The following is a 441,790-nucleotide window of genomic DNA, read 5'->3' on the forward strand; positions in this document are numbered from 1 at the left end:
CCGCCGACCGCATCGAGGTATTCTTCTCGCAGCCCGACGGCGACGACAAGGCGTCGGAGGATTCCGAGCTGCTTTATGTCTCGGCGAATTTCGGCGGCAACACCCGCAACTTCTACCGTTTCCAGATGGGCGACGGCGCGGTCGACTATTTCGACGAGGACGGCCGCAGCGCGCGCCAGTTCCTGCTGCGCAACCCGCTGCCCAACGGCAAGTACCGCTCCGGCTTCGGCGGCCGCAAGCACCCGATCCTCGGTTACGTCAAGATGCACACCGGCGTCGACTGGTCGGCGCCGACGGGCACGCCGATCATCGCTGCCGGCAATGCCGTCGTCGAAAAAGCCGGCTGGGCCGGCGGCTATGGCAAACAGACGATCCTGCGCCACGCCAACGGCTACGAGACGTCCTACAACCACCAGAGCCGCATCGCCCCGAACGTCACGCCGGGCGCGCGGGTCCGCCAGGGCCAGGTCATCGGTTATGTCGGCACCACCGGCCTGTCGACCGGCTCGCATCTGCATTACGAGCTGATCGTCAACGGCACCAAGGTCGACCCGATGCGCGTGCGCCTGCCCACCGGCCGCGTGCTGACCGGCGAAGACCTCACCGCCTTCAGGCTCGAACGCGAGCGCATCGACGATCTTCTCAAGGAAGAGAACAAGGACTCGCTGAAGGTGGCGAGCACCGCAAAGGCCAGCGGCTAAGTCTTTCCAGAATATTGCGGACGGCCGTCGGCAGGATCAGCTTGCGACGCTTGCCCTGGCAGCGCCGTCGCGGCCAAACCCGTCGCTCCTGGCGCGCTTGGCGATGTACATCGCACGGTCGGCCGACGCGATCAGCGCCTCGGCGTCGCTGCCGTCGTCCGGGAAGACCGCAATTCCGACCGTGGCACCGACCGTCAGTTGCAGCAAACCGATCTCGATCGGCTTGGCGATGTCGCGTTGCAGCCGCTGGCTCAGGAAGAGCAATGCCTCGGGATTGCCGACGCCCGAGACGACCACGCCGAATTCGTCGCCGCCAAGCCGCGCCACCGTCGCCCCTTTCGGCGCCGCCTGGGTGATGCGCCGCGCCACCTCGACCAGAACGCCATCGCCGACGGCATGACCATGCGTGTCGTTCACCGGCTTGAACCCGTCGAGGTCGATATAGATCACACCACAGCCGGACGAGGACTTTTCAGCGTTGCCGATGGTCGACTTGATCTCCTCGCGGAACCGGCGGGAGTTGGCGAGCCCCGTCAGCGGGTCGTGGCGGGCTGAATCGTGGGCAAGACGTTCCGCCGCTTCGCGCCGCGCGATCTCGCGCGAGAGCTGCCGGGTGCGAAAGCCGAGCATGACAAGCGCGACGATGCCCGCGCTAAGCAGCAGCGACAGCAACTCGTCCAGTTGCCATTCCTCATAGGTTCGGGTTGCCTCGTAGAGGCGCTCGAACAATTCGAGACGCGTGGCGACAGCGAACAAGGCGACGCTGAGTATCAACCAAGGTGCAAACGCTGCCATCCGGCGCCAATCGACGCCGGCTGACCGGGTGCCTGCCGCCTCGCCCGTTTGCTGCTGCCGACGCTGATCGGATGCCGACATCGTTGCCACCTTGACCAAAGATTGAGACTGGCTTGAAGGCCTTAACAAGGTGCTAAACGCCGTCGGCCGTATTTTATCCATCGGCACCGGCCGGCACAGTGCCGCCCTTGTCCGCGGGCGTCTTTCTTTTCCACGACGGCTGCGTGAACCAGGCGACCGCTGACGCAACGAAGCACATCGCAGCCGAGATGGCGGCGATCGCCGCGAAGGCATCGTTGGTGGCCGCCACCCGCAGTGCTTCCGCCGCCGCATCGAGCGGCGTGCGGACATAGGCGCCGAACTCCGCGCCGGGTGCGGCAGACCCAACGACGTTGGCGAAGACGACGCCGGCGACCGCGCCGAGTGAGGCCACCGCCATCAGCCCGGCGGCACGGGCAAGCGCATTGTTGATGCCCGAGGCGAGACCGGTGTCTTCTTCTGGCGTCGCCCGCATCACGGCTGCCGACACTGGCGAAACGACGATCGCCATGCCGAGCCCCTTGAGCAGCAGGATCGGGAACGTCACCTGCCACAGCATCATCAGCGGCATGGTCAAGGCCAGGCCGAGATAGGAAAAGCCGACGATTGCCGCCCCCACGGTCAGCGGCCAGCGCGGCCCGATGGCATCGGAAAGCCGCCCCGAATAGCTCGACAGGCCGGCGATGAACAGGGACAGTGGCAGGAATAGCAGGCTCGCCTCCCACTCCTTCGCTCCCCAGCCCGAAACAACCGTCATCGGCAGGAAAAACAGTACCGCGTTGAAGGCGAAGAACAGGATCAGCGTGTAGAGATTGGCGCCGGTGAAGGCGCGCGAGGCAAACAGCTCGAGCTTGACCATCGGCGCGCGCGCCCGGTGTTCCCACAGAAGGAAGACGGCGAAGATGACCGCGCCGCCGACGATCCAGGCCCAGGGCGAGACCGCCCGCGCCTCGACCGGCAGGCCGAAGGCGGTCAGCCCCCAGGCCATCAGGCCGAGGCCGGCGGTCGCAAGGATCGCGCCGACGATGTCGAGCCGGCGCTTCGACGACGGACGGTCCTGCGGCACCTTGGTGAGCAGCATGGTCAGCGCGATCAATCCGATCGGCACGTTGATGGCGAAGATCAGCCGCCACATCCAATCGGCACCGAACGACAGCACCATGCCACCGACGAACGGCCCCATCGCCGTGGTCAGCGAGGAAAAAGCGGCCCATTGGCCGATCGCCTTGCCGCGCGTCGCGTTGGGATAGGATTTGGCGATGAGGGCAAGACTGCCCGGCACCATGAGCGCAGCACCTATGCCCTGTGCCGCGCGCATGACGATCAGCATCTCGGCGTCAACGGCGAGCGCGCAGGCGGCCGAGGTGATCATGAACAGGACGATGCCTGTGGCGAAGATGTTGCGGACGCCGAAGACGTCGCCGGCGGCACCGCCGAGCAGGACGAGCGCCGAAAGGAACAGCATGTAGCCGTTGCTGATCCACTGGGCATCGACCAGCGACGCGCCGAGGTCCTCGCGAATGACCGGCATGGCGAGCGAGACCACCGAACCGTCGATGAAGCCCATGCTCGATGCCAGGATCGCCGAGACAAGCACGTAGCGCCGCGCCGCGGGCGGGCAGAAGACGTGGTTGTTGTTCTGGGCAGGCGGGGTGGCGGTGGTGTCCATGGCGCGAGACTATGTGCGGGAGGGGTGCGCGGGAAGTGACCAGGAAGACGAATTCTGGCAGCCAGGCGACATTAGGTTCTCCCGTGGTGGCCTCAGGCGCGACACCCTCCCTCTCCCCTTGTGGGAGAAGGTGGCCGAGCGAAGCGAGGTCGGATGAAGGGTGTTGGACGGAGTGCGACATCTCCGAAATTCCCTGACACATCTGCAGCCTCTCATTTCTTCCAACACCCCTCATCCGTCGCCTTCGGCGACACCTTCTCCCACAAGTGGAGAAGGGGGCGCGCTCCGTTCTGCCACGCCCCGTTTCCGGTCTGGCCATTGCGCATGAAAAGTTCGGGAAGCGGGGCGCGAGGCCGTGCCTGCCGAATGCTAAATGGTGGCGCGAACCTCGCGTCCCGCCGGCGATTTCTGTCCCCGTCCGTTCCGCTTCCGGGGCATCGGGCATTTTCGCCCATGCCCCCACTAGCGCATCGTCCAGCGCACCCGGGCCGTAGTGCCCGAAGGGGAACCCTTGGACGGAACCTCCCCGGATCATGAGCCACGTTAGCCCACGAGCGGAGGCGCCGGTTCCTCCCCGCATGTCACCGTCGCGACCGGCGTTCCCGCGGGAGAAACTGGTGAGGATTGTACGGGAGGTTGTTGGGGGCGTGGAGAATGGGGCGCGGCTATCCACGCGGGATGGTGACAGGGTGCATCGAATAATTGGGCGGCATTGGGCCGCGGAGGCAGTTGCCACGTCACGGCATGGATCCCCGGGTCTCCGCACGTCGCTTCGCTCCTGCTCCGCCCGAGGATGACGAAGGCGTTGGGGCTCGCGGCACATCGCGGACGTCGGTAACTGGCAGCAAGCGCTTCACTGCAGCCAAATTCCTGCATTCCTGCCAATCGCTGCCCTTGGCGACTAGCGTCCCCCACCAATGCCGTCGTCATCCTCGGGCGGAGCAGGAGCGAAGCGAACTGCAGAGACCCGGGGATCCATGCCGTGACCGCCCCGTCTAGCTGACGGTGAAGGATCGCGACTGAGGAGATGTTGCGAGAGCTTCTGCGTGGCGATTGATCTCAGAAAAAAAGCGAAAGCGTGGAAAACCTCTCCACGTTCGACACCTGTCACCCGACAACAAAGCCCCTATACTTTCCGCAATCGGAAACTTTCCCTTGCCAATCTCGCGACGATAAAATAGTTTCCGCAAGCAGAAACCATTGGAGTCGCCCGGCATCATGGCGCTGACGCTTTACAGCCACCCCCTCGCCTCGTTCTGCCACAAGGTGCTGATCGCGCTCTACGAGAACGACGTGCCGTTTCAGGCCGAAACCGTCGACTTCGGCGATCCTGGCTCGGCGGCGGCATTGCTGGAGAAGTGGCCGGTCGGCAAGATTCCGGTGCTGCGCGACGATGCCCGCGACCGCACCGTGCCTGAGACCGGCATCATCATCGAATATCTCCAGCAGCATTATCCGGGCCCGGTGCCGATGCTGCCCGCTCACGCCGACAAGCGGCTCGACGCCCGGCTGTGGGAGCGCATTTTCGACCTCTACGTCAGCGTGCCAATGCAGAAGATCGTGACCGACCGGATTCGTCCCGAAGCCAGCAACGATCCGTTCGGCGTGGCCGACGCGCGACGCACGCTGGACACTGCCTATGCGATGATCGAGACCCAGCTGGCGGGCAAGACATGGGCGATGGGCGACGATTTCACCATCGCCGACTGCGCAGCCGCACCGGGGCTGTTCTTCGCCTCGTTCGCGCATCCATTCACCAGCGGCCAGCACAATCTCGCCGCCTATTTCGAGCGGCTTGTCGCGCGCCCTTCGATCAAGCGTACGCTTGCCGAGGCACGCCCCTATTTCCAGTTTTTCCCCTACCGCGAGGCGATGCCGGAGAGGTTTCTGCATGACTAGACGACATGCCGGTGGAGTGTGGCGATGATGGACCCGCAGCAACTGGATCGCATGTTCACCGCCCTCGCCGATGCCGGCCGACGCGGCATGGTCGAGCGGCTGAGCATCGGCCCGGCCACCGTCAAGGAACTGGCCGGACCGGCCAACATGCGGCTGCCTTCCGCGCTCAAGCATCTCAAGGTGCTCGAGGACGGCGGCATCGTCGTGTCGCGCAAGGTTGGACGGACGCGGACCTACAACATGCAACCGGCAGCGTTCGCCGCCATCGACGAGTGGGTGCGCAAGAGGCAGACTGCCATGAACCAGGCCTTCGATCGCCTGGTCGAGGCGATGAAGGAAATGCCCGAGGAGCAAGACCGATCATGACCGCGTCAACCGTCGCACACACCACCTTTGTCATCGAGCGCGAACTGCCGGCGAGCCCCCGGCATGCCTTTCGTTTCTGGTCGGAGCCGGAGCTCAAGGCGCGCTGGAACGACTGCCATCCCGACTGGACCGTGCTCGAAGACAGCTTCGATTTCCGTGTCGGCGGCATCGAGGCCAAGCGCTGGCGCATGCCCGACGGCACCGAGTTGGCATTTCGCGCCAACTATTTCGACATCGCGGCCGGCCAGCGCATCATCTACGGCTTCGAAATGAGCCATGCCGGCAAGCGTATCTCCGCTTCGCTTGCGACCATCGAGCTTTTGCCCGAAGGGGCGCAGACGCAGATGAGGTTCACCGAGCAACTGGCGTTCCTCGGCCCTGCCGACGCCATGGCGGCGCGCATCTCGGGCACCGGAACGGGATTCGACCGGTTGGTCGAGGTCGTCGCAAGGGAGGCGGCAAGCGTGCACTAACTCGCGTCGAAGCCTTCGTGGAAAGCGACCTCACCGCTGGGAACCTCGTCGCCGAATGCCAGCCGCTGGACATACTCCGGCGGAATGTCGCCATAGGTGAGGCCGGGATCGGCGACGAAGCCGAAGCGGCTGTAGTAGGCCGGATCGCCGACAAGCACGCAGCCCTTGGCTCCCATTTGCCGCAGCGCATCGAGCCCGTGGCGGATCAGGGACTGGCCGGTGCCCCTGCCCTGCCGGTCGGGCCAGACTGAAACCGGCCCGAGGCCGTACCAGCCGAGGTCCTTGCCACCGATGGTCACCGGCGAGAAGGCAACGTGGCCCAGAATCTCGCCATCGTCTTCGGCGACCAGCGACAGCGTCAAGGCACCGGCATCGCGCAAGGCGTCGACGATGGCCGCTTCGGTCTGGCTCGAATGCGGAGCATCGGCAAACGCCGCGCGGGTGAGCGAGCGGATGGTGTCGACGTCCTCGGGCCGTTCAGCGCGTATCTTCATCCAGGTGCCCTGTGTTCCTTGCGGTCTTGACCGGTTCATGCCCGGCCATGTCCCTCGTCAGCGGTCAGCACGCCTGAGGGTGCCAAGGTGGTTTTCGTCGAGCGATTCGATCGTCACCGCCGAGGCCTTTCCGTCAGGCCCGATGGCAAAGCGGACTGCCGAAGGCATGTCGGGCATTTCCGGATTTGGAAAAGCCAGGAAAAGATCGCGGTCGAAATGCGTCAACGGATAGGATCGGGCGCCATCCGGACCGACCTGAAGCACAAGGCCGTTTTCCGCGCCCGAAACCACGGCGTCGCCGACGAAATCGTTGGAATAACGGCCAGCATAGGCTCCGTTCGGCAATGCTGGCACGGCCGGCGACGGCGGCGTGGCGTACGTCGCCTTGGCAGCCGCGACAGCCGGGCCGAACAGGCCGTCGAAGACCGTGTTCCACGACTTCACCCAGTCCTTGTCGACCCTTCCGTCGAAGACGAGATCAGCGAAGCTGTCCGACAATCCCTCAGGCACGCCTGTCGGGAAAGCGTTGACGAGGATCACGATACCGAGCTTCTGCTTCGGAAACAGCGTGACCAGGCTGCGCACACCGACGCTGAAAGCGCCGGCATGGCCCCAGCTCAGGCCATGACGACCTAACTCGACATTCCAGCCAAGACCGTAGAACGAAGCCCCGCCCGTGACAGGGTTGCTGCCGCGGGTCATCAGCGGGACATGGGTCTGATCCAGCGCATCGGCCGCGATCAGCGTCTTTCCGCCATGGACCCCATTGCCAAGTTCGAGACGGACCCACTGCACCAGATCCCGCACGGTGGAACTGATGCCGCCGGCGGGCGCCTGCGCGTCCGGCTGACGCTGGACTTTTGCTGCCCATGCACCGCCGATCTTGACGTGGAGAGAGGCGCGATTGGCATGCTTGACGAAATCGGCATGGCGAGAACTGGTCGATGTCATGCCGAGCGGGCGGTAGAGCTTTTCCTCGGCGACGTCTTCCCACGCCATCCCTGTCGATTTGGCCGCCGCGACAGCACCCTCCGTCAGCCCGAAATTGCTGTAGGAATAGCCGGCGCGAAAACTCGACGACGGTGCGACGAACCGCAAGCGGCGCAGGATTTCCGTGCGGTCGTAGCCGATGTCCTCGAGGTCGTCGCCGGCCGTGCCGGGAAGGCCGCTGCGGTGGGCAAACAGGTCGCGGATGGTGAGTTGGCTTGTCGGATAGGGATCGGCAAGCCGAAAGGCCGGATCCAGGTCAACGATCCTCGAGTCCCAGGAAACGAGCCCCTCGCTGACCAGCGCCGCCACGACGGTGGAGGAAACCGGCTTGGACAACGAGGCGATCTGGAACACGGTGTCGGCGTCGACCGCTTCGGGCTTGCCTACCTCGCGCAGTCCAAATCCCTTGAGGTAGACGACTTCGTCATCATGCACGACGCCGATGGCGAGGGCCGGCACGCCGCCATCGGCAACGACGGCTTCGGCCTGCTGCTCGAGTTTTGACAGCGCGGCAGTCACTTGCTCGGGCGTGACTTGTTCCGGCGTGACCGTCTGAGCCAGGGCCGGGCCCGGCGCGAGCGTCATGGCCGAAAGAACAACCCAGCTCTTCCAGCGGCGAACAAACCAGTCTGCGGGTAGTCGCATGCGCCCGGCTCCCTCTGCACCCAGCCTGCAGCTTCAGGCTACAGGTTGACGCAAGGGAATCCAAGCTTGGCCGTTACCGCCCTATTCCATGAACTCGACCGGCACGCCCGACTTGACGATCTTGGCGAGCTCGCGCGCGTCCCAATTGGTCAGGCGCACGCAGCCATGGCTCTCGGTCTTGCCGATCTTGGACGGGTCGGGGGTGCCGTGGATGCCATAGGTCGGCTTGTCGAGCGCGATCCAGACCGAGCCGACCGGACCGTTCGGCCCCGGCGGGATGGTCAGCACCTTGTCGTTTTCGCCCTGCTTGAAATTGATCTTGGGATTGTAGGTGTAGTTGGGATCGAGCGCGACCCGCGACACGGCGTGGATGCCGGTCGGCGACGGCGTGTCGCTCGACCCGATGGTCGCGGGATAGGCGGCGACCAGCTGGCCCTCGGCATTGTAGGCGCGGACCTGCTTCAGGCTCTTGTCGGCGATGATGCGCGCGACCGGCTTGTTCACCAGCTTGCCGAAATTGGCGACCTTCACGATGGTGCCGGGGCGGTTGAAATTGGCCTCCGGGTTGAGTGCCTTGAGATAGTTCTCGTCCATGTGGAAACGCTCGGCCAGCATTTCGGTGACCGAGGTGAAGCTCATGCGCTCGAGCTTGGCCTTTTCGCTGTAGTCGGCCGGAACCGAGGCGACGAACGGGCCGGCGGCATCTTCAGGGGTGATGGTATAGGAGCCGAAGGCGTCGCCGCCGGTCTCGGCCAGGGCCTGCTTGATGCCCTCGGCGTCGGTCGACTTGAGGCTCGTGCCGGTCAGCTCGTTGTAGGCGGCCAGCGCCTTGTCGACATTGGAGCCGAAGCGCCCATCGATGACGCCGGGCGAAGCACCGGCGCGGTCGAGCAGGATCTGCAGGGCCGCGACGTCCTCGCGGCCCTTGACGGCGATCGACGGTTCGAGCGGCTGTTCGGTGATACGCGGCGTCGACGGCAGCGCCGGCTGGTCGTCGGGGCTCTGCAGCGGCTCGCGCGCAACGACGCGTGGACCGCCCGGCGCATCGGGGAAGGCGTTGGGGTCGTCGTAATAGTCGTCGTTGGGGTCGGCTGGAACGGCAGGCGCATCGTCGGAATAATAGCCGTCGTCGGCCGGCCCGATCAGCACGTCGCCCTCGCGGTAGTCGCGGCGAAGCTCCTGGCGGCGCAATTCGCGGCGCAGCGCCTGGCGGTTGAGCCGCGTCTCCGGCGGCTGTACGGCGATGACCTTGCCGGTATAGGGATCGACCAGCACGCGGTTACCGCGGCCGTCGTAGAAGATCTCGACGTCCTCGCTTTGGGCGAGGCGGATGGCCTGCGGGTCCGTCTCCACGCGTAGCGGCGCGGCTTCGCCGGTGGGCGACACCGCGGCCATTGCCTGGAGGGCCGACAGGCCGGTGGCCATGGCCGAAAGCACAACGATCTTGCGCAACATGGTCGCCAAATCTCTCCGAATCTCGACCGCCGGCAGGCGGTCACGGTGGAATCACTGTTGTCCACCGTCATCCAATAACGATCTGCTAACCCTTCCAACATGAACAGGGCATGAAAATGGCCGCTTTGCAGGCATTTGCGGTCATTTCCGGCCGCAGGCAGCGGCTGGACAGGGCGAGCTAAGTTCTAGACCGGCAGCCCGAGCAGCTGGCGGGTTGCCTTGGGAAGTTTCACCGCAATCAGCCGGTGGCTTTCGCCGATGTAGTCGCGCAGCCCCCGGTCATCCATGGTTTCGCCGGTCTGGCGCTGGATCCATTTCATGCCGCGCGAGGCAAGATAGGGCGCGGGTCTCAGGCCCGGCTGCTCCTTCAGGATGTCGAACGCCATCTCGGAAACCTTGAAGGAGACGGCGAGCCCTGCGCCGTCACTCCAGCCGCCGATGGCAAAGACCTTGCCGCCGACCTTCCAAACATGCGCACCGCCCCATTGCACGACATGGGTCGTGTGCGGCAGCGAGGCGCAGAAGCCATTGTATTCGTCGAGTGTCATTTAGGTCCCCCACCCCGATCCGCAAGCGGATCGACCCTCCCCACAAGGGGGAGGGTAAAGCCCGCGCTCAGGCCGCCTCTTCGCTCACCACCGTCGGCTTGGAGCGGAAATTCAGCCGGTCCGAGCCTGCGGTGATCTTGACGGTCGAACCGTCGAGGATCTCGCCGCCGAGGATCTTTTCGGCGAGCGGGTCCTGCAGCTCCTTCTGCATGACGCGTTTGAGCGGACGTGCGCCATAGGCCGGGTCGTAGCCCTTGTGCGCCAGCCACTCGATCGCGTCGGGCGCGAGGTCGAGCGTGATCTTGCGGTCGGCGAGCAGCTTTTCCAGCCGCTGGAGCTGGATCGCGACGATCTTGCCCATGTCCTGCTGGCGCAGGCGATGGAACAGAATGACCTCGTCGATGCGGTTGAGGAACTCCGGCCGGAACGCGCTCTTTACCACGCCCATGACTTCGTCGCGGACCTGGTCGACATCCTCCCCTTCGCCCAGCGCCACAAGGTACTCGGCGCCGAGATTGGACGTCATGATGATCAGCGTGTTGCGGAAGTCGACGGTGCGGCCCTGACCATCGGTCAGGCGGCCGTCGTCGAGCACCTGCAGGAGCACGTTGAAGACGTCGGGGTGCGCCTTTTCGATCTCGTCGAACAGGATCACCTGGTAGGGCCTGCGGCGCACGGCTTCGGTCAGCGTGCCGCCTTCCTCATAGCCGACATAGCCGGGAGGCGCGCCGATCAGCCGGGCGACCGAGTGCTTCTCCATGAACTCCGACATGTCGATGCGCACCAGAGCGTGCTCGTCGTCGAACAAATAGTCGGCGAGTGCCTTGGTGAGCTCGGTCTTGCCGACGCCGGTCGGGCCGAGGAACATGAACGAGCCGATCGGCCGGTTCGGGTCCTGCAGGCCGGCGCGGGCACGCCGCACCGCCTTGGACACCGCCTGCACCGCCTCGCCCTGGCCGACGACCCGGACACCGATCTCGTCTTCCATGCGCAGAAGCTTCTCGCGCTCGCCTTCGAGCATCTTGTCGACCGGAATGCCGGTCCAGCGCGACACCACATGGCCGACATGGTCGGGCGTCACGGTCTCTTCGACCATCGTGCCGCGGCCTTCGAGCGCCTCGGCCTCGACCAGCTTCTTTTCAAGCTCGGGGATGCGGCCATAGGCAAGCTCGCCCGCCTTCTGGAACTCGCCCTTGCGCTGGGCGATGGCGAGTTCGTTGCGCGCTTCTTCGAGCTGGCCCTTGAGGTCGGCGGCAAGGCCGAGCTTTTCCTTCTCGGCCATCCACTGGCTCGTCACCCGGGTCGACTCCTCCTCGAGACCGGCCAGCTCCTTTTCGAGCCTGTCGAGGCGATCGCGGGAAGCTTCGTCCTTCTCAAGCTTGAGCGCCTCGCGCTCGATCTTGAGCTGCATGATGCGGCGGTCGATCTCATCGAGCGCTTCCGGCTTGGAATCGATCTGCATGCGCAGCCGCGACCCGGCCTCGTCAACAAGGTCGATCGCCTTGTCGGGCAGGAAGCGGTCGGTGATGTAGCGGTTGGACAGCGTGGCCGCAGCAACCAGCGCCGAGTCCGAGATGCGCACCTTGTGGTGCTGCTCGTACTTCTCCTTCAGGCCACGCAGGATCGAGATGGTGTCCTCGACCGTCGGCTCCGAGACGAAGACTGGCTGGAAGCGGCGGGCAAGGGCAGCGTCCTTCTCGACATGCTTGCGGTATTCGTCGAGCGTGGTGGCACCGACGCAGTGCAACTCGCCGCGCGCCAGCGCCGGCTTGAGCAGGTTGGACGCATCCATCGCGCCATCGGCCTTGCCGGCACCGACCAGCGTGTGCATCTCGTCGATGAACAGGATGATGCCGCCGGCAGCCGAGGTGACCTCGGACAGCACGGCCTTCAGCCGCTCCTCGAACTCGCCGCGATACTTGGCGCCAGCGATCAGCGCACCCATGTCGAGCGCCATCAGTTGCTTGTCCTTGAGGCCTTCGGGCACGTCGCCATTGACGATGCGCAGCGCAAGACCTTCGGCAATTGCCGTCTTGCCGACGCCGGGCTCGCCGATCAGCACCGGGTTGTTCTTGGTGCGACGCGACAGCACCTGGATGGTGCGGCGGATCTCGTCGTCGCGACCGATGACCGGGTCGAGCTTGCCGGCGCGGGCGTCGGCCGTCAGGTCACGGGCGTATTTCTTCAAAGCGTCATAACCCTGCTCGGCGCTGGCCGAGTCGGCGGTACGGCCCTTGCGGATGTCGTTGATCGCCTGGTTCAGCGCCTGCGCGGTGACGCCGGCCTTGGCAAGGATGTCGGCGGTCTTGGCCGACTTTTCGACGGCGAGCGCGGTCAGCAGGCGCTCGACGGTGACGAAGGTGTCGCCGGCCTTCTTGGCCAGGTCCTCGGCGGTCGAAAACACCTTGGCAAGCGGCTGGGCCATGTAGAGCTGACCGTTGCCGCCCTCGACCTTCGGCAGCGCATCGAGCGCCCCCTCGACGCCGAGCTTGACGTCGCGGGCGCGGCCGCCGGCGCGCTCGACAAGCGACGCGGCAAGGCCTTCCTCATCGTCGATGAGGACTTTCAGGATATGTTCGGGGGTGAACTGCTGATGGCTGCGCGAAAGCGCCATCGTTTGCGCCGACTGGATGAAACCGCGGACGCGTTCGGAATACTTTTCAGGGTTCATTCGATGTCTCCATTCCGTACCCGGCCCGCTTTGCGGCACCGGTCTGGCTCAAGGTGACGGATCCGCCCAAACGGGCCGGACCCAACTGAGCGTGATATGGTGAGTAGGACGATATCCCTCAAGACGTATTGATCGAAGTCAAAAAACAAAAAAAGGCGGCGGGAGTTTCTGGCTCCCGCCGCCTTCTATTCTCAATGTTCCGACGATGTCGGCGTACTGATCAGCTGTCGGCTACGGCAAGCCCGCCTTCGGGCACCGGTGCCTCGGCAGCGGCCTCGCCTTCCGGCGCAGCGCGTTCGCCGCGGCGCGGACGACGGCCACGACGCGGTGCCGCGGCAACTTCGCCCTCGGCGGCTTCAACGGCAGGTGCTGCCTCGGCGACCGCTGCTTCCGGCTGCGGCTGCTCGACGGCAGCGGCTTCGACCTGCGGAGCTTCGGCCTGAGCGGCCTCAGCCTGCTGGTCGGGCTGGCGACGCTCGGGACGGCGGCCCTCGTGACGCGGACGGCGCTCACGGCGACCTTCGCGCGGCTGACCTTCGCCGGCTGCCTCTGGATTGAGGGCGACTTCGGCGGGCGTGCCTTCGATCTCCGGCTGCGGACCAGTGCCGTTTGCGACCGGCTCCTGCTGCGGCTGCTGGACTTGCGCCTGCTGATCGGCAACGTTGTTGCCAACGCCGTCATCGTCGCGCTCGTCGTCCATGTCGCCGTCGAACTCGTCGCGGCTCTGCTGCTGGTGCTGGATCGGCATCTGCGCCATGGCGGCAGCGATGATGCGGTTGTAGTGCTCTGCGTGCTGAAGGTAGTTTTCGGCCATCACGCGATCACCAGAGCTTTGCGCGTCGCGCGCCAGCGTGGCGTATTTTTCGGCGATCTGCTGCGCGGAGCCACGGATCTTTACGTCCGGACCGTTGCTCTCGTAGTTGCGCGTAAGCGGGTTTGGACCCTTGCGGTTGCTGTTATTATTATTGTTGTTGCTATTGTTATTATTATTGTTGTTACGACCGCGCATGCGCCTGTTCTGCTGTTGTGGCCTCATCAGATTCTCTTTGTGTTGAATTCATCCGAACGGGGGCACTTAGGCGGCCTGCCGTTTCGTATCTTTCCGCCCGTGATCGCCCGCAACATCTTTGCGTCGGCGCCACATGCCATCCTGTCTCGGTTTCATGTCACTTGCCGGACGATCCCCGCACGAAGCTAGAGCGTCATCTACGCAAGAAGGCAGCTAGTTTCGAAGGAAACCGAATCGTTAACAGCACTGCCTGCTTCGTCTCATCCGGTTGCCGGAAACTAGCGGCATTCACTTTCCTTGCCAAGCGGTTTTTTTAGAGCCGTTTGGCGGTGGTCAGCGCCGGAACACGAGCACCCGGTCGTTGCCGCCCAAGTCCTTGTGCTGGGCCAACAAATGGTAACCGGCCTGCTCGAATATTTCGGTCACGTCGCGTCGCTGGTCGTGCCCGATTTCGAGCCCGACAAGGCCATCTTTCTCAAGATGGCGCGCAGCACCCGACGCTATCGTTCTGTATGGCTCAAGACCGTCCGGGCCACCGTCGAGCGCGCGGCGCGGATCAAAATTGCGAACCTCGTTCTGCAAATCCTCGATCTCTGATGAAGATATATAGGGAGGATTTGAGACGATTAAATGGTGCCGGCCATCAATCTCTGAAAACCAGTCGGATTTTTTTGCCGAAAAGCGCGCCAAGACCCCCAATTGCCCGGCATTTGCCGCAGCGGTCGCCAGCGCATCGTCGGAGACGTCGACGCCGGTCGCCACGGCCCGCGGCTCCTGGGTGACCAGCGCAAGCGCAATGGCCCCTGTGCCGGTGCCGAGATCGAGAATACGGCAGATGCCGTCGCGCGCCGCAGTCTCGCGCACAAAGGGCAACACCGCATCGACCAGCGTCTCGGTGTCCGGGCGCGGCTCCAGCGTTTCGGCCGAGAGACTGAGGCGCATGCCGTAGAAATCGCGGTAGCCGAGGATGCGGTGAACGGGCTCGCCCGATATGCGACGGTCGAGTGCTGCCTCGATTTCAGCGACCTGCCCGACGATCCTGTCGGGCGAAGAGATCGCGTCAGTGCGTGTCGTGCCGGAGAAATGCTCGACGAGCAGCCGGGAATCGAATGCCGCGTCCGCGATGCCGGCGTCGGCAAGGCGCTGGCGCGCATGACGCAGGAGTTCGCCGAGCGGACGCTCAGCCATCCGAGCCCATGTCGGCCAGAAGCTTCGACTGGTGGTCGGCGATCAGCGCGTCGACGACGTCGTCGAGTTCGCCCATCATCACGCGGTCGAGCTTGTAGAGCGTCAGGTTGATGCGGTGGTCGGTCAGCCGCCCTTGCGGGAAATTGTAGGTGCGGATGCGCTCGGAGCGGTCGCCCGAGCCGACCTGCGACTTGCGCGACGACGAGCGTTCCTCGTCGGCGCGGCTGCGCTCCATGTCATAAAGACGCGCGCGCAGGATCTGCATGGCGCGGGCACGGTTCTGGTGCTGCGATTTTTCCGCCTGGACCACCATGATGCCGGTCGGCAGGTGGGTGATGCGCACCGCCGAGTCGGTGGTGTTGACGTGCTGGCCGCCCGAACCCGAGGCGCGCATCGTGTCGATGCGGATGTCTTCGGGGCGGATGTCGATGTCGACCTCCTCGGCCTCCGGCAGTACGGCAACCGTCGCGGCCGAAGTGTGGATGCGGCCGCTGCCCTCGGTCGCCGGAACGCGCTGGACGCGGTGGACGCCGGATTCGAACTTCAGATGGGCGAACACGCCCTTGCCCGAAACGGTGGCGATGATTTCCTTGAAGCCGCCGGCATCGCCGTCGCTGGCGGAGGCTACCTCGAAGCGCCAGCCACGCGAGGCGGCGTAACGCTCGTACATGCGATAGAGGTCGCCGGCGAACAGGGCGGCCTCGTCGCCGCCGGTGCCGGCGCGGATTTCGAGGATGGCGTTGCGCTCGTCGGCCGCGTCCTTGGGCAGGAGCAGGATCTGGATTTCGCGCTGCAGCGCCTCGATGCGGTCCTCGACCTCGGGCTTGTCCATCTCGGCGAGCGCACGCATCTCGGCATCCGTGCCCTTGTCGGACAGCATCGCCTCGAGATCGACGAGTTCCTGCTCGGCGCCGCGCAGGTCGCGGATCCTGGCAACAAGGTCCTGGATGTCGGAATATTCGGACGCCAGCTTGACGTAGACGTCGGGGGCCGGGCCAGCCGCCATCTGTGCTTCGAGCATGTCGAAGCGCTTGACGACCTGGTTCATTCTGTCGTGAGGCAGGCTGATCATAGGGGTATGGAACGGTCGTCCGCAAAGGCCTGGAGCAACGCGCGCATCGGCAGGTTGGCGGCAGGACCGGAAAGGTTGTCGTCGAGGAAGGATTTCAGCTCGCCGAGAGGAAGTTCCGTCAGCATCGCCTTGACCGGGCCGATGGAGGCCGGGGACATGGAGATCGAGCGGTAGCCGAGGCCAAGCAGTGCCATCGCCGAGATCGGCTTGCCGGCGAGTTCGCCGCACAGCGTGACCGGCGTGTGGTTGCGCGCACCGGCATCGGCGATCTGCTTGAGCACCCGGAGGAACGGCACCGACAGCGGGTCGAAGCGGTCGGCGAGTTGGGTGTTGCCGCGGTCGGCGGCCATGACGAACTGGAACAGGTCGTTGGAGCCGACAGAGACGAAGTCGACCGCCTGCATCAGCTCGTCGAGCTGCCACAGGAGCGACGGCACCTCGATCATCGCGCCGAGCTTGAGGCTCGTCGGCAGATGGTGGGCGAAGCGCGAAAGGTGGCGCACCTCACGGTCGATGATCTCGCGTGCCTGGGCGATTTCCGAGAGCTCGGTGACCATCGGCAGCATGACCTTGAGCTCGCGCCCGCCGGCAGCCTTGAGCAGCGCGCGGACCTGGGTGCGCAGCAGGCCGGGACGGTCGAGGGTGAGCCGGATGGCGCGCCAGCCGAGCGCCGGGTTCTCTTCCTCCTGCACCGAGCCCTTGAAATAGGGCAGCACCTTGTCGCCGCCGATGTCGATGGTGCGGAAGGTGACGGGGCGGCCGCGGGCGATGTCGAGCACGTCGCGGTAGAGTTTCTCCTGCGCTTCGGCGCGCGGAAACGTCGAGGCGACCATGAACTGCAGTTCGGTGCGGAACAGGCCGATGCCGGCAGCGCCCGCCTCTGCCAATTGCGGCAGGTCGACGGCGAGGCCGGCATTCATCAACAGGTCGACCTTGACGCCATCCTTGGTCTCGGACGGCTTCTTGCGCAGTTCGCGGTAGAGTTCCTGCCGCCGCGCGCGGAAGCGCACCTTCTCGGCGTAAGCGGCTTCCAGATCGGGCTGCGGGCGCAGGTGGACCGCCCCCTCCTCGCCGTCGACGATGATCGGATCGCCGTTTTCCGACATGGAAACGGCGCCCTTCATCTGGCCGGCGACGGGAATGCCCATGGCGCGCGCGACGATGACGACGTGGCTGGTAGGCGCACCGTCTTCCAGCACCAGGCCGCGCAGCCGGTCGCGGGGATAGTCGAGCAGTTCGGCAGCACCCATCGAGCGCGCGACGATGATGGCGTCCTTGGGCAGCGATGCGGCGATCGTCTCGGGACCGCGGCCCATCAGCTGGCGCAGGAGGCGGTTGGCGAGATCGTCGAAATCGCTCATCCGCTCGCGCAAATAGGGATCGGTCATGTGCAGCATGCGGGCGCGCATGTCGCTCTGGACCTTTTCGACCGCAGCCTCCGCCGTCAGGCCATTGCGGATCGCCTCTTCGAGGCGGCGCACCCAGCCGCGGTCGTTGGCAAACATCCGGTAGGCTTCGAGAACCTCGCGATGCTCGCCCTCGAAGGCGACGTCGCGGCGCTCCAGCATGTCGTCGATCGACAGGCGCAGCGAACCGAGCGCATCCTCGAGCCGGCGCAGCTCCTCCTCGCTGTCCTCGTTGAACAGGTTGGTGACGACGATGCGCGGCTCATGCAGCACGACATGGCCAAGGCCGACGCCTTCGTTGAAGGCGATGCCGGTGAAGCTGGCCGGACGCGACATGTCGAGCTCGAGGCCGGGCCGGCTCAGCCGGCCGATGTCGCCCGAGGCGATCATCTCGGCGATGACCATGGCGGTGGTTTCGAGCGCCTCGATCTCGTCGTCGCGGTAGTGGCGCATGGTCTTGTTCTGGACGACAAGAACGCCGAGCGTGCGCCCTGCCCTGAGCACCGGCACGCCGAGGAAGGAATGATAGATCTCCTCGCCCGTCTCCGGCAGGTAGGCGAAGGCGGGGTGTTCCTGGGCGTTGGACAGGTTGAGCGCGCGGGCGCTCGCCGCGATCGTGCCGACCAGGCCCTGGCCGAGACGCAGCTGGGCCAGGTGAACGGCATTCGGGTTCAGACCGACGGTGGCGTAGAGCTCGAGCACCGAGTCGGCGCGCAGCACGTAGAGCGAGCAGACCTCGGCCACCATGTTGGCGGCGATATCGCGCACGATCCTGTCGAGCCGTTCCTGTGGCTCGAGAGGCTCCGCCATTAATTCGCGGAGCCGTTTCAGAAGTACGCGTGGCCCAGCGGCCATGTCACGTATCATTCACCGTCTCCAATGGTTTGGACCCGGCACGGCACATGCTGCACGCCGGCAACGCGGTGACGCTCGACTCCTTGATACTACTGCTTATCGAGACCGTAGACGGAATGCAAAGTGCGAACCGCAAGTTCGGTATACGGGCCGTCGATAAGGATCGAGATCTTGATCTCCGACGTGGTGATGGCGCGGATGTTGATGCCCTTCGCAGCCAGCGCCTGGAAGGCAGTGGCGGCAACGCCGGCATGGCTGCGCATGCCGATGCCGATGACCGACACCTTGGACATGCCCTCGTCGTGCTGGACGGCGTCGTAGCCGATGTCGGGGCGGATCTTCTCGAGCACGGCCAGCGCCTTGTTGACGTCGCCCGAGGGCACGGTGAACGTCATGTCGGTGAACTTGCCGTCCTCCGAGATGTTCTGGACGATCATGTCAACATTGATGTTGGCCTCGGCCAGCGGGCCGAAGATGCCGCCCGCAACACCCGGTCGGTCGGCGACCCGGCGCAGCGAGACCTGAGCTTCGTCCTTGGCGTAGGCGATTCCGGTGACGACCTGCTGTTCCACGATTTCTTCCTCGTCACAAATGAGCGTTCCAGGCGGATTGAGAAAGTCGCCCATGCCGGGCGCATCCGGATCTTCGAAGGAAGAACGCACGAAGGTGCGAACGCGATGCACCATGGCGAGTTCGACCGACCGGACCTGCAGCACCTTGGCGCCGAGCGAGGCCATTTCGAGCATTTCCTCGAACGAGATGCGCGACAGGCGCCGCGCCTTGGGCTCGATCCGCGGATCGGTAGTATAGACGCCATCGACGTCCGTGTAGATGTCGCAGCGGTCGGCCTTCACCGCCGCAGCGATGGCGACGGCGCTGGTGTCGGAGCCGCCGCGGCCAAGGGTGGCGATGCGATTGTCCGGGCCGATGCCCTGGAAGCCGGCGACGACGGCGACCTGGCCTTCCTGGAAGCGCTTGACCAGGAACGAGCCGTCGATGTCGAGGATGCGGGCGGCACCATGGGAGTTGTCGGTCTTGATCGGGATCTGCCAGCCCTGCCAGGACCGCGCATTGACGCCGATGTTCTGCAGCGCGAGCGCCAGCAAGCCAGCCGTCACCTGTTCGCCCGACGCGACCACGGCGTCATATTCGCGTGCGTCGTGCATCGGCGATGCGTCGCGGGTCCAGGCGACCAGTTCGTTGGTCTTTCCGGCCATGGCCGAAACCACCACCGCAACCTCGTGGCCCGCGTCAACCTCGCGTTTGACATGACGCGCCACGTTGCGGATTCGGGCGATGTCGGCGACGGACGTACCGCCGAATTTCATCACGATGCGCGCCATAGAAGCGAAATGCCCTTGCCATAAACGCCGGCCCCGAGGGGGCCGGAAAATGAGTGAAAACACCGGTCTGCGACACGGTGTCGAATGCGCGGCCTGCATAGCCAAAACACGCGCATTCCGCAAGGACGCCCGGCCAGACAAATCAGCGCGATTTTTTTGCCGGCGCGCAAAGTCGGCGCGTGGATTTCGATGCAGTGTCGAACCGCAGCGGAATTGTCGCCTTGACAATCCCCGCGCCAGACCCGACTTCCTTGCGCTCGAAGGAGACCACAGCAATGCCAGATCCCCGCCCATCGACCATCGATGCCGGAGAAGTCGAGCGGTTCTCGGCGCTCGCCGCCGAATGGTGGAACCCAAACGGCAAGTTCCGCCCGCTGCACAAGTTCAACCCGATCCGCCTGGGCTACATCCGCGACCAGGTCGCCGCGCGCTTCGGCCGCGACACCCATGCCGCACGGCCTTTCGAGGGCCTGCGCATTCTCGACATCGGCTGCGGCGGCGGCCTGTTGTGTGAGCCGATGGCCCGCCTTGGCGCCGAAGTGGTGGGGGCGGACGCCTCGGCCACCAACATCGAAGTGGCCAAGATCCACGCAGCCGAAAGCGGCGTGACGGTAGACTATCGCGCCACCACGGCTGAAGACCTCGCAGATGCGGGCGAAAAATTCGACATCATCCTCAACATGGAAGTGGTCGAGCACGTCGCCGACGTCGAGCTGTTCGTCAAGAAATGCGGCGAGATGGTCAAGCCCGGCGGCATCATGTTTGTTGCCACCATCAATCGCACCTTCAAGGCGCTTGGCCTCGCCATCGTCGGCGCAGAGTATGTGCTGCGCTGGCTGCCGCGCGGCACCCACCAATACGGCAAGCTGGTGCGCCCGGAAGAACTGGACAAGGCGCTCACCGGTGCCGGCCTCGCCACCATCGACCGTACCGGGGTGACCTACAACCCGCTGGCCGACCGCTGGCAAAAATCCCGCGACATGGACGTCAACTACATGGTGTTGGCGGAAAAGGCGGCCTGAGGCCGCCTCTCCCCGTTTCCAGCGACGTTCGGGATCAGGCGTCGAGCGAGCCCGATAGCCGTCGCGCCAGCAGAGCGCCTGAAACTTGCGACGTCCGTCCGGAACCTTAAAATGGTGAGCTCGCCATGACGGGATCGAGAGCATGACACCCGAGGATGTCAGACGGATCGCCCTGGAACTGCCCGCGGCGACCGAGAAATCGCATTTCGGCAAGCCCGACTTCCGCGTCCGCGACCGTGTCTTCGCCACCCTGCCCGAAGACGGCAACGCCGTGGTCAAGCTGACGCGCGACCAGCAGGAGATGATGTGCGGCAGTGAACCGGCACTGTTTCAACCGGTGGACGGCGGCTGGGGCAAGCAGGGCTGGACCCGCGTGATACTGGCAACAGCCGACGAGGCGGCATTGCGCAGCGCGGTGGTGACGGCCTGGCGCAACATGGCGCCGGTTACGTTGCGCAAGGCGTTTGATCTGGCGGGTGGGTGAGGTTGCGAGTTTCTCGGCGCTAGCTGGGGTCTTCTGTAACAAGCCTTGGGTGGCGGGACGCGACGCCAGTCCGTGAGTGCACGCTCGGATCGATTTGCAGCTGGTCTGCACCGGAATTGCTGTGGACAGGTCACGGCATGGATCCTGACACTCTCCGCTCCACAAGGGCGCAGGTCAGTCACCAGACCCTAGGGCGTGGCAAGTAATAGCCGTCTCACACAGGGGGAGAAGGAAACGTCTCCCAGTCAGTTCCGGTCGTCGGGGAAAACCGGCAGCGGCATGAATTCGATGCCGTCCTCGGCAAGGCCCTTGGCCTCTTCGATGGTCGCAGCGCCATAGATGCCGCGCGCCTCGGTCTCGCCGAAATGGATCTTGCGCGCTTCCTCGGCGAACTTGTCGCCGACATTCTCGGCGTTTTCACGCACCTTCTCGGACAGGTCCTTGAGCGCTGCCATCATCTTGCGCTGCTGCTCGCCCATGGCGAGCGCGACCTTTTCCTGCTTGCGCGAGGTCGAGACGGCTGGCGCCATCAGTGCCTTTTCGACCTTCTGCGAGCCGCATTCGGGACAGGAGACGAAACCACGCTTGCGCTGGGTTTCGAAGTCGTCGTTGCTGCGGAACCAGCCCTCGAAGTCATGCGCGCGGTCGCAATGGAGGGAAAAGCGGATCAAGATGCGGCTCCCCGGAGCGCTCCCTGGCCCGTGCCACGAAGCGATACGCTGAATTCGCGCGCATTCTTGAGATTAGGGATCTTCTTGCGTGCATCGGCCGAATGCTGGGTGTCGATCTCGGCAACGATGACGCCGGGCTCGTCATGGGCGGCCTCGGCAAGGATGCGGCCCCACGGGTCGATGATCAGCGAATGGCCAAAGGTTTCGCGGCCGTCCTCATGCTTGCCGCCCTGGCCAGCGGCGATGACGAAGGCGCCGTTTTCGATGGCGCGCGAACGCAGCAGGACATGCCAGTGGGCTAGGCCGGTCTGGCGGGTGAAGGCGGCAGGCGCGGTCAGCACCTCGGCACCGGCCAGCGCCTCGGCACGGAACAGTTGCGGGAAGCGCAGGTCGTAGCAGATGGCAAAGCCGATCCTGGCGAGCGCCGTGTCGGCGACGACGGCTTCCGTGCCCGGCTCGTAGGCCGAGGACTCGCGCCAGCTCTCGCCATTGTCGAGGTCGACGTCGAACATGTGGATCTTGTCGTAGACAGCTAACGTCGAACCATCGGGCCCGAACAGGAACGCCCGGTTGGCGAGCTTGCCGTCGGCCCGCACGATGGCCGTCGAGCCGACATGCAGGTGGATGCCGAGTTCGGCAGCGAGCTTGCGGCCGGTGGCCACGATCAGGTCGCGATCCTCCGAGGTGAAGGCCGTGGCACGGGCATCCTTGTCGCCGACGATGGCGCCGGTCATCTCGGGCGTCTGCACATACGTCGCGCCCCGTCCGGCAGCCTCGCGCACCAGGGCCTCGAAATCACGGGCGTTGCGCTCCGGCTCCTTGCCCGAACGCATCTGCACCGCTGCCGCCTTGAAAATCGCCATGGTCCGTCCTCAGCTCTATGCGCCGGCAGCGAGAAGTTGATCGAGCCTGCCTTGCGCATCGAGCGCATGCAGGTCGTCGCAACCGCCGACATGGGTGTTGCCGATGAAAATCTGCGGGAACGTCGCGCGGCCGTTGGCGCGCGAGACCATTTCCTGCCGAAGCTCAGGCGAGAAGCTAGCGTCATGCTCGGTGAATGCAACGCCCTTGCGCTCCAAAAGGCGCTTGGCCGCAGTGCAGTAGCCACACATCATGCGCGTATAGATAGTCACATCGACCATGACAGAAACCCGTTATCCTTGGTCGACTATATAGGGTCTGGATCGTCGGGCCGGAAGTCCCCAGGCAGCACGCGCGCGAATGTCAGAACGTCGACACCGCGCGCGCCGCCTTTCCTGAGCGCCCGGGTGACGGCCGAAACGGTGGCCCCGGTGGTGTAGACGTCGTCGACCAGAAGCACCCGCCGGCCGCGGATTTCGATCTCCGCCTCGGGCGGAACGACAAAGGCTGCCCGGACATTGTCTTCGCGCTCGCGCTGGCCGAGACCGATCTGCTGGCGCGTGCGCTTGACGCGGCGCACGGCGGTGGGCGCGAAAGGCAGGCTGGAAAGCGAGGCAATGGTGCGGGCAAGCTCCGCCGACTGGTTGAACTGGCGCCAGAAGAAGCGGCGCCAATGCAGCGGAACCGGCACCACGACCTCGGCATCGGCGACCAACTCAGTGCCGGCGCGCAGCATCCAACGCGCCATCCATGGCGCGAGATCGGTGCGGTCGTGGAACTTGAGGCCCTGGACCATGCGCCGGGCGACACCGGAATAAGCAACGGCGGCGCGGGCACGGGCGAAGGGCGGCGGATTGGCGATCGCCTCGGCGGACAGGAAGCCGGCGCCGAAATCGTGGGCAAACGGCGTGCCCATCACCTCGCACCATGGCTTTTCAAGGAAGCGAAGCCGGGGCCAGCAGGCACCGCACAAGGCGCCTGGCCGCGTCACCTGCCGCCGGCAGCCGGCGCAAACCGGCGGGAACAACAAGCGCGCCGGCCAGGCGGCGACAGCGGAAGCGAGGCTCTTGATCTCCGGCATCGGATCGGCCACGACAGGTTTGGGTCGGGCGACCATAACAGAAACCCGGCAAGGAAGGACATCGCCCGTGCAACCGATCTTTGACGCCAGCCTCGTGATCGCCCACCGCCGGCGCGCAGTGGCGCAAGCCATTGCCGGCGCGGATTTCCTGATGGCGCGCGCCGCTGAAGACCTGGCCGACCGGCTGGCCGCGGTGGAGCGCAAGTTCGAACGGGGTGCCGCGATCTTCTCGGTCAGCCCGGCTGCGACAGCCGTGCTGGCAGCCAGCGGCAAGGTGGCCGAACTGGTCCGGGTCGAGGCCGACAAGAGCTTTCTCGGCGGCGGTCCGGGCATCGTCTCCGATCCCGAGACCATTGCGCTCGAGCCGGCAAGCATCGACCTCGCGGTATCGCTGCTGGCGCTGCAGGAGGCCAACGACATTCCCGGCCAGCTGATCCAGATCAGGCGTGCGCTGAAGCCGGACGGGCTGTTCCTGGGTGTGCTGGCGGGTGCGGGAACGCTTGCCGAATTGCGCGAAAGCCTGCTGGCGGCCGAAACCGAGCTGACCGGCGGGGCGAGCCCGCGTGTCATCCCCTTCACCGACGTGCGCGACGCCGGCGGGCTGCTGCAACGGGCGGGACTTGCCCTGCCCGTGGCCGACGTCGAGACGGTAACGGTGCGCTACGACACGATGTTCGGGCTGATGGCGGATTTGCGGGCAATGGGCGTAACGAGCGCGCTTGCCGACCGGTCGCGAAAACCGGCGACGCGGCGATTGTTCCAGCGCGCGGCCGAAATCTATGCCGAGCGCTTTTCCGATCCCGACGGGCGCGTGCGGGCGAGCTTTTCGTTCGTCTGGCTGTCGGGATGGGCGCCAGACCCGTCGCAGCAAAAGCCGCTCAAGCCGGGGTCGGCGCAGGTTTCGCTCGCCAGGGTGCTTGGCGCGGAGGGCAAGAAATAGCCCGGTTCAGGCTATGCCTGTTCAATGCCTGTTCAGGCCTTGCTGAATGTCCTTGTTGTTGTCGCCCCAAAGCAGCCTGAGTTGCTCTGCCATCTGCGAAAAGCCGCCGGCCATCACCACTGCAATCAGAGCAGCAATGAGGCCATACTCGATCGCCGTGGCACCCCCCTCGTCCCTCAGAAATCGCTTTATCATCGGTCGCGTCCACCCGTGTCGTTGGGAAAACCATAGCGGCGACAGATTAAGAAAGGTTAATGGCATAGCCTTAACGTGCAGTGAAGCGCACGCGGCACATCCTCAGCACTGGCCGCTGCGGCGGCCGTTGTCGTGAATGACGCATACCGCCTGCGGTGTGTCCTGCAGGACGCTGCGGCGCAGCGTATAGCTGGCATTGCGGCCAACGGAGCCTGTCGCGGTGTAGTCGAGTCCGTCGAAGCGCGCCTGCCCGATCCAAGGGCGCGTGCGGCTGTCGAGATAGGGCGTGGCGATGAGCGCCAGCGCTACGGCCGCAAAGCCGAACAGCAATGCGACACGCAAGATGCCGGCGCTGGCCCTGGCGGCCGAAGACTGGCGTTCGGGGCGGATGAGATCCCACTCCTTGTCAGCCTGCATAGGCACGTCCCCCGCGAAAACCCATGTCGCCGCACATTGCACGCGACGGCCACTCAATTTTTCACGATTGGATAAACTTTGACTTAACGCTGACTGATACGCGTCAGAGCAGGTCGATCAGGAACGGTATCAGCGGCTCGTCGGCGGGCGGCATCGGGTAATCGCGCATCTGCTTGGGCCGAACCCATTTCAGCACCTGGCCTTCCCGCGGCTCAGGCGTGCCCCAGAAACGGCGGCAGACATAGAGCGGCATCAGCAGATGGAAGTCTTCGTAGGTGTGGCTGGCGAAGGTCAGCGGTGCGAGGCAGGCGATCTTGGTTTCGATGCCGATCTCCTCGCGCATCTCACGCACGATGGTTTCCTCCGGCGTCTCGCCCTGTTCGACCTTGCCGCCGGGAAATTCCCACAGGCCGGCAAGCTGCTTGCCCGCGGGCCGCTGGGCCAGAAGCACCCGGCCATCGGCATCGACGAGCGCGCAGGCGGCCACGAGCAGCAGGCGTTTTCCCTGTTGGGTCAAGTCAGGCCTCCGGCGGGCGGCGATAGTGATAGCGATAGACTTCCTTGAAGCCCATCTTCGAGTAGAGGCGGATGGCGCCGACATTGTCGGCTTCGACCTGCAGCCACGCCTGGCGCGCGCCCCTGAGGCGTGCCCATTTGAGCGCCGACAGGATCAGCCGGTGGCCGAAGCCCTTGCCGCGCTCGGCTTCGGTCGTGGCGATCTCGAACAGGCCGGCAAGGTCGGTGTCGTGGACGCAGATTGCAGCCGTCACCGGCTGCTCGTCCTGCTCGAGCACGAACAGGCCGGCTTCCGGCTGGATGGCGCCGATGATCTCGGACAGGCCGGGCCTCAGCGACGGGTCGAGGCCGTGAACGGCCATCGAGGCGCTGACGAAGCGGCCGATGTCCTTGAGCGGGATCTGGTCCATGGCGTTTTCGACGACACCGTCGTCGAGCGACAGGCGCATCACCATCGATTCGGAGAAGACGCTCCAGCGCTCGCGATCGAGATGGGCGGCGACCGCCGGCCCCGACAAGGGCGACATGCGGAAGGTGAGAGGCCGGCCATAGGCCTCGAAGCGGCGGCTGGCGCGGGCGATGCGGTCGGGAATGTTGCGGATGTCGGCCGGGTCGAGCGGGTTGACCGAGTTGAGCCGCTTGGCCGGATGCCCTGCCGTCAGCCGCACCAGCCAGGTGCCGTCATAATGCACCGCCGCCGCCGGCCAGGCGCGAAAGCCCGCCGCCTCATAGCGGCGGACGATTGCGAGTTCGTGCGACGGGCGATTCTGGTTCACGCTGCTGTCAGCTCCGGTAGTCGCCGTTGATGGCAACATATTCCTTGGTCAGGTCGCAGGTCCATACCGTCGCCTTGCCGCGGCCAAGACCGATGTCGGCGCGGATGACGATGTTGTCGCCCTTCATGTAGGCCGAGGTCGCCGCTTCCGAATAACCAGGGTCGCGCTCGCCATTGTGGGCAAGGCGATTGTCGCCGAACCAGATCGACAGCAGGTCGCGGTCGGCCGGCTCGCCAGCCTTGCCGACGGCCATGACGACGCGGCCCCAATTGGCGTCCTCGCCGGCTACGGCGGTCTTGACCAGCGGCGAATTGGCGATGGACAGCGCGATGCGCTTGGCCGAACGCGCGGACTTGGCGCCGGTGACGGTGACTTCGACCTGCTTGCGCGCGCCTTCGCCGTCGCGCACGACCTGAAGCGCAAGCGTCTTGAGCATCTTGTTGAGCGCACGGCGGAAGGCGCCGAGGCGCGCATCCTTGGGATCGGAAATCTTCGGCGCGCCGCGCTTGGCCGCGGCCCCGGTGGCAAACAGCATCAGCGTGTCGGACGTCGAGGTGTCGCTGTCGACGGTCACCGCATTGAAGGTCTTGGCGGTGCCGCGCGACAGCATGTCCTGCAGCACGTCAGCGGCAATCGGCGCGTCGGTGGCGACGAAGGACAGCATCGTCGCCATGTCGGGCGCGATCATGCCTGCGCCCTTGGCGATGCCGTTGATGGTGACCTCGGTGTCGCCGAGCTTGACCGTCGCGGTCACCACCTTGGGATAGGTGTCGGTGGTCATGATCGCCTTGGCGGCCTCGATCCACTGGTCGGACCTGGCGTCCTTGACCATGCCGGAAAGCAAATGGCTGAACTTGCCGGCGTCGAGCGGCTCGCCGATGACACCGGTGGAGGCGAGGAAGACGTCGCCAGGCGTGCAGCCGGCGGCCTTGGCAGCGGCCTGGCCGGTCAGCGTGGTGGTCTCGCGGCCCTTCTTGCCGGTAAACGCATTGGCGTTGCCGGAATTGACGACCAGAATACGCGCCTTGCCGCCCGAAAGGTTCTGGCGGCAGAAATCGACCGGTGCCGAGGGGCACTTGGAACGGGTGAAGACGCCTGCCGCCGCCGTGCCTTCGTCGAACACCATGGCCACCACGTCGGTGCGACCCTTGTACTTGATGCCCGCTTCGGCAGTGGCAATGCGGACGCCATCGATGGCGGGCATCTTGGGATATTTTTTCGGTGCAAGCGGGGAAACGGCAGTCGACATCAGGGAACCTCTGCGGGCTCGGGAAACGGTGAGGGTTGGCACCGTTTGCCCGATAGCGCGAGGCTTCGCAAGGCGTTTCACCTCACGAAGGCGTGGTCCAGCCTCAATGCACCGCCGGATTGAGGAAGCCGCGGAACAGGCGCTGGACGGCGGGGATCAGCCCCCAGATCATCGTCGCCACCATCAGCGGCGCAATCAGCAGGGTGCGCTGCCAGATCGTCCAGCCATCGGTCAGCGGCATGACGACGTAAAGAAGGACCGTGATCAGCGGATAGACACCGATCAGGACCATCAGGGCGAAGCGCGGGCGGGAAAAGCGGGTTTGGGAGGCAGTCATTTCCAATCTCCATCGGAACGAAACGTTTCGTTATATAAAACGGGCCGTTTCGTTTCGTCAAGAGCTGGTGTATGGATTTGTCGACGAACCGGAGAACGAGATGAGCACTGAGCAAGACGCGGCGCGGAAATCGATCGGCGCACGGCGCAGCCCCGAAAGCGCCGACGCGATTCTGGAAGCGGCCGAGGCGGTGCTGATCGAAAACGGCTATGCGGGATTCTCGATCGAGGCCGTGGCGCGCCGTGCCCGCGCCGGCAAGCCGACGATCTATCGCTGGTGGCCGAACAAGGCATCGCTGCTGCTTGAGGTCTACCAGCGCCAGAAGCGCGACATCGACTATCCCGACACCGGCAGCATCGAGGAAGACCTGTTCGGCTTTGCCAGGAGCCTGTTCGTCCACTGGCGCGAGACGCCATCTGGCGGCATCTTCCGCTCTCTGCTGGCCGAGGCCCAGTCGGATGCTTCAGCAGCCGAAGCGCTGGCCGAATATGCCGCCGGGCGCAGGGCCAACACCGGCAAGATCGTCGCCCGGGCCAAGGCGCGAGGCGAGGTCGCAGCACATGTCGACCCCGAACAGGTCGCCGACATGGTCGCTTCCTACGCCTGGGTGCACCTGCTGACTGGCCGGCTGGATGAGGACGACGCCACGTTGCGCCGGGCGATCCGCATGATCGTGAACGGCATCAAGGCCTGAGGCATCGCTGAAGCTTGAGGCATCGCTGAAGACTGGCTGCAACGCCGCCGGGCGATTCAGCTGCGCTGGAGCGCGACGTGCACGCCGAGACCGACAAGCACTGCACCGCCGGCGCGCCGCATAAGCCTTTGCGCCCGGCTCGAGCGCTGCAGGCGGCCGATCAGGAGGCCGGCCAGCACAACGCCGACAATGTCGGCAACCGTGAACATGGTGTTGACCAGAATTCCGAAGATGAGGAACTGCAGCCAGACCGGGAAAGTCGCGGATGCGTCGATGAACTGCGGCAGGAAGGCCATGAAGAAGATGGCCGTCTTGGGGTTGAGCACCTCGACGGCAACGCTCTCGACGAAGGCACGACGGCCGGACTTCTGTCCCATGCCGGAGGGGTCGAAATCGCCCTGTTTGCGGCCGCGGAACATCGAAATGCCCAGCCAGACGAGATAGGCGGCGCCCGCAAGCTTGACCGCCATGTAGAGCCACGGAACCGCGTGGAACAGGAATGACAGCCCGGCTGCAGCCGCAACGACATGCACATAGCCACCAATGTGGATGCCCAATGCAGCCATGAAACCGGAACGGCGCCCGCGCGCCATCGTCTGGGCCGCAGCGTAGAGCATGGCCGGACCGGGGATGAAGGCGAAGATTGCCGCCGTGGCAAGGAACGCGAGGATCAGGTCGGCAGACGGCATGCGATGCTCCTGGAAACGGGGTGCTCCGCTCAACCCCCATGAGAAGTCCCAATTTGGCGACCATCGGACCCAACGTCATTCAGCCACCGGCGAGGTGAGAACGCGCCAGATGGTCAAACTGCGAGCGTCGCAAACAAAAAGGGCGGCGCCGACTGACGCCGCCCTTCTGAAATCGAGTTGAAAAGGCCTACTTCGATGCGTCGATGGCGTCGATGGCCTTCTTGAGCTCGGGGTCGGTGACTTCGACCTTGCCGGCGGCGCGGATCTGCTTGACCAGGTCGATGTACTTCTCGCGGATGACGAGCGACTTGACCTCTTCCTTGACCGCGTCGAAGGCCGGCGGCTGCTGCGAGCGCTTGTCCTCTACCTTGATGATGTGCCAGCCGAACTGCGTCTGCACCGGCTCTTTCGAGTAGGCGCCGACCTCGAGCGCGAGAGCCGCCTTCTCGAATTCCGGCACCATCTGGCCGGGGCCGAAGAAGCCGAGGTCGCCGCCCGAGGTCTTGCCGCTCGGATCGGTGGTGTTTTCGTTGGCGAGCTTCTGGAAATCCTCACCGCCATCCAGCTTCTTGATCAGGGCGTCGGCCTCTTCCTTGGTCTTGACCAGGATGTGGCGGGCATGAACCTCGTTGACCGGCTTCTGTGCCGCGATTTCCTTGTCGTAGCGGGCACGGATCTCGTCGTCGGTGACCTTGCCCGCGACTTCCTTTTCGACCAGTTCGCCATGCAGCGCGCGCTGGTCGAGGAAGGCCATGCGGCGCTGGAAGTCGGCGTCCTTGTCGAGACCCTTTTCCACGGCCTGGGCCGCCATCAGCCTGATTTCGATGATCGACGACAGTGCCGCGGCACGGCGCTGCTCCGGCGGCAGGCGGCCAAATTGGGCGCCGAGGTCGCTTTCGGCCAGCGAGATGTCGGCTTCAGTGACGTCCTGGCCATTGACCGTGGCAACGATCGTGTTGGGATCTACCGGTGCCGCTGCGGGAGCCGCTGGCTGGGCTGCTGGCGCAGCAGCTTCCTGGGCGGCGAGAGGCAGCGACGACAGCGCCACGAGCCCGGCTGCAAGCCCGACGCGGGCAAGCGAGGCGCTACGGAACGAAAAAGACATCTAAACTCTCCGATGGGGGATGACGCACTTCCAAATCAACCTGAATGTGGCGGAATTTGGCGTCTTCGGCAGGCTCTCTGCAACGTTGACATAAGTTGTGCCCCCTCTTATCTGTCCATCGTCTTCGCGTCCAGAACCGTTTTCCGGGCGCTTTTCGCGTTGAACCTGCCACCGCCTTGTCCCCGGCAGGTTCGGCCGGCGGACAGTCGGCTTCATTCGAATTGAAAGGGCCACTTGATGGTCAGTCTCGGCGGTCTCGCCCGTAAGATTTTCGGTTCCTCCAACGATCGTCGCGTCAAATCGACCCGACCCCGGGTGGAAGCGATCAATGCACTGGAAAATGAACTGCAGGCGCTGACCGACGACCAGCTTCGGGCGCGAACCGAGCAGTTCCGTCAGGACCTTGCCAACGGGGCAACCCTCGACGACCTGCTGATCCCGGCGTTCGCCACGGTTCGCGAAGGCGCAAAGCGCGCGCTTGGCATGCGTCCGTTCGACGTCCAGATGATCGGCGGCATGGTGCTGCACGGCCGCGGCATCGCCGAGATGCGCACCGGCGAAGGCAAGACCCTCGTCGCCACCCTGCCCGTCTATCTCAACGCCCTGACCGGCAAGGGCGTGCATGTCGTTACCGTCAACGACTATCTCGCCAGCCGCGACGCCGAATGGATGGGCCGGCTCTACAAGTTCCTCGGCCTTTCGGTCGGCATCATCGTGCACGGACTGTCGGACGAAGAGCGCCGCGCGGCCTATGCCTGCGACATCACCTACGCCACCAACAACGAACTCGGCTTCGACTATCTGCGCGACAACATGAAGTACGAGCGCGCCCAGATGGTGCAGCGCGGCCACTTCTTCGCCATCGTCGACGAGGTCGACTCGATCCTGGTCGACGAGGCCCGCACGCCGCTGATCATTTCCGGTCCGCTCGAGGACCGTTCGGAAATGTACAACACGGTCGACGCCTTCCTTCTCCATCTGGTTCCGTCCGACTACGAGGTCGACGAGAAGCAGAAGACCGCCATCTTCACCGAAGAAGGCACCGAGAAGATGGAGAACATGCTGCGCGAAGCGGGCCTGCTGAAGGGCGAGTCGCTCTACGACATCGAAAACGTCGCCCTGGTCCACCACGTCAACAATGCGCTCAAGGCGCACCGCCTGTTCCAGAAAGACAAGGACTACATCGTCAAGGACGACGAAATCGTCATCATCGACGAGTTCACCGGCCGCATGATGCCGGGCCGCCGCTTCTCCGAAGGCTTGCACCAGGCGCTGGAAGCCAAGGAACACGTGTCGATCCAGCCGGAAAACCAGACGCTGGCTTCCGTCACCTTCCAGAACTATTTCCGCATGTACGAAAAGCTCGCCGGCATGACCGGTACGGCGCTGACCGAAGCGGAAGAGTTCGGCAACATCTACAATCTCGACGTCACCGAGGTTCCGACCAACCTGCCCGTCAGCCGCATCGACGAGGACGACGAGGTCTACCGGACGGTCGAGGAGAAGTACAAGGCGATCGTCCGCGAGATCAAGGAAGCCAACGCCAAGGGCCAGCCGACGCTGGTCGGCACGACCTCGATCGAGAAATCCGAACAGCTGGCCGAGCGGCTGCGCAAGGACGGCTTCAAGGACTTCGAGGTCCTGAATGCCCGCCACCACGAGCGCGAGGCGGCGATCGTCGCCCAGGCCGGCAAGCCTGGCGCTATCACCATCGCCACCAACATGGCCGGCCGCGGCACCGACATCCAGCTCGGCGGCAACGCCGACATGCGCATTGCCGAGGAACTGGCCGACATGCCGGCAGGCCCCGAGCGCGACGCCAAGGAAAAGGCGATCCGCGAGGACGTTGCCCGCCTCAAGGAAAAGGCGCTCGCCGGCGGCGGCCTCTACGTGCTTGCCACCGAACGCCACGAAAGCCGCCGCATCGACAACCAGCTGCGCGGCCGCTCCGGCCGCCAGGGCGACCCGGGCCGTTCGAAGTTCTTCCTGTCGCTGCAGGACGATTTGATGCGCATCTTCGGTTCCGAGCGCATGGACGGCATGCTGCAGAAGCTCGGCCTCAAGGAAGACGAGGCGATCGTCCACCCCTGGATCAACAAGGCGCTGGAAAAGGCGCAGAAGAAGGTCGAGGCCCGCAACTTCGACATCCGCAAGAACCTGCTCAAATATGACGACGTGTCGAACGACCAGCGTAAGGTGGTGTTCGAGCAGCGCATCGAGCTGATGGACGCGACCAGCCTGACCGATACGGTCGCCGAAATGCGCCACGACGTGATCGAGGATCTGGTCGCCAAGCACATCCCCGAAAACGCCTATGCCGAGCAGTGGGATGTCACTGGCCTCAAGGAAGGCGTGATCCAGTCGCTCAACCTCGATCTCCCGATCGAGGAATGGGCCAAGGAAGAAGGCATCGCCGAGGAAGAGGTCCGCGAGCGCATCACCGCCGAAGCCGACAAGGCGGCCGCCGACCGCGCCGAGCGCTTCGGCCCCGAGGTGATGACCTATGTCGAACGCTCGGTGGTGCTGCAGACGATCGACCACCTGTGGCGCGAGCATCTGGTCAATCTCGACCACTTGCGCTCGGTCGTCGGCTTCCGCGGTTACGCCCAGCGCGACCCGCTCAACGAATACAAGGGCGAGGCCTTCGAGCTGTTCCAGGCGATGCTCGGCAACCTGCGCCAGGCGGTCACCGCACAGCTGATGCGGGTCGAACTGGTGCGCCAGGCAGCCGACGCGCCGCCACCGGAAGCGCCCGAGATGTTTGGCCACCACATCGACGGCACCACCGGCGAGGACGATTTCGGCGAAGGCTCGGTCGCAGTCCTGCAGGATTCGCGCGTCGTCGCGGCCGAAGACCGCGACCCCAACGATCCATCGACCTGGGGCAAGGTTTCGCGCAACGAGGCCTGCCCGTGCGGTTCGGGCAAGAAATACAAGCACTGCCACGGCACCTTCGCCTGATCGGCGACTAGGACAATCCAGCCTCGAACATTGAACGGCGGCCCATTGGGTCGCCGTTACAGTTTCCGAAGCCTTCCGCTCCTAAATGTGCCTGTAGCTGGCGATGTCGGCTTTGATGCCCAGCCGTGCGATCAACTCCTGCGGGTTGAAATTCGCTTGCGCGTGCATCGACTGCACCTTGGCCTTGGCCGATGCGATCGCAGCCTCGCTTTCCCACTCGACGATCGTGATGACATTGTGCTCTCCAGGCATCGATGGCTGCTCCAGAACCATGTCCTGCAGGAAGCCCGGCTGCACTCTCAGCAACTCGTGCGTCTGCCGAACCTTGTCGAGAAACTCGGCGCGCGCACCGTCTGGAACGGTGAACCTGTCGACCCTGTAGATACGTTGCGCCTTGCCGGCGTCCTGACCCATCTCGTCCTCCTCTCTTCGACTTGACAGAAAGGACTTGTGCAACCTCAACCATTATTGAGGTCAAGCGCCATTTTCAGATTTGCAGCTCGGTCTGATTTTGCGGGCAAACAGCTTTTGAAGCATCGCAAGAAATGCTTGCACCGTGGTCGCGTGAAGATTTGCCCATAGCGCAGGAGACACTGGCGAGACAACCGATTACAGCCATCCCGAAAGGCGGAAGTGCTTCTTTGCCAGCCGGCGGTGACCACATTGTGATTCCAAGCGACGGTCCGGTAGTTTGCTTTGCCCGACGGATTGGCTAGAATGGGATTCCTTAATGATATTCCGAAGAGAAATCTCATTGCCTTCCGATACCGGTTCGAATTCATCCAATTTCATTGCGTCTCCTTTTTTGCTTTTCTGGGTTGCTGTGTTTGGAATCGCCGTGAGCCTCCTCGCCGCCGCAGCGATGTCGGCGGATACCGCCGCTGTCTTGCTCCGGGAGAACGGGCCGGTAGAGATGGCAAGTGCCGTCCTGCACTTTGTCGTCGCGATCGTTGCGGCCGGCATCTGGTTTCGCCAGGGCGGGCTGGCTGGGCTGATCGCGCTGGGCGCGCTGCTCCTCGGCGTTCGTGAGCTGGATTGGCATCACGCCTTCACGACATACGGCCTTTTCAATCTGCGCCAGTATCTCAGGCCGGAGGTGCCCGTCCTGGAGAAACTCGCAAGTGCGGGAACCGTCCTCCTGATCGGCACGGTGGTGGTGGCGTTGCTGATAAGATCGCTGGATCACATCAAGCATCTGGTGACGCGCAGGCCGCCGGCTGCCTATGGCGCGATCGTGCTTGTCGCTTACCTGCCGGCGCTGAAGATCCTCGACGCCATCCCCCGGTGGTTCCGGGAGGCCGATAGCGCCTTGCCTGCAACGGCTCTGAAGTACGCCCGCGCGCTCGAGGAAATCAACGAGTTGTGGCTGCCGGTGCTGGTGCTGCTGTTCTTGCTGCAGCTGTATCTGCCGCCGCAGACCAGACAACGCAACGCGGTCCCGAGCTACCAGGGCGCGCATCGCTGATCCACGTCACTTGACGCCGCCAAGGGCAGGAGCTACGCGACAGGCCTGTCCACGGCGCCTGGAGCTCATGCCCGGCGCCAGTCCCACTCGCGGAGGAGCGGAGACGACCGTCCATGCTCGAACGGCGCGACACCTACGACACCCTCTACCGCGACTTCCGCTGGAACATCCCGCAGAAATTCAACATCGGCACCGCCGTGTCCGACCGCTGGGCTGCGGTCGATCCCGAGCGGACGGCGCTCCTCGACTACCATGTCGAGGGGGCGGCCAAAAAATTCTCCTTCGGCGAGCTGTCCCGCCGCTCCAACGCCTTTGCCCATGCGCTGCGCGCCCGCGGCGTGCGGCGAGGCGACCGGGTGGCGCTGCTGTTGCCACAGAGCTTCGAGACGGCCATCGCCCATGTCGCCATCTACAAGCTCGGCGCGATAGCGGTGCCGCTGGCGCTGTTGTTCGGCGTCGAGGCGCTCGAATACCGGCTGCAGACGGCGGGTGTGCGGGCCATCGTCACCAACGAGGCCGGTTTCGCCAAGGTCGGCCAGATCGCCGGCCGGTTGCCCCAGCTTGAAACCATCGTCGTTGTCGGCAGCGGCGGGCTGGACGACTTCCAGCGCCTTGTCGCTTCGCATGCACCTGACTTTACCGCCGAGGATACCGGTCCCGACGATCCGGCGATGATGATCTTCACCTCGGGCACCACGGGGCCGCCCAAGGGCGCGCTGCATGGCCATCGCGTGCTGCTCGGGCACCTGCCCGGCATCCAGATGGCGCATGAGTTCCTGCCGCAGCCGGGCGACCTGATGTGGACGCCGGCCGACTGGGCCTGGGCCGGCGGGCTGCTCAACCTGCTGCTGCCCGGCCTCTATTTCGGCCTGCCGGTGGTATCGGCCCGCTTCGACAAGTTCGATCCCGAGGCAGCGCTTGTGCTGGTCGAGAAGATGGGGGTGCGCAATGCCTTCATCCCACCGACGGCGCTACGCATGCTGAAGACCGTGCCCGACATCGGCAAGCGCTTCCGGCTCGGCCTGCGCAGCATCGGCTCGGCCGGCGAAGCGCTCGGCCGCGAGACCTACGACTGGGCGGCCGGCGAACTTGGGCTCACGGTCAACGAGTTCTACGGCCAGACCGAGTGCAACGCGGTGCTCGCCTCCTGCGCGGCCCTCGGTGTGAGCCGCGGCGGGGCCATCGGCAAGGCCGTGCCCGGCCACCGGGTGGCCATCATCGACGACAAGGGCCGTCGCGTACCTGCCGGCGAGCCCGGCCAGATCGCCATCGCCAGGCCCAACCCCGTCATGTTCCTCGAATACTGGCAGAGCCCCGAAGCGACCGAGAAGAAATTCATCGGCGAGTGGATGACGACCGGCGACCAAGGCATCGAGGACCACGACGGCTACGTCACCTTCTTCGGCCGCGACGACGACGTCATCACCTCCGCCGGCTTCCGCATCGGCCCGGGCGAGATCGAGGACTGCCTGACCGGCCATCCCGCCGTCGCGCTGGCCGCTGCCGTGGGCAAGCCCGACGCGCTGCGCACCGAGATCGTCAAGGCCTATGTCGTGCTCAAGGACGGCGTTGCGGGCAACGCGGCGCTGGCCGACGAGATCAAGCTCTGGGTGCGCGAGCGCCTGTCGGCGCACGAATATCCGCGCGAGGTCGAGTTCGTCGATTCGATGCCGCTGACCACCACCGGCAAGGTCATCCGCCGCATTTTCCGCGACCGGGCCAAGCGCGAGGCGAAAACGCTCTAGCGTTTGAGCAGGCTGCGCATGCGGTCGCGCAGCTTGACCGCAAGCTTGCGCGTCTGGCGATAGAGATGCAGCTGCGAGGCGGCCTGGCGGGTGACACGGTCGGCATCGGGCGTCAGTCCGACGACGATGGTGCCCATCGGCTTGCGTTCGCTCCACATCCGGCCGACCAGCGGGTGGTCGGGCACGGCGCAGGAATCGGTGACCATGACGTTGGGGTCTTCGAGATGCTGCGCGGTCACCGCCATCATCAGCAGCGCGCCCGGCGAATAGGCAGACAGGGTCTCGTCGTAGGCGGTCTTCCAGGTATAGGCGACACCCGCCTCGACGAAGACGACGAGGCTGGCAATGGTGCGGCCGTCGAGCGTCAGCGAGTGGATGCGGCACATGTCCTGTTCCGACATCCGGTGCACCGCCTCGCGGGCGAAGGCGGCACGGTAGCGGTCGATCGCCATGGCGGTGCGCTGGCGGCCTTTCCAGCCGGACGCCTCCAGCGTCAGGAACTGCTCGATGGCATGGCGCACATCGTCCTGGGTGCGCGCAACCTTGTGCTCGACCACGCCCTGTTCGGCGAGCCGGCGCTCGAGCCGGCGGAACTCCTTGTAGTGGCGATTGCCGAGCGCGGCCTTGAGATAGTCGTCGCCGTCGCGCTCGCTTTCGAGGAAGGGGCGCTCGAACTGGCCGGTAATAGCCAGCGGCAAGCCGCGGCTTTCGGCCGTCGCACTCAGCATGCGGGCGACGGCGCCATCGAGGCGCATGTCGGGCAGCACGAAAACCCTCGGCAGCTTGAGATGCGGCCGCGCCAGCATGGCGAAGAAATCGGCGATCACGCCTTCGGGGTCGTCGCGGTCGAGCAGCGGCGTGCCGAGCGGACCGAACGGGCTCGACCAGGTCCGCATCACCGGCACGCCGAGCGGCACCGCCGGCTTCTCGATCGAATAGGGCACGAGCAGGCGCAGCCGGCTGCGAAACTCGTTGCCGTCCCGGATGACGGCAAGCCGCACCTCGCGGTCCTCGAGCCTCGGCATGGCGGGCGCCAGGAAGCGCGGGTTGAAGAAGACGTTGGGCTCGATGGTACGGGCGCAGAGGTGGTCGAGCTCCTCGACCAGGTCGAAGCCGGCCGAAGCCGGATAGATGGCGAGCCGCCTGAGCGGCCGCTCGCTGGCGGTCAATTCAAGCTGGGCGAGGTCGGCAAGGTCGGTCGGAACGCCGGCAATGCCGGCGATCATCGAACCGGCCGGGCCGCCGCTGGTCTCTTCGAGAAGCGGGATGGCTACCATCAGGCTTTCTCCAATGTGCGTCGGACGGGGATGAATAGCACCATGACGATGCCGAGCTTGCGCCATACGGTGAACGACAGCGCGGTCGCCTCGAAGATCATCGCCGCCGAGGTGGCGATTGCCGCACCCCACAGGCCGAGCGTGGGGATGAACACGACGTTGAGGCCGATGTTGAGGGCGAGTGTCGCGGCATAGACCATGGCGCAGACGTTCTGGTAGCCGCTCATGGTCAACACGCTTTCGCATGGGCCGACCGCCGATCGCGCCACTACCGCAGCCACGAGCAGGAACAGCAGCGGATAGCCCTCGTCGAAGCCGGGGCCGAACATGCCGAGCAGGGGCTTGCCGAGCACCAGCACGACAAGCCCCATCAGCAGCGACGGCCAGAACGTCCAGGACACTGTTTCGCGGGCGAAGCCGGCCAGCTTTTCCGGCTCGCCATGGGCGATATGGGCATAGCGCTGGGCAACGCCCGCCTTGACCGAGAAATAGACGAAGTGGACCAGCGCCAGCGTCTTCACCGTGGCGAAGTAGACCGCGACATGGTCCGGTTCCATGTAGAAGCCGACCATCAGCACGTCGGCATTGGTGAGCAGGAAAAAGAAGCTCTCGACCAGAAAGATCGGCAGCGAGATCTTGAGCCAGTAGCCGAGCAGGATGGTGCGCGGCCCGGCGGGAATGCGCTTGTCGCTCCGCGAAGTGACGCGGACGAGCTGGGCGATGGTGGTGACGTAGGTGGCGGCGATCGCGGCGCTGACGGCGGTCTCGGCGGTCGGCGCAAGGCCCGACACCACGGCCGCCGCCATGAACAACAGGATCAGCAGCGGCCGCACGATGTAGGTCGGCACAAGCGCCTGGAACGCCCAGGCGTTGGCGCGCGCCAGCCCTTGCAGCACGTCCGACAGCGCCAGCATCGGCAGGCAGAACATGCCGAGGAAAAACGGTACGACGTAGTAGCTCTCGATCTTGTCCGAGAGCAGCCAGACGCCGGCCATGGCCAAGGCGGTGATGACGGTCGAGGCGACGAGCACGAACAGCCGGCTCGCCACAAGCACGCCGCGCAGTTCGGCGAGCATGCCCTTTTCGCGGTATTCGGGGATGAAGCGGATGACGGAGGTGTGGAAACCGAAGCAGGACAGGGAACCTGCGATGATCATCGACACCCAGACGAGCACGAAGATGCCGTATTCGAAACCGCCCATCCAGCGGGCCAGCAGCACCTGGCTGACGAAGGCGATGGCGGCGCTGACAATGCGCACGGCAAAGGCGATCAGTGACATGCGGCCGGCTTCGCCGCGCTCGTCGGCGCTGAAAAGAACGGCGTCGACGCGACGCAGCAGCGGCGCGATGCGCGAGGCGATCTGCCCCGGCAGCCACCGTTCGGCCGTCATCGCTGCGGAAAAACGCAACTCAACACACTCCATCTTCCGCGAATTTCGCTGACAGGATGTACTGGACAGCGATTAAGAAACGGTTGGGCGGCAACGTTGTGGCCAGGAGATGCCGGGCATGATCTCGCAAGATGAGCGCAAGTCGATGTTGCGGGCCCATTCGATCGGCCCGACAATGATCCGTTATCTCGAAGAGATCGGCATCGAGCGGCTGGCCGATCTTCGCGGCGCCGATGCCGCCGAGATCGCGCTCCGCATCGACATTGCGCTCGGCCGCAAGCACATCAACAGCCTGGGCGTGGCGGCCCTTCGAAATCTGATCGAGCTTGCCAAGCGCGAGACGGGGTGAGCAGGTGCGCTTGCGCGACGGCGTAGGCGTCCCTCGCAGCCAGGCTCTCTTCCACGGCTTAGGGATAACGTCGCGCACGACGATACAAACACTTGGCTCGTGCCGCCGATCACGCGCCCGCGCCTCCGGAGTTCGGATCAATCCCCCTGTTGACCGCCCTGCCATGCCCCCATGATCATGCGACGGAAGTGTTCGGCAGCGGGTGAAAGCGTGGCGGCGCGCCGGCGGACGATGCCAATCGTCCGCGAAATCAACGGGTTGCCCAGCGGCCTCGTGATGATGATGGGATGATCGGGTCCGGGTGTCGCCGTGCGCGGAAGCACGGAAATCCCGAGGCCTGCCTCCACCAGGCCGAGCGAGGTCGACAGGTGCGTCACCTCGTAGGACCACCGCAGTTCGATGTTCGACCGCGCAAGCGTCGCGTCGAGCATGGTGCGGTTGCCGCTGGAGCGGTGCACGGTGATCAGCGGGTACGGCGCCAGATCCATCCAGCCGACCTCCTGCCGCATCGCCAGGGGATGATCGCGCCGCGCCGCCAGCACGAACGGATCTTCGGCGATGCGATCGAAGATGAGCTCCGGATCGGAGGTGCCGATGAAGTTGATCCCGAATTCCACTTCGCCGCGCGAGACGGCCTGCAGCCCTTCCGTCGCCGTCAGGTCGAGAATGCGGAAGCGGATGTCCGGATATTCCTGGTTGAACTGCTTGATCACCGTCGGCAGGAAATAGAAGGCGGCAGTCGGCAGGCAGGCGATCGTCACCAGCTCGCTTCGCCGCACGCCCCGGCCGCGGGCAGCAAACAGGGAACTGTCGAACTCCTCCAGCATGCGCTGCACCAGCGGCACAAGTTCGAGGCCGAGCGCGGTGGGCGAAACATGCCGGGTGGTGCGCTCGAGAAGCCGCGCACCTATCGATGCCTCCAGCTTCTGGATGCGGCGGCTGAGCGCCGGCTGCGACAGGTTCAGGGCATCGGCCGCCCGGTGAAAGCTTTCAAGCTCGACGACGCCGAGAAAAGCCCTGAGATCGAGGATTTCACAATTGATGCCCATGACGCATCACTGCTCCAAAATTTTGCACTTAACTTAATAATCCAGTTGGCGCATATGCCTCAAGGGTGAAACGACGAAGATCATGCCCGCCGATGGCGATCATGGGACTTGGCGTTTCCAATCGTTATGTGTACGTTTGTATACATTTGAACGCATAGCTATTTTGGGGAGGAAAAACATGGCTGATTTTACGCGTCGTCAACTGCTTGCCGCCGGCTCCGCCGCAGCGGTACTTGGACTAAGCGGAGTGCGCCCGGCATTTTCGCAGGCTTCGGTCGATTTCGCCGGCAAGACCGTCGAATGGTGGATGCCCTTCTCCGAGGGCGGCGGTTCGGACGTCTGGGCGCGATTCTTCGCCCCCTATCTCTCGAAATATCTTCCGGGCAACCCGAACGTCGTGGTCCGGAACGTGCCCGGCGGCGGGTCGATCACCGGGTCGAACGAATTCGTCGCCCGCGCGCGGCCCGATGGGCTTGCGATCCTTGGCACGTCGGGATCGACGCAGTTTCCGTTCCTGCTCGGCGATCCGCGCGTGCGCTACGATTACGCCAAGCTTATTCCCGTACTCGTCTCGCCGACGGGCGGCGTCTGCTACCTGCCCGCCAAGTTCGGCGTCAAGACGCCGGCCGAACTGAACAAGATCAAGGACCAGGACCTGGTCTACGGCAGCCAGGGCGCGACCTCGCTCGACCTCGTGCCGATGCTTGCCTTCCGCCTGCTCGGCCTCAAGGTCCGCCATGTGTTCGGCATGCAGGGGCGCGGCGACGGCCGCCTTGCCTTCGAACGCGGCGAAGCGACGATCGACTACCAGACCTCCTCCGCCTACCTGACCAACGTCACCCCGCTCGTCGAGGCCGGCACGGCCGCTCCGATGTTCTCCTGGGGCGTCCTCGACGCCCAGGGCAACGTCGCCCGCGATCCGACATTCCCCGACCTTCCCCACTTCGTCGAAGCCTACGAGATGATGCATGGCAAGAAACCGTCCGGCATCGAATATGACGCCTACCTCGCCTTCTTCGGCTCCGGCTTCGCGGCCCAGAAGCCCTGCATGCTGCCGGAAGGCACGTCGGACGACATCGTTGCGACCTATCGCAAGGCCTTTGCCGACGCCGTGGCCGATCCGGAGCTGCAGAAGGCCAAGGGCGACGTTCTCGGCGACTACACGCAGGCCGTCGGCAACGACATCGAGCAGCTCTACAAGGTCGCCACGACGATCAAGCCCGAAGCGCGTGACTGGGTGCGCAACTTCCTGAACACGGAATACCAGGTCAAGCTCTGATCGACAGAGTGCCCGCCGCCGACAGGCGGCGGGCAAGCCTGCGCGACGCCTGCGGCGCTCGAACATCCACCTGCCGACAGTGACCAGGCTGGCGCGAGGGCGCCGCCCCGCAACTGTTGCCTATCGAAAGGACAGCCACAGTGATCGATGTGTTCGTCACTTCGCTCCAGAACCTGCTGACCCTCCACCACCTCAGCTACATGATGATCGGCGTTGCGATCGGCCTCGTCGTCGGCATCCTGCCGGCGCTCGGCGGCATTGCCGGCATGTCGCTGCTGCTTCCATTCGTCTACGGCATGGAGCCGACCGCAGCGATTGCGATGATGGTCGGCCTGCTGGCGGTCATTCCCACCTCCGACACCTTCTCCTGCATCCTCATGGGCATTCCGGGGTCGTCCGCCTCGCAGGCGACAGTGCTCGACGGCTTCCCCCTCGCCCGCAAGGGCGAAGCAGCACGCGCGCTGAGTGCGTCTTTCTCGGCGTCCATGATCGGCGGCCTTTTCGGCGCGCTGTGCCTGACCGCCATCGTCATCGTGGCGCGTCCGCTCATCCTGAGCTTCACCTCGGCCGAACTGTTCATGCTGGCCATTTTCGGCCTGTCCATGGTGGGCGTGCTGTCGGGCAGCAGCCTCGCCAAGGGCGTGGCCGCCTGTGCGCTGGGCCTCGCCTTCGGGGCGATCGGCACCGCTCCGGCAAATGGCGGCGAACGCATGACCTTCGATTCGCTGTACCTGATGAGCGGCCTCGAGATCACCATCATCGGCCTCGGCATCTTCGCGCTGCCGGAAGTGCTTGACCTGCTGCGCGGCCAGGCAAGCATCTCGAGCACGGGCAAGCTCGGCCAAGGCTGGCTGACCGGCGTGCGCGATACCTGGCGGGAAAAGTGGCTGACGCTGCGCTGCGCGACGATCGGGGCCTGTGTCGGCCTGATGCCGGGCCTTGGCGGCAGCGTTTCGGACTGGATCTCCTACGGCCACACCGTCCAAAGCGCCAAGGACAAGTCGCAATTCGGCAAGGGTGACATCCGTGGCGTCATCGGCCCGGAAGCGGCCAACAATTCCTGCGCCGGCGGCAACCTGATCCCGACCCTGCTCTTCGGCATCCCCGGCTCCGGCTCGATGGCGATCTTTCTCGCCGCGATGATCCTGATCGGGCTTCAGCCAGGGCCCGGCATGGCCGATCCGAAGCGCGACCTCGACCTCACCTATACCGTGGTCTGGACGCTGGCGCTCGCCAACGTCGTCGGCACCGCGGCCTGCATCGCCCTGTCACCGAGCATCGCGCGCCTCACGACGATCCGCTTCGTGCTGTTCGCGCCCTTCATGATCCTCATCATCGTCTTCGGCGCATTCCAGTCGACCCGCTCCTTCGAGGACATCCTGGCCCTGCTGGTCATCGCGCTGACGGGCATCTTCCTGAAGCGCTTCGGCTGGCCGCGGCCGGCCTTCCTCATCGGCTTCGTGCTTGCCGGCCAGGTCGAGACCTATTTCTACCAGGCGGTCCAGTTCTACGGCTATGGCTTCCCGCTTCGGCCCATCGCCGTCGCGATCGCACTGATAACGATCGCCTCGCTCTGGTTCACCAGCCGGTCGCGCCAGGCACCAAAGGAGGAAACCGTCCCCGGCGGCATCACCACCGACATCGACTTCGAGCGCGAGGAAGACGAAACGGCCGCCGCCAAGAACCTGTGGCCGCAGGTGATCTTCACCGCGATCGCCGTCGGCTTCTTCATCTTCACGATCGCCGAAGGTGCGCAGAACTCGTTCCTCGACGCGGTGTTCCCGGTCTCGGTGGGCATCGTCGGCCTTCTCACTGCCGCCTTCGTGCTGTTCTGGCAGGTCAGGGGCGCGACGGGACGTGGGCCGGCAGGCACCGTCAATTTCGACCTCGATGACGGTGCGAGCAGCGGCAGCCTGTGGCGGTTCGTCGGCTGGCTGGTCGGCTTCGTTATCGCGATCGGCCTTCTCGGCTTCACCCTCGCGCTCGTCGGCTTCTTCCTGGCGTTCCTGAAGGTCGTCGCCAAATCAAGCTGGCTGCAGGCGAGCGTCCTGACCGCTGCAGCCGTCGGCCTGGTGCTGGTGCTGACGTCGATCCTCAACATGAACCTGCCGGGCGGCCTGCTGCAGCACTACTTCTACAGCCAGCTGGTCTGGCCCCTGCGCTGAACTTCCGCCCCGGCGGCAACGCCGGGGCTTTTGCATGCCGATTTTAAAAGTGCGCAATTGCATCCAATTGTCGACATTACCGAACGAGGTCACCTTGCCCGCACAACACGCCATTCCCTGTATCCTCATGCGCGGAGGAACATCGAAGGGACCCTATTTCAAGATGCAAGATATCCCGCAGGACCCAGATGTCCGCGCGCGGGTGCTGCTGGCCGCCATGGGCTCGCCCGACATCCGCCAGATCGACGGCATCGGCGGCGCCGATACGCTGACCAGCAAGGTCGCGATGGTCGGCCCGTCCGACCGGGAAGGCGTCGATGTCGACTATCTCTTCGCACAGGTTTCGGTAGACAAGGCGATCGTCGACACCTCGCCCTCCTGCGGCAACATGCTGTCCGGCGTCGGCCCCTTCGCCATCGAGATGGGCATGGTGTCAGTCAACGGCGAAAAGACCAGCGTCGTCATCTACGACATCAACACCCAGAGCCGCATCGAGGCGATCGTCGAGACGCCGGATGGTGTCGTCAACTACGAGGGCAACGGGCGGATCGACGGGGTCCCGGGCACGGCGGCCGAGATCCGGCTCAATTTCATGGACATCGTCGGCTCGAAGACGGCCACCCTGTTGCCGACGGGCAAGCCGGTGGAGGTGATCGACGGGGTCAAGGCCACGCTCATCGACGTCGCGGTGCCGATGATGATCGTCCGCGCCGCCGACCTCGGCAAGACGGGCTATGAGTCAGCCGCGGAACTCGATGCCGACAAGGATTTCTTCGCACGCATGGAAGCGATGCGCATGGAAGCGGGCCGGCGCATGGGCCTCGGCGACGTGACCGGCAAGGTCGTGCCGAAGATGGCCATGCTGGCAGCGCCGCGCGAGGGCGGAAGCGTCGCCGCCCGCTACTTCGTTCCGCACAAGACCCACGCGGCCTTCGCCGTCACCGGCGGGCTGTGCGTCTCCTCCTGCGTGCTGGTTCCCGGCACGGTGGCAGCGGGCATCGCCAACCGGCCCGAAGGCGACGACTGCACGGTGATCATCGAGCATCCGACCGGCCTCATCGACGTCGCCATGACGACGAGGCCCGACGGCAACTCCGTCGAGATCATCAGCGGCGGCGTCGTGCGCACCGCGCGAAAGTTGATGGAAGGCACCGTCTTCGTGCCCGCCGCCACGCTGACATCGACGCCGGCGGCCTGAGCCGCTGGCCGCCAAAACAACCGCATACCCGCTTCTGGAGTCCGTAACATCATGAAACTGCTTGTCCTTCCCGGCGACGGCATCGGCCCTGAAATCGTCGGCGCGACCGTGGCGGTGCTGAATGCGGTCGACCGCCGCTTTTCGCTCGGCTTCAGCTACACGACACGAGACATCGGCCTCGCATCACTGCAAAAGATCGGCACGACGCTGCCGCCAGACCTGCTCGAGCAGGCGCGCCGAATGGACGGAACCCTGCTCGGCCCGATTTCCACTCTGGACTATCCGCCCCGCGACAAGGGCGGCATCAACGTCTCGGCGGCCTTCCGCACCCAGCTCGACCTCTTTGCCAACATCCGCCCCGCACGCACCCGCGAGGGTGTCTTCCATCGCGGCACGGCGATGGACCTGGTCATCATGCGCGAGGCGACGGAGGGCATGTATCCCGACCGCAACATGCATGCCGGCAGCGGCGAATACATGCCGACGGAAGACATGGCGATCTCGATGCGCAAGGTGACGGCAACGGCAAGCGAGCGCATCGCAAGGGCTTCCTTCGAACTGGCGCGGAGGCGCCGCAAGAAGGTCACGGCGGTGCACAAAGCGAATGCCTTCGTCCTGACCGACGGACTGTTCCTGAAGGAGGTCCGCAAGGTCGCAGCCGACTATCCCGACGTGCAGTTGGAGGAGGTCCTGATCGACGCGATGGCCGCGCTGCTGGTCCGCGACGCGAGCCGCTACGACGTGATCTGCACGACCAACTTCTACGGCGACACCCTGTCCGACCTGGCTTCCGAACTCTCCGGCAGCCTGGGCCTGGCAGGCTCCCTGAATGCCGGAACGGACAATGCCGCCGCCCAGGCCCAGCACGGCTCAGCGCCCGACATCGCCGGCCAGGACAAGGCCAATCCGACCTCCATGATCCTGTCGGCGGCGATGCTTTTGCACTGGCACGGCGAGCGTTCGGGCGACCGGCGCCACGTCGAGGCCGCGACCTTGATCGAGCGCACCGTCGACCGGGTCATCTCCAACGCTGCGACCCGTACCGGCGACCTCGGCGGGCCACTCGGCACGAAGGCGTTCACCGACACCCTCATCGCCGCTTTGGGCTGAACTGGAGACGAAGACGGCGCGTGGGCCTTGCCCTCGCGCCGTCGCGATCGATGGGTCACCATGTGGCCCTAGCCCAATCAGCCCGCCTGATGCACGGCCTTGTCGGCCACCAGAACGCCGTCCGCGTCGGCATAAAGATATTGCCCCGTGCGGAACTCGACGTTGCCGAAAGCAAGCGGCACGTCGCGTGCACCGTGGCCCGTCTTGCCGCTCTTCTTCGGCGCCTGGCCGAGCGCCATAACGCAGAAGTCCATGGCATCGATATCGGCGCTGTCGCGGATCGCGCCGTGGATCAGCAGCCCGCGCCAGCCATTCGCCAGGCCGAGGGCCGCGATCTGGTCGCCGACCAGGGCACAGCGCAGCGATCCGCCTCCGTCGACGACGAGAACCCTGCCCGTGCCGTCGCTTTCGAGCGTTGCCCGCAGCAGCCGATTGTCCTCGAAGGTCTTCAGCGTGACGACTTCGCCATGAAATCCCTTGCGCCTGCCGTATGTTTTCCATTGCATTTCGCAGAAGCGCACCTCGGCGTCGTTGCTATCGACCAGGTCCGCCGTCTTAACGATGTCCGTCACGATCTTCCTCCCTCTTCGGCTCGGCCAGCACCCGCATCGGCGTGCCGGCGCGCCAGGCCTTAATATTCTCGACCGCATCGCGATAGAAGGCCCCATAGGCACCCTCGGTCACATAGCCGAGATGCGGCGTCAGCACGGTATTGGACGCCGTGCGCAACGGATGGCCGGCCGGAAGCGGCTCGATGTCGAAGACGTCGAGCCCGGCCTTGATCCGCCCCTGCCGGAGCGCCTGTACCAGGGCCGCTTCGTCCACCAGAGGCCCGCGCGCGGTGTTGATCAGCCACGCGCCCTGTTTCATCTGCCCGAATTCGCCGGCCCCGACGACATGCCGGCTGCGTTCGCTGAGAACGAGATGCAGCGACACCACGTCGGCCTCGCGAAACAGCGTCTCCTTGTCGACGCGGCGTGCGCCGGTCTCGGCGGCGCGTTCGTCCGTCAGGTTCGGGCTCCAGGCGATCACCTCCATTCCGAATGCCTTGGCGATCGGCACCATGCGTCCGCCCAGCTTGCCGAGTCCGACGAGCCCCAGCGTCCTGCCGCCGATGATCGTGCCGACCGTCTGCTGCCATCCCCCCGCCCGGATGCGGGTGTCCTCCTCGGGGATCGAACGGGCGAGCGCCAGGATCAGCCCCCAGGCGATCTCCGGCGTTGCATGGGCGGATTCGCCCGCATGGGTGTGACAGACGGTGATGCCGCGAGCGACCGCCGCCTCCATGTCGATGGTGCGCACGCGAGCGCCGGTGACAACCACCAGCTTCAGGGCCGTCAGCCTGCCGAGCAGCGAGGCCGGCAGCGGCATGCGCTCCCGCATGAGGCACAGCACGTCGAAACCGGTGAGAGCGCGGGCGGCTTCGTCCTCTGTTGCGAGGTTCCGGCCAAAACGGACGATCTCGCAATCATCGCCGAGTGAGGCCCAGTCGGCAAGCGAGAGTGCCACATCCTGATAATCATCGAGGATCGCGATACGGAGCATGCGTTCAGACCTTTCCAAGCGCGTCTGGATCAAGGGAAATGCCCGCCCGCCCGGCATCGCGAGCCCGCCTACCCCAGAGGGATGTAACTCTTGCGCGCGAGCGTCAGAAATTCGCGGATTGGCCTCGAAAGCGGGCTCGACTTGCGGCGCACGGCGAGCAACTTTCGAATCGCCCAGTCGTCCGAAAGGCGAACACTGATGACATCGGTTCCGGCAAGCAGATGCAGGCTCGTCGAGCGAAGGAAGCCGATGCCGAAACCGGCTTCCACCATCCGCACCAGCGACGGGAAGGTTTCGACCCGCACCCGCTCGCCGAGCGCCCGGCCGCTGCGGGCGGCAGCAGCGCTCAGCAGCCGATCCAGCGCGCCGCTGTGGTGGATTCCCACCACCTCGTGTTGCGCGACATCGTCGAAAGCAATCGGCTTTCCCGATCGCAAGCGCTCCGCCAAAAGATGGTCCGGCGCGCAAAGCACGATCACATTGTCGTCCTCGAATATCTCGGTCTCGAAGCGGGCGACATCGTTGTTGTCGGCCACGAAAGCGATATCGGCCTGTCCGTCGTCCATCGCCGCAAGCGCAAGACCGGCCGACATCTCCTGGATATCGAGGCTGATGCCCGGATGGCTTTCCGCAAAGGTCGCCAGCAGTTCTGGAAGCCTGCCCGACAGGGCCGAGCTGGTGCAGGCGAGCCGCAGCGATCCGCGGGTGCCGGTGGCAAAATCGACCATCTGCGTATGGAGATCGGCGATCTCCCTCAGGATCTCCCGGCAACCGGAAACGTAGAGCTCTCCCGCTGGGGTCAGGCGCACCCCCTGCAGGGAGCGGTCGAACAGCGCGACCCCGAGCCGGGCCTCGACTTCGCTGATCCGCCGGCTGACAGCCGAAGCGGCGATGTTTTCATGCTCTGCCGCCCGCCCGATGGACCCGTATCGGGAAACCGCGACGACGAGGCGCGCGGTCACTGGATCGAACGGTGGCATGTCGCCCCTCCGTCAGTGCCGGCACGGCCGTGTGGTCGGCCAGAGCAAAGTCGCGCCTGATCCGCCCGAGCAACCGCTCGTCGAAACGGTGCAGCCGATAGTCGGCGCAGCGCCGGACGAATGCCAGATACCGCTCGATAGCCACTATAGAATTGGTGAGGATGACCAGTGCCACGGCACGCTCCACCGACTGGAGATTGTTCTGTGTCCATGGTCTATCGGCTCCTGTTGCTGCCGTGTAGCGACGGTTGGCGAGGGCGGCATCTCGGTTGGGCAACACCCGCCATCTTCTTCAGCCCTTACCCGTCGCTCCTGCCAGCCGCAACCAGGCCGGCAGGATCAAGGGCGTGGCGACAACGATGATCACCACGCGGCTGAGATGGTGCAGGCTCACGAAGGCGGGGTCCGCATTGAACGAGATGGCAATCAGGCTCATCTCCGGCAGGCCTCCGGGCACCAGCGCGAGCAGGCCGATGGCGAAGGGGATATCGAGAAACCGGTCGAAACCGATGGCGAAGATCACCGCCATGGCCAGGCTGAAGCAAGTGAGCACCGTCCCGAGCATGACGCCGGTGACCAGCACCCGCCGCTCGACGCCGATAAAATGCTGCCCGATCGTTGCCCCGATCACCACTTGCGCGACCGCGATCACCAGACCGGGCACGCCCGCGCCCGTCAGGCCGGTGACGTGGGCCAGGGCGCTGAGCACCAGCGGACCCGTCAGGTTTGCCGCGGGCAGGCGGAGGCGGCGGCCGAGCAGGACACCGACGACGGCGCAGAAGACCAGCACGGCCGCGTCTGCGAGCGGCAATGCCATGGTCCAGTCGACCGTGCGGTCGACGGTGCCCCCGCCGATCGCCGCAAGCGCCCCCGACAGGCTGAGCGACAACGGCACGGTGGTGATCAGCAGCACCAGGCGCGTCGCGTGAACCATGCTCACGCTGCGCACGTCGGCATTGAAGGATGAGGCCATCACGATCAGTTCGCTCAGGCCGCCCGGCATGCCGCTCAGGGCCGCCGTGGTCGGGTCGAGCCTGCCCAGGCGGCGGCAGATGAAAATACCGAAAGCGGCGGTGATGATGGTGTAGACGGCGACGGCGGCGAGACTTGCCGACCACTCGCCTGCCTGGCGCAGGACCTCGGGCTTGAAGGCGCTTCCGACCATGAGCCCGATGACGGCGATCATGGCCGCCCGGGGCTTCGGCGAGGCGTTCACGCGCACACCCGCAATGGCAAGCACCGTCGTGACCGCCATGGCGCCGAGCATCCAGCCGAGGGGCAGGCCGAGCAAATAGCCCAACGCGCCGCCGGCCGTGCCGAAGGCAAGCGTGCGCAGCGTATGGAACAGAGGGATGGCCTCACCTCCCCCGCGCATTGTCCGGCTGTCATACATCGGCAGGCGCCAAATCACGTCGCTCTATTCTGCATCCAATTGTATGCAATACAGCAAGACCGTGGACAATGGCCAGTTCCTTCTATAGCCGGAATGTCCACACTGGAGAGAGCATGCGATGACCGCATCGAAGGATCTGCTGTCCAAGACCCGCGGCCAGAGCACCTATCAGGCCATTCTGGCGGCCATCCGGGACGGCATATACCGGCCGGGCGACCCGCTGCGCGAGGAAGAGGTGGCGGCACGCCTGAGCGTCAGCCGGACGCCCGTCCGCGAGGCCCTCGGCCGGCTGCAGGAGAAAGGCCTTCTCGAGGCGGCACCGGGTCGCGGCGTCGCCGTGTCGATCCTGTCAATGCGGCAGATTTTCGAACTCTACGCCATGCGCGAGGAGCTCGAGGGCATTGTCGCCCGCTATGCCGCGCGACACGCAACCGAAGCCGAGATCGCCAATCTCGAACGCCTCAACGCCCAATTCGCCGCCGCGGCCGACGATCCGAAGCTCGCCGCGCAATGGAACCGTCAGTTCCACGCCCGGCTCTACGATGCTGCCCGCAACCGCTACCTTCGCCAGGCCGTCGAAGACCTGCAGGAAACGATCGCGCTTCTGCCTGACACGACCTTCATCCAGGAAGGCCGCACGGCTACCGCGACCCAAGAGCATGTCTCCATCATGGAGGCAATTCGCCAACGCGACGCGGAAGGCGCGGAGAAGGCCGCCGTCGACCACATCAAGGCCGCGCTCGAAGTCCGCCTGATCATCACCAAGACCGATAGCTGAAACCGCTCGGCCGCCTGCCTCAGGCCAGACAGGGGCCCCGGCCGAGAACGCTCAGGCGAGTTGCATCAGTCCCGAGACGAAATAGACGGCGCCGATCCCGGTCACGATCCAGCGTGTCCAGGCGCGGAAATTCGCATCCGTCATGCGCTGCAGGATGATGTTTCCGGACCGTGTGCCGAGGACCGCGATGGGCACCGCCGCGACGACCGCGAGCCAGCCCTCCGACGAGAGCGTCAGCGCGGCGTCCCAATAGAATGCCACCTTCGTCGCATGGGTCAGGAACTGGATGGCAGCCTTGGTGGCGATGATCGTTCGCCTGTCCATTGCGGTACGGATGAAGAAGATGTCGATGCTCGGTCCCGAAACCCCGACGCTGATCGCCAGGCCGCCGGATATGAAGCCGCAGGCATAGGCATGCAACGGCTTCGACGCGTCGAGTTCGAGCTTCTTGACCGGCACCCATACGAGAACCGGCATCAGGCCGATGACGATGGAGACCACGACGAGGCTCGGGCGGTAGGCGACGACGTACAGCAGGAGAGCGGCGCTGAGCAGCCCGGCGCTCAGGATTGCCAGGATGCGCAGGTCCAGGTAATCGCGCGAGAACCAGGCCCGCGATCCGTTCGAGACCATCTGCACCATGCCGTGGACCGCGATCGCGGTCGCCACCGGCACGAGGAAGAACAGGACCCAGAGCAGGATCATCCCGCCGGCCATTCCGAAGATACCCGACAGCAGCGATGTCAGGAACACGGTGATCGTCATGCAGGCGAAGAGAACAGCGGTCACGGATCGGTCCGGGATTGTCCGGGCGGAGGCGCCGGCGCGGGGTCGTTCGGCGGCAGGATCTGCCGCCGTCTCATGGCATGGGCGCCGGATTGATCGCCGGCGCCCACTTCGTGTTGTCCGAACTTACGCTGCGAGGTCACGCAGGACGTATTGCAGGATGCCGCCGTTTTTGAAGTAGTCGAGTTCGTCGAGCGTATCGATGCGGCACAGGATCGGCACGTCCTTGGTCGAGCCGTCGGCGAAGGTGACCTTGGCGACCATCTTCTGGCGCGGCTTGATTGTCTCCAGGCCCTCGATCGTCACCTGTTCGTCGCCCTTGAGGCCGAGCGTCTTCCAGCTCGTGCCATCCTCGAAGGTGAACGGGATGACGCCCATGCCGACCAGGTTCGAGCGGTGGATGCGCTCGAAGGACTGGGCGATGACCGCGCGAACACCCAGGAGATTCGTGCCCTTGGCCGCCCAGTCGCGCGACGAGCCGTTGCCGTATTCGACGCCGGCGAAGATCACCAGCGGTGTGCCTTCGCTGCGGTACTGCATCGCCGCATCGTAGATCGGCATCTCTTCCTTGGACGGATAGTGGAAGGTGTAGCCGCCCTCGCGGCCGTTCTCGCCGAGCATGTGGTTGCGGATGCGGATGTTGGCGAAGGTGCCGCGCATCATCACCTCGTGGTTGCCACGACGCGTGCCGTACTGGTTGAAGTCGGCGACGCCGACGCCATTGTCGGTCAGGTACTTGCCGGCAGGCGAGGCCGCCTTGATCGAACCGGCCGGCGAGATGTGGTCGGTGGTGATCTTGTCGCCGAACAGGCCGAGCACGCGTGCGCCCTCGATCTTGCCGATCGCACCCGGGCGCGCGCCCATGCCGACGAAGTAGGGCGGGTTCTGCACATAGGTCGACTGGTCGTCCCAGGCATAGGTCTGGCCTTCCGGCGCCTGGACGTTCTGCCAGTTCTCGTCGCCCTTGAAGACGTCGGCATATTTGCGCGCAAACAGCTCGCGGGTGACGTTTTCGGCGATGAACTGGTCGATCTCGACATTGGTCGGCCAGATATCCCTCAGGAACACCGGCTTGCCGTCGCGGTCCTCGCCGAGCGGCTCTGTGGTCAGGTCCTTGGTCACCGAACCGGCAAGCGCATAGGCGACCACCAGCGGCGGCGAGGCCAGGTAGTTGGCCTGCACGTCGGGCGAGACGCGGCCTTCGAAGTTGCGGTTGCCCGAAAGCACCGCCGCACCGATCAGGCCCTTGTCGTTGATGGTCTTGGAGATCGGGGCCGGCAGCGGTCCGGAGTTGCCGATGCAGGTGGTGCAGCCGAAGCCGACGAGGTTGAAGCCGATCTGGTCGAGCTCCTTCTGCAGGCCGGCCTTCTCGAGATATTCGGCCACCACCTGCGAACCCGGCGCCAGCGAGGTCTTGACCCACGGCTTCTGCTTGAGGCCGAGGCGGTTGGCGTTGCGGGCCAGCAGCCCGGCACCGATCAGCACGCTCGGGTTCGAGGTGTTGGTGCACGACGTGATCGCGGCGATCACCACGTCGCCATGGCCGAGATCGAACTTTTCACCTTCGACGGCATAGCGCTTCGACTGGTCGACGGTCTTCTTGTATTCGGCTTCGAGCGCGGTCGCAAAGCCCGCGGCGATGCCTTCGAGCGGAATGCGGCCCTCGGGGCGCTTCGGGCCGGCCATCGACGGCACGACGGTTTCGAGGTCGAGCTCGAGCAGGTCGGTGAAGACCGGATCGGCCGACGAGGCGTCGCGCCACATCCCTTGCGCCTTGGAATATTCCTCGACCAGTGCGATGCGGTTTTCGGCGCGGCCCGACATGTTGAGGTAGCGGATGGTCTCGGCATCGACCGGGAAGAAGCCGCAGGTCGCGCCATATTCGGGCGCCATGTTGCCGATGGTGGCACGGTCGGCCAGCGTCATATTGGACAGGCCCGGGCCGAAGAACTCGACGAACTTGCCGACGACGCCCTTCTTGCGCAGCATCTGGGTGACGGTCAGCACCAGGTCGGTGGCGGTGACGCCCTCCTTCAGCTTGCCGGTCAGACGGAAGCCGATGACCTCGGGCAGCAGCATCGACACCGGCTGGCCGAGCATCGCCGCTTCCGCCTCGATGCCGCCGACGCCCCAGCCGAGCACGCCAAGGCCGTTGACCATGGTGGTGTGCGAATCGGTGCCGACGCAGGTGTCGGGATAAGCGGTGGTTTCGCCGTCCTCGGTGTTCGTCCACACCGTCTGGGCCAGGTATTCGAGGTTGACCTGGTGGCAGATGCCGGTGCCGGGCGGCACGACGCGGAAGTTGCGGAACGCCTGCTGGCCCCACTTCAGGAACTTGTAGCGCTCTTCGTTGCGCTCGTATTCGAGCTCGACGTTGCGGGCGAACGCCAGCGGCGTGCCGAACTCGTCGACGATCACCGAGTGGTCGATGACCAGATCGACCGGCACCAGCGGGTTGATCTTCTGCGGGTCGCCGCCGAGCGAGGCGAGGCCGTCACGCATGGCGGCGAGGTCGACGACGGCGGGGACGCCGGTGAAGTCCTGCATCAAAACGCGCGCCGGGCGGTAGGCGATCTCGACACCGGCGGTGCCCTTGTCGGTCAGCCAGCCGGCGACCGCCTGGATCGCCTCCTTGGTGACGGTGCGGCCGTCTTCGTTGCGCAACAGGTTTTCCAGCAGCACCTTCATCGAATAGGGCAGCTGCGAGATGCCGGTCAGGCCGTTCTTCTCGGCCTCGATCAGGCTGTAATAGACATAGTCGGTGCCAGCAGCAGTCAGCGTGCGGCGGCAATTGAAACTGTCGAGTGATTTGGACACGTGCGATCCATCCTTGTCTGTTCAGCCTACACGGGAACGGACTCCGATGGCATGCAATCACGCGCAAAGGTGCGGGTACGGCCATTTCCGCTGTCCGGCCCCAAGCAACCCGAGCCGTTCAAGGCGGCGCGTGCGCTGGTTCGGCGCATATTCGCTTTCCATGCCGACCGCTGGCATGGTCGAACTGGCATATAGCGGATTCCCGAAATCCCGCCACAAGAATGCATCCATTTGCATACTGCCATTAGGCGATTGGGGGCTTCTCCAATGGCGAAGCCTTGTTTTCATTTCATTTTCATCGATCGAAAGGCAGTCACCCAGCCCTGGTCAACTTGACTGTATACAAATGTGTGCAATAAGACGCTGGAGGTCAAATCAACGGCAGAGGCGGATCGGTTCCAGGGATGATTGGCGCATCGACAGAATACGACGTGCTCGTCGCCGGCGGCGGCAATGCCGCCCTGTGCGCGGCAATCAGCGCCAGGCGCGCGGGCGCCAGCGTGCTCGTCGTGGAAGCAGCCCCGCGCTTCTATCGGGGCGGCAATACCCGCCACACCCGCAACATGCGCTGCGCCCACGACGCGGCAACCGAAACGCTCTCCGGCCCCTATTTCGAGGACGAGTTCTTCGACGACCTGCTGCGCGTGACCGGCGGCAACACGGACGAGGATCTGGCGCGCATGATGATCGCCGAATCCAAGCGGATGCTGACCTGGATCGCCGAACAAGGCGTGCGTTTCCAACCCTCTCTCGGCGGCACACTCAGCCTGGGTCGCACCAACTCCTTCTTCCTCGGCGGCGGGCGGGCCATGCTCAACGCCCTCTACCGGACCGCCGAAAGCCTCGGCGTCGAGGTCGTCTATGACGCGGAGGTCGTGGGCCTCGACATCGAAGGATCGCAATTCCGCTTGGCCCGGGTCCGGCACGCCGACAGGGAAACCACCGTCCGCGCAAAATCCTTCGTCGCGGCCAGCGGCGGCTTCGAGGCGAACATCGAATGGCTGAAGGAAGGCTGGGGCGAGATCGCCGATAACTTCCTGATCCGCGGCACGCCCTACAATCGCGGCACGGTGCTGAAGATGCTGATCGACAGCGGCGTCAGGCAGATCGGCGATCCGACTCAATGCCATGCCGTTGCGATCGACGCGCGGGCGCCGAAGTTCGACGGCGGCATCATCACGCGCCTCGACTGCGTGGTCTTCGGCATCGTCGTCAACAAACATGCCGAGCGGTTCTACGACGAGGGCGAGGACGTGTGGCCGAAGCGCTACGCCATCTGGGGCCGTCTTGTCGCCGCCCAGCCCGACCAGATCGCCTATATCGTCTTCGACGCCTCGTCGCTCGAACTCTTCATGCCTTCCCTGTTTCCACCGGTGCAGGCGTCGACGCTGGGCGAGCTTGCCGTCAAGCTCGGGCTTGAGGCCACGGCGCTCGAACGCACGGTCGCCGCCTTCAACGACGCGGTCCGGCCCGGCCACTTCGACCACACGAGCCTCGACGACTGCCGCACCGAAGGCATCGAGCCTCCCAAGAGCCATTGGGCGCGGCGCATCGAGCAGGCGCCCTTTTATGCCTATCCGGTGCGGCCGGGCATCACCTTCACCTATCTCGGCGTCAAGGTGGACCGCCGGGCGCGCATGGTGATGGAAGACGGGCGGCCTGCCGCCAACATGTTCGCGGCCGGCGAGATCATGGCCGGCAACGTGCTCGGCCAGGGTTATGCCGCAGGGATCGGCATGACGATCGGCAGCGTCTTCGGACGCATCGCCGGCCGCGAAGCCGCTGCCCTCGTTTCGTCCACCTGCCCGTCGTCGGAGGCCGCATGAACATCCACGCTCCGTTCCAGCCGGCGCATGCGACGGCAAGCCTCGCCGAAGCCGACCGTCTGATGACGGTCTGCAATTCCTGCCGCTATTGCGAGGGGCTCTGTGCCGTCTTTCCGGCAATGGAGATGCGGCGCGCCTTCTCGGACGGCGATCTCAACTACCTTGCCAATCTCTGCCACAGTTGCGGCGCCTGTTTCCACGACTGCCAGTTCTCGCCGCCGCATGAGTTCGACGTGAACGTGCCTAAGACGCTGGCGATCGTGCGCAACGACTCCTACCGTGCCTATGCCTGGCCGCGCGCCTTTTCAGGCCTTTTCCATCGCAACGGGCTGGCGATCAGCCTCATCGCCGCAGTGAGCGTCGCTGTTTTCGTCGCCGGCTTTGCCGCCTGGCACGACCCGGTCGTGGTCTTCGGCGTGCATACCGGCCCCGGCGCTTTCTACAAGCTGATGCCGCACGATGTCATGGCCCTGCTGTTCGGCGTTGCCTTTGCCTACGCCATCGTCGCTCTCGCCATGGGCGTGCGCAATTTCTGGAAGGACATCGGCGAACCCTTGGCAACGCTCGGTGAACCTGCCTCGCTCTGGCAGGCGATCAAGGATGCGTGCAGCCTACGCCATCTCGACGGCGGCGGTGTCGGCTGTATGAACGAGGACGACACCCCGACCGACCGCCGGCGCCTCTATCATCACATGACCTTCTACGGTTTCATGCTCTGCTTCGCCGCCACGTCCACGGCGACGCTCTACCACTACGTGCTCGGCATGGAAGCGCCCTACCCGGTCTACGATCTCCCTGTCGTGCTCGGCACGATCGGCGGCATCGGCCTCCTCGTCGGACCTGCCGGCCTTCTTCACGCGAAATGGCGGCGCGACCCCGTCCTCAAGGACGGCTCGCGCACCGGCATGGACGTTGCCTTCCTCACCATGCTGTTCCTGACCAGCCTGACGGGGCTGCTGCTGCTCGTCCTGCGGGCCACGCCTGCCATGGGCCTGCTGCTCGCCCTCCACCTTGGCGTCGTCTTCAGCCTCTTCGTCACCATGCCCTACGGCAAGTTCGTCCACGGCATCTACCGGTTCCTGGCCCTGGTTCGCTACGCCAGGGAAAAGCGGCAGATCGACGGCGCCTGACCGAGAAGCCGGCGAAGAGCCCCCTCTCGTTGCGAAGAATATCAAGCTTTGGTGGATCATAAGGCGGTGCGATGAAAAGCATTTATATCCAGAGTCGCTAATAAAAGATGATGCCCCTAGCCGGCGTTGTTTCGGCAAGGGCGGTTACTTTTCAGATTGCAGGAAGCGTGTTATCGACCACCACGGACAATTGTACTTGGGGGGCCTATGAGACAGCTATTGCTTGCCACGAGCGCGCTGGCGCTTGGTGCCGGAACCGCTGCCGCGCAGGATCAGCCATACGACTGGTCGGGAGCGTATGTCGGCGTGCAGGCCGGGTATGCCGTGGGTCAATCCCTCTACACAAACACGGACTTCCCCACCGAATACGTCGATTACGATCCCGACGGCTTCTTTGGTGGCGTCTACGCAGGCTACAATTTTCAAATGTCCAACAATGTCGTTCTGGGCATTGACGGTGACTTGAACTTCACGGGCATCAAGGGGACCAATGACTACTGGTGGGTAGGCGGAATCCCGGTTCCGACAGCAAGCGCCGAGATCAAGTACTCAGCCGCACTTCGTGCGCGTCTCGGCTATGCAATGGGTCGGTTCCTGCCATATGTCGCCGGCGGGCTTTCCGCGGCAAAATACGACTTCGATTTCGTCAGGGATAGTACCGGCTTCGTATACTATGAAGAAAGCAAGTCCATGGTTGGCTGGAATGTCGGCCTGGGCGCCGAATATGCGGCCACCGACAATCTCGTTCTGCGCGCCGAGTATCGCTATTCTGATTATGGCTCCAAAAGCTTCGCGCAGCCGGACTTCTTCAGTATCGATGATGCAAACATCACGCTGTCGTCGCACGACTTCCGCTTAGAGTCGCCTACAAGTTCTGACGCCAGCCCCGTCATGATCGGCATATGCACTTCCATCTTTGGTGGCGGCCCCATACCCGCAAGACGGAGTGTCAACGCATTGGTCATCTGTCAGAGGGGCCGAGCCCCCCTGACACTCAAGGTCATTTCTTCAATGCAGCGAATTCTTTCGAGACCCTGTCGCCCTTGGAAAGTCGCGATGGCTCATTGTCTCGATATGCGTCCGCTTTCGCTTCATCGCCGGACCAGCGCATAAAGTACTTCTCGCCTGATTTGTGCCACGTGTAGCAGTCATCGACCTTCTGCTTTTTTCCGGATGCCACTTGAACGGTTTCAATGGTCAGGCACATCTTGTTGCCAGACACTTTCCAGTTGCCTTCGCCGTAGGCCTTTTTGTCTTTACGCACCATTTTCGCAGAGCCATCGGAAGCGAAGAAGATGCGGACACTTTTCCAGTCAGACGACTTACCCTCGTACATGCTGCGGACTTCTTGAGACGATAGCTCAGTCGCACCTTCCGGTAATGTCGCAGATAGCGTCGTTGACAGTGGTACACATGTAAAGAAAATCGCAGTCACACTAAGCCTGAATTTCATCACACAACCCTCCCAATCTCGCGATCAATATTAGCAATGACTAATGTATCACGAAAGAAGGGGATATACTATGAGAGCCTGCCTGCGGGCCGCGTAGCGGGTCCCTTCAGGTACGATGCTGATTTATTGGCTTTCCACCATAGTTAGTGGTGCCCCTAGCCGGGATCGAACCAGCACTCCTTGCGGAACTCGATTTTGAGTCGAGCGCGTCTACCAATTCCGCCATAGGGGCCTGCCCTAAACGGACAGATCGGTCGCGGACTATACGGTCAGCCACCCGTCCGTCAACTGCCCCGGCATGCGATTGTGCGACAGATTGTGCAAGTAAAGCTCGTTTCGCATTCGTGAACTCCTCACGCATTGTGCGCCACAGCATTTCTTCCTAAACAGGCAGCGCGTTATCCTAGGGGGCCAGATGCTTCGCCGACTCTACGACTGGACCTTGTCGCTCGCGGCAAGGAAATCCGCCGAATGGTGGCTGGCTTTCATCGCCTTCATCGAAAGCTCGATCTTCCTGGTGCCGGCCGACGTGCTCTATCTGCCGATGGCGCTGTCGCGGCCCGACCGCGCCTACCGCTACGCGATCGTGGCGACCGTGGCCTCCGTGCTCGGCGGCATCGCCGGCTGGTTCCTCGGCCATTACGCCTTCGAGGCGGTGGCAAAGCCGGTGCTCGAATTCTACGGCAAGTATGACGATTTCGAAGCGCTCAAGCTCGCGTCCGGCACCGGCATCATCCTCTTGATGCTGGTCACCTCGGGCCTCTCTCACCTGCCGCCGATCAAGGTGGTGACGATCCTTGCCGGCGTCGTCGGCTTCCCGCTCGGCTGGTTCATCGTCTCGGCGATCATCGCCCGCGGCGCCCGCTTCCTGTTTTTGGCATGGCTGCTCAGGACCTATGGCGAGCCGATCAAGCACTTCATCGAAAAGCGCCTCGGCCTGCTGGCCGGCATCGCGGCCGCTGCCCTCATTTTGCTCTATCTTCTCGTCAAATACCTCCACTGAGCGGCAAGCGCCGGTAACAACAGCTGGGCAACACGAAATGACCACCCTCGCCTCCCCGACAGGCCGCAGCCAGACGCTGACGGCGCTTTTCCTCGCCGTTGCCATGGCCGTCGTCGTCGGCACCGCCCTCGGCTTCCAGCACATCGGCGGCTACATGCCCTGCAAGCTCTGCCTCGAGCAGCGCACGCCCTATTATGTCGGCGTGCCACTGATGGCGTTGGCCGCCCTTTCGTCGGCCATGCACTGGCCGGCCTGGATGACCCGGGCGCTGCTGGCCCTGGGCGGGCTGCTGATGCTGTACGGGCTTTATCTCGGCGCCTATCACGCCGGCGTCGAATGGCGCTGGTGGGCTGGCCCGACCGACTGCGCGGCGGTGAGCGGCACCATCGACACCGGCGGCAAGGGCCTGCTCGACGTGCTCAACGAGGTCGTGCCGCCCCGTTGCGAGGATGCAGCACTTCGCGTTCTCGGCCTGTCCTTCGCCGGCTGGAACGTTCTCGCAAGTGCGTTCCTGGCGGTCGTGGCGCTGCGCGGTGCGTTCAGGAAGGGGTGACGACGTTGGGGAGTTCGCGATCCGTCGCGCCCCGTCCCGCCGGACATCTCCCCCGCAAGGGGGGAGATCAGATCAGCCTTCATCAAGGCTCCAGTTCGACATCCCAATAGAGATAATCCATCCAGCTTTCGTGCAGATGGTTGGGCGGGAACAGCCGGCCGTTGTTGTGCAGGTCGTGCACCGTCGGCTGGAACGGTTTCTGCAGCGGCCACATCTTGGCCTTGGCCGGCATCAGTCCGCCCTTGCGCAGGTTGCAGGGCGAGCAGGCGGCGACGACGTTTTCCCAGGTCGTCGCACCGCCGCTGTGGCGCGGGATGACATGGTCGAAGGTCAGATCCTCCGGCGTGCCGCAATACTGGCACTGGAAGCGGTCGCGCAGGAAAACGTTAAAGCGGGTGAAGGCCGGATAGCGCGACGGCTTCACATAGGTCTTGAGGCTGACGACGCTGGGCAGCTTCATCGAGAAGGTCGGCGAGGAAACGGCGTGCTCGTATTCGGCGACGATGTTGACGCGCTCGAGGAACACCGCCTTGATCGCGTCCTGCCAGGACCAGAGCGACAAGGGGTAGTAGCTGAGCGGACGATAATCCGCATTCAGCACTAGTGCTGGGAGCCCATCCGGAGACACGGCAACCGTCACTTCGTGTACCTCCTTGGCTCCCGAACCTAACGGTGCGGATACTGTAAGCCCGAGGTGACAGGAATGTGAAGCGCCTTGTCGGTCACAAAGCCCGTCAAAAATACGCGATTTTGCGCATTCAGGCGGGATTTCCGGCCGGCGGCGCGCCATCGCGACCCCGGGTCTCGCGATAATACGCCCAGAACAGCCGCGACGCGACCCCCCGCCACGGCGCCCATGATTCGGCAAGCCGAATCAGCGCCTTCTCGCCGGGGCGCGGATCGATACCGAGCGCATGGCCGACGGCCGACTGCAGGGCGACGTCGCGGGCCGGAAAGATGTCGGGGTGGCCGGCGGCGAACAGCAAATAGACCTCCGCCGTCCACGGCCCGATGCCTGATATGGCGACCATCCTTGCCATGGCTTCCTGCGCTTCGAGGCGACAGAGACCATCAAGGTCGAGGCCGTCGGCGGCAGCCTGGGCGACGGCCAGCAGCGTGCGCTGCTTGGGCCTGGACAGGCCGGCTTCGCGGAACATGTCCTCGCCGGCAGCGAGCAGCGCCGCGGGTGTGAGCGGGTCGACAAGTGTGGTCAGCCGACCGAAGATCGCCTTGGCGCTTGCCGTCGAGACCTGCTGCGAAACAATGATCGAGGCGAGGCTGGCGAAACCGGGCTCGGTCAACCTGAGCGGCACCTCGCCGGCAATGCCACGCACGGCCTCCAGCCGCGGGTCGAGCGCGCAGAGTGCGTCGAGACCGCGATGTACGTCGTCGAGATTGGAGATCCGGCGCATGGCGTCACTTGTTAGGTTGCGTCGGGCAACGTAGCAATCGGCAACGCAAACCTTCAATGCGAAACCGCAACGCTCATGACTGCTCCTGTCTTCCGCTTCGCCCCCAGTCCGAATGGTGAGTTGCATCTCGGCCATGCGCTTTCGGCGCTGACCAACCAGCGCATGGCAAAGGCCGTCGGCGGCCGGCTGCTGCTGCGCATCGAAGACATCGACGTCACCCGCTGCACGCCGGAATTCGAGGCCGGCATTTTCCGCGACCTGTCCTGGCTCGAGCTGACCTGGGAGGAGCCGGTTCGCAGGCAGTCGGAGCATTTCGGCGCGTATGAAGCCGCGCTCGACCGCCTCAGGCGCGAGGGGCTGGTCTATCCGGCATTCATGAGCCGGGGCGATATCCGCGCCGCGATCATGACGTTCGAGGCCACGGGGAAGACCTGGCCGCGCGATCCCGACGGCGCGCCGCACTATCCCGGCACCGACAGGACCATTTCGACGCGCGAGCGCAAGCGACGCATCGATGCAGGTGTACCCTTTGCCTGGCGGCTCGACACGGCAGAAGCGCTAGCGCGGCTCGATGGCCGGCTTAACTGGCTTGAATGGGCCGACGAAACGATGGGCACGACCACCGACGTGGCAGCGGACCCGCTGCAATGGGGCGACGTCGTCATCGCCCGACGCGAGATTCCGACCAGCTATCACCTGTCTGTGGTTGTCGACGACGCGCTGCAGGGAGTGAGCCATGTCGTGCGCGGTCGCGACCTCTATTTCGCGACCTCGGTGCAGAGGCTGCTGCAGGAGATGCTCGGGCTGCCGCAGCCGACCTATTTCCACCACAGGCTGGTGCTCGGGACGGATGGCCGCAAGCTATCGAAAAGCCAACGCGACACCGGCCTCGCGGCATTGCGCGAGGCCGGTGAGTCGCCGCAATCGGTGATGCGGATGCTACAGACCTAGAACCTGGCAAATCCCGCCTTGACCAGCGCCAGCACGCTGATGAAGACGAATGCGCCGCCAAGCCCCCAGGCGACGGCGAGGTTCAGGTCGCGCAGTGTAATGCCATAGCTGTTGGCGACCAAGACAGCGCCAAAGAAGCCGACCGTGAACAACAGCATGTTGCCGGTCGGGCCGAAGCCGTCGTCCTTCATGATCGCGTCGAGTGCAGCGCCAAAGAAGAACGCCATGACGGCGACGAAGGCGATTGCCATCATCAACCAGCCCGGGTCGAGATTCCACAACATCCTCGGTCCTTTCAGAGGCCGACTGTGTAGTTTCTACCGGGCCGCCTCCCGGGTGCGCTCACCCAGATCGGGTCGTCAGATCAGGTTCGGTGAATCTATGGATCAATCGTTTCATTTTGCTTGCGCGAATATTCGGCATTAGAGCGATCGCATGAACTCCTACCGGGCGCGGCGTCCGGCGACGCACGGTGGACCCATGACATCCTCTCCAAAGCGGCTGATCCCGGCCACCTTCGTGCTGTTGTGGGCGACCGGCTTCATCGGCGCGCGCTATGCCATGCCGTGGGCGGAGCCGTTCACCTTCCTCGCCATTCGCTTCGTGCTCGCCTTCCTCCTCCTCGGCGGCGTGATGCTCGTATTGGGCTCCGGGCGGCTTTCACGACGCGCCGCACTCCATGCCGTGCTGATCGGCATGCTGCTGCACGGCGTCTATCTCGGCGGCGTGTTCTGGGCGATCCACCAGGGCCTGCCGGCCGGGCTGTCGGCGCTCATCGCCGGGCTGCAGCCGCTGGTGACCGCGGTGCTGGCCGGCAAGCTGCTTGGCGAAGAGATCCGCCCGCGCCATTGGGTCGGGCTCGCCATAGGCTTCGTCGGCGTGGTGATCGTGCTGTCGCCGAAGCTCGGCACACTCGGCGGCGGCGTGACCTGGCAGACGCTGACCGCATCGGTCATCGCCATGGCCGGAATCAGCGCCGGTACCATCTGGCAAAAGCGCGTCGGCGCGACCGGCGACCTCGTCACCGGCACCTTCTGGCAGTATGTCGGCGCGGCGATCCTGATGACCATCGCCTCGCTGGTGTTCGAGACGCGGCAGATGACCATCAACGGCGAGCTGATCTTCGCCATGACCTGGCTGGTGTTCGTGCTGTCGATTGGCGCGATCTTCCTGCTGATGGTGATGATCCGCGACGGCGCCATGTCGAAGGTCGCCTCGCTGTTCTACCTCGTGCCGGCGGTGACGGCCGTCATCGCCTGGGCCCTGTTCGGCGAGCAACTGTCGGCAATCCAGCTTGTCGGCATGGCGATCGCCACGCTGGGCGTCGGCCTTGCCACGGCTCAGCCGGGCACGCGGGCGCGGGCCTCGAGATAGCGGCTGATCGCGGCATTGAGCTCGCCGCCGAGGATGAAGATCGCCGAGACGATGTAGAGGAACACGACCGCGATCATGATCGAAGCGAGGCCGGCATAGGTGGTGACATAGGACGAAAAGGTGTCGAGATAGGCGGCGAAGATCGTCGATCCGACGAGCCAGGCGAGCAGCGTGAAGACGATGCCGGGTAGAATGCTCATAAAGCGCCGGCGGCCGGCCGGAAGCCAGATATGCACGGCAAACAGCCCGAACACGATGACCGCCGAGGCGATGATGAAGCGCCAGACGGTGATGGTGCCCATGTAGGGCTGGATCCATTCGAACTTGGCCTCGAGGATGCGCGCGATGATCGGCGCGAACACCAGCAGCACCGAGATGGCAACGAAGCCGATCGTGGCGATGAGCACGAAAATCAGGCTTTGAGTGCGCCGGAACCAGAAGGTGCGGGTTTCGGCGACGCGGTAGGCGCGGTTGAGCGAGGTGCGCAGCGCCTCGACGCCGTTGGAGGCGAAGTAGGCGGCGAGCAGCACGCCATAAGTCAGAAGGTCTGTGCGCGGCACGGTGAGCACGTTGACCACCTCGCGGGCGATTGGTGCCGCGATCTGCTCGGGCCAGGTGTCGAACACCAGGTGCACTGCGGTTTCGGCAAAGGCGTCGGCGCCGAGGAAGCTGGCAAGCGTGGTGGCGAAGATGAGGAACGGAAACAGCGCCATCAGCGTCGAGATGGCGAGATGACTGGCCATCGCCCAGCCGTCGTCGTCATGGAAGTGGCCGGCTGCGTCAAAGAGCACGCGCCTTGTGGCGACGATCTTGCGCATCAGCTCCAGTTTACCGCTCCGTCCGATTGTTTCCAGGGCGCGAATATGGGAAGGGTTTGCCCCGGTTGGCAAGTGTTGGCGGCAGCGAAGTGAACCCGATCAAGGAGTTACGCACGATAATCGTGACCGGCGCGTCGTCGGGCATCGGCGCGCATTGCGCCCGTGCGCTGCATGCGGAGGGCTGGCGGGTGTTCGCCACGGCGCGCAAGCCGGAAGACATCGCAGCCCTGGAGGCAGATGGCATCGAAGCATTCTATCTCGACTACGCCGAACCGCAATCGATCGAAGCGCTGGTGGAAACCGTGCTCGAACGCACCGGCGGCAGGCTCGACGCGCTGTTCAACAACGGTGCGCATGCCCAGCCCGGCGCGGTCGAAGACCTGCCGATGGCGGCACTCCGCGACCAGTTCGAGGCCAACTTCTTCGGCTGGCACGACCTGACCCGCCGCATCGTGCCCATCATGCGCGCGCAAGGACATGGCCGCATCGTCAACTGCTCTTCGATCCTCGGGCTGACGCCAGTGCCCTTCCGCGGTGCCTATGCCGCCTCCAAGCACGCGCTAGAGGGCCTGATGCTGTGCATGCGCCAGGAACTCAGCGGGACAGGCATCCATGTCTCGATGATCGAGCCCGGCCCGGTGAAATCGAAGATCGCCACCAACGGGCTGATCTGGTTCCTGCGTTACATCGATCACGAACGCTCGGCCCACCATGAAGCCTATCGTGCCCAGCTCGCAAGGCTGTCCAGCGGCGGCTCCAAATCGCGGATGAAACTGGGGCCGGAAGCGGTTCATGCGGTATTGCGACACGCCCTGCTGTCGCCGCGCCCGCGTCCGCATTATGTTGTCACGACCCCGGCGAGAATCGGCGTCGTGCTGAAACGCCTCCTGCCCGCCTCGCTGCTCTATCGCATTCTGGCCCGCCAAGCCTGACCGGCGGCCAACCGAACTGGAACTCAAATGGCTACCGTATTCAACATCATTGCCGTCGTCCTCATGTTTGCCGTGGTGGTCGTCCTGATCCGCGGCCTCATCAACATGCTGCGCGGCGGCTCGGGCAACACCTCCAACAAGCTGATGCAGGCACGCGTGCTCTTGCAGGCGGTGGCGCTGGTGTTCATCCTGCTGACCCTCTATTTCACGCGCGGCTGAGCGGAAATGGTCAAGCTCAACAAGATCTACACCCGCACCGGCGACGACGGCACGACAGGGCTCGGCAGCGGCGAGCGCCGCCTGAAATCGGACCTGCGTGTCGAGGCCTACGGCGCGGTCGACGAGGCCAATGCCTGCATCGGCATGGCGCGGGTTCATACGGCAACCGAGCATGCCGACATCGACGCCATGCTCGGTCGCATCCAGAACGACATGTTCGACCTCGGCGCCGACCTGTCGACGCCCGACACCGGCAAGGACCTTGGCTACGAGCCGCTGCGCATCATCGCCAGCCAGACCGCGCGCATCGAAGCCGACATCGATCGGCTCAACGCCGACCTCGCCCCGCTCAGGTCGTTCGTGCTGAATGGCGGCTCGCCGGCGGCTGCGGCGCTCCATCTCGCCCGTACGGTCGCCCGGCGCGCCGAGCGCGTGATGGTGGCGCTGGCCCAGGACCCGGCCGAGCACGTCAACCGCGAAGGCATCCGCTACATCAACCGCGTCTCCGACCTGCTGTTCGTCGCCGCGCGCGTGGTCAATGACAACGGAAAAGCCGATGTGCTATGGGTTCCCGGCAAGAACCGCTGATCAGCAGATAAAGTCGCCGGGAGGCGGAAGCGAGCCGCATGTTCATTCCGCTCTACGATTCGAACCGCCTGCGCCACATCCGGATGCAATATGTGACGTTGGGCCTGATCGCCATCAACGTCATCGCCTATTTCGTGACGTCGCTGGGCAGCGAGGAATTCGCAACCGCCGCGGTCCTCGGCCTGGGCTACATCCCCTCGGTGGTGCATGACCTTGCCGAACTGTCGCCGGACCTGATCATCATCCCGGAAGACCTGAGCTACGTCACCTATTCCTTCCTGCATGGCGACATCCTGCATCTCGGCGGCAACATGCTGTTCCTGTGGGTGTTCGGCGACAATGTCGAGGATGCGCTCGGGCACTTCCGCTTCCTGGTGTTCTACCTGCTCTGCGCCGTTGCCGGCGCTTTCCTGCACGGCCTGATCCTGCCAGACTCCCAGACGCCGCTGATCGGCGCGTCGGGCGCCATCGCCGGCATCGTCGTCGCCTATCTGATCCTCTACCCCCGCGTGAAGGTGTGGGTGCTGGCCTTCGCCCGTATCCCGCTGCGCATCCCGGCCTGGATTCCGCTCGTCCTATGGGTGCTCTTCCAGTTCCTGATGATCGCCATCGGCGGCGACGACGAAGTCAGCTGGGCGGCCCATGTCGGCGGCATCGTTGCCGGCGCCGTCCTGGTGCTGGTGCTGCGCCGGCGCGACGTGCCGTTGTTTGCAGATGCGGAAGCGGCCGTGCCAAGCCCCGAAAAGACCGAAGCGCCCGCCATGCCCGAGCCCGCGACGCCGGAACCGCCGACGGCGCAACCGGCACCACGCTGGGGCCGGCAATAGCGGGAAAAACGCAGCTTGTTTCAAACGATTTGAGCTTGAAGCAGATATTGACGCTAACGTCAGCCACAACTACGTTCCGCCCGCTTGCGGCAGCCCTCCCGCCACCAAAAGCGCGAGATCAAGTCTGTTTTTCCGCCCAATATGTCGGCAATCGACAATTGCGTCGGCCCGAGCGCTGCTATAGCGCGCCTAACATCGCTGTTCAGAGAGGTACCAGCCCATGAAAGTTCTCGTCCCGGTGAAGCGGGTTGTCGATGCGAACGTTAAGGTGCGCGTGAAGAGCGACGGCTCGGGTGTCGAGCTTGCCAACGTCAAGATGGCGATGAACCCGTTCGACGAGATCGCGGTCGAAGAGGCGATCCGGCTCAAGGAAGCCGGCAAGGTCGAGGAGATCGTGGTGGTCTCGATCGGGCCTGCCCAGGCCCAGGAAACGCTGCGCACGGCACTCGCCATGGGCGCCGACCGCGCCATCCTGGTCAAGGTCGACGAGGCGGTCGAGCCGCTCGGCGTCGCCAAGGTGCTGAAGGGCGTGGTCGACGCAGAGAAGCCGGGCCTGGTGCTGCTCGGCAAGCAAGCGATCGACGACGACAGCAATCAGACCGGCCAGATGCTGGCTGCCCTGCTCGGCTGGGCCCAGGGCACCTTCGCCTCGAAGATCGAGCTTGGCGGCGACAAGGCCAGCGTGACGCGCGAAGTCGACGGCGGCCTGCAGACCGTCGAGCTCAAGATGCCGGCGATCGTGACGGTCGACCTGCGTTTGAACCAGCCGCGCTATGCCTCGCTGCCCAACATCATGAAGGCCAAGAAGAAGCCGCTCGACGAGAAGTCGGCCGCCGACTTCGGCGCCGACGTGACGCCGCGCCTCAAGGTTCTGAAGACCGAGGAGCCGGGCGGCCGCAAGGCAGGCGTCAAGGTCAAGACGGTGGCCGAGCTGGTCGACAAGCTGCGTAACGAAGCCGGCGTGCTGTAAGCGAAGCGAAAGGGATCAAAAACATGGCAATTCTCCTCATCGCCGAGCACGACAACGCTTCGCTCTCCGACCAGACCGCCAAGGCGCTGTCGGCAGCACAGAAGATCGGTTCCGACATCGACGTGCTGGTCGCCGGCAAGGGCGCCAAGGCCGCGGCCGACGCCGCCGCCAAGCTCAAGGGCGTGCGCAAGGTTCTGCTGGCCGAAGCCGACGAACTGGCCGAGCGCCTGGCCGAGCCGATGGCGGCCCTGGTCGTCTCGCTCGCGCCCAACTACGACACCATCGTCGCCGCCGCGACCTCGACCGGCAAGAACGTCGCCCCGCGCGTCGCGGCCCTGCTCGACGTCGCCCAGGTCTCGGAGATCATCGAGGTGATCTCGGCCGACACCTTCAAGCGCCCGATCTATGCCGGCAACGCCATCCAAACGGTGCAGGCGACCGACGCCAAGAAGGTGATCACCGTGCGCACCGCCTCGTTCCAGGCAACTGGCGAAGGCGGCTCGGCTTCGGTCGAGACGGTTTCGGCTGCAGCCAATCCCGGCCTGTCCTCGTTTGTCGAGAACAAGCTGTCGGAAAGCGACCGTCCGGAGCTGACCTCGGCCAGGATCATCATCTCGGGCGGCCGTGCGCTCGGCAGTTCAGAGAAGTTCCAGGAGGTCATCCTGCCGGTCGCCGACAAGCTCGGTGCCGCCGTCGGCGCCTCGCGCGCTGCCGTCGACGCCGGCTACGCCCCCAACGACTGGCAGGTCGGCCAGACCGGCAAGGTGGTGGCGCCCGACCTCTACATCGCCTGCGGCATCTCGGGTGCGATCCAGCACCTCGCCGGCATGAAGGATTCCAAGGTCATCGTCGCCATCAACAAGGACGAGGAGGCCCCGATCTTCCAGGTTGCCGACTACGGCATCGTCGGGGATCTGTTCGTCATCCTGCCGGAACTCGAAAAGGCGCTTTGACGCCCCAACGAGTGACGTACTAAAATGTGATGGCCGGGGTAGACGATGCTACCCCGGCCATTTAGTTTGCATTGCACAAAACTAAAAAGCCTGCGACGGGATAGGTGTGATGACGGGTAAGATCGAGACGATCGGCATTGTCGGCGCTGGCCAGATGGGCGGCGGTATCGCACATGTCTCCGCGCTGGCCGGCTACAGCGTGTTGCTCTACGACATTTCTCCGGAACGCATCGAAAAGGGCATCGCCACCATCAACGGCAACCTGGCGCGCCAGGTCGCGTCGGGCAAGCTCGAGGACCAGGCCCGCAAGGACGCCATGGCCCGCATCGGCTCGGCGCCTGCCATGGCCGACCTCGCCAGCGCCGACCTTGTCATCGAGGCGGCAACCGAGGACGAGACGATCAAGCGCAAGATCTATGCGCAGCTCTGTCCGCAGCTGAACCCCGAGGCGATCCTCGCCACCAACACCTCCTCGATCTCGATCACCCGCCTGGCCGCCCAGACCGACCGTCCGGAGCGCTTCATCGGCATCCACTTCATGAACCCGGTTCCGGTGATGAAGCTGGTCGAGCTGGTGCGCGGCATCGCCACCGAAGACAAGACCTTCGAGGCCGCCAAGGACTATGTCCGCCACCTCGACAAGACGGTGACGGTGTCGGAAGATTTTCCGGCCTTCATCGTCAACCGCATCCTTCTGCCGATGATCAACGAGGCGATCTACACGCTCTATGAGGGTGTCGGCACCGTTGAAGCCATCGACACCGCCATGAAGCTTGGCGCCAACCATCCGATGGGCCCGCTGCAGCTGGCCGACTTCATCGGCCTCGACACCTGCCTGTCGATCATGCAGGTGCTGCATGACGGCCTGTCGGACTCGAAATACCGCCCCTGCCCGCTGCTGGTGAAATATGTCGAGGCCGGCTGGCTCGGCCGCAAGACCGGGCGCGGCTTCTACGATTACCGCGGCGAGCACCCCGTTCCGACGCGCTGATCGCCTTCAGTTCAAGAGGCTGGGCGCAAGCCAGCCGGGCGTCTGGTCCGGTGGCATCGGCGCAAGCTCGACGCGATTGCGCCCCGCGCCCTTGGCTTCGTAGAGATGCAGGTCGGCAACGCGGAAAAGCTCCTCGAAGCCGACCGGGCTGTTGAACACCGCCCCGCCGACGCTGACCGTCAGCCGATGGAGCCGGCCAGCAGGCTGGAACGGCGCCTCCGCCACCGAACGGCGGATGCGCTCAGCGATGTCGGCGGCATTGACCGGTGACGCGCCCGGCAGAAAGACCGCGAACTCCTCGCCACCGAGGCGGCCGAGCATGTCGTCCGAGCGCAGGCAAGGCTGGATCGCGGCGACGATGACGCGCAACGCCACATCGCCCTCGGCATGGCCGAAACTGTCGTTGATCGTCTTGAAGTGGTCGGCATCGATGACCAGCAGCGCGCCCATGGTGCGCTGGTTGCGACGTGCGATCTCGCGCGCCAGCACGTCGTTGACACGGCTGGAGAATGCACCCCGGTTGAGGCAGGCGGTCAGGGCATCGGTCGATGCAGCGACGACCAGCTTGTGGTTGACGATCGCCAGTTCGCGCAATTTCAGCGTCAGGTAGAAGAACAGCGGCGCCGCCAGCAGGATCGGCACGACGGTCGCCTCGATCAGAACCAGGTCGAAGACCTCGGCGCCGGCATTTTGGAAAAGCACGAAGGTAACAGCGAGCGAAAACGCGACGCAGCCGAGCGTTCCGAACACCGTCCAGCCGGCCAGTTGCAGCCACGCGCTCCACGACAGCTTCTTCCACGATGCCCGCACTGCCGCCACCTCCTTGATCCTGCACCGATCTTCGGTCGAGCGGCATGAACAACAGGTTATCGCCGGCGCTCAAATGCAAGCGATGTGGCGATCGGTTGCGGTTGTTGGCTGCGGTTGTTGGGTTGTGCGTCCTTCGACAGCCTCAGGATAAGGATCTCAGGCGAACGTCAGCGCAAACTCCCTCATCCTGAGCCTGTCGAAGGACGCAAGACGGCACGACCGCGCTGCTGGCCCGCGCAAGCGCAAAGCATCAGACCCGTTTGCCGTCGCTGCCGAAGAAATGCACCTTCTCGCGCCGCGCGAGTACCGGCAACTGGTCGCCGACGGCCACGGCAGTGCGGCCGGGCACCCGAACGACGATCCGCCCGCCGGCGGCCTCGCAGTAGAGAAAACTCTCCGCACCGACCGGCTCGACGCCCAGGACGCGGGCCATGAGCCGAAGCCCGCCTTCCGACGCGGCGCCATCCGCACCGACTTCGCAATCCTCCGGCCTGAAGCCGATCGTCGCAGCATTGGCGGGAATCGCCGGCAGCGACACCGCGCCTTCGAGCTGGCCACTGCGCAGCGGCAGGAGGTTCATCGGCGGCGCGCCGATGAAGGAGGCGACGAATGTCGAGGCGGGCTTTTCGTAGATGTCGAGCGGCGCGCCGAGCTGTTCGACGAGGCCGGCATTCATCACGACCAGCACGTCGGCCAGCGTCATGGCCTCAAGCTGGTCGTGGGTGACGTAGACCGAGGTGACGCCGAGCTTGCGCTGCAGGCTCTTGATCTCGACGCGCATCTGGCCACGCAGCTTGGCGTCGAGGTTGGACAGCGGCTCGTCGAACAGGAAGACCTTGGGGCTGCGCACGATGGCGCGGCCCATGGCGACGCGCTGGCGCTGGCCGCCCGACAGTTCGCGCGGGCGCCGCTCGAGCAGATGGGCGAGCTCCAGCGTCTCGGCAGTGGCGCGCACGCGCTTGTCGATCTCGTCCTTCGGCATGCCGCGGTTGCGCAGGCCGTAGGCCATGTTGTCGTAGACCTTCATATGCGGGTAGAGCGCATAGTTCTGGAACACCATGGCGATGTCGCGCTCGGTCGGGCCGATGGCGTTGACCACCTTGCCGTCGATCGAGCAGGTTCCGGCCGAGATCGTCTCCAGGCCGGCGATCATCCTGAGCAAGGTCGACTTGCCGCAGCCGGACGGCCCGACGAGCACGCACAGCTCCTTGTCGGGAATGGCGATGGAAACGCCCTTCACCGCCTCGACCCCGCCTGGGTAGACCTTCTTGACGTCCTTGAGATCGACGGTTGCCATTATTTCTCCGTATCGACGAGGCCGCGGACGAACCAGCGCTGCATCAGCACCACGACCAGGATGGGCGGCACGATGGCCAGCATGGAAGTGACCATGACCAGATGCCATTCGGTGTCGGCATCGGCGAACGAGATCATCTTCCTGAGCGCAATGACGATGGTGTTCATGTCGTTGCGGTTAGTGACGAGCAGCGGCCAGAGATATTGCGTCCAGCCATAGATGAAGAGGATGACGAACAGCGCCGCGATGTTGGTGCGCGACAGTGGCAGGAGGATATCCCAGAAGAAGCGCCATGGCCCGGCGCCATCGACGCGCGCGGCCTCGACCAGCTCGCCCGGGATGGTGAGGAAGAACTGGCGGAACAAAAGCGTCGCCGTCGCCGACGCGATCAGCGGCACGATCAACCCGGTATAGGTGTCGATCAGGCCGAAATCGACCATCACCTTGTAGGTCGGCAGTATGCGCACCTCGACCGGCAGCATCAGCGTGATGAAGATCAGCCAGAAGAACGTCATCCTGAGCGGGAAGCGGAAGAACACGATGGCATAGGCCGACAGCAGCGAAATGATGATCTTTCCGATGGCGATGCCGAGCGCGACGACCGTGGTGTTGAACAGCAGTGTCGCCACGCTGACCCCGCCGATGCGCCCCACCCCGCCGAACAGCGCCTCGGAATAGTTCTCGACGAAACGATCGCCGGGCAGGAGCGGCAGCGGCGGACGCAGGATGGTCTGCAGCGAATGCGTCGAGGCGACGAAGGTGTAGTAGATCGGGAACGCCACGATCAGGATGCCGAGCACCAGCACCAGATGGGCGATGAACGTGCGGATGGGGGAATTGTCGATCATGGGTAGACACCGCCCTCCCTTCTCCCCTTGCGGAAGAAGGTGTCGCCGAAGGCGACGGATGAGGGGTGTTCCAGCAAGCACTCGGTTGCGAGATTGGTGGGACGAAGGCCTGCGCCCTGTCCAACACCCCTCATCCGACCTCGCTGCGCTCGGCCACCTTCTCCCGCAAGGGGAGAAGGCAAAAACATCTCACCCATAATGCACCTTCTTCTCGACATAGCGGAACTGGACGGCGGTGAGCGCAATCACGATGACCATCAGGATCACCGACTGGGCCGCAGAGTCGCCGAGGATCAGATTGACGAAGCCGTCGTTGTAGACCTTGTAGACCAGCGTCTCGGTGGCCTTGCCCGGCCCGCCGCCGGTGACGGCGTGGATGATGCCGAAGGTGTCGAAGAAGGCGTAGACGGTGTTGACGACCAGCAGGAAGAAGGTGGTCGGCGCAAGCAGCGGAAAGACGATCGTCCAGAAGCGCTTGAATGGTTTGGCGCCATCGATGGCTGCCGCCTCGATCAAGGTCTTCGGGATCGCCTGGAGGCCGGCGACGAAGAACAGGAAATTGTAGCTGATCTGCTTCCACGAGGCGGCGGCAACGACCAGCACCATCGCCTGCTCGCCGTCGAGCAGCGGGTCCCAGTTGATGCCGAGCCAGCGCAGGCCATAGGCGAGCGAGCCGATCGACGGGTTGAACAGGAACAGCCACAGCATGCCGGCAATCGCCGGCGCGACCGCATAGGGCCAGATCATTAGCGTGCGATAGACGCCGCGGCCGCGGATGACCTTTTCGGCCATGACGGCGAGCAGCAAAGCCGTGCCCATGGCGACCGCGGCGGTGGCGATCGAAAACACCGCCGTGACCTGGATCGAGTTGAGATAGTTGGGGTCCGACAGGACCTTCTTGAAATTGGCGAACCAGACGAACTTCGACGACAGGCCGAACGGGTCTTCCCGGAGCATCGACTGGCGCAGCGCCTGGCTGGCCGGCCAGTAGAAAAAGACCAGCGTGATCGCCAACTGCGGGGCGACCAGCAGGTAGGGCAGGATCTTGTTGGGAAAGACGACGCGTGGGGACAATGAGAGCCTCGTGACGAACGTCGAACATCAATGCCGCCCCTCATCCGCCTGCCGGCACCTTCTCCCCGTGAAAGACGGGGAGAAGGGACAAGCGGGAACGTGGATGCCCCCTCTCCCCGTTTTTCACGGGGAGAGGGTAAGGGTGAGGGGCATTCTGGGCCTGGCGTCCGGCTTAGTTTCCGATCGCTTCCTGGATCGCCTTGTTGCCGCGCGCAACGATGTTGTCGAGTGCCTGCTGGGCGGTCTGCTGACCGGCGAGCATCTTCTCGTACTCTTCGTTCTGGATGTCGCGGACCTGCGGCAGGTTGACGAGGCGGACGCCCTTCGAGTTTTCGGTCGGCGCCTTGCCCAGCATCTGCTTGATCGGAATCTCGCGGGCCGGGTTCTTGTCGTAGAAGCCCGACTTCTTGGTTTCCTCGTAGGCCGCGAGCGTAACCGGCAGGTAGCCCGAGACCTGGTGCAGGCGCGCCTGGATCGGCGTCTGCGACAGGAAGTTGAAGAAGGCGCCGACGCCCTTGTATTGCTCTTCCGGCAGGCCGGCGAAGACCCACAGCGATGCGCCGCCGGGGATGGTGTTCTGCGGCGCGCCCGCAGCATCGGCTTCGTAGGGCAACTGGCCGGTGCCGTAGTTCATGCCCGACTTGACGATGTCGCCGAGACCACCGGAGGACTCGGTGAAGATGCCGCATTCGCCTGCGAGGAAGATCTGCTTCGCCTCGGAGGTGCGGCCGCCATATTTGAACGTGCCGTCCTTGGCGAGATCGGCAAGCTCCTGGAAGTGCTTGACGAAGGCCGGAGCGTTGATCTTGAGCTCTACGTCGGTGCCGCCGATGCCGTTTTCATTGGTGCCGTAGGACAGGTTGTTCCAGGCGGCGAAATTCTCGGTGTGGATCCAGGTCAGCCAGGTCGAGGTAAAGCCGCAAGGTGCAGCACCGCTCGACTTGATCTTTTTGGCGGCGTCCCAGACCTCGCCCCAGGTCTTGGGCGGGTTGTCGACGTCGAGGCCGGCTTTCTGGAAGATGTCCTTGTTGTAGTAGAGGATCGGCGAGGACGAGTTGTACGGGAACGACAACATGGTGCCGTCGGGCTTGGAATAATAGGCGACAATGCCCGGCAGGTACTGGCTCTTGTCGAAGGCCTGGCCGCCCATCGACAGGATTTCGGCGACCGGCTTGATGGCGCCTTCGGCACCCATCATCGTGCCCGTGCCGGCATCGAAGACCTGCATGATCGTCGGCGGCTGCTTGGCGCGGAACGCGGCGATACCGGCGTTGAGCGTCTCGGGATAGGTACCCTTGAACACCGGAACGACCTTGTATTCGCTCTGGCTCTCGTTGAATTCCTTGGAAAGCTGGTCGACGACCTCGTTGTTCGCGCCGGTCATGGCGTGCCACCATGAAATCTCGGTGACGGCGAAGGCGGAGGTGCTGGACAACAGCGTCATGGTGGCGGCAACACCGGCCGCGAAGCCTAGGGTCTTCATTGTCTCGCTCCCGTTCTGGTTGGCGAAATGTTTAGTTCCGCGGGGAGCAGTATTGTCGGATTATGACAGCGCTACAACAGTTTTGTATTGATCGTATGAAGGGCGCATTTGGCGCACTTCATTTTCACTTGCGTTGCAACCTGGCAATGAATTTTCGGATCGTTCGAAAACGAAACCGAATTGCCGACAATTAGGCGCATCTGAATTACCGGCAACGCCGGCTAACGAAAGGCACGGCCAACGCCGTCAGACAACGAAAAAGCCTTTCGCGCACGAATGGCGCGAAAGGCTTCGCCTTCGCTTTGCAATCTGGAATTGCAGCCGGCAAAACGACTGCGTGTGTGGAAACGCCGGGCCTATTTGGCCAGCGCCGCCTCGATCAGCTTCTTGGCGTCGGGACTGGCCCATTCCGCCGGGCCGTTCATGTTGGCGAGCAGGCAGCCTTCGCCGTCGACCAGCAGTGTCACCGGCAGGCCCAGCGCCAGGCCGCGCTTCTTGAGGTCATTGAAGACGGCAAGCGTGTTGTCTCTGTAGTAGCCGAGCGAGTTGATGCCGATCTCGTCGAGGAACTTCTTTGGCTTGGTGTCGTCGCCGGTGTCGACGTTGACCGCCACGACCTCGAAATTCTCGCTGCCCATCTCGCGCTCCAGCGCATCGAGCGCCGGCATTTCGGCGCGGCAGGGCGCGCACCATGTCGCCCAGAGATTGATCAGCAACGTGCGGCCCCCATGATCGGCCACCGTCATCGGCTTGCCCTCGGGGTCGTTGAAGGCGAGCTTCTTCAGCGACTGCGGCGGATCGGCCGGCATCATTGCCGCCACCTGGCCGGTGGCTGCGGCCCCGACCGCCTTGGCGATGTCCGCCTTGGCGGCACAAACCTTGTCCTCGGCGCTTGCGTTCGCGCTCGTATCAGTGGCGAGCTGAGGCGTAGAGGCGTTGTTGCCAGGAAGGGTGCTGCTGACATATACCGCGACCGCGCCGGCGATCACGCCTGCAACGGCGGCTAGGACGATATGGCGTGGCGCGGGGATCATTTTTCTGCGGTCCGACATCTAATCAATTTTCTCCGGAGCCCGGTATCACGATGAGCGACAAGAAGGCCAGCAACCAGATGTGGGGCGGACGTTTTGCCTCGGGCCCGGCCGCGATCATGGAGGCGATCAACGCCTCCATAGGCTTCGACAAGAAGCTCTACGCCCAGGACATCCGAGGTTCCGTCGCCCACTCCGAGATGCTGGCGGAAACGGGCATTATTTCCGTCGCAGATCAACAGAAAATCGCTCACGGGCTGAACACGATCCTGCGAGAAATCGAAGACGGCAAGTTCACCTTCTCGACCCGGCTCGAAGACATCCACATGAACATCGAGTCGCGCCTGGCCGAGCTGATCGGTCCGGCCGCCGGGCGCCTGCACACCGCCCGCTCGCGCAACGACCAGGTAGCGGTCGACTTCCGCCTCTGGGTCAAGGATGAATTCCACCGCATCGCCGAGGCGCTGAAGGGGCTGATCGCGGCCTTCCTCGAACGCGCCGAACAGCACGCCGCGACCGTCATGCCCGGCTTCACCCATCTCCAGACGGCGCAGCCGGTGACCTTCGGCCATCACTGCATGGCCTATGTCGAGATGTTCGCGCGTGACCTCAGCCGCGTCCGCGACGCGGTTCAGCGCATGGACGAGAGCCCGCTGGGTGCCGCCGCTCTCGCTGGCACCGGTTTCCCGATTGACCGTTTCAAGACCGCCGCAGCGCTCGGCTTCCGCGAGCCGACCCGCAACTCGCTCGACAGCGTCTCGGACCGCGACTACGCGCTCGAGTTTCTGTCAATCGCCGCGATCTGCGCCACGCATATGTCGCGGCTTGCCGAAGAGATCGTCATCTGGTCGACGCCGCAATTTGGCTTCGTGCGCCTGTCGGATTCCTTCTCCACCGGCTCGTCGATCATGCCGCAGAAGAAGAACCCCGACGCCGCCGAACTGGTGCGTGCCAAGACCGGCCGCGTCAACGGTCATCTGATCGGTCTTCTGACCGTGATGAAGGGCCTGCCGCTGACCTATTCCAAGGACATGCAGGAAGACAAGGAAGCGGTGTTCGACGCCGCCGAGACGCTCGACCTGATGCTCGCCGCGATGACCGGCATGGTCGGCGACATGACCATCAACGACCAGGCAATGAAGCGCGCCGCCGGCTCGGGCTATTCGACGGCGACCGACCTCGCCGACTGGCTGGTGCGCGAGATCGGCCTGCCCTTCCGCGAGGCGCACCACGTCACCGGCCGAGCCGTGGCACTGGCCGAAAGCAAGAAGGTCGGGCTGGAAAAGCTCACGCTGGACGACCTCAAGTCGATCCACGACGGCATCACCGACGACATCTTCTCGGTGCTGTCGGTGCAGAACTCGGTGAAGAGCCGAACCTCCTTCGGCGGCACGGCACCCGCAGAGGTGAAGAAACAGATCCGCTACTGGAAGAAACGCTTGACGAAAGCTTGATCGATCCGGGGTGCAATGAGCAAAAATCTCCGCTACAAGCGGCGGGGAATTTTTCTCGGATGGATGGGTCATGACCGCTGGCAGGATTTTGGTGACGCTTGGGCTGATCGCGGCGGTCGGCATGGTTTCGGCCTGCGGCCGCAAGGGCGACCTCGACACCCCTTACGATGCAGCAGTGCAGGCGCAAAAAGATGCTGCAAAGGCCGGCCAGCCCGCGACCGCCACGCCGCAGAAACCGGTCGAGGACAAGCCTTTCATCCTCGACCCGCTGCTCTGAGCCGCGCTCCACCTTTCGAAAGCAGTTGCCGTGAACCATTTCGACTATCGTGACGGCGTCCTCCACGCTGAAGACGTAGCGCTGACCGACATCGCGCGGAGCGTCGGCACGCCGTTCTATTGCTATTCCACGGCGACGCTGACGCGACATTTCAACGTTTTCTCCAAGGCCTTTGCCGACCTCGACGCGCTGGTCTGCTACGCCATGAAGGCGAATTCCAACCAGGCAGTGTTGAAGACGCTTGCCCGGCTTGGCGCCGGCGCCGACGTGGTGTCGGAAGGCGAGATGCGGCGTGCACTGGCAGCCGGTATTCCGGCGAACAAGATCCTGTTTTCCGGCGTCGGCAAGACCGCACGCGAGATGGATTTCGCGCTGCAGGCCGGCATCCTGTGCTTCAACGTCGAATCCGAGCCGGAGCTCGAACTGCTGTCGGCACGCGCGGTGGCCAATGGCAAGGCCGCACCGGTGTCGCTGCGCATCAACCCCGACGTCGATGCCAAGACGCACAAGAAGATCTCGACAGGTCTCGCCGAAAACAAGTTCGGCATTCCGCGACAGCACGCACGTGAGGTGTATGCCCGCGCGGCCGCCCTGCCCGGTCTCAAGGTGACCGGCATCGACATGCATATCGGCAGCCAGATCACCGAGCTGCAGCCCTTCGACGACGCCTTTGCGCTGCTGGTCGAGCTGGTCGCGACGCTGCGCGCCGACGGCCATGCCATCGACCATGTCGATCTCGGCGGCGGGCTGGGCATTCCTTACAAGACCGACAACTCGCCGCCGCCGCTGCCCGACGCCTATGCCCAGATCGTGCACAAGCATGTCGGCAAGCTCGGCCTCAAGGTGATGTTCGAACCGGGCCGGCTGATCGTCGGCAATGCCGGCATCCTGGTGTCCGAAGTGATCTTCGTGAAGGAAGGCGACGCCAAGAACTTCCTCATCGTCGACGCGGCGATGAACGACCTGATCCGGCCGACGCTCTACGACGCCTATCACGACATCCGTCCGGTGGTGCAGGCCAAGGCCGATGCGCCGCGCATGACGGTCGACATCGTCGGGCCGGTCTGCGAGACCGGCGATTTCCTCGGCCTCGACCGCGATCTGCCAAGGCTCAACTCCGGTGACCTGATCGCGGTCAGCACTGCCGGCGCCTATGGCGCGGTGCAGGCGGGGACCTACAACACCCGGCCCTTGGTGCCGGAAGTGCTGGTCGACGGCGACCGTTTCCACGTCATCCGCAAGCGCCAGACCTATGACGAACTGATCGGCCTCGATTCTGTACCGGACTGGCTGGCGTAGGAGCGTCGTATCTGGTGCGGTTGCTCGGCCGTGCGTCCTTCGACAAGCTCAGGATGAGGACGGTCAGCGCCAGCGATGTATCGTCGAACCGTTCAGATCGAACTCTTTCAACGTGAGCGCCACCAGCACCAACGGTCCTCATCCTGAGCTTGTCGAAGGACGCACGATCGAGCAACCGCACTAACTCGATCAACAATCAGCGAAGATAAACCTGGGTGGCTATTTCACGATTGCGTTGGTCGCCTCGCCTTCGCCGTGATTGATGGTATTCTGCCATAGGCAGGTGGCCGCATCCCGCGCCGCCCAAGCGGAAGGGCCGATGACGGAACCGACCAGATCAGCTCTGCATCGAGACATCGCCGCCAGACTGGGCAGGACACGCCTGGTCATAGGCGCGGCCATGATCGTCGAGCGTGGCTGGCCGCTGGTGCTGCCGCTGCTCGTCACAGCCAGCTTGTTCTTCAGCCTGTCATGGCTCGGCCTGTTCCGCCTGTTGCCCGACATGGCGCGACTGGCGCTGATCGTGGCCTTCGCCATCGCCGGGCTCGCGTCGCTCTATCCTCTGCGGTTTTTCCGCCTGCCTTCCTGGGCCGAGATCGACAGCCGCCTCGAACGCGCCAACCAGCTGCTGCACACGCCGGTGCAGGTCCAGACCGACCGGCCATCGGGCAAGGCGGACGGGTTTGCCGACGCCCTGTGGCGCGAGCACCAAAAGCGCATGGCCGAGCGGCTGGGCACCCTTGGCGGCGACATGCCGCGCACCAACGTGCCGGAGCGCGACCCCTGGGCGCTGCGGGCGGCGGCGGCACTGCTGCTGGTCTGTGCCTTCGCCTTCTCGTTCGGCCCGATGGGCGGCCGGCTGGGCGACGCCTTCCGGGCGCATGCGGCGCGCGACGCCGTTCCGCCGCGCATCGACGCCTGGGTGACGCCGCCGACCTACACCGGCAAGGCACCGATCTTCCTGACCGCCGACGCCAGCAAGGACATCCCCGTCATCAGCGTGCCGGAAGGCAGCGAACTGTCGTTGCGGGTGACCGGCGGCAGCGGCGAGGAAACGCTTGCCTACACCAATGCCAAAGGCGAGGTCCGTGACATTGCGCCGAGCGGAGCCAACGCCGATCCGGCCAAGCCGGCAATGACAGGCCCGGTCGCAGCCGTGCGGCAGTTTGCCGACAAGCTGACCACCGAGGGCCGGCTTACGCTGAAATCCGGCAACGACGAGCTGGACAGCTGGGCCTTCACCGTCGTCGCGGACAATGCGCCGAAGATCAGCTTCGTCGGCGAGCCCAAGCGCGCCGTCAACGGCACGCTGGAACTGACCTACAACATCGAAGACGACTACGGCGCCGCTTCGGCCAAGGCCGATTTCGCCCTTGCCGAGGACCAGGCGCCGGATGCGCGACCGCTCTACGGCGCGCCCGAAATGCCGCTTTCGCTGCCGCGCCGCGGCGCCGCGAAGAAGCCTGTGAAGGCAACGCGCGACCTGACCGAGCATGTCTGGGCCGGCGCCTCCGTCAGGCTCACGCTGCACGCCGTCGACGACGCCGGCCAGGAAGCGAAAAGCGAAACCAAGACGATCATCCTGCCCGAAAAGCCCTTCACCAACCCGCTTGCCCGGGCGGTGATCGAGCAGCGCCGGCTGCTGGCCCTCGACGCCAACGCCAAGCCGCGCGTGCTCGAGCTGATGGACGCCATCACGCTGAGACCCGAAGACACGATCGACAACCTCTCGCACTATCTCGCTTTGATGAGCGCGCGTGCACGGCTGAAGATGGCCGGCTCCGACGACCAGTTGCGCGAGGTCGTGACCTATCTCTGGCAGGTCGCGCTCGGCATCGAGGAAGGCGACCTGTCGGCGGCGGAGAAACGCCTGCGCCAGGCCCAGCAGGCCTTACAGGATGCGCTGGAGCGTGGCGCCAGCGACGAGGAGATCGACAAGCTGATGGCCGAGCTGCGCGAAGCCATGAACGACTTCCTGCGCGAGTTTGCCGAACGCAACCAGCAGAACCAGACCGCGCAGAACCAGACGCCCGGTCAGGAGCTGCGCCAGAGCGACCTGCAGCGCATGCTCGACCAGATCGAGAACCTGGCCAAGTCGGGCAACCGCGACCAAGCCCGCGAGTTGCTGTCGCAGTTGCAGGACATGATGAACAACCTGCAGGCCGGCCGGCGCCAGCAAGGCCAGCAGGGCCAGCAGAACTCCGAGATGCGCCAGCAGATGGACAAGCTCGGCGAGATCATGCGGCGCCAGCAGGAGATGATGAACGAGACGTTCCGCATGGACCAGATGCAGCGTGGCCTGCAGCAGCAGGACGACCCGTTCGGCGAGAATGGCGAGCCCGGCCAGCAGCAGCAACAGGGCCAGCAAGGCGAAGGCCAGCAGGGCCGGCCGATGACGCCTCAGGAGTTTGCCGACGCGCTCAAGCAATTGCAGCAGGGCCAGGGCCAGTTGGAGAAGGACCTCGAAGCGCTGATGAAGGGCCTCGAAGGCATGGGCATCAAGCCGGGCGAAGGTTTCGGCGATGCCGGCGAATCGATGAACCAGGCCGAGGGTGCACTCGGCAAGGGCGAAGGCGACCGCGCCGTCGGCCACCAGGGCCGCGCGCTGGAAGCCCTGCGCAAGGGCGCGCAGGACATGATGCAGCAGATGCAGGCCATGCAGGGCGACCAGGGCGGCAGCGAGGAAGGCGGCCGCCAGCAGAACGCCGACCGCGACCCGCTGGGCCGTCCGCGCGCCACCACCGGCCCCGATTTCGGCGATTCGGTGAAGGTGCCCGACGAGATCGACGTCCAGCGCGCGCGCCAGATCCTCGACGCCATCCGCAAGCGGCTCGGCAACGCGCTCAGCCCCGAGCTGGAGCGCAGCTATCTCGAACGGCTGCTCGAGTTGAAGTAGCCGGCCTCCGCTCGGCCGGCTGCATCAGATCGGGGATCTTCAGCCCGGAACCATCCCCGCTTCGCGCGCCATGGCGAAGTCCTTCTGGCTGGCTCGCTGGAAGGCCGGCCGGGCGGTCAGCCTGTCGAGATATTCCTTGAACACCGGCTTCTCGGGCAGGACCTTCAGCACCTGGGTGCCAAAGTTGATGCCGCCGCCGATCTGGGTGTCGGCCGCGGTGAAGCGGTCACCGGCGATGTAGGGCCGCGACGACAGCGTGCGTTCCAGATTGGCGATCATTTCGCTGAACGAACCGTAGGAATAGCCGCTGCCCATGAACTCGTGGCCATGCGCCTTGGCCGCCAGGACGGGGTCGAACACCCCATCGGCATAGACAAGCCAGGTCAAATAGGGTGCGCGCATCTTGTCGCCGATGGCAGGCGCCAGGCCCGCTTCGGGGAAGGCATCGCAGAGATAGGTACAGATCGCAGCCCGCTCGGTGACGACCGTGCCGTCATGGACAATCGCCGGGACCTTCTTGTTGGGCTGGATCGACCGGTATTCTTCCGGCGCCCCGTCAGGCGCACGGATATCGATCTTCTCGATCTGGTAGGGCGCGCCGAGTTCCTCGAGCAGCCACAGCATGTTCGACGCACGCGACCACGGAGCATGGTAGAAAATGATCATGGCTTCCGCCTCGCTTCAGATGGCACCACTATAGCACTGCCCTCCTGACAGCCCTTTGTCAGGATGGATGGCAGGAGCCCTCCATCCGACCCGAGATCAGCGCCGCTGATGGAAAGCGTCGCGGATGGCGTCCGCCATGGCGTCGACGGCTTCGCTGATGGCGCGCGGGTTACGATGCAGCACGACCCTTGTCGTATCGATCGGGCCGAAGCCTTCGGCTTCCGTCAACTCCCGGCAGTCGGCCGGGATATTGCTGCGCGCGATCGGCGCCACGCCCAGGCCGGCAGTGACGGCAAGGGTCAGCCCGTTCGTGGTGTCGCTGGTATAGGCGAACCGGTAGTCGATGCCGCGCTGTTCGAGCGAGCGGAGTGCCAATTCGCGACACCAGCCCTCGCGGGTGTAGATGGCGACCGGCAAGGGCCGTTCCCGATGCAGGTCATGATGATTCGAGGTGACCCAGACAGTCGGGTCATGCATCAGCACCTCGACGCCCGTAGGCGCCTGCCATTCGAAAACCACCGCCAGATCAAGCTCTCCAGCCGCAAGAGCCGCCAGTTGGGAGACCGAATAGCCGAACCGGACCGTCACTTCCACCTGGGCGTGGCGCTTGGCGAATGCTCCCAGCGCACGCGACAGGACGGGCTGCCCATACTCCTCCGGCAGCCCGATGCGGACCGGGCCGCCGAGCGGCGCCGACCGCATCGACGAGGCCGTCTCGTCGAGCAATGCGATGATGCGGCGGGCATTGTCGACAAGATCGCCGCCGCGCTGCGTCAGCGTCACGCCGCGCGCGCCGCGTTCGAACAGGACGTCGCCAACGACCTCCTCGAGCCGCTTGATCTGCATGCTGATCGCCGACTGGGTGCGCCCGACGGCTTCCGCCGCGCGGGTAAAATTGCCGCTGTCCGCTACCGCCAGGAACGTACGCAAGAGGTCGCTGTCGAGGCGAACGGTCATGGTATTTCACCACCAGTCATAAGGAATTCTAATGACTGCCATCATTCCAATTCGTTTGCATCGTGTCAAACACCAATGGATAGTCCGCCTACCCATTGGAAGGTGGCCGTTAGATGCGGCTACGGACTGGTAAGTACCGTCCTCACTTTCACCCGCCGCGGTTTTCACGGCGGGTATTTTTTTGCCCGATTCAAAATGCTGCGACGTCCTTTGCGCGTCCGATGGGACGCGCAAAGCTGTAGACCGCTGGACCAACAGCCGGCTGCGACAAGCGCTCTCTATCCGCCGCGTCTCGCGGTAGAACTGTCCGACGATCTCATGCGACAGGCCGACGGAGACCATGCAGAACAGAACGCTTCTCGGCATCCTGTGCCTGTGCCTGGGCGTGCTGGTGTTTTCGATCCAGGATGCGCTGATCAAGGCCGTGGCCGGCACCTATCCGGTCAGCCAAGCGCTGCTGATCCGCGCCGTCGTGGCCCTGCCGATCCTGCTTTTTCTCGTACATCGTGATGTTGGCCTGGGCGCGCTGGCGTCACCGAACTGGCGCTTCCTGGCGACACGCTCGTCGATCCTGTTCATCTCCTACTGCGCCTACTACCTGGCGATCCCCGCCCTGCCGATCGCCGATGCCGCGGCACTGTTTTTCCTGGCACCGCTGCTGATCATGACGATGGCAGGCCCCTATCTCGGCGAACGGGTGCCGTGGCAGAGCCTCGTTGCCGGCGCCGTCGGCCTGATCGGCGTCATCGTGATGGTCAATCCAGGTGCCGGAATTTTCGAATGGGCCGCGCTGCTGTCGCTGGTCTCGGCCTTCCTCTACGGCTTCTCGCAACTGATGGCGCGCAAGATCGGGGTCACCGAAAGTGCCACCACCATGGCCTTCTACCAGAACGCCGCCTATCTCGTCGGCGCGGTCGCGATCGGCGCCACGTTCTCGGCAACCGGCTTCACCCAGACGGGCCACCCCAGCCTCGACTTCCTGATGCGTCCCTGGGTCTGGCCGAGCCTGCGCGATTTCCTGATGATGGGAGCCTGCGGCGTCATTGCCGCGGTCGGCATGATCCTTCTGGGCCAGGCCTACCGGCTTACGCCCGCCAACAAGGCGGCGACGTTCGAATATACTGGCCTGCTGTGGGCGCCGCTGTGGGGTTTCCTGTTCTTCACCGAGATTCCGGACAGCGGAACCGTCATCGGCGCCCTGTTGATCGTCGGCGCCGGCATCTTCGCGCTGAATGTCGGCGGCCGGTCGCCTCAGGCCGCGCCAGCGAATGCCGCGGCCGATTGATCCGTCCTGGCCAGCGCCAGCGACACCCGATCACGGATGTCGGCAAGCGTGAACGGCTTCTGCACGACATCGATGATGATCGCGTCGAGCTCCTCGGCGCGTTCACGCTGGTCGGCGTAGCCTGTCATCAAAAGGATCGGCAGCCCGGGGAAGGAGCGTGCCGCCAACTGCGCCATCTCGATGCCGTCCATCTCCGGCATGCGGATGTCGGAGACGACAAGGTCGTAGACGCCCTTTTCGGCATGGATGCAGTCGAGCCCCTGCGCACCGTCGCAGGCGACATCGACAATATGGCCGGCGCGTTCGAGCGCGCGGGCAGCGAGGGTACGGACGGACTCGTCGTCCTCAACGATCAGAAGCTTTGCCATGGCGGCGATATTTGCCGCGACAGGTTGACGATTTCTGAAGGCCGGCGAGATTTGTGCCCCGTCGCGGGATCAGGCCTCGCCCTTGACCACCCCGACGAAAGGCAGTTCGCGGAATGCGTGCGCCACGTCCATGCCGTAGCCGACGACGAAATAATCCGGGCAGTCGAAACCGACATAATCGGCATCAAGGTCGGTCTTGCGGCGCATGCGCTTGTCGAGCAGCACGGCGATCGAGCAGCTCTTGGCGCCGCGCGACATCATCAGCTCGCGGGTGAACTTCAGCGTCTTGCCCGATTCGAGGATATCGTCGATCAGCAGCACATCGCGGCCCTTGACCTCGTTGTCGATGTCGCGCAGCACGCGGACCTCGCCGCTGGTCGTGCCGGCGCCGTAGCTCGAGATGAAGATGAACTCGACTTCCGGCGACAGGCCGACATCGTGCATGGCACGGATCAGGTCGGCGGCGAAAATGAACGAGCCCTTGAGCACCGAGATGACCAGCAGGTCGGTGTAGTCGTGCGCCGCGATATCCTTGGCGAGTTCGAGATTGCGCCGCGCAATCGCCGAAGCGGAGAACAGCACTTCGATTTCCTTGTCGCGCACAACTGGCATGACTTCATCCTATTCCGAGAAAGCGACCGTGACGGTCTTTATCCCGTTCATAGGCACCTCGAGCCGGCTCGAAAAGGCCCATCTTGCGCCTGGCGCCACCGGATCGGCGCCTTTCCCCAGCCTGTAGCGCAGGATCTTGCCGTCGTTTGCCGCAACGGCAATGTCGATCGGTGGCAATGGCGCAGCCGCCTTGCCATCGTTGTACGCAGTCCCGTCGACGAGCAGCACCGGCCTGCGGCCGGAGCTGTCGACCCGCGACGTGACCTCGGCAATGCGCAAGGAAGAGGCCTGCCAGGCCAGCGGAAACGCCGCCGCACGCACGACCGCATGGCCGCCGGACACCCAGAACGCCATTGCCGCCAACGAGATGCCGGCGAGCCAGAAGATCGGACCACCACGAACGGGACTCGGATCCCGACATGCTCTTGTCGCCCGCAGCATCTCCATTCCGCCGGCCGAAGCCGCCGAGCCGATGAAGGCCGGCGGGTCTTCAGCTGATTCGTTGCGGGTATGGGAAGCTTCAATGACCTCGAAATCGGCGTCGACGATGTCTGCCGAATCCACAGCTATCGGCTGGGCGAATGTGTCGCGGGCGTCGGCGGCCATGATTTCGCCGGAAACCGGGCGTGCTTTCCGCTGCTCAGCCATCAGACCCCTTAGACATTTTGCCGAGAGGGGGTAAACGGAAATGGTTAATGCTTCGCCACCGAGGTGCTTTCGAGCCCCACCCCGGACGGAAACTTAACCGTCCGTTAACCATGCGGACCCAAGGTCGTTTCATAGAAACGGGCGACCGGGGTCCCGAGAAAATCATCGGGATCGATAAACCCAAGGTCTGCAGCACGTGATCCGATTCGAGAATGTCGGCCTCAGATACGGAATGGGACCGGAGATCCTGCGCGATGTCTCCTTCCACATTCCCGAGCGCTCGTTCCAGTTTTTGAGCGGGCCTTCCGGCGCGGGCAAGACCACCCTGCTCCGCCTGCTGTTCCTGTCGCTCAAGCCGACGCGCGGGCTGATCAGCGTTTTCGGCAAGGATCGCACCCGCATTTCGCGCGCCGAGTTGCCGTTGATGCGCCGACGCATCGGCGTGGTGTTCCAGGATTTTCGGCTGCTCGACCACATGACCACCTACGAGAACGTGGCGTTGCCGCTGCGCGTGCGCGGACGCGAGGAGGCGAGCTACCGCACCGACGTCATCGAACTGCTGAAATGGGTCGGCCTGGGCGAACGCATGCATGTGCTGCCGCCAGTGCTTTCGGGCGGCGAAAAGCAGCGTGCCGCGATTGCCCGCGCACTGATCGAGCAGCCGGAGATCCTGCTGGCCGACGAGCCGACCGGCAATGTCGATCCGCCGCTGGCGCGACGCCTGCTCAGGCTGTTCATCGAACTCAACCGGCTCGGCACCGCAGTGGTCATTGCCACCCACGATCTCGGCCTGATGGACCAGGTCGACGCCCGGCGCATGATTCTCGCCGGCGGAAAGCTCGACATCTATGACTGAAGCCCCCGCCGACACCCGCGACCACGACGAGGAATTCGAGGACGAATTCGAAGATGCGCCGATGCAGCAGCCGGCACCGCGCCTGCAGCGCAAGACGGCACCCATCGTACCGTCGCAGAACGTCGCCGGCCGGGCGCTGGTGCTGGTCATCGCCATCATGACGTTCCTGTCGTGCCTGACGCTGGGCGCGGTGACGCTGGTGCGCGATACCGCCTCGGTGTGGGAGAACCAGATTTCGCGCGAGGCAACGATTCAGATCAAGCCTGTCGACGGGCTCGACATGGATGCAGCGCTTGAGACTGCCGCCCGCATCGCCGGTGAATTTGCCGGCGTGGTTTCGACCAGGATCGTCGACCGCGAGGCCACTGCCCGCCTGCTCGAACCATGGCTCGGTTCGGGGCTCAACATCGACGAACTGCCGGTGCCGCGGCTGATTATCGTCACCATCGATGAAACCAGCCCGCCGGACTTCGGCGCCATGCGCGCCGCCATCACGCCGAAGGTGCCGACAGCTTCGCTCGACGACCATCGCACCTGGGTCGACCGGCTGGTGGCGATGGCGCGCACCACTGTGACGATCGGCACCGGCGTGCTGGTATTGATGCTGGCGGCGACCGTGCTGTCGGTGGTGTTTGCCACGCGCGGCGCCATGGCCGGCAACGGTCACATCATCGAGGTGCTGCATTTCGTCGGCGCCGAGGCGCGCTTCATCGCCAGCGAATTCCGCCGCCACTTCCTGCTGACCGGCATGAAGGGCGCGGCCGCCGGCGGCGCGGCCGCGGTCATCGTGTTCATCATCTTTTCCTGGTGGTCGTCGCGCAACCTGGCGACGCCGGAAGCCGACCAGGCGACGGCACTGTTCGGCAACTTCGCCATTGGTGCCAACGGCTATCTCGGGGTCGCGGTCATCGTCGCCGTCATCGGCGGGCTGACCGCCGCCACGTCGCATTTCACCGTGGTTCGCTACCTCGGCGACATGGATCTGCACCAGCCGGACGGGATGTAGACCATGCCGCTATCACGGATCATGTCAAAACGTCACGCAATGTGCATAATGGGGCTCTGTAAATGCCGCATTCCCTGCTTAACCATGGCTTCGTGATGGGACAGAACGCGCTCGCTGCATCGGGGACGGTTTCAGGAACGAGATTCTACCCGGCCGGGCGCTCGCCGCGCCGGAGAACAATCTTTTTGCGCCGCATTCTGTTCATCCTTGTGACGTTCGCCGTCATCTTCACCGGCGGATTCGGCTTCTTTGCCGTCCATGTCAGCGGCATGAGCACGCCTGCGAACCCCGACAAGGCCGACGCCATCATCGTCCTGACCGGCGGGCAGTCGCGGCTCGACGCGGCACTTGACCTGCTCAAGGCCGGCAAGGGCGAGCGCCTGCTGATCAGCGGCGTCCACCCCTCTGCGACGCGCCATCAGCTGCAACTGGCCACCGGCAGCGACAAGTCGCTGTTCAACCGGGTCGACATCGATCGCGCCGCGCTCGACACCATCGGCAATGCCGAGGAAAGCGCCAAGTGGGTCGTCAGCCACGACTACGAGCGCGTCATCCTCGTCACCAACAACTACCACATGCCGCGCAGCCTGCTGGAAATGGGACGGCTGCTGCGCAACGCCAGCCTGGAGCCCTATCCTGTCGTCAATTCCAAGCTGGACGAAGGCCGCTGGCTGACCAAGCCCGAAGCGTTCCGCGTCCTGTTCACCGAATACAACAAGTACCTGCTGGCCCTTGCCCGCGGCATCGTGCCGGTCAAGCCGACGGCCGACGGCGTGCTTGTCGTCCAGGCCCAGGCGGCCGACTAGCTTTTCATTTTCAGCTTTATCGACGTGAACGGCGCGACGCGCCGTTTTCCTTTTTCGGCAGCTTGGTGTAACCAACGGCAACTTCCGTCCTCAGGCGTTCCCCGACAATGCTCCAAATCCGCTCGCTGGCATTCAACTTCGTCTTCTATGTCAGCCTGGTCGTCCAGATGATCCTGTGGACGCCCTACTACTTCCTGTCGCCGCGCCATCGCGCCTGGTTCGTGCCGAAGTTCTGGGCGCGCACGAGCCTGTGGCTGCAGGAAAAGATCGCGGGCACGAAGAGCGAGATATCAGGCATGGAGAACCTGCCGGAAGGCTCGTTCATCCTGGCGCCAAAGCACCAGTCGTTCTGGGACGCCATCGCCTTCTTCCCCTACCTGCGCGACCCGCTCTACATCCTCAAGCGCGAGCTGATGTGGATCCCGTTCTTCGGCTGGTACATCGCCAAGATGAAGATGATCCCGGTTAACCGCGGCAAGCGCTCGGCGGCGCTGAAGGCGGTGGTCGTGGCGACCCGCAAGGAGATGCAGCACGACCGCCAGCTGATCATCTACCCAGAGGGCACGCGCCGCGCACCGGGCGACGAACCGGCCTACAAGTGGGGCATCGCCGAGCTTTATGCGGCACTCAACATGCCGGTGGTGCCGGTTGCCCATGTCGCCGGCCTTTACTGGCCGCGCCGCAAGTTCCTGCGCTTTCCCGGCACCATCAAGGCGCGCTTCCTGCCGCCTATCCCTGCCGGGCTGAGCCGCGAAGAATTCATGTCGCGACTGGTCGCTGAAACCGAAGCCGCCTGCGACCAATTCCTGATCGAGGCCGCCAGGTCCGACAACCCGCCGCCGATGCCGCCCACGGCGGTAAAGCGGCTCAGGGAACTGGGTATCGAAGTCGGCTAGCCCTGGGTCATCCGTCGCTCGTGCTCGAGCAGCCAGCGCTTGCGCCAGAGGCCGCCGCCATAGCCGGTCAGGTCGCCGCTGGCGCCGACCACGCGATGGCAGGGAATGACCACGGCGATCGGATTGGCGCCGTTGGCGCCCCCAACCGCGCGCACGGCGGCCGGATTGCCGATCTCAGCGGCAAGACCGGAATAGGTCGCCGATGTACCCGCCGGAATGCGCCGTAGGCCATCCCAGACCTGACGCTCGAAAGCGGTGCCCTGCGGCGCCAGCCGGGTGGTGAAATTGGCAGATTTGCCGGCAAAATAGGCGCCCAACTCTGCCTCGATCTGGTCGATCGGTGTGGCCCGCCCAAAGGCGATGGCCGAGCCGGTGGCAGCCTGCAGCTTGCGCACCTCCGATGCCAGGGCCTTGCGTTCGAGGAACTCGAGAATGTGCAGGGCGTGCCGGTCGGCGATGGCGATCAACGGACCGATGGGCGTTTCGATCCAGTCGGCCTTGAGCATGATCTTGCCGCGCAGCCTGGCCGGTGCCTCGCCGAGGAGTCGGGTCACCGCCGCGCGAAAGCCGCTGCCGGAATCGAAGCTGGCATCAAGCTGCGCATCGATGACGCTGTCGCCCGAGGCCAACCGCTCCGCCGCCTGCCCGAGCCGGCGCAGCCGCGCCATCTCGAGAAAGCTCATGCCGAAGCGGCGCTTGAAGGCGCGGCGCACGGTCGAGGCATCGAAGCCCATCGCAATGATGTGGGTTTCGAGCCAGCGCCGCTCCGGTTCGCGTTCGAGCGCGTCGAGCAGGGTCGACACGACCAGCTCGGGAGCACCCGTGCCCATCATCGGCCGGCAGCGCTGGCAGGGCCGGAAGCCGGCATGCAAACATTGGGCGGTGGTGTCGAAGAACTGCACGTTCTCGCGCTTGGGCTTGCGGGCAGCACAGGTCAGCCGGCAGAAGATGCCCGTCGTGCGCACCCCGACATAGGCAAAGCCGTCGTAGCCCGGATCGCGCGCGATCAGGGCATCGTAAAGTGTGTCGTCGCTGGGTCGTTGAAAAAGCATGGCCAATGCTTAGCGCGAGTCCGCTTCCTGGTGCGCCGAAAATCGGGCGCGCATTTTTCGCTGCTGACAGGTCATTTGCCGACCAGCCGCGCCACCTCTTCCAGCCAGTGATCGCGGATGCCGAGCGCCTTGAGGTGCTCGACCGTGCTTGCAACGTAGTCCTCGTTGCGGCCGGACTGTCCGACCGCCCCGGTGACGATCTCGGCGGCATGAGCGGCATCGAGATTGCCGGCATATTGGGAATGCTTGCGGTCGGCGATATAGCAGACCGCCTCCACCTTTTCGCCCCGGTCGAGCTGGATCGATAGCCGGCGCTCGAGATAGACGCTGGTGACGAGTTCCCGGTCGCGCAGATAGGCAAGCACTTCGTCGCGAAGATCGCTAGGGACGCGGAAGGCGAGGCCGACGCAGGAGCCTCCGCGGTCGAGGCCGAGTACCAGCCCGGGCCGCTGCTCGGTGCCGCGATGGACCCAGGAACGGATGCACAGCGCGCGGCGAAAGCCCATCAACCGGGCGCGGCGCGTTTCGACATGGGCGAAACCCGGACGCCACATCAGCGAGCCATAGCCAAAAACCCAAAAATCGCCCATATCGCCAAGCCTGTTGGTGGTTCGCGGTCGAACCGCGTTAGCGAGAGCCTTAGCATGACGTCAAGCCAGGACCGGAAACCGAACTCAAGCCGCCGCTTCCTGTGGCTGGCGCTGTTCATCATCGTGCTGTTCGGCGGCTACAGCGCCGGCTGGTTCTGGTTTGCCGGGCGGGCGCAGCAGGAAGTGGTCCAGCGTATCGCCGAAATCAACCGCGACGGCGTATCCGCCACCTGCGCCAAGCCCGAGATCAAGGGCTTCCCGTTCCGGATCGGCCTGTTCTGCGACAGGCTGGAATTCGAGGACGCGACGCGGCGGGTTTCGGTGAGCGCCGGCAGCCTGCGCACCGCGGCCCAGGTCTACCAGCCGATGCGCACGGTGCTCGAAATCGACGGGCCGCTGCGCCTGACGGCGCCGGACCTGCCGCAACTCCAGTTCGACTGGGAACTATTGCATGCCAGCGCTCGCATCGCCCAGCCGCTGCCCGAACGGCTGTCGATCGAGACGCGCAAGCTCGTCGGCCAGGCATCCTTCAGCGACGGCACGCCGATGCCGCTGTTCACCGCCGAGGACACCCAGTTGCATCTGCGCCCGAACGGCCCCGATATCGACATTGCCGGCACCTTCACCGGGTTGGCGATCGACCCCAAGGCAACGCATGGACGTCAGTTGCCGCCGCTGGACGGCAGCGCCGACACCTCGCTCAAGAACGGCGTGGAGCTGCTTGCAGACAAAGCGAGAAGCCTGCGTGGCCAGGCAGGCACGATCCGTTCGATGACGCTGTCGACCGGCGGCAACGCGGGTGCTGCGATCAGCGGGCCATGGTCGATCGCTGAAGACGGGCTGTTGGACGCCGACCTCAAGGTGACGATCCGCAACCCGCGCGAGCTGTCGCGCATCCTTTCGGAGATCGTGCCGGAACAGCGCCAACAGTTCGAGACCGCCTTCTCGGGCCTCGCAATTCTCGGCGACGCACCGACCCTGCCGCTCAAGATCGTCAAGGGCAAGGCGACGCTGGGGTTCATTCCGCTGGGCATGGTGCCGGCGGTGGAGTGAGGTGAGCGAATAGCGACGATGTCAGCCCGTGCGGCAGATGCCTGTCACTATTCGCTACTCACTACTCCCTATCCGCTATTCCCTAGTTCTTGACCGGATGTTCGATCGCCTCGCGGCCGAAGTTCGGCACGTCGACCTCCTGGCCGGCGTCGATGATCGACCGGCGGATGGCGCGGGTGCGGGTGAACATCTCGAACAGCTTGTCGCCGTCGCCCCAGCGGATCGCCCGCTGCAGCGAGGCGAGGTCCTCGGAGAAGCGCGCCAGCATTTCCAGGATCGCGTCCTTGTTGTGCAGGCAAACGTCGCGCCACATCGTCGGGTCGGAGGCGGCGAGACGGGTGAAGTCGCGGAAACCCGAAGCCGAATACTTGATGACTTCCGACTTGGTCACCGACTCCAGGTCGTCGGCGGTACCGACGATGTTGTAGGCGATGATGTGCGGCAGGTGCGAAACGATGGCGAGCGTCATGTCGTGATGCTCGGGGTCCATCGTGTCGATGTTGGAGCCGCAGCGGCGCCAGAACTCCGACAGCTTTTCGAGCGCCACGGGATCGGTATCCGGCAGCGGCGTGAAGATGCACCAGCGGTTCTCGAACAGGTCGGCGAAGCCGGCGTCGGGTCCCGACTTCTCGGTACCGGCCAGCGGGTGGCCGGGGATGAAGTGCACGTCCTCGGGCACGTACGGGGCCATCTGCGCGATGACGGAGGCCTTGGTCGAGCCGACGTCGGTGAGGATGGCGCCGGGCTTCAGCGCCGGCGCTATCTCGGCGGTCACGGCACCGGAGGAGCCGACCGGCACCGAAACGATGACGAGGTCGGCATCCTTCACCGCTTCCTGGGCGTCGGTCGAGTAGCTGTCGCCGAGGCCGAGTTCCTCGGCCCGCGCCAGGGTTGACGCGCTACGGGTCGAAATGGCGATGTGGCGGGCAATGCCTTCGCGGCGGATGACGCGGGCCAGCGAGGATCCGATCAGGCCGATGCCGACGAGGGCGATCTTGTCAAACAGGGGTTTGGACATTTTTCAACTTTTCAGGAATTCGGTGAGTGCGGCAATGACGCCGCGATTGGCCTCTTCGGTGCCGATGGTCATCCGCAGCGCATTGGGGAAGCCGTAGCCGGCGACCCTGCGCAGGATATACCCGCGCGCGCTGAGATACTCATCGGCAACTGCTGCCGAATGCCTGGCATCGTCCGGGAAGTGAACCAGCAGGAAGTTGCCGACCGAAGGTGTAACGCGCAGGCCGAGCTTCTCGAATTCCTGCACCAGCCACTCAGCCCACTGGGCGTTGTGGGCGATGGTGCGCTCGACATGGGCGCGGTCTTCCATCGCCGCCACTCCGGCCTCGATGGCCGCCGCGTTGACGTTGAACGGTCCGCGCATGCGCTCCAGCACGTCGATGACGTGCGACGGCGCGTAGACCCAGCCGATGCGCATGCCGCCGAGGCCATGGATCTTGGAGAAGGTGCGCGTCATCACCACGTTCTCGTTGGCCGCGACCAGTTCGACCCCCGCCTCGTAGTCGTTGCGGCGGACATACTCGGCATAGGCGGCGTCGAGCACCAGAAGCACGTTCTTCGGCAGCGCCGCGTGCAGGCGACGGACCTCCTCGAACGGCACGTAGGTGCCGGTGGGGTTATTGGGGTTGGCCAGGAAGACGATCCTGGTCTTCGGCGTCAGCGCGGCAATGATGGTGTCGACGCTGGCCTTCTCGGCGTCTTCCTTGGCGACGACCGGCGTGGCGCCGGCGGCCTGGATGTAGATCTTGTAGACCATGAAGCCGTGCTCGGTGTAGACCGCCTCGTCGCCCGGCGACAGGTAGCTCTGCGACAGCAGGCCGAGCACCTCGTCGGAGCCGTTGGAGCACAGGATATTGGCCGGGTTGAGCCCATGGGTCGCCGCAATCGCCTGCCTCAGGCGTGACGACGACCCGTCGGGATAATACTCCATCTTGTCGGCGAGTTTCTTCACCGCCTCGATGGCATGGGGCGAGGCGCCGAGCGGATTTTCGTTCGACGAGAGCTTATGGACCTTGGTGACGCCTGCGGGAGCTGCGCTCTTGCCGGGGACATAGGCTGCGATGTCCATGATGCCGGCGCGGGGTTCGGGGCGAATCTGCTCAGGTGCCTTGGTCATGTCGAAAATCCTGGATTGGCGCCTCCGGATGGAGGCCGCAGCGGAAATACCCCCCGGGGCCGCCAATGTCGAGGAAAACCGAAGGAAACGGCGGTCCTGGCTGGACCATTGGGTCGCGGTTGACGCAATCCGCGCCCAGGCGTAATAGCAGGGCATAGACCCGTGGTGATTTGGCCGGTCGGCTTGCAGCCACGTTAAACAAGTCGCTAAAGGGCCGTTTGCGATCCGTAAACCGGCTTTGCGACAGCAATGCCGGTTTTTGTTTTTTGGAGTTCGCAACAGTGCCGATCAAGATCCCGGATCAACTCCCCGCCCGCGAAGTACTGGTGAAAGAGGGCGTCTCCGTCATGGACGAGCAGACAGCGCTCCGCCAGGACATCCGTCCGCTGCAGATCGGCCTGCTCAACCTGATGCCCAACAAGGTTCGGACGGAGACCCAGATCGCGCGGCTGATCGGTGCCAGCCCGCTGCAGGTGGAGTTGACGCTGGTGCGTATCGGCACACACAAGGCCAAGAACACCTCCGAGGACCATCTCATTGCCTTCTACCAGACCTGGGAAGAGGTGAAGGACCGCAAGTTTGACGGTTTCATCATCACCGGCGCGCCGGTGGAGCTGCTGCCCTTCGAGGACGTGACCTACTGGGACGAACTCAAGCAGATCATGGACTGGACGACGACCAACGTGCACTCGCCGTTCTTCATCTGCTGGGGAGCGATGGCGGCCGCATGGCATTTTCACCGCGTTCCGAAGCACACGCTGGAGCAGAAGGCCTTCGGCGTCTTCCGGCACAACAACAACGCCCCCGCTTCCCCCTATCTCGCCGGCTTCTCGGACGATTTCGCCATTCCGGTGTCGCGCTGGACGGAGGTCCGTGCCCAAGACATTCCCGAGGGCTCCGGCCTGGAACTGCTGATGGAATCGGAAGAGACGGGCCCGAGCCTGCTGGCCGAAGAAGCCGGCAACCGGCTCTACATGTTCAACCACATCGAATACGACTCGACCTCGCTCAAGGAAGAGTACGACCGCGACGTGGCCGCCGGTGTCGAGATCGCGGTGCCGCACGAATATTACCCCGACGACGACCCGCAGCGCCGGCCGCTCAACCGCTGGCGCTCGCATGCCCATTTGCTGTTCGGCAACTGGATCAACCGGGTCTACCAGACCACCGAGTACGACATGGAAAGCATCGGCAAGGGTCGGTAGCCGATCGCAACATGGCCGCGCTTGGCATCCGGGCGGGGCCTGGCACCCTATTCCGCCGATGCCCGGTGTTCGCGGAAGGCGCAGGCGAGGATGCGCAACGCCTCGCGCGACCGGCGGTCGGTCAGCGTGGTGTGCAGCACGATCTCCGACGACGGCACCGCCGGCAGGCCGAACTTGCGGCTGATCTCGACGGTGCCGGGCGGCGCCAGCCTGCTCGGGAAAACGGACGTCGCAAGCCCTGCTGCGACACCTGCCGTCACCAGCGATGAGCCGCCACCGACGAACACCTCGACCCACGGGATACCGGCATCGTCGAGCGTGCGCGTGGCCACGTCGCGCACGCCGCAAGCTCGCGACAGCGTCGCCAGCCGGATCGGCTCGCCCTGGCGATGATGGAAGTCCGGAGTGGCGAACCAGCCGAAATGCTCGGGCCCCAAAACCTCGCCATCGCGGCGGTCGTCCTCGCGCCTGACGATCGCCGCATCCAGCTTGCCGCGATCGAAGGCATCGAGCAGGTTGCTCGAATTGTCGACCTGAACCTCGATCGTCAGCGCCGGGTCATGCTGGTTGAGCCGTGCCAGCAGCGTCGTCACCTCCGGCCCGGCGACATGCCCGGCAATGCCGAGCGCGAAGTGGCGCGTGCCGCAGGAAAGGCCGGCGACTGCATTGTCATGCGCGACAAGAAACGCGCGCGCGGAATCGATGAACAGAGCGCCTTCGGCCGAGAGCCTAACGCGGCGCGGCGTGCGTTCGATCAGCTTGCGGCCGACCCGCTCCTCCAGCCGCTTCAGCTTGACGCTGACGGCCGCCTGCGTCGAACCCAAAGCGTCGGCGGCGCGCGTGAAACTCTGCAGTTCCGCCACCATGACGAAGTTCCGCACCGCTTCAGCATCCAGCCACAGCATCTCATATATTCCATTTTGTTATCACTGAAATAGGATTGCATAGCATTTTTATATGTTCAAGCGTCGCTTATCTGGAACGCTCAAAGCAACAGTATGGCAGTGCCCATCGCACCTGCCTGCAGCAGAGGTGCCAGATGAACCAAGCAAGCAGAAACTACATAGCGCTCGGTGCAGTCTGCCTGGCCTCGCTGATGTTCGGCCTCGAAATTTCCAGCGTGCCGGTGATCCTGCCGACGCTCGAACATGTGCTGCAGGCCGACTTCAAGGACATGCAGTGGATCATGAATGCCTACACCATCGCCTGCACGACGGTGCTGATGGCCACCGGCACGCTTGCCGACCGCTTCGGGCGCCGGCTTGTCTTTGCCATTACCGTCATTGCCTTCGGCGTGACGTCGCTGATGTGCGGCATTGCACCCAACACCGAAGTGCTGATCATTAGCCGGTTCCTGCAGGGCATGGCTGGCGGAGCGATGTTCATCTGCTCGATCGCCATCCTCTCCAACCAGTTCGACGATGCCAAGGCGCGCGGCAATGCCTTCGCCATCTGGGGCGTGATCGCCGGTATCGGCCTGGGCTTCGGACCGATCATCGGCGGCATGATCGTCGCCCTGTCGACCTGGCAGTGGGTCTTCCTGGTCCACGCGCCGCTGGCGCTGCTGTGCCTGGGGCTGACCTTCAGCGGCGTGGAAGAATCGCGCGACCCGCGGGCCAAGAAGCTCGACCTGCTCGGCATCGCCACGCTGAGCGCCACGGTCCTCGGCCTCACCTTCTACATCACCCAGAGCGCCGATCTTGGCTTCCTGAGCCCGACCGCCATCGGTATCGCAGCCGCAACGCTGGTAGGCCTGGTCGCCTTTGTCGCTGTCGAGCGGCTGCATCCCCATCCGATGTTCGATTTCTCGGTGTTCAGAATCCGCGATTTCTCCGGCGCCATCGTCGGTTGCATCGGCATGAACTTCAGCTACTGGCCGTTCATGGTCTATCTGCCGATCTACTTCACCGTCGGCCTTGGCTACGACAGCACCGCGACCGGACTGGCACTGCTCGCCTACACCGTGCCCTTCCTAGTGATGCCGCCGGTGGCCCAGTATCTGCTCCTGCGCACCAGCGCCCGCACCGTCATCCCGCTCGGCCTGTTCACCATCGGCCTCGGCTTCATCGGCATGTGGGTGGGCAGCCGCATCGACGGCGCAAGCGGCCTGGCCGTGCTGCCCGGCGCGTTGATTGCCGGCATCGGCCTCGGCCTGACGACGACCCCCGCCACCAACATGACCACCGGCTCGGTGCCGGCCAGCCGCGCCGGCATGGCCTCGGGCATAGACACCAGCGCAAGGCTGATCGCGCTCGCCGTCAACATTGCCGTGATGGGCTTCGTGCTGGTCGAGGGCATCCTCTCGGGGCTGAGAAGCGCCCTGCCCGCAGTTGACGACACCGGCCAGTTGAGGATGCTTGCCGAGCGTATCGCCGCCGGCGGCGCGACGCCTTCGCTCGAGGGCGCGCAAGGCGCGCTTGAAGTGCCGGCCGATGTCGTCCACGCCGCACTGGTCAATGGCTTCGGCTGGGTGATGCTTTATGGCGGCATCGGAGTGTGGGTCCTTGCGGCGATCAGCTTCGCGCTGTTCGGGGCCGGCAAGTCGGCTGACGTGACGAAGGCCGAGACGTCGGCAATCTGACGCTCAAGGGCCGGGCCCTGTTGGCGCCCGGCCTTATCCCTTCGGCGCGAACACGCGAACCGACTTCGGCCGGATGCGGAAATGCGCCGGGGTCCAGGTGACCAGTTCGCCGTCGGTGTTGACCGGACGCGGCCGCTTGGTGCGGATGGTCACCTCGGTGGTCTTGAAGGCGCGGACGTCGTCCCACTGGCCTTGGGTGCCCTTGCGCAGGCTGGGCAGCAGGCGCAGCAACCGCCACCAGTGGTCGACCTCGAGGCTGTAGAGATCGAGCCAGCCATCGTCGGCCGTCGCGGTCTCCTCGACCGTCATGCCGCCACCATAATGGCGGCCATTGCCGACCGAGACCTGCATGGTGTGGATTTCTTCGGTCGTGTCGTCATGGTCGACATAGGCAGTGAACAGCCGCGAGCGCATCAACAGCCGCGCCGCGACGATGCCGTAGCCGAGCGTGCCCCAGCGCTTCTTGGCGTGCTCGGTGAGTTCGCCCGCCAGTTCGGCACTGAAGCCAATACTGGCAACGTTGAAGAACAGATGGCCATTGACCTCGCCGAGATCGACCGTCGTCTCATGACCGGCGGCGATGACTTCGGCAGCCTTCACCGGATCGGTCGGGATGCCCATAGTACGGGCGAAATCGTTGGCAGTGCCCAGCGGCAGCACGCCGAGCGCCAGGCCGCAATAGGCAAGGCCGGAGGCCGCATTGTTCAACGTGCCGTCGCCGCCGCCGACGATCGCCATGTCGAAATGGTCGGCATGGCGCGAAATCAGCTCGGAGGCGTTCTCATCCTTGCTGGTCGTCATTTCCTCGATGTCGATGCCGGCATCGACAAGCACCTGACGGGCAGCATCTATGGAGCCGCCGCCGCGGCGGGCGCGCGGATTGACGATCAGCATCGCGCGCTTGCCCTTGGAATGTTGCACGGCGCGTTTCTGGTGGATGACGTCGGTCAGGAGGGCATTCCCTGTTGTTGTCGAAAGGCAGGTCTGTCCCGCGTCATCTAGGAAGCAAACCGTACTATTTTAAGATGCACCCCCTAAATCAGGAGGGATAACCTACCGGTCGAGTTGGGGAAAATAGGGATCGGAATAGATCCGCCGGTCGCGCTCGCCGGCCATGCAGTCGACCGGAGCGGCCGCATCGATCCTGACGACCGGCGACAGGTCGGTATTGCCGCTGACCTCGAGCACCAGCTTGCGCCGGATGGCCATCGCGAACTCCGCCGCGGCACGGATCGGCAAGACGAACGAGCCCGGTCCGCCTGTGACGCATTCGGCATAATAGCGATCGAGCTCGGCGGCCGTGCGCGACGGCCGGATCAGGATCGGCAGGCCGTTGATGACGATGCCCTGCGCCACCGCGGCGTCGCGGGCCCGGACCACCGGTGAGCCGAAATTGTTCGGCCCGTCGCCCGAAATGTCGATGACGCGGCGAAAGCCCTCGGCGGCGTTGCGGTCGAACAGGGCCGCGCCATAGGTGACGGCGCCAGAGATCGAGGTGCCGCGAAAGCCGCTGAACGGCCGCGCCTCCAGTTTGGCCGCGAATGCGGCAGCACTCGCAGCACTGTCGATGACCTCCCAGGGTACGACCGACTCCTCGCGGACGGTGCCGGCCCATTCGAAATAGGTGATGGCGACACGGCCGTTCTGGCCGGACAGAACCGCATCGACGAAATCGGGATGGCGCAACGCTTCGACATAGCCGGCACGCTGGAGCGTGAACTCCTCCAGGTCCATCGAGCGCGACACGTCGACGGCCAGCACCAGCTCGACATCGACAGACAAGCCCGCCACAGGCACGGCCAGGGGCTTGGGCAATTCGCAGCCCAGGCACAAGACGATCGCCAGCGCTTCCAGCATCGACGGACACCCCTGTCGGCCGCTGGAGTGTCGCGGCAATGGCGCCGGAATGGAAGTGCCCCGGCTTCACCCCTTCGTGAGGTGAAGCTCAGCCGCCACGCTCGTCGCCGCGCCGCAAGGCAGGAAAGCCGCGCGTGGCGCCGCTGGGCGACAGCACCGGCATGAACACGCGGCGCGAGGCGCGCTGCGCCACCGGGATGCCCTGGTAGACGCGCTTTTGCGCCTCGACCACGATGACGCCTGAGAAGATCGGCCACAGGCGACGACCGGCGCGTTCGAACAAGTGGTCGAACTTCATCATCCACTTGCGCCGCGACGGCGGGAAATGCAGCGCGTCCGACCACGCCGACACGGTGAAATTGGCTTCGCGCAGAAGCTCGTTGAGCTGACCGGAGGAGAACGGCCGGCCGGTCCCGAACGGCGTGTGCTCGAAACGGGCCCAGACACCGCGCCGGTTGGGCACGACGATGACGATGCGCCCGGCCGGCGACAGCACGCGCCAGATCTCCTTCAGCGTCTCGCGCGGGCTCTCGGCATGTTCGAGCGAATGGACGAGCAGCACCCGGTCGATCGAGGAATCGACAAGCGGCAGTTCCTCGTCGAAGACAAGCGCCGTCGACGACGGACCATTCGCCGGCCAGACGACCGCGCCCTGCGTTGCCGGCATGAAGGCGAAGACCCGCTCGGCATCGCTGCCGAAGCGGTCGAGCCAGGGCAGCGTGTAGCCGAGCCCGACCAGCCGTTCGTTGGGCAGGCCTGCCCACACCGACGACAACCCCATGGTGATCGACTGCTCGGCCAGGCGGCCGAGCGGTGTCGAGTAGAACGAGCGAAGGTCGACGATGTCGGAATTCATCACCGGAACGTAGACGTGCGCACGGCCGACTTCAACGACCCCGCCCCAATTGGGGTGACAGCGCCTGACGCGCGCCCTATCGTTCCCGCCAGAAGTGGAGTTTTGCGATGCCGGTCGAGATCAGACTTTTCATGTGCCGCACCGATAATTTCGGGGCGCTGTTGCACGACCCTGAGAGCGGCGAGACGGCGATCGTCGACGCGCCGGAGGAGGCACCGATCCTTTCGGCGATCGAACACAGCGGCTGGACGCCGTCGATGATCCTGACGACCCATCATCACGCAGACCATGTCGAAGCCAATCTGGCGCTCAAGCAGCGCTACAAGCTGCGTATCGTCGGCCCCGAGGCCGAGCGCGACAAGATTCCCGGCATCGACGATACGGTCGAGCAAGGTTCGGTGATTCCCTTCGGCAACGAGACTATCGAGGTCATCGAGACGCCCGGCCACACCGCCGGCCATGTCTGCTACCACCTGCCGAAGTCGAAGATCGCCTTCACGGCCGACACGCTGTTTGCGCTCGGCTGCGGCCGGCTGTTCGAGCGCCCGGCGCCGGTCATGTTCGAATCACTGAAGAAGCTCGCCGCCCTGCCCGCTGAGACCGTGGTCTATTGCGGGCATGAGTACACGCTGTCCAATGCCCGCTTCGCCCTGACCATCGACCCGGACAATGCTGCGTTGCGGGCCCGCGCCGAAAAGATCGAGGCGCTGCGGACCGACGGCAAGCCGACGCTGCCGACGACCATCGGTGAAGAACTGGCCACCAACCCCTTCCTGCGCTGGGCCGATCCTGGCGTGCGCAAACATCTCGGCATGGAAAAGGCCTCGGATGTCGATGTGTTTGCCGAGATCCGCAAGCGCAAGGACAATTTCTGAGCGATGCTGGCCGCCGAGATCATCGCGCTGCTCGGCATGCGCCGCCATCCCGAGGGCGGATGGTATGTCGAGACCTTTCGCGACAATCCCGAGGGCGGGCCGCATGGTGCGCGCGGCCACTCGACGGCAATCTACTTCCTGCTGGAAAATGGCGACGTCTCGCACTGGCACCGGGTCAAGGACGCCGCCGAGATATGGCACTATCATGCCGGCGCACCGATCGAGCTCAGGCTGCATCGGGAGGGCGGCGGAACCGTCGCCCAGACGCTCGGCACCAACATTGCGGCAGGAGAACGCCCGCAATGCGTCGTGCCTGCGGGCTGGTGGCAGACCGCGCGTTGCCTCGGCGACTGGACGCTGGTCGGCTGCACGGTCTCGCCCGGCTTCGATTTCGCCCAGTTCGAACTGGCCGAACCCGGCTGGGAGCCCAAGCCGGACTAAGCCCCTACCCCGTCTGCTGCCGTCCCCTTGCGCCCGCCGAAGATCAGCGATTTGGCTGCCAGCACCGCACCGCCGGTGATGAGCACGCAAGCCGCCAGGATGCGCAAGCTTGGCTCGGCGAAGCCGGCTGCGATCAGCACCAGCGTCGATAGCAGCGGCGCGGCATAGCTCGCCGCCCCCAGTACTTGGATGTTGCCACGCTTGACGCCGATATCCCAGGCATAGAAGGCCGCACCGACCGGCATCAGGCCAAGGCCGAGCACTGCAAGCCACTGGCCGGCATTAGCCGGCAGCACGGTCTCTTCCAGCGCCAGATGGCAGACAAGCGACAGCACCGACGTTGCCAGACAGAACCAGGTGACGATTGTCGTCGGCACCGAGGGGAAGCGGCGCGACAGCAGCGAATAGCCCGACCACAGGAAGGCGCAGGCGAAAGCCATGGCGTAGCCGAAGCTGTATTGCGCGTCGAAGGCGAGCCCGCCGCCCTTGGTGACGATCAGGAAGGTGCCGGCAAGGCCGAGCAGCGCGCCCGCAATGTGGTTCCAGCGCAACCGCTCGCCTGGCATCAGGGCCGAGCCCAGCACGATGAACAGCGGCCAGAGATAAGCGATCAGGCTGGCCTCGACCGCCGGCGCGTTGCGCAGCGCCGTGAAGTAGAAGAAATGGTAGCCAAACAGCCCGGCAATGCCGATCACCCAGACCTGCGGCGGGATTCTCTCGGCCTTCTCAGGCTTGGCCATGAACAGTCGGGCCACGAGGCCGACGCAGGTGCCGATGGCAAAGGTGATGGCCGAAAGCAGGAACGGCGGCACCGAGCCCGAAGCGTCGGTCAGCAGCGCCAGCAGTGCCCACATGGCGACTGCCGAAAATCCGATCAAAGTCGCGCGCCCCACTTACCCCTCCCGGTCTAATCGGTCGCTTCGAACCGCCGTGCCTTCACCGTGATCGTGCCGATCTCCGTGCTGACGGTGGCGTAGATGGGCGCATATACCCCGGTTTCGCCGAGCGGCGCAAACGTCACCATGATGCGGCTGCGGTCACGCAGGAAGGTCAGCGCCTTCTTGTCGGTGCGGTAGCCCGAGACCGGCTGGAAACCCATGCGGCAGGTGACCGTGTCGCCGGAGAAACCCTTGACCGACATCTTCTTGCGCGAAACCTCGGTCAGCCTGAGGTCGGCACGCAACTCACCATCGTACATCTTGACCGTCCGGCCGCAGACCTTGTCGAGGCCGGGGGCACGGATGATCGTTGCGGCAATCGGATCGGCAACGGCGCGAAGGTCGCCCGCTCCGAGCGGTATCCAGGTCTTGCCGCGTTTCCTGGGCGGCGGCACGACCTCGCTGCGGCTGACTTGATCGTCGGAGAAGCGGACATCGACGAGCGAGTTGACCTTGCCCGAGACATAGTCGGCACGGAAAGCGCGCGGGCGGGTGCGGCCTTCGCCAAAGCTGCCGCGCGACGAGATCGTGCCGCGGGTGTCGTCGAAGAATGCAGCAAGTCCGGCGCTGGAGACCTTGCCCGTCACCTCGTAGGAATCGCCATCGTAGCGGCTGTCGAAGGTGGCCTTGGCAACCGGAATGCCGAGGAAGGACAGCGAATAGTCGCCGCTGAAGGATTTGGCCGCCGCCGGCGATTGCGAGGGCAGCATGGCGAGAGCGAAAGCAAGCAGGATAGGCGAAAGGCGCGGCATTGTAGGGAACACCTCATCGTCAGCGGAAGCTGACTTCCGGCTGTTCGTGTCCCTTGCAATCGGTTATAGAACCAATTCCGGCCATTCTGTGGAGTTGGGGACAACGCCCCGAAACCACCGGGACGCTTGACGCGTCAGCCAAATACACCTATGGAACGCCAACTTTTTCCATGAGGCCGCCTGACTGAGACCGCGCGCCATCCTTAATCGGTGCGTTATCGTCGCTTGGTCCGCCAGAACTGAAGGTAAGTAACATGTCCCGCGCTTGCGAACTCACCGGCAAAGCCGTCATGACCGGCAACAATGTGAGCCACGCCAACAACAAGACCCGTCGTCGCTTCCTGCCGAACCTGGTCAACGTCACGCTCATCTCCGAGACGCTGAACCAGAACGTGCGCCTGCGCATTTCGGCCAACGCCCTGCGTTCGGTCGAGCATCGCGGTGGCCTCGACGCCTTCCTGATCAAGGCTGACGCCGAAGAGCTGTCGCAGCGCGCGCGCCTGCTCAAGAAGCAGATCGCCAAGAAGACCGCCGAGCAGGCTGCAGCCTAATCGACGAATCAAGGCGGGGGACGACCGCCTGGAGCCTCTGCGCGCCGCAAGGACGATAGAGGCTCCGACCAAATCCGCCCGGGCGACGCCCGTACCGCTGGTTCCATTACCCAGGATAAAAAAATGAACTCCGGTTCAAAATATCTGCCTTTCGTGGCGGCCATGGCGCTTGTCGTCGTCGCCTCCAACATTCTCGTCCAGTTCCCGATGCAGGGACAGGTCGGATCGCTCGCGCTTGCCGACATCCTGACCTGGGGCGCCTTCACCTATCCCTTCTCGTTCCTGGTCACCGACCTCGCCAATCGCCGCTACGGGCCGAAGCTGGCGCGGCGGATTGTCTTCGTCGGTTTCATGATCGCGGTGATCTGCTCGATCGTCATTCCGCCGGTCCTGTTCCGTTACGGACTCATTCCGTTCGACACTGCCGCCGATCGCCTGGCCCGCATCGCGGTGGCCTCCGGCACCGCCTTCCTGACCGCTCAGCTGCTCGACGTCACCGTGTTCAACTGGCTGCGCCGGCAGAGCTGGTGGCGCGCACCGATCTTCGGCACGCTGGTCGGCTCGGTGTTCGACACGGCGATCTTCTTCGGCGTCGCCTTCGCCGCAGCCTTCGCCTTCCTCGGCCCCGAGGACGCCTTCGCGATCGAGCCGGCACCGCTGTTCGGCATCATGGCCTCCGAAGCCCCTCGCTGGGTTTCCTGGGCGCTTGGCGACCTGATCGTGAAGCTGTTGATCGCCGTCTTCGCGCTGATCCCCTACCGGCTGATCGCCACGCGCTGGAGCCAACCTGCGCTGGCCGCCAACTAGACAGCCCTATCTGTCGATTCGCGTCGACAGGATGATCGACGACAGTGTGCGTTCGACGCCGTCGAGCGCACCGATGCGGTCGATCAGCGTATCGAGATCCTGCACCGACGGGGCCTCCACCACCACGATCATGTCGAAGTTGCCGCTGACCGAGTGCAGCGTCCTGACCTCGGGGATGCGCCGCAGCACCGCCTCGACCGCAGCCGAGACCTTGGGTAAAGCCGTCACCAATATGTGGGCGCGGACGAGATTCTTCTCGTAGTCCGCCGACAGCTTGACGCTGTAGCCCGATATCACCCCGCGCTGTTCCAGCCGCTCGATGCGGCTTTGCACCGTCGTCCGCGACACCCCGAGCTTGCGTGCCAGTTCGGCGGTCGAGGCGCGGGCATTTTCGCGCAGCAGGGCAATCAGGGCGCGATCGGCATCGTTCGTCATTTCAACAAATCTCTTCGGCGAATAGCTCAAATCATATCGGCTTTTCGGCAATATCGATACTGCCTTTCGACAGCAGGCAGGCATAGAATCCGCGCGAAATCCATTTGCAGGGGACATGACCATGAAACAGATCGTTGTCGTAGGCGCAGGCAAGATCGGCTCGACCATCGCCGACATGCTGGCTGAAACGGGCGATTACAAGGTGACCGTGGTCGACCGCTCGCAGGCGGCCCTCGATTCGCTCGAAACCGGCAACCCCGTCGAGACGCTGAAGGTCGAGATCTCGGAAGCCGGCGCGCTCGACGCCGTTCTGGCCGGCAAGTTCGCCGTGCTTTCGGCGGCCCCCTTCCACCTCACCACACGCATCGCCGAGGCCGCCGCCAAGGCCGGCGTGCACTATCTCGACCTGACCGAGGACGTCGCCTCGACCCGCATCGTCAGGGAACTGGCCGTCACCGCCAAGAGCGCCTTCATCCCGCAATGCGGTCTGGCGCCGGGCTTCATCTCCATCGTCGCCAACGACCTTGCCAAGCGCTTCGACACGCTGGAAAGCGTGCGTATGCGCGTCGGCGCCCTGCCGCAGTACCCGTCGAATGCGCTCAACTACAACCTGACCTGGAGCACCGACGGCGTCATCAACGAGTATTGCGAGCCCTGCGAGGCGATCGTTGAAGGCTCGCTCGTCGAAGTGCCGCCGCTGGAAGAACGTGAAGAATTCTCGCTCGACGGCATCACCTACGAGGCGTTCAACACTTCGGGCGGTCTCGGCACGCTGTGCGAGACCTACAAGGGCAAGGTGCGCACGCTGAACTACCGCACCATCCGCTATCCCGGCCACGCCGCGATCATGAAGGCGCTGCTCAACGACCTCGGCCTGCGCCACCGCCGCGACGTGCTCAAGGACATCCTGGAGAACTCGCTGCCGGCAACCATGCAGGACGTGGTGGTGATTTTCGTCACCGTCAGCGGCCGCAAGGGCGGTCGCCTGCTGCAGGAAAGCTATGCCAACAAGATCTACAGCCGCCAGATGGGCAAGGTGACGCGAAGCGCCATCCAGATTACCACCGCTTCAGGCATATGCTCGGTGCTCGACATGCTCGCTTCCGGCGCACTGCCGCAACAGGGCTTCATCCGCCAGGAAGACATCGCACTCGACGCTTTCCTGGCCAACCGCTTCGGCCACAACTACGCCCAGGCAGGCACCGCGCACCTGGCGGCCTGATCCGCCGGTCGCCTCACGGAGAGGATGCTCCGGAGGCCAAGAATTATGGGCAGCGAGGGGTTGGGGGACCCCTCGCTTTTTTTTGCATTTCGCGTGGGGTTCAGCGGGAGCGCGGGCCTGGGCAGATGCGGCTCCCTCTTTCTCCAGCGACCGACATCAGATCGGTATCATCGGCCCGAAAAAGCCGACGATACGCTCGATACGCTCACCGTCTGGCGTCAGGAAGGCGACATCGATCCCTTCGGGCAGCGGTGTGCCGTCAGCCTCGACGACACGCCATCCGAAACGTGCGATGCCGTGGTGAAGGTCGACGGCGCTCGTACGGACGATCACCGCGCCGGGGCGGCCAGCCCTAATGTTTGCGATATGGGCCAGCAGTTCGTCTGCGCCGACAGCGTCGGCACGCGGGTCGGTGTATGTCGCCCCCTCGGCCCAGACAGCTTCGAGCGACGCCTTGCGCCGCACCGGGTCGGGTTCGTTCCAGACCGCGCAGTAGCGGTCAATGAGGCTGGTGGCATCGGACGACATGGCCGGCTCCTGCATCGCAAACATCGACCATAGCGAAAATTCGCCGATCAATCGCCGTGCAGGATGAATTCCAGGTAGAGATTGCGCTGCAGGATCGAGTGGTTGTCGTCGGAGATCAGCGACACCATCAGCGCGCCGTCGCTGCGCTGCCAGACGTCGAGTCCTTCCATATTGTCGATCTGGTAGCCCATGTTGGCTTCCAGCAGCACCTGGCCGTCGGCAACCTGGCCCTTGGCAATGCTGGCGGAAGCGATGCGCCTGAGCCGCATCTTGACCCCTGAGGCCATCGAGAAGCTGCGCTCCAGCAGCAACAGGTCGCCGCCGGGCAGGAAGGCACCATCGGTGATGTCGAACTCGCCGTCGCGCTTGACGGTGAAGATGCCCTTCTGTGGTCCCTCGATGATGGCGGCAAAGATGTTGCCGGCCGGATCGAGGCTCGTTTCCGACACCACCACCAACCCGCCCTTCTCGGCGGAATAGGCCACGGTCTCGAAGCCGCGGTTCTGGCGCAGTTCGTTGCGCGGTACCAGGAAGTCGAGTTCGCGAAACGCCGGCTTCATGTTGGCGGGGTCGATGCGGAACTGGGCGATGCGGTGGGTACGCTCGAAGCCGACGGTGGCGATGCCGTCCCTGACGGCAAGCCCCTCGGCGTCGGCCATCCACTTCTTTTCGATGGCATTGCCCGAGGCGTCGACCATCTGGACCATGCTGAAATTCTCGACGCCCGCAGGCCGCAAGGCGGCGTCGCGGGAAATCCGGCCGAAGAACCAGAAACCGGTGTCGGCGACGCCGATGAAGTCGCTTCCCGGCTTGAGGAAGCGGAACGCCGACAGCGCGCCGAGATTGCGCGAAGACGAGGTCAGTTCGAGGCCGCCGACGAACTCCAGCGGGCCGAACATCTTCTCGTCGAGGCCGATCTGGAACCGGGCGATCGGGCGCGCGGAAATCTCGATGCGTTCGATGGCGGGTTGCTCGGCCCGCGATGAGGCGGTGAGCGACGTGCAAAGGGCAAGCGCCGCCACAGCAGCGTAAGCAATGTGCCGCAGGCGGGCCGCGGACAGGATCATCCGGCGCGCCGGAAGCCGCCGCGGCGGTTCTCGCGGGCGCTCTCTTCGCCAAACAGCGAGGCAAGCTGCTCGGTCATGGCACCCGCCAGTTCCTCGGCATCGACGATGGTGACGGCACGACGATAGTAGCGCGTGACGTCATGGCCGATGCCGATGGCCAGAAGCTCGACCGGCGAGCGGGTCTCGATCAGGTCGATGACCGCGCGCAGGTGGCGCTCGAGATAGTTGCCGGGGTTGACCGACAGCGTCGAGTCGTCGACCGGGGCGCCGTCCGAGATCATCATCAGGATCTTGCGCTGTTCGGGCCGCGCGATCAGGCGCTGGTGCGCCCACAGCAGCGCTTCGCCGTCGATGTTTTCCTTGAGCAGGCCCTCGCGCATCATCAGGCCGAGATTGCGCCGTGAACGCCGCCAGGGCGCGTCGGCGCTCTTGTAGATGATGTGGCGCAGATCGTTGAGACGGCCGGGATTTGGCGGCTTGCCGTCCTTCAGCCACTTCTCGCGCGCCTGCCCACCCTTCCACGCACGCGTGGTGAAGCCGAGAATCTCCACCGAGACGCCGCAGCGTTCCAGCGTGCGCGCCAGGATGTCGGCGCAGGTTGCGGCAACCGTGATCGGCCGGCCGCGCATCGAGCCGGAATTGTCGAGCACCAGCGTGACGACGGTGTCGCGGAACTTGGTATCGCGCTCCTGCTTGAACGACAGCGGCTGCATCGGGTCTATGACGACGCGCACGAGCCGTGCCGGATCGAGGTAGCCCTCTTCCAGGTCGAAGTCCCAGGAACGGTTCTGCTGCGCCATCAGGCGGCGCTGCAGGCGGTTGGCCAGACGGCCGACAACGCCCGACAGATTGGCGAGCTGCTTGTCGAGGAAGGCGCGCAGACGATCGAGTTCGTCCTCGTCGCATAGCTCTTCGGCACCCACCGTCTCGTCGAAGGCGTTGGTGAAGACCTTGTAGTCGATCTCCCTCGGCAAGTTGGCGAAGGGATTGTCCTGGCGGCGCGCCTCGCCCGGCGTCTCCGAATCGACATCGTCGTCGTCGGACATGTCGTCGGATGTGGCGTCGGACGCCTCCATCTCGCCCGACGGCTCCTCTTCGGCAGAGGATTCGGCCTCATCGGACTGCGATTGGTCGGCGCCGGAATCGTCCTCGCCGCCGTCCTCGCTCTGCTCTTCGCCTTGAGGCTGATCGTTGTCCTGGTCCTCGTTGTCCTCGGTTTCCTGGTCGTCGCCGTACTCCTCGGCCATCTCCAGCGAAGCGAGCATGTGGCGGACCATCCGGGCGAAGGCCTGCTGGTCTTCCAGGCTGCCGAGCAGCCCCTCGAAATCCCCGCCGGCCTTGTCCTCGACCCATGGGCGCCAGAGCTCGACCATGCGCTCGCCGCTCTTGGGAACGGGCTGGCCGGTCAGCTTCTCGCGCACCATCAGCGCCAAGGCTTCCTCGAGCGGCGCTTCGGACTGTTCGGTGACCTCGGCCAGATTGGCCTTGGCGTATTTGTCCTCGAGCATCGAGGTGATGTTCTGGGCAACGCCGGCCATGGCACGGCTGCCGATCGCCTCGACGCGGGCCTGTTCGACGGCGTCGAAGACAGCGCGGGCCTGCTTGCCCTCGGGCGCAAGACGGGCGTGGATGCGGGTGTCGTGGCAGGCGCGCTTGAGCGCCATGGAATCGCCGAGTCCGCGGGTGACGGCAATGTCGCTGGCCGAAGCCTTCTTGGGCAGTTCCGGCAGGCGGGCGCGATTGCCGGCGAGTGCCGGCCGCTCCTTGGCGAATGCCACTTCGAGCTCGTTGTCGCCCGAAATGGCGCGCATGGAGACGGTCACGGCACGCTTGAAGCTGTCAGCCTCCGAGCCCGTCTTCGATTTGTTGCGCGTGTTGTCGCCCGGCCCCGCCATCTGAGCCTGTTCTTATCCCAGCACGACGTTGGCGGCTGATTCGGGCAGGTCCTCGCCGAAGGCGCGCTGGTAGAACTCGGCAACGACGGAGCGTTCGAGTTCGTCGCACTTGTTGAGGAAGGTCAGCCGGAACGCCATGCCGACATCGCCGAAAATCTCGGCGTTCTCGGCCCAGGTGATGACGGTACGCGGGCTCATCACGGTCGACAGGTCGCCGTTGATGAAAGCCGAACGCGTCATGTCGGCAACGCGGACCATCTTGTTGACGATCTCCTTGCCCTTGGCGTCACGGTAATGCTTTGCCTTGGCAATGACGATGTTCACTTCGTTGTCGTGCGGCAGGTAGTTCAGCGTCGTCACGATCGACCAGCGGTCCATCTGTGCCTGGTTGATCTGCTGCGTGCCGTGATAGAGGCCGGTCGTGTCGCCGAGGCCAACCGTGTTGGCGGTGGCGAACAGGCGGAAGGCGGGGTGCGGACGGATGACGCGGCTCTGGTCGAGCAGGGTCAGGCGGCCCGACGATTCGAGCACGCGCTGGATGACGAACATCACGTCAGGACGCCCGGCATCGTACTCGTCGAAGCACAGCGCGACATTGTGCTGGTAGGCCCAAGGCAGGATGCCGTCCTTGAACTCGGTGACCTGCATGCCTTCCTTGACGACGATGGCGTCCTTGCCGACGAGGTCGATACGGCTGACATGACTGTCGAGGTTGACGCGGACCATCGGCCAGTTGAGGCGGGCTGCGACCTGCTCGATGTGGGTCGACTTGCCGGTGCCGTGATAGCCCGACACCATGACGCGGCGGTTGTAGGCAAAGCCGGCGAGGATCGCCATCGTCGTCGCCTTGTCGAACAGATAGTCCGGATCGATGTCCGGCACATGCTCCGACGACGCCGAATAGGCCGGCACGACCATCTTCGAATCGAAGCCGAAAGTGTCTTTCACCGACACTGTCGTGTCCGGCAGATTGGTGATGTCGCGATCGACCTTGTTCATAGCGTCTCCACGCGCGAAGCCTCAGCTACGCCGGCAATCGAAAATTTCTTCGGGGGCGGTCTTAAAGCCTTTTCCGACCAGATGAAAGTTGGAAAAAGGCCGCGGCCGCGGCTGGCTCAACACAATCCCGCTTGCTTGAGCACGCGATATGCCTGGAGCACATCCCTGAAGCGGTCCTCCGAACCCCGATCGCCGCCATTGGCGTCGGGATGGTGGCGTTTCACCAGTTCCTTGTAGCGCGCCTTGATGTCGGCGCCAGTCGCTTTCGAATCCAGCCCAAGCGTCTCCAGCGCCTTGGCCTCGAGGGGCTTGGCCTTGCGCTGTCGCGGCGCGCCGGCAGTGCCGAACATGTTGTGCGGATCGCGCATGCGGTTGTGGTAGCCGGCGCGGCCCGAGCGCTGCTGGGCGAAGTCGGGCGCCGAACGCGCCGCACTGTTGGAACCCATGGTCCAGGTCGGCCTGTGGCCCGTCATCGCCTCCTTCTGGAAGCGCGCGATCTCACCGTCGGCGAGGCCGGAGAAATAATTGAAGCCCTTGTTGTACTCGCGCACGTGGTCGAAGCAGAACTGGAAATACTCGCCTTCCTTCATGCGGCCGACCGGCGCCTTGTGCGTGCCGGGCTGCTTGCAGCCGTCCCACTGGCAGGCCGGGGCGCGCGACTTCACCTCCGCTTCCGGATCGGGCCGGACGCGGATCTTGTCGAAATATTTCGGATACGGCTTCATCTAATGGTATTTACCGCCTCTTGGCGCGGCGAAACAAGAATTGACATTTCGAGGATGTTGGCCCTAACGCCTGATTTGCGGCTCAATTGCGCCCGATGGCGCGAATGCCGCAGCGACACATGTGGTGAAAGGCGAAACCGATGTCCATACAGGCGACCATCGAAGACAAGCTGAACAAGGCATTTTCGCCGGAACGGCTCGTCGTCCTCAACGAAAGCCACCTGCACGCCGGCCATCACCATGTCGATGGCGGCCATGAAGCGGTGTTCGACGGTTCCGGCGAGACTCACTTCCGCATCCGCATCGTCGCACCCGGCTTCGCCGGCATGAACCGCATCGACCGCCACCGCGCGGTCAACGAGGCGCTCTCCGCCGAACTCAAGGCCGGCCTGCATGCGCTGGCGATCGAGCCGGCGGCACCGGGCGAACAGACGCGCTGGTAGGATTACCAGACGGTTACGACATGCGGGTAGCGCGTTATCTTGCTATCCGCGGTAACCAGCGGGGCAGCAAGTTCACGCGCCAGCGCCACGATCATCCGATCGGCCGGATCCGCGTGGAATTCACCAGGCAACATGACGCTGTTCACCGCTACCCTGTTGTCGACGGGGATGAAGCGAAAACCTTCAATTTCACTGACGATATCCAGCCAGTGCGACACATCCATGGACAGTTCGAGTTTGCCTTTTGAAACCAGCATGGCGATCTCCCATGCGGAAATCGCCGAGGCCACTACGCCTTCATGGTCGTTCAATGCCCTTTCAATGGCTTGCCGCGCCGCGGCAGACAGCCTGGATGCATCGCTGCCAGCCCACCAGACGAGGGCGTGAGTGTCCAGGACGATCATTTCAGGGCGTCCCAGTCCGCCACGCCAACTGGTTCAAAAGGATTGTCATAGCGCTGCACCGACCCCTTCAGAAGATCGAGCGGATTGCGGTGTTTTCGGTCAAGTCGTCGGATTTCAAGCTTCGGCTCACCGTGATCAGTGACGATCAGTGGCTCGCCGGTCGCTTCGATTTCACGAAACAACTCCAGCGCCTTTGCCTTGAACTGAGATTTTGACACGCGGACAACCATCAACGTACCTCCTGCACACCTTCAAGATAGTACAGAAATGACTATGGTCAATGACTATGGTCAGCGAGGCGTTTGCGTCGCCGGCTGCGGCTCCACCACTGCCGGCCTGATCCTGATCCGCGCCAGCCGGTTCTTGTCGCGCTTCATGACGATGAAGCGCTTGCCGTGGAAGGTAAATGCCTGCTTTTCCTCGGGGATCGACTGGGTCTCGTGAATGACAAGCCCGGCGATCGTCGTCGCCTCGTCGTCGGGCAGGTGCCAGTCCAACGCACGGTTGAGGTCGCGAATCGGCACGGTGCCGTCGACCACAACGGAGCCGTCGGCCTCCTGCTTGACGCCCTGGACGTCGATGTCGTGCTCGTCGGCGATCTCGCCGACGATCTCCTCGATGATGTCTTCGAGCGTCACCAGCCCTTCGACCTCGCCATATTCGTCGACGACGATGGCGAAATGCGCCTTTCGGCGCAAAAAGGCGTTGAGTTGCTCCTGAAGTGTCGTCGTGTCGGGCACGAACCAGGGCTTCGAGGCGACTTTCGGCACGTCGACCCTGCTGTAGTCGCCCTCGACGTCGTTCAGGGCACGCAGCAGATCCTTGGCGTGAACGACGCCGACGATGTTGTCGAGCGAGCCGCGCCACAGCGGCATCCGCGTATATGGGCTCTGCAGGATCTCGCGCACCAGCGCCTCGGATGCGATGTCGGCATTGACCGACCGCATGGCCGTTCTATGGACCATGACGTCGGAGACTTCGAGTTCGTGCAGGTCGAGCAGGCCACCGACCTGGTCGCGGTCCTGCTTCACCACCTGGCCGTCGCGGTGGAATTCGTCGACGGCGCCGCGCAGCTCGTCATGGGCGGAACGCTGCGGCGACAATGCAATCAACTCGTAGCCGAGGGATGCCAACAGGCGGTCGCGGAATACCAGGGCGGCAAGCATCAGCCCCCCGAGAACTGCCGCGGCGATCCAGCCTGCTTCGCTCATCCCGGGTGATTCTCCTTGAGGAAGGACACGACCTCCGAAGCCGGCACGTCCTTGGCGATAAAGGACTGGCCGATTCCGCGCGTCAGGATGAAGGTCAACGCGCCGCGCGACACCTTCTTGTCCTGAGTGATGAAGTTGAACAGCGCATCGGCGTCGGGCAGGCTGCCCGGAATGTCGGCCATGCGCCAAGGCAGGCCGACGTCGCGAAGATGTGCCTCGACGCGCGCCGCATCGTCCGGGCTCGCCAGGTTGAGGCGGGCCGAGAAGCGATGCGCCAGCGCCATGCCGATGGCGACGCCCTCGCCATGGACGAGCCGCGCGCCGTCATAGGCGGTCGCGGCTTCGAGCGCGTGGCCGAAGGTGTGGCCCAGATTGAGCAGTGCACGGTCGCCGGTCTCGAACTCGTCGCGGGCGACGACATCGGCCTTGGCGCGGCAGGATTGGGCGATGGCCTCGATGCGAGCCGGGCCGCCGGAGAAGACCTCCTGCCAGTTGCTTTCCAACCAGGCGAAGAAGTCCGGCCTGTCGATCAGGCCGTATTTGGCGACTTCGGCATAACCGGCGCGGAATTCGCGCAGCGGCAGCGTGTCGAGGGCCGCCGTGTCGGCCAGCACCAGCTTCGGCTGATGGAAGACGCCGATCAGGTTCTTGCCGCGCGGGCTGTTGATGCCCGTCTTGCCGCCGACCGACGAATCGACCTGTGCCAGAAGCGAGGTCGGCATCTGAACGAAATTCATGCCGCGGCGGACGATGCCGGCCGCGAAACCGGTGAGATCGCCGATGACGCCGCCGCCGAGCGCGATCACCGCGTCGCCGCGTTCGAGGCGGGCGGCGATGATCTGGTCGACCACGGTTTCCAGCGAATCGAAGCTTTTCGTCTTTTCGCCCGCTGGGAGCTTGATCACGGCAGGCGGATTGCCGGCAGCGGTGAGGCTTTCGACCAACGGCCCGAGATGGGCAGCGGCGACGTTTTCGTCAGTGACGATGGCCGTGCGCGCCTTTGGCAAGCGTTTCTGGATCAGCTCCGCGCCACGCGCAATCAGGCCCGGGCCGATCAGGATGTCATAGGCGCGGTCGCCAAGCCCGACTTCGACTGTGACGGTGCCTGTCATTCGTGATCCTCCGAGACTTCCGATACGTGTATGCTGCCGGGCACGCCGAGATGGTTGCAAAGCGCTTCGATGACCTCGCTGGCGATCGCTTCCTTGCGGTCGTCGCGCGTCGCCACTGCGAGATCGGCAAGTGCATAGACCGGGTAGCGCTCGTCCATCAGCTTGGCCAGCACGGCGCGTGGGTCGGCGTTCTGCAGCAGTGGCCGGTTCTGCTTCTTGGAAACGCGCTCCATCAGCAGGTCGAGATCGGCCTTGAGCCAGACCGAGACGCCGTGCGCGGCAATGGCCGAACGCGTCTGCGCATTCATGAAGGCGCCGCCGCCGGTCGACAGCACCTGCGGGCCGCTTTCCAGCACCCGGCCGATGACGCGCTGCTCGAGCGCGCGAAACTCGGCTTCGCCGTAGCGTTCGAACAGCTCGGGGATCGTCATCCGCGACACGCTTTCGATCTCGTGGTCGCTGTCGATGAAGCGGAGACCGAGCACCTGGGAGACCTTGCGGCCGATGGCGGTCTTGCCCGCGCCCATCAGACCGACAAAGACGATCGAGCGCGTGCCGAGCCGTTCAAGCAGGGCAGTTGTCGAACCGTCCGGAAATGGAGTCTGCTCGTCGGGTGTCATGGCGTCCCTTTCGCCGGCGTATCGACATGAAAAGCCCCGTTGCGTCAAGCGCAGGGCGCCAAGAGCACCCTTGAATTGCAGGGAACGGCGTCCCATAAGGGCACAGGATAGGACAGACGGGCAAACACATCGATGCCGACACTTTTCCGGTTCCTTGTCACGCTCGCCGTTCTGGCGGGCATCGGCTACGGCGCGATGTTTGCGCTGGTGATGTTCGTCGAGCCCAAGAAGGCCGAAATCACCATCCGCATTCCGCCGGAAAAGCTCGCGCCAAAGCAATGAAAAGCGGCGCGCGCATCGAAGCTTTTCTCGAAATGATGAGCGCCGAGCGCGGTGCCGCCGACAACACCCTGGCCAGCTACCGCCGCGACCTCGAAGACGCCTCCGAACATCTCGGCGGCCGCCTGGCCGACGCAGACGCCGCCGGCATTCGCGGCTATCTCGACGACATCGCCGGCCGCGGCTTCGCCACCACCTCGCAGGCCCGCAAGCTGTCGGCGCTCAGGCAGTTCTTCCGCTTCCTCTATGCCGAAGGGCTGCGCGGCGATGACCCCACCGGCATCCTGGACAGCCCGAAGAAGGACCGGCCGCTGCCCAAGACGATGAGCGAGGGCGAGACCGGACGATTGCTCGACCGTGCGGCGGCGGAAGCGAAAGCTGCCGCCGGCAACGACATGGCTAGCGCAACGCGGATGCACGCGCTGGTAGAAGTGCTCTATGCCACCGGCCTGCGCGTATCGGAACTTGTCAGCCTTCCGCTGACCGTTGCGCTTCGCGACGAACGCTTCTTCGTGGTGCGCGGCAAGGGCGACAAGGACCGCATGGTGCCGCTGTCGGCCAAGGCACGCGAGGCGATGCGGCGTTGGCTGGAAGAACGGAATCGCGATCCGAAACTGGTGGAAAGCCTGTTCCTGTTTCCAGCGGCGTCGGACAGCGGCCACCTGCCCCGCCAGGTTTTTGCCCGCGATCTCAAGGCGCTGGCCGCGCGCGCCGGCATCGCCTCGGCAAAAATATCACCCCATGTGCTGCGCCACGCCTTCGCCAGCCACCTGCTGCAGAATGGCGCCGACCTGCGCGCCGTGCAGCAATTGCTTGGCCATTCCGACATCTCGACCACGCAAATCTACACGCATGTGCTCGAAGAAAGGCTGTTGAAACTGGTCAACGAACATCACCCGCTTGCCGATTAAGGTCCATATCGCTATGTGAGTGCCACGTTCCACTGGCGCGGCGCCGCATTTTTCGTGCCCCGGTGCCTATTCTTTTCAGCGTGGTAGTCCGCTCGCCAATGTACAATTACCTCGATTTCGAAAAACCGGTCCAAGATCTCGAAGGCAAGATCCTCGAGCTCAAGAAACTCGCCGAGAACGGCGAGGCCGTCGATGTTGGCGACGAGATCAAGCGGCTTGAGAAGCGCTCGCGCGATGCGCTGCGCGACGCCTACAAGGCGCTGACCCCGTGGCAGAAGGTCCAGGTCGCGCGCCATCCCGACCGCCCGCATTGCCTCGACTACGTCAGGGCCCTGTTCACCGATTTCACCACTCTCGCCGGCGACCGCAATTTCGGCGAGGATGCCGCCATGGTCGGCGGATTTGCCCGCTTCCGCGGCGAACCCGTGCTGGTGTTGGGCCAGGAAAAGGGTTCCGACACCAAGAGCCGCCTCAAGCACAATTTCGGCTCGGTCCGCCCCGAAGGCTACCGCAAGTCCGTGCGCCTGATGGAAATGGCCGACCGTTTCAAAATTCCTGTCGTCATGCTGGTCGACACGGCAGGCGCCTATCCCGGTGTCGGCGCCGAGGAGCGCGGCCAGGCCGAAGCCATTGCGCGCTCGACCTCGGCCTGCCTCGGCCTCAAGGTGCCGTCGATCGCCGTCGTCATCGGCGAAGGCGGTTCGGGCGGTGCGATCGCCATCGCCACTGCCAACCGCGTCTTCATGCTCGAACACGCGATCTATTCGGTGATCTCGCCGGAAGGCGCGGCTTCCATCCTGTGGCGCGACACGACGCGCTCCAAGGATGCGGCGACCAACATGAAGATCACCGCGCAGGATCTGCTCGGCCTCAAGATCATCGACCAGATCATCGACGAACCGCTTGGCGGCGCGCACCGCAATGCCGAGGCGGTGATTTCGGCCACCGGCGACCTGATCGCCAAGACGTTCAGCGAATTTGCCGGCTCGAACATCGATTTCCGCGAACACCGCCGCGAGAAATACCTGGCCATCGGCCGCAGCCTCTGATTGCGTAAACTGTGGCCTGAATGGGCCACATCACCGTTTCGCCACAAAATTGCCGCCTCGCCGAGTTCAATGAACTTGCCGTGATTTTGCGCGCGTGGGACGGGCCAGGAACTTGCGGTAAGGATTTTTCAAGGTTAACGACCCTAAGGTCGAAGCAGTATCAGGACGGGCCGGCCGAAGGCGTGAATGCGCTGTGGCCGCAAATGAGACGACATTAGCAACGATGATCGCCAATATCGCACGTGCCGGATTGCTTCTCGCCGCTATCGCAGTGGCAGGCTGTTCGGAATCCTCCGTTACGGACTTCGTTCCGCAGCATGCCAACCGGCAGCTGCCGCCCAAGATCCTGGCCGAAATGACGGCCAAGGGCATGAGCCGCAGTTCGCCCGTGCTGGCGCGCGTGTTCAAGGAAGAAGGCAAGCTGGAAGTCTGGAAACAGAAGACCAATGGCCGCTACGACCTGATTGCCAGCTACGACATCTGCAAGATCTCCGGCAAGCTCGGCCCGAAGTTCACCGAGGGCGACCGCCAGTCGCCGGAGGGGTTCTATACCGTACGTCCGGGGCAGATGAACCCGAACTCCAGCTATCACCTCGCCTTCAACATCGGCTATCCCAATACCTATGACCGCGCCAACGGCCGTACCGGCTCGAACCTGATGGTTCACGGCGCCTGCTCGTCGTCTGGCTGCTTCTCGATGACCGATGCGCAGATCGAGGAAATCTATGCCTTCGCGCGCGATGCGTTCAAGGGCGGCCAGACCGAGTTCCAAGTGCAGTCCTATCCGTTCCGGATGACCGCCGCCAACATGGCGCGCTATCGCAGCGACCCGAACTACCAGTTCTGGGCGATGCTCAAGGAAGGCTACGACCACTTCGAGATCACCAAGGTGCCGCCGAAGGTCGACGTCTGCGAAAAGCGCTACATCTTCAATCGCATCCCCGAGGGCGGCGCCACTTTCAACCCGACCGGCGCATGCCCTGCCTACACCCAGCCGCAGGCGCTGCAGACGGCCTATCAGTCCTACAAGACCAAGTATGACAGCGCCTTTGCCAGCGCCAGCGGCGGCGAGGCGCCCAAGCCGACCATCGCCGGCATCAAGGAAGCGGCCATCGTCTCGGACTGGACCAAGAAGCGGGCCCGCGGCGAGCGCGTGCCGATCGAGCCGCCATCCCTGAACCACGACGGCACAGTGACCGTCACCGACCGCATGGGCCGCATCGACTCGGCGGAAGGCCGCCGCATGGCAGCGCTTGACGCCGCCGAGGCCGCCAAGAAAAAAGCTGCCGAGGAAAAGGTCGCTGCCGCAGCTGCAGCCAAGGCCGCCAAGCTGGCCGCCCAGCAGCCGGTGGTAACGGCGACCGTGCCGTCCCCCGAGCCCGTGGCAACCGAAGCACCCGCGCAGGCAGCCCAGGCAGCCCCCGCCGAAGAGGGCGGCGCCGCCAAGCTCAAGAAGAGATTGCTCGGCATGTTCGGCAGCTGAACGGCGTGAGCGAAACCGCCGACATCTACGATCTCAGGGGACTCAATTGCCCCCTGCCCGTGCTGAAGGCCAAGCGGCGCCTAGCCGACATGGCCGTCGGCAGCCAGCTCTGGCTCGAAACCACCGACCCGCTCGCAGTCATCGACATTCCCGCCTTCTGCCAGGACGCCGGGCACAGGCTTGTCGAGACGAAAGCCGTCGAAGGCGGCCATCGCTTCCTGATCGAACGGGCCGGCTGAGCTTCAGGCACTTGCAGTGCCTCCTTCGAGGCTCGCCCGCCAAGGGAATTACTGGCTCTGCCACAGCATTGCGGGCTCGTTCCTCAGGATGAGGACCGTGTCGACCCAGCCAGCCCTACTCCAGAGATGCTAAGCGCTTTGTGAATCCGCTGCAGTTGGATCAACCGCCGGTGCATGAACAAACGCAACGGTCCTCATCCTGAGGTGCGAGCCCACTATGGCATTGAAGAGATGGAAGCAAATGCCGGCGGGCGAGCTCAAAGGAAGCACGCCGCAGCCGATAGACCCGGATCCTACCGGCCGGCGATGGCCAGCGGGTTGTTTTCCATCGCCTCGCGGTCGGGCGTGTCGATCGCCGGCTTGTTGACGAAGGCCGCAAACAGCCGCACGACATAATCCTGCGGCAAGTCGATGCCGATCAGCACCAGCCGGGTGCCGCGAACCGCATCCGGCCAAGCCGGCAGGCGTGCCGGCGGATGCAGCATCTTCTGCACGCCATGGATGACCAGCGGCCGCAACGGGTCCTCGGCCAGCTCGACGATGCCCTTGATACGCAAAAGCTTGTCGCCCTGGGTCGACAGCAGCAGGTCGAGGAACATCTCGACCGTCGAAAACGGCAGCGCGCCGGCATGGACCAGCGAAAACGACCCGACGCGGGCATCATGGCGATGCGCGTGGTCGTGATGATGGTGATGATCGTCGCCGTCGTGGTGATGGTGGTGGTCACCGTCCGCCGCCTCGCCGAGCCAGCGACGCACGTCGGCGGTCTTGGTCGTGGGATCGTAAAGCCCGCATTGCAGCAGGCGAGCCACGGCAGCACCTTCCACTTCGCGGATTTCGGCACCCGGATTGATGCGGGTTAGCCGCGCCTTGAGCGCGTCGAGCCAGTCGGCGTCGTCGACGAGGTCGGACTTGGTAAGCACGATGCGATCGGCGACCGCCACCTGCTTGACCGCCTCGACATGGGCGTCGAGCGTCACCGAGCCGTTGACCGCGTCGACGAGTGAAATGACGCCGTCGAGCCGGAAGGCATGGATCAGCGCCGGATGGCCCATGATCGACTGCAGCACCGGCACCGGATCGGCAAGCCCGGTGGTTTCGATCACCACGCGTGCAAGACGCTGGATGCGTCCGGTCTGCAGGCGGTCGACCAGATCGGCCAGCGTATCGACCAGTTCGCCGCGCACGGTGCAGCACAGGCAACCGTCGGACAGCTCGATGATGCCGTCCGAAGCCTTTTCGACCAGCAGGTGGTCGATCGCGACATCGCCGAACTCATTGATGATGACGGCCGTGTCGGCAAGCTCCGGGTCTTTCAGCAGCCGGTTGAGCAGCGTTGTCTTGCCCGCGCCGAGAAAGCCGGTCAGCACCGATACGGGGATCGGAAAGGCCGCCTGCTGGTTCACGACCGGGCCTGGACGTTGCCGGAAACGAGCGGCGCGGCACCTGTGGGCGCCGGCATGTCGGGACGCCAGGTCGGCAGCGGCACGTCGGCATAGTCGACAAGGTCGCGCCCGCCGAGCGCCTTGGGCTTCGGCCCGGTGGCGCCGCCCAGGCTGACCGTCACCCAGTTCCGCGGGCGCGTCATTTCGGGAATGATCGAGACCTTTTCGGGCGCTGCACCCGCTTCCGTCGGCACAGGTCCGTCGGAGGCCACATGCTTGGACTTTTTCGAGCAGACCTCTTCGCGCATGTTGGTCGCCACGTCGCGGCTGTCGCCATAGGGCGCCAGCCCGGTGACACTCACCGAACTTCCGGAACGGCTGAAGCCGTTCTGCAGCAGCTTGGCGGCTTCTTCGGCACGGTCGTCGGGCGAGGTCGCGCCCAGAACGATCGCGGCGAGCGTCCTGCCGTCGCGGTTGGCCGAAGCGACCAGGTTGAAGCCGGATTCGCAGACGAAGCCGGTCTTCATGCCGTCGGTGCCCGGAAAGCGCCCGACCAGCGGATTGAAATTCTTGAGCTTCGCCTTGCCGGCGATGATGCCTTCGATATCGAAATAGGAGGCATATTGCGGATATTCGAGACGGATTGCCCGCACCAGGATCGCGAGGTCGCGCGCGGTCGTGTACTGGTCGGGATCATGCAGGCCGTTGGCGTTGACCCAGTGGCTGCCCGACATGCCCAAGCGCTGCGCCTCGGCGTTCATGCGCGCCGCAAAGGCCTCGGTCGTGCCGCCGACATTCTCGCCGATGGCAGCCGCGACGTCGTTGGCCGACTTGACCATGATGATCTTCAGCGCGTTGTCGAGGGTCAGCACCGAGCCCGGCTTGTAACCCATCTTGGCCGGCGGGAAGGCCGCCGCCTTCTTGCTGATCCGGATCGGCGAATTGAGCGCCAGTTCGCCCGCCTGGACCGCGCGGAACGCCGTGTAGGCGGTCATCAGCTTGGTCAGCGACGCCGGATGCCAGCGCTGAAACGCGTCCTGATGCTCGATCACGGCGCCCGAATTGACATCGAAAAGCATCGCCGGATTGGCGGCAGCCGGGACGGCGCCCAGCGCGGTTGCGGCCGCAAGACCGAGGAGCATGCTTTTGACGAACTGCATCTTCATCATCAAATCCGAAATCGCCTCTTGCCGACCATAGCCGGCCGTCCATAAGATTTCCGTAAACCGGGATGGCAACGCGCTGGCCGGTACCAAAGACCATGGCCACGGCGTCGCCGCTGCTGCTAAATAACGTATGTGACGCCAAGATGGCAGAGCTTGCGCGATCACAATTGCGAATCCGGACCCTTGGTCCAACAAACAGGAAGTCGAGACCAAAATGCCGATCCTGAACCGAGCCGCCGAAATGCAGGAAGAGATCGCCGGCTGGCGCCGCCACCTGCACCAGAAGCCGGAGCTGAATTTCGACGTGTTCGAGACCGCCGACTTCGTCGTGGGCAAGCTCAAGGAATTCGGCTGCGACGAAATCGTCACCGGGCTTGGCAAGACCGGCGTCGTCGGCATCATCAAGGGCGGCCTTGGCACAGGCGGCACGATCGGCCTGCGCGCCGACATGGATGCGCTGCCGATCGAGGAGATCACCGGCAAGCCTTATGCCTCGACGGTACCGGGCAAGATGCATGCCTGCGGCCATGACGGCCACACCGCCATGCTGCTCGGAGCTGCGAAATATCTGGCGGAGACGCGCAACTTCGCCGGCTCCGTCGCCGTCATCTTCCAGCCCGCCGAAGAAGGCGGCGGCGGCGGCAACGAGATGGTCAAGGACGGCATGATGGAGCGCTTCGCGATCCAGAAGGTGTTCGGCATGCACAACATGCCGAGCCTGCCGGTCGGCCAGTTCGCCATCCGCCCGGGCGCCATCATGGCGGCGACCGCCGAATTCACCATCACCGTCACCGGCAAGGGCGGCCATGCCGCGATCCCGCACCGCGCCATCGACCCCATCGTCGCCGGCAGCCAGCTGGTCGCGGCGCTGCAGACCATCGCCTCGCGCTCGACCGACCCGGCCGAGGCGATCGTCGTTTCGGTGACCAAGTTCATCGCCGGCTCTGCCTATAACGTCATTCCCGAGCACGCGATGCTCGCCGGCACGGTGCGCACGCTGAAGAAGGAAGTGGCCAAGCTCGCCGAAGCGCGCATGAACGCGATCTGCCGCGGTGTGGCCGAGACGACAGGCACCGAGATCAAGCTCGACTACGACGCCAACTACCCCGTCACCGTCAACCACCCCGAAGAGACGGTGTTTGCCGGCGATGTCGCCGCAACAGTGGCCGGCGAGCCGCAGGTGCACCGGGCGATCCAGCCGCTGATGGGCGGCGAGGACTTTTCCTACATGCTGGAAGCACGCCCTGGCGCCTTCATCTTCATCGGCAACGGCGACAGCGCCAACCTGCATCACCCCGCCTACGACTTCAACGACGAGGTCATCCCCCACGGTGTCAGCTACTGGGTGCGGCTGGCCGAGACGGCGCTCGCCGCCTGACGAAAATCGGAGGCGGCAACGGCGCGACAGAGGTTTTGCCGCTGCCGCTGATGTTCGGCAAAAACCGTTGGCGAATCCGCCGGAAGCCGCTATGTGTGCAGCCGAGTGGTCCCGTAGCTCAGTAGGATAGAGCGGCAGATTCCTAATCTGTAGGTCACAGGTTCGATTCCTGTCGGGATCACCATGCTGTTCAAGCACTTATCGAACCGCCGCAATCCTTCTTTGCGAATTGGCACGGCAACCTTTGCGCGGGCGCGGCTGGTGTCGCGCGCGAGAACAGATGTCCCAGGGCGCAATCCACCCGCATTTCCTCGCAGGCTGACCATCATTTGTCTTCGCCGAGGAAAACAACGTCGCCACGGCCGAGCACATGGTTGAGGCGGTCCAGAACGTGGCCGGATCCAAGTTCGCCGACGACGTAGAGATGGTCGCCTTCGAAACGCACCGGCCAATGCATGTTGCCGGCGCAGTATCCGAGCTCGATTCCCGCCGCGGCATCGACCGCCTTGAAGATCAGCCACCTCTCAGGCTCCGCCCGGACGACGATGGCGCGCTTGTCCTCGAGCAACAGCACCGCGCCGTCGACAAGCCGCTGCGTGCGCGGCAGGGAGATCGCGCAGAGCGTGCCTCGGTCTGTTGTCACCGACAGGCGCCGTCGGGCAATTTCGGCGGTGTCGAGCATGATGAACTCGACACGGCCTTCGTGATCCAGCAGATGGAGCCGGGCGCTCAACTGCTGGTCAGCCGCCAATCCGACAATGGAATTCAGCTTCAACATTCGACATCCCCCTGGAGCAGTTGGCCGCACGTTCTGGATCCCGTGGCAAATTCGCAGCCGGGTCCCGGGTCAGATCCCCAGATGGGCGTCGACGATTTCCCTGTCGTAGAGCTGGTCTGGCGAAATCTCGGCAACGAACGCGCCCTTCTGGATGATCAGCACACGATCGGCCAACTGGCGGATGAAGCGGATGTCCTGTTCGACCAGGATGATGCCCAGGCCCAGCGTAACTTTCAGTTCGCCGAGCTTTTCAGCGATGAGATCGACGATCGACGGCTGTATGCCTTCAGTCGGCTCGTCGAGCAGCACCAGCTTCGGACGCCCGGCAAGGCAGCGAGCCAGCGCCAGTATCTGTTGCTGTCCACCTGACAGCCCGCGGCCGGGCCGCTCGAGCAGATCCTTCAGCACCGGGAAATGCCCGAGCATCTCGGGTATGGCGCTTGCGCCATCGCGCATGATCTCCCCCATCTTCAGGTTCTCCATGACCGAAAGCAGCGGGAAGATGTCGCGGCCCTGCGGCACGTAGCCGATGCCGGCGCGAGCCCGCTCGGACGAGCTGGCAGACGTGACGTCGCGGCCGTCGAACTCGATGCGCCCTTGCGTCGTCTTGATCTGGCCGACGAGCGTGCGCAACAGCGTGGTCTTGCCCATGCCGTTGTGGCCCAGGATGCCGACGACCTCGCCCGGCTTCATCGTGAAATTGATGCCGTGCAGGATCGGGATCCGACCGTAGCCGGAGTGCAGGTTCTTGACCTCAATCATCTTCGGATTTCCCCAGATAGACTTCGCGGACCAGTTCGTTGCCCTGAACCTTGTCCATCGTGTCCTCGATGAGAACGCGCCCCTGGTGGAACACGGTCACCGTTTGCGCGATCTGCTTGATGAACTGCATGTCGTGCTCGACGACGACGATGGCCGCCGACTTGTTGACCTCGCGGATGAGTTCAGCTGTCTTGTTGGTCTCGTCCGCCGTCATTCCGGCCGCCGGTTCGTCCAGCAGGATCAGCTTGGGCTCGAGCGCCACCACCATGGCGAGCTCGACCCATTGGCGCTGGCCGTGGGCCAGTTCGCCGACCAGCCTGCCTGTCAGGGCGGTCAGGCCCAGCCGCTCCATGACGTCCTTGCCCTTGGCCGCGGCGCGCGCCTTGCCATGGCGAGAACGGGCGGCAACGGAGATGTTTTCGGCAACCGTCAGGTTGTTGAAGACGTCGGGCACCTGGTTCTTGATGCCGATGCCCAACCGGCTGACCTGATGCGGCTGGGCTCGGGTGATGTCGACGCCATCGAACAATATCTGGCCGGTCGTCGGCTTGAGCTGTGCCGTCAGCATCTTGAAGAAGGTGCTTTTGCCGGCCCCATTGGGACCGATCAGGCAGCGCAGCTCACGCTGCTTCAGGCTGAAGTCGACGCTGGCGATGGCAACGACGCCGCCAAAGCGTTTTTCGAGGCCTCGGGTCTCGAGGATGCAATCGGGCGAAGTCATGGCACTCTCCTCTGCTCGACCAGCGGAGCGACGTAGGGGCGGAATTTCAACCGCCGAAGAGCGTCACTGACTGTCGGCACGACACCCTTCGGCACCAGCAGGACAAAGCCGATCAGGATCGTACCGAGCACCAGGTTGGCATTGAGCAGTTGCTGGGCGCCGAGCTTCGTGGCGATCCACTGGATGGCGAAGCAGCCGACGATGGGGCCGAGCAGCGTACCGGTGCCGCCGACGATCACCCAGATGATGACCTGCGCCGACTGCGCCAGCCCGAAGACATCGGGGCTGATGAACATGCCCCAGTTGGCGAACAGGCAACCGGCCAGGCCAGCGATGGCGCCGCCAATCGCGAAGGTCGCCAGCTTGTAGAAACGTGCGTCATAGCCGAGCAGTTCGGCGCGGCGTTCGTTTTCGCGGATGGCAACGACGACCTGTCCGAAGCGGCTCTTCAGCATCAGCCGCAAGCCGACATAGACCGCCAGCAGTGTGAGGCCGGACAGATAGAACAGGCCGTCAAAGGAGAGCGCGACGTCGGGCCTGCCCGGAAGGTTCAGGGGCGGAACAGCCGGGATGCCGTTGTAGCCACCCAAGGGGGCGGCGCCGATGACATACTGGGAACCGGAAGTCGCGCCCATGACCTTGTAGAGGATCAATGTCACCGTCAGCGTGATGACGCCGAAATAGACATCGGTGATGCGCGCGTAGAACAGGAAGTAGCCGAGCAATGCCGCAAACAGCCCGGGAACGACGATCGAGAGCAGCAGCGGAATCGTGCTGTCGCCGAAATTGATGACGGCGATGGCGTAGGCATAAGCGCCGATGCCGAAGAACGCCGACTGGCCGAAGCACAAGATACCGCCATAGCCCCAGATCAGCCCGAGGCTGAGCGCCAGGATGGCCATGATCACATAGGACGTCAGCTCGATCATCATGACCGGGTCGACGATCTGCGGCAGTGCCAGCAACAGCACCAGCCCCAACACCGTGGCGGCAACCAGTCCGCCGTTTCCTTGCCAATTCGCGGTCATGCCGCCCTCCTGAAGAAACGTCCGGTGATGCCTTGCGGCATGAACCGCAGCAGCACGACGGCAGCGGCAAGAAGGGCCACCTCGCCGATAACCGGGGTCGAAAGATATGTGATGATCTGGTCGATCGCTCCGAACAGCACCGAGGCCGAAACCGTGCCCGCAAGGATAGCCGGGCCACCACCGATGACGGTGATGAATGCCTTGGCGACATAGGCCGCGCCGATCGTCGGTACGATGCCCGTGATCGGCGCCATGACGCCGCCGGCAAGGCCGGCCAGGCCGGCGCCGACACCGAATGTGACGGCATAGACGCGCGATGGATTGACGCCCAGGGCTGCGGCCATGTCGGCATTCTGCATCGTGCTGCGGGCGATCAGCCCATAGCGCGTGAAGCGGAAGACAGCCCAGATCGCGGCGAACACGGCGATTGCGATGACGATGATGATCAGCGAGTAGGCGGCGATGCGGTAGTCGCCGATCTGCAGCGACCCTGCCGGTGCCGAAATACCCTCGGTGGTATTGCCGAAAACGGTCGTCGCCAGGCCGACCAGGAAAAGGCTCAGCCCCCAGGTCGCAAGCATGGTGTCGCGCGGCCGGCCATAGAGGAAGCGGATGATCGTCCGCTCGATGACCACACCGAACAACCCCACCACAAGGGGACTGACCAGAAGCGTTGCGACCCAGATGTTGACGCCCGCCTTGGTCGCGACGATCGCGGCATAGCCGCCGAGCATGAGGAATTCGCCATGCGCGAGGTTGATCACCCGCATCATGCCGAAAATGATGGCAAGTCCGACGCTGATCAGCGCCAGGCTTGCAACGGCTTTGAGAGCCTCAAAGGAAAGTACTACGAGCAGGTCCATAACCGGCACAGCCTCCTGGATCGCTGCGTGGTCGTTCGCTCCAGTGCGACCGAACGACCCGCAACCTTTCGGATCATTCAGACCTTGATGACGTACATCGAGTTGTCGTCGGGGTTCTTCTTGAGATCGCAGACGCCTGACGTGTCGAGCGGCTGCTGCTGCGGAAAGCTCTCCAGGATGTTGATCTTGCGGTCCTGGATCTGGCCGATGTTGATGTCCATGACGCAGTGATGCGTCTGCGGATCGATCGAGAACTTGCCGCTGGGCAGGTCGAGGCTGATGCCAGACTCGAGTGCCTCGATCACCGGCATGCGTTCGGCGGTGCCCGCCCGCTTGACCCCTTCCGCCCACAGGTAGACGGACTGGTAGGTGGCCATCGCCAATTCGGTCACATACGGGTAGTCGGCACCGAAGCGTTTATGGAAGCGCTCCAGGAAGGCCTTGTTGGCCGGCGTGTCGAGCGTCTCGAAATAATTGAAGCACAACAGGATGCCGTTGGTTTCCTCGGGCGAAAGCACCATCTGCTCGCCACCGATGGTCATCGTCGTCGACGCCATCGGGATCTGCTTGTTCATGCCGGCAGCGGCCCACTGGCGGTAGAACGATTGATGCGCGCCGCCGACCAGGACGAGGTAGAGGAAGTCCGGCTTGGCTTCCTGGATCTTCTGGATCGTCGATCCGAAGTTAGTGACGTCGAGCGGGAAGAAATCCTCGCCGACGATCTGGCCACCGTTTTCAGTGCAATATTTCCGCGTCCACGCCGCGGTGATCTGGCCGTAATTGTAGTCGGCGGCCAGCGTGTAGATCTTCTTGCCCCATTTATTCATCGCATAGGGCACATGCTTGGATTGTTTCTGCGCTGGTGTGATGCCGGTGCAGAAGATGTTGCGGTCGCAGACGCCGCCTTCGTATTGGGTGTTGTAGAAGTAAAGCGTATTGAGCCGCCGGAGTACCGGCCGCATCACCTCGCGGGAGGCGGACGTAATGCCTCCAAACACGGCAGACACCTTGTCCTTCAAGGCTGCCTGCTGAGCATACTGCGGATAGAGCCGCATGTCGGTCTGGGTGTCGTAGGTGACCAGGCTGATTTGCTTGCCCAGGAGCCCGCCTGCCTGGTTGATCTCTTCGACGGCGAAGGTGATGGCATCCTGCATCGGCTTTCCGGCCGCATCGAGACCTCCGGAAAGATCGAGCAGGCTGGCGATCTTGATCGTATCCTCTTGCGCGAAAGCGCGGCCCCCGGCGCCGATCAGGCCGAGGCTTGCTGCGGCGGTAGCCGTCGTCTTCAGAAATGACCGGCGATTGACGCTTGAATTTATTATCATTTGCGTTCCCCTTTGCTTTGAGGCCTATCCGCGCGGATAGGCCCGGTCCAAGTTCATGTTCGGAAAAGAAAGGCGTTGCGGCTCAGCTCGCCAGTAGCTCCCGCCAAGCCTCGTCGAGGAACTTCACATCCGCCTTCCTGAGGCCGGATCCGCCGGCGAAGTGTCCATGGCTCGAGCGGAAGGGGCGAAGTTCCGCATTCGGCATGTGTTCGACCTCGAACGCGCTGTCCTCCGGCGGAAAGTAGAGGTCGCAGTCGCCAGGCATGACGATCGCCTTGGCCTTGATGGCGCCGAGCGCCTTGCGGAAGTCGCCGTTGTAGAGCTCGTTGTCGCTGATGTCGCCGGACTGCCAGGTGCGGATCATCGCGACCATGTTGTTGGCGTCGCGCAGGTTGAACCACTGCTCCCAATAGCCGACGATGAAATCCTCGACGGAAGCGTAGCCGAGCTCGAGATATTCCTCCTTGCGGAAGAATTCCTGCGAGAAGCCCCAGCCCGCGTAGACACGCCCCATGGCGCGCAGGCCTTTGAAGGGCTGCTCGTCATACCAGCCGTCCTTGAAGGCATCGTCGGCCGTCAGCGCAGCTTTCACGCCCTCAAGCATCACATGGTTATGCTTTGCCGTCTTCGCCGAGCCGGCAGTCGGGCAGATCGTCTCGACCATATCGGGATAGAGCGCCGCCCAATGGAACGTCTGCGCCGCGGCCATCGACCAGCCAGTGACCATCTTGATCTTGGTAATGCCGAACTTCTCGGTCAGCAGGCGATGCTGCGCCTTGATGTTGTCGTAGTAGGTGACATGCGGGAAGCGCGCCTTGTTGTAGGGCGCCGGCGTGTTGCTCGGCGAGGACGACAGACCATTGCCGAAGACGTTGGGGATGACGATGAAATACTTGCTCGGGTCGAGCGCGCCGCCTTCCCGGATGACCCACTGGTTGTCGTAGTGAGTGGAGGCCATGTAGGTCAGCAGGACGATGACATTGCTCTTGTCGGCGTTCAGCCTGCCAAACGTCTTGTATGCCAGCTTGGCGTCAGGAAGGGTCATCCCTTTCTGGAGTTTAAGGTCTCCAAGCTCGAAGACTTCATAGTCAACTTCCTTGTCTAGCTTCCACTGCGCCATAGCTACCTCCTGCATTTGGCAATAGTCCAGGGTTCGGCCGCCCTTCTCAGGCCGGCCGTGGTGATAGTTCTGCTCAGGCAATAAGTATTCGTCCCGACCCATCAGGGTCAGTTGCTGTCTACCTCAGAACTCTTGGCGTGTTTTCTCCAGTGCGATCCGCAGTTGGTAGAAAAACGCAAAAACCCCGCGCACTCAGAAACCTGAGTTTGCGCGAGGTCAATCTTGATCCTCTATGGAGCGCAGCGCTTTTGCTGCGAAAGTCGGCTCGCTTGGAGCCATCGAAGACCCAAAGGCCTCACGAACATTTAGATGTTATTCCATCAATCCGTAGGCGTCAACCAGGGCCGCAGAAATTGCCGCAACCGACATCTGCTTGGTCATGGCTTGCCGTCGCAGATAGTCGTACGCCTCGTTGGCGCGCAGCTTCTTCTGCGTCATCAAGATGAGCTTGGCCTGCTCGATCTGGCGTGAGGCATGCAGCGTCTCCTCGAGCTTCGCCACCTTGTTCAGCAGCCGCCGCTCGTAGCTGAATATGTTGCGCGCCAGAGCAAGGTTGGACAGTATGGCCGCCGGCTGGCACGGCTTGACCAGCACCGCCTGGGCGTTGGAAAGCCTGAGCACATCGACCGGTACACCCTTGTCCCCGTCCACGACCGCCACGACGGGCACCGGCGGCGCTCCGGAAAGCCACGGCGCCGTGGCAAGCACTTCGGCATCGATTGCCACCAGTGCGAAGTCGAAGCCGATCGGCGGCAGCGTTGGCGCTGGCCAGGTCATCTCCACGCGGCATCCGACCCGCCTCACCTCACGCAGGACGGCATCGCCCTGGCCGTCGCGCGGATGCACAAGAAGCACCGTCGACTGGCGCAATTCCGCCTGCACGCCTCCCGATCCGCGTGTAGCCCTTGGTTGCGCACCGCTTGCACGCTGCGAACCGTCGGCACCTGCGCCAGGGGAACTCCGAGTGGGCGGGCCGCTCATGACCGATCCTCGTTTGCGCAGCTCTCAGGCAAGTCGGTCACCTTCATGTCACCAGAAATGGGTCGGGCCGCAGTGCGACCATCGATTCCCGCAGGATATCGAAACGGCCGCGATCGTCAGCCTTGCCGATCCGCGTCCAGAGTTCGGCGTGGCTGTTCTTGTAGTCGATGCCGATCCGCCCCTGAGGGGCTGCGATCTCCCGGCCGAGCACCGCCGGGCGCAAGGTGTCGGTATCCATGCTGTTGGTCTCGGCGACGGCCTGGGCGAAGAGGTGAACCTGGAAGTATGCCGCCTCGGCGCACATGTTGGTCGATTCATCCTCGCCAAAACGCTGCTTGAAGAGACGAACGAAACGGTCGTTCTCGTCATTCTCCACGCTCTCGAAATAGGTCGCAGCGGTGATGTGCCCGGCCCCGACGTCTGTTCCCATGAGCCGCAACTCCGCCTCGCAGGTGTTCAAGCTGCCGATGGGCATGTTGTCGGGGGTGAAACCGGCGTCGGTGTAGGCCTGGTAGAAGTGAGAGATCGCCTGGCCGACGACCGTCGAAAAGATGACGTCGGGTTTGTTGTTGCGAAGGTCGCGGATGATCGGGCGAATATCGTTCGGGCTGGCACCGAAACTCAAATATTCCTCGCCGACGATGGTGCCGCCTTGGCCGCACACCAGATCGCGCACGATCCGGTTGGTTCGCCGGGGATAACAATAGTCGGTGCCCAGCAGGTAGAATCGGTTGCCGTGGGTCGTGAGCAGGTAGTTGATCAGTTCGATCGTGTTCTGGTTGGGCGACGACCCGGTGTAGATGATGTTGGGCGAGAACTCGAAGCCCTCGTAGCGCGTCGGGTACCACAGCAATGCGTTGACCCGCTCCACCAGTGGCAGCACCGCCTTGCGGCTTGTCGAAGTGTAGCAACCGAAGATCGTCGTGACGCGATCCTCGATCAAAAGCTTCCGCGCATAATGGGAATAGAGTTCGGTGCTGGATGTCGGATCGTAGATGATCGGCACGATCTCGCGACCATTGATGCCGCCCGCCGCGTTGATTTCGGCGATGCCCAGCATCGTGCCCTTGAGCTGGGTCTCCTCGATCGCGCCGGTGTCTCCGGATTGCGAGAAGAGGACGCCGACGCGCCAAGGCTCACCCGTCGAGCCCATGCTCAACCGCCGCCTCTGGCAAGATGACATGCCAACATCTTATCCTCCGCCGTCCATGCGCCTCGTCGGCCGGGTTCCAGCCATGGCCGACGCAGCTTATGCGCTGCTACCCGCCACCCCTACGAGGAATTAGTTTTTCCTAACATATAAGTCGATTGGGACCAACGAAAAATGGGGGTCGTCCCTTCGAGGTCAGTTCGACCAGCTGGAAGGCGCATGCGCCAAGGGGCCGGACCTGCATGCCTCCGCGAGGCTGCTTCGCTATTCTGTCGAGGCGGCGCGGCGGTCTGCCGCCGCCGCCATCAGCCTGTTTGGAGCGGTGACGGCCACGCATCGCACACGTAGCTCACAAAACTGGTGAGAGCCGCGCTCGGCGCCGCATCCATCAATGAAAGAAAATAGTACCGCGCCGCGACTATCGGCCGGGCCGATGTTGCCGGAACGAGACTGCCGTTCAAAATTTGCTGGTTGACCAGAGGAGTTCGACCGATTGCCACGCCTGCCCCCTGGGCCGCAGCCTGAAGAGCCAGCTTCGACAAGTTGAAGTATACGTCCTTGTGCCGTCGATCCGCGAACTCACTCGTCACCGCGTCGATTGCATCCCACTCCGCCGTGCGACTGGCTTTCGGCCATGCATGCGCGTCGTGCAGGCGCGTGAAGGAACATGCTTTGTCGCGAGCCAGCTTGGTTCGCAATTCCGATGTGCATACCGGGAAGATCAACGAGTCCAGGACCGCAAGTATCATGAGCCCCTGAGGCGGCGAGCTGTCGTAGCGAATCGCAAGGTCGATGCTTTCGCGGCGTAGCTTGGCGATCTCCGGCAGGTCATCCTCCGCCACCAACTCGATCTCGATCGCCGGCTCCGTTGTCTGGAATTGCAGGATGAGACCGCCCAGCCAATCCAGCGCCAGCGAGCCGGAGCAGCTGATCCGTAGGCGGCGCGGCTGAAACGGGCCTCCAAGCTTGAGCAACGCTTCAGCAATCTGGTCCATGGCGGGCCTGACTGCTTCGGCCAGCGATGCCCCCATGGAAGTAAGCGCGAGCCCCCTCGAACCCCGGAAAAAAAGCGGCTCGCCCAACCGCTTTTCCAAACGCGCAATTCTTTGGCTGACCGCGCCTTGGGTGACACGCATTCGCTCGGCAGCGCCGGTAAAGCTCCCGCACGCCGTCACTTCGGAAAACACAAAGAGATCTGCGGCCATCGTTGGGTCGAGCGTGCGCATCATCGTTCCTAATGCCGGCATTAGCAATACTGGCTTGTAACTTCTCAGTATCGAATTAACAATTCCCGTTAATCACGATTATATAGTTTGCAAGATGATGGGAATATGGAAAATAAACCAGAGACAATTCCGCAAGAAGTGCTGAATCGCGAACCATATATATGGATGAATCCAGGATTAGATTCATCATATGTTGTTATTCCGAGCCTTGACATAAACATAACGGACATTCGAGCAGCTCAAGCGCGATGGATACGGTTCCAGCCACTAATTGCCAGACTGTTCCCCCAGACAGTGGCGACAAATGGGCGTATTGACTCTGACTTGATCGAAATATCGGACATACCCTCATTGTTTCCAAATGCGGCTGTAGAGAGTCGCATTTTTGTAAAGACTGATCATGACTTGCCAATAACTGGCACTATTAAGGCAAGAGGCGGCATCTATGAGGTGTTAACTATTGCGGAAAAATTGGCCCTCAGCACTGGGCTTATTTCTTCGCCCGAGGACACTCTGGCCCTGGATAGCCCGAAGGCTGCCGAAAAATTCAGCAGATTCAAGATAATCGTCGGATCAACTGGAAACCTTGGGTTCAGTGTCGGCGCAATCGCACGGTCGCTTGGCTTCAAGGCCGAAGTGCACATGTCGAAGGACGCCAAGAGTTGGAAAAAAGACCGGCTGCGGCGCATCGGCGTTTCAATAGTCGAACATCCGGGTAGCTACACGTCAGCGGTGGCCGCGGCACGGGCGTCCGCGGAGTTGGATCAATCATCCTTCTTTATCGATGACGAGAATTCCCGTGCCCTGTTTCTCGGTTATTCGACAGCGGCGTTCGATCTGGTCAGGCAACTCAAGTCGGCAGACGTCGCGATCAACGCGGATACACCAGCCAATGTCTATCTTCCCTGTGGTGTGGGCGGCGCGCCGGGTGGCATCACATTTGGGTTGAAAGCGTTACTTGGCGACGCCGTTCGCTGTTACTTTATCGAGCCGGTCAACGCGCCTTGCATGTTGGTTCAACTGGCCTCTGGCTCCGATATCGCCATAGCGCTGGAAGACTTAGGCCTGAATGGCGAAACCATTGCAGACGGTTTGGCGGTAACGTCTGCTTCCATGCTGGTGGCGCGCCTCATGGATCGATTGGTCGATGGCTGCCTGACATGCACGGATGCAGACATGGTGGCTTGGGTACAGCGCCTGTGGGAACAGGAAGGCTTGAGGCTTGAGCCCTCGGCGGCAGCCCCGTTTTGCGGCCTATCGCAATTGCTCGCCGCAGGGTCAGGATCAAATGCTGTCCATGTCCTGTGGACGACAGGCGGCTCTCATCTTCCCGACGAAGAATTCTTGCCGCTGATCAATCGGGAACCGCGGAGCGTCACCGGTGACGAAGCCGTGCTGGCGACGACCTAGATCACAACCGCTGCGAGCAGCCTTTGCCAAAAGGCAGATCCATTCATCATATGGGAGGTACAACTATGCATGCATTCTTTTTGGCCGCGTTATCGCAAAGCCGGCGACAGCTCCTTGCGATCGTCGGCGCCGGCGCAGTCGCCGGGATGATTGGTCTCGGCGGTTCGACGGCCTTGGCCGCGGATCGTGACCACACGATCATCGTCGGGCGAAGCGGTCAGATCAACACGCTGGATCCCCTGCGGGCCGATTACAACCAGACCAACGCTGTCATCAGCGCAGTCTACGACACGCTGGTGACTTATGATGAGACCACGCTCATCGGCAGCCTGGCGACCGAATACGCCTATTCGGACGACGCCAGGTCGATCACCTTTACGCTCCGCTCCGATGTGAAATTCCATGACGGGACGGCGCTGACGGCCAAGGACGTTGCCTACACGCTTGACCGCCTGAAGCGTCTCGGCGCCGGCGTCGGCTCGCTCGTGAGCGACTACAAGTCGACCACCGTCACCGATGACACCCACTTCACCATCAACTTGTCCAATCCAAACCTGCTTTTCCTGCCGTCGCTGAGCAAGATCTACATCCTCAACTCCGCATTGGTCGACGCCAATGCTGGTGACAACGATGGCCAAGGTTGGCTCCAGGTTCATGACGCAGGCAGCGGCCCCTATGTGGTTGGCGATCAGTCGCAGGCAGTGGTCATCGACCTCTTCAAGGACTACTGGGCTCACGAAGAGGGGCGTCCGCAGTCGATCGTGTTCCGTCGCATCGATGAAAGCTCGACGCTTCGCGATGAACTGCGGGCAGGCAACATCGACGTTGCCTTTAACTTTGCGGCCCGCGACGCCGCCACGATCGCCGCGGACCAGGCGCTCAAGGTTGTCCCGATCAACACCAGCTACCAGGCCGAAGTGGTATTCAACACCCGGGTCGGCCCGACCGCTGATCCCAAGGTCCGCAAGGCGCTACGTATGGTCTACGACTATTCCGGGGGCCTGCGCGGCATCCGCGATGGCTTTGGTGCGCTGGCCAATGGACCTTTGCCGGCCCGTCTCGACTGCCGTCCCGAATTGCCGGAAGTGAAGCGCGACCTCGACGCCGCCAGGGCGTTGCTTGCCGAGGCGGGTGCGAGCAACCTGAGGCTCAAGATGAACTTCCAACCCGTGTTCGACATGATGAAACAGGAAGCGACGCTGTTCCAGTCCAACCTGCGTGAGATCGGCGTCGAACTCGAGCTCGAGCCCATTGCCTTTCCGAACTATCTCGCCAGCCTGAAGGACCCGAACTCGATTCCGCAGATGATGTTGATCGAGGACTCCGCCCAGGTGCCGGATGCCGGCGTCATGTTGGTGAAGAGCTACAAGTCGGATGCCATCGGCACCAACCGTACCGGCTATGCAAATCCGGAAGTCGACAAACTGCTGGACCAGGCTGTTGCGACCGCAGACGACGCCAAGCGCTGCGACCTTTACAAGCAAGTCCAGACCATCCTCCACGATGACGCGGTGATGATCGACATGTATGGGGTCTACTTGCCGGCCGCCTACCGAGTTGATGCACTCGCTGAGCTGAAGCCCAGCATGCTCACGATGGGTATCGAGCCGGCGGACTTCCGTCTCGCTAAACCGTAAGCGAGGCCGGACAGGTTCGCGGTCTGTCCAAGCAGCCTCGGGACGAGGCTGCTTGGACATCGCGAAAAATGCGCGCCGGCAACCACCTGTCACGCCAACGGAAACGATGGCTTGAAGATCTCGTCGACTGAAGGATGGCGCCAGGTCCGGGCCGGATACTTGGCGATCAGTCCATCGAACTGGGCTTGCGCCCGATGGCGATAGGCGTCGAGGTCGATGCCCGGCAGTTGGCGATCCTTCATGACCACCCGGCCGTTGACGATCGACATCTTGAAGTCGCGGCCGGTGCCGCTCAGCATCATCGTCTGGATCGGGTCGATGACCTGGCCGAGTTCGAAGGCCGAGAGGTCGAACAGCGTCATGTCGGCCTTGGCGCCGACGGCGAGGCGCCCAAGATCCGGGCGGCCGAGCGCATCGGCGGCGACGATCGTGGCAGCATTGTAGAAATCGGCCGAACTGCAGGCCGACACATCGCCCTCCGCAACGCGGCACAGGCTGATGCCGAGCCGCATGTTCTCGACCATGTCGGGCGGGAAGGTGTCGGTGCCGAGGCCGATGGGGATGCCCGCCTTCTTGAGCCGGGCAAAAGATTCCATCATCCCACCGTAGCGTGACAGCACCAGCGGACAGTGGATCAGCGCGGCACCGGAAGCGGCAAGAATGTCGACGTCGTTGCCGGTGCGCTTGATGGCAGTGTGACCGGTGACGTAGACGCCATGCGGCAGCAAGGAGCGCTTCGACAGGAAGCCCAGCGACGAGAGCCATTCGACCGGGGTCTTGTCGTAGCGCCCGACGATGCTGTCGAACTCGTCGAGGCCCTGGCAGCAATGCAGCCGGATCGGGCAGTCGAGCTCCTCGGCCACCGCGGCTGAGCGCCGAATGAGTTCGGAGGTGCAGTTTTCAATCCGGTCCGGCGCCAGCATGCCTCGGACCAGGCCATCATGGGCGCCGTCGAACTTGCGGACATAGTCGCGGGCAGACGCCAGGCCCTTGAGCCCGCGCTCCTCGTCCCAATGGACGCCGAAGCTGCCATCGTCGCGGATCAGGGAGACCCCGGTCATGTAGCATGGCCCCAGATAGGCCCTGATGCCGACTTCGGCGGCGCTGTCGGCCGAGCGGGCGAACTCGTCGTAGGTCTCGGCCCATTCACGATAGAACATCGAGGTGATCGGAAGTGCTGTGGTGATGCCGTTGCGGATCAGTTGGACGAAGGCGTACTTCATCTTGAAGGTCTGCTCGTCGGTGGAATACATCTCCACCGGACCCGATGCGACATAGTCCTCCGGCCAGACCCTGCCCTTGGCCCAGTCCGGCTGGTTGTCGAAGGCGAGCACCGTCGTGTCGAGATCGGCCAATGCGTTGAGGTCGATGAAGCCGGGCCCCAGGATGGCGTTGCCGCCGTCGATCTCCTGATCCACCGGCCCTTCATAGCCGCGTCCGACGAAGATGATGGTGTCGCCACGATAGACGACTTCCGCGTCCTTCATCGTCCGGTGGCCTTGACCGTCAAAACCGATGACGTAGCGCGCTTTCACTCGTGTCGTGGTCATGCTGGAAACTATCCGGTTGTCGCAATTGATTATGGTGGCGAACGGCGCTGTCTACGGGACCATCGGGCCGGCCCATCTGTTCAGGCCGACCGGCGTGTCGAGCGCCTTGAGATACATCTGCCGATAATACGGCTCGAGCTCGTCGGCGGCCGACTTGCAGCGTGCCATGTATTCGGAGAATTCGCCGGCTAGCGAACGCGCCTCGGCCTTGATCGCCTCCTCGTCGACGGTCAGCAGCTTGCGGTTCTCCATGACGATCTCGCCGCCAACCATGGCGGTGACGACCGAGGAGCCATTCTCGCAGTAGACGAGCTGCCGCCTCAGGTCGTTCAGCGGCGTGAACGCCAGCGAATTGAGATCGAGCAGGATGATATCGGCCTGGAAGCCGGATGCGAGACGCCCTGACGGTTGCGGCAGCCGCATGGCCTTTGCGCCACCCGAGGTCAGTGCGGTCAGAATCTCGACCGGCCGGGGCCAGTCGTCATATCGGGGATCGCCGATATTGTGCACGAGGCCCGCCACCTTGGCGACAGTCCAAAGGTTGATGCCGTCATCGGTGGAAGCCTCGTCATTGCCGATGCAGACATTGATGCCCGCCTTCTGCAACCGTCGGAACGGCATGACGCCGCTGCCGATCTTGAGGTTCGACACAGGATTGTGCGCGACCGAGCATCCGGACCCGGCAAGCAGCGCGATATCGTCATCGTCGACCCAGATCGAATGGATGACCATCGCCTGTTCGTTGAGCACACCCATGTCGTGAACGTAGCGGATCAGCGACTTGCCATAATTCTCCTGGCCAAGCACCCGCTGCAGGCGGGTTTCGAGAATGTGCATGTTGTAGGGAATGTCGCGTTCGCGTGCGATCCGGCCAAGCGCCTGCAGATAGGCCGGCGTCACGCGCTGCGGCGCCGAGCATGACACCGCACAGCGCAACCGGCCGGCCTCGGTGCCATGCCAGGTGGCCATGAAGCGGTCGTAGCAGCCAAGCAGCTCGGCATCCGTCATCAGCCGCACCTCGCTCATGCGCTTGAGCAGATGCGGGGGAAGGAAGTCCTTCAGGAAGGGATATTTCTGGTGCTCGGGCACATTGGGCTGGTCGAGCGTGACTGTGGCGCGAATGCCTGAGTCGGCATAGGCGCGCATGACGGCGTCGACCTCGTCATCGGTGACAACCGGCACGAAGAAACAGTCGTCGTGGACGGAGGTGACGCCCTGCTTCAGCATTTCGATGCAGCCGAGCATGGTCCGTACATAGGCGAAGCGCGGCGAGGCCAACTGATCCATCAGCGGCGGCACCTCGTAGAGCATGAACAGCTCGAGCGGCGAGTTGCCGAGCGCACCTTTCATGAAATTGCCAGGCGAGTGGAAGTGACCGTTGACGAGGCCGGGCATGGCAAGAAGCCCCTTGCCGTCGATGATACGGGCGCCCTCGCCCGCCTCTTTCGCAGCAGCCGGTCCCAGGGTTTCTATCTTGTCGCCCGATATGACGATGTCGGCCTCGGCATACTCGGTATCGCGCTCGTCGAGCGTGAGGATGCGCGCATTTCGGATGACCGTCTGCATGCGCGTCATGCCTTCCCATCATCTTGGATCGCTGGCGCAGCGCGATGCTTGACGAGCTGCAGCCTGGTCTTGGGGTCGAGTGAATCCCGCAGCGAGTCCCCGAGCAGGTTGAACGCCATGACCAGGACGGTGATCGCAAGGCCTGGGAGTGCTGCGATATGCGGCGCGACGAAGACATAGCTCCTGCCTTCGCTGGTCATGATGCCCCATTCCGCGATCGGCGGCTGGACCCCGAGGCCCAGGAAACTCAACCCGGCCGCGGTGATGACGACCGCGCCGACGATGGTGCAGCTGTAGACCACCGAAGCGGCGACCACGTTGGGCAACATCTCGACGAACAGGATCTTGAGGTCCGATGTCGCCATCGCCTTGGCCGCCTCGATATAGGCGAGCTCGCGCTCCTGGCTCGCGGCGGCATAGACCACGCGCGTGTTGTAGGGGATCAAGGTGACGACCAGCGCGATCATCATGTTGCCAAGGCCGGGCCCCATCAGGGCTGCAAGCATGATCGCCAGCAGCGCCATCGGGAAAGCGAAAAAGACGTCCATCACCCGCATCACCACTTCGCCGAGGCGCGGATACCATGCGCCGATCAGCCCGAGCGGGATCGAGATGGCTGCGCCCAGGATCACCGGAACGACGCCCGACAGCAGGGTCAGGCGGGCGCCATAGATCAGGCGGGAGAGAATGTCCCTGCCTTGGTGATCGAGCCCGAGCAGGTGACCCGGCGTCCCCAGCCCCTGCAGGCGCAGGGCGGGATCGGCCTCGTTGGGCGGGAACGGAGCGAGATAAGGCGCAAAGATCGCGCAAAGTACCAGCAGCAGGATGATGACCGCCGCAATGCGGGCCACCGGATCGCCGAGCACGCCGCGCCAGACGAAATAGAGGTTGGAGCGGCGCGCCGGGCTGAAGCGCTGGCTGGGAACAGGACTGGTCGTTGCCATGGAGGTCACGCTCATGGTTGTCTCACCGCTTTCTGGGGTCGAGGGCATGGACGATGACGTCCGAGACCATGTTGCCGAGCACGAAGACGATCGCCACGACAAGCACGCAACCCTGGATGACCGGCACGTCGCGCTGCATGATGGCATCGAACAGCAGGAGCCCGACGCCCGGCCAGTTGAAGATGATTTCGGTGAAGATGACGCTGCCGAAGAGATAGCCGATCTGCAGGCCGCCGATATTGGCGAAGGTCGGCAAGGTGTTGCGCACCGCATGGCGAAGCACGATCTGCCTGCGGCTCAGTCCCCTCGCCCGGGCGGCAAGGACGTAGGGCTGGCCAAGCACGTCTATCATGCGCGAGCGCGTGACGCGGGTGACGACGGCAATGGAAGACGCCGCGGTGGTGATGGCCGGCAGCACCATGTGATGCAGCAACTGGCCGAGGCCTCCCGGATCGACCATGTTGTACATGCCGGAAATCGGGAACAGCTTCCATTTGAAGCCGAAGAAATAGAGCAGCACGATGCCCAGCCAGAACACCGGCAGGCTGGCCAGAACGAGGGTGAGTGCGACGACCGCGCGATCGGCAAAAGTGCGGAAACGGGGTGCCGACGCCACGCTTAGCAGGAAGCCGGCGGCAAGCACAAGCGCCAGGCTGCCCGCCATCAGGATCAGAGAATTGACGATCTTCGGGCCGAGGATCTGGGTAACCGGCAATTGCTGCGAGATCGAGTTGCCGATGTCTCCCCGGAACAGGTCGAGCAGCCAGCCGGCGTACTGGACGAGCAGTGGCCGGTCGAGGCCGAGATCCAGACGCAGGGCCTCGAGCTGCGCTTGGGTGGCCATGCGGCCGAGCAAGGTGAGCGCGATGTCGCCGGGAATGAGTTGCAACGACAGGAATACGATGACGGTCACGCCGAGCAGCACTGGCACGGCATAGAGCATCCTGGTTCCGATGAAAGCGATGATCGACACGGACAGCCTCCCAACTGCACCGCCGACCGGCCCGCAAAACGGGCCGGCCGGACATGTGTGACGTCTACTGCTTGGTTATGCCGGTCAGGTCGAACCAATGCTGCGGCGCCAGCACGAAGCCTTTGACTTCGGGCCGCGCGGCATAAGTCGACATGGCGGTGTAGTAAGAGGTGAAGGCCATGTCGCCGGCGATGATATCGCGGATCTCGTGCAGCTTCTTGTCCATCTCCTCGCTTGACGCAGCACCGCGGGCCGCAGACAGCAACTCGTCGATCTTGGGGTTGCTGTAGTAACCGGAGTTGCAGCAGTTCGGCGGCAGCGCACCGGCGGCAAGGACCTGGTCGAGCCAGGCAAACGTGCTCTCGCCCCACGACGCCGAGGTGAGCCCGGTGCCGTCGCGCATGCCCTTCGACATCATTTCCCAGAAGGTGTTGTTGTCGAACATCTCGATCGACGCCTTGATGCCGACCTTCTCGAAGTCGCGCTGCAGCCACTCCGCATCGCCCTTGGTGTTGACGTCGGCGCCGGCACCGAAGGTCCAGTCCATGCGGGTGGTGAAGCCGTCGGGATAGCCGGCCTCGGCAAGCAGCTTCTTGGCGCCCTCGGGATCGTATTCGCAATCCTTGTAGCCCGGGTCGTAACCGGGGCCGCCGAAATTGAGGACGCCATAGGACGGCCGTGCCAGGCCCTTGCGCTGATATTTGGCCATGTCCTCGCGGTTGATGGCCATGCACATCGCCTTGCGCACCTTCGCATCCTTGAAATGCGGATCCTTGGTATTGATCCACATGACATAGAGCATCGGGCTGTCGCCCGAGATGATCTGCATGCCCTGCTGCTTGAGGAATTCGAGCGAGTCGGGAGATGGCGTGCCGATGACGTCGACCTCGCCGCCGACCAGCGCGAGTTCACGGGTGGCGACTTCCGGGATGCCGCGCAGCACGATCTGGTCCGCCTTCGGCTTGCGCGCCTCGTTCCAGTAGGCGTCGTTGCGGGCGATGACCAGCTTCTCGCCAACGACACGCTCGACGAACTTGAACGGCCCGGTGCCTACGGGATGCTGCTCGACATTGTCGTTGCCGTAGGTCTTGACCGCCGTCGGGCTGATCATGCGCGGCGCACCGGAGCCACCGGCCGCCATGCGGCGCAGGAACTCGGCATTGGGCTGCTTGAGATTGATCTTGAAGGTGTTTTCGTCGACCACTTCGTAGCCGGCGAGATCCTGCCACATCCAGCCCATCAGGCCGGGCGAGACGGGCTGATGGAACTCGAAATTCTTGTCCGTCATCCGGTCCATGTTGAATTTCGCAGCTTCCGCATTCCACGGCGTGCCGTCATGGAACTGCACGCCCTTGCGGAGGTGGAAGGTGTAGGACTTGCCGTCTTCCGAAACATCCCAGCTTTCGGCGAGCGCAGGCACGATCGCCGGTGTCTCTGAGCCACCCTTGGTGAGGTCCTCCTCGACGAAGGTTTCGAAGATGTGACGCACCACCTTGAAGGTGTTCCAGGTGCGCGAGGCGTGCGGGTCGAGGCGGCTGAAATCGGACTCGACCGCGAACACGATGGTGTTGCCCTCGGCGTGGGCCAGGTCGACGACCGCGGTGCTGCCGAAGCTGGCGGCGAGCAACACAAGAGCGGTGCCGGCCAGGCGATCGCGCATTCGGCGCGCTATTTGTCTTGAGGCGTTGGACTTCCGAAACATCATGCTTTTCCTCCCAGTTGGACAGATGTTTCTTCCTCCGCGCCACCGCCCCTCAGCGGTGGTCGTAGAGGAAGCAGGCGACGTTCCGCTGGTTTTCTATTTCGATCAGCGGAGGTGCGGATCCGCGGCACGCATCGAAGCAGTCCGCGCAATTGCCGACATAGGGGCAGCACGCGCCCCCAAGCTTGGCCGTACCCTCGAGGTCTTCGGCGCGTTCGGCCGCCTGCTCCCAGCGCATGTCGCCGCGCACGTGCAGGACGGTTCCCAGGAAATCGCGGGTGAAGGGATGCTTCGGCTCGCGGTAGACGGCTTCGCTCGATCCGGTCTCGAGGATATTGCCGCGATACATGACGATCGTGCGGTCGCAGAACTGCTTCACGATCTTCAGGTCGTGGGAAACGAACAGGAATGTGAGATCGAGCTTCTTCTGAAGGTCTCCCAGCAGGTTCAGGATCTGCGCCTGGATCGAGACGTCGAGCGCCGAGACGGGCTCGTCGAGGAACAGGAATTCCGGCTCCAGCGCCAGGGCGCGGGCGATGGCGATGCGCTGGCATTGGCCGCCGCTGTATTCGTGCGGATAGCGATAGGACTGCGTCGGATCGAGGCCGACAAGCTCGAGCAACTCCTCGACGCGCCGGCGGGCGACGGCCTTCGGAGTGCCGAAGTTGAGCAGCGGCCGCTCGACGTTCTCGGCAACGGTCCGACGCGGATTGAGCGACTGCAGCGGATCCTGGAAAACGATCTGCATGCGGCGGCGAAAGCCCCGCATCTCTTCCTGGGAAAGCGCGCCGAGGTTCTGCCCGTCATAGCGCACCTCGCCGCTGTCGGGCTCGATCAGCCGCAGGATCATGCGGCCGAGCGTCGATTTGCCCGAGCCTGATCCGCCGACGCAGCCAAGGATCTCGCCCTTCCTGATATCGAGGCTGACATTGTTGACCGCCTTGGTACTGGCGGTCGTGCGGCGGAAGAAGGCACCGCGCCTGACCGTGAAGGCCTTGTTGAGGTCGCGGACTTCGATCAGGTTCTGGGCGCTCATTGCCGTGCCTCCAGGTCGAACAGGTGGCAGCGCACGTAACGTCCCGGCTCGGGATTGTGCCACGCCGGAACCTCGTCGCGGCAGCGGCCGATGGCGTGCTCGCAGCGCGGGGCGAACCGGCAGCCCTTCGGCGGCGCCAAAAGGTTTGGCGGCTCGCCGCGAATGTAGGTCATGCTGCCGTGTTCCTCGTCCGGGTCCGGGATCGAGCGAATCAGCGCCTGGGTATAGGGATGATGCGGCGTGGCGAGCAGGTCTTCGACCGCACCTTCCTCCTGCACGTGGCCGCCATACATCACCAGCACACGCGTCGCGATGGCGCGGACAACGCCGATGTCGTGGGTGATGAAGACGATCGGCAGGCCGGTGTCGCGGCTGCGGTTCTTGAGCAGCAGCAGGATCTTCGCCTGCACTCCGACGTCGAGCGCGGTCGTCGGCTCGTCGGCGATCAGCAATTTGGGTTGGCAGGCGAGCGCCATTGCCAGACCGACGCGCTGGCACATGCCGCCGCTGAGCTGATGCGGATAGCTCGCCAGCACCCGGTCGGGATCGGCGAAGCCGACCTCGATCAGCGCTGCGCGGGCGGCCGCCTGTGCAGCCTTGCGATCGAGCTCGGGATTGTGCCGCAGCAAGGTCTCGACGAGCTGGAACTCGGCCGTGAACGACGGATCGAGCGAGGCGCGCGGGTTCTGGAAGATCATGCCGATGGTCTTGCCGCGCATGTCTTCGAGTTCGCGCTCGCTGAGGGCCAGGATGTTCTTTCCATCGATCTCGATCTCACCGCCGAGATATTTGCCCGGTGGCGTCGGCACCAGCTTCATCAGCGACAGCGCCGTCACCGTCTTGCCGGAACCGGACTCGCCGATGATGGCGAGAATTTCGTTCTGGCTGAGCGAGAAGCTTACGTCGTCAACCGCCCGGGCAACGCCGGCAGGGGTGACAAAAGCGGTCCTCAGATTACGGACCGAAAGAACGACATCGGCGTCCTGCAGCACTCAGTTTCCTCCCGAGATCGAGTTGGAAAGCGCAATTGCCAATTCGTTTCATGTATACAATTTAATGTCAACATCGTATGCATCAACGATATGACACAAGAGGGCCTGTAAGGCTTCCTGAGTGGTTACCGCCTTTCCAAACAATGTGATTTCCAAACTTGGAGTTAGGCTTGCGGCTTCGCTTGGCGAGCCAAACCGATCCTGGAGTTGGAGCAGGCTCTATGATCACCCCCAGAGAGGTTTTCTCAGGGCCTTATTATGCACAATATCAATAGTATATCGTATACTTTTTGCGATCATGAGCGACCTGGCGTTCCGCAGGTTTCGCGAGCCAAGCTCATGCTGAACGCAGCGCCAACGAACCGATGTCGTTCTGATGCAATAGGCCTAGCCCCTGCCATCCATCCATTGAGCTAATTGCCTGCCAGGCGCCGCGGAGTAAGATGCATGATGGGCAGGTGGGGTAACGCCGACGTGACGCCTTAAATGCAGCGTGCAAGCGTTGCGTCGGCCACCCGCCCCCGCCACCTACGCAATGCCAATGGCCCGCTTGGATCGAGCATCCGGGCGGGCCGTTCGTTTGATCTCCAAGCGCAAAAGCCCATAGCCGAGCCGCCGTTGCGGCGCGGCCCGCTCTGCCGCGCAGCATCCCTCAAATGAAAATAATTTGACACAAGGGCAAATCTACGATTGCATTGCCAATGCCTGATGATGCGAACGCGCGAGCTTTCGCTCAGGCGAGGACGGCGACTGCAGCGTCAGTCGGCTTCCGAACAGCATGATCAGAGCAAGCCCGCTCAACCTACCAGTCGATGACGATCCGGAACTCGCAATTCCAGGGACAGGGCTCATAGCGCGACGAGGCTGAAAGGCAGCTTCGTCGAGTCGAATGAGAACCGACCTGGAGAAGTTGCATGTCCGTAGACCTGCTCGTCCGTGACGCATACGTGTATGTCGATCGCGGTTGGGAAATCGCCGGCGGCTGGATCGCCGTCAAAGACAAGAGAATCCATTCAGTGGGCAAGGCCGGCGACGAACCGGCCGCTGCGAAGACCATCTCCGCGCATGGCCGATTGGTCACGCCCGGCCTGATCAATGCCCACCACCACATGTACCAGAACCTGACGCGATCCTACGCGCCGGTGACCAATGGCACGCTGTTCGAATGGCTGACTGGCCTCTATCCGATGTGGGCGGGTCTGACGGAAGAATCCGTCTACGCCTCGACCTATGTCGCGATGACCGAACTGCTGATGGGCGGCTGCACCACCTCGATGGACCACATGTATGTCCATCCCAAGCCCAAGCTCATCGACGCCCAGATCCGCGCCAGCACCGACATCGGTTTCCGCTTCTACGCGACGCGCGGATCGATGACACGTTCGGTCGAGAATGGCGGCCTGCCGCCGGCCTCGGTGGTCCAGCGCGAGGACGACATCCTCGACGACAGCATCCGTCTGGTCGAGGCGTATCACGACGCCAAGCCGGGAGCGATGACGCGCGTGGCGCTCGCGCCTTGCTCCCTGTTTTCCGTCACCGAGCGCATCATGTCGGAATCGGCGCGCCTCGCCGACAAGTACGATCTCAGGCTGCACACCCACCTCGCCGAGGACCCCGAGGAGGACAAGTACTGCGCCGAGGTCTATGGCTGCACGCCGACCGAGTATTTCGAGCGTGTCGGCTGGGCCAGCAAGCGCTCCTGGGTCGCGCATTTCATCTACCCCACTAATGCGGAGATTGGCCGGCTTGCGCATGCCGGCGTCTGCGCCACGCAGTGTCCGTGCTCCAACATGCTGATTGGCGGCGGCTCGGCCGATGCCATGGGCCTGCGCGCTCGCGGCATGCGAGTCGGGCTCGGCTGCGACGGCTCCGCATCAACCGACCATGCCTCGATGTGGCTGGAGGCGCGCACCGCGCTGCTGCTCGGGCGCTACCGCAACGGGCCGCATTCGATGTCGGCGCGCGATGCACTCGACATCGCAACCCGCGGCGGCGCGGCCTGCCTTGGCTGGGAAGACGAGATCGGCCACCTCAGGCCCGGCGCCTGCGCCGATTTCGTCCTCTGGAGCATGTCGGAAGTGGCTCTCGCCGGCGCCCACAGCGATCCTGTCGAAGCCTGGCTGCGCTGCGGCCCGGCCGTCGCCGGCACGACCGTCGTCAACGGCAAGATCCTGGTCGAGGACGGTCGCCCGGTGATGGCCGAGCTCGGCGACGTGCTTGCCGAGCATGCCCGGCATTCGCGCCGCATGCAGTGCCTCGAAGCCTAGCCAACAACATCACTCAACGCCGCGCAGGCGGCACATACTTCTGGGAGGAGGTATCATGGCTGAATATGTTCATGCCCATGCGGGCGAGCATGACGTAGACCAAGGCGTGGTCGGGGATGTCGAGGAGGTCATCCCTGCCCAGCGCCGGATCGCATTGGGTTTGCAGCAGGCGCTGGTGTCGAATGCCTGGCTCGATCCGATCTTCATAGCCTCGGTGGCGGGCTTTTCCGCCACCCTGGCGACCAATCTTGTGACGGCGACTTTCCTTGCTGCCGGTATCGTCACGGTCGTCCAGAGCACCAAGCTGGTGCGGCTGCCGGTGGTGCAGGGGCCGTCCTCGGCGTTTTCTCCGCTGGCGATCGGCTACTACAAGGCCGGCACCATCTCGGCCGCCAGTCTCGGGCTGATCATCGGGGCGGCGTTCGTGTTTATCCTGTCGGTGCTGGGTCAGTTCGCCCGGCTGCGGCGGCTGCTTTCCCCGGCTGTTTCGGGCACCATCATCACCCTGGTCGGCATAGCTCTTGCCGGCTTCACCTTCATGGAGTTCTTCGGCGGCATTGGCACGTCGAATTTTGCCACCGGCCAGAGCATCTTTCTCGCCTGCGTGACAACCGCAGTCGTTCTGGTCAGCTCAGCGCTTGGCGGCACCTTTCGGATGTTCGGCTTCCTGATCGCCCTGATCGTGGGCGACGCTCTGGCCCTCGGCCTCGGCCAGCTCGACTTCTCGGGCGTCGGCCAGGCACCCTGGATCGCCTTCCCCAAGCTCCTGCCCTATGGCTCCCTCACCTTCGACCCTGCGATCACCATCACCATGTGCATCGTCTTCGTGGTGGCGGTCGTCGAGGCCATGGGCATGTATGAGGCCACCGCGCGGCTGACCGGTGTCGAACTCACCGACAGGCGCGTCAATGCCGGTATCGCCGGCGAGGCGGGCGGGTCGATGCTTGCCGCCCTGATCGGCGGCTTCGGCACCACTGCCTACGCCCAGAACCTGGGGGTGATCAGGCTGACGGGCGTCGCCAGCCGGCATGTCGTGCGCGTCGCCGGTTTCATCTTCATCGCGCTTGCCTTCCTGCCCAAGGTCGCGGCGGTGCTGGTCGCAACACCGGCAGCGGTCGTCGGCGGCCTGTTTTTGCCGGCAGCCGCCACGGTTGTCATGACCGGCATCCAGATGGCCAGCCAGGATCGCGGCTCGGCGGTAAAGAACCTGGTCGCGCCCCTCGGTCTCATGGCGGGCCTGGGCATCCCGGCACTGGCGGGAGCCTTGTCCGGCGGTCTGCCACAAGTGCTCGCCGAAATGCTCACCCATTCGATCGTCGTGGGTGCAGTGACGGTGTTCGCCGCAGAAATCCTGCTGGTGCGGGTACCTGAACTGTTGCGAGGTCGCTGACCCCATCGACACCAAAACGGTCGTCACGAAAAAGCCCCGCCAGCCGAAGCCGGCGGGGCCAGGGATGGGAGGTTCAACCCCTCCAGCCTACCATGATTCTGGCAGAGCACCCCAGGCTCCCGCGATGAGGAGCAACAACGACATGCCAATGCCGTGGACTTGGTGACGTCCTCGGCGCCCCGCTACCGGACGGTAGAGGGAGCTTCCTCGATGCATGCAGCCATGACGACTAACGATGCGCGCACCAGTTTTTCGGCAGGTGTTTTGGCCTCGCCATGGACAGGCCGGCCGTTAGCGCCTCGTCCAGGCTTGAAGTGAAACATGCAGTCTCGGGCATCCCACCGAAATGGTTGACCCGAATGCTGCTGCCCCTCTTGCTGATCAGGACTCCGACAATTCTCAACTGCTCCCGAACCTCGCGGAACGTCATTTTCCACTCTCCCGCCACCACTTGAACCCCTCAGCAAGATTAGTGAGCACTAATTTAGCTCCACAGGCAAGAGCTTGGTTAATCGATGGTTAACCAGAGCCGGCAGATCGACTGCGAGGACACCGGCCCGATCGATCAGGCATGAACGCACCTTTGGAAGCGGGGCGCCCGACACCGATCCCGTGGATGCCTTGCTGCGTCTGCGAGGGAGTTCGTTTGCCCCGACAACTCTGCTAGAAGTTCCGCGCCAGGAGTGAGGCGGAGCTGCCATGAAGTGCTACCTGATCAATCTCGACCGCTCGCCCGGGCGCCTGGCATTCATGGCAGAACAATTCGAGCGCCTGAGCCTGTCCTACATCCGCATCCCGGCGATCGACGGCCTCGCGCTCGGCGACGATGTTCTGGCCAGGCACAGGATGCCGGCAGCCATAGCAGCCTGCTTCCTGAGCCATCGGTCAGCCTGGCAGGCATTCCTCCACTCGGGCGAAGAGTTCGCGGCGGTCGTCGAAGACGACGCCTGGCTGTCCCCTGCCGCAAGCCACTTCCTTGCCGGCGAAAGCTGGATCCCGGCGGGTGCGGACATCGTCAAACTCGAGACGACAGGAACCAAGGCGGCAGTCGGCAACGACTGCATTGCCCTGGGGCCGACCAGGTCGCTCCGCAGGCTGCACTCGCTGCACGAAGGTGGCGCCTGCTACGTCGTCTCGCGGGCCGCCGCCGCGCGGCTCATCGAGGTCTCCGAGCACTTTGCCACCCCGCTGGACATGTTCGTGTTCGGGCAGCCCGTTATCGACGACATGAAGGTCTACCAGATGATCCCTGCGCCTGTCAGGCAGCGGAGCACCGTCGAAGCCGAAGCCGTCGGCGAATTCAACAGCACGATCGACATATCTCGCTTCTCGGAGCCGCGTCGCAAGACGAAGCGCAGCATCAGGAAACTGCGGCATGAGTTCGGCCGCCCCTTCCGTCAAGCCTGGGCTCTCGTTCGACGAGCCATGAAGCTCGACGACGTTACGATGCGGCGCATTCCATTCGGCTGAGGCTCACGCGGAAGCGCGCTTCTGGCGACCGGGCCCGAAACGAAAAGGCCCGCCACAACGGGCGGGGCCTTGTGCTTTGGATTTTGCCGCTGCGTTCAGTGCCCGGGATGCAGGGCGTCGTTCAAATACATGCAGGTCAGCATGGTGAAGATGTAGGCCTGGATCACCGCCATCAGCAGTTCCAATGCGGTCAGCGCGACCGTCATCGCCAGCGGCAGGATCGCAACGAAAACGCCGAGGGTTCCCATGCTGCCGAGACTGACGACGAAGCCGGCAAAGACCTTGAGCGTGATGTGGCCGGCGAGCATGACGGCGAACAGACGCACCGAATGGCTGATCGGCCGCGAGATGTAGGACACGATCTCGATCGGCACGATGATCGGCGAAAGCGCCAGCGGCACGCCGGACGGCAGGAACAGCCGGAAGAAGCCGAGGCCGTTTTTCCAGATGCCGTAGAGCGTGACGGTGGCGAAGACGATCATGGCGAAGGAGAAGGTCACGATGATGTGGCTGGTGACCGTGAAGGCATAGGGGAACATGCCGGCGAGATTGGCGATCAGGATGAAGACGAACAGCGAGAAAACCAGCGGAAAGAACTTCATGCCGCCCTCGCCCGCATTTTCACGCAGCGTCTTCGACACGAACTCGTAGATAAGCTCGGTGATCGACTGCAGCCGCGACGGCACAAGGGCCCGGGCGCTTGTCGACAGCAGCAGGAACAGCCCGCCGAAAACAGCCACGCCCACCATGTAGGCGGCCGAATTGGTGAAGGCGATTTCCTGCCCCGCAAGCTCGAAGAGGGTGAAAATCGGCTTGATTTCAAACTGTTCTATCGGTCCCGCCACAGCGCCTCTCCGGTCTGTTCAATTGGTGATGAAAAAGCGCACGCCGCCGAAGCAAGCCCGGGATCCAGACGCAGCCGAGTGCGCCCACGGGTAGCCAAGCGCCGGCCCGCAGCGTTTTCGCGATTTTTCAGGATGAGATTGGGTCGGGGTGACAATTGATCAGCGCCATCTTTTGGATGGGGCCGTCCCCGAATGTGCAAGACACTGGTCGTCCAGTGCGTGGGCTTGTTAGCCTAACCGGCGGGCGCAGACAAGCCACAAGGTGACGCGGGGCACGCGCTCCACGTCAGATGTGGAGCGCGTGGCCAAGCGTGCGCAGCGCGGCCTCGAGAAAGGCTTCGCCCTGGGTCGGATGGGCGTGGATCGTGCCGGCGATATCCTCCAGCCGCGCACCCATCTCGATTGCTAGGCTGAAGGCTGTCGAGAGCTCCGAAACACCCGTGCCGACCGCCTGGATACCGAGCACCAGATGGTTGTCGGCGCGGGCAACGATGCGGACAAAGCCGTCTTCCCCCTGCAAGGTCATGGCTCGGCCATTGGCCGAGAACGGGAACTGCGACGACTTGATCTCGATGCCGAGGTTCTTGGCTTCGTCGGGCGACAGGCCAGCGGTGACGACCTCAGGGTCGGTGAAGCAGACAGCGGGAATAGCGCGCTTGTCCCAGCTGCGCTTGTGGCCGGCGACGATCTCGGCAACCATTTCACCCTGGGCCATGGCGCGGTGCGCCAGCATCGGCTCGCCGGTGACATCGCCAATGGCATAGATGCCGCGCATCGAGGTGCGGCACTGTTCGTCGATACGGATGAAGCGGCCATCGCGGTCGAGGTCGATCTCTTCGAGGCCCCAACCTTCGACGAGAGGCTTGCGACCGACGGTGACGAGCACCTTGTCGGCAGCAATCTTCTGCTCGCTGCCATCGGCGGCCTCGACCAGCAGCGCGTCGCCTTTGGAGGACAGTCCCTTGGCCTTGGCGCCCGTGAGCACCTTGACGCCGAGCGTGTCGAGCCGCTTGGCCACGGGCCGGGTCAGCTCGGCATCGTATTGCGGCAGGATGCGCGGCAAGGCTTCGACCACGGTGACCTTGGATCCGAGCTTGGCAAAGGCGGTGCCGAGCTCGAGCCCGATGTAGCCGCCTCCGACAACGGCCAGAGCCTGCGGCACCTGCTTGAGCGCCAGCGCTTCGGTCGACGAGATCACCTTCCCGTCAAAAGGCAGGAACGGCAGCTCGACCGGGACCGAACCCGTGGCAATGACGATGGTCTCGGCGCGGATCACCTGCAGGCCGGTCTCGGTGTCGACTTCGACGGTCTTGCCGTCGCGAAAGCGCGCCCAGCCCTGCACCGACTTGACCTTGGCCTTCTTGAGCAGTCCTGCAACGCCGGTGGTCAGGCGACCGACGATGCGGTCCTTCCAGGCAACGGTCCTGGCGAGATCGAGCACCGGCGCCGTCAGGCTGATGCCCAGCGGGCTGGTGCCCCCGGCCATCTCGCTGACCTTGAGATATTCATCGGCCGCGTGGATCATCGCCTTGGACGGAATGCAGCCGACATTGAGGCAGGTGCCGCCGGGCTTGACCGCCTCGACGATGACCGTGTCGACGCCGAGCTGGCCGGCCCGGATGGCACAGATGTAGCCGCCCGGGCCGGCGCCGATGACGAGAAGCTTGCAGGAGATTTCCTTCACAGCCTCAGCCCTCCACGAAGATCATTGCCGGCGCCTCGAGCAGCGCCTTGAGGCGCTGGACGAAGACCGCAGCATCCCAGCCGTCGATGACGCGATGATCGAAGCTGGACGACAGGTTCATCATCTTGCGCGGCACGAACTGCGTGCCGTCCCACATCGGCCGGATCATGATCTTGTTGACACCAACGATCGCCACTTCCGGATAGTTGATGACCGGCGTCGTGGCGACGCCGCCCATGGCACCCAGCGAAGTGATGGTGATTGTCGAGCCGGTCAGCTCCTCGCGCGTCGCCGTGCCTGCCTTGGCGGCGTCGGCGAGGCGGTTTACCTCCGTCGCGCAGTCCCACAGGTCACGCGCCTCGGCGTGCCTCACGACTGGCACCATCAGCCCGCCCGGAGTCTGGGCCGCCATGCCGATATGGACGCCAGCATGGCGGTGGATGATGCCGGCATCGTCGTCGTAGATCGCGTTCAGTTGCGGCTGCTCCGCCACCGCCTTGACCAGCGCGCGCATCAGGAACGGCAACAGCGTCAGCTTCGGCCTGTCCGGCTTCTTCGAGGCGTTGAGCTTGGCGCGCAGCTCCTCGAGCGCCGTGACGTCGACCTCCTCGACATAGGTGATGTGCGGGATGCGCGACTTGGCCAGCGCCATCTTCTCGGCGATGCGCCGGCGCAGGCCGATGACCTTGATCTCCTCGACCTCGGTCTTCGCCTGCAGCCCGGCAGCGGGAACAGCCGAGCCCCGCGCGGCAAAGCCGTCGAGATCGTCATGGGTCACGCGCCCGGCCGGCCCGGTGCCCGGGACCTGGCGCAGGTCGATGCCGGCTTCCTTGGCACGCAGCCGGACGGCCGGAGAGGCGAGCGGACGTTCGCCTTCGGGACGCGGCAGGCCGAAGTTCGAGGCGCGCGGTGCGGGCTTGAGCGCTCCGGACGGTGTCGGAGCTTTCACAACAGGTTCGGATTCGACCTTCTTAGCCGGCGCAGGAGTTGGTTTCGGAGGTTCTGAAACAGTGGCTTCGAGGTCGCTTTTCGCCTTAGCCAGCGCGACGGCCGGCTCAGCTTCGGCCGGTGCGTCGCCGGCAACCTTGATGCGCACGATCGGCGAACCGACCGGGACCGTGTCGCCGATCTCGGCACCGAGCCAGAGGATTTCGCCATCGACCGGTGACGGGATCTCGACGGTTGCCTTGTCGGTCATGACGGCGGCGAGCACCGCGTCCTCGCGCACGAGATCGCCGATCTTGACGTGCCATTCGACGAGCTCGGCCTCAGCCACGCCCTCGCCTACGTCGGGAAGCTTGATGACATGTTCGCCCATGCTCAGGCCCCCATCGTTTCGATCAATGCTTCGCCGACCCGCTTGGGGCCGGGGAAGTAGTCCCATTCCTGTGCATGCGGATAGGGCGTGTCCCAGCCGGTGACGCGGGCGACCGGTGCTTCCAGATGGTAGAAGCAGTTTTCCTGCACCAGCGACACGAGCTCGGCGCCGAAGCCGGAGGTCAGCGTCGCCTCATGTACCACCACGCAGCGGCGGGTCTTCTTGACCGAGGCGACGATGGTGTCGAGGTCGAGCGGCAGAAGTGTCCTGAGGTCGATGACCTCGGCGTCGATGCCGGTCTCTTCGGCCGCCGCCTGCGCGACATAAACCATGGTGCCGTAGGCGAGCACCGTGACGTCGGAGCCCGGGCGCCGGATCTCCGCCTTGCCGAGCGGCACGGTGTAATGACCATCAGGCACCTCGCCCAGCTCGTGCTTCGACCAGGCGGTAACCGGCCGGTCGTGATGGCCGTCAAAGGGGCCGTTGTACAATCGTTTCGGCTCCAGAAAGATCACCGGATCCGGGTCCTCGATCGAGGCGATCAACAGACCCTTGGCGTCGAGCGGGTTGGACGGAACGACCACCTTGAGGCCGGACACGTGGGTGAAAAGCGCCTCGGGACTCTGGCTGTGCGTCTGGCCGCCGAAGATGCCGCCACCGGTGGGCATGCGGACGACGATCGGGCAGGTGAATTCGCCATTCGAGCGGTAACGCAACCGTGCCGCTTCCGAAACGATCTGGTCATATGCTGGATAGACGTAGTCGGCGAACTGAATTTCGATGCAAGGCTTGAGGCCGTAGGCGGCCATGCCGACGGCGGCACCGACGATGCCAAGCTCGCTGATAGGGGCATCGAAGCAGCGCGAGCGGCCATATTTCTGCTGCAGCCCTTGGGTGCAGCGGAAGACGCCGCCGAAGTAGCCGACATCCTCGCCGAAAACGACGACATTGTCGTCGCGGCCCATGGCGACATCCATGGCGCTGCGGATGGCCTCGATCATTGTCATGCGCGGCATCGGCTACACTCCCGCCTTCTGGCGCTGGCGACGGAGATGCGGCGGCATCTCGGCATAGACGCCTTCGAACATGTCGCGCGTCGACGGCTTGCCGCCGGCATGCAGGGTGCCGTGGCTCTCGGCTTCCTTCTGCGCCGATATGACCGCCTCGAGGATTTCGGCCTCGGTCTGCTTGTGGCGCTCGTCGGACCACAGGCCGCGCCTGATCAGATGGTTCTTGAGCCGGATCACCGGGTCGCCCAGCGGCCAGGCATCCGACTCGGTCTTGGGCCGATAGGCGGAGGGATCGTCTGATGTCGAGTGCGCCCCGACGCGGTAGGTGACGTATTCGACGAGCGTCGGCCCGAGATTGCTGCGGGCGCGTTCCGCCGCCCATTTCGCCACGGCGTGGACGGCGAGATAGTCGTTGCCGTCGACCCGCAGAGCAGCAATGCCGAAGCCGAGGCCGCGCGCCGCAAACGTGCCCGAGCCGCCACGGGCGATACCCTGGAAGGTCGAGATCGCCCACTGGTTGTTGACGATATTGAGGATCACGGGCGCCTTGTAGGTTGAGGCGAAGACGAGCGCGGCATGGAAATCGCTTTCCGCCGTGGCGCCGTCGCCGACCCAGCCGACCGCGATCTTGGTGTCGCCCTTGATCGCCGACGCCATCGCCCAGCCGACCGCCTGGATGTACTGGGTCGTCAGGTTACCGGAGATCGAGAAGAAGCCGTGCTCCTTGGCCGAATACATGATCGGCAACTGCCGGCCCTTCAGCGGATCCTTCTCGTTGGAATAGATCTGGTTCATCATGTCGACCATCGGATAGCCGCCTGCGATCAGCAGGCCGGCCTGACGATAGGTCGGAAAATTCATGTCGCCGGGATTGAGCGCCTTGCGGAAGGCGCAGCTCACCGCCTCCTCGCCCATATGCTGCATGTAGAACGAGGTCTTGCCCTGGCGCTGCGCCATCTGCATGCGCGCATCGAAGGTGCGCAGCGTCATCATGTGGCGCAGGCCGTCGAGTTGTTCCTCGTCGGTCAGCGTGCCTGCCCATGGCCCGACAGCATCGCCCTCGCGATTGAGCACGCGGATGATCGAATAAGCGAGATCGCGGATCGTCCTGGGATCGACGTCGACCGGCGGCCGGTCGACCGAACCCGCCTTGGGGATCGGCACGTTGGAAAAATCGGGTGTGCCGCCCGGCCGCACTTCGGGCTCGGGCACGTGGAACTTGAGCGGCGAGGGATTGTCCGTCACGGATGCTCCTCCTGTCTTGCCAGCGGGCCGAACGTCCTCCCCGGACACCGCAAGCACCAGACAATTTATGTCAGTAACACTGACCTATTATCCGATCGCATCGGTAACCGCAATGGGGCCCGACACCAGGACTTTGGCATTCTCTCGGCCTCTGCGAAAGGCCGTTGACAGCACCGGCATTCGTCGCCCATGTTGCCGGCCTCACCAGGGGGGTCCCGACAAGGGGCTGAGATACTGCTGGCTCGCGCAGCGCAGTGACCCGTTGAACCTGATCCAGTTCACACTGGCGTAGGGACGGTGCGAGGCGCTGCGGGCCGGGCAATCCGGCTTTGGCATTCGGGTTCCCGCCCGAAGTCCCCAGGCAAAACCTCACCTCCTCCTCATCGCACGAACTGGGTCTCCATTGCACCGGAGACTCACTCATGAATGCCCACACCCCGACAGTCACGACAGGCGAACTGCCCGCCTCGAAGAAAGTCCACAAACCCGGGACGCTACACCCCGGCATCCGCGTGCCGATGCGCGAAATCTCGGTCCACCCGAGCGCCGGCGAGCCGCCGGTCACCGTCTACGATTCGTCCGGCCCCTACACCGACACGAGCGTGAATACCGACATCGAGCGCGGCCTGCCGCGGCTGCGCGAAGACTGGATCCTCGCCCGCGGCGACGTCGAGCGCTACGACGGCCGCACGGTCAAGGCCGAGGACAACGGCTTCGTCTCGGCTGAGCGGCTGACGCCCGAATTCCCGGTGCGCAACGCGCCGCTGCGCGCCACAGGCGGCCGCGCCGTCACCCAGCTTGCCTATGCCCGCGCCGGCATCGTCACGCCCGAAATGGAATTCGTCGCCATCCGCGAGAACCTCGGCCGCGAGCAGCTCAAGGCAAAACTCGAGCGCGATGGCGAGAGCTTCGGTGCCGCCGTTCCCGATTTCGTCACGCCGGAATTCGTCCGCGACGAGGTGGCCCGCGGCCGCGCCATCATCCCCTCCAACATCAACCACCCCGAGAGCGAGCCGATGATCATCGGCCGCAATTTCCTGGTCAAGATCAACGCCAATATCGGCAATTCGGCCGTCACCTCGTCGATGGCCGAGGAAGTCGAGAAGATGGTGTGGGCGACCCGCTGGGGTGCCGATACGGTGATGGACCTGTCCACCGGCCGCAACATCCACAACATCCGCGACTGGATCATCCGCAATTCGCCGGTGCCGATCGGCACGGTGCCGCTCTACCAGGCGCTTGAGAAGGTAAACGGCATCGCCGAGGACCTGACCTGGGAAGTGTTCCGCGACACGCTGATCGAACAAGCCGAGCAGGGCGTCGACTACTTCACCATCCATGCCGGCGTGCGCCTGTCCTACATCCACCTGACCGTCGACCGCGTCACCGGCATCGTCTCGCGCGGCGGCTCGATCATGGCCAAGTGGTGCCTGCACCACCACAAGGAGAGCTTCCTCTACGAGCATTTCGAGGAGATCTGCGACATCTGCCGGACCTATGACGTCGCCTTTTCGCTCGGCGACGGCCTGCGCCCCGGTTCGATCGCCGACGCCAACGACGCCGCCCAGTTCGCCGAATTGGAGACGCTGGGCGAGCTCACCAAGATCGCCTGGGCCAAGGACTGCCAGGTGATGATCGAGGGTCCCGGCCACGTGCCGATGCACAAGATCAAGGAGAACATGGACAAGCAGCTCGAGGTCTGCGGCGAGGCGCCCTTCTACACGCTTGGACCGCTCACCACCGACATCGCGCCGGGATACGACCACATCACTTCGGGCATCGGTGCGGCGATGATCGGCTGGTTCGGCACGGCCATGCTTTGCTACGTCACGCCCAAGGAGCATCTTGGCCTGCCCGACCGCGACGACGTCAAGGTGGGCGTCATCACCTACAAGATCGCGGCCCACGCAGCGGACCTCGCCAAAGGCCATCCGGCGGCCAAGGTCAGGGACGACGCACTGTCGCGGGCACGCTTCGAGTTCCGCTGGGAGGACCAGTTCAACCTCTCGCTCGACCCGGAAACGGCACGCTCCTACCACGACCAGACCCTGCCCAAGGAAGCGCACAAGGTGGCGCATTTCTGTTCCATGTGCGGCCCGAAATTCTGCTCGATGCGGATCTCCCACGACATCCGCGCCGAGGCACAGAAGGAAGGGCTGGCGGCGATGGCGGCAAAGTACCGCGACGGCGGCGACCTCTACATGGCCGTGGAAAGCGCCGAACCCGCGGAGACGGCAGACCAGCCATGAAGGTGCTGATCCACGGTGCGGGCGTCGCCGGGCTGACGCTCGCGTTTGAGCTGGCGACACGCGGCGCAAGCGTGACCGTGATCGAGAAACGCAGGCAGATCGCCGGCAATGCCTCATGGCAGGCCGGCGGCATGCTGGCGCCCTGGTGCGAGCGCGAGAGCGCCGAAGAGGCGGTGCTTTCGCTCGGGCGCGGTGCCGCCGATTGGTGGGAGAACGCCCTGCCAGGCCACGTCATCCGCAACGGCACACTGGTGGTCGCGCCGGCACGGGACGCGGCCGAACTCGACCGCTTCAGCCGCCGCACATCGGGGTTTCGCTCACTGGACACCGAGGCGATAGCAGCGCTCGAGCCAGACCTCGAGAGCCGCTTCGGGCGCGCGCTGTTCTTTGCCGGGGAAGCGCATCTCGACCCGCGCAAGGCGCTGCCCGGGCTACAAGAGAAGCTCGTGCAGATGGGCGTGCGCTTCGAGTTTGGCTATGGCACCGCATCGAAACCGTACATGGCGGATTTCGAGGCCGACTGCACTGGCATAGCCGCCGCGCAACCTACTTTGCGCGGTGTGCGTGGCGAGATGCTGATTCTCAGGACATCGGAGGTCTCGCTGGCGCGGCCGGTGCGACTGTTGCATCCGCGCATCCCCGTCTATGTCGTGCCGCGCTCCGACAACCTGTTTGTGGTTGGCGCGACGATGATCGAAAGCGAGGCGGCGGGGCCGATCACCGCGCGCTCGGTGATGGAACTGCTCAACGCCGCCTATGCCCTGCATCCGGCGTTCGGCGAGGCCGAACTGGTCGAAACCGGCGTCGGCGTGCGGCCGGCCTTTGCCGACAACCTGCCGCGCGTCGAGCGCGACGGAAACAAAATCCGCATCAACGGCCTCTATCGCCACGGCTTCCTGCTCGCTCCTGCAATGGCGCGGCAGGCTTCCAACATGATCCTGGGCCACGAGACGAAGAAGGAGCTCGTCCATGAAGCTCACCGTTAACGGCGAAAATCACGAGGTCGCGTCCGGCACACTGGCGGCCCTCCTTGCCGAGCTCGACTACGAAGGCGGCTGGCTCGCCACGGCCCTCAATGGCGAGGTCGTGCCGGCCAGGGAACGCGACGGCTGCGCGCTGGCGGATGGCGACCGCATCGAAATCCTAGCACCGATGAAGGGAGGGTGAACCATGCTCGAACTCTACGGACAACAGGTCTCCTCCCGCCTGCTCCTCGGCACCGCACTCTACCCCTCGCCCGCCATCATGGCCGAGGCGATCAGGGCGTCGGGCGTCGACATCGTAACAGTATCGCTGCGGCGCGAAACCTCGGGCGGCAAGACGGGCGGACAATTCTGGTCGCTGATCCAGTCGCTCGGCGTCCGCGTCTTGCCCAACACCGCCGGCTGCCATTCGGTCAAGGAGGCGGTGACGACGGCGCGCATGGCGCGTGAGGTCTTTGCAACGAACTGGATCAAGCTCGAGGTCATCGGCAATCACGACACGCTTCAGCCAGACGTGTTCGGGCTGGTTGAGGCGGCAAAGATCCTATCCGCCGACGGCTTCGAGGTCTTTCCCTACACGACCGACGATCTGGTCGTCGCCGAACGCCTGCTCGACGCCGGTTGCAAGGTGTTGATGCCCTGGTGTGCGCCGATCGGGTCCGCGCGGGGGCCTCAAAATCTTGACGCATTGCGCAGCCTGCGTGGCCATTTCCACGACGTGCCGCTGATCGTCGACGCCGGCATCGGCCGCCCCTCGCATGCGGCCACCGTCATGGAACTCGGCTACGACGCCGTACTGCTCAACACCGCCGTTGCCAAGGCAGGCGATCCGGTCGCCATGGCCGCGGCCTTCGGCAAGGCGGTCGAGGCCGGACGGCAAGCATTCCTCGCCGGCCCGCTCGAACCGCGCGACATGGCCGTCCCATCAACCCCCATCATCGGCATGGCAGCATTTTCATGAAGCTCGACCCGTTCTACCTCATTGTCGGTTCCGCCGTCTGGATCGAGCGCCTGGTGCCCTTGGGCGTGAAGCTGGTGCAGTTGCGCATCAAGGACATGGACGACGCCAGCCTGCGCCGCGAAATCCGTGCGGCGAAGGCCATCTGCGAACGCCATGGCTGCCAGCTCGTCGTCAACGACTACTGGCGCCTCGCCATCGACGAAGGCTGCAACTTCGTCCATCTCGGCCAGGAGGACCTCGCCGAGGCCGACGTGGCAGCGATCCGCCGCGCCGGCATGAAGCTCGGCCTCAGCACCCACGACGACACCGAACTCGACACGGCCCTTGCGGCCGGACCCGACTATGTCGCGCTCGGACCCGTCTATCCGACCATCCTCAAGGCGATGAAGTGGGCGCCGCAAGGGCTCGACCGCATCGCCGAATGGAAGCGGCGTGTCGGTGCCACACCGCTCGTCGCCATCGGTGGACTGAACATCGAGCGCATCCCGGGCGTCTTCGCCCAGGGCGCCGACATTGCAGCCGTCGTCACCGACATCACCCTGAACGCGGATCCCGAAGCGCGCACGCGCGAATGGCTGGCGGCAACGGCTGAGTGGCGATGACCCCGCATGTGCTTATCGTCGCCGGGTCAGATTCGAGCGGCGGCGCCGGCATCGTCCGCGACATCGAGACAGTGTCGGCCTTCGGCCTGCGCAGTTGCGTTGCGGTCACGGCCGTGACGGTCCAGACCCATGACGCTGTCGAACGGATCAAGCATAGCGCACCCGACCTCGTTGCCGCCCAGATGCGCGCGGCATTTGCCGCCAACCCGGTCAAGGCGGTCAAGATCGGCATGCTCGGCAGCGCCCCGATCATAGAGGCGGTCTCATCGGTACTGGCAAGCAGCCTGCCGGTCCCTGTCGTGCTCGACCCCGTCCTCGCCTCGACCTCGGGACGTCAGTTGCTCGACGACGACGCGGTCGAAACGCTCAAGCGCAAGCTGTTTCCGCTTTGCACGCTGATCACGCCCAACCTGCCCGAGCTGGCACTGTTGACCGGCCTGCCGCTCGCCGCCGGCGAACGCGACATCATCTGGCAAGCCGCCAAGATGTTCGATGCAGGCGCGCCCGCCATTCTGGTCAAGGGCGGGCACGCGTCGGGAGCAACGTCGACGGACCTGCTGCTCCTGCCCGGCCGAGAACCCATCCGGTTCGACGCGTCGCGCATCCCGGTCGTGATGCGCGGCACCGGCTGCATGCTCGCAAGCGCGATAGCTGCGCACCTGGCCCAGAACGAAACGCTGGAGATCAGCGTCGGCAAGGCGAAGCGCCATGTCTTCGCCAAGCTGCTTGCTTCAAAGCCCTGACAGCGACTTTCGCCGCTCAGCCCAGACGGGCAGCATGCCACCGCAAGTGGTCGTCCATGAAGGTGGAGATGAAGTTGTAGGAATGGTCGTAGCCTTCCTGCATGCGCAGGGTGAGCCCGATGCCAGCCTTCTTGCAGGCCTCTTCCAACAGCCACGGCCGCAGGCCTTCGTTGAGGAAGCTGTCCGAAGTGCCCTGGTCGACCAGGAATTCGGGAAAGCGCTTGCCGTCCTCGATCAGCAGCGTCGTGTCATAGGCGCGCCACGCGGCTTCATCTGAGCCGAGATACTTCTCCAGCGCCGGCTTCGACCAGCCCGCCGTCGAAGGCTGTGCGATCGGCGCGAAAGCCGTGCAGCTCTTGAAGCGCTCGGGGTGCTTCAGGGCGATGGTCAACGCGCCGTGGCCGCCCATCGAGTGGCCGAAAATCGCCTGGCGTGACATGTCGGCCGGGAAGTTCGCCGCAATCAGCGCCGGCAGTTCTTCGGTGACGTAGGAGTACATGCGATAGTTTTTCGCAAAGGGCTCCTGCGTCGCATCGACATAGAAGCCCGCACCGGAACCGAACTGCCAGTTGTCCTTTTCGTCGGCCACGCCTTCGCCGCGCGGGCTGGTATCGGGGCAGACGATGATCAGGCCGAGTTCGGCGGCCAGGCGGCGGTACTCGCCCTTGTCCATGACATTGGCGTGCGTGCAGGTGAGACCCGAGAGATACCACAGCACCGGCACCGGACCATCCTTGGCCTGCGGCGGTACGAAAACGGCAAAGGTCATATCGCAGGCGCAGGCCTCGGAGGCGTGCGAATAGACGCCCTGGACACCGCCATGCGACTTCGAGGTGGAAACGGTCTTCATCTGCTCTACCTTCTCGTCAAACAATTCCGCCCGGCATACCCTCGGCGGACGGGGGCTGCAACGCTCAAAAAGATGCCGGCGGCGCGGCCGAGAGGTCGTGGAACCCTCGAACGCACCGCCGGCCGACGCCTGGCTTGGGGAACATGCGGGCAAGCTGGGAGGCTTAAAAGACCCGCAACAAGGCCCAGGCGCGGTTCCGTTTTTAGTAGACCACGACGCTGCGGATGCTCTCGCCGGCATGCATGAGGTCAAAACCCTTGTTGATGTCTTCGAGCTTGAGCGTATGCGTGATCATCGGATCGATCTGGATCTTGCCCTCCATGTACCACTCGACGATCTTCGGCACGTCGGTGCGGCCGCGCGCGCCGCCGAACGCGGTGCCCTTCCAGGTCCGGCCGGTGACCAGCTGGAACGGCCGCGTCGCGATCTCCTGGCCGGCACCGGCGACGCCGATGACGATCGATTCGCCCCAGCCGCGGTGGCTGGCTTCCAGCGCCTGGCGCATCACCTTGACGTTGCCGGTGCAGTCGAAGGTGTAGTCGGCGCCGCCGATCTGGTCGGCACCGCGCTTGGTCATGTTGACGAGGTAGGGAACGATGTCGCCCTCGACCTCCTTCGGATTGACGAAATGCGTCATGCCGAACTTTTCGCCCCAGGCCTTGCGCTCATTGTTGAGGTCGACGCCGATGATCATGTCGGCACCCGCCAGGCGCAGACCCTGCAGCACGTTGAGGCCGATGCCGCCGAGGCCGAAGACGATGGCCGTCGAGCCGATCTCGACCTTGGCGGTGTTGATGACCGCACCGATGCCGGTCGTCACGCCGCAGCCGATGTAGCAGATCTTGTCGAAGGGTGCGTCGGGGTTGACCTTGGCCAGCGCGATCTCGGGCAGCACGGTGAAGTTCGAAAACGTCGAGCAGCCCATGTAGTGGAAGATCTTGTCCTTGCCGATCGAGAAGCGCGACGAACCGTCCGGCATCAGGCCCTGGCCTTGGGTCGAGCGGATCGCGGTGCACAGATTGGTTTTCCGCGACAGGCAGGACGGGCACGAGCGGCATTCGGGCGTGTAGAGCGGGATGACGTGGTCGCCCTTCTTGAGCGAGGTGACACCCTTGCCGACATCGACGACGACACCCGCACCCTCATGGCCGAGGATCGCCGGGAAGATGCCTTCCGGATCGGCACCCGACAGCGTGAATTCGTCGGTGTGGCAGATGCCGGTCGCCTTGATCTCGACCAGCACCTCGCCCTCGCGCGGGCCTTCGAGGTCCACCTCCATGATTTCGAGCGGCTTTCCGGCTCCGACGGCAACTGCGGCGCGGGTTTTCATGTCTTTCTCTCCCAACAACAAGTAGGCGCCGGGCATTTCGTCCGGCGGATTATCGAACTTTAGGCAGCCTTGGCCGGCCCTGCGGGGAACACGCCCGACATGACGCTGAAACCCTTGAGGCGCTTGACGCGGTCGCACCAGCGGCGGATCGCCGGATAGTCCTGTCTGGGGATGCCGCCCTCTTCCGACAGCATGATGTAGGGGAAGCAGGCGATGTCGGCGATGGTCGGCTGGGATGCCGAGCAGATCCAGTTGCGCCCTTCCTGCTCGCCGAACCACAGATGTTCGTCGAGGATGCGGAACAGCCGATGCGCGCCCGCGCGGGCCGCCTCGACGTCGAAGTCGTAGAACAGCGCGTCATGCAGCCGCGCCGCGGACGCGGTGCCGGTGATGCCGTCGGCAAAGGCCAGCCACTGGCTGATCTCGCCGAGCAGCGCCGGGTTGTCGCGTGGATACCAGGTGCCTGACGCATCGTATTTCGAGGCGAGGTAGACCAGGATCGCCTGGGCATCGCGCAGCACCAGCCCGTCGTCGTCGATGACAGGAAGCTGGCCCAGCGGATTGATCTTCAGGAACCAGTCCGACTTGTGCTCGCGGCCGGGATAGAAGTCGACGGGAACGGTCTTCCATTCGACACCGAGCATGCCCATCAGCAGACGCAGCTTGTAGCAGTTGCCCGACAGTTCGTAGTCATAGAGCGTGATCATCGGAGAACTCCTAGAGGTCGAGTACAAGCCGCGCCGACTTGGCACGCGACACGCAGGTCATGATCTTGGTGCCGGACTTGCGCTCGGCATCGTTGAGGTAGACGTCCTGGTGGTCGGGCTCGCCCTCGATGACGGTGGCAAGGCAGGTGCCGCAGGCGCCCTGCTCGCAGGACGACGGCATGTCGATGCCGGCGTCGCGCATCACCTCGAGGATCGTCTTGCCGGCAGGCACCGTCAGCGTCATGCAGGAGCGCGCCAGTGCGACCTCGAAGCTGGTGCTGTCGTCGATGACATTGGTGTTCTTGAAGTATTCGAAATGCACCGCCGTCTCCGGCCAACCCATCTCGGCAGCGATATGTCGTGCCGCCTCGAGCATCGGTCCGGGGCCGCAAAGATAGACATGCTTGTCCGGGCCGTAGCCGCTGAGGATCTCGCGCAGCATGGCGCCCGTCTGGTCGGGCGAAAGACCTAGATGCGGCTTCAGCGAGGCGCCGAGCGTGCTCGTCTTCTCGGGGAAGGCCAGCTGTGCCTCGTTCTGCGCGAAATAGTGCAGCTCGTGCGCAAGGCTCTGGTTTTTGAGTGCCTGGGCCATTGCCAGCAGCGGCGTGATACCGATGCCGCCGGCGATAAACAGCGTCTGGACCGCGTCGCGGCGCAGCGGGAAATTGTTGCGCGGTTCGGAGATCGCCAACACGTCACCTTCACGCACCGTCTCGTGCAGACAGGTCGAACCGCCCTTCGAGTCGCGCTCGAGCTTGACGCCGATGACATAACTGTCGCTCTCGCCCGGGCCGTTGGTGATCGAATATTGCCGGATCAGGCCGTTCGGCAGGTGCACGTCGATATGCGCGCCGGGCTGGAAGGTCGGCAGCAGACCCTTGATCGGCCGGAGCTCGAAGCCGGCAATACCGTCGGCGGCCGGCCACTTCCGCGCCACCTGGACTCGGATCGTCGCCTTGCGGCCATGCGCCGTCTCTTCCGGCATCTCGGCCAGTTCCGGCGAGACGCGTTCGATGATCGGCTCCAGCGGTGCCGGTGCAGGCTTGTGCGCAGCCTCGGCTTCGACCGCCACGCGCAGTGCGGAGAGAAGTTCGTTGTGGTGGCGCAGCACGGCGAGGCGGGCCGCACCTTCGACCGTACCGTCGAGCACGCCGCGGATCACCGAGCGGTTGGAATCGACCGGCTGGACGAAGAACGCGGCGAGCGTCGCAGCACCACCTTCGACCGCGCGCAACGCGACGGTGAAATCGTTCGAAGCCTCGACGGCGACTTTTGCGTCCTTGCCGTCAAGGGCTGCGTTCGGCTGGAAGCGATAGCCCTTGAGCCTGGCTGCCACGACATCTGCCGGCGCGTTGACCGGGATGCCGCGCAGGGCGAGCAATTCGCCTTCGGCCAGGCCCGGAACTTCGGGAACCTCGCCTTGCGGCTCCTCCGCCGACCAGACCAGGCCGTAGCGCTCCACCGCCGCAAAGGTGCGGTTGGTGATGGTGCGGGCCGGCGCATCGGCCGGATGGGCGGGAATGTAGGTGCAGCCGGCGGTGCGGTTCGAATAGCGCCAGCCGTGGTACTGGCACTTCAGCTCGCGGCCGTCATTGATGCCGATCGACAGGCGCACGCCGCGATGCAGGCAACGGTTCTCCCAGATATTGACGTAGCCATCGTCGGCGCGCCAGACGGCGAACTCGCGGCCGAGCAGTTGCCCGTGGAAGACGTGGCGCAATGGCAGGTCGTAACCCGCGGCGATGGGATGCCATCTGGTCTTGGCTAGGTCGAGCATATGTTCCTCGCTGATATCTTGTCGGTTGGCGCCTTGAGGGCGCTCAGGTGGCGGCGGGGATGACCCCGTAGGTCACGCCCTTCTGGCTCAGCCACCGGCGGTAGGCGATGGCCGACTTGTCGGCACGGATCGGTGTTTCGGCACGCGGATCGAGCGGCAGCCGCTTCGGGAACTGATTTTCCAGGATCGGCTTGTCCTGTCCGAAGATCGTCTGCTGGAAACGCTTGATCACCTTGTCTTCATTGTCCTCGTCCAGCACGCACAGCATCATGTGGGCGCGGACATGCTCCTGGTCGACCGGTTGCAGGAACACGGCAATCACGTCGAGACGGCTCTCATCCAGCGGGCTCGATTTGTAGAGCACCGAGCAATAAGGATGCGGCACACGGTAGATGTAGTCGACATCGGCGCCGCCGTCGGAGGCAGTCGATGCCATCGGCTGGAAGAAGCGGCAGCGTGTGGCCAGGATCTCGTCGCGGTCGACCGAAATCTCGACGTCATATTCCTTCACCTCCGTATGCGGTTCGGCGCCGAGGATGTCGGTGTGGACATAGGGGAAGTGGCCCATGTCGAGGAAATTCTCGATGGCTCGCGGCGCCGAGACATTGACCCCCAGCGTCGCGGCATTGAGCCTGCGCCGGTCGGCCTCGGCATATTCGGGGATCGGGAAGATATCGGCCGGCGGGTTGCCCAGTGAGGTCCAGACATAACCGTAGGCGATCTTGACCGGCAACGTGCCGCCGAGCGCGGCGATGTCGACGGGATTGTCCGCTGCAAGTTCCGGACGCGAGCGCCACACGGCTGCCTTGCCGGCGCTGTCGGCGGCGAGGCTGAGCCGCTCTTCGAGCAGGACGGTGTCGACGACCACGCCCACCGGCAGTTCCGAAACGGCCGCAAGCGGGTGCCAAAGGTCGAGGATCACCTGATCCGTGCATCTCGTCTGGGTCATATGAGGTTCCTTCCTAAGGGCGCGGGTTTCACATCCGCGCCGGTATCGCACCGTAGGTGACAGACTTGTCGCGCAGCCAGCGCCGGTAAAGGACGGCGACGGCATCCGCACGGATCGGAGTTTCAGCGCGCGGGTCGAGCGGCAGGCGCCTCGGCACCTGATTTTCGAGGATCGGCTTGTCCTGCGCGAAGATCAACTGCATGAAGTTTCGGATTCCAGCCTGGTCGACGCCGTCCTTGAGGTAGCAGAGGAAGGGGTGAGCGACGCAATTGTCCTCGTCGACGGGCTGGACGAACAGCGTGATGACGTCGAGCCGGGCCTTGTGCACCGGGTTGCTCTTGTAGAGCGCCACCGTATAGGGCCGGATCACCTTGTAGACGTAGTCGACGATGAAGCCTTCCTTTGCCGTCGGCGAGGCGACAGGCTGGTAGAACTTGCATTCGGTCGCAACCAGTTCGTCGGCGGCCGTCAGTTCGACCTTGTAGGGCGCGACTTCCGTGTGTGGCTCGTCGCCCAGCCAGCCTGTATGGACGAACGGAAAATGGCCCATGTCGAGGAAGTTTTCGACCGCCCGAAGGCCCGAAACCTTGACTGCGATCGACCCGCCGGTAACCAGGTAGCGGTCGCCCTCTTCCGCCTCCGGCACGAACACGATATCGCGCTCCGGTGTGCCGAGGCATGCCCAGAGAAAGCCGTAGCGCTTGATCGAATTGACCAGCGCACCGGTATCGTTGCGGACCACTTCCTTGTTGTAGCGGCCACGGCAATGGATGGTGATGTCGACGCCGAGAAGGCGGGTCTGGAACGGCTCGGCGGCCGACAGGTTCGTGAGGTCGGCGACCACATGCCAATCGTTGAGAAGAACTCTGTCGCTACAAAGGGCAGCTATGCTCATCGCACCCTCCCTGGCTAGCACTTCCCCATGAACCTAGCTCTTTTATGGCATTATTGGAAACACAAGATTGGATATCAATCAATGGAAATTTGCATTGCCATGTGAGAAAGTTGGTTGACAGGCCGAAAGGATTGACTACCGATATGGGAAACGTAACTCGGGATATGCGGCACATCAGGTGCAGCCAACGCCGGTGCGTGACCGCTGAGCAAGCCAAAGTGCGCTGGTGGGGGAGGAAGGTGCCATGAGCAGTCGCTCGCAGGCCATTGCCGACATACTGACGCGGGCGATCATCGATCACCGGCTGGTGCCCGGCTGCAAGCTCGGCGAACGCGAACTGGCCGAGATTTTCGACGTCAGCCGTATCGTTGTCCGCCAGTCGCTGATCCGGCTGACCGATGACGGGCTCGCCCAGATCGAGCGCAACCGCGGCGCCTTCGTTGCCCGCCCGAGCATGCAGGAAGCGCTGGAGATCTACGACGCGCTGACGCTGGTCGAGCAGGGCGTCGCCGCCCAGCTCAGCGATCGCCTCGGGCCTGCCGGATGGGCCGAACTGCGCCAGCATGTCGAGCGCCAGCGCCAGGCCGTGGCTTCCGGCAACGACGCGCTCGCCGACGTGCTCGGCCAGGAATTCCACACCGTCTTCGTCCGCCTCAGCCGCAACAGGGTGATGCAGGAGATCCATGCCCAGTTGGTGCGCCGCACGACGCTGCTGCGTTCGCTGATCACCGCCGATTTCGACTATTGCAACCTGCTCGACGACCACGCCCGCGTCATCGACCTGCTCGAAAAGGGCCGGCTCAAGCCGGCGATGGAATTGATCGACGCGCATCACCGCTCCGTCGTGCGCGGCTACATCATGGACCGGCAGGTGTTTCCGGAACTGTCGCCGCGCGAGGCGCTGGAGCCGTATCTCGACGGCAAGGCCGGCGAAGCGCCGAAGCCTGCACCACGAAAAAAGACGGGAGATAACGGTGGAGCGGGGGCGCACGCCCACGTCCACGCCGCTAAATAGACCCGGCACGAAGCCGGGCGCCGACTACCAACAGAGGGTTACCACCATGATCAATCTCACCAGACGAAAATTCCTGCAATATTCCGGCGCTGCCGGCGCAGCTATCGGCACCGGCGGCTGGACTGGCCTCGCCAACGCCCAGGAGCCGCTCAAGGTCGGCGTTGTCTACGTCTCGCCGATTGCCGACATCGGCTGGACCAAGCAGCACAGCCTGGGCGTCGACGCCATCAAGGCGGAATTCGGCGACAAGGTCGCGCTCACGGTCATCGACAACATCTTCATGCCGCAGGACGCCGAGCGCGTGTTCCGCGAACTCGCTGCCTCCGGCAACCAGCTGATCTTCGGCACCTCGTTCTCGCACGGCACGCCGATGCAGAAGGTGGCGCCGCGCTTCCCGAAGGTCGCCTTCGAGCATTGCTCGGGCATCGTCCACCTCGCCAATCTCGGCACCTTCGAGGCCAAGTATTACGAAGGCACCTTCGTTGCCGGTGCCGCCGGCGCGCATATGAGCAAGTCGGGCAAGATCGGCTTCATCGGCGGCTTCCCGATCCCCGACATCGTCGGCCCGGCCAATGCGTTGCTGCTCGGCGCCCAGAGCGTCAATCCCGACATCACCTGCAATGCCATCTTCCTCAATTCCTGGTTCGATCCGGGCAAGGAAAAGGAAGCGGCCAACACGCTGATCTCGCAAGGCTGCGACGTCATCTGCTCGATGACCGATACCGCAACCGGCGTGCAGGTAGCGGGCGAAGGCGGCGCATGGTCGATCGGCTACGCGAGCGACATGGCCAAGTTCGGCTCGGGCAAGCAGCTCACCGCCTTCACGCTCGACTGGTCGAGCGACTATGTCGGCGCCGCCAAGGGTGTGGCTGCCGGCACCTGGAAGCCGGAAGCACGTTGGGACGGCCTTGCCGGCGGCGTGGTCAAGATGGCGCCCTACAACGAAGCCATCCCTGCCGACGTCATCGCCAAGCTCAAGCAGCTCGAGGCCGACATCGGCTCGGGCAAGGTCCATCCCTATGCCGGCGAACTGAAGGACCAGGACGGCAACGTCAAGGTCACGGCCGGCAGCGTGCTGGCCGATGCCGACATCCGCGGCATGAACTGGTTCGTCAAGGGAATGATCGGCAAGCTCGGCTGATTTCCGCCCCACGCTAGCAAGTCCACCGGAGCGCAGGCTCCGGTGGCTATGGCTGCGCATCGTCCAACCCATATGGCAGGACCGGCTATGCCCCCACGCCTCGAATTGCGCAACATCACCAAAAGCTATCCCGGCATCGTTGCAAATGACGACATCTCGATGTCGATCATGCCGGGCGAAATCCACGCCGTGCTCGGTGAAAACGGCGCCGGCAAATCGACATTGATGAAGATCATCTACGGCGCGGCCCAGGCCGATTCCGGCGAGATTTTCTGCGACGGCAAGCCCATCGCCGCGCACACGCCCGCCACCTCGCGGGCACTCGGCATCGAGATGGTGTACCAGCACTTCGCACTGTTCGAATCCGTCACCGTGGTCGAAAACATCGCACTCGCCGTATCCAACACCTTCGACCTCGATGCCCTTGCCCGCCAGATCACCGAGCTGTCGAACCGCTACGGCATGCCGATCGACCCCCACCGGCGGGTGCACGACCTCTCGGTCGGCGAGCGCCAGCGCGTCGAAATCGTACGCTGCCTTCTGCAGGCCCCGAAGCTTCTGATCCTCGACGAGCCGACCTCGGTGCTGACGCCACAGGCGGTGGTCAAGCTGTTCGAGACCCTGCGCCAGCTCGCCAGCGAAGGCTGCTCGATCGTCTATATCAGCCACAAGCTCGACGAGGTGCAGGAGCTTTGCGACACGGCGACCGTGCTGCGCAACGGCAAGGTCACCGGCACCGCGCGGCCCAAGCAAAGCACGTCGCTCGAACTCGCCCGAATGATGGTCGGCGCCGAGTTGCCCGAGATGCATGTCAGCCCGTCGGTGCCGAGCGAAAAGCCGGTGCTCGAGGTGCGCGGACTCACCGCCCCTGCCCGCGACAAATATGGCGTCGAGCTCAAGAACGTCTCCTTCGAGGTGCGCGGCGGCGAGATCGTCGGGCTTGCCGGTGTGTCCGGCAACGGCCAGGCCGAACTGATCTCGCTGCTCAGTGGCGAGCGCACCCACGGCAATGCCCTTTCGATCCAGATCGACGGCAGGGCTGCGGCCCATCTCAACGCCAGCGAACGGCGCAAGCTAGGCATGGCGTTCGTGCCGGAAGAGCGGCTCGGCCGCGGCGCCGTGCCCCCGCATGCGCTGTGGCAAAATGCGGTCCTGACCGCCCATCGCACCGGTCTGGTCCGAAACGGCCTCGTCGACCGCAAGGGAGCAAACAGCTTCGCCGCGAAGATCATCGAGCGCTTCAAGGTCAAGGCCAACGGGCCGCAGGCGAGTGCCCAAAGCCTGTCAGGCGGCAACCTGCAGAAATTCATCGTCGGCCGCGAAATCGCGCTCCAGCCGAAACTGTTCCTGGTCGCCCAGCCGACCTGGGGCGTCGATGTCGGTGCAGCCGCCTTCATCCGCCAGACGCTTGTCGATCTCAGCCGGTCGGGCGCGGCCGTGCTGGTGATCTCGGAGGAACTCGACGAACTGTTCGAGATTTGCGATCGCCTGCTCGTCATCTGCCAGGGACAGGTTTCGCCGCCGCTGATCAGGACAAAAACCAACCGCGAGGAGATCGGCCTGTTGATGACCAAGGTCGACCGCGGCAACGGCACCAACGGGAGAGGCGAAGTTGCGGTACAGGATTGAACAAAGACCGGAACCATCCGCCAGGATGCGGGTGGCGGCGCCGGTCATCGCGACCGTGCTTACGCTTGTCGTCGGCTCGCTGTTATTTGCCACGCTCGGCTATGACCCGCTGGTGACGCTGCAGGCATTCTTCATCGCCCCGCTCAACTCGTTGAACGGGCTTTCCGAGTGGCTGCTCAAGGCATCGCCGCTGATCCTCATCGCCTGCGGTCTGGCCGTCGGCTTTCGCGCCAATGTCTGGAACATCGGCGCCGAGGGACAACTGATCGTCGGGGCGATCGCCGCTTGCGGCGTCGGCCTGTTCTATCCCAACCCCGAGAGTCCCATTCTCCTGCCGTTGATGTTCCTGGCTGGCGCCTGTGGCGGCATGGCCTGGGCCGCGATCCCTGCCTTCCTCAGGGCGCGGATGAACACCAACGAGATCCTGGTTACGCTGATGCTGACCTATATCGCCACGCTTCTGCTGTCGTGGCTGGTGCATGGGCCGTGGCGCGATCCGGCAGGCTTCAACTATCCACAGACGGCACTTCTGTCGGCTGCCGCGATGTTCGAGCCCTTCGACTATGCCTACCGGCTCAACGCCTCGGTCTTCATCACCGTGGTCGCTGTGTTCCTGATGTGGCTATTCACTGACCGCAGCTTCCTCGGCTACAAGATGTCGGTCAGCGGTGCAGCCCCCCTGGCGGCACGTTATGCCGGCTTCCGCGAATCCTCGGCCGTCTGGATCGGCCTGCTTGCCGGCGGTGCTGCCGCCGGCGTCGCGGGCATGGCGGAGGTTGCCGGGCCGCTCGGGCAGTTGTCGCCGCAGATCTCGCCCGGCTACGGCTTCGCCGCGATCATCGTCGCCTTCATCGGCCGCCTCAATGCCTTCGGCATCGTGCTCGGCGGGCTATTGATGTCGCTGCTGTTCCTCGGTGGCGAGGCAGTGCAGATGAACCTTGGCCTGTCCGCAGCATTGACGCGAATATTCCAGGGCATATTGCTGTTCTTCCTGCTCGCCGCCGACTTCTTCATCTTCTATCGACTTCGCCGCATTCCGGAGCACGCCTGATGGACCTGTTCATTGCCATCTTCACCGGTACCATCATTGCCGCCACGCCACTGATCTTTGCGGCCCTCGGCGAGTTGGTCGTCGAGAAATCCGGCGTGCTCAACCTCGGCATCGAAGGCATGATGCTGATCGGAGCCGCCTTCGCCTTCTGGGCGGTCATTGCCGGATTGCCCATGCCCGTGGCGATCATCGCCGGCGCGCTCGGCGGGGCCGCCGCCTCGCTCCTGTTCGGCGTACTGGCGCTGACTTTCCTCACCAACCAGTATGCGGCGGGGCTGGCCCTTGCCATCTTCGGCTCCGGCGTCTCCGCCTTCCTCGGACGCAACTTCGGCTCGGCCCCGATCGATGCGCTCGACCGCATGAGCATCCCGTTCCTGTCGGACATTCCCGTCGTCGGGCCGATGTTCTTCCGCTTCGATCCGATGGTGTATTTCGCCATTGTCATGTTCTTCGTCATCAGCTGGTTCCTCTACCGCACCAAGGGCGGCCTGATCCTGCGCACCATCGGCGAGTCGCCCGAGACCGCGCACGCCATCGGCTATCCGGTGATCAGGATCCGCTATCTCGCCGTGCTGTTCGGCGGCCTGATGGCCGGGCTTGCCGGGGCCTATCTGTCGGTCGCCTATACCCCGCTCTGGGTCGAGAACATGACCGCCGGCAAGGGCTGGATCTCGCTGGCGCTGGTGGTCTTCGCCACCTGGCGGCCGTTGCGCGTGCTGCTCGGCGCCTGGCTGTTCGGCGGCATGACAATCCTGCAGCTCCAGGGCCAGGCGCTGGGCATTGCCGTTCCCTCCGAACTGCTCTCGGCCCTGCCCTATCTCGCGACGATCGTCGTGCTCGTGATCATCTCGCAGAACCGGCAGATGCTCGCGCTGCACTTCCCGGCATCGCTGGCGAAGCCGTTCCGTCCGGCGACGTGAGCCGCCGGCATATGGAGACGCGAGAAATGATCACTGCCGAAAACCCGTTCCCCAACGACCCAGACCGCGCCGCGATCTGGGAGATGCTGGTGCGTCGCGACATCACCGCCTTCGTCGACCAGGACTGGGCGATGGTGGCGGGCGATTTCGACGAACAGCGCTTCCTCGGCGTCCATGCCCACAACTCGGCCAATCCTGACGACTGGAGTGCTGCTTTCCCGGCGCTATCGGTCTATCGCGACGAGTGGCTGCGCCAGGCGGCAGAGACGGCTGCCACCGTCTATGCCGAACCGCTGGCCGACGGCATCTTCCGCGCCACGCGCCTGGCCGAAATCGACATCACGGGCGACGTCGCCGTGGCCCGCAAGAAGTTCGACGGCACCATCCGCCGCGCCGATGGCAGCGACGACCGCCTGAACTGGCAGACGCTCTATTTCTGCCGCAAGGCCGGCGATCGCTGGAAGATCACCGGTTTCGTCGGCTATATGAAATACAGGTGAGCCACTTCGAGCGCTGCTGATCGCCCGGTCTGCTCCCATAAGGCGCCCCTTCGGGCGCCCTTTTCTTTTCCCTGCCCATCGGCCTGCAAGATAGAAAAGTCGATCTTGCACACGTTTGCACTTGACTGCAAGATACCTTGCACCATAAGAGTCAAGTGCAACATGGATGCAAGATGATGACTCTGCTGGATCGCATCAAAAGCCATTCGACCCGCCTCACCGAGGCCGACCAGCGGCTCGTCTCAGCCTTGCTCGACAACGCCGCCGAGGCCGCCTTCCTGTCGAGCGCCCGACTTGCCGAACGCGCCAGCGTGCATGAGGCGGCGACCACCCGGCTCGCCCAGAAACTCGGCTTCAAGGGCTATCCCGAACTGCGCTCGCAGTTGCAGCGCGAACTGGTCGAGAGCCAGGATGCCGCCGAGCGCATGCGCCGCTCCGTCGCCAAGGTCGAGCATGGCGACTTCCTGCTCGATCTGATCGGCACCGAGATAGCGGCACTTGAGCATCTCCGCCTCGCCGTCACCCAGGACAGCATCAACCGCGCCGCCGACATGATCGTCGAGGCCAAGCGCATCTTTCTGTTCGGCCAGGGCCACGCCCAGTCGATCACCCAGTTCCTGCGCCGCAGGCTCGACCGCTTCGGCATGACCCCGATCGTGCTCGAGGGCCGCGGCCGCGACATCGCCGAGCGTGTCGTCGGCATGCGCGAGGGTGACCTCGTGCTCGCGCTCGCCTTCCGCAAGCAGCCGACCAGCTACGCTCCACTTGTCGAGCACTGTCATGCGCAAGGCGCCAAGGCCATGCTGGTCACCGACCTTGCCGGCACCATGATGCAGCCGGAAGCTGACCTTGTGCTGGCAGCCCCCCGCGGCCGTTCCGGCAGCGAGTTCCAGACGCCGACGGTGCCATTTGCCATCGTCAACGCCATCCTTCTGACCATTGCCGGCCGCCACCAGCCCCGCGTCATGGGCGCGCTGGAGCGGCTGTCGGGTCTGTTCGACGAATTCGATTGAGAAACCTGGGAGGGAAATATGCTCAAGTCGATGAAATGGGCGCTGTTTGCAGCAGCCGCCATACTGCCACTGGCAGCGAGCGCTGCCGAGCTCGACACCATGAGCACGGCCGAGCTGCTGCCGCTCGCGCAGAAGGAGGGCAAGGTCACCGTCTTCTCGCTGTCGAGCCGCATCGCCAAGGTCGAGAAGGCCTTTGAGGAAGCCTATCCCGGCATCGACCTGGTCGGCGTCGATATGAGTTCGGTCAAGCAGATCGCCCGTGTCGTCGCCGAGCAGACCGCCGGTGTCAACGCCGTCGACGTGCTCTACATCGCCGACACGCCTGTCGTGTACGAGGATCTGGTGAAAACCAAACGCATCGTGCCCTACATCCCGCCGCGCGTGGCTGGAGAGCTCGCCGACGAACACAAGACTCCGCTGCTGACCCAGCGCCTGTCGACCAAGGTGCTGATGTACAACGAGGCGGCCAACCCGAATGGCGCGCCGATCAACAACGTCTGGCAGCTGACCACGCCGGAATGGAAGGGCCGCGTCCTGATGGTCGACCCCATGCAGCGCGGCGAATTGCTTGACCTTCTCGTCGAGTTCTCGCTGCGGCCCGATGACATGGCCAAGGCCTACGAGGCGCAGTTCGGCAAACCGATCGCCGTCGACAGCGACCTCCAGGGTGCGGGCGAACAGTTCATCCGCGACCTATTCGCCAACGACCTCGTGCTGGTGCCCAACAGCGACGCCATCAACAAGGCCATCGGCGACAAGACGACGGCCAATCCGCCGGTCGGCTTCGCCACCTATTCCGATCGCCGCGACAACGAAAAGGAAGGCTGGGCGTTGCAGGTAGCCAACGACGTCGCGCCCTCCAATGGCATTCTGTTCCCAGCAGTCCTTGCACTGGTCGACAAGGCGCCAAGCCCGGCTGCGGCACGGTTGCTGATCGACTTCATGATGGGCGACGACTCGGCCACTGGCGGACCGGCCTTCGAGCCCTTCAACGTGCCGGGCGACTATGCCGTGCGACCGTCGGTGAAAGACAGCCCGGATTCAGTGCCGCTCAAGGACCTCAAGGCCTGGCGCATCGATCCCGTGAAGACTGCCGCCGCCCGCAAGCGCATCGCCGACCTGGTGCTGACGCTGCAATGACTGCGGCCGGACCGGCGCCTTGGGGGAGGCGCCGGTCCGTTCCCTTTGCCTTGCTGCCCGCGTCGCCACGGTCCGGTTGCCCCCGTGCTTCAATTCCGCGAGAAAGAATGTCATGTCCGCCGTTGCAACATCCGTGTTGTCCCGGAGAGGCTTTTTGCGCTCCGAAACGCTCGTACCCGTCGTCCTGATCCTGGTCGTCGGCGTCCTGGTCATCGCGCCGCTGGTCAAGATCGTCCTGTCGACGCTGACCGTTGAAGGCCTCGATGCCTGGCAGGCCGTGCTTGCCAGCAAGATGTCCGAGAACCTGTGGTGGCGTCCGCTCTGGAACACCGTGCTGCTCGGCATCGGCGTCGCCGCAGGATGCGTCCTGATGGGCGGCTTCCTTGCCTGGCTGGTCGTGCTGACCGACGTTCCCGCACCGAAGACGCTCGGCCTGCTCGCCACCCTGCCCTTCATGATCCCGAGCTTTGCCGCAGCCCTTGCCTGGGGCGCGCTGTTTCGCAACAGCCGGCTTGGCGGTTCGGTCGGCTTCTTCGAGGCCAACGGCTACATCGTGCCCGACTGGCTCGCTTGGGGCCTGCTGCCGACCCTCATCGTGCTGATCGCGCATTATTATTCGCTGGCCTTCACCGTCATTTCGGCAGCGCTCAGCTCTGTCGGCGCCGATCTCGTCGAAGCGGCACAAGTCGCCGGCGCCAGGCGTTCACGCATCTTCTTCGGCATCATCCTGCCGGTCGTCACCCCCGCGCTCGTCGCCGCAGCCTCGCTCACCTTCGCCGGCGCGGTCTCCAACTTCGCCGCCCCGGCCCTGCTCGGTCTGCCGGTCAGGATGCAAACTCTGTCGACGCGCCTGTTCGGCATGATCGAGACCGGCCAGACCGAACGCGGCTTCGTCATCGCACTGCTGCTGATCATCGTGTCGGCGTCCTTCCTGTGGCTCGGCGAGCGCCTGGTCGCCGGCCGCAAGAGCTATGTCACCGTCACCGGCAAGGGCGGGCGCACCAAGCGCTTCCCGCTCGGCAAATGGCGCTGGCCGCTGTTCTGCGTCGCCGTGCTGATGTGTGCGCTGACCACCTTCCTGCCGGCAGTCATCCTCACCGCCTCGAGTTTCGCGCTGCAGAACGGCTCGCTGTTTTCCAACTGGACGACGCATTTCTGGATCGGCGAAGGCGGCACCGACATGGCGCAGGGCCAGGCCGGCATCTTCCGCAACCCCGTACTGATCGAGGCTTTGTGGATGACACTGAAGCTCGCCGTCACCGTCGCGATCACCACCATGGCGCTTGGCCTTGCGCTGGCGCACACCATCGCCCGCAACAAGGGTTCGGTGCTCGCCACCGTCCTCGGCCAGGTGTCGTTCACCCCGATCCTGATCCCGAGCATCGCCTTTGCCGCCGCCTACATCGCACTGTTCGGCGCACCCATCGGCCCGCTGCCTTCCCTCTACGGCACCTTCCTGCTTCTGGTGCTGGCAGCTTCGGCGCATCTGCTGCCCTACGCCGTGCAGTCGGGCCGCTCGGTGCTTGGCCAGATCTCGGCCGACATCGAAGAGAGTGCCCGGCTGACCGGCGCCGGCTTCTTCCGCCGCATGGGCGCCATCATCATGCCACTCGCCATCCGCGGCCTGCTAGCGGGTGCGCTGCTTGTGTTCGTCAAGATCGTCCGCGACCTGTCGCTGGTGGTGCTGCTGTTCACCTCGACCTCGCCGGTCCTCAGCATGCTCGCCTACCGCTACGCCGCCGAAGGCTTCATGCAGTTCGCCAACGCCATCACCATGGTCATCCTCGTCCTCTGCGTCGTCGCCACGCTTCTGGCGCACCGCCTGCAGAACCGCGTCCAGAAGTGGAAATCCGCATGACCTCGCAACACGGCACATCCGTCCCGGCGATCGCGATCCGCAACGTCACCAAGCGTTTCGGCAACTTCACCGCCGTCGACAATGTCGACATCTCGGTGCCGCAGGGATCGTTCCTGGTGCTAGTCGGCCCGTCCGGCTGCGGCAAGTCGACCTTGCTGCGCATGCTGGCCGGGCTGGAAACGCCGAGCGAAGGCGAATTCGCCTTCATGGGCCGCACCGTTTCCGACGGCACGCGCGGCCTCGTCGCCGATGCGGGCGCCCGCGATGCCGGCCTGGTGTTCCAGAGCTACGCGTTGTGGCCGCACATGACGGTCGCCGGCAACATCGAATGGCCGCTCAAGGTGGCGAAATGGAGCAAGGCCGACCGCACCGCCCGCGTCGACGAAGTGCTCGGCCTTCTCGGCATCTCCGCCCTGAAGGAGCGCTACCCCGCCGAAATCTCCGGCGGCCAGCAGCAACGCGTGGCGATCGCCCGCACCATCGGCCCCAAGCCGAGCATCCTGTTGTTCGACGAGCCGCTGTCCAATCTCGACGCCAAGCTGCGCATCGAGATGCGCAGCGAACTGATGCGCATCCACCGGGCCACCGGGGCAACCTCTGTCTATGTCACCCACGACCAGGTCGAGGCGATGACGATGGCGAGCCATGTCGCCGTGCTGAACAACGGTCGCGTCGAGCAGTTCGGCGCGCCGCTCGACCTGCTGGAAAACCCGCGCACCACTTTCGTCGCCACCTTCCTCGGTACGCCGCCGGCCAACCTGATCGAGGTGACGCGAAGCGGCGACGGCCTCGTCTACGGCGGCCTGCGGCTGGCCGATGCCAGGCGGGCCGAAGCGCAGGACGGCGTGCAGCTTCTCTATCCCGCCCACGGCCTGATGGTCGGCGACGTGCCGGGTCGGCCGGCGATCACGGCGCGCTTCGAGGAGGCGGCGCCGATCGCCGGGCGCACCATGGTGACGGCCTTCTCCGGCGGCAAGCGGCTTACCGCGATGGCCGACGGCTACTTCCGCGCCGCGAGCGGCGACACGATACGCCTCAGCTTCCTGGGGGAGCCGAGTGCGGTTTTTGCAATGACTGGTGAAAGGATCGACTGATGAGATTGATAATGGTGCGCCATGGCGAGACCACCTGGAATGCCGAACACAGGCTCCAGGGCCACGACAACGCGCCGCTGTCTCCACGGGGCATCAGGCAGGTCCAGCGTTTCATCGATTTCGCAAAGGCCATGGAGCCCGACCATGTCGTCGTCTCCGATCTTGGCCGCACGCGCCAGACGGCCAGCCTGCTCGGCTATGGCGATGCCCCGCTCGACCCGCGCCTGCGCGAGATCGACATGGGCACCTGGACCGGCCGCGTCAAGCACGAGCTCGAAGCGGAGCGTCCGCACGAATATCTGGCCTGGCGCGCCGGCACCTTCACGCCCGAGCGCGGCGAGCCTTGGGCCGATTTCTGTGCCCGCATCGTCGACGGGTTGAGGGACTGCCTGAGGAAATGCAACGGCGACACGCTTGCCATCGTCCATGGCGGCGTCATCCGTGCGGCCTGCCATGCCTTCCTGGGGCTTCCGCCCTCGCGTGTGGTTCCGGTGACGCCGGGTACCGCGACGATCCTGAGCTTCGATGCCGCCGACGCGCCGACCGCGCGGCTCGAGGCCTACAACATCGCAGCCGTCACGCCCGATTTCGATGCGCCGGATTGAGGTGTCTTGCTAGACGCCGACGGCTGCATCGCGGCTGAGCGCGTACCGATCGGAAATCAGGGAAGCTCGCGGCGAAAGGAAAATGTCGCGGCTTCCGAGGGTCCCCCAAGAAGCCGCAGTTTCCCCCCTCACAGAGGCGCTAATAGCTAGATTATTTAAAACGCTGGCCTGCAATACAGAGCTTGGTCAAAATGCTGTGCCGCCAATTGCAATGTTTCGTCCGACATACGTTATGAGTTGTTAGACGTTTGGTGCACCGAAGCTACCAACACCATTCCAAATTCTGCAGCATCCCCCGTTTGGAGTATGCCGCCCAAAAAATAGGCATTATTCGCAGCTCCGCCGCTGCAGCGACGAGCCGCCGTGATGCCAGCACAGGCAACCGACCTGGCTGCTACTTCGAAGATTCCTCGATATAGGCGATCACATTGGCGATGTCGGCATCGTCCTTGAGACCGGGGAAGGCCATCTTGTTGCCGGGCACCTTTTCCTTCGGCGCCTTCATGTAAGCGGCGATGTTGGTCTCGTCCCAGACGAGACCGCCGGCGCCGGCCTGCTTCATGGCATCGGAGTATTTGGCTTCGAAACTGGCGAGCGTGCCTGCAGTACGGCCAACCACGCCGTGCAGGGAGGGGCCTATCTTGTTCTTGTCGACCGCCAGGTCATGGCAGGCCATGCATTTGCTGAACACCTTCTTGCCGGCGGCTGCATCGCCTGCCGCATGGACCGGATTGTTGGCTAGAACCGAAGCTGCAAGAAGGGCGGATGCGCCCCATGCCGTCAGTCTCATGGCTATCTCCTAAGTCAGGTCGGCGCTCCACGTCGACGCGAGCGATACTATCCCCGGCTGTGGTAACGCGCCATGCTCCATTGCGTTGCAGCTTCTGGAGCCTGCAGGACCGCGAAATCGGAGGCGTGGTGCGGCAGGGGCGACAAGGGCCGCGATGATTGCTATCATCGTCCACGGTGCAGGTCGCGGTTCGCGTGACCAGTCACGCTGGACGGCAGCACCGCAAGCCGCGACCGAACCGGGCCCGATCTCGGAGGAATGGTTAATGGCAAGTTTCCATGTCTACGCAGCAGGAACCGGCAGCAACGTCGAACACCCCGCCATACGCCGGATAGGGGTTTCGGATGTATTTGACGCGCTTCGCCGCGGATTTGAAGACTTTTGGGACAAACCTTCACACTATGTCTTTTTATGCCTGATCTATCCGGTGGTCGGCGTGTTCCTCATTACATGGACCTCTGGCGGCAACGCTCTTCAGCTCATCTACCCGCTGATGACGGGCTTCGCCCTGCTCGGCCCGTTCGCCGCGATCGGCCTCTACGAGATCAGCCGCCGGCGCGAACAGAATCTGGATACCTCCTGGTGGCATGCGCTCGACGTCCGGAATTCGCCCGCCATGCCGGCGATTGCCGTGCTCGGCATCATGCTGATGGCGTTGTTCATCGCCTGGTTGTTCACCGCGCAGGCCTTGTTTTCATGGCTGTACGGCGACAGTGCTCCGGCGACCTTCTCCGGTTTCGCCAGCGACGTGCTGACCACCCAGCGCGGCTGGACGCTGATCATCCTCGGCAACGTCATCGGCTTCGCCTTCGCCCTCGTCGCGTTGAGCACGACGGTCATCGCCTTCCCGGTGCTGCTCGATCGTGACATCGGTGCTTATGCCGCCGTCGAGACCTCGGCGCGCGCGATCATGGCCAACCCGATACCGATGCTGCTCTGGGGCCTGATCGTCGCTGTCGGTCTGGTCATCGGCACGCTGCCGCTGCTCGTCGGACTGGCAGTGGTTCTGCCCGTGCTCGGCCATTCGACCTGGCATCTCTACCGCAAGGTGATTGAAGCCGCGCCGGTACCGGCGCCGGTCAACACCGCAGGCAAGCGGGCCTGACCAACTCATCGCCGGTGGCGCCCAGCCGCCGGCGCATTTTCTCTCTCGAAAAAACTTCGCCCGCCCTGATGAGAGGCGGGCGTTGAAGTATCCGGCCCCTGTCAGGCCGGGTGGCTGAAACGCGCGACTTGCGCGCCCTGCAGCAGGTTGCGGAAATCGCCGCCACTGACATGCACCAGCGTCTTATGGTCGCCGCCTTCGAAATAGACGTCGCCCTCCGCGCCGAAGCTTTCGTCGAGAATGACGGGCACGTCATAGGCAGCACCGACCGGGGGCACGGCGCCGATATCGCAGTCGCTGAACAATTGCCCGATCTCGTCTTCCGAGGCGAGCCCGAGCCGCTTGCCGAGCACGTCCTGCAGGGTATTGAGTTCTACCCGGTGGCTGCTCGGAACCACGGCCAGCGCGTAGCCCATTTCGTGGTGGAGCAACACCGGCTTGGCAAGCCGCCTGCCCGGAATGTGCGCCGCCTGCGCCGTCTGGCTGCTGGTCGAGGTCCGGTGATGGGCAACGGTATCGAAGGGGATACCCTTGCCGGCCATGTAGTCTTGCAATTTCCTTGCGATCGTCATCTTGGGCGTCCTTCTGTTGGGGTGATCCTCGAAGAACGAGAAAACTCATTCTCCTCCCATCATTTTTCCTGTCAACGAAGAACGCGCCCGCGACCCGGAGCGGCCGGATGCCGTTACGGCCCGGCGCCGAAGGACAGCACCCGCGTGATTTCGGTGTAGCGCGACTCGACCACCATGATCGCCACGAAAACCAGGATCACCAGCGGCGGCACGATGATTGCATAGGACAGCGCCAGCCGTTCCCAGGCCATGTGCATGAACACGGCAACGATCAGCCCGGCCTTCAGCATCATGAAGATGAGGATCAGCGCCCAGCGCAGATAGCCGTGAACGCCGAAATAATCGACGGCGTAGGAGCAGGCGCTGAGGATGAAAAGCCAGCCCCAGACGACGAGGTAGAGCTTGATCGGGTGTTGCTGCCCCTCGGCATGGGTAGCCGCGTGAGCGGCTGCGGCGTGCCCGTGCAGCCCATGATCCTGCGCTTCGACCTGTGCCATCGCTCACCTCACCAGAGATAGAAGAACGCGAAGATGAACACCCACACCAGATCGACGAAGTGCCAGTAGAGCCCCATGATCTCGACGCTCTCATACTGGCCCCGCCGGCTGGTGAAGAACCCGCGCGCACCGGTTTCGTAGTCGCCGCGCCAGACCTTGCGCGCGACGATCAGCAGGAAGATCACCCCGATCGTCACATGGGTGCCGTGGAAGCCGGTGATCATGAAGAAGGTCGAGCCGAACTGCGCGGCCCCCCACGGGTTCTCCCACGGCCGCACGCCTTCGCTGATCAGCTTGGTCCACTCGAAGGCCTGCATGCCGACGAAGGTCGCGCCGAGGGCTGCGGTCAGCAGCATCAGGATCGCCGTCTTCCTGCGGTCGCGCCGGTAGCCGAAATTGACCGCCATCGCCATCGTGCCGGACGACGAGATCAGCACGAAGGTCATGATCGCGATCAGGATCAGCGGGATGTCCTGGCCGAACAGATGCAGGGCAAAGACCTCGCTCGGATTTGGCCACGGCACGACAGTCGACATGCGCGCGGTCATGTAGGACAGGAGAAAACAGCCGAAGATGAAGGTGTCGCTGAGCAGGAAGATCCACATCATGGCCTTCCCCCAGGAGACGCCCTTGAACGCCCGCTGGTCCGACGACCAGTCGGCGACGAAGCCGCGCAGGCCCGGCGGCCGCGGCGCCGTGTGGTCGGCATGTCCCAGTGTGGTTTCGGCCATCGCCGTTCTCCTCAGCTCAGCAATCGGCGGCAGATGTCGATGAAGTCGGCCGCCCAGCCCATCAGCACGGCGAAGAGCACCAGCCAGACGATGAGCAGCACGTGCCAGTAGATGGCGCACAGTTCCGTCGAGAGGACGAGATGTGCCGAGCTTTCGCCGCGCCATGCCCTGACATTGGTCCGGCCGAGCGCCACCAGGCCGCCGATGATGTGCAGCCCGTGGATCGCGGTGATCAGGTAGAAGAAGCTGACCGCCGGATTCTCGGTCGCGAAATAGCCTTGTGCCGCCAGATCGCGCCAGGCCAGCAACTGACCGCCGAGAAAGACCGTCGAAGTCAGCGCACCGGCCAGCAGCGCGAGGCGGAGATTGTCGCGTTGCCCCTTGTGGGCAGCCACCACCGCGCATTGCAGCGCGACGCTCGCCAGCACCAGCATCGCGGTGTTGAGCCACAACAGCTGTGGCACGGGCGCTGCCTGCCAGTCGGCATAGACCATGCGCATGAAATAGGCGCTGATCATCAGCGCAAACAGCGCGCCCACCACCGCGAGAAACACGCCGAGCCCGATCTTCGCCGGATGCATGATCGGCGCTTCAGTCTCGGGAAAGGCGGTGACCGGCCCCACTTCGAGCCACGGCTTGGACATCAGCCGCTGGCGCGACAGCCACCAGCCCGCAATGGCCGTGATCAGCGCGAGGAAGACTAGGATGACGCTCATGCCGGCCCGCCTTGCGTCGCCGGGCGCGGGTCGTTCTGCGGAATGAAGTCTTCGGGCGCACCCGGCACGCTGTAGTCATAGGCCCAGCGGTAGACCACCGGCAGTTCCTTGCCGAAATTGCCATGCGGCGGCGGCGTGCCCGCCGTCTGCCATTCGAGCGACGTCGCCCGCCACGGATTGTCGCCGGCATCCTTGCCGTTGCGCAGGCTCCAGAACAGATTGAACAGGAACACCATCTGGGCGAAGCCGACGGTCAGCGCGGCGATGGTAATGAACTCGTTCAGCGTATGCACCGACGGCGGGATGAACGCCGTGTCGCCGAGTTCGGGATAGCGCCTGGGAACGCCGACCAGCCCGACATAGTGCATCGGGAAGAAGATCATATAGGCACCGACGAAGGTAACCCAGAAATGGAAGCGGCCCATCGCCTCGTTGAGCATCCGGCCGGTGATCTTGGGATACCAGTGATAGATCGCGCCGAAGACGACCATGATCGGCGCCACGCCCATCACCATGTGGAAATGCGCCACCACGAACATCGTGTCCGACAGCGGCACGTCGACCACCACGTTGCCGAGGAACAGGCCGGTCAGCCCGCCATTGACGAAGGTGACGATGAAGGCGAGCGCAAACAGCATGGGCAAGGTCAGGTGGATGTCGCCGCGCCACAGCGTCAGCACCCAGTTATAAACCTTGATGGCTGTCGGCACCGCGATGATCAGCGTCGTGGTGGCGAAGAAGAAGCCGAAATAGGGGTGCATGCCCGACACGTACATGTGGTGCGCCCAGACGACGAAGCTGAGCGCGCCGATGCCGACGATCGCCCAGACCATCATGCGATAGCCGAAGATGTTCTTGCGCGCATGCGTGCTGATCAGGTCGGAGACGATGCCGAAGGCCGGCAGCGCCACGATGTAGACCTCGGGGTGGCCGAAGAACCAGAACAGGTGCTGGAACATGATCGGGCTGCCGCCATTGTGCGGCGACTGCTCGCCCATCTCGACCATGGCCGGCATGAAGAAGCTCGAGCCGATGATGCGGTCGAACAGCATCATGACGCAGGCGACGAACAGTGCCGGGAAGGCCAGCAGCGCCATGACCGTTGCCGTGAAGATGCCCCACACGGTCAGCGGCATCCGCATCAGCGTCATGCCGCGCGTGCGGGCCTGCAGCACGGTCACTACATAGTTGAGGCCGCCCATGGTGAAGCCGATGATGAACAGGATCAGCGACACCAGCATCAGGATGATGCCCCAGTCCTGGCCTCCGGGCGTGCCGGAAGTGATCGCCTGCGGCGGATAGAGCGTCCAGCCGGCCCCCGTCGGTCCGCCCGGCGCAAAGAAGCTCGACACCAGGACCAGCACAGCGAGCAGGTAGATCCAGTAGCTCAGCATGTTGACATAGGGGAACACCATGTCGCGCGCGCCGACCATCAGCGGGATCAGGTAGTTGCCGAAGCCGCCGAGGAACAACGCGGTGAGCAGGTAGATCACCATGATCATGCCGTGCATGGTCATGAACTGGTAGTAGGCCTCGGGCGTGATGAAGTCGAAGGTGCCGGGAAAGCCGAGCTGCAGCCGCATCAGCCACGACAGCACCAGCGCCACCAGGCCGATGGCCATCGCGGTGCCGGAATACTGGATGGCGATGACCTTGGCGTCCTGCGAGAAGACGTATTTCGTCCACCAGCTGTGCGGATGGTAGAGATCCATCTCGCCCACTTCCGCCGGTGGGATCAGGTCTGCTCCGTGCGGCGTGACATCGACCATGCGTGCACCTGTTGCTCTTGCCTCTGCCTTTCGCGGTGAGGCCGCCATCGAGCGGTCGCGCCGTGTCTCCTTATTCCACTGTCGCCGCAGCCTTCGCCCGGTCGACCAGCGCCCCCACCTTGGCAGGCCCGGTCAGCTGGGCGAATGTCGACTGCTGCTGCAGCCATGTCGTGTAGTCCTGCGCAGTGTCGACCATGACGATGCCGCGCATGAACCCATGTCCAGTGCCGCAGAGTTCCGCGCACAGCACTTCGAACGTTCCCGTCCGCGTCGGGGTCAGCCAGAAATAGGTGACCATGCCCGGCACCATGTCCATCTTGGCGCGGAACTCGGGCACGTAGAAATCATGCAGCACGTCGATCGAGCGCAGCAGCATCTTGACCGGCTTGTCGATCGGCAGGTGCAGGTCGGCTGCTTCGACCACGACATCGTCCTGGCCGTTCGGATCTTCGGGATTGATGCCAAGCGGGTTGTCGGAATTGATCAGTCGGGCGTTCGACGTGCCGAGCTTGCCGTCGGCTCCGGGCAGGCGGAAGCTCCACTGCCATTGCTGGGCGACGACCTCGACCTCGGTCGCATCCTTCGGCACGGTGACGAACTGCTTCCAGACATAAAGGCCGGGTGCCAGCATCGCCGCAACGCCGACCGCCGTTATCAGGGTCAGCCAGGATTCGAGTTTCCTGCTCTCGGGCTCGTAGGCCGCCTTCTGCCCTTCCTTGTGGCGGAAGCGGTAGACGCAATAGGCCATGAACAGCACGACCGCCGAGAAGACGGCGCCGGTGATCCAGAAAGTGACGACAAGGGTGCTGTCGATGTAGCCCCAGTTGGAGGCTATCGGCGTCCACCACCAAGGGCTCAGCACATGAAACAGCACCGAGCCAATGACAACAAGAACGAGTACGAGCGCTATGGCCATCCTCTGTCCTCCCGGCATCCCGGGGGACGCTGTCCCCGCAGGAAGGCCAGCCACATCATAGCTTGATTTGTCGTCGAAATACTAGGGGAGCGGGGCCGGCCAGGGCCGCGTCATGTTTGCAGGCGCCTCGACTGCGTCGGAAACTCTTCCGCGGCGGCGTTATGTTGTTGCCGGCAGGACGAAATACAAAAAGGCGGTGCGGCGGCATTTCCCCACCCGCACCGCCTCTGATTTTCGACCCTGTCAGACTGCTTGCGCGGGATAGCCGGCAGCGTCGAGCGCCTGGGCAACCTTGGCGGCATCGGCCGACGTTTCGACGGAAACGGTCTGCGACTTCAGGTCGATGTCGATACGCGCGGCCGCGTCGACGCTTTGCACGGCCTTGGTCACCATGCCGGCGCAATGGCCGCAGGTCATGTCGGGAACATTCATCTTCAGCATTTCAAGTCCTCATTCGGGTCGGCATGACGCCGTAGCCGCAATCTGGTGTTTCCAGCCACTGTAAGGTCAACAATTTTTCAATCACGGATTTGTTACCACGACTTTTCCCTCGTCGGCAAAGCCCCTTCAATCCGAATTGGGGCGCATAGGTAAACGTTTTCAATGCGTTATCGCCAAGATGGAAAACATGCAGGAAAGCGCTTGACCTTACCAACACTGGAAGCCTTAGACCTCGGTTCGAAAATCGATGAAATAGAGGTCCATGACCATGAATGCTCCCTTGAACCCACCAGCGGCCAGCACCGTCCGGCAAAGCTTCCCGATCGAAGGCATGACCTGCGCTTCCTGCGTGCGTCGCGTCGAAGTCGCCATATCAAAAGTGCCGGGGGTGACCGCGGCTGCCGTCAACCTTGCCACGGAAAGCGCTGACGTTGCCTTCGACCGCACGGCGGATTCCGCTGCCGTTATCGCCGCCATCAACAGTGCCGGCTATGCGGTTCCGGTCGAAAAGTCGGAGGTCGAGATCGAGGGCATGACCTGCGCCTCCTGCGTCCGTCGCGTAGAGCTGGCAATCGCTGCCGTACCGGGCGTGCTCAAGGCATCCGTCAATCTCGCCACCGAGCGCGCCACCGTCGAGGCTTTCGCCGGTGCAGCCCCCCGTTCGGCGATCGACGCCGCCATCCGCAAGGCCGGCTACGAGCCGCGCCGCAGCGACAAGGCCGGCGTCGAGGGCGACAGCCGCGAGGACGCCCGCAACCGGGAATTCTCTCATCTCAAGCGCGACTTCGCCCTCGCTGCCGTGCTGACGCTGCCGATCTTCGTGCTCGAGATGGGCTCGCACCTGTTTCCGCCAATGCACCACTGGCTGCTGACGAATATCAGCCAGCAGAGCCTCTACATCGCATTTTTCGTGCTGGCGACCATCGTCCAGTTCGGCCCCGGCCTGCGCTTCTACAAGAAGGGCGTGCCGGCCTTGGTGCGGCTCGCGCCCGACATGAACTCGCTGGTCGTGCTCGGCTCGACCGCCGCCTGGGCCTATTCGGTGGTCGCCACCTTTGCGCCCGGCGCGCTGCCTGCTGGCACCGTCAATGTCTATTTCGAGGCTTCGGCGGTCATCATCACGCTGATCCTGCTTGGCCGCGTGCTCGAGGCCAAGGCCAAGGGCCGCACCAGCGAAGCGATCAAGCGGTTGATGGGCCTGCAGGCCAAGTCGGCGCGCGTCCAGCGCAACGGCGAGTTCGTCGACGTCGCCCTGGAAGAAGTCGCCGCCGGCGACGTCATCCAGGTGCGCCCGGGCGACAAGGTGCCGGTCGACGGCACGGTGCTTTCGGGCTCGTCCTTTGTCGATGAATCCATGATCTCCGGCGAACCTATCCCGGTCAGCAAGGGCGAAGGCGCCGAGGTCGTCGGTGGCACCATCAACAAGACCGGCAGCTTCACCTACCGGGCCACCAAGGTCGGCGCCGACACGCTGCTGGCCCAGATCATCCGCATGGTCGAAACGGCTCAGGGCTCCAAGCTGCCCATCCAGGCGCTGGTCGACAAGGTCACGTCATGGTTCGTACCTGCCGTCATGGTCACCGCAGCACTGACCTTTGCCGTCTGGCTGTTTTTCGGTCCGGAGCCGGCCGTCAGCTTCGCGCTGGTCAATGCGGTCGCCGTGCTGATCATCGCTTGCCCGTGTGCCATGGGTCTCGCCACGCCGACCTCGATCATGGTCGGCACCGGACGCGCGGCAGAACTGGGCGTGCTGTTCCGCAACGGCGAGGCGCTGCAGTCGCTGAAGTCGACGCAGGTCGTCGCACTGGACAAGACCGGCACGCTGACGGCGGGCAAGCCCGTGATGACCGACCTCGAAGTCGCCAATGGCTTTGACCGTGCGAAGGTTCTGGCCCTGGTGGCCTCAGTCGAGGCCCAGTCCGAGCACCCGGTGGCTTCCGCCATCGTTGCTGCCGCCAAGGACGAAGGCCTTGTGCTGGGTGAGGCAGGTGCGTTCGAGGCTGTGCCCGGGTACGGCGTCAGCGCCAGCGTCGGCAAGCATCGCATCGCAGTCGGCGCCGACCGCTACATGGCCAAGCTCGGCATCAGCGTGCAGGAGTTCGCGGAGACCGCGATCAGCATGGGCTACAAGGCCAAGACCCCGCTCTATGCGGCGGTCGACGGCAAGCTCGCAGCTGTGATCGCCGTCTCCGACCCGATCAAGCCGACGACGCCGCAGGCCATCCGCGCCCTGCACGACCTGGGCCTGAAGGTCGCAATGATCACCGGCGACAACCGCCGCACGGCGGAAGCCATCGCCGCCCAGCTCGGCATCGACGAGGTCGTCGCCGAAGTGCTGCCCGACGGCAAGGTCGATGCCATCAAGCGCCTCAGGGCCGGCGGCCGTGCAGTGACCTTCGTCGGCGACGGCATCAATGACGCGCCCGCTTTGGCCGAGGCCGAGGTCGGCATCGCCATCGGCACCGGCACCGACGTCGCCATCGAAAGTGCGGACGTGGTGCTGATGTCCGGCGACCTGCTGGGCGTGACCAACGCGATCGCGCTATCCAAGGCGACGATCAGCAACATCAGGCAGAACCTGTTCTGGGCCTTCGCCTACAACGCCGCTCTCATCCCGGTCGCGGCGGGCGTGCTCTACCCGGTCAGCGGCACGCTGCTGTCGCCGATGCTGGCGGCAGGCGCGATGGCGATGTCGAGCGTCTTCGTGCTCGGCAATGCGATGCGGCTCAAGCGCTTCAAGGCTCCGGCCCGCGCGACGGCCACATCGGGCGCCCCGTCGCTGGTTCCCGCCGAGTAGCCAAACCTTGCGGCCTGCTTTCCCAGCAGGCCGCTCCTCCCCTCATCACCACGTCTGCTCATGCGAGGCCGCCATGCCCAACGCTCCCTGGATCGAGATCTTCACCACGCCCACCTGCCCCGACTGCCTGGCGCTGAAGCGCTGGCTGAATGCCCAGAAGCTCCCCTTCGTCGAGCGCGACCTGCGCGACCCCGCCATCGCCGACGAGGCCAAGCGCCGCACCGGCGTGCGCGTCGCTCCGATCACCATCATCGACGACAAGCACGTCTTCTTCGGCACCTTCCCAACCCAGCGCGCCGAGATCGAAGCGCTGCTGGACCTGACCCGAGCGGCATGACCATGACCTACCTTACCCTGCCCCAGCCCGGCCGACGTATCCCCGTTGGCGAAGCCCAGACGATCCTGCTGGCGGCACTCGAGGCCGGCGTTCCCTATCCGCATGGGTGCCGCTCCGGCCGCTGCGGCGCCTGCAAGTCGCGCCTGATCACCGGCGCTGTCGAACTCGGCAAGCATTCGCCTTTCGCCCTTACGAAGGAGGATCGGGCCAATGGCCTGATTCTCGCCTGCCGGTCGGTGCCGACAGCTGACGTCACCGTCGAATGGCTGGACCAAGCCTTTGTCGCAAGGCCCGCCGTGACCCAGGACGCCGAAGTCGTCGCCGTCGAGCGCATGACCCATGACATCCTTGCTCTCAGCCTGCGGCTTTCCGATCGCGCGGCCTTCCGCTTCGCCGCCGGGCAATATCTGACACTGACCGTTCCCGGCGCGCCGCCCAGGCAATATTCAATGGCCAATCGCGCCAGCGAAGAGCTCATCGAACTGCACATCAGGGCTGTGCCAGGCGGCCGCACCAGCGGGCTGATCCATGCGTCACTCACAGCGGGCGACAAGGTGCGGATCGAGGGTCCGGCCGGCTCCGCCTACCTGCGCGAAGCCCACGCCGGCCCGATCGTAGCGCTTGCCGGCGGCAGCGGCCTCGCGCCGATCAAGTCGATCGTCGAGACGGCGCTACATGGCGGCTTCGACGCGCCTGTCCATCTCTATTTCGGCGCCCGCGCCGAGCGTGACCTCTATTTGATCGCGTATTTCCGGGCGCTGGCGCAGAGGTTCCCCAACCTGAATTTTGTACCGGTGCTTTCGCAGGATGCCTCGGATGGTCGCCGCAGCGGCTACGTTTCAGACGCGCTCGCGCAAGATCACCGCGACCTTGCCGGTGCCAAGGCCTATGTCGCCGGCCCGCCGGCCATGGTCGACGCGGCCATGGCCGTTCTAGGCGCAAGCGGGGTTTTGGCAGCCGACATTCACGCCGACGTCTTCTTCACGCCTGAGGAAAGCGACAACAACGCCGCTTGACCAAGGCGAGTCCAGTACCCATTGATAGGACATGCATTCAATGCGGCACATGACGAACCACCCCGGGCGCGCTGGCCAGCGCGGGCAGGCTGGCGCGCGTGCTGTCGTGATGGCGTATGGCAGGCCCAGGGCATCGAACGCCCTGCGCCTGATGCTGCCGCTGCTGCTCCTCTTCTTCCTCGCACTCGGGCAGGCAGCCTCTGCCCACCCGGCCAGCAGCCAGCACCAGCCGCACGCCACCCAGACGATGTCGCATCACGCCAAGGCAGCCGACGGCGCCTGTTGCAGCGACAATTTGCAGGACGTCGATGGCAATGCCTGCCTTGCTCAATGTGTGGCGTCGTGCAGCTATTGCGCGCCGCTGCCCCTGCCCACAGTCTTCCCCGACCTGGCAACCATCTCGCCGCCTCCCGCGACGACCGAACCCCTTTACGGGGCAATAGCCTCGCCTCACCCCCGGCCACCATCCGTCGCCTGAACTGACAGGCGCTGCAACGCGCCAGATCCGGCTCGCCCAAGAGCCGGAACTCTTTCAGTTTTTGGAGACTATAGAAAATGAAAACCCTTTCACGCCGCAGGTTTCTGACGGCATCCGCCGCCACGCTTTCAGTTGCTGCGGTTCCCTCTCTCCTGCTTCCCACCCGCCCGGCACGCGCCGACGGGCACAAGGTCATCGCGGCAGGCAAGCGCGTCATCGAGGTCAAGGGCAAGGCGGCCAACGTCTTCGGCCTCACCCAGGCCGATGGCAGCTCTGGCCTTGTCATGAATGCCGGCGAGAACTTCCGCGTCACGCTGAAGAACCTCATCGGCGAGCCGACCGTCATCCACTGGCACGGTCTCACCCCGCCCTGGCAGCAGGACGGCGTCGCAGGCATCTCGCAGGAGCCTATCCCCGACGGCGGCAGCCACGATTACGACTTCCCCGTGGCCCGCGCCGGCACCTTCTGGATGCACTCGCATTTCGGGTTGCAGGAGCAGTTGATGCTTGCTGCTCCGCTGATCGTGCTCGATCCGGCCGAGGCAGGCCAGGACATGCAGGAGGTCGTGGTGCTGTTCCACGACTTCACCTTCCGCGATCCCCGGGAGATCCTGGCCGAGCTACAGGCCGGTGGCCACGACATGGGCGCTATGGCGCCTGCACCCGCCCCGGCAGCAGGCGGCCATGAAGGCCACAACATGCCGGGCATGGCGATGGGTGGCGGACAAATGAGCGGCATGCAGATGGGCGGCCAGATGGATGGCATGTCTCACCTGCAGGACGTGCAGTATGATGCCCTGCTCGCCAATGACCGTACCCTCGACGACCCCGAAGTGTTCCCCGTCGAGCCGGGCGGGCGCGTGCGGCTGCGCCTCATCAACGGTGCTGCCAGCACCAACATGTGGCTCGACCTCGGCAAGCTCACGGGCAGGCTGATCGCCGTCGACGGCATGCCGGTGGAACCGGTCGAAGGCTCGCGCTTCGAGTTCGCCGTGGCGCAGCGCCTCGACATCGCGCTCGAGCTGCCGAAGGAAGCTTCGGCCTGGCCCGTTTTCGCCGTGCAGGAGGGTGGACGCATGCGCACCGGCGTGGTGCTCGCCGCCAAGGGCGCGTCGGTCGGCAAGCTGGCCGACATGGCCGACGAGGACTTCCCAGCCGTCGGCATAGAGCTCGAACAGAAGCTGCGGGCGGCCAAGCCCCTCGTCGACAAGAGCGCGACGCGCCAGCACACCATGATGCTGGGCGAAGGACCCAACTATGTCTGGACGCTCGACGGCGCCATGCATGGCCAGGACAAGCCGTTGGCGGTGAAGAGCGGCGACCGCTTCGAGCTGACCTTCATGAACCACACCACCATGTCGCACCCGATGCACCTGCACGGTCATCTCTTCCAGGTGGTCGCGGTCAACGGAAAACGCTTTGCCGGTGCGATGCGCGACACGGTTCTGGTGCCGGCCAACATGGGCATGGTGACCATCGCCTTCGACGCCGACAACGCCGGCAAGTGGGCGCTGCACTGCCACCATCTCTACCACATGGCCGGTGGCATGATGACCTCGATGGCCTACGACGATTGATTTGAACAGCAGGCCGGCGCTACGCGCGCCGGCCTGCATCACGTTTTCGCCAGCCCCTTGAACTTCCAGTTACTGGAAGCCTTATATCATTCGAAGATCGCTCAAGGAGTGAAAGATGAACATTGGTACTGCTTCGGAAAAGTCGGGCCTGCCGGCCAAGACCATCCGCTACTACGAGGACATCGGCCTGCTGCGTCCCGATCGCGCCGGCAATGGCTATCGCGACTATTCGATGTCGGACGTGCACCGCCTGCGCTTCCTGCAGCGCTCGCGCAGCCTCGGCTTTTCGGTCGAGGAATGCCGACAGCTGCTGTCGCTCTATGGCGACAAGGAGCGCGAGAGCGCCGACGTCAAGGCCATCGCCGAGATCAAGCTGGTCGAGATCGACCGCAAGCTCGCCGAACTGACCGAGTTGCGCAACACGCTGCGCCACCTCGTCCATAACTGCCACGGCGATGAACGGCCCGATTGCCCGATCATCGACGGCCTTTCCGGCAGGGCGACCCAGTAAGCTGCCGGGCAGGACCGCAGCATGACCGGCCTCGCCGCCTATGGCGGCCTCTTCGTCGCGGCCTTAGCGGCCGCGACGCTGTTGCCGGCGCAGTCCGAGGCCGTGCTCGCCGGGCTGATCCTCAATGGCGGCCATTCGCTTGCCTTGCTGATTGCCGTCGCAACCATCGGCAATGTGCTGGGATCGCTGGTCAACTGGGTGCTCGGCCGCCAGGTCGAGCGCTTCAAGGACCGCCGCTGGTTTCCGGCCAGCCCGGCAACGCTTGCGCGCGCCGAAAGCTGGTATCGCCGCTATGGCCGCTGGTCGCTGCTGCTCTCCTGGGTGCCGATCATCGGCGACCCGCTGACGCTGATCGCCGGCACGCTGAAGGAGCCGCTGTGGAGTTTTCTTTCTCTCGTCAGCATCGCCAAGCTGACGCGCTACGTCGCCGTCGCGGCGGCAGCGCAGAGTTTCGTTTAGGTGCTTCGCCGCTTAGCCGAAACAACTTGGACCGGATCAGCAGTGGCTTTGTAACGGCATGGATCCTGGGGGCTGCGCAGTTCGCTTCGCTCCTGCTCCGCCCGTGGATGACGATGTCTGGATGCTTGCCGCTCGTCTATTCGCAGACTTCGGAGATTGGCGGAACTGTCGCGTAGAGTTCGTCATCCTAGGGCGAAGCAGGAGCGTAGAGACGTGCGAAGACCCTAGGATCCATGCCGTGCCCTTCACACTGAAACGGTTCGGATAGCCCAATCAAGCCAGAGATCCCTAACCCCTGATCAGCACCGGTCCGCGCGCGGCAAAGCCGATGCCAACCTCCTGCCCAGGCACGAACGGCGCATCGACATCTGACGACACGGCGAACACCTCGCCGAACTCTGTGCCGACCATGAACTCCAGGTCGGAGCCGACATAGGTCACCTTGTCCAGCCGGCCGGGAATCGTGCGCGGGCTGCCTGCCGGCTTGATCTCGATGCGGCTCGGCCGCACGGCGAGCTTGGCAGGCCCCGGCGCCATGCCGCGCGCGTCAAGCTCGGTCTCCAACCCACCCAGCCGCACGCTCGCCATGCCGTCCGCCACCGCTGAAATCTCGCAGTCGAAGATGTTGGCCTCGCCGATGAAGTCGGCGACGAAGGCATCCGCCGGCGCGTCGTAGAGTTCGCGCGGCGTGCCGTCCTGGGCGATGACGGCATTGTTCATGACGATGATGCGATCGGAGACGGCCAGCGCCTCCTCCTGGTCGTGGGTGACATAGACCACCGTCAGCCCGAGCTTGGTCTGGATGTCGCGGATCTCCTCGCGCACCCGGCGCCTCAGCTTGGCGTCGAGATTGGACAGCGGTTCGTCGAACAAGAGTACCTGCGGCTCGAGCACCAGCGCCCGCGCCACGGCCACGCGCTGCTGCTGGCCGCCGGACAGCTCGCTCGGCAAGCGGCTACCGTAACCTGAGAGACCGACCAGCTCGAGCCCGGCGCGGGCGCGATCACCGATCTCCTTCTTGGCGAAACCAGAGAACTTCAGCCCGTACTCGACGTTTTCGTTGACCGTCATATGCGGAAACAGCGCATAGGACTGGAACACCATCGACACGTCGCGGTCTGTCGCTGGCAAATGGGTGACATCGGCACCACCGATCAGGATCTGCCCCCGCGTCGCCATCTCCAGCCCGGCAATCATGCGCAGCGTCGTCGTCTTGCCGCAGCCGGAGGGGCCGAGCAAAGTGACCAGCTTGCCGGCCTCGACGAACAACGACACGTTGTTGACCGCCGGCACCGGGCTTTTGCCGTAGACCTTGGTGACCTCGCGGAACTCCACCGAAGCGGCGTTGCTCTTGATCTCAGCCATCAGCCGCCTCCAGAAAATGCCGGTTGGTTGCGCGCAGGCAGGCTGACGTTGGAGCGCCAGCCGCCGGACTGCGGATCCCCATGTTGCCCGCGCCGGCCGATGTTGCGCCGCCCGACCACAAGCTGCATCAGCCCGACCACCACCAGCATGACGCCGATCAGCACGGCCGAGTAAGCAATGGCAATGCCGTATTCGTTGTTTTCGACGCGGCCGACGATGTAGCTCGTCGACATGTCGTAGCGGGCGCTGACCAGGAAGATGATGGCGCTGATTGCCGTCATCGCACGCACGAAGGAATAGACCAGTGCGGCAACGATCGCGGGCCTGAGCAAGGGCAGCACCACCTTGCGGAAGGTCTGCCATGAATTGGCACCCAAGGTCAGCGACGACTCGTCAAGGCTCTTGTCGATCTGCGACATCGACGCCACGCCCGCCCGCACGCCCACCGGCATGTTGCGGAAGATGAAGGACAGAACGAGGATGATGCCGGTGCCGGTCAGCTCGATCGGCGGCACGTTGAAGGCGATCACGTAGCTGACGCCGATCACCGTGCCCGGAATGGCGAAGGACAGCATGGTGCCGAACTCGAAGGCGTTCTTGCCGGCAAAGTTCTGCCGCACCAGAAGATAGGCGGTGAGCAGACCGATGGCCGCCGTCAGCGGCGACGAGATCAGCGCGATCTGCAGCGTCGTCCAGAACGAGCTCCAGGCCGAGCCCTTCCAGTGGATGCCGAACTCGTTCCAGCCCACCGCGAAGGCCTTCACATAATGGGCGAAGGTCAGGCTGTGATCGACGCCCCAGAGCTTGACGAAGCTGCCATAGAAGATCGTCGCATAGATGAAGATGGTGAACGCGACCCAGAAGCCGGCAGCGCCGTAGACGGCGCGCTTCAGGCCGGTGGGCAGCTCCGGGTGGACGCCGGCGTCGCCCTTGCCCGACATCGTCGTGTAGGACTTCTTGCCGAGCCAGAAACGTTGGGCATAAAAGGCGAGCAGCGTGAAGGCGAGCAGCACCAGCGCCAGGATCGCCGCCTGCGCCTCGTCGTTCTGCGCGCCGACGATGGCAAAGAAGATCTCCGTCGACAGCACGTCGAAATTGCCGCCCAGCACCAGCGGGTTGCCGAAATCGGCCATGCTCTCGATGAAGCCGAGCAGGAAGGCGTTGGCGAGGCCCGGCCGCATCAACGGCAGCGACACCGTCCAGAAGGTCTGCCAGCGGTTGGCGCGCAGCGTCTGCGCCGCCTCCTCCATCGACGGGCTGACGCCCTCGACCACCCCGATCAGCACCAAAAAGGCGATCGGCGTGAAGGCCAGAAGCTGGGCGATCAGCAGTCCGGGTAGGCCGTAGATCCAGCGCGTCGGCTGGATGCCGAACAGCTCCGAGAACGTCTGCGTCACCGCGCCCGACAGGCCGAACAGTAGGATGATGGCGAGGCCGATGACGAAAGGCGGCGTGATGATCGGCAGCACCGTCAGCGCCCTGAGCAGCTTGCCATAGCGGAAGCCCGTGCGCGTCACCATCAGTGCGAAGACGAGGCCCAGCACGGTCGTCAGCACGCCCACGAGCACGGCGAGGAACAGCGAATTCCAGGCGACTCCGCAACGGCTGCCGCCAGCAAGGCAGTCGAGGCTCCACAGCCGCGCGCTGAACAGCTTGCCGAGGAAGGTCGTCAACGAATAGGTGCCGTCCTCCGTGATCAGCGCATTTGCCAGCATCTGCAGGATCGGCATGAAGATGAACAGGCCGACCGACGCCACTACGAAGGCGATGGTCGAGACCACGAAGACGTCGCCGCCGACCGCGCCGCGCGCCGCGAACCCGAGCGAGAACAGGAACAGGAAGGCCAGCCCCACCAGCAGCGCGCCGTAGCCCATGCCGAACTGGCGGTCGTCGAGATCGCCGAACAGGCTGTGCAGCCAGCCGAACTGCCAGCCGCGCAGGCCGATGGCAAATCCCTGGAACAGCAGCCAGGCAAAGCCCGCCGCGCCTATCGCAACGAGCAGCCTGCCGAACAGCGGGTCGGATTTTCTGCGGCCCCACAAAAGCAGCGGCGCAGCCAGCAGCAGGCCGAGCGGTGCCAGCCACAGCTTCTCCCCCTTGAGATTGAGGATCAGCGCGGGCGCAAACTCACTGTCGAGGGGATAGCCCTCGAACAGCCAGGACAAGCCGAAGAACCCGTCTTCGACGCCGTACCAGGGGAGCACGGCAAAGCCGAGCAATCCGACCGCCACCCAAAGGATGACGGTCGGGTGCAGGCCGCCGCTAAAGTCGCGGGAGCGCATCTATTATTGCGGCAGCGTCGAGACTTCCGTGTCCCACTTTGAAAGCAGCCGCTTGCGTTCTTCGCTCGAGCCGTACTTCTTGAAGTCGTAGTCGATCAGCTTGATCGTCGACAGGTCGGGCGTCAGTTCGGACACGGCAGCCGTCTTGTTTGATGGCAGTTGGAACGACTTCACGTCCTTGGCCTTGCCTTGCATCTCAGCCGAAAGAGCCCAGTCGTAAAACTTCTTGGCCGCCTCGGCATTGCGGGCGCCCTTGATCAGCGACATCGAGCCGATCTCATAGCCGGTGCCCTCGCAGGGTGCCACCGTGACGATCGGGAAGCCGGCCGCCGTCTGGGCCACGGCATCGTGCATGAACACGATGCCGACTGTGGTTTCGCCGAGGCCCGCAGCCTTGATCGGCGCCGAACCCGACTTGGTGTACTGGTTGATGTTGGCGTGCAGGGCCTTCATGTAGTCGAAGCCCTTGTCCTCGCCCATCAGCTGCACCATCGTCGCCAGCGTCGTGTAGGCGGTGCCCGACGAGTTCGGGTTGGCGATCTGGATCTGGCCCTTGAATTCGGCCTTGGTCAGATCCGCCCAGCACTTCGGCTCGGGCAGGCCGTTCTTGGCCAGAAGATCCTTGTTGTAGCCGAAGCCAAGCGCGCCCGAATAGACGCCGATGGTCTTGTTGCCGGCGGCCTCGGCCTGCTTGATCGCCCAGTCGTGCAGTTCGCCGCGCATCGGCGAGATATATTCTTCGGTCAGGTTTTCCTCGGCGGCCTGCAGATGCGGATCGCCGGTGCCGCCCCACCACACATCGCCCTTCGGGTTGCTCGCTTCGGCACGCACCTGGGCATAGGTCTCGCCCGAACTCTTGCGCGTCATGTCGACGGTGATGCCGGTCTTCTCCTCGAAGCCGGTCTTGATCTGCTGGCACCAGGCCTCGTCAGCGCTGCAATAGAGCGTCAGGCTTTCAGCCTGCGCCGACGCGCCGCCGGCCATCATCAATGCGGCCAGCGCGGCCGAACGCAAAAGGGCAGTCTTCATATTGCAGTTCCCTCCATCTTTTTCGCCGTCTAACGATCTGATGTCGTTTTGGCCTGTTGCAGAGTGAGTGGTTTTTACGCATTTTGCAATCGTGTTCATTGCACTATCTTAAGCGTCATGAACCCAAACGGGCCGAGGTGTTACAAACAAAGCCGACAGCGCTTCGGCACATGCAAAGGAACAAGCGGGCAAAAATGCCGAAGGACAAGAAGACCATACGCAAGGCGAACAAGGGCGAGATCATCGCCCAGGTCGCTGCCATCCCGTTCCGTGTGAACGAGGCCGGCGAGCTTGAGGTCATGCTTGTCACCTCGCGCGGCACCCGTCGTTTCATCGTCCCCAAGGGCTGGCCGATGAAGGGAAAGAGCGGCCGCCAGGCCGCGCTCATCGAGGCTCGCGAAGAAGCCGGCGTACGTGGCAAGGCATTGAAAAGGCCAGCCGGCAGCTATTGTTACTGGAAGCGGCTGTCGACCAGCTTCGTCCATGTCGAGGTCACCGCCTATCTCATCGACGTCTCCGAGGAACTCGACGCGTGGCAGGAAGCCGGGGTACGTCAGCGCGCCTGGCTGACGCCGTCGGATGCGGCCGTGCTAATCGACGAGCCCGAGCTTTCGACCCTGATCCGCGGCCTCACCGTCGCCGATGTGGTCCAGCCCGAGGCAGAGCTGGCCTGAGCGGCCGCTCGAATCCCGATGCAGCATTTGCGGCTGCAAGATTCCAGTTGCAGCATTGCAGGCAGTCAAATCCGATTGTATCAGGGTGCAGCCGTTGCACATTTGTGCAAAGCCAAAAATTGGTTTGACGACCGACCCAAACTGGAGCCGTCGATGTCCGAACTGAAGCCGGGCAGGTCATTCGTAAGCGCCCAGCAGGTCGCCGAACTCGCCGGCGTTTCCCGCTCGGCCGTCTCCCGCACCTTCACCGATGGCGCCAGCGTTTCCGAGACCACCCGCAAGAAGGTGCTCGAGGCTGCCGAGACACTCGGCTATCACGTCAATCACCTCGCCCGCAGCCTGATCCACGAGGACAGCGGCATCGTCTGCCTCATCGGCGCCGACATCAACACGCCCTATCATTCGCGCCTGCTCGACGCGATCACGCGGCGCCTGCAGGCCATCAACCGCGTCGCCATGGTCATCAACACCTCTGGTGACAGCGACAGCGTCGATGCCGCGCTGCGCCAGACGCTGAACTACCGCGCCAACGCCACCGTGGTTCTGTCGGGCACGCCGCCTGCATCGCTCATCAACACCTGCATCAACAGCGGCCAGCACGTCATCCTGATCAACCGCGACGACCATCTCGACGGCCCCGAAAACATCACCGTCGACAATGCGGCCGCGGCCCGTGAAGCCTTCCATATGCTGCATCGCGCCGGCTGCCGCCGCATCGCCGTGGTGTCGTCGCAAGCCGGCACGCCGAGCCTGGTTGCCCGCGAGCGCGCCTTCGAGGCTGCGGCCGGCGAGGCCGGCCTGTCGGTCACTATCACCCGCGCCGGGCCCACCGGCTATGGCGCAGGCTTCGAGGCAGGTCGCCTGCTGCTCAGCGGCTCGGACCGGCCCGATGCCGCCTTCTGCGTCACCGACCTGCTTGCCTGCGGTTTCATGGATGCTGCGCGCGTCGAATTCGGCATGAACGTGCCGGCCGAACTGTGCGTCGTCGGCTTCGACGACATCGAGCAGGCGGGCTGGGCGTCTTACCAACTGACCACCTTCCGCCAGCCGATCGACCAAGTGGCCGACCATATCACCAAGCTGCTCGACAGCGACGACCCCGAGCCTGCGCAAGGCGGCCGCGTCTGCTTTCACGCCGACCCGGTCTGGCGCAAAACCGTCCGGCCCAAGTGATTCTTTGAGGTCACTTCGCCGGTCGCAAGGTCGACCGAGAAGTCGCGTGACGGCGCGCTGGCCAGCCAGTCCATCATCATCCGCATGAACGATGCCAGCCGGTCCTGCAGGCAGCCCTCCGGCCACGCTCCGGCGGCGAACCGTGCAGCCAGATGGCGATAGGCGGCGATGCGCGCCGGATCGATGAAATCGAGCGCCACCTCGCGTCCCTTGCGCAGCCTGTACCAGTCGACCACCATTTCGAAAAGCGGCAGCCCTTGCCAGTCCGGCGCGTCCGGTTCGCCGGCAGAGGCCAGGAAGGTAAAGGCGTCGCCCGAAGTCAGCGGCACCGTAGTGCCGGCCAGCCGATCGAGATCGCCTAGGTTCAGTTGCGGCACCAGCGCCGCGAGATCCCGCGGCCATTCCTTGGGCAGGTAGCGGTGCCTGACCATCTCCGCGAGATGGCGGCTCAGGAAATCTGCGTGGTTTCCCGCTTCCGTCACCGCGGCCGACGTTCTCTCCCGCGCCGCCTCGATGCGGTAGTATGGAAATGCCGCGTCGTGTCCCGGCACATCGGCGATGATGACCGTCTCGACCTCCAACCGCTCGCCGTCCATCTCGACGATCTTGTAGGCCGGCGGAAAGCCGACCATCGACGGCACGGCGATGTTGACCAGCCAGTCGTCGCCGTCGCGGAAGACGGCGGTGTCGTTAATGTGCAGGTGGCCGCTGAAATGCACCTTGATGCCAGTCGCCGCTGCAACCTTCGACGCCTCGGGCAGCGGCGTACGGCGCAGGAAGCTGGTGTCGTTGAGCAGCTTCGCCTCGTCTGCCGAGGTACCGTTGAGCGGGTCGATGATCGGATAATGCGAGAATGCGATCAGCCGCTTGCCGGCTGCGTTGGCGCGTGCGGCAACGTCCTTCATCCAGTCGAGCACGAAACCCTTGTTGCGCGGCATCGAGTTCCAGCCGGCATCGGTGCTGTCGTGGTAGCTCTTCTCCAGCCTCGGATCGAGGTCGCCATCCTTCGGCTCGAACACATTGGCATCGATGGATAGCAGCCATAGGCCTTCCACCGGCTCGACCAGGAATGAGGCATCGACCATGCGCCTCACAGTCCGGCCATCGGCCGAAACGATCTCGAAAGCCCGCGCCTCCAGCCTGTCGTCGGTTCCGAACGGGCACTCCCAGTGCAGGTCGCCTTCGCTGCGAAAGAAACCATAGGCGCCCATCGCCGGGATCGCGGCGCCATAGCCACCGCAATACATCTCGTCCGAGACGATGCGCTCGACGGAGTCGCCCTGTTCCATGGCGGGATCGCTGGTCACCAACGTGTGCGAGCCGTCTGCGTTGAGGAACCGCTTGCTCTGGTGCCGGCCATGGCTGCCGTAGAGGTCGTGATTGCCTGCAGTCGCGACGAAGCGCAGGCCGAAGCGCCTGGAATAGTCGGCCAGCAGCGCCGTCGCCGCGACCATCGTCGACTGCTGGCCATCGTCGGTCAGGTCGCCGGCAACGACGACCAGCGAGATGCCGCGCCGGACGATGTCGTCAAGCAGCGCCCTTGTGGCATGGAAGCTTTCGTTGAAGACACGCGTCGAGGCGTTGGTGTCGGCCAGCGTCCGCACCGCCACCCGGTCCCCACGCCCCACGCCCTGGCGATAGTCGATGTCGTGGAAATGCGGGTCGGCGATGACGGCAATCTTCATTTCATTCTCTCTGCGAACGGCCTCGCCGTCAGTCCTGGGCGACCAAGACCGGCGTCGGCAATCCCTTGTCGATCATCGCGATCCACTGCGCCGCCTTGCGAGCGGCCTCGACCAGCATCGGCTTGGGCGCCTCGTGCCATTCGTCGCGGCGCAACTCGCGCTGGGTGCGCACATGGTCGAGCGCATCGTCGAGCATCGGGAACTTCTCGGGCATCTCGACATGCAGGAAGAGGGCGACCAGCGACACCGAGCGGCTGCGGCCGCCACGGCAGTTGACCAGCACATTGCCCTTCTCGCGCCGGCGATAGGTCGCCTTCTCCGGCAGCACCTGGCTGAGGGCCCCGCGCAGCAGGTAAAAGCCCGACAGCATCATGGTCTCGGGGTTGCCGTGCCCGTCGATCAGGCCGAGCTTGTAGTAGCGCACCGCGCCGACACCGTAGATGGCGTCCGCCGCCTCACCTTCGCCGAAAGGCTCGGTCGCATAGTTGAAGTCGAGATTGACGGCGCAGTTCACCACGATCGTGATGTTCTTTTGCCGGAGCAATTCGAGATCGCCCGCGCCATCCATGCCGCCGACATAGATGTCGACGCCGTAGCCGGCGACGTCGCGCTCGATCAGGCTGAGCGCCGGGCGCTCATAGCGCGGGCTGGTCATGTCCATGGCTGTTCGGCCTTCCGTTTGTCGTTGTCCGGCGGCCGTCAGCGCGCGCCTTCGAGGCTGATGCCCGTTGCTTCGCTGATGCCTTGTGCCACGCCCGGTGCCGCTGCCAGCACCGCCCCGCCCTTGGTCAGGCCGTCGAGCGAAAGAAACGGTGCGACCACGCCGCCGGCTTCCTTGACCAGCAGAAGCCCGGCCAAGCAGTCCCAGGCATGCATGTGAAGTTCGGCATAGGCATCGGAGCGACCGTCGGCGACATAGGCGAGGCCGAGCGCGCCGGAGGCGCCGCGCCGTACATTGGCGCCGCGCTCCAGGATGTTGGACAGCACTTCGAGGTAGCGCTTGTTTGTCTTGCGGTTCGACCAGCCGAACTCGACGCAGGCGGCGTCGAAATCGCTGGTCTTGGATACCGAGATCGGCTTGCCGTCGCGAGTCGCGCCCTCGCCCCGCCTGGCGAAGTAGAACTCGTCGAGCGCCGGATTGTAGATCGCACCGATCTCGATCTCGCCATTGCGCACGAAGGCGATGGAGATGCAGAAATGCGGGATGTCGCGGGCAAAATTTGCCGTGCCGTCGATCGGGTCCACGACCCACACGTCGGACTTGACCGCGCCACCGGTTTCCTCGCCAAGGAAGCCGTCTTCGGGGAACGCCTCGGCGATGCGCGCCTTGAGGTGGCGCTCCACCGCGGCATCGGTCTCGGTCAGGAAATCCTGCGGCCCCTTCATGCCGAAGCCCGGCGTCCTGTTCCTGAAGCCGTCGAGCGCCACGGCACCTGCCGACCTTGCGATCTCGCGGCAGAAGGCGGCACGCCGGTCCAGCTCGGCTTCGGCATCAGGTTGCGGGGCAACTGCGTGAACGGTCATGTCAATGCTCATTGGTGAGTTCCGGGGTCAGATTGCACACGTGTGCAAATTCGTCAACGCCGCAGGATGAATAATGTTTTGCCGATGCACGGAAGATCATGGGATAGCAACGTGACCGCCGATGCACAGCCGTGCCGGACACGCTCATGCCACGCTTCCCGCCATCGAAAGTTTCGGCCTGGCGGCCTTCGCGGCCTCGCGGCCATCAGAGATTTCGCGAGCCACCCGCATCAGTGTCGGATAGTCGGCGCCGTCGCCGAGCGCGACATAGCCCGGGCACATGAAATCAGGCACGCCGGCGCCCACCTTGCCGAGGGTCAGGGGGTGATAACTGCCCCCAGCCTGTTTGAGAATGAGAACCGCCGCCGCCACATCCCATGGGTTGGAGCCGAACCCGGCGGAGGCATCTACCCAGCCCGCTGCGACATGGCAGAGGCTGAGCGCCCCGCTGCCTGGCCGGCGCAATGTCGAAAACGTCTCGGCCAGCACGCCGAAATTCGCCAGCGCCTGTTCGCGTCCGTCGAGCCTGAGGTCGCGCGCCACCGGATAGCCGGTGATCAGCGTTGCATGGCGTTCGTCGGCTATGGCGCGCGATTGCAGCGGCTCGCCGTTCAGCCAGGCGCCGGAAAGATCGGCCGAAAACAGCATGCCGGCGACAGGGTCGTAGACCGCGCCGGCGACGATCTCGCCATCGATCGCAACCCCGACCGAAACGCACCAGAAGGCAAATCCGCGGGCGAAATTCGAGGTGCCGTCGATCGGATCGACATACCAGCGCACCCGGCCCACACCGCTCTCGCCGGCCTCCTCGCCGACCACGACGGAGTCGGGCACCTCACCGAGGATGAAGGCGCGGATCGCCACCTCCGCTTCCTTGTCGTGCCTGGTCACCACGTCGTGCAGGTCGACCTTGTAGTCGACCGCCATGTTGGAGCGAAATGCCGCCAAAAGCGGCGCGCGCATCAGCTGCGATGCCTGTTCGGCGACCGCCCGCATGCGCCTCGATTCGTCGATTTCGGTCATGCCGCAATCCCGCGCGTGGCTTCATGGAACAGAGCGAGCAGCCCGGCCGGATCGGCCACGATGGCGTCCGGCTTGAGCTTCAGCTCGTAGGGCAGATCGTAAGTTCCCTTGTCTTCCATCAGGATGTTGCCGCCGATGCCGGCACGCTTGCCGCACAGCACGTCGCGGTCAAAATTGTCGCCGACATACCAGGCCTCGGACGGCTCGATGCCAAGCGCCCGCGTCGCCAGCCAGATCATTTCCGGGTTGGGCTTGCGCACCTTCACCTCGTCGCTGTGGACGACCGTGGCGAACCGCGCGGTCAGCCCGTGGGCGTCGAGGAAGTCGACATGCACCTTGCCGCACAACGCATTACTGACGATGCCCACCGGCACGCCGGCCGCGTCCGCCGCATCGAGCAGGTCGAGCATGCCGCTGCGCAGGACGCGCTCACTCTTCCAGTTGCCCATCTTGCAGCAGAGATCGTAGGCCTCGGCGACGACAACGTCCCGCGCCTGTTGCGGCCAGTCGCCGGCAACGAAATCTCCCCAGAACTCCTCGTGCCGCAGTTCGCGCGGTGCCAACGGCCGCGACATCGCATTCTTCCAATGCGAGTCGGCCACGCCACCTGCCTTGATGTCATCGGCGATCTGCTCGGCCGAAAGTTCGGGCGCCGCCAAGCCGGCCTTGTCGAGCAGGCCGCGCACGTGCCCGGCCAGCCGCGCCTGCCAGCCCGGCAGATGCGCCGTCGACACGATCACGCCACCGAAATCGAGCAGCAGTACCCTGGGTGGCGCGAGCTTTCGCCCCAAACTTTTCGACATCATCAAAATCTCCATTTGCCAGTGGAAAAAAGCGGGACGGAGCCGAAGGAGAAGGGCCCCGTCCCTAGCCACCGGGAAGCTATTTCTTGTAGGCGAGGCGCCAGAGGTCCTGCCAATCCTGGCGCGCATCCCAGTCTTCGAGTGCCGTCGAGGCGTCGTATTGCTGCAACCTGTCCAGCACCTTGCCGATGCCCGAGGGCTCGTCGGCAGGCAGCCCGATATCAGGGTTGGTCGGCAGCTTGCCGTCCTTCACCTGCGGCGCGATGCCTTCTTCGGTCAGGATGTAGTGGATGAACAGCTTGGCCGCGTTCGGGCTCTTGGTGCCGGTGGCGATCAGCCCGAGCTTGACGTAAGTCCAGCCCGGCCATGGCTCCAGCCCCTCGCACAGGCCGAGCTTGAAGCCCTTGTCGGCGTTGTCGCGGAACTTGGCCGAGCTCATCAGTCCGAAGAACGGCTCCTTCTGGCCCGGCGCGCCCACGCTTTCCGATATCGCATCGTCGGAGTCGGAAAGCAGGGGGGCATTGCCGGCAAACGCCTTCACCCAGGCGGCCGTGGCGCTGTCCTCGCCGACGTCGATATCCTTGCCGAAATGCGCCTTGTAGGCGGCCTTCATCTTGTCGTCGTCATGCGTCGCCGTCTGGTTGAACCAGTCGGGATAGGTGCCCTTTGACAATGGATCGTAGAAGGCGACCTTGCCCTTCCACTTGGGGTCGGTGAGCTCCCAGATGTTCTTCACCGGGCAGGCGTCATGGACTTCCGTGTTGTAGGCCCAGACGCTGGCATTGGTGGTGATCGCCAGCGGGTCCTGGAACTTGGCCGGGATCTTGTCGGCCATGTCCGGCGGCAGATAGCTCTCGACGAATTTCTGCGGCAGCAGTTGCGCAAGGCCTGCTGGCGCATCGGTGATCAGCACCACGTCGCCCTTGACGTTCTTGGCCTGGCCCTCGCGCACGATCATCTCCAGCTGCGCGCTCGCCGACACCTTGATGCCGGTCGCCTTCACCCCGTATTTGGCGGTGAAGTTCTCGGCCATTTCGACGATCTTGCCGGTGCTGTCGTAGATGTTGATCGGCGCTTCCTTCTTCGCCGCCTCGACCAGCGCGTTGAGGTCGAAGGCCTCGGCCCGCGCCGGAGCCGACGCCATCACGCTAGCTGCCATCATCCCGGCCAGCGCCGTCGTCGCCAGTGCAACTTTCCTGCTCGTTTCAAATGCCGGCTTCATTGTTTCCTCCCGAAAAATCCGGCTGAAACGCGCCCGGCCGAACGCCGGGCGCGGCAATCGCAAGCACTATTTCTTGTAGTTGATGCGCCACAGGTCCTGCCAATCCTGGCGCGCGTCCCAGTCGCCCTGGGCCGACGCCGAGTCGTAGGGGAATATCTGGTCCAGCGCCTTGCCGATGCCGGAGGGCTCGTCGTCAGGCAGCTTGGCGTCGCTGTTGGTCGACATCTTGCCGTCGGCCGCCTGCGGCGCGATGCCTTCCTCGGTCATCAGGTAGTGGATGAACAGCTTGGAAGCGTTCGGGCTGTCGGTGCCCTTGGCGATGAAGCCGAGGCTTGGATACATCCAGCCGGCGAAGGGTTTGAGCCCGGTGCACAGGCCGAGCTTGGAGCCGACGTCCTGGTTGTTGCGGAACTTGGCCGAGCTGATCAGCCCGATGAACTGTTCCTTCTGGTCGGGTGCGCCGACAGCCTGCGCAGCTCCTTCATCGGCGTCGGTCAACAGCGGGCCGTTGGCAGCCAGCGCCTTGACCCAGGCCGCGGTAGCGCCCTCCTCGTCGGTCACCAGATCCTTGCCGAAATATTCCTTGTAGGCCGCAGCCACCTTGTCGTCGGCATTGGTCGCCATCTGGTTGAACCAGTCGACATAGGACGCCTTGTTCAGCGGGTCCTGCATGGCGAGCTTGCCCTTCCACTTGGCTTCCGTCAGCTCCCAGATGTTCTTGACCGGGCAGCTTTCGTTGAGCTGGGTGTTATAGGCAAAGACGTTGGCCTCGTTGGAGACGGTCAGCGGGTTCTGGTACTGCGCCGGGATCTTGTCGGCGAGGTCCGGCGGCAGCCAGCTGTCGACGAAGCCCTGCGGCACCAGTTGCGCCACGCCCGCCGGCACGTCGCTGATCTGGATCACGTCGCCCTGGACGTTCTTGGCCTGGCCCTCGCGGATCACCATCTCCAACTGGGCTGCGGCATTGGCCTTGGTGCCGGTCGCCTGCACGCCGTACTTCTTGGTGAAGTTCTCGGCCTGCTTCACGATCTTGCCGGTGCTGGAATAGACATTGATCGGCGGCTCCTTCTTCGCCGCCTCGATCAGCGCGTTGAGGTCGAACTTCTCCTCGGCCTGCGCAGCACCTGCAAACAGGCCGGCAACAACGCCCAGCGCCGTCGCAGCAAGGAGCCGTTTCACATCGAAATGTCTGCTCATCTTTTCCTCCCTCTGTCGGGCCGGCGCCATGCCGGCTGTCTTGTTTCCCGATAGTCCTGCTTCATTCCCGGCGGACGGTCCTCCACCGCCCGCCGAACCTCTCAATGCAGCTTGGCCGGCCGCATCAGCCTGTCTGCCGCCTCCACGCGCTGGCCGGCCGTGTCGAAGACATGCAGCGCCTTGGGCTTGACCCACCAGGTCACGGCCTCGCCGACCTCGACCTCAGGCGATTGGTGCGTGGTCAAGAACAGCTTTTCGCCGGCGGCGGTCAGCTCGATGATCCAGCTGCCGCCGGTGGGCAGGATGCCGGTCACCTCGGCTTTGCCCGACAGCGCCCCTTCCGACACGCCGCGCTCGTCGTCCGCAAGGCGGATCGCTTCCGGCCGGATGCCGATCGAACCCGCATCCCGTAGGTCGGCGAAGTGCGAGCCGAGATAGGCATTGGCCAGGCGCGACACCTCCGACTTTGCATCGCCGAGTTCGACGATATTGATCGGCGGGTTGCCGACGAACTGCGCCACGAAGCGGTTGGCCGGGCGGTCGTAGATGTCGTTGGGCGTGCCGACCTGCTGCAGTTGGCCCTCGCTCATGACGGCGATGGTGGTGGCGAGCGTCATCGCTTCCCACTGGTCGTGTGTCACGAACACGATCGTCGTCTTGAACTCGGCGTGCAGGCGCTTGAGCTCGGCGCGCATCTCGAGCCGAAGTGCCGCATCGAGATTGGACAGCGGCTCGTCGAGCAGCAGCACCTCCGGATTGACCGCCAGCATGCGGGCCAGCGCCACGCGTTGCTGCTGGCCGCCCGACAGCTGCGACGGGTAGCGGTCGCGGTACTTCTCGATGCCGAGCGTCTTCATTACCTGGTCGACGCGCGCCTCGCGCTCGGCCTTGGGCATTTTGCGCAGACGCAGGCCGAAGTCGGTGTTGCGCTCGATGGTCAGATGCGGCCACAGTGCATAGCTCTGGAACACCAGCCCCATCTCGCGCCGTTCCGGCGGCACGAACACGCCCTCGACGACCGAGTCGACGACGCGGGGCCCGACGCGGATCTCGCCTGCCGTCAGGTGCTCCAGCCCGGCGATCATGCGCAACGTCGTGGTCTTTCCGCAGCCGGAGGGCCCCAACAGGCACATGAATTCGCCGTCGCCAATTTCGAGGTCGAGGTCGGCCACCGCATTGGCCGAGTTGCCGCCGTAGTTCTTCTCGACGCCGCTCAGGTTGATCTTCGGCATGTCAGTTCCCCAGTCCTTGCGCGAGATTGGTCTTGGTCAGCTTCTGGCCGAGCAGCGCGCCGAAATAGGCGAGGCCGGCGATGATGAGCACGACGGCGTTGGCGGCCTGCGTGTAGTGGTAGTCGACGAGCCGCAGCGAATAGGTGGTCAGCACGTCGGTCGACGGCACGGCCAGCACGACGAACAGGCTGAGGCCCTTGATGCCCGAGATGAAGGGCAGCAGGATGCCCGTCGTCAGCGACCCTTTCTGGATCGGGATGACGATCGAGGTCATGCGGCGGAACCAGCCGGCGCCGGCGATCTGCGCCGCCTCCTCGGGATCCTTGCCGAGCTGCGTCATCGCCGCGATGCCGGCGCGCGAGGCATAGGGCATCTGGTCGGCGATCAGCGCCAGCATCAGGATCAGCGTCGTGCCGTAGAGCGCCGGGATCGGCCCGCGCGGCACGGCAAAAAGCGAGAGATAGGCAGCCGCAAAGGCGATGCCCGGCACCAGATAGGGCAGGAACGTCACCTGGCGCAGGAAGGTGCCGAGCGGCTTCACCGGGGTACGCGCCACGACATAACCGACCAGCAACCCGAAGATGCCCGATGTGACCGAGGCCACGCCGACGATGCGCAGGCTGTTCCACGCCGCGTTCCACAGGTCGGGGCTCAGCAGGATGCCGGTCTGCAGCGCCACTGTGTTGAGGTTGGTGCCGATCCAGTAGTCGAGCGTGAAATTGTCGAGATTGAACTGGCCCGGCACCCGCATGATCGTCGACAGGAAAAGCGTTCCGATCGGCAGGCCGACGCTGAGCACGAACATCAGCGCGGCGAAGCCGGTCGCCGGCATGCGCAGGATTCCGAGCGGGCTGAGCCGGTTCATCGAGCCCTTCGAGCCGATGGTCACGAAGCGGCGCGCTTCCCGCATCAGCCGGGCGTCGATGGTGATGGTGATGATGCCGATCAGCATGATCGCGCCGGCCAGCACCGCACCGACGCCGACCTGGCGCGATGAGATGTTCTGGTAGAGCGAAGTTGCCAGCACGTCGAAATTGACCGGCAGGCCAAGCACGTAGGGCACGCCGAACTCGCCGAGGCACTTGGCGAAGATCAGCACCATCGCCGACATCAGCGACGGGCGCATCAGCGGCATGATGATCTTGCTCGCCACCGTCAGCCTGTTGGCCCCGAGGATGCGGGCCGAGTCCTCGAGCTGCGAGTCGAAGCGGCGCAGCGCGTTGCCGAACAACAGGATGACGAAGGGCGAGTAGTGCAGGGCCAGGATGATGGTCACCGGCAGCTGGCCGTAGGACAGCCAGTCCGGCGGCGAAAAACCTATGGATTCCAACCAGCCGGGCTGGCCGCCGACGGTGCGGTTCTTGAACAAGGTCGTCCAGGCCAGCGCAAACGTCCAGGCCGGCAGCATGTAGGGCACGATGAGGGCCGTGGCGAACCAGCGGCGGCCGAACATATCGGTACGGCTGAGCAGCCAGGCGAGCGTGCCGCCGACCAGCATCGACAGCGTGATGGCCCCCGCCGCCACGCTCAGCGTGTTGACCAGCGGCTCCCAGAACAGGTCGTGCGAGATGCGCGACAGGAAGACGCGGTCGATATAGTACCAGGTGAGTTCGCCGACATCCTGCTTGATGCGGCGCTCGTCGCCAAACTGCACCCGCATCGCGTCGGACAGCATCGAGATGATCGGCACGACGATGAGATAGGCAAACAGCGCCGCGGCCAAAACGCCGATGATCGTCGTCGGCTCGCGCAGAGCCACCTTCATCCGGTAGCGCAGGCGCTGGCCTCGCGTCGGCGCGGCAAGCCGCGATGTGCCGGAGTTGCGCGCCATGGTCGCAGGCTTGGCCGATGTTTGAGCCGATGTCTGGGCAGGGCCGCTCACGAAGCCCCCCTCCTGATGCCGGCCTGGCCGGAACCATGGCCGCGGCCGCAGTCCATCGGACGCAGAGCCAGGCCTTCATGCGATGGCACGAACATGCATTCTCCTCCACTGGGCGCCTATGGCTGGGCTCGGCCGGACTATGTCCGGCGCTCCTCGCCGCCCTTGCTTCAGGCGCGCCCGCCCTTCTCCGGGCAGGACGGCACATCGCTGTGCCTGTTGGCATATTCATTCCATCCGCGGTACGTCCGTGTCAATCCGGATTATCCATTTTTTTGCACAGGCGTGCAAATCGATACGACTTGCTTGAAATCCTTTGTTTTTCTTACCTATGGCGGACATGTATCCGGCGACGCCGCATATCTCATGGGAAAATTGTGCACTGCCGTGCAACTATCGGTTTCCGAACAGTCGGCGCAGCAAAAAGCCCACCCGGGAACCGCGCAACGGCCGATCCTGGGCGGGCTTTGAAGCTCCAGCCGGATAGCCGGCGAGCCTACTTGACGATCTGGATGCTCGTGTTCGACGGGCCGAAGGCCTCGACCAACTCGTAGAAATCCTCGGCATGGTCAGGATGCAGGCGCACGCAGCCATGCGACGCCGGCCGGCCGAGGCGGTTGATCTGGTTGGTGGCATGCACGGCATAGCCGCCGTTGAAGAACACCGAGTGCGGCATCGGCGCGTTGTCGTATTTTCGCGAGTACCACATCTCGTGCATGCGTGTCGGCTTGTAGGAACCCTTCGGCGTGACATAGCCCTTGCCGCCGGTGGAGACCTTCCAGACGAAGGTCGTCCGCCCGTCGATCATGACATGCATCCGCTGTTCGCCGATCGACACTCGGGCGACGATCTTGCTGGCCGCCTGCGCAGCACCCTGCCCGGCTCCAAGAAGAAGTGCGGCGCCCGTCATGGCGACGGCCGTGATGTTGATGAACCGGGTGGAAAGGACGAACTGCATGTCTTGCTCCATCTGCCGGCCGCGCCGGACGTTGAACTGATGGGCAGCGTTATGCGCGCTCCGTGTTTCGTTAATATTTCGTTTGAGCTTGCTTCTCGTTTCGATTGTGTTTCATGATTTATACACGCGGTTTCAGAATCTGATCGAACCGCTACCGGAAACTGGCAGGCGAACGGCCCTGAAAGCCACTGGTCTACGGCGTGACGCGCCTCCCTCAACCCACGGCCGATGAAAAGGAGGCCGCCACGGCAGGGATCCGCAACAGCATTGCAACAATTGAAGCCATACCGGACCCATCCGGCGGCATCTTCCCGATACAGCCGCCCGCCAAATTCACTCCCGACGAAACGAACGTTGCGAAAGTAGGATGGGCGCGAAACGGTCGACAGCAAGATGGTTCCTGCGGGTGGGCGTCGCTACGGCGATACTGTCGGGGATTGGAATTCTGGCCGACCCGGGCAACGCCATGGCAGCGGATTTGCTGCCGGTGCAGGACATGGCGCCGGCAGCCCACGCCATTCTTGCCTTCGCAACAGCATTGTTCGTCGCAACTCTGCACATCGGCCGGGTCCATGGGCGTGGGTGCCTGGCCTGGGTGAGCAGAACCTCGCGCGTCACTCGCGGCGAGGACAGGATACCCGCGCCGTCCACGGCAGGTCAGGCGGCGCGGGTATTCGGTTGATTGCAGGCCGGCACCAATAACCCCTGGGACGAAAACGGAACCCACGACCATGAAAAACAAATTCGTCGCATCCGTGCTTTCGGCACTTCTCTACACCCAGGGGCTTCTAGGCTTTGCCGCAGTGGCGAGCGTGCTCCTGAAGGACAGGGCCCACGCCGAAACGATGCCCATCGTCGAAACGGCCGTACCGGCCGCAGCCGCGCCGGCGCGCTGAAATCTTGGTCGCCGCAGCGACGTCAGCTCGGATTTTCGGTTGGAGCAGAGCCGGCCTCCTGGCCGGCCGCTTTTGTCGGCGGATCGAACCTGTAGCCCGATCCGCGGATGGTGGTGATGCTTTCCGTATCGAGTTTGCGGCGCAGCCGCACGATGCGCGAGTCGATCGACCGGTCGAAGGCATCGGCGCTCTCGGCCGGCGCCGCAGCCATGATGTCGTCGCGGGTCAGCACTTTCCGCGGCTGCGACAGGAACAGCTTGAGCAGGGCGATCTGGCCTGGCGACAGTTGCTCCTCCTCGCCGGAACGATGCATCACCAGCGCCGACCGCAGGTCGACGGTCGAATTCTCCAGCACCACCAATTCCTGGGTGCCGCGTCCCCGGCGCGCCAGGAGGCCGCCGATGCGCGCGGCGAGCTCTCTGACATTGAGAGGGCTCTCCACCACATCGGCGGCGCCGAGTTCCAGCGCCAGCACCTTGTCGACCAGTTCGGTCGGCCGGCAGATCAGGATGAAGTCGGGTCCGCCCTCGCCGCCAAAGGCGCGCAGCAGGTCGCGGCCCTGCGATGGCGTCAGGCCATCGCCCACGACAACCACGTCGATGCCTTTGGCCGAAAGCAGCGACTCGGCTTCCCACAGCCGACGCGCCGTGCGCACGTCATGGCCACGCCGGTCGAGATGATCGGTCAGGTCGGAGGCAACGACCTCCGCTATGGCAACAAGTGCTACGACCGATCTTCCAGCCATGTTCCATCCCGCAGCAACAGTGTCGTCGCGACCATTGCCTGCCGGGCCGGTCTTGTCGCCGCTCCCAGGGGCAAGAAGATGCCGCGGGACGCGCTTGGCCGGGGATGGATCCCCAGTCTGGACGTCCGAAGCCTCTATCCGCCCCTAACGAGGCACAACGCCGTTAGCAACTGCCCACGCCAAATGATCACTGGACATCATGTTTATACCCAATCTACTTTCCGCCGATAGCGGAGGCGAGACTAAACTGCGCGCTCGGATTGTCATCGTCGAAGATGAGCCCGACCTGAGGGATGCCGTGGCCGAGTATCTCGGCGCGAACGGCTTTGACGTGACCGCCGTCGAAAGCGCAGCTGCCATGCGCGCGCTGGTCGAAACCGAACAGTTCCAGCTTGCCATTCTCGATATCGCCATGCCCGGCGAAGACGGTCTGTCGCTCGGCCGCTGGCTGCGCTCCAGGATGCCCATCGGCATCATCTACGCCACCGCCGCAGGCACCGCGCTCGACCGCATCGTCGGGCTCGAGATCGGCGCCGACGACTACATGGTCAAACCCTATGAATTGCGCGAGCTTCTCGCGCGTGTCCGCAGCGTCATCCGGCGCGTGCCGCAGCCCGAAAGCTTCAGGCAGTCGCTACTCGCCGCCCAGCCGCCACGCCGCACCATCGCCTTCGGCCCGTTCCAGGCCGATCTCGACGGCCGCCTGGTCACGGGCAGCGCGGGTGCCATCATCGACATGGCCAAGAGCGAATTCGACATGCTCGAGGTCTTCCTGACCCGGCCAAACCGGCTGCTCAGCCGCGCCACGATCTCGGAGGCCATCGGCTTCGCCGAGGACCCCGAATCCTCGCGCGCCGTCGACATCCGCATCATGCGGCTGAGAAAGAAGATCGAGGACGATCCGGCGAACCCGAAATTTTTGCGCACCGTGCGCGGGGAAGGCTATATCTTCTCCCTGCCAGGCAGCGAAGGCTACTGACGCCTCCGGCCCCGCCAGGAACCGCGATGACCTTGTTGACCGTCTCACGCACCGACAATCCGTCGGGCACGCCGAGCCCCACAATTGTGGCGGGGCAGATCGTGCGTCGTCTGCGGCAGGCCCAGGATTGGCAGATCGAGATCGATCATATCCTGGAATCCTTTGCGCGCGGCTTCGGCGGCCATCGCACCATCCTGTTCAGGCTGCGCGACCTGCCCGGCCAGGGCTTCGCGCAGTCGATCGCCGCCTATTGGGTCGACCCGAAGATCGACGCCTTCGCCGCGCCTCCGACGACGATCAACCAGGCGCTGGTGGAATCCGACCCGCTGCTCGAACGCCTCGCCGAGGAAGGCCGCCAGGGCAAGATCTTCGCCGGGCTGACGCGCGACCTGACCGGCTTCCTGCGCAATGATTTCGAGCAGCAGCACATCAAGTCTTTCCTGTCGGTGGCGGTCTCGGCACACGGCCATCTCTGGGGCACGCTGGCGGTCAACGATTGCATCGTCGAACGCAACTGGACCGACGACGAAATCGCCGCCCTCGAAATCATCGCCGCAGCCCTTGGCGACGCCGTCGAACGCTCGCTGTCGGAGTACCATGTCAGCGAAATCATCCGCCGCACCATGTTGCAGGCCTCCCTCGACGCGATCATGGTGGTCGACGAGACCGGCTCGATCATCGAGTTCAACCCGGCCGCCGAAAAGATGTTCGGCTGGACGCGAGACGAAGTCCTCGGCAAGGATCTGCTCGATACGGTCATCCCCACCTACTACCGCAAAGGCTACAACAACGGCGCCGAGTACCTCGCCGGCCGCGGCTCGCCGATGGTCGGACACCGGCTCGAGACGGTGACCCAGAATGCGGCCGGCGAGATCATTCCGATCGAACTCACGGCCAATGAGATGCGGCTTGCCGACCGCCGCCTGATCCTCGGTTCGATCCGCGACCTCAGGGAAAAGCATCACGCCGAGGAAGAGATCAATCGCCAGCGCGAAAAGCTGCACCAGAACGAGAAGATGGCGGCCATGGGCTCGCTGCTCGCCGGCGTCTCGCACGAACTCAACAACCCGCTCGCGGTTGTTGTTGCCCAGTCGACGCTGCTGCACGAGTTTGCCCCCGACCCGCAGACCAAGTTGCGGGCCGAAAAGGTGCGCGCGGCCGCCGAGCGCTGTGGCCGCATCGTCAAGAGTTTCCTTGGCATGGTTCGCCTGCACCCCACCGCACGCTCCGAGACGGACCTCAACCAGGTCATCCGCGCCGCCCTCGAAGTGACCGCCTATGGCGCGCGTTCGAGCGGCATCAGCATCGACACCGACCTTGCGCCCGGTCCCTTGAGCGTCATGGCCGACGCCGACCACATGACCCAGGTGGCAGCCAACTTCCTGGTCAACAGCCAGCACGCCCTTGCCGCCGCCAGCGATCTGCGCAGCATCAAGGTCCGGACCTTCCGCAATGCCGACGGCAGCGCCGGTTTCTCGGTCGAAGACTCAGGCCCCGGCATCGCCGAGGCGATCCGCGACCGCATCTTCGAGTCCTATTTCACCACCAAGCCGGTCGGCGTCGGCACCGGCATCGGCCTTTCCATCTCCAAAGCCATCGTCGACCGCCACAACGGCAAGATCTGGTTCGAGCCAGTGGAGCCGGCCGGCGCGCGTTTCGTCGTCGAGCTTCCACCGATGGGGGCCGGCCACAGCGCGGTCATGGAATCCGTCCCCAAGTCGAGCGGCCTGCGCCACGCGGTCATCATCGACGACGAGCCTGACGTCGCCGGCTCGCTATCCGACATCCTCGAACTGATGGGCGTCAAGGCCCGCATCGTCTCGACCTGGGATTCGGACGCCGAAGCGCTGCTCGATCAGCCGGTCGACATCATCTTCTCGGACCTGCGCATGCCCGACCGTAGCGGCATCACCATCTTCCGCGAGATCGTCGGCAAGCAGCCCGACATGGCGCAGCGTTTCGTGCTCGTCACCGGCGACCTGATCGGCGCCAAGGCCGAGCTCGAGCAACTGCCGCCGAACCTCAAGCCGCACATTCTGGAAAAGCCGTTCAGCACCTTCGACGTGCGCAGCGCCCTCAGTGCGGTCAGCGACCAGGTCGCGGACAACGAGTAAGCACGATCCCGATCCAAGCGCTGCGTAGCGAACGCGGGTACGGAGCAAAAAAAGCCCCCACGGCCGAAGCTGCGGGGGCAGGTACGCGCTGGAGGATCTGAGTGCGCGGCAGGGAACGTGCCACGTTGCGGGGCCGCCGCCCCGAACGCCTGATTAGAAGATGTTGGGTGTGGTGCGGAGCGGCTCGGCGCTGGCGATCAGCCGCACCTTGCGTGCCTCGCGCATGCCGGTGTCCTTGGCGATAGCCTCGAGACAGGTCTCGCTCTCGACACCCCAGGCCTGTCCGCGACAGGCGATATCGGTCTCCGACATCGGCAGCCGATCGGTCTTTGGCGTCGTGCGCGCGCCATCCATCATGCGTGGCGCCGAGCCCATCGAGGCAAATGCCGGCCCGCTGCCCGGTGCCCAGGCCATCGACGAAAGCGAGGCGATGACCAGCACCGAAAACATCGCCATCGGGTGCTCGTTCGCGCGCTGGCGAAGAGCCAGGCGCGGGCGGCGGTAGATGCGTGCACGCGGCTGGAACTGGCGGTCGAATTCGGAAACCTGCTTGATGCCGGTCATTGGATTTTGCCTTTTCGTTAAATTTCATTCCCCTGTTGATATGAACATATCCGCACTTTGTAACACGCGGATGCTGATCAGCATCCCCTAATGCAACAATCCAGAAACCACAAAACCGGTCAGCAATACTGCCAAATCAGTCACAATAAGCCGTAATTTCCGTCACATCAGCCAATTGCCTGTACCATTTTGAGAAACAGCCCGCGCGGGCCGTGTAACAGCTATTTCCAAGAAGCAGGAGAAATTCGAACCAAACGAAAGGGCCGATGCAATTGCCTTGCATCAGCCCTTCGAGTTGGCACGCTTGTGCCGGATCGGCTCTGAAACGCCGGCTTTTCGTTCAGCTCTTCAGCACATCGGCCCATTCGGGGTGGCGGCGAAACTGCGCCGCGGCAAACGGGCAGAGCGGAATGATCTTTTTGCCCGCCGCGCGTGCATCCTCCACCGCCCGCGTCACCAACCGCAATCCGGCCCCCTGGCCACGGAAGGCGTCGGGCACCTCGGTGTGGTCGATGATGAACAGATGGTCGCTGACGGTCGAAAAGGTCATTTCGGCCTCTGCACCGCCAGCACCGCGGATGACATAGCGTCCTTTGGTGCCACGATCCTCAAGCTCGATGGCGGAAAGTTCTTCGGTCATTGCCCCTGCTCCGTCTTGGCGAAGAACTGCTTCGCGGCTTCGATTTCATTGGGCCGAACCTCGTGCCCGCCCTCATGCCATTCCAGCCTGACATCAGCACCCGCGTCCCGCAGGTAGGAGTCGAGCCGGCTGGTGATACCGGGCGGGCAGATCGGATCGCGGCGTCCGGCGGTGATCAGCACGCGGCGTCCGGCTAGGCTGCCTTTCACGTCGGGCGCGAACGGGATCAACGGGTGCATCAGCGCCGTCGCATCGAACACATCGGATGCGGCAAACAGCACCGAAGCCAGGATGTTGGCGCCATTGGAATAGCCCAGTGCGTAGACCGCCGAAGGCTTCTCCGCCTCGATATGGGCCTTCACGAACCCGGCCATCTTGGCCGTCGCCCGGGCAAGATCGTCCATGTCGTAGACGCCCTCGCCGGTACGGCGAAAGAAGCGCGTGGCCCCCATTTCGGAAACGTCGCCGCGCGGCGACACGACGGTCGCGCCAGGTACCAGTTCCCTGGCGAAGCCGATCAGCTGGTTTTCGTCGCCGCCTGTGCCATGGAAGGCAAAGACCAGCGGGCTGCCCGGATTGCCGGGCAGCAGCTTGTGGATGTAGGCGTCCTTGCTCATCGGTCCCTCCTCAGTCGCCCAGCGGCTGCAGGTTCTTTTCCAGATAATCGCGCAGATGCGCATGCTGTGCCGGCAGCTTCAGCGCTTCGCCGAGATGGGCCGTATCCTCGTCGCGGTCGAAACCCGGCTCGTTGGTCGCCACCTCGAACAGCACGCCGCCCGGTGTGCGGAAATAGATCGCCCAGAAATAGTCGCGGTCGATCACCGGCGTCACCTGGTAGCCCGTGTCCATCAGCGCCTTGCGCACTTCGAGCTGCTTGGCCCTGTTCTCCACCGCAAAGGCGATGTGATGCACCGAACCTGCACCTAGCCCAGCAAAGGAAGCGCCCGGCAGCGTCTCGATATCGATGAAGTCGGCGCCATTGCCGTTTTTCACCGCCAGGCGCTTGGTGTTTTCAGACGTGTCCACTTCCTCATAACCCATGAACTTCAGGAGTTCCTCGGTCGCGCCACCGTCGCGCAGGCGCAGTGAGGCCGAATGAAAGCCTCGGATCGCCTCGTCGGCAGCAACGCCGCCCTTGACCCAGGGCGCACGCTGGTCGCCCTTGGCCTCGACGAGCGCAAAACCGTCGCCATCCGGGCCGGAAAAGCCAAGACGCTTCTCGCCGAACTTCTCGTCGCGGGAGAGCCCGGTCACGCCTTCATCGGCAAAACGCTTTTCCCAGAACGGCAGCGTGCCTTCGGGAACCGAGAACACGGTCGTGCCCACCTCGCCGACGCCCGGGCGGCCCTTGCCGATGTTGGGAAACGGGAAATAGGTCATCACAGAACCCGGCGTGCCGAGCTCGTCGGCATAATAGAGATGATAGACATCGGGTGCGTCGAAGTTGACGGTTTTCTTGACCCGGCGCAGGCCCAGCTTGTTGGTGAAGAACCTGTTGTTCTCGGCCGCATCCCTTGCCATCGACGTGACGTGGTGCAGGCCCTTGATCTGGTTGAGCATCGTCTCGCTCCTTGCTTTTGCCCCGGCCCCTGCCGCGGCGTTGGCATGAATATGGGCGCATCGATCGGCGGGGCATAGGCGCCGGTCGCAGAATGGTCTGTGTTCGTTTTGTGAACAATAGAAGCAGTCTCGTTCACACTTTGTGGCATGGTCCGTGCCTGCACAAAGGCGCTTGCACGAACCGGTGAATCCCGCTTCCTTGGCCGCGATTTGCGAACCTTGGGGACCAGCGTGGCAAACACCGGCCGACGAAAAAACATCCTGCTCATCACCTGCGACCAGTGGCGCGGCGACAGCCTGTCGGCGGTCGGCCATCCCGTCGTGAAAACGCCCAATGCCGATGCGCTCGCCCGCGAGGGCGTGCTGTTCAAGCGCCATTATGCTGGCACCGCGCCGTGCTCGCCGGCGCGCGCCTGCCTCTACACCGGCCTCTACCAGATGAACAACCGCGTCTGCCGCAATGGCACGCCGCTGGACGACCGCCACGACAACATTGCCCGCGCCGCCCGCCGCGTCGGCTACGACCCGACCCTGTTCGGCTACACCGACGTCTCGCCCGACCCCCGCACCCGCGCGCACGGCGATCCGTTCCTGCGCACCTATGAAGGCGTTTTGCCCGGCTTCACCACCAGGCAGCTCCTGCCCGAGCACCAGAAGGCGTGGCTATCCTGGCTCGCCGCGCGCGGCATCGATTCCAGCGCCGGCTTCCCCGACATCCATCGCCCGGCGGATGCCGATGCCCCTGAAGTCAGCAACGCGATTCCGGTCTATTCGAAGGACGAGACACCTGCCGCCTTCCTGGCCGGCGAATTCCTGCGCTGGCTGTCCGAACAGGACGAAGGCGAGCCCTGGTTCGCCCATGTCTCGTTCCTCAGCCCGCATCCGCCCTTCATCGTGCCGGAGCCGTTCAACACCATGTACGATCCGGCCGAGGGGCCGGCCTATCAGCGCGCGTCAAGCGTGCAGGACGAGGCCGCAAGCCATCCCTTCCTCGCCTACCATCTCGCCCATCACCAGAAGAAGTCGAGCTTCATCCCAGGTGCGGCAGGCAAGGTCGGCGACTGGAACGAGGATGAGTTCCGCAAGATCCGCGCGCTCTATTACGGCATGATCTCGGAGGTCGATTCCCAGCTCGGCCGCATCTGGCAGGGCATCCGGGAGAAGGGTGACTGGAACGACACCATCGTCATCCTCACCTCCGACCACGCCGAGATGATGGGTGACCATTTCATGCTCGGCAAGGGCGGCTGGTTCGACGGCAGCTATCACCTTCCGCTCATCGTCAAGGCGCCCGGCCACGATGCGGCGGCGGGCACCCAGGTCGACCATTTCACCAGTGCCGTCGACATCATGCCGACGCTGCTCGACCTGATCGGCGGCGAGCCCTTGCCGCATCTCGACGGCCAGTCGTTGAAGACTTTCCTCGACCGTGATGAACCAGAGGTTTGGCGAGACGCGGCCTGTTGGGAATACGACTTCCGCTCCGTCGCCGAAGGCACGACCGAGGCGCATTTCGGCCTCGGCTCGCGAGCCCTCAATCTCGCTGTCATCCGCACGGAAGCGGTCAAGTACGTGCATTTCGGCGGTGGCCTGCCGCCGCTGCTCTACGACCTCGCCAACGACCCCGGCGAATTGCACAACCTGGCCGGCGACCCCGGATGGCTGTCGGTCCGGCTCGAGTTCGCCGAACGGCTGCTCGCTTGGCGCGCGAGGCATCTCGACCAGTCGCTCGCCCTGTCCGAACTGACGGACGGCGGGCCCAAGGGCCACTTTGCCCGGCTCCCCTGAAACGCAGAAAACCCGCGCCGAAGCGCGGGCTTTCTGGCTCCGGTACCGCGCAACGGCTGTCGCGCGGTACTTGGTCCGCCGCATCTACTGGGTGATGATCAGGCGCTGCTCGTCACGCTTAGCAGCCCAGCTGCTGGCGTCATAGGCCGGCTGGGCCTCGAGCTGCTCCTTGTTGAAGCTGGTGTAGAGATACTTCTTGCCATCGGCGTCGACCATAAAGGCAAGGTTGTCGCTGCCGACCGCCACCTTCTTTTCGCCCATGCCGAGGAAGCCGCCGACATCGATGACATAAGCGTCGATCTTGCCGTCCGCCGTCATCAGGATATCGCCGATCTCGCCGATATTGGCATCGTCGGCGCCATAGACGGTGGTGCCCATCAGCTCTTCGGCACGCAGATCAGCGCTCGGCAGTTCCTTGAGCGTCGACTTGTCGATTGCCGCGGTCTTGGTCTCGTCGGTGGTGGCCGCGTCAGGCGTAGCCGGGGCCGGCGCTTCTGCACTCTGGTCGGCCGGCGCAACCGGTGCCTGGGCCGTCTGGTCGGTCGCCGGGGCCGCCGGATCGGTCGCCGCTACGGATGCCGGGGCAGGCTCATAGCCGCGACGGTCGAAGTCGGGCAGCGCCTGCAGCTGTTCCTTGGTCGTCGCCATCACCAGCCAGCGATCGCCGTTTTTCTCGGCCCAGTCGAATTCCTTGTACGGCAGGGCGACGTTCTTTTCGCCGATGCCAAGGAACCCGCCGACGCCGATGATCAACTGGTCGGCCGTACCGTCGGCGGCAAGCACGATGTCGTTGACGTCGCCGATGGTCTCGGCGTCTTCAGCCGTGCTGTTGTAGACGTTCTCGCCAATGATATTGGTGGCGAGGAAGCCGTCGGCATGCGGGATCACCTCCGGGGTTGCCGGAGCTGCCTCTGTCGGGGCCGCGGGGGCCGGCGCAGGAGCCGTGGTGTCCTGGGCGTAGGCGCCGGTGGCAAGCAGTGCTGCAATAGCAGTCGTGGCCAAAAGATTGCGGATCATGGTAAAGTCTCCTCGTGCGTGTTTCATGCATGCCGCGCCTGGATCAGTCTTTTGCGGGAAGGGTCCGGCGCGGCCTCTACGGGTTCACAACGTCGTGACCCCGCCATGGTTCCGAATTTCGCCCCGCTGATTTCAACCTCTGCCGGGTTCTGGAATCGTCGCTCGCAGCAGGCGAGCAAATCCAAATCGTCTTTTACGGACTTCTACTTAGCCCGGCGTGGCGGTCGTCTGGCTGGCGTTTTGATCGATCATCTCGCCATAGAATTCCGCACCGCCCCAAGCCGCGAAAGCGAGAAACAAGCCCGCCAGGAGCACCAGCAACACATGACGGCCGCGCGTTCCCTGTCGCGCCTTCTGCGCTGGAATGATCTTGGTCATCGCTGTTCTCCCTTCTGGTTGGATAGGGCTAACGGCAGTCTCCCGGCATTGTTCCCGGGCTAAGGCCAAGGCTTTTCAAGCAGGCCTCACCCGTTTAGGTTCCGTGCTGGCGAGGGGGCGGTCGTGCAGGACAACAAAAGCATCGAAGCTGATGTGGTCGACAACACTCAAGGCGACGCGGGCGTCGGCAGCACGTTCGAGGCGCCGGGCGACGCAGATTTCGACCGGCTGACGAGCCTTGCCGCAGCGCTCCTTCACGCGCCCGCAGCCGTGCTTGCTCTCGCCGATCAGGCCGGCGTGTTGTCCTTCCACTCGCATTTCGGCATCGACGCCGACCAAGCGGCCACAGCCATTGCCACCGAGCCCGGTTCGCCGGCAGCCGCCTTTGCCTTCCACCTCGCCGTGCCGATCGTCGTGCCTGGCCGTGAGGTCGGATCGCTCGTGGTGCTCGACCGCGAGCAGCGCTCGGCGCCCGACCCGGCACAGCTCCGGCAGTTGGAGGCGCTCGCCTCGCTCGCAGCAAGCCTGATCATGCTCCGCGACAGCTCCCTGGCCGGCGCACGGGCCGAGGCCGCCCTGGTGCATGCCGAAACCCGCCGTGCCGTGGCGCTGGAAGCGGCAGCGCTGGCAAGCTGGGTCTGGGATCCGCGCACCGGCGTCGTCGAATGCGATACGCTCCTGCCCGAGCTCTTCAACATGCCCCCGGCCACAAGAATGCGGGCGCGCGACATCGTCGTTGCCATCGACCGGCGCGACATCGACAAGACGCGCAAGATGTTCCGCGAAGCGCTCGAAGGCAGCGACGACTATTCCGGCGAATACCGCATCAAGGGTACCCATCCGCCACGCTGGCTGGCGGCCCGCGGCCGCGTCGTCGAGCGCGACGCCGAAGGGCGGCCGACATTGGTGTTCGGCGTCAACTACGACATCACCGAGCGCCGCCACGCCGAGGAGCGTCAGCGCCTGCTGCTGCGCGAGATCAACCACCGCGTCAAGAACACGCTGGCGACGGTGCAGGCGCTCGCCAGCCAGACGGTGCGCTATGCGCGCGAGCCGCGCGAATTCCTCGACGCCTTCAGCCAGCGCCTTCGGGCCCTTGGCCTCGCCCACGGGCTTCTGTCGGAATATGAGTGGCGCGGCATCGGCATCCGCGATCTCGCCAGGCTGGAACTCAGCCCGTTCGATGACACCGATGCGCCTCGAATTTCGATTGTCGGCCAGGATGCGCTGCTGACGCCCGACCAGGCGCTGGGCTTTGCCCTCATCCTCCACGAACTTGCCAGCAACGCGCTGAAATACGGTGCGCTGTCGGTGCCGCGCGGCAAGGTTTCCCTGTCATGGACCATCAAGGGCGGAAAAGGCGCAAAACGCCTGCACCTGGAATGGATGGAAAGCGGCGGACCGGAGGTCAGCCCGCCTCAACATCATGGCTTCGGTTCAATCCTCATCCGGCGCAGCCTGGCCAAGGTGATTTCGAGCGAGGTCCGGCACGAATTTCACCCCGAAGGCGTGCGTGCGGAGATTTCCATGCCGTTCGGCGAACCTGCCGAAAGCACCCCATAGGCGATCATTCGCCGGCCGGCCCGTCGCCGTCGTCGGACTTTCTGTTCTCGCGATAGATCGCATAGGCGGCCAGCGCCACGACCGGCCCCAGCACCGCACCTATGCCGCCCTTGCTGCGCAGCAATGTCGGCAACAGGGCCACGGCAGCCGTCGTGCCGAGCGCGGCGATGTCGGTACGCCGACGCTTCCGGTCTGCGCGGGCGCGTGCTCCCGCGGCGAGCTTGTGGATGAGAAGGATCAGTCCGGCGAGCACCAATAAGCCGAGGCCGAAGCCCAGAGCCGCCTCGATGTGGCCGAACCGTCGTGCCGCCCAGACGAAGGCGGCCCCGACCAGGAAGCCCACTCCGCACAACCCGGCCAGCCCGGCGGCGAGGTAGGCCACCGCTGCCCTGCGGGTTCGCCGCAGGGCAAGTGTCGTCTCGCCGGTGGCGAAACCCGCAATCAGTGATGCCAGCATGTGTCCCCCGGCCAACCGACTAGCGCCGCGCCAGCAGCGCGATGAGGAAGCCGACGCCAGCGGCGATGGCCAACGACGTCACCGGCTTTTCGCGCACGGTCGCCATGAACTGTTCTTCGATGTCCCTGGCGTTGGCGCGCAAGGCCTCGACGGCAGCGTCGCTTTGCGCCTTCAGCTGATCCGCACCTTGTGCCGCCGCCCGTCGCGCGGCGCCATAACCGTGCTCGCCGGTCGCCGCCAACTGCTTGGCGAGCGCTTCGATGTCGGCCTTCAATTGCTTGATGTCGGCTTCGAGGTCCGGGGGCGTCTTGGTGCCGTTGCCGGGCTTTCCTGCAGCTGTCGCCATGTCTATACTCCTTGCGTTCGATGGGGTCGAAACGCCCTGTGCGCCTGTCGGTTCCCATCGCCACAGGAACCATCGCCGACCGCCGGACGTTTTGCCAGTCTCATTCAGCTGGAAACCGTCGATGTCGAACCGCACCATCAAGAAGGCACCGACCGTCCGCCTGCCGCCAAAATCGAATTTCGAACTCTTGCTGGTGCGCGGCTCGCAGGTGTCGATGATTTTCGTCGGCATCATCGCCTCCGTGTTCGCGCTTCACGCCGGCGAGTTCATCCTCACCCCCATCGGCCTCGGCGTCGTCATCGGCCTGATGCTGGGCCCTCTTGCCTCCCGGCTTGAGCGTTTCGGCATCCCTCCGGCGCTGTCTGCGGCCGCAGTCGTACTGCTCTTCATCGTTGCCGTCGGCATCTTTGTGCTTCTTGTCGCCTCGCCGCTGAGCTTCTGGCTCCAGCGCCTGCCGCAGATATGGGCCCAGCTTGCCACGCAGCTGTCCGAATTGCAGGGGCCCCTCGAAACCTTCAAGAGCATGCGCGAGCAGCTGCGCCAGGTGACCGGTGGCGAAGGTGTGTCGGTTTCCGTCGACGAAGGCATGGGGGTCGAGACGATGGCAACGCTCGCCCCTGCCGTCATCGCCCAGGTGCTGCTGTTTTTTGCCAGTCTCTATTTCTTTGTCGCAACGCGCTACCAGACGCGCACAGCGATCCTCCGCATCTGCTTCAACCGTCGCCTGCGCTGGCGCGTCGCCCATATCTTCCGCGACGTTGAACAGCTCGTCTCGCAATATCTGCTGTCGATCACCGTCATCAACTTCGCCGAAGGCCTGACCGTCGGGATTGGGCTCTACCTTCTCGGCGTGCCCTCGGCGCCGCTCTGGGGCGCGCTGGCGATCGTCACCAATTTCGTTCCGTTCGTCGGCCCTTTGGTCATGGTGGTCATCCTGTTCGCCGTCGGCCTGACCGAGTTCGACACCATCGGCGCTAGCCTGCTGCCGGTCGCGCTCTATCTCGGCGTCAACACCATCGAGGGCCAGTTCGTCACCCCGATGGTCATCGGCCGAACGATGACGCTCAATCCCTTCGTCGTGCTGTTGGCCCTGGCGTTCTGGATCTGGCTATGGGGCGCCATTGGCGGCTTCATCGCCATACCGGCGCTGCTCGTCGGCTACGCCATCATCCGCAACGTGCTGCCGGGCGTGAACTGGGGCGTCGACGATCTGGACCGCCAGTACGGACGCTAGTCCCTCAGAGCAGCGGGCGGACGCTTTCGTCGAGGCCGCTCCAGTCGGCAAGCGCCATCAGGCCGTCGATGTCGAGCACGGTGCATCCGCCGTCACGCCATTGCACCAGCTTGCGGTCGATCAGTTTCCGGATCGTCTTGTTGGTGTGGACGAGCGAGAGGCCGAGCGTGTCGGCCACGTGCTGTTGCGTGATCGGGATCTCGACCTTCCTGGTGCCGTTCATGCCGACCTTGCGTGCCCGGCTGGCAATGAAAGCAAGGAGATAGGCCGCGCGCTCAAGCGCCGACCGGCGCCCGATGCTCAAAAGGTTCTCGTCGAGCATGCGCTCCTCGCGCGCGGCGATCCAGGTGATGTCGTAGGCAAGACCGGGATAGTCGCGATAGAGCTCCATCAGCCTGTCGCGCTCGAACATGCACAGCAGCATCGGCGAAAGTGCTTCGACCGAATGCTGCATCTCGCCCATCAGGCTGCCCTGAAGACCGATCATGTCGCCCGGCAGAACATAGTTCAGTATCTGTCGCCGCCCGTCCTCGAGCAGCTTGTAGCGAAAACCCCAGCCAGACAGCACCGTGTAAAGGTGCGCGCTGTTGCTGCCTTCCGACAGCAGCGTGGCACCCTTGTCGGCGGCCAGTTCGCCGCGCTTGAAGCTGCTGACAAAGGCCAGTTCCGACCTCTCGAATTCCCTGAATACCGGCATCTGCCGCAATGGACAGCTTTCGCACGGAACCTGCCGCGTCATGTCGGTTGAGTCGCTCCGCGCTGTCATGCAAACTCCTGATTGTGCTCGCCAACGCCGCGATGTGACAAAGGTTCCAGACTGCTCCATCCATGTCTTTTTTAAATGACAGCGGCCTCGACAAACGCCATGTTCGGCTTCGATTCCTTGGAGTGTCCGCGACGTGCCAGCCCCGCTTTCAGGACTGCGTATTCTTGTGCTTGAAGACGAGGCGCTGATCGCGCTCGATGTCGACCAGCTTTGCCGTGACCACGGCGCCGAGGACGTCATCCTCGCCGCCAACCTGCGCGAAGCTCAGCAGGCCGCAGAGCCTTATGATGTCGCCATCATCGACGTCATGCTCGACGGCGAGCCGACGCTCGACTTCGCGCGCAGCATCGAGGCGGCCGGCGTGCCCTTCGTCTTCGCCTCGGGATACGACCAGCTCGACGAACTCTTTGCCGGCTTCCCGGGTGTCCGGCTGGTGAGCAAGCCTTATTCCGGCGAAGACCTCGTCGAGGCCGTCGTCGCGAGCGTCCGCAAGCTCGCGAGTTCAGCTGACGGTTGACCCCATGACCTGGGCCGCGATCGCGTCCGGCCCGTAGTCGGCTTCGCCCGAGATATCGAGGATCTCCTGCAGCCTGTTGCGGGCGCGGCTGACGCGGCTCTTGATCGTGCCCACGGCGCAACCGCAGATTTCCGCCGCCTCCTCATAGGAGAAGCCCGACGCGCCAATCAGGATGATCGCTTCGCGCTGGTCTTCGGGAAGCTGCTCCAGCGCCTTGCGGAAGTCGTCGAGGTCGAGCCGTCCGGGCTGGCTCGGATGCACCGCGAGCCGCGCCGTCAGGAGACCGTCGCTGTCTTGCACCTCGCGTCCGCGCTTGCGCATCTGCGAATAGAACTCGTTGCGCAGGATGGTGAACAGCCAGGCCTTCAGATTGGTGCCGGGCTGGAAGCTCGACTGCTTGTCCCACGCCTTGACCAGCGTTTCCTGGACAAGGTCGTCCGCCCTGTCGGCGTTCTGCGACAGCGACATGGCAAAGGCCCGCAGGCCAGGAATCGCCGCGAGCAAGTCGCCTTTGAAACCAAGGGATGCTGCCATGCCTGGTCAGTCCTTCTGCTGTGCGGGTTCAGCTTCTTCCAGCTGGCTGAGCAACTGCGCGAAACGATCCGGCACGTCGTCGGACACCAGTTCATCATAATATTGTTTGAGTTTTCTGCCGATTTCGGAGTTGGCCCCAAGAGGTTCGCCATCGCGGCGACGAATCGGCCCGGCGCTGCTGGCGCCACTGCTCTGCCTAGTCATATGCTTGCTTGCCCTTTTACACCGTCAGACGTCCCGCTCCCGATACTGACGGCGCGCAACAACCTTGTCCGGTTTCCCGAATTTTGCACCCAACTCCCCAAATGCGGATAGGTTCCACGTAAGAGGAACTTTTGCACAGGCAACGCGTTGTGGCACGCTTCCACGAAGATATGACAGCATCACATGAGGGAAACGTCGAATATGACCCTATCCACGAGAATTGCTCCACACCTGCCCTATCTCCGCCGCTTCTCGCGCGCCGTGTCGGGCTCCCAGGGAAGTGGGGACGCATTGGTGGCCGCGATGCTCGAAGCGCTCATCGACGACATTGACGTGTTCCCCTCCGCCTCCAACGACCGCATTGCGCTCTACAAGGTCTTTGCCCGTCTCTTCACCTCGGTATCGATCCGGGTACCGCAGGAATCGTCGCCCCTGGCCTGGGAAAAGCGTGCCGCGGCCAATCTGTCCGCAATCGCCCCACGCCCACGCCAGGCCTTCCTTCTTGTCGCCGTCGAAGGTTTCAACGACATCGAGGCGGCCGAGGTGCTCGACACCGACCAGGAAGAATTCGCCCGGTTGCTGCAAGAGGCGAGCGGCGAGATTTCGCGTCAGGTCGCAACCGACATCCTAATCATCGAGGACGAACCGCTGATTGCCATGGACATCGAGGAGATGGTGGAAAGCCTCGGCCATCGTGTCGTCGGAACGGCACGTACGCATGCAGAGGCTGCAGCGCTGTTCAAGCGGACACGGCCGCAGATGATCCTCGCCGACATCCAGCTGGCCGACGGCAGTTCCGGCATCGAGGCCGTCAACGAGATGCTGGCTGCAAGGCCGTTGCCCGTCATCTTCATCACCGCCTTCCCCGAGCGCCTGCTGACCGGCGAGCGTCCCGAGCCGGCGTTCCTCGTCACCAAGCCCTTCAACCCCGAAATGGTCAAGGCGCTGATTAGCCAGGCATTGTTCTTTGACAGGCAGGCAAAGGCTGCGGCATAGCCCTTTTTAGCACCGCCCCAGGGAACCAACCTTGGGGCGGAACGTTTTTCATCTATCATTTGAAGGAGATAGATCATGCTCTATTGGGCGCTCGTATTCCTTGTCGTTGCGATCATCGCCGGCGCCCTTGGCTTCGGCGGCATCGCCGGAACTTCGGCCGGCATCGCGCAGATCCTGTTCTTCGTCTTCCTCGCCTTCCTGGTGATCTCGCTCATCGCGGGCCTGTTCAGGCGCGCATGATCGCCTCGGCAAGATGAAGCACCAATCCCAAACTGGAAGCCGGCCCCCTCAGTCGGAATCCAGCGCCGCCGGGTAGCGCTCCTTCTTGAAGCGCTGCCCGGCGGTACCGTTTCAGCAGCATCGGAGTGTGCGCATCGCGTCGTCACCGCAAGCTGAAAAACCCGTGAAGGCGGCTCGTCTATGGCCAATCCCTCTCCATCGATGGGAAAAAGTTCCAGGTTGGACGCCGCCTTCTTCCATGCCTCCCGCAATGCCGGCATCGCCGTTCTGTACCAGGACCGCAAGCTGCGGACTGTCTGGTCACACAACCTCCAGCCGCCATGGGAGGAAGTCATCGGGGGGCACGGAAGCGACCACAACCTGCTTCCGGCGCAACAGGCCGACCGGTTGGTCGCGGCCAAGAAGAACGCCATCGCCACCGGCAGTTCCGGCGGCCTCGAGATCAGCCTGGCCGACAAATCTTCCGGCATGCGCTGGTTCGAAATCTGCATCGACGCCGACCGCTCGGCCCGGGGCCAGGTTCAGGGCGTGGTCGTCACGGTCATCGAGACCACCGAGCAGAAACTGCGCGAGCAGACACTCAAGGCGCTCTTACGCGAGGTCAGTCACCGCTCCAAGAACCTGCTCGCCATCATTCAGAGCATCGCCAGCCAGACCGGCCACTATTCGACTTCCGTCGACGGCTTTCTCGAGCGCTTTCGCGGCCGGCTCCAGTCCATCGCCTCATCGCAGGATCTGGTCACGTCGTCCAACTGGCGTGGCGCCGGCTTCCGCGAGCTGGTGATCGGCCAGGTCGGGCGCTACAGCATTGACACCGGTCAAGCTGTGCGGATCTCCGGCGACGACCCCTACCTCAATCCCAACGCTGCCTTGCACATCGGCCTCGCCGTGCATGAATTGGCCGTCAACTCGGCGAGTTACGGCGCGCTTGCCCACAACGGCGGCTACGTCGAGGTAACCGCCGTTGCAGCACCGGATGCTGACGGCGAGGTGCACATGACCGTTCGCTGGACCGAGGCGATAGGCCCGCTTCCAGACAGCGAGTCGCGCAAGAAGCGCTTCGGCAGCGTAGCGCTAGAGCGGGTCGTCCCCGCCGCGCTCAACGGCACTGCCGAACTCGAGATCGGCCCCGACAGGCTGGAATATCGGCTGGTCATGCCCAAGGCCAATTTCGAACTGGAGTGAGGCGGCTCGCTCGGTTGGTTTCAATCGTTTGAGCTACCTGCCAAGGCGGAACTTTTGACCCTACCTCCTCGTTTCTTGGCGAAGGTGGTTTGCCATGGAACACATCGCAGCACTTCTGTTGGTTATTTCCTGCTCGCAGGACCTGTCCGGATGCCGTGAGATTCCGGCACCGACGCCCTTGTTCGAGGTCTACGAGGATTGCCAGGCCGCGTTGCCCAAGGCCGTGAGTATGCTCGCGCCGCAGCATCCCCGGATCCTCGCCAAATGCCTTGAAGTCGACCCCGCGCTTGAGGATGAATACAACCAGCTGACTTGGAACGTGCTGCCGAACGGCATGCTCGACGCGTCGCTTTCCGTCTCCAGCGTCGTTGCCGTTTCCGAGCCGGCGCAACCGGGGGAAGCGTATCTTCATTGACCGAATCGCAGCGCGGATTTTCGCGGCCGTTGCCGCAGCCCCCATTCCGCGCGCCTGCCTGCTGCCCCTAACTGATTGAATTTACGTACTGCCTCGAAAAATGATTCCGCATTTCGAGGCGATGCGCTAAGTGTCGAACGGGACGATGTTAAAGTGAGAGGACTGATTGAATGAAGAAAGTTATTCTTGCGATTGCAGCCGTCGTTGCAATCTCCGGCTGCACCACCACCGAACGTGACGTTGTGACCGGCACGGGCGTTGGTGCAGTCGCTGGCGCCCTGATCGGCGGCGGCAGGGGTGCGGTCATCGGCGGCGCCGTCGGCGCGGCGTCGGGCCTTCTGGTCCGCAACCTGCGCAACGGCTACTGCGAGTATCGCAACAGCCGCGGCCAGATTTACACCGCGCGCTGCCGCTGAGCCTGCGGCACGAACAAATCGCCCGGCGCCGGCTCTGCCCGTCGCCGGGCTTTTCTTTGCCTCAAGCGTAGCCGCCGCCGCTCAGCCGCGGTAGGGAATATCGATCTCGACCCTCAGGCCGTCCGCCGCATAGGTCCGCTCGATCTTGCCGCCCAGTTCGCGCGTGATGTTCATGTCTATCAGCTTGGTGCCGAAGCCGATCTTCTCGGGTTTCGTCACGCCATTCTGGTTACGCTCCATCCAGTTCAGCAGCAACCGCCGCCCCTTGCCCTTGCCGGACAGGCGCCAATCCACCTTGAGCCCACCGACGGAATTGTCGCCGTCGCCATATTTCAGCGCGTTGGTCGCCAACTCGTGGAAAGTCAGCCCCAGCGCCTGCGTCGTCGTCTCGTCCAGTTCGACCAGGTCCCCCTTCATCATGTCCTCGGGCAATTCCTTGCCGAACACCTGGCCGAGTTCGATGCGCAGCAACTCGCCCAAGTCGGCCTTCTGCCAGCGCGAGCGCGTCAGCATGTCCTGGGACGCAGCCATCGCCTGCAGCCGCGCCGAAAAGGACGCCGAGAACTCATCGATGTCCTTCGCGCCTGAAGCCGTCTGGCGCGCCATGGCCAGCACCCGCGCAATCGAGTTCTTGATGCGGTGCTTCATTTCCTGAAGCATCAGGTCCTTTTCCAGCAGGCTCTTCTCGCTCGCCTCATGAAGCAGCGTCGCCGCCTCATAGGCACGCTGCTGGTAGCGGGCCACAAGCGCGATGGAACCTGCAAGCACAAGTCCGAACAGACCAAGCATCAACGGTGCCGTGCTTGGCGACGGTGGCACGAAAGCAGTGCTCGGCCTGAAATTGATCGTCCATTTGCGGCCGGCCACATTGGCTTCGCGCGTCACCGAAAAATCGTCGCCATAACTGGCGTCGGGCGGCGCTTGCGAGCGGAACAACAGCGTGTCGTCATCCCTGGTGCCGTCGAACACTTCAACCGCCAGCGGCAGCAGCGGAGCCTTGCCCAGCGCCGCCTGGAACAATTCGGCAGAGCGGAAGGCGACATAGAGCAAACCGGCGGGTGCCGCACCCGCGCCTTCAGGCCGGTCGACGCGCGCGAAAACCAGAATGCCAGGCTGCCTGGCGTTGTCACCCTGGCCGAGCAGCACACGTCCGGTCGCCCGTGGCTCGCCTTGCGCCGCCATTGCCGATTCGATTGCGCTCCGACGCAGCGGATCGGTCGCCATGTCGAGACCCATCGCATCGAGGCTGGCCTTGCTCATCGGCTCGAACAGCACGATCGGCGTCCGCCACTGCAGCTCGGTTTGCGGGAAAGGCACCCGGTCGATGCCGTAGCCGTCCTTCAGCTCGCGCGTGATTGCGTCGCTGTCGGCACTGTTGATGAACCTGACGAAGCCGATGCCTCGCAGGCTGGGGAAGTTCCGTTCGGCATCGAGCGATTCAAAGTAGTCTCGAAACTCGTCGCGCGAGAGTTTGCCCTTCTGGGCGGCAAACATCGCCTGCGTCGCGTGCAACAGGGCAAGGTCGAACTCGACCCGGCCCTCGATGCGGTTGAGCGCATCGTCGGCCACGGACTGGAACTTGATGCGGGCTGCCTCGACGGTTGCCAGATAGACGAGCGCCGCCATGGTCAGGCTAACCAGCGTGACTCCAACAAAGATCAGACTGGGGAAGTACTTTCTCAATTCCGGCCGGCTCGTGTCACCCTGCAACCATTAAAGCATGATCGCGAAAAGTGGGAACAGCTTTTCGCGATCACGCTTTTAGCCAGGGTCATACGCCGCCGGGAAGTTGGCAGATCAGGCCGCGATCTGCATCGCTCCCGGTCCGGGGATCGCGCCGGGCGGGCACTTGCCGAGGATGATCATGCCGAGCACCTCGTCCTTGGTCACGTCCTGGGTACGTGCCGTGCCCACCACCTGGCCGTTCTTCATCACGCAGACGCGGTCGGCGAGGTCGAACACGTCGTGGATGTCGTGGCTGATCAGGAAGATGCCGATACCGTCGGCCTTGAGCTGCTTGACCAGTTCGCCGACCTGCGCCGTCTCCTGGGGTCCGAGAGCCGCCGTCGGCTCGTCCATGATCAGGATGCGGGCGTTGAACAGGATAGCGCGTGCGATCGCCACCGACTGTCGCTGACCGCCGGAAAGCTTGCTCACCGGCTCCTTGAAGCGTTGGAAGCGCGGGTTGAGCCTGCCCATCACCTTGCGTGCCTCGGCCTCCATGGCGACGTCGTCGAGCGTGCCGTAGGCGGTCATGATCTCGCGGCCGAGGAACAGGTTGGCGGCGGCGTCGACATTGTCGGCCAGCGCCAGCGTCTGGTAGATGGTCTCGATGCCGTATTTCTTGGCGTCGCGCGGATTGGAGATCGCTGCCTCCTCCCCCCGGACCATGATCGTGCCGGCGTCGCGCTTGTAGGCGCCCGACAGGATCTTGATCAGCGTCGACTTGCCAGCGCCGTTATGGCCGAGCAGCGCCACCACTTCACCGGGATAGAGGTCGACCGAGGCATCGTCGACGGCGCGGATACCGCCGAAGGCAATGGAGATGTTCTTGAGGTCGACGAGCGGGATACGGGTCTGTTCCATGATCTTGGCTCCCGGATTTCGTTAGACGCGCTTGCGGTAGAGCGTGTCGAGCCAGACGGCCACGACCAGCACCAGGCCGACGACGATGTTCTGCAGCGGCGTGTCGATGTTGAGCAGCACCATGCCCGACTGCAGCGACTGCATCAGCAGAGCGCCCAGCATGGCACCCGCAACTGTGCCGGCACCACCGGCGAGCGAGGTGCCGCCGATGACCGCCGCGGCGATGACCAGCAATTCGTCCAGCGTGCCGAGAGAGTTGGTGGCAGAATTCAGGCGGGCACTGGAAACCGCCGCGCTGATCGCTGCCAGCACGCCCATGATCATGAACACCTTCATGGTGATCCAGCGCGTGTTGATGCCGGCGAGGTTGGCGGCTTCGGGGTTGCCACCGATGGCGAACACATAGCGGCCAAAGCGTGTGCGGTTGGTGACGAAGGTCATGACGATGCCCACGGCCACCGCGATCAGGACGGGAATGGCAATGCCATGGGCGATGAACAGCCCGCCTTCGGGGATCGTGATGCCATTGGCCTCGGCGTATCGGCGCACGATGCCGATCGGCCAGGGGTAAGAATTGGCAATCCAGATCGCACCGAGGATCACTCCGCAGGTAACGGCACCAAGAAATGCCTCGGCCCAGAGCGGCCGCAGCGGGAACTTGAACCGTTTGCGTTGCTGGCGACCGTTCAGCAGCGCGAGAACCACGGCCAGGCATGCGACAAGACCGACGATCCAGCTCCATGTCGCGCCGATGGCGCCCTGGGGACCACCGCCCATCAGTTGGAATGTCGCATCGAGCGGCGCGATCGTCTGGCCACTGGTGACCCACCAGGCCGCGCCGCGCCAGATCAGCAATCCGCCCAGCGTCACGATGAAGGCGGGAACCTCCATGTAGGCGATGACAAAGCCCTGCAGCGCACCTATCACCAGGCCGAGCGCAATGCCGATGGCCAGTGCCAGCGCCCAGATCCATGGATTGCCGAGTTCGAGACCGACGGTCCTGACCAGGAAATGCACCTGCGCGAAGCCCATCACCATGCCGATCAGGCCTTCGGCCGAGCCGACCGACAGATCGATGTTGCGCATGACGATGACCAAAACCATGCCGGTGGCCATGATAGCCACGGCGGAAGCCTGTACCGACAGGTTCCACAGGTTGCGGAAGGTCAGGAAGGTGCGGCTGTCGAACTCAAATGGGTTGACGCCGAGGCGCAGGCTCGAAATCACCTGCAGTCCGATCCAGATCAGCAACAGCGCGCCGACCATGCCGAGCATGCGCGTATCGATCTCGGTTGCCTTGAGGAAACGCCCGATTGGGGTGAGCTCGGTCGTTCGCGCTCGGTCGGCCGGCGCGTTGGTTGTCGTGTCTGTCATTGTTACCTCCCGACCGGATGGCCGTCTAAGCGGCAGCCGGTGTGCGCATGATAGGGTCAATCCGCCATGTCATGAAGCGGGCGCTTTTGAAAAACGCCGCGGCAAGCCGCGGCGTTTGACCGATCGGATGAAGCCGATCTTAGTTGCAGGCTGCGACCGAACCGGCCGCCACGCCCTGGCAGACCACGTCCTTGCCGACCCAGCCGGCGTCGATGACGACGTTGAGGTTTTCCTTGGTGATCGGAACCGGCGTCAGGAAGACCGAGTTCAGCTCGAGGCCGCCCGGCGTCTTGAACTTGGTGACGTTGGCGATCTCTTCCATCTTCTTGCCGTCGGCGAGCTGCGAGGCGATCTCGGCCGCGTTCTTGCCGAGTTCGCGCGCATCCTTCCACACCGACACGGTCTGGGTGCCGAGCGCGATGCGGTTGAGCGCGGCATGGTCGCCGTCCTGGCCCGAAACCGGAACCGAGCCGGCAAGGCCCTGTGCCTGCAGGGCCGCGATCGCGCCACCGGCGGTGCCATCGTTCGAAGCCACGACCGCGTCGATCTTGTTGTCGTTGGCGGTCAGGAACTGCTCCATGTTCTTCTGGGCATTGGCGGGCAGCCAGCCGTCGGTATAGGCCTCGCCGACATTCTTGATCTTGCCGGCGTCGACGGCTTCCTTGAGCACTTCCATCTGGCCCGCGAACAGGAAGTCGGCGTTCGGATCGGCACCGCTGCCCTTGATGAAGACGTAGTTGCCTTCAGGCTTCGCGGCGAACACCCCCTTGGCCTGCATGCGGCCGACTTCCTTGTTGTCGAAGGTCAGGTAGAAGGCGTCCTTGTTCTCGATCAGGCGGTCGTAGCCGACGACCGGAATGCCCTCGGCGACGGCCTTGTCGACGGCCGGGCCGATGGCGCTGGCGTCCTGTGCCAGGATGATCAGCGCATTGGCGCCCTGCGAGATCAGGCTTTCGACGTCGGTCAGCTGCTTGGCCGGCGACGACTGCGCGTCGGCCGAAATATACTTGTCACCGGCGGCCTCGATGGCGGCCTTCATGGCGGCTTCGTCGGTCTTCCAGCGCTCTTCCTGGAAGTTCGACCACGACACGCCGACAACCTTGTCCTTCGCCTCGGCGACAGCCGAAAGCGATAGAGTCATGGCGACGCCCGCCAGAATGGCGGTGGTAAACTTTTTCATGATTTTCCTCCCTGCGCCCAACGGGCGCGCCTTCTTCGCGATAGCCCTTGGAGAAGCTCTTTTTTTCGAGCCTCGAAAAAATAGTGACTCAACCGCCTGTCGCTGTCAACATGGTTTCGCAACGCTTCCCTATTTTTTTCGGAGCTCGAAATAAATAAAGACATTTGCCCTCCGCTCTGTCACAATGGCTTGGCAGCGATAGGGACTGCCGCTTAAGAAGGCAGCGCTTCGCCGGGAGGAAGACGAGCACATGTCGGTCGGCATACGTCACGACGATCTGAGACGACGCAATCGAGCTATGGTTATATCCGCAGTTCGCCGCGCCAGCCAGCCTTCGCGCACAGAGATTGCCGCCACCACCGGCCTCAGCCATTCCACCATATCGACGATATCGTCCGACCTCATCGCAGAGGGCATTCTCGCCGAAGCCAAGGGCTCCGAGCCGGTCTCGATGAAGCGCGGCCGGCCGCAGGTCGCCTTGACGCTGGAGCCCAGGGCGGCATCGATCGTTGCCGTCGTGCTTTCGCTCAACAGCCTGTCGGCCGCCATCATCGACTATGCCGGCAACACCATCGTCGAGGACACCAGGCGGCTGGTGACCCAACGCATGCCGGCCGAAGCCTTGATCGACGAATGCATCGCCATGATCCGGCGCCTGATCGAGGGGGTCGCCACCTCCGGAGGGCCGGTGCTGCGCATTGCGATCGCGGTCCAGGGCATCACCGATTCCGGCTCGCGCAAGCTGCTGTGGTCGCCGATCACGAGACACGATGACATCCCTTTCGCCGACCGGCTCGAACAGGAGTTCGGCGTGCCGGTGACGGTGGAGAACGACTGCAACATGATCGCCGAGGCGCTGCGCTGGCGCGATCCCGTGCGCTACCGCGACGACTTCATCGCCATCCTTCTGTCGCACGGCATCGGCATGGGTCTTGTCATCAAGGGCGAACTGTTCACCGGCACGCAGTCCTCCGGCGCCGAGTTCGGCCACATGATCCATCGTCCCGACGGCGCGCTCTGCCGCTGCGGCCGCCGCGGCTGCATCGAGGCCTATGCCGGCAACTACGCCATCTGGCGCAACGCCAAGCTGGGCGACGAGAACGCCGAGCCGCTGGCCGACCTGTCCGACGACGACATCACGGCGCTCGCCGATGCCGCCCGCGACCATGACGGTCCCGAGCGCGAAGCTTTCCGCAAGGCCGGCGAAGCCATCGGCTTCGGCCTGGGCTCGATGTTTGCGCTGTTCGACCCGGCGCCGCTCGCCTTCGTCGGCGTCGGTGCCACGGCCTTCGACCTCATGGAGCCGCATGTGCTGTCGGCGATCGCCAAGACCGCCGGCGGGCTGCACTCCAAGGCGATCTCGTTCGACACCGAGCCCAACGAGATTCCGCTCAAGCGCGAGGGCGCAATGATGCGCGCCCTGCTCCATGTCGATCAGGAGATCTTTGCCGCCCGTTTGGGCGGAGCCACCCCTGCGAGTGCAGGAAAGAACGTCGCCTAGCCGCGCCCGTCCGCTGCGACCTTTGGCACGAGGGGTCACCTGGAACTGTTCGTTTTCTTGCTCCAGGTCGAACGGAAGGCCGCAGCTCTAAGCAGGAGCACCGACAGCACCGCCGCCACAAAAGGCCACTGCAGCGGGTTCGGCTCCGGCATCGGACGATGGAAGCTCAGGAAGTGCATGAACAGGAAATAGGCCGTGTGCAGCAAGGCAAGTCCCCACAGCACGGTTGCGGCGTTCTGCAGAAACTTCCAGACCGAAGAACCGAGCATGCGGATTGACCGGTCGTTCGAGGTCGACATGAGCACGAGCGCATAGGCAAGGGCTGCAATCCCTGTCAGGTTGGCCAGACCGAAGCCATGCTGGAACATCACATATTCACCCGTCTGTGGGTTCATTTCGTAGCCGAAGAGCCGCGCGAAATCCCACTCGACCCAGCCTTCGAGTATGATGATCGTATGCACGGCCGCCAGAAGGGTCGCGTAGATGCCGGTCTCCCGCCGATAGGCCACCACCCGGAGCAAGGCGGGCCACAGGCGCGACAATGGCCCGATCGACATGGTGATCACCAGAAGCGCCAGCGATGCGTCCGCGAATGCACGGTTCCACCGGTGCATCGGGCTCCACTGTCCGTGAACGACGGCGAATGCATAGACCAGTGCGCCAGCAAGCCCGACAACCACGACATGACGAAGCAGCGTCCGGCGCAATAGAGAGGCTGGCTGACCGGCGCGGACGCGATCGCTTGGGATATCGGTCATTGCAGATACTCCGGTTGCATTGCGGCATCCACTCGACGAGCGCGTATTTCGTGCCATGACGCAGCAGTGAGGAACGCAATGCCGAGCGCTGAAATCAGGGGGCGGATCGGGTCGAACCACATCATCAGGAATTCGCCCCCGAACAGAAGCATGAGGATCTTGTTGCACGTCGGGCAGGCGATGCCGATGAAGCCGGCCACGCCGCCGATGCCCGCGCGGCGCACTGAACAGACGGGTCGCCGCACGGCGACATAAAGCCCCGAGAGCGCCGACAGGACCACCAAAGCGGGCAGTTCCCAGCCCGCGACGGGGGTCATCCGGACAAACAGCGGATTGTCCCAGAGCGCCGAAACGGTGCCCAGCGCGGCAAAGCTCAGGATGGTCACGGCCACCCCCTTGAGAACGGCGCCGCCATGCCAGGGCCCTGAATGCGCCAAGCCGATGATGCGGTCATTCATGTCGTGTCTGCTCCAAGTTGGCCGGACGGCGCTTCGCAAGCCGGCCGGCGAGAACCTGCTGGGGTGACCGCTACATCAGCCGGCGGCTTGCGAAGCGCTGCCGCCGGCGACCTCGTGCGAATGGGGTTGGGTCGGATCGCCCAGCACGAGGATGGGCGACTGGCTCGGCACCCGTTCGTACAGATCGATGATGTCCTGGTTCATCAGGCGAACGCAGCCGCTCGAGACCGCCTTGCCAATAGTCCAGTACTCGGGCGTTCCGTGAACGCGATAAAGCGTGTCGACCTTGCCCTGGAAGACGTAGAGGGCCCGTGCTCCCAGCGGATTTTCGAGGCCGGGCGGCATGCCGCCACGGTCGGCGCCCCACTGGGCGAGATTTGGCTGACGCGCGATCATCTCGTCGGGCGGCGTCCATTTCGGCCATTCCTGTTTCCAGCCGATGCGGCCCCTTCCCGCCCAGGTGAAGCCAGCCCGGCCGAGCCCGACGCCGTAGCGCATGGCCTTGCCGTCCGGCTGGACGAGGTAGAGGTAGAAATTGTCCGTGTCGACGACCAGCGTTCCGACCGGTTCCTCGGTGACATAGTCGACCTGCCGCCGGTAATAGCGGCTCGGCACCTTGGTCAGGTCGATCGCGGCAATGGGGAACTTCTCGTTCGGCAGCGGGCCGTACATCGCAAGGGCATTGCTGTCGACGACCGGCGGCGCCTTCTTGACCGGCGCACTTGCGGCCGGCACGGCCGCTTGTTGGGTGCTGACGCAGCCGGACACCGCAAGGGTCCCCAGCCCGGCTACGCCGGCGAGAAAACGCCGGCGGCTCAATGCCGAGCCACCTCCGGGCATCGGCGCGGCGCCCGCGGCATTCGTTTCAAAAGTGTTCCTAGGCATTGGCAGTCTCCTGGCACCATTTCCTGTATTTCGGGTGACACGCGGTCGTGGAGGTCGATGACCGGTCGTTGACCATGCGCATGCAGCCGCTCGGCACCGATCCGCCGACCGGTGACGGCTCGTGCGTGCGGGCGCACGTCATCTAGCTGTTGCCACGAGCAAAGCACGCGGGCTCCTTGCGGGCTGGCGGGAATGCCAGCCGGCGGCGTCGCTACGGCGGACGCGCTCGGGCCTGGCCCAAGCGCAAGAGTTTCTCGGGAAGATCGTCCGTCTCCTCATCGCAACTGATTTCGGACGGCCTCGTCGGTGCGAGGGCCGAACGGTCAAAAATCAGGCAGCGATCGGAGGTCGAAGAAACGATGCGCTCGCCACGCGACGCGGCATGGGATCTGGGAGCCGCTTGCGAAGCGTCGTGTGGGTCGGCGCGGCAAGCTCGTCATGGACCTGCCAGGCAGGGCAGTCGCCCAGGCAGTGCGTGCTGGTGCTGTGCTCGTCGGACGTCTCGCCGGTGCAGCGATCCAGGGAAGGCAAGCACCCATCGGGCGCGGCGATAACTTCCGCCTGCCCGGTTGTCACCGGCTGCGCGCCAGTGCTCATGCCTGCGGCCTCTGCCCGATCGAGGGGCAGTCCGTAAAGCATGGTGATCAGCACCAGAACAATGGCCGAGACAACGTTGCGCACAAGGCGCCAGCTAGCATGAAAATGGACAATTTTTGGTATCGATGACATCACGAAATCGTCATCGCAGGCCATTTAATCTACCGTTGCTGAAGAAGTTATCCATCAGCGACATGGATCATTAGTTGTTCCTGCAGAAAAACCATCCCGCCGCCAGAAGGTTTGCTTGCATCGGCATCGACACCAAAGCATCGCGACGCAGGCGAGCTGTCATGATCGAGTGCCAATTGCGCGGCCGCGCCGCCACCCTGGCGGAGCACAAATCGACGACGCGCCTACCAACCCGATCTGCTGCAGGCCGCAGCTTGCCTAGGCCCGCTTGCGGCCAGAACGAAACAACGGACGTCGACCGCTAATCCTCGCGGATGGCGTAGCCGGCACCGCGGATCGTGCGGATGACGTCGGGCATGCGGCCGTTGTTGACTGCCTTGCGCAGGCGCCCGACATGCACGTCGACGGTGCGCTCGTCGATATAGATCGTCTCGCCCCAGACATTGTCGAGCAGCTGGCTGCGCGAGAACACCCTGCCCGGATGCCGCATCATGAATTCGAGCAGGCGGAACTCGGTCGGCCCGAGCTTGATCTCGCTCTTCTTGCGGTAGACCCGGTGCGACTCGCGGTCGAGCATGATGTCGCCGACCTTGAGGATGGACGACAGCACCTCGGGCTTGGCCCGGCGCAGCAGCGCCTTGACCCGCGCCATGAACTCGGGCGTCGAGAACGGCTTGACCAGATAGTCGTCCGCACCGGTCGAAAGCCCGCGCACCCGGTCGCTCTCTTCGCCGCGCGCCGTCAGCATGATGATCGGCAGGCGCTCGGTGTCGGGCCGCATCCTCAGCCGGCGGCACAGCTCGATGCCGGAAAGTGCCGGCACCATCCAGTCGAGCACCAGCAGATCGGGCACGTTTTCCTGGAGCCTGATCTCGGCTTCGTCGCCACGCGTGACGACTTCGACCTGATAACCTTCGGATTCGAGATTGTAGCGAAGCAGCACGCCCAGCGGCTCTTCGTCCTCGACGACCATGACCTTGGGAGCGATCATCGGCTGTGCCTTTTCTTGGCGCATGACCCCGATCGGATCATGCGCGGATTAACTTGCCGCAGCGCCCCCGCGCCCCGCACATGCAGCGCTGAAGTGTTCAGGCAGACACTGCCGTCGTGGTCTCGTCGACCTTCGGGCGGTTGAGCGGCAATTGCGTGCCGGTGACCACGAAATAGGCGTTCTCGGCGACGTTGGTGACATGGTCGCCGATGCGCTCGAGGTTCTTGGCACAGAACAGCAGATGCGTGCATGCGGTGATGTTGCGCGGATCTTCCATCATGTAGGTCAGGAGCTCGCGGAACACGGCCGTGTACTGGATGTCGATCTTCTGGTCGTCGTTGCGCAGTTCCTTCAGGCCTTCGGCCTGGCGCGCGACATAGAGATCGACCACGCCGCGGACCTGGCCGAGCACCAGCTGCGCCATCGCGTCGATGGAGTGCGAAAGGTTGCGCGGCGTCGGCGACTGGCCGACGGCACCGACACGCTTGGCGATGTTCTTGGCCAGGTCGCCGATGCGCTCGAGATCGCCGGCCATGCGGATGGCGCCGACCACGGCGCGCAAATCCTGCGCCATCGGCTGGCGCTTGGCGATCAGCGTGATCGCGCTGTTGTCGAGCTCGCGCTGCTTGGCGTCCATGATCGTGTCGTCGGCGACGACGTTCTGCGCCAGCGCCTGGTCGGACGAAAGCAGCGCGCGGATCGCACCTGCCACCATCGCGCCGGCCAGGTCGCCCATGTCGCGGATGACCTGGTCGACGTGTTTGAGTTCTTCGTCGAAGGACCGGACTGTGTGCTCGCCCATGATGTGTTCCTCGTCTGATGCTGGTCGGAGCCGATATCGCTCAGCCGAAACGGCCGGTGATGTAGTCCTGCGTCCGCTTGTCGTCGGGATTGGTGAACATCTTGTCGGTCGGGCCTTCCTCGACCAGATAGCCGAGATGGAACATCGCCGTGCGCTGCGACACGCGCGCAGCCTGCTGCATAGAGTGCGTCACGATGACGATGGTGTAGTTCTCGCGCAGCTCGTCGATCAGCTCCTCCACCTTGGCGGTGGCGATCGGGTCGAGCGCCGAGCACGGCTCGTCCATCAGGATCACTTCTGGCGCAACCGCGATGGCGCGCGCGATGCACAGGCGCTGCTGCTGGCCGCCCGACAGGCCGGTGCCCGGCTCGTTGAGACGGTCCTTGGCTTCGTTCCAGAGCGCTGCCTTCTGCAGGCTCTTCTCGACGATCTCGTCAAGCTCGGCTTTGTTCTTGGCGAGGCCGTGGATGCGCGGGCCGTAGGCGACGTTCTCGTAGATCGACTTGGGGAACGGGTTCGGCTTCTGGAACACCATGCCGACACGGGCGCGCAGCTCGACGACGTCGATCTTGGGATCGTAGATGTCTTCGTTGTCGAGCGTGATCTTGCCGCCGACACGGGCGCTGTCGATGGTGTCGTTCATGCGGTTGAGGCAGCGCAGGAAAGTCGACTTGCCGCAGCCCGAAGGGCCGATCAGCGCCGTCACCTGGTTCTGGCGGACATCGAGATTGACCCCGAACAGCGCCTGCTTGTCGCCATAGTGCACGGTGACCTGGTCGCCACGCATCTTGATGGGTTCATTGGGTCTGTTCATCTCGGCATTCACCGCGTCTTCGAGGGATTTCTCGGTCATGATGTTCATAGCAGGATGCTCCTTGTCCATGCCCTACCAGCGGCGCTCGAAGCGGCGGCGGAGGACGATGGCGACGATGTTCATGGCCATGAGGAAGATCAGAAGGATGATGATGGCGCCCGACATGCGCTCGACGAAGGCGCGCTCGGCCTCGTTCGCCCACATGTAGATCTGCACCGGCAAGGCCGTCGCCGGGTCGAAAGGCGTCTTGGGATAATCGGCGACGAACGCGACCATGCCGATCAGAAGCAGCGGCGCCGTCTCGCCGAGAGCACGCGCCAGGCCGATGATCGTGCCGGTCAGGATGCCGGGAGCGGCCAGCGGCAGGATGTGCTGGAACACCATCTGCATCTTCGACGCGCCGAGACCAAGCGCAGCCGACCGGATCGACGGCGGCACTGCGGCGAGTGCGGCACGCGTTGCGATGATGATGGTCGGCAGCGTCATCAGCGTCAGCACCAGTCCGCCGACGAACGAGGCCGAGCGCGGCAGGCCGAGGAAATTGATGAACACCGCCAGGCCGAGCAGGCCGAAGACGATCGACGGCACGGCGGCGAGGTTGTTGATGTTGACCTCGATCAGGTCGGTGAAGCGGCTCTTCTTGGCGAATTCCTCGAGATAGATCGAGGCGGCGACACCGATCGGCAATGCCAGCAAAAGCACGATCACCATCATGTAGATCGAGCCGATCAGGGCGACGCCGACGCCCGAGGTCTCGGGCCGGCTCGACGCGCCGTAGCTGAACAGCCCGGTATTGAAGTGCTCGGCCATCACGCCTTCGGCCTTGAGCTTGTTCATCCACTCGACCTGCTGGTCAGACACCTTGCGGCGGCTTTCCGGCACGTTGAGGTCGATCTGGCCCTTGTAGGCCGAGTCGAGATTGGCAGCCGCAAGGATGTCCACGTCCCGGGTCGTGCCGATGACCGACGGATCGGCCGCAACGATGGCCCTGAGCTGGACGCGCGAACCGTCCGACAGGAAGCCCTTGAGCTTGCGCACGGTGGCGCGGTCGCTCGGATCGATGCCGAGTTTTTCGATCAGCGCGGCCTCGGCGAGCTTGGGATAGTTCGCCGTGACCAGCACGTTCGGATCGGTCGCCCGCTTGTTGGACGGGTCGATGATCTTTTCGTCGAAATGGATCGGCAGCGTCACCGTCGTCTGCCAAAAGGCGGTGTAGCCCTTGGAGACGATCGAGGTCAGCATGACCCCAAGGAACGCCAGGCCGACCGCAATCGCCAGCACGCCATAGAGGCGGAAGCGGCGTTCGGCGGCGTAGCGTTTCTTGATGCCGATGTCGCGGCGCGGACGAGCCGCGGACGAGGCAAGCGTGTCGAGCGAAATATCGGTCATTCGTACTGCTCCCGGTACTTCCGGACGATGTAAAGCGCGACGATGTTCATCACCAGCGTCAGCGCGAAAAGCGTGATGCCGAGCGCGAAGGCGACAAGCGTCTGCGGCGTGTTGAACTCGAGGTCGCCGGTCAGCTGGTTGACGATCTTGACGGTGATGGTGGTCATCGCCTCGAACGGGTTGAGCGTCAAGTTAGCCGCGACGCCGGCTGCCAGCACCACGATCATCGTTTCGCCGATGGCGCGCGAGGCGGTCAGCAGGATGGCACCGACGATGCCCGGCAGCGCGGCTGGGAGGATGACGCGCTTGATCGTTTCCGAGCGCGTGGCGCCGAGTCCGAGCGAGCCGTCGCGCATGGCGCGCGGCACGGCGGTGATGATGTCGTCGGAGAGCGAGGAGACGACCGGGATCAGCATCACGCCCATCACCAGGCCGGCGGTCAGGATCGACTGCGCCTGGATGAACGGTGTGCCGCCGGCAAGTGCCGCGCTGATGTCGCGCAGGAAGGGTCCGAGCGTGACGAGGGCGAAGATACCGTAGACGATGGTCGGAATGCCGGCGAGCAGCTCGAGCGCCGGCTTGACCACCGCACGCACCTTGGGCGCCGCATATTCCGACATGTAGACCGCCGACATCAGGCCGATCGGCACGGCGACCAGCAGCGCCACGAAGGCAATGTAGAGCGTGCCGGCCAGCAGCGGGATCAGGCCGAACTGGCCTTCCGCGCCACCGGAGCCGGCGGCCGCGAAACGCGGATCCCACACCGTGCCGAAGAAGAAATTGGTCAGCGGGATCTTTTCGAAGAACGCGATCGTCTGGAACAGCATCGACAGCACGATGCCGATGGTCGTCAGGATGGCCAGCGTCGAGGCGCCGAGCAGGCTCCACAGCATCACCTTCTCGACATGGTTGCGTGCCCTGCCGCGCGGGGTGATGCGGCTGAGGCCGTAGACCGATCCGAGCAGGGCAAGCCCGATCGAAACGACCGCGACGATCATGTCGAGACGATCGGAGACGCGGTTGGCGTCTGCGGCGATCGGGATCATGTAGTCCTGGGTATCGGGCGCCAGCGCCACGCCCTTTGCGGCGAGCATCGGCTGCAGTTCGGCAAAAGTCTGGGGCAATGCGGCAAGCGTCTGGCTGTCGAGCCGGCGCATGCCGCTGGCAAGGCTCTTGACCAGGCCCGCCGCGAGATCTTCATGCGCCACCGTGCCGTCGGCGATATCGGCAGGCAGGGCCGCATGGATATGGCTGTTGAGATAGGCGCTCGCGCCGATATCCCAGGCCGCGAGAAACAGGACGGCCGGAATGACGCCTGTCAGGAACGCCCACCAGCCGTGATAATGCGCCCGCGAGTGCGGCTTGACCGTTCCGTCGTCCTGCGCGCGCGCCCTTTGCCGGCCGATCACGAATGCGATCAGCCCGATTGCGAGTACGATGGCGAAGACGAGCAGGAAAGACATGGGCCGGCCTCGGTGAATTCGGTTCTTTGTGCCGAACGGGACAGTCGGCGAAACATTCCACGGGGCGACGGATCTTTCCGCCGCCCCGTGGCAGTTCGAAGATTACATGGTCTTGCCGGCGGTGAACGCCTCGCGCTGGGCAGCGCGTTCCGCGTCCGGAGCGGCAACCAGGCCGTAGTCGGCGAGCGGGCTTTCCGGGCCGACCATCTGGTCGTCGAGGAAGAACTCGACATATTCCTTCAGGCCCGGAATGACGCCGAGATGCGCCTTCTTGACGTAGAAGAACAGCGGACGCGAAACCGGATACTCGCCTGCGGCGATGGTTTCGACCGAAGGCGTGATGCCGCCGACGGTGGCGACCTTCAGCTTGTCGGCGTTGTTTTCGTAGAAGGCCAGGCCGAACACGCCGACGCCGGTCTTGTTCGAGTCGATGCGAGCCAGCGTCTCGGAGTAGTCGCCGTCGATGTCGACAGCCTTGCCGTCCTTGCGGACTGCCTTGCACGAAGCGTCAGCGGCCTTGTCGTCGAGGCCGGCCGCCTTGGCAGCTTCAACGCCGCCGAGTGCCTTGCAGCCGGCGATCAGCAGCTTCTCTTCGAAGACTTCGCGGGTGCCGTGCTTTTCGCCCGGGATGTAGGCGGCGATGTCCCAGTCGGGCAGGTTCGGGTTGACCTGGTTCCACTTGGTGTTGGGGTTTTCGACCAGCTTGCCGTCGACGACGATCTTGGCGGCCAGCGCCTTGTAGATGTCTTCCGAGGTCAGCGCCCAGTCCGGGCCGTTGACGTCGGTCGCAAAGACGATGCCGTCATAGCCGATCTTGACTTCCTGGATGTCCTTGACGCCGGCGTCGATGCAGGACTGGACTTCGTCCTTCTTGATCGCGCGCGACGAGTTGGCGATGTCGATGGTGTTCTCGCCGACGCCCTTGCAGAATTCCTTGATGCCGGCGCCCGAACCGCCGGACTCGACCACCGGGGTCTTGAAGTTCGAGAAGGTTTCGCCGAACTGTTCGGCAACGATCTTGGCATAGGGCAGAACGGTCGAGGAACCGGCAACCTGAACCTGGTCGCGGGCCGAGGCGTAGCCTGCCGAGGCGACAATCGCGAAGGCAGCCGCCGACGCAGTGAGAAGAGCTTTTTTCATTGGGGCCTGCTCCTGTGGAGTATCTCGTATGACGCCTTTCTTCGGCGCCCGGTGAGCCAATAGCCCCCCTCTATTACAGTTGCATGACAGTTTCGTGTCACCCCTGTAACGGTTGCAGTGCTTGGCGGTGAAGGGGTCGTTTCCTCGGTCCTTTGCCGGCGCGAGGCAAACAACAGACCGGAGCCGAAAGCAAGCCGTCTACCCAACGGCAGGCCGGGCTTTACGGTTGCGGGCTGTCACATTTCCACAGTCTTCGACGCTCTGGCCCGGTGCGCGCGGAAGATTAACGTCAGGCCGGGCCGAAAATGATGGGTTCCGGGATCGCTCTTGGGCGACGAACGGAGCGGACGTTCAAGTACGTGGTACCGGAAGCGCGGTATCAGATATCTGCGGCCGGCATCACCTGAATCAGACCCTAGATCGCGCCGCGGCGCTCATCGTCCTGCCACGACCAGCGTTCGATCTTTTCGAGCAGCGCACGCGGGCTGATCGGCTTGGGCAGATAGTCGTCCATGCCGGCTTCCAGGCAGCGTTCCTTGTCGCCTTTCAGCGCATGTGCGGTCACGCCGATGATCGGCACGCGTGTGCCCGTGCCGCGTTCGAGCTTGCGGATTTCGCCCGTCGCCTCCAGCCCGTTCATCTCTGGCATCGACACGTCCATCAGGATCATCCGCGGACGTCGCTCGCCGAAGGCCGCCACTGCGCGGCGGCCGTTGCCGACGATCTCGAACGACAGTTCCGTCTCTGCCAGGATCTGGCTGAACACCATCTGGTTCACTTCGTTGTCCTCGGCGACGAGAATGTCTAGGCCGCCCTCGCCAGCCGGCCGCTGTCCGCCGCGCAGGCGCGTCACACTGGCCGCCTGGCCGCCCGCGTCCTTGGCCGGCATCTGCCCATCGGCCACCTGCACCGGCGTGAGGTTCGGCGCCCGGCGGCGCTGGATGCTGCCGACCAGTGCCTCGAGCAGCGCCGACGATCGCGCCGGCTTGATGAGCTGGGCATCGATGGCGAGGTCCCGGTGGGCGGGGCCCGACAGCGACTGGTCGACCGAGGTCAGCATGACGATCGGCGTGTCGCTGAGGCCAGGTGTATGGCGCACGATCCGCGCCATCTCCGCCCCGGTCATGCCTGGCATCTGGTAGTCGAGCACGATGCAGTCGACCTTGACGCCCATCGCCTGCGCTGCGGTCAGCACGCGCAAGCCCTCGTCACCGCTGCGCGCAGCACAGGAATCGAAGCCCCACGACACCATCTGCTCGGTCAGGATCGTCCGGTTGACGGCATTGTCGTCGACGATCAGCACGCGCGCGCCGGTCACGTCGATCAGCGCCGCCGGTCGGCTTTCCAGCCGCCCGGCATTGGGCAGCGTCAGCGTGAACCAAAAGGTCGAACCCGCACCTTCGGCGCTGTCGACGCCGATCTCGCCGCCCATCATGTCGACGAGCCGCGAGGTGATGGCGAGGCCGAGGCCGGTGCCTTCATGCCGGCGCGTCGAGGACGCATCGACCTGGCTGAACTTCTCGAACACCAGCTTGAGCTTCGCCTCGGGAATGCCGATGCCAGTGTCGGTCACCGCGACATGCAGCTTCGTCGCATCGCCCTCGCTGCGGCCGGTGACATCAACCAGCACATGGCCCGAATCGGTGAACTTGACGGCGTTGCCGAGCAGGTTGGTGATGATCTGCCTGATGCGCCCGACATCGCCGACATAGAGATGCCGCAGGTCGGGCTGCAGCCGCACGATCAGTTCGAGGTCCTTCTCCTTGGCCCGCGTCGACATCAGCGTCGCGACGTCCTCGATCGCCTCGGCCAGGTTGAACGGGATCGGATCGAGCACCAGCTGCCCGGCGTCGATCTTCGAGAAGTCGAGGATGTCATTGATGATCGTCAGCAGCGCATTGCCCGACTTGACGATGATGTCGGTGAACGTCTTCTGCTTCGGATCGAGATCCGATTTAGCCAGAAGCTCCGCCATGCCGAGCACTCCGTTCATCGGCGTGCGAATCTCGTGGCTCATGTTGGCGAGGAATTCCGACTTGGCGCGGTCGGCCAGCACGGCCCGGCGCTGCGCTTCTTCGAGTTCGGCTTCGCGCTGCTTGAGTTCGGTAATGTTGGTGGTCGAGCCGATCAGGTAGAGCGAGCCGTCGGACGCCACCATCGCGCTCTTGCGGGCGAACTGGTGGCGCGTCGAACCATCGGCCTCCGTCGCCGTCTCCTCGACCTCCACCGTTGCGCCGCTGCGCATGACCTCGCGGTCGGCCTCCATGAAAGGCTCGCCTTCCGGGCCGAAGATCTCGGCGTCGGTCTTGCCGATCGCCTCTTGCTTGGAGAAGCCGGTCAACTCGCACCAGCCCTGGTTGACATACATCAGCCTGAGGTCGTCGTGCTTGGCGTAGATCGACACCGGCACATTGTCGATCAGGCTGCGGAAAACCTCGTTCTCGCGCATGCTTTCCTGCAGCGCCCGCTCGCGCTGCTTGAGCTCGGTGATGTCGACGCGCACGCCGATGAATGTGCCGTCGGCGAGGCGCTGGTCGAAGACCTGATACCAGCGCCCGTCGGGATTGCGCCGCTCGCGCTCGGCATGGCTGGTGTGGTAGCGGCCGATCATGCCTTCGATCCAGGCTTCCGGATCGGCATCGTAAAGGGCGTCGAGCGCGGGCTCGCCGGTATCGCGGTAGTAGCCGGCGCGCTGCGCCAGCACCAGGCTGTCGCGCAGCGTGCTGCCCTCGGCCATGGCTTCGCCAATTGCCGGCAACGCGCTCTTGAGCTTGCGGTTGGCGAGCACGAACCGGTCGTCGCGGTCGTAGATGACGACGCCCGCCGGCAGCGATTCCAGCACCTCGGCAAGCCGGTGGCGTGCCTCGACGGCCTCGACCTCGCGCCGTTTCATCTCGGTGACGTCGTAGTAGGAGACCAGCCGCTTGCCGCCCGAAAGTGCCGTCACCGAATAGATGATGGTGCGGCCGTCGGCGCGGCGGAACTCACGTGGCGCGACATCGCCGGCCAGGATCTCGTCCCCTCGGGAAGCGACATAGCCTTCCCACTTGTCGTCGGCGATGGCGTAGACGCCATTGTGGCGGTTGACGTCCATCAGCGCCCGGAATCGGCAGCCGGCCGCGACCTGTTCGACGGTAACGTTCCAGATGTCGTAGAATGCCTTGTTGATGAACAGCACGCCGAGAGCGGCGTCGACCAGCACCACGCCCATGTTCATCGAATCGATGGTGCGCTCGAGATCCGCGTAGGGCAGGTCCTCGACCGGCCGCACATCGCCGATTTCTATCGCCCGCGCCGTGCCATTGACCGGCTCGCTGGCCGGATCGCTGGCGTCCGACCCAAGATTTTTCCGCATCCCGTCAGTCCTGCATGCAAGGGCGATGCTGCTCCCCCGCAGCTCGCCGCAATTAACCTTGCAGCAGAAGCATTAACGACTGACTAACCTTAATGCGCACTATCCGGCGCGTATCGCGGGCCGGGCCTAGTCGTCATTGGCAGCGTTGAGTTCTTCCGGCCGCATGCCGCCATTGGGATCGGTCAGCCCGAGCGATGCGGCAAGGATCAGCCGGCGCGACTTGAGCAGGGGCGACAGTGCCGCCTGCACGTCGGACATGCGCGGGTTGCGCTCGTGCGTCGCGACCGCCGATTCGTCGGCATAGAGCTCGTTGACCATCACCATGTTGGGGATCGGCGTGCCGTCGCGCTCGACCGGCTTGATCACCTCGAAGCGCAGGCATCCCGGCTCTTCCTGCAATGTGGCGCGCGCGTGTTCGGAAATCAGGTCGAGGAACTGTTCCTCGGCGCCGTCCATGGTCTCGAACTCGACGATGATGGTCATTTCTGCCAAGGGTTCATGCCTTCTTCTCGATGCTCAACTTCTGCCGCCGGAACGGTGCCATCAGGCTAACGCATCGGCCCGCAAAGCGGAATCGATTTCGGCGACCAGCATGCCGTGCCGCGAAGACCCCGCCGACTCGCGATGACGCATCGAGTACGGGTCGTGCCGGAAAAACGGGGAGTTTCAGGGCTTTCGACGCACCGGCGGGCAGAAGGGTTGTGCAGCCCGCCGGGCGTTGCCGAAGACGCGCACTCGATACACTGCGCACGAGGAAAGTGCGGGCGCGATGGTGAACGATTTGTGAATGCCGCCGTTCAACGACGATGACAGACTGTAACGAAACCGGTCCCGCGCGGAACCATTCCCGCGCGTCAGAGTTCAGGTCAGGCACACCGAGTGTGGTCTTTTCCTTTCAACCACGCTCCGAAAGGGCCCGTCGCTCCCTCTGCGGCGGGCTCCTTTCGTGTCGAAAACTGCCTTGGGCCTGCAATTTCGGTGCAACCCAGGGTGACTCGACAGGATGCAGGTTGTGGCGCAGAGTTCCTGCCCCTGAATGGAAATGCGGTAGCATGCAACCTTGCCTCAAGGAGGCATATCGATGCACTCGCCTGCGGCAGACACCTCCACAATGCGCACCGAAGCCGGTCACGGCCCCCGCACGATATACGTGGGCGTCGGAGATAGATCGCGCGACTGGGTGCATTGTCCGCGTTCGGCTTGACTGACCGCGACAGGAAGCAGGCAACAAACCAGCAGCAAGCATAAGTCAAAAGAACAAGCGCCATATGGGAGAAGACTATGGAGCACGTACTTTTCACCCAGCCTAACTCCCCCATTTATCCCAAGGATCTCGCACTTCTTCAGCAGGTGTTCGACCAGATTTGCGTCGAGCGCGGCGAGGACCCGAGCTCCATCTGGGCAAGCGAAATAGCGAGGACACTTCTCAAGCTTTATAAAAGCGGCGTGCGCGACGAGGATCTGCTGCTGGCGAGCATACCGCGGTTTAGGACAAGAAACGCCGCCTGACCCCAGGCGCGTCAACGCTGGGCATCTAGTCCCGAAAGCGGCCACCGCTTTCGGGAAAGGTGGGTGTCATCCCGGCACGGCTCTCCGACATCATCCGTCCTGCGATCCGGCGTTTCGGCATCCGGAGCGTTCCAACAGGCGCGTTCTTCCCGGCGCATTTTGTGATCGGGCACGGCGTCGATCGGCCCATTGATCCTGCGCGGTTCCGCGCAGACAATGCGACTCGGCATGTCCATGAAGCCAGGACGCATGACGCAACGTCTCGCCACGCTCGTCGCCACGCTCGTCGTCGCCCTCGCCGCATCGGCGGCGGCTCGGGCAGAGGCCATGCGTGGCCGAAGCCTGCTCGGCGATCCGCATCAGCACGGCCTGGCCGCGCTTTACGCAAGATGGCCTGGGATTGCCGCCGACTACGCCACCGCGATGATGCGTTACCGCGGTGCGGCCGCCCACGAGGACTTGCCCCCCAGCGTCTATCCCTTCGTCCTGTTCACACGCCCACCGCTTGGCGGGCCATGGACATGGACCGCCCCGAACGGCTCGCATGCCCGCCGCCTGCGTGACGGTGCATTGCGCATCAGCCTCACCGACCGGCTCGGCAACTGGTTTGTCGAGATCCTCTGCACGGATGCCGGCTGGCCGGTCTATTCCTGCAGCGATGGTGTCGAGCGCGTCGCCGAGGCGCCCGAGCCTCGCCTGCTCGTCATCGACGGCGTCGAGTTTTCCCGCCTCCTGCCGGCACCGGACAGTCCGCCGGCAGAGGGCAGTCCCCCGGGAGAGGAGAGCCCCTAGCGGATCGGACCTGCCGCCGGGGCGGCAGGTCCGGCAGTCAGTTTCAGTGCGTGTAGAAATAGCCCCCCACCAGCACGACGGCGACAAGCAGGCCCAGCACGATCCAGCCGCGCAGGGCTTCCTTGCTTCCGGCGGCGTCAGTGGCGTTGGCGGACGGTGTCTTGTTCTCGTTCATTGGATTTTCCCTCTTCGGGTGAAGTTTGCATGCAGCGACGCGGACACCGGGCCGGTCGACTGACCGGGAGCGTCTGCAAGTCACTGCGAAGAATTGGCTAAGGTCGTCAGGCGCCGGGCGGCGGCGCCCGGGCCGAAAACGCTGCAAACTTCTCTGCCGGCCCGGCGGCGTCGTGGTGCCACGCCGAAACCAGCCGCTGGTGTTCCGGTTCCCGAAGCCAGGTATTCGCCTCGAACAGCGCCTTGCCGGCACCGCCCGAGGTCTTGCCCGACTGCTTTGGGTCGGAACTGCGCAGGGCGCTCTGGCCGCGGTCGTAGCTCGACAGCGACAGCACCACGTTGCCGTCACGGATGACGGCCTGCTTGCCCGACCAATCGACGGCCGCAACAGGCGACGCGCCGAAGCTCGAGGGCAACAGCAGCAGCGCCCATGTCAGCACGAGCACCATCAGGCGCATCAGAACGGAGGTCTCCCCGTGATGCGTTTCCGAAGGGTGTCGATGGTCGAACGGCGTTTGGATGGCGTGTGCCCCGTGGGGCGCCCTTTTCGCATTTCAGGCCGTCCGGTTCAACCTTTGAGCGCTATCTTGCCGCCTCACGGGCAAAAACCCCGGAACGATGGCCGGGGTTTGTCATCGATGCGATGTCGCGCTCAGAATTTGTAGGCGACGCCCAGACGGAAGTCATGGCTGCGGATATCGGCGTCATGGATATCGCCGTTGTAGTAATCGAAGTCATTCGTTCCGTAGTCGGAATATATGTACTCCGCACGCACGATGAGCTTTTCGGTCGCGGCCCACTCCACGCCGCCGCCAACGGCATATCCGGTCAGCGTTTCAGTCGCGAAATCTTCCGAATTGCCCTGCCCACCATGGTCGCCGCGGAAGCTGCCGATTGCCACGCCGCCGGTAACGTAGGGAAGCAAAGTGCCCAGGGCGTAACCGGCGCGCACACGCGCGGATCCGGCGAGCCGAGCCTCGTAAGGAATGTACATGGCGGAGTCTTCGACCTCCGCGCCGGAAAATTTCAGGTCCGCCTCAACGCCGAGCACGACGTTGCCGAACTGGTGATTGTAGCCGGCATATATCGCCCCGGATGCGCCGCCGTCCGAGAAACGTCTAACGTCATCTCCGCCCTCAACCGACAACTTGTTGAGACCTACAGCTGCGCCGACATAAAGGCCCGACCAATTATAGGTCGACGCCCCCGGCTGGTAGACGACCTCGTCGGCTGCCAGCGCGCCGCCGCAAACCGCCAACAGGCAGGTAGATGCGAGAAGAATTCTGATCATCGATATAACCCCAGGATTGCCCAAATCAGTGCATCCGCATCTATCCTTAAGGTTGTATATTTGGAATACAAAACTCGTTATGCGCGCATGATCCCTGGTGTCACGTGACGTTTCCGCCACACATCTCAAAGCACTAAATTGGGCGGTGGCAGCTGTCACTCCGGCGATGTATTTGCCATGATTGTCGCTTCGCAAGTCCGCGCTACGATGACCGGACGCACCGGAGGCAACGATGGCCAAGACCGATTTCAAGTCCGTGGAAGAATACATCGCGGCGCAGCCGCAGACCGTCCGACCTACCCTCGAACATGTGCGCAAGATCATCCGCGATGCCTTGCCCGGGGCCGAAGAAGTCATTTCCTACCAGATTCCCGCCTACAAGCTGCACGGCGGCCGGGTGATCTACTTCTCCGGCTGGAAGGAGCACTTTTCGCTCTATCCGGTCACCGAAAACCTCGTCGCAACGCTCGGAGACGAGGTCGCGCCCTATGTCGCCGGCAAGGGCACGCTGCGCTTTTCGCTGGCTGAACCGGTACCGGCGAAGCTGATCGAGCGGATCACCAGGCTCCGCGCCGAGGAGGAGGCCGACGCCATGAAGGCGAAAGCAGCGGCCAGGGCGAAGCGGCGCGGCTGATCGCCATCTGGAGCGTACCGCGGGTCCGGCGGGTCAGGGAACGTCGTCGCTCGCCACCGGGCCGCCCTCGCCTTCCAGCGTCGACAGCCGCTTCGTCACCGACTTGCTGAACTTGAGCCGGACACCGGCGCCATTCGCGCCTTCTTCGGCAATGAAGGCCGCGCCAAGGCTCTCCAGCGCCGCCTGCAGCGCCAGCACGGTGTCGTCGGCAGGCGTGGAGATCTTGCGTTCGAACGCCTCGATGACCAGCTCGTCCACCTTCGATGCCTGCGCCAGTCTCGATCGGCTGATCTCCACGATCGCGCGCGCTGCCTTGCAGATCGGTCCGGTAATCATGTCCTGCGTCTCCTGGTCAAATCCGGCAAATCCATTGTCGCCCAGCTATTTAGGCAAATGGTGGCGGGTACCGAAAGGGGGTGCGTCGTTGTTGCCGGCCTACCTCCGATTTACCGCATTTGGCAGCAGAAAACGCGGCCACGTTGATCGCCGCCGCGGTTTGGAGGATAGTCACGCAAGCGTTGCATGGAGCCTCGGGCCAATGCGTACACCGGTTGCCAATCAGATCAGCAAGCGCAAGGCCGTGGCCGATGTGCTGAACCGGCAGAAGGTTTTCGTCAGTTCCAGGCGTTTCCGCGGCGACGGGCAACCCATCTCCCGCGTGCTCGTTTCCGGCCGCTATTACGATGTCAGCGACCAGTTGCTTGACATGCTGCGGCATGGCGCGACGCCGGGCGAGCTCGAACTGGAGCCCGCGTCCGACGACGCGGCCGGCCTGCAATAGGCGCATGGCAGCGGAAAAGCTTCGCACCTACCGGCAGAAGCGCGATTTCTCCAGGACGCGGGAACCGGCTGGCGCGTTGGCAGGCCACGACGGCAACCGCTTCGTCGTCCACAAGCACCATGCCACGGCCGATCACTACGACCTGCGCCTCGAACTGGGCGGTGTGCTGAAAAGCTGGGCCGTGCCGCGCGGCCCCTCGCTCAATCCCGCCGACAAGCGGCTTGCCGTCGAGACCGAGGACCACCCCATCGAATATATCGACTTCGAGGGCCTGATCCCCGAGGGGGAATATGGCGGCGGGCCGATGATCGTCTGGGACACCGGCGTCTGGGCGCCAATGGAGGATGCCGAAAAGGCGCTTGCCAAGGGCGCCTTCAAGTTCCGCCTGTCGGGCGAAAAGCTGAAGGGCGGCTGGATGCTGGCGCGGCTGAAGCCGAAACCCGACGAGAACAAGCACAACTGGCTGCTGTTCAAGGAGCATGACCCCGCCGCCGACGAAAAGCTCGACATCCTCCAGGCACGCCCCGAAAGCGTGAAGACTGGGCGGCGCATCGAGGAGCTGGTCGCAGGGCCGAAGAAGCCGCCTGCAAAGCCCGGCGACCTCAAGCCCGGCAAGCTTGCGGATGCGGTGCGGGCACCGATGCCGGCGCGGATCGAACCGCAGCTGGCCACAGCGGCGCCCAAGCCGCCGTCGGGCGAGGGTTGGCTTCACGAGATCAAGTTCGACGGCTACCGCACCATGGTGCATCTCGAAGGCGGCACGGCAAAGCTGATCACCCGCAGCGGCATCGATTGGACGAAGCGCTACGGCAAGCTCGCGGCAGCCTTTCGCGACCTGCCATGCAGCGATGCCGTCATCGATGGCGAGATCGTCGTGCTCGACGACAAGGGCATCAGCCGGTTTGCGGCCTTGCAGGACGCGCTGGCCAGCGGGCATGACGAGCTCCTGGTTTTCTACGCCTTCGACCTTCTCCATCTCAATGGCTGGAACCTGACGGGCACGGAACTCAGCAAGCGCAAGGGCATGCTGGAGACGCTGCTTGCCGGCCATGTCGACGGCCGCTCGGCGCTGCAGCTCAGCGGACATGTCGAGGGCGACGGCCAGGCGCTGTATGACCAGGCGACCGAAATGGGGCTCGAGGGTGTGGTGTCCAAGCGGGCCTCGGCACATTACACCTCCGGACGCTCGCACAGCTGGTCCAAGACCAAGGCGCTGGACAAGGACGACTTCGTCATCGCCGGCTACACGACATCGCAGGCAGCCGAAGGGCTTGCGGCCCTCGCGCTCGGCGAATGGGTCGACGGCGAGCTGCAATATCGCGGCAAGGTGGGAACCGGCTTCGACGCTGAGACGTTGCAGTCATTGCTGCACCGGCTGGAAGCCCTGCGGGAAGGTGCGGACAAGCTCGATGGTGCGCCGAAGGAGGTCATCCCAGTGCGTCCGGTACTGAACGCCCATATCCACTATGCCAACCGCACCACCGACAATGCGCTGCGGCACGCCGTGTTCAAGGGCCTGCGCGAGGCGGAACTGACCGCGAGCGCCTCCGCGCCGCGCAAGCGGCTGATCTCGGATGCCGATCTCGCCGGCATTTCGATCACCAATCCGACGCGGCGGGTGCTCGGCAAGGCCGGACCGACCAAGCTCGACGTCGCGGTTTATTACGCCGCCATCGGCGATTTCATGCTGCCCCACATCCTGGGGCGGCCGGTATCGCTGTTCCGCTGTCCGAGCAGCCGGCCGCAGGACTGCTTCTTCCAGCGTCACGCCTTTTCAGGCATGCCACCGACGATCGCTTCGTTCGACACCAAGAACTCCGAGGGCGAGACCAAGAGCTACATTTCGGTCGAGGACGCCAAGGGCTATCTCGCGCTGGCGCAGTTCGGCGTCGTCGAGTTCCACGCCTGGGGCGCCCTGCGCAAGCATCTCGACAAGCCCGACCGTGTCGTCTTCGACCTCGATCCTGGCGAAGGCATCGGCTGGCGCGAGGTCGTAGAGGCCGCCGTTCACGTGCGCGGCGAGCTGGAAAAGCTCGGCCTCGTGCCTTTCGTCAAGACATCCGGCGGGCGTGGCATCCATGTCGTGGTGCCGACCACCGGTAAACTCGGCTGGAAGCCATTCCATCAGGCAAGCAGCGAAATCTCGTCGCTGATTGCAGCCACCGCTCCAGAGACTTTCACCACCTTCATGGGCAAGGACAACCGCAAGAAGCGCATTTTCATCGACTTCCACCGTAATGCGCGCAGTGCAACGGCGGCCGCGCCCTATTCTCTTCGGGCACGCACCGGCATGCCTGCTTCGACACCTCTTGGCTGGAACGATCTCGAGTCCATCGACGCTCCGGAAGATTTGAACTATTCTTCGCTTCCCGGCCTCGTGGCCAGGTCAGGCGATCCCTGGGCGGACATCGGCGACCACGCCCGCGACCTGACGACTGCAATCAGTGCCAAACGTTAGTCTGTTTATGGTTTCGCGTAGGAGACAAGCATGGCCCCCAGGGCAAGTTGGAAGGGATATCTGAAGCTCAGCCTCGTCAGCTGCCCGGTGCGGCTGTACCCGGCAACGAGTTCCAGCGAGCGCATCAGCTTCAATCAGTTGCACAAGGACACCCACAACCGGATCAACATGAAGCCGGTCGATCCGGAACTCGGCCTCGTCGAACGCACCGACCTGGTCAAGGGCTACGAATACGAAGACAAGAGATACGTCATCATCGACGAAGCCGACCTCGACAGCGTCAGGATCGAATCCAACCACACGATGAACATCGAAGCCTTTGTCGATGAGCATTCCGTCGACGTCATCTACCAGGACGCACCCTACTATCTTGCCCCCGACGGAGCGATGGCGGAGGAAACATTCGCCGTGTTGCGCGAGGCGCTGCACAAGTCCGGCAAGCTGGCGATCGCGCGGCTGGTGCTGTCGAGCCGCGAACGCGTGGTCACCATCGGCGCGCGCGACAAGGGCATGTTCGTCTGCACGCTGCGCAACCCGAGCGAGGTGCGCAGCACAGCCGAATATTTCAGCAACATCCCCGCCGGCAAGCCCGACCCCGAGATGCTCGAACTCGCCGAGGCGCTGATCAAGCAGAAACTGACGACCTTCGATCCGAAGAACTACGAAGACCGCTACGAGATCGCCTTGATGAACATGATCAAGGAAAAGCTGAAGGGTCACAAGCCGATCATCGCCGCCGCACCCGAGCGCGGCAATGTCATCAACCTGATGGATGCGCTGAAGGCGAGCCTCGGCCAGGCCAAGCCGCCGGCAAAGAGCAAGACCAAGGCCGAACCGGCCGAGAAGCCGGCGGCCAAGCTGACCGCGGTCGCGGGCGGCAAGCAGGCCAAGGGCAAGAAGTGAACGAAGGCCGTATCTACGGACTGATCGGTGCGCTTGCAGCCTTCCCGCGCCGCCTCGCCGTCCGCGAGGTGGCGCGGCAGGGCGGCGAGCTACAGCATGGCGTGACGCGGCGCACCACCCATGTCGTCTTCGGGCGCACGCTCCTGCACAAATCGGACGAGGCAAGGCTGGAGGCCCGCTTCGACGCCGCATCAGCTTCGGGCCGTCCCGTCTTCAGCGAAAACGGCTTCCTGCGCGCGCTCGGCCTGCTGGACCAGGTCGAGGGTGCCGGCATGACGCGGCAATCCCTGCTCGACCAGGCCAAGCTTGCGCCGCGCGAACTGGACCTTCTGTCGCTCTTCGACGCCTTCGAGAGCGACGCCGAACCCTATGCATTTCGAGACCTGATCCTGGCCAGGAAATATGCCTCGCTGCTCGCCGGCGGCTCGACCTGGAGCGCCATCGCCCGCTCGGTGCGCCGCTCCGGCGCCGTGGCGCAGCTGAGCGCGCTCTCGCTCCAGGCCGACGGCAAGGACACCATCTATGCCCGCCTCGGCGCCGATCTGGCAGAACTCGACGGGCAACGCCTGCTGCCGCTCGGCCGCACCGGCGACGCCGAGCTGGAGGATCTGTTCGCGCTGGCCGAAGACGCGGAAGAAGACGGGCGCTACGACGAGGCCGCCGCACTCTATCGGCGCTGCCTTGCCGCCGACCCGGGCGACAGCGTCGCCGCCTTCAACCGCGCCAACTGCCTGCGCGCGGCCGGCATGGCGCAGGAGGCGACGCAGGGCTACATGCGGGCGATCAAGCTCGACCCCAAATTCGTCGAGGCCTGGTTCAACCTTGCCGGCCTGTTCGCCAGCGAAGGCAAGGCCCACACCGCACGCCGCCATCTCGAAAAGGCCATCGCGCTCGATCCGGCCTACGCCGATGCCATGTTCAACCTCGCCAACCTTGCCTACGAGGCTGGCGATCTCGCCGAGGCGCGGCACTGGTGGGAAGCCTATCTCAAGCTCGACGCGACCTCGGAATGGGCAAAGACCGCAGCCAAGGGCATCCAGTATGCCGACCTGCGACTGAAGGAACGGACGGCGAGCTAGATGGCGGTGCATTTCCTGTTCGACGGCCCGGAAAACGCAGCCGTCACCATCCTGCTCGCCCATGGCGCCGGCGCGCCCATGGATTCGGCCTCGATGACGGCAACGGCCGCAGCACTTTCCGCGGCCGGCCTGCGCGTCGTCCGCTTCGAGTTCGGCTACATGGCGGCGCGCCGGACGGGCAGTCGCAAGCCGCCGCCGCGCGCGGAAACGCTCAATCCGGAATTCAGGGCCGCCATCGATGAACTCGGTGCAAAGGGGAAGCTGATCATCGGCGGCAAATCGATGGGCGGGCGCGTCGCCAGCATGATCGCCGACGAGATGCTCGATGCCGGCAAGATCGCCGGGCTGCTCTGCCTCGGCTATCCCTTTCACCCACCGGCCAAGCCGACGCAGCTCCGCACCAAACACCTCGCCGGCCTCCGGACGCCGACGCTGATCGTCCAGGGAACCCGTGACGAATTCGGCACCTGCGACGAGGTCGCAGGATATGAGCTGTCCGACCGGATCGAGATCCTCTGGCTCGAGGATGGCGACCACGACCTCAAGCCGCGCAAGAGCATCTCGGGCTTTTCGGCCGCCGACCACCTGAAGACGACAGCCGAAACCGTCGCGGCCTGGGCGGCCCGGCTCGGCGCTTAGACCCCACGGCGGCGCGATGAAGATCGCCACATTCAACATCAACAACGTCAACCGCCGGCTCGGAAACCTGCTGGCGTGGCTGGGCGAAGCGAAACCCGATGTCGTCTGCCTGCAGGAATTGAAGGCGACCGACAGCCAGTTTCCGCGCCCGGCACTGGAAGCGGCCGGCTATGGCGCAGTATGGCGCGGCCAGTCGACCTGGAACGGCGTCGCGATTCTCGCCCGCGATGCCTCACCTGTCGTCACGCAGTGGGAATTGCCCGGCGATCCCGGCGACACGCAGAGCCGCTACATCGAGGCGGCAGTCGGCGGCGTGCTTGTCGCCTCGCTCTACGCCCCCAACGGCAACCCGCAGCCAGGCCCGAAATTCGACTACAAGCTTGCCTGGCACGAGCGGTTGAACGCGCATGCGGCGACCTTGCTGGCCGCCGGCGTCCCGGTCGTACTCGCCGGCGACTACAACGTCGCCCCTGATACGCTCGATGTCTATGCGACCAGTTCCTACGACGACAACGCGCTCGTCCAGCCCGAAAGCCGCACAGCCTTCCGGCAGTTGCTCGCCCAGGGCTGGACCGATGCGGTGCGCAAGGCTTTCCCCGGCGAGGCGGTCTACACCTTCTGGGATTACCGCCGGAACAGATGGCCGCGCAACGCCGGCCTCCGGCTCGACCACCTGCTGCTCAGCAAGCCGATGGCAAAACGCCTCAAGACAGTCGGCATCGACCGCGACATCCGCGGCCGCGACGACGCCAGCGACCACGCACCGGTGTGGATGGAGCTGAAGTAGAGGCGATGCGCGAGGTCGTTCCGCCGGTTGAGGCTGGCACGCCCTCAGTGCGCGGTCGCCGCGGCCTCGGCCTTTGGCTTCGCGGCCGGCTTGCGGCGACGTTTGCGCTGGGCCGATGGCGCCGGGACAGGGTCGAAGTCCGATGGCACGCTGGCAATGAACTCCCGACCCATCCTGTAGGCGGCATATCCGACGATAAGCAGTGCTAGCGCTCGAAACATGGCAGCGTTCTCCTTTGCCCACGCAACGCCTGTCGGCAGGCGAGGTTCCGCAATCCGCCTGCCGACAGCGGTTCAAGCTGCCTGCGTTCGCCCCCGTTACCCCATCGTATGAGTTGGGCGCAGCGTGGCCGCAGCGTTAACCCAGATTCTGCATCTGCGGCCGGTAGAGCCGGGTATCGAGCTGCCGATGCAACCGTCTTTTCGCCAAAGCGTTTTCCGGGCTAGGTTTCGGGTGAACCGGAAAGGAACCCCGCCATGAACGACCGTATCGACGAAACCGTTCGATTTGGCAGCTGCTACTGTCGTGCCGTCACGTTCCGCGTCACCGGGCAACCTCTGCGGGTGGGAATCTGCCATTGCGCGGATTGCCGCAAGACCAGCGGTTCGGCGTTTTCCGCCTATGCCGTCTGGCCCATCTCGGTTTTCGAACAAACGGGCCAGACCAGCACATATGGCAACCGGAGCTTCTGCGTGACCTGCGGCAGCCGCGTGACGTGGGTCCACGACGACGAGGCCGAAGTCATGATTGGCAGCCTTGACGTCGTACCCACCGATCTGACGCCGGAGTATGAGCTCTGGGTTGGTCGCAGGGAGAACTGGCTACATGCCTTGCCTGAGGCAAGGCAGTTCGACCACGATCGCGAGACCGAGACCGAGACCGAGACCGAGCGAGGACTGTCCGAACCCGGAGCGCCAGGGCGAACCGTCGAGACGGATGTACCGCGTCCGGGCGAACTTCTCCCGCCGGTCTGAGGCTGGCGCGAGACAGCCTCAGCTGCGTGTGGTTCGGCACCGTCGCCAGCGAGTTTATTTGGGCTCGGCGCGGCAATTTTCATCGTCCATTCAGATCAGCTCAAATATGCATTGCTGGCAGCTCAATGGGGGGCTGGGGTGAAATCCCAAGGGTGATATTTTGAAAAGATATGTTTCAGTTCTACTGGCTGCAGGCGCCATTCTCGCCACCGTCGGCACCGCCGGCGCCCAGACGGCCGGTGACTGGGTTCTGGGGAACTACAAGGGTTCTGGCTATTGGTTCGCAGGCGTCATCGAAAAGGTACAGGGTGACACCATTACCGTTCGATACGACGACAACGAGCGCGAAACGACCAGCCTCAGCAAGGTTCGTCCCTACGATTGGATGATCGGCACGAAGGTCGAGTGCAACTTCAAGGGCGCCGGCGAGTGGTACAAGGGCACGATCACCTCCCTGGCCGGCGAGAAAGTCGGCATCGCCTACGACGACGGTGACAAGGAAACCACCAAGACCGGCCGCTGCCGGACCAAATGAACGTGTCGGGCAGGCTTCATGCCTGCCCGTTCACATGCCGGTTCAGTCGATGAACCCAGAGAGAGACCGCCAGCTTCTAACCACCACGCACTGAATGCGCTCGATCGCCGATCCTGCAAGCACGTCTGCCTTCCGCATGGCTCACATGCCAAGGGCGGCGTTGCAGGGGCGAAGGATTACGCCGCCGAAGCTGTGCCGACAGCCTTGCGCATGCCGTCGCGCAGCAACTGCACCTTGCGGTTCAGTTCTATCATGTCGGGCACCGTAAAGCCCGAATTGTGCAGCAGTGCCGATGTCAGGCAGCCCGTCCTGGCGTGAAGGTCAGCGCCCTTCTCGCTCAGTTGCACCTGCACCTGCCGCTCATCTGTCGTGCTGCGTTGACGGGCCACGAAGCCTGCAGCCTCAAGCCGCTTGACCGCTGGTGTGATCGTGCTTGGCTCCAGCGCCAGCCGGTCAGCGATTGCGCCGATCGTCAGCCCGTTGCGCTCCCACAAGGTGCTCAGCACCAGGTACTGCGTGTAGGTGACGCCAAGCTCGTCCAGCATCGGCTTGTAGACCCGCTGGATGGCGAGCGAGGCGGAATAGATTGAAAAGCAAAGCTGGCCATCAAGCGGCAGCACGGGGTCGTTGGCCATTTTGGTCTCCATCTGGTGGCTTGGACGGCCCTTACCACAGAAAATGATATCGCGATAAAGAAATCACTTTACAAGAGAGGCGTGCTGCCTTACACGATGATTATCGCGATAACGATTGTCGCGGCAAACACAAGGAGATGCCAAAAATGACCAACACCCTCATCACAGCCGCAGCCGCAACACTTGCACTGGCCGCAACCGCTCTCACCCCCGCCGCTGCACAGCCGGCGGGCGCAAAGAACGTCGTTCTCGTCCATGGTGGTTTCGTCGACGGTTCGGGCTGGCAGGGCGTCTACGACATCCTGAAGAAGGACGGCTACAATGTCACCATCGTCCAGAACCCGACGACCTCGCTGGCCGACGACGTGGCCGTTACGAAGCGCGCGATTGCCGGGCAGGACGGCCCGGTCGTTCTCGTCGGCCACTCCTATGGTGGCGTCGTCATCAGTGAAGCCGGCACGGACGAAAAGGTGAAGGCCGTCGTCTACATCGCCGCTTTCACACCTGATAAGGGCGAGTCCGTTTCCTCGCTGATTGCCAATCCGCCTGCCGGTGCGCCCGTGCCGCCGATCCTGCCGCCCGTCGATGGATTCCTCTTCCTCGACAAGGCCAAGTTCGCGGCCTCCTTCGCCGCTGATGTTGACGCCGATGTGGCGTCCTTCATGGCCGACTCGCAGGTTCCGTGGGGTGTCGAAGCGCTGGCCGGCGCAGTCACCGATCCGGCCTGGAAGTCCAAGCCCAGCTACTACCTGGTCGCCTCCGACGACCGCATGATCCCGCCAGCCGCGCAGCGCATGATGGCAGAGCGTGCGGGTGCGACCGTCACCGAAACGGCAGGCAGCCATGCCGTCTATGTCTCGAAGCCCGACACCGTTGCCGCCATCATCGAGCAGGCAGCGAAAACCAAGTGAATGACCGTCGACAGCACCTCGAAGCGTCTTTCGGCGCTTCGGGGGTCATGACATGAAGCGCTCCGTCCATCGGCAACGATGAACATCGATGATGGCCGATGCGAGCAAGGGCGACACGATCACGAGCGCCAGCTTGGGAGCCTTGTTTCACCGTCATTTGACGGCCCAGGCCCGAAGTAAAGCAAATGCTTGGAAAACTTGGTACGCCCAAGGGGAATCGAACCCCTGTTCCCGCCGTGAGAGGGCGGTGTCCTGACCGCTAGACGATGGGCGCAGCCGAGATCGGCGATATAGGCTGGCGTTTTCGAAAAAGCAACAGCCCTTTCGTGAAGAGTCTGTTTGAAAATTCGTCATGCCGAGGCATATGGCTCGGATTTCGAGAACCGGAGCGAAGCGTACTAATAGTACGTGAGCACCGGAAGCGCAGCAAGCCGCGTCAGATGACCGGCAGGGCGGATTTACGAACGGGCTCTCTTCGGTTCGATCAGATCCCACAGATTGCCGTGGATATCGGCGAATACCGCAACCGTGCCATAGGCCTCGTGGCGCGGCGTTTCGCGAAATTCGACGCCGTTGGCCAGCATCAGCGCGTGGTCGCGGGCAAAATCGTCGGTCTCGAGGAACAGGAATACCCGCCCGCCGGTCTGGTTGCCGATCGCGGCCGCTTGTGCGGCGCCGTCGGCCTTGGCCAGAAGCAGCCGCGCCCCCTGCCCGCCGCCCGGCTCGACCGTCACCCAGCGCTTGCCGCCGCCGAGATCGACGTCGTCGACAAGCACGAAGCCGAGTTTTTCGCCGTACCAGGCGATCGCGGCGTCATAGTCAGCGACCACCACCGCAACGGTGGCAACCTTCCGCCCGGAGGCAGGAAATCCGCTCACTGCGCCTTGACCGCGAACTGGCCGATCAGCCGGCGCTGGGCAATGTCGTAGACGAAGATCGATCGGCTGCCGTCGCTGAGTTCGGCGTCGATAGAGATGCGGTTGCCGGATAGCGCCTGCGACACGATCTTTGCGCCAGCGGGCAGGATGATGTCACCGGTCAGCTGGCTGCCCGCCGGCACGGCAATCTCGCCGCCCGCAACCGCGGCAGCGGGTGGCGCCGTCCGCGATTTGTAGACAACGCCGCCAATGACGGCCATAAGGGCGATGAACAACAGCCCCAAATTGATGATGAAGAAGCGGATGAGTTTCCTGCGGACGCGCTCAACCGACGGGTCGAGCGGCTTGTCTTCTTCTTCAATGGCGGGCCGAGACATGGCAAAATTTCCGGAACAATTGGTATGAGCGCATCAGATAGCGAAGCGACAGGCACTTTGATAGTGCTCGAAGCCGACGCCGATGCCGCAGGCCTGCGGCTCGACCAGTGGCTGGCCGCTCGCCTCGCGCCCGAACTGTCGCGCAGCCGTGTCCAGGCGCTGATCAAACAGGGCGCTGTTCGCGTTGCCGGCAAGGTCGTCAATGAAGCCAAGCGCAAGCTCGCTCCAGGCGAACAGATTGCCATCGACATGCCCGAGCCTGAGCCGGCGGAGCCCGAAGGCGAGGCGATCGCCCTCGACATCCTCTACGAGGACGACGAGCTGATCGTCATCAACAAGCCTGCCGGCCTCGTCGTCCATCCCGGCGCCGGCAACTGGACCGGCACGCTGGTCAACGCCCTGATCCACCATTGCGGCGACAGCCTGTCGGGCATCGGCGGCGTCAAGCGGCCGGGCATCGTCCACCGCCTCGACAAGGAGACGTCGGGCGTCATGGTCGTCGCCAAGACCGACCGCGCCCACAAGTCCTTGTCGGAGGCCTTCGCCGACCATGGCCGTACCGGCGACCTCGAACGTGCCTATGACGCACTCGTCTGGGGCATCCCGCAGCGGCTGACCGGCACCATCGATGCGCCGCTCGGCCGCCATGCCGACCGTGTCCGCCGCGCCGTCGTGCCCGAGCATCGCGACGACGCCCGCCATGCCATCACCCACTTCACCGTGCTGGAGCGCTTCGGCACCGGGCAGGCGGAGTTTGCCGCCGCCAGCCTGGTCGAGTGCCGGCTGGAAACCGGCCGCACCCACCAGATCCGCGTCCACATGGCCCATATCGGCCACCCCGTCGTCGGCGATCCCGACTACGGCCAGGCCTTCCGCACCAAGTCCAACCGCCTGCCCGAGCCGCTGAAATCCGCCGTCCAGGCGTTTCCGCGCCAGGCTTTGCACGCCAGGCTCCTTGCATTTCGCCACCCGGCTACCCATCTGATCATGCGGTTCGAGGCGCCTTTGCCTCGCGACATGGGGGAGTTGGTCGAAGGCTTTCGGAATCTCTGAACCTCCGATCAGAAAACCTGACTCGCATTGTTCACTTTGGCGTGACACACTGTTTCGCATTGAACAAATCGTGTCTTTTCCGGTTTTGTTCCTGTATAAAACCCATGGCGCGACAGTGCATTCGGCAGCCGCGCCACATGCTCGCCTGGATCAGGGGGCATTTCTCGTGCAGAGGGAGGGCGCTATATGGCCCAGTCACTACCCAGTATCGTCTCCGGCGAAGGCGGCCTCAGCCGCTACCTGGAAGAAATCCGCCGCTTTCCGATGCTCCAGCCGCAGGAAGAGTACATGCTCGCCAAGCGGTACAATGAGCATGAGGACACCACCGCCGCCCACAAGCTGGTCACCAGCCATTTGCGTCTCGTGGCCAAGATCGCCATGGGCTATCGCGGCTATGGCCTGCCCATCGGCGAAGTCATCTCGGAAGGCAATGTCGGCTTGATGCAGGCCGTCAAGAAATTCGAGCCGGAGCGTGGCTTCCGCCTCGCCACCTACGCCATGTGGTGGATCAAGGCCTCGATCCAGGAATACATCCTACGCTCGTGGAGCCTGGTCAAGATGGGCACCACCGCCAACCAGAAGCGGCTGTTCTTCAACCTGCGCAAGGTCAAGGGCAAGATCCAGGCGCTCGACGACGGCGACCTGAAGCCCGAGCACATCACCGAGATCGCAACCCGCCTCAACGTCTCCGAGGCCGAGGTGGTGTCGATGAACCGCCGCCTGTCGGGCGACGCCTCGCTCAACGCGCCGATCCGCGCCAGCGAAGGCGAGTCGGGCGAATGGCAGGATTGGCTGGTCGACGACCACGACAGCCAGGAAACCATGCTCATCGAGCAGGACGAACTCGACAACCGCCGCGGCATGCTCGCCAGCGCCATGTCGGTGCTCAACGACCGCGAAAAGCGCATCTTCGAGGCACGCCGTCTTTCCGACGAGCCGCTGACGCTGGAAGAGCTTTCGGCCGAGTTCGACATCTCCCGCGAGCGCGTCCGCCAGATCGAGGTCCGTGCCTTCGAAAAGGTCCAGGACGCGGTCAAGGCCGCCGCCAAGAAGCAGGCCCAGGCGCTCCGCACCATCGACGCCTGATCCTGTAGGCTTCACCAACAAAAAAACGCGCCGGCAAAACCGGCGCGTTTTTCGTTTTGGTCTCCACTTTCCCCCGAAGGTGGAAGCCCGTCCCTAACCCTTCTTCACCAAACTCAGCGCCAGTTGTTCCATGCGCTCGGCCAGCGAGCCCAGCGCGCCGGTCAGCGCTGCGTCGTTCTTGTCGGCTTTGGTCAGCGCGTCGTCGCGCGTCTTGCGCAGCGTCAGGACCTCGGTCTCCATGCCCTTGACGCGCTTCTGCAGCTCGGAAAGCTCGTCCATCACCATGATGCCGGCCATTACCGTCAGCCGCTGGTCGCCGATTTCGCCGAAAGAGTCCTTGAGGTGCAGCACGTAGCGGTCGAAGCGGTTGGCGAGATCGATCAGATGCTCTTCCTGCCCTTCGTCGCAGGCCATGCGATATTGCTTGCCGTCGATGGTAACAGTGACTTGCGCCATCTCCATCCTACCTGTCCAGAACGGCGCGGATCGTCTCCATGGCGGTCACGAGCCGCCGCGAGACTTCCTTGTTGGCTTCTTCCAGCCTTTCGGCGCGGGCTTCGGAATTGTCGAGCTCCTGCGCCAGGCGGGCACGGTCGGCATTCATGCGCTGAACCTCGGCTTCGGCCTCGCCGTAGTCCTGCTCGTGCTCGAGCCGAGCAGCGACCGCACTTTCGAGCGTCTCGATCGCCCTGCCAAGCCGGCCAATGACTTCCCTGAGTGTCGTATCCCCGGTCATGGCTCCCGTAGACCCTCGCCCATCACCGAATCGCGCACGTTTCAGAACGCGTTATGCGTGAAACATTAGGCACCGGTTGAAGGAGGCGTCAACAAAGCTGTTAGCCCTTTCCCCCAATAACCGCATGAGCGCGAATATCGGAAAGGCACGCAGGCGTGACTTGGCGCCGCAATGGGGGTGCGAAAACGCACCGATTTATTGACTCAAGCCCTATGCCTGCTATGTGTCGCGCACTTTTCCGGGGCTCCCACTGCCCCACTTTCCAAGGGTTATGGGAGGGACGATGTCCTCGCGCGAAAAACACGACCGGATGGCCAATGCGATCCGCTTTCTGTCCATCGATGCCGTAGAGAAGGCCAATTCCGGCCACCCCGGCCTGCCGATGGGCGCCGCCGACGTCGCAACCGTGCTCTACACGCGCTTCCTCAAGCATGATCCGGCCAATCCGCACTGGCACGACCGCGACCGCTTCGTGCTGTCGGCCGGCCACGGCTCGATGCTGCTCTACTCGCTGCTCTATCTCTCGGGCTACGAGGACATCACGCTCGACGAGATCAAGAATTTCCGCCAGCTCGGCTCCAAGACCGCCGGCCATCCCGAATACGGCCACGCCGCCGGCATCGAGACGACCACCGGCCCGCTCGGCCAGGGCCTCGCCAACGCGGTTGGCATGGCGCTCGCCGAACGCATCATGAATGCCCAGTTCGGCGACAAGCTGGTCGACCACTACACCTACGTGCTCGCCGGCGACGGCTGCCTCATGGAAGGCATCTCGCAGGAAGCGCTGTCCTTTGCCGGTCACCTCAAGCTCAACAAGCTGATCGTCTTCTGGGACCACAACAACATCTCGATCGACGGCCCGATCTCGCTCGCCGACTCGACCGACCAGCTCGCCCGCTTCGCAGCGTCCGGCTGGAATACGATTGCCATCGACGGTCACGACCCCGAGGCCATTGCCGGCGCCATCGAGGTCGCCAAGCGTTCCGATCGTCCGACCCTGATCGCCGCCAAGACCACCATCGGCTTCGGCTCGCCTGCCAAGGCCGGCACCAACAAGGTCCATGGCTCGCCGCTCGGCGCTGCCGAAATCGAAGCCACCCGCAAGGCGCTCGGCTGGGACTACCCGGCCTTCGAAGTCCCCTCGGACATCCTCGACGCCTGGCGTCTCGCTGGCCTCAACTCGGCCAAGAAGCGCAACGACTGGGAAAAGCGTCTCGCCGAGGCCGAAACCGAAGTTCGCGCCGAGTTCGAGCGCCGCATGCGCGGCGACCTGCCGGCCAATTTCGACGCCACCATCGCCGAGTACAAGAAGAAGCTCGCCGCCGACAAGCCGAAGGTCGCCACCCGCAAGTCGTCGGAAATGGCGCTTGAGGTCATCAACGGCGTCGTGCCCGAGACCATCGGCGGCTCGGCCGATCTCACCGGCTCCAACAACACCAAGACCAGCCAGACCAAGCCAATCTCGGCCGAAGACTACGGCCAGCGCTTCGTCCACTACGGCATCCGCGAGCACGGCATGGCGGCAGCCATGAACGGCATGGCGCTGCATGGCGGCGTCATCCCCTACTCCGGCACCTTCCTGTGCTTCTCCGACTATGCCCGTCCGGCGATGCGCCTGGCATCCCTCATGGGCATCCGCGTCGGCTTCGTCATGACCCACGATTCGATCGGTCTCGGCGAAGACGGCCCGACGCACCAGCCGGTCGAGCACTTCGCAGCACTTCGCGCCATTCCCAACCACATCGTCTTCCGCCCGGCTGACGCGACCGAAGCCGCCGAATGCTGGCAGCTGACGCTCGAAAACCGCACCACCCCCTCGACGCTGGCGCTCACTCGCCAGAACCTGCCGGCCGTGCGCACCGAGTTCGTCGAGGAAAACCTCTGCGGCTACGGCGCTTACGAACTGGCCACCGCCGAGGGCGATGCCGAAGTCACCATCTTCGCCACCGGTTCCGAGGTCGAGATCGCGCTCGGTGCCCGCAAGCTGCTGCAGGACGCCGGCCACCCGACCCGCGTCGTTTCGGTGCCTGCTTTCGAGCTGTTCGAAAAGCAGAGCCCCGAGTACCGCAAGGCGATGATCGGCAACGCTAAGGTCAAGATCGCCATCGAGGCCGGCATCCGCATGGGCTGGGACAGCTTCATCGGCACCGACGGCATCTTCATCGGCATGCACGGCTTCGGCGCCAGCGCCCCGATCGAAGACCTCTACAAGCATTTCGGCATCACCGCCGAGGCAGCCGCCCAGGCTGCCAAGGCTCGGCTTCAGGCTTAAGACGTTCCCCCAGGAGGATCAGACATGACCGTAAGAGTTGCCATCAATGGTTTCGGCCGCATCGGCCGCAACATCGTGCGTGCGATCTATGAATCGGGCCGCAAGGACATCGACGTCGTTGCCGTCAACGACCTCGGCCCGGTCGAGACCAACGCCCACCTGCTGCGCTACGACAGCGTGCATGGCCGCTTCCCGCACGAAGTGAAGGTCGAAGGCGATTCCATCAACATCGGCAGCGACAGCTTCAAGGTCACCGCGATCAAGGACCCCTCGCAGTTGCCGTGGAAGGAACTCGGCGTCGACATCGCGCTCGAATGCACCGGCATCTTCACCTCGAAGGACAAGGCCTCGGCTCATCTGGCCGCCGGCGCCAAGCGCGTCATCGTCTCGGCGCCTGCCGACGGTGCCGACCTGACCGTGGTCTACGGCGTCAACCACGACCAGATCACCAAGGACCACATCGTCATCTCGAATGCGTCCTGCACCACCAACTGCCTGGCCCCCGTCGCCATGGTCCTCAACAATGCCTTCGGCATCGAAAAGGGCTTCATGACCACGATCCACGCCTACACCGGCGACCAGCCGACCCTCGACACCATGCACAAGGACCTCTACCGCGCCCGTGCAGCGGCAATGTCGATGATCCCGACCTCGACCGGTGCAGCCAAGGCCGTCGGCCTGGTCCTGCCGGAACTCAAGGGCAAGCTCGACGGCGTCTCGATCCGCGTGCCGACCCCCAACGTCTCGTGCATCGACTTCAAGTTCGTGTCGAAGAAGAACGTCACCGTCGACGAGGTCAACGCGGTGCTCGTCGCCGCCGCCAACGGCCCGCTCAAGGGCGTCCTCGCCTTCACCAACGAGCCGCTGGTTTCCATCGACATGAACCACAACCCGGCCTCGTCGACCTTCGCGCTCGACCAGACCAAGGTCATCGAGGGCAACCTCGTCCGCGTCATGTCCTGGTACGACAATGAGTGGGGCTTCTCCAACCGCATGGCCGACACCGCCGTCGTCATGGGCCGTACCATCGGCTGATTGCAGCCGCCCGACTTGGGCGGCAAGCTAACCCATTGGCAACGCCCGGCTTCGGCCGGGCGTTTTCATTCTGCCGCAATGCAAAAAACTTTGGTCCAAGCCGGCAAAAATCCATTCTTGCTTGCACATGGCCTTTTCTTCGCCGCACTCTCCACCGACGCAGCTAGAAGCAGCTTCGCGGGCGGGTCGGCATGGAACAGGCGGTATATCTAGTCACGCTGGTCGGCACCGCGTTGGTGGTGGCCGCGGCGTTTTCGAGCCTGATCGCCTTCCGCTTCGGCGCCCCGCTGTTGCTGCTTTTCCTTGGCATCGGCCTCGGCTCCGGCGTCGACGGCCTCGGCATCGTCTTCGACAATGCCCACATCGCCTATTTCGTTGGCGCCATAGCGCTGGCCGTCATCCTGTTCGATTCCGGCTTCGGCACATCGGTCGGCGTGTTGCGCCAGGCCGGCCTGCCGGCGCTCACGCTGGCAACCATCGGCGTCGGCATCACCACGGTCATCTTCGGCATCGCCGCCTATTATCTGACCGGCTTCACCTGGCTCGAATCTTTCCTGCTCGGCGCTGCCGTCGCCTCCACCGACGCGGCCGCGGTGTTCTTCCTCCTGCGCGCCGGCAACATCAACCTGCGCGAGCGCGTCCGCTCGACGCTCGAAATCGAGTCCGGCACCAACGACCCGATCGCCATCTTCCTGACCATCACCCTGGTCGAGATCATCGCGCTCGGCGCCAAGCCCGATGCCGACCTGCTGCTTGTCGATCTCGTCGTCGGCTTCGTCGTCCAGATGATCCTGGGCGCGGCCATCGGCCTGCTCGGCGGCTTCCTGATCGTCAAGCTGGTCGAGCGGCTCAACCTCGACCGCGGCCTGCTGCCGATCTTCGTGCTCACGCTGTCGCTGCTGGTCTTCGCCGCCGCCGGCGCCGTCGGCGGTTCAGGCTTCCTCGCCGTCTATCTTGCCGGCCTTGTCGCCGGCAATTCCGACATCCGCGCCGTCTCCACCTTGAAGCGCTTCCAGGACGGCATGTCCTGGCTCGCCCAGATCATCATGTTCCTGGTGCTCGGCCTGTTCGCCACGCCCTCGCAGTTCCCCGCGATCCTGGTCTCGGCGCTCGTGCTCGGCCTGTTCCTGATGTTCGTCGCCCGACCGGTCGCGGTCTGGCTCTGCCTCATCCCGTTCAACATCCCGCGCCAGGAAACCGCCTTCATCTCCTGGGTCGGCCTGCGCGGCGCGGTCTCCATCCTGCTTGCCATCACGCCGCTGCTCGGCGGGCTGGAGAACGGCCGGGCGATCTTCAACATCGCCTTCATCATCGTGCTGACCTCGCTGGTCATCCAGGGCTGGACGGTCGGACCGCTCGCCCGCCGTCTCGGCCTCATCGTGCCGCAGCGCTACGGCCCGCTCGACAAGGTCGAGCTCGAACTGCCCGGCTCCGCCCATCACGAGTTGCTTGCCTATCGCGTCGTCCCTGGATCACCCGTCGCCAAGGGCCAGCGCATCCCGCGCTGGGCGCGGCCATCGCTGGTCGTGCGCGACGGCCGCTCAATGCGCTTCCAGGACATGGGCCGCCTGCAGGCCGGCGACAACGTCTACATTTTCGTGCCCGACCGTTATCCGCGCCTGCTAGACCGGCTGTTCGCCAGCCGCGCCGAGGTCGATGCCGAGGACGAGGATTTCTTCGGCGCCTTCACCGTCGACCAGACCCATCTCGCCGGCGAACTCGAAGCAGTCTACGGCGCCGCCATCAGGGAAGAAGAGCGCAAGCTCACCATCGCCGACCTGATCACGCAGCGGCTGCGCGGCCATGTCGAATATGCCGACCGCGTCTCCCTAGGCCTGATCGACCTGATCGTCCGCGACGTCGACGAAAAGGGCCGCATCGTCTCGGTCGGCCTGTCGATCGAACCCGCCCCGCCTCCGCCGACGGTTCCGGTCTTCCTCAGCGCCGGCGAGATCAGCGACCGCCTCCGGCGCTTCTTCGCCCGCTCTCCGCGCAAAGCAGCCAAGCCAGAGGCATCGGCGACCACATCCGAGGGCCTGCCCGAAGACGCGTGAGGCTGCAATCCCCCTCCCCCTTGTGGGGAGGGGTTAGGGGGTGGGGGTAATTGCCCCAGGCATAGGTTCCAAATATCCCCACCCTGTATCCCTCCCCACAAGGGGGAGGGAGGACGTCGGCGTCCCGCCCCAAACGCCCCACCCCACTATTTTCCGCCCCCCAACCCCCACAAACCTTGCATCCGCGCTGACGCTGGGTATGGTCCGCGCGATCTCCAAAAGGGAAAGGGAAACCCCATGGCCGCCTTCAAGACCCTCGACAACATCGGCAGCGTCGCCGGCAAGCGGGTTCTCGTCCGCGTCGACCTCAACGTCCCCATGGCTGACGGCAAGGTTTCCGACGCCACTCGCATCGAGCGTGTCGCCCCCACCATCACCGAGCTTTCCGGCAAGGGCGCCAGGGTCATCCTGCTCGCCCATTTCGGCCGCCCCAAGGACGGCCCCGACCCGGCGCTGTCGCTGGCACCCATCGCTACCGCCACCGCCGAGGTCATCGGTCGCCCGGTCGGCTTCGCTGCCGACTGCATCGGCGAGAAGGCAGCCGCTGCGGTGTCGGCCATGAAGGACGGCGACGTCCTGCTGCTCGAAAACACCCGCTTCTACAAGGCCGAGGAAAAGAACGACCCGGCCTTCGTCGAACAGCTCGCCGCCAATGGCGACATCTTCGTCAACGACGCGTTTTCGGCCGCCCACCGGGCCCATGCATCCACCGAGGGCCTCGCCCACAAGCTGCCGGCCTATGCCGGCCGCACCATGCAGGCCGAGCTCGAGGCGCTGGAAAAGGGCCTCGGCAACCCCGTCAAGCCCGTCGTCGCCATCGTCGGCGGCGCCAAGGTCTCGACCAAGATCGACCTGCTGATGAACCTGGTGAAGAGGGTCGACGCGCTGGTCATCGGCGGCGGCATGGCCAACACCTTCCTCGCCGCGCGCGGCACCGATGTCGGCAAGTCGCTGTGCGAGCACGACCTCGCGAACACCGCCAAGCAGATCATGATCGAGGCCGCAGGCGCAGGCTGCGCCATCATCCTGCCGTCGGACGGTGTCATTGCCCGCGAATTCAAGGCGGGCGCCGCCAACGAGACCGTCGCCATCGACGCCGTGCCGGCCGATGCCATGATCCTCGACGTCGGCGAAAAGACCGTTGCTACGATCAATGAGTGGATCGATCGCGCCGCAACGCTGGTCTGGAACGGCCCGCTCGGCGCCTTCGAGATCGAGCCCTTCGACAAGGCGACGGTGTCCGCCGCCCGGCACGCTGCCGCCCGCACCAAGGCCGGCAAGCTGGTCTCCGTCGCCGGCGGCGGCGACACGGTGGCCGCCCTCAACCATGCCGGCGTCGCCGACGACTTCACCTATGTCTCGACCGCCGGCGGCGCCTTCCTCGAATGGATGGAAGGCAAGGAACTGCCCGGCGTCGAAGTACTCAAGGCCTGAGCCGCGGATGCCGAGCGCCAAGGGCGTGCCGGGCTTCGGGCCAGGCTGTGCCGAAAATGGTCGTGACCGAGAACCGGAGCGGAACGTACATTTGGTACGTGAGCACCGGAAGCGCAGGGCACGGCCGTTTGCAGGCCAGCCTCGTCCGAAGAGCGATGCGCCCTAAACCGATTGAAATAATTTCAATCGGTTATAGGCTACCCCCCGGCATTCCGTTCCCGGGACGCTTCTGCTATGCGCCCGGTGCATCTGTTATGGAGGTATTTGTATGAGCGAACGTCTCGAAGACATCGCAGTCGCCATGGTGGCGGGTGGCAAGGGCATTCTGGCTGCGGACGAAAGCTCCGGCACCATCAAGAAGCGTTTCGACGTCATCGGCGTCGAGTCGACGGCCGACAGCCGCCGCGACTATCGCGAGATGATGTTCCGCACCACCGAAGCGATGACCAAGTATATTTCGGGCGTCATCCTCTACGACGAGACCATTCGCCAGAGCGCCGCCGACGGCACCCCGCTGGTTGAGCTGATCAAGGCCGCCGGCGCCATTCCCGGCATCAAGGTCGACGCCGGCGCCAAGGCGATCGTCAATTTCCCCGGCGACACCATCACCGAAGGCCTCGACGGCCTGCGCGAACGCATGGCCGAGTACTACAAGCTCGGTGCCCGCTTCGCCAAATGGCGGGCCGTGATCGACATCGACACGACCAGGAACGTGCCGTCGGCCTATTCGCTCTCGGCCAACACCCAGGCGCTCGCCCGCTATGCCGCGCTCTGCCAGGAAGCCGGCATCGTGCCGATCGTCGAGCCGGAAGTGCTGATGGACGGCGCCCACGACATCGACACCTGCTACGACGTCACCAAGGCGACGCTGGTCAAGCTCTATGACGAGCTCTACGCCGCCCGCGTCGTGCTCGAGGGCACCATCCTCAAGCCGAACATGGTCATCTCGGGCAAGAAGGCCGCCAGGCAGGCTAGCGCCGAAGAGATCGCCGAAAAGACCATCAAGCTGTTCCGCGAGACGGTTCCGGCTGCGGTCCCGGGCATCGCCTTCCTGTCGGGCGGCCAGTCCGACGAGGAGGCCACCGCCAACCTGAACGCCATCAACGCGATTGGCCCGCATCCGTGGAAGCTGACCTTCTCCTACGGCCGCGCGCTGCAGGCAGCGCCGCAGAAGGCATGGTCGGGCAAGACCGAGAACCTCGGTGCTGGCCAGGCCGCCTTCACCCACCGCGCCCACATGAACCACCTGGCCGCCCTCGGCCAGTGGAAGTCCGGGCTGGAAAAGGCGGCGTAAGCCAAGCCTTCAGGCAAGAATGCGAAAAAGCCCCGGAGCGATCCGGGGCTTTTTGTTTGTCGAGGGACGGCAGCCTGGTTCCCGCTCATGGGCTCGAACCACGATTCACGCCTTCAAAAGGCGGTGTCCTACCATTAGACGAAGCGGGAATAAGCTCTGGTGGTTTCTCAGCAAATCATCGCAAGCGCGGCGTGTCGAGGGGCCGAAAGCGAACCCAGCGCCCCCCAAAAACCTCAATCCTGATAAGTATACGACGCGCACATGTCGTCGCTGCTCTCCGGTGGCTCGTCGCCGGTAAACACCGCAACAATCGTCAGGCCTTCGCCGCCGGCCCAGTTCGCCAGGTAGGTCACGTCGCCCGCGCCGCACAGCCGGTTGCCGTTCTCCAGTTCGGGGTCCGAGGGATCCTCGATGCTGTAGACCGACGCATTGACCCGCTCTCCGGCGACGACGAAATGGTCGCCCAGTAGGGCCGCGAACGTCAGGGATTCGCCATTGGCGAAGGTGATGCTGAAATCATCCATGGAAATATCGCCGGTGATACTTTCGGCGGTGTTGCTGAAAGCCTGGTAGCGGTCGCCCTCGGCAGATGCTGGAGCAGCCACGGCAGCCAAAAGCCCAAGAGCCGCAGGCAGTATCAGTTTGCTGTTCATTCTTCCCTCTCGTGGGGCTCGGCGGTCTGGCGCGGCGCGCACGGAATACCCTGTCTCAATCCGAGCGTATCAATTCCGTCGCCACGCCAAGCGGCGCCCGCTCGCGCCAGAAATAGTGGAGCGCCGCCGTTAGGGCGATCACGTACTGTGCCCCCAGTATCGCCTGCGTCGTCGTGAATGGCAGCGAAAACCGACTCACCGTCGTCATGGTCAGCACGACCACGAACATCCAGAAGACGGCGCGCGGCCGGTAGGCGTCGAACGTCAGGTCACAGGCGAGCCGCGCCGCCCAGATGCCGGCAACAGCGCCGAGCACGGAGCCGACGAGCTGGATGACGTTGGGCCGGACACCGCCAAGCAGCCAGTCGATCGCGAAGGCAAAGGCATCGGCGGCCACGGCCAGCACCGCAACGGCAAGGAACGAGCCGAATACATAGACCACCAGTGCCACCACCATGGCGCCCATCGTCTGTGGTCCGAACCAGACCTGTGCCGCACCGCCGGTGTCCATTGTATTTCCCGCCCGCCCGTTCGCGGCTATTTTCACAGTTGACGGAAGCTCGCGTTCCGTCAATCTGGCATGATCCAACAGCGCGGCGGCCGCAACAAGCAAGCCTGTGCATCCCCAGTTGTTACGTGCCTCGCTTCCCCCGCCGGTTTGGCGTATGAGCAGCCATGGAAAATATCAGATTTGAAACACCCGTCACCGTAAAGAGCGATCCGGCCGGCACCCCGCTCATCCTCCGCACAGCCAAGGAGGCGTCGGCCTTCCTGCTCAACAACTGGCCCGGCAAGCGCGGCCCCAAGCACCGCGCCGCCCTTCAGGCATGCTCGGATGCGCTGTCGGGCGAAAGGCCGGTCATGGCCGCGCGGCGTGCTTTCATCGCAGCCGTGCGCGACGCCAACGTCCTGATCAGCGACAAGGACTGATCGCCGGCGCGTCAGCCGTAAGGAAGCTCGTCGCTCTCGATGCCGGTTCAGGGTGTTCCCAACCTCAGTCCGGCTTCAAACCCACCGAAAGTTCGGTTTCCGCTTCAGGGGTCGTTTCGGCCTCTGTCCCGGACTTGCGCTCCTTGGCTTCGGCCTTGGCCGCAAGCTTCGCGGCCTGCTTCTCGGCCTTGGCGCGATCACGGTCCCTACGTTCCTGATTGTAGTTGGTCGGTCTGGCCATGAGTATCCTTTCTTGGTCATGCCTGCCTGGAGCATGATCCCGAACCGAAGCTCCGCCTACGGGAAACCGACTCGGAAAAAGACCATGCCCACACAACAGGCTAGAGCCTGTTCCATCCCGATCTCGGGGATGGAAAGGCTCTAGGGCGATACGCCCCGGAACACAACCTGCCTGTCGCCGCACGCGCCCGACGGCATCGGGTCGGGGATACCCAGGCGATCGTTCATCGCGGTCCCCCGGCAATCTGCTCGTGTATTGCTTGAAAGCACGTATCCAGGTCGCGATGCAGGCGTTCGCTGGCCGCGCTGCCGGTCACATCCTCTAAAACCCCGTCACGGGCTTCGTCGACCGGCTTTCCGTGGAAGGCCGCAGCAAGCAGGTTTTGCAGTAGCTCGAACATCGCAGCTTCCAGGTTTGTCTCGTCATGAGACAACACATGAAGCGGCGGAGCGTTCCATCCAGCCAGGTCGCGTCCCGGCACGGCCCGACGGGACGGTGCCTAGTTTTCCTGGACCGAAATGCCCGTTTCGTCGATGCGCAGCTCGACGCCCTTGGGCTTGGTCTCTTCGCGGAAGATGTAGACGCCAAGAGCAATCACGGCCACGGCCAGGGCGCCAATGATGAGGTAGAGAGTGTTCTGCTTCATTCGGCCGTCGTACCGGCATGCAGCCGGCAAGTCCAGCGGGCCGGACACGCCGATCCGGGCAACGTCCCATTCCGGCACAGATCCGGCTGGCACGCCGCGTGCATGGCATGGCTAGCCGGCGATGGCCGGAGCCTGATTTGTTTCAAATCAGGTAAGGCCCGCTGGGGTTGGGATGGGGTTTTGCCCCGGCGGGCCCCCCATCGCTATCGCATCGGCTCTTGCCCGCACCCATGGTGACGATGCATCCTCGCCGCCATGCCGGAGCCATATCTGCTCTTCATCGTCATCGGTGCGGTCTTCGTCCTTGCCGGGCTGGTCAAGGGTGTCGTCGGCCTCGGACTGCCGACCGTTGCGATGGGGCTGCTCGGGCTGGTGATGCTGCCGGCCGAGGCGGCGGCCATCCTGCTCTTGCCCTCCTTCGTCACCAATGTCTGGCAGTTGCTGGCCGGCCCCGATATCTCTGCGTTACTGCGCCGCCTCTGGCCGATGATGCTTGCCGTCTTCGCTGCCACCCTGGCCTCCACCGGCCTCATCACCAGCAGCTACACCGCCATCGTCACAGCGGGGCTCGGCCTGGTGTTGCTCGCCTATGCCGCCCTCGGCCTGCTCAGGCTGCGTATGGCAGTGCCCGGCTGGGCCGAGCCGTGGGCAGGCCCGGTCGTCGGTGCGGCGACCGGAGTGATGACTGGCGCCACCGGTGTCTTTGTCATTCCGGCCGTGCCCTATCTCGGCGGGCTCGGCCTTGGCCGCGACGATCTCGTGCAGGCCCTGGGCCTGTCGTTCACGGTCTCGACGATCGCCCTCGGCATCGGCCTGTGGTGGAACGATGCCGTGCCGCTCCAGTCGGTCGGCACATCCGCATACGCCATCGTTCCGGCACTGGCTGGCATGTGGCTGGGTGGCTGGCTGCGCGGCCGCGTCGAGCCGGAAACCTTCAGGCGCTGGTTCTTTGCCGGACTCGCCCTGCTCGGCGCGCACATTTCATGGCAGGGCCTCGCCCCGGCTTTCTAGTGTCCGAGCAGCGCCGTGATCGAGATCGCGGCCAGCGCCAGCACGGCCAGCTTCCAGAAATCACGGCGCTGCCTCAGTCCCGGCAGGCCAAGCGGCTTGAGGATCTGGATGGCCATGATGGCCAGGATGATGAGCGACAGCGCCTTCGACATGCAGCCTTTGATCAACTTCGCGCGCCCCTGTCAAAGTGCAGCCGGCAATCTGCTATCGTTGCCGCCATGCAACCGAGCCCGCGCCAAAGGACGCACTACACCGGGCGAATACCCGAAGTGCGCAAAACCGCATCGGAATATCGGTCGAAATGGGGTTTGCTGGCCGGCACTTAAACCAAGGTCAAATGGACGCCCCGTCGGCAACGCGGGTACAAGGCTAGCCAACGAGACGCCCTGAAGGGCCGACATCCTGGGAAGGAGACGCCATGCCATCTCGCTATCACGAGGTCTATGACGGTTGGGTCAGCAACCCCGAGGCGTTCTGGGCCGAGGCTGCAGGCGCCATCGACTGGTTCAAGCCCTGGGACAAGGTCTTCGATGCCGAGGGCGGCGTCTACGGCCAGTGGTTCTCCGGCGCCGAGTGCAATACCTGCTGGAATGCGCTCGACCGCCATGTCCAGGGCGGCCGCGCCGAGCAGGTGGCCCTCATCCACGACAGCCCGATCACCGGCACCCAGAAGAAGTTCACCTATGCCGGCGTTCTCGCCGAGGTTAACGCGCTGGCAGCCGTGCTCGCCGACCAGGGCGTCGGCAAGGGCGACCGCGTCATCATCTACATGCCTATGGTCGCCGAAGCCGCCTTCGCCATGCTCGCCTGCGCCCGCCTGGGCGCCATCCATTCGGTGGTGTTCGGCGGCTTTGCCGCCAAGGAACTCGCCACCCGCATCGACGACGCCACGCCGAAGCTGATCATCTCCGCCTCCTGCGGCATCGAGCCGGGCCGCGTCATCGCCTATAAGCCGCTGCTCGACGGCGCCATCGAACTCGCCACCCACAAGCCGGAGCACTGCATCGTCCTGCAACGGCCGCAGCTGACCTGCGACCTCATCCCCGGCCGCGACCTCGACTACACCGCGGCCGTCGGCGCGGCCAAGGCCGCCGGCCGCAAGGTCGAATGCGTGCCGGTTCTCGCCACCGATCCGCTCTACGTGCTCTACACCTCCGGCACCACCGGCCAGCCCAAGGGCGTCGTCCGCGACAATGGCGGCCACATGGTCGCGCTCAAATGGACGATGGAAAACGAATTCGGCGTCAAGCCGGGCGAGGTGTTCTGGGCCGCCTCCGACGTCGGCTGGGTCGTCGGCCACTCCTACATCGTCTATGCCCCGCTGCTGCACGGCGCCACCACCATCCTGTTCGAGGGCAAGCCCGTCGGCACGCCCGACGCCGGCACGTTCTGGCGTGTCATTTCGGAACATGGGGTCGTCGCCCTGTTCACCGCGCCAACCGCCTTCCGCGCCATCAAGAAGGAAGACCCGCAAGGCACCTTCGTGCCGCAATACGACCTGTCGAAATTCCGCACTCTGTTCCTCGCCGGCGAGCGCGCCGACCCCGAAACCATCAAATGGGCCGAGCTGAAACTCGGCGTGCCGGTCATCGACCATTGGTGGCAAACCGAGACCGGCCACCCGATCAGCCAGAACCCCGTCGGGCTCGGCCTGCTGCCGGTCAAGTACGGCTCGCCCTGCGTGCCGATGCCGGGCTACGACGTGCGCGTGCTCGACGATGCCGGCCATGAGGTCGGGCGCGGCACGCTCGGCAATGTCGTGGTCAAGCTGCCCCTGCCGCCCGGCTGCCTGCCGACGCTGTGGCATGCCGACGAGCGTTTCTTCAACGCCTACCTGGCCGAGTTCCCCGGCTACTACAAGACGGCCGATGCCGGCTTCGTCGACGATGACGGCTACCTCTTCATCATGGCCCGCACCGACGACATCATCAACGTCGCCGGCCACCGCCTGTCGACCGGCGGCATGGAGGAGGTCGTGGCCGAACACCCCGACGTCGCCGAATGCGCCGTCATCGGCATCGCCGATGCCATGAAGGGCCAGATCCCTTGCGGCTTCATCGTGCTCAATTCCGGCGTTGCCCGCGACACCGGCGCCATCGAGAAGGAGGTCGTCGGCCTGGTCCGCGACCGCATCGGCCCGGTTGCCGCCTTCAAGACGGTCGTCACCATCAAGCGTCTGCCCAAGACGCGCTCCGGCAAGATCCTGCGCGGCACCATGCAGAAGATCGCCGACCGCGAGGACTGGAAGATGCCTGCCACCATCGACGATCCCGCCATCCTCGACGAGATCACGGAAGCGCTCAAGGCGAGGGGCATCGGCGTCTAGCAGGCGTTCAAAAGGCGCTCGCCGCAGGGCGGTGAGCGATCCATCGGCTCCGACGAGATTCGGAGGGGTGACAGTGCGCGGCGACGGGTCAACAATGGGCATCCCAGGGAGGCAGCCATGAGGAGCGATACCGAATATCTACGTCTCGCCGTCGAGATCGCCACCGAGAGCCGGGCAAGCGGCAATCATCCCTTCGGGGCGCTCCTGGTCGGGCCGGAGGGCGACGTGCTCCTTTCATCGGGCAACACCTACGCGCAGGATCGCGGCGTTGGCCACGCAGAGGCAAACGTAGCCCGCGCGGCCGCGCAGCAATACGACCCGACCTTTCTCGAGAGATGCACGCTGGTAACCTCGGTCGAGCCGTGCTGCATGTGCGCCGGGGCCTGTTACTGGGCTGGCATCGGCACCGTGGTCTACGGACTCAGCGAAAGGCGGTTGGCCGAGCTGACTGGGGACAACCCGGAGAATCTGACCCTCGATCTGAGCTGTCACCAGGTGTTCGCCGCCGGTCGGCGCCATGTAGCGATCCGTGGCCCAATCCCTGAACTCGAAGAAGAGATCGTAAACGATCACAAGGATTTCTGGTGACGGAACCCATCGTGGTGACGTGACGGGTGTCGATGAGAGGACGTAGCCTCTGCCGCGCCATTGGTTCCGCTTCTTCGTGCTTCGGCAAGCGGCGCCGGTTCCGGATGCCTTGCTCACAGGAGCGACACGTCAGTAGCCCACTTGATGAGTCGTGAGCTTGCCGAACGATCCACCCACCAGCGCGCTTGGCGCTGGATGCAGCCGGCCCAACCCTCCCCACAGATTTGGACGCTGTGCCATTGCCTGCACGCCGGGCTCGGGGCAAGTTGCCCCCGGAATGGCATGAGGGGCACTGAAGATGCTGCGGAACTGGGTCGTCAGGTACTGGTATTCGTTTTCGACCACCGGTCTGCTGTTGGGAACGCTGTTCTTCGCCGCGTCGCTGACCCCGACGCTGATCCCGCGCAACTACCTGACCCAGGGCGTGCTCTCGGGCCTTTCCGCCGCCGTCGGCTATGGCTGCGGCTTCTTCCTGCGCTGGCTATGGCGCTACCTCGAACTGCCCGAACTCAAGGCGCGCATCCTGATCGGCGGCAAGCTTGTCGCCGCCGTCGCCTGCGGCATCGTTGGCCTGGTGTTCCTGTGGCGCGCCTCGGAATGGCAGAATTCGATTCGCAGCCTGATGAAGCTCGACCCTGTCGACACCGCCCACCCGCTCGAAGTCGGCGCCATCGCGCTCGTCACCTTCATCGTGCTCGTGGCGCTTGGCCGGCTGTTCAAGCTGACGCTGATCTTCGTCTCCGAAAAGCTTCGCCGTTTCGTGCCGACGCGTGTGTCCTACGTCATCGGCACCACCATTGCGGTGCTTCTATTCTGGTCGGCGGCCGACGGCATCATCTTCCGTTACGGGCTGCGCGTGATGGACAGTTCGTTCCAGCGCCTCGACGCCCTGATGCCGCCGGAGACGCAGCAGCCGACCGAGCCCGGCAAGACCGGCAGCGCCGCATCCCTGGTCCGCTGGCAGGATCTCGGCCGCATGGGCCGCTCCTACATCGCCACCGGCCCGAGCGCCGCAGACATCGGCAATCTCACCGGCAAGCCGGCCATGGCGCCGGTCCGCGTCTATGTCGGGCTTCAATCGGGCAGCACGCCGCAACAGCGCGCCAGGCTCGCATTGGAGGAGCTCAAGCGCGCCGGCGGCTTCGAACGCTCGACGCTCGTCATCGTCACGCCCACCGGCACCGGCTGGGTCGACGAACAGGCCATCGACCCCATCGAGTTCCTGCACAACGGCGACGTCGCCAGCGTCGCCACGCAATATTCCTATCTCGCCAGCTGGCTGTCGCTGCTGGTCGAGCCCGGCTACGGCGCCGACCAGTCGCGCGCTTTGTTCTCCGAGGTCTACGGCCATTGGCGCACCCTGCCCAAGGAAACACGGCCGAAGCTCTACCTGTTCGGCCTCAGCCTCGGCGCCTTGAGCACCGAGCTTTCCAACGAGTTGTTCGAGGTCCTTGGCGATCCTTATCAGGGCGCCCTGCTCAGCGGACCGCCCTTCGCCAGCCGCATCTGGCGCTCGATCACCGACGACCGCAATCCCGGCACGCCGGAATGGCTGCCTGCGTTCCGCGACGGCTCCTATGTCCGCTTCACTTCCCAGGAGAACGCGCTCGACATTCCGGGCGCCACATGGGGCCCGCTGCGCCTCGTCTACCTGCAATACGCTAGCGATCCGATCGTCTTTTACGAGCCCCGTTCGCTCTACCGCGAGCCGGACTGGATGAAGACCCCGCGCGGGCCCGACGTTTCGCCCGAGTTGCGCTGGTATCCGGTCGTCACCTTCCTGCAGCTGACGCTCGACATCGCCATGGCCACCACCGCACCTATCGGCCATGGCCACGTCTATGCCGCCGAGCACTACATCGATGCCTGGATGCAGGTCGCCGACATCAAGGACTGGGCGCCTGGCGACATCGCCAAACTGAAGCAGCATTTCATCGACGCCCGCAAATGACGCGGGTCAGCGGATGAGGTCGGCCGCCTTGGCGCCGAGTGCTGCGATCAGGTCGTCGGGGCGCATGCAAATCTGCAGGCCCCTCTGGCCGCCATTGAGGTAGATCTCTTCCTCCAGCGTCGCCATCTCCTCGACCGCGGTCGGCACCTGCTTGCGCTGACCGAAGGGACTGATGCCACCGACCTTGTAGCCCGTCAGCCGCTCGGCATCGACGGGCTTCATCATCTGCGCCGCCTTGCCCCCGAAGGCGGCAGCGACCTTCTTCATGTTGACCTCCTGGTCGGAGGGCACCACAACGCAGGCCGGCTTGCCGTCGACCTCGACCATCAGCGTCTTGAGCACGACGCCAGGCGCAACCCCCATCGCCTCGGCCGCCTGCAGCCCGACGCGCTCGGCGCCGGAATCGTAGTCGTAGGTGGCAACGGCGAACGGGATGCCCGACTTGGTCAGCGCGAGTGTGGCGGGAGTGGTCTTCGACATGCCCCGTTGTGCAACAGCGCCCCGGCATTTCGCAAGAGCGCGGTTGCGGCAATGGCAGCAACGGGGTGGAAAGCTAACGGTCCGCTTTTGGGTCCACGGGCGGCAAAGAAGGACCTAATCCGATGCCGCGAACCGCACATTGCGCCGCGCAATAGACGGCTCCACCGAACCTTAACCAGTGTCCGCCAAATATGCACAAGCTCAATTTATGCTCCTTGACAGTAAAACGACCCGAAAATAGACACGCATCTAGGTCCGCAGGGTGACCTGCCGCTCGCATGGCGTTTTCGCCAGTGGTTAAGCCCCTGCATTAGACAAGCTGATCGCCATTTCCCCCTGGGGCAGTTGGAGCGATGGCAATGCGAGCCCCATCAAAATCATCCTACTTGCCCATGACGGGAGTTTTTGATGAGCGACCAATCGTCGTTGGCGGCTGAGCCGAAAAATTCATTCTTGCGTGGATCGATCCGATCCGTCTTCATTCGAACCTGCCTGCCAATCATCGTCGTGACGACGAAAAGTGGCCTGCTGACCGTGGTCGATGCCATGTTACTAGGCGCATTCGTGGGGGCTGATGCCCTGAGCGCGGTGACGTTGGTGTTTCCAATCTCGATGTTACTGGTGGCTGTCTCGACTATGGTCGGCATCGGCATGGCCAGCATATTGGGTCGCCGACTAGGTGCCCAAGACATGGATGGGGCAATCAATACCTTTGCTTCCGCACAGGGGCTTGCCGTTGCTGTCGCTGCCTTGGCAATGCTGACTTTTTTTGGACTGGGTGCCCATATTGTCAGTTTGGTTGCGGGCGGTAACGTCCACCTCGGTGAGATGGGGTGGACATTCCTTGCCATTTCATTTGCTACCGCACCGGCAGGGTTTCTACTCTCTGTGCACGCCGACGCGCTGCGCATGGAGGGTCGGGTTGGCTTCATGGCTATGGCAGGCGTGTTGGTGACACTGGCCAATATCGGGTTCAACGGATTGCTGATCGGCGTGTTTGATTTTGGAGTGGCTGGGTCAGCCTGGGGTACGGCCCTGGCGCAGATATTGGGGCTGGGTATCGTGGTCGTCTATCGCATGAGCAGCAGGGCAGTTCTGCCGATGGTCGGTTTGAGATACGACCGTGAATGGCGAGAAATGCTGACTCTTGGAGCACCGCGCAGCCTCAATTTCATCGGTATTTCGCTCAGCTCGGCGGCGGTGCTGTACGCCCTGCAACGGCTGGAGCTGCCGCAGTCCGACATGACTATCGCAGCGTATGGGGTGGTGATGCGCTTGATGACATTTGCCTTCCTGCCGCTGATGGGTATGAGCCTGGCCCTGCAGGCAATTGTCGGCAATACGGTAGGTGCTGGACAGGATGAACGGGCAAAGCAGACGCTTTACTTTTCGCTTGGCGTGAGCGTCGTTTATGGCCTGCTAGTGCAACTGCTGCTGCTTGGTGGACGCGACTGGCTGGGCGGACTTTTTGTGCCCGATGCCCTTGTTAGGCTGGAAGTGGCACGCATTGTTCCGCTGTACCTTGCAGCGTATTTCGCTTTCGGCCCGGTAATGATGGCCGCCAGTTATGCGCAAGCTATAGGCAGGGCGCGGGAAGCCGCCATCCTCTCGCTGGGGCGGGCATATCTGTTCGCAATTCCACTGACCTTTGCCTTGCCCTACATTTGGGGTGAGACCGGTGTATGGATCGCCGCTCCAATGGCCGATATCTTGATGCTGACGCTCAGCGTGTTGGTCTGGTGGCGTGCCGGCATTTATACTTCGCGAAAGGCCGGCCACTTAGGATCAAACTCGCTCACTCCATAATGTGGGGTTATGCGCCGCATTGCCTGATGGACTACTACTATTGCTGACCACGCCGACGACTTGCGACGAAAGGTAGCTTTAGGGATTTTGCAATCTACTTACGAATGACCAACATGAGGTCGAGAGCCGGCGCCATCAGTCCTGACATCACCGCCCATTGACTAACTCATACCCGATTGACTATGAATAATTCATAGCCAATCGGGTATGAGTTAATGTCTGAGCCTCAGGACGCGATCTTCCGCGCGCTTTCCGATCCCACCCGTCGCGGGCTGTTCGAGCGTCTCTGCCGCGACGGCGATACGTCAGTCGTAGGCCTGCTCGGCGAGGCCGGCGTCTCGCAGCCCGTGGTCTCCAAGCACCTGAAGATACTTAAGTCTGCAGGGCTCGTGCGCGACCGGCACGAAGGCCGCTACACCTATTACAGCGCTGAGCGCGACGCGCTGAGGACGCTGGTCGACTGGACGACCGAGATGACCGGTTTCTGGCAAGACCGCTTCGACGATCTCGACAACCTGCTGAGGAGGATGGACCAATGACAGAAACGATGGAAACGACGCGCTCGGTCGTGGTCGAGCGCGATTTTCCCTATCCGCCGGAAAAGCTCTGGCGCGCCCTCACCCAGCCGCATCTCATCGCAGAATGGCTGATGAACAACGACTTCACTCCCGAAGCCGGCCGTCGCTTCACCCTGTCCGCCGACTGGGGACAGGTCGATTGCGAGGTCGAGACGGTCGAGCCGAACCGCGCGCTGTCCTACCGCTGGGATACCAAGGACCTGCGCAGCATCGTCACTTGGACGCTCGCCCCCACCGCCACCGGCACCAGCCTGCGCATGGAGCAGCGCGGCTTCACCACCGCCCAGAAGTCCTATTTCCAGGGCGCAACTGTCGGCTGGCCGCGCTTCATCGCCCAGTTGGGCGACGTCGTCTCGAAGCTGGACTGACCGTCGCTTCGCCGGCACCGTCAATCGAAATCCGGGAGCTTGCCATGAACTCTGTGATCCGCACCGTCCATCGCTGGACCTCGCTCGTCTTCAGCCTGGCCGTCGCATCGATCTTCGCCGGCATGGCCATCACCACCCTGCCCGAGTGGTTCTATTATCTGCCCCTGCCGCCGCTCTTCGTACTGATCCCGACCGGCATCTACATGTTCTTCCTGCCCTATCTCGGCGGCCAGCGAAACACCGTGCCTGCATCGAAGGGCAGCGCCTGATGACCGCAAAGGAACCCGCCCAAGTAAAGCTCCTGTCCGGCGGCAATCCGCAGATCGCCAAGGGTTATGGCGACGCCGTCGTCCAGTCCTACATCGACGCCATGCCCGGCTGGAAGCAGGACGTCGGCCGCCGCCTCGACACTCTGATCACCGAGGCGGTCCCCGGCGTGGTCAAGGCAGTGAAATGGAACTCACCCCTCTACGGCATGGAGAAGGATCTCTGGTTCGTCGGCTTTCACTGCCTCACCAGATACGTCAAGGTCGCGTTCTTCAAGGGCGCTCACCTCTCGCCGCTCCCACCCGGCACGTCGAAGCAGGCGAATGTGCGCTATCTCGACATCTACGAGGGCCGCCCGTTTGACGAGGCGCAGTTCTCGGACTGGGTCAGGCAGGCCAGCGCCCTGCCCGGCGAGAAGATGTGAGGCGCACCGTCCTGAGCGAGCACGCGGGAACTGCAATGACCGTCAGCATCCGGCCGGCCCGCGCTGAGGAAAGGGACGCTCTTGGCGCGCTCAAGCTGCGCTCTTCGCTGGCCTGGGGAGATCATGTCGAGGAACTGCAGGCGATGCCGGAGGCGAGAGAGGTCCCGGCCACGCACTTGCCGCATGTCATGGTCGCCGAGTTGGCGGGGGAGATCGTCGGCTTCGTGACCGTCCTTCCGGGCGACACTGCCCATCGAGCCGAACTGGAAGATCTCTTCATTGCGCCGGAGGCATGGCGAAAAGGCATCGGCAGCATGCTCCTCGCCGAAGCCGAACGCCGCGCCGCAGCACTCGGCGCACGGTCGCTACGTGTTGTGGCCGGCGCGCGGGCTCGCCCGTTCTACGAGGCTTCTGGCTTCCGGTTCGCCGGAACCGTTGCGACGGATCTGGCGCCCGCTGTCCGGCTGCGAAAGGATCTTGCCTAGGTTTGCAATCGGTGCCGGACGGGCACGCTCTGCTGGCGATGCCCGACAGCAGTCACCCGCGCCGCGCCGCCTCGATCGCCGCGACGTCGATCTTCCTCATGTCCATCATTGCCGCAAACGCCCGCTTGGCTTCGGCGCCGCCGGCGGCCATGGCATCGGTCAGCACGCGCGGCGTGATCTGCCAGTTGACGCCCCACTTGTCCTTGCACCAGCCGCAGGCGCTCTCCTGCCCGCCATTGCCGACGATGGCGTTCCAGTAGCGGTCGGTCTCCTCCTGGTCGTCGGTGGCGATCTGGAACGAGAAGGCCTCGTTGTGCTTGAACACCGGCCCTCCGTTGAGGCCGATGCAGGGAACGCCGGCGACGGTGAAATCGACCGTCAGCACGTCGCCCTCCTTGCCCGAGGGATAGTCGCCCGGCGCGCGGTGGACGGCGTGTACTGCGCTGTCGGGAAAGACCGTTGCGTAAAAGCGGGCCGCATCCTCGGCGTCCTTGTCGTACCACAGGCAGATCGTGTTCTTGGCGATGGCCATTGCGCGTTCCTTTCGCTTGGGAGCCAGTTAACCCGCCCGCACCCTTCCGACATAGGGGGGCAACGGCCTTTGTCCACCCCCCGGAAGCCGTGGCCGAAAAGACCGGGCAACTTGTCGGGAGCCGCCCCGGTCATTCGTCCTCTGTAGGCAAAGCGCAAGGACTGGATATCTGGCCATGAGAAAGAGCCACAATCACGCACATCGTTCTTGGCACCATCATGCAAACACGGGAGCCTTTCGATGACCCCCACCATCACGGCATTTGAACGCTCGCCCGACCGCGGCAAGGGACAGGCACGTGACATGCGTGTTCGCTGGGCGCTCGAGGAAGTGGGCCAGCCCTACGACGTCCGTCTTGTCTCGTTCAGCGAGATGAAACGGCCCGCCCATCGTGCGCTTCAACCGTTCGGTCAGATTCCGACCTATGAGGAAGGCGATCTCGCCTTGTTCGAGTCAGGAGCGATCGTGTTCCATATCGCGGAGTGCAATGCCAGCCTGCTGCCCGAGGATGCCAATGCGCGTGCGCGCGCCATCACATGGATGTTTGCCGCGCTCAGCACGATCGAGCCGCCGATCCTCGAACGGGAAAGCACAGGGTACCTGGAGCGCGACAAGACCTGGTACGCGGAGCGCCTGCTCATGCTCGAGGATCGCATCCGCAACCGGCTGGGCGACCTTTCCCGTCGCCTTGGCAAAGCCGACTGGCTCGACGGCGCGTTCAGCGCCGGCGACCTCGTGATGGTGGGCGTGCTGCGCAGGTTGAACGGATCGGGCCTGCTGGAGGAGTATCCGAACCTCTCCGCCTATGTCGCCCGCGGCGAAGCGCGGCCGGCGTTCAAGCGTGCTTTCGATGCCCAATTGGCGGTTTTCACTGCCGCATCGTCAGGCTGATCAAGGCCGCACCGGAGAGATCACCCGCGTCTTACGCCGGCTGCACCTCGATCGTCACATGCGACAGGTCGTGGATGTGGGCGAGCTTCGACTTGTAGCTCTCGGGTGTCGCCGGCGCGCTCGATTTCAGCGCCACGATCGCCGCATGATGCCCGGGCCCCACCTGCCAGACATGCAGGTCGGTGATCACATCCCTGTCGGTCTCCACCGCCTCGCGGATCTCATCGGGCAGGTCCTCACCCGAGGGCACGTAGTCGACCAGCACGCGCCCGGCATCGCGGATCAGCGTCCACGACCAGCGCGCGATGACCACCGCGCCGACGATGCCCATGGCCGGGTCGATCCATTGCAGCCCGTGGATCGCCCCCATCACCAGCGCGAAGATGGCGAGCACCGAGGTCAGCGCATCGGCCAGCACGTGCACATAGGCGGCGCGCAGGTTGTTGTCGTGCCCATGGTCGTGAGCGTGGCCATGATCATGCCCGTGATGGCCGCCGTCATGCAGCAGCCAGGCACTGGCGAGGTTCACGGCCAGCCCGACCACGGCGATGATCGCAGCCTCGTGAAAACTGATCGCCACCGGGTTCATCAGCCTCGCCACGCTCTCCCAGCCGATGTAGATCGCCACGATCGCCAGGATCACGGCACTTGCGAAGGCGGCAAGGTCGCCCACCTTGCCGGTGCCAAAGGTGAAGCGCGGGTTGTGCGCCTGCCGCCGCGCGAACACATAGGCAAGGGCCGCGATCAGCATCGCCGCTGCATGGGTCGACATGTGCCAGCCGTCGGCCACCAGCGCCATCGAGCCGTAGACCGTGCCGGCGACGATCTCGATCACCATCATGGCCGTCGTCAGCGCGATCACCAGCATCGTCCGCCGCGCGTTGCGGTCGTGGCGCTCGCCCAGGAAGACATGGCTGTGCGCCGGCTCGAACGGTTGGTCATGGTGATGGTCATGCCCGTGATGGTGGCCGTGCGCATGGTCGTGGCTCATTTCAGATAGGTCCTGATGACGTCGATCAACTCTTCGCCGCCGCGCTGGCGCTCTGTAGCATCGGCGGGGGCGAGCACGTGGTCGCGGATGTGGTCTTCCATCAGCTCGGCGGTCAGCCCGCCGACGGCGCCGCGTACCGAGGCGACCAGTTGCAGAACGTCGGCGCAGCCGAGCTCGGCCTCCAGCGCCCGCTCCACCGCCTCGACCTGGCCCTTGATGCGCCGCACCCGCGCAAGCAGCTTGGCCTTTTCCTTGATGACATGCGACATCGCACCCTCGCTATAATATAGGGGGGTATCCTATTTCTCCCCGCACTGATTGGCAATGCCCCGGGATCGCTGGTTCCGCCACTGCACGCGAGCCGCCCGTTGACCGCGCCCGCCCTTCCCGCCACTGTCCGCCACTGGAATCGCCTCGCGGCAACAGTGACAGGAGCGGAACATGAGGCTCGACGGCAAGACGGCAATCGTCACGGGCGGCGCCAAGGGCATCGGTTATGCCGTTGCCGAGCGCCTGCTCAGCGAAGGCGCGCGCGTCGTCATCGCCGACATCGACCAGGAACAGGGCGACGCAGCCGAGCGCGACCTCGCCAAGCTCGGCAAGGCGCGTTTCGTCCGCGCCGATGTCGGCAAGCGCCTCGACGTGCACAATCTGGTGGCCTCTACGATCGACGCATTCGGCGACGTCGACGTTCTGGTCAACAATGCCGGCATCGACCACCAGGCCGATTTCCTCGACCTCACCGAGGACGATTTCGACCGCGTGCTCAGGGTCAACCTCAAGGGTGCCTTCCTCGCCGGCCAGGCTGTGGCCCGGATCATGGTCGAAAGGGTCACGGCCGGTGGTGCGCCGGGCTCGATCGTCAACATGTCGTCGGTCAATGCCGTGGTCGCGATCGCCGACCAGGTGCCCTATGCCGTGTCCAAGGGCGGCATCGCCCAGCTCACCTCCGTCATGGCGCTGGGCCTTGCGCCCTACGGCATCCGCGTCAACGCCATCGGCCCCGGCTCGATCTCGACCGACATGCTGGCGCGCGTAAACGCCGACCCGGCAGCGATGGCGCGCGTCCTGTCACGCACGCCGCTCGGCCGCATCGGCGAGCCTGGGGAGATCGCCGCGATCGCCGCTTTCCTGGCTTCCGACGACGCCAGCTACATCACCGGCCAGACCATTTTTGCCGATGGCGGGCGGCTCGTGCTCAACTACACGGTGCCTGCCAAGAGCTGACCGAGGGCGGCAGGCGGGCTTGTTGGAATGCAGAGTGAGACAGGCCTGAACTGAATCTCGATACACCGACCGGCTCCTGACAGAGGGCTGTCAGGAGGGCTGTGCGATACTCCTCCCGTAAACGAATTGGAGGATCAGTCATGAGCTCGTTCAACCCCGACATCTTCCGCGCGGTCAGGCACTATGCCGGCAAGATCAGGACCATCCACAACGAGATCCGCACCGAGCGATTCCTGAACTCGCTCCCCGCCGATCTTCGCAAGGACATCGGCTGGCCCGACCGCTTCGGCTCGCGCCGAGCCGACAGCAACTGACAGGGCTGGCAGGAAAGGACGCACCAATGACCGCCTCGAAAACCATCGGCGTTCTCTTCATCGAGGGCTACGCAGACTGGGAATACGGCATGCTTGCCGCCTCGGCGGTCGAGTGGTTCGGCGCACGCGCCATTGCGATTTCGCCGCACGCATCGCCGCTGACCTCCATCGCGGGCTTCCGCCTCGATGCCGCACGCGGTGCCAATCCGGCGGAAAACCAGGATCTCGATGCGGTTGCGGTCATCGGCTCCGACGGCTGGGCGGCGAAGGATGCACCAGACGTTTCGCCGCTGCTCAAGGCGGTGGCCGCGCGCGGCGGCGTGGTCGGCGGCATCTGCGCCGGCACGCTTGCGCTCGCCCGTGCCGGCCTCTTCGCAGACGTCGGCCACACCAGCAACGGCCGCGACTGGATCCTCGGCCATGAGCCCGCTTATGCCGGCGCTGCGAACTATCGCGATGTGCCGCATGCGGTTGCCGACAACAACATCGTCTCGGCGCCGGGAACCTTCGCTGCGGCCTTCCTTGAGGCGCTCTATCCCGAGCAGGCCGGCCAGATCGGCGAGATGCGCGTCATGTTCGCGCGCGCGCATGCCATGGTCACGCGCGAACATGGTGACGGCTCCTGACAATACGCTGTCAGGAGGCCTGTGCGATGATAGAGTGAAGAGGTTCGCGTTCCGAGGTGCTTGGCTTTGCTCGGTGCCGAGTACGAGATGGCACGCCGGACCGGCTTTTTGACCACGCGCATTGTCATCGACGCAAGGCGCCCCCACTTGGCCAAGAACAGCGCGAGACCTTGAGGGGTAATCGATGAGACGCGCCGACAGGCTGTTCCAGATCGTACAGCATCTCCGAGGTGGCCGCCTGGTCACCGCGCACAAGCTCGGCGCGTGGCTCGAGGTCTCCGAGCGCACGATCTATCGCGACATCGCCGACCTGCAATCGACGGGTGTGCCGATCGATGGCGAGGCCGGGGTGGGCTACATGATGAGGGAAGGGTTCGACCTTCCGCCGCTGATGTTCACACGAGACGAAATAGTAGCCCTGGTTGCCGGCGCCCGCATGGTCCGCGCCTTCGGCGGTGCCGCCATGGCGCGTGCCGCCGACGAGGCGCTGGTCAAGATCGGTGCGGTCCTGCCGGACTCGGAAAAGGACCGCATTGCCCGCACCGAGATCCACACGCCGATGTGGGTCGTCTCCGACGCCGACCGCGAGGCGATCGACCTGATCGAGCGCGCCGTCGAAAAACGACAGGTGCTCAAGCTCGATTACAATGACGAGGCCGGCCGCGGCTCGGCGCGCGACGTGCGTCCGCTCGGCCTGTGGTTCTGGGGCAAGGTCTGGACGCTGATCGCCTGGTGCGAGATGCGCAACGATTTCCGCGCCTTCCGCATCGACCGCATCGCCTCTGTCGACTCCGCCGGCCGCACCTTCAAGCCCGAGCGCGGCAAGCTGCTGGTCGATTATTACCGCAGTGTCGAACGCAGCGAATCCTTTGGCACTCCCGATCGCAATTCCCGCGGCTGACGCATCCTCCCAGCGTCAGCCTCTTGAAAAGCCCGGCCAGAAGCCGGGCTTTTTTTTACATTGGCACAAGCGATGATCAGGCCCGCATCCTTGATGTTGGGAAGGGTTCAGTCCAGTTGGGGCGCGCCGAACAGTCCGGCAACAGGAGACATCGCCGACATGAACATGGACATCCACGAGATCAACGGCGCCTGCCACTGCGGCACGGTCCGCCTGCGCGTCAGGCTGTCGGACGGCCTGCGCAGCGCGCGGCGCTGCACTTGCTCCTACTGCCGCATGAAGGGCGCCGTCGCCTTGTCGGCCGACCTTGGCGGCGTCGATGTCCTGGCTGGCGAAGAAGCGCTCACCATCTACCAGTTCAACACCATGGCGGCGAAGCACTACTTCTGCTCGAAATGTGGCATCTACACCCACCACCAGCGGCGGTCGAACCCCAACCAGTACGGTGTCAACGCCGCCTGCCTCGAGGGCATCAGCCCGTTCGACTTCACCGAGATCCCCGTCATGGACGGCATCAACCATCCCTCCGACCGGAAGGGCGGCACATCAGGGTCGGGAATCGCCGGTACGCTGAAATTCATCGCCACTGAATAGGTACCAACGCCAGCGTTGCAATCCGCGCGCCGGCGGCTGAACGCATCCTGCCGCTCAGCCTCGCCTGCTTGCCTTGACCATCCAGGCTCGTGCAGCAAGGCTGATCGGGCCCGTTGCCCCCAGGCGCTCGGCCAGCCGCGCCTTGAGCCTTGCCCTGTGATCCTCGGTCAGGCTCATGCAGTAGCCGGGTGCCGGACCAGCGCCCAGCGTGAACGGTTGCCAGAACGCCTCGAAATCCTCGAACCGGGTTTCGATCTCGACCGGCGCGATGGCAACCTCGCGCCAACCGGCCTCCCGGCACAGCGCCAGCAGCCCTTCCCTCGTGCAGAACGGAAACCGGACACCTTCGCCGAGCTTTGCCGCATCCGGATCGATCTCCACGGCAGCCTTCCAGAACGCGTGGATGAAACCGATGCCGCCGCCGGGATAATTCCAGACATAGAACGACAGCAGGCCGTCCGGCTTCAGCACCCGCTGCATCTCCGCTAGTGCCGCCGGCCTGTCGGGAATGAAGTTGAGCACCAGCCCCGACGTGACGACGTCGATGCTTGCCGGCTGCGCCGGCAGCTTCAGCGCATCCGCCACCTCGAAACTGGCGCGCCCGTCGCCAATCGCTGCGCGGGCATGCGCCACAAAGTCGGCCGACGGATCGATGGACAGGATCGAGCGCGGCGCGGCACCTGCCAGTATGGCTGCAGTCAACGCGCCGGTGCCGCAGCCGATCTCCAGCCATGCGGCCTGCCCGGGCGGCGATAGCCAGGCGACGAATTTGTCGGCCACCAGCCGGCTCCACCGGCCCATGTAATGCTCGTAGCTGTTGCCGGCACTCCAGGCGTCGAATGCAGCGGAACCGCTCATCTCCGACCTCGATGTTTCAGGCGAATTTTCCTGAGACAACCATGCCCCCTCGCAAGCGGGCTCGGCAAATCAAAACACCCGGCCGCCGTCGGGCGCCCGGCCTTTCGGCCACAAAAAAAAGCCCGCATATCGCGGGCTTTTTTAACTCTAACCCGCACCAAGTCGCGGGCGACGAAAAAGACTATTCCTCGTCTTCGTCCGGGGTCTTCGACTTGAGCGCCGACAGCTTGGCGAACACCGCGTTGGCGTCGAGTTCCTTGTCCTCGTCCTTGGGCGAGGCCTGCTCGGGCGTCAGGCGCTCGGTCAGCGAGGCCGGCAGCAGCGTATCGCCGGTCGGCGCCGGGGCTTCACGGCCGCGCGAGGCGCGCTGCACTTCGATGTCGAGGTCGATCTGCGAGCACAGGCCGAGCGCCACCGGATCGAGCGGCGTCAGCGTCGCCATGTTCCAGTGCTTGCGCTCGCGGATCTGCTCGATCGTTGCCTTGGTCGTGCCGACCAGGCGCGAGATCTGCGCGTCCTTGAGCTCGGGATGGTTCTTGACCAGCCAGTAGATGGCGTTCGGGCGATCCTGGCGCTTCGACAGCGGCGTGTAGCGCGGGCCCTTGCGCTTGCTCTCGGGCACGCGGACCTTGGGGTCCGACAGCTTGAGGCGGTGGTTGATGTCGCCCTCGCCCTTGGCGATCTCGGCGCGCGTCAGCTGGCCGGTCATGATCGGGTCCATGCCCTTGATGCCCTGGGCCGATTCGCCGTCGGCGATGGCCTTCACTTCGAGCGGGTGCAGCGAGCAGAACTGCGCGATCTGGTCGAACGAAAGTGCCGTGTTGTCGACCAGCCAGACAGCGGTCGCCTTGGGCATAAGCAGCGTATTGGCCATGCGATATATCCTCTTCGCTCGCCCGCGTCCCTCACGCGGGCGGTGGATCAAGACCACCAGAAATTGGGAAATTCGGCCCGTATATAGACGTATTCGCCCGCCACCGCAACGATTTTGGAACTGCCCGCAAACGCGCCGTTTCGCCCGCCATGCGACGCAAAAAGCCCCGCCTCCTGGTCTCAGGAAGCGGGGCTTCGTTGTGCCGGCAATGGTGCCGGACAGGCTTACTTCAGCTGGTCGGCGACCTTTTCGATGGCCGCAACAGCGCACGCCTCGTCGAAATTGCCGCCGGGTGCGCCGCCGACGCCGATGGCGCCGATGACCGCGTCGCCGGCCTTGATCGGCACACCGCCGGCCAGCACCAGGAAGCCGTCGATGTCGACCAGGCCGGCCGCACCCGGGTTCTTGGCGACGTTCTCGGCCATCTTGCCGGTCGGGGTGCGCGACGAGGCCGAGGTGAAGGCCTTGTCCTGTGCGGCCGAAACCGTGTGCGTGCCGGCATTGTCGGCGCGGACGAGTGCGCGCAGCACACCCGCGCGGTCAACCACGGCGGCGGTCACGTTGTACTTGTCGGCAGCACATGCGGCGACCGCGTTCTGGGCGATCTCGACGGCGAGGCTCGACGAGATGTTCTTCTCGGTCAGCACCTGTGCGGAAGCAGCACCGGTGATGGCGACGGTGGCAGCGGCGGCGAGGAAAATGCTCTTGATCATGACCTGTCCTGATGTTGCTCGGGAGAAAGCGTCTTGCTTGCCCTGAGACAGAACTACGCCGATCCCCCGCCCGGCAGAATCCGCGATGCCACCACCCGCCCTAGGTAATGCTACCTACTTCTCCTGAAGCGTCAGCCTAACGAACTCGGCCACCGAGCTGGTGCCGAGCTTCTCGGCGATCTTCGCCCGGTGCGCGTCGATGGTGCGCACCGAAACCTCGAGCGCCGTCGCCACCTCCTTGCTCGCCCAGCCCCGCGCCACCATGTCGAGCACCTCGCGCTCGCGCTCCGTCAGCCTAGCCAGCAGCGCGCGCGCCTCGCGCTTTTCCAGCCGGGCGTCGAGGCTCGAAAACCCCTGCTGAAGTGCTTCGACCAGCACCTCGCCATCGACCGGCTTGGTCAAGAAATCCTGGATGCCGGCCTTGAAGGCGCGCCTGCAGGCGACAACGTCGCCATGGCCGGTGATCATCACCGTCGGCCAGTCGATGCCGCGCTCGGCAAGCCTCTGGTACAGCTGCAAGCCGGAAACCTCGGGCATGCGCAAATCGACCACCAGCACGCCCGGCTTGGCCTCGTCGACATGCGCCAGGAACGTCTTGGGGTCGCCGAAAGTCTCGACCGATATCCCATAGGTGCCGAGCAGGAACGCCAGCGCATCGCGCACCGCCTCGTCGTCGTCGATCAGATAGACCTGGTACCTGCTCATGCGCCCACTCCCCGGAGCACCGCGCGTCCTGCGGACGCGCAAAGGACGCTCCGGCACTTGTTGAATCTACGCATCGTGCTTCCCGAAAATCGATTCCGATTTTCGGGCCGATGCGTGGGGCAACGTAATCACGAACCGCGCCCCGCCACCCGCGCCATTCCCGGCCTCGATCCGACCGTCGACCCGCTCCACCAGCGTCTGGCACAGCGACAACCCGAGCCCCATGCCGTCGGCCTTGGTGGTGAAGAACGGCACGAAAAGTTTTGGCAGCACGTCGGCCGCGATCCCCGGCCCGTTATCCGCCACCTCGATCTTCGCGTCTGCGCCCACGATCTTCGTCGCGATCGAAATCCGCGCCCCAGCGGTCCCCGCACCCTCCAGCGCATCGGCCGCGTTGCGGATCAGATTGTGCAGCACCTGCTCCATCTCGATTGCGTCGACCACCGCCTCCGGCGCCTCCGCCGCAAGATCGAGCTCCAGCTTGACGCCGCGCCGTTCGAGATCGGCTGCCGTCAGTGCCACGATCTCGCTGACGATCCCGTTGAGTGCGCTCGGCTTTGGCTCCGGCGCCTTGTTGGAGGCATAGTCGCGCATCCGCTTCAGCATCTCGCCGGCGCGCTTGGCCTCGCGCACATTGACGTCGAGCGCCTGCGTTATCAGCCCGAGATCAGGTTTTTCCGCACCCGCAAGCCTGAGCGCCGCCTGGCTGCGGCTCAGCACCGCCGTCAGCGGCTGCGTCAGCTCGTGCGCGATGCCGGACGCCAGCTCGCCCATGGCGTTGACGCGCGAGGCATGCGCCAGCAGCGTCTCCCGCTCCTGCAACAGCGCCCGCGCCTCCGCCTGCCGTGCCACTTGTTGCGATTGTTGCGCCGCCGCCCGCTGCCTGAGCGCAAACATCAGCGCAAACGACGCCAGACCGGCCAAAGCTGCAAACCCAAGCAACGACCGCAGCGGCAAAAGCGCGTCGAGCGGCAAGGGCCGGTCGAGCGAAAGCAAAATCTTCTGCCCCTCGCCGTCGATCACCTTTTCGAAATGCGGTGCGGCCACAAACGAAGCGCCCGCGCCCAAAGCCTCCTCCGCCGGCAGGTCGAGCAGTTCCTGCCCGTCGAGCGTGAGCCTCAGATGCGCCCATTCAGGCCGCTCCTCCGGCTCCAGCAAAAGCGCGGCATCGATGCCGAACACCAGCACCGCATCCGAAGGTGCGGGCGCCCGCTTGGCCAAGAGATACCGCCCGTTCCCACTCGCATGCACGCCAATCTTGCCGCGCAGCTGTTCGCTTATCGCCCCGCGCAAAGGCGCAAGGTTCTCGCCCCCGCCCTCCGGCACCTCGACCAGCATCCTGACCCCGCCCCCCGCACCGAGGCTTGCCCCAGCCGCCGCCCCCGGGCCGGTGCTGCCGCCACCGCCATCGAACGAAACCAGCGCGATCCAGGCGATGCGCGGATAAAACCTTGAAATGCTCTCCATCACCTGCCGCACGGCGCCCAAAGGTGCTGGCTCCGCCCCGCTGGTCAGCGCGATCAGGCTGGTCATATGCGCATCATGCTGTGCTGCCCGCTGCGAAATCAGCCGGTGCAACGTCCGCCCCGTCACCTCCAGCTCACCCGCCAAACGTGCCTTGGACGTCTCCACCGAATAGAGCGCAAACGCCAAAAGTGCCGCGATCCAGAGCGCGAGGCCGAAGAGCCAGGATTTTGAGAGGGGTGAGGTCACGCTTTCAGCCCGAAACGCGCCCCTAGTGGCCGGGCGATAGGAGAACTATAGGAGATGCGGATTGCGAAGAGACAGCAGAGTGCTCCACAAATGCGCGGACAACAACGACACTTTCCTTCCGATCTTTGGCCACGCACATGATGACAGGCAGCACACTGGTATCCTAAGTTAAGAGACGGCATCGGCGGGAGAGTGCATCAACAGCATGGAAATAGAGTTTCCGATTGAGTTTCTAGTGCAAGGGACGCCTGTTTCGCTTCAAGCGAAGAAGGCCGCGTCGCGCGATGAGTGGAAAGAACGTGTCAAGGAGGCCAGCCGGACGAGTGTGCCTAACCCACACCTTGCGTCAAACGACCGTATGTCGGTAACACTTTTCTACCTACCGCCTGAACGAATGCAGGGTGATATTGACAATATCGTCAAGCCAATTCTCGACGCGCTTTCTCGTCATATATACATTGACGACGTACAGGTTGAACGGGTTGTTGTTCAGAAGTTTGAACCAAACAACGTTTATACATTCGAAAATCCGACCACGAAATTTTCTGAGGCTCTCGATGCTGAGCGACCAGTACTTTATGTAAAGATTTCCAACAACCCGCACGAGGACTTTAGATGAGTGATTCCGTTGCTGAAGCCGAACTCCTACAGCGACTGATCCCTGAGTTGGAAGGCGAAGGCTATGAAGTGTTCGTCCAGCCAAATCGGAAACTCGTGCCATCTTTCATGCAAGGATATCAACCCGATGCAATCGCGCTGAGGGGCGACAAAAATCTTGCAATTGAAGTAATAAGTCGCGGCTCGCCGAATTCCCAACGCAAGTTGGCACAAATATCCGAAATACTGAAAGGTCAATCTAGATGGGATCTGCGCGTACTTTGGATTGAAGACGGCCGTGAACGAAAAGCACTGCCTATTTCATCTTTTGAAACTATCCATTCCCGCTTGGACGACGCTAGAAAAATCGTCGCGATTGGGCAACCCGAAGCCGCACTGCTCTTGGCATGGGCGAGCTTTGAGGCTCTAGCAAGAGCCACATTGCCGGATTATTTCGATCGCCCTCAAACGCCGGGCCGCATAGTGGAGACATTGTCGGCCAAAGGATACTTTACGCCATCTGAAGCAGACAAGCTTCGCAATTTTGTAAGATATAGAAATGCAATAATTCACGGAGACATTGGCCAGAAAATTCCTGGCGAAGAGGTTTCAACCTTTATCGATATCCTTGAGACAATCCTGCCAGAATGAAATGGCTTCGCGACTTCCGATGAGGTCGCAGCCGCATTTAAGCTGAGATTGCCATCTCAAACCACGCCAGTCTCCGCAAAAAGACTCTTTTGTCGGGGCTCTCTAGGGGCGACGAATGCTTCGCCGTCGATACCATGCTCTCGCATGAATGGCGCCGATACAAGTTTCTCTCGGAGACCCAACATTCTTGCTTCGGCTCGCCGGACGAACTGGCTGTAGAGCAGCGGCTGGATCACGACCCTACCATCCCATTCTTCACGTTTTCCAGTCTCGCTAGAGTCGATCCTCGACCCAAGCACAAAACAGTCAACCCTTGTAGCCGGAGTAACAAACCCCTTCTTGATTAACTCTTTCACGTAACGCCAAGGCTGCTCCTTTTGCTCACTTCCGATTGGCACGCTTGCCTTCTTGATTTCGGCGATCACAAGTCGTCCAACGCCGCTTACCTCATGATTTTCGTCGTAAGAGTCTCTCCCGTACAGCCCCACTGATCCATCCGGCAGCATGACAAAATCTGGGCGAAGTAAGCTCCCCTTTTCGTCCGAACCGAACAAATCGCGGATGACTGTAGTCATCCCCCTGTTGCTTGTGAACTCGAGCGACTCGAACTCGGGGCCAAAGACCCAAAGGGATTTTTCGATCAGAGGCTGAAGATCACCGACTTCGTCCATCAACGGGTCATTCAGTTTCCGATCGAGTTCCTCGATCAGCTTCAACCTGCCTTGGATTTCGTCCAAAGCATCTTTTGCAAGGCGAACTGTCCAATCTTCGAGTATCCGATGCAGCGTATCGAGATCTCCGGCGGGCATCTCGTGCAGCTTGCCGATCAGCGCATACTTGCTGGTCGACAGTTCCAAGTTGGCAAGTATCCCAGCAAGTTGCTGCACTTCGTCCGACGTGATGCTCTGGCACTTGTCCACAACCTCGTCGACAAAGTCATCCCAACGGGCTCGACCAACCGGAGTCAGCTTTCCCACGGTGTAAGCAAAACTCTCTCGTATCGCCTCCTTGGTTTCTTCACGTGCTGCGGATCCGAAAGCCGACAAGAAATCCAACACCGCCGTGTGCACAGCGGATCGAGTCGCCTTCCACGCGTCACTGTTCGGACGGAAAGCGGACCAGTCCTCAAGAACATGGTCTTCGAGAAAGTCCGCTTGGACGATAACCTGAAAGCGTTTCGCTTCGGTTTTCCGACCGTCCAACAAACGCTCCTGATCGAACGCGATCCAACTAGGCGTGCCCACAAGACGGCTATTTACACGCCACGCAATACCGTGATGACGAGTAGTTTTGTCGGCCCTTATCGCATCGACGACGATAAGATGAGCCATCCCGTATGGCTCGACCGGAACGTTGATCTCCCTTAGTTTGACACTCGGCAGATCGTCAAACGTTACCAAAACTCCGTCGACGTAGACGCGGAAATTAGGGTCAGCAAGGAAGCGTGTTCCGATTACCTCCTTAACTTCATCAACGGTCAATGCGACCCCCTCAGCGAGGCCGGTGGCCGCCACGGTCGTGCCGTGGCCCTCAACGCCGTCCTCGCGATAGATCAGAGCAACATCGAACGGATTGGTGACACCTCGACGTATTTCGTAAGTGAGAGCGACACCGTCACGCCAAGTCGTAACAGTATAAGGATCCGAAAACCGAAAAGCTGCATGTCGTCCACGGCCGTTTCGGCCGTAAACTTTTCGCGGGCTCAGTCTGGATATTTCTTCTGGAGGATCGACTACGTTGCCGTCTTCTGAGACGCGGTTGTAGTCTAGCTTTCGCCATCGCTTCTCGAACATCGGACCGGTCATTCCCTTGCCGTTGTCGGATATTGAGAATAGCGTTTTGGAGTGCCGATCCGGCCAAGTGATCTCGACGTCTGTTGCGTAGGCGTCCCACGCATTTGCAACAAGTTCGACTATCGCGGTGGCTGTATCTGAAATTATGGTTCCAGCATGTCGATCGAGAAACCGCTCGTCAAACAAGACACCGTCAGCCACCATGCCGCCCCCCCCAAATAGACCACACTTTTTAGTCTGTTTGGGCATCCTCGTCTACGAGTTTCACGCTCAGGCGCACAAGAACATTGCGCTATGAATTTAATGTTGAACTGTATGCATTTCTTGCTTAGCACTGCGCAACATCCATTGAGCGCACTCCGAAATTCTTGAATTTAGGCGGATTACTCAGACCGGCAGACCTAGCCTGCAGCTACGGGCGGATGTTCATTTGTAATGCACACCTCGGACGACATCCATTCACTCGATCGAAATTGCCCAAAAGAGCAATACGCCGTGGAAAAGAAATGGATCTTTTTACGATAGATCCTTTGAGGGCGTACTTGACGGCTTAGGCTATCACATTGAATCACTTTGGTATTTTTGTGAAGCTTCGAGCATGATCGCTTGCCTTTGAAAATTTTCTTTTCCACACCCCTTCGCACCTAGCGGATAATCCCCGCATCGCCCTCAGGGAACCCGGGTCATGAACCGGATGCCTGGGGAGGGCGACGGCGTCCGGGCTGGCAGGGGATACGGTGCCCCTGCTGGGTGATGAGCCCCCAAGTCCGGGCCTTGCGGCGGCTGGCGGTGAAAGCCGAGGCGTCTGAGCGGGGCAAGAGCGCTGGCGGACGCATGGCTGCGCGTCACGCACTAGCATCACAGAGACGCAAGGCCATGCGTCCGGTTCCCAATCCCGGCTTCATCGGCGCGGGACACTTGTGTGCGCCCAGATTTCCCCAACCACCCCTGCCCGCGCCCGAAAAGACCCGCGCGAGCCGACAACCGGAGACCTCTTCATGTCGAGGAAACGCAAGCAAGAGATCGAAATCATCGACCCGCCGCTGCCGGGCTACGGCCACCTGCCCTATTCCATGCACAACGCGCTCGTGCTCGCCGTCAGCATCGCAGCCACCATGGAAGGCGCGCACAACAAATGCCAGCGCCGCGAATGCCGCAATTTCGGTCGCTGCCGCGCCTCGCCGACCGAATTCGGCCGCGCCGGCTTCTGCCCGGTGCCGCTCAGCCGCGCCGCCGACCGCCGCATCGAGGGCATGTTCCTGTTTGTCCTGCAACTCGCCAATGGCTGGCGGTGACGATTGGCAAGCCCCCCTCATCCGGCCCTTCGGGCCACCTTCTCCCCGCTGGGGAGAAGAGGCGCGCGGCGGCGCCTCAGGCCTCCTCGCCCGGCGCTCTTCTATCAGCTGTGTAGCATTTTCGCCACACCCTGTAACTCTTCTTGGTGGAGCGGGTTCTCCGCTTTCCAACGAACCCTCGCGTGTTTAACCGTTGGTTGGGGATTCAGGGAGGGGTTGGCACATGAACAGCATTCTGGCGGCCGCAGGTCGATACGCAGCGGCCGGGATGGCCCGCCCACTGGTCGTAACCATCGCCTTAACAGGCGTGATTGACGCTGCAAACGCAGCCACTCTCACCCCAGAACAACAGGCAGTTGTCGAAAAATACAACATCAGTGAAGCCGACCAACAAAAGTTGTTTGGAACTGCGGTAGCAAACACGTCTGGCTCTGGGACGCAGGCAAAAGAAGCGTCTCGTCAGCAGCAAGCTTCATCAGAGACTTCCGACGGCCCGGTAGCCGGTTTTCTTTCCGGCACCTACGTTTGGGCCAGTGCCGATGCGTACAAGTCACTGGGCGAGCGGATTACGAACATCAACGGTGGGACCGGAGCACTTACTGGCAGCTTCGGCGGCGTAGCCGGCTTCAACAGCGGCTTGAGCTTCGGCGAGTCAACCTTCGGAGTCCAGGCCGGCGCCAGCATCGGCATCTATGACTTCAAGGGTCGTCTCCGTATCGTCCCGGATGCCACCGCCCTTGAACGGCAAGTGTTTTACACGGCGGGTTTCTACAAGCGCGGCGACATGTCGACAGAAAACCCGTCGATAGCAGATCGGCTGAGCTTGGGCGTCGTATACGACGGCTTCCAGGCCGAACGTTGGGGCGTCAATGCAAGCGACATTAGCCTGGGTCAAGTCCGCGGCACTCTTGGGGTCGCGCTGAGCGAATCCACCGAGGTCGGCGTGTGGGGCACGTATGGCGTGAACACTGACCGGGCTGCGGTCACAGTGGCCGGCGCTCCTAGCCTTCTCACGACAATTCGTGCGATGAACCAGAAGAACGTCTACGTGAAGCACAACTTCGATTTCGGCGGCGAGGTCATGGCCTACTACGGCATCTTTGACGACGAAGACATCGCCAAATGGCAATTCGGCGTGGTTGGTAAAGTACCGCTGAGCGACAACTGGTCGACGTTTGCCAGCGCCAACTATGTGGCGCCGCGCACTCCCTCCGGCCCACTTGGCTCAGGCCAGGAGCAGTTCAACGCCTCTGTCGGCATTGCCTACTACTTTGGCGGCAACGCGGCGAGCAAGAGTGTCACCGGTAACAAGGAACTGCCCTTGCTCGACGTGGCCAGCAACAGGTCGTTCCTCATCACCGACTAGCGAGGACGCGGGCTCCTCGCCCCCGCGACGCGGGAAGAGCGCGCAATTTTCCTCCCCCTTGGGGGGAAGGATAAAGGGTGGGGTACCCTTGGACGAGAGCCGCCCCCACCCGGCCCTCCCCACAAGGGGAGGGAGAAGAACCTTCACCCGACATCCAGCACGATCTTGCCAATGTGCTCGCCCTCTTCCATGCGCTCATGCGCCCGCCAGGCTTCCTTGAGCGGGAAGATCATGTCCATCACGGGTGCGACGCGGCGGACAGCCAGCAGCGGCCACACCTGGGCTTCGAGGGCCGCGGCGATGCCCGCCTTGAACTCGGTGGTGCGCGGCCTCAGCGTCGAGCCGGTATGGGTCAGCCGCTTGACCATCAGCCGTGAGAAATCGGCGCTCGCCACCGCCCCGCCCTGCGTCGCGATCTGCACGATGCGGCCGTCGACCGCCGCGGCATGGTAGTTGCGCCCGACATACTCGCCGCCGACCATGTCGAGGATGACATTGGCGCCCTTGCCGTCGGTGGCGTCCTTCACCGCCTGAACGAATTCTTCCGTTTTGTAATTGATCGCGCGGTCGGCCCCGAGCTTGAGACAAGCAGCGCACTTGTCCTCCGAACCCGCGGTGGCAATGACATAGGCGCCGAAGGCCGAGGCGAGCTGGATCGCGGTGGTGCCTATGCCCGACGAGCCGCCATGGATGAGCAGCGTTTCGCCCGCCTTGAGCGCGCCGCGCTCGAACACATTGTGCCAGACGGTGAAGAAGGTTTCGGGCACGGCGGCGGCTTCGGTGTAGGTAAAACCCTTGGGCACGGGCAGCGCGTTGGTTTCGGGCACCTTGGCGTATTCGGCGTATCCGCCGCCCGGCGTCAGCGCGCAGACCGCGTCGCCGATGCGGAAGCGTGTCGCCCCCTCGCCGAGGGCTGCCACCTCGCCCGACACTTCGAGCCCGGGCAGGTCCGACGCGCCGGGCGGCGCGGGGTACGCCCCCTTGCGCTGCTGCACGTCGGGCCGATTGACGCCGGCCGCATGCACCCGGATCAGGATCTCGCCGGCGCCAAGCTCGGGCAGGTCGCGCTTTTCCGCCTTGAGCACGCGCGGCCCCCCGGGCTGCGTGATCGCCACCGCGAGCATCTTGGCTGGAAGCTTGGCAACGTTGGCCATGTCTTTTCGGTCTCCGCTGGTCCGGTGTGCCCCGGACTTTACATGTGGTTGACCGCACTATGTATTCTGATTGGCAAATCAGGCAAACGCCTGACTGGAGATCAAGGAGAGCGAGATGGCGCTGTTCGACGACGAGCCGAAGAAGAAAAAGACCGTCCACGAGATCGGCCAGGACCTGTCTTTGCTTTCGGTCGGCGAGCTCAACGAGCGCATCTTAGCCCTGCGCGCCGAGATCGGCCGGCTCGAGGCCGAGCTTTCCGCCAAGGGTTCGACGAAATCGGCCGCCGAGGCGCTGTTCAAGCGCGGCTGACATCTTGCCGTCGCCGAAAAGCCCCAAAGGGGCGGTCGACCTAGCGCTCTTGATTCTTGGTGGGACAGTTCGATGCTCGCAACCTACAGGCCGATCCTCTCGCTGCTTCGCGGCACCGCCTTCCTGCTCGCCGCGTCGGGCCTGCACGGCCTGCTGCTTCCCCTGCGCGGCCAGGAAGAGGGCTTTTCGACCACGGCACTCGGCCTGATGGGCACCGCCTGGGCCGGCGGTTTCGTTGCCGGCTGCTATTTTGCCCCCCGCGTCGTCCGCCGAGCCGGCCATGTCCGCGCCTTCGGCACCTTTGCCGCGTCGGCTGCGATCATCGCGCTGCTCACCGGCCTGATCGTCAACGAATATGTCTGGATCGCGCTACGCGCCTTCACCGGTTTTGCCATGGCCGGCGCCTTCATGGTCATCGAGAGCTGGCTCAACGAGCGCGCCACCAACGAGAACCGCGGCACCGTCTTCGGCCTCTACATGATGGTCACCTACGCCTCGATCATGGCCGGCCAGATGATGGTCGCAGGCGGCGACGTCACCAGCGCCTCGCTGTTCATGGTCACCGGCATCCTGTTCTGCCTATCGCTGATCCCGACGGCGGTCTCGAGTGCCGCCCACCCCAAGCCGCTGCAGGACGTCTCGCTCGACATCAAGGGGCTCTACGCCAACTCGCCGGTCGCCTCGGTCGCGTGTTTCCTGATCGGCGTCGCCAATGGCGACTGGGGCACGCTGGGTGCCGTCTACGGCGCGCGCGTCGGCATCTCGACGCCCGAAATCGCGCTGATGATGAGCCTGGTGGTGATCGCCGGTGCCGCCCTGCAGATCCCGATCGGCAAGATCTCCGACCGCACCGACCGCCGCTACGTGCTGATCGGCGCCTCGCTCGCCTCGGCGGTGGCGGCGGTGCTGATCTTCTTGGTGGCGCCGCGCTCCGGGCCATTCGTCATCGCCATGACCGCCTGCTACGGCGCCTTCGCCTACACGCTCTATTCGCTGGCGGTGGCACACGCTAACGACCACGCCAAGCCGGAGGATTTCGTCAAGGTCTCGGGCGGCCTGCTGCTGCTCTACGGCTTCGGCACCATGGTCGGTCCGATGCTCGGCGCCGGCCTGATGGATATGATGCGGCCGGAGGCGCTGTTCCTCGCCACGGCTGCGGCGCATTTCGCGCTGGCCGGCTACACCGCACTGCGCATCAAGCGCCGCGCGCCGGTTCCGATCGAGGATCGCGAAGCCTTCAAGACCCAGCCGGCCGACCGCTCGGCGACACCCGAATCGCTGCGGCTCGATCCACGCCAGAAGGACGAACCCGAAACCCTGCCCTGACAGCCACGCCTGGGCAGACGCGGGCATTGGGGCAGCAGCCGCGACCAACAGTTGAGATTCCGCCGATGTTGCGGCACAAAGGAGCCATGACAGCTGACGCCTCATTCCTGGCCATATCGGACGCCAACCGGCGCCATCTGCTGGAAGAATTGCGTCGCGGTCCCAAGACGGTCAGCGAACTCGCAGCCGGCCTGCCGGTCTCGCGGCCGGCCGTGTCGCAGCATCTCAAGGTGCTTCTCGATGCCGGGCTGGTCAGCGCCCGCGCCGAAGGCACGCGCCGTGTCTACGCGGTCAGTGCCACCGGCTTCAGGAAGCTCAATATCTGGCTTGACCAGTTCTGGGACGCTTGAGCCGGAACGGCTGGACTGGCACCGGCTCGCGTGCCGGGGGAAATCCTGTCACCGCCGAACCGCAAAAGCCCACAAAATACAGCAACCAATCACCCTGTCCCGGCGGCGAGGGTGATTCGCCGCCGGCTATCTGGCCCGTGCCGAAAGAGTGGGCCACTAAATTGAGACCGCGATCGTGGGCTAGTGCTGGGTCGGGTCCACTCTCAGCTTTTCAATCTCGTCCTTGAGAGCCAGCTTGCGACGCTTCAGCGCTACGATTTGCAGGTCGTCCATGGATGGATGGTTCATCGCTTCGTCGAGCTGACGCTCGACGTCGCCATGTTTGCGCTGAAGCTCTTCAAGATGGGAAGCAAGAGACATGATTGGTTCTCCCTTTCATGGTTTCCTCGATGCACCGCACAAGCGTGCCCACCGCAGACAGCGCTCTGTGACGGAACCATGACAGTCTGCCACCCCCGATCTGCGATGTCGAATAAAGTGTGGTAGCATTTCCCGTCAGCGTGAAATGTGATAAGGGCATCGCGCCGGTGACAAGGGGTCGCCGACCCCGCCTTAGGAGCGCCCCGGGTGCGCCAGTGAGTTTGCAGACGGTAGACATGTCGGAACAGGAACAAGCCGAGGTTCGTCTCGAGTTTGCACGCTTGAAGCAGGACCATGCCGATTTTGATGCGGCGATCAACGCGATGATCGCGATGGGCTGCGACCCGTTGCAGATCCAGCGGATGAAAAAGAAGAAGCTGGTTCTCAAGGACAAGATCGTCCAGATCGAAGACCGGATCATCCCGGACATAATTGCCTGAAACTCCTGGCAGAGGGCTGCCGGGGTTTGGTTGCGATTGCTCCTCATTTCCGCTAAGCGCTGCCTATCGAGCAAGGGGTGCCGCGCGTGAGCAAGGACAGGGTCGACGTCGCCATCATCATGGGTAGCCAGTCTGACTGGGCGACCATGCGCCATGCCGCCGAGTTGCTCGACGTGCTGGCCGTTTCCTACGAAGCGCGCATCGTCTCGGCCCACCGCACCCCAGATCGCCTCTACGAATTCGCCAAGGGTGCCAAGGCGGCCGGTTTCCGCGTCATCATCGCGGGTGCCGGCGGCGCTGCCCATCTCCCCGGAATGACGGCGGCCATGACCTCGTTGCCGGTGTTCGGCGTGCCGGTCGAATCAAAGGCGCTGTCGGGGCAGGATTCGCTGCTCTCCATCGTCCAGATGCCGGCCGGCATCCCCGTCGGCACGCTTGCCATCGGCAAGGCCGGGGCCGCCAATGCGGCACTGCTTGCAGCGGCCGTTCTTGCCCTTTCCGACGACGCCCTGGCAACGCGGCTTGAAGAGTGGCGCGCCGCCCAGACCGCAAGGGTCGCCGAACAGCCGACGGACGACGCGTGAGCGCCCCCTCCCCACAGGCTCCACCATCGGCATCATCGGCGGCGGCCAGCTTGGCCGCATGCTGGCCATGGCCGCGGCCCGGCTGGGCTACCGCACCGTGATCCTCGAGCCGCAGGCCGATTGCCCGGCGGCCCAGGTTGCCAATCGCCAGATCGTCGCCGCCTATGACGATCCCGCCGCCCTCGACGAACTGGCCCGCGAAAGCGCCGTCGTCACCTACGAGTTCGAGAACGTGCCCGTCGTGGCCGCGGAGCACCTGGCGAAGACCGTCGCGGTCTATCCGCCGGCACGGGCACTGGAAGTGGCGCAGGACCGCCTGGTCGAAAAGACCTTCCTCAACGGCATCGGGATATCCACAGCCCGCTTCGTGCCTGTGGATAACGACCAGGACCTGGCCGCTGCCCTGCAGGCATTCGACGGCAGCGGAATCCTCAAGACTTGCCGCATGGGCTACGACGGCAAAGGCCAGATGGTCTTCCGCAACATGACCACGGGCGGCTTCGACGGTGCCTGCGCCTCACTCGGCAACGTGCCGCTGGTCCTCGAATCCTTCGTGCCTTTCGAACGCGAGATCTCGGTGATCGCCGCGCGCGGCACCGATGGCAGCATCGCCGCCTTCGACCCCGCCGAAAACGTGCACGGCAACGGCATCCTGGCCAGTTCGACGGTGCCAGCCGCGATCCGCGACGACACGGCGGAAGCTGCGCGCGACGCCGCGCGAAAAATCCTCGCCGCGCTCGATTATGTCGGCGTCATCGGCGTCGAATTCTTCGTGCTGGCCGACGGCTCCCTGCTTGCCAACGAAATGGCCCCACGCGTGCACAATTCAGGACACTGGACCGAGGCAGCCTGCGTGGTTTCCCAGTTCGAGCAGCATATCCGCGCCGTTGCCGGCCTGCCGCTCGGCGATGCCAACCGCCATTCCGACTGCGTCATGGAAAACCTGATCGGCGACGACATCGCCAAGGTCCCGGCGCTGCTCGCCGAACCGGACGTCGCCGTCCACCTCTACGGCAAGGCCGAGGCCCGCCCCGGCCGCAAAATGGGCCATTTCACCAGGCTGTTGCCACGCCGCTGACCGGGCACTACTGCGCCGGTACCGGACAGCTCAGGTCGCCCTCTTCGCATTTGAGGTAGGCGCCAAGCTGGGTGACACGCGCGTCGGTCAGGTCTTGCAGGCACCCCGCCTGTATCATCGGATAGATCGACCCGCCCTCGACGCCGGAGGACGCGAACTTGCATTCGGCGTCGCGGAAGGCGATCCAGCTCCGCTGCGAATCCTGCAGCAGCTTGCGAGCGTCGGCGCTCTCGGACAGGCGTTTCATGATATCGCCATACGCAGCGTTGAGTTTGGCGTCGGACGCAGCAAAGTCCGAGCCGGCACAGATGTTCATCCCGGTCTGGGTCTGGTCGTTGCGGTCGCATTCCTCGGCGAAAGCAGCGGACGCCATCATCGAGCTTGCTACTGATATCGACAGAATCAAAAGCCGCATCCAACCCTCCATTTGCTTGAACGAACGGACGATTCCAGCGATGCTGGCCGCTGGCAAGTCCCGGCGCGAAGGCGCAATGCGACCGCATGCCGACAAAAGCCAAATCAAACCGCCACACCAAGCCTGCCCGCGGTTGACTGGCAATGACTCCTCGTCTAAGAGCCTCTCACACGAATTGGGCGCGCTCTTTTGGCGCGCTTTTAGTTTCGGCCCGTTGATGGGCCCATCCGACGGGTTAGTGACATGAAGATCAAGAATTCGCTCAAGGCGCTCAAGGCTCGCCATCGTGACTGCCAGCTGGTTCGTCGCAAGGGCCGCATCTACATCATCAACAAGACCGCCCCGCGCTACAAAGCTCGCCAGGGCTGATTGTAGCCCGGCCGCACGCGGCCGGCGCATCACGGCAATTTCAGTTTGACGTTCCCATGCGGGGGTCTAGAATTTCCGCATGCGGAACGTTTTTGCCTTTTGTACCCTGGCCTTACTGGCGACAACCCAGCCGCAGCAGGCGTTTGCCGAGAACGCCGGCGCTCCAATCGTAGCCAAGGCTGACAACCAGCTCGACACGCTGTTTTCCGATCTCAAGCGCGAGCGCAACGAGAAGGCTGCCGAGCGCCTCGCCAGCCGCATCTGGGAAGCCTGGTACAAGTCGGGCAGCGCCTCAGTCGACCTGATGATGCAATGGGCGCAGCAGGCGGTCGAGGCCAAGAAATTCGACGTCGCGCTCGATTTCCTCGACCAGGTGGTGACGCTGCAGCCCAAATACGCCGAGGGCTGGAACCGGCGCGCCACCGTGCATTTCCTGATGCAGAACTATCGCAAGTCGATGGCCGACATCGAACGCACGCTGGAGCTCGAGCCACGCCATTTCGGCGCCCTGTCCGGCATGGCGCAGATCATGGCGACCACCGGCCGCAACGAGTTGGCGCTGCAGGCATGGCAGCGCGTTCTCGACATCTACCCGATGCTGCGCAACGCCCAGAACGAGGTGTCGCGACTGTCGGAAGAACTCGCCGGCGAAGGCATCTGAAGAAGCGAATAGGGAGTAGGGAATAGCGAGTAGAAACAGGCTTGGCGGTTGCCGCACCAGGGAGCACACTCAACTGCTCTCGGTTCTCTACTCACTCTTGTCCCTTCTCCATACTCGCTACTCGCTATTCCGCTGACCCACCCCCATCCCGCATGAACATCCTCACCTTCATCCTGGCACTGCTGCTTGCGCTGTTCCTTGCGCTTGCCGGCGCAACCCGCGTCGCATCGTGGCTGATCGAACGGCGAAATCCGCCCGTGGGCAGTTTCGTCGATATCGATGGCGCGATCATCCACTACGTGAATGTGCCGGCACCTGCCGGCGGCGACCTGCCGCCGCTGGTCTTCATCCATGGCGCCAGCGCCAACCTGAAGGACCAGATGCTGCCGCTCAGGCCGCAATTCGAAGGCCGCGCCGAGATGCTGTTCTTCGATCGCCCCGGCCATGGCTGGTCCGGCCGCGGGCCTGGCAACAATGAGACGCAGCAAGGGCAGGCCGCCACCATCGCGGCCCTGATGGACCGCCTCGGCATCAAGGACGCGATCATCGTCGGCCATTCGTTCGGCGGTTCGATAGCGGCGACGTTTGCGCTGGAGCACCCGGAAAAGACACGTGGCCTGCTGTTCCTGTCGGCGGCGACCCACCCCTGGCCGGGCGGCGGCACCTCCTGGTATTACAGCTTGAGCGCCTTGCCGGTGGTCGGCCGCGCCTTCGCGGAAACGATCGCCAATCCGGCCGGGCTGATGCGCATCGGTGCCGCAACCACCTGCGTCTTCTCGCCCAACAAGGTGCCGGATCTCTATGTCGACGACGCCGCGATCAAGCTGGTGCTGCGACCGGGGGCTTTCCGTGCAAACGCCATCGACGTCGAAGGCCTGTACCGCCACGTGCTGGTGGCCGCGCCGCGTTATCCCACGATCGAGGCGCCGACGGTGGTGATCTCCGGCGACCACGACACGGTCGTCTATGAGGAGATCCATTCGATCGGGTTGGCGCGCGACATTCCCGCTGCCGAACTGGTGTGGGTGAAGAACCTCGGCCACAAGCCGGACTGGGTGGCACCCGATCTGGTGGTGGCGGCCGTCGAAAAACTCGCCGGCCAGCCGCGCGACCTGCAGGCACTGTCACGCGCTGTCGAAGCGCGCATTGCGGGTGACGATTTCGGGACGGGTGTGTGTTTGGATGAGAAGGCGCCCGCGAATAGCGAATAGCGAATAGCGAATAGCGAATAGCGAACAAGACCCCGCACGCGCAGTCGTGCAACGCCCTATTCGCTAATCGCTACTCCCTATTCGCTGTAACCTTACCTGCTGCCTTTGCCTTCCGGCCCGACATAGGCAATGCGCAGCATGTTGGTCGAGCCCGGCGTCCTGAGCGGCACGCCGGCCGTGATGATGACGCGGTCGCCGCCAGCGGCAAAACCCTCGTTGAAGGCGACGTTGCAGGCGCGGTCGACCATGTCGTCGAGATCGACGGCATCCGGCGAGACCACGCAATGCGTGCCCCACAGCATCGACAGGCGGCGTGCCGTGGCCAGGATCGGCGACAGTGCGATGATCGGCACCTGCGGCCGCTCGCGCGCCGCGCGCAGGCCCGTGGTTCCGGATGCCGTATAGGTGATGATCGCCGACAGCTTCAGCGTCTCGGCGATTTCGCGCGCCGCAAGCGAGATCGCATCGGCGCCGGTCGCCTCCGGCTGCGAGCGCTGGGCGTTGATGATGCCGGGATAGGTCGGGTCCTTTTCGACGCGCTCGGCGATGCGGTTCATCGTTGCCACCGACTCGACCGGATACTGCCCGGCGGCCGATTCGGCCGACAGCATGATCGCGTCGGCGCCTTCGAACACGGCGGTCGCCACGTCGGAGACCTCGGCGCGGGTCGGCACCGGCGCGGTGATCATCGATTCCAGCATCTGGGTGGCAACCACCACCGGCTTGCCGGCGCGGCGCGCGGCACGCGTGATCTGCTTCTGGATGCCGGGCACCGATTCGATCGGCATCTCGACGCCGAGATCGCCGCGGGCGACCATCAGGGCATCGGACAGCTCGATGATCTCGGCCAGGCGCGCCACGGCCTGAGGCTTTTCAATCTTGGACAGCAGCAATGCGCGCCCTTGCGCGATCTTGCGCGCTTCGGCGAGATCCTCCGGGCGCTGGATGAACGACAGCGCGACCCAGTCGACGCCGGTCTCGAGCACCGCGTCGAGGTCCTTGCGGTCCTTCTCGGTCAGCGCGCCGACCGGCAGGTCGGTGTCGGGCAGGCTGACGCCCTTCTTGTCGGAAATCTTGTTGCCGGCAACGACCGTGCAGACGATCGACTTGCCGTCGGTCTTCACTGCCCGGAGCTCGAGCTTGCCGTCGTCGATCAGCAGGCGATGGCCTTCCTGCACCGACTTGAGGATCTCGGGATGCGGCAGGTGCACGCGCACCGAGGTGCCCAGGTCGGCATTGTCGTCGAGGGTGAAGGTCTGGCCGACGGTCAGCTCTTCCTTGCCATTGGCGAACTTGCCGACGCGGAGCTTCGGGCCCTGCAGGTCGGCGAGAATGCCGATCGGACGGCCGACCGCCTCTTCGACCGAGCGGATGCGGCCGACGAGCGTGCGCATCGAATCGTGGTCGGTATGGCTCATATTGATGCGGAAGACGTCTGCGCCCGCATCGAAGAGCTTGCGGATCATCGCCTCGTCGGACGAGGCGGGACCGAGTGTTGCGAGTATCTTGACCTTGCGGCTACGTCTCATTGACCGTTCGTTCCCGAGGCGGCCGTTGGGCCGCCCGTTGCGGGCTCGTCGGTGAGCTGGACCATCCAGTTCGCCTGTTCGCCCGTGTCGTATTCCTGGAAGCCGGCGCGCTGGAAGCCGCGCGCTACGCAGTCGGTGACGCCGGCGATCTTGAACTCTTTTTCAGCCACGCACATGTTGATCGGGCCATCCCAGCGTCCGCCGCGCTCGGCATCTTCTGCATAGAGATAATAAAACCTCGATGACAGCGGCCCCTCGATCAGCGTCTTGCAGGTGGAACCTTCGATGTGCCACCAGCCTTCGGTGATCCAGCCCGCCTTGGCGCGGTAGCCGATGCCGACTCCGACCAGGCTCTGGGTCGCGTTGCAGACCCTGAAGTCGGCGCGTGCCGGCGTGGCCGCGACGGCCATAAACAGTGGAACGGAGAGAAAAAGGAAGAGCGATGCCAGGGCTGAGCGTGTCCGCGGCCTCCCGGCAAGTTCCATCCCCAAGCCCCTCTTCGACGATTTCTGCATTTCTGGAGCCCTTTTCGGCAATGTGCGGGCGCATGTCAACGCGTGGCTGCGCGCTTATCCAATCGATTTAGGTGCGCTCAGCCGCGGTGATTTGCTGCCTCATCTGGCATATTCGAAAAAAGGTTGGCAAAACAACGGCGTTAGCACATATCCCCACATCAGGGACGGGCGCGAAACTACACCCAAGCCGTGCCGAAGGACAAATTGCCGCCGATGACGCGAACCGCAATCTTTGCCCCTTTCGAGATCATCGAAGGCGACCGCAGCAGGGGCATCGTGCTTCTGTGCGACCATGCCAGGCGCGACCTGCCGCAGGAATATGGCGATCTCGGCCTGCCGCCCGAGGAGTTCGAGCGCCACATCGCCTACGACATCGGCGCCGAACAGGTGACCCGCAAGCTTGCCGCGATCATGGGCGCGCCGACGGTCCTCGCCAACTTTTCGCGCCTGCTGATCGACCCCAACCGCGGCGAGGACGACCCGACGCTGATCCGCCAACTCTATGACGGCTCGGTCATCCCGGGCAATTATCCGATGTCTGAGGAGGAGCGCGCGCGCCGCCTCGACAATTTCTACCGCCCCTATCACGACGCGGTCGGCGCCATGGTCGCCTCGGTTCACAAGCAGACCGGCACCGCGCCCTTCATCTTGTCGGTGCATTCCTTCACGCCCGTCATGCAGGGGCGCGCCAGGCCTTGGCACGCCGGCGTGTTGTGGGACATGGACCACCGCGCCGCCTGGCCGCTGATCGAGATGCTGGCCGAGGACAAGGCGCTGGTGGTCGGCGACAACGAGCCCTATGACGGGGCGCTGCGCGGCGACACCATGTTCCGCCACGCCATCGTCAACGGCTTTGCCCATGCGCTGATCGAGATCCGGCAGGACCTGATCGGCGATGAGGCCGGAACGACGGATTGGGCCAGGCGGCTGGCGCCGATCATTGACGCGATCAACCGCCGCCCCGATATACATGAAGTCAGACAATTCGGCTCGCGTACCGGGCCGCTGTGATGGAGGACCAGATGGCCGAACTCAGCGAAGCGCAGCAGCGCGAATTCGAGGCCGCAGCCTTCCGCCGGTTGCTCCAGCACCTGAGCGAGCGTTCCGACGTGCAGAACATCGACATGATGAATCTCGCCGGATTCTGCCGCAATTGCCTGTCCAACTGGTATCGCGACGCGGCCGCCGAGGCCGGCGTCGAGCTGTCCAAGGACGCCTCGCGCGAGATCGTCTACGGCATGCCTTATGCCGAATGGCAGGCCAAGCACCAGCGCGAGGCCACCGACGCGCAGAAGGCCGCCTTCGAGGCCAGCCGCCCGCGCGATCACTGACCGATATTTCCGCAGGGTCGTGTCAGCTGCGCTCCCGCGTACCCTTGACCCTCCCCTCATCATCAGGCATCGAAACCGCCGAAATTCCCTTGGCGCGCCGAGTCGCGCTTTTCCCAGTCACAATTTGCGGAGTGCCCCATGGCCGACGAAATCACCGATACCAGCCAGACCGTTGCCGCCGGCCAGTTGCGCGCCTTCATCGAGCGCATCGAGCGGCTTGAGGAAGAAAAGAAGACGATCTCCGACGACATCAAGGACGTCTATGCCGAGGCCAAGGGCACCGGCTTCGACACCAAGGCTGTCCGCACGCTGATCCGCCTGCGCAAGCAGGACCAGGCCGAGCGCGACGAGGCCGAGGCGATCCTCGACCTGTACAAAGCTGCCCTCGGCATGGTGTGATAGCTGGCTGCCCGATCCCGAAACTCGGGTGGCACCGTTCGCCGGTCAAAGGCGGTGCGAGGTCATGAGCGATGACAGGTACAGGGCAGTTCCATCCTTCCGACAATACCGGTCCGGCACGAGCCGGGCCGAATGGCCTGGCGGCGTTCTTTTCACGCCGCTGGCATGGCGAGATGCCGCTCGGCCAGCTGTTCTGGCGCGACATGGTCACCGTCGGCAGCCTGATCAACGTCGCCACGACGGTCGTCGCGCTCGCCATCCTGGCGGCCAAGGGCTCGGCCTTGCTTGCCGTGGCAGTCCATCTGCTGCCCCTGCCCTACAATCTTTTCCTCTATGGCAGCGTGCTGCGCACCGCCGACGTCAGCGCCAACCACAACGCCAACACGGTGAAGCTCGGCGCCACCGTGTGGATCATCCTCGCCAGCCTGCTCTAGGGGCAAGCCCAGAAAAAGTGCGAAGCGGTTTTCCGTCCGGAATTGCGTCAAAGCGTTTTCGCGATTCGAAGATAAGCGGAAACGCTCTGGGGATCAGGCTGCCGGCTTGAAATTCAGCGCCACGCCGTTGATGCAATAGCGCAGGCCGGTCGGCGGCGGACCGTCGGGGAAGACGTGGCCGAGATGGCTGCCACAGCGCGCGCAATGACATTCCGTCCGCACCATGCCGTAGCTGCGGTCGACGGTGTTTTCCACCGACCCCTCGACAGGATCGTTGAAGCTCGGCCAGCCGGTGCCGCTCTCGAACTTGAGCTTGGATTCGAACAGCGGCTGGTCGCAGCCGGCGCAGGTGAAGGTGCCGGCGCGCTTTTCATGAAGCAGCGCGCAGCTGCCCGGCCGCTCGGTGCCGTGGTTGCGCATCACCTGGTACTGCTCGGGGGTCAGCATCGCGCGCCACTCGGCGTCGGTGCGGGTGACGGGATAGGTCTTGGCGTCCATTCAGGGTCTCCCGGACTTATTCTTCTTTATCGCGTTCTTCGCACAGATAGTTACGAGAGGCACCGCCTGACAGGGCATCACTTCATGGTGAGCCGGATCAGTGTTTGCGCGACAGCTGTTTCGTTGCCGCTTCGAGCCCGGCCAGCGTCAGCGGGTACATGCGGTTGGCGAAGATGTCGGAAATCATCTTGATCGAGCTGGTGTAGCCCCAGTGCTTTTCCTGCGTCGGGTTGAGCCAGACGGCATTTGGCCATTGCTCGAGCACGCGGCGCAGCCACGCGGCACCCGGTTCGGGGTTCCAGTGCTCGACCGAGCCGCCGGCATAGGCGATCTCATAGGGGCTCATCGAAGCGTCGCCGACAAAGATCACCTTGTAGTCGTGGCCGTATTTGTGGAGCACGTCGAGCGTCGGCAGGACCTCGGCATGGCGGCGCCGGTTGTCCTTCCACACGCCTTCGTAGAGGCAATTATGGAAGTAGAAATATTCGAGCTGGCGGAACTCGACGCGCGCCGCCGAGAACAGCTCCTCCACGACCTTGATGTGGTCGTCCATCGAACCGCCGACGTCGAAGAACATCAAAAGCTTGACCGCGTTGCGCCGCTCGGGCCGCGTCTTGACGTCGAGATAGCCGTGGTCGGCGGTGGCGTGGATGGTGCCGGGCAGGTCGAGCTCTTCCTCGGCGCCCTCGCGCACCCAGCGGCGCAGGCGCTTGAGCGCCACCTTGATGTTGCGCGTGCCGAGCTCGACGGAATCGTCGAAGTTCCTGAACTCGCGCTTGTCCCACACCTTGACTGCGCGGCGATGTCGGCTCTCGGCTTGCCCGATGCGCACACCCTCGGGATTGTAGCCATAGGCGCCGAAGGGCGAGGTGCCGGCGGTGCCGATCCATTTGGACCCGCCCTGATGGCGCCCCTTCTGCTCCTCCAGCCGCTGCTTCAGCGTCTCCATCAGCTTTTCGAAGCCACCGAGCGCCTCGACCAACCTTTTCTCCTCGTCGCTAAGGGTCTTTTCGGCCAGCCGCCGCAGCCATTCCTCGGGAATGTTGGCGACATCGACGCCACCCTCGCCCGACACCGCCTCGACGCCCTTGAAATAATGCGAAAAAACCTGGTCGAAGCGGTCGATATGGCGCTCGTCCTTCACCAGTGCGGCACGGGCGAGATAATAGAAGCCCTCGACGTCATAGCTGACGAGATCGGCGTCGAGCGCCTCGAGCAGCGCCAGATATTCCCGTAGCGACACCGGAACCTTGGCCGCCTTGAGTTCGAGGAAGAAGGGTATGAACATTGACCTAGCCGACTCCAGTCACCCGCCTTTGGCGCCACTGACCACGGTCATCTCGGAGATGCGATGCCACGGGACCAGCGAGACGGTCTTTGAAGCTGCCTCATAGGTAAAAAGACCGGCTTCCGAATTGAGCACAACGACTCGCGAAAACGACCTTCCATCCGACAGCCAGATCATGCTCGCCGGCTGGTTCATCACACTGCAGCCCTTTGTCAATCCCGTAAGCACACAAAGCAGGATTATCAGTGCCGGAACGCCCTTGAAGGGAAACCTACGGAATGAGCCAAGGAAGGAAGTTGCCTTCTCGCTTGCTGCGTCAGCAGTTTCCGCCGTGGCGACGCGGGCCAAGTAGGAAACCACCAACCCAATTACAGCCACGACGATAACCACCGCCGACACGATGAGTATCGCACCGTAAAACACTCCGCAGAACAAGACAGCGAAGAGGAGGAACGAGAGGGCGTAGACGACGGCGGAGCCATCGACACGTTTCTCTATGACGCCCATCAGCTTGAATGCGTCCTCTGCGTGCTCAATCTTCAGTAGTCGTTCTGCGAGAATCTTGATGATGTCCCAATAGGTCAGATTGAACAGTCCAGAATCCTCGATTGGAACGTGAGCGAACACTTCAATCAGGTGAGCAACTGTCGGAAACAGAAGGTACACCACGCACCTCGCAACAAGATGCGCAACCGTCCAGACCACTAGCATCGACCAGGAAAACTGGGTGAACGAATAGATGTCCAGATGCCCGAGAAACCCAAACCCGAAAGACATCGCGTAGATCGAAAACACGACCGTTGTGGCGCCAATGACTGAAAGAACAAACGCCGAGAGATAGTGAAACGGCAGGTTGAATACCGCTTCAAAAATTCTCGCTGACGCTCTAGCCGGCCTCAGAACGGCATCAACTCGCAGAGGTTGCTGTGCCACGACCCACCCAATCCATTTGCGCAGTCGTGATTGTACAAGACCCTGTTGGTACGACAAGCTGGCGAGCCAGCCCTGCACGCAAGCGCTGACGCCGGCCTTGGCATGCCTGCAACACCCAAAATCTAATTAAAGTAAAAATCGGATTCAGTCTTTCTTGGTAATTTCCCGTTAGCAATTGCCGTCAGTGGGGAAGCGGGGGCGAGTCTGCCTCCGATCCGAGTTGTTCTTGCGTACGGGTACCTATGCGTTTCTCAGCGGCGTCAGCGATCGTTCTCGCCAGCCTGGCCTTGGCCGGCTGCACCTCGAGCATGGGGCTCAGCGACATCATGTCGTCTGGCCCGTCGAAGGAAACGACCGCTTCGGTCGCCCGCCCGGCGAGCCCGGTGCCACAGGCGGACATCGCCGCAGCCGCGCCTTCCATGCCGGTCCAGCAGGCCATGTCAGCCCCGATGCCGCAGGCTGGTATTTTGGTGGCGCCGCCCATGCCGGCGACGATGGTGACTGAAGAACCGGTGCAGGTCGCGATGGCGGCACCGCGGATCGAACTCGACACCGTTCCGACACCCGACACCAAGCCGATCGCGCTGATCGCTCCGTCCAACCCGATGAAGGCCACGCCCTTTGCGCCGGGCCAGATCTACGGCCGCCGCTTCCGCGACGCCAAGCCGATCAATTTCGGCAAGGCCGCGTCGCCCAGGAATTTTGCCGTCCACGGCGTCGACGTCTCGCGCTGGCAGGGCAAGATCGACTGGCCGAAGCTGCGCACGCAAGGCGCGAACTTCGCCTACATCAAGGCGACCGACGGCGGCGACCATCTCGACCCGATGTTCAGGAAGAACTGGCGCGCCGCAGAGGCCGCCGGCCTACGCCGAGGCGCCTATCACTTCTTCTACTGGTGCCGCACCGCCGGCGAGCAGGCCGACTGGTTCATCCGCAACGTGCCCAAGGTCGCCGGCGCGCTGCCGCCGGTTATCGACGTCGAATACAATGGCGAGTCGAGCTGCAAGCGCCGGCTGTCGCGTGCAAAGACGCTGGAGAAGATGCAGGTCTTCATGGACAAGCTGGAGCGCCACTACGGCCAGCGTCCCATCATCTACACCGCGCCCGACTTCTACCGCGATAACCTCCGCGGCGAGTTCCTGGACTATCCGTTCTGGCTCCGCGCCGTCGCCGAGCCCCCGTCCAAGGTCTATCCCGGCCGCAAGTGGGTGTTCTGGCAGTATTCGGGCTCGGGCCTGTCGCATGGCGTCGAAGGCAAGATCGACCTCAACGTCTTCCGCGGCAGCGCCAGCGACTGGCACCGGTGGGTGTCGAGGTCAGCGGGCTGAAACGACCGCCTGAAGCGGCCGCTCAGCGCCCGCTGAATCCTAGAGCAGGTCGTATTCGATGAAACCGGTGCGGCGGGCGACGCGGTCATAGAGCTTGCGCGCCGTGGCGTTGGTCTCGTGGGTCATCCAGTAGACATTGGTGACACCGATCTTCGCCGCCTCCTGCCTGACCGCCTCGATCAGGGCGGCACCGACGCCCTTGCCGCGCGATGCCGGGTCGGCGAACAGATCCTGCAGGTAGCAGTTGTTGGCCTCGGACCAGCCCGAGCGGTGGTAGAGGTAATGCGTCAGCCCGACCGCCTTGCCATCGACGATGGCGATCAGCCCCTTGGGCTCGAACTCGCCTTCGGTGAACAGGCGCTTCCAGGCGAGCTCGTAGATATTCTCGGGAAGCACCGTGTTGTAGAAATCGAGATAGGCGGTCCACAACCGGCGCCATTCGGCATGGTCGGCGAGCTGAAGCGGGCGAATGGTGATGTCGGTCATGGCTTTGCCTTCGGTGATTGGTTGATTGCGCGGCAAACTGCCCGAGCGGAGCTGCGCGGCCAACGGTCCACAGGACGGAAATGCGCTGGCCGAGTCTACGCGGGGTACCTGCAACGCATGATCTTTCAGATCACCCCTGCCGTCTGGCCATGAACGCGAGGCGCTCGAACAGATGCACGTCCTGCTCGTTCTTGAGCAATGCGCCGTGCAGCTTGGGCAGCGCGTTCTTGGGGTCGGCGCGCAGATCTTCCGGCGCCACATCGTCGGCGACGAGCAGGCGGATCCAGTCGAGCGCCTCGGAAGTCGACGGTTTCTTCTTGAGGCCGGCCACGTCGCGGATCTCGTAGAACTGGGTCAGTGCCGCGCGCACCAGGTTCTGCTTGATGCCGGGATAATGCACCTCGACGATCTTGTGCAGCGTGTCGACGTCGGGGAAGCGGATGTAGTGGAAGAAGCAGCGCCGCAGGAAGGCGTCGGGTAGTTCCTTCTCGTTGTTCGAGGTGATGATGACGATGGGGCGCACGTCGGCGCGGATCGTCTCGCCGGTCTCGTAGACGAAGAACTCCATGCGATCGAGTTCCTGCAACAGGTCGTTGGGGAACTCGATGTCGGCCTTGTCGATCTCGTCGATCAGCAGCACGACCTTCCTGCCGGCCGCAAAGGCGTCCCACAGCTTGCCGCGCTTGATGTAGTTCTTGATGTCGTTGAAGCGGCCGTCGCCGAGCTGGCTGTCGCGCAGGCGCGAAACCGCATCGTATTCGTAGAGGCCCTGCTGCGCCTTGGTGGTCGACTTGACGTTCCATTCGATCATTTCGAGGCCGAGGCCGGCCGCCACCTGGCGCGCAAGCTCGGTCTTGCCGGTGCCGGGTTCGCCCTTGACCAGCAGCGGCCGCTCCAGCGCGATCGCCGCATTGACCGCCACCATCAGATCCTTGTCGGCGACATAGGCCGACGTACCTTCAAAACGCATGCGAATTCCTCGTAACTATCGCGGCGACCCTAAGGAGCAGAGCTAGTGCGCGCAAGCCTGATGGGAGCGGCAGTATTCTGCACCGCCGAGCGACTTCAGTGACACGGCATGGATCCCCGGGTCTCCGCACTTTGCTTCGCTCCTGCTCCGCCCGAGGATGACGAACGCATAGGCGTTGCCGCCAATCTCCGAGGTGGCGGTTGGCATTGGACCCTTCTCGTGCCACTCCATGCCGTGATGTTGCGGCTTCAGCTACGGTCCAGACTCATCCTGCCCCCAAATATCGTTGCCTCAACGGCCCCATTGCCATGGCGCATCGCCGCCACAGCGCCTATATTGGTCTGGACGGTCTGCACTTCCCGGCAGGAGAGCATTTTCCCCGGGGCCTTAACGATCCTTAGGGAGCTGTCCCTGGGAAGACCCGTGGGTCTTTTCACACGGCGCCCACCTACTTTGTAGGTCTCCGGGATCGACTTCTCCACCGGTCGTGTGGATCGTCACCTCTCCTTTTGGGCAAACGATAGCTGCTTGCAGCCACTGTTGCCGATATGCGAAACACGGGCAACGAAACGAACCGGCTGCCCTCCGCATGACTTCCCACCGCGAGATCAAGAAGCAACTGCGCAAGGAAGCGCTGGCCCGTCGCGACAGGCTCGACGAGTTCTGGCGCATCGAGGCGTCGCTGGAGATGGCCGAGACCGCCCGCGACAACATCCAGTTCGCGCCCGGCACCATCGTTTCCGGCTTCTGGCCGATGCGCTCCGAGGTCGACGTGCGTCCGATGATGTTTGCCCTGCGTGAGCATGGCGCGCGGCTGTGCCTGCCGGCGATCCTCGACAAGCACACCATCGTCTTCCGCGAACTGGTGCGCGGCGCGCCGATGGTCGACATGGGTTTTGGCACCGTCGGGCCGCATGAGGAGGCCGAGGTGCTCGACCCGCAGATCATGCTGGTGCCGCTGGCCGCCTTCGACGCGCGTGGCCACCGCATCGGCTACGGCGCGGGTTATTACGATCGGGCGATCGCCAAGCTGCAGGACAAGGGCATCGAGCCCAGGCTGATCGGCATCGCCTTCGACTGCCAGGAAGTCGAGCGTGTTCCCGACGAGAACCATGACGTTATCATCCCCGAAATACTGACCGAAAGCGGGTTGCGTCGCTTCGCCCCTGAATTGTAGATGATTTCATGAGACTTCTTTTTCTGGGCGACATGGTGGGCAAGGCGGGCCGTACGGCGGTGTGGGCGCAATTGCCCGGCCTGATCTCGGATTTCCGGCTCGATTTCGTCATCGTCAACGGCGAGAACGCCGCCGGCGGCTTCGGCATCACCGAGGAGATCTTCCGCGAGACCATCAATGCCGGCGCCGACGTCGTGACCACCGGCAACCACGTCTGGGACCAGCGCGAGGCACTGGCCTTTGCCCCGCGCGAGGACCGCTTCCTGCGCCCGGCGAATTTTCCCAAGGGCACGCCCGGCCGCGGCTCGGGCCTCTACATCGCCAAGAACGGCGCCCGCGTGCTGGTGTCGAACATCATGGGCCGGGTGTTCATGCATCCTGAGCTCGACGATCCGTTCCAGGCCGGCGAGCGCGAACTGTCCGCCTGCCCGCTCGGCGAGCAGGCGGATGCGGTAGTGGTGGACTTCCACGCCGAGGCGACCAGCGAGAAGATGTGCTTCGCCCATTTCGTCGACGGCCGCGCCAGCCTCGTCGTCGGCACGCACACACACCAGCCGACCGCCGACCACCAGATCCTCAACGGCGGCACCGCCTATCTGACCGACGCCGGCATGTGCGGGGACTACGATTCCTCGCTCGGCATGGACAAGGAGGAGCCGCTCAACCGATTCCTCTCCAAGGTGCCGAAAGGCCGCTTCGAGGCGGCCAACGGGCCGGCGACGATCTGCGGCGTCGGCCTCGACATCTCCGACCGCACTGGCCTCGCCGAGCGGATCGCGCCGCTGCGCCGCGGCCCGCGGCTCGAAGAAACCGCGCCTTCCTTCTGGTCCTGACATTGACGAGGGGCCGGTGGATACTTACTTGCCCGCAACACGTCAGCAAATGTTAGAGCGGCCTTTGCGCGGCCCGGTAGGCCGTGCAAAGGCCGCTCCAACACTTTTTAGTTGCGCATCGTGCTTTCCGAAAATCTATTCGATTTTCGGGTCGATGCAGCGAGAGCGGCCCCGCGGCCGCTCGATTGCCATTTAGAAGAACACGGGGACACTCTGATGATCGAATTCCTGGCGCCGTATTTCGCCTTCGTCAACGACCCCACCGCCTGGGTGGCGCTGTTGACCCTGATTGCGCTCGAGGTCGTGCTCGGCATCGACAACCTGATCTTCATCTCGATCCTGACCAACAAATTGCCGGAAGGCCAGCGCGCCAAGGCGCGGCGGCTGGGCATCGGCGCGGCGCTGATCATGCGCCTGGTGCTGCTTGCCACGATTTCCTTCATCGTTGCGCTGACGGCACCGGTGTTCACCGCCTTCGGCCACGGTTTCTCCTGGCGCGACCTGATCCTGATCGCCGGCGGCCTGTTCCTGGTCTGGAAGGCGACCAAGGAGATCCACCACTCGGTCGACCCCGAGGATCAAAAGGACGAAATGGTGTCGCGCACGCTGCAGCTTTCGATGGGCGCGGCGATCTTCCAGATCCTGCTGCTCGACCTTGTGTTCTCGATCGACTCGATCATCACCGCCGTCGGCATGACCGACGAGATCGGCATCATGTACATCGCCGTGATCGTGGCCGTGACGGTGATGCTTCTGGCGGCGACCCCGCTCGCCCAGTTCATCGAGAAGAACCCGACCATCGTCATGCTGGCGCTCGGCTTCCTCTTGATGATCGGCATGACGCTGATTGCCGACGGCTTCGGCTACCATGTGCCCAAGGGCTACATCTACGCCGCCATGGGCTTCTCGGCGCTGGTCGAGGGCCTCAACATGCTGCAGCGGAACCGCCGCAGGCAGCAACGCAGCGACGGCCACTGACGGACAAAACAAACGGCGGGCCAAGTGCCCGCCGTTTTCGTTTCCGCGCCGATTTCAGGCCGCCGAATTCTGGGCTATCATCTGATTCTGGCGCCGCCCACGCCTCCCCCCTCCACCGGGAAAGTACAGTTCGTGCAGGGTGTCTCGATTTCCGAGCCAACTGTTCGAGCACTTGCATAAGGAGGGGTTGCGACGACTGCTCGCGATAGGAGGTTCGCCGGATGAAACTTTCCGCACCCATTCCCACGCTGAAGCGCAAGGCCAGGCTTCTCGCCAGGACCGGCCATATCCCGCTGCACCAGGCGCTCGACCGCATCGCGGCCGAAGAAGGCTTTGGCGCATGGAGCCTGCTCGCCGCCACATCAGCGGCCACCCGGCCGGCCGGCAAGCTGTTTGCGCGCCTCGCGCCCGGCGACCTGGTGCTGCTCGGCGCGCGGCCAGGCCAGGGCAAGACGCTGATGGGGCTCGAACTTGCCGTGGAGGCGATGAAGGCGGGCCAGCGCAGCACCTTCTTCACGCTGGAGTACACCGAGAGCGAAGTGCTCGACCGCTTTAGCGCCATCGGCGCCGACAGGGCGCAGTTCGGCGGCCTGTTCGAACTCGACAGTTCCGACACGATCAGCGCCGCCCATATCGCCAGGCGCATGGCCATGGCGCCACGCGGAACCGTGGTAGTAGTCGACTATCTGCAACTGCTCGACCAGAAGCGCGAGAACCCGGTATTGATGGATCAGGTTCAGGCGCTGAAGTCACTGGCGCGCGACAAGGGACTGATCGTCATCATGATCTCGCAGATCGACCGCACCTATGATCCGTCAGCGAAAGCGGTGCCGGACCTGGACGATGTCAGGCTGCCCAATCCGCTCGACCTCAAGCTGTTCGACAAGGCATGCTTCCTGAACCAGGGCGAGGTGCGGTTCCAGACAGTTTGACGAGATCGGGCGGCGAGCAATCGCCGCCGCCCGAGACGCTGTGGGCAGCGCTCACCAAGCGTCGGGTTCGCGCACCATATGCACAATGTTGGCCGGGTTCATGATCCAGCCACCACGGAAGCTCTCGCCCAGCGGCTCGATCGGGTCGCAGCGCACCGCGCCGGCATCGCCGAGTTGCTTGAGCGTGCCGGCGAAATCAGGCGTGAACAGCTCCAGCCAGACCTCGGCCTGGCTCATGGTCGGAGCCTCGTCGATCCAGAGCTGGTTCGGGCCGAGCTTGAAGCCGACCGCAGGCGCCTTCTCCGGAATGCCTTCGAGGCCGACAACGTTGCGATAGAAGGCGATCGTCGCCTCATACTGGTGGCTCGGCACCTTCATCGCGATGTTGATGCCGCCTTCGATTGTTGCACTCATGTTCCCGCTCCTCACTTGCGCTCGCTCGTCGTCGGCAGCTCGCCGCGCATCTCGGAGGGATAGAAGCCCTCGCGCAGGTTGATCCCGTATTCGAGCCACGCCTTCATCGCCGACAGCATCTCGGCCCAGCCCTCGCAATTGCCGTAGGACGCCTTGCGCCCGACTGCGTCCTCGACCCAGCCCGACTCGCCGATGGTGACGAAGGTCGATCCGTCCTCGAGCACTTCGAAGCCCATCTCGATCCTCGTCTTGTAGGCGGGCTGGCCCTCGGAAACTTCGGCATCCCAGCGCAGCACGATGCGCTTGTCCTGTTCGATTTCCTCGACCTCGACCGGCACCGAGCCCCACCAGGTGACCGTGGTGCCTGCGACCAGCGGCGCGCTGGCGCCGCGGATGGTGGTGAAATAGGCGCTGAGCTTCGTCGGGTTGACGACCGCGTCGAACACCTCATGGACTGGCTTGGCTATCCGGCCCGAAACCTTGAATCCAAGGGACATTGTGATCTCCTCTGCTTGCACTTCGCGATAATGTGTTATAAAAACATAACATGTCAATCGATTCGAAAGATGACAATGTTTTCAAAGCCCTGGCTCATCCGCGCCGGCGCTTGATGCTCGATTGTCTGAAGGATGGCCCGCTCACCACGGGCGCCATGTGCGAACGCTTCGACGACATGGACCGCTGCACGGTGATGCAGCACCTGAAGGTTCTGGAGGAGGCAGATCTGGTGGTCGCCCGGCGTGAGGGGCGCGAGCGCTGGAACCACCTCAACTCGCTGCCGATCAAGCAGATTCACGACCGCTGGATCAGTGAATATGCCAGCCATGCGATGAGCATTCTCGACCGGCTGAAGCTCGACCTGGAAGGCTGAGCGGACCTCAGCTATTGCAGCTTAGGCGACCTTCGTCTTGCGCGCCTCGATGGCGGCGCCATGCTCCTTGCCCCAGTTGGCAAGTGGAACGAGAGCATCGTCGAGCGACTGGCCAAGCGGCGTGGCCGAATACTCGACCCTTGGCGGCACCTCGTGGAACACCTCGCGGTGAACAAGGCCATCGGCCTCCATCTCGCGCAACTGCTGGATCAGCATCTTCTCGCTGATGTCGGGGACCAGCCGCTTCAACTCACCGAAGCGGCGCGGCTCGGTGTGCACCAGCCACAGGATCAGCGCCTTCCATTTGCCGCCGATGACCTGGAAGGCGGGACCGAGGCCACAACTTTCTGGCTGCATCTTTGCCATGGAATTCCTCAATTCTTACTTTGAAGTCAGTACCTTACAAAATTGTAGGTACTTGCTGAAACGAAAGCAATGCATAGCTTCTGAGGCACGCCGCGAATGGATCGCGGCCCAAATTCAAAAGGGACGTGAAATGGAACCTGTGCTCTTCTACGGCGTGCCCCACGGCTGCTCCTTCGGCTCGATCGTGGCACTCGAATGGCTCGGCCAACCCTACCGCCTGCACCGCATCGACATGCTGTCGAGTCGCTCCTACAGCTTCGCCACGGTGAGCCCGCTGGGACAGACACCCGGCGATGATCACCAAGGACGGCAAACCGCTGACCGAGAGCCTGGCGATCCTGCACAACATCGCCGCGCGCGGCCTCGACAAGGGGCTGGGCTTCGCCCAGGGCACCAAGAAGTTCGACGAACTCAACTGGATGCTCTCCTATCTGCACACGACCCTGCATTCGGCCCTCGGCTACGGCTGGAATGCCTACAAGCTGGAGGAGGACGACCATGCCGGCAAGGCGTTCCTGCGCCGTCTCGCCCGTGAAAAGTCGGCCGAAGCCTACGCCTATCTGCAGAGGGTGCTCGAAGGCCGGGAGTGGCTGGTCGGCGACACGAAGACCGTGGCCGACGCCTATTTCATCGGGATCGCCCGCTGGGGCGAGGACCTCGGCCTGTTCGATATCGCCAGGGAGTTCCCCGGCATCCACAAGCACATGGCCAGGCTCGAAGCCGATCCGGCGGTGATCTTCGCCCACGCTATCGAGGACGAGACGCCGCATGAATCGTCCGGCGGCTTTCGCGGACAACTGACCGTGCAGGAACTGGACACACGGCTGGCCGCCTGACCGCCTTGCAGACGCTCCCCCGTGGATTTCATGGGGGAGCGTGCTTGCCCGAAACGGGCATCGCAGCCGGCACCGCAGAAAGCCTGGCGAAACTGCTTCGATATTCAACATTCCTGATATGCGTTAAGGCGTTTTGAACCCCTTGCTGCAACCATAGGCATCAAGGGACGTCTGCAACACGTATTTAGGGTCCGATGTCTGTAACTGAGGCCAAAAGCCGGCTCGCCGCACCGAACGCGGCGCAGCGGATACCCGGCATATTGATCGTCGGTGGCGTTATATTCGCCGCCGCCCTGTTTGGGATCCTTACCCGCCCGGTAGGCTTTCTCGCCAGTTTCTGGCCGGCCAACGCCATTCTGCTCGGCATGATGGTGCGCAATCCGCGCTATGCCGGCCCGGCCGGCTGGGCGGCAGCGTTCGTCGGCTACGTCGCAGCGGACATTCTGACCGGTGGCGGGTGGTACGTCACGGCGTGGCTGACCGCAGCAAACATGGTTTCCGCCATCACGGGCTATCTGCTGTTCCGTCTCGTCAGCGAGAACGACAGGAAGCTGCAGCACCCTGTCTCCGTCCTCTATCTCTTTGGCATCTGCTGCATGGCAGCGGTGGCCGCCGCATTTGCGGGCGGTGGTGCAGTTGGCCTGTTGTTCGACCGCACCTTCGCGGTCGGGTTCAAACTGTGGTTCGTCACCGAATTGGTCAACACCCTGGTGATCCTGCCGGCGATACTGACATTTCCCGGGGTTCGGTCGCTGTCCGTACGCTGGCCGCCTTCCGACGACGGCCTGTCGCTGGAAACCATACTGCGGGGCGCCCCATGTCTTGCCCTCATCCTGTCCGTCGCTGGAGGCGTGCTGATCGGCGGTCCAGGGGCACTGGCTTTTCCAATCCCGGCCCTGTTGTGGTGCGCGCTCACCTACAGCCTGTTCACCACCTCCGTGATGACCCTGCTGTTGTGCATCTGGCTGCTGATCTCGATACCCGCCGGTCTCGTCGATCTCGCAGCACCGGCGGACCCCATCCGCTCGCTCGACTCGATCCGCCTCGGCATCGCGCTGATGGCGCTCGGGCCGCTGACGGTGGCGAGCATCAACACCGGACGCAGGGAGCTGATCGCCAGGCTCCAGCACATCGCCAACTACGATGCGCTGACCGGCGCACTCTCACGCGGCGCCTTCTTCGAGCGCGGGCAGGCGCGGCTGGACGAGCTCATCCAGGGCCACGGCAACATCGCCGTGCTGATGATCGACCTCGACCACTTCAAGCGTGTCAACGACGAGCATGGCCACGGTGTCGGTGACGCTGCGCTGAAAGCCTTCTTCCCGCAGGCGTCCAAGCACCTGCGCGCGGGTGACCTGATCGGACGGCTGGGCGGGGAGGAATTTGCCGTGCTGATGCCCTCGGCCGACATGATCGAGGCGACGGCGCTGGCCGAGCGCATACGGCTCGCGGTCGAGGCCACCGAAGTGGCACTGCCCTCCGGCGAAGCGCTGAAATTCACGGTGAGCATCGGCGTCTCGGCGCACAAGGCAGATGCCTCAACATCCATCGACGCGATGCTGGCGGCCGCCGACCAGGCGCTCTACGAAGCCAAGGCAGGCGGCCGCAACCAGGTCCGCGTCCGCAGCTGACAAGCCTTCAGATGCCTTCGAGAACGATGATCGTTGGCCGCGCGGGCAGCGATCTGAGTGACACCTTGAGCGAGCGGCTGGGGCGGAACTCGACGGCGAAACCGTCGCCCATCATGCCGGTGAACTCGGCCATTGGCGTCGCATGCCGGTGCATTGGCAGGATCATCGAGGAGTAGAGCCGCGTGGTGATCTCGGTCATCGCGTCGATCGACAGCGTCATGCCGCCGTCGATCGGCACCATCACCACGTCGAGCCGGCCGATGGCGCCGTAATGTGCGTCCTCCAGCCGGTGATGCAGATGGCCGAGATGGCCGATGCACAGACCAGCAACCTCGAAGATGAAGATCGAATTGCCGTTAGCCTCCATCTCGCCGAAGCGCCTGATGTCGGTCGGCACGTTGCGGACATAGACGTCGTCGACCACCAGCGCATGCCTGGCCGGCCCGCCATCGGGGTTCCAGCCGCGCAGCACGTGCTCGATGCCCTTGTCGGGAAAGTCGGTGTAATGTGTACGGTGCGCCTTGTTCATGGTGACGATCCGCGGCAGCGGGTTCGAACCGTAGAGGCCGCTATAGTCGGTGGCGATGCGCACGCCGCCCGGCGTCTCGATGACATAGGTCGAGTGGCCGGCATAGGTGATGGTGACGTCGCCGTCGACGAATGCCTGCGCCGGAGTGAAGCTGGCATAGGTGGCTCGGGGCAGGGCCTGGGCGATGGCCATGCATCTGCTCGGCACCGGGTCTTCTGCGGCAGCGGCAGGCCGAGCCAGCGCAAGCAGGGCGACAAGGCAGGCAGCGAACAGGCGGACGGGCATGGCGCTCTCGTGCGTTCGGGGCGTGGCCGCACTATCTCAGCCGAGGCAAGCGGCGCGTAGTCACGTTTTCGCGAGTGCCTGAAAGCCCGAAACTCTGGACGTATTGAGCCGATTTATCTATAAGGCGGCCCATTCAAACACTGCCGAAGCGACAAACAGGGGTCCCATGGCCGGCCATTCACAGTTCAAGAACATCATGCACCGCAAGGGCCGCCAGGATGCGGTGCGGTCCAAGATGTTCTCCAAGCTCGCTCGCGAAATCACCGTTGCCGCAAAGACCGGCGTGCCCGACGCGACAATGAACCCGCGCCTGCGCCTGGCGGTACAGAACGCCAAGGCCGTGTCGATGCCCAAGGACAACATCGCGCGCGCCATTTCCAAGGCCTCGATGGGCGACGCCGAGAACTACGAAGAAGTGCGCTACGAGGGCTACGGTCCGGGTGGCGTGGCCCTCATCGTCGAGGCGCTGACCGACAACCGCAACCGCACCGCCTCCAACGTGCGTGCCGCCTTCACCAAGTCCGGTGGTGCAATGGGCGAAACCGGCTCGGTCTCGTTCATGTGGGACCGCGTCGGCGAGATCGTCTATGCCGCCAAGGCCGGCGACGCCGACAAGGTCATGGACGCCGCGATCGAGGCCGGCGCCGATGATGTGCAGTCCGACGAGGACGGCCACACCATCACCTGCGCTTTCGAAAACCTCGGCGAAGTGTCCAAGGCGCTGGAAAGCTCGCTCGGCGACGCCGAGTCGGTTAAGATCATCTGGAAGCCGCAGAACAACATCCCTGTCGACGAAGAGCGGGCCCAGTCGCTGATGAAGCTGGTCGGCACGCTGGAAGACGACGACGACGTGCAGAACGTCTACGCCAACTTCGAAGTCGACGAAGCAACGCTGGCCAAGCTCAGCGCGGCGTAACAGGACGGCCTCTTCGCGGCGGATGAACCCGTCCGCCGCGAAAAACGCCCGCCTCCGCGGCTGGGCCAAACATCAGCAAGCCACCGCTGTTCCTCTCCGGCCAAGGCCTCCAGGAACGCGCAGCAAGCCAGAGAACAACCTTCGGTCTCGGAGCTGCTCATGACCAACGACACCCTTCCCCAGATCCGCATCACCTATTGCACCCAGTGCATGTGGCTTCTCCGCGCCGGCTGGATGGCGCAGGAGCTGCTCTCGACCTTTGGCCAGGAACTCGGCGAAGTGACCCTGGTGCCGGGCACCGGCGGCATCTTCACCGTCACCTGCAACGGCGAACTGATCTGGGACCGCAAGCGCGACGGCGGTTTTCCCGACGCGGCCCAGCTCAAACAGCTGGTGCGCGACATGATCGACCCCGAGCGCGACCTCGGCCATTCCGACCGCAAGGGCCACAAGGCAAAGGACCCGGCCTGAACGGCCGCTGCGGAAATCGTGCAGGGCCCGCGACAGCGCCACAGATAAGTTCCATTTCCTGCGCAACCAGGGCATGGGACCGCACCACACGGCACGCGCGTTGCCCGGAAAATCCACAGGGACGGAACAGCATTCATGACCACGAGACCGCGCATTGCAGTTCTGTTCGGCGGACGTTCCGCCGAACACGACGTTTCCATCATGTCCGCAAGCAATGTGGTCAAGGCGATCGACGCCTCCAGATATGAGGTCGTGCCGATCGGCGTCAGCCGCCAGGGCAAGTGGCTGCTGGCCGAACTCGACCGTGACGGCGCGCTACCCAAGGCCGTGCCAGAGCGTGGCACCGAGGTGAGCCTTTTGCCGGGCGGCAAGGGTCGGCTGGTTGCCGTTCCCGAAGGCGAGGCGCCGTTCGAGTTGCCCAGCATCGACGTGCTGTTTCCGGTGTTGCACGGCCCGTTCGGCGAGGATGGAACGGTGCAGGGCCTGGCCGAAGTCGCCGGCGTGCCTTATGTCGGCTGCGGCGTGCTCGGATCCGCCAACGCGATGGACAAGGACGCGGCCAAGCGGCTGCTGAAGGAGGCCGGCGTACCGGTGGCGCGGGGAATTGCCGTGCATGCCGGAGAGCAGCCGGAATTCGACGCGGTGGCCGCCGCACTTAGCCTGCCGGTTTTCGTCAAGCCGGCACGCCAGGGTTCGTCTGTCGGCGTCAGCAAGGCAGGTACCGCCGAGCAGTTGAAGGCAGCTTTGGACGAAGCGTTCAAGCACGACCGCAAGGTGCTGATCGAGGAGTTCGTCGATGGCCGCGAGATCGAGTTCGGTGTGCTTGAAAACCTCGACGGTTCGCTGACCGTTTCGCTGCCGGGCGAGATCGCGCCAGCCGCCAGCCACGGTTTCTATACCTATGAGGCAAAGTACATCGATGCCGACGGCGCGGCCTTGCGCATACCGGCTGAGCTTCCCGAAGCAGCGACGCGGCAGCTTCAGGACATGTCGCGAAAAGGGTTTCTCGCGCTCGGCTGCGAGGGCATGGCCCGGGTCGACTTCTTCGTCCGTGCCGACGGCTCGGCGCTGATCAACGAGATCAACACCATCCCCGGCTTCACCAACATCAGCATGTACCCCAAGACGCTCGGAGCCAGCGGCATTGCCTATCCCGACCTCGTCGGCCGGCTGATCGAGCATGCCATCGACCGTGCCAGACGCCAGGCGTGATTGCGGGCCGACCGGGAGGATGATCCTCCGGCTGGCCCCGCAAATTCATCCGCGGGCGGCCGAGAAGGCCATGGCAAAGGACGCCAGCGAGGCCAGGCAGGCGACCGTGCGGACGTGGTTCCACGGCAGCCATTCGGCGAGATAGCGCGCCCATAGCGCAGCACCCTCGGCGCTAGCCGGGTCGGTAGCGGCGAGTGCGTCGTTGAGCGGCACGTTGAAGACCATCGTCACCAGGAAGCAGCCCAGGAGATAGGCGAGGCTGCCAGCGAGCAACCAGGCCGAACCGGCCTCGCTCCAGCCGAGGACCGCCTTGGCGGCAAGCGCCAGCGATATCGCCACCATACCCATGAACACCGTCATGAAAAACGGGTTGATGATGGTGAGGTTGACCTGTTGCATGGCGGCAATGCCATGGGCGGCGGGCAGCCGCGCCAGCGATGCCATGATGGTGTTCGAGAAAATGAAGAACAGGCCGGCGGCGATGCCGCTGCCGAGCACGGCGGCGAAGGTGAGCGCCGAAAACAGCATGCCGGTCATTTCGCGCCTCCCCAGATACCGGTTGCTGCGACCGCGCTGGCATAGTCGCGGAAATCGCGCGCCGGGCGGCCAAGCGCCCGCTCGACGCCATCGGTAAGATGTTCATTGCGGCCATCCAGCACTTCGGTGAACAGCATCATCAGGAGATCTATGAGATCCTGGGGCAATTGCTGTTCGGCAAGGCGTGCAGCGAACTGCGCGGTGGTCAGCTCGACGAAACGGATTTCACGGCCGGCCACCTCGGCAATGTCTGCAACAGCCTCGGCGAAGGTGATGAAGCGCGGGCCGGTGAGTTCGTAGAACTGGCCGATATGGCGATTGTCGGTGAAGGCGGCGACGGCCGCATCTGCGATGTCGTCGGCATCGACGAAGGGTTCACGGACTGCCCCCACCGGCAAGGCCACCTCGCCCGCCAGCACCGCATCGAGCATGAAACTCTCACTGAAATTCTGCATGAACCAGCTGCAGCGCAGGATCGTCCATTCGGCGCCGGACTGCTTGACCGTTTCCTCCGCCCGCTGTGCCTCGGGCTCGCCGCGCCCGGAGAGAAGTACGAGGCGATTGCCCCCCATGGCGACGGCAAGCTTGGCGAATGCGCCGACCGCTTCGGCAGCGCCCGGCGCTGCGAGGTCAGGGTAGTAGGACACGTAGACCGCGCCGACGCCCTCGAGCGCGCCGGCCCAGGTGGCGCGGTTTTCCCAATCGAACGACGGAGTACTGCCACGCGAACCGATGCGGACGGGCAGGTCGCGCGCGACAAGCTGTTCTGCGATGCGGCGGCCGGTCTTGCCGGTGCCGCCAAGTATCAGAATGGGCTTCATGCTTTGCTGGGTTACGGTCATTTGGGCCTCCTTCATTAATGTGAGTAATGCTCACATTTGCAAATGTGATAAACCCTCATATTATGGAGGTCAAGCGGATTCGTTGCGGGCAAAAGAACATGGAAGCGATTGAGGACAACTCAGGCCAGACCCTGCGGCGCGCGCCGAGCCAGAAGCGCAGCCAGGAGCGCGTCGAGCGCATGCTGCAAGCGGCACGCGCGCTGATCTCGGAAGGCGGCAGCGACGCCATGCGGATGGGGGAAGTGGCCGAACGCGCCAGCGTATCGATCGGCTCGCTTTACCAGTATTTTCCCGACAAGGGCGCAATCATCCGCACCCTGGCCGAACGCTACAACGCCGAAGGCCGCGCCTGCATCGCCGACGGCCTTGCCGGCGTGCGCGACATGAAGGGCCTGATCGAAGCATTCGGCGGGCTGATCGACGTCTATTACGGCATCTTCCTGGCCGAGCCGGTGATGCGCGACATCTGGTCGGGAACACAGGCCGACAAGGCGCTACGCGACATCGACATGCGCGACTCCAGGGCCAATGGCGCGCTTCTGGCCGAGGCGTGGCGGCGCGTCGCGCCCGCCGTCGATGCGGCCGAAATCGAGCGCAAGGCGTTCCTGATCATGTCGCTGGGGGAATCGGCGATGCGGCTCGCCATATCTGTCGAACGCGCCGAAGGCGATCTGCTGGTGGCCGACTACAAAGCGATGGCACTGAGGGAGATCGCGGCGCTGTAGACGAGGTTCCCCTCCCCCTTGTGGGGAGGGGTACGGGTTGGGGGTAGTTCGCGCTCACCAATTCAGCCGGCAGACCGAGAAGAGGTGACATACCCCACCCTTTATCCCTCCCCACAAGGGGGAGGGAGGGCGTCGACGCCGTGCCCGTCTTCATGCGCCTGCTGACTTGCACAACAAAAAAACCCGCCACGAGGGCGGGTTCTTGATAGCCGGCGATACAGGTCGGCTTAGATGCCGAGGCCTTCGTAACGCTTCTTGAACTTCGACAGACGGCCGCCGCGGTCGAGCAGGTTGTGCTGGCCGCCGGTCCAGGCCGGGTGCGTGGTCGGATCGATATCGAGGTTCATCGTATCGCCTTCCTTGCCCCAGGTGGAGCGGGTCATGTATTCGGTGCCATTGGTCATGACGATCTTGATGGCGTGGTAGTCGGGATGGATATCGGCTTTCATCGCTCTGTTCCTGCTGTCGCGGCGCGGCTTGCGCAGGTATCCTGCGGCGATGCGCCTCTTTCGAAAATTCGAAGCCACGGCTAGATAGGCCAAGGCTTCAGAAACGGTCGGCGTGCCTATACATCAGCCGATTTCGAATCACAAGGCCGCGCAGCCGGCAAATGGGCCGCGGCCGAGAGGGAAACATCATGGCGAACACGACAACGGCCGCCAACGAAGAGCGCCGGCGTTCGCTCCGCCCGTTGAATCGCCTGTCACCCTATCTTTATCGCTACCCCAGGCTTGTCGTCGGCGCCATCATTTCGCTGGTTGCCGCTGCCGTCACCACGCTGACCCTGCCGCTCGCCGTGCGCCGCATGATCGACCACGGCTTCTCCTCGGTCGATTCGACCTTCATCGCCCAATATTTCGCCATGCTGGTGGCGATCGCGGCCCTGCTCGCGCTGGCCTCGGCCTGCCGCTATTTTTTCGTCATCACGCTGGGCGAGCGCGTCGTCTCCGACATCCGCCGCGACGTCTTCACCCACGTCACCAGCCTGTCGCCGGCCTTCTTCGACACGGCAATGTCGGGCGAGATCGTCTCGCGGCTGACCGCCGACACCACCCAGATCAAGGCCGCCGTCGGCGCCACCGCCTCGGTCGCGCTGCGCAACCTCATCCTTTTCCTTGGCGCCCTCGCCATGATGGTGGTGACCAGCCCGAAGCTTTCAGGGCTGGTGATCGCGGCGATCCCGCTGATCGTGTTGCCGCTCGTCGCCTTCGGCCGCTCGGTGCGGCGCAAGTCGCGCACGGCGCAGGATACGCTGGCCGACGCCACCGCCTTTGCCAGTGAGCAGATCGGAGCGATCCGCACGCTCCAGGCCTTCACCAACGAACGGCTGGTGACAGGCAAGTTCGCCGCCGCGGTGGAAACGGCCTTCAGCGCGGCCCGTGCCTCGGTGCTGGCGCGTTCGGTGCTGACCTTCTTTGCCATCTTCACCATCTTCGCCTCGGTCGTGGCGGTGCTGTGGTTCGGCTCGCGCGACGTCCTCGACGGCACGCTGTCGCCGGGCACGCTCGGCCAGTTCCTGCTCTATTCGGTCTTCGCCGCCGGCGCGCTGGGCAGCCTGTCGGAAGTGTGGGGCGAACTGAGTTCCGCTGCAGGTGCCGCCGAGCGCATCACCGAGATCCTGGCCGAAAAGCCGACCGTCGCCGCACCGGCCTCGCCTGTCGCCCTGCCCGCCAAGAGCACCGGCGCGATCGAATTCCGCGACGTGACCTTCTCCTACCCGGTCCGACCGGACCGCGCCGCCGTGCACGGGCTGAGCTTCGTCGTCAAGCCGGGTGAAACGGTCGCCATCGTCGGCCCTTCCGGTGCCGGCAAGAGCACCGTGTTTTCGCTTCTGCTGCGCTTCTACGACCCTGAGAACGGTTCCGTGCTGATCGACGGCGTCGACCTGCAAAAGGCCGATCCGCAGGCGGTGCGCGAGCGCATCGCCATCGTGCCCCAGGACGTGACGGTATTTGCCAGCACGGCAGCCGAGAATATCGGCTTCGGCCGGCCCGGCGCATCGCGTCCGGAGATCGAAGCCGCAGCCAAGGCGGCCCTGGCCGACGGTTTCATCGAAAAGCTGCAGGACGGCTATGAAACGCAAGTAGGCGAGCGTGGTGTGACGCTCTCGGGCGGCCAGCGCCAGCGCATCGCCATCGCCCGCGCCATCCTGCGCGACGCGCCGATCCTGCTGCTCGACGAGGCAACTTCGGCCCTCGACGCCGAAAGCGAAAAGCAGGTGCAGACGGCGCTTGAACACCTGATGCAGGGCCGCACCACCATCGTCATCGCCCACAGGCTGGCGACGGTGCTGAAGGCCGACCGCATCCTGGTCATGGATGGCGGCGCAATCGTCGAGGAAGGCACGCACCAGAGCCTGGTCGCCAAGGGCGGCATCTATGCCCGTCTCGCCAGGCTGCAGTTCCATGCCGGCGCCGGCGCTTTCCAGGGGGCGGCGGAGTAGTTCGGAAGCCCTTGGCGCTTCGCTCTGCAGGATATACATTACAACTGTATATCCAGGAGAATGCCATGCAGGTTTCGAAATGGGGCAACAGCCTCGCGATCCGCCTGCCGGCGCAGGTCGTCGAGGCGCTCGACCTCAAGGAAGGCGACGAGATCGACATCCGGATCGCCGGTGAACGCGCATTCGACATAGAGCGCGACCAGAGCCGCGAGCGCGCGCTCGAACGCATCCGCGCCTTGCGCAAGCCTCTGCCGTCGGGCTGGCACCTCGACCGCGACGAGGCGAACCTGCGGTAATGGCTGCGGCAGACGAACTGCTCGACACCAACGTCCTCGTCTATGCTTTCACCATCGACCCGCGCAGCGTGACGGCGGAGAAGCTCCTAGCCAAGGGATGCACCGTCAGCGTCCAGGGGCTGAACGAATTCGCCAATGTCGCGCGCCGCAAGCTCGGCATGAACTGGCGCGAGATCGGCGACGCCTTGGCGATCATTCGCACGCTTTGCCCACGCATCCTGCCGCTCGACGTTGAAACGCATGCCGAAGCCGTGACCCAGGCCGAGCGCCTTGGCCTGTCATTCTACGATGCGCTGGTCGTCGCGGCGGCACTTCGCGCCAATTGCACGACGTTATGGTCGGAGGATATGCAGCACGGCCGCGTCATCGACGGACGCCTGCGTATCCTCAACCCCTTCGCGGGCAGCTAGCCTCACAGGAAGGTCGCAATCTCCGACAATGGCCGCTTGTCCATGGCGTGGGCAGGGATGGTGGCGCCTTCCTTGGGGTAGCCGACGACCATCAGGATGTAGGGTTTGTCGTGCGGGTCGCGGCCGCAGATCTGGTTGAGGAAACTCATCGGGTTGGGCGTGTGCGTGAGCGTGGCAAGCCCGGCGCGGTGGAGTGCGGCGATCAGGAAGCCGGTGGCGATGCTGACCGATTCCGGCACGTAGTAGTTCTTGCGGGTGACGCCGTCGGCCGAACGGCTCCTGCGCTCACCGAAGATGCAGATCAGCCACGGCGCCTCTTCCAGGAACGGCTTGGAGGCATCGGTGCCGAGCGGCGCCAGCGCCTTGAGCCACTCCTCGCCGGCGCGGCCTTCATAGAAAGCGCGCTCCTCGATCTCGGCCGCCTCGCGGATCTGCCGCTTGATGTCCGCGTCGCCGATAACGGCGAAATGCCAAGGCTGGTGGTTGGCGCCGTTGGGCGCGGTACCGGCCGCCATGATGCAGGTTTCAATGATGTCGCGAGGCACCGGCCGGGTCGAGAAATCACGCACCGTGTGGCGTGTCCTGATCTCGTCGTAGAACAACTGCGCACCGGCACGCATCTCCTCCAGCGGCTTCTCTTCGAAGTCGGGCAGTGGAACGGTGCGGTAGCTGTGGGCGGACTGAACGGTCATCGGGATGTTTCTCATTGTTTGATCGTGTCGGTGGACATTCGGGAAAATGGCTGGTGTCGTCAATGGACCGTACCGCGCCAGCTTTTGGCGAGAGGCTCAGCCTCGAGCGACATGCCTTCCCGCATTCCTGCCTGAGAAAATGCAGCCACCGAGGAAGGTGCCTTCCAGAGCATTGTAGCCGTGGTAGCCGCCGCCGCCGAAGCCGGCGACCTCGCCCGCAGCGTAAAGACCCGGAACGGGTTCGCCCGAGGCGTCGAGCACCTGGCCATCCAGATTGGTGTGCAAGCCGCCCAGCGTCTTGCGTGTGAGCACGTTGAGCCGCACGGCGATCAGCGGGCCGTTTGCAGGGTCGAGGATCTTGTGCGGCTTGGCCGTGCGCACCAGCCGGTCGCCAAGATATTTCAGCGCCCCATGGATGGCGGTGACCTGGGCGTCCTTGCAGAACGGATTGTCGATCTCGCGGTCGCGCGCCGCGATCTGGGCGTGGAGGCGGTCATGGTCGATCAGGCTGTTCCCGGCAAGCGCGTTCATGCCGGCAACGAGATCACGCAGATTGTCGCGCACGACGAAATCCTCGCCATGCTGTTTGAAGGCTTCGACCGACGGCGGTGCGCCCTTGGCCCGGCGGCTCTTCAGCACCTCGATCCAGCGCCCGGAGGTCAAGTCAGGATTCTGCTCGGAGCCTGACAGCGCGAACTCCTTCTTGATGATCTTCTGGGTCAGGACGAACCATGAGTATTCGTGGCCTGTGGACAGGATGCGCCTGAGCGTGCCCAGCGTGTCGAAGCCGGGCAGGAACGGCGCCTCCAGCCGCTGCCCGAGCGCGTCGAACCACATCGACGACGGCCCGGGCAGGATGCGGATGCCGTGGTTCGGCCAGATCGGGTTCCAGTTAATCAGGCCCTCGGTGTAGTGCCACATGCGGTCGCGGTTGATGACGGTGCCGCCGGCGGCTTCCGTGATGGCGATCATGCGGCCGTCGACGTGATGCGGCACGCCGGCCACCATCTTCTTCGGCGCAGGGCCGAGGCGCTCGGCGGGCCATGCCTTGCGCACGAGCTCATGATCGCCGCCGATGCCGCCTGATGTGACAATCACTGCGCCCGCGTGGAACTCGAACGCGCCGGCCACCGTGCGGCCGGATTGCCGGCCGCGGTCGACGGTGGAGGGTTCCAGGATTTCGCCGGAAACGCCGCTGACGGCCCCACCCGTCTTGATGAGACGGCTCGCCCGGTGCCGGAATTTGAGCGCGATTCGGCCGGCGGCCGCGTGCTCGCGGACGCGGCGCAAAAATGGCGCCAGTACGCCGGGCCCGGTGCCCCAGGTGACGTGGAAGCGCGGCACCGAATTGCCGTGGCCGTGGGCTGCCGCGCCGCCACGCTCGGCCCAGCCGACGACCGGAAACCAGCGCATGCCCTGCGCATGCAGCCAGGGCCGCATCTCGCCGGCCGCGAAATCGATGAAGGCTTCGGCCACCTTGCGCGGCCAGTGGTCTTCGGGTCGGTCGAACTGCGCCGAACCCAGCCAGTCCTGCAAGGCGAGTTCGCGGCTATCCTTGATGCGCATCCGGCGCTGCTCGGGGCTGTCCACGAAGAACAGACCGCCGAGCGACCAGAACGCCTGGCCGCCGAGCGAGTTCTCGCCTTCCTGCTCGAGGATGATGACGCGCTTGCCGGCGTCGGCGAGTTCGGCCGCGGCGACAAGGCCGGCGAGCCCGCCGCCTATGACGATCGCATCCGCATGATCCGCCACCTGCCCCTCCCAAGGTCTTTGGTGTTGCGGGAGTTTCGGGCAAAGATTTTCAGGATCAAGCGGAAAGTCGCGCCGCAGATGTTCCGCTGCGGCAGATGAATACCCGTTGCCAGGCCTCCGTGCCGAAGCGGAGGCCTGATGAAGCAGAGATATTATGCTCCGTAGCGCTTCTTCAGATGCGACGTGAAATGCGCTGCGTTCAGCTTCTCACCCGTGGCGCGTTCGAGCAGTTCCGGCGTCGACCACAGCGAAGCCTGCGACCAGATCTTGTCGCGGCGCCAGTTGTTGACGGTGTCGAAGTGGCCGCGCGCGATCTCGTCGTCGACGGATGGATGCGCCTTCACGATGGCCGCCCATTGCTGCGCCGCCATCATCGCGCCCAGTGTGTAGGACGGGAAATAGCCGAAGGCACCGCTCGGCCAGTGCACGTCCTGCATCGGCCCGTCCGCCGGATTGTCGATGGTCGACAGGCCGAGATACTCGCGCATCTTGGCGTCCCATGCCTCGGGCAGGTCGGACACAGCCAGGCGGCCCGAAACGAGCTCCTGCTCCAGCTCGTAGCGCAGGATGACGTGCAGCGGGTAGGTGACCTCGTCGGCGTCGACGCGGATCAGGCCGCGCTCGACATGATGGACGTGGGGCAGGATCTCGCCGATCGTCCAACGCTCGCCGAGATGCTGTTCGACCATGGGCAGTGCCCAGTGCCAGAAGGCCGGATTGCGGCCGAGCTGCTTTTCGACGAACAGGCTCTGGCTCTCGTGCACGGCCATGCCGCGCGCCTTGCCGAGTGGCCAGTGCGCCCATGCCTCGGGCAGGTTCTGCTCGTAGAGCGCATGGCCGGTCTCGTGCAGCACGCCCATCAGTGCCGAGAGGAAGTCGGAGGTCTTGTAGCGCGTGGTGATGCGCACGTCCGACGGCACGCCGCCGCAGAACGGATGATGCGACACCGACAGGCTGCCGCGGGTGAGGTCGAAACCGACGGCGCCCATCATCGCGAGGCCAAGCTCACGCTGGCGCTCGACGGCATAGACGCCTGACAGGGCGCGCGGCGGGTTCTTGGCGCGGCGCTCGGCCTGAACGGCAAGGGCTTCCGGCACGAAATCCCTCAGGAATGCCTTGAGGTCGGTGAACACGGGAGTGATGTCGGCGGTGCGGTTGCCGGGATCGTATTGTTCCATCAGCGCATCGTAAGGCGCGAGCCCGAGCGCTGCCGAGCGCAGCGCGGCCTCCTCGCGCACCAGCGTGACGATGCCCTCCAGCGCCGGCTGGAAACCGGCCCAGTCGTTCTTGGCGCGCAGGTCGCGCCACAGCTGCTCGCAGCGCAGGCGCGCCGAGGTCTGGCGTTCGACGAACTCCGACGGCAGGCAGGTCATGTTGGTGTACTGGCGGCGGAACTCCCGCAGTGCCACGGCCTGCTCGTCGTTGAGCGTTTCCGCTTCGGCGGCGGCGATCCAATCGGCGATTTCGGGTGCGGTCGCCTGGCGATGATGCATGCCGGCGAGCGCCGACAGCGCCTCGGCGCGCTTGGCGCCGCCGCCCACCGCCATGTGGGTGGCCTCGTCGGCGCCGAGAATGGCGAGCGCGTGCTCCAGCGCTTCGAGCTTGCGGCCGAGTTCGTCAAGTTTTGCGAAGGACATGGCTCTTCCTCTGTCTCAAAATCGCGGCGAGAGGATACCAAAGCGCGCGCATTCGCAAGACTGTTCGGCTGGTCCACCACTTGCCGGTGCGGCAGCCGGCATGCTCAAGTCATCCCGGAGATCGAAGGGGACCGGTTATGCTAGCGAACATCCTGGTCGGGCTGGTGGCCTTGATCCACCTCTACATCGTCTATCTCGAAATGGTGCTGTGGGACACGCCGCGCGGGCACAAGGCCTTTGGCCTGAAGCCCGACTTCGCCATGGCCTCCAAGGTGCTGGCCGCCAACCAGGGGCTCTACAACGGATTTCTCGCCGCCGGCCTGATCTGGGGCCTATGGCTGGGCGAGGCAGGCTTCCAGGTGAAGGTATTCTTCCTGCTCTGCATCGCCATCGCCGGCCTTTATGGCGCGGCCACCGTCAGCCGCAAGATCCTCTACATCCAGACCGTGCCGGCTGCGCTGGCACTCGCCGCCCTCTGGATCGGCTGGTAGCCGGACGCCAAACAGGCGCCCCCGGTTTGCACCGAAGGCGCCTGATAAGGACTGTAACGAGACTAGCCGCGGAAGGCGTCGTGACCGACCTGATCGTCCAGGCCTGAGATCCGCGCCATCAGCTGGTGGTATTCGCCTGCCGGGATCATGCCGCCGTCGCGCACTGAGTCGGCAACCGCCGCCTTGCGGATCGTTGTCGCCTGCGCTTCCAGCCCGCGTGCCTCTGCCGGCGTGATCAGCTTGAGGTGCTGGTCGGACTGGATGCGCGCATCAGCGTCGCGCAGATCGTTGAGCACGGCGCTCAACTGTCCGCCAGTGACATAGGTCGTAGGCGGAGGTGCGTCGCTGTCGTCATGGTCCGACGAACGGAAATGCGGCTCGTGCATGGGTGCCGCGAAGGCGATGCCGAGAGGAGCCGAGACGAGGAATGCGGCAAGCGCCGCCTTGAGGGTCAAAGAGCGCATGATTGCGTCTCCCGAACTTGCGGGTCGCGTTACAACTGGCGTCCCGTCGATCGCAGCCCGTCAAGTTCCGTCGTGTCGCGGCGGGAGGTCGTCGCCGGCGGTTCCCGGACTGCATCTGGAGTCTAGGTTCGCGCAGCCGGGAAGCCCAATTAAGAAAAGATAATCTTGGCCGCCACAATCACGCTGCCAATGCCGCACCACCGCCCCGGTTGAGGCAGGCTTCTCGCACACGAAATATTGAGACCGGGTTCGCCCGGTTCCGATGTTGCGGATGCCGTCTTATCGCTCGGTGAGCTTGAGTTCGATGCGTCGGTTCCTGGAACGCGCCTCGTCGGTGCCGCTTTCGTCCAGCGGCTGGAACTCGCCGAAGCCGGCCGCGACCAGTCGATTGGCCGGCACGCCATTTTCGATCAGGAATTTCACCACCGAGGTCGAGCGCGCCGACGAAAGCTCCCAGTTGTCGCGATAGCGGCCGGTGCCCGACAGCGGGATGTTGTCGGTGTGGCCGTCGACGCGCAGCACCCAGTTGATCTCCGGCGGGATTTCCTTCTGCAGTTCGAGGATGGCGTCGGCGAGCTTCTTCATCTCGCCCTGGCCTGCCTCGTTGATCTGCTCGGAGCCCGTCGGGAACAGCACTTCCGACTGGAACACGAAACGGTCGCCGACGATGCGGATATTTTCGCGGTCGGACAGGATCTCGCGCAGGCGGCCGAAGAAGTCGGAGCGGTAGCGGTTGAGCTCCTGCACACGCTGGGCCAGCGCCACGTTCAGGCGGCGGCCAAGATCGGCGATCTTGGTGTTGGATTCCTTGTCTCGGGTCTCCGAAGCGTTGAGTGCTTCTTCAAGGGCACCGATCTGCCGGCGCAGGGCGGCGATCTGCTGGTTGAGCAGTTCGACCTGGCTGAGTGCGCGCTGGCTGATCTGGCGCTCGCTGTCGAGTTCGCCGGTCAGCGAACCTATCCGCGCCGTGGCCTCGGCACCGGCGCCCGATCCCTGGGACAACAACCGTTCGAGCCGGCTCTTTTCGCTCTCCGCAGCCGACAGCGATGCCTGAAGGTTGGCGAGCGCGTCCTCGACGTCCTGCGAATTGGACTTTTCGAGCGCGAGCAGCTGCGTCAGCTCGTTGATCTGCGAATTGAGCCGGGTCAGCACCTCGTCCTTGCCGGAGATTTCGCGGCTGAGCAGGAACTGCGCCAGCACGAAGACCGAGAGCAGGAACATGATGGCCAGAAGCAGCGTCGACAGCGCGTCGACGAAACCCGGCCAATAGTCGATGCGACGGTCGCCCCGCCGCCCACGCGCAAGAGCCACTTAGTGGACTCCCTCTTTCTTGAGGGCGTCGGCGATCTTTTCGAGCGTGCTGCGCATCGCCTTCTGCTCGTCGGATTGCGCCTCGACCCAGTCGCGCATAATCTGCTGTTCGCTGCGCATGTTCTTGACGAGGCCCGAAATGCCGTCGGCGAGGCTGGCCATGGCAGCGGCGATGCGTGGGTTCGACCCACCCTGCTCCTGCATGTTGCGCAAACGCTCGCTGAGCGCCCGGATCTCGTCCGTCGAGCCGTTCTTGGCATCGGCGACGACGATGTCGGAGGAGAGGTCGGCAACTGTCGAGAGCCAGTTTTCCAGCTCGGTGTAGAAACGCGTCTGGGCGCGACCGGCCTGGAGATCGAGGAACCCCAGCACCAGCGAGCCGGACAAGCCGAACAGCGACGACGAGAACGCGGTGCCCATGCCTTGCAGCGGCGCGGCGAGCCCCGCCTTCAGCGCTTCGAGCACCGCGGCGGCATCGCCCGTGCCGGGATCGAGCGACTGGATGGTGTCGCCGATCGAGCCGATGGTCTCGAGCAGGCCCCAGAACGTGCCAAGCAGGCCGAGGAAGACGAGCAGGCCGACGAGATAGCGCGAGACGTCGCGGCTTTCGTCGAGGCGGGTGGCGATCGAATCGAGCATCGTCCGCATCGAACTGGTCGAGAACGCCATCGACGACGAACGGCCGAGCATCGCCTTCATCGGCGCCAGCAGCACCGGTTCGTTGACTTCCGAGCCGGCCCGGAACGAGTTGATCCAGCGGACTTCACGAAACAGGCGGCCGACCTGGACGAAGGCAAGGCCGATGCCGACGACAAGCACGCCGATGATCAGCCCGTTGAGGCCGGGATTGGTGACGAAGGCGTTGGAGATCTGCCGTGTCAGGATTGCCGCTATGAAGGCGACGATCGCCAGGAAGATCATCATCGTCAGCAGGAACACCTGCGGACTGGACAGGCGATGCGGATCGTAGTTGAGCACATCGGAGCCCCTGCCTACTCCGAGAGATTTCAAGAATGACATCGGCGCCCCGGTTCCAGTTCCGCGCGGCCAAAGCGTCGCACATCCATCCGGACACGCAAAGGACGCTTCGCCGCTTTCAATCTACGCATGGTGCTTTTGTTAAGTTGCACCGACGCGTTAGTGGACCACGACTGTAAGCGGAAATGTGACGAAAATGAAAGACGCTTGCGCTTGGTGGCGCGCATCGCCCCGCGATCACAGCCGCGCGACCACCAGAAGGTCGATCATCGCCGCCACGTGAAGGCCCGCGCCGGTGACGACGAAGCCGTGCCAAAGGGCACTCTGGAAACGCAGACGCTGCCAGGCATAGAAGATCACGCCGCAGGAATAGACCATGCCGCCGGCAAACAGCAGCCACAGCGTTGCCGAAGGCAGTGTTGCGACCAGCGGGCGCAGGATGACGACGCCGCTCCAGCCCATGGCGAGGTAGAAGGCGACCGCCAGCCGGTCGAGCCTGCCGGGCAGGAAAAGCTTGATCGCCATGCCGGCGATGGCCGCCGACCAGACGATACCCGCCATCCACCCTGCCGTGACGCGGTCCTCGAGTTGGGCCAGGAACGGCGTGTAGGTGGCGGCGATCAGCAGGTAAATGCCGGCATGGTCGAAGCGGCGCAGTACCCACTTGGCCGGCGAGATCGGCCACAGATTGTAGGCGCACGACACCGAAAGCACGGTCAGCAGCGCCACCACGAAAACCACGGCGGCGAGATACTCGCCGGTGGCGGTGTAGAATGCGGAGATCGAAAGCAGGACCGAACCGGCGGCGACGGCGAGCAGGATGCCGATCGCGTGGACGACGCCGTCGGCGATGAGTTCGGCGCGCGAATGGCTGTAGCGCCCGATGAAGGGCACAGCTGTCTCAGGCTTGCGGAGATTGTCCGTCATCGTTCGTCCCTGCGCCTTGCCTAATATGGGCAGGCGCAGGCACGATGCGCAAACAGTGCGCTGCGCGGCGGATCAGCGCGGCGTGACCGGCTTCTTCAGGGTCTTGAGCAGCGCGCGGTGGATGGTCTCGTTGCCGACGACGATCGAGCCGCCATCGAGCATGTCCTGGCCGCCCTTGTCGTCGGAGACGAAGCCGCCGGCTTCGCGCACCAGAAGGATGCCGGCTGCGACGTCCCAGGGCGACAATGCCGTCTCCCAGAAGCCGTCCATGCGGCCGGCAGCGACATAGGCGAGATCGAGCGCCGCCGAGCCGAGGCGGCGGATGCCCGCGACCTCGCCCATGACGTTGCGCAGCTCGAGCAGGAAGTTGCCATGATGGCCGCGGCCGAGATGCGGTGCGCCACAACCGATGACCGCATCGGAAAGCTTGGTGCGGCCGGAGACGCGCAGGCGGCGGTCATTGAGGAAGGCGCCACCACCGCGTTCGGCGGTGTAGAGTTCGTCCATCGCCGGGTTGTAGACGACTGCGGCGACGATTTGGCCCTGGCGTTCCAGCGCGATCGAGATCGAGAACACCGGAATGCCGTGCAGGAAGTTGGTGGTGCCGTCGAGCGGGTCGACGATCCAGCGGTGCTGGTCGTCCTCGCCGGCGACCACGCCACGCTCTTCCATCAGGAAGCCATAACCTGCGCGGGCCTTCGACAGCTCGGCAAACAGGATGTCTTCGGCCTTGCGGTCGGCCTGGCTGACATAGTCGCCAGGTCCCTTGAGCGAGACCTGCAGGTTCTGCACTTCGCCGAAGTCGCGAGCCAGCGAGCGGCCGGCCTTCATGGCGGCCTGCACCATGACATTTAGGATCGCTGAACGCGCCATTATCTAGACCTCTCCGTTACCGTGCTCAATCCGCGCGGCGGACGTAGGTGATCTCGTTGGTGTCGACGATGATGCGCTCGCCCGACGAGATGAAGGGCGGCACCAGCACGCGGACACCGTTTTCCAGCACCGCCGGCTTGTAGGACGAAGCGGCCGTCTGGCCCTTCACGACCGGGTCGGCCTCGGTGATCGTCAGCGTCACCTGGTCGGGCAGCGCGATGCCGATCGGACGCTCGTCATAGAGCTCGACCGTGACCATCATGCCGTCCTGCAGGAAGGCGGCGCGGTCGCCGACGAAATCCTTGAGCAGTTCGAGCTGCTCGTAGCTAGCGGTGTCCATGAACACCAGCGCATCGCCCTGCTCGTAGAGGAACGAAAAGTCCTTCTGCTCGAGGCGAACCTTTTCGACCGTCTCGGCCGAGCGGAAACGCTCGTTGAGCTTGGTGCCGTTGATGAGGTTCTTGAGTTCGACCTGATTGTAGGCGCCGCCCTTGCCGGGCTTGACGTGATTGGTCCTGACCGCCACCCAGAGGCCGCCGTCATGCTCGATGACGTTGCCGGGACGGATTTCGTTGCCGTTGATCTTGGCCATGGTTGGTTTCCGGAAGAGAGGTTTGCGCCGGAAGGGGCGCTATCGGCGCCTCCAAGACCACAAAATGGCTTTTTAGGCAAGAGAAGTCGCGATTTTCGCTGATCTCAGCGGATGCGGTTGGCGCGCTCCAGCGCCTGTTTCATCTCGACGTCGGTCAGGCCGCGCAGGAAGTCGTCCATCTCGGGATCGTTGAGCCCGGCACGGCGGGCATTGATGTACCACGCGCCGGCGAGGATCGGATCGGGATCAACGCCGATCCCTCCCATATAGAACTTGGCGAGCCGGTTCTGCGCCGCGACATTGCCGCTGTCGGCGGCGAGCTTCATCCAGCCGAAAGCCGATTTCAGGTCGCGGTCGCCGCCGCGGCCGTCGGCCATCCACAGGCCAAGGTCGAACTGGGCGGTGTCGTAGTTCTGGCGTGCCGCGCGGACGAGCATCAGCCTTGCCTGCTTGTCGTCGCGCAGCTTGCCGCCGACGCCGTTGCCAAGCACCTGGGCCATCGCATATTGCGCGTCCGCGAGCCCTGTCGCCGCGGCCCGTTCATAATAGGGCACGGCCTTCTCCAGGCCCCGGCCGCCTGGCTCGCGCTGCACCAACATCTGGGCATAGTTGAACTGGGCGAGCCGGTTGCCGGCCTCGGCCGCGGCCTGCATCAGGGCATTTGCCGCCTTGTCGTCGCGGGTCACGTATTTCCCATCGAGCAGCAGCAGCGCATATTGGAACTGCGCTTCGGGAACGCCCTGTTCGGCGGCGCGCTCGTACCACTTGGCTGCCTCGGAATCGTTGCGCGCCACACCCAGGCCGCGCGACAGGATTTCGGCAATCAACGTCTGGGCGGCGGAGTCTCCCGCCTCGGCCCGTGGCAGCGCCAGATTGTAGGCCGTCTTGTAGAGTCCACGCTGGAAGGCGCCATAGGCCTCGTCCGAATGCTTGCCGCCAAAACGGTTGGGGTCGATGCCGTCGGGCGCCTTGGCCGCCGGATTGGCGCCGAGATCAGGCGTGGCGGGAGCAGCCGGAGCGGGCTGCAGTGCGGGGACCGCCTCCGGCGTCGGCGCGGGTCCGAAGCGGCTGGGGTCGACGATGTCGACAGGCTTGCCGAGTGAGGGAACCGCACCCTGGTCGGACGGCGGGACCGGCGCGCTTTCAACGGCAATCGCGGGCTCGAGCCCGAAGCCCAGGCACACAAGCGCGGCAAGGAAGCGCGAACGGTCCATCGTCAGCCCTCGAAGTGCGGCGCAGTCTCGTCGAGCAGCGCATTGGCGCGAGCCACCGCCTCGCGCGGATCGATGCCTTCGCCGAACACCGCCGACGACAGCGCGACGAATTCCACGCCTGTCGCCGCCACCGCCTCGACAGAGGCAAGGTCAGAACCGGCCATCACGATGCAGGGAATCTCGATCATCTCTGCCCACCATTGGCCGAGCGAGAGGTTGCGCGAATGGGGCTCAGGCTTGTTGTCGTAGCCGAAGCGTCCGAAGAAGATGTAGTCGGGCCGCTCCTCGCCGAGTTCCAGCGCATCGTCGCGCGTCTTGGCGCCGCCGACGCCGACCATCATGCGCTCCTGGTAATGTTCGACGGCTTCGGCGAGCGCCGCCTTCTTGCCCTCGACATGGATGCCGTCGGCCTGGATGCGGCCGGCAACGCGGGTGTCGCCGGCGACCACCACGGCCACGCCGGCTTCGCGTGCCGCAGCTGCTACTTTTTCGGCGAAGTTCTGGAAGGACACTTCATCGGTGCCCTCGGCGGGAAGGATGAGCGAAGCGACGTCGCCGCCGGCAAGCGCGGCCTCGACATCCCCGGGCTGCACCGAGGGCGGCGCAATCAGCACGATGCGGCAGCGATTGGGCGGCGTATTTGGGTTCATGTTCTTCGATCCGGTGCTCGACGCCTATGCAAGGCGATCATGTTTGCATTGGGGCATAGAACAAAGTGGTGCCGTTGAACAGGACACGCAGCTGAACCCAAGCATATGAAAAGATTGGCGCGGCACTCGCCAAGGCGCTGCCGTGCGGCTATTGCGGACGCGAAAGGCGGCTGTCCATGATTTCGCTTCTGCTCGATCCGTGGTTTTACGCGGCGGCGGTGCCGGCGGTGATTCTCGTCGGCCTGTCCAAGGGCGGCTTCGGCGGCGCGGTCGGATTCGTCGGTGTGCCGCTGATGGCGCTGGTAATGTCGCCGGTGCAGGCCGCCGCCATCCTTCTTCCCATCCTGATCCTGATGGACGTCGTGTCGCTGTGGAGCTGGCGCGGCGTCTTCGACCGCACGATCCTATGGCAGATGCTGCCGGGTTCGATCGTCGGCATCGGCATCGGCTGGCTGATGGCCTCGGTGGTGACGGCGGACAATGTACGCTTCATCGTCGGCGCCATCGCCTTCGTCTTCGTTGCGCGCTGGATCTACACCAGCCTGCGCCACGGCGCCGACCACAAGGCCGAACCGAACGGCATCGCCGCCGCCTTCTGGGGCTCGGTCGCCGGTTTCACCAGCTTCGTTGCCCATGTCGGCGGCCCGCCTTTCCAGGTCTACACATTGCCGCTGCGAATGGACCCGAAAGTGCTGACGGGCACCAGCGTCATCTTCTTTGCCGTGACCAATGCCATCAAGCTGGTCCCCTACTTCGCCCTCGGCCAGTTCGATACCGCCAACCTCACCGCCTCGCTGGCACTGATGCCGCTGGCGCCCCTGGCGACGCTTGCCGGCGCCTGGCTCGTCAGGCGGATGCGGCCGGAAATCTTCTATCCCTTCACCTACGCCACGGTGGCAATCGTGGCGCTGAAACTGCTTTATGACGGGATCGCCGAATTCATTTGAGGGCGATGCAGCCAGTCTCTTATCTTGATGCGGCAGATCAGGGAGAACACCGATGGGTCGGCCATACGAGGAAAACCTCGACAAGAACCCCGCCAACCACCAGCCGCTGACACCGCTGAGCTTTCTCGAACGGGCGGCGAAGACCTTTCCCGACCATGCGGCGATCATTCACGGCGACCGCCGCACCAGTTACCACCAGTGGTGGCAGCGCTCGCTGAAACTCGCCTCCGCACTGGCGAAGACCGGTATCGGCAAGGGCGACACTGTAACGGTAATGCTGTCCAACACGCCGCCGATGCTCGAAGCGCATTTCGGCGTGCCGATGACCAAGGCCGTGCTGCATTCGCTCAACACCAGGCTCGATGCGGCGATCATCGCCTTCCAGCTCGACCATGCCGAGACCAAGCTCCTGATCGTCGACCGCGAGTTTTCCGGCGTGGTCAAGGAGGCGCTGGCGCTTGCCAAGGTCAAGCCGCTGGTGATCGACTATGACGACCCCGAATATCCCGCCGACGCGCCCTATCCCAAGGGTGAGCGCATCGGCACGATCGACTACGAGGCCTTTGTGGGCTCGGGCGACGAGACCTTCGCCTGGTCGATGCCGGATGACGAGTGGGACGCCATCTCGCTCAACTACACCTCGGGCACGACAGGCAATCCCAAGGGCGTGGTCTACCATCACCGCGGTGCCGCACTGATGGCCTACACCAACACCATCCATGCCGGCATGGCCAAGCACTGCGTCTATCTCTGGACGCTGCCGATGTTCCACTGCAACGGCTGGTGCTTTCCCTGGACGCTCGCGGTCCAGGCCGGCACCCATGTCTGCCTGCGCTGGGTGCGCGCCAAGCAGATATATGACGCCATCGCCGAGCTAGGCGTCACCCATCTCTGCGGTGCGCCTGTCGTCATGTCGTTGCTGATCAATGCCAAGGACGAAGAAAAGCGCGCGTTTCCGCAACTGGTGACCTTCAACACCGCCGCGGCACCACCGCCTGAAGCCGTACTTTCCGGCATGGCCGATGCCGGCTTCGCCGTCACCCACCTCTACGGCCTGACCGAGACCTATGGCCCGGCCGTGGTCAACGAATGGCACGGCGAATGGGACGAGCTGGAAAAAGGTCCGCGTACGGCCAGGAAGGCGCGGCAGGGCGTGCGCTATGCCGCGCTCGAAGACCTGACGGTGATGGATCCCGAGACCATGGAGAAGACGCCCGATGACGGCGAGACCATCGGCGAGGTGATGTTCCGCGGCAACATCGTCATGAAGGGCTACCTCAAGAACAGGAAGGCCACCGACGAGGCCTTTGCCGGCGGCTGGTTCCACTCCGGCGACCTCGGCGTGATGCATCCCGACGGCTACATCCAGCTCAAGGACCGCTCCAAGGACATCATCATCTCCGGCGGCGAGAACATCTCTTCGATCGAGGTCGAGGACGCGCTCTACAAGCACCCCGCCGTCGCCTCCTGCGGCGTGGTGGCAAGGCCGGACGACAAATGGGGCGAGGTGCCCATAGCCTATGTCGAGCTGAAGCCGGGCAAGGAAGCGACGGAGGCCGAGATCATCGAGCATTGCCGTTCGCTGCTTGCCCGTTTCAAAGTGCCGAAGGCAGTGATCTTCGCCGAGATCCCCAAGACCTCGACCGGCAAAATCCAGAAGTTCCGCCTGCGCGACATGGCCAAGGGGTAGACAGTAGAACGAGAGGCGGCGTCCGTACCGGCGCCGGCTCCTTTGGTTCAAGCAGCCGGCACTGCCACTCCGCGCTGGCTGCCGAAGGCGGCCCATGCGCCCGCGACGAAAAGAACCGCCATGGCCGACAGGACAGGCACGTCCGACAGCGTCGGCTTGAGCACCATGTCGGCGACAATGATGAGCATCACCGCATAGTCGAAGCGCGCGACCTTGAGGATGCGCCGGCTCTGGTCGAGCGCGGCAGGCGTTACACCGTCGCGGGCGATCATCGCCGCCATGCGGTCACCGGTCGGCTGGAAAATGAGCGTTCCAACCAAAAACGTCGTCGCGTAGCCGGCAAGGCCGATGACGACCCACAGGTCACGGAAGCCGACCCAAAACGTGCACATGATGAGCCCGAACACCAGGGTCGCCAGCGACGCCGGCACGAACAGTCGCTTACCCAGCTGACCAATCGAGCCCATGGCTTGCAGCATGCCCTCGACATTGCCTGCGCGGTCGGCGCGAAAGGCAAGCAGCATCAGCGCAAAACCGCCGCCGGCCCAAACGACGGCGGCGACGATGTGCAGCAACTTGAAGAGAGAATACAAATCCATATTCCAAACCTTTCCAATCCGGTTTTCCGACAACGGCAGCAGCTGTTTCACCCGTCGCTCGTTGCGGCGCCGGCAAATAGCGCCGGCGCTGTTTCGGCATTGTGTCGGCACGGATCGCTGAATGTTTCGGCGGTCACGACCGCAGATGCTGAAGCGACGCCGATGCCCGCATGACTGCTTGCCCCGTCAGCGCGCGGGCCAGCAAGTCTGTACAACAGCGGTGCCGGCCGTCTGCTGGAATGATGCGACAGACCCCGGAAAACTGCGGAAATTCCAGCCGCCGACCATAGTGACAGCCCTGCAACGGACGTAACAGCGGGCCGCAAAGCATGGTATGTTTAGATGCGCCGTGGGGACGGCGCGCATCCGGAACCCGGCCGCGGGGAGGCAACGGCCGGCTCACCCAGCTTCCAATGTAACGAGACCGGTAGCATGCCATGCAGCAGCGCGGCATGCGGCGGAAACACGGCCGGTGCTAATGCGCCGGCACCGACTTACTCGTCGTCACCAACCCATTCCCTGCGGGGGGAAAAGGCAATCGGAGCAAGGATATGCAAGGGGTAGCACGGAATTTCTTCACACTCGCGATCGTCTATGCGCTATGCGGCATGGCGCTCGGCCTGCACATGTCGATCAGCCAGGACCATACGCAGATGCCGGTCCATGCCCATACCATGGTGGCAGGATGGCTGATGTCGGCTGTGTTCGCCGTCTTCTATCACCTGTTTCCCGTCGCGCGGGACAAGGTGCTGGCGAAGATCCACTTCTGGCTGACGGCCATCAGCGGCATCGGCCTTCTGGTCGGACTGTTCTTCCTGCTCGGCGGCAATGCCGCGATCGAGCCCGTTGTCGCGATGTCGTCGATGGGCTTCTACGCGGCGATGCTGCTGTTTGCCGTCATCGCTCTTCCGGTCGTCTGGAAGTCGTGAGTCGGCGTAACGCCGGCGTGGCATCCGCTGCCGCGCCGGTGTGCCGTGTCGGCACAGTCAACGACAAATCAGCAACGTTCTTAAGCGTCCATTAAGCATTCCAGTTGTTTACTGTGCGTATCCAGTCATCTGGATTCTTACCGAGTGGTTGGAGCCACTTTGTTTGACGCCTCCCTGTTAAACTCCTGAGAGCCGCGCTTTTCCGCGGCTCTTTTTTTCGCGCCTAGGTCCGTGGAACGCCCTCCAAAAGCGCTCCAATCTGTCGCGTTAACCCTTTGTTAAACATGCGCTTGCGTTCGCATGAGCGGAAGCGCATTTTCATCGGGCTTGGCGTATAGGAGCGGACCGCGCAGAATCCGTCGCCAAAGACGGGCGGTAACGCGGGATCAGGGTTGCAGGGTAGCGATGATGAACGAGCCTTCGAGGGAAAGCGGAAATACCATCAAGCTCGCCGAAAGGCGGGTGTTTTCGCCGTCCTTCAAGCCCCTCTACAACGAGGGCATGGGGCTGGTCGAACAAGCCGCCGAGTATCTCGATGGCGCCGGACGCGTCGAGGCCAAGAAGCTGTCGCGGCTTGCCGCCACGCTTTACGCCGCCGAATCGATGCGGCTGACCACGCGGCTGATGCAGATCGCATCTTGGCTGCTGCTGCAGCGCGCCGCCAATTCCGGCGAGATGACCCGCGACCAGGTCGCCTCCGAGAAATCGAAGGTGCGCCTCGACACCGCCTCCGCCCATGACGACGCCGCCGGCTGGAACGAATTGCCGGCCGATTTCGTCGACCTCGTCCGCCGCTCGCTCAGGCTGCAGGCGCATGTGCGCCGCATGGACGAGGAGATCTACGGCAACGGCGCTACGGTCGTGCCGGTGCAGGCGATGCGCCGCAGCAACCCCGTCTCCGACCAGATCAGCCTGCTCAACACGGCGTTCGCCCGCAACTAGGCTCGGCAACCCTGCCACGCGCGGGGATTGTTTCTGTTTTGTTCACATTTTTCTGGCGTCCTGCACCCGTGGAGATAGAGTTCACGGATGAAAGAGACGATTCGCATCATCGGCATCGACCCCGGGCTTCGGCGCACCGGCTGGGGCATCATCGAATCGCTCGGCAATTCGCTGCGTTTCGTCGCCGCAGGCACCGTACGGTCCGACGACAAGGCCGCGCTTGCCAGCAGGCTGTGCCAGTTGCACGACGGTCTTGCCGACGTGATCCATCGCGAGATGCCGCATGAGGCAGCCGTCGAGGCGACCTTCGTCAACAAGGACGCCACCGCCACGCTGAAGCTCGGCCAGGCCCGCGGCATCGCCATGCTGGTGCCCGCACGCGCCGGGCTGGCGGTCGCCGAGTATTCGCCCAACGCCGTCAAGAAGGCGGTGATCGGCGTCGGCCACGGCGACAAGAAGCAGATCGCCATGATGGTCAAGGTGCTGTTGCCCAAGGCCGGTTTCGACTCGGCCGACGCGGCCGACGCGCTGGCCATCGCCATCTGCCACGCGCACCATCGCCAGAGCCCGGCCTATCGGCTTGCAGCACTGGCCGCTCAGGCCTGATGTTCTTGACTTGTTCCGGTCATGGGGACATTCCTTCCTCGTAAGAGAAGGATGATTCCATGCGGGTGACGAGCAAGGGACAGGTGACGATTCCGCGCGATCTGCGCGAAACTTTCGGCATCGGCGCCAACACCGAAGTGATCTTCGGCATCGAGGGCGGCAAGATCACCATCGTGCCCAAGGACGACATCAACAGATTGGCCGATCGCGACCGGCTGGACCGGTTCCTGGCTATTCTCGACCGCCTCGAGGGCGCGGCCGACCCAGCGACCAGCCCCGACGAACTGGCGGCGCTCACCAGGGAGCGCTGAAGGCAGCCGCGCCATGTTCTTGACTTGTTCTCATGCGGCAGCTAAGTAATACCTACGAGGTATTACCATGCGCGTGACCACAAAAGGCCAGGTGACCATCCCTAAGGAAATCCGCGACCGGCTGGGAATCGAGCCCGGCTCGGAGGTGGATTTTGTCGTGTCCGACGACGTTGTCACACTCGTTGCCCTTCAAGGCGACGAGGCCCGGCAGCGCCGGGCGAAGGCCATCGGTGCCTGGGCAGACAAGGTAGCCGGGACGATCGACCTCGGCGGCATGACAACCGATGAATATATGGACTGGCTGAGGGGGCCGCGCGATGACCTCGGTCCTCGTTGATTCCAACATTTTCCTGGACATGTTCCAGGGCGGCGCGACAAGCAACTGGTCGCGAGGCAACCTCGTGAAAGAGGGAAGCGTCGCCGCACTGGTCGTAAACCCGGTGATCTGGTCGGAAATTTCGGTTCGGTTTCCGGCGGAGGCCGACCTCGTCGATTCTCTGGCCGGACTTTCGCTGCACAAGGCGCCGATCCCTTATGAAGCCGCTTTCATGGCCGGCAAGGCGCATCTGGCATATCGCCAGAATGGGGGAGCGCGCGAACGCACCCTGCCCGATTTCCTCATCGGCGCGCATGCGCAGGTGGCGGGGCACCGGCTGCTGACGCGCGACGCCTTGCGCTACCGCAGCTATTTCCCCGACCTCGACATCATCGCACCAGACACCCATCCATGACGGGACGCACCAAATGATCGGCAAGTTGAAGGGCACCGTCGACGAGATTGGCGAGGATTATTGCGTGCTCGACGTCCATGGCGTCGGCTACGTCGCCTATTGCTCGGCGCGCACGCTGGCCGCCCTGCCCGGCGCCGGCGAAGCCGCAGTCCTCTATATAGAAACCTATGTCCGCGAGGACATGATCCGCCTCTATGGCTTCAAGGCCGAGCTGGAGCGCGAGTGGTTCAGGCTGCTGCAGAACAATGTCCCCGGTGTCGGCGCCAAGGTCGCGCTCGCCATCCTGTCGACGCTGGCGCCATCCGACCTCGCCAACGCGATCGCGCTGCGCGACATCGCCATGGTCAGCCGTGCCCCCGGCGTCGGCAAGAAGGTCGCCGAGCGCATCGTCACCGAACTCAAGAACAAGGCCCCGGCCTTCGCCGGCGAAGCCTCGGGCACCATCGGCCTGAAGCAGGAACTCGGCGAGGGCGTGGCCCCCGCCCCCATCGCCGATGCGGTTTCGGCGCTGGTCAATCTCGGCTATTCCCGCGACATCGCCGCCAATGCCATTGCCGCCGCCATGAAGACGGCCGGCGAGGATGCCGATTCCTCCAAGCTGATCCGTTTCGGCCTGAAGGAGCTGGCGCGGTGACCATTGCAGCACCTCGATTTTCTTACTATATTGCCAAAAGTAAGTATTCTGGTCAGGAGTAAGAAATATGGGTGCCGAAGCCACCTTGACCTCCAAGGGCCAGCTCACCATTCCGAAAGACGTGAGAGACATGCTGTCGCTGAAGCCCGGCGATGCCATCGCCTGGACCGTTGTTGACAACCATCTCGTCGGCACGCCGCGTAATCTTGCCTTCGCCGACCTCGCCGGCATCCTTGGCGACCCGCCCGGCGGGCCGGCAACGCTGGCGGAAATCGACGAGGCGGTTCGCGATGCCGTGGCAACGCATGCACTTGGCAAAGATTTGGCGGGGGATGCCCCGTGACGCAGGTCGGCATCGACACCAACATTCTGCTGCGCATGGTGCTGAACGACGACCCCGATGAGCAGGCGAAAGCACTCGCATTCGGGAGCGGCCTGAGCGAGGAGACCCCCGGGTTCATCAGCCTGATTGTGCTGGTTGAATTCAGTTGGGCTCTTGCATCGCGTTACCGGCAGACGAAGGACCAGACCTTGACCACCATTCACAGGCTGCTGAAGGTGAGGACGCTCGCCTTCGAGGACTTCGATGCGGTCGTCCGCGCGCTGGAGCGCGCGGCCGCCCCGCAAGTGGACTTTGCCGATGCGTTGATCGCCGAGCACAATCTGCAACTCGGCTGCTCGCACACGGTGACGTTCGACTTGTCTGCCGCAAAGTCCATCCCATCCATGGAACTGCTTTCGTGAACACGCCCACCCGCCTCATTACACCTGAAAAGCGCGGCGAGGACGCCGACAACAGCCTGCGCCCGCAGACGCTCGACGATTTCGTCGGCCAGGCGGCTGCGCGCGCCAACCTGAAGATCTTTATCGAGGCGGCCAAGGGCCGTGGCGAGGCGCTCGACCACGTGCTGTTCGTCGGCCCGCCCGGCCTCGGCAAGACGACGCTCGCCCAGATCATGGCGCGCGAGCTCGGCGTCAATTTCCGCTCGACCTCAGGCCCGGTGATCGCCAAGGCCGGCGACCTCGCAGCCCTTCTGACCAATCTCGAAGAGCGCGACGTGCTGTTCATCGACGAGATCCACCGGCTCAACCCGGCGGTCGAGGAAATCCTCTACCCGGCGATGGAGGACTACCAGCTCGACCTGATCATCGGCGAAGGCCCGGCGGCTCGCTCGGTGAAGATCGACCTCGCCAAGTTCACGCTGGTGGCCGCAACGACGCGCCTCGGCCTGCTCACCAACCCGCTGCGCGACCGCTTCGGCATCCCGACCCGGCTCAACTTCTACACCGTCGAGGAGTTGGAGCTGATCGTGCGCCGCGGCGCGCGCATCCTCGGCATGCCACTCGCCGACGACGGCGCCATCGAAATTGCGCGGCGTGCCCGCGGCACGCCGCGCATCGCCGGCCGCCTGCTGCGCCGCGTCCGCGATTTCGCCTCCGTCGCCGGTTCCGGCCCCGTCGACCGCCGCATTGCCGACGAGGCGCTGTCGCGCCTTGAAGTCGACGCACTCGGCCTCGATTCGCTCGACCGGCGCTATCTCTCGATGATCGCGATGAATTTCGGCGGCGGTCCGGTCGGCATCGAGACCATCGCGGCCGGCCTGTCCGAGCCGCGCGATGCCATCGAAGACATCATCGAGCCCTATCTGATCCAGCAGGGCTTCATCCAGCGCACGCCGCGCGGCCGCATGCTGACCGCCAACGCCTGGAAGCACCTTGGCCTCGAAATCCCGCGCGATCTCGCCGTGCAACAGATCAACCTGTTCCAGGAAGAGGAATGAGCCCGGCTGGCTATCGTCCCGGGCTGATCGCCGACATCGTTCGGCTGCACGCCGAATATTACGCCCGCGACTGGGGTTTCGGCCTGCCCTTCGAAGCCAAGGTGGCAGGCGAACTTTCCGCCTTCATGCGCGATTTCAGGCCGGGCCAGGATTTCTTCGCAGCCGAATACGACGAGGATGGTGCCCTGCTGGGCACGATCAGCATCGAGGCACCGACCGCAGCCGCGCCGTTGGCGCATCTGCGCTGGTTCATCACCAGCGACAATGCGCGTGGCACCGGACTGGGGCGCCGGCTGATGGGCGCAGCGATCGAGCATGCCGACATGAAGGGCTTTCCCAGGGTCTATCTCACGACCTTCGCCGGGCTCAGTCCCGCGCGCCACCTCTACGAGTCCTTCGGCTTTGCGCTTGTGGCGGAAGAAGAACGCGACCAGTGGTCCGGCGGCGTGCGCGAGCAGCGCTTCGAGCGCCCGAGGACGCGGTAGCCACGCTCAGTTCTCCCTCCCGAACATCCGAGAAGTGGCCCGCCTGCCGGGGAGAGAACCTATTCCTTTTCCACCGGGAACGGTGTCGGCTCCCAGATCCGGGCAAAACCCTTGGGCAGCCTGGCGATACGCATCGCCTCCCAGGCCGCAAGCTGTCGGGCGATGCCGGCCCTGTCGCCTTTGTCCAACAAGGGACCGAGCGCATCAACGACCGAAGCCACTTCCGCCTCGGCAAAGCCGGGAATGCACCACAGGGAGCGACCGTTCCTGAGATCGTCGAGCTTGGCACGTGCAGTATCGAGATCGCCGCGCGCGGCATGCAGCGACACGCCCCGCAATTCGTCGATGTCGAAGTGGCGATATCGAATGGGTTTGGTGGCCAGATAGGCGACCATATCGTCCAGCGTTACGATGCTGCGGAAGAGCGGGAGAACTTCATGCTCGAGCTTGCTCATGAAATATTCCGGCATGGCTGGATCGTCCCACAGCCACAAGCCGGGGCTGTCGCGAAAGATACGGTCGCCCCAGTTGAGAGGAAAGTGCCCGACAGGCTCACAGAAATGGGTAACTGCCCATTGGGGGACAAAATAGGTATCATGGTTGCGGCTCAGTATGACGATACCGCGCAGCACGTGCCGTATCGGCTTCATCACCAGCCAGCGGCCGATAACCTCCATGTCGGAGTGGCGCGCCAGCAGCGGTTGCAGATGACGTTTGATCAACTGCGACGCGGTCATTCGTATGGCCTCACTTCGATGACGATGATGGGACGCCCGTAGCGCAACAGCCGGGCGGCAAACTCGACCGTTCGCGCGCTGCTCAAACCTCGTCGCCCAGTCTTGAGATCGTAAACGCAAATTGGACCACTACCGCGATCTTCTAATACGTCGACGCGGATCGCCCTGAAATCCAGCGGCGCCTCCTCGACCTTCTTCAGAAGCGAGTGTTCCGACTTCAGAGCTGGGTCCAGCAAGGCCTCAATCTTCTGGTGAAGCCGCACATGCACAGCTGTTCCAAACACAGCTGCATTTTTATATGGGCCTGCGAGCTTGGCGTCTGACATGGCTTCGTTCGAAAGGCTCTGGACGAGTTCGAGCTTGGTGCAGACCTTCTCCGTCTCGGCGCGCGAGAGCATGCCGACGAAGCTCAACGATGTCAGCAACGACCCGTTCGGCCGAAACTCCTTCGCCGTGAAGGCCAAGCAGGCCCTTTGGTCCCGCGTGTTGCCAGCCGATAAACTGTTGTAGAGCTGTCGCCCAGCCTCGAAGGCTTGCCGAGCAACCGGCGCATTTGCGCGCTGGATCACTGGTAGCGACATCGGCCCGTGAGGCGTCCACAGCGTTTTGCTGATCGGATTGCCGGCACCGTCAAGCACGGTTTGGCTCGTGCCCTCGGTCTGGAAGACGAAACGCCGTCCACCTGGAAGGCTTACCGTGTGCCGTACATGCGGACTTCCCGGTCGGTTGGATAGTCCAACACGCGTCACGATCCGCGCGCGGTCGATGGCAGGTTTGCTTGAGGAAGCCGCCCCGCCTCTCTGGCCGGGTGTAACGCTTGGCGACGCTCGGGCGCCAGACAGATTTCGGTTCGGTCGCGAGCGCCCGGCACCTCCACCAGCATCGGTCCACTGGCCGCCATCATGATTGCCCGATGGCACTCTCGGTTGGGCGGGGTTGAAGCCTGCCTTCAGCCGCAGCCGCAGCAGTTTGACGTCGAGGTCGAGGCCGACATGCCTCGTGCGGAATTTCCTGAGAGCCGTCTCTTCATCGTTTGTGTTCGTCATGCTCGTCCCATCGCCAAGTCAAAGCGATAGTACAAGAAAATATTCCTACAATCAATGATTGAAGCGCCCTCTACTTCAATCCCCTGACCGCCTCCAGCACGTCCGGCTCGGCCTTCCGGCCCTCGAACTCGTCGACGATGCCGAAGGCGCCGCCATAGCCCCAGATCGACCAGGCAAAACCATGCGTCTCGGCGCGGGCGATCATGTCTTTGACATAGCCAGCGCGCCAGGCGCCGGGCATGACATGAGGATTGCCATATTCCTGGCGGATCATGCCGAACTCGCCGAGGTAGATGTTTTCGGGCGCAACGCCATGTTTCCCGGCCCAGTCGGCGACCAGGCGAAACGGCGTGTCGAGCAGCGCGTCGAGCTTGGCCTTGGTATCCACCGTGGCCACCTGCTCGTCGAGATAGGACAACAGGCCGGAACGGCGCGACAAGGGTGCCTCGGCCCTGATCTTTTCCCTGACCTTGTCGAGCGCGGCGTCAAGTTCGGTGCGCGGCACGGCATGGGGCGGATAAGGCAGCCCTGTGACGTAGGGAATGAAGTCGCCGGCCCAGGTCGCGCCCTGGTGGGTGAGCAGGAAGGGTGCGTAGGAATGGAACGTCCAGATGATGTTGTCGTCCGGGATATCCTTGGGGTCGATGGCCGCGAGCCCTTCGGCGCTGGCCCAGCAGCCGCCCGAAAGCACCAGCGTCAGCCGTGTCGCCGAGGCACGGGCAGCAGCATGGAGGCGCTTGAGGCGCTCGGGCCAGACTTTGGCTTGCCCGGGCTCGCAATCGACGACCGGCTCGTTCATCAATTCGAACGCGACCTGGGCCGGATCTTCCTTCGATAAGGTGAGCCCCATCTGACGGACCAGTTCGACATAGCCGTCGAACAAGGCAGGGTCATCCATCACCTCGGCCATGCCGATCTTGCGGTTGCCGCCGGCGGGAATGAGATGGAGATCGACGACCGCCTTGAGCCCGGCAATGTTGATCTGGCGAACGGATTCCAGGACGCTTTCGAACAATTGTTCGTGCAGCGCCCCAGTCTTTTCCGACAGGAAGACCGAGGGATCGACGGGAATGCGCACGACATCGAAACCGTCGGCCTTGAGTGCCTCGAGGTCGGCCGCGCCGAGCCGCTTGCGCCATTCCGGAAAGGGCAGGATGACCTCGGCGTCGCCCCAGCGGGCCTCGTCGGGCCAGGTGTCCCAGATGTCGAGATTGATGCCGCGCTTCATCGAAAACGTCGCAGCAGCGGCCGCACAGACCGACAGCGCCAGCGCCAGCAACGCCACAAGTGAGGTCTTGATCATCGCCACTATTGCTGCCATCCGGTTCGCTGCAGACAAGACTGGTGCCGAAAAGCCCCGAAAAAGGAAAGCCCCATGGCCGATCATGGTGAAGAAGACGCGCTGGCTGCCGGCCTTTCCGGCGCGCTAACGCCGTTCGGCCATCGGCTGATGGCGCGGGTCTATTATGCCGACACCGACTTCTCGGGCGTGGTCTACCATGCGCGCTATCTCGAATTCTTCGAGCGCGGACGTTCGGACTTCCTGCGCCTTGCCGGCGTTCACCACACCGAGCTCGCCGACGGCAAGCATGGCGAAAAGATCGTCTGGATAGTGCGCCGCATGGAGATCGACTTCCGCGCGTCGGCCCGGATCGACGACGTGCTGACCGTCGACACCCGCACCGTGGATATCTCGGGTGCCCGCATCACCATGGCCCAGCAATTGAAGCGCGGCGACGAGGTGCTGGTCGAAGCCCGGGTGGAGGCGGCGATCGTCGGCGAAAACGGGCGCCCCAGGCGTTTCCCCAAGGACTGGGTCGAAGCCTTCATGCCGGGGCAATGATCGCCCGCACGGTCCCAGCCGATCACAAGCCCAGCCGATCACAAGATTGTGTGACACAAAAGCCGGATGGCTGCCCGTCCGCCTCGCCAAACCCAGTCGCCTCGGGCTATCGCATCAGCCAGGCCTTAAGTTCCTAACACATCTTTAACCATAACGGTCCATTAAGGGAGCGGTGAAAGTCGTAAGGATTCCGAGCGGCCTTCCTTTCACCAAATTTCGTCCCGAAAAGGCCCAAAAGGCGCACTTTGGGGACTTCCGGAAGCTTCGCGCGAACGGGCCACGACGGGATGATGCGCAAGGGCTAGCCGAAAGCGGGCCCCGGAAATCTTAAGGACTGTTACAAGATGGAAAACCTACCTCTCGCCCAGACCGGCGCGGAATTGTCGATCTGGGCGCTGTTCTGGCAGGCCGGCTGGGTGGTCAAGCTGGTGATGCTGGGCCTGCTCGGCGCGTCGGTGTGGACCTGGGCCATCATCGTCGACAAGCTGGTCGCCTATAACCGCATGCGCGCGGCGCTGAACCGCTTTGAGCAGATCTTCTGGTCCGGCCAGTCGCTCGAAGAGCTCTACCGCAACCTTTCCGACCGCAAGACCACGGGCATGAGCGCGATCTTCGTCTCTGCCATGCGCGAGTGGAAGAAGAGCTTCGAGAAGGGCGCCAAGTCGCCGCTGGCGCTGCAGACCCGTATCGACAAGGCAATGGACCTGGCGCTGACGCGCGAGATGGAGCGGCTGGAAGGCCGGCTCGGCTTCCTCGCCACCATCGGTTCGGCCGCCCCCTTCATCGGCCTGTTCGGCACCGTCGTCGGCATCATGACCTCCTTCCAGGCCATCGCCGGCTCGAAGTCGACCAACCTCGCGGTCGTCGCACCTGGTATCGCCGAAGCGCTGCTGGCCACCGCCATCGGCCTGCTCGCCGCCATTCCCGCCGTCATCGCCTACAACAAGCTGTCATCCGACGCCGGCAAGATCGCTCTGCGGATGGAGGGCTTCGCCGACGAGTTCTCCGCCATACTCTCGCGCCAAATCGATGAAAAAGTCGCGCCGCGGGCCTGAGGAGTAGACCATGGGTATGTCAGTTAGCGCGGGCGGTTCGGGCCGCGGCGGGCGCGGCCACCGGCGGCGTGGCCGCCATCATGGCCTGATGTCCGAAATCAACGTGACGCCGTTCGTCGACGTCATGCTGGTGCTGCTCATCATCTTCATGGTGGCAGCGCCGCTGATGACCGTCGGCGTGCCGATCGATCTGCCCGAGACCGCAGCCAAGGCGCTGAACTCGGAAACGCAGCCGATCACCATCTCGATCAACGAAGCCGGCCAGATCCACATCCAGGAAACTGAGATCCCGATCGACGAGGTCGTCGCCAAGCTCGGCGCCATCGCCAAGGCCGGCTACGAGGAGCGCATCTATGTGCGCGGCGACAAGACCGCCGACTACGGCACGGTGATGAAGGTCATGGCCCGCATCCAGGCCGCCGGTTACAACAAGATCGGCCTCGTCACGCTGCAGGAACAGGACCAGTAGCCCGCAAAATGAAGACCGGCCTCACGACATCTGTGGTTCTGCATGCAGCGATGCTGGGCTTCGGCCTGTTCACGCTGTCGGCACCCAGCGCCCTCGAAGTCGCCGACGTCGAGGCGTTCCCGGTCGACATCGTGCCAGTGGAATCGATCACCCAGATCCAGAAGGGCGACAAGAAGGCCCCGGTCAATGAAAAGCCGGCGCCCAAGCCGACAAGCCGACCCGACATCGTGCCCGACGCCCAAAATGTCGGCGACAACAAGATCGACAGCGACAAGCCGCCGACGCCCGAGCCGACCCAGAAGGAGGTCGACGTCGCGGCTGCTCCGCCGCCCTCGCCCAAGCCCGAGCCAAAACCGGCCGAAAAACCCAAGCCCGAGCCGGCCAAGCAGGCCGAGCCCAAGCCGACGCCCGTGCCGGCGACGGAAGTGACGCCCGAACCGCAGCCCAAGCAGGACGTGAAGCCGGACCCGGTTGCCGAGACGATCGTCAACGACCAGGCCGAAGCGGAAGCCGTGAAGCTGCCGGAAAACGCGCCTGCGCCCGAGGCCAAGCCCAAGCCGCCGCAGGCCCAGACGGCCAAGACGCCCGACCGCAAGCAGGACGACAAGCAGGCCCAGGAGGCCGCGTCGAAGCCGAAGTCGGAAGAGAAGGAATTCAACGCCGACGAGGTCGCTGCCCTGCTCAACAAGCAGAAGCCCTCGGGTGGCGGCGCCAAGCGCTCGACCGAACAGGCATCGCTGGGCGGCAAGAAGGACACCGGCGGCAGCAAGCTCAGCCAGAGCGAGATGGATGCGCTGCGCGGCCAGATCCAGCGCTGCTGGAACGTGCCGGCGGGCGCCATGGATGGCGGCGCGCTGAAGGTTTCCGTCCAGTTCAAGCTGACCCAGACCGGCGAGATCGAAGGCCGGCCCGAGATCATCTCCGGCGGTGGCGCCGCCGGCATCGAACGTGCGGCAGCGGAATCGGCGCGTCGCGCCGTGCTGCAATGCGCGCCCTACAACCTTCCCGCCGACAAATACGAAGCCTGGGCGGATGTCATCGTCAACTTCGACCCAAGCGAGATGTTCTGAGCGCCTGGCGCTCACCCGGAACTAAGAGGCCTGTCTTATGAAGCATGTAATCAAAGCGATCCTTCTGATCGGCGCCATGGCGAGCGGCATGACCGCGTTCGCCACCTTGCCCGCTCGCGCGCTGGTCGAGATCGACGTCAACAAGGGCAATGTCGAGCCGCTGCCGATCGCCATCACCGACTTCCTGTCGGGCGATGCGATGGGCGCCGAGATCGCCGGCATCGTCGCCGCCGACCTGCAGCGCTCGGGCCTGTTCGCGCCGATCGACAAGGGCGCCTTCATCGAAAAGATCTCCAACCCCGACGTCGCCCCGCGCTTCGACGACTGGAAGGTCATCAACGCCCAGGCGCTGGTTACCGGCCGCGTCAGCCAGGAGGCCGACGGCCGGCTCAAGGCCGAGTTCCGGCTGTGGGACACCTTTGCCGGCCAGCAGCTTGCCGGCGAGCAGTTCTTCGCCAACAAGACCAATTCGCGCCGCATCGCCCACATCATCGCCGACGCCATCTATGAGCGCCTGACCGGCGAGAAGGGCTATTTCGACACCCGCGTCGTGTTCATCGACGAATCGGGCGCCAAGACCGCGCGCAAGAAGCGCCTCGCCATCATGGACCAGGACGGCGCCAATGTGCGCTATCTCTCGGACGGCCGTTCGATGGCCATGACGCCGCGCTTCTCGCCGACGCGTCAGGAAATCACCTACATGTCCTACGAGAGCGGCCAGCCGCAGGTCTATCTCCTGCAGATCGAGACCGGCCAGCGCGAACTCGTCGGCAACTTCCCCGGCATGACGTTTGCGCCGCGCTTTTCGCCCGACGGCCAGAAGGTGATCATGAGCCTGCTGCGCGACGACGGCAATTCCAACGTGTTCTCGATGGACCTGCGCAGCCGCACCACCACGCGCCTGACCAATTCCAGCGCCATTGACACCTCGCCTTCCTATTCGCCTGACGGTTCGAAGGTCGTCTTCACCTCCGACCGTGGCGGCCAGCCGCAGATCTACGTCATGGGCGCCGACGGCTCGGGCCAGACCCGCGTCTCCTTCGGTGGCGGCAGCTATTCGACGCCGGTGTGGTCGCCGCGCGGCGACCTGATCGCCTTCACCAAGCAGTCGGGCGGCCAGTTCCAGATCGGCGTGATGAAGACCGACGGCTCGGGCGAACGCATCCTGTCGACCGGCTTCCAGCAGGAAGGCCCGACCTGGGCGCCAAACGGCCGCGTCGTGATGTTCTTCCGCGACCAGCCCGGCGGCGGCGGTCCCAAGCTCTATTCAGTCGACCTCACCGGCCGCAACGAACAGGCGATTCCGACCTCGGGCTTCGCCTCCGACCCGGCCTGGTCGCCGCTGCTCGACTGAGCAGCCTGATAGTTAACCTAGCGCCCCAGGCGCGACGAAAGGACCAGGCGGCGTCATTTGCCCAATGACGCCGCCTTTCTGCCGTATTTTCGCCTACGGTGCGCGGCGAAGTGCATGTTCGACGACTGCCGTATGCGGGGACGCTACAACGAGCGGCAACGAAATTTTAACCATGTTTCTTGAATGCCGGTTAACCCCAACGTGGTTACTGGATGTTCAACGAAATCACTTGAATGCGAAGGAGAGGCGGGATGCGCCGTATCGCAAAATTTGCAACCAACCCCGTGGTCGTGGCGCTCATCGCCTCGCTGGCGATTGCCGGCTGTGCCTCGAAGAAAACCCCTAACAACGCGGCCGATCTCGGCCTCGGCGGCAGCGCCGGTGCAGCGACCCCGGGCTCGTCCCAGGACTTCACCGTCAATGTCGGCGACCGCATCTTCTTCGACACCGACTCGTCGTCGGTTCGTGCCGATGCGCAGGGCATCCTGAGCCGTCAGGCCCAGTGGCTGAACCAGTATCGCCAGTATGCGATCGTGGTCGAAGGCCATGCCGACGAGCGCGGCACCCGCGAGTACAACCTGGCCCTCGGCGCCCGTCGCGCCGCAGCCACCCGCGACTACCTGATCTCGCAGGGCGTTGCCTCGAACCGCCTGAAGACGATCTCCTACGGCAAGGAACGTCCGGTCGCGGTTTGCGACGACATCTCCTGCTGGTCGCAGAACCGTCGTGCTGTCACGACGCTCTCCGGCGCAGGCAGCTGAGCGGCCGAAAAGTTACACAGTCGAACGAAAGGCGGTCTTCGGGCCGCCTTTTGCTTATCTGGACGACCGAAACAAAATTTGGCCGAAGTCTCCGGTCCTGATAAACGACGAGAGCGCATCGGCGCGAAGCAACCATTTCCGTTCCACGGCGAGAGGCTAATGCATTTTCGATCAATCCTGAGTGGCACGCTTGCCATCTTCCTATTATCCGGGGCCGCGGCGCATGCGCGCGACGGCATCGGCATCGACCTCCCGAAATTCGGCCTGCCGGGCGTCTTCGGCAGCAAGACGGAGAGCCACGAAGCGCCGATCCAGCTTGCCCAGGCAGGCGATCCCCGCGTGACCGCGCTCGAAGAGGAAATCCGCAAGCTCAACGGCAGCATCGAGGAACTGAACTTCCAGATCCTGCAGATGCAAGAACAGATGCGGAAAATGCAGGAAGACAACGAGTTCCGCTTCCAGGAACTCGAGGGCGGCGGACAAAAGAAGTCCGACGCCTCCGGCACCACCAACAACAACAGCTCGATCGTTGAGGCGCCCACGGCGCCTCAATCGGGTCAGGCGCAGGCCACCGCGCCCGCCACCAACGGCCAGAGCGTCGAGGACGTCATCGTCGATTCCGGCACCGGCGAACCCGGCACCACGATCGAGGGCGGTACGGGTACACCGCCGCGGACCTTCGGCACCATCACCGTCGACAAGAACGGCAATGTCGTCTCCGACTCGATCGACCAGCAAGCGGCAACGCCAGTGCAGCCGCAGACGCCTGCCACAGCGCAGCCGGCCCAGCCCAAGGCCAATGGCACGGCGGTTGCGGCACTGCCGTCGACCGACGACCCGGACGAGCTCTACCGCAACTCCTACCAGTTCGTGCTTTCCGGCGACTACACCACCGCCGAAGAAGGCTTCCGCGACCACATCCAGCGCTTCCCAGCCGACCCCAAGACGGCTGACGCACGTTTCTGGCTCGGCGAGTCGCTGCTTGGCCAGAAGAAATACCGCGACGCTGCCGAAATCTTCCTCAGCGCCAGCAAGGAATACCCGAAGTCCAAGAAGGCCCCCGAAATGATGCTGAAGCTCGGCGTTTCGCTGGTCGGCCTGAAGCAGCGCGAAGTTGCCTGCGCCACTTTCGGCGAAATCGGCAAGCGCTACCCCAACGTTTCCGGCGCGATCAAGGAGCGGGTCAAGCAGGAACGGGCCCTCGCCGCGTGCTGACGCAGCCTATCGACGCTGATTTTTTCCCAGACTTTTCCGGTTTCGACTTCGCCGCGCACAAGACGATCGTCGCAGCGGTTTCCGGCGGCAGCGATTCGACTGCCCTGCTTCTCATTCTCAAAGCCCATCTCGCCTGGCACGCGCCCTTGACGCGGCTGCTGGCCGTCACCGTCGACCACGGACTCCGGCCCGGCTCGGGCGCGGAGGCCGAACAGGTGGCAAAGCTTTGCGCTGCTCATGGCATCGCCCACCGCACGATGCGATGGCTCGGCGACAAACCACAGGCAGGCATCCCGGCCGCAGCGCGGGACGCGCGCTACGATCTCCTGGCCGAGGCCGCGCGCGAGGCCGGCGCGACGATCGTCACCACCGGCCATACCGCCAACGACCAGGCCGAGACGGTGCTGATGCGCGGCATGCGCGGCACCGGCCGCGGCAGCGCCGGCATGGCGCCGGCAACGCTGTTCGATGGCGACATCTGGATCGTCCGCCCGCTGCTGGGCCAGCGCCGCGACAGGCTGCGCGCGGCACTGAGCGCACTAGGCATCGGCTGGATCGACGATCCGACCAACACCGATGTCGCCTATGAGCGCCCGCGCATGCGGCTGTCGCTCGGCGACCAGAGCGAAACGCGTATCACGACGGCGCTCGCCGAAGCCCGGCAGGCCGGTGAAACGCGGACAGAACTCGGCCGGCGCGCAGCCACCTTGTTGACCGAGCTGACAAGCAGGGTTGCCCCCGGACTGCTCTGCCTCGATGCTTCATTCCTGCAAGCGCCCGACAATGACGCAGCATGTTACGCCCTGCGCATCCTGGTCGCGGTCGCCGGCGGCGTGCCCCACCTGCCCGATGAGGCCCGTACCCAGGACCTACTGGCGCGGCTGGCGAACGGTATTGCAGACGAAAAACCGGCCCGCGCCACATTGTCGCGCGCCCTGGTCGACGCACGCCGAACCGGGATCTTTGTCCTGCGCGAAGGCCGCGGCCTGCCGGCTCCGGCAACGCTGGCTGGCGGTATCTGGGACGGCCGCTACAGGCTCATGCCGGCGGGGCAAGGAACAGGATCGGCCGTCGCACCAGTCGGTCCGCTCGCGGCGAGGACGATATCGATCGAAACAACAGCGCCGGAAAGTCTTGTCAGGAACGCACTTGCGGCCGAGCCTGGGTCGTGGCGCGGGGGAACGTTCGCCGGCTTGCTGTCGGAGGCGGGTGCCACCCCGGTTGCCGCGCCCTGGGCACGGTTCCTGCCGGCCTTCGATCTCGCCCCTGCATGGGCTCTCCAAAAATTGATCGGCACGGCACATGTGCCGGACCCGCCATGCCGTGGCCACATTGGCGTTGGAGCTTAACCGAGACTTAGGGACGCGCTTGGCAATGTGGCAGCCCGTGCCTATGTTAGGGGCAAGCTTACTCACACCATGCGCGTTCCCCGCGAACGCCAACGGGACACTCGATGAATCCGAACTATCGCAACTTCGCGCTGTGGGCGATCATAGCCGTTCTACTCATCGCCTTGTTCAACCTGTTCCAGACCCCGCAGACCCGCGGCGCGTCGAGCGAAGTGGCCTATTCGCAGTTCCTCCAGGACCTGAATTCGGGCCGCGTCAAGACGGTGACGATTGCCGGCGACCGCATCAGCGGCACCTATATCGACAACTCGACCGGCTTCCAGACCTACTCGCCTGGCGACCCCACGCTGGTGTCGCGGCTTGAGGAAAAGAGCGTCACCATCAACGCCCGCCCCGAAAATGACGGCTCCGGCTCGATCTTCTCCGTGCTATTGTCCTGGCTGCCAATGATCCTGATCCTCGGCGTGTGGATTTTCTTCATGCGCCAGATGCAGTCGGGCTCCGGCCGCGCCATGGGTTTTGGCAAGTCCAAGGCCAAGCTTCTGACCGAAGCGCATGGCCGCGTCACCTTTGGTGACGTCGCCGGTGTCGACGAGGCCAAGGAAGACCTCGAGGAGATCGTCGAATTCCTGCGCGACCCGCAGAAGTTCCAGCGCCTCGGCGGCAAGATCCCGCGCGGCGTGCTGCTCGTTGGCCCTCCCGGTACCGGCAAGACCCTGCTTGCCCGTTCTGTCGCCGGTGAAGCCAATGTGCCGTTCTTCACCATCTCCGGCTCGGACTTTGTCGAAATGTTCGTCGGCGTCGGCGCAAGCCGTGTCCGCGACATGTTCGAGCAGGCCAAGAAGAACGCGCCCTGCATCATCTTCATCGACGAAATCGACGCCGTCGGCCGCCATCGTGGCGCCGGCCTCGGCGGCGGCAACGACGAGCGCGAGCAGACGCTGAACCAGCTGCTGGTCGAGATGGACGGCTTCGAGGCCAACGAGAGCATCATCCTGATCGCCGCGACCAACCGTCCCGACGTTCTCGATCCCGCGCTGCTGCGTCCGGGCCGCTTCGACCGCCAGGTCGTGGTGCCGAACCCCGACATCGTCGGCCGCGAGAAGATCCTCAAGGTCCATGTCCGCAACGTTCCGCTGGCGCCCAATGTCGACCTCAAGGTCGTTGCACGCGGCACGCCCGGCTTCTCGGGTGCCGACTTGATGAACCTCGTCAACGAATCCGCCCTGATGGCAGCGCGCCGCAACAAGCGCCTCGTCACCATGCAGGAATTCGAGGACGCCAAGGACAAGATCATGATGGGCGCCGAGCGCCGCTCCTCGGCCATGACCCAGGCCGAGAAGGAGCTGACCGCCTATCACGAATCCGGCCACGCCATCCTGGCGCTCAACGTGCCGGCCGCCGACCCTCTGCACAAGGCGACCATCATCCCGCGCGGCCGCGCGCTCGGCATGGTCATGCAGCTGCCGGAAGGCGACCGCTACTCGATGAGCTACAAGTACATGATCTCGCGCCTGGCGATCATGATGGGCGGCCGCGTCGCCGAGGAGTTCAAGTTCGGCAAGGAAAACATCACCTCGGGTGCGTCCTCCGACATCGAGCAGGCGACCAAGCTGGCCCGCGCCATGGTCACCCGCTGGGGCTTCTCCGACAAGCTTGGCCATGTCGCTTATGGCGACAACCAGGAAGAGGTCTTCCTCGGTCATTCGGTGGCCCGCACCCAGAACGTGTCGGAAGAGACCGCACAGATCATCGACGCCGAAGTGCGCCGCCTGATCGACGAAGCCTACAACGAAGCCCGCAAGATCTTGACCAAGAAGAAGAAGGACTGGATCGCCCTCGCCGAAGGCCTGCTCGAATACGAGACGCTGTCGGGCGAGGAGATCAAGCAACTGATCGCCGGCAACAAGCCTGCCCGTGACATGGGCGACGACACCCCGACCTCGCGCGGCTCGGCCGTGCCCAAGGCCGGCTCGACCCGCGGCAAGAAGAAGGGCTCCGAGCCCGAAGGCGGCATGGAGCCTCAGCCCTCGAACTGAGGGCTGGACGCCAACTGAATGAAAAACGCCGCCGAGGAAACTCGGCGGCGTTTTTGCATTGCGATGGAGAGTATATGGTAGTCTCATCTTGCATAAACTCAGAAGCGTGAGACGAAACCTATGCTTGAGCTGAATGCCGCCAAGTTCTTAGATACAATGGGCGAGGTACGACGCGTAAAAACTGTAATCGATCAATTTGACGAAAGCGGTCGGACTGAGATGGTAGTGGAGGCCATCAGAACCATGTTGGCATCAAATTTTCAGGACCTAGAAGACGCAACTCTTTTCGTTGGTGCCGAAGTTTCAGCAATGGCCGCCGGACGAATGAAGACGCGCCTGAATGATCCTCTACTGAATGTAACAATGGGAGAAATTCGCGACACTATCGAAGACGTCGAAAGCCGGCTTCGGGACGAATGCCAACTTGTGTCGTTCGTAATTCTCAATCGGAATCAAAAGAACCTTTTTTCCGATGCAAACCAGCTCGTCGGATGGGATATTCTTGCAATTTTTCCAGATGCTGCGCGAGAGTTGGAAGAATCCGCAAAGTGCTTGGCATTGCAGAGACCTACAGCCAGCGTGTTTCATTCAATGAGGATTCTTGAAATCGGCATACAAAAAATAGCAGAAATCCTAGATATTCCGAACCCAATTAAACCTGCTGATCGCAACTGGGGAATAATACTGTCGAAGATCAAAGAGAAAATAGACAACCTATTCCCATCCAAGAGACGCCTACCCAACAGCGATGGGGCTGCATTCGAAACGTTGTACGCGTCACTCGATGCGGTGAAGAACCCTTGGCGAAATAATACCATGCACGTAGAGTCTTTTTATACAGACGCGGAAGCACAGCACATTTTGAACTGCGTCGTATTTTTCATGCGCACCTTGGCTACGCGCTGCACTCCGCTGGAGAACGGGGCCTAGGATAGGATCCCCTCCCTCAAAAACCCCAACCCTTTTCTAAGGTTTTGTGACATAAAATCACCAAATGTGATGCGTTGGTCGCCCCAGGTTGTGGCAAAGCAATCGCGGGTGGACTTCACGGGGACAGGCTAATCATGGCTGGACGCTATTTCGGCACCGACGGCATTCGCGGACGGGCCAACAAATTTCCGATGACGGCAGAGATCGCGATGAAGGTCGGCATGGCCGCCGGCCTGTCGTTCCAGCGCGGCAACCACCGCCATCGCGTGGTGCTGGGCAAGGACACGCGGCTGTCGGGCTACATGATCGAGAACGCGCTGGTCGCCGGGCTTTGCGCCGCCGGCATGGACGTGTTCCTGCTCGGCCCGATCCCGACGCCGGCTGTCGCCATGCTGGTGCGCTCGCTGCGCGCCGACATCGGCGTGATGATCTCAGCCTCGCACAATCCCTATTACGACAACGGCATCAAGCTGTTCGGCCCCGACAGCTACAAGCTGTCCGACGAGATCGAGGAACGCATCGAGGCGATGCTCGACCAGGACGTCGAGGCGCTGCTGGCCGATTCCGACGGCCTCGGCCGGGCCAAGCGCGTCGACGGCGTGCATGACCGCTACATCGAATTCGCCAAGCGCACCCTGCCCCGCTCGATGTCGCTGTCGGGCCTGCGCATCGTCGTCGACTGCGCCAACGGCGCGGCCTACAAGGTGGCGCCGGCAGCACTGTGGGAACTCGGCGCGGAAGTGATCGCGATCAATGTCGAGCCCAACGGCTTCAACATCAACCAGGAGTGCGGCTCGACCCATCCGGCCGGCCTGCAGAAGAAGATCCACGAGGTGCGCGCCGACATCGGCATCGCCCTCGACGGCGACGCCGACCGCGTCGTCATCGTCGACGAGAACGGCACCATCGTCGACGGCGACCAGATCATGGCGCTGATCGCGCAGTCTTGGCAGCAGAGCGGCCGCCTTGCCGGCGGCGGCGTGGTCGCAACCGTGATGTCGAACCTCGGGCTCGAGCGCTATCTCGGCGACCTCAACCTCGAACTGCACCGCACCAAGGTCGGCGACCGCTATGTCGTCGAGCACATGCGCGCGCACGGCCTCAACATCGGCGGCGAACAGTCCGGCCACATCGTGCTGTCGGATTTCTCGACCACCGGCGACGGGCTGGTGGCAGCCCTCCAGGTGCTGGCCTGCATCAAGCGCTCCAACAAGCCGATGAGCGAGTTGAGCCGCACCTTCGAGCCGGTGCCGCAGCTGCTCAAGAACGTGCGCTTCTCCGGCGGCAAGCCGCTCGAAGAGGCACTCGTCAAGGCGGCGATCGAGGACGGCCGCAGCCGGCTCGGCAAGACCGGCCGCCTGGTGATCCGCCCTTCGGGCACCGAACCGCTGATCCGCGTCATGGCCGAGGGCGACGACCCGCAGCTGGTCGAAACCGTAGTCAACGACATCGTCGGCGTCATTTCCGAGAGCCGCTCGGCCGCCTGATCCTTTCAAGAACTTAGCCGATCAAGCAAAGCCCGCCTCGCGCGGGCTTTTTTGCTTGCAGCAGAAGCCGCTCGCACAGTCCGGCAACCATGAAGCGCAAGAAAACGTGGTTAATCGTCAGGGTTAAGCAGCCCTTAACCTATACCAAGCATTATCCATGGCGGTTAGTCATGGTCGGGCGCGTAGCGGGTCCGCAGGTATGGGGTTTTTATCATGCGCAATTTTGGAAAGAAGGCGTTCGCCGCCGCGCTGCTTGCCAGCGTCACTGCCCCGGCATTCGCCGCGGACATGCCCGAGCCGATCATCGAGGTAGAACAGCCATCTTACGGCGGCTGGTACCTGCGTGGCCACATCGGCATGAGCAACCAGCGTATCAAGCGGCTGGAGTCGGAGCTGTTCGCATTCCCGGATGCTCATGGCTGGTACGACGAGGGCAGCTTCGGCTCCGCCCCGACATTCGGTGCCGGCGTCGGCTACCAGTTCAACGATTTCCTCCGCGGCGACCTGACGGTCGAATACCGCGGCAATTCCGAGTTCAACGCCCTGGACTGGCAGGATAATGGCGGTGTCATCACCACCAATGACTACCGCGGCAAGAAGTCGGAGTGGCTGTTCCTGGCCAACGCCTATGCCGACCTCGGCGACTTCTACGGCGTAACGCCCTATCTCGGCGCCGGTATCGGCGCATCGCGGAACACGATCTCCAGCTTCCGCGACATCAACATCATCAACAATGGCGGCGCCTATGCCGACGACAAGTCGCGCTGGGATCTCGCCTGGGCACTACACGCCGGTGTCGGCATCAAGGCAACCGAGCGCATGACTATCGACCTCGGCTACAGCTTCCTCTCGCTTGGCGATGGCCAGACCGGGGAACTCAAGAACGACGATCCGGCCGAGCCGTTCCCGCCAGCCGGAAACAGCGGCATCCGCTTCAAGGACATCACCTCGCACGACTTCAAGCTTGGCGTCCGCTATTCGTTGAACTGATCGCCCTGGCGTCATCGCGACGCATGGAGCGCCAATCTGCAAAACCGCCCGGCAAGCCGGGCGGTTTTTCGTTGTCCGGTTGCCGACGGAGCCACCCACGCTAACCAACCATTATCCTTAACCGCGACTTAACCTCTATGGTTAACAATGACTCGAACGGCTGCTGGATTCTCGGGCAACACCCTGGCGCCATTTCGGGAGAATGCGATCATGACATTGAAGTCTCGCATAGCGCTGGCGCTGACGGCGACCATGCTGTGGCCGCTGGCGGCAAGCGCTGCCGACTACGATCCGCCTGTCGTCATCGAAGAGGCACCGGAATATGTCCCCGTCGAGGTCGGCTCCGGCTGGTACCTGCGCGGCGATATCGGCTACAATTTCAGCGACACGCCCTACCAGTTCACGCTGCTGGGCGAGGAAACGCGCAACATCCACGTCAACGGCAGCATCGGCGCCGGTTACCACTTCAACGACTTCCTGCGCGGCGAACTGAATTTCGGCTTCGTTTCCTATGACAAGCTGGATGCATCGCTCGGGCCCGACACGATGCAGTTTGAGAACAACGTCTGGAACGGCATGGCCAATGTCTATGCCGACCTTGGCACCATCGCCGGCTTCACGCCCTATGTCGGCGCCGGCGTCGGCCTGATCTATTCGAGCACGACGGTCAACTACAACGCGCCCTCGATTCCCGCGACGTTCAACCTCGACGACACCCAGTACAAGGTCGCCTATTCGGTCGGCGCCGGCATCAATTACCAGGTGGCGCAGAACACCTCGGTCGACGTCGGCTACCAGTACCTCACCGCTCCCGACCTCGAATATGTCGACATCGACACGCTGACGGTCAAGAAGGGCGTCGACTACCATCAGGTCAAGGTCGGCCTGCGCTACGATCTCTGGTAGCCGGCCTTTTCGACCAAGCCATTCAAAAGGCGGCGGGTTTTGGCCCGCCGCCTTTGCATTTGGAAAACTGTTCCAGATGCGACGCGCAATTTCCTCTTGACGCCGGAGGCCGCTCCTAATATCGCCGTCCGTGGGCCACCCCTCCCCAACGAGGGGCCAACTATCTGGAAGGATAGAACCACGATGACGATCGTCGCCAAGCCCGGACTCCGTCCGGCAAATCCCAATTTCTCCTCAGGTCCCTGCGCAAAACGTCCCGGCTGGTCGTTCCAGGCCCTCGCCGACGCACCGCTCGGCCGTTCGCACCGCGCCAAGATCGGCAAGACCAAGCTCGAACAGGCGATCGAGCTGACGCGCGAAATCCTCAAGGTTCCCGCCGACTATCGCATCGGCATCGTTCCAGCCTCTGACACGGGCGCTGTCGAGATGGCGCTGTGGTCGCTGCTCGGCGAGCGCGGCGTTGACATGGTCGCCTGGGAGTCGTTCGGCGCCGGCTGGATCACCGACGTAGTCAAGCAGTTGAAGCTTGAGGACGTGCGCAAGTTCGAAGCCGCCTATGGCGAGCTGCCGGACCTGACCAAGGTCGATTTCGACCGCGACGTGGTCTTCACCTGGAACGGCACGACCTCGGGCGTGCGCGTCGCCAACGGCGACTTCATCCCGGCCGACCGCAAGGGACTGACCATCTGCGACGCGACCTCGGCGGCCTTTGCCCAGCGCCTCGACTACGCCAAGCTCGATGTCGTCACCTTCTCCTGGCAGAAGGTGCTCGGTGGCGAAGGCGCGCATGGCATGCTGATCCTCAGCCCCCGCGCCGTCGAGCGGCTCGAAACCTACAAGCCGGCCTGGCCGCTGCCCAAGATTTTCCGCATGACCTCGGGTGGCAAGCTGATCGAAGGCATCTTCAAGGGCGAGACCATCAACACACCGTCGATGCTGTGCGTCGAGGACTATGTCGATGCGCTGAACTGGGCCAAGTCGGTCGGTGGGCTTGACGGGCTGGTCGCCCGCGCTGACGCCAATTTCGCCGCCATCGACGCCTTCGTGAACGAAGCCGGCTGGCTCGGCCATCTCGCCGTCGTGCCGGAAACGCGCTCGAACACTTCGGTCTGCTTGTCTATCGTCGATCCTGAGGTGGCAAACCTCGACAAGGACGGCCAGGCGGCATTCGCCAAGGGCATGGTCTCGGCACTCGAAAAGGAAGGCGTCGCCTTCGACATCGGCGCCTATCGCGACGCCCCTCCCGGCCTGCGCATCTGGGCCGGCGCCACCGTCGAGACGTCGGATCTTGTGGCGCTGATGCCGTGGCTCGACTGGGCCTTCGCCAATCAGAAAGCCGCACTCAAGGCCGCGGCCTGACGGTCTTTACCCTCCCCCTTGTGGGGAGGGTCGATCCGCTAAGCGGATCGGGGTGGGGGTGCATCCGTTAGACTTTGCTCCCATCCCTGCGTTCACCCATTTGCCCCCAACCCGGTCGCTGCGCGACCGACCTCCCCACAAGGGGGAGGTAGGCCAATCGCAAGAGGATTTGCCCATGCCCCGCGTTCTCGTTTCCGACAAACTCTCCCCCACCGCCGTCCAGATCTTCAGGGATCGTGGCGTCGAGGTCGACTATCTCCCCGACCTCGGCAAGGACAAGGAAAAGCTGCTCGAAGTCATCGGCCAGTATGACGGCCTTGCCATTCGCTCGGCGACCAAGGTCACCGAAAAGCTGATCGCGGCCGCGACCAATCTCAAGGTCATCGGCCGCGCCGGCATCGGCGTCGACAATGTCGACATTCCCGCCGCCTCGCGGCGCGGCATCATCGTCATGAACACGCCCTTCGGCAATTCGATCACCACCGCCGAGCACGCCATCGCGCTGATGTTCGCGGTTGCGCGCCAGATCCCCGAAGCCAGCGTGTCGACGCATGCCGGCAAGTGGGAGAAGAACCGCTTTATGGGCGTCGAAATCACCGGCAAGACGCTCGGCCTGATCGGCTGCGGCAATATCGGCTCGATCGTCGCCACCCGCGCCGTTGGTCTCAAGATGCATGTCGTCGCCTTCGACCCGTTCCTCTCCGAGCATCGCGCCGAGGAACTGGGCGTCGAGAAGGTCGAGCTCGACGAGTTGCTTGCCCGCGCCGACTTCATCACCCTGCACACGCCGCTGACCGACAAGACGCGCAACATCATCAATGCCGATTCCATCGCCAGGATGAAGACCGGCGTGCGCATCATCAACTGCGCCCGCGGCGGCCTGATCGTCGAGAAGGACCTGATCGCCGGGCTGAAGAGCGGCAAGGTGGCGGGTGCCGGCATCGACGTGTTCGAGATCGAGCCGGCCGAGCAGAACGAGCTGTTCGGCATGGACAACGTGGTCTGCACGCCACATCTCGGCGCCTCGACATCGGAAGCGCAGGAGAACGTGGCACTGCAAGTCGCCGAGCAGATGGCCGACTATCTGGTCAAGGGTGCGGTCACCAACGCCATCAACATGCCCTCGATCACGGCGGAAGAAGCCCCGCGGCTGAAGCCCTTCGTCAAGCTCGCCGAAGTTCTAGGCGCCTTTGTCGGCCAGGTGACGGAAGACCCGATCACCGAGGTCGAGATCCTGTTCGACGGCCAGACCGCGCAGATGAACACCAAGGCGCTGATCAGCGCTGCCCTTGCCGGCCTGATCCGTCCGCAGCTCTCCGACGTCAACATGGTGTCGGCGCCGATCATGGTGAAGGAGCGCGGCATCATCGTCGCCGAGGTCAAGCGCGACAAGTCGGGCGTCTTCGACGGCTACATCAAGCTGACGGTCAAGACCGAGCACATGACCCGTTCGATCGCCGGCACCTGCTTCTCCGACGGCAAGCCGCGGTTCATCCAGATCAAGGGCATCAATCTCGATGCCGAGGTCGGCCAGCACATGCTCTACACCACCAATGCCGATGCGCCCGGCATCATCGGCCTGCTCGGCACCGTCTGCGGCGAGAACGGCGTCAACATCGCCAACTTCCAGCTTGGCCGCGACCGCCCGGGCGGGGACGCCATCGCGCTGCTGTATCTCGACGCGCCCTTCCCGGAGGACGTGCTTGCCAAGGTGCGCGACCACAAGTCGATCGACTCGGCCAAGCGCCTGCAGTTCGACGTCAACGGCTTCTGATCGGCCGGCTGAACAGCATTGCCTCCCAAGGCTGAAGAGGGCGCGGCTTGGTCCGCGCCTTTTTCTTTCAGGAACCGCGATCGACGGTGCTGCGAGCCATCAGCTCCTCGGCGCTCGCCATCTTGCGTCCGCTGTGCTCGGCCAGCCAGATGCCGCCGAACACCAGGGCGATGGCCAGCGCATGGTAGAGCTGGAAATCCTCGCCGAGGATCAGAACCGAGAGCAGAGTCCCGAAGATGGGAACCATATTGATGAACAAGCCGGCCCGATTGGCGCCGATGAGTTCGACACCGCGGATGTAGAACATCTGCGCCATGATCGACGGGAATATCACGACATAGGCGGTGAGCGCCCAGCCATAGAGATCGGGCGCAATGACCCGATCGGTGGCGATCTCCCACGCCGTGAACGGGATCGAGGTGACGAAGGCCGACGCCGCCAGCATGATCATCAGGCTTTGCCAGTGGATGTCGGGCTTGAAGCGAAGCGCCACCGTATAGGCGCTGTAGACGAGCACAGCGACCAGCATCAGCGCGTCGCCGAAATTCAGGTCCAGCACCACCAGGTTCGAGAGGTTGCCATGGCTCGCCGTCAGCGCGACGCCAAGCAGCGAAAGCAGGAAGCCGAGGATCTGGCCGAGGGCGACGCGCATTCGGAACAGCAGGAAGTTGGCGGCGAAGATCAGCATCGGCATGCCCGCCTGCTCGATGCTGGTGTTGATTGCGGTGGTGAAATTCAGCGCGGTGTAGAGCGCTGCGTTGAACACGGTGAAGCCGAGCGCGCCCAGGCTGGCGAGCACCCAGATATGCTTGCGAACCACGGGCCAGTCGGCACGCAGCCGCGGCCAGCCGATGGCAACGAGCAGGGCGGCAGCGAAGGCCCAGCGCATGGTGGTGAACAGCATCGGCGACACGTGGCCGACCGCGAGCTTGCCCGCCACCGAGTTGCCGCCCCAGAACAGGGTTGTCAGCAACAGCAGGACATAGGCATTTCGGAACATCCGGACGAACTTTCGCGGGCGACAGGCTATAGCCCGGGCCTAAGTGGCCGATCCCGGCAAGTAAATGCCTCCAAAGGCAGAATTTGTTGTGCCTGAGGCGGCAAAGAAAGGTCGCGCTTGCAATTGCTTGGCGTTATAGAGGCCTGTCATTTTGCACTGTTCGCGGCCCGGCCCGCGATGTCGGAAGGAAAATATCATGGCCAATGTGGTGGTCGTCGGTTCCCAGTGGGGCGACGAAGGCAAGGGCAAGATCGTGGACTGGCTGTCCGAGCGCGCCGATGTGGTGGTGCGGTTCCAGGGCGGGCATAACGCCGGTCACACGCTGGTGGTCGACGGCGTGGTCTACAAGCTTTCGCTCCTGCCCTCCGGCGTCGTCCGCGAGGGCAAGCTGTCGATCATCGGCAACGGCGTGGTCTTCGATCCGCATGCCTTCGTCGCAGAATTGGAGAAGATCCGCGCCCAGGGCGTCGAGATCGGCCCCGACCGCCTGAAAATCGCCGAAAACACTGCGCTTATCCTGTCCTTGCATCGCGAATTGGATGGCTTCCGCGAGGACGCCGCCTCCAACTCCGGAACGAAGATTGGCACGACCCGTCGCGGCATCGGCCCCGCCTACGAGGACAAGGTGGGACGCCGTGCTGTCAGGGTGATGGACTTGGCGGATTTGGACACACTGCCCCACAAGGTCGACAGGTTGCTCACGCACCACAATGCGCTGCGCCGCGGCCTCGGCCATGCGGAAGTGACGCATGACGCCATCATGGCCGAGCTGACCTCGATCGCCGACCAGATCCTGCCTTACATGGACCGCGTCTGGAAGGTACTCGACGACAAGCGCCGTGCCGGCGAACGCATCCTGTTCGAGGGCGCGCAGGGTACCCTGCTCGACATCGACCACGGCACCTATCCGTTCGTCACCTCGTCGAACACGGTTGCCGGCCAGGCAGCCGCCGGATCGGGCGTCGGCCCGGGCGCGATCAACTATGTCCTCGGCATCACCAAGGCCTATACGACGCGCGTCGGCGAAGGCCCGTTCCCGACCGAGCAACAGAACGAGATCGGCGAATTCCTGGGCACCCGTGGCCACGAGTTTGGAGTTGTCACCGGGCGCAAGCGGCGCTGCGGCTGGTTCGACGCCGTGCTGGTGCGCCAGGCGGTTGCCGTCAACGGCATCAAGGGCATCGCGCTGACCAAGCTCGACGTGCTCGACGGCCTCGACGAGATCAAGGTCTGCACCGGCTACATGCTCGACGGCGAGCTGATCGACTACCTGCCCGCGAGTCAGGGCGCGCAGGCACGCGTCGAGCCTGTCTACGAGACGCTCGAAGGCTGGAAAGGCACCACCGCCGGCGCCCGCAGCTGGAACGCCCTGCCCGCCCAGGCGGTGAAGTACGTGCGCTATATCGAAGAGCTGATCGGCGCACCCGTGGCGATGCTTTCCACCAGCCCGGAGCGGGAGGACACGATACTTGTGACCGACCCGTTTGAAGACTAGTTTTGGCAGCTTTCCGGCGGCGCCAGCTGCCGGACGCGGCGCGGCCCAGAAGAAAAGATAGGTCGACGAGAGAATGGCAGACTTCGTAGCGGTCCTGAAGAAGACGCTGGATGGCATGGGCGACACCACGCCGGCAATGCGCGCGCGGGTATATGACAAGGCCCGCAGCACGATCGCTGCCAAGCTTGCCGCCCTCGACCCGCAGCCGCCTGCCGCCGTCGCCGAACGACAGACGAAATCGCTCGAGGACGCCATCGCCACCGTCGAGGCGTCGTTCACAGCAAAGCCGGTCGAAGACGACCCGCTGGCCGAGCTCGAAAACGTCTTCACATCGATCGCCCGCAACAAGGACCAGCCGGCCTACAGCCGGCCCGCGCCCGAGCCGGAGATTCGGCGCCCTGCGACTCCCGTTGCGCCCGTGCCGCCGTCGCCCGCAGCCGTCCCTGCGCCGACCTATGCACCGCAGGCACGTGAGCCACTGCCCGACTTCTCGGCCAGCCACGATTTCGGCAACGGGGCGCCAGAAGCGGAGGGCGACAACCGTTTCGGCGATGAGGCGCCTGAGGACGTCGATCCATTCCAGAACACCCGGCAAAGACCACGCAAGCGCGTCAGCGGCGGCCTGATTGCCGCTGCCCTTGCAGTCGTGGTGATTGGCGGTGGCGGCTATGCACTGTGGTCGAACGGCGACGCGTTCGTCGGCTCCAGCGACGACAAGCCGGCGGCGACCGCGCCCGCGAAGGAAGCGGCGACACCCCCGCCAGCCAATGGCGGCCAGAACGCCCAGGCCCCGGCCGGTGGCGAACCGGGCAAGTTCACCCAGCGCATGACGGCGGACGGCAACGAAGTCGACCCGGGTCCGGCAAGCGGCAGCAACGGCGTTGGCGAAGGAACCTCCGTCGCCGCCTTGACCCAGCAGCCGCCAGCAGCACCGGCGACCACGCCCGAACCGGACCAGCCCGCGCCAGAGACACCGGCGACGACGCCCGCAGAGGGCACGGCTCCGACGCCGCCTGCGGCGAGCGAAAACGCACCCGTCGCCGTCGGACAGAAGGCGATCTTCTACGAAGAACGTACCAACGTGGCGCAGGGGTCGGCCGAGCCCGGTGCAGTCGTCTGGACCGTTGTGCAGGAATCTCCCGGCGGCGACCTGCCGCCCGAACCGGCGATCCGCGCCGAGGCGACGATCCCGGGCAAGGATATTCAGCTGCGCATGACCATCCGCCGCAACGCCGACAAGACGCTGCCGGCGAGCCATATCCTCGAAATGATCTTCCTGACGCCTGACGGTTTCGAAGGCGGCGGCATCGAGAATATCCTGCGTGTGGCGATGAAGAGTTCCGAACAGGACGCCGGCAACTCCTTGCTCGGCATTCCGGCCAAGATTGCCGACGGCTTCTTCCTCGTCGCGCTCAACGACACCAAGGCCGAAGTCGACGCCAACCTGAACCTTCTGCGTCGCCAGAGCTGGATCGACGTGCCCGTCGTCTACAAGTCCGGTCGCCGCGCCTTGTTCACGCTGGAAAAGGGCATCCCCGGCGACAAGGTGTTCGAAGACGCGATGAAGGCCTGGCAGGCCAAGGCTGCGGGATAAGGCCGGCGCACCGTAGCGTGCGCATAATTCTGACGCGGGCCGTCCCGCGTCAGAAGCCCTGGAACAGCATATCGAGGGCGTCGGTAATTTTGTCGTGTTGTTTCGATAGATTTTCAACTGCCGCAGGCAACTCGGAAGCCATCACGGCCGATATGAATTGCGTCACCATGACGTAGTCCTTGCCGCCAATCGCGAATATCGGATTCAATCTGTGCGCCGGCTTGGGCGCCATGTTCAGCGGCAAGATTGGAACTACCACGCGGGTGTTTAAGTGCCGGAGTAGATCGGCCTGAACATCGAGAAAATAAGCGTCGGCGTCTGCATTACGATACAGATCGAAGCGCGCCATCAGAACATCCGGTACTTGGCTAACGGCAATCCGTTACGTTCCACATACTCGTTCGAGCTTTCGATGGCTTCCCTGTTTTCCTCCAGCCACTGGCGCGATTTCTCCTCGGAAATCGCTTTCGCCAGTCCAGCTTCGGCGGCTTGGGACATATTGATACCAAGCGCCTTGGCCTCCTCGACCAGTCTAGAATCGAGGGACACATTCGTTGGTTTGCGCGTAGGTTTGGCTGCCTTTTGAAGCATGAGACTCTCCGTCGGTCATGCACATACAATATGCGCATGACCGACCGAGAGCAAGAATCGGACTAACCTTCGAGTTCCTCGCGCAGCATCTCCAGCTCCAGCCATTCTTCCTCAAGCCCTGTCAGCGTCACCCGTTCCTTGTCGAGGGCGGCGATGGTCTTCTGGAAGCCATGGGGGTCGCGCTCGTAGAAGGCCGGATCGGCAATCTGGTTTTCCAGCCGCGAGATCGAAGCGGTCACTGCTTCCATCTTCTTGGGCAGGCTTTCGAGCGCGAATTTCTGCTTGAAGGACAGCTTCTTGGCAGCAGCCTTGGGTGCGTCGGGTTCGCTGCGCGACGCGCTCGACGTCTCGGCATTCGCCTTGCGCGACTTGCGGTCATCGAGCCTGGTGCCGCCGCGCTGGGCCAGCATGTCGGAATAGCCGCCGGCATATTCGACCCATTTGCCATCGTTGTCGGGTGCAATGATGCTGGTTACCGTGCGGTCGAGGAAGTCACGGTCGTGGCTGACCAGGATGACGGTGCCGGCGAAACCAGCGACCAGTTCCTGCAGCAGTTCCAGCGTCTCCATGTCGAGATCGTTGGTCGGTTCGTCGAGCACAAGCAAGTTGGCCGGGCGCGCCAGAACGCGTGCCAGGATCAGCCGGGCGCGCTCGCCGCCCGAGAGTTCACGCACCGGCGTGCGCGCCTGCTCGGGCTTGAACAGGAAGTCCTTCATGTAGGACACGACGTGGCGCTGCTCGCCGTTGATGACGAGGTTCTCGCCACGACCGTCGGTCAGGTAGCTGGTCAGGGTTTCGTTCGGGTCGACCGCCTCGCGCTTCTGGTCGAGCGTGGCGATCTCCAGGTTGACGCCGAGCCGCACGTTGCCCGCATCGGGCTCCAGCTCGCCGGTCAGCATCTTGAGCAGCGTCGTCTTGCCGGCACCGTTGGGACCGACGAGGCCGATGCGGTCACCACGCTGGATGCGGGTCGAGAAGCCCTTCACCACCGTCAGGTCGCCGAAGCTCTTTTCGATGTTCTTGGCCTCGATGACGAGCTTGCCGGATTCTGCGGCATCGCTGGCGACCATCGTCGCCACCCCTTCGGCTCCGCGATGGCCACGGAATTTCTGGCGCATTGTCTGCAGTTCGCCGAGGCGGCGCATGTTGCGCTTGCGCCGCGCCGTCACGCCGTAGCGCAGCCAATGCTCCTCGCGCACGATCTGGCGGCCAAGCTTGTGCTGATCGCGCTCCTCTTCCTCGAGTATCTGGTCGCGCCATTCTTCGAAGTGGGCAAAGCCACGGTCGAGCCGGCGCGTCTGGCCGCGGTCGAGCCAGACGGTGTTGCGGCTGACGCGTTCGAGGAAGCGGCGATCATGCGAAATCAGGATCAGCGCCGAGGAGGTCCGGATAAGCTCCTCTTCCAGCCACTCGATGACGGAGAGGTCGAGATGGTTGGTCGGCTCGTCGAGCAAAAGGATGTCGGGCTCGGGCGCCATGACGCGGGCAAGTGCGGCACGGCGTGCCTCGCCGCCGGACAAGTCGCCAGGCCGCTCCTCGCCGGTGAGGCCGAGATGGTCAAGCAGATAGGTGGCGCGATGCGCGTCGTCGGCCGGCCCGAGGCCAGATTCGACATAGGCGCGCACGCTGGCAAAGCCGTCCATGTCGGGCGCCTGCGGCAAATAGCGGATCGTCGCCGAGGGCTGGCGGAACACCTCGCCGTCCGTAGGCTCGACCATGCCGGCGGCGATCTTGAGCAGCGTCGACTTGCCCGAACCGTTGCGGCCGACAAGCGCGATCTTGTCGCCGGTCGAGGCCGACAGCGCCGCGCCGTCGAGCAGCGGCACGCCGCCAAAGGTCAGGCGAATGCCATCGAGATTGAGAAGCGGAGGGGCCATGTTTCAGAAATCCGAGGCAGGAAAGGGATGGGCAAGGAGCAGCGCGCGGCCACTGCCTAGCGAGACGCGCAAACTGCCGCGCACTTCGTTGGAAAGCGTCAGCGACGAGCCGAAAGGCACCTGGACGCTGTCGAGCGGCCATTTGGCGCCCTCTTCGGTGAGCCCGGAAAGCTCGGAGAAGGCAAGTACCGAAAACAGCGTACCGTCTTCATAGTCGAAGCCGGAAGTGCCAGGCAAAAGCGGATGCGCCTCCTGGCGGCCGCTGGTCAACAGAACCTCCGTGCCTGCTTCGGCAAGGCGCAGCGCCAGCGCGAGATGAAGAAAGGCGTGGTCGGCACGAGCTCCGCCAAAGGCGCCGACCAGCACCAGCGAGGTCGCCCCGCGGGCGAGCGCAGCCGCGATCGCCAGTTCGCCGTCGGTCTTGTCCTTGTCGGCGGGAAACATCTCGCGCGGCACGGAAGCGAAGCTCGGGTCGATCTCGGCGGGCGCCGAGTCGAAGTCGCCGAGCCAGAGTTCCGGCAGCAGGCCGAGCGTTGCGGCATGACGGATACCGGAATCGGCCGCGATGACGCGGCTGCCCGCGACCTGACGGTCGAGGCGCGGCGTGCGGAGGAGCTCGCCGCCGAGAAGTAGGGTGAACCGGGTCATGGCAAGCGCATTACCAGCCCGGCAGCCGAAACGGAAGGCCGCGAGGCGGCGCGTGGCCGGCAAACTACTGCTTGCGCGGCCTTCCACGCGGCTCTATTTGTGGGACCGCTCTAACGGGGTGCCTGTCACGCGCAAGCGGGCAGGCTGAGAGGCATGGAGAGTTCCGGCCAACCCGCTGAACCTGATCCGGTTTGTACCGGCGGAGGGATTAGATGCTTCGGACGCCCGGCGCTTCAAATTCCCTTTCAACACCAATGAAGGAGGCGCCGATGCGCTCGCCCGTTCTGTCCCTGACTTCCGCCCTGGCGCTCGCCGCTATTGCCTTTCCGGCCGCTGCCGAAGGCATGCTCACGGTCTACACCTATGAAAGCTTTACCGCCGAGTGGGGCCCCGGCCCGCAGGTCAAGAAGGCGTTCGAGGCCGAATGCGCCTGCGAGGTCGATTTCGTCTCGGTTGCCGACGGCGTCGCCCTGCTCAACCGCGTCAAGCTCGAAGGTGCGGCCACCAAGGCCGACATCGTACTCGGTCTCGACACCAATTTGACCGCCGAAGCCAAGGCGACCGGCCTGTTCGTGCCGCACGGTTCGGCGGGCGAAAACGTCAAGGTTCCGGGCGACTGGAAGGACGACACCTTCGTGCCTTACGACTACAGCTATTTCGCCGTCGTCTACGATACCGAAAAGCTGAAGACCCCGCCGAAGAGCCTCAAGGAGCTGGTCGAAGGCGACCCTGAGCAGAAGATCGCCATCCAGGACCCCCGCACCTCGACGCCCGGCCTCGGCCTGCTCTTGTGGGTCAAGTCGGTCTATGGCGACAAGGCACCGGAAGCCTGGGCCAAGCTCAAGGGCCGCGTGCTGACGGTCACGCCGGGTTGGAGCGAGGCCTATGGCCTGTTCACCAAGGGCGAAGCGCCGATGGTGCTGTCCTACACCACCTCGCCCGCCTACCATATGGTCGCGGACAAATCCGAGCGCTACCAGGCCGCGTCCTTCGAAGAAGGCCACTATCTGCAGATCGAGGTTGCCGGCATCACCACGACGGGCGCCAAGAACCCGCTGGCCGAGAAGTTCATGGCCTTCATGACCGGTCCCGGCTTCCAGGACGTCATCCCCGAGACCAACTGGATGCTGCCCGCCGGCAAGACCGACAAGCCGCTCAACCCGGCCTTCGACAAGCTTGTGAAGCCGGCCAAGACGCTGATCTTCAGCGCCGACGAAGTCGCCGCCAACCGCAAGGCCTGGGTCGACGAGTGGCTTGGCGTGATGAGCAAGTAAGCACGAAAAGCTCCAGCGTGAACGCCCTACGTCGCCCCCCTCTGTCCTGCCGGTCATCTCCCCCACAAGGGGGGAGATTGGCAGTGGCTTGGCCCCCGCCAAGCTGGGGTTGCAAAGTAGGAGCGGACGCAGCGACGCAGATGATCTCCCCCCTTGTGGGGGAGATGACCGGCAGGACCGAGGGGGGCGACGTAGAGCAGAACGTGGCCGTTCGGCACCTGCCCCGCTCCAACTGCTTCTAGGTCGGCATGAGCATTCGCACCTCCGATCCCCGCATCGCCGCTGGCATAATTGCGCTGGTGGCCATCGGCATCCTGATCGGCGGCGCGTTTGCCGGGCTTGGCATCGAGGCCGCGCGTAACCCGCAAGGAGCCGCAGCGGCTTTCGACGGTTATCTCTTCCGCGTCGCGCGCTTCACGCTGTGGCAGGCGCTGCTGTCGACTTTGTTGTCACTTGCGCCAGCGATCTTCGTCGCCCGCGCCCTGTCGCGGCACCCGCAGTTCCCCGGCCGCGGGCTGATCCTGCGCCTGTTTGCCGTTCCTCTCGCCTTGCCGGCAATCGTCGCAGCCCTCGGTATCCTCTCGCTCTATGGCCGCGCCGGCTATTTCGCCGAACCATTGACGGCGCTGACCGGTGGCACATGGCCTGGCATCTATGGCCTGTCAGGCATTCTGGTCGCCCATGTCTTCTTCAACCTGCCGCTGGCGACGCGGCTGATGCTCGAGGCGCTGCAGACCGTGCCGACCGACCAGTGGCGACTGGCGAGCCAACTGGGCATGGGCGCGCGGGCGAGCTTCCGGTTCATTGAATGGCCGGCAATGCGCGCAGCCCTGCCCGGCATCGCCGGACTGGTGTTCATGCTCTGCATCACCTCCTTCACCATCGTCCTGACACTTGGCGGCGGCCCGGCTGCAACGACGCTGGAAGTGGCGATCTACCAGGCGCTGCGCTTCGATTTCGACCCTGCCCGGGCGGTCGCCCTCACCGTGCTGCAAATCGCACTGACTGCCGTCGTGGTCCTGGCGCTGATGCGGCTCGGCGCCAACACGACAGGCGACGCCAACCTGCCAGTGGCACGACGTAGCTTCATCCAGGCCAAGGCCGGCGAGACCGCATTCAACGTCGCAGCCATCCTTCTTGCCCTCGTCTTCGTCGGTGGGCCGATGCTGGCGACCGTCGCCTCCGGGCTCAAGGCTGATCTCGGTCGGCTGGCCGGCGAAGCCTCCGTCCAGCGCGCAACGCTGACCAGCATCGTGCTGGCCACAATATCGGCGACGCTCGCGGCAATGATCGCGCTGGCGCTGGTCATGGCGCGCCGAGCGCTGGCAGGCAGCCGGCAGAGTGACAAAAAAACACTCCTCGAACGGTTCACCGACACCGGCGCCGGCTTCGTGCTGGTGGTGCCGCCGATCGTCATCGGCGCCGGCTGGTTCGTGCTGGTGAGGCAGTCGGTCGACGTGTTTGCGCTGGCCCCAGTCATGGTGGTCACCGTCAATGCCGTCATGGCGATGCCCTTTGCGGTTCGCGCCATCCGGCCTGCTTACGATGCGGGGAGCGAGCGCCACGAGCGGCTTTGTGCCCAGCTCGGCATTTCCGGCTGGAGCCGGTTGCGGCTGATCGACTGGCCGGTACTCAGGCGCCCGCTGGCCACCGCCTTCGCCTTTGCCATGGCGCTGTCACTTGGCGACCTTGGTGTCATCGCCCTCTTCGGCAGCGACGCCGTGCAGACGCTGCCCTATCTACTACTCGCCCGCATGGGCAGCTATCGCACAGACGACGCGGCGGGCCTGGCACTGATGCTCGGACTGTTGTGCCTGGCTTTGATGATGTTGGCCGACCGCCTCGGCAAGGAGACTTCCAGATGACCGCGACCAGTGCGGCCGTGCGCTTCGACCAAGTGGTGTTCAGCTATGCCGACACCATGGTGCGTTTCGACGTGACTTTCGCGCCCGGCGAGATCACCGCCATCATGGGACCGAGCGGGGCCGGCAAGTCGACCCTGCTCAATCTCGTTGCCGGCTTCGAGACGCCCCGCGAAGGCCGCGTGCTGATCGGCGAAACGGATGTGACCTCGGCGCCTCCTGCCGACCGGCCGGTGTCGATGGTGTTTCAGGAAAACAACCTCTTCGCCCATCTCGATGTCGCCAGCAATGTCGGGCTGGGGCGCTCGCCTGGCTTGCGCCTGGGCGCGACGGACAAGCAGGATGTAGCCAGCGCCCTTGCGCGCGTCGGGCTGGCTGGCATGGAGCACCGCCTGCCGCGCGAACTCTCTGGCGGCGAGCGCCAGCGTGTGGCCTTGGCACGCGTTCTTGTGCGCGACCGCCCGATTCTCCTGCTGGATGAACCCTTTGCCTCGCTTGGACCAGCCTTGCGCGACGACATGCTGGACCTTTTGGCAAGCGTCCAAGCAGAACGCAGGATGACCGTGCTTTTCGTGACACACCAACCCGAAGATGCGCGAAAACTCGCCGAAAACATGGTTTTCGTCGAAGCTGGAAGGGTTGCCGCGGCAGGAAAGACTGCGGATTTCTTTACAAGTTCTGGACCTGAAGCCTTCAGACACTATATCGGCAATGAACGGCAGTGACACGATCACGCCAAGTTGCCCGGAAGCGGACATAATTTACAGCCAAATCGCCATGTTCGCGGCGGCGGCCTTATTGTGTCGGCAAGGCGAGTGTGGCTACGTCCACACCATGCGGGCCTGCTTCGCCCGCATGTGTTGAATTTGAAAGGACGAGCTCTGCCCATCTGCCGCGACGGACTGACCAGGACGATAACGACACGCTGCGCGCGACTTGCCGTCGCCGTGGCGCTGTCGGCGCTTGTCGCCGGTTGCCAGGTGCTCAACTCGTCGGACGTTCGCGAATCCGGCTTCCAGCCGTCCAACAATCCGGTGACGGTCGACAATGTCTCGCGCAACGACAAGCTGGCCGAGATCGCCAAGGCCCAGCACCCGCGCATCCTGGCCACTTATGGCGGAGAATACTCCGACCCCAAGCTGGAGCGCATGGTCGCCAAGGTCGTCGGCAGCCTGACCACCGTTTCGGGCAACCCGAACCAGACCTATCGCATCACCATCCTCAACTCGCCCAACGTCAACGCCTTCGCGCTGCCGGGCGGCTACCTCTACGTGACCCGCGGACTTCTCGCGCTGGCCAACGATTCGGCCGAACTGGCCGCCGTCATCTCGCACGAGATGGGCCACGTCACCGCCAACCACGGTATCCAGCGCCAGCAGAAGGAAGCCGAGGAAGTGCTGGCGACCAAGGTCGTCACCGACGTGCTGGGTGAAAGCCCGACAGCCAAGGCAGCACTGATCCGCGGCAAGCTGAGGCTTGCCCAGTTCTCGCGCAACCAGGAGCTCGAGGCCGACGGCATCGGCATCAAGATGAGCGGCCAGTCCGGCTACGATCCGTTCGCCGCGGGTCGCTTCCTGCAGTCGATGGCCGCCTATAGCGACCTGCGCGCCGTCAGCGGCGCCACCGACGCCAGCCTCGACTTCCTGGCCAGCCATCCCAATGCGCCACAGCGTATCGACCTGGCCCAGCGCCATGCCCGCCAGTTCGGCGCTCCGGGCATCGGCAAGCGCGACCGCGATTCCTTCCTCGCCGGCATCGACGGGCTGCTGTTCGGCGACACGCCCGACGAGGGCTATGTGCGTGGAACTACCTTCCTGCATCCCAAGCTCGGCATCTCGTTCTCGGTGCCGCAGGGCTTCATCATCGACAACACCGCCGCTGCCGTCACCGCGACAGGGCCGGGCAACATGGCCATCCGCTTCGACGGCGTGACCATCGACAGCAAGCTGTCGCTGCCCGACTACGTCAAGAGCGGCTGGGTCGCCGGGCTCGATCCGGCAAGCGTCCGCTCGGAAACGATCAACGGCAACGAGGCGGCGTTTGCCCGCGCCAGCGCCGAAGGCTGGCAATTCGACATCATGGTGATCCGCGCCGGCGCACAGGTGTACCGCCTGCTGACGGCGGCTCCAACCGCCAGTCCCAATCTCGACGCGGTCGCCCGCTCGGTGAGTTCCAGCTTCCAGGTCATGACGGCTGCGGAAAAGGCTGCGCTCAAGCCGCTGCGCATCCGCGTCGTCACCGTGCAGCCGGGCCAGAACATGGGGGCGCTCGCCGCCAGCATGGTCGGCGTCGACCGCAAGCTCGATCTGTTTCGGGTGTTGAACGCGCTCGCCCCCGGAGCCACCGTTTCGGCCGGCGACAAGGTCAAGGTCGTCACCGACAGGTAGTCAGCTACGCGGCCAGGAATGCCGAGTTCTGCCGCACAAGGGCCGACTTCAGCTTTTCCATGGCACGGGTTTCGATCTGTCGAACCCGCTCCTTGGAGATACCGAGCGTAGTGCCCAGCTCTTCCAGCGTCGCGCCCTCCTCGCTCAGCCGGCGCTCCTCGATGATCTGCAGTTCGCGCGCGTTGAGCACGCCGAGCGCGTCGTGCAGCCAGCCCGACCGCCGTTCGATATCGATCGCATCGCCGACGAGTTCATCCGGCAATGGATCGTCGGAGACCAAAAGATCCATGCGCTCGCCTGCATCGCCATCGTCGCTTAGCGGCGCGTTGAGCGAGGTATCAGGCACCGACAGGCGCATGTCCATCATGGCGACGTCCGCTTCCGACACCCCGAGCGCCAAGGATATTTCCTGATAGGCCGAACTGTTGCCGAGCGGACCGCCACCCTGTGCAAGGCGCGCGCGCATGCGGCGCAGGTTGAAGAACAGTGATTTCTGGGCCGAGCTCGTGCCGCCCCTGACGATCGACCAGTTGCGCAGGATGTAGTCCTGCATGGAAGCCCGTATCCACCAGCTGGCATAGGTCGAAAAGCGCACTTCCCGCTGCGGGTCGAAGCGCGCGGCAGCCTCGAGCAGCCCGACATGGCCTTCCTGGATGAGATCGCCAATCGGCAGTCCATAGCGCCGGAACTTGACCGCCATGGCGATGACGAGGCGCATATGGGCGGTGGTGATGCGGTTCAGCGCGTCCTGGTCGTGCTGTTCTTTCCAGCGGATCGCCAGTTCCAGCTCTTCGCCACGTTCCAGATAGGGCGCGCGCGACGCGGCCCGCAGCATCATCTGTTCGCCAGCAAGGCCTGCCCGGTCCATATACATGCTTCGCCCCTTGTTGCGTGAGCAAGCCGGGCGCACCGTGAATGCGGACGCTGCCCCGCAAGGCTATTAACGCAAGATGCCGGACAATGTTCCACAAGGGCCGGGCACAGCGCATGTGCGTAGATTCAGATTCCAACAACGATGCATAATTGAAATTTCATTCCTTATCTTGACCGCCGGCATCTGCGAGATTGCACCCAATCACAACTTCGCCGGCCCTCGTTGCCGGCCCAAAATCGGGATCGCATGAAATGAACTGGTTGAAATCGCTGGCCGTTGCCGCAACGCTCCAGATTGTAGCCGTTGGCGCAAGCCACGCAGGCGAGAACCTCAATGAGATCAAGGCTGCCGGCGTGTTCAAGATCGGCACCGAAGGCACCTATGCGCCATTCACCTATCATGACGCCTCGGGCGCCCTGGTCGGCTTCGACGTCGAGATTGGTCGCGAGATCGCCAAGCGCCTCGGCGTCAAGGCCGAATTCCTCGAAGGCAAGTGGGACGGCCTGATCGCCGGCATCGACGCCAAGCGCTACGACGCCGTCATCAACCAGGTCGGCATCACCGAGGCGCGCCAGGCCAAGTACGACTTCTCCGAGCCCTACATCACGTCCAAGGCCGTTCTCATCGTCAGCGGCAAGAACGAGGACATCAAAGGCTTCGCCGATCTCAAGGGCAAGAAGTCGGCCCAGTCGCTGACCAGCAATTTCGGTAAGATTGCCGAAGCCAATGGCGCCGAACTCGTCGGCACCGACGGCTTCGACCAGTCGATCCAGCTGGTGCTCAACGGCCGCGCCGACGCCACCATCAACGACAGCCTGTCCTTCTACGACTTCAAGAAGCACAAGCCCGACGCAGACGTGAAGATCGTCGCCGAGGAAGAAAAGGCCGACTCCTCCGGCGTCATCGTGCGCAAGGGCGAACCGGAGCTGGTCGAGGCGATCAACAAGGCGCTGGCCGAGATCAAGGCCGACGGCACCTACAAGAAGATCTCCGAGACCTACTTCGGCACGGACGTCTCGCAGTAACCGCATTGCCCATCGGGCTGCGGCAGCCGATGGGCATTGATTTTTCCACCTCTCATTTTTCCCATGAACTTGCCCGGAAAATCTGCGATTTTCCGGGCTCGTTTGTTGTGGGGAGGGAGCATTCATCTTGCCACACTGGCTGCAATTGATGCTGGAATCGCTCGGCCCCCTGTTGTGGGCCGCCCTCGTTTTCACCGCACCGCTGACGCTTCTCTCTTTCGCTTTCGGCCTGACGGTTGGGCTGGGGGCAGCGCTTGCCCGGCTGTTCGGGCCGGCCTGGCTATCGGCGATCGTACGCTTCTATGTCTGGATTATCCGCGGTACGCCGCTTCTGGTGCAGCTGTTCCTGATCTTCTACGGCCTGCCGAGCATGGGCGTCGTGCTCGACGCCTTCCCGGCCGCGCTGATCGGCTTCACGCTCAATGTCGGCGCCTACTCCTCCGAGATCATCCGCGCCGCCATCAGTTCGGTCGCCAAGGGACAATGGGAAGCGGCCTATTCGATCGGTATGACATGGTCGCAGGCGATGCGCCGGACCATCCTGCCGCAGGCGGCGCGCGTAGCGGTGCCGCCGCTGTCCAATACCTTCATCTCGCTGGTCAAGGACACCTCGCTGGCAGCCGCCATCACCGTACCGGAGATGTTCCAGGCAGCACAGCGCATCGTCGCCACCACCTACGAGCCGCTGATCCTCTATGTCGAGGCAGCCCTGCTCTATCTCGCCATGAGTTCGGTGCTGTCGGCCCTGCAGGTCAGGCTGGAGAAGCGGCTCAACCGTTATGGCGGCTTCCTGGAGGCGCGGACATGATCGGGCTTTCCAACATCGTCAAGAGCTTCGGCGACAATACCGTGCTCAAGGGCGTCTCGGTCGAGATCCGGGAAGGCAGCGTCACCGCCCTCGTCGGCCCGTCCGGCGGCGGCAAGAGCACGCTTCTGCGCTGCATCAACCTGCTGGAGATCCCGACCTCCGGCACGGTACGCATCGGCGACGACACGCTCGAGTTTCGCCCGGATGTCAGGGTGCCGACCAGAGCGATCCAGCAACTGCGCCGCCAGACCGGCATGGTGTTCCAGAACTTCCAGCTGTTCCCGCATCGCACGGCGGTCGAGAACGTGATGGAAGGGCTGGTGACCGTGCTGAGATGGCCGGAGGCCAAGGCCCACGAACGCGCTTTGGCCCTGCTCGAAAAGGTCGGCATGGCGCACAAAATCGATGCCTGGCCGGCAACGCTGTCCGGCGGCCAGCAGCAGCGCGTGGCAATAGCCCGGGCACTGGCGCCGTCGCCGAAGGTGCTGCTGTGCGACGAGCCTACGTCGGCACTGGACCCTGAACTCGCCCAGGAGGTGGTCGACGTGCTCGGCCAGCTGGCGCGCGAGGGCACGACCATGGTGATCGCGACACACGACCTGCGCCTGGCCTCGAAGATCGCCCACGAGGTGGTGTTCCTCGAAGCGGGAACGGTCGTCGAGAAGGGTCCTGCGAGCGAGGTGTTCGGCAATCCGACGCATCAGCGCACCAAGCGCTTCATCGCGACGATCACGCATCAGCACGACCACGGCAAGGGTGGCGAAAGCTGACGTCGCCACACCTGCCTGAAACAAAAAACCCGGCCATTGGCCGGGTTTTTCGTAATCTATAGAAGCATGCCAGATCAGGCTGCTTCTTCCTGCTCGGCGTCGGCTTCCTCATTGTCGGCCTTGGCGCCACGCTTCGGACCCTTGTTGAGGTTGGCCTCGATCAGGCGAACGGCTTCGGTCTCCGACAGGCGATTGACGGCTGCCAGTTCGCGCGCCATGCGGTCGAGCGCGGCTTCATAGAGCTGGCGCTCAGAATACGACTGCTCCGGCTGGTTGTCGGCACGGTAGAGATCGCGCACGACTTCCGAGATCGAGATCAGGTCGCCCGAATTGATCTTCGCATCGTATTCCTGGGCGCGGCGCGACCACATGGTGCGCTTGACGCGGGCTCGGCCCTGCACGACTTTCAGAGCACGTTCGACATAGTCGGTCTCGGACAGCTTGCGCATGCCGATCGAGGTCGCCTTGGCGACCGGCACCTTCAGGCGCATCTTATCCTTCTGGAAATCGATCACGAACAGCTCAAGCTTGTGTCCCGCCACTTCCTGCTCGTCGATGGATACGATCTGGCCGACGCCATGCGCCGGGTAGACAATGTACTCGCCGGTCTTGAAACCGTGACGCGCTGCGGATTTCTTCTGCGGGATGGAAGTTGCCATACGCCCTGAACTCCTTCTTGTAACACCGGCCCGCCGAGGCCGGCTGAACGAGGATGGTCGGCTAACGCGACCTTGTGCCGCACGACAATCGACCCCCAACCGGGAAGAGCTTGGACCGGTAAACCGCTAAAGCAGCGGCCTCCGGGCCAGATTACTCTGGTCCGAATTGGGGCTGTCACCTTTCAGTGATTTAGGCTTCGCGCCATAGATCGACGTTGTGTCATCGGCATGTTGATCTAGCTCTAACACAAAAAGTCGGAAGAATCAAGGTTTTGCTGCATGCGCGAAGAGCGCACGACGTCAAGAGCAACCGACGACGCGCAAAGCCTTGATGCAACGAGCTAGTATGGCGACTTTCAGTTGCCTTCGCCGGGCGCCTCGGAGAAATACTGTTCGAACTTGCCTTCGACGCCGTCGAATTCCTTGGCTTCGGGCAGTTCGTCCTTCTTGACGGTCAGGTTCGGCCACTTGCTGGCGTATTCGGTGTTGATCTTGAGCCATTTGTCGAGCCCCGGCTCGGTGTCGGGCTTGATCGCATCCGCCGGGCACTCGGGCTCGCAGACGCCGCAGTCGATGCACTCGTCGGGATGAATGACGAGCATGTTCTCGCCTTCATAGAAACAGTCGACCGGACACACCTCGACGCAGTCGGTGTACTTGCACTTGATGCAATTGTCGGTGACGACGTAGGTCATGAGGCAGGCTCCGGGACTTCCCGTATTTCGTATCTTTCGGTGAGGTATCCCCTTTAAAGGGGTCTTGCAAGGGCGGTCATTCCGCGCAGAAGCCGCTTGGCGGAACGCAATTCTCATCTTGACGGCAGAGCCTTCAACGGCTTTGCGTTACTCGCTGCGCAGCCGGTCTGTGGCTCGCCGTTCCTTCTTGGTCGGACGTCCGCTTCCGGCCTCGCGCAATGGCGGCCGGGCATCGGGCGGCGCCTGGTCCTTCGGTGTCGGAACCGGCGAAATGTCCTCATAGAGCTTGCGCGCCTCTTCGGCGGGCCCGCGCCGCTCGCCAGGGAGCAGAACCTTATAGACCAGGATGCGTCGGTCGAGCGTGATCGTCAGCACATCGCCCGACTTGACCATGTCGGAGGCCTGGCCAAGCTTCTGGCCGTTGCACCTGACGCCGCCTGATTGCGCCAGCTTGGCGCCAAGCGAACGCGACTTAACCGCGCGCGAGAAGAACAGCCACTTGTCGATGCGCTGTCTTCCCTCGCCGGCCAAGGCTGCTACTTCTTGAGCTGGTCGCGCAGCGCGGCGAGCTTGGCAAAGGGCGAGATCGGGATCGATGCGCACCGGACGCTCTTCGCGCGGCTTCTGCTGGAACGCCGGCTTGCCCTTGAAGCCGCTGCGGTCGCCGCCATGCTTTTCGCCCTGCGGGCGCTCGCCACGGCCACGGTTATCCGGACGTCCGCCCTCGCCCTGCGGCTTGCCGCCGGGCTTGCGATCGAAGCGCGGACGACCGCCATCGCGGCCTTCGCCACCCTCGCGCCCACCATTGCGGTTGCCCTCGCCCTGCCGGGCGGCGGGCGCGCCAGCAACACGCGGCTCGCGCTGGCCGCCGCGCGGGCGGTTGTCCTGGCGATGGCGCGGGCGCTGCTCGAAGCGGCCCTGGCGCCACAGAAGGATCGGCTTGGGCTCTTCCGCGATTTCGGAGGCGTCTGCGGCGACGGCTTCCACCGGAGGTGCTTCGTCAACAGGAGCGTCAGCGGCGGCAGTCACCACTTCCGGCTCGGACGCTGATTCAGGCTCGGCTTCGACCACCAGCTCAACGGCAACCTCGGCCGCAGGTTCAGCAATGGCTTCGACTTGCTCGACAGCCACCTCGGGCACCTGTTCGGCCCGCTCGCTCTCGGGCGCCTGTTCGGCGCCGTCGGAAGCCGCTTGCTCAGTGGTTTCGGCCGTCTCGATGAAGGGTTCGGCGGAGACTTCGTCGCTTTTGGCCACAGCCTCTGCGGCTGCGGCCCTGTCTGCCTGCGCCTTGGCCACTGCTTCACGTGCCGCGGTGTCGATCGTTTCGAGCTTTCCCTTGACCTCGGCGGCCGGCTTGGGCTCGGCGCGATAGCCGAGGCCCTTGAGGATCTCTTCCATGTCGTCGCCGGTGGCGCCGAGGATCGACATCATCTGCGGCGTGACGATGAACGAGCTGCCGTCATAGGCGCCTTCCGGACGGGCGCCGGTGCCCTGCTTCCAGGCGAGTGCGGGGCGAATGAGGTCGGCGAGACGCTCGAGGATGTCGACACGCACGGCGCGGCGGCCGAGATTTCGGAATCCGGCGAGCTTGTAGAACGTCTTGTCGAAGGTCGGGTCGATGACCACGGAGGTACGGCCAGCGGCGAGCGCATGGACAACATCGCCGAAGCCCGGCTTGTCCTTGCCGTCATTCTTGAGCGCCCACAGCAGCGTCACCAGGCCGGCAGGCGCCGGCTTGATCAAGGCCGGGACAAAGACGTGATAGGCACCGAAGCGCACGCCGAGACGGCGAAGCGCTGCGCGGCCTTCCTGGTCGAGCGACTTCACGTCCTCGGCGATGTCGCGGCGATTGATCAGGCCGAAATTCTCGACCAGCTGGAAAGCGATGCCACGACCGATGCCGGACAGCTGCTCGGCGGCTTTGAGATCGACCAGCGGCTTGAGCAGCGACTCGATCTGGAAATTGACGAAGCGTTCGGCGCGCGCTGCGACCTTGTCGCGTGACGGGCCGGTCAGTTGCTCATCGGCCAAAAGGACGATGCGCGGCTTGAGCGCATCCTCGCCTTCGACCAACGTGCCGATGGGCGCGCCGATCCAGCGCAGCACGCCATCGGAACCGAGAGCGATGTCGCCATTGGACGACGCCGAGAACCGTTCGGCGCGTGTGTCGAATTCGGTTGCAAGCGCCTTCTGGGCCGCCGTGCGCACCGCCTTGGCATCTTCTCCGCCCGCGCTCTGGTCGGCGGTGAAACGGAACCCTTGCAGTTCGCCGACATGGTGGCCCTCGACGAGGACGGTTCCGGACGGGCTGATTTCGGCTTCAAGCATAGTGTTTTCTCTAAGGCGGCGCATGAGGACGGAAGTCCTGCGGTCTACAAAGCGTTTCGTCAACCGCTCATGCAGCGCATCCGACAATCTGTCTTCGATGTCGCGCGTTTTTTCTTGCCAGTGTGCCGGATCGGCAAGCCAGCCGGGGCGGTTTGAGACAAATGTCCAAGTCCGGATCTGTGCGATCCGGTGCGAAAGCGTGTCGATGTCGCCTTCGGTGGAATCGGCGCGACGCACCTGCTCGGCCATGTAGGTCTCGTCGACATGGCCGCGCCGGGCGAGGTCGTCATACATCGAGGCGATCAGGTCGGCGTGTTGCGCCGGCGCGATCCTGCGATAGTCGGGCAGCGCGCAGGTTTCCCACAAAAGGGCAACTCGCTCGTGGTTGGTGGCGAGCGATCGGATGTTTTCGTCGCGCGAGAGATGTTCGAGCGCCTGCGCGTCGACAGCAGGCAGCGCGCGTGTCAGGCCCTCGACCGGCGCGACGGTGTCGATCGAGCGCTTGAGCGTGTCGAGGCTGGTGAAATCGAAGTTGGCGGTGCGCCACTGCAGCACCTTCACCGGCTCGAAATCATGGCCCTCGATCTTTTCGATCAGGTCTTCCTCGAACGGATCGACTTGGCCGGTGACGCCGAACGTGCCGTCGCGGAGATGGCGGCCGGCACGGCCGGCAATCTGGCCAAGCTCGGCTGCGGTCAGCTGGCGATACTGGTAGCCGTCGAACTTGCGGTTCTGGGCAAAGGCGACATGGTCAACGTCGAGATTGAGGCCCATGCCGATGGCATCGGTGGCGATCAGGTAGTCGACGTCGCCGGACTGGTAGAGCTCGACCTGGGCATTGCGGGTGCGCGGGCTGAGCGCGCCGAGCACCACCGCCGCACCGCCCTGCTGTCGGCGGATCAGCTCGGCGATGCCGTAAACCTCGTCGGCGGAGAAGGCGACGATGGCCGAACGGCGCGGCAGCCGCGTCAGCTTCTTGGAACCGGCATAGGCAAGATGCGACAGCCGCGGACGGGTGACCACCGACACGCCCTTCAACAGCTTCTGCAGGATGCCGTGCATGGTGGCTGCGCCGAGCAGCAGCGTCTCTTGCTTGCCGCGCAGATGCAGGATGCGGTCGGTGAAGATGTGGCCGCGCTCGAGGTCGCCGGCAAGCTGGACCTCGTCGATGGCGACGAAAGCGGCATCCGTCTGGCGCGGCATGGCCTCGACGGTGCAGACCGAATATCTGGCGCCGGCCGGCAGGATCTTCTCTTCGCCGGTGACCAGCGCCACCTTGTGGGCCCCGACCTTTTCGCAAAGTCGCCCATAGACTTCGCGTGCGAGCAGCCTGAGCGGCAGGCCGATGATGCCGCTTTCGTGCGCGACCATGCGCTCGATGGCGAGATGGGTCTTGCCGGTATTGGTGGGCCCCAGAACCGCGGTCACATCGCGGCCTGACAGGATCAGCGGGTCGTTGGGCCTGGAGTGAACATTCATACTAGAGAACCGCCCTCGGCGCCGGGGACAGCCCGGCGTTGCGCCGCCTGTCGCGACGAGTGGACACATAGGGATTTGCAAGCCGAAGCGAAAGCGGAATGTTCCAGATTTAAGAGTTGGAACGAGTCTGGAACGAATCAGCGACGAATCACTGACTCCGGCAGATTCAGGTTTTGTTCACCCCAACATATAGATGACACCCTTGCAAGCCGCACCACATGCAGAATCTCTAAAGTGGCCCGTTTCGTGCTTCTGCACGCCCGCCGTTAACCTTTGCCGGCCAAGCGAAGAAACCTGCGCGTCAACCGCGTGCAAAATAATGAATTTGTTGACGTTTCCTACCGGCGAGTTAACGGTCGGAGCCGGCGTCCGCGGCATTTAGTTAAGATTTGAACCAAATGCGGAACGAACAGGCGACGAATCACTGTTCGGGCAATTTTCCCGATTTGTTCACCACTAGATGTAGTATCAGGCCGGCTTCTCCACCTATTATCCACAGCCTATGCACCGCGCTGTCCACAGCGGCTCGATCGCCGCATTAACTTTTGCGTGCCATGGCGGCACACCCGCGCTTCAGCAAAAATACCTGTGATTGCATTACGTTAAGGGAACCACACCCGTTGTGCCCGGGATCGGAGCATGTCTCCATTGCGACGTTGAGTCTGCGCGGCGGGGGATGCCCAGGCGGGGCCTCCGGAAAATGCGGCGCACCACGCAGGCGCACGATATTGGAGGGAATATCATGTCCAAACGTCTATTCGCCGAGTTCCTCGGCACATTCTGGCTCGTCTTCGGCGGCTGCGGCAGCGCTGTCCTGGCCGCTGCGTTCCCCGAACTGGGTATCGGTTTTTCCGGCGTTGCGTTAGCGTTCGGCCTCACCGTGCTGACCATGGCCTATGCGGTCGGCGGCATCTCCGGCGGTCATTTCAATCCCGCCGTCTCGGTCGGCCTGATGATGGCCGGGCGTTTCGAGGCCAAGGATCTGGTCCCCTACGTCATCGCCCAGTTGATCGGCGCGGTCGCCGCTTCCACGGTGCTGTACCTCATCATCAGCGGCAAGGCCGATTTCGCCGGTATCGGCGGCTTTGCCACCAACGGCTATGGCGACGCCTCGCCGGGCAAATTTGGCCTGTCCTCGGCGCTGATCATCGAGGTCGTGCTGACCTTCATGTTCCTGATGATCATCCTCGGCTCGACCAGCGAACGCGTTCCGACCGGCTTTGCGCCGATCGCCATCGGCCTCGCCTTGACGCTCATCCACCTGATCTCGATTCCGGTGACCAACACTTCGGTCAACCCTGCGCGCTCGACCGGCCCGGCGCTGTTCGTCGGCGGTGTCGCCCTGCAACAGCTCTGGCTGTTCTGGGTCGCCCCGATCGTCGGTGCAGCGCTTGCCGGCATCGCCCACAAGTCGCTGTTCGGCGACAAGTAGCCGAACCACCGCACCAAACGGAAACGGCGCCTCGCGGCGCCGTTTCCTTTATGGAGATGATTGCCTGTTATCAGACGAAATATTGCCCGCCATTGGCCGAAAGGGTCGCGCCGGTAACGAAGCCGGACTCTTCGGAGGCCAGGAACACCACGCAGCGAGCAATCTCTTCCGGTTCGCCAAGCCGGCCGACCGGGATCTGGGCGATGATTGATTCGCGCACCTTTTCCGGCACCGCCATCACCATTTCGGTGGCGATGTAGCCCGGACAGATGACGTTGACGGTGATGCCCGCGCGTGCCCCTTCTTGGGCCAGCGCCTTGGTGAAGCCGATGTCGCCGGCCTTCGACGCCGAGTAGTTGGCCTGTCCGGCCTGGCCCTTCTGGCCGTTGATTGAGGAAATGGTGATGACGCGGCCGAACTTGCGGTCGCGCATACCACTCCACAGCGGATGGGTCATGTTGAAGGCACCGTTCAGGTTGGTGTCGATGACCTCTTTCCACTGCTCGCGCGTCATCTTGTGGAACATCGAGTCGCGCGTGATGCCGGCGTTGTTGACCAGCACCGAGACCGGGCCGAGGTCGGCCTCGACCTGCTTGATGCCGGCCTCGCAGGCATCGTAGTCGGCAACCGACCATTTGTAGACCGGGATGCCCGTCTCGGCCTTGAACTTCTGCGCAGCCTCGTCGTTGCCGGCATAGTTGGCGGCGACCTTGTAGCCTGCGTTCTTCAGCGCGACCGAAATCGCGGCGCCAATGCCGCGGGTTCCGCCAGTGACGAGTGCAACCTTGCTCATGCGCTTCCCCTTTTCTGCTGCTTTATGGCCTGCCTTCGCGACAGACCTTTAGAGGCAAAAAGGGCGGCACATTGGCCGCCCTTTTCTTGTTTCCGAGTTACATCGCCTCGACACACATCGCGACGCCCATGCCGCCGCCGATGCACAGGGTCGCGAGACCCTTCTTGGCGCTGCGTCGCCGCATCTCGTAGACCAGCGTGTTGAAGACGCGGGCACCGGAAGCGCCAACCGGATGGCCGATGGCGATGGCGCCGCCATTAACGTTGACGATCGCCGGATCCCAGCCCATGTCCTTGTTGACCGCGCAGGCCTGCGCCGCGAACGCCTCGTTGGCCTCGACGAGGTCGAGGTCGCCGACCGACCAGCCGGCCTTTTCGAGCGCCTTGCGCGATGCCGGGATCGGGCCGGTGCCCATGATCTGCGGATCGACGCCGGCGGTTGCCCAGGAGACGATGCGGACCAGCGGGGTGAGGCCGCGGCGCACGGCTTCGGCTTCGGTCATCAACACGACCGCCGCAGCCCCGTCATTGATTCCGGAAGCGTTTCCGGCTGTGACGGTGCCTTCCTTGTCGAAGGCCGGCCGCAGCTTGGCCAGTGAATCGAGCGTCGCGCCATGGCGGATATATTCGTCCTGGTCGACGATGGTGTCGCCCTTCTTGCCCTTGATGGTGACGGGGACGATCTCGTCGGCAAAACGCCCGGCCTTCTGGGCCGCTTCGGCCTTGTTCTGCGAGGCGACGGCGAACTGATCCTGCTCGTCGCGCGTCAACTGCCACTGGCGGGCAACGTTCTCGGCGGTGTTGCCCATGTGGTAGCCGTAGAAGGCGTCGGTCAGGCCATCCTTGATCATCGTGTCGATCATCTTGAAGTCGCCCATCTTCACCCCGCCGCGCAGATGCTGGCAGTGCGGCGCCATGGACATCGATTCCTGGCCGCCGGCGACGATGATCTTGGCGTCGCCCGTGGCGATCTGCTGCATGCCGATGGCGATGGTGCGCAGGCCCGAGCCGCAAAGCTGATTGAGACCCCAGGCTGTCGCTTCCTGCGGCACGCCCGCGGCCATCGCGGCCTGGCGGGCCGGGTTCTGGCCGGCGCCAGCGGCGAGGATCTGGCCAAGGATGACCTCGTCGACTTCCTTGGGATCGACACCGGCGCGGGCCAGTACTTCCCTGACGGCGATGGCGCCCAGTTCGTGTGCCGGCGTGTTGGCGAAGGCGCCGTTGAACGAGCCTACCGGCGTGCGGGCGGCGCTGGCGACGACGATGGAGGACGAGGCGGACATGTTTCTCTCCAGACTTCGTGAGACGAATGGTTTGTTGCGCGTCGAGGACGTTGGCGCTCCTGACTTTTCTTGCCCGTTCCAGGACCCGAGTCAAACCGGAAAATCGCTGGAATGCCGATGCTGCGGCCGCACTGCAGCAAATGCTGCGCAGCATTTTTTTGCCGGCGTTGACCCGCCTGGCCTTCTTGCAGTGCACAAACCGCTTGGATTTGCGGTTGCTTTGCGCTTATCCTGCTTTCCGGCGAAATGTTACCGGCTGCTTACATGGCATACCGGTCTTCCGGGGGAGGATGCTGATGCCTGCTAAAGACACGCCGATCGTCATCAAGAAATACGCCAACCGTCGGCTCTACAATACCGGCACGAGTACTTATGTGACGCTCGAAGACTTGGCCGAGATGGTCAAGAAAGGTGAAGAATTCACCGTACAGGATGCCAAGACCGGCGAAGACATCACCCATCCGGTGCTGACGCAGATCATCTTCGAACTGGAGAACAAGGACGGCCAGAACATGCTGCCGATCCCGTTCCTGCGGCAGTTGATCTCCTTCTACGGCGACCAGATGCAGATGGTGGTGCCGAGCTTCCTCGAACAGTCGATGCTTGCCTTCTCCAAGGAGCAGGAGCGTTTCCGCGAGCAGATGAAGTCGGCCTTCGGCAAGGCGCCGACCGACATGATCAAGGGCGCGACGCCGATGAAGGCGCTCGAGGAACAGACGCGCCGCAACATGGAACTGTTCCAGAACGCGATGCGCATGTTCACCCCCTTCCCGGCGCCCGGCACAGGCACCGCTCCCGCCGAACCGGCCAGGAAAGACGCCCATGAAAAGCCGGACGAGTTGAAGGAACTCAAGGAACAGCTTGCCGCGATGCAGCGGAAGATCGACTCGATGGGGTGAGGCACGGTCGGCCAAAGGCGGCGGAAAGCCAATTGCTTGGCTTTCCGAGCGTCGAGCGCCCGGAGCGATAGCGAAGACCGGGCCGATGTGAAGGTGCGACCAGCGGGACTGCTGCAACCAGTCAGGTCCGGCAAGGGCACTCTTGGCCAAGGGCCGACAAAATCTCCAAGCTGACTTCTGAAATCCACAGCGAATGCCGTTGGCATCGCATCGCCAGCGCGCGGGTCCCTACCCTTTGGGCGAGAGATTTTCAACCTGACGCAGGGTTTTGCTCGGCCGCCCAAGCGTGTTTGCTAGGCGGCCATCAATCGGAGGACCAACCATGACAGAACTGACGCTGGCCAAGGCCAACGCCATCATCGCCACCGCGTTCGAGCTGGGCGGCAAGAGCAACTTCAAGCCGCTCGGCATCGCCGTGCTCGACGCCGGCGGCCACCTGCTCGCCTTCCAGCGCCAGGACGGCTCTCCGTTCATCCGCGCCGAAGTCGCTTCGGGCAAGGCCTATGGCGCGCTCGCCGTAGGCTCAAGCTCGCGTGCACTCGGCGTTGCCGCGGTCGAACGGCCGCATTTCTTCCAGGGGCTTTCAGCGGTTTCCGGCGGCAAGATCGTGCCGGTTCCGGGCGGCGTGCTCATCCGCAACAAGGATGGCGCCGTGCTCGGCGCAGTCGGCATCTCCGGCGACACGTCGGACAATGACGAACTGGCGGCGATGGCCGGCATCGAATCGGCCGGCTTCATCGCCAAGGTCTGAACGGCGAGCGCGTTCCCTTGGGGGACGCGCTCCTACTCGCGTCCGAACGTAACGTCCCGGTTGGCCGAGCGGATCGACACCGAGAAGCCGGCCAGCACGTCGAGCAGCGCGATCACCATCAATATGAAGAAGACCGAGCTGGTGGCGCCGCGCACCAGCAGGAACTCGACCAGGAACGCAACGAAGACAAAGGTCGAGAGCAGGTGATCGACGACCGAGGCGCTGCCCGTGCGGGTCGCCTTGACGATCTCGACGAAGAAAAGCAGCAGCGCCACCACGATCAGCAGGTCGCCGAGAGTGAGCGCGAAACTGCCGCCCGACATCATTCCCAGCGTGAGAATCTCGGTCGCCCAGGGGTTGCCATCGGGGCCGCTGCCGAACAGGCCGGCGACGCCGGCATTGTAGAGAATGAAGGGGATGATCAGTAGGGGAATGCCCGCGAGCATGGACCGGTCTCCGCGTTGCGCCGGCACCTTCTAGAATCCCCAGCCGCCTTGGCGTCAAGAGATTTCAGCACCATCCGGACACGCAAAAAGAAAGGACCGGCTTGAGCCGGTCCTTTCTTGATAGGCGTGCTAAGGAAAAGCCAATCAGCTTTCCTTGGAAAAGCTGTCTCAGCTTTCCTTCGGCGTCAGAACCTGGCGACCGCGATACATGCCGGTCTTCAGGTCGATGTGATGCGGACGGCGCATCTCGCCGGAATTCTTGTCCTCGACATAGGTCGGGGCCTTGAGCGCGTCGGCCGAGCGGCGCATGCCGCGCTTGGACGGGGAGGTTTTTCGTTTCGGAACAGCCATGGATATACTCCACCAATCGGTCAAATGACCCTCCGCCCTCGTGAAAGGGCCGCGCAAGGGCCGGAAACTGAGAAAGTTGGCGAGCCTATACACGGCGAGACGGAACTTGACCAGCCCGAAGCGACTCTTTTTTCGGTCGCGGCCAGCGTCTTCCTAGTTCAGGCACTGGACATAGGCACCGGCCTTGCCGGCCCGGCGCTCGATGACCGTCGCCAGGCGCCTCAGGCCCGGGCCGGCCTTGGCCGGGTTGCGTGCCGCCGGGTTGGGCAATGTCACGGCAAGCAGCGCCGCCTGGCGGCGGGAAAGCTGGCTCGCCGGCTTGCCGAAATAATGCTGCGAGGCGGCCTCGATGCCGTAGATGTTGGGCCCCCATTCGGCGATGTTGAGATAGATTTCCATGATGCGGCGCTTCGGCACCAGGGCATCGAAATAGATCGCCAGCGGCAGCTCGACCACCTTGCGCAGGAAGGAGCGGCCGTTCCAGAGGAACAGGTTCTTAACAGTCTGCATCGGAATGGTGGAAGCGCCGCGGGTCGCCTCGCCGTCCAGGGCATCGCTGATGACGCCCTTGAGTTCGCCCAGGTCGACGCCGCGATGGGTGCAGAACTGCCCGTCCTCCGACATGATGACCGAATGCGCCAGCACCGGGGCGATGTCGTCGAGCGCCACCCATTGCCGGTCATAGCCCTGCAGGGTGACGAGGTCCTTGATCATCAAGGTCGAGATCGGGCGAACGACGGGCGGTATGTAGAGGACGGTCAGCACGACCGGCAGCGCGGCCATGATGGCGACAGTCAGCACGCCGAGCCGCACCCAGCGGCGCAGACCCCCACGCGAGAACATCCCGCGTCGTGCAGCTGCCATGTCCAGCCTTTCGGTTTCCGGCTCTATGATCGGTTCCGCCAACCCGTCCGCCCTTGCCTCTCAGCCTCTCGGCATAAAGGCGCTTGGCTTCTTGCGCAACGTCTGACTGTCGGCTACCGCTCGCCGCCATGACGAACGACAGCCATATCCTGTTCGAAGCCGCCCTTCGCATGCGCGCCGACACCGTCGAGACCGAGCTCCGGCTTTTGCTCGACGACCGCATCCTGCCCGGCGAGATTGTACGGCCCGCCCACCTGATGGCCGCCATGCGCCACGGCGCGCTCAACGGTGGCAAGCGGCTGAGGCCATTCCTGGTGCTGGAAAGTGCCGCGCTGTTCGACGCCGACGGCGACGCAGCCCTTCGTGTCGCCACGGCGCTCGAATGCGTGCACTGCTATTCGCTGATCCATGACGACCTGCCGGCGATGGACGACGACGACCTGCGTCGCGGCCAGCCCACCGTGCACAAGGCCTTCGACGAGGCGACCGCGATCCTGGCCGGTGACGGCCTCTTGACCCACGCCTTCGACATCATCGCCGACGAGACCACGCCACTGCCGGCGGAACGCCGGGCGGCGCTGGTGCTGGCGCTGGCCCGTGCTGCCGGTCCCGGCGGCATGGTCGGCGGCCAGGCCCTCGACCTCGACGCCGAACGCAACAAGCCCGACGAGGCCGGCATCATTCGCCTGCAGGCAATGAAGACCGGCGCGCTGATCCGCTTCGCCTGCGAGGCCGGCGCCATCATTGCCGGCGCATCCACGGCGGACCGCGAAAGGCTGGCCGAGTTTGGGTCGGCGATCGGCCTTGCCTTCCAGCTCGCCGACGATCTGCTCGACCTCACCGCCGATGCCGAAACCATGGGCAAGGCCACAGGCAAGGATGCTGCTGCCGGCAAGGCGACGCTGGTTTCGCTGCACGGTGCCGACTGGGCCCGGTCGCAGCTGTCCGGACTGGTCAGCCAGGCCCATGCCCTGCTTGAACCCTATGGCGAGCGCGCAATCATGCTCAAGGCGGCCGCAAGTTTCATCGCCGAACGCAACAGCTGATCCGGGAGCGGATCTTCAGGCACTACTTTGACGACCAGTTTAGCGGGTCAGAAACTCTTAATGTTAATGGTGTCTATTCCGGCTCTGTAAAATTGTGCGTATGTGTTGGGGTTGCGCATGCCGGAGCACTCGTCGTTCATCCGTTCGATACGGATCAGATACCTTTCGGGTCTGCTGATCTTCGCGCTTACCTCGATGGCCGTGATGATGGCCTTCAGCCAGGGCAACGCCTACCGCCGCGATGTCGATGCCATCGCCAGCGAGCTCCTGTCGTTCACCCGCGACCTGCGCAACGCCACCAACTTCGCCGAGACGACGACCACCGCCTGGCGCCCCGAAACCCGCGATGCCTTGATGGCTGCCGGGCGCAACCATGCGGCACGGCTCGAAGCCGGCATCGACAACCTGACCGGCGCCATCAACTCGGTACGGCCCCAGCTGGCGCAAAGCTCGTTGCGCGAGATCGACAGCGCCTCGGTCAACGGCGACCTGTTCTGGTCGGCACGCGATATCGCCCGCAATCTCGGTGCCCTGGCCACGGCCCAGAGCCCGGACGAATGGAGCTATCGCGAGATCCGCAACCAGAACGACCTGTTCGCCCAACCCATGCTGTTGCGCGCCAGTGCGGCAATGGAAAAAGAGCGCCGCTTTGCCGAGGCCCGTAGCGACAGGCTGCTGATGGCAGCGGCCGCCCTGCTGGTGCTGGTGATAGGCGGTGTCGCGATTTGGGTCTTCCGGCCGATGGAGCACGCCATCCGCAAGGCGTTTGCCGAGAGTGCCGAGTCGCTGTCCAAGGCGGAGGCCGCCGACCGCGCCAAGTCGGAATTCCTCGCCAATATGAGCCACGAGATCCGCACGCCGATGAACGGCGTACTCGGCATGGCGGAGCTGCTGGCCCGCACCGACCTGACCCCGCGCCAGAAGACCTTTACCGATGTCATCGTCAAGTCGGGCAATGCGCTGCTCACCATCATCAACGACGTGCTCGACTTCTCCAAGATCAACGCCGGCCAGCTGACGCTCGACCCCGCCCCTTTCCATCTTGGCGAGGCCGTCGAGGACGTCGCGACGCTGATCTCTGCGCGTGTCGCCGAAAAGAACCTCGAACTCATCGTCCGCATCGATCCGCGCCTGCCGACGCATGTGATGGGCGATGTCGGACGTTTCCGCCAGATCATCACCAACATGGTCGGCAACGCCGTGAAATTCACCGAGCGCGGTCATGTCCTGGTCGACGTCTCGGGCGAACTGGTCGGCGATACGGTGGCGCTGAAGGTGCGCGTCGAGGACACAGGCATCGGCATTCCCGCAGACAAGCTGCAGAGCGTGTTCGAGAAGTTCGCCCAAGTCGACGGCAGCTCGACCCGCCGCCACGAGGGCACTGGCCTCGGCCTTGCCATCGCCGCCCGCCTCGTCGACCTGATGAGCGGCCATATCGGCGTGGAAAGCGAGCTCGGCAAGGGCTCGGTGTTCTGGTTCACCGCCTTGCTGCCGCTGTACGAGGCGCAGCAGGCGAGCAGCGCGGTGCCGGTCGATGTCACCGGCGCGCGCGTGCTGGTCATCGACGACAACCCGGTCAACCGCGAGATCCTGCTCGAACAGCTGAAGAGCTGGGGCTTCGACTGCGCCGCCGCCGAAAGCGGTGCCATCGGCCTCGCATTCCTCGACCGCGCCGCCCAGCTCGGCGCCAGCGTCGACTGCGTCATCCTCGACTACCAGATGCCGGGCATGAACGGCGCCGACGTCGCCAAGGCGATCGCCGCCGACAGCCGCACAGCCTCCATACCCGTGGTGCTGCTGACTTCGGTCGACCAGGTCGATTTCGGCCGCATGGTGCTCGATTTCGGCATCGCCGCGCATTTGACCAAGCCGGCGCGCTCCGCCGTGCTGCTCGGCACGGTGATCGCAGCGGTGCAGAAGGCGCGGTCGCAGGCAGGCCGCACCGAGTTCGTGCGCGAACCGGTCCGCCAGGCCTCGCCGGCCTTCACCGTCATCCGCGGCCCGGCGCCGGCGCCGCTCGCCCAGCCGGAACCGGCGCCGCTGCAAAGCGGTGGGCTCGACGTGCTGGTGGCCGAGGACAACGAGGTCAACCAGCTGGTCTTCGGCCAGATCCTCTCCGGGCTGGGTCTCAGCCACCGCATCGCCGGCAACGGCCGCACGGCAGTGGAGATGTATCGCACCTTCAAGCCGAAGCTGATCCTGATGGATGTCTCGATGCCGGAGCTGAACGGCTACGAGGCGACGCGTGCCATCCGTGCCGAGGAAGCGGCCAATGGCAGCCGAACGCCGATCATCGGCGTGACCGCCCATGCGCTGAAGGGCGACCGCGAGAAGTGCCTCGACGCCGGCATGGACGACTACCTGCCCAAGCCGGTGTCGCCGGACAAGCTCGGCGCCAAGATCGGCACCTGGCTGAGCGAGAGCGCCGAACTGGTGCGGTCGGCCTGACGAGCAAGATCGATCGGCGCGGGATCCCGCGCCTTTATGACTTTCCTATTTCTTGGGGCGTTCGCCTCTCTCGAATCCTGATGTCGCAGCTTCTAGCTTCCCGAGCGTGCCCGACGGCGGCAATTCCTGCCGAACCGGCAAGCAACAAGGAAGACCGAGATGCTTCGCACCCACATTCCGGACCGGTTCGTCAGCTCTGAAGTCGCTGACACGGTCGGGCAGCAGGCCAAGCCCGTCACCGGCCAGACCGAACCCTTCATGTTCACCCGCCTGTTCTTCGTCACCGGCGTGCTGCTCGGCAGCCTGGCGCTTGCCGCCATGCTTTCCAGTTGACGGCCGCCGGCCATGAACATCTCCGACGTCCTGCAGCCCGACGACGTCATCCTTGGCTTCCAGGCCGAAGGCAAGACGAGGCTTCTCAAGGAAATGGCACGGCACGCCGCAGCGCGCACCGGCGCCAGCGCCGCCGAAATCACGACGGCGCTGGCGTCACGCGAAAAGCTCGGCTCCACCGGGTTGGGACAAGGCATTGCCATCCCGCACGCAAAGCTGAGCGGCCTGCAGAGACCGTTCGGCGCCTTCGTCCGGCTGGTAACGCCCTGCCCTTTCGAGGCCATCGATGACCAGGATGTCGATATCGTCGTGCTCTTGCTTTTGCCGGAAGCCGCGCCGCGTGAATATCTCAATCTGCTGTCCAGGATCGTCCGGACGCTGCGCGAGCCCGGTCTGGTGGCAAAACTGCGCCAGGAAAACGATACCGCAATCGTCTATCGTCGTCTGCTCGTCGCCGAGCGAACGCCATCGGCCGCCTGAAGGGGCTTCAACGGTTCCTGACGACGAGGCAGGAACCGCCGACGCTGCGCAGCTTCTGGCAGACGACCGCAGCCTCGCCGCGATCGTCGGCGCCGATGCGAACGGCATAGATGCCGCGGCGGCCGATCGGCGTCCGCACCCGGCTGACGACGGGGTCATGCGATGAAAGCAGCGCCGGGAAGCGCCTTTCGAGGCGCTGCCATTGCTTGATGGCCGCCGAGCGTCGGAAATTGCCCGCGACCTGGATGCCCCAGGGCTTCACATGCACGCTCGCCATGGCGACCGTCGACGACATGATGACTGGCAAATTGCGGCAGGCGACGATGAACGCCATCTTCGGATCGAGCGGCCGGTTGGTGCCGGCATAGGTCTTGTCGGAAAAATTGTCGGCCGGCTCGCCCATGATGTCGAGCACGTAGTCCTCGGTTTCGAGCGGCAGGAAACCGCCCGACGACAGCCAGCGTGCGACGCGGTTTTCGCCGGCATTGTAGGCCGCGGCCGCCAGTCCGAGATTGCCGAAGCCCGATCTGAGTTCGCCGAGATAGCGCGCCGAGGCGGGGATCGCCTGATCCATGTCGAAGGGATTGGCGAGGCCGCGCATGCGAGCGGTACCGGGCATGAACTGGGCTATGCCTTCGGCGCCCGCCGGGCTGACCGCGTTCGGGTCGAAGCGGCTTTCCTTCCAGATCAGCCGGGCGAAGAACTCGCTGGGCAGGCCATGGCGCCTGGCGTGGGTGTCGATCAGGTCGCAGACGCGGGCGACATGATCCTTTTTGCGCGGGCGCGGCGGATCGGCGAGCGATGGCACACACAGGGCCAGGGTGACGAGGAAAGCCAGCGCTGTCCCCGCCAGGCTGCGCATCTTTATTCGGCCGCCGCCCTGCCGCCGCCGAAGCGCCGCTCAATATAGTCGGCAACCATCTTCTCGAAATCGGCGGCGATGGCGGGGCCACGCAGGGTGGCGGCCTTCTTGCCGTCGATGAAGACTGGCGCGGACGGCGTTTCGCCGGTGCCCGGCAGCGAGATGCCGATATCGGCATGCTTGGATTCGCCAGGCCCGTTGACGATGCAGCCCATCACCGCGACCTTGAGCTCCTCGACGCCGGGATATTTCTCGCGCCAGACCGGCATGTTCTTGCGCAGGTCTTCCTGGATGGTCTGGGCCAGTTCCTGGAACACGGTCGAGGTGGTGCGGCCGCAGCCCGGGCAGGCCGCGACGATCGGCACGAACTGGCGGAAGCCCATGGTCTGGAGCAGTTCCTGCGACACCTGCACCTCGCGTGTGCGATCGCCATTCGGCTCCGGTGTCAGCGAGATGCGGATGGTGTCGCCGATGCCCTGCTGCAGAAGGATGCCCATGGCCGCCGACGAGGCAACGATGCCCTTGGAGCCCATGCCGGCCTCGGTCAGGCCGAGATGCAGCGCGTGGTCGGAGCGGGCGGCAAGCATGGTGTAGACGGCGATCAGATCCTGCACCTGGCTGACCTTGGCCGACAGGATGATCTTGTCGCGCGAAAGTCCGATCTCCTCGGCAAGGTCGGCCGAGATCAGCGCCGACTGCACGATCGCCTCGCGCATCACCTGGTTGGCGGTGAGCGGCGAACCCTTCTCCTGGTTCTCGTCCATCAGCCTGGTCAAAAGGTCCTGGTCGAGCGAACCCCAGTTGACGCCGATGCGGACCGGCTTGTCGTGGCGGATCGCCATCTCGACGATGTCGGCGAACTGCTTGTCCTTCTTGTCCTTGAAGCCGACATTGCCCGGATTGATGCGGTATTTCGCCAGCGCCTCTGCGCAGGCCGGATGGTCGGCCAGCAGCTTGTGGCCGATGTAGTGGAAGTCGCCGACCAAGGGCACGTCGATGCCGAGGCGGGCCAGCCGGTCGCGGATATGCGGGACGGCGGCAGCGCTCTCGTCGCGGTCGACCGTGATGCGTACGATCTCCGAGCCGGCCCGATGCAGCGCCGCCACCTGGGCCACCGTCTTGTCGATGTCGGCGGTGTCGGTGTTGGTCATCGACTGCACGACGACCGGCGCCTCGCCACCGACGATCACGCCGCCGACGCTGACGCCGACCGATTGGCGGCGAGGAAAGGGAGAAGAAAAGTAGCCGGTCATCGGACGGCCTTCTTAAGCTCGAGATATCAGCGCCTGAGGTGGCGCGCACTGGTTGCGATGTCAATATCGCAGGAGGTCGCGCCCGCCAAGGGCGGCCGTCACTAGCCCGCAATCACGATGATTTCAGGGCTGTCAGGACGTGCGGGCGAACGATCCCAGTCGCCATACCACTCGACCTCGGCGAAACCGGCCCGGGCGAGCGCTTCTGCCAGTTGGTCACGCTCGATGAAGCGCAACTCGCTCGGCGTCACCACCTTGTCGCCATCGGCAAATCCGAAATGCGTCTCGAAGCGAACGAACTGGCCTTCGACCGAGGTCACGTCGTAGTGGACATCGACCGGGCCGACACCATCCACCTCCACACGCGTGGACGTATCTGCAGCCGTCCATTCTTCCCATTCGCGCACTGCCGGATTGCGCGTCTCGAAGACCAGTCGGCCGTTCGGCGCGAGATGACGGCGCAGATTGGCCAGCGTCGCGGCGATGGCTTCATCGGTGAGAAATACCTGAAACACGTGGCCGGTCATGACGATCAGGTCGAAGCGTGCGTCCGTCGCAAGTCCGGCCGCGTCGCTTTCGATCCACGCAACCACATCGCCTCCAGGCCTTGCGCGGGCGATGGCCATCATGCCGGCGGCCGGATCGGCGCCTGTTACCCTGTGGCCGCGGCGGGCAAATTCGACAGCGAGCAGGCCGGTGCCGCAGCCCATGTCGAGGATCGTCCTGGGATTGTCGCCAGCGACATCGAGATAGAAATCCGTGTCCCTGCCGGCAGGATTGAGGGCGTCATAGACGGAGGCAAGACGCAGGTCGCTGTAGCTCTGGTCGGTCATGGCGCGATGAGTGGCCAACCGGACCGTGCTTGTCAACGAACGGACAGCCGCTCCACCTCGCCGACCCGCTTAACAGCAACGGCGATTGGGCTATGATGGGGTCATTCCATGGGGGGATGCCATGCCGATGATGCTTCGCGGACCCGCACTGTCGCTCGCCCTTGCGTTCGGCCTGTTTGTCGCCGGACAGGCTTTTGCCCAGGCCATCGAGCCCGGCAAGGAAGGCGAACTTGCCAATTTCATTCCGCCGCAGTCAGGGGCACGCGCCTGCTTCGGCCGCGCCTACGATGCCGCGCATCTGAAGAACCACCCGAAGCAGCAGGTGACGGAAATGCAGTTCCGCATCGCCTACTACATCCACGATCCGGACGAGTTCGCGGCCAAGGGCCAGCGCAACTACTATTTCCAGATCCTGGCCAGGCTGCGCGATGCTCAACAAGGCAAGCCACTGACCGCCATGGGCGAGTGCAGCGTGGCGGACGACGGCAAGTCTATCTTTTGCGGCGTCGACTGCGACGGCGGCGGCGTGATCGTCAAACGAAACGGCGCCGACAAGGTGCTCGTCGATCTCGAGGCGCTCGGGCGGCTGCGCATGACGCTCGACTGCGGCGAGGACGAAGCCAATGCGTTCGAGCTGACGCCAGGCGCGGACGACAAGCGTTTCCTGTTGTCGAAAATGCCTCAAGCCAAGTGCCCGGCCTACGACGACTGGTAGGGTTCAACGGGCCGCTCGCCCCACAATTTCACGAAACCGTGCTGCGGCGATGCTTTTATTGCGCCGCACAGCACGTATATGTTGCATCGCAATATAGGCATTTCGGAAGGACCCACTCGTCATGACCACGACCAGAACCGCCATCGTCACCGGCTCGACGTCCGGCATCGGCCTCGCCATTGCCGAGGCATTCGCCAGGGACGGTTTGAACGTCGTCCTCAATTCCTTCTCGGATACGCCGGCCGACCACGCGCTGGCGGAAAAACTCGCCAAGGAGCACGGGGCAAGAGTGGTCTATATCAAGGCCGACATGTCCAAGGGTGCGGAGTGCCGCGACCTCGTCGCCAAGGCCGCCGCGCGGTTCGGCTCGGTCGACGTTCTGGTCAACAATGCCGGCATCCAGCATGTCGCGCCGGTCGAAGAATTCCCGACCGAGAAGTGGGATGCGATCATCGCCATCAACCTGACCTCGGCTTTCCATACGACTGCAGCCGCGATTCCCCTGATGAAGAAGGCCGGTGGCGGCCGCATCATCAACATCGCCTCCGCCCACGGCCTGGTCGCCTCGGCCTACAAGTCGGCCTACGTTTCGGCCAAACACGGCATCATGGGCCTGACCAAGACCGTGGCGCTCGAAGTCGCACTCGACAAGATCACTTGCAACGCCATCTGCCCGGGCTATGTGCTGACCCCGCTGGTCGAGGCGCAGATCCCGGACCAGATGAAGGCGCACGGCATGGACCGCGAGACGGTGATCCGCGAGGTCATGCTCGACCGCCAGCCGACCAAGGAATTCGTCACCGTGGAGGAGATCGCGGCGACCGCAGTCTTCCTTGCCTCGCCGGCAGCCGCACAGATAAACGGCACGCACATCTCGGTCGATGGTGGCTGGACCGCCCAGTGACCGCCCAAAAGGAACAACACGCCATGACTGGAAACGGCAAGGCGGAGGAGACAAAGCCGATCAACATCGCGCTGCAGGGCGGCGGCTCGCACGGCGCCTTCTCCTGGGGCGTGCTCGATCGCTTGCTGGAAGACGGGCGCCTCGACATCAAGGCGGTGTCAGGCACTAGCGCAGGCGCGATGAACGCGGTCGCGCTTGCCGACGGCTGGGTCCGCGGCGGTGCCGACGGCGCCCGCGCCAAGCTCGCTGACTTCTGGCGCGCGGTGGCTCGCAAGGGGCGTTTCAGCCCGGTGCAGCGCTCGCCCTGGGATGTGTTGTGGGGCAACTGGTCGATCGAGAACACGCCCGGCTACATCTGGTTCGACACCATGTCGCGGGTGTTCTCGCCCTATGTCGCCAACCCGATGAACCTCAACCCGCTGCGCGACGTCGTTGCCGAGGAGATCGACTTCCGCAACGTGCGGGCCTGCAAGGAGATCGACCTGTTCATCTCGGCCACCAATGTCGAGACCGGTCAGCTGCGCGTCTTCAGCGACGGCGAGATCGACCTCGACACCGTCATGGCCTCGGCCTGCTTGCCGCAGATCTTCCAGGCGGTCCAGATCAAGGGCGTGCCTTACTGGGATGGCGGCTACGGCGGCAATCCGGCGATCTATCCGTTCTTCAAGGCCAACGACAGCGACGACGTGCTGCTTGTCCAGATCAACCCCGTGATCCGCGAGCAGACGCCGAAGACGGCCAACGAAATCCAGAACCGCATTGACGAGATCACCTTCAACGCCGGTCTCCTGCGCGAATTCCGCGCCATTGCCTTCATCAAGGAACTGATCGCTGCAGGACGCTTGCCGGAAGGTGAATTCCGCGACATCCGCATGCATCGCATCGATGCCGACGAGGCCTTCAAGGATCTTTCGGCGTCCTCGAAGGTCAATGCCGAATGGGCATTCCTCGAATACTTGCGCGACCTTGGCCGCACATCAGCTAGCGACTGGCTGGAAGACAACTTTGATTCGGTCGGCAAGCGCGCCACGCTCGACCTGTCCGGGCAACTCGACGACGGTTTCAAGCCGTTGCGCGGACCTTCCGTCGGCCGCCGCGTACGTGAATTCCTGGCCACCAGAACGAAGCCGGCTGCCGTGCGGCAACACAACTAGGCCGGGAAACCGGGGCTTTCCGCGGCAGCAACCGCAGCGTGCTGACAGCTCCTGCCAGTTTTGTCAGGATGATATTTCCATTACTTTTTATCACTATTTTGCGATGCACATTTGATGTAGAAGACGCCCTTCCGCCCCTTTGCCCCCGCGGCGGATTGAATGCGGCATTGCGCGCCACCATATCGGGACGACGCGCCAGGCAAGATCGCGGTGAGCCGCAACCGTCCTTAATGGATATAGCGACAATGTCGAAGATTAGGTTCCATAAGCTTGCAGCCTTGGTCGTGCTCGTCGGTTTCGCCGCCTGGATGGGCACCGGCAAATTCTCGTCGGTGGGCAGTGCACAGCCATCTCCTGATGAAAAGCCTGTTCAGGCCGAACAGCCCAAGGCGCCGCTGCGCACCGTGATGGTCGTGGCGCCACCGCGACTGGACCATGCCCGTGCGATACGTATCTCCGGCCAGACCGAGGCCAACAAGCGTGCGACACTGGCAACGCGTGCCGCCGGCATAATTGCCGAACTGCCGGTCAAACAGGGCGATCACATCAAGCAAGGCGACCTTGTACTGATGCTCGACGCCGAGGAAAAGACTGCCGCCGTCGACACGGCCAAGGCCGTGCTCGTCCAGCGCAAGGCTGAATGGGAAGCCACCGAAAAGCTGATGAAGGCCGGCTCGGTCGCGAAATTGCAGGCCGATAGCGCATGGTCCAACTACCAGACCGCGCTGTCGCAGCTGCAGGCGGCGGAGTCCGAACTGTCGCGCAACCAGGTCAAGGCGCCTTTCGACGGCGTCGTCGACCGCGTTGCGGTCGAGCTTGGCTCCTCCGTCATCCAGGGCGGCGAAGTGGCCACGATCCTGAACCTCGATCCGATCCTGGGCAAAGGCGAGATCAGCGAACGCGACCTGCGCTACGTCAAGATCGGCGACGAAGCGGAAGTGAAGCTGGTCAATGGCGAGGTCGTGAACGGCAAGGTGCGCTACATCAGCCGTGACGCCACGTCCCAGACCCGCACCTTCCCGGTGGAGATCGCCATCCCGAACGCCGATGGCGCGATCCCCGCCGGCATGACTGCCGAGATTACAGTGCGCGCCAAGCCGGTGGATGCCGTGATGCTCCCACGTTCCGTAGTGACGCTGGGCGAAAATGGCGACCTCGGCATCCGCGCCGTCGATGGCGCCTCGAAGGTGGTCTTCTACCCGATCGACCTTGTCGACGACACGCAGAACGGGCTGGTGCTCGGCGGCATTCCTGCCACCGCACAGATCATCATCGCCGGCCAGGACCTGGTCAAGGAAGGCGACGAGGTGAAGGCCGAACCGGCCAACGAGGCCGTACTTAAGAAGCTCGCCGAAGATGCGACCGGGACGCAGTAAAAAATGGATATCGTCAAGCTTGCGATCCGCAATGCGCGACTGACCCTTTCGGTCCTGCTTTTCCTCGTTATCGCCGGTACGCTCGCGTACCGCGCCGTGCCGAAGGAAGCCGAGCCGGACGTCGCCATTCCGATTATGTATGTCAGCCTCGTCTATCAGGGTATCTCGCCTGAGGACGCCGAGCGCCTGCTGCTGAGACCGGTCGAGTCACAGCTCAAGAACCTCAAGGGGCTCAAGGAGATGAAGTCGAACGCCTATCAGGGCGGCGCCAACGTCATCGTCGAGTTCGACCCGTCGGTGGATCTGGGTGATGCCCTGATCGACACCCGCAACAAGGTGCAGGACGCCAAGCGCGACCTGCCGGCCGGCGTCGAGGAGCCGACGGTCAACGAAGTGAACCTGTCGGAGTTTCCGGTCCTGGTCGTCACCCTGTCGGGCGACGTGCCCGAGCGGGCGCTGACCGCTGCCGCCAAGGTGTTGCGCGACCAGATCGAGGAAGTACCCGGCGTGCTCGAAGGCACGCTGCAGGGCTCGCGCGACGAACTCGTCGAGGCGATCATCGATCCGGTCAAGCTGTCGTCCTATGGCCTGCAGCTCGACCAGATGATCCAGGGCATCGGCCAGTCCAACAGCCTTGTCGCCGCTGGCGCCATCGAAGGCTCGGAAGGCAAATACGCCGTCAAGGTGCCGGCACTGATCGAAACGCCGGAGGACGTGGCGCGCCTGCCCGTGGTGGCGACGCCGAATGCCGTCGTGCGCGTCCAGGATCTGGCCACGGTCCGCTCGACCTTCAAGGATGCCGAGACGATCACCCGTCTCGACGGCAAGCCGGCAATCGCCATCGAGGTCAAGAAGCGCATCGGCGCCAACATCGTCGAGACGATCGACGGTGCAAAGGCCGTCGCCGACGCGTTCGTCAAGACTGCGCCGGAAGGCATGAAGGTCACCTACACCCAGGACAAGTCGGTCTTCGTCAACCAGCTGCTGAACGACCTGCAGAACCACGTGCTGATTGCCGTCATCCTGGTCTTCATCGTCATCCTCTATGCGCTGTCGGGCCGGGCTTCGCTGCTGATCGGCCTCGCCATCCCGTCGTCGTTCCTGATGGGCATCCTGGCGCTGGCGCTGATGGGCTACACGATCAACATGATCGTGCTCTTCAGCCTGATCCTGGCCGTCGGCATGCTGGTCGACGATGCGATCATCGTCACCGAATTCGCCGAACGGCGCATGTCGGAAGGCATGCCCAAGGAAGAGGCGTTCGAACTGGCCGCCAAGCGCATGGCAGGTCCCGTCATTGCCGCCACCATGACCCGTATCGCGGCGTTCTCGCCGCTGCTGTTCTGGCCCGGCATCATCGGCGACTTCATGAAGTATCTGCCGATCACGCTGATCGTCACGCTGGCAGCGTCGATGGCCTATGCGCTTATCTTCGCGCCGACCATCGGCGCCCTGTTCGCCAAGGCACCGAAGCATCATGAGGACGACCTCAAGGACGGCGTCTACATGGGGGTCGTCAAGAAAGCGGTCACCTATCCGATCACCGCGCTGGTGCTGACGGTGGCCCTGCTCACCGGCGGCACCTATGCCTATGTCAAGTTCGGCAACGGCGTGGAGTTCTTCCCGACGGTCGAGCCAGACTATGGCTTGCTCTACGTCCATGCGCGCGGCAACCTCTCGCTCGCAGAGATGGACGCCGCCACGCTCGAGGCCGAAAAGCGGATCCTCGGCTGGCCGGGCATCAAATCGGTGTACACCCGCTCCGGCAAGAGCCGCGGCGGCCAGGACATCCCCGAAGACGTCGTCGGCGTGATCCAGTATGAGTTCGTCGACTGGCGCGAACGCAAATCGGCGCATGTCATCCTCGACGAACTGCGCGCCACGATGGCCGGCATCCCGGGTGTGGACGTCGAAGTCCGCGTTCCTGACGCGGGACCGCCGACCGGCAAGGCGATCCAGGTGCAGCTTGCGGCCGTCGACCCGACGGGCCTCAACGACTACGCCAAGGACGTCGCGGCGGCGGTCGCCAAGGTACCCGGTGTCATCGACATCTCCGACGGCCTGCCTCCGCCCGGCATCGACTGGGCGCTGGAAGTCGACCGTTCCAAGGCGGCCCAGTATGGCGTCAGCCCGACGGCGGTCGGTACCGTCGTGCAGCTCGTGACCACCGGTCTCAAGCTCACCGACTATCGCCCGGCCGGCGCCGACGATGCCGTCGACATCCGGCTGCGGCTGCCGGAGGACCGCCGCACGCTTGCCGCGCTCGACCAGTTGCGCATCGTCACCCCGCAAGGCTCGGTGCCGATCTCGAACTTCGTCTCGCGCAAGCCCGAGCCGACGGTCGGTGTCCTGAACCGCATCGACGCCAAGCGTACGATCACCATCCAGGGCAACGTCGCCTCCGGTTACCAGGTTGCCGCGGTGCAGGCCGAGGTCACCAAGGTGGTCGAGCAGATGGCCCAGCCGGGAATCGACTGGAAGCTGGCCGGCTCCAACGAGGACAGTGCCGAGGCCAGTGCGTTCCTCGGCAACGCCTTCGGCGCGGCGATCTTCCTGATCTTCATCGTGCTCCTGGCGCAGTTCAACAAGTTCACCAGCGTCATCCTGGTGCTGACCTGCGTTGTCATGGCGACGGTGGGTGCGCTGCTCGGCATGCTGTTGACCGGCCAGTCCTTCGTCATCGTCATGTCGGGCATCGGCATGATCGCGCTGGCGGGCGTGGTGGTGAACAACAACATCGTGCTGATCGACACCTACGACAGGTTGCGCGACGAAGGCTGGAACAAGCTCGACGCCGTGCTCCAGACGTGCCGTGAGCGTGCCCGTCCGGTGGTTCTGACGGCGTTGTCTGCGATCCTCGGGGTGCTGCCCATCGCATTCGGGCTTGGCCTGGAGATCTTCCATCATGAGACGACGATCAATGCGCCGTCGACCCAGTGGTGGATCGCGCTGTCGTCGGCAATCGTCTTCGGCCTGTCCTTCGCCACCGTGCTGACGCTGGTGGTGACGCCGGCGATGCTGATGGTGTTCACCCGCGAGAAACGCAAGCCCGGCCAGCGCGGCTGGTTCGGCAGGCTGTTCAGCTGGGGCAGGGATCGTATCTCCAAGGGAACCGCCACGCCGGCGGAAACCAAGGATGCCGAACCTGAGGTCGCCTTCCCCAAGGCCGCCGAATAAACATTCTGCAATCAGGTTGAAAAAGGCCGCCCGGAACGACCGGGCGGCCTTTTGCGTTGCTGCCTTGATGCAACACGAAATTGCGAGGCACCAACAATGACCATCTCGACGCTGCTTTTGATCATCCTGATCCTGATCCTGCTCGGCGCAGTGCCCGCATGGCCCCATTCCCGCGGCTGGGGCTACGGCCCTTCCGGCATCGTCGGCGTGTTGCTCGTCGTGCTTCTGGTGCTGATGCTGATGGGCCGCATCTGACCGCACTGGCCGGCGGCCTTGCTGCGATCGAAGCGGCGCAGGCTCAAAGCTGCGCGCGTTGATGCTGGACCAGGGGGCGGCCGAAAAGCGAGCCTCCTCGGGCCGTAACGCTAGAGTGAGAGGGCCTGCTATTCGGCCGGCGCAGTCTGAGGCATGGCCCTGAAATCGGCGTGACGGGCCAGCCCCGCCATCAGGCAGACGACCACCAGGAACCCCGACAACGTCACGAAGACAGGCGCGAAGCCGACATGCCCGGCAACGAAGCCTATCCCCGACGGGGCAACCAATATGCCGGAATAACCCATGGTCGTTACGACGCTCATGCCGATGTTCGACGGCACGCCCGGCTGGTTGCCGGCGGCGGAAAAGGCGATCGGCACCATGTTGGCCACGCCCAGCCCGCAGAAGGCGAATGCCGCGATCGCGACCCATGGGTTCGGCGCAAGACCCGCCGCGAGCATGCCGCACGCCGCGATGAGCGCCGACACGCGCAGCGTCGTCACCGCGCCGAAGCGGTTGCGCACGCCGTCGCCGAGAAACCGCATCAGGGCCATGATGCCGGAGAAGGCGGCGAACGCGAAGCCAGCGGTGGCAATGTCGGCGCCGAGTTCCTGCTTGAGATAGAGCGCTGCCCAATCGAGCACGGCGCCTTCCGGGATCATCGAAAACAGCGCCATGATGCCAACCAGGTAGATGGTGGGAAGTCGCGGCAAGCGGAAGTGATGGTGCTCATGCGCCACCGGCTTGTCCTCGCCGATCAGGTGAGGCAGGGCGAATGCCGTCATCGCCGCGGCCGCGACGGTGACGAACATCGCATGCGGCAGATGACCGAAACTGAGGATGAAGATGCCGCCAAGCCCTCCGCCGGCAAAGCCGCCAAGGCTCCAGAAACCATGCGACGACGACATGATCGCGCGCGACAGCTTCCTTTCGACGGCCACCGCATTGGCGTTCATCGCCACGTCCATGGCGCCGATCGACCCGCCGAAGATGAACATCGTGACGGCCGCCACCCAGACATTTGGCGAGAGCACCACCAGGAGCAGGGCAAAGACCACGATCCAGGCAAAGCCGATCACCACCGGCCGCGAACCCCGCTTGGTCATCAGGTAGCCGGAGAACGGCATTGCCGTCAGCGCACCGAGACCGAACACCAGGATCAGCAGGCCGAGCACGAACTCGCTGATCTCGAGCCGCGTCAGCAGCAGCGGGATCTGCGGCGCCCAGCTTCCGGTGATGAAACCGTTGATGAAGAAGGCAGCAGCTACGGCCCAGCGGGCCCGGCTGGCAGGGGCGGTTGTGTCGGTGGCGTCCATCGCCGCGTCTCCTAGCACATGGATCCGGCACCTGAAATCGATTTCAGATCAGCGTGAGCGGCGGATTCAAAATGTTACCGCGCTTGCACCGGGCGGTGTGCGCAGATGTCGGGTCACCATGAATTTAAATCGATTTAGCATAGGCTCAAGCTGTAAGTGGAGGCAATCATTGGGCCAGACGGTTAACCAAGGTTAATTTTTGCCCGAATTCCGTCCAATAGCCGTTGTACGCGAACTTTCGAGGAATGGCGGCGGACAGGCAACACTTTCCGCTCGCGCGCTTGGTTCCGCTCTATGCATGCTTGCGCGGGTTGGGGGTCGATGCCGGCTGGACGCCGGGTCGCACCGTTGTGGAGTGTTGTACCATGAATACCCTAGCTTTCCGGCGCGCCGGAATACCAAGTCGCCTGGCCGAGCAACTGCGCCAGTCGGGCGCCAGCCTGCCCTCCAGATCAGGCATCGCGCTCGTGGTGGGCGCAGCCGCCGTGGCGGTTGCGCTGGCCGGTTTCCTGATCATAGGCACTTCGGAGCCGGACCCGACCCAGACGGCTGCCGTGCCGCCCCGCGTGACGCAGCCCCAACCGGTCAGCCCCGCGCCTGTAGCGCAAGATGAGAAGCCGGCCGCCACAGTCCAGCCCAGCCAACCCGCATCGTCGAAACTGGCGGCAGCCCCGCTGATTTCAGGGGAGACGCCGAAGGCCCAATTCAGCCCTTCACCGCCCATCGTGTCCAACGTGCCCGACAGCGCGACGGGACCGGACGAGCGCAGTTCTGGCACCGTCGCCCTGGCCGATACAAGCGTGCCGGCAACCGCCGAGGCTCCCGATACCTCCGACACCGCGTCGATTGTCCCTGACGGCCTGCGCGGAACGCTGGACGTGCAGGTCGCCGAAACCGAGGCGGAAATAGCGATGCTCGAAGCATCGACCGGAATGATTGACGCGACCGCAGCCATCGAAGGGCCCCTGCCCGACATGAGCCCGGCTAAGGCCGCGAAATATGCCAACCTGCGCGACGGCCCCGCCGATGAAGCGAAGGTGATCGTGGTGGTGCCGGCCAATGCCGCCATAGAAGCCGAGACCGGCTGCAACTGGTGCACCGTCGTCTACAACGGCCAGCGCGGCTACATGTTCAAGAGCCTGATCCGCCGCAGCGTCAAGGAAGAGGCCGCCGCCGGCCAGGGCTTGTTCTAGAACGGAAGCAGGACAGGCCGGGCGACGTCGAACGTACCCGGCCTGCACTTGTCAGCCGTAAACGACGAGCAGGTCCTTGGCGTCGATCTGGTCGCCGGCGCGCACCAGCACTTCGGCGATCGTGCCGTCGCGCTCGGCGTGCAGTGCGGTTTCCATCTTCATCGCCTCGATCGACAGCAGCACGTCGCCGGCCTTGATGGGCTGGCCGGCCGCGACGGCGAGCGTCGAGACGACACCCGGCATCGGCGCGCCGATATGGGCATCATTGCCGGGCTCTGCCTTGCGCCTTGCCTTGGAAGCGGATGCGCCATGCGCCCGATCCGGCACCTTGACGCGGCGCGGCTGGCCGTTGAGTTCGAAGAACACCGTCACCATGCCCTTTTCGTCGACATCGCCGACGGCGAGGCAGCGGATGACCAGCGTCTTGCCCTTCTCGATGTCGACGAAGACCTCGTCCTCGGGCTTCATGCCGTAGAAATAGACCGGCGTCGGCAGCACGCTGACCGGGCCATAATTGTCCTGCGCGCCGACGAAGTCCGAGAACACCTTCGGATACATCAGGAAGGAAGCGAACTCGTTTTCCGAGAGCTTGCGGCCGAGCTTGGTCTCGACGTCGCTGCGGTTGGCCTTGAGATCGGCCGCCTTGAGCAGCGAACCGGGGCGAGCGATGATCGGCTTCTCGCCCTTCAGCACCTTCTTCTGCAGCGCTGCCGGCCAGCCGCCGGGCGACTGGCCGAGATCGCCACGCAGCATCGACACGACCGAGTCCGGGAAGGCAATGTCCTTGGCCGGGCTCTCGACATCGGCGACGGTGAGTTCCTGGCTCACCATCATCAGCGCCATGTCGCCGACGACCTTGGACGACGGCGTTACCTTGACGATGTCGCCGAACATCAGGTTGACGTCGTGATAGGCCTGAGCCACCTCGTGCCAGCGGGTTTCGAGGCCGAGCGAGCGCGCCTGTTCCTTGAGGTTGGTGAACTGGCCGCCCGGCATCTCGTGCAGGTAGACTTCGGAGGCCGGCCCCTTCAGGTCGCTCTCAAAGGCGGCATACTGGTTGCGTACGGCTTCCCAATAGAACGAGATGCGGCGGATCCATTCGGGCGCCAAGCCCGGATCGCGATCTGAGCCGCGCAGCGCCTCGACGATCGAGCCCAGGCAAGGCTGCGAGGTATTGCCCGAAAAGGCATCCATTGCCGCGTCGATGGCATCGACACCGCTCTCCACCGCAGCCAGCACCGTTGCCGCCGACAGGCCCGACGTGTCGTGGGTGTGGAAATGGATCGGCAGGTCGGTCGCCTCGCGCAACGCCTTGAACAGCACCCGCGCCGCCGCCGGCTTGAGCAGGCCGGCCATGTCCTTGACGGCAATGATGTGAGCGCCGGCGGCCTCGAGTTCCTTGGCCAGCCCGACGTAATATTTGAGATCGTACTTGGCGCGGTTCGGGTCGAGGATATCGCCGGTGTAGCAGATTGCCGCTTCGCACAGCTTGCCCTCGGCGCCTACGGCATCCATCGACACGCGCATGTTGTCGACCCAGTTCAGGCAGTCGAAGACGCGGAACAGGTCGACGCCGCCGGCCGCCGCCTGGCGCACGAAATGCTGGACGACATTGTCGGGGTAGTTGGTGTAGCCGACGCCGTTGGCGCCGCGCAGCAGCATCTGCAGCAGGATGTTCGGTGCCGCCTGGCGCACCTTGTCCAGCCGCTCCCACGGATCCTCGGTCAGGAAGCGCATGGCGACGTCGAATGTCGCCCCGCCCCAGCATTCGAGCGACAGGAGCTGCGGCAGCGCCCGCGCGTAGGTGCCTGCGATCCTGGCGATGTCATGGGTGCGGACACGGGTGGCGAGCAGCGATTGATGGCCATCGCGCATCGTCGTGTCGGTGATCAGCACCTGCTTCTGGCCGCGCATCCAGGCGGCGAATTTCTCCGGGCCAAGATCATCGAGCCGCTGCTTGGTGCCGTCCGGGATCGGGCCGGTGAACCAAGGCACCACCGGCGCAGCCGCTTCCGGGTTGGGCAGTGCGCGGCCACGCGTTTCCGGGTGGCCGTTGACGGTAACGTCGGCGAGATAGTTGAGCAGCTTGGTGGCGCGGTCCTGGCGCTTGACCTGGGCGAACAGTTCCGGCGTCGAGTCGATGAACCTCGTCGTATAGGAATTATCGTGGAAGGCCGGGTGCGTGATGATCGCCTCGAGGAAGGTCAGGTTGGTCGCCACCCCGCGGATACGGAACTCGCGCAGTGCCCGGTGCATGCGCGCGATGGTCTCGTGCGGTGTCGGCGCCCAGGCCGTGACCTTCTCCAGCAGCGGGTCATAGAAACGAGTGATGACCGCGCCCGAATAGGCCGTGCCGCCGTCGAGGCGGATGCCGAAGCCGGTGGCGCCGCGATAGGCGGTGATGCGGCCATAGTCGGGAATGAAGTTCTGCTCCGGATCCTCGGTCGTGATGCGGCACTGCAGCGCGTGGCCGTTCAGCCTGATGTCGGCCTGGACAGGCACGCCCGATTCCGGCGTACCTATGGCGAAGCCGTCGAGGATGTGGATCTGCGCCTTGACGATGTCGATGCCGGTCACCTGCTCGGTGACGGTGTGCTCGACCTGGATACGCGGATTGACCTCGATGAAATAGAACTTGCCGGTATCGGCGTCCTGCAGGAACTCGACCGTGCCGGCGCCGATATAGGCGGTGTCTCGCGCAAGCTTGAGGGCATAACCACACAGCTCCTGGCGCAGTTCCTCGCTGAGATAGGGCGCAGGCGCCCGCTCGACGACCTTCTGGTTGCGGCGCTGGATCGAGCAGTCGCGCTCGAACAGGTGTACCGCATTGCCATGCGTGTCGCCGAGGATCTGCACTTCGACGTGGCGGGCACGCTCGATCAGTTTCTCCAGATAGACCTCGTCCTTGCCGAACGCCGCCTTGGCCTCGCGCTTGCCTTCCACCACTTCGCGGACGAGGTCGGCCTCGCTCCGAATGGCGCGCATGCCGCGGCCGCCGCCGCCCCATGACGCCTTGAGCATGACCGGATAGCCGACCTGTGCGGCAAGCCTCTTCACCTCGTCCATGTCGTCAGGCAGAGGATCAGTGGCTGGAATGACCGGCACGCCGACTTCGATCGCCAGATTGCGCGCGGCAACCTTGTTGCCAAGCCGGCGCATCGTTTCGGCCTTCGGTCCGATAAACGTGATGCCGTTTGCAGCGCAGGCATCGACGAATTCGGGGCTTTCCGACAACAGGCCGTAGCCGGGATGGATCGCGTCGGCGCCCGACAATTTGGCGACGCGCATGATTTCTTCGATCGACAGGTAGCTTTCGATCGGCCCCATGTCCTTGGCAAGATGCGGACCGCGCCCGACCTGGTAGCTTTCGTCGGCCTTGAAGCGATGCAGCGAGTATTTGTCCTCTTCAGCCCAGATCGCCACGGTTTTGATGCCCAGCTCGTTGGCCGCGCGGAACACGCGAATGGCAATTTCGGATCGGTTGGCGACGAGGATCTTGCTGATCGGCACGAAAACACTCCAGAAACCGGATATTTAAGAGGCGGCGCATGATTAGCGGGAAAATGCTGCGGTGCAACCGAAATCACACCCCCTTAAATCGATTTAATTTCCGCAGCGTCAGATAGATATTTTTTCCACGGCCACAAAAAAATGCCCGGCGCAAAGCGCCGGGCATCTATCGGTTAGCTGTGCTGGAGAATTACTTCTGCTGCACGTAGGTGTACTTGCCGTCGGCACCCTTCTGCCACTCGTACATGACGTAGCCGGGGAGCTTCGGATCGCCCTTCTCGTCGAAGGAGATATCGCCGAGCGCCGTCTTGAACGGGCCCTTCTCCTTGAGAGCCTTGGCCACTTCCTGCGTGTCGATCGAGCCGGCAGCAGCGGCGGCCGCTGCGATCGACTGCATCGCGGCGTAGGAGTAGAGCGTGTAGGCTTCCGGCTCGAAGCCAGCGGCGCGGAATTTCTCGACCAGATCCTTGTTCTCGGGGATCAGGCGCGGGTCCGGGCCGAAGGTGTTGAGCGTGCCGGCAACGGCGTCGCCAGCGATCGAGGCCAGTTCGTTGGAGACGATGCCGTCACCCGAAACGAGCGTTGCCTTGAGGCCCTGGTCGGCCGACTGGCGGATGATCAGGCCGGCTTCGGTGTGAAGACCGCCCCAATAAATGATCGAAACGCCGGCTTCCTTCATCTTGGCGATGAGCGCCGAGAAGTCCTTGTCGCCGATGTTGACGCCTTCATACATGACTTCGGTGACGCCCGCGGCGTTCATCGCCTTCTTGGTTTCGTCAGCGAGGCCCTGGCCGTAAGGCGTCTTGTCGTGGATGACGGCGATCTTGGCGTCCTTGAACTTCTCAGCGAGGTACGCACCGGCAATGCCGCCTTGCTGGTCGTCGCGGCCGCAGGTGCGGAACACGTTCCACAGGCCACGCTCGGTGAAGGTCGGGTTGGTCGCCGCCGGGGTGACTTCGAGGATGCCGTTCTCGGCGTAGACTTCCGAGGCCGGGATCGAAACGCCCGAGTTGAAGTGGCCGACCACGAACTTGACGCCGTCAGCGACGAACTTGTTAGCAACCGAGATGCCCTGCTTCGGATCGGAGACGTCGTCGCCGACGACGAGCTTGATCTGCTCGCCGTTGATGCCGCCAGCCGCGTTGATGTCGGCGACCGCCTGCTCGGCGCCCTTCTGGAGTTGCGCACCAAAGGCCGCGTTCGGGCCGGTGATCGGACCGGCGACGCCGACCAGGATATCGGCCCATGCGCTGCCGCTGAACGCTACGAGCGCGGTCAGCGCAACAGCCGACAAAAGTGACTTTTTCATTGAAACACTCCCATTAATTGAGTGGGCGTGGAGTTTCTTTCGTGCGATGCCCACCCATATCGCAGAAAGGTGAGTTTGCCGATTTTCCGGCAGTTGTCACGCCGATTCATTGGCGAACCGGCGTCGATATTGAAGTTCTGGTGTTCAGGACTTCGATTTCCAAGAAAGCGGCGATACCTTTTCATAAAGCCAGTTGTATTGCGTCACCATCTGGTTGGTGCGGGTGTATTTATATCCAAGGATTGCAAACGCCATCAGCACGATAGTGTCGACGATGTAATATTGCAGCGTGAACATCGTGCCGTCGAACAGCGCGTGATGGATGAAGCGAACCGCAATGCCAAGGCCCAGAATGTAGAGCACCAGCTTGCCGTAGCTGCGCCATGTCTGGGCGCAGGCGCGGCCGGTCATCCAGGCCGCCCATCCGCCCAGCAGGCAGGTGACGAAAAAGAACTGCCAGATCGAGGGTTCCTCGTAGAGAATGCCCTGCATGATGGAATCTCCTAGTGACGCCCGCCTTCGAGATAGGCAGCGCGAACCTCGGGATCGGCGAGCAGGTCCTTGCCGGTGCCGCTCATAGTGACGACGCCGTTGACCATGACGTAACCGCGCGTGGCGAGCTTGAGCGCGCCGAAGGCGTTCTGCTCGACGAGGAAGACGGTCAGGCCCTGGGTGCGGTTGAGCTCGCGAATGGCGTCGAAGATCTGCTTGACGATCAGCGGCGCCAGGCCCAGCGACGGCTCGTCGAGCAGAAGCAGCTTGGGCCGCGCCATCAGCGCACGGCCGATGGACAGCATCTGCTGCTCGCCGCCTGACAGCGTGCCACCGCGTTGGGCGATGCGTTCCTTGAGCCTCGGGAACAGGGTGAATACCTTCTCGACGTCCTCATCGAAGAATTTGAGGTTGTCGAGGCTGGCCCCCATCTGCAGGTTTTCCATCACCGTCATGCGCGGGAAGATGCGCCGTCCCTCGGGTGACTGCGCGATGCGCATCCGGGCGATCTCGTGCGTCGGCAAATCGGTGATGTCGGTACCGGCAAAGGTGATGGTACCGCGGCGCGCCCGAGGCGTGCCGAAGATGGTCATCATCAGCGTCGACTTGCCGGCGCCGTTGGCGCCGATCAAGGCAACGATCTCGCCTTCGTTGACCGAAACGTCGACGCCGTTCAGCGCGCGAATGTTGCCGTAGTAGGTCTCGACACCCCTGATGTCGAGCAAGCTCTTACCCGCCGTCACTTGCCACCTCCGCGCTTGGCTTTCGCCGGCTTGGCCGCTTCACGCGCCAGCGCCTTGGCCTGCCCCACCCAGTCTTCACGCTCTATCCGGCCGTCGAAGGCAAGATAGGCCTCCGCCGCCGCGATGTCCGACTTCTTCCACGCCGCCACCTGGTCGAAATGGAAGATGCCGTGTTCGTTGAGCTTCTTCTCGTTGACCGGTCCGATGCCCTTGATCAGGATCAGCCGGTCCGGCACCCCGCCGCGCGGAGCGGCGAGCACATTGGAGATGGTCTTGGCAGCCGGGGCCTTAGCCGCAGGTGCCTTGCCAGCCGGAGCCTTGGGCGCCGCAGTCTTGGCTGCGGGGGTCTTGGTTGCCGATTTCGTGGCCGCCTTGGCTGCTGGCGCGGGCTTCGGAGATGCCTTCGACGCAGCAGGAGCGGCCTTGGCTGCCTTTGGCGCCTCGGCCTTTACAGGTTTGGCTGCGGCTTTTGGAGCTGCCGCAGGCTTTGCCACGGGTTTCGCAGCGGCCTTCGCGGCCGGCGCCTTGCCCGGCTTGGAAGCAACCTTCGTCGCCTCTGCCTTCACCGCCGCCGGCTTCGCTTGTGCCTTAGCTGCAGGCACAGGCTTCGCAGATGCCTTGGCCGGAGCAGGCTTGGGAACCGGAGGCGCCTTTGGCGCCTCGGCCTTAGCCGGCTTGGCCGCCGCTTTCGGAGCCGCCGCTGCAGGCTTTGCCACGGGTTTCGCCACTGCCTTCGGGGCTGCGGCCTTGACCGGCTTGGAAACCACCTTCGCCGGCTCTGCCTTAACCGTCGCCGGCTTGGTCGGCGCCTTGGAGGCCGATACCACGACCTTCGCGATGGGAGCCGCCGTGGCCTTGGCCGGAGCCTTCGCAGGCGCCCCCTTCGCAGGCTTTGGCGCAGCCATCAGGCCGGCAGGTGGCGCGGCCGTCGACTTGGCCTTGGGCGTCTTGGCAGGGGCGGCCTTTGTCGCCGGCTTGGACGCGGCCCTGGCGTCGCGCGCCTCGACCTGTGCCGCCTTCGACGCGCCCTTGGAAACGGTAACGATCTCGCCGTGCCCGTCGCTGTGGCTGATCGTATCGCTGACCGGACCCGCCATCATCGAGGAAGACGAGCTCGGGCCATGTGCCGGATCGGGCACGCCCTCCAGTTCTTCGATCACCTGCTCGTCGCCGACTTCGACCAGGACGGTCGCGACTTCCTCATCGTCGACGCCGAGATAAGCTGCAATGACCTTCGGATCGGTCCTGACCGACATCGGGTCGCCGTCGGAAATCTTGCGGCCGTATTCGAGCACGACGACGTGGTCGGAAATCTGCATGACCACCGACATGTCGTGCTCGATGAGCAAGATCGATGTACCGGTATTATCCTTGATGTCGTTGAGCAGCGTGTTGAGCGCCAGCGACTCCTTCGGATTGAGACCGGCCGCCGGCTCGTCGAGGCAGAGCAGTTCCGGCCCGGTGCACATGGCGCGTGCGATCTCGAGCCGCCGTTGCGCGCCGTAGGGCAGGTCGCCCGCCGGATCGTCCGCCCGCTCGATCAGCTCGGCCTTTTCGAGCCAGTGCTTGGCAAGCTCGACCGATTCTGCCGACGCCTTGCGGTAGCCGCCAAGTCCCAGCAGGCCCATGACGGTGTAGCCCGAGGCCTTCATCAGCTTGTTGTGCTGCGCCACCAGGAGGTTTTCGAGCAGCGTCATGCCCGAAAACAGCCGGATGTTCTGGAACGTGCGCGCCACCTTCGCCTTGGCAGTGATCTGGAAATCGGGCATGCGTTCGAGCAGAAACTCGCCGCCTTCCCGACCGTTGAAACGGATCATCCCTTCCGTCGGCTTGTAGAAGCCGGTGATGCAGTTGAAGACCGTCGTCTTGCCGGCGCCGTTCGGGCCGATCAGCGCGGTGATCTCGCCGCGCTTGGCTTCGAACGACAGGTCGCCGATGGCAACCAGGCCGCCGAACTTCATCGACAGATGCTCGACCTGCAGGATCGCATTGTTCATGGAGGTGCTCGCGTTCATCAGCCGTGTCCTTCCTTGGTGAAGGAACTGGAGACGGATTTTCGCTCATGCAGGAAGGCTGTGGGTTCTCGACTGCCGACGAAACCTCGCGGCTTCCACAGCATCACGATGACCATCGCCATGCCGAACAATAGCATGCGGTAGAGTTCGGGCGTGAAGTCCGACCCGAACACCGCCTTCAGGAACTCCATCTCGCGCAGGATCTCGGTGCCGCCGATCATCACCGCCGCCGCTACCGCGATGCCGACCAGCGAGCCCATGCCGCCGAGCACGACGATGGCAAGGATGATCGCCGATTCCAGGAAGACGAAGGATTCGGGCGACACGAAACCCTGGCGCGCAGCGAAGAACGAGCCGGCGAAACCGCCGAACATCGCACCGGTGGCGAAGGCAGTGAGCTTGGTCGTGGTCGTGTTGATGCCGAGCGAACGGCAGGCGATCTCGTCCTCGCGCAGCGCTTCCCAGGCACGGCCGACAGGCATGCGCCGCAGCCGGATGGTGACGAATGCGGTCAGTAGGGCCAGGCCGAGGATGAGGTAGTAGAGGAAGATCTTGTAGTAGGCGCCGGACTGGGCGATGCCGAACACCTTGGCGATGTAGTTGGGGTCGGACACGTTGAACGAAATCAGGCCGAAGAAGCTGACCTTGGGAATGCCGGAGATGCCGGCAGCGCCGTTGGTCACTTCGCGCCAGTTGATCAACACCAGGCGGATGATTTCGCCGAACGCCAGCGTCACGATCGCCAGATAGTCGCCTCGAAGACGTAGCACCGGGAACCCGAGCATGACGCCCCAGAAGGCGGCCATGATGCCGGCTACCGGCAGCAGGATCCAGAACGACCATCCGAGTTGCGTCGCCAGCAGCGCATAGGCGTAGGCGCCGACGGCGTAGAAGGCGACATAGCCGAGGTCGAGCAGGCCGGCGAGGCCGACGACGATGTTCAGGCCCCAGGCGAGCATCACATAGATCAGGATCTGGATGCCGAAATTGTCGACCCATTTGAGCGAGCCCTGGAAGCCGCCTGCCATCGAGCCCGAGATCAGGGTCAGGGCCACCACCACGACGATCGGATAGGCCACCAGAACGCCGATGCCCAGCGCCGAGAAATGCGCCTGGATGAAGGCGCGGAAATAGAACATCACCGATGCCAGCGCGTAGATGATCGCCAGCGCGCGGAAGAAGCGCATGTAGCCGGCGAGCGCAGGCCCGAAGATCCCATCGAGCGACCCGGCGAAAACCATGAGCAGCCCGACGACAACGAGTGACGCGATGAAGTAGGGCAACTTGAAGAACCGCGTCGCCACGCTGTCCGGCAACAGGCCGCTGGCAACATTGACGATCTTCTGCCTCGCCATGAACGGCTGGCCGTAGGCGACGTAGACGAAGCGTCCGAGCATCACCAGGCCGACGACGATGGCGAGCAGTCCCCAGCGCGGAACCAGGATCAGTTCGTTGCGGATGTTCTGGTCGGTCCGCAGCCCGATGAACAGGAAGAACAGGCCGAAGGAGATGGCGCCCGCGTAGAGCGCCTCCTTGATGCCGCGCTGGAATGGGGTAGCGGATGCTTCGCGTGTGGCTTGAGCGATGTTGGCCATGAGCTCAGACCTTCTCGACTTCGGGCCGGCCAAGGATGCCGGAGGGCAGGAAGATCAGCACGATCGCAAGGATCGAGAACGCCGCGACGTC

The 441,790-nt window shown here is 64.0% G+C and carries 453 protein-coding genes, 4 tRNA genes, 1 other RNA gene and 3 riboswitches (2 of these 461 cut by a window edge); of the genes, 222 read left to right on the forward strand and 236 right to left on the reverse strand.

The features are described 5' to 3' along the window. Positions 1–701: the end of a M23 family metallopeptidase gene (locus tag WHT83_RS00115; protein WP_406872627.1), read on the forward strand. The gene continues 1,267 nt to the left of window position 1, outside the view; the window shows 701 of its 1,968 coding nt (coding positions 1,268–1,968); the start codon falls outside the window, past its left edge; the stop codon is at positions 699–701. 36 nt (positions 702–737) lie between these two features. On the opposite strand, the gene WHT83_RS00120 is transcribed toward WHT83_RS00115, so the two are convergent. Then, a complete protein-coding gene (locus WHT83_RS00120) occupies positions 738–1,577 on the reverse strand; it encodes a diguanylate cyclase domain-containing protein (RefSeq protein ID WP_406872628.1) in 840 nt (279 codons plus the stop codon). Between the two features lie 73 nt (positions 1,578–1,650). Further along, the gene (locus WHT83_RS00125) at positions 1,651–3,204 is read right to left on the reverse strand and encodes an MFS transporter (protein ID WP_406872629.1); all 1,554 of its coding nucleotides are present in this window, start codon (positions 3,202–3,204) and stop codon (positions 1,651–1,653) included. A gap of 1,218 nt (positions 3,205–4,422) precedes the next feature. Between WHT83_RS00125 and WHT83_RS00130 the strand changes: the two genes are divergently transcribed. From WHT83_RS00130 to WHT83_RS00140, 3 genes are read left to right on the forward strand one after another with little or no spacing between them, the layout of a single operon-like run. Beyond that, positions 4,423–5,103: a glutathione S-transferase family protein gene (locus WHT83_RS00130; protein WP_406872630.1), complete on the forward strand. Its 681-nt coding sequence runs from the start codon at positions 4,423–4,425 to the stop codon at positions 5,101–5,103. Positions 5,104–5,127: 24 nt separating this feature from the next. Further along, positions 5,128–5,469: an ArsR/SmtB family transcription factor gene (locus WHT83_RS00135; RefSeq protein WP_406872631.1), complete on the forward strand. Its 342-nt coding sequence runs from the start codon at positions 5,128–5,130 to the stop codon at positions 5,467–5,469. Then, on the forward strand, positions 5,466–5,942 hold the full coding sequence (locus WHT83_RS00140) for an SRPBCC family protein (RefSeq protein WP_406872632.1): 477 nt from the start codon (positions 5,466–5,468) through the stop codon (positions 5,940–5,942). The genes WHT83_RS00135 and WHT83_RS00140 overlap by 4 nt, the downstream gene beginning before the upstream one ends. On the opposite strand, the gene WHT83_RS00145 is transcribed toward WHT83_RS00140, so the two are convergent. The 10 genes from WHT83_RS00145 to WHT83_RS00190 form a co-directional block, all read right to left on the reverse strand. Beyond that, positions 5,939–6,436: a GNAT family N-acetyltransferase gene (locus WHT83_RS00145; protein ID WP_406872633.1), complete on the reverse strand. Its 498-nt coding sequence runs from the start codon at positions 6,434–6,436 to the stop codon at positions 5,939–5,941. The genes WHT83_RS00140 and WHT83_RS00145 overlap by 4 nt on opposite strands. 57 nt (positions 6,437–6,493) lie before the next feature. After that, on the reverse strand, positions 6,494–8,071 hold the full coding sequence (locus tag WHT83_RS00150; RefSeq protein ID WP_406872634.1) for a serine hydrolase: 1,578 nt from the start codon (positions 8,069–8,071) through the stop codon (positions 6,494–6,496). Positions 8,072–8,152: 81 nt separating this feature from the next. Next, on the reverse strand, positions 8,153–9,526 hold the full coding sequence (locus tag WHT83_RS00155; protein ID WP_406872635.1) for a L,D-transpeptidase family protein: 1,374 nt from the start codon (positions 9,524–9,526) through the stop codon (positions 8,153–8,155). Positions 9,527–9,711: 185 nt separating this feature from the next. Further along, positions 9,712–10,074, reverse strand: coding sequence for an MmcQ/YjbR family DNA-binding protein (locus WHT83_RS00160; protein WP_406872636.1), 363 nt, complete (start codon positions 10,072–10,074; stop codon positions 9,712–9,714). A gap of 67 nt (positions 10,075–10,141) precedes the next feature. Next, positions 10,142–12,745, reverse strand: coding sequence for an ATP-dependent chaperone ClpB (gene clpB / locus WHT83_RS00165; RefSeq protein WP_406872637.1), 2,604 nt, complete (start codon positions 12,743–12,745; stop codon positions 10,142–10,144). Positions 12,746–12,965: 220 nt separating this feature from the next. Continuing rightward, positions 12,966–13,781, reverse strand: a complete 816-nt coding sequence (locus WHT83_RS00170) for a DUF4167 domain-containing protein (protein ID WP_406872638.1) — start codon at positions 13,779–13,781, stop codon at positions 12,966–12,968. A gap of 306 nt (positions 13,782–14,087) precedes the next feature. Next, entirely contained in the window at positions 14,088–14,942 is an 855-nt protein-coding gene (gene prmC / locus WHT83_RS00175) for a peptide chain release factor N(5)-glutamine methyltransferase (protein WP_406872639.1), read from the reverse strand. Beyond that, positions 14,935–16,014: a peptide chain release factor 1 gene (prfA, locus tag WHT83_RS00180; RefSeq protein ID WP_108606914.1), complete on the reverse strand. Its 1,080-nt coding sequence runs from the start codon at positions 16,012–16,014 to the stop codon at positions 14,935–14,937. The genes prmC and prfA overlap by 8 nt, the downstream gene beginning before the upstream one ends. Continuing rightward, on the reverse strand, positions 16,011–18,287 hold the full coding sequence (gene ptsP, locus WHT83_RS00185; RefSeq protein ID WP_210307832.1) for a phosphoenolpyruvate--protein phosphotransferase: 2,277 nt from the start codon (positions 18,285–18,287) through the stop codon (positions 16,011–16,013). The genes prfA and ptsP overlap by 4 nt, the downstream gene beginning before the upstream one ends. A 77-nt stretch (positions 18,288–18,364) precedes the next feature. Then, positions 18,365–19,618, reverse strand: a complete 1,254-nt coding sequence (locus tag WHT83_RS00190) for an aspartate kinase (protein WP_108606913.1) — start codon at positions 19,616–19,618, stop codon at positions 18,365–18,367. A gap of 275 nt (positions 19,619–19,893) precedes the next feature. Between WHT83_RS00190 and ubiG the strand changes: the two genes are divergently transcribed. Both ubiG and WHT83_RS00200 read left to right on the forward strand, forming a co-directional pair. Further along, the gene (gene ubiG, locus WHT83_RS00195; protein WP_108606912.1) at positions 19,894–20,640 is read left to right on the forward strand and encodes a bifunctional 2-polyprenyl-6-hydroxyphenol methylase/3-demethylubiquinol 3-O-methyltransferase UbiG; all 747 of its coding nucleotides are present in this window, start codon (positions 19,894–19,896) and stop codon (positions 20,638–20,640) included. 142 nt (positions 20,641–20,782) lie between these two features. Then, positions 20,783–21,124: an MmcQ/YjbR family DNA-binding protein gene (locus WHT83_RS00200; RefSeq protein WP_406872640.1), complete on the forward strand. Its 342-nt coding sequence runs from the start codon at positions 20,783–20,785 to the stop codon at positions 21,122–21,124. 245 nt (positions 21,125–21,369) lie between these two features. Here WHT83_RS00200 and WHT83_RS00205 read toward each other — a convergent pair whose 3' ends face one another. Genes WHT83_RS00205 through WHT83_RS00220 form a run of 4 tightly spaced genes read right to left on the reverse strand, consistent with a single transcriptional unit; the run spans position 21,370 to position 23,749 of the window. Further along, positions 21,370–21,795, reverse strand: a complete 426-nt coding sequence (locus WHT83_RS00205; RefSeq protein WP_108606909.1) for a DUF1178 family protein — start codon at positions 21,793–21,795, stop codon at positions 21,370–21,372. Beyond that, complete coding sequence (locus tag WHT83_RS00210; RefSeq protein ID WP_406872641.1) at positions 21,792–22,658, reverse strand: carbon-nitrogen hydrolase family protein; 867 nt, start codon at positions 22,656–22,658, stop codon at positions 21,792–21,794. Before WHT83_RS00210 ends, WHT83_RS00205 begins: the two co-directional genes overlap by 4 nt. A gap of 15 nt (positions 22,659–22,673) precedes the next feature. Further along, positions 22,674–22,937, reverse strand: coding sequence for a glutaredoxin 3 (gene grxC, locus WHT83_RS00215; RefSeq protein WP_108606907.1), 264 nt, complete (start codon positions 22,935–22,937; stop codon positions 22,674–22,676). 26 nt (positions 22,938–22,963) lie between these two features. After that, entirely contained in the window at positions 22,964–23,749 is a 786-nt protein-coding gene (locus WHT83_RS00220; RefSeq protein WP_406873904.1) for a ComF family protein, read from the reverse strand. Positions 23,750–23,804: 55 nt separating this feature from the next. Between WHT83_RS00220 and WHT83_RS00225 the strand changes: the two genes are divergently transcribed. Continuing rightward, a complete protein-coding gene (locus WHT83_RS00225; RefSeq protein ID WP_108606906.1) occupies positions 23,805–24,677 on the forward strand; it encodes a methyltransferase domain-containing protein in 873 nt (290 codons plus the stop codon). Positions 24,678–24,698: 21 nt separating this feature from the next. Here the strand turns inward: WHT83_RS00225 and WHT83_RS00230 are convergent, their stop codons facing one another. From WHT83_RS00230 to WHT83_RS00255, 6 genes are all read right to left on the reverse strand, one after another. Continuing rightward, on the reverse strand, positions 24,699–24,872 hold the full coding sequence (locus WHT83_RS00230) for a Flp family type IVb pilin (RefSeq protein ID WP_108606905.1): 174 nt from the start codon (positions 24,870–24,872) through the stop codon (positions 24,699–24,701). Between the two features lie 102 nt (positions 24,873–24,974). Next, positions 24,975–25,289, reverse strand: a complete 315-nt coding sequence (locus WHT83_RS00235; protein WP_108606904.1) for a hypothetical protein — start codon at positions 25,287–25,289, stop codon at positions 24,975–24,977. A gap of 103 nt (positions 25,290–25,392) precedes the next feature. After that, complete coding sequence (locus WHT83_RS00240; RefSeq protein ID WP_183262427.1) at positions 25,393–25,806, reverse strand: (deoxy)nucleoside triphosphate pyrophosphohydrolase; 414 nt, start codon at positions 25,804–25,806, stop codon at positions 25,393–25,395. A 1-nt stretch (position 25,807) separates the two neighbouring features. Next, complete coding sequence (locus tag WHT83_RS00245; RefSeq protein WP_108606902.1) at positions 25,808–26,581, reverse strand: N-acetyltransferase; 774 nt, start codon at positions 26,579–26,581, stop codon at positions 25,808–25,810. Between the two features lie 7 nt (positions 26,582–26,588). After that, positions 26,589–27,830: a bifunctional glutamate N-acetyltransferase/amino-acid acetyltransferase ArgJ gene (argJ, locus tag WHT83_RS00250; protein WP_406872642.1), complete on the reverse strand. Its 1,242-nt coding sequence runs from the start codon at positions 27,828–27,830 to the stop codon at positions 26,589–26,591. Positions 27,831–27,933: 103 nt separating this feature from the next. Next, positions 27,934–28,167, reverse strand: coding sequence for a hypothetical protein (locus WHT83_RS00255; RefSeq protein WP_108606900.1), 234 nt, complete (start codon positions 28,165–28,167; stop codon positions 27,934–27,936). 100 nt (positions 28,168–28,267) lie between these two features. Between WHT83_RS00255 and WHT83_RS00260 the strand changes: the two genes are divergently transcribed. Continuing rightward, positions 28,268–28,861 carry a TetR/AcrR family transcriptional regulator gene (locus tag WHT83_RS00260; RefSeq protein WP_108609719.1) on the forward strand — a complete coding sequence of 198 codons (594 nt, stop codon included), beginning with the start codon at positions 28,268–28,270 and terminating at the stop codon, positions 28,859–28,861. Positions 28,862–28,917: 56 nt separating this feature from the next. Here WHT83_RS00260 and WHT83_RS00265 read toward each other — a convergent pair whose 3' ends face one another. Together WHT83_RS00265 and WHT83_RS00270 are read right to left on the reverse strand one after the other, a co-directional pair. Then, complete coding sequence (locus WHT83_RS00265; protein WP_406872643.1) at positions 28,918–29,550, reverse strand: LysE family translocator; 633 nt, start codon at positions 29,548–29,550, stop codon at positions 28,918–28,920. Positions 29,551–29,737: 187 nt separating this feature from the next. Next, positions 29,738–30,655 carry a peptidylprolyl isomerase gene (locus tag WHT83_RS00270; RefSeq protein ID WP_108606899.1) on the reverse strand — a complete coding sequence of 306 codons (918 nt, stop codon included), beginning with the start codon at positions 30,653–30,655 and terminating at the stop codon, positions 29,738–29,740. A gap of 237 nt (positions 30,656–30,892) precedes the next feature. On the opposite strand from WHT83_RS00270, the gene secA reads away from it, so the two are divergent. Further along, complete coding sequence (gene secA / locus WHT83_RS00275) at positions 30,893–33,616, forward strand: preprotein translocase subunit SecA (RefSeq protein ID WP_108606898.1); 2,724 nt, start codon at positions 30,893–30,895, stop codon at positions 33,614–33,616. A gap of 81 nt (positions 33,617–33,697) precedes the next feature. Here secA and WHT83_RS00280 read toward each other — a convergent pair whose 3' ends face one another. Then, positions 33,698–34,030, reverse strand: coding sequence for an antibiotic biosynthesis monooxygenase family protein (locus tag WHT83_RS00280; protein ID WP_406872644.1), 333 nt, complete (start codon positions 34,028–34,030; stop codon positions 33,698–33,700). Between the two features lie 424 nt (positions 34,031–34,454). Here WHT83_RS00280 and WHT83_RS00285 point away from each other — a divergent pair, with 424 nt between their 5' ends. Beyond that, positions 34,455–35,081, forward strand: a complete 627-nt coding sequence (locus WHT83_RS00285) for a hypothetical protein (RefSeq protein ID WP_406872645.1) — start codon at positions 34,455–34,457, stop codon at positions 35,079–35,081. 113 nt (positions 35,082–35,194) lie between these two features. Further along, positions 35,195–36,826, forward strand: a complete 1,632-nt coding sequence (locus tag WHT83_RS00290; RefSeq protein ID WP_406872646.1) for an AMP-binding protein — start codon at positions 35,195–35,197, stop codon at positions 36,824–36,826. Here WHT83_RS00290 and WHT83_RS00295 read toward each other — a convergent pair. After that, positions 36,823–38,103, reverse strand: a complete 1,281-nt coding sequence (locus WHT83_RS00295; protein WP_183262433.1) for a GNAT family N-acetyltransferase — start codon at positions 38,101–38,103, stop codon at positions 36,823–36,825. The genes WHT83_RS00290 and WHT83_RS00295 overlap by 4 nt on opposite strands. Continuing rightward, positions 38,103–39,512, reverse strand: a complete 1,410-nt coding sequence (locus WHT83_RS00300) for a lipopolysaccharide biosynthesis protein (RefSeq protein ID WP_199914580.1) — start codon at positions 39,510–39,512, stop codon at positions 38,103–38,105. The genes WHT83_RS00295 and WHT83_RS00300 overlap by 1 nt, the downstream gene beginning before the upstream one ends. A 100-nt stretch (positions 39,513–39,612) precedes the next feature. Between WHT83_RS00300 and WHT83_RS00305 the strand changes: the two genes are divergently transcribed. After that, positions 39,613–39,843 (forward strand): hypothetical protein, encoded by a 231-nt coding sequence (locus tag WHT83_RS00305; RefSeq protein ID WP_406872647.1) that lies wholly within the window; start codon positions 39,613–39,615, stop codon positions 39,841–39,843. Positions 39,844–39,980: 137 nt separating this feature from the next. On the opposite strand, the gene WHT83_RS00310 is transcribed toward WHT83_RS00305, so the two are convergent. Continuing rightward, the gene (locus WHT83_RS00310; RefSeq protein WP_406872648.1) at positions 39,981–40,892 is read right to left on the reverse strand and encodes a LysR family transcriptional regulator; all 912 of its coding nucleotides are present in this window, start codon (positions 40,890–40,892) and stop codon (positions 39,981–39,983) included. Positions 40,893–41,070: 178 nt separating this feature from the next. Between WHT83_RS00310 and WHT83_RS00315 the strand changes: the two genes are divergently transcribed. The 4 genes from WHT83_RS00315 to WHT83_RS00330 all read left to right on the forward strand — a co-directional run bounded on the left by WHT83_RS00315 (position 41,071) and on the right by WHT83_RS00330 (position 46,644). Then, positions 41,071–42,171: a Bug family tripartite tricarboxylate transporter substrate binding protein gene (locus WHT83_RS00315; RefSeq protein ID WP_406872649.1), complete on the forward strand. Its 1,101-nt coding sequence runs from the start codon at positions 41,071–41,073 to the stop codon at positions 42,169–42,171. A gap of 140 nt (positions 42,172–42,311) precedes the next feature. Continuing rightward, positions 42,312–44,336 (forward strand): tripartite tricarboxylate transporter permease, encoded by a 2,025-nt coding sequence (locus WHT83_RS00320; protein ID WP_406872650.1) that lies wholly within the window; start codon positions 42,312–42,314, stop codon positions 44,334–44,336. Positions 44,337–44,385: 49 nt separating this feature from the next. Beyond that, positions 44,386–45,534: a 4-oxalomesaconate tautomerase gene (locus WHT83_RS00325; protein ID WP_406873905.1), complete on the forward strand. Its 1,149-nt coding sequence runs from the start codon at positions 44,386–44,388 to the stop codon at positions 45,532–45,534. Between the two features lie 51 nt (positions 45,535–45,585). Continuing rightward, positions 45,586–46,644, forward strand: a complete 1,059-nt coding sequence (locus WHT83_RS00330; RefSeq protein ID WP_406872651.1) for an isocitrate/isopropylmalate dehydrogenase family protein — start codon at positions 45,586–45,588, stop codon at positions 46,642–46,644. Positions 46,645–46,721: 77 nt separating this feature from the next. On the opposite strand, the gene rraA is transcribed toward WHT83_RS00330, so the two are convergent. The 4 genes from rraA to WHT83_RS00350 all read right to left on the reverse strand — a co-directional run bounded on the left by rraA (position 46,722) and on the right by WHT83_RS00350 (position 50,562). After that, positions 46,722–47,216 (reverse strand): ribonuclease E activity regulator RraA, encoded by a 495-nt coding sequence (gene rraA / locus WHT83_RS00335; RefSeq protein ID WP_343061708.1) that lies wholly within the window; start codon positions 47,214–47,216, stop codon positions 46,722–46,724. After that, positions 47,200–48,189: a D-2-hydroxyacid dehydrogenase family protein gene (locus WHT83_RS00340; protein ID WP_406873906.1), complete on the reverse strand. Its 990-nt coding sequence runs from the start codon at positions 48,187–48,189 to the stop codon at positions 47,200–47,202. The genes rraA and WHT83_RS00340 overlap by 17 nt, the downstream gene beginning before the upstream one ends. Positions 48,190–48,257: 68 nt before the next feature. Continuing rightward, complete coding sequence (locus tag WHT83_RS00345; protein ID WP_108606887.1) at positions 48,258–49,169, reverse strand: LysR family transcriptional regulator; 912 nt, start codon at positions 49,167–49,169, stop codon at positions 48,258–48,260. A gap of 292 nt (positions 49,170–49,461) precedes the next feature. Beyond that, the gene (locus tag WHT83_RS00350; RefSeq protein ID WP_406872652.1) at positions 49,462–50,562 is read right to left on the reverse strand and encodes an AbrB family transcriptional regulator; all 1,101 of its coding nucleotides are present in this window, start codon (positions 50,560–50,562) and stop codon (positions 49,462–49,464) included. Between the two features lie 118 nt (positions 50,563–50,680). Here WHT83_RS00350 and WHT83_RS00355 point away from each other — a divergent pair, with 118 nt between their 5' ends. Further along, on the forward strand, positions 50,681–51,340 hold the full coding sequence (locus WHT83_RS00355) for a GntR family transcriptional regulator (RefSeq protein ID WP_183262442.1): 660 nt from the start codon (positions 50,681–50,683) through the stop codon (positions 51,338–51,340). 51 nt (positions 51,341–51,391) lie between these two features. Here WHT83_RS00355 and WHT83_RS00360 read toward each other — a convergent pair whose 3' ends face one another. Both WHT83_RS00360 and acnA read right to left on the reverse strand, forming a co-directional pair. After that, entirely contained in the window at positions 51,392–52,129 is a 738-nt protein-coding gene (locus WHT83_RS00360) for a TSUP family transporter (protein WP_199914579.1), read from the reverse strand. Positions 52,130–52,252: 123 nt separating this feature from the next. Next, positions 52,253–54,943: an aconitate hydratase AcnA gene (acnA, locus tag WHT83_RS00365; RefSeq protein WP_318763299.1), complete on the reverse strand. Its 2,691-nt coding sequence runs from the start codon at positions 54,941–54,943 to the stop codon at positions 52,253–52,255. Positions 54,944–55,347: 404 nt separating this feature from the next. Here acnA and tcuA point away from each other — a divergent pair, with 404 nt between their 5' ends. The 3 genes from tcuA to WHT83_RS00380 all read left to right on the forward strand — a co-directional run bounded on the left by tcuA (position 55,348) and on the right by WHT83_RS00380 (position 59,012). Then, a complete protein-coding gene (tcuA, locus tag WHT83_RS00370; protein WP_406872653.1) occupies positions 55,348–56,769 on the forward strand; it encodes an FAD-dependent tricarballylate dehydrogenase TcuA in 1,422 nt (473 codons plus the stop codon). Beyond that, the gene (tcuB, locus tag WHT83_RS00375; RefSeq protein ID WP_406872654.1) at positions 56,766–57,899 is read left to right on the forward strand and encodes a tricarballylate utilization 4Fe-4S protein TcuB; all 1,134 of its coding nucleotides are present in this window, start codon (positions 56,766–56,768) and stop codon (positions 57,897–57,899) included. Before tcuA ends, tcuB begins: the two co-directional genes overlap by 4 nt. A 219-nt stretch (positions 57,900–58,118) precedes the next feature. Next, positions 58,119–59,012 (forward strand): outer membrane protein, encoded by an 894-nt coding sequence (locus WHT83_RS00380; RefSeq protein ID WP_406872655.1) that lies wholly within the window; start codon positions 58,119–58,121, stop codon positions 59,010–59,012. On the opposite strand, the gene WHT83_RS00385 is transcribed toward WHT83_RS00380, so the two are convergent. Beyond that, positions 58,900–59,352: a DUF995 domain-containing protein gene (locus WHT83_RS00385; protein ID WP_183262447.1), complete on the reverse strand. Its 453-nt coding sequence runs from the start codon at positions 59,350–59,352 to the stop codon at positions 58,900–58,902. The two genes, WHT83_RS00380 and WHT83_RS00385, sit on opposite strands and share 113 nt — an antisense overlap. Before the next feature lie 147 nt (positions 59,353–59,499). Beyond that, positions 59,500–59,584: transfer RNA gene (locus WHT83_RS00390), tRNA-Leu, on the reverse strand. A 183-nt stretch (positions 59,585–59,767) separates the two neighbouring features. Here WHT83_RS00390 and WHT83_RS00395 point away from each other — a divergent pair. Continuing rightward, positions 59,768–60,355 carry a YqaA family protein gene (locus WHT83_RS00395; RefSeq protein ID WP_406872656.1) on the forward strand — a complete coding sequence of 196 codons (588 nt, stop codon included), beginning with the start codon at positions 59,768–59,770 and terminating at the stop codon, positions 60,353–60,355. Between the two features lie 37 nt (positions 60,356–60,392). Continuing rightward, positions 60,393–60,908, forward strand: a complete 516-nt coding sequence (locus WHT83_RS00400; protein ID WP_406872657.1) for a disulfide bond formation protein B — start codon at positions 60,393–60,395, stop codon at positions 60,906–60,908. Positions 60,909–60,990: 82 nt separating this feature from the next. On the opposite strand, the gene WHT83_RS00405 is transcribed toward WHT83_RS00400, so the two are convergent. Beyond that, the gene (locus WHT83_RS00405) at positions 60,991–61,548 is read right to left on the reverse strand and encodes an HNH endonuclease (RefSeq protein ID WP_108606854.1); all 558 of its coding nucleotides are present in this window, start codon (positions 61,546–61,548) and stop codon (positions 60,991–60,993) included. 118 nt (positions 61,549–61,666) lie between these two features. Next, the gene (locus WHT83_RS00410) at positions 61,667–62,320 is read right to left on the reverse strand and encodes a DNA-3-methyladenine glycosylase (protein ID WP_318763681.1); all 654 of its coding nucleotides are present in this window, start codon (positions 62,318–62,320) and stop codon (positions 61,667–61,669) included. Positions 62,321–62,395: 75 nt separating this feature from the next. Here WHT83_RS00410 and gluQRS point away from each other — a divergent pair, with 75 nt between their 5' ends. After that, the gene (gluQRS, locus tag WHT83_RS00415) at positions 62,396–63,271 is read left to right on the forward strand and encodes a tRNA glutamyl-Q(34) synthetase GluQRS (RefSeq protein WP_406872658.1); all 876 of its coding nucleotides are present in this window, start codon (positions 62,396–62,398) and stop codon (positions 63,269–63,271) included. Here gluQRS and WHT83_RS00420 read toward each other — a convergent pair. After that, positions 63,268–63,555, reverse strand: coding sequence for a hypothetical protein (locus WHT83_RS00420; protein ID WP_055973121.1), 288 nt, complete (start codon positions 63,553–63,555; stop codon positions 63,268–63,270). The two genes, gluQRS and WHT83_RS00420, sit on opposite strands and share 4 nt — an antisense overlap. 196 nt (positions 63,556–63,751) lie before the next feature. Here WHT83_RS00420 and WHT83_RS00425 point away from each other — a divergent pair, with 196 nt between their 5' ends. Then, entirely contained in the window at positions 63,752–64,645 is an 894-nt protein-coding gene (locus tag WHT83_RS00425; protein WP_108609710.1) for a DMT family transporter, read from the forward strand. On the opposite strand, the gene WHT83_RS00430 is transcribed toward WHT83_RS00425, so the two are convergent. Then, positions 64,612–65,463 carry a YihY/virulence factor BrkB family protein gene (locus WHT83_RS00430; protein WP_183262450.1) on the reverse strand — a complete coding sequence of 284 codons (852 nt, stop codon included), beginning with the start codon at positions 65,461–65,463 and terminating at the stop codon, positions 64,612–64,614. The genes WHT83_RS00425 and WHT83_RS00430 overlap by 34 nt on opposite strands. 89 nt (positions 65,464–65,552) lie before the next feature. Here WHT83_RS00430 and WHT83_RS00435 point away from each other — a divergent pair, with 89 nt between their 5' ends. The 7 genes from WHT83_RS00435 (at position 65,553) to WHT83_RS00465 (ending at position 70,943) form a co-directional block, all read left to right on the forward strand. Beyond that, entirely contained in the window at positions 65,553–66,395 is an 843-nt protein-coding gene (locus WHT83_RS00435) for an SDR family oxidoreductase (RefSeq protein ID WP_406872659.1), read from the forward strand. A gap of 27 nt (positions 66,396–66,422) precedes the next feature. Then, on the forward strand, positions 66,423–66,614 hold the full coding sequence (locus tag WHT83_RS00440; protein WP_108606850.1) for a twin transmembrane helix small protein: 192 nt from the start codon (positions 66,423–66,425) through the stop codon (positions 66,612–66,614). Between the two features lie 6 nt (positions 66,615–66,620). Next, positions 66,621–67,202 (forward strand): cob(I)yrinic acid a,c-diamide adenosyltransferase, encoded by a 582-nt coding sequence (locus WHT83_RS00445; protein ID WP_406872660.1) that lies wholly within the window; start codon positions 66,621–66,623, stop codon positions 67,200–67,202. A 38-nt stretch (positions 67,203–67,240) separates the two neighbouring features. After that, positions 67,241–68,029, forward strand: coding sequence for a rhomboid family intramembrane serine protease (locus WHT83_RS00450; RefSeq protein WP_406872661.1), 789 nt, complete (start codon positions 67,241–67,243; stop codon positions 68,027–68,029). Positions 68,030–68,249: 220 nt separating this feature from the next. Next, entirely contained in the window at positions 68,250–68,999 is a 750-nt protein-coding gene (locus WHT83_RS00455) for an electron transfer flavoprotein subunit beta/FixA family protein (RefSeq protein ID WP_108606847.1), read from the forward strand. Positions 69,000–69,022: 23 nt separating this feature from the next. Further along, positions 69,023–69,952: an electron transfer flavoprotein subunit alpha/FixB family protein gene (locus tag WHT83_RS00460; protein WP_183262453.1), complete on the forward strand. Its 930-nt coding sequence runs from the start codon at positions 69,023–69,025 to the stop codon at positions 69,950–69,952. 109 nt (positions 69,953–70,061) lie between these two features. Beyond that, positions 70,062–70,943 (forward strand): 3-hydroxybutyryl-CoA dehydrogenase, encoded by an 882-nt coding sequence (locus WHT83_RS00465; RefSeq protein WP_108606845.1) that lies wholly within the window; start codon positions 70,062–70,064, stop codon positions 70,941–70,943. Between the two features lie 6 nt (positions 70,944–70,949). Here WHT83_RS00465 and WHT83_RS00470 read toward each other — a convergent pair whose 3' ends face one another. The 6 genes from WHT83_RS00470 to tlpA form a co-directional block, all read right to left on the reverse strand. Then, positions 70,950–71,762: a GGDEF domain-containing protein gene (locus WHT83_RS00470; RefSeq protein WP_406872662.1), complete on the reverse strand. Its 813-nt coding sequence runs from the start codon at positions 71,760–71,762 to the stop codon at positions 70,950–70,952. Positions 71,763–72,003: 241 nt separating this feature from the next. After that, positions 72,004–73,050: a sn-glycerol-3-phosphate ABC transporter ATP-binding protein UgpC gene (gene ugpC, locus WHT83_RS00475; protein ID WP_108606843.1), complete on the reverse strand. Its 1,047-nt coding sequence runs from the start codon at positions 73,048–73,050 to the stop codon at positions 72,004–72,006. Beyond that, a complete protein-coding gene (gene ugpE, locus WHT83_RS00480; protein WP_183262455.1) occupies positions 73,050–73,898 on the reverse strand; it encodes a sn-glycerol-3-phosphate ABC transporter permease UgpE in 849 nt (282 codons plus the stop codon). The genes ugpC and ugpE overlap by 1 nt, the downstream gene beginning before the upstream one ends. Positions 73,899–74,087: 189 nt before the next feature. Further along, positions 74,088–74,972: a sn-glycerol-3-phosphate ABC transporter permease UgpA gene (gene ugpA / locus WHT83_RS00485; RefSeq protein WP_183262456.1), complete on the reverse strand. Its 885-nt coding sequence runs from the start codon at positions 74,970–74,972 to the stop codon at positions 74,088–74,090. Between the two features lie 172 nt (positions 74,973–75,144). Further along, positions 75,145–76,455, reverse strand: a complete 1,311-nt coding sequence (ugpB, locus tag WHT83_RS00490; RefSeq protein WP_406872663.1) for a sn-glycerol-3-phosphate ABC transporter substrate-binding protein UgpB — start codon at positions 76,453–76,455, stop codon at positions 75,145–75,147. Between the two features lie 356 nt (positions 76,456–76,811). Beyond that, positions 76,812–77,507: a thiol:disulfide interchange protein TlpA gene (gene tlpA / locus WHT83_RS00495; RefSeq protein WP_406872664.1), complete on the reverse strand. Its 696-nt coding sequence runs from the start codon at positions 77,505–77,507 to the stop codon at positions 76,812–76,814. A 32-nt stretch (positions 77,508–77,539) separates the two neighbouring features. Here tlpA and argH point away from each other — a divergent pair, with 32 nt between their 5' ends. The 4 genes from argH to WHT83_RS00515 all read left to right on the forward strand — a co-directional run bounded on the left by argH (position 77,540) and on the right by WHT83_RS00515 (position 83,412). Next, on the forward strand, positions 77,540–78,940 hold the full coding sequence (gene argH / locus WHT83_RS00500; protein ID WP_406872665.1) for an argininosuccinate lyase: 1,401 nt from the start codon (positions 77,540–77,542) through the stop codon (positions 78,938–78,940). Positions 78,941–79,010: 70 nt separating this feature from the next. Continuing rightward, positions 79,011–79,217 carry a lipoprotein gene (locus tag WHT83_RS00505; protein WP_183262461.1) on the forward strand — a complete coding sequence of 69 codons (207 nt, stop codon included), beginning with the start codon at positions 79,011–79,013 and terminating at the stop codon, positions 79,215–79,217. A gap of 30 nt (positions 79,218–79,247) precedes the next feature. Beyond that, entirely contained in the window at positions 79,248–80,516 is a 1,269-nt protein-coding gene (lysA, locus tag WHT83_RS00510; RefSeq protein ID WP_108606836.1) for a diaminopimelate decarboxylase, read from the forward strand. A 319-nt stretch (positions 80,517–80,835) separates the two neighbouring features. After that, positions 80,836–83,412 (forward strand): TIGR02302 family protein, encoded by a 2,577-nt coding sequence (locus WHT83_RS00515; RefSeq protein ID WP_406872666.1) that lies wholly within the window; start codon positions 80,836–80,838, stop codon positions 83,410–83,412. A gap of 39 nt (positions 83,413–83,451) precedes the next feature. On the opposite strand, the gene WHT83_RS00520 is transcribed toward WHT83_RS00515, so the two are convergent. Both WHT83_RS00520 and WHT83_RS00525 read right to left on the reverse strand, forming a co-directional pair. Beyond that, positions 83,452–84,078, reverse strand: a complete 627-nt coding sequence (locus WHT83_RS00520) for a glutathione S-transferase family protein (protein WP_406872667.1) — start codon at positions 84,076–84,078, stop codon at positions 83,452–83,454. A 96-nt stretch (positions 84,079–84,174) separates the two neighbouring features. After that, entirely contained in the window at positions 84,175–85,035 is an 861-nt protein-coding gene (locus tag WHT83_RS00525; protein WP_318763670.1) for a LysR substrate-binding domain-containing protein, read from the reverse strand. Between the two features lie 340 nt (positions 85,036–85,375). Between WHT83_RS00525 and WHT83_RS00530 the strand changes: the two genes are divergently transcribed. Further along, a complete protein-coding gene (locus WHT83_RS00530) occupies positions 85,376–86,320 on the forward strand; it encodes a DMT family transporter (protein ID WP_406872668.1) in 945 nt (314 codons plus the stop codon). On the opposite strand, the gene WHT83_RS00535 is transcribed toward WHT83_RS00530, so the two are convergent. From WHT83_RS00535 to WHT83_RS00545, 3 genes are all read right to left on the reverse strand, one after another. Next, on the reverse strand, positions 86,287–86,688 hold the full coding sequence (locus WHT83_RS00535) for a response regulator (protein WP_406872669.1): 402 nt from the start codon (positions 86,686–86,688) through the stop codon (positions 86,287–86,289). The two genes, WHT83_RS00530 and WHT83_RS00535, sit on opposite strands and share 34 nt — an antisense overlap. Before the next feature lie 69 nt (positions 86,689–86,757). Then, positions 86,758–87,300: a hypoxanthine phosphoribosyltransferase gene (hpt, locus tag WHT83_RS00540; RefSeq protein ID WP_183262468.1), complete on the reverse strand. Its 543-nt coding sequence runs from the start codon at positions 87,298–87,300 to the stop codon at positions 86,758–86,760. 9 nt (positions 87,301–87,309) lie between these two features. After that, a complete protein-coding gene (locus WHT83_RS00545) occupies positions 87,310–87,948 on the reverse strand; it encodes a hypothetical protein (protein WP_406872670.1) in 639 nt (212 codons plus the stop codon). A gap of 196 nt (positions 87,949–88,144) precedes the next feature. Here WHT83_RS00545 and ftsE point away from each other — a divergent pair, with 196 nt between their 5' ends. The 4 genes from ftsE (at position 88,145) to WHT83_RS00565 (ending at position 91,512) form a co-directional block, all read left to right on the forward strand. Further along, positions 88,145–88,804, forward strand: coding sequence for a cell division ATP-binding protein FtsE (gene ftsE / locus WHT83_RS00550; RefSeq protein ID WP_055973192.1), 660 nt, complete (start codon positions 88,145–88,147; stop codon positions 88,802–88,804). Further along, complete coding sequence (locus tag WHT83_RS00555; protein ID WP_108606829.1) at positions 88,797–89,810, forward strand: ABC transporter permease; 1,014 nt, start codon at positions 88,797–88,799, stop codon at positions 89,808–89,810. The genes ftsE and WHT83_RS00555 overlap by 8 nt, the downstream gene beginning before the upstream one ends. Positions 89,811–89,872: 62 nt before the next feature. Further along, complete coding sequence (locus WHT83_RS00560; protein WP_404801256.1) at positions 89,873–90,616, forward strand: YdcF family protein; 744 nt, start codon at positions 89,873–89,875, stop codon at positions 90,614–90,616. A 107-nt stretch (positions 90,617–90,723) separates the two neighbouring features. Next, a complete protein-coding gene (locus WHT83_RS00565) occupies positions 90,724–91,512 on the forward strand; it encodes a 1-acyl-sn-glycerol-3-phosphate acyltransferase (RefSeq protein ID WP_108606828.1) in 789 nt (262 codons plus the stop codon). Here the strand turns inward: WHT83_RS00565 and WHT83_RS00570 are convergent. Further along, entirely contained in the window at positions 91,509–92,564 is a 1,056-nt protein-coding gene (locus WHT83_RS00570; protein WP_406872671.1) for a bifunctional transcriptional activator/DNA repair enzyme AdaA, read from the reverse strand. The genes WHT83_RS00565 and WHT83_RS00570 overlap by 4 nt on opposite strands. A 71-nt stretch (positions 92,565–92,635) precedes the next feature. After that, positions 92,636–93,154 (reverse strand): gamma-glutamylcyclotransferase, encoded by a 519-nt coding sequence (locus WHT83_RS00575; protein ID WP_406872672.1) that lies wholly within the window; start codon positions 93,152–93,154, stop codon positions 92,636–92,638. Between the two features lie 54 nt (positions 93,155–93,208). Between WHT83_RS00575 and WHT83_RS00580 the strand changes: the two genes are divergently transcribed. After that, positions 93,209–94,207 carry a DUF2125 domain-containing protein gene (locus WHT83_RS00580; protein ID WP_406872673.1) on the forward strand — a complete coding sequence of 333 codons (999 nt, stop codon included), beginning with the start codon at positions 93,209–93,211 and terminating at the stop codon, positions 94,205–94,207. Between the two features lie 82 nt (positions 94,208–94,289). On the opposite strand, the gene WHT83_RS00585 is transcribed toward WHT83_RS00580, so the two are convergent. Continuing rightward, complete coding sequence (locus tag WHT83_RS00585; protein ID WP_406872674.1) at positions 94,290–95,225, reverse strand: prephenate/arogenate dehydrogenase family protein; 936 nt, start codon at positions 95,223–95,225, stop codon at positions 94,290–94,292. Between the two features lie 3 nt (positions 95,226–95,228). Further along, a complete protein-coding gene (hisC, locus tag WHT83_RS00590) occupies positions 95,229–96,341 on the reverse strand; it encodes a histidinol-phosphate transaminase (RefSeq protein WP_406872675.1) in 1,113 nt (370 codons plus the stop codon). A 152-nt stretch (positions 96,342–96,493) separates the two neighbouring features. Then, positions 96,494–96,571: riboswitch (SAM riboswitch) on the forward strand. Between the two features lie 51 nt (positions 96,572–96,622). Here hisC and metA point away from each other — a divergent pair. Then, positions 96,623–97,546 (forward strand): homoserine O-succinyltransferase, encoded by a 924-nt coding sequence (gene metA / locus WHT83_RS00595; protein WP_318763661.1) that lies wholly within the window; start codon positions 96,623–96,625, stop codon positions 97,544–97,546. 47 nt (positions 97,547–97,593) lie between these two features. Here metA and WHT83_RS00600 read toward each other — a convergent pair whose 3' ends face one another. Continuing rightward, a complete protein-coding gene (locus WHT83_RS00600; RefSeq protein WP_406872676.1) occupies positions 97,594–98,451 on the reverse strand; it encodes a LysR family transcriptional regulator in 858 nt (285 codons plus the stop codon). A gap of 134 nt (positions 98,452–98,585) precedes the next feature. Here WHT83_RS00600 and WHT83_RS00605 point away from each other — a divergent pair, with 134 nt between their 5' ends. Further along, positions 98,586–100,127 carry an MFS transporter gene (locus WHT83_RS00605; protein ID WP_406872677.1) on the forward strand — a complete coding sequence of 514 codons (1,542 nt, stop codon included), beginning with the start codon at positions 98,586–98,588 and terminating at the stop codon, positions 100,125–100,127. A gap of 33 nt (positions 100,128–100,160) precedes the next feature. Here the strand turns inward: WHT83_RS00605 and WHT83_RS00610 are convergent, their stop codons facing one another. The 3 genes from WHT83_RS00610 to WHT83_RS00620 all read right to left on the reverse strand — a co-directional run bounded on the left by WHT83_RS00610 (position 100,161) and on the right by WHT83_RS00620 (position 102,840). Then, complete coding sequence (locus tag WHT83_RS00610) at positions 100,161–101,048, reverse strand: lipid kinase (protein ID WP_108606822.1); 888 nt, start codon at positions 101,046–101,048, stop codon at positions 100,161–100,163. A 132-nt stretch (positions 101,049–101,180) separates the two neighbouring features. Then, positions 101,181–101,984, reverse strand: coding sequence for a DUF1194 domain-containing protein (locus tag WHT83_RS00615; RefSeq protein ID WP_318763659.1), 804 nt, complete (start codon positions 101,982–101,984; stop codon positions 101,181–101,183). Positions 101,985–102,072: 88 nt separating this feature from the next. After that, positions 102,073–102,840: a methyltransferase domain-containing protein gene (locus WHT83_RS00620; protein ID WP_108606820.1), complete on the reverse strand. Its 768-nt coding sequence runs from the start codon at positions 102,838–102,840 to the stop codon at positions 102,073–102,075. 107 nt (positions 102,841–102,947) lie between these two features. Here WHT83_RS00620 and gloB point away from each other — a divergent pair, with 107 nt between their 5' ends. Then, positions 102,948–103,715, forward strand: coding sequence for a hydroxyacylglutathione hydrolase (gene gloB / locus WHT83_RS00625; RefSeq protein WP_406872678.1), 768 nt, complete (start codon positions 102,948–102,950; stop codon positions 103,713–103,715). A 3-nt stretch (positions 103,716–103,718) separates the two neighbouring features. Then, the gene (locus tag WHT83_RS00630; RefSeq protein WP_406872679.1) at positions 103,719–104,156 is read left to right on the forward strand and encodes a cupin domain-containing protein; all 438 of its coding nucleotides are present in this window, start codon (positions 103,719–103,721) and stop codon (positions 104,154–104,156) included. Here WHT83_RS00630 and WHT83_RS00635 read toward each other — a convergent pair. Together WHT83_RS00635 and WHT83_RS00640 are read right to left on the reverse strand one after the other, a co-directional pair. Beyond that, the gene (locus WHT83_RS00635; protein WP_108606817.1) at positions 104,153–105,049 is read right to left on the reverse strand and encodes a DMT family transporter; all 897 of its coding nucleotides are present in this window, start codon (positions 105,047–105,049) and stop codon (positions 104,153–104,155) included. The two genes, WHT83_RS00630 and WHT83_RS00635, sit on opposite strands and share 4 nt — an antisense overlap. A 14-nt stretch (positions 105,050–105,063) precedes the next feature. Further along, a complete protein-coding gene (locus WHT83_RS00640) occupies positions 105,064–105,846 on the reverse strand; it encodes a DUF3108 domain-containing protein (protein WP_406872680.1) in 783 nt (260 codons plus the stop codon). 254 nt (positions 105,847–106,100) lie between these two features. Here WHT83_RS00640 and rpmB point away from each other — a divergent pair, with 254 nt between their 5' ends. Then, positions 106,101–106,397: a 50S ribosomal protein L28 gene (gene rpmB, locus WHT83_RS00645; RefSeq protein WP_108606815.1), complete on the forward strand. Its 297-nt coding sequence runs from the start codon at positions 106,101–106,103 to the stop codon at positions 106,395–106,397. Between the two features lie 123 nt (positions 106,398–106,520). After that, positions 106,521–107,204, forward strand: coding sequence for a queuosine precursor transporter (locus WHT83_RS00650; protein WP_406872681.1), 684 nt, complete (start codon positions 106,521–106,523; stop codon positions 107,202–107,204). A 6-nt stretch (positions 107,205–107,210) separates the two neighbouring features. Here the strand turns inward: WHT83_RS00650 and WHT83_RS00655 are convergent, their stop codons facing one another. Further along, on the reverse strand, positions 107,211–107,639 hold the full coding sequence (locus WHT83_RS00655) for an Lrp/AsnC family transcriptional regulator (protein WP_318763656.1): 429 nt from the start codon (positions 107,637–107,639) through the stop codon (positions 107,211–107,213). A 115-nt stretch (positions 107,640–107,754) separates the two neighbouring features. Here WHT83_RS00655 and WHT83_RS00660 point away from each other — a divergent pair, with 115 nt between their 5' ends. Further along, entirely contained in the window at positions 107,755–108,861 is a 1,107-nt protein-coding gene (locus WHT83_RS00660; protein ID WP_406872682.1) for a saccharopine dehydrogenase C-terminal domain-containing protein, read from the forward strand. 156 nt (positions 108,862–109,017) lie between these two features. On the opposite strand, the gene WHT83_RS00665 is transcribed toward WHT83_RS00660, so the two are convergent. The 5 genes from WHT83_RS00665 to WHT83_RS00685 all read right to left on the reverse strand — a co-directional run bounded on the left by WHT83_RS00665 (position 109,018) and on the right by WHT83_RS00685 (position 114,075). Next, a complete protein-coding gene (locus WHT83_RS00665) occupies positions 109,018–109,389 on the reverse strand; it encodes a nuclear transport factor 2 family protein (protein ID WP_406872683.1) in 372 nt (123 codons plus the stop codon). Positions 109,390–109,436: 47 nt separating this feature from the next. Then, complete coding sequence (locus tag WHT83_RS00670; protein ID WP_406872684.1) at positions 109,437–110,456, reverse strand: esterase-like activity of phytase family protein; 1,020 nt, start codon at positions 110,454–110,456, stop codon at positions 109,437–109,439. Further along, entirely contained in the window at positions 110,453–112,351 is a 1,899-nt protein-coding gene (gene cobT, locus WHT83_RS00675) for a cobaltochelatase subunit CobT (protein WP_406872685.1), read from the reverse strand. Before cobT ends, WHT83_RS00670 begins: the two co-directional genes overlap by 4 nt. Before the next feature lie 12 nt (positions 112,352–112,363). Next, positions 112,364–113,350 carry a cobaltochelatase subunit CobS gene (gene cobS / locus WHT83_RS00680; RefSeq protein WP_067957584.1) on the reverse strand — a complete coding sequence of 329 codons (987 nt, stop codon included), beginning with the start codon at positions 113,348–113,350 and terminating at the stop codon, positions 112,364–112,366. A gap of 116 nt (positions 113,351–113,466) precedes the next feature. Further along, positions 113,467–114,075: a J domain-containing protein gene (locus WHT83_RS00685; protein WP_108606808.1), complete on the reverse strand. Its 609-nt coding sequence runs from the start codon at positions 114,073–114,075 to the stop codon at positions 113,467–113,469. Between the two features lie 140 nt (positions 114,076–114,215). On the opposite strand from WHT83_RS00685, the gene WHT83_RS00690 reads away from it, so the two are divergent. After that, entirely contained in the window at positions 114,216–114,518 is a 303-nt protein-coding gene (locus tag WHT83_RS00690) for a BolA family transcriptional regulator (protein ID WP_108606807.1), read from the forward strand. A 2-nt stretch (positions 114,519–114,520) separates the two neighbouring features. On the opposite strand, the gene WHT83_RS00695 is transcribed toward WHT83_RS00690, so the two are convergent. The 5 genes from WHT83_RS00695 to WHT83_RS00715 are packed head-to-tail and all read right to left on the reverse strand — an operon-like array spanning position 114,521 to position 117,865. Further along, complete coding sequence (locus tag WHT83_RS00695) at positions 114,521–114,922, reverse strand: type II toxin-antitoxin system VapC family toxin (RefSeq protein ID WP_406872686.1); 402 nt, start codon at positions 114,920–114,922, stop codon at positions 114,521–114,523. Continuing rightward, a complete protein-coding gene (locus WHT83_RS00700; RefSeq protein ID WP_108606805.1) occupies positions 114,919–115,152 on the reverse strand; it encodes a type II toxin-antitoxin system Phd/YefM family antitoxin in 234 nt (77 codons plus the stop codon). The genes WHT83_RS00695 and WHT83_RS00700 overlap by 4 nt, the downstream gene beginning before the upstream one ends. A 60-nt stretch (positions 115,153–115,212) precedes the next feature. Further along, the gene (locus WHT83_RS00705) at positions 115,213–116,133 is read right to left on the reverse strand and encodes an HlyC/CorC family transporter (protein WP_406872687.1); all 921 of its coding nucleotides are present in this window, start codon (positions 116,131–116,133) and stop codon (positions 115,213–115,215) included. Beyond that, positions 116,130–117,245, reverse strand: a complete 1,116-nt coding sequence (gene aroB, locus WHT83_RS00710; RefSeq protein ID WP_318763650.1) for a 3-dehydroquinate synthase — start codon at positions 117,243–117,245, stop codon at positions 116,130–116,132. The genes WHT83_RS00705 and aroB overlap by 4 nt, the downstream gene beginning before the upstream one ends. Then, complete coding sequence (locus WHT83_RS00715; RefSeq protein ID WP_183262488.1) at positions 117,242–117,865, reverse strand: shikimate kinase; 624 nt, start codon at positions 117,863–117,865, stop codon at positions 117,242–117,244. Before WHT83_RS00715 ends, aroB begins: the two co-directional genes overlap by 4 nt. Positions 117,866–117,997: 132 nt before the next feature. On the opposite strand from WHT83_RS00715, the gene WHT83_RS00720 reads away from it, so the two are divergent. The 5 genes from WHT83_RS00720 (at position 117,998) to WHT83_RS00740 (ending at position 121,826) form a co-directional block, all read left to right on the forward strand. Then, entirely contained in the window at positions 117,998–118,147 is a 150-nt protein-coding gene (locus WHT83_RS00720) for a hypothetical protein (RefSeq protein WP_055973301.1), read from the forward strand. After that, the gene (locus WHT83_RS00725) at positions 118,144–119,055 is read left to right on the forward strand and encodes a site-specific tyrosine recombinase XerD (protein WP_318763649.1); all 912 of its coding nucleotides are present in this window, start codon (positions 118,144–118,146) and stop codon (positions 119,053–119,055) included. The genes WHT83_RS00720 and WHT83_RS00725 overlap by 4 nt, the downstream gene beginning before the upstream one ends. 98 nt (positions 119,056–119,153) lie before the next feature. Beyond that, positions 119,154–120,104, forward strand: a complete 951-nt coding sequence (locus WHT83_RS00730) for an acetyl-CoA carboxylase carboxyltransferase subunit alpha (RefSeq protein WP_108606800.1) — start codon at positions 119,154–119,156, stop codon at positions 120,102–120,104. A 223-nt stretch (positions 120,105–120,327) separates the two neighbouring features. Further along, positions 120,328–121,587 (forward strand): murein L,D-transpeptidase family protein, encoded by a 1,260-nt coding sequence (locus WHT83_RS00735; RefSeq protein ID WP_406872688.1) that lies wholly within the window; start codon positions 120,328–120,330, stop codon positions 121,585–121,587. Between the two features lie 5 nt (positions 121,588–121,592). Next, on the forward strand, positions 121,593–121,826 hold the full coding sequence (locus WHT83_RS00740; RefSeq protein WP_108606798.1) for a sulfurtransferase TusA family protein: 234 nt from the start codon (positions 121,593–121,595) through the stop codon (positions 121,824–121,826). Positions 121,827–122,119: 293 nt separating this feature from the next. On the opposite strand, the gene WHT83_RS00745 is transcribed toward WHT83_RS00740, so the two are convergent. After that, a complete protein-coding gene (locus WHT83_RS00745) occupies positions 122,120–123,232 on the reverse strand; it encodes a CobW family GTP-binding protein (protein WP_406872689.1) in 1,113 nt (370 codons plus the stop codon). After that, positions 123,229–124,380 (reverse strand): D-alanyl-D-alanine carboxypeptidase family protein, encoded by a 1,152-nt coding sequence (locus WHT83_RS00750; protein ID WP_406872690.1) that lies wholly within the window; start codon positions 124,378–124,380, stop codon positions 123,229–123,231. The genes WHT83_RS00745 and WHT83_RS00750 overlap by 4 nt, the downstream gene beginning before the upstream one ends. A 211-nt stretch (positions 124,381–124,591) precedes the next feature. On the opposite strand from WHT83_RS00750, the gene WHT83_RS00755 reads away from it, so the two are divergent. Both WHT83_RS00755 and WHT83_RS00760 read left to right on the forward strand, forming a co-directional pair. Further along, complete coding sequence (locus tag WHT83_RS00755) at positions 124,592–125,755, forward strand: M20 aminoacylase family protein (protein WP_183262493.1); 1,164 nt, start codon at positions 124,592–124,594, stop codon at positions 125,753–125,755. A gap of 107 nt (positions 125,756–125,862) precedes the next feature. Further along, positions 125,863–125,939 (forward strand) — tRNA-Arg (locus WHT83_RS00760). Positions 125,940–126,080: 141 nt separating this feature from the next. On the opposite strand, the gene WHT83_RS00765 is transcribed toward WHT83_RS00760, so the two are convergent. From WHT83_RS00765 to WHT83_RS00810, 10 genes are all read right to left on the reverse strand, one after another. After that, entirely contained in the window at positions 126,081–126,533 is a 453-nt protein-coding gene (locus WHT83_RS00765; RefSeq protein WP_183262494.1) for an urease accessory protein UreE, read from the reverse strand. 69 nt (positions 126,534–126,602) lie between these two features. Next, complete coding sequence (locus tag WHT83_RS00770; protein WP_108606772.1) at positions 126,603–127,295, reverse strand: ABC transporter ATP-binding protein; 693 nt, start codon at positions 127,293–127,295, stop codon at positions 126,603–126,605. After that, a complete protein-coding gene (locus WHT83_RS00775; RefSeq protein ID WP_108606771.1) occupies positions 127,288–128,016 on the reverse strand; it encodes an ABC transporter ATP-binding protein in 729 nt (242 codons plus the stop codon). Before WHT83_RS00775 ends, WHT83_RS00770 begins: the two co-directional genes overlap by 8 nt. Further along, positions 128,013–129,044 carry a branched-chain amino acid ABC transporter permease gene (locus tag WHT83_RS00780; protein ID WP_183262496.1) on the reverse strand — a complete coding sequence of 344 codons (1,032 nt, stop codon included), beginning with the start codon at positions 129,042–129,044 and terminating at the stop codon, positions 128,013–128,015. The genes WHT83_RS00775 and WHT83_RS00780 overlap by 4 nt, the downstream gene beginning before the upstream one ends. Further along, positions 129,041–129,907: a branched-chain amino acid ABC transporter permease gene (locus WHT83_RS00785; RefSeq protein WP_108606769.1), complete on the reverse strand. Its 867-nt coding sequence runs from the start codon at positions 129,905–129,907 to the stop codon at positions 129,041–129,043. Before WHT83_RS00785 ends, WHT83_RS00780 begins: the two co-directional genes overlap by 4 nt. Positions 129,908–129,984: 77 nt before the next feature. Continuing rightward, positions 129,985–131,232, reverse strand: a complete 1,248-nt coding sequence (locus tag WHT83_RS00790; RefSeq protein WP_406872691.1) for an ABC transporter substrate-binding protein — start codon at positions 131,230–131,232, stop codon at positions 129,985–129,987. Between the two features lie 82 nt (positions 131,233–131,314). After that, positions 131,315–132,352, reverse strand: a complete 1,038-nt coding sequence (locus tag WHT83_RS00795; RefSeq protein ID WP_108606767.1) for an alpha/beta fold hydrolase — start codon at positions 132,350–132,352, stop codon at positions 131,315–131,317. A gap of 312 nt (positions 132,353–132,664) precedes the next feature. After that, complete coding sequence (locus tag WHT83_RS00800) at positions 132,665–133,234, reverse strand: ANTAR domain-containing response regulator (protein WP_159091599.1); 570 nt, start codon at positions 133,232–133,234, stop codon at positions 132,665–132,667. A 142-nt stretch (positions 133,235–133,376) separates the two neighbouring features. After that, on the reverse strand, positions 133,377–134,486 hold the full coding sequence (locus tag WHT83_RS00805) for a transporter substrate-binding domain-containing protein (protein ID WP_406872692.1): 1,110 nt from the start codon (positions 134,484–134,486) through the stop codon (positions 133,377–133,379). 302 nt (positions 134,487–134,788) lie between these two features. Then, the gene (locus WHT83_RS00810) at positions 134,789–135,709 is read right to left on the reverse strand and encodes a LysR family transcriptional regulator (protein ID WP_406872693.1); all 921 of its coding nucleotides are present in this window, start codon (positions 135,707–135,709) and stop codon (positions 134,789–134,791) included. Between the two features lie 105 nt (positions 135,710–135,814). On the opposite strand from WHT83_RS00810, the gene WHT83_RS00815 reads away from it, so the two are divergent. Both WHT83_RS00815 and WHT83_RS00820 read left to right on the forward strand, forming a co-directional pair. After that, positions 135,815–137,119, forward strand: a complete 1,305-nt coding sequence (locus WHT83_RS00815; protein ID WP_406872694.1) for a D-serine ammonia-lyase — start codon at positions 135,815–135,817, stop codon at positions 137,117–137,119. Positions 137,120–137,184: 65 nt separating this feature from the next. Further along, positions 137,185–138,756, forward strand: coding sequence for an ABC transporter substrate-binding protein (locus WHT83_RS00820; RefSeq protein ID WP_406872695.1), 1,572 nt, complete (start codon positions 137,185–137,187; stop codon positions 138,754–138,756). Positions 138,757–138,845: 89 nt separating this feature from the next. Here WHT83_RS00820 and WHT83_RS00825 read toward each other — a convergent pair whose 3' ends face one another. The 7 genes from WHT83_RS00825 to WHT83_RS00855 all read right to left on the reverse strand — a co-directional run bounded on the left by WHT83_RS00825 (position 138,846) and on the right by WHT83_RS00855 (position 147,519). Beyond that, entirely contained in the window at positions 138,846–140,306 is a 1,461-nt protein-coding gene (locus WHT83_RS00825; RefSeq protein ID WP_406872696.1) for an amidohydrolase family protein, read from the reverse strand. A 51-nt stretch (positions 140,307–140,357) separates the two neighbouring features. Next, positions 140,358–141,881: an amidohydrolase family protein gene (locus WHT83_RS00830; protein ID WP_406872697.1), complete on the reverse strand. Its 1,524-nt coding sequence runs from the start codon at positions 141,879–141,881 to the stop codon at positions 140,358–140,360. Then, the gene (locus WHT83_RS00835; RefSeq protein ID WP_406872698.1) at positions 141,878–142,831 is read right to left on the reverse strand and encodes an ABC transporter permease; all 954 of its coding nucleotides are present in this window, start codon (positions 142,829–142,831) and stop codon (positions 141,878–141,880) included. The genes WHT83_RS00830 and WHT83_RS00835 overlap by 4 nt, the downstream gene beginning before the upstream one ends. A gap of 7 nt (positions 142,832–142,838) precedes the next feature. Next, positions 142,839–143,789 carry an ABC transporter permease gene (locus WHT83_RS00840; RefSeq protein WP_245439676.1) on the reverse strand — a complete coding sequence of 317 codons (951 nt, stop codon included), beginning with the start codon at positions 143,787–143,789 and terminating at the stop codon, positions 142,839–142,841. A gap of 64 nt (positions 143,790–143,853) precedes the next feature. Then, a complete protein-coding gene (locus WHT83_RS00845) occupies positions 143,854–145,449 on the reverse strand; it encodes an ABC transporter substrate-binding protein (protein WP_406872699.1) in 1,596 nt (531 codons plus the stop codon). A 94-nt stretch (positions 145,450–145,543) separates the two neighbouring features. Continuing rightward, on the reverse strand, positions 145,544–146,527 hold the full coding sequence (locus WHT83_RS00850) for an ATP-binding cassette domain-containing protein (RefSeq protein WP_183262503.1): 984 nt from the start codon (positions 146,525–146,527) through the stop codon (positions 145,544–145,546). Then, positions 146,524–147,519, reverse strand: coding sequence for an ABC transporter ATP-binding protein (locus WHT83_RS00855; protein WP_406872700.1), 996 nt, complete (start codon positions 147,517–147,519; stop codon positions 146,524–146,526). The genes WHT83_RS00850 and WHT83_RS00855 overlap by 4 nt, the downstream gene beginning before the upstream one ends. Positions 147,520–148,433: 914 nt before the next feature. Here WHT83_RS00855 and WHT83_RS00860 point away from each other — a divergent pair. The 3 genes from WHT83_RS00860 to WHT83_RS00870 all read left to right on the forward strand — a co-directional run bounded on the left by WHT83_RS00860 (position 148,434) and on the right by WHT83_RS00870 (position 152,646). Beyond that, complete coding sequence (locus tag WHT83_RS00860; protein WP_406872701.1) at positions 148,434–149,786, forward strand: 8-oxoguanine deaminase; 1,353 nt, start codon at positions 148,434–148,436, stop codon at positions 149,784–149,786. Positions 149,787–149,841: 55 nt separating this feature from the next. Further along, positions 149,842–151,176 (forward strand): uracil-xanthine permease family protein, encoded by a 1,335-nt coding sequence (locus tag WHT83_RS00865; RefSeq protein ID WP_406872702.1) that lies wholly within the window; start codon positions 149,842–149,844, stop codon positions 151,174–151,176. Between the two features lie 699 nt (positions 151,177–151,875). After that, entirely contained in the window at positions 151,876–152,646 is a 771-nt protein-coding gene (locus WHT83_RS00870) for a glycosyltransferase family 25 protein (RefSeq protein ID WP_406872703.1), read from the forward strand. A gap of 95 nt (positions 152,647–152,741) precedes the next feature. Here WHT83_RS00870 and WHT83_RS00875 read toward each other — a convergent pair whose 3' ends face one another. The 5 genes from WHT83_RS00875 to WHT83_RS00895 form a co-directional block, all read right to left on the reverse strand. Beyond that, a complete protein-coding gene (locus tag WHT83_RS00875; protein ID WP_183262507.1) occupies positions 152,742–153,491 on the reverse strand; it encodes a F0F1 ATP synthase subunit A in 750 nt (249 codons plus the stop codon). A 286-nt stretch (positions 153,492–153,777) separates the two neighbouring features. After that, complete coding sequence (gene lpdA / locus WHT83_RS00880) at positions 153,778–155,175, reverse strand: dihydrolipoyl dehydrogenase (RefSeq protein WP_406872704.1); 1,398 nt, start codon at positions 155,173–155,175, stop codon at positions 153,778–153,780. 4 nt (positions 155,176–155,179) lie between these two features. Beyond that, positions 155,180–156,493, reverse strand: a complete 1,314-nt coding sequence (locus tag WHT83_RS00885; RefSeq protein ID WP_406872705.1) for a dihydrolipoamide acetyltransferase family protein — start codon at positions 156,491–156,493, stop codon at positions 155,180–155,182. A 2-nt stretch (positions 156,494–156,495) separates the two neighbouring features. Then, positions 156,496–157,509, reverse strand: a complete 1,014-nt coding sequence (locus WHT83_RS00890; RefSeq protein WP_108606752.1) for an alpha-ketoacid dehydrogenase subunit beta — start codon at positions 157,507–157,509, stop codon at positions 156,496–156,498. A 3-nt stretch (positions 157,510–157,512) separates the two neighbouring features. Beyond that, on the reverse strand, positions 157,513–158,748 hold the full coding sequence (locus WHT83_RS00895; protein WP_406872706.1) for a 3-methyl-2-oxobutanoate dehydrogenase (2-methylpropanoyl-transferring) subunit alpha: 1,236 nt from the start codon (positions 158,746–158,748) through the stop codon (positions 157,513–157,515). A gap of 196 nt (positions 158,749–158,944) precedes the next feature. Then, positions 158,945–159,061, forward strand: a riboswitch (TPP riboswitch). 109 nt (positions 159,062–159,170) lie between these two features. Here WHT83_RS00895 and thiC point away from each other — a divergent pair. Genes thiC through WHT83_RS00925 form a run of 6 tightly spaced genes read left to right on the forward strand, consistent with a single transcriptional unit; the run spans position 159,171 to position 164,286 of the window. Further along, the gene (gene thiC / locus WHT83_RS00900) at positions 159,171–160,997 is read left to right on the forward strand and encodes a phosphomethylpyrimidine synthase ThiC (protein ID WP_406872707.1); all 1,827 of its coding nucleotides are present in this window, start codon (positions 159,171–159,173) and stop codon (positions 160,995–160,997) included. After that, positions 160,994–161,983: a glycine oxidase ThiO gene (gene thiO / locus WHT83_RS00905; RefSeq protein ID WP_406872708.1), complete on the forward strand. Its 990-nt coding sequence runs from the start codon at positions 160,994–160,996 to the stop codon at positions 161,981–161,983. The genes thiC and thiO overlap by 4 nt, the downstream gene beginning before the upstream one ends. Beyond that, a complete protein-coding gene (thiS, locus tag WHT83_RS00910; protein WP_406872709.1) occupies positions 161,967–162,164 on the forward strand; it encodes a sulfur carrier protein ThiS in 198 nt (65 codons plus the stop codon). Before thiO ends, thiS begins: the two co-directional genes overlap by 17 nt. Positions 162,165–162,167: 3 nt before the next feature. After that, entirely contained in the window at positions 162,168–162,941 is a 774-nt protein-coding gene (locus WHT83_RS00915; RefSeq protein WP_406872710.1) for a thiazole synthase, read from the forward strand. Beyond that, complete coding sequence (locus tag WHT83_RS00920) at positions 162,938–163,543, forward strand: thiamine phosphate synthase (RefSeq protein ID WP_406872711.1); 606 nt, start codon at positions 162,938–162,940, stop codon at positions 163,541–163,543. The genes WHT83_RS00915 and WHT83_RS00920 overlap by 4 nt, the downstream gene beginning before the upstream one ends. Next, positions 163,540–164,286 carry a hydroxymethylpyrimidine/phosphomethylpyrimidine kinase gene (locus WHT83_RS00925; RefSeq protein WP_406872712.1) on the forward strand — a complete coding sequence of 249 codons (747 nt, stop codon included), beginning with the start codon at positions 163,540–163,542 and terminating at the stop codon, positions 164,284–164,286. The genes WHT83_RS00920 and WHT83_RS00925 overlap by 4 nt, the downstream gene beginning before the upstream one ends. 16 nt (positions 164,287–164,302) lie before the next feature. Here WHT83_RS00925 and fghA read toward each other — a convergent pair whose 3' ends face one another. The 6 genes from fghA to WHT83_RS00955 all read right to left on the reverse strand — a co-directional run bounded on the left by fghA (position 164,303) and on the right by WHT83_RS00955 (position 170,794). After that, positions 164,303–165,136, reverse strand: coding sequence for an S-formylglutathione hydrolase (gene fghA, locus WHT83_RS00930; protein ID WP_406872713.1), 834 nt, complete (start codon positions 165,134–165,136; stop codon positions 164,303–164,305). 202 nt (positions 165,137–165,338) lie between these two features. Further along, positions 165,339–166,466 (reverse strand): S-(hydroxymethyl)glutathione dehydrogenase/class III alcohol dehydrogenase, encoded by a 1,128-nt coding sequence (locus WHT83_RS00935; protein WP_108608244.1) that lies wholly within the window; start codon positions 166,464–166,466, stop codon positions 165,339–165,341. 59 nt (positions 166,467–166,525) lie between these two features. Continuing rightward, positions 166,526–167,173, reverse strand: a complete 648-nt coding sequence (locus tag WHT83_RS00940; RefSeq protein WP_183262519.1) for a glutathione S-transferase family protein — start codon at positions 167,171–167,173, stop codon at positions 166,526–166,528. A 10-nt stretch (positions 167,174–167,183) separates the two neighbouring features. Then, a complete protein-coding gene (locus tag WHT83_RS00945) occupies positions 167,184–168,950 on the reverse strand; it encodes a 2Fe-2S iron-sulfur cluster-binding protein (protein ID WP_406872714.1) in 1,767 nt (588 codons plus the stop codon). 43 nt (positions 168,951–168,993) lie between these two features. Then, positions 168,994–169,899: an aromatic ring-hydroxylating dioxygenase subunit alpha gene (locus WHT83_RS00950; protein WP_108606740.1), complete on the reverse strand. Its 906-nt coding sequence runs from the start codon at positions 169,897–169,899 to the stop codon at positions 168,994–168,996. A 28-nt stretch (positions 169,900–169,927) separates the two neighbouring features. Beyond that, a complete protein-coding gene (locus tag WHT83_RS00955) occupies positions 169,928–170,794 on the reverse strand; it encodes an aromatic ring-hydroxylating dioxygenase subunit alpha (RefSeq protein ID WP_318763625.1) in 867 nt (288 codons plus the stop codon). A 244-nt stretch (positions 170,795–171,038) separates the two neighbouring features. Between WHT83_RS00955 and WHT83_RS00960 the strand changes: the two genes are divergently transcribed. The 11 genes from WHT83_RS00960 to WHT83_RS01010 all read left to right on the forward strand — a co-directional run bounded on the left by WHT83_RS00960 (position 171,039) and on the right by WHT83_RS01010 (position 182,760). After that, complete coding sequence (locus WHT83_RS00960; RefSeq protein ID WP_108606738.1) at positions 171,039–171,809, forward strand: GntR family transcriptional regulator; 771 nt, start codon at positions 171,039–171,041, stop codon at positions 171,807–171,809. 46 nt (positions 171,810–171,855) lie between these two features. Beyond that, the gene (locus WHT83_RS00965; protein WP_406872715.1) at positions 171,856–172,950 is read left to right on the forward strand and encodes a BMP family ABC transporter substrate-binding protein; all 1,095 of its coding nucleotides are present in this window, start codon (positions 171,856–171,858) and stop codon (positions 172,948–172,950) included. An 87-nt stretch (positions 172,951–173,037) separates the two neighbouring features. Then, on the forward strand, positions 173,038–174,579 hold the full coding sequence (locus WHT83_RS00970) for an ABC transporter ATP-binding protein (protein ID WP_406872716.1): 1,542 nt from the start codon (positions 173,038–173,040) through the stop codon (positions 174,577–174,579). Continuing rightward, a complete protein-coding gene (locus WHT83_RS00975; RefSeq protein ID WP_108606735.1) occupies positions 174,563–175,630 on the forward strand; it encodes an ABC transporter permease in 1,068 nt (355 codons plus the stop codon). The genes WHT83_RS00970 and WHT83_RS00975 overlap by 17 nt, the downstream gene beginning before the upstream one ends. Then, positions 175,630–176,550 (forward strand): ABC transporter permease, encoded by a 921-nt coding sequence (locus WHT83_RS00980; protein WP_108606734.1) that lies wholly within the window; start codon positions 175,630–175,632, stop codon positions 176,548–176,550. Before WHT83_RS00975 ends, WHT83_RS00980 begins: the two co-directional genes overlap by 1 nt. Before the next feature lie 26 nt (positions 176,551–176,576). After that, positions 176,577–177,050: a hypothetical protein gene (locus WHT83_RS00985; RefSeq protein ID WP_406872717.1), complete on the forward strand. Its 474-nt coding sequence runs from the start codon at positions 176,577–176,579 to the stop codon at positions 177,048–177,050. Between the two features lie 173 nt (positions 177,051–177,223). Further along, on the forward strand, positions 177,224–178,063 hold the full coding sequence (locus WHT83_RS00990; RefSeq protein WP_406872718.1) for a MurR/RpiR family transcriptional regulator: 840 nt from the start codon (positions 177,224–177,226) through the stop codon (positions 178,061–178,063). Positions 178,064–178,093: 30 nt separating this feature from the next. Then, positions 178,094–179,203 carry an ABC transporter substrate-binding protein gene (locus WHT83_RS00995; protein WP_406873907.1) on the forward strand — a complete coding sequence of 370 codons (1,110 nt, stop codon included), beginning with the start codon at positions 178,094–178,096 and terminating at the stop codon, positions 179,201–179,203. Positions 179,204–179,315: 112 nt separating this feature from the next. Then, positions 179,316–181,061 carry an ABC transporter permease gene (locus WHT83_RS01000; RefSeq protein ID WP_406872719.1) on the forward strand — a complete coding sequence of 582 codons (1,746 nt, stop codon included), beginning with the start codon at positions 179,316–179,318 and terminating at the stop codon, positions 181,059–181,061. Continuing rightward, complete coding sequence (locus tag WHT83_RS01005) at positions 181,058–182,155, forward strand: ABC transporter ATP-binding protein (RefSeq protein WP_406872720.1); 1,098 nt, start codon at positions 181,058–181,060, stop codon at positions 182,153–182,155. The genes WHT83_RS01000 and WHT83_RS01005 overlap by 4 nt, the downstream gene beginning before the upstream one ends. Further along, positions 182,155–182,760 (forward strand): histidine phosphatase family protein, encoded by a 606-nt coding sequence (locus WHT83_RS01010; RefSeq protein WP_108606729.1) that lies wholly within the window; start codon positions 182,155–182,157, stop codon positions 182,758–182,760. Before WHT83_RS01005 ends, WHT83_RS01010 begins: the two co-directional genes overlap by 1 nt. A gap of 394 nt (positions 182,761–183,154) precedes the next feature. Here WHT83_RS01010 and WHT83_RS01015 read toward each other — a convergent pair whose 3' ends face one another. Then, a complete protein-coding gene (locus tag WHT83_RS01015; protein WP_318763617.1) occupies positions 183,155–183,550 on the reverse strand; it encodes a cytochrome c family protein in 396 nt (131 codons plus the stop codon). Between the two features lie 265 nt (positions 183,551–183,815). Here WHT83_RS01015 and WHT83_RS01020 point away from each other — a divergent pair, with 265 nt between their 5' ends. Further along, a complete protein-coding gene (locus WHT83_RS01020; RefSeq protein WP_108606727.1) occupies positions 183,816–184,655 on the forward strand; it encodes a DUF2189 domain-containing protein in 840 nt (279 codons plus the stop codon). A 101-nt stretch (positions 184,656–184,756) separates the two neighbouring features. Here the strand turns inward: WHT83_RS01020 and WHT83_RS01025 are convergent, their stop codons facing one another. The 7 genes from WHT83_RS01025 to WHT83_RS01055 form a co-directional block, all read right to left on the reverse strand. Further along, a complete protein-coding gene (locus tag WHT83_RS01025) occupies positions 184,757–185,227 on the reverse strand; it encodes an aminoacyl-tRNA deacylase (RefSeq protein ID WP_406872721.1) in 471 nt (156 codons plus the stop codon). Between the two features lie 113 nt (positions 185,228–185,340). Then, a complete protein-coding gene (locus WHT83_RS01030; protein ID WP_108606725.1) occupies positions 185,341–185,724 on the reverse strand; it encodes a cytochrome C oxidase subunit IV family protein in 384 nt (127 codons plus the stop codon). A gap of 8 nt (positions 185,725–185,732) precedes the next feature. Beyond that, entirely contained in the window at positions 185,733–186,455 is a 723-nt protein-coding gene (locus WHT83_RS01035) for a heme-copper oxidase subunit III family protein (protein ID WP_406872722.1), read from the reverse strand. A gap of 11 nt (positions 186,456–186,466) precedes the next feature. After that, complete coding sequence (locus WHT83_RS01040; RefSeq protein ID WP_406872723.1) at positions 186,467–187,171, reverse strand: cytochrome c oxidase subunit 3; 705 nt, start codon at positions 187,169–187,171, stop codon at positions 186,467–186,469. Continuing rightward, positions 187,168–188,940, reverse strand: a complete 1,773-nt coding sequence (gene ctaD, locus WHT83_RS01045) for a cytochrome c oxidase subunit I (protein ID WP_406872724.1) — start codon at positions 188,938–188,940, stop codon at positions 187,168–187,170. The genes WHT83_RS01040 and ctaD overlap by 4 nt, the downstream gene beginning before the upstream one ends. A 70-nt stretch (positions 188,941–189,010) precedes the next feature. Then, entirely contained in the window at positions 189,011–189,856 is an 846-nt protein-coding gene (locus WHT83_RS01050; RefSeq protein ID WP_183262532.1) for a cytochrome c oxidase subunit II, read from the reverse strand. Positions 189,857–190,099: 243 nt separating this feature from the next. Further along, on the reverse strand, positions 190,100–190,297 hold the full coding sequence (locus WHT83_RS01055) for a heavy-metal-associated domain-containing protein (protein ID WP_108606720.1): 198 nt from the start codon (positions 190,295–190,297) through the stop codon (positions 190,100–190,102). A gap of 331 nt (positions 190,298–190,628) precedes the next feature. On the opposite strand from WHT83_RS01055, the gene WHT83_RS01060 reads away from it, so the two are divergent. The 3 genes from WHT83_RS01060 to WHT83_RS01070 all read left to right on the forward strand — a co-directional run bounded on the left by WHT83_RS01060 (position 190,629) and on the right by WHT83_RS01070 (position 194,447). Next, positions 190,629–193,094 (forward strand): heavy metal translocating P-type ATPase, encoded by a 2,466-nt coding sequence (locus tag WHT83_RS01060; RefSeq protein WP_406872725.1) that lies wholly within the window; start codon positions 190,629–190,631, stop codon positions 193,092–193,094. A gap of 73 nt (positions 193,095–193,167) precedes the next feature. Beyond that, on the forward strand, positions 193,168–193,431 hold the full coding sequence (locus WHT83_RS01065; RefSeq protein WP_183262533.1) for a glutaredoxin: 264 nt from the start codon (positions 193,168–193,170) through the stop codon (positions 193,429–193,431). A gap of 2 nt (positions 193,432–193,433) precedes the next feature. Further along, positions 193,434–194,447, forward strand: a complete 1,014-nt coding sequence (locus WHT83_RS01070) for a 2Fe-2S iron-sulfur cluster-binding protein (protein ID WP_406872726.1) — start codon at positions 193,434–193,436, stop codon at positions 194,445–194,447. Between the two features lie 37 nt (positions 194,448–194,484). On the opposite strand, the gene WHT83_RS01075 is transcribed toward WHT83_RS01070, so the two are convergent. Next, on the reverse strand, positions 194,485–194,778 hold the full coding sequence (locus WHT83_RS01075; protein WP_406872727.1) for a hypothetical protein: 294 nt from the start codon (positions 194,776–194,778) through the stop codon (positions 194,485–194,487). Between the two features lie 224 nt (positions 194,779–195,002). On the opposite strand from WHT83_RS01075, the gene WHT83_RS01080 reads away from it, so the two are divergent. The 3 genes from WHT83_RS01080 to WHT83_RS01090 all read left to right on the forward strand — a co-directional run bounded on the left by WHT83_RS01080 (position 195,003) and on the right by WHT83_RS01090 (position 197,472). Beyond that, positions 195,003–196,502, forward strand: a complete 1,500-nt coding sequence (locus WHT83_RS01080; protein ID WP_406872728.1) for a multicopper oxidase family protein — start codon at positions 195,003–195,005, stop codon at positions 196,500–196,502. Positions 196,503–196,617: 115 nt separating this feature from the next. After that, on the forward strand, positions 196,618–197,013 hold the full coding sequence (gene cueR / locus WHT83_RS01085; RefSeq protein WP_406872729.1) for a Cu(I)-responsive transcriptional regulator: 396 nt from the start codon (positions 196,618–196,620) through the stop codon (positions 197,011–197,013). A gap of 21 nt (positions 197,014–197,034) precedes the next feature. Further along, complete coding sequence (locus tag WHT83_RS01090) at positions 197,035–197,472, forward strand: YqaA family protein (RefSeq protein WP_406872730.1); 438 nt, start codon at positions 197,035–197,037, stop codon at positions 197,470–197,472. Positions 197,473–197,760: 288 nt separating this feature from the next. Here WHT83_RS01090 and WHT83_RS01095 read toward each other — a convergent pair whose 3' ends face one another. From WHT83_RS01095 to WHT83_RS01105, 3 genes are read right to left on the reverse strand one after another with little or no spacing between them, the layout of a single operon-like run. Then, positions 197,761–198,837: an ABC transporter ATP-binding protein gene (locus WHT83_RS01095; RefSeq protein ID WP_406872731.1), complete on the reverse strand. Its 1,077-nt coding sequence runs from the start codon at positions 198,835–198,837 to the stop codon at positions 197,761–197,763. After that, positions 198,837–201,119, reverse strand: coding sequence for an ABC transporter permease (locus tag WHT83_RS01100; protein ID WP_406872732.1), 2,283 nt, complete (start codon positions 201,117–201,119; stop codon positions 198,837–198,839). Before WHT83_RS01100 ends, WHT83_RS01095 begins: the two co-directional genes overlap by 1 nt. 3 nt (positions 201,120–201,122) lie before the next feature. After that, entirely contained in the window at positions 201,123–202,148 is a 1,026-nt protein-coding gene (locus WHT83_RS01105) for an ABC transporter substrate-binding protein (RefSeq protein ID WP_108606712.1), read from the reverse strand. Between the two features lie 194 nt (positions 202,149–202,342). On the opposite strand from WHT83_RS01105, the gene WHT83_RS01110 reads away from it, so the two are divergent. Further along, positions 202,343–202,822: an NUDIX hydrolase gene (locus WHT83_RS01110; RefSeq protein ID WP_406872733.1), complete on the forward strand. Its 480-nt coding sequence runs from the start codon at positions 202,343–202,345 to the stop codon at positions 202,820–202,822. A gap of 153 nt (positions 202,823–202,975) precedes the next feature. After that, positions 202,976–203,995 (forward strand): substrate-binding domain-containing protein, encoded by a 1,020-nt coding sequence (locus tag WHT83_RS01115; protein ID WP_108606710.1) that lies wholly within the window; start codon positions 202,976–202,978, stop codon positions 203,993–203,995. On the opposite strand, the gene WHT83_RS01120 is transcribed toward WHT83_RS01115, so the two are convergent. The 10 genes from WHT83_RS01120 to WHT83_RS01165 form a co-directional block, all read right to left on the reverse strand. Beyond that, complete coding sequence (locus tag WHT83_RS01120; RefSeq protein ID WP_406872734.1) at positions 203,953–205,680, reverse strand: metallophosphoesterase family protein; 1,728 nt, start codon at positions 205,678–205,680, stop codon at positions 203,953–203,955. The two genes, WHT83_RS01115 and WHT83_RS01120, sit on opposite strands and share 43 nt — an antisense overlap. A 28-nt stretch (positions 205,681–205,708) precedes the next feature. Then, complete coding sequence (locus WHT83_RS01125) at positions 205,709–206,341, reverse strand: dual specificity protein phosphatase family protein (RefSeq protein WP_406872735.1); 633 nt, start codon at positions 206,339–206,341, stop codon at positions 205,709–205,711. Between the two features lie 38 nt (positions 206,342–206,379). Continuing rightward, entirely contained in the window at positions 206,380–207,216 is an 837-nt protein-coding gene (locus WHT83_RS01130; protein ID WP_406872736.1) for an inositol monophosphatase family protein, read from the reverse strand. 132 nt (positions 207,217–207,348) lie between these two features. Continuing rightward, complete coding sequence (locus WHT83_RS01135; protein WP_406872737.1) at positions 207,349–208,227, reverse strand: inositol monophosphatase family protein; 879 nt, start codon at positions 208,225–208,227, stop codon at positions 207,349–207,351. After that, the gene (locus tag WHT83_RS01140; protein ID WP_406872738.1) at positions 208,224–209,033 is read right to left on the reverse strand and encodes an HAD family hydrolase; all 810 of its coding nucleotides are present in this window, start codon (positions 209,031–209,033) and stop codon (positions 208,224–208,226) included. Before WHT83_RS01140 ends, WHT83_RS01135 begins: the two co-directional genes overlap by 4 nt. 76 nt (positions 209,034–209,109) lie before the next feature. Then, positions 209,110–210,252: an ABC transporter substrate-binding protein gene (locus WHT83_RS01145; RefSeq protein WP_406872739.1), complete on the reverse strand. Its 1,143-nt coding sequence runs from the start codon at positions 210,250–210,252 to the stop codon at positions 209,110–209,112. Positions 210,253–210,318: 66 nt separating this feature from the next. Next, on the reverse strand, positions 210,319–211,449 hold the full coding sequence (locus tag WHT83_RS01150) for an ABC transporter substrate-binding protein (RefSeq protein WP_406872740.1): 1,131 nt from the start codon (positions 211,447–211,449) through the stop codon (positions 210,319–210,321). 101 nt (positions 211,450–211,550) lie between these two features. Further along, on the reverse strand, positions 211,551–212,681 hold the full coding sequence (locus WHT83_RS01155) for an ABC transporter ATP-binding protein (protein WP_406872741.1): 1,131 nt from the start codon (positions 212,679–212,681) through the stop codon (positions 211,551–211,553). A gap of 1 nt (position 212,682) precedes the next feature. Next, positions 212,683–214,512, reverse strand: coding sequence for an ABC transporter permease (locus WHT83_RS01160; RefSeq protein ID WP_406873908.1), 1,830 nt, complete (start codon positions 214,510–214,512; stop codon positions 212,683–212,685). A 544-nt stretch (positions 214,513–215,056) separates the two neighbouring features. Next, positions 215,057–215,518, reverse strand: a complete 462-nt coding sequence (locus WHT83_RS01165; protein ID WP_406872742.1) for a L,D-transpeptidase — start codon at positions 215,516–215,518, stop codon at positions 215,057–215,059. A gap of 367 nt (positions 215,519–215,885) precedes the next feature. Here WHT83_RS01165 and WHT83_RS01170 point away from each other — a divergent pair, with 367 nt between their 5' ends. Both WHT83_RS01170 and WHT83_RS01175 read left to right on the forward strand, forming a co-directional pair. After that, entirely contained in the window at positions 215,886–216,200 is a 315-nt protein-coding gene (locus WHT83_RS01170) for a hypothetical protein (RefSeq protein ID WP_318763601.1), read from the forward strand. A 49-nt stretch (positions 216,201–216,249) separates the two neighbouring features. Next, positions 216,250–216,414: a hypothetical protein gene (locus WHT83_RS01175; RefSeq protein WP_199914574.1), complete on the forward strand. Its 165-nt coding sequence runs from the start codon at positions 216,250–216,252 to the stop codon at positions 216,412–216,414. A 22-nt stretch (positions 216,415–216,436) separates the two neighbouring features. On the opposite strand, the gene WHT83_RS01180 is transcribed toward WHT83_RS01175, so the two are convergent. After that, a complete protein-coding gene (locus tag WHT83_RS01180; RefSeq protein ID WP_183262545.1) occupies positions 216,437–217,159 on the reverse strand; it encodes a response regulator transcription factor in 723 nt (240 codons plus the stop codon). A gap of 199 nt (positions 217,160–217,358) precedes the next feature. Here WHT83_RS01180 and WHT83_RS01185 point away from each other — a divergent pair, with 199 nt between their 5' ends. Together WHT83_RS01185 and WHT83_RS01190 are read left to right on the forward strand one after the other, a co-directional pair. Then, positions 217,359–218,138, forward strand: coding sequence for a response regulator (locus tag WHT83_RS01185; RefSeq protein WP_318763598.1), 780 nt, complete (start codon positions 217,359–217,361; stop codon positions 218,136–218,138). 26 nt (positions 218,139–218,164) lie between these two features. After that, entirely contained in the window at positions 218,165–220,252 is a 2,088-nt protein-coding gene (locus WHT83_RS01190) for a PAS domain S-box protein (protein WP_183262547.1), read from the forward strand. A gap of 153 nt (positions 220,253–220,405) precedes the next feature. Here WHT83_RS01190 and WHT83_RS01195 read toward each other — a convergent pair whose 3' ends face one another. From WHT83_RS01195 to WHT83_RS01210, 4 genes are all read right to left on the reverse strand, one after another. Further along, positions 220,406–220,816 (reverse strand): hypothetical protein, encoded by a 411-nt coding sequence (locus WHT83_RS01195; RefSeq protein WP_108606697.1) that lies wholly within the window; start codon positions 220,814–220,816, stop codon positions 220,406–220,408. Positions 220,817–221,156: 340 nt separating this feature from the next. Next, entirely contained in the window at positions 221,157–221,456 is a 300-nt protein-coding gene (locus tag WHT83_RS01200; RefSeq protein ID WP_108606696.1) for a GNAT family N-acetyltransferase, read from the reverse strand. After that, positions 221,453–222,073, reverse strand: a complete 621-nt coding sequence (locus tag WHT83_RS01205; protein WP_406872743.1) for an alpha/beta hydrolase — start codon at positions 222,071–222,073, stop codon at positions 221,453–221,455. Before WHT83_RS01205 ends, WHT83_RS01200 begins: the two co-directional genes overlap by 4 nt. 10 nt (positions 222,074–222,083) lie before the next feature. Then, the gene (locus WHT83_RS01210) at positions 222,084–223,016 is read right to left on the reverse strand and encodes a VOC family protein (protein WP_406872744.1); all 933 of its coding nucleotides are present in this window, start codon (positions 223,014–223,016) and stop codon (positions 222,084–222,086) included. Between the two features lie 231 nt (positions 223,017–223,247). Here WHT83_RS01210 and WHT83_RS01215 point away from each other — a divergent pair, with 231 nt between their 5' ends. Next, positions 223,248–224,804: an alkaline phosphatase family protein gene (locus tag WHT83_RS01215; protein ID WP_406872745.1), complete on the forward strand. Its 1,557-nt coding sequence runs from the start codon at positions 223,248–223,250 to the stop codon at positions 224,802–224,804. A gap of 84 nt (positions 224,805–224,888) precedes the next feature. On the opposite strand, the gene WHT83_RS01220 is transcribed toward WHT83_RS01215, so the two are convergent. Together WHT83_RS01220 and WHT83_RS01225 are read right to left on the reverse strand one after the other, a co-directional pair. After that, positions 224,889–225,821 carry a PRC-barrel domain-containing protein gene (locus WHT83_RS01220; RefSeq protein WP_318763592.1) on the reverse strand — a complete coding sequence of 311 codons (933 nt, stop codon included), beginning with the start codon at positions 225,819–225,821 and terminating at the stop codon, positions 224,889–224,891. 207 nt (positions 225,822–226,028) lie between these two features. Next, positions 226,029–226,199 carry a hypothetical protein gene (locus tag WHT83_RS01225; RefSeq protein WP_318763591.1) on the reverse strand — a complete coding sequence of 57 codons (171 nt, stop codon included), beginning with the start codon at positions 226,197–226,199 and terminating at the stop codon, positions 226,029–226,031. 153 nt (positions 226,200–226,352) lie between these two features. Here WHT83_RS01225 and WHT83_RS01230 point away from each other — a divergent pair, with 153 nt between their 5' ends. Then, a complete protein-coding gene (locus WHT83_RS01230) occupies positions 226,353–227,762 on the forward strand; it encodes a sensor histidine kinase (protein ID WP_406873909.1) in 1,410 nt (469 codons plus the stop codon). A 4-nt stretch (positions 227,763–227,766) separates the two neighbouring features. Here WHT83_RS01230 and WHT83_RS01235 read toward each other — a convergent pair whose 3' ends face one another. Then, the gene (locus WHT83_RS01235; RefSeq protein WP_406872746.1) at positions 227,767–228,219 is read right to left on the reverse strand and encodes a hypothetical protein; all 453 of its coding nucleotides are present in this window, start codon (positions 228,217–228,219) and stop codon (positions 227,767–227,769) included. Between the two features lie 19 nt (positions 228,220–228,238). Next, positions 228,239–228,565 (reverse strand): YqjD family protein, encoded by a 327-nt coding sequence (locus WHT83_RS01240; protein WP_183262556.1) that lies wholly within the window; start codon positions 228,563–228,565, stop codon positions 228,239–228,241. A 121-nt stretch (positions 228,566–228,686) separates the two neighbouring features. On the opposite strand from WHT83_RS01240, the gene WHT83_RS01245 reads away from it, so the two are divergent. Beyond that, positions 228,687–229,799, forward strand: coding sequence for an AI-2E family transporter (locus WHT83_RS01245; protein ID WP_406872747.1), 1,113 nt, complete (start codon positions 228,687–228,689; stop codon positions 229,797–229,799). Positions 229,800–229,803: 4 nt separating this feature from the next. Here the strand turns inward: WHT83_RS01245 and WHT83_RS01250 are convergent, their stop codons facing one another. After that, positions 229,804–230,565, reverse strand: a complete 762-nt coding sequence (locus tag WHT83_RS01250; RefSeq protein WP_108606685.1) for a Crp/Fnr family transcriptional regulator — start codon at positions 230,563–230,565, stop codon at positions 229,804–229,806. A 133-nt stretch (positions 230,566–230,698) separates the two neighbouring features. On the opposite strand from WHT83_RS01250, the gene WHT83_RS01255 reads away from it, so the two are divergent. Next, complete coding sequence (locus WHT83_RS01255; protein ID WP_183262561.1) at positions 230,699–231,082, forward strand: response regulator; 384 nt, start codon at positions 230,699–230,701, stop codon at positions 231,080–231,082. On the opposite strand, the gene WHT83_RS01260 is transcribed toward WHT83_RS01255, so the two are convergent. Beyond that, the gene (locus WHT83_RS01260; protein WP_108606683.1) at positions 231,068–231,616 is read right to left on the reverse strand and encodes an RNA polymerase sigma factor; all 549 of its coding nucleotides are present in this window, start codon (positions 231,614–231,616) and stop codon (positions 231,068–231,070) included. The genes WHT83_RS01255 and WHT83_RS01260 overlap by 15 nt on opposite strands. A 6-nt stretch (positions 231,617–231,622) precedes the next feature. Continuing rightward, a complete protein-coding gene (locus WHT83_RS01265; RefSeq protein ID WP_108606682.1) occupies positions 231,623–231,820 on the reverse strand; it encodes a NepR family anti-sigma factor in 198 nt (65 codons plus the stop codon). Between the two features lie 201 nt (positions 231,821–232,021). On the opposite strand from WHT83_RS01265, the gene WHT83_RS01270 reads away from it, so the two are divergent. The 5 genes from WHT83_RS01270 (at position 232,022) to WHT83_RS01290 (ending at position 235,072) form a co-directional block, all read left to right on the forward strand. Beyond that, positions 232,022–232,816 carry a response regulator gene (locus WHT83_RS01270; protein ID WP_108606681.1) on the forward strand — a complete coding sequence of 265 codons (795 nt, stop codon included), beginning with the start codon at positions 232,022–232,024 and terminating at the stop codon, positions 232,814–232,816. Positions 232,817–232,891: 75 nt separating this feature from the next. Beyond that, complete coding sequence (locus WHT83_RS01275; RefSeq protein WP_108606680.1) at positions 232,892–233,056, forward strand: DUF1328 domain-containing protein; 165 nt, start codon at positions 232,892–232,894, stop codon at positions 233,054–233,056. A 219-nt stretch (positions 233,057–233,275) separates the two neighbouring features. Then, on the forward strand, positions 233,276–234,241 hold the full coding sequence (locus tag WHT83_RS01280; protein ID WP_406872748.1) for a sensor histidine kinase: 966 nt from the start codon (positions 233,276–233,278) through the stop codon (positions 234,239–234,241). A 94-nt stretch (positions 234,242–234,335) separates the two neighbouring features. After that, on the forward strand, positions 234,336–234,656 hold the full coding sequence (locus WHT83_RS01285; protein WP_318763588.1) for a hypothetical protein: 321 nt from the start codon (positions 234,336–234,338) through the stop codon (positions 234,654–234,656). A gap of 170 nt (positions 234,657–234,826) precedes the next feature. Then, entirely contained in the window at positions 234,827–235,072 is a 246-nt protein-coding gene (locus WHT83_RS01290) for a YMGG-like glycine zipper-containing protein (protein WP_108606677.1), read from the forward strand. 81 nt (positions 235,073–235,153) lie between these two features. On the opposite strand, the gene WHT83_RS01295 is transcribed toward WHT83_RS01290, so the two are convergent. The 4 genes from WHT83_RS01295 to xylF form a co-directional block, all read right to left on the reverse strand. After that, positions 235,154–236,755 carry a CHASE domain-containing protein gene (locus tag WHT83_RS01295; protein ID WP_406872749.1) on the reverse strand — a complete coding sequence of 534 codons (1,602 nt, stop codon included), beginning with the start codon at positions 236,753–236,755 and terminating at the stop codon, positions 235,154–235,156. Between the two features lie 114 nt (positions 236,756–236,869). Continuing rightward, on the reverse strand, positions 236,870–237,658 hold the full coding sequence (locus WHT83_RS01300; protein WP_108606676.1) for an ATP-binding cassette domain-containing protein: 789 nt from the start codon (positions 237,656–237,658) through the stop codon (positions 236,870–236,872). A 21-nt stretch (positions 237,659–237,679) separates the two neighbouring features. Next, positions 237,680–239,032 carry a sugar ABC transporter permease gene (locus tag WHT83_RS01305; protein WP_183262566.1) on the reverse strand — a complete coding sequence of 451 codons (1,353 nt, stop codon included), beginning with the start codon at positions 239,030–239,032 and terminating at the stop codon, positions 237,680–237,682. 139 nt (positions 239,033–239,171) lie between these two features. Then, on the reverse strand, positions 239,172–240,212 hold the full coding sequence (gene xylF / locus WHT83_RS01310) for a D-xylose ABC transporter substrate-binding protein (RefSeq protein WP_108606674.1): 1,041 nt from the start codon (positions 240,210–240,212) through the stop codon (positions 239,172–239,174). Positions 240,213–240,462: 250 nt separating this feature from the next. Here xylF and WHT83_RS01315 point away from each other — a divergent pair, with 250 nt between their 5' ends. Then, positions 240,463–241,713, forward strand: coding sequence for an ROK family protein (locus WHT83_RS01315; RefSeq protein ID WP_406872750.1), 1,251 nt, complete (start codon positions 240,463–240,465; stop codon positions 241,711–241,713). A gap of 35 nt (positions 241,714–241,748) precedes the next feature. On the opposite strand, the gene WHT83_RS01320 is transcribed toward WHT83_RS01315, so the two are convergent. The 12 genes from WHT83_RS01320 to WHT83_RS01375 all read right to left on the reverse strand — a co-directional run bounded on the left by WHT83_RS01320 (position 241,749) and on the right by WHT83_RS01375 (position 254,980). Beyond that, positions 241,749–242,471 carry a ferric reductase-like transmembrane domain-containing protein gene (locus tag WHT83_RS01320; RefSeq protein ID WP_406872751.1) on the reverse strand — a complete coding sequence of 241 codons (723 nt, stop codon included), beginning with the start codon at positions 242,469–242,471 and terminating at the stop codon, positions 241,749–241,751. After that, complete coding sequence (locus WHT83_RS01325; RefSeq protein WP_406872752.1) at positions 242,468–242,929, reverse strand: hypothetical protein; 462 nt, start codon at positions 242,927–242,929, stop codon at positions 242,468–242,470. The genes WHT83_RS01320 and WHT83_RS01325 overlap by 4 nt, the downstream gene beginning before the upstream one ends. A 75-nt stretch (positions 242,930–243,004) precedes the next feature. Beyond that, positions 243,005–243,814, reverse strand: a complete 810-nt coding sequence (locus WHT83_RS01330; RefSeq protein WP_343207442.1) for a L,D-transpeptidase — start codon at positions 243,812–243,814, stop codon at positions 243,005–243,007. Between the two features lie 330 nt (positions 243,815–244,144). Further along, on the reverse strand, positions 244,145–244,567 hold the full coding sequence (locus WHT83_RS01335) for a hypothetical protein (protein ID WP_406872753.1): 423 nt from the start codon (positions 244,565–244,567) through the stop codon (positions 244,145–244,147). Between the two features lie 277 nt (positions 244,568–244,844). After that, positions 244,845–245,534 carry a phosphate regulon transcriptional regulator PhoB gene (gene phoB, locus WHT83_RS01340; protein WP_108609689.1) on the reverse strand — a complete coding sequence of 230 codons (690 nt, stop codon included), beginning with the start codon at positions 245,532–245,534 and terminating at the stop codon, positions 244,845–244,847. 97 nt (positions 245,535–245,631) lie between these two features. Next, a complete protein-coding gene (gene phoU / locus WHT83_RS01345; RefSeq protein ID WP_108606668.1) occupies positions 245,632–246,336 on the reverse strand; it encodes a phosphate signaling complex protein PhoU in 705 nt (234 codons plus the stop codon). 40 nt (positions 246,337–246,376) lie between these two features. After that, positions 246,377–247,198 (reverse strand): phosphate ABC transporter ATP-binding protein PstB, encoded by an 822-nt coding sequence (gene pstB / locus WHT83_RS01350; RefSeq protein ID WP_108609688.1) that lies wholly within the window; start codon positions 247,196–247,198, stop codon positions 246,377–246,379. Positions 247,199–247,222: 24 nt separating this feature from the next. Further along, positions 247,223–248,539 (reverse strand): phosphate ABC transporter permease PstA, encoded by a 1,317-nt coding sequence (gene pstA / locus WHT83_RS01355; RefSeq protein ID WP_108606667.1) that lies wholly within the window; start codon positions 248,537–248,539, stop codon positions 247,223–247,225. Next, complete coding sequence (gene pstC, locus WHT83_RS01360; protein ID WP_318763580.1) at positions 248,536–250,002, reverse strand: phosphate ABC transporter permease subunit PstC; 1,467 nt, start codon at positions 250,000–250,002, stop codon at positions 248,536–248,538. The genes pstA and pstC overlap by 4 nt, the downstream gene beginning before the upstream one ends. A 102-nt stretch (positions 250,003–250,104) precedes the next feature. Continuing rightward, positions 250,105–251,142, reverse strand: coding sequence for a PstS family phosphate ABC transporter substrate-binding protein (locus tag WHT83_RS01365; RefSeq protein ID WP_183262572.1), 1,038 nt, complete (start codon positions 251,140–251,142; stop codon positions 250,105–250,107). Between the two features lie 415 nt (positions 251,143–251,557). Continuing rightward, positions 251,558–254,497, reverse strand: a complete 2,940-nt coding sequence (locus WHT83_RS01370; RefSeq protein WP_108606664.1) for a response regulator — start codon at positions 254,495–254,497, stop codon at positions 251,558–251,560. A 126-nt stretch (positions 254,498–254,623) separates the two neighbouring features. Further along, on the reverse strand, positions 254,624–254,980 hold the full coding sequence (locus WHT83_RS01375) for a putative quinol monooxygenase (protein WP_108606663.1): 357 nt from the start codon (positions 254,978–254,980) through the stop codon (positions 254,624–254,626). 798 nt (positions 254,981–255,778) lie between these two features. Here WHT83_RS01375 and WHT83_RS01380 point away from each other — a divergent pair. Then, positions 255,779–256,006 carry a hypothetical protein gene (locus WHT83_RS01380; RefSeq protein ID WP_108606662.1) on the forward strand — a complete coding sequence of 76 codons (228 nt, stop codon included), beginning with the start codon at positions 255,779–255,781 and terminating at the stop codon, positions 256,004–256,006. 228 nt (positions 256,007–256,234) lie between these two features. Further along, positions 256,235–256,798, forward strand: coding sequence for a hypothetical protein (locus WHT83_RS01385; protein WP_406872754.1), 564 nt, complete (start codon positions 256,235–256,237; stop codon positions 256,796–256,798). 43 nt (positions 256,799–256,841) lie between these two features. On the opposite strand, the gene WHT83_RS01390 is transcribed toward WHT83_RS01385, so the two are convergent. The 3 genes from WHT83_RS01390 to WHT83_RS01400 form a co-directional block, all read right to left on the reverse strand. Then, positions 256,842–256,973: a hypothetical protein gene (locus WHT83_RS01390; RefSeq protein ID WP_256371664.1), complete on the reverse strand. Its 132-nt coding sequence runs from the start codon at positions 256,971–256,973 to the stop codon at positions 256,842–256,844. 106 nt (positions 256,974–257,079) lie between these two features. Then, the gene (locus tag WHT83_RS01395) at positions 257,080–257,430 is read right to left on the reverse strand and encodes a hypothetical protein (RefSeq protein WP_406872755.1); all 351 of its coding nucleotides are present in this window, start codon (positions 257,428–257,430) and stop codon (positions 257,080–257,082) included. Positions 257,431–257,624: 194 nt separating this feature from the next. Further along, the gene (locus WHT83_RS01400) at positions 257,625–258,263 is read right to left on the reverse strand and encodes an outer membrane protein (protein WP_406872756.1); all 639 of its coding nucleotides are present in this window, start codon (positions 258,261–258,263) and stop codon (positions 257,625–257,627) included. Between the two features lie 232 nt (positions 258,264–258,495). Here WHT83_RS01400 and WHT83_RS01405 point away from each other — a divergent pair, with 232 nt between their 5' ends. Further along, positions 258,496–258,897, forward strand: a complete 402-nt coding sequence (locus WHT83_RS01405; protein WP_406872757.1) for an iron chaperone — start codon at positions 258,496–258,498, stop codon at positions 258,895–258,897. Positions 258,898–258,930: 33 nt separating this feature from the next. Here WHT83_RS01405 and WHT83_RS01410 read toward each other — a convergent pair whose 3' ends face one another. Further along, positions 258,931–259,233: a hypothetical protein gene (locus WHT83_RS01410; protein ID WP_108606657.1), complete on the reverse strand. Its 303-nt coding sequence runs from the start codon at positions 259,231–259,233 to the stop codon at positions 258,931–258,933. Between the two features lie 202 nt (positions 259,234–259,435). Between WHT83_RS01410 and WHT83_RS01415 the strand changes: the two genes are divergently transcribed. From WHT83_RS01415 to WHT83_RS01450, 8 genes are all read left to right on the forward strand, one after another. After that, positions 259,436–259,678, forward strand: coding sequence for a hypothetical protein (locus WHT83_RS01415; RefSeq protein WP_183262577.1), 243 nt, complete (start codon positions 259,436–259,438; stop codon positions 259,676–259,678). 4 nt (positions 259,679–259,682) lie between these two features. Then, the gene (gene ligD, locus WHT83_RS01420) at positions 259,683–262,136 is read left to right on the forward strand and encodes a DNA ligase D (RefSeq protein WP_406872758.1); all 2,454 of its coding nucleotides are present in this window, start codon (positions 259,683–259,685) and stop codon (positions 262,134–262,136) included. 30 nt (positions 262,137–262,166) lie between these two features. Continuing rightward, positions 262,167–263,039 carry a Ku protein gene (locus tag WHT83_RS01425; protein WP_108606654.1) on the forward strand — a complete coding sequence of 291 codons (873 nt, stop codon included), beginning with the start codon at positions 262,167–262,169 and terminating at the stop codon, positions 263,037–263,039. Continuing rightward, positions 263,036–264,118, forward strand: coding sequence for a tetratricopeptide repeat protein (locus WHT83_RS01430; protein ID WP_406872759.1), 1,083 nt, complete (start codon positions 263,036–263,038; stop codon positions 264,116–264,118). Before WHT83_RS01425 ends, WHT83_RS01430 begins: the two co-directional genes overlap by 4 nt. Beyond that, complete coding sequence (locus WHT83_RS01435) at positions 264,119–264,757, forward strand: alpha/beta fold hydrolase (protein WP_406872760.1); 639 nt, start codon at positions 264,119–264,121, stop codon at positions 264,755–264,757. 16 nt (positions 264,758–264,773) lie between these two features. Next, entirely contained in the window at positions 264,774–265,544 is a 771-nt protein-coding gene (locus WHT83_RS01440; RefSeq protein WP_108606652.1) for an exodeoxyribonuclease III, read from the forward strand. Between the two features lie 476 nt (positions 265,545–266,020). Next, positions 266,021–266,518, forward strand: a complete 498-nt coding sequence (locus tag WHT83_RS01445) for a GFA family protein (RefSeq protein ID WP_406872761.1) — start codon at positions 266,021–266,023, stop codon at positions 266,516–266,518. Between the two features lie 160 nt (positions 266,519–266,678). After that, on the forward strand, positions 266,679–267,053 hold the full coding sequence (locus tag WHT83_RS01450) for a tudor domain-containing protein (protein WP_406872762.1): 375 nt from the start codon (positions 266,679–266,681) through the stop codon (positions 267,051–267,053). A gap of 176 nt (positions 267,054–267,229) precedes the next feature. On the opposite strand, the gene WHT83_RS01455 is transcribed toward WHT83_RS01450, so the two are convergent. Further along, a complete protein-coding gene (locus WHT83_RS01455) occupies positions 267,230–267,688 on the reverse strand; it encodes a MarR family winged helix-turn-helix transcriptional regulator (RefSeq protein WP_406872763.1) in 459 nt (152 codons plus the stop codon). A gap of 146 nt (positions 267,689–267,834) precedes the next feature. Between WHT83_RS01455 and WHT83_RS01460 the strand changes: the two genes are divergently transcribed. Then, positions 267,835–268,599: an alpha/beta hydrolase gene (locus tag WHT83_RS01460; protein WP_406872764.1), complete on the forward strand. Its 765-nt coding sequence runs from the start codon at positions 267,835–267,837 to the stop codon at positions 268,597–268,599. 199 nt (positions 268,600–268,798) lie between these two features. Here WHT83_RS01460 and WHT83_RS01465 read toward each other — a convergent pair. From WHT83_RS01465 to WHT83_RS01475, 3 genes are all read right to left on the reverse strand, one after another. Then, positions 268,799–268,873 (reverse strand) — tRNA-Glu (locus tag WHT83_RS01465). Between the two features lie 184 nt (positions 268,874–269,057). Then, on the reverse strand, positions 269,058–269,477 hold the full coding sequence (locus WHT83_RS01470; protein WP_318763566.1) for a VOC family protein: 420 nt from the start codon (positions 269,475–269,477) through the stop codon (positions 269,058–269,060). After that, positions 269,474–269,854 carry a fimbrial protein gene (locus WHT83_RS01475; protein WP_108606618.1) on the reverse strand — a complete coding sequence of 127 codons (381 nt, stop codon included), beginning with the start codon at positions 269,852–269,854 and terminating at the stop codon, positions 269,474–269,476. The genes WHT83_RS01470 and WHT83_RS01475 overlap by 4 nt, the downstream gene beginning before the upstream one ends. Before the next feature lie 24 nt (positions 269,855–269,878). On the opposite strand from WHT83_RS01475, the gene WHT83_RS01480 reads away from it, so the two are divergent. Both WHT83_RS01480 and rpoH read left to right on the forward strand, forming a co-directional pair. Further along, on the forward strand, positions 269,879–270,907 hold the full coding sequence (locus tag WHT83_RS01480; protein WP_406872765.1) for an RluA family pseudouridine synthase: 1,029 nt from the start codon (positions 269,879–269,881) through the stop codon (positions 270,905–270,907). A 186-nt stretch (positions 270,908–271,093) separates the two neighbouring features. Beyond that, positions 271,094–271,993: an RNA polymerase sigma factor RpoH gene (gene rpoH, locus WHT83_RS01485; protein ID WP_108606616.1), complete on the forward strand. Its 900-nt coding sequence runs from the start codon at positions 271,094–271,096 to the stop codon at positions 271,991–271,993. A gap of 93 nt (positions 271,994–272,086) precedes the next feature. Here the strand turns inward: rpoH and WHT83_RS01490 are convergent, their stop codons facing one another. Further along, positions 272,087–272,449 (reverse strand): cell division protein ZapA, encoded by a 363-nt coding sequence (locus WHT83_RS01490; RefSeq protein WP_108609686.1) that lies wholly within the window; start codon positions 272,447–272,449, stop codon positions 272,087–272,089. A 7-nt stretch (positions 272,450–272,456) separates the two neighbouring features. Further along, the gene (locus WHT83_RS01495) at positions 272,457–272,729 is read right to left on the reverse strand and encodes a DUF4164 domain-containing protein (protein ID WP_055974268.1); all 273 of its coding nucleotides are present in this window, start codon (positions 272,727–272,729) and stop codon (positions 272,457–272,459) included. 283 nt (positions 272,730–273,012) lie between these two features. Here WHT83_RS01495 and tkt point away from each other — a divergent pair, with 283 nt between their 5' ends. The 5 genes from tkt to WHT83_RS01520 all read left to right on the forward strand — a co-directional run bounded on the left by tkt (position 273,013) and on the right by WHT83_RS01520 (position 280,818). Continuing rightward, positions 273,013–275,001 (forward strand): transketolase, encoded by a 1,989-nt coding sequence (gene tkt / locus WHT83_RS01500; RefSeq protein WP_183262588.1) that lies wholly within the window; start codon positions 273,013–273,015, stop codon positions 274,999–275,001. A gap of 24 nt (positions 275,002–275,025) precedes the next feature. Beyond that, positions 275,026–276,036 carry a type I glyceraldehyde-3-phosphate dehydrogenase gene (gap, locus tag WHT83_RS01505; protein ID WP_108606614.1) on the forward strand — a complete coding sequence of 337 codons (1,011 nt, stop codon included), beginning with the start codon at positions 275,026–275,028 and terminating at the stop codon, positions 276,034–276,036. 191 nt (positions 276,037–276,227) lie between these two features. After that, complete coding sequence (locus WHT83_RS01510) at positions 276,228–278,090, forward strand: potassium/proton antiporter (protein WP_406872766.1); 1,863 nt, start codon at positions 276,228–276,230, stop codon at positions 278,088–278,090. A 237-nt stretch (positions 278,091–278,327) separates the two neighbouring features. Next, positions 278,328–279,524, forward strand: a complete 1,197-nt coding sequence (locus tag WHT83_RS01515; RefSeq protein WP_406872767.1) for a phosphoglycerate kinase — start codon at positions 278,328–278,330, stop codon at positions 279,522–279,524. 268 nt (positions 279,525–279,792) lie between these two features. After that, on the forward strand, positions 279,793–280,818 hold the full coding sequence (locus WHT83_RS01520; protein WP_183262592.1) for a class I fructose-bisphosphate aldolase: 1,026 nt from the start codon (positions 279,793–279,795) through the stop codon (positions 280,816–280,818). 75 nt (positions 280,819–280,893) lie between these two features. Here the strand turns inward: WHT83_RS01520 and WHT83_RS01525 are convergent. The 3 genes from WHT83_RS01525 to WHT83_RS01535 all read right to left on the reverse strand — a co-directional run bounded on the left by WHT83_RS01525 (position 280,894) and on the right by WHT83_RS01535 (position 281,982). Further along, a tRNA-Gln gene (locus WHT83_RS01525) sits at positions 280,894–280,967 on the reverse strand. 84 nt (positions 280,968–281,051) lie between these two features. Next, positions 281,052–281,471: a hypothetical protein gene (locus WHT83_RS01530; protein ID WP_406872768.1), complete on the reverse strand. Its 420-nt coding sequence runs from the start codon at positions 281,469–281,471 to the stop codon at positions 281,052–281,054. A gap of 55 nt (positions 281,472–281,526) precedes the next feature. After that, positions 281,527–281,982, reverse strand: a complete 456-nt coding sequence (locus WHT83_RS01535; RefSeq protein ID WP_108606608.1) for a hypothetical protein — start codon at positions 281,980–281,982, stop codon at positions 281,527–281,529. Between the two features lie 164 nt (positions 281,983–282,146). On the opposite strand from WHT83_RS01535, the gene WHT83_RS01540 reads away from it, so the two are divergent. Next, entirely contained in the window at positions 282,147–282,401 is a 255-nt protein-coding gene (locus WHT83_RS01540; protein WP_108606607.1) for a DUF982 domain-containing protein, read from the forward strand. 64 nt (positions 282,402–282,465) lie between these two features. Here WHT83_RS01540 and WHT83_RS01545 read toward each other — a convergent pair whose 3' ends face one another. From WHT83_RS01545 to WHT83_RS01555, 3 genes are all read right to left on the reverse strand, one after another. Beyond that, positions 282,466–282,642 carry a hypothetical protein gene (locus WHT83_RS01545; RefSeq protein WP_318763562.1) on the reverse strand — a complete coding sequence of 59 codons (177 nt, stop codon included), beginning with the start codon at positions 282,640–282,642 and terminating at the stop codon, positions 282,466–282,468. A gap of 223 nt (positions 282,643–282,865) precedes the next feature. Continuing rightward, positions 282,866–283,042 carry a hypothetical protein gene (locus tag WHT83_RS01550; RefSeq protein WP_406872769.1) on the reverse strand — a complete coding sequence of 59 codons (177 nt, stop codon included), beginning with the start codon at positions 283,040–283,042 and terminating at the stop codon, positions 282,866–282,868. A gap of 99 nt (positions 283,043–283,141) precedes the next feature. Further along, positions 283,142–283,288 carry a hypothetical protein gene (locus WHT83_RS01555; RefSeq protein ID WP_108606606.1) on the reverse strand — a complete coding sequence of 49 codons (147 nt, stop codon included), beginning with the start codon at positions 283,286–283,288 and terminating at the stop codon, positions 283,142–283,144. Positions 283,289–283,543: 255 nt separating this feature from the next. On the opposite strand from WHT83_RS01555, the gene WHT83_RS01560 reads away from it, so the two are divergent. Continuing rightward, positions 283,544–284,299 (forward strand): sulfite exporter TauE/SafE family protein, encoded by a 756-nt coding sequence (locus WHT83_RS01560; RefSeq protein ID WP_406872770.1) that lies wholly within the window; start codon positions 283,544–283,546, stop codon positions 284,297–284,299. Here WHT83_RS01560 and WHT83_RS01565 read toward each other — a convergent pair. Continuing rightward, positions 284,296–284,451, reverse strand: a complete 156-nt coding sequence (locus WHT83_RS01565; RefSeq protein WP_183262597.1) for a hypothetical protein — start codon at positions 284,449–284,451, stop codon at positions 284,296–284,298. The two genes, WHT83_RS01560 and WHT83_RS01565, sit on opposite strands and share 4 nt — an antisense overlap. A 266-nt stretch (positions 284,452–284,717) precedes the next feature. On the opposite strand from WHT83_RS01565, the gene WHT83_RS01570 reads away from it, so the two are divergent. The 3 genes from WHT83_RS01570 (at position 284,718) to WHT83_RS01580 (ending at position 289,164) form a co-directional block, all read left to right on the forward strand. Continuing rightward, entirely contained in the window at positions 284,718–286,625 is a 1,908-nt protein-coding gene (locus WHT83_RS01570) for a propionyl-CoA synthetase (protein WP_406872771.1), read from the forward strand. 117 nt (positions 286,626–286,742) lie between these two features. Continuing rightward, complete coding sequence (locus tag WHT83_RS01575) at positions 286,743–287,213, forward strand: nucleoside deaminase (RefSeq protein WP_406872772.1); 471 nt, start codon at positions 286,743–286,745, stop codon at positions 287,211–287,213. A gap of 298 nt (positions 287,214–287,511) precedes the next feature. After that, positions 287,512–289,164 carry an alpha/beta hydrolase gene (locus WHT83_RS01580; protein ID WP_406872773.1) on the forward strand — a complete coding sequence of 551 codons (1,653 nt, stop codon included), beginning with the start codon at positions 287,512–287,514 and terminating at the stop codon, positions 289,162–289,164. 6 nt (positions 289,165–289,170) lie between these two features. On the opposite strand, the gene ybaK is transcribed toward WHT83_RS01580, so the two are convergent. Continuing rightward, positions 289,171–289,644: a Cys-tRNA(Pro) deacylase gene (gene ybaK, locus WHT83_RS01585; protein ID WP_406872774.1), complete on the reverse strand. Its 474-nt coding sequence runs from the start codon at positions 289,642–289,644 to the stop codon at positions 289,171–289,173. 408 nt (positions 289,645–290,052) lie between these two features. Here ybaK and WHT83_RS01590 point away from each other — a divergent pair, with 408 nt between their 5' ends. The 6 genes from WHT83_RS01590 (at position 290,053) to WHT83_RS01615 (ending at position 293,572) form a co-directional block, all read left to right on the forward strand. Continuing rightward, on the forward strand, positions 290,053–291,450 hold the full coding sequence (locus WHT83_RS01590; protein WP_406872775.1) for an MATE family efflux transporter: 1,398 nt from the start codon (positions 290,053–290,055) through the stop codon (positions 291,448–291,450). 215 nt (positions 291,451–291,665) lie between these two features. Further along, the gene (locus tag WHT83_RS01595; protein WP_406872776.1) at positions 291,666–291,989 is read left to right on the forward strand and encodes an ArsR/SmtB family transcription factor; all 324 of its coding nucleotides are present in this window, start codon (positions 291,666–291,668) and stop codon (positions 291,987–291,989) included. Next, on the forward strand, positions 291,986–292,396 hold the full coding sequence (locus WHT83_RS01600; protein WP_108606598.1) for an SRPBCC domain-containing protein: 411 nt from the start codon (positions 291,986–291,988) through the stop codon (positions 292,394–292,396). Before WHT83_RS01595 ends, WHT83_RS01600 begins: the two co-directional genes overlap by 4 nt. 44 nt (positions 292,397–292,440) lie before the next feature. Further along, positions 292,441–292,665, forward strand: a complete 225-nt coding sequence (locus WHT83_RS01605) for a hypothetical protein (RefSeq protein WP_406872777.1) — start codon at positions 292,441–292,443, stop codon at positions 292,663–292,665. Then, positions 292,665–293,087 (forward strand): DUF1801 domain-containing protein, encoded by a 423-nt coding sequence (locus WHT83_RS01610; protein WP_406872778.1) that lies wholly within the window; start codon positions 292,665–292,667, stop codon positions 293,085–293,087. The genes WHT83_RS01605 and WHT83_RS01610 overlap by 1 nt, the downstream gene beginning before the upstream one ends. A 35-nt stretch (positions 293,088–293,122) precedes the next feature. After that, positions 293,123–293,572: a GNAT family N-acetyltransferase gene (locus WHT83_RS01615; protein WP_406872779.1), complete on the forward strand. Its 450-nt coding sequence runs from the start codon at positions 293,123–293,125 to the stop codon at positions 293,570–293,572. A gap of 52 nt (positions 293,573–293,624) precedes the next feature. On the opposite strand, the gene WHT83_RS01620 is transcribed toward WHT83_RS01615, so the two are convergent. Next, complete coding sequence (locus WHT83_RS01620; RefSeq protein ID WP_406873910.1) at positions 293,625–294,098, reverse strand: VOC family protein; 474 nt, start codon at positions 294,096–294,098, stop codon at positions 293,625–293,627. A gap of 246 nt (positions 294,099–294,344) precedes the next feature. On the opposite strand from WHT83_RS01620, the gene WHT83_RS01625 reads away from it, so the two are divergent. Then, entirely contained in the window at positions 294,345–294,995 is a 651-nt protein-coding gene (locus WHT83_RS01625; protein WP_406872780.1) for a glutathione S-transferase family protein, read from the forward strand. Positions 294,996–295,026: 31 nt separating this feature from the next. Here WHT83_RS01625 and dmeF read toward each other — a convergent pair whose 3' ends face one another. After that, positions 295,027–295,986, reverse strand: coding sequence for a CDF family Co(II)/Ni(II) efflux transporter DmeF (dmeF, locus tag WHT83_RS01630; protein ID WP_406872781.1), 960 nt, complete (start codon positions 295,984–295,986; stop codon positions 295,027–295,029). Then, positions 295,983–296,255 (reverse strand): metal/formaldehyde-sensitive transcriptional repressor, encoded by a 273-nt coding sequence (locus WHT83_RS01635; RefSeq protein ID WP_108606593.1) that lies wholly within the window; start codon positions 296,253–296,255, stop codon positions 295,983–295,985. The genes dmeF and WHT83_RS01635 overlap by 4 nt, the downstream gene beginning before the upstream one ends. 172 nt (positions 296,256–296,427) lie before the next feature. On the opposite strand from WHT83_RS01635, the gene WHT83_RS01640 reads away from it, so the two are divergent. The 5 genes from WHT83_RS01640 to WHT83_RS01660 all read left to right on the forward strand — a co-directional run bounded on the left by WHT83_RS01640 (position 296,428) and on the right by WHT83_RS01660 (position 299,648). Next, the gene (locus WHT83_RS01640) at positions 296,428–297,213 is read left to right on the forward strand and encodes an SDR family NAD(P)-dependent oxidoreductase (RefSeq protein WP_406872782.1); all 786 of its coding nucleotides are present in this window, start codon (positions 296,428–296,430) and stop codon (positions 297,211–297,213) included. A gap of 140 nt (positions 297,214–297,353) precedes the next feature. Beyond that, the gene (locus tag WHT83_RS01645) at positions 297,354–297,527 is read left to right on the forward strand and encodes a hypothetical protein (protein ID WP_318763548.1); all 174 of its coding nucleotides are present in this window, start codon (positions 297,354–297,356) and stop codon (positions 297,525–297,527) included. A 26-nt stretch (positions 297,528–297,553) separates the two neighbouring features. Then, positions 297,554–298,153 (forward strand): DJ-1/PfpI family protein, encoded by a 600-nt coding sequence (locus WHT83_RS01650; protein WP_406872783.1) that lies wholly within the window; start codon positions 297,554–297,556, stop codon positions 298,151–298,153. A gap of 184 nt (positions 298,154–298,337) precedes the next feature. Continuing rightward, positions 298,338–299,054, forward strand: coding sequence for a YafY family protein (locus WHT83_RS01655; RefSeq protein WP_108606590.1), 717 nt, complete (start codon positions 298,338–298,340; stop codon positions 299,052–299,054). Positions 299,055–299,213: 159 nt separating this feature from the next. Beyond that, entirely contained in the window at positions 299,214–299,648 is a 435-nt protein-coding gene (locus WHT83_RS01660) for a GFA family protein (RefSeq protein ID WP_108606589.1), read from the forward strand. 54 nt (positions 299,649–299,702) lie between these two features. On the opposite strand, the gene WHT83_RS01665 is transcribed toward WHT83_RS01660, so the two are convergent. From WHT83_RS01665 to WHT83_RS01685, 5 genes are all read right to left on the reverse strand, one after another. Further along, positions 299,703–300,506, reverse strand: a complete 804-nt coding sequence (locus WHT83_RS01665) for a class I SAM-dependent methyltransferase (RefSeq protein ID WP_406872784.1) — start codon at positions 300,504–300,506, stop codon at positions 299,703–299,705. Between the two features lie 181 nt (positions 300,507–300,687). Beyond that, positions 300,688–301,380: a DUF1013 domain-containing protein gene (locus WHT83_RS01670; RefSeq protein WP_108606587.1), complete on the reverse strand. Its 693-nt coding sequence runs from the start codon at positions 301,378–301,380 to the stop codon at positions 300,688–300,690. A 224-nt stretch (positions 301,381–301,604) separates the two neighbouring features. Continuing rightward, complete coding sequence (locus tag WHT83_RS01675; protein WP_108606586.1) at positions 301,605–302,093, reverse strand: heme-binding protein; 489 nt, start codon at positions 302,091–302,093, stop codon at positions 301,605–301,607. A 114-nt stretch (positions 302,094–302,207) separates the two neighbouring features. Then, a complete protein-coding gene (locus WHT83_RS01680; protein WP_406872785.1) occupies positions 302,208–302,798 on the reverse strand; it encodes a response regulator transcription factor in 591 nt (196 codons plus the stop codon). Between the two features lie 66 nt (positions 302,799–302,864). Next, positions 302,865–304,451: a sensor histidine kinase gene (locus WHT83_RS01685; RefSeq protein WP_406872786.1), complete on the reverse strand. Its 1,587-nt coding sequence runs from the start codon at positions 304,449–304,451 to the stop codon at positions 302,865–302,867. A 265-nt stretch (positions 304,452–304,716) separates the two neighbouring features. Between WHT83_RS01685 and WHT83_RS01690 the strand changes: the two genes are divergently transcribed. Next, the gene (locus WHT83_RS01690) at positions 304,717–305,130 is read left to right on the forward strand and encodes a RusA family crossover junction endodeoxyribonuclease (RefSeq protein WP_406872787.1); all 414 of its coding nucleotides are present in this window, start codon (positions 304,717–304,719) and stop codon (positions 305,128–305,130) included. Then, positions 305,127–305,759, forward strand: a complete 633-nt coding sequence (locus WHT83_RS01695; RefSeq protein WP_406872788.1) for a hypothetical protein — start codon at positions 305,127–305,129, stop codon at positions 305,757–305,759. The genes WHT83_RS01690 and WHT83_RS01695 overlap by 4 nt, the downstream gene beginning before the upstream one ends. A gap of 56 nt (positions 305,760–305,815) precedes the next feature. Here the strand turns inward: WHT83_RS01695 and WHT83_RS01700 are convergent, their stop codons facing one another. Further along, a complete protein-coding gene (locus WHT83_RS01700) occupies positions 305,816–307,756 on the reverse strand; it encodes an ATP-binding protein (RefSeq protein WP_406872789.1) in 1,941 nt (646 codons plus the stop codon). A gap of 794 nt (positions 307,757–308,550) precedes the next feature. On the opposite strand from WHT83_RS01700, the gene WHT83_RS01705 reads away from it, so the two are divergent. Further along, positions 308,551–308,847, forward strand: a complete 297-nt coding sequence (locus WHT83_RS01705; RefSeq protein ID WP_406872790.1) for a hypothetical protein — start codon at positions 308,551–308,553, stop codon at positions 308,845–308,847. A gap of 223 nt (positions 308,848–309,070) precedes the next feature. After that, a complete protein-coding gene (locus WHT83_RS01710) occupies positions 309,071–310,213 on the forward strand; it encodes a DUF6666 family protein (protein WP_159091580.1) in 1,143 nt (380 codons plus the stop codon). A 143-nt stretch (positions 310,214–310,356) separates the two neighbouring features. On the opposite strand, the gene WHT83_RS01715 is transcribed toward WHT83_RS01710, so the two are convergent. Further along, a complete protein-coding gene (locus WHT83_RS01715; RefSeq protein ID WP_406872791.1) occupies positions 310,357–311,367 on the reverse strand; it encodes an NAD(P)H-quinone oxidoreductase in 1,011 nt (336 codons plus the stop codon). A 115-nt stretch (positions 311,368–311,482) separates the two neighbouring features. Between WHT83_RS01715 and WHT83_RS01720 the strand changes: the two genes are divergently transcribed. The 3 genes from WHT83_RS01720 (at position 311,483) to WHT83_RS01730 (ending at position 313,353) form a co-directional block, all read left to right on the forward strand. After that, entirely contained in the window at positions 311,483–311,677 is a 195-nt protein-coding gene (locus WHT83_RS01720) for a DUF1192 domain-containing protein (RefSeq protein ID WP_108606577.1), read from the forward strand. Between the two features lie 72 nt (positions 311,678–311,749). Beyond that, positions 311,750–313,003 carry an MFS transporter gene (locus WHT83_RS01725; protein ID WP_108606576.1) on the forward strand — a complete coding sequence of 418 codons (1,254 nt, stop codon included), beginning with the start codon at positions 311,750–311,752 and terminating at the stop codon, positions 313,001–313,003. An 86-nt stretch (positions 313,004–313,089) separates the two neighbouring features. Then, the gene (locus tag WHT83_RS01730) at positions 313,090–313,353 is read left to right on the forward strand and encodes a helix-turn-helix transcriptional regulator (protein ID WP_108606575.1); all 264 of its coding nucleotides are present in this window, start codon (positions 313,090–313,092) and stop codon (positions 313,351–313,353) included. 180 nt (positions 313,354–313,533) lie between these two features. Here WHT83_RS01730 and WHT83_RS01735 read toward each other — a convergent pair whose 3' ends face one another. Next, positions 313,534–313,713 (reverse strand): YdcH family protein, encoded by a 180-nt coding sequence (locus tag WHT83_RS01735; RefSeq protein ID WP_055974385.1) that lies wholly within the window; start codon positions 313,711–313,713, stop codon positions 313,534–313,536. Between the two features lie 236 nt (positions 313,714–313,949). Here WHT83_RS01735 and WHT83_RS01740 point away from each other — a divergent pair, with 236 nt between their 5' ends. From WHT83_RS01740 to WHT83_RS01750, 3 genes are all read left to right on the forward strand, one after another. Next, on the forward strand, positions 313,950–314,153 hold the full coding sequence (locus tag WHT83_RS01740) for a YdcH family protein (protein WP_108606574.1): 204 nt from the start codon (positions 313,950–313,952) through the stop codon (positions 314,151–314,153). A gap of 119 nt (positions 314,154–314,272) precedes the next feature. Continuing rightward, entirely contained in the window at positions 314,273–314,737 is a 465-nt protein-coding gene (gene purE, locus WHT83_RS01745) for a 5-(carboxyamino)imidazole ribonucleotide mutase (RefSeq protein WP_183262853.1), read from the forward strand. 58 nt (positions 314,738–314,795) lie between these two features. Continuing rightward, positions 314,796–315,815, forward strand: coding sequence for a 5-(carboxyamino)imidazole ribonucleotide synthase (locus tag WHT83_RS01750; protein ID WP_245439796.1), 1,020 nt, complete (start codon positions 314,796–314,798; stop codon positions 315,813–315,815). A gap of 7 nt (positions 315,816–315,822) precedes the next feature. On the opposite strand, the gene WHT83_RS01755 is transcribed toward WHT83_RS01750, so the two are convergent. Next, positions 315,823–316,230: a lysozyme inhibitor LprI family protein gene (locus WHT83_RS01755; protein ID WP_406872792.1), complete on the reverse strand. Its 408-nt coding sequence runs from the start codon at positions 316,228–316,230 to the stop codon at positions 315,823–315,825. Positions 316,231–316,473: 243 nt separating this feature from the next. Between WHT83_RS01755 and ykgO the strand changes: the two genes are divergently transcribed. The 3 genes from ykgO to WHT83_RS01770 all read left to right on the forward strand — a co-directional run bounded on the left by ykgO (position 316,474) and on the right by WHT83_RS01770 (position 318,471). Continuing rightward, the gene (gene ykgO, locus WHT83_RS01760; RefSeq protein ID WP_108606572.1) at positions 316,474–316,599 is read left to right on the forward strand and encodes a type B 50S ribosomal protein L36; all 126 of its coding nucleotides are present in this window, start codon (positions 316,474–316,476) and stop codon (positions 316,597–316,599) included. A 79-nt stretch (positions 316,600–316,678) separates the two neighbouring features. After that, positions 316,679–317,260, forward strand: coding sequence for a hypothetical protein (locus tag WHT83_RS01765; RefSeq protein WP_183262623.1), 582 nt, complete (start codon positions 316,679–316,681; stop codon positions 317,258–317,260). Positions 317,261–317,412: 152 nt separating this feature from the next. Continuing rightward, positions 317,413–318,471 (forward strand): alpha/beta fold hydrolase, encoded by a 1,059-nt coding sequence (locus WHT83_RS01770; RefSeq protein ID WP_406872793.1) that lies wholly within the window; start codon positions 317,413–317,415, stop codon positions 318,469–318,471. A 92-nt stretch (positions 318,472–318,563) separates the two neighbouring features. Here WHT83_RS01770 and pyk read toward each other — a convergent pair whose 3' ends face one another. Together pyk and WHT83_RS01780 are read right to left on the reverse strand one after the other, a co-directional pair. Next, positions 318,564–320,000, reverse strand: coding sequence for a pyruvate kinase (pyk, locus tag WHT83_RS01775; RefSeq protein WP_406872794.1), 1,437 nt, complete (start codon positions 319,998–320,000; stop codon positions 318,564–318,566). After that, positions 319,997–320,485, reverse strand: a complete 489-nt coding sequence (locus WHT83_RS01780; protein ID WP_108606568.1) for a DUF1036 domain-containing protein — start codon at positions 320,483–320,485, stop codon at positions 319,997–319,999. Before WHT83_RS01780 ends, pyk begins: the two co-directional genes overlap by 4 nt. 243 nt (positions 320,486–320,728) lie before the next feature. On the opposite strand from WHT83_RS01780, the gene WHT83_RS01785 reads away from it, so the two are divergent. From WHT83_RS01785 to WHT83_RS01800, 4 genes are all read left to right on the forward strand, one after another. After that, on the forward strand, positions 320,729–321,526 hold the full coding sequence (locus tag WHT83_RS01785) for an N-formylglutamate amidohydrolase (RefSeq protein ID WP_183262625.1): 798 nt from the start codon (positions 320,729–320,731) through the stop codon (positions 321,524–321,526). Positions 321,527–321,537: 11 nt separating this feature from the next. Next, positions 321,538–321,846 carry a DUF1244 domain-containing protein gene (locus tag WHT83_RS01790; protein ID WP_108609680.1) on the forward strand — a complete coding sequence of 103 codons (309 nt, stop codon included), beginning with the start codon at positions 321,538–321,540 and terminating at the stop codon, positions 321,844–321,846. A gap of 138 nt (positions 321,847–321,984) precedes the next feature. Then, the gene (locus WHT83_RS01795; RefSeq protein ID WP_108606567.1) at positions 321,985–322,245 is read left to right on the forward strand and encodes a DUF2312 domain-containing protein; all 261 of its coding nucleotides are present in this window, start codon (positions 321,985–321,987) and stop codon (positions 322,243–322,245) included. Between the two features lie 71 nt (positions 322,246–322,316). After that, positions 322,317–322,679, forward strand: a complete 363-nt coding sequence (locus tag WHT83_RS01800) for a hypothetical protein (protein WP_406872795.1) — start codon at positions 322,317–322,319, stop codon at positions 322,677–322,679. Positions 322,680–322,772: 93 nt separating this feature from the next. On the opposite strand, the gene msrB is transcribed toward WHT83_RS01800, so the two are convergent. From msrB to WHT83_RS01815, 3 genes are all read right to left on the reverse strand, one after another. After that, positions 322,773–323,177: a peptide-methionine (R)-S-oxide reductase MsrB gene (gene msrB, locus WHT83_RS01805; protein ID WP_108606565.1), complete on the reverse strand. Its 405-nt coding sequence runs from the start codon at positions 323,175–323,177 to the stop codon at positions 322,773–322,775. 97 nt (positions 323,178–323,274) lie between these two features. Continuing rightward, on the reverse strand, positions 323,275–324,465 hold the full coding sequence (locus tag WHT83_RS01810) for a vWA domain-containing protein (protein ID WP_406872796.1): 1,191 nt from the start codon (positions 324,463–324,465) through the stop codon (positions 323,275–323,277). An 18-nt stretch (positions 324,466–324,483) separates the two neighbouring features. Continuing rightward, complete coding sequence (locus tag WHT83_RS01815; protein WP_406872797.1) at positions 324,484–325,398, reverse strand: hypothetical protein; 915 nt, start codon at positions 325,396–325,398, stop codon at positions 324,484–324,486. A gap of 242 nt (positions 325,399–325,640) precedes the next feature. On the opposite strand from WHT83_RS01815, the gene WHT83_RS01820 reads away from it, so the two are divergent. Continuing rightward, complete coding sequence (locus WHT83_RS01820) at positions 325,641–326,726, forward strand: GH25 family lysozyme (RefSeq protein ID WP_406872798.1); 1,086 nt, start codon at positions 325,641–325,643, stop codon at positions 326,724–326,726. Between the two features lie 39 nt (positions 326,727–326,765). Here the strand turns inward: WHT83_RS01820 and WHT83_RS01825 are convergent, their stop codons facing one another. Then, on the reverse strand, positions 326,766–327,212 hold the full coding sequence (locus WHT83_RS01825) for an N-acetyltransferase family protein (RefSeq protein ID WP_406872799.1): 447 nt from the start codon (positions 327,210–327,212) through the stop codon (positions 326,766–326,768). 130 nt (positions 327,213–327,342) lie between these two features. Continuing rightward, positions 327,343–328,182, reverse strand: coding sequence for a MoxR family ATPase (locus WHT83_RS01830; RefSeq protein WP_108606562.1), 840 nt, complete (start codon positions 328,180–328,182; stop codon positions 327,343–327,345). A gap of 344 nt (positions 328,183–328,526) precedes the next feature. Between WHT83_RS01830 and ssrS the strand changes: the two genes are divergently transcribed. The 5 genes from ssrS to WHT83_RS01855 all read left to right on the forward strand — a co-directional run bounded on the left by ssrS (position 328,527) and on the right by WHT83_RS01855 (position 332,102). Further along, positions 328,527–328,682: non-coding RNA, 6S RNA (gene ssrS, locus WHT83_RS01835), on the forward strand. Positions 328,683–328,771: 89 nt separating this feature from the next. Then, entirely contained in the window at positions 328,772–329,359 is a 588-nt protein-coding gene (locus tag WHT83_RS01840) for a 5-formyltetrahydrofolate cyclo-ligase (RefSeq protein WP_406872800.1), read from the forward strand. An 8-nt stretch (positions 329,360–329,367) separates the two neighbouring features. Continuing rightward, positions 329,368–330,192, forward strand: a complete 825-nt coding sequence (locus WHT83_RS01845; RefSeq protein ID WP_318763525.1) for a YmdB family metallophosphoesterase — start codon at positions 329,368–329,370, stop codon at positions 330,190–330,192. A 216-nt stretch (positions 330,193–330,408) separates the two neighbouring features. Next, complete coding sequence (locus tag WHT83_RS01850; RefSeq protein ID WP_183262686.1) at positions 330,409–331,170, forward strand: TerC family protein; 762 nt, start codon at positions 330,409–330,411, stop codon at positions 331,168–331,170. A 221-nt stretch (positions 331,171–331,391) separates the two neighbouring features. Then, positions 331,392–332,102 (forward strand): DNA helicase, encoded by a 711-nt coding sequence (locus tag WHT83_RS01855; RefSeq protein ID WP_406872801.1) that lies wholly within the window; start codon positions 331,392–331,394, stop codon positions 332,100–332,102. A gap of 51 nt (positions 332,103–332,153) precedes the next feature. Here the strand turns inward: WHT83_RS01855 and WHT83_RS01860 are convergent, their stop codons facing one another. Both WHT83_RS01860 and WHT83_RS01865 read right to left on the reverse strand, forming a co-directional pair. Next, a complete protein-coding gene (locus tag WHT83_RS01860) occupies positions 332,154–332,516 on the reverse strand; it encodes a VOC family protein (RefSeq protein WP_406872802.1) in 363 nt (120 codons plus the stop codon). A gap of 11 nt (positions 332,517–332,527) precedes the next feature. Continuing rightward, the gene (locus tag WHT83_RS01865) at positions 332,528–333,013 is read right to left on the reverse strand and encodes an SRPBCC domain-containing protein (protein ID WP_108606555.1); all 486 of its coding nucleotides are present in this window, start codon (positions 333,011–333,013) and stop codon (positions 332,528–332,530) included. A gap of 50 nt (positions 333,014–333,063) precedes the next feature. On the opposite strand from WHT83_RS01865, the gene WHT83_RS01870 reads away from it, so the two are divergent. After that, positions 333,064–333,387 (forward strand): helix-turn-helix transcriptional regulator, encoded by a 324-nt coding sequence (locus tag WHT83_RS01870; protein ID WP_108606554.1) that lies wholly within the window; start codon positions 333,064–333,066, stop codon positions 333,385–333,387. Positions 333,388–333,408: 21 nt separating this feature from the next. On the opposite strand, the gene WHT83_RS01875 is transcribed toward WHT83_RS01870, so the two are convergent. Continuing rightward, entirely contained in the window at positions 333,409–333,753 is a 345-nt protein-coding gene (locus WHT83_RS01875; protein ID WP_108606553.1) for a helix-turn-helix domain-containing protein, read from the reverse strand. Positions 333,754–334,046: 293 nt separating this feature from the next. On the opposite strand from WHT83_RS01875, the gene WHT83_RS01880 reads away from it, so the two are divergent. Together WHT83_RS01880 and WHT83_RS01885 are read left to right on the forward strand one after the other, a co-directional pair. Continuing rightward, positions 334,047–334,589 carry a glutathione binding-like protein gene (locus WHT83_RS01880; protein ID WP_406872803.1) on the forward strand — a complete coding sequence of 181 codons (543 nt, stop codon included), beginning with the start codon at positions 334,047–334,049 and terminating at the stop codon, positions 334,587–334,589. A gap of 194 nt (positions 334,590–334,783) precedes the next feature. Further along, positions 334,784–336,220, forward strand: a complete 1,437-nt coding sequence (locus tag WHT83_RS01885; RefSeq protein WP_406872804.1) for a diguanylate cyclase — start codon at positions 334,784–334,786, stop codon at positions 336,218–336,220. 7 nt (positions 336,221–336,227) lie between these two features. Here the strand turns inward: WHT83_RS01885 and WHT83_RS01890 are convergent, their stop codons facing one another. Beyond that, complete coding sequence (locus tag WHT83_RS01890; protein WP_406872805.1) at positions 336,228–337,034, reverse strand: MBL fold metallo-hydrolase; 807 nt, start codon at positions 337,032–337,034, stop codon at positions 336,228–336,230. Between the two features lie 166 nt (positions 337,035–337,200). Here WHT83_RS01890 and WHT83_RS01895 point away from each other — a divergent pair, with 166 nt between their 5' ends. The 3 genes from WHT83_RS01895 to WHT83_RS01905 all read left to right on the forward strand — a co-directional run bounded on the left by WHT83_RS01895 (position 337,201) and on the right by WHT83_RS01905 (position 339,633). Continuing rightward, positions 337,201–337,950: a YebC/PmpR family DNA-binding transcriptional regulator gene (locus WHT83_RS01895; RefSeq protein ID WP_108606549.1), complete on the forward strand. Its 750-nt coding sequence runs from the start codon at positions 337,201–337,203 to the stop codon at positions 337,948–337,950. Between the two features lie 159 nt (positions 337,951–338,109). Then, positions 338,110–338,421 carry a SelT/SelW/SelH family protein gene (locus tag WHT83_RS01900; protein ID WP_108606548.1) on the forward strand — a complete coding sequence of 104 codons (312 nt, stop codon included), beginning with the start codon at positions 338,110–338,112 and terminating at the stop codon, positions 338,419–338,421. 135 nt (positions 338,422–338,556) lie between these two features. Beyond that, on the forward strand, positions 338,557–339,633 hold the full coding sequence (locus WHT83_RS01905) for a D-alanine--D-alanine ligase family protein (RefSeq protein WP_406872806.1): 1,077 nt from the start codon (positions 338,557–338,559) through the stop codon (positions 339,631–339,633). A gap of 45 nt (positions 339,634–339,678) precedes the next feature. Here WHT83_RS01905 and WHT83_RS01910 read toward each other — a convergent pair whose 3' ends face one another. After that, positions 339,679–340,170, reverse strand: coding sequence for a DUF1772 domain-containing protein (locus WHT83_RS01910; RefSeq protein WP_183262695.1), 492 nt, complete (start codon positions 340,168–340,170; stop codon positions 339,679–339,681). Next, entirely contained in the window at positions 340,167–341,012 is an 846-nt protein-coding gene (locus WHT83_RS01915; RefSeq protein ID WP_406872807.1) for an NmrA family transcriptional regulator, read from the reverse strand. Before WHT83_RS01915 ends, WHT83_RS01910 begins: the two co-directional genes overlap by 4 nt. 98 nt (positions 341,013–341,110) lie before the next feature. Between WHT83_RS01915 and WHT83_RS01920 the strand changes: the two genes are divergently transcribed. Beyond that, positions 341,111–341,737: a TetR family transcriptional regulator gene (locus WHT83_RS01920; protein WP_406872808.1), complete on the forward strand. Its 627-nt coding sequence runs from the start codon at positions 341,111–341,113 to the stop codon at positions 341,735–341,737. Positions 341,738–341,964: 227 nt separating this feature from the next. Here the strand turns inward: WHT83_RS01920 and rpmE are convergent, their stop codons facing one another. Beyond that, the gene (gene rpmE, locus WHT83_RS01925) at positions 341,965–342,186 is read right to left on the reverse strand and encodes a 50S ribosomal protein L31 (protein ID WP_108609677.1); all 222 of its coding nucleotides are present in this window, start codon (positions 342,184–342,186) and stop codon (positions 341,965–341,967) included. 188 nt (positions 342,187–342,374) lie between these two features. On the opposite strand from rpmE, the gene WHT83_RS01930 reads away from it, so the two are divergent. The 3 genes from WHT83_RS01930 (at position 342,375) to WHT83_RS01940 (ending at position 344,886) form a co-directional block, all read left to right on the forward strand. Continuing rightward, a complete protein-coding gene (locus WHT83_RS01930) occupies positions 342,375–344,180 on the forward strand; it encodes an ABC transporter transmembrane domain-containing protein (protein WP_183262698.1) in 1,806 nt (601 codons plus the stop codon). Between the two features lie 65 nt (positions 344,181–344,245). Continuing rightward, on the forward strand, positions 344,246–344,476 hold the full coding sequence (locus WHT83_RS01935) for an AbrB/MazE/SpoVT family DNA-binding domain-containing protein (RefSeq protein ID WP_406872809.1): 231 nt from the start codon (positions 344,246–344,248) through the stop codon (positions 344,474–344,476). Next, positions 344,476–344,886 carry a PIN domain-containing protein gene (locus WHT83_RS01940; protein ID WP_406872810.1) on the forward strand — a complete coding sequence of 137 codons (411 nt, stop codon included), beginning with the start codon at positions 344,476–344,478 and terminating at the stop codon, positions 344,884–344,886. Before WHT83_RS01935 ends, WHT83_RS01940 begins: the two co-directional genes overlap by 1 nt. A 2-nt stretch (positions 344,887–344,888) precedes the next feature. Here the strand turns inward: WHT83_RS01940 and WHT83_RS01945 are convergent, their stop codons facing one another. From WHT83_RS01945 to WHT83_RS01955, 3 genes are all read right to left on the reverse strand, one after another. Beyond that, a complete protein-coding gene (locus WHT83_RS01945) occupies positions 344,889–345,578 on the reverse strand; it encodes a nitroreductase family protein (protein WP_406872811.1) in 690 nt (229 codons plus the stop codon). A gap of 96 nt (positions 345,579–345,674) precedes the next feature. Beyond that, positions 345,675–347,330 (reverse strand): FAD-binding dehydrogenase, encoded by a 1,656-nt coding sequence (locus WHT83_RS01950; RefSeq protein WP_406872812.1) that lies wholly within the window; start codon positions 347,328–347,330, stop codon positions 345,675–345,677. Between the two features lie 152 nt (positions 347,331–347,482). Continuing rightward, positions 347,483–348,967: a carboxypeptidase M32 gene (locus WHT83_RS01955; RefSeq protein WP_406872813.1), complete on the reverse strand. Its 1,485-nt coding sequence runs from the start codon at positions 348,965–348,967 to the stop codon at positions 347,483–347,485. A gap of 137 nt (positions 348,968–349,104) precedes the next feature. On the opposite strand from WHT83_RS01955, the gene WHT83_RS01960 reads away from it, so the two are divergent. Further along, positions 349,105–349,458, forward strand: coding sequence for a DUF1304 domain-containing protein (locus WHT83_RS01960; RefSeq protein WP_406872814.1), 354 nt, complete (start codon positions 349,105–349,107; stop codon positions 349,456–349,458). Positions 349,459–349,520: 62 nt separating this feature from the next. On the opposite strand, the gene WHT83_RS01965 is transcribed toward WHT83_RS01960, so the two are convergent. From WHT83_RS01965 to WHT83_RS02000, 8 genes are all read right to left on the reverse strand, one after another. Beyond that, entirely contained in the window at positions 349,521–349,922 is a 402-nt protein-coding gene (locus WHT83_RS01965) for a hypothetical protein (RefSeq protein WP_406872815.1), read from the reverse strand. Positions 349,923–350,201: 279 nt separating this feature from the next. Beyond that, entirely contained in the window at positions 350,202–351,233 is a 1,032-nt protein-coding gene (locus WHT83_RS01970) for a peptidoglycan -binding protein (RefSeq protein ID WP_406872816.1), read from the reverse strand. Then, a complete protein-coding gene (locus tag WHT83_RS01975; protein WP_183262705.1) occupies positions 351,234–352,253 on the reverse strand; it encodes a MotA/TolQ/ExbB proton channel family protein in 1,020 nt (339 codons plus the stop codon). A 195-nt stretch (positions 352,254–352,448) separates the two neighbouring features. Further along, positions 352,449–353,138, reverse strand: a complete 690-nt coding sequence (locus WHT83_RS01980) for a hemolysin III family protein (protein WP_108606537.1) — start codon at positions 353,136–353,138, stop codon at positions 352,449–352,451. A gap of 72 nt (positions 353,139–353,210) precedes the next feature. Then, positions 353,211–354,011, reverse strand: a complete 801-nt coding sequence (locus tag WHT83_RS01985) for an inositol monophosphatase family protein (RefSeq protein WP_108606536.1) — start codon at positions 354,009–354,011, stop codon at positions 353,211–353,213. A 25-nt stretch (positions 354,012–354,036) separates the two neighbouring features. Then, the gene (efp, locus tag WHT83_RS01990) at positions 354,037–354,603 is read right to left on the reverse strand and encodes an elongation factor P (protein WP_018429990.1); all 567 of its coding nucleotides are present in this window, start codon (positions 354,601–354,603) and stop codon (positions 354,037–354,039) included. Between the two features lie 104 nt (positions 354,604–354,707). Continuing rightward, positions 354,708–355,817, reverse strand: coding sequence for a tetratricopeptide repeat protein (locus tag WHT83_RS01995; protein WP_406872817.1), 1,110 nt, complete (start codon positions 355,815–355,817; stop codon positions 354,708–354,710). 2 nt (positions 355,818–355,819) lie between these two features. Next, on the reverse strand, positions 355,820–356,467 hold the full coding sequence (locus tag WHT83_RS02000) for a thiamine phosphate synthase (protein ID WP_406872818.1): 648 nt from the start codon (positions 356,465–356,467) through the stop codon (positions 355,820–355,822). A 176-nt stretch (positions 356,468–356,643) separates the two neighbouring features. Between WHT83_RS02000 and WHT83_RS02005 the strand changes: the two genes are divergently transcribed. Both WHT83_RS02005 and WHT83_RS02010 read left to right on the forward strand, forming a co-directional pair. Then, positions 356,644–357,414, forward strand: coding sequence for a sulfite exporter TauE/SafE family protein (locus WHT83_RS02005; RefSeq protein WP_406872819.1), 771 nt, complete (start codon positions 356,644–356,646; stop codon positions 357,412–357,414). 52 nt (positions 357,415–357,466) lie between these two features. Beyond that, positions 357,467–359,104, forward strand: coding sequence for an acyl-CoA synthetase (locus WHT83_RS02010; protein WP_406872820.1), 1,638 nt, complete (start codon positions 357,467–357,469; stop codon positions 359,102–359,104). Between the two features lie 47 nt (positions 359,105–359,151). Here the strand turns inward: WHT83_RS02010 and WHT83_RS02015 are convergent, their stop codons facing one another. Then, the gene (locus tag WHT83_RS02015) at positions 359,152–359,754 is read right to left on the reverse strand and encodes a DUF2269 family protein (RefSeq protein ID WP_406872821.1); all 603 of its coding nucleotides are present in this window, start codon (positions 359,752–359,754) and stop codon (positions 359,152–359,154) included. A gap of 500 nt (positions 359,755–360,254) precedes the next feature. On the opposite strand from WHT83_RS02015, the gene WHT83_RS02020 reads away from it, so the two are divergent. The 11 genes from WHT83_RS02020 to WHT83_RS02070 all read left to right on the forward strand — a co-directional run bounded on the left by WHT83_RS02020 (position 360,255) and on the right by WHT83_RS02070 (position 366,122). Then, positions 360,255–360,632, forward strand: a complete 378-nt coding sequence (locus tag WHT83_RS02020; RefSeq protein ID WP_108606531.1) for a hypothetical protein — start codon at positions 360,255–360,257, stop codon at positions 360,630–360,632. 408 nt (positions 360,633–361,040) lie between these two features. Next, a complete protein-coding gene (locus WHT83_RS02025; protein ID WP_055975432.1) occupies positions 361,041–361,574 on the forward strand; it encodes a DUF1465 family protein in 534 nt (177 codons plus the stop codon). Positions 361,575–361,661: 87 nt separating this feature from the next. Then, positions 361,662–362,180 carry a crossover junction endodeoxyribonuclease RuvC gene (ruvC, locus tag WHT83_RS02030; protein WP_108606530.1) on the forward strand — a complete coding sequence of 173 codons (519 nt, stop codon included), beginning with the start codon at positions 361,662–361,664 and terminating at the stop codon, positions 362,178–362,180. Between the two features lie 59 nt (positions 362,181–362,239). Continuing rightward, entirely contained in the window at positions 362,240–362,491 is a 252-nt protein-coding gene (locus WHT83_RS02035; RefSeq protein WP_406872822.1) for an AbrB/MazE/SpoVT family DNA-binding domain-containing protein, read from the forward strand. A 67-nt stretch (positions 362,492–362,558) separates the two neighbouring features. Further along, a complete protein-coding gene (locus tag WHT83_RS02040) occupies positions 362,559–362,828 on the forward strand; it encodes an AbrB/MazE/SpoVT family DNA-binding domain-containing protein (RefSeq protein ID WP_406872823.1) in 270 nt (89 codons plus the stop codon). After that, the gene (locus WHT83_RS02045) at positions 362,809–363,222 is read left to right on the forward strand and encodes a type II toxin-antitoxin system VapC family toxin (RefSeq protein ID WP_406872824.1); all 414 of its coding nucleotides are present in this window, start codon (positions 362,809–362,811) and stop codon (positions 363,220–363,222) included. The genes WHT83_RS02040 and WHT83_RS02045 overlap by 20 nt, the downstream gene beginning before the upstream one ends. Before the next feature lie 13 nt (positions 363,223–363,235). Beyond that, a complete protein-coding gene (ruvA, locus tag WHT83_RS02050; protein WP_318763505.1) occupies positions 363,236–363,856 on the forward strand; it encodes a Holliday junction branch migration protein RuvA in 621 nt (206 codons plus the stop codon). Positions 363,857–363,923: 67 nt separating this feature from the next. Continuing rightward, positions 363,924–364,199, forward strand: coding sequence for an AbrB/MazE/SpoVT family DNA-binding domain-containing protein (locus tag WHT83_RS02055; RefSeq protein WP_183262713.1), 276 nt, complete (start codon positions 363,924–363,926; stop codon positions 364,197–364,199). Then, positions 364,196–364,600 (forward strand): PIN domain-containing protein, encoded by a 405-nt coding sequence (locus WHT83_RS02060; protein WP_406872825.1) that lies wholly within the window; start codon positions 364,196–364,198, stop codon positions 364,598–364,600. Before WHT83_RS02055 ends, WHT83_RS02060 begins: the two co-directional genes overlap by 4 nt. Next, positions 364,597–365,637, forward strand: coding sequence for a Holliday junction branch migration DNA helicase RuvB (gene ruvB / locus WHT83_RS02065; protein ID WP_108606523.1), 1,041 nt, complete (start codon positions 364,597–364,599; stop codon positions 365,635–365,637). The genes WHT83_RS02060 and ruvB overlap by 4 nt, the downstream gene beginning before the upstream one ends. After that, entirely contained in the window at positions 365,634–366,122 is a 489-nt protein-coding gene (locus WHT83_RS02070) for a GNAT family N-acetyltransferase (RefSeq protein ID WP_108606522.1), read from the forward strand. Before ruvB ends, WHT83_RS02070 begins: the two co-directional genes overlap by 4 nt. A 59-nt stretch (positions 366,123–366,181) precedes the next feature. Here WHT83_RS02070 and WHT83_RS02075 read toward each other — a convergent pair whose 3' ends face one another. From WHT83_RS02075 to WHT83_RS02085, 3 genes are all read right to left on the reverse strand, one after another. Further along, on the reverse strand, positions 366,182–366,859 hold the full coding sequence (locus tag WHT83_RS02075; RefSeq protein WP_406872826.1) for a hypothetical protein: 678 nt from the start codon (positions 366,857–366,859) through the stop codon (positions 366,182–366,184). Further along, positions 366,856–367,905: a hypothetical protein gene (locus WHT83_RS02080; RefSeq protein WP_406872827.1), complete on the reverse strand. Its 1,050-nt coding sequence runs from the start codon at positions 367,903–367,905 to the stop codon at positions 366,856–366,858. Before WHT83_RS02080 ends, WHT83_RS02075 begins: the two co-directional genes overlap by 4 nt. Before the next feature lie 70 nt (positions 367,906–367,975). Then, positions 367,976–369,226, reverse strand: coding sequence for a glycoside hydrolase family 5 protein (locus WHT83_RS02085; protein WP_406872828.1), 1,251 nt, complete (start codon positions 369,224–369,226; stop codon positions 367,976–367,978). Between the two features lie 54 nt (positions 369,227–369,280). On the opposite strand from WHT83_RS02085, the gene ybgC reads away from it, so the two are divergent. The 15 genes from ybgC to serA all read left to right on the forward strand — a co-directional run bounded on the left by ybgC (position 369,281) and on the right by serA (position 386,506). Then, a complete protein-coding gene (gene ybgC, locus WHT83_RS02090) occupies positions 369,281–369,748 on the forward strand; it encodes a tol-pal system-associated acyl-CoA thioesterase (protein ID WP_183262719.1) in 468 nt (155 codons plus the stop codon). Between the two features lie 344 nt (positions 369,749–370,092). Beyond that, on the forward strand, positions 370,093–370,803 hold the full coding sequence (gene tolQ / locus WHT83_RS02095; RefSeq protein ID WP_108606520.1) for a protein TolQ: 711 nt from the start codon (positions 370,093–370,095) through the stop codon (positions 370,801–370,803). 10 nt (positions 370,804–370,813) lie between these two features. After that, on the forward strand, positions 370,814–371,272 hold the full coding sequence (gene tolR, locus WHT83_RS02100) for a protein TolR (protein ID WP_183262721.1): 459 nt from the start codon (positions 370,814–370,816) through the stop codon (positions 371,270–371,272). Positions 371,273–371,280: 8 nt separating this feature from the next. After that, positions 371,281–372,342 carry a hypothetical protein gene (locus WHT83_RS02105; protein WP_183262722.1) on the forward strand — a complete coding sequence of 354 codons (1,062 nt, stop codon included), beginning with the start codon at positions 371,281–371,283 and terminating at the stop codon, positions 372,340–372,342. A gap of 76 nt (positions 372,343–372,418) precedes the next feature. Beyond that, positions 372,419–373,696, forward strand: a complete 1,278-nt coding sequence (gene tolB, locus WHT83_RS02110) for a Tol-Pal system beta propeller repeat protein TolB (protein WP_245439791.1) — start codon at positions 372,419–372,421, stop codon at positions 373,694–373,696. Between the two features lie 251 nt (positions 373,697–373,947). Beyond that, positions 373,948–374,457 carry a peptidoglycan-associated lipoprotein Pal gene (gene pal / locus WHT83_RS02115; RefSeq protein WP_108606516.1) on the forward strand — a complete coding sequence of 170 codons (510 nt, stop codon included), beginning with the start codon at positions 373,948–373,950 and terminating at the stop codon, positions 374,455–374,457. Positions 374,458–374,616: 159 nt separating this feature from the next. After that, positions 374,617–375,672, forward strand: a complete 1,056-nt coding sequence (gene ybgF, locus WHT83_RS02120) for a tol-pal system protein YbgF (RefSeq protein WP_318763499.1) — start codon at positions 374,617–374,619, stop codon at positions 375,670–375,672. Then, positions 375,666–377,021 carry a tRNA lysidine(34) synthetase TilS gene (tilS, locus tag WHT83_RS02125; RefSeq protein WP_406872829.1) on the forward strand — a complete coding sequence of 452 codons (1,356 nt, stop codon included), beginning with the start codon at positions 375,666–375,668 and terminating at the stop codon, positions 377,019–377,021. The genes ybgF and tilS overlap by 7 nt, the downstream gene beginning before the upstream one ends. Positions 377,022–377,125: 104 nt before the next feature. Beyond that, the gene (ftsH, locus tag WHT83_RS02130) at positions 377,126–379,060 is read left to right on the forward strand and encodes an ATP-dependent zinc metalloprotease FtsH (protein ID WP_108606514.1); all 1,935 of its coding nucleotides are present in this window, start codon (positions 377,126–377,128) and stop codon (positions 379,058–379,060) included. A 120-nt stretch (positions 379,061–379,180) separates the two neighbouring features. Next, on the forward strand, positions 379,181–379,990 hold the full coding sequence (locus WHT83_RS02135; RefSeq protein WP_406872830.1) for a hypothetical protein: 810 nt from the start codon (positions 379,181–379,183) through the stop codon (positions 379,988–379,990). 134 nt (positions 379,991–380,124) lie between these two features. Further along, positions 380,125–381,477, forward strand: coding sequence for a phosphoglucosamine mutase (gene glmM / locus WHT83_RS02140; RefSeq protein WP_108606511.1), 1,353 nt, complete (start codon positions 380,125–380,127; stop codon positions 381,475–381,477). Between the two features lie 213 nt (positions 381,478–381,690). Next, on the forward strand, positions 381,691–382,467 hold the full coding sequence (locus tag WHT83_RS02145) for an outer membrane protein (protein WP_108606510.1): 777 nt from the start codon (positions 381,691–381,693) through the stop codon (positions 382,465–382,467). A 210-nt stretch (positions 382,468–382,677) separates the two neighbouring features. Then, positions 382,678–383,373, forward strand: coding sequence for an outer membrane protein (locus WHT83_RS02150; RefSeq protein ID WP_406872831.1), 696 nt, complete (start codon positions 382,678–382,680; stop codon positions 383,371–383,373). Between the two features lie 183 nt (positions 383,374–383,556). After that, entirely contained in the window at positions 383,557–384,732 is a 1,176-nt protein-coding gene (locus tag WHT83_RS02155; protein ID WP_406872832.1) for a phosphoserine transaminase, read from the forward strand. A 175-nt stretch (positions 384,733–384,907) separates the two neighbouring features. Continuing rightward, a complete protein-coding gene (serA, locus tag WHT83_RS02160) occupies positions 384,908–386,506 on the forward strand; it encodes a phosphoglycerate dehydrogenase (protein WP_406872833.1) in 1,599 nt (532 codons plus the stop codon). A 67-nt stretch (positions 386,507–386,573) separates the two neighbouring features. Here serA and WHT83_RS02165 read toward each other — a convergent pair whose 3' ends face one another. Further along, a complete protein-coding gene (locus WHT83_RS02165) occupies positions 386,574–387,506 on the reverse strand; it encodes a DMT family transporter (RefSeq protein ID WP_406872834.1) in 933 nt (310 codons plus the stop codon). 196 nt (positions 387,507–387,702) lie between these two features. Between WHT83_RS02165 and WHT83_RS02170 the strand changes: the two genes are divergently transcribed. Together WHT83_RS02170 and WHT83_RS02175 are read left to right on the forward strand one after the other, a co-directional pair. Beyond that, positions 387,703–389,001: an adenylosuccinate synthase gene (locus tag WHT83_RS02170; protein ID WP_108606505.1), complete on the forward strand. Its 1,299-nt coding sequence runs from the start codon at positions 387,703–387,705 to the stop codon at positions 388,999–389,001. Between the two features lie 73 nt (positions 389,002–389,074). Further along, positions 389,075–390,595, forward strand: a complete 1,521-nt coding sequence (locus tag WHT83_RS02175; RefSeq protein ID WP_406872835.1) for a hypothetical protein — start codon at positions 389,075–389,077, stop codon at positions 390,593–390,595. A 49-nt stretch (positions 390,596–390,644) separates the two neighbouring features. Here WHT83_RS02175 and WHT83_RS02180 read toward each other — a convergent pair whose 3' ends face one another. The 4 genes from WHT83_RS02180 to WHT83_RS02195 form a co-directional block, all read right to left on the reverse strand. Beyond that, complete coding sequence (locus WHT83_RS02180) at positions 390,645–390,944, reverse strand: CcdB family protein (protein ID WP_406872836.1); 300 nt, start codon at positions 390,942–390,944, stop codon at positions 390,645–390,647. Beyond that, positions 390,944–391,186 (reverse strand): type II toxin-antitoxin system CcdA family antitoxin, encoded by a 243-nt coding sequence (locus WHT83_RS02185; protein WP_108606502.1) that lies wholly within the window; start codon positions 391,184–391,186, stop codon positions 390,944–390,946. The genes WHT83_RS02180 and WHT83_RS02185 overlap by 1 nt, the downstream gene beginning before the upstream one ends. 62 nt (positions 391,187–391,248) lie before the next feature. Next, positions 391,249–393,063 carry an ABC-F family ATP-binding cassette domain-containing protein gene (locus WHT83_RS02190; protein ID WP_406872837.1) on the reverse strand — a complete coding sequence of 605 codons (1,815 nt, stop codon included), beginning with the start codon at positions 393,061–393,063 and terminating at the stop codon, positions 391,249–391,251. Between the two features lie 3 nt (positions 393,064–393,066). Beyond that, the gene (locus WHT83_RS02195; protein WP_406872838.1) at positions 393,067–393,711 is read right to left on the reverse strand and encodes a thiamine diphosphokinase; all 645 of its coding nucleotides are present in this window, start codon (positions 393,709–393,711) and stop codon (positions 393,067–393,069) included. 104 nt (positions 393,712–393,815) lie between these two features. Then, a riboswitch (TPP riboswitch) is annotated at positions 393,816–393,936 on the forward strand. Between the two features lie 44 nt (positions 393,937–393,980). On the opposite strand from WHT83_RS02195, the gene thiB reads away from it, so the two are divergent. The 4 genes from thiB to WHT83_RS02215 all read left to right on the forward strand — a co-directional run bounded on the left by thiB (position 393,981) and on the right by WHT83_RS02215 (position 399,234). Next, entirely contained in the window at positions 393,981–394,985 is a 1,005-nt protein-coding gene (gene thiB, locus WHT83_RS02200) for a thiamine ABC transporter substrate binding subunit (RefSeq protein ID WP_406872839.1), read from the forward strand. A 248-nt stretch (positions 394,986–395,233) separates the two neighbouring features. After that, positions 395,234–396,850, forward strand: a complete 1,617-nt coding sequence (gene thiP / locus WHT83_RS02205; protein ID WP_406872840.1) for a thiamine/thiamine pyrophosphate ABC transporter permease — start codon at positions 395,234–395,236, stop codon at positions 396,848–396,850. Next, positions 396,847–397,572 (forward strand): thiamine ABC transporter ATP-binding protein, encoded by a 726-nt coding sequence (gene thiQ, locus WHT83_RS02210; RefSeq protein WP_318763485.1) that lies wholly within the window; start codon positions 396,847–396,849, stop codon positions 397,570–397,572. Before thiP ends, thiQ begins: the two co-directional genes overlap by 4 nt. A 222-nt stretch (positions 397,573–397,794) precedes the next feature. Continuing rightward, the gene (locus tag WHT83_RS02215) at positions 397,795–399,234 is read left to right on the forward strand and encodes a M48 family metalloprotease (RefSeq protein ID WP_406873911.1); all 1,440 of its coding nucleotides are present in this window, start codon (positions 397,795–397,797) and stop codon (positions 399,232–399,234) included. A 4-nt stretch (positions 399,235–399,238) separates the two neighbouring features. Here WHT83_RS02215 and WHT83_RS02220 read toward each other — a convergent pair whose 3' ends face one another. Next, positions 399,239–400,108, reverse strand: a complete 870-nt coding sequence (locus WHT83_RS02220) for an RNA polymerase factor sigma-32 (RefSeq protein WP_108606496.1) — start codon at positions 400,106–400,108, stop codon at positions 399,239–399,241. Positions 400,109–400,359: 251 nt separating this feature from the next. On the opposite strand from WHT83_RS02220, the gene WHT83_RS02225 reads away from it, so the two are divergent. The 3 genes from WHT83_RS02225 (at position 400,360) to WHT83_RS02235 (ending at position 402,711) form a co-directional block, all read left to right on the forward strand. Further along, complete coding sequence (locus WHT83_RS02225) at positions 400,360–401,133, forward strand: amino acid ABC transporter substrate-binding protein (protein WP_108606495.1); 774 nt, start codon at positions 400,360–400,362, stop codon at positions 401,131–401,133. 127 nt (positions 401,134–401,260) lie between these two features. Then, positions 401,261–401,941, forward strand: coding sequence for an amino acid ABC transporter permease (locus WHT83_RS02230; protein WP_183262740.1), 681 nt, complete (start codon positions 401,261–401,263; stop codon positions 401,939–401,941). Then, a complete protein-coding gene (locus tag WHT83_RS02235) occupies positions 401,938–402,711 on the forward strand; it encodes an amino acid ABC transporter ATP-binding protein (RefSeq protein ID WP_406872841.1) in 774 nt (257 codons plus the stop codon). Before WHT83_RS02230 ends, WHT83_RS02235 begins: the two co-directional genes overlap by 4 nt. Positions 402,712–402,785: 74 nt before the next feature. Here WHT83_RS02235 and WHT83_RS02240 read toward each other — a convergent pair whose 3' ends face one another. The 3 genes from WHT83_RS02240 to WHT83_RS02250 form a co-directional block, all read right to left on the reverse strand. Next, positions 402,786–403,370 carry a CarD family transcriptional regulator gene (locus WHT83_RS02240; protein ID WP_055974645.1) on the reverse strand — a complete coding sequence of 195 codons (585 nt, stop codon included), beginning with the start codon at positions 403,368–403,370 and terminating at the stop codon, positions 402,786–402,788. A gap of 356 nt (positions 403,371–403,726) precedes the next feature. Then, positions 403,727–404,065: a ferredoxin FdxA gene (gene fdxA / locus WHT83_RS02245; RefSeq protein ID WP_055974648.1), complete on the reverse strand. Its 339-nt coding sequence runs from the start codon at positions 404,063–404,065 to the stop codon at positions 403,727–403,729. Between the two features lie 147 nt (positions 404,066–404,212). Next, entirely contained in the window at positions 404,213–407,872 is a 3,660-nt protein-coding gene (locus tag WHT83_RS02250) for a S4 domain-containing protein (RefSeq protein ID WP_406872842.1), read from the reverse strand. Between the two features lie 742 nt (positions 407,873–408,614). Between WHT83_RS02250 and aqpZ the strand changes: the two genes are divergently transcribed. Next, positions 408,615–409,304 carry an aquaporin Z gene (gene aqpZ, locus WHT83_RS02255; RefSeq protein WP_406872843.1) on the forward strand — a complete coding sequence of 230 codons (690 nt, stop codon included), beginning with the start codon at positions 408,615–408,617 and terminating at the stop codon, positions 409,302–409,304. 70 nt (positions 409,305–409,374) lie between these two features. Here aqpZ and WHT83_RS02260 read toward each other — a convergent pair whose 3' ends face one another. Both WHT83_RS02260 and WHT83_RS02265 read right to left on the reverse strand, forming a co-directional pair. Continuing rightward, on the reverse strand, positions 409,375–410,097 hold the full coding sequence (locus WHT83_RS02260) for a beta-ketoacyl-ACP reductase (protein WP_183262743.1): 723 nt from the start codon (positions 410,095–410,097) through the stop codon (positions 409,375–409,377). A 97-nt stretch (positions 410,098–410,194) separates the two neighbouring features. Further along, positions 410,195–411,379: an acetyl-CoA C-acetyltransferase gene (locus WHT83_RS02265; protein WP_108606488.1), complete on the reverse strand. Its 1,185-nt coding sequence runs from the start codon at positions 411,377–411,379 to the stop codon at positions 410,195–410,197. Between the two features lie 296 nt (positions 411,380–411,675). Between WHT83_RS02265 and phaR the strand changes: the two genes are divergently transcribed. Then, positions 411,676–412,278, forward strand: a complete 603-nt coding sequence (phaR, locus tag WHT83_RS02270; RefSeq protein ID WP_406872844.1) for a polyhydroxyalkanoate synthesis repressor PhaR — start codon at positions 411,676–411,678, stop codon at positions 412,276–412,278. A gap of 322 nt (positions 412,279–412,600) precedes the next feature. Next, positions 412,601–413,029: a GlcG/HbpS family heme-binding protein gene (locus tag WHT83_RS02275; protein WP_406872845.1), complete on the forward strand. Its 429-nt coding sequence runs from the start codon at positions 412,601–412,603 to the stop codon at positions 413,027–413,029. Positions 413,030–413,061: 32 nt separating this feature from the next. Here the strand turns inward: WHT83_RS02275 and WHT83_RS02280 are convergent, their stop codons facing one another. From WHT83_RS02280 to mtgA, 3 genes are all read right to left on the reverse strand, one after another. Beyond that, positions 413,062–413,475 carry a hypothetical protein gene (locus WHT83_RS02280; protein ID WP_108606486.1) on the reverse strand — a complete coding sequence of 138 codons (414 nt, stop codon included), beginning with the start codon at positions 413,473–413,475 and terminating at the stop codon, positions 413,062–413,064. Between the two features lie 168 nt (positions 413,476–413,643). Beyond that, the gene (gene rpmF / locus WHT83_RS02285) at positions 413,644–413,826 is read right to left on the reverse strand and encodes a 50S ribosomal protein L32 (protein ID WP_008834724.1); all 183 of its coding nucleotides are present in this window, start codon (positions 413,824–413,826) and stop codon (positions 413,644–413,646) included. Positions 413,827–413,979: 153 nt separating this feature from the next. Beyond that, on the reverse strand, positions 413,980–414,690 hold the full coding sequence (mtgA, locus tag WHT83_RS02290) for a monofunctional biosynthetic peptidoglycan transglycosylase (RefSeq protein ID WP_183262746.1): 711 nt from the start codon (positions 414,688–414,690) through the stop codon (positions 413,980–413,982). Positions 414,691–414,818: 128 nt separating this feature from the next. Here mtgA and WHT83_RS02295 point away from each other — a divergent pair, with 128 nt between their 5' ends. The 4 genes from WHT83_RS02295 to WHT83_RS02310 all read left to right on the forward strand — a co-directional run bounded on the left by WHT83_RS02295 (position 414,819) and on the right by WHT83_RS02310 (position 418,997). Then, positions 414,819–415,736 (forward strand): polyprenyl synthetase family protein, encoded by a 918-nt coding sequence (locus tag WHT83_RS02295; protein ID WP_406872846.1) that lies wholly within the window; start codon positions 414,819–414,821, stop codon positions 415,734–415,736. 117 nt (positions 415,737–415,853) lie between these two features. Next, a complete protein-coding gene (locus WHT83_RS02300; RefSeq protein ID WP_406872847.1) occupies positions 415,854–418,184 on the forward strand; it encodes a response regulator in 2,331 nt (776 codons plus the stop codon). A 159-nt stretch (positions 418,185–418,343) separates the two neighbouring features. Further along, positions 418,344–418,517 carry a hypothetical protein gene (locus WHT83_RS02305; protein ID WP_406872848.1) on the forward strand — a complete coding sequence of 58 codons (174 nt, stop codon included), beginning with the start codon at positions 418,344–418,346 and terminating at the stop codon, positions 418,515–418,517. 12 nt (positions 418,518–418,529) lie between these two features. Continuing rightward, positions 418,530–418,997, forward strand: coding sequence for a PTS sugar transporter subunit IIA (locus tag WHT83_RS02310; RefSeq protein WP_406872849.1), 468 nt, complete (start codon positions 418,530–418,532; stop codon positions 418,995–418,997). Between the two features lie 7 nt (positions 418,998–419,004). Here WHT83_RS02310 and WHT83_RS02315 read toward each other — a convergent pair whose 3' ends face one another. From WHT83_RS02315 to WHT83_RS02325, 3 genes are all read right to left on the reverse strand, one after another. Continuing rightward, on the reverse strand, positions 419,005–419,859 hold the full coding sequence (locus tag WHT83_RS02315; protein ID WP_183262750.1) for a lytic transglycosylase domain-containing protein: 855 nt from the start codon (positions 419,857–419,859) through the stop codon (positions 419,005–419,007). Positions 419,860–419,861: 2 nt separating this feature from the next. Further along, on the reverse strand, positions 419,862–421,112 hold the full coding sequence (ispG, locus tag WHT83_RS02320; protein ID WP_183262751.1) for a flavodoxin-dependent (E)-4-hydroxy-3-methylbut-2-enyl-diphosphate synthase: 1,251 nt from the start codon (positions 421,110–421,112) through the stop codon (positions 419,862–419,864). Positions 421,113–421,213: 101 nt separating this feature from the next. Continuing rightward, positions 421,214–421,945 (reverse strand): methyltransferase domain-containing protein, encoded by a 732-nt coding sequence (locus tag WHT83_RS02325; protein WP_406872850.1) that lies wholly within the window; start codon positions 421,943–421,945, stop codon positions 421,214–421,216. A 121-nt stretch (positions 421,946–422,066) separates the two neighbouring features. Here WHT83_RS02325 and WHT83_RS02330 point away from each other — a divergent pair, with 121 nt between their 5' ends. From WHT83_RS02330 to WHT83_RS02355, 6 genes are all read left to right on the forward strand, one after another. Then, entirely contained in the window at positions 422,067–422,660 is a 594-nt protein-coding gene (locus WHT83_RS02330; protein WP_406872851.1) for a hypothetical protein, read from the forward strand. 121 nt (positions 422,661–422,781) lie between these two features. Beyond that, positions 422,782–423,564, forward strand: a complete 783-nt coding sequence (locus WHT83_RS02335) for a 3-hydroxybutyrate dehydrogenase (protein ID WP_406872852.1) — start codon at positions 422,782–422,784, stop codon at positions 423,562–423,564. 23 nt (positions 423,565–423,587) lie between these two features. Continuing rightward, complete coding sequence (locus tag WHT83_RS02340) at positions 423,588–424,718, forward strand: patatin-like phospholipase family protein (RefSeq protein WP_406872853.1); 1,131 nt, start codon at positions 423,588–423,590, stop codon at positions 424,716–424,718. A gap of 245 nt (positions 424,719–424,963) precedes the next feature. Further along, positions 424,964–426,094 (forward strand): efflux RND transporter periplasmic adaptor subunit, encoded by a 1,131-nt coding sequence (locus tag WHT83_RS02345; protein ID WP_406872854.1) that lies wholly within the window; start codon positions 424,964–424,966, stop codon positions 426,092–426,094. A 3-nt stretch (positions 426,095–426,097) separates the two neighbouring features. Further along, the gene (locus WHT83_RS02350) at positions 426,098–429,271 is read left to right on the forward strand and encodes an efflux RND transporter permease subunit (RefSeq protein ID WP_183262757.1); all 3,174 of its coding nucleotides are present in this window, start codon (positions 426,098–426,100) and stop codon (positions 429,269–429,271) included. A gap of 96 nt (positions 429,272–429,367) precedes the next feature. Further along, positions 429,368–429,526: a DUF3309 family protein gene (locus tag WHT83_RS02355; RefSeq protein ID WP_108606475.1), complete on the forward strand. Its 159-nt coding sequence runs from the start codon at positions 429,368–429,370 to the stop codon at positions 429,524–429,526. A 128-nt stretch (positions 429,527–429,654) separates the two neighbouring features. On the opposite strand, the gene WHT83_RS02360 is transcribed toward WHT83_RS02355, so the two are convergent. Next, positions 429,655–430,842 carry an MFS transporter gene (locus WHT83_RS02360; protein WP_318763466.1) on the reverse strand — a complete coding sequence of 396 codons (1,188 nt, stop codon included), beginning with the start codon at positions 430,840–430,842 and terminating at the stop codon, positions 429,655–429,657. Between the two features lie 365 nt (positions 430,843–431,207). On the opposite strand from WHT83_RS02360, the gene WHT83_RS02365 reads away from it, so the two are divergent. Continuing rightward, entirely contained in the window at positions 431,208–432,035 is an 828-nt protein-coding gene (locus tag WHT83_RS02365) for an SH3 domain-containing protein (protein WP_406872855.1), read from the forward strand. Between the two features lie 51 nt (positions 432,036–432,086). Here WHT83_RS02365 and pyc read toward each other — a convergent pair whose 3' ends face one another. The 7 genes from pyc to WHT83_RS02400 all read right to left on the reverse strand — a co-directional run. Beyond that, on the reverse strand, positions 432,087–435,545 hold the full coding sequence (pyc, locus tag WHT83_RS02370; protein WP_108606472.1) for a pyruvate carboxylase: 3,459 nt from the start codon (positions 435,543–435,545) through the stop codon (positions 432,087–432,089). A 190-nt stretch (positions 435,546–435,735) separates the two neighbouring features. Next, the gene (locus WHT83_RS02375) at positions 435,736–436,854 is read right to left on the reverse strand and encodes a branched-chain amino acid ABC transporter substrate-binding protein (RefSeq protein ID WP_108606471.1); all 1,119 of its coding nucleotides are present in this window, start codon (positions 436,852–436,854) and stop codon (positions 435,736–435,738) included. A 144-nt stretch (positions 436,855–436,998) separates the two neighbouring features. Beyond that, positions 436,999–437,346 (reverse strand): DUF6867 family protein, encoded by a 348-nt coding sequence (locus tag WHT83_RS02380; protein ID WP_406872856.1) that lies wholly within the window; start codon positions 437,344–437,346, stop codon positions 436,999–437,001. An 11-nt stretch (positions 437,347–437,357) separates the two neighbouring features. Further along, complete coding sequence (locus WHT83_RS02385) at positions 437,358–438,089, reverse strand: ABC transporter ATP-binding protein (protein WP_108606469.1); 732 nt, start codon at positions 438,087–438,089, stop codon at positions 437,358–437,360. Then, entirely contained in the window at positions 438,086–440,104 is a 2,019-nt protein-coding gene (locus tag WHT83_RS02390; RefSeq protein WP_406872857.1) for an ATP-binding cassette domain-containing protein, read from the reverse strand. Before WHT83_RS02390 ends, WHT83_RS02385 begins: the two co-directional genes overlap by 4 nt. Beyond that, positions 440,104–441,699, reverse strand: coding sequence for a high-affinity branched-chain amino acid ABC transporter permease LivM (livM, locus tag WHT83_RS02395; RefSeq protein ID WP_183262760.1), 1,596 nt, complete (start codon positions 441,697–441,699; stop codon positions 440,104–440,106). The genes WHT83_RS02390 and livM overlap by 1 nt, the downstream gene beginning before the upstream one ends. Before the next feature lie 4 nt (positions 441,700–441,703). Next, positions 441,704–441,790, reverse strand: partial view of a branched-chain amino acid ABC transporter permease gene (locus WHT83_RS02400; protein WP_108606466.1) — the final stretch only. 816 nt of this gene lie beyond the right edge of the window; only the last 87 of its 903 coding nucleotides appear in the window; the start codon falls outside the window, past its right edge — the gene reads right to left on this strand; the stop codon is at positions 441,704–441,706.

Source organism: Aminobacter sp. P9b (assembly GCF_045345995.1).
GTDB lineage: Bacteria > Pseudomonadota > Alphaproteobacteria > Rhizobiales > Rhizobiaceae > Aminobacter > Aminobacter niigataensis.

Excerpts from the sequence above, each read along its gene's own strand:
- WHT83_RS00120 (WP_406872628.1), bottom strand. The coding sequence starts at position 1,577 with ATGTCGGCATCCGATCAGCGTCGGCAGCAGCAAACGGGCGAGGCGGCA.
- WHT83_RS00125 (WP_406872629.1), bottom strand. The coding sequence starts at position 3,204 with ATGGACACCACCGCCACCCCGCCTGCCCAGAACAACAACCACGTCTTC.
- WHT83_RS00130 (WP_406872630.1), top strand. The coding sequence starts at position 4,423 with ATGGCGCTGACGCTTTACAGCCACCCCCTCGCCTCGTTCTGCCACAAG.
- WHT83_RS00135 (WP_406872631.1), top strand. The coding sequence starts at position 5,128 with ATGATGGACCCGCAGCAACTGGATCGCATGTTCACCGCCCTCGCCGAT.
- WHT83_RS00140 (WP_406872632.1), top strand. The coding sequence starts at position 5,466 with ATGACCGCGTCAACCGTCGCACACACCACCTTTGTCATCGAGCGCGAA.
- WHT83_RS00145 (WP_406872633.1), bottom strand. The coding sequence starts at position 6,436 with ATGAAGATACGCGCTGAACGGCCCGAGGACGTCGACACCATCCGCTCG.
- WHT83_RS00150 (WP_406872634.1), bottom strand. The coding sequence starts at position 8,071 with ATGCGACTACCCGCAGACTGGTTTGTTCGCCGCTGGAAGAGCTGGGTT.
- WHT83_RS00155 (WP_406872635.1), bottom strand. The coding sequence starts at position 9,526 with ATGTTGCGCAAGATCGTTGTGCTTTCGGCCATGGCCACCGGCCTGTCG.
- WHT83_RS00160 (WP_406872636.1), bottom strand. The coding sequence starts at position 10,074 with ATGACACTCGACGAATACAATGGCTTCTGCGCCTCGCTGCCGCACACG.
- clpB (WP_406872637.1), bottom strand. The coding sequence starts at position 12,745 with ATGAACCCTGAAAAGTATTCCGAACGCGTCCGCGGTTTCATCCAGTCG.
- WHT83_RS00170 (WP_406872638.1), bottom strand. The coding sequence starts at position 13,781 with ATGAGGCCACAACAGCAGAACAGGCGCATGCGCGGTCGTAACAACAAT.
- prmC (WP_406872639.1), bottom strand. The coding sequence starts at position 14,942 with ATGGCTGAGCGTCCGCTCGGCGAACTCCTGCGTCATGCGCGCCAGCGC.
- prfA (WP_108606914.1), bottom strand. The coding sequence starts at position 16,014 with ATGATCAGCCTGCCTCACGACAGAATGAACCAGGTCGTCAAGCGCTTC.
- ptsP (WP_210307832.1), bottom strand. The coding sequence starts at position 18,287 with ATGATACGTGACATGGCCGCTGGGCCACGCGTACTTCTGAAACGGCTC.
- WHT83_RS00190 (WP_108606913.1), bottom strand. The coding sequence starts at position 19,618 with ATGGCGCGCATCGTGATGAAATTCGGCGGTACGTCCGTCGCCGACATC.
- ubiG (WP_108606912.1), top strand. The coding sequence starts at position 19,894 with ATGCCAGATCCCCGCCCATCGACCATCGATGCCGGAGAAGTCGAGCGG.
- WHT83_RS00200 (WP_406872640.1), top strand. The coding sequence starts at position 20,783 with ATGACACCCGAGGATGTCAGACGGATCGCCCTGGAACTGCCCGCGGCG.
- WHT83_RS00210 (WP_406872641.1), bottom strand. The coding sequence starts at position 22,658 with ATGGCGATTTTCAAGGCGGCAGCGGTGCAGATGCGTTCGGGCAAGGAG.
- grxC (WP_108606907.1), bottom strand. The coding sequence starts at position 22,937 with ATGGTCGATGTGACTATCTATACGCGCATGATGTGTGGCTACTGCACT.
- WHT83_RS00230 (WP_108606905.1), bottom strand. The coding sequence starts at position 24,872 with ATGATAAAGCGATTTCTGAGGGACGAGGGGGGTGCCACGGCGATCGAG.
- WHT83_RS00235 (WP_108606904.1), bottom strand. The coding sequence starts at position 25,289 with ATGCAGGCTGACAAGGAGTGGGATCTCATCCGCCCCGAACGCCAGTCT.
- argJ (WP_406872642.1), bottom strand. The coding sequence starts at position 27,830 with ATGTCGACTGCCGTTTCCCCGCTTGCACCGAAAAAATATCCCAAGATG.
- WHT83_RS00255 (WP_108606900.1), bottom strand. The coding sequence starts at position 28,167 with ATGACTGCCTCCCAAACCCGCTTTTCCCGCCCGCGCTTCGCCCTGATG.
- WHT83_RS00260 (WP_108609719.1), top strand. The coding sequence starts at position 28,268 with ATGAGCACTGAGCAAGACGCGGCGCGGAAATCGATCGGCGCACGGCGC.
- WHT83_RS00265 (WP_406872643.1), bottom strand. The coding sequence starts at position 29,550 with ATGCCGTCTGCCGACCTGATCCTCGCGTTCCTTGCCACGGCGGCAATC.
- WHT83_RS00270 (WP_108606899.1), bottom strand. The coding sequence starts at position 30,655 with ATGTCTTTTTCGTTCCGTAGCGCCTCGCTTGCCCGCGTCGGGCTTGCA.
- secA (WP_108606898.1), top strand. The coding sequence starts at position 30,893 with ATGGTCAGTCTCGGCGGTCTCGCCCGTAAGATTTTCGGTTCCTCCAAC.
- WHT83_RS00280 (WP_406872644.1), bottom strand. The coding sequence starts at position 34,030 with ATGGGTCAGGACGCCGGCAAGGCGCAACGTATCTACAGGGTCGACAGG.
- WHT83_RS00290 (WP_406872646.1), top strand. The coding sequence starts at position 35,195 with ATGCTCGAACGGCGCGACACCTACGACACCCTCTACCGCGACTTCCGC.
- WHT83_RS00295 (WP_183262433.1), bottom strand. The coding sequence starts at position 38,103 with ATGGTAGCCATCCCGCTTCTCGAAGAGACCAGCGGCGGCCCGGCCGGT.
- WHT83_RS00305 (WP_406872647.1), top strand. The coding sequence starts at position 39,613 with ATGATCTCGCAAGATGAGCGCAAGTCGATGTTGCGGGCCCATTCGATC.
- WHT83_RS00310 (WP_406872648.1), bottom strand. The coding sequence starts at position 40,892 with ATGGGCATCAATTGTGAAATCCTCGATCTCAGGGCTTTTCTCGGCGTC.
- WHT83_RS00315 (WP_406872649.1), top strand. The coding sequence starts at position 41,071 with ATGGCTGATTTTACGCGTCGTCAACTGCTTGCCGCCGGCTCCGCCGCA.
- WHT83_RS00330 (WP_406872651.1), top strand. The coding sequence starts at position 45,586 with ATGAAACTGCTTGTCCTTCCCGGCGACGGCATCGGCCCTGAAATCGTC.
- WHT83_RS00340 (WP_406873906.1), bottom strand. The coding sequence starts at position 48,189 with ATGCTCCGTATCGCGATCCTCGATGATTATCAGGATGTGGCACTCTCG.
- WHT83_RS00345 (WP_108606887.1), bottom strand. The coding sequence starts at position 49,169 with ATGCCACCGTTCGATCCAGTGACCGCGCGCCTCGTCGTCGCGGTTTCC.
- WHT83_RS00350 (WP_406872652.1), bottom strand. The coding sequence starts at position 50,562 with ATGTATGACAGCCGGACAATGCGCGGGGGAGGTGAGGCCATCCCTCTG.
- WHT83_RS00355 (WP_183262442.1), top strand. The coding sequence starts at position 50,681 with ATGACCGCATCGAAGGATCTGCTGTCCAAGACCCGCGGCCAGAGCACC.
- tcuA (WP_406872653.1), top strand. The coding sequence starts at position 55,348 with ATGATTGGCGCATCGACAGAATACGACGTGCTCGTCGCCGGCGGCGGC.
- tcuB (WP_406872654.1), top strand. The coding sequence starts at position 56,766 with ATGAACATCCACGCTCCGTTCCAGCCGGCGCATGCGACGGCAAGCCTC.
- WHT83_RS00385 (WP_183262447.1), bottom strand. The coding sequence starts at position 59,352 with ATGAAATTCAGGCTTAGTGTGACTGCGATTTTCTTTACATGTGTACCA.
- WHT83_RS00395 (WP_406872656.1), top strand. The coding sequence starts at position 59,768 with ATGCTTCGCCGACTCTACGACTGGACCTTGTCGCTCGCGGCAAGGAAA.
- WHT83_RS00400 (WP_406872657.1), top strand. The coding sequence starts at position 60,393 with ATGACCACCCTCGCCTCCCCGACAGGCCGCAGCCAGACGCTGACGGCG.
- WHT83_RS00410 (WP_318763681.1), bottom strand. The coding sequence starts at position 62,320 with ATGCGCCGGATCTCCAATCTCGACGACGTACATCGCGGTCTCGACGCA.
- gluQRS (WP_406872658.1), top strand. The coding sequence starts at position 62,396 with ATGACTGCTCCTGTCTTCCGCTTCGCCCCCAGTCCGAATGGTGAGTTG.
- WHT83_RS00420 (WP_055973121.1), bottom strand. The coding sequence starts at position 63,555 with ATGTTGTGGAATCTCGACCCGGGCTGGTTGATGATGGCAATCGCCTTC.
- WHT83_RS00425 (WP_108609710.1), top strand. The coding sequence starts at position 63,752 with ATGACATCCTCTCCAAAGCGGCTGATCCCGGCCACCTTCGTGCTGTTG.
- WHT83_RS00430 (WP_183262450.1), bottom strand. The coding sequence starts at position 65,463 with ATGCGCAAGATCGTCGCCACAAGGCGCGTGCTCTTTGACGCAGCCGGC.
- WHT83_RS00440 (WP_108606850.1), top strand. The coding sequence starts at position 66,423 with ATGGCTACCGTATTCAACATCATTGCCGTCGTCCTCATGTTTGCCGTG.
- WHT83_RS00445 (WP_406872660.1), top strand. The coding sequence starts at position 66,621 with ATGGTCAAGCTCAACAAGATCTACACCCGCACCGGCGACGACGGCACG.
- WHT83_RS00450 (WP_406872661.1), top strand. The coding sequence starts at position 67,241 with ATGTTCATTCCGCTCTACGATTCGAACCGCCTGCGCCACATCCGGATG.
- WHT83_RS00455 (WP_108606847.1), top strand. The coding sequence starts at position 68,250 with ATGAAAGTTCTCGTCCCGGTGAAGCGGGTTGTCGATGCGAACGTTAAG.
- WHT83_RS00460 (WP_183262453.1), top strand. The coding sequence starts at position 69,023 with ATGGCAATTCTCCTCATCGCCGAGCACGACAACGCTTCGCTCTCCGAC.
- WHT83_RS00465 (WP_108606845.1), top strand. The coding sequence starts at position 70,062 with ATGACGGGTAAGATCGAGACGATCGGCATTGTCGGCGCTGGCCAGATG.
- ugpC (WP_108606843.1), bottom strand. The coding sequence starts at position 73,050 with ATGGCAACCGTCGATCTCAAGGACGTCAAGAAGGTCTACCCAGGCGGG.
- ugpE (WP_183262455.1), bottom strand. The coding sequence starts at position 73,898 with ATGATCGACAATTCCCCCATCCGCACGTTCATCGCCCATCTGGTGCTG.
- ugpB (WP_406872663.1), bottom strand. The coding sequence starts at position 76,455 with ATGAAGACCCTAGGCTTCGCGGCCGGTGTTGCCGCCACCATGACGCTG.
- tlpA (WP_406872664.1), bottom strand. The coding sequence starts at position 77,507 with ATGTCGGACCGCAGAAAAATGATCCCCGCGCCACGCCATATCGTCCTA.
- argH (WP_406872665.1), top strand. The coding sequence starts at position 77,540 with ATGAGCGACAAGAAGGCCAGCAACCAGATGTGGGGCGGACGTTTTGCC.
- WHT83_RS00505 (WP_183262461.1), top strand. The coding sequence starts at position 79,011 with ATGACCGCTGGCAGGATTTTGGTGACGCTTGGGCTGATCGCGGCGGTC.
- WHT83_RS00515 (WP_406872666.1), top strand. The coding sequence starts at position 80,836 with ATGACGGAACCGACCAGATCAGCTCTGCATCGAGACATCGCCGCCAGA.
- WHT83_RS00520 (WP_406872667.1), bottom strand. The coding sequence starts at position 84,078 with ATGATCATTTTCTACCATGCTCCGTGGTCGCGTGCGTCGAACATGCTG.
- WHT83_RS00525 (WP_318763670.1), bottom strand. The coding sequence starts at position 85,035 with ATGACCGTTCGCCTCGACAGCGACCTCTTGCGTACGTTCCTGGCGGTA.
- WHT83_RS00530 (WP_406872668.1), top strand. The coding sequence starts at position 85,376 with ATGCAGAACAGAACGCTTCTCGGCATCCTGTGCCTGTGCCTGGGCGTG.
- WHT83_RS00535 (WP_406872669.1), bottom strand. The coding sequence starts at position 86,688 with ATGGCAAAGCTTCTGATCGTTGAGGACGACGAGTCCGTCCGTACCCTC.
- hpt (WP_183262468.1), bottom strand. The coding sequence starts at position 87,300 with ATGCCAGTTGTGCGCGACAAGGAAATCGAAGTGCTGTTCTCCGCTTCG.
- WHT83_RS00545 (WP_406872670.1), bottom strand. The coding sequence starts at position 87,948 with ATGGCTGAGCAGCGGAAAGCACGCCCGGTTTCCGGCGAAATCATGGCC.
- WHT83_RS00555 (WP_108606829.1), top strand. The coding sequence starts at position 88,797 with ATGACTGAAGCCCCCGCCGACACCCGCGACCACGACGAGGAATTCGAG.
- WHT83_RS00560 (WP_404801256.1), top strand. The coding sequence starts at position 89,873 with ATGCCGCATTCCCTGCTTAACCATGGCTTCGTGATGGGACAGAACGCG.
- WHT83_RS00565 (WP_108606828.1), top strand. The coding sequence starts at position 90,724 with ATGCTCCAAATCCGCTCGCTGGCATTCAACTTCGTCTTCTATGTCAGC.
- WHT83_RS00570 (WP_406872671.1), bottom strand. The coding sequence starts at position 92,564 with ATGCTTTTTCAACGACCCAGCGACGACACACTTTACGATGCCCTGATC.
- WHT83_RS00575 (WP_406872672.1), bottom strand. The coding sequence starts at position 93,154 with ATGGGCGATTTTTGGGTTTTTGGCTATGGCTCGCTGATGTGGCGTCCG.
- WHT83_RS00580 (WP_406872673.1), top strand. The coding sequence starts at position 93,209 with ATGACGTCAAGCCAGGACCGGAAACCGAACTCAAGCCGCCGCTTCCTG.
- WHT83_RS00585 (WP_406872674.1), bottom strand. The coding sequence starts at position 95,225 with ATGTCCAAACCCCTGTTTGACAAGATCGCCCTCGTCGGCATCGGCCTG.
- hisC (WP_406872675.1), bottom strand. The coding sequence starts at position 96,341 with ATGACCAAGGCACCTGAGCAGATTCGCCCCGAACCCCGCGCCGGCATC.
- WHT83_RS00600 (WP_406872676.1), bottom strand. The coding sequence starts at position 98,451 with ATGCTGTGGCTGGATGCTGAAGCGGTGCGGAACTTCGTCATGGTGGCG.
- WHT83_RS00605 (WP_406872677.1), top strand. The coding sequence starts at position 98,586 with ATGAACCAAGCAAGCAGAAACTACATAGCGCTCGGTGCAGTCTGCCTG.
- WHT83_RS00615 (WP_318763659.1), bottom strand. The coding sequence starts at position 101,984 with ATGCTGGAAGCGCTGGCGATCGTCTTGTGCCTGGGCTGCGAATTGCCC.
- WHT83_RS00620 (WP_108606820.1), bottom strand. The coding sequence starts at position 102,840 with ATGAATTCCGACATCGTCGACCTTCGCTCGTTCTACTCGACACCGCTC.
- gloB (WP_406872678.1), top strand. The coding sequence starts at position 102,948 with ATGCCGGTCGAGATCAGACTTTTCATGTGCCGCACCGATAATTTCGGG.
- WHT83_RS00630 (WP_406872679.1), top strand. The coding sequence starts at position 103,719 with ATGCTGGCCGCCGAGATCATCGCGCTGCTCGGCATGCGCCGCCATCCC.
- WHT83_RS00640 (WP_406872680.1), bottom strand. The coding sequence starts at position 105,846 with ATGCCGCGCCTTTCGCCTATCCTGCTTGCTTTCGCTCTCGCCATGCTG.
- rpmB (WP_108606815.1), top strand. The coding sequence starts at position 106,101 with ATGTCCCGCGCTTGCGAACTCACCGGCAAAGCCGTCATGACCGGCAAC.
- WHT83_RS00650 (WP_406872681.1), top strand. The coding sequence starts at position 106,521 with ATGAACTCCGGTTCAAAATATCTGCCTTTCGTGGCGGCCATGGCGCTT.
- WHT83_RS00655 (WP_318763656.1), bottom strand. The coding sequence starts at position 107,639 with ATGACGAACGATGCCGATCGCGCCCTGATTGCCCTGCTGCGCGAAAAT.
- WHT83_RS00660 (WP_406872682.1), top strand. The coding sequence starts at position 107,755 with ATGACCATGAAACAGATCGTTGTCGTAGGCGCAGGCAAGATCGGCTCG.
- WHT83_RS00665 (WP_406872683.1), bottom strand. The coding sequence starts at position 109,389 with ATGTCGTCCGATGCCACCAGCCTCATTGACCGCTACTGCGCGGTCTGG.
- WHT83_RS00670 (WP_406872684.1), bottom strand. The coding sequence starts at position 110,456 with ATGATCCTGTCCGCGGCCCGCCTGCGGCACATTGCTTACGCTGCTGTG.
- cobT (WP_406872685.1), bottom strand. The coding sequence starts at position 112,351 with ATGGCGGGGCCGGGCGACAACACGCGCAACAAATCGAAGACGGGCTCG.
- cobS (WP_067957584.1), bottom strand. The coding sequence starts at position 113,350 with ATGAACAAGGTCGATCGCGACATCACCAATCTGCCGGACACGACAGTG.
- WHT83_RS00685 (WP_108606808.1), bottom strand. The coding sequence starts at position 114,075 with ATGAAGCCGTATCCGAAATATTTCGACAAGATCCGCGTCCGGCCCGAT.
- WHT83_RS00690 (WP_108606807.1), top strand. The coding sequence starts at position 114,216 with ATGTCCATACAGGCGACCATCGAAGACAAGCTGAACAAGGCATTTTCG.
- WHT83_RS00695 (WP_406872686.1), bottom strand. The coding sequence starts at position 114,922 with ATGATCGTCCTGGACACTCACGCCCTCGTCTGGTGGGCTGGCAGCGAT.
- WHT83_RS00700 (WP_108606805.1), bottom strand. The coding sequence starts at position 115,152 with ATGGTTGTCCGCGTGTCAAAATCTCAGTTCAAGGCAAAGGCGCTGGAG.
- WHT83_RS00705 (WP_406872687.1), bottom strand. The coding sequence starts at position 116,133 with ATGAGCGAAGCAGGCTGGATCGCCGCGGCAGTTCTCGGGGGGCTGATG.
- aroB (WP_318763650.1), bottom strand. The coding sequence starts at position 117,245 with ATGACAGGCACCGTCACAGTCGAAGTCGGGCTTGGCGACCGCGCCTAT.
- WHT83_RS00715 (WP_183262488.1), bottom strand. The coding sequence starts at position 117,865 with ATGACACCCGACGAGCAGACTCCATTTCCGGACGGTTCGACAACTGCC.
- WHT83_RS00720 (WP_055973301.1), top strand. The coding sequence starts at position 117,998 with ATGCCGACACTTTTCCGGTTCCTTGTCACGCTCGCCGTTCTGGCGGGC.
- WHT83_RS00725 (WP_318763649.1), top strand. The coding sequence starts at position 118,144 with ATGAAAAGCGGCGCGCGCATCGAAGCTTTTCTCGAAATGATGAGCGCC.
- WHT83_RS00730 (WP_108606800.1), top strand. The coding sequence starts at position 119,154 with ATGTACAATTACCTCGATTTCGAAAAACCGGTCCAAGATCTCGAAGGC.
- WHT83_RS00735 (WP_406872688.1), top strand. The coding sequence starts at position 120,328 with ATGATCGCCAATATCGCACGTGCCGGATTGCTTCTCGCCGCTATCGCA.
- WHT83_RS00750 (WP_406872690.1), bottom strand. The coding sequence starts at position 124,380 with ATGATGAAGATGCAGTTCGTCAAAAGCATGCTCCTCGGTCTTGCGGCC.
- WHT83_RS00755 (WP_183262493.1), top strand. The coding sequence starts at position 124,592 with ATGCCGATCCTGAACCGAGCCGCCGAAATGCAGGAAGAGATCGCCGGC.
- WHT83_RS00765 (WP_183262494.1), bottom strand. The coding sequence starts at position 126,533 with ATGTTGAAGCTGAATTCCATTGTCGGATTGGCGGCTGACCAGCAGTTG.
- WHT83_RS00770 (WP_108606772.1), bottom strand. The coding sequence starts at position 127,295 with ATGATTGAGGTCAAGAACCTGCACTCCGGCTACGGTCGGATCCCGATC.
- WHT83_RS00775 (WP_108606771.1), bottom strand. The coding sequence starts at position 128,016 with ATGACTTCGCCCGATTGCATCCTCGAGACCCGAGGCCTCGAAAAACGC.
- WHT83_RS00780 (WP_183262496.1), bottom strand. The coding sequence starts at position 129,044 with ATGACCGCGAATTGGCAAGGAAACGGCGGACTGGTTGCCGCCACGGTG.
- WHT83_RS00785 (WP_108606769.1), bottom strand. The coding sequence starts at position 129,907 with ATGGACCTGCTCGTAGTACTTTCCTTTGAGGCTCTCAAAGCCGTTGCA.
- WHT83_RS00790 (WP_406872691.1), bottom strand. The coding sequence starts at position 131,232 with ATGATAATAAATTCAAGCGTCAATCGCCGGTCATTTCTGAAGACGACG.
- WHT83_RS00795 (WP_108606767.1), bottom strand. The coding sequence starts at position 132,352 with ATGGCGCAGTGGAAGCTAGACAAGGAAGTTGACTATGAAGTCTTCGAG.
- WHT83_RS00805 (WP_406872692.1), bottom strand. The coding sequence starts at position 134,486 with ATGGGCTCGACGGGTGAGCCTTGGCGCGTCGGCGTCCTCTTCTCGCAA.
- WHT83_RS00810 (WP_406872693.1), bottom strand. The coding sequence starts at position 135,709 with ATGCGCACGCTCGACCCAACGATGGCCGCAGATCTCTTTGTGTTTTCC.
- WHT83_RS00815 (WP_406872694.1), top strand. The coding sequence starts at position 135,815 with ATGGAAAATAAACCAGAGACAATTCCGCAAGAAGTGCTGAATCGCGAA.
- WHT83_RS00820 (WP_406872695.1), top strand. The coding sequence starts at position 137,185 with ATGCATGCATTCTTTTTGGCCGCGTTATCGCAAAGCCGGCGACAGCTC.
- WHT83_RS00825 (WP_406872696.1), bottom strand. The coding sequence starts at position 140,306 with ATGACCACGACACGAGTGAAAGCGCGCTACGTCATCGGTTTTGACGGT.
- WHT83_RS00830 (WP_406872697.1), bottom strand. The coding sequence starts at position 141,881 with ATGACGCGCATGCAGACGGTCATCCGAAATGCGCGCATCCTCACGCTC.
- WHT83_RS00835 (WP_406872698.1), bottom strand. The coding sequence starts at position 142,831 with ATGAGCGTGACCTCCATGGCAACGACCAGTCCTGTTCCCAGCCAGCGC.
- WHT83_RS00845 (WP_406872699.1), bottom strand. The coding sequence starts at position 145,449 with ATGCGCGATCGCCTGGCCGGCACCGCTCTTGTGTTGCTCGCCGCCAGC.
- WHT83_RS00850 (WP_183262503.1), bottom strand. The coding sequence starts at position 146,527 with ATGAGCGCCCAGAACCTGATCGAAGTCCGCGACCTCAACAAGGCCTTC.
- WHT83_RS00860 (WP_406872701.1), top strand. The coding sequence starts at position 148,434 with ATGTCCGTAGACCTGCTCGTCCGTGACGCATACGTGTATGTCGATCGC.
- WHT83_RS00865 (WP_406872702.1), top strand. The coding sequence starts at position 149,842 with ATGGCTGAATATGTTCATGCCCATGCGGGCGAGCATGACGTAGACCAA.
- WHT83_RS00870 (WP_406872703.1), top strand. The coding sequence starts at position 151,876 with ATGAAGTGCTACCTGATCAATCTCGACCGCTCGCCCGGGCGCCTGGCA.
- WHT83_RS00885 (WP_406872705.1), bottom strand. The coding sequence starts at position 156,493 with ATGGGCGAACATGTCATCAAGCTTCCCGACGTAGGCGAGGGCGTGGCT.
- WHT83_RS00890 (WP_108606752.1), bottom strand. The coding sequence starts at position 157,509 with ATGCCGCGCATGACAATGATCGAGGCCATCCGCAGCGCCATGGATGTC.
- thiC (WP_406872707.1), top strand. The coding sequence starts at position 159,171 with ATGAATGCCCACACCCCGACAGTCACGACAGGCGAACTGCCCGCCTCG.
- thiO (WP_406872708.1), top strand. The coding sequence starts at position 160,994 with ATGAAGGTGCTGATCCACGGTGCGGGCGTCGCCGGGCTGACGCTCGCG.
- thiS (WP_406872709.1), top strand. The coding sequence starts at position 161,967 with ATGAAGCTCACCGTTAACGGCGAAAATCACGAGGTCGCGTCCGGCACA.
- WHT83_RS00915 (WP_406872710.1), top strand. The coding sequence starts at position 162,168 with ATGCTCGAACTCTACGGACAACAGGTCTCCTCCCGCCTGCTCCTCGGC.
- WHT83_RS00920 (WP_406872711.1), top strand. The coding sequence starts at position 162,938 with ATGAAGCTCGACCCGTTCTACCTCATTGTCGGTTCCGCCGTCTGGATC.
- WHT83_RS00925 (WP_406872712.1), top strand. The coding sequence starts at position 163,540 with ATGACCCCGCATGTGCTTATCGTCGCCGGGTCAGATTCGAGCGGCGGC.
- fghA (WP_406872713.1), bottom strand. The coding sequence starts at position 165,136 with ATGAAGACCGTTTCCACCTCGAAGTCGCATGGCGGTGTCCAGGGCGTC.
- WHT83_RS00935 (WP_108608244.1), bottom strand. The coding sequence starts at position 166,466 with ATGAAAACCCGCGCCGCAGTTGCCGTCGGAGCCGGAAAGCCGCTCGAA.
- WHT83_RS00940 (WP_183262519.1), bottom strand. The coding sequence starts at position 167,173 with ATGATCACGCTCTATGACTACGAACTGTCGGGCAACTGCTACAAGCTG.
- WHT83_RS00945 (WP_406872714.1), bottom strand. The coding sequence starts at position 168,950 with ATGCTCGACCTAGCCAAGACCAGATGGCATCCCATCGCCGCGGGTTAC.
- WHT83_RS00950 (WP_108606740.1), bottom strand. The coding sequence starts at position 169,899 with ATGACCCAGACGAGATGCACGGATCAGGTGATCCTCGACCTTTGGCAC.
- WHT83_RS00955 (WP_318763625.1), bottom strand. The coding sequence starts at position 170,794 with ATGAGCATAGCTGCCCTTTGTAGCGACAGAGTTCTTCTCAACGATTGG.
- WHT83_RS00960 (WP_108606738.1), top strand. The coding sequence starts at position 171,039 with ATGAGCAGTCGCTCGCAGGCCATTGCCGACATACTGACGCGGGCGATC.
- WHT83_RS00965 (WP_406872715.1), top strand. The coding sequence starts at position 171,856 with ATGATCAATCTCACCAGACGAAAATTCCTGCAATATTCCGGCGCTGCC.
- WHT83_RS00970 (WP_406872716.1), top strand. The coding sequence starts at position 173,038 with ATGCCCCCACGCCTCGAATTGCGCAACATCACCAAAAGCTATCCCGGC.
- WHT83_RS00980 (WP_108606734.1), top strand. The coding sequence starts at position 175,630 with ATGGACCTGTTCATTGCCATCTTCACCGGTACCATCATTGCCGCCACG.
- WHT83_RS00985 (WP_406872717.1), top strand. The coding sequence starts at position 176,577 with ATGATCACTGCCGAAAACCCGTTCCCCAACGACCCAGACCGCGCCGCG.
- WHT83_RS00990 (WP_406872718.1), top strand. The coding sequence starts at position 177,224 with ATGATGACTCTGCTGGATCGCATCAAAAGCCATTCGACCCGCCTCACC.
- WHT83_RS00995 (WP_406873907.1), top strand. The coding sequence starts at position 178,094 with ATGAAATGGGCGCTGTTTGCAGCAGCCGCCATACTGCCACTGGCAGCG.
- WHT83_RS01000 (WP_406872719.1), top strand. The coding sequence starts at position 179,316 with ATGTCCGCCGTTGCAACATCCGTGTTGTCCCGGAGAGGCTTTTTGCGC.
- WHT83_RS01005 (WP_406872720.1), top strand. The coding sequence starts at position 181,058 with ATGACCTCGCAACACGGCACATCCGTCCCGGCGATCGCGATCCGCAAC.
- WHT83_RS01010 (WP_108606729.1), top strand. The coding sequence starts at position 182,155 with ATGAGATTGATAATGGTGCGCCATGGCGAGACCACCTGGAATGCCGAA.
- WHT83_RS01015 (WP_318763617.1), bottom strand. The coding sequence starts at position 183,550 with ATGAGACTGACGGCATGGGGCGCATCCGCCCTTCTTGCAGCTTCGGTT.
- WHT83_RS01020 (WP_108606727.1), top strand. The coding sequence starts at position 183,816 with ATGGCAAGTTTCCATGTCTACGCAGCAGGAACCGGCAGCAACGTCGAA.
- WHT83_RS01025 (WP_406872721.1), bottom strand. The coding sequence starts at position 185,227 with ATGACGATCGCAAGGAAATTGCAAGACTACATGGCCGGCAAGGGTATC.
- WHT83_RS01030 (WP_108606725.1), bottom strand. The coding sequence starts at position 185,724 with ATGGCACAGGTCGAAGCGCAGGATCATGGGCTGCACGGGCACGCCGCA.
- WHT83_RS01035 (WP_406872722.1), bottom strand. The coding sequence starts at position 186,455 with ATGGCCGAAACCACACTGGGACATGCCGACCACACGGCGCCGCGGCCG.
- WHT83_RS01040 (WP_406872723.1), bottom strand. The coding sequence starts at position 187,171 with ATGAGCGTCATCCTAGTCTTCCTCGCGCTGATCACGGCCATTGCGGGC.
- ctaD (WP_406872724.1), bottom strand. The coding sequence starts at position 188,940 with ATGGTCGATGTCACGCCGCACGGAGCAGACCTGATCCCACCGGCGGAA.
- WHT83_RS01050 (WP_183262532.1), bottom strand. The coding sequence starts at position 189,856 with ATGGCCATAGCGCTCGTACTCGTTCTTGTTGTCATTGGCTCGGTGCTG.
- WHT83_RS01055 (WP_108606720.1), bottom strand. The coding sequence starts at position 190,297 with ATGCTGAAGATGAATGTTCCCGACATGACCTGCGGCCATTGCGCCGGC.
- WHT83_RS01060 (WP_406872725.1), top strand. The coding sequence starts at position 190,629 with ATGACCTGCGCTTCCTGCGTGCGTCGCGTCGAAGTCGCCATATCAAAA.
- WHT83_RS01065 (WP_183262533.1), top strand. The coding sequence starts at position 193,168 with ATGCCCAACGCTCCCTGGATCGAGATCTTCACCACGCCCACCTGCCCC.
- WHT83_RS01070 (WP_406872726.1), top strand. The coding sequence starts at position 193,434 with ATGACCTACCTTACCCTGCCCCAGCCCGGCCGACGTATCCCCGTTGGC.
- WHT83_RS01080 (WP_406872728.1), top strand. The coding sequence starts at position 195,003 with ATGAAAACCCTTTCACGCCGCAGGTTTCTGACGGCATCCGCCGCCACG.
- cueR (WP_406872729.1), top strand. The coding sequence starts at position 196,618 with ATGAACATTGGTACTGCTTCGGAAAAGTCGGGCCTGCCGGCCAAGACC.
- WHT83_RS01090 (WP_406872730.1), top strand. The coding sequence starts at position 197,035 with ATGACCGGCCTCGCCGCCTATGGCGGCCTCTTCGTCGCGGCCTTAGCG.
- WHT83_RS01095 (WP_406872731.1), bottom strand. The coding sequence starts at position 198,837 with ATGGCTGAGATCAAGAGCAACGCCGCTTCGGTGGAGTTCCGCGAGGTC.
- WHT83_RS01100 (WP_406872732.1), bottom strand. The coding sequence starts at position 201,119 with ATGCGCTCCCGCGACTTTAGCGGCGGCCTGCACCCGACCGTCATCCTT.
- WHT83_RS01105 (WP_108606712.1), bottom strand. The coding sequence starts at position 202,148 with ATGAAGACTGCCCTTTTGCGTTCGGCCGCGCTGGCCGCATTGATGATG.
- WHT83_RS01110 (WP_406872733.1), top strand. The coding sequence starts at position 202,343 with ATGCCGAAGGACAAGAAGACCATACGCAAGGCGAACAAGGGCGAGATC.
- WHT83_RS01115 (WP_108606710.1), top strand. The coding sequence starts at position 202,976 with ATGTCCGAACTGAAGCCGGGCAGGTCATTCGTAAGCGCCCAGCAGGTC.
- WHT83_RS01120 (WP_406872734.1), bottom strand. The coding sequence starts at position 205,680 with ATGAAGATTGCCGTCATCGCCGACCCGCATTTCCACGACATCGACTAT.
- WHT83_RS01125 (WP_406872735.1), bottom strand. The coding sequence starts at position 206,341 with ATGGACATGACCAGCCCGCGCTATGAGCGCCCGGCGCTCAGCCTGATC.
- WHT83_RS01130 (WP_406872736.1), bottom strand. The coding sequence starts at position 207,216 with ATGAGCATTGACATGACCGTTCACGCAGTTGCCCCGCAACCTGATGCC.
- WHT83_RS01135 (WP_406872737.1), bottom strand. The coding sequence starts at position 208,227 with ATGACCGAAATCGACGAATCGAGGCGCATGCGGGCGGTCGCCGAACAG.
- WHT83_RS01140 (WP_406872738.1), bottom strand. The coding sequence starts at position 209,033 with ATGATGTCGAAAAGTTTGGGGCGAAAGCTCGCGCCACCCAGGGTACTG.
- WHT83_RS01145 (WP_406872739.1), bottom strand. The coding sequence starts at position 210,252 with ATGAAGCCGGCATTTGAAACGAGCAGGAAAGTTGCACTGGCGACGACG.
- WHT83_RS01150 (WP_406872740.1), bottom strand. The coding sequence starts at position 211,449 with ATGAGCAGACATTTCGATGTGAAACGGCTCCTTGCTGCGACGGCGCTG.
- WHT83_RS01155 (WP_406872741.1), bottom strand. The coding sequence starts at position 212,681 with ATGCCGAAGATCAACCTGAGCGGCGTCGAGAAGAACTACGGCGGCAAC.
- WHT83_RS01160 (WP_406873908.1), bottom strand. The coding sequence starts at position 214,512 with ATGGCGCGCAACTCCGGCACATCGCGGCTTGCCGCGCCGACGCGAGGC.
- WHT83_RS01165 (WP_406872742.1), bottom strand. The coding sequence starts at position 215,518 with ATGCAGTTCGTCCTTTCCACCCGGTTCATCAACATCACGGCCGTCGCC.
- WHT83_RS01170 (WP_318763601.1), top strand. The coding sequence starts at position 215,886 with ATGGGCGCGAAACGGTCGACAGCAAGATGGTTCCTGCGGGTGGGCGTC.
- WHT83_RS01175 (WP_199914574.1), top strand. The coding sequence starts at position 216,250 with ATGAAAAACAAATTCGTCGCATCCGTGCTTTCGGCACTTCTCTACACC.
- WHT83_RS01180 (WP_183262545.1), bottom strand. The coding sequence starts at position 217,159 with ATGGCTGGAAGATCGGTCGTAGCACTTGTTGCCATAGCGGAGGTCGTT.
- WHT83_RS01185 (WP_318763598.1), top strand. The coding sequence starts at position 217,359 with ATGTTTATACCCAATCTACTTTCCGCCGATAGCGGAGGCGAGACTAAA.
- WHT83_RS01190 (WP_183262547.1), top strand. The coding sequence starts at position 218,165 with ATGACCTTGTTGACCGTCTCACGCACCGACAATCCGTCGGGCACGCCG.
- WHT83_RS01195 (WP_108606697.1), bottom strand. The coding sequence starts at position 220,816 with ATGACCGGCATCAAGCAGGTTTCCGAATTCGACCGCCAGTTCCAGCCG.
- WHT83_RS01200 (WP_108606696.1), bottom strand. The coding sequence starts at position 221,456 with ATGACCGAAGAACTTTCCGCCATCGAGCTTGAGGATCGTGGCACCAAA.
- WHT83_RS01205 (WP_406872743.1), bottom strand. The coding sequence starts at position 222,073 with ATGAGCAAGGACGCCTACATCCACAAGCTGCTGCCCGGCAATCCGGGC.
- WHT83_RS01210 (WP_406872744.1), bottom strand. The coding sequence starts at position 223,016 with ATGCTCAACCAGATCAAGGGCCTGCACCACGTCACGTCGATGGCAAGG.
- WHT83_RS01220 (WP_318763592.1), bottom strand. The coding sequence starts at position 225,821 with ATGATCCGCAATCTTTTGGCCACGACTGCTATTGCAGCACTGCTTGCC.
- WHT83_RS01225 (WP_318763591.1), bottom strand. The coding sequence starts at position 226,199 with ATGACCAAGATCATTCCAGCGCAGAAGGCGCGACAGGGAACGCGCGGC.
- WHT83_RS01235 (WP_406872746.1), bottom strand. The coding sequence starts at position 228,219 with ATGCTGGCATCACTGATTGCGGGTTTCGCCACCGGCGAGACGACACTT.
- WHT83_RS01240 (WP_183262556.1), bottom strand. The coding sequence starts at position 228,565 with ATGGCGACAGCTGCAGGAAAGCCCGGCAACGGCACCAAGACGCCCCCG.
- WHT83_RS01245 (WP_406872747.1), top strand. The coding sequence starts at position 228,687 with ATGTCGAACCGCACCATCAAGAAGGCACCGACCGTCCGCCTGCCGCCA.
- WHT83_RS01250 (WP_108606685.1), bottom strand. The coding sequence starts at position 230,565 with ATGACAGCGCGGAGCGACTCAACCGACATGACGCGGCAGGTTCCGTGC.
- WHT83_RS01260 (WP_108606683.1), bottom strand. The coding sequence starts at position 231,616 with ATGGCAGCATCCCTTGGTTTCAAAGGCGACTTGCTCGCGGCGATTCCT.
- WHT83_RS01265 (WP_108606682.1), bottom strand. The coding sequence starts at position 231,820 with ATGACTAGGCAGAGCAGTGGCGCCAGCAGCGCCGGGCCGATTCGTCGC.
- WHT83_RS01270 (WP_108606681.1), top strand. The coding sequence starts at position 232,022 with ATGACCCTATCCACGAGAATTGCTCCACACCTGCCCTATCTCCGCCGC.
- WHT83_RS01275 (WP_108606680.1), top strand. The coding sequence starts at position 232,892 with ATGCTCTATTGGGCGCTCGTATTCCTTGTCGTTGCGATCATCGCCGGC.
- WHT83_RS01285 (WP_318763588.1), top strand. The coding sequence starts at position 234,336 with ATGGAACACATCGCAGCACTTCTGTTGGTTATTTCCTGCTCGCAGGAC.
- WHT83_RS01290 (WP_108606677.1), top strand. The coding sequence starts at position 234,827 with ATGAAGAAAGTTATTCTTGCGATTGCAGCCGTCGTTGCAATCTCCGGC.
- WHT83_RS01300 (WP_108606676.1), bottom strand. The coding sequence starts at position 237,658 with ATGGAACAGACCCGTATCCCGCTCGTCGACCTCAAGAACATCTCCATT.
- WHT83_RS01305 (WP_183262566.1), bottom strand. The coding sequence starts at position 239,032 with ATGACAGACACGACAACCAACGCGCCGGCCGACCGAGCGCGAACGACC.
- xylF (WP_108606674.1), bottom strand. The coding sequence starts at position 240,212 with ATGAAAAAGTTTACCACCGCCATTCTGGCGGGCGTCGCCATGACTCTA.
- WHT83_RS01315 (WP_406872750.1), top strand. The coding sequence starts at position 240,463 with ATGTCGGTCGGCATACGTCACGACGATCTGAGACGACGCAATCGAGCT.
- WHT83_RS01320 (WP_406872751.1), bottom strand. The coding sequence starts at position 242,471 with ATGACCGATATCCCAAGCGATCGCGTCCGCGCCGGTCAGCCAGCCTCT.
- WHT83_RS01325 (WP_406872752.1), bottom strand. The coding sequence starts at position 242,929 with ATGAATGACCGCATCATCGGCTTGGCGCATTCAGGGCCCTGGCATGGC.
- WHT83_RS01330 (WP_343207442.1), bottom strand. The coding sequence starts at position 243,814 with ATGCCTAGGAACACTTTTGAAACGAATGCCGCGGGCGCCGCGCCGATG.
- WHT83_RS01335 (WP_406872753.1), bottom strand. The coding sequence starts at position 244,567 with ATGGCCTGCGATGACGATTTCGTGATGTCATCGATACCAAAAATTGTC.
- phoB (WP_108609689.1), bottom strand. The coding sequence starts at position 245,534 with ATGATCGCTCCCAAGGTCATGGTCGTCGAGGACGAAGAGCCGCTGGGC.
- phoU (WP_108606668.1), bottom strand. The coding sequence starts at position 246,336 with ATGGGCGAGCACACAGTCCGGTCCTTCGACGAAGAACTCAAACACGTC.
- pstB (WP_108609688.1), bottom strand. The coding sequence starts at position 247,198 with ATGAACATCATGACCGAGAAATCCCTCGAAGACGCGGTGAATGCCGAG.
- pstA (WP_108606667.1), bottom strand. The coding sequence starts at position 248,539 with ATGACCGATATTTCGCTCGACACGCTTGCCTCGTCCGCGGCTCGTCCG.
- pstC (WP_318763580.1), bottom strand. The coding sequence starts at position 250,002 with ATGTCTTTCCTGCTCGTCTTCGCCATCGTACTCGCAATCGGGCTGATC.
- WHT83_RS01365 (WP_183262572.1), bottom strand. The coding sequence starts at position 251,142 with ATGAAAAAAGCTCTTCTCACTGCGTCGGCGGCTGCCTTCGCGATTGTC.
- WHT83_RS01370 (WP_108606664.1), bottom strand. The coding sequence starts at position 254,497 with ATGCGGAAAAATCTTGGGTCGGACGCCAGCGATCCGGCCAGCGAGCCG.
- WHT83_RS01375 (WP_108606663.1), bottom strand. The coding sequence starts at position 254,980 with ATGACCATCATCGTCGAGTTCGAGACCATGGACGGCGCCGAGGAACAG.
- WHT83_RS01380 (WP_108606662.1), top strand. The coding sequence starts at position 255,779 with ATGGAGCACGTACTTTTCACCCAGCCTAACTCCCCCATTTATCCCAAG.
- WHT83_RS01385 (WP_406872754.1), top strand. The coding sequence starts at position 256,235 with ATGTCCATGAAGCCAGGACGCATGACGCAACGTCTCGCCACGCTCGTC.
- WHT83_RS01390 (WP_256371664.1), bottom strand. The coding sequence starts at position 256,973 with ATGAACGAGAACAAGACACCGTCCGCCAACGCCACTGACGCCGCCGGA.
- WHT83_RS01395 (WP_406872755.1), bottom strand. The coding sequence starts at position 257,430 with ATGCGCCTGATGGTGCTCGTGCTGACATGGGCGCTGCTGCTGTTGCCC.
- WHT83_RS01400 (WP_406872756.1), bottom strand. The coding sequence starts at position 258,263 with ATGATCAGAATTCTTCTCGCATCTACCTGCCTGTTGGCGGTTTGCGGC.
- WHT83_RS01405 (WP_406872757.1), top strand. The coding sequence starts at position 258,496 with ATGGCCAAGACCGATTTCAAGTCCGTGGAAGAATACATCGCGGCGCAG.
- WHT83_RS01410 (WP_108606657.1), bottom strand. The coding sequence starts at position 259,233 with ATGATTACCGGACCGATCTGCAAGGCAGCGCGCGCGATCGTGGAGATC.
- WHT83_RS01415 (WP_183262577.1), top strand. The coding sequence starts at position 259,436 with ATGCGTACACCGGTTGCCAATCAGATCAGCAAGCGCAAGGCCGTGGCC.
- ligD (WP_406872758.1), top strand. The coding sequence starts at position 259,683 with ATGGCAGCGGAAAAGCTTCGCACCTACCGGCAGAAGCGCGATTTCTCC.
- WHT83_RS01425 (WP_108606654.1), top strand. The coding sequence starts at position 262,167 with ATGGCCCCCAGGGCAAGTTGGAAGGGATATCTGAAGCTCAGCCTCGTC.
- WHT83_RS01435 (WP_406872760.1), top strand. The coding sequence starts at position 264,119 with ATGGCGGTGCATTTCCTGTTCGACGGCCCGGAAAACGCAGCCGTCACC.
- WHT83_RS01440 (WP_108606652.1), top strand. The coding sequence starts at position 264,774 with ATGAAGATCGCCACATTCAACATCAACAACGTCAACCGCCGGCTCGGA.
- WHT83_RS01445 (WP_406872761.1), top strand. The coding sequence starts at position 266,021 with ATGAACGACCGTATCGACGAAACCGTTCGATTTGGCAGCTGCTACTGT.
- WHT83_RS01455 (WP_406872763.1), bottom strand. The coding sequence starts at position 267,688 with ATGGCCAACGACCCCGTGCTGCCGCTTGATGGCCAGCTTTGCTTTTCA.
- WHT83_RS01460 (WP_406872764.1), top strand. The coding sequence starts at position 267,835 with ATGACCAACACCCTCATCACAGCCGCAGCCGCAACACTTGCACTGGCC.
- WHT83_RS01475 (WP_108606618.1), bottom strand. The coding sequence starts at position 269,854 with ATGTCTCGGCCCGCCATTGAAGAAGAAGACAAGCCGCTCGACCCGTCG.
- WHT83_RS01480 (WP_406872765.1), top strand. The coding sequence starts at position 269,879 with ATGAGCGCATCAGATAGCGAAGCGACAGGCACTTTGATAGTGCTCGAA.
- rpoH (WP_108606616.1), top strand. The coding sequence starts at position 271,094 with ATGGCCCAGTCACTACCCAGTATCGTCTCCGGCGAAGGCGGCCTCAGC.
- WHT83_RS01490 (WP_108609686.1), bottom strand. The coding sequence starts at position 272,449 with ATGGCGCAAGTCACTGTTACCATCGACGGCAAGCAATATCGCATGGCC.
- WHT83_RS01495 (WP_055974268.1), bottom strand. The coding sequence starts at position 272,729 with ATGACCGGGGATACGACACTCAGGGAAGTCATTGGCCGGCTTGGCAGG.
- tkt (WP_183262588.1), top strand. The coding sequence starts at position 273,013 with ATGTCCTCGCGCGAAAAACACGACCGGATGGCCAATGCGATCCGCTTT.
- gap (WP_108606614.1), top strand. The coding sequence starts at position 275,026 with ATGACCGTAAGAGTTGCCATCAATGGTTTCGGCCGCATCGGCCGCAAC.
- WHT83_RS01510 (WP_406872766.1), top strand. The coding sequence starts at position 276,228 with ATGGAACAGGCGGTATATCTAGTCACGCTGGTCGGCACCGCGTTGGTG.
- WHT83_RS01515 (WP_406872767.1), top strand. The coding sequence starts at position 278,328 with ATGGCCGCCTTCAAGACCCTCGACAACATCGGCAGCGTCGCCGGCAAG.
- WHT83_RS01520 (WP_183262592.1), top strand. The coding sequence starts at position 279,793 with ATGAGCGAACGTCTCGAAGACATCGCAGTCGCCATGGTGGCGGGTGGC.
- WHT83_RS01530 (WP_406872768.1), bottom strand. The coding sequence starts at position 281,471 with ATGAACAGCAAACTGATACTGCCTGCGGCTCTTGGGCTTTTGGCTGCC.
- WHT83_RS01535 (WP_108606608.1), bottom strand. The coding sequence starts at position 281,982 with ATGGACACCGGCGGTGCGGCACAGGTCTGGTTCGGACCACAGACGATG.
- WHT83_RS01540 (WP_108606607.1), top strand. The coding sequence starts at position 282,147 with ATGGAAAATATCAGATTTGAAACACCCGTCACCGTAAAGAGCGATCCG.
- WHT83_RS01545 (WP_318763562.1), bottom strand. The coding sequence starts at position 282,642 with ATGGCCAGACCGACCAACTACAATCAGGAACGTAGGGACCGTGATCGC.
- WHT83_RS01550 (WP_406872769.1), bottom strand. The coding sequence starts at position 283,042 with ATGTTCGAGCTACTGCAAAACCTGCTTGCTGCGGCCTTCCACGGAAAG.
- WHT83_RS01555 (WP_108606606.1), bottom strand. The coding sequence starts at position 283,288 with ATGAAGCAGAACACTCTCTACCTCATCATTGGCGCCCTGGCCGTGGCC.
- WHT83_RS01560 (WP_406872770.1), top strand. The coding sequence starts at position 283,544 with ATGCCGGAGCCATATCTGCTCTTCATCGTCATCGGTGCGGTCTTCGTC.
- WHT83_RS01565 (WP_183262597.1), bottom strand. The coding sequence starts at position 284,451 with ATGTCGAAGGCGCTGTCGCTCATCATCCTGGCCATCATGGCCATCCAG.
- WHT83_RS01570 (WP_406872771.1), top strand. The coding sequence starts at position 284,718 with ATGCCATCTCGCTATCACGAGGTCTATGACGGTTGGGTCAGCAACCCC.
- WHT83_RS01575 (WP_406872772.1), top strand. The coding sequence starts at position 286,743 with ATGAGGAGCGATACCGAATATCTACGTCTCGCCGTCGAGATCGCCACC.
- WHT83_RS01580 (WP_406872773.1), top strand. The coding sequence starts at position 287,512 with ATGCTGCGGAACTGGGTCGTCAGGTACTGGTATTCGTTTTCGACCACC.
- ybaK (WP_406872774.1), bottom strand. The coding sequence starts at position 289,644 with ATGTCGAAGACCACTCCCGCCACACTCGCGCTGACCAAGTCGGGCATC.
- WHT83_RS01590 (WP_406872775.1), top strand. The coding sequence starts at position 290,053 with ATGAGCGACCAATCGTCGTTGGCGGCTGAGCCGAAAAATTCATTCTTG.
- WHT83_RS01595 (WP_406872776.1), top strand. The coding sequence starts at position 291,666 with ATGTCTGAGCCTCAGGACGCGATCTTCCGCGCGCTTTCCGATCCCACC.
- WHT83_RS01600 (WP_108606598.1), top strand. The coding sequence starts at position 291,986 with ATGACAGAAACGATGGAAACGACGCGCTCGGTCGTGGTCGAGCGCGAT.
- WHT83_RS01605 (WP_406872777.1), top strand. The coding sequence starts at position 292,441 with ATGAACTCTGTGATCCGCACCGTCCATCGCTGGACCTCGCTCGTCTTC.
- WHT83_RS01610 (WP_406872778.1), top strand. The coding sequence starts at position 292,665 with ATGACCGCAAAGGAACCCGCCCAAGTAAAGCTCCTGTCCGGCGGCAAT.
- WHT83_RS01615 (WP_406872779.1), top strand. The coding sequence starts at position 293,123 with ATGACCGTCAGCATCCGGCCGGCCCGCGCTGAGGAAAGGGACGCTCTT.
- WHT83_RS01625 (WP_406872780.1), top strand. The coding sequence starts at position 294,345 with ATGACCCCCACCATCACGGCATTTGAACGCTCGCCCGACCGCGGCAAG.
- dmeF (WP_406872781.1), bottom strand. The coding sequence starts at position 295,986 with ATGAGCCACGACCATGCGCACGGCCACCATCACGGGCATGACCATCAC.
- WHT83_RS01635 (WP_108606593.1), bottom strand. The coding sequence starts at position 296,255 with ATGTCGCATGTCATCAAGGAAAAGGCCAAGCTGCTTGCGCGGGTGCGG.
- WHT83_RS01640 (WP_406872782.1), top strand. The coding sequence starts at position 296,428 with ATGAGGCTCGACGGCAAGACGGCAATCGTCACGGGCGGCGCCAAGGGC.
- WHT83_RS01645 (WP_318763548.1), top strand. The coding sequence starts at position 297,354 with ATGAGCTCGTTCAACCCCGACATCTTCCGCGCGGTCAGGCACTATGCC.
- WHT83_RS01650 (WP_406872783.1), top strand. The coding sequence starts at position 297,554 with ATGACCGCCTCGAAAACCATCGGCGTTCTCTTCATCGAGGGCTACGCA.
- WHT83_RS01655 (WP_108606590.1), top strand. The coding sequence starts at position 298,338 with ATGAGACGCGCCGACAGGCTGTTCCAGATCGTACAGCATCTCCGAGGT.
- WHT83_RS01660 (WP_108606589.1), top strand. The coding sequence starts at position 299,214 with ATGAACATGGACATCCACGAGATCAACGGCGCCTGCCACTGCGGCACG.
- WHT83_RS01665 (WP_406872784.1), bottom strand. The coding sequence starts at position 300,506 with ATGAGCGGTTCCGCTGCATTCGACGCCTGGAGTGCCGGCAACAGCTAC.
- WHT83_RS01670 (WP_108606587.1), bottom strand. The coding sequence starts at position 301,380 with ATGGCCAATACGCTGCTTATGCCCAAGGCGACCGCTGTCTGGCTGGTC.
- WHT83_RS01675 (WP_108606586.1), bottom strand. The coding sequence starts at position 302,093 with ATGATCAAGAGCATTTTCCTCGCCGCCGCTGCCACCGTCGCCATCACC.
- WHT83_RS01680 (WP_406872785.1), bottom strand. The coding sequence starts at position 302,798 with ATGAGCAGGTACCAGGTCTATCTGATCGACGACGACGAGGCGGTGCGC.
- WHT83_RS01690 (WP_406872787.1), top strand. The coding sequence starts at position 304,717 with ATGGAAATAGAGTTTCCGATTGAGTTTCTAGTGCAAGGGACGCCTGTT.
- WHT83_RS01695 (WP_406872788.1), top strand. The coding sequence starts at position 305,127 with ATGAGTGATTCCGTTGCTGAAGCCGAACTCCTACAGCGACTGATCCCT.
- WHT83_RS01700 (WP_406872789.1), bottom strand. The coding sequence starts at position 307,756 with ATGGTGGCTGACGGTGTCTTGTTTGACGAGCGGTTTCTCGATCGACAT.
- WHT83_RS01705 (WP_406872790.1), top strand. The coding sequence starts at position 308,551 with ATGTCGAGGAAACGCAAGCAAGAGATCGAAATCATCGACCCGCCGCTG.
- WHT83_RS01710 (WP_159091580.1), top strand. The coding sequence starts at position 309,071 with ATGAACAGCATTCTGGCGGCCGCAGGTCGATACGCAGCGGCCGGGATG.
- WHT83_RS01715 (WP_406872791.1), bottom strand. The coding sequence starts at position 311,367 with ATGGCCAACGTTGCCAAGCTTCCAGCCAAGATGCTCGCGGTGGCGATC.
- WHT83_RS01720 (WP_108606577.1), top strand. The coding sequence starts at position 311,483 with ATGGCGCTGTTCGACGACGAGCCGAAGAAGAAAAAGACCGTCCACGAG.
- WHT83_RS01725 (WP_108606576.1), top strand. The coding sequence starts at position 311,750 with ATGCTCGCAACCTACAGGCCGATCCTCTCGCTGCTTCGCGGCACCGCC.
- WHT83_RS01730 (WP_108606575.1), top strand. The coding sequence starts at position 313,090 with ATGACAGCTGACGCCTCATTCCTGGCCATATCGGACGCCAACCGGCGC.
- WHT83_RS01735 (WP_055974385.1), bottom strand. The coding sequence starts at position 313,713 with ATGTCTCTTGCTTCCCATCTTGAAGAGCTTCAGCGCAAACATGGCGAC.
- WHT83_RS01740 (WP_108606574.1), top strand. The coding sequence starts at position 313,950 with ATGTCGGAACAGGAACAAGCCGAGGTTCGTCTCGAGTTTGCACGCTTG.
- purE (WP_183262853.1), top strand. The coding sequence starts at position 314,273 with ATGGGTAGCCAGTCTGACTGGGCGACCATGCGCCATGCCGCCGAGTTG.
- WHT83_RS01750 (WP_245439796.1), top strand. The coding sequence starts at position 314,796 with ATGCTGGCCATGGCCGCGGCCCGGCTGGGCTACCGCACCGTGATCCTC.
- WHT83_RS01755 (WP_406872792.1), bottom strand. The coding sequence starts at position 316,230 with ATGCGGCTTTTGATTCTGTCGATATCAGTAGCAAGCTCGATGATGGCG.
- ykgO (WP_108606572.1), top strand. The coding sequence starts at position 316,474 with ATGAAGATCAAGAATTCGCTCAAGGCGCTCAAGGCTCGCCATCGTGAC.
- WHT83_RS01765 (WP_183262623.1), top strand. The coding sequence starts at position 316,679 with ATGCGGAACGTTTTTGCCTTTTGTACCCTGGCCTTACTGGCGACAACC.
- WHT83_RS01770 (WP_406872793.1), top strand. The coding sequence starts at position 317,413 with ATGAACATCCTCACCTTCATCCTGGCACTGCTGCTTGCGCTGTTCCTT.
- pyk (WP_406872794.1), bottom strand. The coding sequence starts at position 320,000 with ATGAGACGTAGCCGCAAGGTCAAGATACTCGCAACACTCGGTCCCGCC.
- WHT83_RS01780 (WP_108606568.1), bottom strand. The coding sequence starts at position 320,485 with ATGGAACTTGCCGGGAGGCCGCGGACACGCTCAGCCCTGGCATCGCTC.
- WHT83_RS01785 (WP_183262625.1), top strand. The coding sequence starts at position 320,729 with ATGACGCGAACCGCAATCTTTGCCCCTTTCGAGATCATCGAAGGCGAC.
- WHT83_RS01790 (WP_108609680.1), top strand. The coding sequence starts at position 321,538 with ATGGCCGAACTCAGCGAAGCGCAGCAGCGCGAATTCGAGGCCGCAGCC.
- WHT83_RS01795 (WP_108606567.1), top strand. The coding sequence starts at position 321,985 with ATGGCCGACGAAATCACCGATACCAGCCAGACCGTTGCCGCCGGCCAG.
- WHT83_RS01800 (WP_406872795.1), top strand. The coding sequence starts at position 322,317 with ATGACAGGTACAGGGCAGTTCCATCCTTCCGACAATACCGGTCCGGCA.
- msrB (WP_108606565.1), bottom strand. The coding sequence starts at position 323,177 with ATGGACGCCAAGACCTATCCCGTCACCCGCACCGACGCCGAGTGGCGC.
- WHT83_RS01810 (WP_406872796.1), bottom strand. The coding sequence starts at position 324,465 with ATGTTCATACCCTTCTTCCTCGAACTCAAGGCGGCCAAGGTTCCGGTG.
- WHT83_RS01820 (WP_406872798.1), top strand. The coding sequence starts at position 325,641 with ATGCGTTTCTCAGCGGCGTCAGCGATCGTTCTCGCCAGCCTGGCCTTG.
- WHT83_RS01825 (WP_406872799.1), bottom strand. The coding sequence starts at position 327,212 with ATGACCGACATCACCATTCGCCCGCTTCAGCTCGCCGACCATGCCGAA.
- WHT83_RS01830 (WP_108606562.1), bottom strand. The coding sequence starts at position 328,182 with ATGCGTTTTGAAGGTACGTCGGCCTATGTCGCCGACAAGGATCTGATG.
- WHT83_RS01840 (WP_406872800.1), top strand. The coding sequence starts at position 328,772 with ATGACTTCCCACCGCGAGATCAAGAAGCAACTGCGCAAGGAAGCGCTG.
- WHT83_RS01845 (WP_318763525.1), top strand. The coding sequence starts at position 329,368 with ATGAGACTTCTTTTTCTGGGCGACATGGTGGGCAAGGCGGGCCGTACG.
- WHT83_RS01850 (WP_183262686.1), top strand. The coding sequence starts at position 330,409 with ATGATCGAATTCCTGGCGCCGTATTTCGCCTTCGTCAACGACCCCACC.
- WHT83_RS01855 (WP_406872801.1), top strand. The coding sequence starts at position 331,392 with ATGAAACTTTCCGCACCCATTCCCACGCTGAAGCGCAAGGCCAGGCTT.
- WHT83_RS01860 (WP_406872802.1), bottom strand. The coding sequence starts at position 332,516 with ATGAGTGCAACAATCGAAGGCGGCATCAACATCGCGATGAAGGTGCCG.
- WHT83_RS01865 (WP_108606555.1), bottom strand. The coding sequence starts at position 333,013 with ATGTCCCTTGGATTCAAGGTTTCGGGCCGGATAGCCAAGCCAGTCCAT.
- WHT83_RS01870 (WP_108606554.1), top strand. The coding sequence starts at position 333,064 with ATGTCAATCGATTCGAAAGATGACAATGTTTTCAAAGCCCTGGCTCAT.
- WHT83_RS01875 (WP_108606553.1), bottom strand. The coding sequence starts at position 333,753 with ATGGCAAAGATGCAGCCAGAAAGTTGTGGCCTCGGTCCCGCCTTCCAG.
- WHT83_RS01880 (WP_406872803.1), top strand. The coding sequence starts at position 334,047 with ATGATCACCAAGGACGGCAAACCGCTGACCGAGAGCCTGGCGATCCTG.
- WHT83_RS01885 (WP_406872804.1), top strand. The coding sequence starts at position 334,784 with ATGTCTGTAACTGAGGCCAAAAGCCGGCTCGCCGCACCGAACGCGGCG.
- WHT83_RS01890 (WP_406872805.1), bottom strand. The coding sequence starts at position 337,034 with ATGCCCGTCCGCCTGTTCGCTGCCTGCCTTGTCGCCCTGCTTGCGCTG.
- WHT83_RS01895 (WP_108606549.1), top strand. The coding sequence starts at position 337,201 with ATGGCCGGCCATTCACAGTTCAAGAACATCATGCACCGCAAGGGCCGC.
- WHT83_RS01900 (WP_108606548.1), top strand. The coding sequence starts at position 338,110 with ATGACCAACGACACCCTTCCCCAGATCCGCATCACCTATTGCACCCAG.
- WHT83_RS01905 (WP_406872806.1), top strand. The coding sequence starts at position 338,557 with ATGACCACGAGACCGCGCATTGCAGTTCTGTTCGGCGGACGTTCCGCC.
- WHT83_RS01910 (WP_183262695.1), bottom strand. The coding sequence starts at position 340,170 with ATGACCGGCATGCTGTTTTCGGCGCTCACCTTCGCCGCCGTGCTCGGC.
- WHT83_RS01915 (WP_406872807.1), bottom strand. The coding sequence starts at position 341,012 with ATGACCGTAACCCAGCAAAGCATGAAGCCCATTCTGATACTTGGCGGC.
- WHT83_RS01920 (WP_406872808.1), top strand. The coding sequence starts at position 341,111 with ATGGAAGCGATTGAGGACAACTCAGGCCAGACCCTGCGGCGCGCGCCG.
- rpmE (WP_108609677.1), bottom strand. The coding sequence starts at position 342,186 with ATGAAAGCCGATATCCATCCCGACTACCACGCCATCAAGATCGTCATG.
- WHT83_RS01930 (WP_183262698.1), top strand. The coding sequence starts at position 342,375 with ATGGCGAACACGACAACGGCCGCCAACGAAGAGCGCCGGCGTTCGCTC.
- WHT83_RS01935 (WP_406872809.1), top strand. The coding sequence starts at position 344,246 with ATGCAGGTTTCGAAATGGGGCAACAGCCTCGCGATCCGCCTGCCGGCG.
- WHT83_RS01940 (WP_406872810.1), top strand. The coding sequence starts at position 344,476 with ATGGCTGCGGCAGACGAACTGCTCGACACCAACGTCCTCGTCTATGCT.
- WHT83_RS01945 (WP_406872811.1), bottom strand. The coding sequence starts at position 345,578 with ATGACCGTTCAGTCCGCCCACAGCTACCGCACCGTTCCACTGCCCGAC.
- WHT83_RS01955 (WP_406872813.1), bottom strand. The coding sequence starts at position 348,967 with ATGTCCTTCGCAAAACTTGACGAACTCGGCCGCAAGCTCGAAGCGCTG.
- WHT83_RS01960 (WP_406872814.1), top strand. The coding sequence starts at position 349,105 with ATGCTAGCGAACATCCTGGTCGGGCTGGTGGCCTTGATCCACCTCTAC.
- WHT83_RS01965 (WP_406872815.1), bottom strand. The coding sequence starts at position 349,922 with ATGCGCTCTTTGACCCTCAAGGCGGCGCTTGCCGCATTCCTCGTCTCG.
- WHT83_RS01975 (WP_183262705.1), bottom strand. The coding sequence starts at position 352,253 with ATGTCATTCTTGAAATCTCTCGGAGTAGGCAGGGGCTCCGATGTGCTC.
- WHT83_RS01980 (WP_108606537.1), bottom strand. The coding sequence starts at position 353,138 with ATGACGGACAATCTCCGCAAGCCTGAGACAGCTGTGCCCTTCATCGGG.
- WHT83_RS01985 (WP_108606536.1), bottom strand. The coding sequence starts at position 354,011 with ATGGCGCGTTCAGCGATCCTAAATGTCATGGTGCAGGCCGCCATGAAG.
- efp (WP_018429990.1), bottom strand. The coding sequence starts at position 354,603 with ATGGCCAAGATCAACGGCAACGAAATCCGTCCCGGCAACGTCATCGAG.
- WHT83_RS01995 (WP_406872817.1), bottom strand. The coding sequence starts at position 355,817 with ATGGACCGTTCGCGCTTCCTTGCCGCGCTTGTGTGCCTGGGCTTCGGG.
- WHT83_RS02000 (WP_406872818.1), bottom strand. The coding sequence starts at position 356,467 with ATGAACCCAAATACGCCGCCCAATCGCTGCCGCATCGTGCTGATTGCG.
- WHT83_RS02005 (WP_406872819.1), top strand. The coding sequence starts at position 356,644 with ATGATTTCGCTTCTGCTCGATCCGTGGTTTTACGCGGCGGCGGTGCCG.
- WHT83_RS02010 (WP_406872820.1), top strand. The coding sequence starts at position 357,467 with ATGGGTCGGCCATACGAGGAAAACCTCGACAAGAACCCCGCCAACCAC.
- WHT83_RS02020 (WP_108606531.1), top strand. The coding sequence starts at position 360,255 with ATGCAAGGGGTAGCACGGAATTTCTTCACACTCGCGATCGTCTATGCG.
- WHT83_RS02025 (WP_055975432.1), top strand. The coding sequence starts at position 361,041 with ATGAACGAGCCTTCGAGGGAAAGCGGAAATACCATCAAGCTCGCCGAA.
- ruvC (WP_108606530.1), top strand. The coding sequence starts at position 361,662 with ATGAAAGAGACGATTCGCATCATCGGCATCGACCCCGGGCTTCGGCGC.
- WHT83_RS02035 (WP_406872822.1), top strand. The coding sequence starts at position 362,240 with ATGCGGGTGACGAGCAAGGGACAGGTGACGATTCCGCGCGATCTGCGC.
- WHT83_RS02040 (WP_406872823.1), top strand. The coding sequence starts at position 362,559 with ATGCGCGTGACCACAAAAGGCCAGGTGACCATCCCTAAGGAAATCCGC.
- WHT83_RS02045 (WP_406872824.1), top strand. The coding sequence starts at position 362,809 with ATGACCTCGGTCCTCGTTGATTCCAACATTTTCCTGGACATGTTCCAG.
- ruvA (WP_318763505.1), top strand. The coding sequence starts at position 363,236 with ATGATCGGCAAGTTGAAGGGCACCGTCGACGAGATTGGCGAGGATTAT.
- WHT83_RS02055 (WP_183262713.1), top strand. The coding sequence starts at position 363,924 with ATGGGTGCCGAAGCCACCTTGACCTCCAAGGGCCAGCTCACCATTCCG.
- WHT83_RS02070 (WP_108606522.1), top strand. The coding sequence starts at position 365,634 with ATGAGCCCGGCTGGCTATCGTCCCGGGCTGATCGCCGACATCGTTCGG.
- WHT83_RS02075 (WP_406872826.1), bottom strand. The coding sequence starts at position 366,859 with ATGACCGCGTCGCAGTTGATCAAACGTCATCTGCAACCGCTGCTGGCG.
- WHT83_RS02080 (WP_406872827.1), bottom strand. The coding sequence starts at position 367,905 with ATGACGAACACAAACGATGAAGAGACGGCTCTCAGGAAATTCCGCACG.
- WHT83_RS02085 (WP_406872828.1), bottom strand. The coding sequence starts at position 369,226 with ATGGCAGCAATAGTGGCGATGATCAAGACCTCACTTGTGGCGTTGCTG.
- ybgC (WP_183262719.1), top strand. The coding sequence starts at position 369,281 with ATGGCCGATCATGGTGAAGAAGACGCGCTGGCTGCCGGCCTTTCCGGC.
- tolQ (WP_108606520.1), top strand. The coding sequence starts at position 370,093 with ATGGAAAACCTACCTCTCGCCCAGACCGGCGCGGAATTGTCGATCTGG.
- tolR (WP_183262721.1), top strand. The coding sequence starts at position 370,814 with ATGGGTATGTCAGTTAGCGCGGGCGGTTCGGGCCGCGGCGGGCGCGGC.
- WHT83_RS02105 (WP_183262722.1), top strand. The coding sequence starts at position 371,281 with ATGAAGACCGGCCTCACGACATCTGTGGTTCTGCATGCAGCGATGCTG.
- tolB (WP_245439791.1), top strand. The coding sequence starts at position 372,419 with ATGGCGAGCGGCATGACCGCGTTCGCCACCTTGCCCGCTCGCGCGCTG.
- pal (WP_108606516.1), top strand. The coding sequence starts at position 373,948 with ATGCGCCGTATCGCAAAATTTGCAACCAACCCCGTGGTCGTGGCGCTC.
- ybgF (WP_318763499.1), top strand. The coding sequence starts at position 374,617 with ATGCATTTTCGATCAATCCTGAGTGGCACGCTTGCCATCTTCCTATTA.
- ftsH (WP_108606514.1), top strand. The coding sequence starts at position 377,126 with ATGAATCCGAACTATCGCAACTTCGCGCTGTGGGCGATCATAGCCGTT.
- WHT83_RS02135 (WP_406872830.1), top strand. The coding sequence starts at position 379,181 with ATGCTTGAGCTGAATGCCGCCAAGTTCTTAGATACAATGGGCGAGGTA.
- glmM (WP_108606511.1), top strand. The coding sequence starts at position 380,125 with ATGGCTGGACGCTATTTCGGCACCGACGGCATTCGCGGACGGGCCAAC.
- WHT83_RS02145 (WP_108606510.1), top strand. The coding sequence starts at position 381,691 with ATGCGCAATTTTGGAAAGAAGGCGTTCGCCGCCGCGCTGCTTGCCAGC.
- WHT83_RS02150 (WP_406872831.1), top strand. The coding sequence starts at position 382,678 with ATGACATTGAAGTCTCGCATAGCGCTGGCGCTGACGGCGACCATGCTG.
- WHT83_RS02155 (WP_406872832.1), top strand. The coding sequence starts at position 383,557 with ATGACGATCGTCGCCAAGCCCGGACTCCGTCCGGCAAATCCCAATTTC.
- serA (WP_406872833.1), top strand. The coding sequence starts at position 384,908 with ATGCCCCGCGTTCTCGTTTCCGACAAACTCTCCCCCACCGCCGTCCAG.
- WHT83_RS02165 (WP_406872834.1), bottom strand. The coding sequence starts at position 387,506 with ATGTTCCGAAATGCCTATGTCCTGCTGTTGCTGACAACCCTGTTCTGG.
- WHT83_RS02170 (WP_108606505.1), top strand. The coding sequence starts at position 387,703 with ATGGCCAATGTGGTGGTCGTCGGTTCCCAGTGGGGCGACGAAGGCAAG.
- WHT83_RS02175 (WP_406872835.1), top strand. The coding sequence starts at position 389,075 with ATGGCAGACTTCGTAGCGGTCCTGAAGAAGACGCTGGATGGCATGGGC.
- WHT83_RS02180 (WP_406872836.1), bottom strand. The coding sequence starts at position 390,944 with ATGGCGCGCTTCGATCTGTATCGTAATGCAGACGCCGACGCTTATTTT.
- WHT83_RS02185 (WP_108606502.1), bottom strand. The coding sequence starts at position 391,186 with ATGCTTCAAAAGGCAGCCAAACCTACGCGCAAACCAACGAATGTGTCC.
- WHT83_RS02190 (WP_406872837.1), bottom strand. The coding sequence starts at position 393,063 with ATGGCCCCTCCGCTTCTCAATCTCGATGGCATTCGCCTGACCTTTGGC.
- WHT83_RS02195 (WP_406872838.1), bottom strand. The coding sequence starts at position 393,711 with ATGACCCGGTTCACCCTACTTCTCGGCGGCGAGCTCCTCCGCACGCCG.
- thiB (WP_406872839.1), top strand. The coding sequence starts at position 393,981 with ATGCGCTCGCCCGTTCTGTCCCTGACTTCCGCCCTGGCGCTCGCCGCT.
- thiP (WP_406872840.1), top strand. The coding sequence starts at position 395,234 with ATGAGCATTCGCACCTCCGATCCCCGCATCGCCGCTGGCATAATTGCG.
- thiQ (WP_318763485.1), top strand. The coding sequence starts at position 396,847 with ATGACCGCGACCAGTGCGGCCGTGCGCTTCGACCAAGTGGTGTTCAGC.
- WHT83_RS02220 (WP_108606496.1), bottom strand. The coding sequence starts at position 400,108 with ATGTATATGGACCGGGCAGGCCTTGCTGGCGAACAGATGATGCTGCGG.
- WHT83_RS02225 (WP_108606495.1), top strand. The coding sequence starts at position 400,360 with ATGAACTGGTTGAAATCGCTGGCCGTTGCCGCAACGCTCCAGATTGTA.
- WHT83_RS02235 (WP_406872841.1), top strand. The coding sequence starts at position 401,938 with ATGATCGGGCTTTCCAACATCGTCAAGAGCTTCGGCGACAATACCGTG.
- WHT83_RS02240 (WP_055974645.1), bottom strand. The coding sequence starts at position 403,370 with ATGGCAACTTCCATCCCGCAGAAGAAATCCGCAGCGCGTCACGGTTTC.
- fdxA (WP_055974648.1), bottom strand. The coding sequence starts at position 404,065 with ATGACCTACGTCGTCACCGACAATTGCATCAAGTGCAAGTACACCGAC.
- WHT83_RS02250 (WP_406872842.1), bottom strand. The coding sequence starts at position 407,872 with ATGAATGTTCACTCCAGGCCCAACGACCCGCTGATCCTGTCAGGCCGC.
- aqpZ (WP_406872843.1), top strand. The coding sequence starts at position 408,615 with ATGTCCAAACGTCTATTCGCCGAGTTCCTCGGCACATTCTGGCTCGTC.
- WHT83_RS02260 (WP_183262743.1), bottom strand. The coding sequence starts at position 410,097 with ATGAGCAAGGTTGCACTCGTCACTGGCGGAACCCGCGGCATTGGCGCC.
- WHT83_RS02265 (WP_108606488.1), bottom strand. The coding sequence starts at position 411,379 with ATGTCCGCCTCGTCCTCCATCGTCGTCGCCAGCGCCGCCCGCACGCCG.
- phaR (WP_406872844.1), top strand. The coding sequence starts at position 411,676 with ATGCCTGCTAAAGACACGCCGATCGTCATCAAGAAATACGCCAACCGT.
- WHT83_RS02275 (WP_406872845.1), top strand. The coding sequence starts at position 412,601 with ATGACAGAACTGACGCTGGCCAAGGCCAACGCCATCATCGCCACCGCG.
- WHT83_RS02280 (WP_108606486.1), bottom strand. The coding sequence starts at position 413,475 with ATGCTCGCGGGCATTCCCCTACTGATCATCCCCTTCATTCTCTACAAT.
- rpmF (WP_008834724.1), bottom strand. The coding sequence starts at position 413,826 with ATGGCTGTTCCGAAACGAAAAACCTCCCCGTCCAAGCGCGGCATGCGC.
- mtgA (WP_183262746.1), bottom strand. The coding sequence starts at position 414,690 with ATGGCAGCTGCACGACGCGGGATGTTCTCGCGTGGGGGTCTGCGCCGC.
- WHT83_RS02295 (WP_406872846.1), top strand. The coding sequence starts at position 414,819 with ATGACGAACGACAGCCATATCCTGTTCGAAGCCGCCCTTCGCATGCGC.
- WHT83_RS02300 (WP_406872847.1), top strand. The coding sequence starts at position 415,854 with ATGCCGGAGCACTCGTCGTTCATCCGTTCGATACGGATCAGATACCTT.
- WHT83_RS02305 (WP_406872848.1), top strand. The coding sequence starts at position 418,344 with ATGCTTCGCACCCACATTCCGGACCGGTTCGTCAGCTCTGAAGTCGCT.
- WHT83_RS02310 (WP_406872849.1), top strand. The coding sequence starts at position 418,530 with ATGAACATCTCCGACGTCCTGCAGCCCGACGACGTCATCCTTGGCTTC.
- WHT83_RS02315 (WP_183262750.1), bottom strand. The coding sequence starts at position 419,859 with ATGCGCAGCCTGGCGGGGACAGCGCTGGCTTTCCTCGTCACCCTGGCC.
- ispG (WP_183262751.1), bottom strand. The coding sequence starts at position 421,112 with ATGACCGGCTACTTTTCTTCTCCCTTTCCTCGCCGCCAATCGGTCGGC.
- WHT83_RS02325 (WP_406872850.1), bottom strand. The coding sequence starts at position 421,945 with ATGACCGACCAGAGCTACAGCGACCTGCGTCTTGCCTCCGTCTATGAC.
- WHT83_RS02330 (WP_406872851.1), top strand. The coding sequence starts at position 422,067 with ATGCCGATGATGCTTCGCGGACCCGCACTGTCGCTCGCCCTTGCGTTC.
- WHT83_RS02335 (WP_406872852.1), top strand. The coding sequence starts at position 422,782 with ATGACCACGACCAGAACCGCCATCGTCACCGGCTCGACGTCCGGCATC.
- WHT83_RS02340 (WP_406872853.1), top strand. The coding sequence starts at position 423,588 with ATGACTGGAAACGGCAAGGCGGAGGAGACAAAGCCGATCAACATCGCG.
- WHT83_RS02345 (WP_406872854.1), top strand. The coding sequence starts at position 424,964 with ATGTCGAAGATTAGGTTCCATAAGCTTGCAGCCTTGGTCGTGCTCGTC.
- WHT83_RS02350 (WP_183262757.1), top strand. The coding sequence starts at position 426,098 with ATGGATATCGTCAAGCTTGCGATCCGCAATGCGCGACTGACCCTTTCG.
- WHT83_RS02355 (WP_108606475.1), top strand. The coding sequence starts at position 429,368 with ATGACCATCTCGACGCTGCTTTTGATCATCCTGATCCTGATCCTGCTC.
- WHT83_RS02360 (WP_318763466.1), bottom strand. The coding sequence starts at position 430,842 with ATGGACGCCACCGACACAACCGCCCCTGCCAGCCGGGCCCGCTGGGCC.
- WHT83_RS02365 (WP_406872855.1), top strand. The coding sequence starts at position 431,208 with ATGAATACCCTAGCTTTCCGGCGCGCCGGAATACCAAGTCGCCTGGCC.
- WHT83_RS02375 (WP_108606471.1), bottom strand. The coding sequence starts at position 436,854 with ATGAAAAAGTCACTTTTGTCGGCTGTTGCGCTGACCGCGCTCGTAGCG.
- WHT83_RS02380 (WP_406872856.1), bottom strand. The coding sequence starts at position 437,346 with ATGCAGGGCATTCTCTACGAGGAACCCTCGATCTGGCAGTTCTTTTTC.
- WHT83_RS02390 (WP_406872857.1), bottom strand. The coding sequence starts at position 440,104 with ATGAACGCGAGCACCTCCATGAACAATGCGATCCTGCAGGTCGAGCAT.
- livM (WP_183262760.1), bottom strand. The coding sequence starts at position 441,699 with ATGGCCAACATCGCTCAAGCCACACGCGAAGCATCCGCTACCCCATTC.